Here is a 449947-nt window from a genome sequence, read left to right on the forward strand (position 1 = left end):
GGCCGTCAAGGGCGTGCAGGTGCCGAAGGATGTGGCGCGCAAGCTGCCGTGGGGCGCCGAAGGCTCGGTGGAGAACCTGAGCCTGTTCGACTGGAACCTCATCAACAGCCGCCGCGCCGAAGTCACCGACGCCTGGAACCGCCAAGTCGCCCGCAAGCGCTAGGCCGGAGTTGAACATGTCCGCTTTGCTCACCATCGAAGGCGTGTCGATGCGCTTTGGCGCCTACCAGGCGCTGGACCACATCGACCTGGACATCCAGCAGGGGGAATTCGTGGCCCTGCTGGGCCCCAGCGGCTGCGGCAAGACCACGTTGCTGCGCGCGATAGCCGGTTTTCTGACGCCGGAATCCGGCCGCATTCTGATCGACGGTCAGGACATCAGCCGCCTGCCCGCGCACCATCGTCCCTTGAACACGGTGTTTCAGAACTACGCGTTGTTTCCGCACATGACCGTGCTGGAAAACGTGGCGTACGGCCCGCGACGCCAGGGCGCGTCGAAGGCGGACGCCGCCGGCCGCGCCCGCGCCGCGCTCGACATGGTGGGGCTGGCGGACTTCGGCCCGCGTTACCCGCGCGAGATGTCCGGCGGCCAGCAGCAGCGCGTGGCGCTGGCGCGCGCCATCGTGAACCACCCCAAGCTGCTGCTGCTGGACGAACCCTTGTCCGCGCTCGACCTGAAGCTGCGCAAGCGCATGCAACTGGAACTGAAGCACCTGCAAGCCAAGCTCGGCATCGCCTTCATCTTTGTCACGCACGACCAGGAAGAAGCCATGACCATGGCCGACCGCGTGGTCGTGATGCACGCCGGGCGTATCGAGCAGGTGGGCGCGGGCACGGACATCTATCGCCAGCCCGCCACCCGCTTCGTGGCGGAATTCATTGGCGACGCGAACTTCCTGGCGTTCACGATCGAGTCAGCGGCCACGGGCGACGCGCTGCAATTGAACCTGCAAAACTTGCGTGTGCCGCTAGCGGGCAACAACACCGTCAACAACACGGCCAAGCCCCTTCACCCACGCGGCGTGGCGGTGCTGCGCCCGGAAGACCTGCGTCTTGCCGAAGGCCAAGACGCAGGCATGCTGACCGGAACCGTTGCCGACGTCATCAACGTGGGCAGCCACAGCATGATTCATGTGGACGTCGACGGGCAGACCGTCGTGTCGCGCCATGGCGGCATCGCGCCATCCGGCTTGCGGCCCGGCGCGCCCGTCAGCCTGACGTTCGCGCCCGAACACCTGCACCTGATCGGTGAACTGCCATGAACCGGCGCGACTGGCTCTCACCCGGCCTGTTGCTGGCCGCACCCGTGCTGTTCTTCGCGGCATTCTTCCTGGCGCCGCTGGCGGTGGTGGCGCTGGCCAGCGTCACCAGCGGCGAACCAGGTCTGTCCTTTAGCACCCAGCAGTATCTGCGCGTGCTGGCAGACCAGTACCACTGGGACGTGATCCTGACGACCTTCCGCCTGGCGTTTTTCACCACCCTGGTCTGCGTCATCCTGGGGTATCCGCTGGCCTGGTATCTGGTGCGCGTCGTGCGTTGGCAGGCGTGGCGACGCTTTTGCGTGATCTTGCTGGTGGTGCCGCTGTTCACCAGCAATATCGTGCGCGCCTTCGGCTGGATGGTGCTGCTGGGCCGCAATGGGCTCGTCAACCAGGCCCTGGTGGGCGTGGGCGCCGCTGACCGGCCGGTGCGCTTTATCGGCACCGAACTGGGCATCCTGATCGGCATGGTCTATGTACTGCTGCCCTTCGTGGTGCTGGCGGTGGGCAATGCGCTGGCGCGGGTGGATCCGGCTTGCGAGCACGCCTCCGCCGACCTGGGCGCCAGCCCCGCCGCCACGTTCTTTCACATTACCTGGCCGCTGACGCTACCCGGCGTGATGTCGGGCGCCATCATCGTCTTCACCCTGGCGGTCAGCGCCTACGTCACACCGGCGCTGCTGTCCGGCGGGCGGATATCGGTGCTGTCGATGCTGATCTTCCAGCAATACAGCTCGGTGTTCGACTTCCATTACGGCGGCGCGTTGAGCATGGTGCTGCTGGTCTTCACCCTGATCCTGGTGGCGCTGGCCAACCGCGCCGCCACCTTGCCCGGAGCCGCGCGATGATCGCCCGCCACCTGATCCGCCTGATCGCGCTGGCCGTGCTGGCGCACCTGGCGCTGCCCCTGATCGTGATCATGGGCGCGTCGTTCACGGCCACGCCTTACCTGGCGTTTCCGCCGCAAGGCTGGACGCTGGAGTGGTATCGCACGCTGCTGGTGGAAGCCGGCTACATGGCCGCGTTCACCACCAGCACGGTGCTGGCGCTGGCGGCAACCGTTGCGGCGGTGCTGCTGACGGTGCCGGCCGCGCTGGCCCTGGCCCGATACGAATTTCCGGGCAAGGCGGCGCTGACGTCGGTGCTGATGTCGCCGCTGGTGCTGCCGCACATCGTGCTGGGCGCGGCGCTGCTGCAGTACGGGGCGTACTTCGGTTTGACGCGCAGTTTCCTGTCTTTGTTGATCGGGCACATCGTCATCATTGCGCCCTTCGTGTTGCGGTCCACGCTGACTCTGCTGACGCCCGAGCAGCGCGCGTTGGAAGAGGCCTCGGCCGACCTGGGCGCCAACCCCTGGACCACGTTTTTCCTGGTGGTGTTGCCGCAGATCCGCCCCGGCATCGTCACCGGTTCGATCTTCGCGTTCATCTCGTCTTGGATCAACGTGGAGCTTTCCATCTTCAACACCACGGCGGACCTGAACACCATTCCCGTCAAGCTTTTCAACTATGTGCAGTACACGATCGATCCGACCATCGCAGCCGTTTCGGGCGCCACGATTGTGGTTGCGGTAATCGCTATCGTAATTCTTGATTTGACCGTCGGCCTGGACATGCTGTCCGAACGCGGCAAATAGTTTCCCCCTCTTCCGCTTTTCCCTTCGCGGTTTTCCTTCATCCTACTTAGTCTGGAGCCACAGTCATGCGCAAGCAAGACGCGTTCGATGTCATCTATACCCATACCGAAGGCGAGCCCCTGTGCATCGTGCATAGCGGCATCCCCTACCCCGCCGGATCCACCATCCTGGAAAAGCGGGCCTTCCTGGAGCAGAACTACGACTGGCTGCGGCAAGCGCTGATGCGCGAACCGCGCGGCCACAAAGACATGTTCGGCGTGTTCCTCACGCCGCCGTCCAGCCCCGAATTCGATGCGGGCCTGATCTACATCGACGGCACCGAGTATTCGCACATGTGCGGCCACGGCACCATCGCGGTCAGCATGGCGATGGTGGCCAACGGCCTGGTCGCGCGCGGCAAGGACGGCATCACCAAGATCCGCTTTGAAACCACGGCGGGACTGGTCGTGTCGGAAGTGGCGTCCGAAGGCGACGAGGTACTGTGGACCCGCTTTGAAAACGTGCCCGCCTACGTGGCCGCGCAGGACATCCCGGTGGAGCTGCCGGGCTACGGCAAGCTGCACGCCGACATCGTGTGGGGCGGCAATTACTTCGGCATCGTCGACCTGTCGGGTTGCGATCTGCGGATCTCGCCGGACAACGGCACCGAGCTGTCGCGCATGGGCTTGATCGTGCGCGACCAGTTGAACGCGCGCCATCGCATCCAACACCCCACCGAAGCGCACATCAACAACCTGAACTTCATCACGTTCTGGCACCAGCCCACGATCGAAGGCGCGTTCTACAAGAACGTGCACGTGTTCAGCGCGGGGCAGTTGGACCGTTCGCCCGGCGGCACCGGCACCAGCGCGATGATGGCCATGTTCGAGGCGCGTGGAAAGATGGGCTTGAACCAGCCGATCAAGTCGGAAGGGTTGCTGGGTAGCGGCACGTTCGAAGGCTGCCTGTTGGGCGAAGTGGATTTGAACGGCACGCGTGCCGTGCGCCCCACGGTGAAAGGCACGGCCAGCATTCTGGGCACCGCCCGCTGGGTGATTGATCGTAATGATCCGGTGGGTGCGGGGTTCTTGATCCGTTGATCCGTTAATGGGCGGATGCGCGGACGCTGAAGCGGCAAGACGCGCGGGGCTTCACCTCCCGGCGCGCCTGGTCTTGTGCGCGATCACGCCGCGGACGCGTCTTCCAGAATCAGTTCCGCGCCGCGCTCAGCCACCATCATCACGGCGGCCTGCGTGTTGCCGGACACCATCTTCGGCATCACCGACGCATCCACCACGCGCAAGCCCGTCACGCCGTTCACGCGCAGCCTGACATCCGTCACGGCGGCGGCGTCCGAACCCATGCGGCAGGTGCCGATGGGGTGATAGATGGTCTGCCCGTTGCGCCGCGCGAAATCCAGCCATTGCTCATCGCTTTCGACGGCGGCGCCGGGGCTGATTTCGGATTCGATGTAGCGTTGCATGGCCGGCTGCCCCACAATGCGGCGCGCAACCTTCATGCCGCCCACCAGACTGTCACGGTCAATTTGTGCCGAAAGAAAATTGGGGCGGATGGACGGACCGGCCAACGGGTCCGCCGACTTGATGTGGATCGTACCCACTGATTCCGGACGCAATTGCGCCACACCGATCGTCATGCCCGGCTGGCGGTCCAGGATGCGTTCAGCGGCATTGGCATAGCTGGCATGCACGAAGAAAAACTGCACGTCGGGCGCAGGGAGATCAGGCGCGCTTTTCACAAATCCATGCACCAGGCCCGTGCCCAAGGTCAAGATGCCCGTGTGGTGCGTGTAGTACCGCGCCACCTGCTGCGCCAGCCGCCAGCCACGCGACATCTCGTTCAAGGTCACCGTGCCTTTCACTCGCCAGTTCATGCGCGTGGCGAAGTGGTCGATGTAGTTTTCACCGACTTGCGGCTGCGCATGCACCAGCGGGATGTTGAACGATTGCAGCAAGCCAGGGTCGCCGATGCCCGACAATTCCAGCATCTGCGGCGACTGCACCGCGCCCATGCATAGAATCGTTTCGCGGGCGGCTCGCACCGTGTGTTCCTGCCCGTTCTTGCGGTAGGTGACACCCACGCAGCGCTTGCCTTCGAACACCAGCCGCGTCACGTGTGCCCCACATTCCACGCGCAGGTTCTTGCGCGCCGCTGCCGGCTTCAGATAGCCGTCCACCACGCTCCAGCGCCGGCCCCGGCGCTGCAGCACCTGGTAATAGCCCACGCCATCCTGCTTGCCGCCGTTGTAGTCGGCGTTCAGTGGCTGGCCGTCTTCCTGCGCCGCACGCAGAAAGGCGTCGGACACGGGGAACCGTTCGGCCACTTCTTCCAGATGCATGGGGCCGCTCTTGCCGCGCGTCTCGCCCCCCGCTTCGTAATGCTCGATCTTGCGAAAGACTCGCTCTGCCTGCGCATAGCCCCAACCCGTTGCCCCCGCCGCCTCCCAGCCGTCGTAATCCTGCGGCTGGCCGCGCACGTAGATCATGCCGTTGATCAAGGTGGAGCCGCCCACGCCCTTGCCGCGCGGCACCGCGATGGTACGGCCATAGACGTTATCTTCCGGCTCGGTGGCAAAGCGCCAGTTGTAGTCGGGGTTCACCAGCAGCTTGGAAAAGCCCGCCGGGATGGAAATCCACATGCTGCGGGCTTCCTGGCCGGCCTCCAGCATCAAGACGCGATGCTTGCCGTCGGCGCTGAGCCGGTTGGCCAGGATGCAGCCCGCCGTGCCGCCGCCCGCAATAATGAAATCGAAATCACCCATCGTTATTCGCCACGTCCTGATGTTGCTTGCCCGGCCTTGATCGCCGGGCCTTGGTTGGCTGTCATGCTTGGCTGTCTTGATCGCCTGCGCTTATTTCGCAGGCGCCACGCCCAGCATCTCCGCCATCAGCGCGATCTGGCAGACCAGCATCGGCGCACCGTAATGCACCTTGCAGCCACGGGCCTGCGCGGCCAGTAACAACGCGGTGTCCTTGGGCTGCATGATGACTTCGCAGACGAGCTGGTCCGGCGTCAGGCGTTCGGTATCCAGCGGCAGTGCATCGCCTTCCTTCATGCCCAACGACGTGCCGTTGACGACAAGATCGTGCCCAGACGCGTCTGGCGTACCGACGGCGATGCTGGCGTTCGGATGCAACGACAGAATGCGCGCCTTCAGGTCTTCGGCCTTGGCGGGCGTGCGGTTGGCGATGGTCAGCCGCGACACGCCGGCCTGCACCAGCGCAAAGCCGATCGCGTTGGCCGCGCCACCGGCACCGGCCAGATAGGCGCTTTTGCCCTTCAGATCCACGCCCGCGGTCTGCAAACCGCGCACGAAGCCTTCGCCATCCAGCATATGGGCGGTGAGCTTGCCATCGGCATCGCGCCGCACCACGTTGGCCGCGCCAATTTTCCGCGCCACCGGCGTCACCTCGTCCACCAGATCCAGTATGGCGGTCTTGTGCGGCATGGTGACGATGACGCCGCCAAGGTTCTCCAGGCGGCGCAGGCCTTCGACGACGGCGGGCAGGTTGTCGGGGCGCGCGTGAAACGGCACGCAGACGCCGTCATAGCCCAATTGCGCGAACAGCTCGTTCATGCGCTGCGGCGTCTTTACGTGATGGATGGGGTCGGCCAGGATGCCGAACAGGCGGGTGTTGCCGGTGATTTCCTTCATGGGGTCTCCGAATTCTCAAGCGATATTGTCAGGATGCGATCAGTTCGCGGGCCACGGCGCCGATGCCGGCCGCGTCCAGCTTGTAATGCGCGTAAAGGGTCGTGGGCGGTGCGATCAGGCTGTATTCGTCGTAGATGCCGTGGCGGCGCAAGCGCGTGCCCGTGCCGGCGTCCGTCAACACTTCAGCCACGGCCGACCCCAGCCCGCCCAGCACATTGTGCTCTTCCACCGTCATCATCAAGCGCGCCTGCCCGGCGGCCCCCAACACGGCCTCGTGGTCCAGGGGCTTGATGGTGGGCATGTCGATTACGCCTACCGATAGGCCGTCTTCACGCAATTGCTCGGCGGCGGACAGCGCGGCGTGCAGCGTTATACCGCAGGCGATGATGTTCAGGTCGCTGCCTTCGGAATGAACGATGGCGCGGCCGAATTCGAACGGCGCGCCATCTTCATAGACCTGCGGATCGCGGCCACGTCCGATGCGGAAGTAGATCGGTTCCGGCCAGTTCACCGACGCCTTGATGGCCGAGGCCAATTGCGGGCCGTCGGCGGGCGATACCACCGTCAGGCCCGCCAGCGCGCGCATCGTGGAGATGTCTTCGGTGGCGTGGTGCGAGGTGCCGTAAAACCCCAGGCTGATGCCGGTGTGGTGGCCAATCAGGCGCACGGGCAGCTTGGTGTAGGCCACGTCCATGCGGATCTGCTCGCAGCACAACAAGCCTAAAAAGGACGCGAACGTGGCCACGAACGGCATCATGCCCGTGGTGGCCAGGCCCGCTGCCGCCGACACCATGTTCTGCTCGGAAATGCCGAACTGAATGTAGCGGTCGGGGTAGGCCTGCGCAAAGCGGTTCAGGCCGTTGGAATATTGCAGGTCAGCCGATCCCGCCACAACCGGGTGCCCGGCCTGGGCCAATTCGATCAGCGCGTCGGAAAGATAAGACAGCCCGGGGTTGACCGCGTTCAGCGCGCGGTATTGCCAGGAATCGGGAGAAAGAACTTGTGCCTGTGCCATTCAGATCTCGCGGGAAAGAATTTCGTCGACGGCGCTTTGCGCGTCTTGCGGCGCCAGGTAGCCCAGGTGCCAGCCGGGCTCGGTTTCCATGTAGGACACGCCTTTGCCCTTGATGGTCTTGGCGAGCACGCAAGCCGGCTTGTCGCGCGTGTCGTCCGCGCGCAGGCGGCGCAGCAGCGCGGTCAGGTCGTGCAGGTTGTGGCCGTCGACCTCATGCACCTCCCAACCGAACGCCTGCCACTTTTCCTTGAGCGATTCGACGCCCATCACGTCATCCACCTTGCCATCCAACTGATAACCGTTGCGGTCGATGATGGCCACCAGGCGCGACAGCCGGTTATGCGCGGCAAAGAGCGCGGCTTCCCACACCTGGCCTTCCTGCATTTCGCCATCGCCCAGCATCACGAAGACATTGAAATCGCGCTGGCTCATGCGGCCGCCCATCGCCATGCCGACGCCATTGGACAGCGCGTGCCCGATCGAACCCGAGCTGAAGTCCACGCCTGGCACCTTGCTCATGTCGGGGTGGTCGCCCAGCGGGCTGCCCAGGCGGGTGTAGCCATCCAATAGCGCGTGGTCAATGAAGCCGTGGTCGGCCAGCACGGGAAACAAGCCAACCGCCGCGTGGCCCTTGCCCATCAGGAAACGGTCGCGGTCCGGCCAATGCGGCTCGCCTGGGCGTAACCGCATCACGTCGTAGTACAGCGACGCAAATATTTCCGCGCAAGAAAAGACCGAGCTGTAATGCCCGACCTTGGCAATTTCAATCAACCTGATCGTCTCCAGCCGGATGTGGCGGGCCTTTTCCCGCAGCATCGCGACTTCCCCCTGGGTGGGGGCCTCCTGGTGATGGCGCATGGCGCGTCCTTTCTTCGTTAGGATATATGATATATAATATACCCATTGCGCTCGGATTGGCTATCGCGGGCTAGAATTCACCCGGATTCAACCCGTTCCCTTCATTTCAGCAAGCCCGAAACGTCATGCCCAGCCTTAAACCGGTAAAGAAAGAGAACCTCTCCGTCAGGGTCTACAACGAAATCCGCAATGCCCTGATCAATGGGCAGTACGAACCCGGCGAACGCCTGATCATTGGCGAACTGGCCCAAGAGATGGGCGTGTCCATCACGCCCGTGCGCGAAGCCATCTTCCGGCTTATCAGCGAACAGGGCCTGGAAATGCAGGCGGCCACGGCCGTCTACGTGCCTTACGTGAATTCGGAAAAGCTGCGTGAAATTCAGCAGATTCGTTTCCATCTGGAAGGCATGGGCGCGGCAGAGGCCGCGCAGCACATCACGCGCAAACAGCTGGACAACCTGATCGCCCTGCAAAAAGACTTCATTTCCTGCACGTCGACCGACCCCAAGCGCGCCAGCTACCTGAACCGCAAGTTCCACTTCGCCATCCTGGAAGCCAGCAACAAGCCCATCTTGCGCGCCACCGTGGAATCGTTCTGGGTCATCACCGGCCCCATCCTGAAGGTGTTCCACGTCAAGACTGCCGGGCTGGACTATTCCGAAAACGAACACCGCCACGAAGCCGTGCTGCAGGCGCTGGAAGCGCGCGACTCCGAGGCCGCGCGCAGCGCCATTCAGGCCGACCTGGTCTGGGGCGGCAAGATCATGATCGACTGGCTGGTCGAACGCGAAAAAGAGCTTGATTACCGCCCTCCCGTGCCACGCAAATAGGAAGACGTCATGCTGAAGATTTTTGGCGCACCCGGCCGCTACATACAAGGCGCGGGCGCCCTGGACAGCCTGGGCCAATATGCCGCCCTGTTCGGGCGCCGCGCGGCGCTGGTCATCGACGGCTATGTCCATGGCGTGCTGGGACCAAGAATCGAAGCGCTGTGCGCCGAGCACAACGTGACGGTGGCGCCACTGATCGTGGAAGGCGACCTGACGCCCGACCTGATCGACAGCCTGCGCGCACAGGCCACCGCCGCAGGCATCGACTTCGTGATCGCGGTGGGCGGCGGCAAGTCGCTGGACGCGGGCAAGGCGGTGGCGAAGTCGTCGCATTGCCACCTGATCACGGTGCCGACAGTGGCGTCCAACGACGCGCCCACCAGCAAGAACTACGTGCTGTACGACGCGCATCACAACCTCCTGGCGGTGGAACACATGTTGTTCAACCCCACGATCGTGCTGGTGGATACGGCCATCATCGCCACCGCGCCCGTGCATTTTTTCCGCGCGGGTTTGGGCGATGCGGTGTCGAAGAAATTCGAGGCCGAGCAATGCCAGCGCAATGGCGGCAAGAACATGTACGACGGCGCGCCGCTGCTGACGGCGCAACTGATTGCCGACGGCTGCTTGCGCACGCTGCTGGCCGACGGCGTGGACGCCATGGCGGCTGCCGGCACGGGCCAGCCCACGCCCGCGTTCGAGCGCGTGGTGGAAGCGATGATCCTCATGAGCGGTCTCGGTTTTGAAAGCGGCGGCCTGTCCATCGCGCATGCGCTCACGCGCGGGCTGCCCAAGATCGGCGGCGTGGCCACCGCGCTGCATGGCTTGCAGGTTGCGGTCGGCCTGCTCGTGCAACTGGATCTGGAACAGCGCAACGACGGCATGCTGGCGGACTTGACCCAGTGGTACGCCCAGGTCGGCCTGCCCACCACGCTGCGCGAACTCGGCGCGGCCGACATGCCCAGCGACGCAGACTTGACGCTGGCGGCCGAACTGACGTTGAAAGCCCGCCATGCCGCCAACTTCGATCGCCCCTTGGATGTCGCCACGCTTGCCGACGCGCTGCGCCGCCACGCCTGAACGCAGGGGCACCGCCCCCGCCTGATCAGAACGCCAACTCAGAACGCCACGTTGTCCCGCCCCTTCAGGCCGAGCTTGGCGCGCGCTTCGTCAGGCGTGGCCACTTCCAGGTTCAGCGCTTCGACAATGGTGCGGATGCGTTCAACCTGCAAGCGATTCGACTCCGCCAATTGGCCCGGCCCGATCCACAGCGAATCTTCCAATCCCACCCGCACGTTCGAGCCCATCGCCGCGCCGATAGTAGCCAGCGGCATCTGATTGCGGCCCGCGCCCAGGATGGACCATTCATAGTCGTCGCCGAACAGCCGGTCAGCCGTGCGCTTCATGTGCATCAGGTCTTCCGGGTGCGGGCCGATGCCGCCCAGGATGCCAAACACCGACTGGATGAACGGCGGCGACTTGACCAGCCCGCGGTCAACAAAATGCGCCAGGTTGTACAGGTGGCTGATGTCGTAGCACTCGAACTCGAAGCGCGTGCCGTTGGCGTTGCCCAGCGTCAGAATGGATTCGATGTCCTGGTAGGTGTTGCGGAAAATCAGTGAACGGCTGTTCTCAAGATGCTCCCTTTCCCAGTCGTGCTTAAGTTCTTTGAAGCGGTCCAGCATTGGGAACAAGCCAAAGTTCATCGACCCCATGTTCAGCGACGCCAGCTCCGGCTTGAACGTCGTGGCCGGGCGCATGCGCTCTTCCACCGTCATGTGGGGGCTGCCGCCAGTGGTGATGTTGATGATGGCGTCCGTCTCGTTCTTGATGCGCTCAAGAAACGGCTTGAACAATGCCGGGTCTTGCGACGGCTTGCCCGTTTCGGGATCGCGCGCATGCAGGTGCAATACGGCCGCGCCGGCCTGCGCCGCGCCGATGGCGGCTTCAGCGATCTCGTCAGCCGTGACCGGCAGGTGCGGCGACATGCTGGGCGTGTGGATCGCGCCCGTCACGGCGCAGGTAATGACGACTTTCTGTTTCGGCTTAGCCATGTTTGTCTCCGTCCTGTTGTTTGTGGCGCATCAAGCGCATCAGTTTTTCGTCGCGCCAGAAACGGCGCTTGGCAAGGTCTTCTTGCGGCAGCAGGCGGCGGCGTTCGTCCGCCAAGGCCCCCACCAGCGCGGCGTCCCAGGCCACGCATTCGGTTTGGTCGGCGCCGATGGACTGGTACAGCCCGCCGTAGCGCGCGCAATAGTCCGCGATGCCGCCGGGCGCGTTCAGGTCGATGGTTTCGAACGGCCCCATGAACGACCAGCGCAGGCCCAGCCCGTCCTTGACCGTCGTGTCGATGTCTTCAGCACTGGCAATGCCCTCCTTGGCCAGCCGGAAGGCCTCGTGCAGCAAGGCGCCTTGCAGGCGGTTCAGGATGAAGCCTTCGATTTCACGGCGCAGCCGTACGGGCTTTTGCCCGATGGCCGCCATGATGTCACTGGCGCGTTGCAGCGCGTCCGTGCTGGTCCATGGCGCGGGGCAAAGCTCCACCACGGGAATCAGATACGGCGGGTTGACGGGATGCGCGACCAGGCAGCGGTGGCGTCCTGGCAGATGGTCGGTGAACTGGCTGGCGGGAATGCTGGAGGTGGAACTGCCAATGACGGCCTCGGGCTCGGCGGCTGCATCCAGCGCCGAGAACAAGGCGCGCTTGATCTCAAGCTTTTCGGGCGAGTTTTCCTGGATGTAGCAGGCGCCCTTGAGCGCGTCGGCCAGGCTGTCGGCAATATGGACGCGGCCGATGATGGCGTCTGCATCCGTCAACAGCCCCTGCGATTGCAGTTCGCGCAATTGCTGCAAGATCAGCATGCGAGCTTCGGCCAGCATGGCGGCGTTGACGTCATGAAGGCGCACCTGCCAGCCCTGGCGCGCAAACACGATGGCCCAACCTTGGCCGATCAGGCCCGTACCGATAATGGCGGCGATACGGGGCGAGGAATTCACAGCGGAATCGGCGCCCATCAGTAGAGCTTCTGCGTAAAGCCGTCGATCACTAGCGCCTGACCCGTCACGCTGCGGGCCGCTTCGCTGGCGTTGAACAACACGGTGTTGGCAATGTCGCGCGCAGTGACCATGCGGCCCAGCACGGCCTGGCCTTCGTACTGCGCGGCAATTTCTTCAACCGGACGCCCCAGCGTATCGGCCTTGGCGGCGATGACGGCGCGGATGCGCGGACCTTCAACGGCCCCCGGCAAGATGGCGTTGACCCGGATCCCGTGCGGCCCAAGCTCAATCGCCAACGATTTGGTGAAGCCGATCACCGCCCACTTGGACGCGGAATACACCGAGCGCCCGGCAAAGCCCAGGTGGCCGGCGGCGGACGACAGGTTGATCATCACACCCGCCTTTGATTCCTTCAGCAGGGGGATGGCCTGGCGGGCGCACAGGAATTGGCCGGTGATGTTGACGGCCAGCGTGCGGTCCCAATCGGCCTTCGACAGCGTTTCAACGTAACCGGTGGGCCCTGCCACGCCGGCGTTGTTGATCAGAATGTCCAGCCCGCCCAGTTTCTGCTTGACGGCGGCAAAGAGCGCGCCCACGCTGTCTTCGTCAGACACGTCCGCCACCATGGCCTGCACGCCGGGCAGTTCGGACGGAATGGCTGCCACACGCGCTTCGTTGACATCGCACACGAAAACCGTTGCGCCGGCGTGGCGGAATACCTTGGCCATTTCCAAGCCAAGGCCGTCAGCGCCAGCGGTGATCAAGACCCGTTTTCCGGCGAAATCGACTTCCTCGAACATGCTGTTGTCTCCTGGTTTTTATGGAAAAGCACGCGCTTGATGATATACGATATATGACGTGGCGCAATATTTTCCAGCACATACAGCACGCTTTAGCATGACGGAAAGACAGGGCTCGCCTGACGGAATTTTGCGCTTCTTTTCCTAGGCCATCGGCCGCTAAGTCTTTATTCATGCGGCTTTAGGGAATTCCCCGATTCGGCCCGCCGCAGCCACCACTAGAATCCAATTCGGGGTTTTTGTACCTGGCCGGCACATATATCATATATTTAAAAAAGACGGACAACACTCAAGACAGTCCGCATCCCATACCAACAAAGGAGCGTAGACAGTGTTCAAGTTCAACAAGGTTATTTTGGCGCTGGGCGTGTGCGGCGCACTGGCAAGCGGCACCGCGGCGGCCGACATGAAAGTGGGCGCCCTCTTCCCGTTCAGCGGCGCGCTTGCGCTTCTGGGACAAGAGAGCTATCGCGGGCTGGAGCTTGCCGTCAACGAAATCAACGCCGCGGGCGGCGTCAACGGAGAGAAGATCGAACTCATCAAGGCGGACGCCGTGGACCCGACGCAAGCCGTGTCGGAAACCAAGCGCCTGATCTCGTCCAACGTGGTGGGGGTGTTCGGCAGCTACGCCTCGGGCATTTCGTATGCGGCCACGCCCGTGACCGAACTGGCTGGCGTGCCCTATTTCGAACTGGGCGCCACCGCCCACAAGATCACCACGCGCGGCTACAAGTACCTGTTCCGCAGCAATCCCAATACGGCGCTGTACGGCGTGTCGGTCGTGAACGCGCTGCACGACACCATCGCCCCCGGCATGGGCCTGAACCCCAAGGACATCAAGATCGGCATCATCCACGAAGACGGGCCTTATGGCACCGACGTGGCGGCCACCGAGAAAAAGCGCGCGCAAGAGCTGGGTTACACCGTGGCCGAAGTGCTGCCCTATTCGGCCAAGACCGTGGACTTGTCGTCGTTGATCCTGCGCTTGAAAGGCGCCAAGGTCGACGTCGTGCTGCAAACGGCCTACCAGAACGACGCCATCCTGTACTTCAGCCAGGCACGCGCGGCGGGCTTCAAGCCCAAGGTCGTGATCGGCGCAGGCGGCGGTTATTCGCTGGCCGATACCGCCAAGGCGGTGGGCGCCGACATGAATGGCGTGTTCGACCTGGACTTCCCCCAAGCGTCCATCAATCCGGCTGGCGCGCCGGGCCTGGACAAATTCCTGGCCGCCTACAAAGCCACCTACAAGAGCGACCCGCAGTCCGGCCACAGCCTGACCAACTACGTCGGCGCCAAGGCCTTCTTTGAAGCCATTGGCAACGCCAAGTCCACCGACAAGGACAAGATCCGCGCCGCGGTCCTGGCCTACAAGAAGCCGGCTGGCCAGACGGCCAACGGCTGGGGATTCGACTTCGGTGAAGACGGCCAGAACAACGCCTCGACGTTCTACGTCATGCAATGGCAGGACGGCAAGCTCGTCACCATCGCGCCCAGCAACCTCGCACTTGGCAAGCCCATCTTCAACAAGTAAGCGCGACGCCAGTGATCAGGCGCTCGGGGGCGCCTGATGTTTCCCGGGAATATCGCGCCCCGGCGCGGCCGCCATCGCAGCGGCCACGCCGGGGCCGCGTCCCGCTCTAAGAGGTTGCACCATGGATATTTTCATTCAACTGGTCATCAATGGCCTGTTGCTGGGCGGCGCGTACACCATCATCAGCCTGGGGCTGACGTTGATCTTCGGCGTCGTGCGCGTCGTGAACTTCGCACACGGCGAGTTCCTGATGGTTGGCATGTACCTGGTTTACCTGATCGCCGCGCAATTCGGCGTCCACCCTTATGTGGGCCTGGTGCCGGTGGCGGTGATTCTGTTCGCGCTGGGCGCGCTGACGCAAAAGGGCATCATCCAGCCGCTGTTGCATGCAGACCAGCACATCCAGATTTTCGCCACGGTGGGCGTGTCCACCATCCTGCTGAATCTTGCGCTGGTGATCTTCGGCGCCAATGTGTATCGCGCGCCGGTGGAGCTGGGCACGAACGCCATTGCCGTCGGCAATTACTCTATGGTGACGGGGCAGGTGATCACCTTCGTGATCGGCATCAGCCTGGCGATATTGCTGCATTTTTTCATGCATCGCACGTACCTGGGTCGCGCGCTGCGCGCGGTGGCGCAGCATCGCTATGCCGCCACGTTGATGGGCGTGAACGTGAACAACGTGTACGCCATCGCCTTCGGCCTGGGCACGGCCTTCGTCGGCATCGCGGCGGGCTTGCTGGCGCCGCAGTATCCGGTGTTTCCAACGGTGGGCACGTACTTCGTGCTGACCGCCTTCGTGATCGTGGTGCTGGGCGGACTGGGCAGCCTGTATGGCGCCGTGGCCGGCTCCATGATCATCGGCATCGTGGATACGCTGGCCGGTTATTACATCGCCCCCGACCTGAAAGAGGTCGTGTATTTCGGGATCTTCCTCTTGATCCTTGTCCTGCGACCGAACGGCCTGTTCGGCGTCGGTACAGAGTGATCAGAGCCACAAGGAGCGAGACGTGTTTCCCGACTTTCGAAGCCCCAAAGCCTACGTCAGCCTGATTCTGCTGATTGTGATGTTCCTCGTGCCCGTCGTCATGGGTACGCCTTTCTGGACCAACCTGTTTGTACTGCTGTTCGTCTTTGCGTCGCTATCCGTGGCGTGGAATATCGTGGGCGGCTACGCGGGCCAGCTTTCGCTGGGCCATGCGGTGTTCTACGGCATCGGCGGCTATACGGCCACGCTGCTGACGCAGAACTTCGGCATATCGCCGTGGATCGGCATGCTGGCGGGCGCGGCGATCTCGGCGGCCGTGGCCATCCTGATCAGCTATCCCACCTTGCGGCTGCGCGGCCCGTTCTTCGCGCTGGCCACCATCGCCATTCTTGAAGTGGTGCGCCTGCTGGTCATCCACGAAGAAAGCTGGACGGGCGGCTCAAGCGGCATCAGCCTGCCGCTGAACATAGGCTGGGCGTGGATCGTGTTCCGCGAAAAGATGAACTACGTAATCATCGCGTTCGGCCTGTTCCTGTTCGTGACGTGGGTGTCGTGGGCGATCCGCAAGTCGCGCATCGGCCATTACCTGATCGCCATCCGAGAGCGCGAGGATGCGGCGCTGGCCGTGGGTATCCATACCGTGCGGGTGAAGATCATCGCGGCGGTGGTGTCCGCCATGCTGACCAGCATCATCGGCACCTTCCACATTACCTACCTGACCTTCGTGGATCCCAGTTCGGCGTTCTCGCTGGAGCTGTCGATCCAGGTGGCCATGTTCGCCCTGATCGGCGGCCTGGGCACCGTGGCCGGCCCCATCGCGGGCACCTTCCTCGTGCTGCCCATCGCGGAACTGGCGCGTGGCTGGCTGTCCAGCGTGGGCAACGGCATGCACGGGCTGATCTACGGTGTGATTCTGGTGGCCGTGGTGCTGACCATTCCGCGCGGCCTGGCCGGTGCGTTTGGCCCCGCCATCGAACGCGCATTGGCGCGCCTGCCTTATCTGGGCACGCCGCGCAAGAAGCGGCAATTGGCTGACGAACTGCGCCTGCACAGCGCCACCCGTTCTGATCAGCCAGTGCTGAAGGCTGAAAAGCTGTTCAAGAGCTTCGGCGGCCTGCGCGCCACCAACGACGTATCGCTGACGCTGAACCAGAACGAAATCCTGGGCATGATCGGGCCGAACGGCGCGGGCAAGACCACGGTGTTCAACCTGCTGTCCGGCTTCTTGTCGCCGGACAAGGGCGATATTTCGATGCTGGACGCGGACGGCAACTGGGTCACGTGCAAGACGCCGGACGAGTTCGCGCACAAGGGGCTGGGCCGCACCTTCCAGATCGCCAAGCCGTTCACCGGCCTGACGGTGCTGGAGAACATCATGCTGGGCGCGTTCATCCGCACGTCGAACCGTGACGAGGCCGAGCAGATTGCGTTGAAGGTGGCCGAGCAGACGGACTTGACCAAGTCCCTGAACACCGAGGCGCGCAGCCTGACGGTGGGTGGCATGAAGCGGCTGGAGATCGCCCGCGCGCTGGCCATCAAGCCGCGCATTCTTCTGCTGGATGAAGTGATGGCGGGGCTGAACCCGACCGACATCGAGAAGTCCATCCAGATGATCCGGCGCATCCGAGATTCCGGGGTGTCGGTGCTGCTGATCGAACACATGATGCAGGCCACGATGGCGCTGTCCGACCGCATTATCGTCTTGAACGAAGGCGGCGTGCTGGTCAGCGGCGCGCCGAAGGACGTGGTCGAGAACCCCGCCGTCATCGAGGCGTATTTGGGCAAGGAGTACCAGGATGCTTAAGGTGTCGAATCTGACGTCGGGCTATGGCAAGAGCCAAGTGCTGAACGGCTTGAACTTCGAGGTCAACGCGGGCGAAATCGTGACCCTGATCGGCGCGAACGGGGCGGGCAAGACCACCACCCTGAAAACGCTGTGCGGCGTCATTCCCACGCTGCAAGGCAAGGTGGAATTCGAAGGCCGCGACCTCACCAACCACAACCCCTACGACATCGTGGACGCCGGCATCACGATGATTCCGGAAGGCCGCCAGCTGTTCCCGCACTTCACGGTGAAAGACAACCTGCTGATGGGTTCGTACAAGCGCGCCGCGCGCCCCATCGTGCAGCAGAAGCTGGACGAGGTGCTGCGGATTTTCCCGCGCGTGAAAGAACGCTTGTCGCAGTACGCCGGGTCTTTGTCGGGCGGGGAACAGCAGATGGTGGCCATCGCGCGCGGCATGATGGCAGACCCCAAGCTGCTGGTGTTCGACGAACCCTCGCTGGGCTTGTCGCCGCTGCTGGTGCAGCAGATGTTCGACATCATCCGCGACGTCACCTCGCATGGCGTGACGGTGCTGCTGGTCGAGCAGAACGTGTTCCGCACCCTGCGCCTGGCCGACCGCGGCTATGTGCTGGAAAACGGCGCCATCGTGCGCACCGGCACGGGCGCTGAACTGCTTAGCGATCCGCATGTAAAGAAGGCCTATCTGGGCCATTAAAACCAGGATTCCTCTTATGACCCTACGCTGCACATTCATCGACCATGGCAAGGGCGGCGCGCCCGATTGCATGCACATCGCCCAACGCGACATGGACGCGCCCGCCGGCCGGCAGGTGCTGATTGAAGTGGCCTATGCCGGGGTCAACCGCCCCGACGTGCTGCAACGTTCGGGCTCTTACCCCCCGCCCCCGGGCGCGTCGCCCTACCTGGGGCTGGAAGTGTCCGGCACCATCATCGACGTGGGCCCCGACGTGACCGCCTGGAAAAAAGGCGATACCGTCTGCGCGCTGACGCCGGGCGGCGGCTACGCCCAGTACTGCCTGGCGGACGAACGCCACTGTCTGCCCGTGCCGCGCGGGATGGACCTGCTGACGGCCGCCGCCATTCCCGAGAACTACTTCACGGTCTGGACCAATGTGTTTGACCGCGCCCGTCTGGCTTCCGGCGAGAAATTCCTGGTGCATGGCGGCTCCAGCGGCATCGGGCTGACGGCCATTCAATTGGCGCGGGCGTTTGGCGCCGAGGTCTGGACCACCGTGGGCAACGCCGCCAAGGCCGAGGCCTGCCTGAAAGCCGGCGCGCATCACGCCGTGCTGTACCGCGACACCGACTTCGAAGCCGAGGTGCGCCAGGCTACCCAGGGCGGGGGCGTGGACGTCATTCTGGACATGGTGGGCGGGTCTTACATCAACAAGAACATCAGGCTCCTGGCCGTGAACGGGCGGCTGGTGCAGATCGCTTTCCTGGAAGGCAGCAAGGCCGAGATCGACGCCCTGCCCATCATGACCAAGCGACTGCAATTCACGGGGTCCACACTGCGGCCGCGCTCGGACGATGACAAGGGCGCCATCGCCCAGGCGCTGGCCGCGAAGGTGGTGCCGCTGATGGAACAAGGCCAATGCCTGCCGCTGATCCACGAGGTCTTTCCGCTGGCGGATGCGCCACGCGCGCATGCCTTGATGGAAAGCAGCCAGCACATCGGCAAGATCATGTTGAAGGTGGGTGCATGAGTGCAGACATGAAGGCTCGCTTTGACGGCCAGGTCGCCATCGTGACGGGCGCCGTCGGCGGCATCGGGTCGGCCATCGTCGAGGGCTTTCTGGCCGAAGGCGGGCGCGTGGGCCTGGTCGACTTCAATGCGCAGGCGGGCGCGGCCTACGAACAGGCGCTTAAGGAACGCGGACACGATGTGACGTTCGTGCCCGCCGACGTGGCCCACTTCGACCAGTGCCAGGCCGCCTACGACCGCATCACGGCCGACCTGGGGGCTGCCACGATCCTGGTCAACAACGTGGGCATTTCCCCCAAGACCGACGGCCGCGCACTGAAAGTCTGGGAGATGCCGCCCGCGGAATGGGACAAGGTGATGTCGGTGAACCTGAACAGCGTGTTCTACATGACGCACCTGGCCACGCCGCACATGGTCAAGCAGCGCCAGGGGCGCGTGATCAATATGTCGTCGGTGGCGGGCAAGGCGTACTGCGACATCGTGGCGGCGCATTACGCGGCCACCAAGGCCGGGCTGATCGGCTTGACCCGACACTGGGCCGCTGAGCTGGGCGAATTCGATGTCACCGTCAATGGGCTGGCGCCTGGGCGTATCAGCACGCCGCTGCTGAAAAGCGTGCCCCAGGAGATCAACGATGCCGTGGCGCGGGTGACGGCGCTGCGTCGCCTGGGCACCCCGGAAGAGGTGGCCGACGCCTGCCTGTTCTTTGCCTCCGACCAGGCCCGGTTTGTGACCGGCCAGGTATTGGATGTGGCGGGCGGCTGGCTGATGACCTGAACGGCCTTGCCATCGCCCGCCGCGCCGTCACGTCAGCGCTCAGGCGTCTTGCACGCCCAGCCGGTACACCACGGTGTCCAGCCGGCTGACGCCCGCGCCCTGGAACTTGGGTTCTTTGTCGAGGATATCGCGGCGGTCGATGATGACCGCCGGCGCCACGCCGGTGAAGATCGCCTGCACTTCGCTGTCCACCACCGAGAATGGCGGCCCCGCCATCTCTTCCTGCGGATAGTCCAGCGTGATCAGCAAGCCCCGACTGGCGGGCGATAACTGACCATAGACGTGGCGCACGTAGTCGGCCCGCATGGCTTCGGGCAGCGCGACCAGCGCGGCGCGATCGTAGGCGCCCACGCAGTGCGACAACAGTTGCGAATCCAGCTTGAAGATGTCGCCAAGAATGATTTCAATATTGCCCGCCACGTAGTGCGTGCCGTAGACGGATTCATGCGTCACGGGGCGCAGCTCGTTTTCGGTGAAGAACTGTTCCACCGCAAGCTGGGAAAGCTCGACGCCCAGCACCGAGTGCCCCTGCGCCGCCAGCCACACCATGTCCAGCGATTTTCCGCACAACGGCACCAGCACCCGTCCACCCTGCGGTACGGCCAACGTGGGCCAATACTTCTGCAAGAGCGGTGTAATCCGGGTCTGATGGAAGTGCGTGCGCCCTTCGCGCCAGCGTTCCAACCAGAATTCTGCGTCCATGTCCTGTCTGCTCCCCCTGTGTGTCGATTGCAAGCTCTACGCTTTTGTCCGGGCCGGCCGGGGCCCGGGGCTGTGACGCACCCCGCATGTCGGGTGTGCCGGGCATTGTAGTGCCCTGCTCGGCACCCAGTTCAATAGTGACGCCGGCGCCTTGGCCCGGTATGCTCTGCACCAGCGTGCCCCTTCCCACATAGGAACCGATGCCCGACGCTCAACACCTGCAGGCCCTGCTTGTCCAGTGCGCGGAAAAACGCGAATCCGCACTGGCGGAGATCTATCGCCTTGCGTCCCCGCATCTGTTTGCACTGGCCAGACGTATGTTGAGAGACCAGGCCGCCGCGGAAGACGTGCTGCAAGAGTGTTTCGTATCGATCTGGCGCCAGGCCGGCCAATACCAGGCCGAGCAGAGCCAACCCATGACGTGGATGACCCGCATCGTCCGGAACCGCTGCATCGACCGCCTGAGGCGGCCCGACGTCGTGGTGCCGGACCCGGACGACACGCTGACGCTGGCCATGGGCGACGACAGCCCCGGCCCGCTTGCCCGTTTGCAGGCCAGCCAGGACGGCCGTCGCCTGGCCGATTGCATGGGGCAGTTGGAAGGGCCGCAGCGGGTTGCCATCGCCATGGCGTTTTTTGATGATCTGGCGCACCCCGACATCGCCACGCGCCTGGACACGCCGCTGGGAACGATCAAGAGCTGGATACGCCGTGGCTTGCAACGGCTGAAAAGGTGCCTGGAATGAATTACCGCCACCCCGAACTGCAGGACCGCCTGGCCGCCGAGTACGTGCTGGGCGGCTTGCGCGCGGGTGCGCGGCAGCGTTTCATCACCCTGATGCGCGATGACGCCGGCTTGCGGCGCGCGGTCACGGAATGGGAAGACCGGCTGTTGCCGCTGGCGCTGGCCCTGCCCCCCGAAACGCCACCCGCGCATGTGTGGAAGGCAATCGCCGCGCGCATCGCGCCCGCCGCCCCGGCCGCGCGCGCGCCCGCGTCTTCGCGCGGCCTGTCCTGGTGGCGCGCGGTGTCCGCCGGCTTGGCGACGGCCGTAGTGGTGCTGGCGTTCCTGATGCTCAAGCCAGCCCCCACGCCTGTAGAGGTACGCACGGTTGCCGTGCTGTCCGGTGACAAGGCGCCCGGCGCCATGGTGGTGAATACGCTGCCGGACAACCGCCTGGCCGTGCAGCCCATGCAAGACCTGGTGGCGCTGGCCGATGGCCGCGCGCTGGAATTGTGGTCGATCACGCCCGGACAGGCGCCGCGCTCGCTCGGCTTGGTGCTGCCCGGCCAGACCACGGTGCTGGCCCCAAGCCTGCTGCCGCAGCAGGGCGACACCGTCGCCATTACTTTGGAACCGGCGGGCGGCGCCCCCGGCGGCATCCCCACCGGCCCGGTCGTCTTGAGCGGCAAGGTCATCTGATCAGGGTTTGTCCGTAGACCGAATCGCGCATCCAATCGCAGGCTGGCCCCGTATCTCCTCATGACGGCCACACAAAAGGAGATCGTCATGAAATTGCTAGCCTCGATTGCCATCGCTTGCTCGGCCCTGACCCTGTCGCCCACTTTCGCGGCCGACGTCATGGTGGGCGGCCAGCCGATGATGCCCGCCAAGAACATCGTCGCCAACGCGGTGAATTCCGCGGACCACACCACGCTGGTGGCGGCGGTAAAGGCGGCGGGCCTGGTGGATACGCTGCAGGGCAAGGGCCCTTTCACGGTGTTCGCGCCGACCAACGCAGCCTTCGGCAAGTTGCCCGCGGGCACGGTGGACACGCTGGTCAAGCCTGAAAACAAGGCCACGCTGACCAAGATCCTGACCTACCACGTAGTGCCCGGCAAGATGGATTTCGACGCGCTGGCCGCCCGGATCAAAAAGGGCGGCGGCAAGACTGAATTAACGACTGCAAGCGGCGGCAAGCTGTGGGTGATGATGAACGGCAAGCACAACCTGACCCTGAAGGACGAAAAGGGCGGCGTGTCCACCATCAGCACCTATGACGTCTATCAGTCCAATGGCGTGATCCACGTAATTGACACCGTGTTGATGCCAAACTGATGAGGTGATTGACAGCCGGCCCTGCGGGGCCATCGTTCCAGCCCGGCCCGCGCGCCGGGCTTTTTGCGTTGGGCGTCTTTGTTTTTTTACCGCGCGCCCCGCTTCCGGTATCGTAGGCATCCGCTCCCCCCTGCCGCCCGCACATCCCTCTTTCAAGGACTGCCGACCACCATGCCTGCACCCCTGAGCCGCCGTGTGTTTGCCTGCCTGCTCGGGCCGGCCCTAGCCTGCTTCATCGGCCTTGCCGTGCCGGCCGCCCATGCGCAACCCGCCGCGCAACTGGACCACGCGTACCAATCCGAACTGCGCGCGGAAAACGAAGCGCTGCAAGCCCGCATCAAACAACTGCCGCCCGCCATGCAAACGCTGAACACGCGGATCTCGGCTGCCTTGCGGGCGAACGATCCGCAGGAGGCGCAGCGCGTGGCCGAAGAGATGGCCCGCCAGGACCCTCGCAACGCCGACGTCAGGGTGTTTCTGGGGAAGCTGCAAGCGCAGCAAGGCAAGCTGCCCGCCGCCCAAGACCTGTTCGACGAGGCCATCAAGCTGAATCCGGACCATAAGTGGGCATACGTCAACAAGGCCGGCGCGCAGGCGCAGCGCGGGGATTTTCCCAATGCCTTGGCCACGACGCAGGCGCTGACGAACCGCTTTCCGGACTGGAGCATCGGCTACAACCTGCAGGCGTCGCTATTGGATGCCATGGACCGCCCGGATGATGCGCTGAAGGCTTATCAGCAGGCCGTGCGCGCCAAACCCGCCAGTGCGTTGATTCTGACCAATCAAGGCAACCTGCAACGCCGCATGGGGCGTATGGCCGATGCGCGCCTGTCCTATGAAGACGCGCTGCGGATTCAACCGGGCTATACGCTGGCCGAGTCGGCGCTGGCCGACCTGCGCAAGTAATCCGGGCAACCATGATGAAACGCCGTGCGCTGTTCAAGAGCCTGGGTATAGGTGTGAGTTTGGGCTGGCTGACGATGGCGCCATTGCGCGCCCTGGCCGCCACCGACCGCAAACCCATCATCCGGCAGGTATTCGCCCAGCCGCCCGACGCCATCCCCATCTCTTCCCAGCACGCGACGCTGATACGCTTGCTGCGGGTGCAATGGATGCCGATCGAATCCGGCGCGCCGGGCATTGATTTCGAACAACCGCTGCTGGGAGGCCCCGACACACTGGCCATCGCGCGCCGCGCATTGAAGACGTCGGACGACGTGCTGGCCATCCGGCGCCTGGCCGAAGTGTGCCGCGTGCTGCCCGGCTTTGTGGCGTCCGTGGGCAAACTTGCTCCGGGTCATTACCCGCTGCCGACCGAGATGAAAGACGCCTTCGACTTCCCGCAAAGCGGCATGGACACACTAGGCGGGTTCACGCTGCGCGCCGAACACCTGGCCTTGTTGCGCGCCGCCGTCTGGCGTGAGGCAAACCCGCGGCAACTGGAAGCCGTACTGCGTGAAGGAGATCGATTCTGGCCCATGCCGATGATCGACGGCAAGCGGCCGTATGGCGACGCCAGCTATTACCAGATCGACATGGCGCGCCTGCTGGGTGAGCCCTACCCCCTGGACGCCAGGGGCTACGCCATCACGGAGCCGGCCAAGGACGCGCGGCTGGAAAAGCTGCACTACGAAACCTTGGCCGCGCTGCAGGTCTTCCTGGGCCACGCCGTAGCGCGTAAAGCGAAACGGTGACGCCGTCGCGTTAAACGCGGCGAATGAAGCCGCGGATATCGTCCATGACCGGCACGGCGGCCAACAGGGTCAGCAGCAGCGCCAGCGGCCAGGTCGACCCGAAGCCGAAGTGGAAGAACGAATACGCCCCCGTCACGCCCCCAACAAAAAACAGCGACACCATCAGGCTCAGCACGATCAGCTTGCCTCGGTCGGCGAACACGGGCGGCTTGTGTTGCGTGTCGCTCTTGGCCACGTTCCAATAAAACAGCTTGCCCAGTTCAATGCCGATGTCGGTCACCATGCCGGTGACGTGCGTGGTGCGGATCTCGGAGCGTGACACCTTGGTGATCATCGCGTTCTGCAGGCCCATGATGTAGCACAGCAGCATCACGGTGCCGGGCACGTAGAACCAACGCAGCGTCTCCAGGTTGGCGCCCAAGAGGCCAAACACCAGCAGCAGCACGGCTTCCAGCAGCAGCGGCAAGGCATATTCGCTGGCCAGGTGGGAGCGCCGCCCGAAGTTGATCAGGAACGCCGAGCTGGCGGCGCCCGCCAGAAACGACAGCAGCGCCGCCAAGCCTTGCAACACCACCACCAGGCCGCCCAGCGCCATGTGGTCGGCCATCATGGAAACGATGCCCGACATGTGCGAGGTGTATTGCTGGACGGCCAGAAAGCCGCCCGCGTTGACCGCGCCGGCAGTAAAGGTCAGGAAATAGGCAAGATGCCTGTTGGCTTGTGGGCTACGGCTGACGGATGTCAGTCTGCGCAGATACGGAATGGCCACGCTAGTCCCTTCAAAGCAAGAACGCGCTCACGCAAACGCGAAGCACATTCTAGTCGGGGACGGCGCACGGTGGGCGCCAGCACAGCGGGCCTCGCCCTTCCAGGCAAGACACCCGCAAGGTCATAGCGAAAACTGCCGCAGGTTGGCAACGCGTTCGGCCAAGCCGTCCGCGCCGAGGTAATGGCCCAGCTCGCCCGCGCGCACCTTGCGCAGGTCCTCCTGGTAGCGGTTGGCCATGGCATCGCGCACCTCTGCAAACGCGGCGGCGATACCGTCACCGCAGGCGGCCGCGACGCGGCGCGCGGCCTCGGGCGATCCGCAGGCCACGCATCGGGCCACGCCCAGCGCATCGGCTTGAGCGCCTTGCGCCAACAGCCGCAGGACGAGTTCAACCGAGGGCTTGCGGTCAAAGCGATGAATGGCCGTTGGGCTGACCGCCGCGCCCGCTTGCAACAAGGCGTCGGCGGCGGCGTAAGCGTGCTGCATCAAGGCTACGTCCACCGGCGTGGCGCTACCGCGCAAGGGCTGGTCGAAACGCATGCCCTGCTCTGCCAATTGCCGCACCAGCGCCGCGTCATCCTTTCTGATGGCGTGTTGCAAAGCCAGGCCGGCCAAACGCGGCGACTGCATCAGCGTGCCGGCCGCCAGCGGGCCACGCCAGTCCACCAGCGCGCGCCGGTGGTACGCGACGAGCGCGTCCGCCAGCGCTTGCGGCATGCCATGGTCCGACACCCGTTCGTCCAGATATTCCAGCACGCGCACGCCGGGGCTATCCAGGTCGTCTTGCGGGTCTGTCTCCAGGGACAGCGCGGCGAAGGCGGCGTGCAGATCCGGCGCAATCGTTGCAATGCCATCCTGTTGCAGGGCGTGTGTCCAGCCGGGCAGACCCTGCTTCCAGGCCACGATGCTGCCAGCGCGGGGGCCGGGCTCCGTCACCACATAGATGCGGTCGCAGTATTCAAAACCGCCTATCGGCAGATAGCGCAGCGTGCCGTTCCAGGTCTCGCCGTCTTCGGCGGCGGCGGCTTCGGCGCACTCTTGTTCGTGTTCGATCCAGCCTTGCAGATCGCGATAGTGGTCGCTGCCGTCGTAGAACAGTTCGGACCAGCTCAGGGCCTCTTCATTGCCGTTCATCCGCGCGTGCAGGTCGTAGGCCAGCTCGCCGCCGGCGGTCAGGCGCCATAGGTCGCGCAAGGCTAGTGGCAAGGGGCCGGCGCAGGCGGATTCAATCTCCGCGATGCGCGCGTCGGACAAGGGCGGCTGCACCGCGATCAGCACGCGGTCGGCGAACAGCGCAATGCCGTGTTCGCGCAAGACGCGCACATCGTCGGGGGAAAACGGGTGGGTCATCTGGCGTCTTCATTCGTTAAAGCTGCCAGGATTCTACTAGCTGGTCACCCGTCCAACCCCACCCCCGTCGGGCTTACACCGCGCCCGACTCAAGCAACTGCTGGCGGCGGAATTCGCCTTGGCGCACGTGCATCCAGCCGGGATACTCGGGCGGCAGCGCGCTGACCTTGTCCAGCGCGGCCAGCTCGTCTTGTGTCAGCTTGATGGCGGTGGCGGCCAGGTTGTCGTCCAACTGATCCACCCGCTTGGCGCCGATGATGACGCTGGTGACCACTTGCTGATGCAGCAGCCACGCCAGCGCCACTTGCGCCACCGACACCCCGCGCGCGTCGGCCACCGACTTGAGCGCGTCGATGCTGTCGTAGGCGCGGTCGCGGTCCACGGGCGGGAAGTCGAAGGCGGCGCGGCGGCTGCCGGCTTCAACCGAGCCATCACGGCTGTACTTGCCGCTGAGCAGGCCACCGGCCAGCGGGCTCCACACCATCAGCCCGACGCCTTCGCTTTGCAGCATGGGCACGAGTTCGCGTTCCAGGTCGCGGCCCGCGATCGTGTAGTAGGCCTGTAGCGATTCAAAGCGCGCCAGCCCCAGGCGTTCGGCAATGCCCAGCGCCTTCATGATTTGCCAGGCCGCCCAGTTGGACACCCCCACGTAACGCACGTGGCCGTGTTGCACCAGGGTATCCAGCGCGCGCACGGTTTCCTCAATAGGCGTGGCGGGGTCGAAGCCGTGGATCTGATAGAGGTCGATGTGGTCCAACTGCAAGCGCGCCAGGCTCTTCTTCACGCCATCCAGGATGTGCACGCGCGAATTGCCGCGCGCATTCACGCCCGCGCCGGTCTGGCCGAACACCTTCGTGGCGATCACCACGTCGTCGCGCGCCACCTTCAAATCGCGCAGGGCCTGGCCCGTGATGACTTCGGAGCGGCCTTCCGAATAAACATCCGCCGTGTCGATGAAGTTGACGCCCGCGTCCAACGCGCGGCCGACCAGCCGGTTGGCGTCTTCCTGTTGCAGGTTGCCGATCTTGCTCCACAGTTCGCCCTCGCCGCCAAAGGTCATGGTGCCCAGGCAGAGTTCCGAAACGAATAGGCCGGTGCTGCCGAATTTTTTGTATCGCATGGTTGAGCTCCTGTCAGCGGCGTCGCGGGTCCGTGCGCCCCGGAATGGAACGCCGGACGCCAGCTTGCCGGGGGTGCAAACAGTATGCGTCGACCAACGGCCGCATGCACTGCTTGATCCTGCCCTTTTTTTGCCTGATTCTCTGGCACGCCTCTTGGAGAATCAGGCATGCGCCCGATCCTCCAAACTTTCTGCCCATTTCTCCACACCGAAAACAGTGCCTGTTCATCACGGCAGGACCGCGCATACACTGAGGCTCGCCCTATCCTCTGCGGCGCCGCCGGCTTGCCTCGCGGACGGCGCGCGTTCCGGAGCCCCCATGCCTTCCATGCCTATTACTACCGACCCACCCGAGGGTTCCGTCACTACCGCCCCCTTGGACATCGCCTACGAACCGGCCCGCCGAGAGCTGCTTTGCACGCTGGACCGGATGACGGGCGATCTGGAAGGGTCGCTGGACACGCCCATCGAAGGCCTCTACCTGCACCGGCTGTCACAGCCCACCGGCGCCAAGCCGGGGTTGCAGAAAGCCGCGCTGGCGGTGATTGCCCAGGGTTCCAAGCGCCTGCTGATCGGCGATGAGAGTTTCGAGTACGACCCCTTCCATTACCTGATCTCCTCGGTGGACCTGCCTGTCGTGGCCAAGGTGTCGGTGGCCAGCCCGACGCTGCCCTACCTGGGCCTGCGGCTGGATCTGAACCCGGAAGAAATCGCCGAGCTGATCAGCGACGAAAACCTGCCTCCGCTGGTGCCCGCGGAAGCGTCTCGCGCGCTGTGCGTGAATCCGCTGGGCGGCTCGTTGCTGGACGTGGTGCTGCGCTTGCTGCGCCTCTTGGACAGCCCGCGCGACATCCCCATCCTGGCGCCCATGGTCAAGCGCGAACTGCTGTACCGGCTGCTGATGAACGGCCAAGGGGTGGTGCTGCGCCAGACCGTGCTGCAAGACAGCCAGTTGAACCGCGTGGCCAAGGCCATCCGCATCCTGCGCGACAACTACGCCCAGCCGCTGCGCGTGGAGGAAATCGCCCGCGACGTACACATGAGCGTGTCCTCCTTGCACCACCATTTCAAGCAGGCCACCGCCATGAGCCCGCTGCAATACCAGAAGCACCTGCGCTTGCAGGAAGCGCGCCGTTTGATGCTGAGCGATGACGCGGGCGTGGCGCTGGCCGCGCATGCCGTGGGCTACGAGAGTTCGTCGCAGTTCAGCCGTGAATACAGCCGCCTGTTCGGCACCCCGCCGCTGCGCGACAAGCAGCGTTGGAAAGAGGAATCGCTGGGCGCGGCGGCCTGACCGGGTTTTCCGCGCGGGTCCGTTCCGCTTCCGTCTTCTGGCAACCACCGGCGCCGTTATATGCTCGCCGCTACGTTCAGAAATCGAGAAACGCGGAAACGATCATGCATGACTTGAATGATCTCTATTATTTTGTCCAGGTGGTCAAGAACGGCGGTTTCGCGCCCGCCGGCCGCGCGCTGGACATCCCCAAATCCCGCCTGAGCCGCCGCATCGCCTTGCTTGAGGAGCGGCTGGGCGTGCGCCTGATCCAGCGTTCCACCCGCAGCTTTGCCGTGACCGAACTGGGCCAGGAATATTTCGACCAGTGCCTGTCGATGCTGGCCGGGGCCGAAGCGGCGCAGAACGTCATCGACCGCACGCACGCCGAGCCGCAAGGCACCATCCGCATGAGCGCGCCACCCGCGCTGATCTACTACTTTCTGGGCGATGTGGTGGCGCGCTTCATGGAACGCTGCCCCAAGGTACACGTCTACCTGAAGAGCTTTTCGCGGTCGGTCGACGTGCTGCGCGAAGGGTTTGACCTGGCGGTGCGCGTGCGCTTCGGCCCCATGGAAAGCAGCGACCTGGTCATGAAACACCTGGGTATGAGCTGCCAGAGCCTGGTTGCCAGCCCCGCGCTGGCGCGCTCGATACCCCCAAACGCCGATGTCGCCCAGTTCGCGCAATTACCCACCTTGGCGCTGGGCACCGAGCAGCGGGAATGCCAGTGGCGGCTGGACGGGCCCGACGGCGCCCGCCTGAGCGTCCCCTTCACGCCGCGCCTGGTCACCGACGACATGCTGGCGCTCAAGCAAGCCACCCTGCGCGGCGTGGGCGTGGCCGCCTTGCCCCTGATGATGATCCGCGACGAACTGGACGCCGGCACATTGGTGCCGGTGGGTGCACCCTGGGTGCCCGAACCCGGCGCCGTCCATGCCGTCTTTCCGTCGCGGCGCGGCCTGCTGCCGGCGGTACGGGAGTTACTGGATTTCATGGCGGCGGAGTATGGTGAAACTGCCCGGCGTGAATGCGATACGCAGCAGCGCCACGGCATTACTAGCCCAAAATCCCTTACTCCCCTCATCGCACCCCGCTTATCGTCCGATAAATAGAACGCTGAAGCGCAATTTGGCCGACTACCGGGGTTATAGGCTGGTATTTAGAATTCTGTTCATGCACTCAACGCGCAACACCGCGCACCACCTTGAAGACATAACGGAGCAAAAACCATGACCAAGCCCTACGTGAAACTGGACAAGAACGAAGCCGCCGTCCTGCTGGTTGATCACCAGGCTGGCCTGCTTTCCCTGGTGCGTGATTTCCAACCGGACCAATTCAAGAACAACGTGCTGGCCCTGGCCGACCTGGCCGAATATTTCAAGCTGCCCACCATCCTGACCACCAGCTTCGAAGACGGCCCCAACGGCCCGCTGGTCCAGGAACTGAAAGACAAATTCCCCACCGCCCCCTACATTGCCCGCCCCGGCAACATCAACGCCTGGGACAACGAAGACTTCGTCCGGGCCGTCAAAGCCACCGGCAAGAAGCAACTGATCATCGCCGGCGTGGTCACCGAAGTGTGCGTCGCCTTCCCCGCCCTGTCGGCGCTGGAAGAAGGCTTTGACGTGTTCGTCGTGACCGATGCGTCGGGCACGTTCAACGAAGTTACCCGCAACGCCGCCTGGAGCCGCATGGAACAAGCCGGCGCGCAACTGATGTCGTGGTTCGGCGTGGCCTGCGAACTGCATCGCGACTGGCGCAACGACGTGGAAGGCCTGGGCACCCTCTTCGCCAACCACATTCCTGATTACCGCAATCTGATGGCCTCGTACTCGGCCAACCGCAAGGCCAACTAAGCCGCGATCTTCCCCCGCGGGCCGGATGCAGAAATATTTGCATCCGGCCTGCATCCAATTCGGTCTCCCGCGTGTAGTACCTGTACCGGCGCGCATGGTGCGCGTCGTCTACAGACCTTTCACGTCGCTGGAGACCGCTCATGAAGACCCAACGTTCGCACCGCATCCCCGTCGTTACCGGCCTGTTCGCCGTGTCGCTCCTGGCCGCCTGCGGCTCGATGAGTTCCAAATCCATGGCTTATTCCCAAGCCAACCTGCCCGCCAGCATCCAGGTGCCGGCCGGCAACAAGGTGGCCTGGGAAACCGTGGGCGTGGGCGAAATCACCTACGAATGCCGCGCCAAGGCCGACATGAAGGGCCAGGCCGAATGGGTGTTCGCCGGCCCCAACGCCGCGCTGAATGACCGCATGGGCAAGCAGGTGGGCAAGTACTACGGCCCGCCCGCCACCTGGGAAGCCATGGACGGCTCGAAAGTCACCGGCAAGCAACTGGCCGTGGCGCCCGCCGGCGACGGCAACATCCCCTACCAACTGGTGCAGGCGAATCCGGCCATGGGCGCGGGCGCGATGACCGGTGTGACCTACATCCAGCGCGTCGCGCTCAAGGGCGGCGTGGCGCCGAAGACGCCGTGCACCACGGCGATGCTGGGCCAGAAAAGCGTGGTGAAGTACCAGGCTGACTACATTTTCTGGAAGGCGAACTAAGCCCGCCGGCCCGCCGCCCCATCGGCGGGCCAGCGGCTGGAGAGTCCGGTAAGATGGCGCAACCTTCAACCGCGCATGACGGGTTCGCGCGGCCGCTCCCTTACCGTCACTGCTCTCGCATGCCGAACCGCCTGACCCCGGATTTCGATTACGAAGCTGCCTTGCAGGCCTGCGCGGCCGGTCGCCGGCCCGCGCTGGAAGCGCTGTATCGGCAAGAAGGCCCGCGCCTGCTGGGCGTGGCCCAACGACTCCTGCGCGATCGCGCTTGGGCAGAGGACATCGTGCATGACGCATTCGTCAAGATCTGGAACCAGGCCGACACGTTCGACGCATCGCGCGGATCGGGACGCGGCTGGGTGTACAGCATCACCCGCAATCTGGCGTTGAATGCGCTGCGCGACACCGCTCGCGAAACCGACGTTGACGATGACGCGGCCGCCGCCCTGGACGCGCGCGACGCCATTGAAGCCTGGCACGACACCCGCGACGCCTTCGACTGGCGCGCCAGCGCCGGACGCATTGGCCCCTGCCTGGAAGAACTGGAACCCGTACGCCGCAACTGCGTGCTGCATGCCTACGTAGAGGGGCTGACGCACAGCGAAATCGCCAAGCGCCTGGGTGCCCCGCTGGGCACCGTCAAGGCCTGGATCAAGCGCAGCCTGCAAGCGCTTAAGGAGTGCCTGGCATGAGCGCTCCGCAACCGTCCCACGACGACATCGACGAGCTCGCTGGCGAATATGTGCTGGGCACCTTGTCGGCCACGCAACGCCGCGACGCGCAGGCGCGCATGACGCACGACGCAGACCTGCGCGCGGCGGTCGCGCGCTGGGAAGCCAGGCTCTTGCCCTTGACCAACCTGTCCGAGCCGGTTGAACCGTCGACCAGCCTTTGGCCTCGCATTACCCGCACGCTGGATTCGGCACAGGCGCAGGCGCGGCCCGCTGCCAGCGCCAAGCCCCCCCCCAAGCCCGGCCTCTGGGACAGCCTGGCATTCTGGCGCAGCCTGGCCATGGGTGGCATGGCGGCGGTGCTGATCCTGGGCAGCACGCTGGCGCTGCGCCCGGTGGCCACGCCCGATGCGCCGCAGTATGTGGTGGTGTTGGTAGCGCCGCAATCGCAAGCGCCCGGCTGGGTGGTGCAGGCGCAGGCCGGCCAAAGCGCCGTGCAACTGGTGCCCATCACCGCAACCGAAGTGCCGCCGGATCGTGCGCTGGAATTCTGGACCAAGGCCGATGGCTGGGCCGGCCCCGTATCGCTGGGCCTGGTCAAACCCGGCGAGCCGGTCCGGATCCCGCTGGACAAGCTGCCGCCGTTGGAACCCAACCAGCTTTTCGAGCTGACGCTGGAACCCAAGACCGGCTCGCCCATCGGCAAGCCCACCGGCCCGATTCAATTCATCGGGCGCGCGGTCAAGATGCTGTAGCGGACATCACCCTCTAGCGCTTGCGCGCGAAGGGATACGCCTGCTGCGCCAGGAACGTGCCCGGCATGTCGTTGTCCAGGATGCCGTAGTTCTCGGGCAAGCGCTTGCCCACGCCGCGCACGGCGGTGCCAAAGGCGTAATCGATGAACGAGAAGTGCGCGGCGTAGTTCTTGTCGATGGCTTCGGTGTCTGACGAGTGATGCCAGTGATGGAAATCCGGCGTCACGATGATGTAGCGCAGCCAGCCCCACGGCAGCTTCACGTTGGAATGGATCAACACGGCCTGGAACCCGACGATGATGATGTAGGCGTCCAGCACCGCCTTTGAAAACCCCAGCACGAACAGCACGCCCAACACCGCCACGCGGGTGATCAGCAGTTCAACGATGTGCAGGCGCGAACCGGCCAGCCAGTCCAGCGTGCGCGTGCTGTGGTGCACCGCGTGAAAGCGCCACATGAACGGCACCTCGTGATAGACGCGATGCGCCGCGTACTGAGCCAGGTCCGCCACCAGCACCGCCACGAACAGTTCCAGCAAATACGGCATCGACTGAATGGCGGCCTGCAAGGGTTCATACGCCGCCCACGAAAACAGCCGGTGGATGAAAAAATTGATGCACAGCAGCACCGCGCCCACCGACAGGTGGTTGAACAGGAAGTGCTTCATGTCCACCTGCCATTCGCCGCGAAACACGGGCTGCCCGGGATACAGCGGTGTCAACTTCTCGAAAATGATGAAGACCATGCTGGACGCCAGCAGATCCAGAATGAACCAGTCCAGGCCCAGGTACGGGTGGTTGCCGGTGTTGGACGCGGTCACCACCACCTGGCTGCCGCCTGCCGCCACCGCGCAGCACACCAGCGCGAAGGCCGAGATGTTCAGCCAGCGCTGACGCCCCAGCACGGTATTGGCAAGCGCAATGGAACCCGACACCAGCAACGCGGAAAACAGCAGCGTGCGCATCGCTTCCACGGAGTAGAAGGCGCGCAGTTCGGGGGTGGTGAGATAGGCGGGGAAGTGAAAAGCCAGCACGCCCAGCACGGCCAGAATGGCCAGGAACAGGGCAATCACGCCGCTGATCATGCCGGTACCCGGGTGGATGCGCCCGTCCTTGCGGAAAAGCTCAAAAACTTGCCGAACACCGGACGCGCGCTGTTTCATGTCTGCGATATGACTGACCACGGGGGCCAGAGTGTATCCCCGCCTTGACCTCGCCATGTAATCAAACGTGAATATCAACGACAAATTCAGCGCCCGTTCGTATCGCCCTTGTTCGCGCGCAACCCGCTTGCCCCGCCCTGGCAGGGGGCGGGTTGACAATGAACAGTCGTTGGCGTGTCATGAGGACGCCGACGCTCGCCGCGCTTGGCGCGTGCCGGTCCCCGTCAACGGGTTACCAAGAGAGAGGCCCTAATGTTCCCTGAATATCGCCAACTCATTACGCAGCTGAAATCCGAGAACGCGCATTTCTCGGCCCTGTTCCAGCGTCACAACGACCTGGACCAGGAAATCCAAAATATGGAGGACGGCAAGGTGCCGTCCTCAAGCGCCCACATCGAGGTGCTGAAAAAAGAAAAACTGCTGCTCAAGGACAAGCTCTACGGCTTGCTACGCGCAGCCGACCAGAACACTGGCTGAGCGCCTGCCCGACAGCGGCAGCCCGCCCTACATCAGCTCCAGGCCCGCCCCCCGCACCACGACCGCGTACCTCGCCATTTCAGAACGAAAGTGCGCCGCCGTCTGTTCGGGGGGCATCAGCAAAATGCGGTTATTCTGCGCCGCCATGGCCTGCTTGACCTCGGGTGAGTTGAACGCCCGACCCAATGCATCGTAGATGCGGCGCACATCGGCCGCCGGCAAGTTGGCCGGCCCTGCCGCGGCGAACCAACCACCGATCTCGTAATTCGTCAGCCCTTGCTCGCGCGCCGTGGGCAAATCAGGCAAGGCTGCCATCCGCTCGGCGCCGCAGGCCGCCAGCGCTTTGAGCCCGCCGCTCTTGATCTGCGGCAGCACCGAAGGCAGCGACAAGACGCCGAAATCCACCTGCCCGCTTATCAGGTCCGTCATCATGGGGCCCACGCCTTTATAGGGAATGTGTCGCGCTTTGACCCCCGCCTGCTGCACAAACATCTCGGCGGCCAGATGCAGGATGGTGCCGTTGCCCGACGAGGCGTAGTTATAGCGGCCGGGTTCGCGCGACAGCAATGCGGTCAGCTCCTTGAGGTTGCCCGCCGCGATCTGCTTCGGGTTGGCCACGATGAGGAACGGCGTCATGCCCACCATGCTGATCGGCGTGATGTCAGCCAGCGGGTCGAATGGCAAAGACTTATAGACGCTGGGAAAAATCACATGATTGTTCGACAGCATGCTTAGCGTGTAGCCGTCCGGCGCTGACCGCACCAACGCGGACGTGCCCACGATGCCGCCCGCGCCCGGCTGGTTTTCGACCACGACCGTATGGCCCAGCGCGGCGGACAGCGCCGGGCCGGCCGACCGCGTGATCGTGTCCACGCCCGACCCCACCCCCACGGGCAGGATGAATTTGATGGGCCGGTCCGACTGCGCCCTGCCCAGGGCTGGCGCGCCCAACATCGCCACGCCCAGCGCTCCCAGTACTTGTCGGCGGCTCCACCCCGCGCGTTGATTGCTCATGTTTGTCTCCTGTTGGTTTTTTGTTTCCCATCACGCTACCGTGCCCTGCTCCCGCAGCGCCGCAATCTGCGTTGCGTCATAACCCAGGTCCGCCAGCACGGCGTCCGTGTCCACGCCCAAGGTCGGCGGGTGCAGCCGCACCCCCAACCGGTGTCCGTCCATCATCAATGGGAACAACGCCGCGCCCGCGGTCTGGCCGGCGCGTTCGCCGTCGGGCAGCCGGATGTCGGCCAGCCCACCCGTGGCGCGCAGATGCGGGTCGTCGTAAAGCGCTTCGGGCTTCACGATAGGCGCGAACGGCAAGCCGATGCGCTCGAATACGCTGGAGAGTTCCGCCGCGCTATAGCCGGCCAAACGCGCACGCAGATCGGCCAACAAGGTGGGGCGCAGACGCACCCGGTCATTGTTCGTGGCCATGGCCGGATCGCGCTTCAAGTCATCGAATCCGAAGGCGTCGCAGAAGGTCGCCCATTGCGCATCGCTGACGGCCGCCAGGAAGATCTGCTCGCCGTCCTTCACGGTGAACACGTCGTACAGCGCCCAGGCGGAAACACGATCGGGCATCGGCGCGGACGGCTGGCCGGTGATGGCGTACTGCAGCATGTGCTGCCCCACCAGGAAGACGTTGTTCTCGAACAGGGCCGACTGCACTTCCTGCCCCCTGCCCGTAATACCCCGCTGGATCAGCGCGGCCATGGCGCCGATGGCGCCGAACATGCCGCCCATGATGTCGTTGACGCTGGTGCCCGCTCGCACCGGGTCGCCCGGCCGGCCGGTCATGTAGGCCAGCCCGCCCATCATTTGCACGACTTCATCCAGGGCGGTGCGCATCTCGTAGGGCCGGGCAGAAAGCCCTTGTGGCTGACGTAGATCAGCCGGGGGTTGTCTTGCGACAGCGAGGCGTAGTCCAGCCCGTACTTCGCCATCGTGCCGGGGCGAAAGTTCTCGGCCACCACGTCGGCGCTGGCCGCCAGCTTGCGCGCGGCGGCGGCGCCTTCGGGGCTTTGGATATCCAGCGCAATGCTCTTCTTGTTGCGGTTGAACATCGGGAAGAAGCCCGCGCCCACGCCCAGCAGATGCCGGGTGCGATCCCCCCGCACCGGTTCCACCTTGATGACTTCGGCACCCAGGTCCGCCAGCACCATGCCGCAGGTCGGGCCCATCACCATGTGCGTGAACTCGACCACGCGCAAGCCGGCCAGCGGCAATGCACGGGGAGACGGGGGCGTAGCAGTATCTTGAATCGGTTGTGGCATGAGGAAGCTCGAAAGAAGTTGGCGGACGCAATCAGGCAGCCGCGCCGGATAGGGAATGGAACGTCTTGGGCAGGCCGGCCTGCCACAGCGCGCCGTGCAAGGGCTGGTCCGGCAGCCAGACGCCAACCTTCTGGCGCAGCGCCAGCAGTCGGCTGATGTCCACGCCGGTGGTGATGCCCATGCTCTCCAGCATGAACACCAGGTCTTCCGTGCTGACATTGCCGCTGGCGCCGGGAGCATGCGGGCAGCCGCCGATGCCCGCCAGGCAAGCGTCAAAACGCGACACGCCCGTTTCCAATGCGGCCAGCACATTGGCCAGCCCCAAGCCCCGCGTGTCATGAAAGTGCGCACAGCACAGGCGATCGCCCGCCAGGCGGCGCGCCTCGTCAAAAAGCCGCCGCACCGCCACGGGGTCGGCATAGCCGACCGTATCGGCCAGGCTGACACGGTCGGCGCCCGCATCCAGCAAGGCCTGCATCAGCCGCAATACTTCCTGCGGCGGGACATGGCCCTGCAAGGTGCAGCCGAATGCCGTGCCCACCCCGCCTTCGATCAGCATCGACGACCCGGCCGCATCGCGCGCGGCGCGCATCTGGCCCACCATCGCCACCACCTCATCCGGGGTCTTGCGCAGGTTGGCCAGGCTATGGGCATGGCTGGCCGACAAGGGCACCAGCATCAGGTCCGCGCCGCTGGCCAGCGCGCGTTCGGCGCCTTTCAAGTTGGGCACCAAGACCGACACCGTTAATCCGTCCAGGCGTTTGGCGTGGGCCACCAAGGTCTCGGTATCCGCCAACTGCGGCAGCAGGCGGGCGGGCACGAACGACCCCACTTCAATCTCGCGCTGGCCGGCGGCGTAGGCGGCGTCGATCCATTCAAGCTTGGTTTGCGTGGGCATGACGACAGGCAAACTCTGCAAGCCGTCGCGCAGCCCCACTTCGCGCACCGTGGCGCGGTTCGGAAAACAGGAGGACGGGGCGATCGGCATGGCAGCGGCGTTATCCAGTAAGGCTTCATCAAGCAATCAAGCCAGTTTAGATATTCTCGATTCACGCACAAGCGGTATTCTGGAACGACTAATATTCCATTTTGGAACTTCTTGAAAAGGCGGCACCGCCATGCGTGACCTGGACATCACCACCCTGCGCCTGTTCATCTCCGTTTGTGAAACCGGCAACATCGCCCGCGCCGGCCAACGCGCCAACATCGTCGGCTCGGCCATCAGCAAACGGCTGGCGCAGTTGGAAGACACCGTGGGCGCCAAGCTGTTGACGCGCAAGCGCCGGGGCGTCGAACCCACCGAGGCCGGCGAAACCCTGTTGGAACACGCACGCGCGATATTGGCCAGTTCGCAACGCATCGAACGCGACATGTCGGCCTACGCCAGCGGCGTGAAGGGGCAGGTGCGCATCCTGGCCACCGCGTCCGTTTTGGCGGAATCCCTGGCCGAAGACATCGCGGCATTTCTGCAAGCCGCCCCGCACCGCAACATCCGCGTGGACATGGAAGAGCGCGTCAGCCAGGACGTCGTGCGTGAGGTCAAGGGCGGCATCGCCAGCCTGGGTATCTGCTGGGACGCGGCCGACTTTCACGGGCTGGACACCCGGCCATATCGGGGCGACCGCCTGGCTGTCGTCACCGCGCCCGATCATCCGCTGGCCGAGCGCGACGCGGTCTGGTTCGACGAGGCCTTGGACTACGAGCATGTGAACATGCCCGCGGCGGGCGCGGTCCTGCGCATGTTGCAAACCGCGGCCAACCAAAGCGGCAAGTCTCTACGCCACCGCGTCACCGTCAGCAATTTCGACTCTGCCTTCCGCGTGGTGCTGGCGGGCTTGGCAATCAGCGTGGCGCCCATCGAGGTGGCCACGCCCTATGCCCTGGCCCATGGCCTGCGCGTACTGCCCCTGCATGACCCCTGGAGCCACCGCCGCTTCGCCATCTGCATGCGCGACGTGCACGCGCTGTCGGCGGCGGCCAGCCTGTTGCTGGAGCATCTGGTCGCGGCGGGCCGGGCGTCGGCGTGACACCTGGCCACCACGTTGTTTAGACGAACTAACGTTGATTTAGCTTATTTAGTTTTTCTAATCCTCTGCCAGCGGCTAGTCTGTCGCCCTTTCCATAAGGGTTGCCACGAGAGTTGCCATGACGACCGCATTCATTCCCGGGTTCCTGCTCGGTCTTAGCCTGATCGTCGCCATCGGCGCGCAAAACGCCTTCGTCCTGCGACAGGGCTTGCGCCAGGAATACGTGTTCGCGGTATGCCTGACCTGCGCCGTCTCCGACGCGATCCTGATCGGGGTGGGCGTGGCGGGCTTCGGGCTGGCGGCCGACACCCTGCCCTGGCTGGAACCCGCCATGCGATACGGCGGCGCGTTGTTCCTCTTCGTCTACGCCGCACGCAGCGTGCGCACAGCCCTGCGCGCGCAGCACGACAGCCTGGCGCCCTCCACCCGGCAGACCACAGGGCTTGCCGCCACGCTGGCCGCCTGCCTGGCGTTCACCTGGCTCAACCCGCATGTGTACCTGGACACCGTGGTGCTGCTGGGGTCGATCTCCAGCCAGTACGACGGCGCCAAAACCGCCTTCGCGCTAGGGGCCATGTGCGCGTCGTTCACGTTTTTCTTCACGCTGGGCTATGGCGCCCGCCTGCTCCGCCCGCTGTTTGCAAACCCCAACGCCTGGCGGCTGCTGGATGGCTGCGTGGGCGTAGTGATGTTTGCGATCGGCTTGAAACTGGTGTTGTGACGAACTGTAGTTGAGACGGCTGGGCTTGCGGTCGCCCGCAGTCAGTCATCTACAATTCGGCGACGCTGGCCCTACGATGGCCCAGCCCGCAACACACAGGTAGCATGACGCGCGCGAAGAAAACAGCTTCAAAAAGAAAACGCCCGGTAGCTCGGGGCAATACAAAATCGGCCGGCCGCGCCTATCGGTTCTTCAGGGCGCTTCTGGTTTCGTCACTGGCCAGCTTCGGCGCCACCACCTACGTCTTGAAGCCGCAATGGCCCGTGCAGTTCTCGCCGGACGCCATCCTGGCGCGCCTGGGGTGGCCGCCCCAGGAAGAGTTTGCCCCAGCGGCCATCCCTTCAGGGGCGTTGACCCACACCCGCTTCGCCGATTGCCCGCAGTTTTTCCCATCGGGCAAGCTGCCCGTCGTGCCCTCGGCCCCCGCGCTGCGCGAGCTGTGCTTTTCCGCTTTTGCCGTCCTGCACAACGGCCAGACCAAAACACCGGTATTTGTCGCCGAGCGTCTGAACCGCAAGCTCCTCACGCAGGCGCAGGGCCTGGAGCGCACCGACAAGTTCTACGCCGAAGCGCGCCTGCCCAGTGCCGAACGCGCCACCCTGGACGACTACAAGGGTTCCGGCTATTCGCGCGGCCACATGGCGCCCGCGGGCGATATGTATTCGCGAGACGCCATGGCGCAGAGCTTTTCGCTTGCCAACATGGTGCCGCAAAATCAGACGCAGAACGCTGGCCCCTGGAGCCGCATCGAGCAGGACACGCGCAAGTACGTCATGCGCGCGTCAGGCGATGTGTACGTCTACACCGGCCCCTACTACGCCAGCAAGCCGGCATCCATCGGCTTTGGCGTTGCGGTGCCCAGCCACGTCTACAAGGTGGTGTACGACGCCACCACGCGGCGCTCTTGGGTGCATTGGCAGGCCAACAATGCCAGCGCGAAAGAAAGCGCCCCGATCAGCTACGAGGAATTCGTCCGCCGCACGGGGATGCAGTTGCTGCCGTCCGCGCCCTAGCGGCTTGCCAAACAAAAAGGTTTGCGCACGCCCGGTGCGGTGGGCATGCGGCTTGCTCCGCAAACTGGCGACGCCTGCAAGGCTTGCCCGGAATGACCGGCCGCCGTCTGCCTGCGGGTGCCACCCAGGAGATCAGCATGAACCAGCCCCTATTGAACGCCACCCTTTGCATTGCCTTTGCGCTGGGCGCGCCAGGCAACGCATTTGCCCAGCCCACCTCCGCTCCTGGCGCTGCGGACTCTTCCGCCGCGATCACCAAATTGAATAGCGAAGACCGCGGCTTTCTGACCAAAGCCGCGGAATCCGGCTACCTGGAAATCGCCGCAGGCAAGCTTGCCCTGGAAAAGTCCCGCGACACGCAAGTCAAGCAATTCGCCCAGAAGGTGATCGACGACCACACCGCACTGGGACGGCAACTACAGCACCTGGCCAAACAAAAGGGATACGAAACGCCCACGCAGCCATCGCTGGTGCAAAGCGCCCGGTTGAAAGCGCTGGAACTACGCGGCGACGGCTTTGACGAGGCCTATGTCGACGAGATCGCCGTAGCGGCGCACGAGGACGCCATTGAACTGTTTGAGGAAGTGGCCAAGCGGGCCACGGACGATGACCTGAAGCGCTTCGCCGCCGACACGCTGCCTATGTTGAAGCGCCACCTGGACATGGGCCACGCGCTGCGCAAAGCCGATAAAAACACCGCGAAGTAAGCACGGGCCGCCATGCGCGATCCCGGCCACCCGGCAAGCGTCTGGGAGCTCACTCATTTTCCCCTGCCGTCGCTTTGATCCAGCGCCGCCGCCTCAGCCCGGACCGCCTGCAGGAATACGTGCAGCGAGGGCGAGATTTCGGCGTCACTGCGCGTCACTACCCCCACCGGCGGCAGCGTCCATCCGGGCTGGAACTTCAAGATCGCCAGCACGCCCAGCCGGGCGTAATGCAGCGCGACCCCGCGCGGCATGGCCGCCAGCACGTCGGAATGTCGCAGCAGTACCTCGTTGGCAAGCAGGCTGACGGATTCCACCACCGGATCCATCAACGACAGATTCTGCTCGGCGAAGTAGGCGTCGATGCGTTCACGTAGTGGCGCCTGCGGTGGCGGCAGAATCCAGGACTGGCGCGCCAAGGTCGCCGCGTTCACACGCGACGAGCGCACCAGCGGATGCCCGACCCGCGCCACGATATGGATGGGTTCGTCGTACAAAACTTCGGTTTGGAACGTGGCCTGGCCCTTGCCCACCATCAGCCGTCCAATCACGCAATCCAGCTCGCCCCGCGCCAAGCTGTTGAGCAAGGCGTCGTATGACCCTTCCTGCAGCATGACCGTTACGCCCGCGGACTGCTCGCGCAGTTGCGTCAGCGCGCGTGGAATAAGCACCGGCAGCACCGCCTGCAATACACCGACCCGCACGCGCCCCGAGGCGCCGCGCGTCATCGCATCAAGTTCGCTGCGCGCGCCGTCCAGGTCGGCCAGCAGGACGGCTGCCTTGTGAACCAGCGCCTGGCCATAGACCGTGGGCGAGATGCCACGGCGAGATCGGATGAACAAGGGCACGCCAAACGTCGTCTCAAGTTCTACCAGCAGCTTGCTGGCTGCCGGCTGGGTCATGCCCAACTGCGTGGCGGCCTTATGAACACTGCGTGTGACGTCCAGGGCCAGCAACAGATCCAGATGGCGAACGCGCAAGCGCGAACGGATTTGGCGGATGGTCGGAATGCGGGGTTCGGTAGCCATTTCAGTGATTCCAATTGGTTTTCACTAGATCATGAATTTTGATTATTCCCGAATTACCCGCTGCCTACACTGACTATTCCATCACCAGCGCCTGGCGCAGAGGGCAATCCCATGAAGATCACGATGTTGGGGACGGGGGCGGCGTTGCCCGATCCGGACCGCGGCCAATCGGCCATCTTGCTGACGCTGAACAACGGCAAGCATTACTTGTTCGACTGTGGCGAAGGCGCCACCCGCCAAATGGTGCGCGCCAATGTGAATCCGGCCGATGTCGGGTTCGTGTTCCTGACCCATTTGCACCACGACCACATCTGCGACTACCCGTACTTCGTGATCTCCAGCTGGATGTTGAACAAAACGGGCAGCCCCCTGCTGCTGGGTCCGCGCGGCACCCAGAAATTCGTCGATCACTTATTTGAGAACGGCGCCTTTCATGCGGATTTCCAGGCACGCAGCTCGTATCCCGTGCGCCAGGCAAATATTGAAGCGGTGCGCCCCATCGTGCGCGAGGTAGCGCCGGGCGTGGTGTTCGAGGACGACGACGTGCGCATCAGCGTGGATTGGGTCGAACACATCCCGCGTGACATCTGCGAGTGCTTTGGCGTGCGCATCGAGGCCGAAGGCAAAGTTGTATCGTTCAGCGGCGACACGGCGCCCTGCCCCGCCATGGTCAAGCTGGCGCGGGATGCCGACCTGTTGATCCACGAATGCACATTCCCCGAATCCTTCATCGCCCATCGCGCCAAGACGGGCGTGGGCACCTACGCCCACACCAGCCCCACCGACCTGGGCAAGATTGCAAGCGAGGCCGGCGTAAAAAGCCTGGTCGCCACCCACTTCGGTCACTTTGATTCCTGCAGCCCCGTGTTGAAACGCGCGGCCGCCAAGCATCTGCCGGTGGAACTGATGGGGCCGCACCTGATGGACGACATCGCCGCCGACATACGCAAGCACTACTCGGGTCCGCTACGCCTGGCACACGACCTGATGCGCATCGATCTGTAGTAGGGGGCGTTCCGCTGGAAGGGGGCTATTCTGACCGCGCGCAGAACGCGGCTTGTCTTACCTCACAACGTCCCGGCGCGGCATAAGGCCGACAGCATGCTGCGCACGGGCGAACTCAAGGGAACAATGATGAACCGCACGCTACCTGGAGTGGGCACTGCGTTGTCCACTGCGCTATCCATCACACTGGCCACGGCCCTGGCGCTGGGCTTGAGTGTCGGCCTTGCCTCCCCTGCCACCGCGCAATACCCCGACCGCCCCGTGCGCATCATTCTGCCCTATGCGCCCGGCGCGGCGGGCGACATCGCGCTGCGCCAACTGCAACCCCGGCTGGAAAAAGAACTGGGACAGCACCTGATCGTCGATTACCGCAGCGGCGCGGGCGGCAACATCGGCGTGCAGGAAGTGGTGCGGGCCAAGCCCGATGGCTACACGCTGGTGCTGGGCGCGGCAAACAACTTCGTGATCAACCAATTCCTGTATCGCAAGCTAGGCTTCGACCCGCTCGCTGACCTGCAACCCATCGCGAAGCTGGCCGACGTGCCCTCGTTCATCTATATCAGCGCCGCCGTGCCCGCCACCACCTTTGCGCAATTCAAACAGTATGCACAGGCCAATGCCGGCAAGTTGAACTATGGGTCACCCGGCTCGGGCACGTCACCACACCTGTCGGCCTTCATGTTGTCGCAAGCCATGCAGGCGCGCATGACACACATTCCGTACCGGGGATCGGCGCCGGGTGTACAGGCGCTGTTGGCTAACGAGGTGCAAATGTACCTGGGCGGCTATAGCGTGGGCGCGGCCTATGCCCCGCAGAACCGAATCCGCGCGCTGGCCGTGGCCGCGCCCGAACGCTTTGCATCCATGCCCGATGTGCCGACCCTGCGCGAAGCCGGTGCGCCCGACGTGGTGTTGAGCAACTGGTGGGGCTTGGCGGCGCCGCGAGGCGTTCCGCCCGAGGTCGTGGACCGTTGGTCGCGAGCTTTGAACACGGTGCTGGCCGACCCGGCGATCCAGAAGGCATTCCTGCAAAACGGCTTCGTGGCACGCACCGGCGATCCCGCTGCGTTCGAACACGAACTGCGGCAGGAAAGCTTGAAGTGGAAAACCATTGTGCAAGAGACCGGGGTTACGTTGGACAACTGAGCCGGATCGCTCGCGCGGGTCAGCCGGGGCCCTGGATCCGGCATGACAGACTGCCGAGCGATCCGTAATCCACCGCCACGACATCGCCCGCGCTGATGTCCATGGGGGCAAGGCACGTCCCCGTTGTCACCACCTGATCCGCGCCGAGCGTTACGCCAAGCCGAGACAGTTCGTTCGCCAGCCAGGTCAGCGCAATGCGGGGGTCGCCCAGCACGTTTTCGCCGATACCTTCCCGCTTGAAAGTCTTGCCCACGCGCCCCAACACGCGATGGCTGGGCAGGTCAATTTCACGCCACATCGCAGGTGCCTCAGGGCCAAGCACGAAGCGGTGCGCGCAGGCATTGTCGGCAATCAGCTGCGGCCCGCCGATGGTGACAAAGTCCTGGTAGCGGGAATCCGGGATTTCGATGGCCAGATGCAGCGCCGATACCGCGTCCATCACTTCCAGGACATCGTACGGACGGGCTCGCGGAGCAAGACTGCGCCCCATGCGAAACGCGAACTCGGCTTCCGCGACGCGCATGCGATCGGCGCCGATGGGCACGGCGTCCCCATCGCCGTAGACCATCTCGCTGAGCAAGCGCCCCGCTATCGGGCCGTCAATACCAATGTGGCGTTGTCCCGCCACGCTGGTGCCCGCAATTTTCCAACCGAACAAGGGCTTTGCGCTGATGGCTTCAATTTGCGCCTGAATCAGGTAGCCCTCTTCCTGGGATGCCGGCCGCAGCGGCGTCGGCAGGCAATCCAATACCGTGCCCGCTTGCCAGTGCTGCACAAGCATCGCGGAAGCGGCTTTGGCGATATCAGTGTCCATGGCGACGTCCTGTCAAAAGCCCGCGAGCGTGATCTTCCCGACCGTGTGGCCGTCTTCAAGCGCCGCGTGCGCCCTGCGCAGGTTTGCGGCGTTGATGGTTCCGTAGGAGGCGACACGCGGCGCAACCAAGGTTTTGTTGTCGATCAAGTCCGCCACGGTGTTCAGGATGTCGTGCTGCCGCTGCATGTCGGCCGTGGCGTGCATGGGGCGTGTGAACATCGCCTCCCAGTGCATCGACACGCTCTTGAACTTCATCAGGCGCAGGTCCAAGGGCTCGGGGTCGTCGATCAGCCCGATACGGCCCTGTGGCGCGATGACCTGCGCCATCTCAGCCCAATTCTTCGGCGTAGTGTGGGTAGAGAAAATTCGTGTGACCGGCGCAAGGGCTTCGATAGCCTCAAGCTGCGCGGGCAAAGGGTGAAAGTGATTGATGACATGGTGGGCGCCCATCGAACGCACCCAGGCTTCGCTCTCGGGCCGGGACGCCGTGGCAATCACCGTGACCTGCGTAAGCTGGCGCGCGATCTGAATGGCCATCGTCGGCACGCCGCCGGCGCCGCCGATCACGAGCAGGCTTTCGCCGGCCCCGCCGTCGGGCGGCAAGGACAGGCGGTCGAACAACATTTCCCAGGCGGTCAGCGAGGTCAGGGGCAGCGCGGCGGCGGTGGCGTGGTCAAGCGTGGCGGGCTTTCTGCCGACGATGCGCTCATCCACCCATTGCAGTTCAGCATTGGCGCCTTGGCGATTCAGGACACCCGCGTAATAGACCTCGTCGCCCGGTTTGAAGAGGCTAGCCTCTGAGCCCACGGCTTCCACGACGCCAGAGGCATCGTAGCCCAGCACCACGGGGGCGCCGTTTGACGGGGCCATGCTCATGCGACTTTTGACGTCGCGCGGATTGACGCTTACGGCATGCACCCGCACCAGCAGATCGCGGCCTTGCGGATGCGCAGGGTCGGCCAATTGCAAATCTTCAAGCGAGCGCTCATCGCTGCTAGGCAAGCCTTTCGTCCAAAAACCCACTGCTTTCATCTGCATTCCTTTTTGTACGCCACACGGGCGCTACGTTAAGTTGATGGCCGCAATGCCATTCAAGGCTGTGTCATCAGCCGGGCATTGCCAGATACGCGGATGCCTTCGCCGCTTGCCGCGCCGATGTCGGCACGAATACGGCAGGGCACGCCCATGTCGTCGCCTTGATCGATACGGATGCTTGCACCATGAGGCCAGCCGATATCACGCAAATAGCCGCCCAGCGCGGCGGCGGCGGCGCCAGTGGCGGGGTCTTCAAACACGCCGCCCAGCGGGAACGGATTGCGCACATGAAAGTGTTGATCTTGTTCGGCGTAGACCAGGCAAAACGTGGTCAGGTTTTCACGGCTGGCCAAGGCTTGGCCTTGCCCGATGTCGTAGTTCATTCGGCGTAGCGCGTCGCGCGACCGCAAAGCCAGAACAAGATGGTTGGCACCGGCATGGGCCAGCGCGGGCGGTATCCGTAGGTCAAGGTCGGCTTGATGCAACTTGAAGAGCGCCAGAGCCTCATCAAGCAAGGGTTGCGGTGCGCCGCCGCTTCGCGTGGGAGGCGACCGAAACGATGCGCTCCACCCCGTCTGCGAGTGCTGTCCGTCAACGGTGATTTCCGCCTGGTTGAGTTGAAGTGCGAAGGTGCCCGAACCCTGTCGTTTCGCCAACGCCGCGCCCAGCGCGATGGTGGCGTGCCCACAAAAGTCCACCTCGACCAGCGGCGAGAAGTAGCGCACCCGCCACCCGTCTTTCAGCGGCGCCGCAAAGACGGTTTCCGAATAGCCGACCTGTTGGGCGACGCGCTGCATGTCATCCGCCGGGGGCAGCGCTTCGCAAATAACAACCCCAGCGGGATTGCCGCCGGACGACTCGGCCGAGAATGCCGCAATGTGCTCAACGTCCATGTCTGTCCTTTGTGTCATGCAACCACGAGCCCCGCCAGACGCATGCCGCTTCAGGCTTGTGCGTGGATGGGTTCGAAGGAAGCGATCAAGTCGATTTCGACCTTTGCGCCGTTGATCGCGAGCTGGGAGACAACCGTCGAACGGGTCGGCCGGTGTTGTCCGAATGCCTTCGCAAAGGCCTGATCGAAGGAAGCGAAGTCCGCTTGCTCCGTGACCCAGGCGCTTGCCTTGACCACGTTTTCCAGCCCCAGCCCATGCTGCGCAAGCACGTCGGCATGGCGCGCCAATATCAACGCCGTTTGCTCGCTGACGTCTCCGTGAATCTCGCCCTTGTCGTCGAATGCCAACTGGCCCGACAGAAACAGCAGGGACCCGGTGCGCAGCGCGGTTGAGAGGTGAGGCATGAATGTTTCCTTTATCGTGGTGTGGTGAATAAAGGAATTTTCACGCGAATGGCCTGTTCGCCGCCATAGCTCCTGGCTGCAGGTCATTGCTGCACCAGATGCAGCAATGACGCATTGCGACGCTAGGTTTGCGCATTGCCGGACCAGGGAACGTGGCGAAACACTTCTGCAATCCAATCGGCAAACGCCTCCGTCCTTGCCGGTGCATAGCGCCGCGTGGGGCGGACCAGATAAATGCCCCCTTCCCGGTCGAACGTCCATGCCGGAAGCACCCGCACCAAGGTGCCCGCCGCCAGGTCGCGGGCGACCAACCACTCTCCGGCGCCGATCACCCCAATACCCGCTCGGGCGGCTTCAAGCAGCGCGACGGGGTCGTTGGTGCGCAGCGTACCGTTTGCACGGATGGTTTCCACTCGCCGGCCATCGGAAAGCCGCCACATCGGAAACGAGTTCAAGCTGGGGTTACCAAGGCAGTTTTGCTTCTGAAGATCCGCCGGTTGCCGAGGCATCCCATGGCGCTGGATGAATTCAGGCGAGGCGGCAAGAATGCGCTCATGGCTTGCCAGCTTTCGGGCAACGAGCTGGCTGTCGGGCAGATGCCCGATCCGGATTGCCGCATCGAATCCGCCCTCGATTAAATCGATGACGGCGTCGCTGTATTGCGCGTCCAGCACCAGCTTCGGGTGCAGGTTCATGAAGGTTGGCAGGCGCGGCGCCAGCCATTGGCGTCCCATCGTCGCCGGCAACGCGATTCTTAGCGTGCCGTGCAATTCACGAGCCTGCTCGGCCGCTTCCAACTGCGCCTCGTCCAGCAGGTCCATGGCAACCTTGAGCTTGTCGGCCAGCCTTTTCCCGGCCTCGGTCAGTTGCACCTGCCGGGTCGTTCGTTCCACCAACCTGACGCCAAGACGAACTTCCAGCGACGCGATTCGTTTGGAGATGATGGTTGGATGGCGGCCCAGCGACCGGCCCGCCGAGGCGAACGAACGCTCGGCGGCCACCGCCAGCAAGGCAGCGATTTCGTCGATGTGGCGACTTTCAATATCGGTCATTCTGAAGGCTTGTAACGAGGAAGGATCTGGCGTGCCCGGTAGGTGATTATCTGGCGATTCGCCCCCACGGAACAAAACTTGCTGCACGGTAGCCAGATCGCCTTTGCCCATATTGCGCAGGGGCCGGCGCAGCACTATGCGCGTACCACGGGAGATCGCCGATGGAAAAACCGTCAAACAAAAGTCAGAAGAGAGGCTACGCACGCTTCGCGCTGATGATCGCCGTCGCAACCGTCATCATGTACGGCTTGATGTACTTGAACGTCTACGCCCTGTCGCATATCTATTTCAGCCAAACACGGCTGTGGATGGCCGTGATCATGGGCGCCGTCATGGCGGTGGTCATGCTGGGGTTCATGCTGTCAATGTATCGCAACCGGCGCATCAACCTGGGCATCGTCATCGGCAGCGTGGCGGCCTTCGCCACCGCATTGTGGCTGGTGCGCAGCCAAGCCACTGTGGACGATATTTCGTACATGCGGGCCATGATCCCCCACCACTCCATTGCGATTCTGACCAGTGAACGCGCGCACATTCGCGACCCGCGCGTTCGCAAACTGGCGGATGGAATCATCCGGGCACAGGTCAAGGAAATAGGCGAAATGGAACAGCTTATCGCCGACCTGGAAAAGAACCCGCAACCCGAAGGCAGCCCGGAACTTCGCGACTACCGAGAACTAGGCCTGCCGGCGCCCAAGCCGGAATAACCCACGCACCAGGAGAGAAAAATGAAAACGCAGATCAGCTATCGCAAACTTGACGGCGGCGTCGGTGTCGCCTTGGTCAATGGCGGCATTTCGGAAATGAGCCAGGCAAAGCGCGAGCTGGCGAACTGGCTGGAATTGCCTGAAGCAGGCGTTCCCGATGGTGGGCAAGAGGACGTGGACGCGCGTCTGCACCAGGGGGGTATCGCACCTGATTCGGTGCAGTTCAACCATATCAGCGAGTAGCCCCCGCTTCGGATGGCGCATGCCGGCGAACCGCAAATACAGGTTTAGGACAAGGTACCTTGGCGTCGCCGCCCGTGCGCTCAGTTTGGACATAGGCAGGTTCATCAGGAAGTTCGTCCAGCGACGACCAAAGGAATTCGGACATAATTATTGCCCTGGCGCCTCGGCGATAACACTCGGCCCGCCGCCCGCCTTGGCATACCCCGCGCCGGATTTTTCCATGAACCTTGCCCGTATCGACCTCGTCACCCTCGCCCTGTTTGTTGCCGTTGCGCGCCAGGGCAGCATCTCGGCTGGCGCGCGCCAGTCGCATCTGGCCGTGGGGGCTGCCAGCAAGCGGATTTCTGACTTAGAGACCGCCTTGGGCACCGCGCTGCTGTACCGCAACGCCGCCGGGGTGGAACTGACCGACGCCGGCCAGGCCTGCCTGGTCCACGCACTGCGCGTATTGCAGGAAGTGGAGCAGATGACGGGTGCGCTGTCGGATTTCGCGCAAGGCGTGCGCGGGCAGGTACGCATCGCCGCCAATACCTCGTCGCTGACGCAGTTTCTACCCGAAGACCTGGCCGCCTTCATGGATGGCCACCCGGCCGTGCGCATCGACCTGGAAGAGCAGAACAGCAGTGACATTGTCACCGCCGTGCTTGAAAACCGCGCCGATATTGGCGTATTCGCCGATCGGACTCTCGCTGACGGCTTGTCGACCTTCCCCTACCGCTTGGATGAACTGGTGGTGATCGTGCCGCAGCGCCACCCCCTGGCCGCCGAGGCGCATGTGGCGTTCGCGGACACCCTGGCCTATGACTATGTGGGCTTGCCGCCGGCCACGTCGCTGGCGACCCGTTTGTCCGACGAGAGCGGTCGCCTGGGCCGGGCCATGCGCTTGCGCATCCAGGTGCGCAGCTTTGACGCGATTTGCCGCATGGTGGCGGCGACCCGTGGCGTGGGCATTCTGCCGCGCATCGCGGCCGAGCCGCATGCGCGGTCGATGCCGATCAAACTCATCCCCCTGACCGACGAATGGGCGCGCCGCTGGCTGCTGCTGGGCGTGCGCGATGCCGACACGCTGACCGTGGGCGCCCGCCTGTTGCTGGCGCATCTGCGCGGCGATCACTAAGGCGATTACCGCTGCGGGTTTGCCCGGGGTTTCTCGTTCTGGGAACCCCCCTTTCCCCGATTGTCCATTCCGCCCTGCGCCGCTTTGCGGGCACACTGCCGCCTATCAATTCAAGTGTCGCCAGGGAGGCGAAATGGCTGGGCAGATTCTTGCTGGCATCCGCGTGCTGGAGCTGGGTCAACTGATAGCAGGGCCGTTCGCCGCCAAGACCCTGGCGGATTTTGGCGCGCAGGTCATCAAGATTGAACCCCCTGGGCAGGGCGACCCGCTACGCAAATGGCGTTTGCTGCACGAAGGCACGTCCGTGTGGTGGGAAGCGCAGTCGCGCAACAAGCAGTCGGTGTGTGTGGACCTGCGCCAGCAGGAAGGCCAGGACATCGTGCGCCTGTTGGCGCAGCAGGCCGACGTGCTGATCGAGAACTTCCGCCCCGGCACCCTGGAAAAATGGGGCTTGTCGTGGGAAGCCCTGCATGCCCTGAACCCGCGCCTGATCATGCTGCGCATCTCGGGCTACGGCCAGACCGGCCCCAAGGCGCGCGAACCGGGCTTTGCCGCCATCGGCGAGGCCATGGCCGGGCTGCGCTACCTGAACGGCGAACCGGGCCGCGCGCCGGTGCGCGCCGGCTTGTCGCTGGGCGACACCATCGCCGGCCTGCATGGCGCGCTGGGCGTGATGATGGCGCTGTACCAGCGCGATGCGCGTGGCGGCGTGGGGCAAGTGATCGACGCGGCGCTCTACGAAAGCCTGTTCAACCTTAGCGAAAGCCTGTTGCCGGAATACTCCGTGTTCGGCGCCGTGCGCGAGCCGGCCGGCGCCGCGTTGCCGGGCATCGCGCCGTCCAACGCTTATCCGTGCCAGGACGGCTACGTGCTCATCGCCGGCAACGGCGATGCCATCTACACCCGATTGATGGCGCGCATCGGCCGCGACGACCTGGGCCAGGACCCGGCCTTGGCGCACAACGACGGCCGCGCGCGCCGCGTTGCCGAGATCGACGCCGCCATCGGCGCCTGGACGCAAACCCGGCTGATCGACGATGTGCTGGCCGCGATGCGTGAAGCCGACGTGCCAGCAGGCCGCATCTATTCAGTGGCGGACATCGCCGCCGACCCGCACTACCGTGCCCGCAACGCCATCACCACCGTGGAATCCGCTGCCGGCGTACCAGTGGAAATGCCGGCCGTCTTTCCATATCTGTCGACCAATCCCGGCGCGGTGCGCGAACGCGCGCCCACCTTGGGCGAACACACCGATGCCGTGCTGGCGCAGGCGGGTTTGTCGGACGAACAACGCAACGCGCTGCGCGCCAAGGGAGTGATTGCATGAACGCCGGCCCCGCCAAAATCGAAATTAACGAAGTCGGCCCCCGCGACGGCCTGCAGATTGAAAAGGCCCTGGTCGCCACCGACGACAAGGTCGCCTTCGTGGACGCCTTGTCCGATTGCGGCTTTGCGCGCATCGAAGTCACCAGTTTCACGTCGCCCAAGGCCATCCCCGCGCTAGCCGACGCGGCCGACGTAATGCGCCGCATCCGCCGCCATCCGGGCGTGGTCTATACCGCGCTGGTACCCAACATCCGCGGGCTGGAACGCGCGCTGGAAGCCGGCACCGACGAAATGAACCTGGTCATGTCGTGCAGCGAGACGCATAACCGCGCCAACCTGCGCATGACGCGCGAGCAGTCGTATGCGGAACTGTCGCAGGTGCTGGCCGCCGCCGCCCGCAGCGACACGCCGTGCAAAGTGTCCCTGTCCACCGCCTTTGGTTGCCCGTTTGACGGCGATGTGGCGACGGATCAGGTGCTGGACCTGGCCGCACGGCTGGCGGAGGCGGGCGCCACCGGCATCACGCTGTGCGACACCACCGGCATGGCGTACCCCACGCAAGTGGCCGCCCTGTGTGAACAGGCATCCACGCGACTGCCTGGCGTAGCGCTGACTGTGCACCTGCACAATACGCGCGGCATGGCGCTGGCCAATGCGATGGCCGCCTGGCAAACCGGCATCACCCGCTTTGACGCAGCGGCCGGCGGCCTGGGCGGATGCCCGTATGCGCCCGGCGCCAGCGGCAACGTCAACACCGAAGAACTGGTGCACATGTTTGCCTGCATGGGCGTGGACACCGGCGTGTCACTGGAACCGTTGCTGGCCATCGTGCGCGGCTTGCCCACGCTGGTGCAGCGCGATCTGAGCAACGCCTTGCTGCAAGCAGGCCCCCGCCTGGCGACCCACGCCGCGCCCGCCTGGCTGGCCGAGAGATTTCCGCAGTAGTACCGATGTAGTGCACGACCGATGTCGTGCTTCGCTTTATCCGTCCGTTTTGACCACACCTATAAAAAACCAAGGAGACATCCCATGGCATTTCCCTGCCTGCCCACCATCCTGCGCGCCGGTATCGCCGCCGCCCTGACCCTCGGCGCCAGCGCCGCCAGCGCCCAAGCCGACTTTCCCAACCGCCCTCTCACGCTGATCGTGTCCGCCGCGCCCGGCGGCACCACCGACATCGCCGCCCGTCTGATCGCCCAGCCTTTGGGCGTGGCGCTTGGTCAGAGCGTCGTCGTTGAGAACAAGCCGGGTGCCTCCGGCGGCATCGCCGCGCAGACGGTCGCCCGCGCCAAGGCCGACGGCTACACGCTGCTGCTGCAATACTCCGGCTTCCAGGTCATCACGCCCCACGTCACACCCTCCGCCGGCTGGGACCCGATCAAGGACTTCGCCCCCGTCGCCAACGTGCTGTCGGCGCCGCAAGTCGTGGTGGTGCGCCCTGACCTGCCCATCAATTCGCTCAAGGAACTGGTGGCCTACGCCAAGGCCAATCCGGGCAAGCTGAACTACGCGTCGTCCGGCAACGGCTCGCTGCAACAGGTGGCCACCGAATTGCTGAATCAGATGGCCGGCACGCAGATCACGCACATCCCCTACAAGGGCACCGGCCCCGCGCTGAACGACCTGCTGGGCGGCGCGGTGGACATGACCATCACCACGCCCCCGCCGCTGCTGGGCCAGATCGCCGCCGGCAAGCTGCGCGCGCTGGCCGTCACCGGCAACACCCGCCTGCCGTCCCTGCCCAACGTGCCCACCGCCGCCGAGGCCGGCTATCCCGACCTGATCGTGTCGTCATGGTTCGCCATGTACGCCCCCAAGGACACGCCCGCCCCGGTCGTGGACAAGATCGCCGGCGAAATCCAGAAAATCATGAAGACCGACGCTTTCCGCCAAAAGGCCGCCGAACAAGGCGCCGAAGCCACCTTCATGGGGCCGAAGGAACTGGGTGCGTATACGCAGTCGGAACTGGACCGCTGGGGCAAGGTGGTCAAGGCCGCGAAGATCACGGCTAACTGAGTAAAGGCTTTCTGAAATCAAAAAGGCCGTTAGTGAGAATGCTCACTAACGGCCTTTCATTTTTTGGTCGGGGCGGTGGGATTCGAACTCACGACCCTCTGCTCCCAAATTAGAAACGCACGAACGCCAGCGAACGCCAGCGAACGAATAACCGACTGATTTCTAAGGCTTTCCACGAATTTCCTTGTTCGTCGACGTTCGCTAATGTACGCTGACAGCCGCAAAAATGTTGTCCCATATGTTGTCCCATATGGCGGTTGGAACAGAAGAACGGAGAAATTTGAGGAACTATGACGAGATACCCGAAACGCGGAAAAGGTGCGCGGTGGACCGTCAAGGAACTGGAAGCGGTGCCGGCGGAATGGGCCGGCGATCACCTGGCCGATGGAGACGGCCTGACTGGGGAGATCCGGATCCAGCGCGGCACAATGGCCGTGGTGTGGCGATATGCCTATCGCTTGGGCGACAAGGTCAAGAGATTCTACTGCGGCTCATGGCCGGAGCGCACACTCGACGAGATCCGCACCGCTAGGAACAAAGCGCGAGCGGACATTAAGGCGGGCCGCAATCCGTCAGCCGTTCGCGACTTGGAAAAAGCCCAGGCGCGGGAAGCCGTGGCAGCTGAATCTGCCGCAGTAACCGCCGCTGAAGAGGCGGCCACGACCGACGCCCTTTCGGTCCGAGAGATGTATAAAAGCTGGTTGGAATCGGGAGTAAAGCGGGCCGACGGCAACACCGAAGTGATGCGCATCGTTGAAAAAGACGTGCTTCCCTTGATCGGTGATACTGCCGTGCGATCAATTCGCGAGAAGGATATTGAGCGAGTGATCCGCTCGATCGTTGGCCGCGGTTGCAATCGGCTGGCCGAGGTGACCTTCCAGATACTGGGTCAAATGTTCCATTGGGCAGAGAAGCGCCAACCGTGGCGCAAGCTGCTTTCGGAGGGAAATCCGGTCGAGCTGGTTGAACTGGGGGTGCTCCTAGCAGACGATTACGACCCGGATAACGTCCGCGAACGCGTTCTCCCACCCATTGAGATAGTCGAGCTCCAAACCCGATACCGCGAGTTGGAGGAGCAGTATCTCACTTCAGACGACAAGCGAAAGAGGAAGCCTCCTTCCGAAGCGTTGCAGGCAGTTTCCTGGATCTGCTTGAGCACGCTATGCCGGATAGGTGAATTGCATCTCACTGAAATTGCTCATCTCGATCTCAGAGAGGGCACTTGGTTCATTCCCAAGGCGAACGTCAAAGGCAGAAAATCTCAAAAGCGGGACCACCTGGTTTTTCTTTCACCCTTCGCAATCAAACACTTCGAGACCCTCGTCAGCCTGGCGGGATCATCCCGCTGGCTCCTCCCTTCCCGCGACAATGACGCGGAGGTAGACCAACCGATGTACAAGCAGGCCTTTACTAAGCAAATCAAAGATCGGCAAGCCATGTTCAACGGAAAGTCCAAAGCACGCCGCGCTTCGGACAACTCCCTAGTGCTCGGCAAGGGCCAAAGCGGCAATTGGACGCCTCATGATTTGCGACGAACGGGGTCGACAATCATGGAGTCACTGGGAATCGATCCAAACATCATCGACCGCTGCCAGAATCACGCCATTCACACGGGCAAGAACCGTGTCAGACGCCACTACCAGTTGTACGACTACGCCGACGAGAAGCAAGCAGCATGGGCTAAGCTCGGCGAGTATTTGGAAAGACTGCTTTCGGGAGCGATGGCGCCGGCCGAGCTTCAAAAGCGGCTAACCACCAAGCAGCTACTCGCGGCATAAAAAAGGCCGAAGACCGTTAGGTCTTCGGCTGTTGGACGCATGAGGGCAGGACTAGATCACGCCCATCTTGGACATCGAATGACCGCTACCCGCCGCCACGATCACATGGTCGACCAATGAAACGTTCACCAGCCCCACGGCTTCCTTCAAGCGTCGCGTAACCTCAATATCCGCCCTGCTTGGCTGCGCCGAGCCCGAGGGATGATTGTGCGCAATCAAGATGGAATGCGCGTTATGCCGAATCGCGGCCTTGACGACCTCGCGCGGATACACGCTGGTCTCCGACAGCGTACCTCTAAACATCTCCTCGAAGGCGATCATTCTCAACTGCGCATCAAGGAACATTACGCCGAATACCTCGACGTCTGACAGCGCCAGCCGGGTCACGATATAGTCGATGGCAGCCGATGGCTTAGTCACTGGCAAGCGGCTACCCAGTGCCCCCTCCAATTGCAGCGCCGCCGCACTTAGCAACTCTTCAGGCGTCGCGGCTCGATAGAGGCCGCCCGCCTCACGCACCACCGGTGCGCCTTGGACAACCTTCTGCACGTGCCTTTTGCTTGCCCACACACTACTGAAACTTAGCTGCATTGCTTTCTCCTCCAAAAGCGAGGGTTGCCTATCAACCCATTCACGCTTGGTCGTGAACAGATGGAGGTGCCAAATACTGGCTAGGAGCGGAGGCTCCAATCGGCTTTCATCCCTGCACAATGGGCAATGCACATTCCGTAGAACCCATGGCGACGATTTCCCGCAGCCTTGCATTGACGAGTCGTCTGCGGGACGCCATCGATTGAGGCCTGGGGAACTTCCCGCGTTGCGTCCAGCAACCATCGACCGCGGTCGTAGACAAACCTGCGGTCGAAAAATGCCGATAATACGCAGCCGAGCTCTTGCGCCAAGCCAGGCTCCAGGACGCGCGGTGTGCCGTCGAGTTTAAGCAATCCGCCGACCGCCGCAGAAGTGATTGGTGGCCATGGTGGCCATACCCGAGTGGTAGAGCAGGATTTCTGCTTGTCGCTAAACATAAAGCTCTCAGTCTGCGCATGCCCACCACTCGCTGAAATGCTGTGTCGAGCCATCAAGCCAAACAGGCTCGCCGATCCGCGGCATCAGCAGGCGAAAATCTCGATTCGCACCGGCTGCCGCGATACGTTTGAATGGGTCATCCCAAGGATGGACGCCCATGGCGAAGCGCCCAACGTGAGCAGGCAGCAGCAGCTTGGCACGCAACAACTCTGCGGCATCGGCGGTCTCCTCCGGCGTCATGTGCAGGTAAGCCCAGCGCCTGTCGTACTGGCCGCTGTCCAGAGACACCAGATCGAAGCTCGGGAACTTGGCAGCGATGGCGGCGATGTGGGGGCCGTAACCGCTGTCGCCACCGAACAGTAAACGCTTTCCCGAAGCTTCCAGGACGAATCCAGCCCACAAGGTTTTGTTGCGGGTCAGCAGGCGTCCAGAGAAGTGCCGCGCAGGCACTACATGCACGAGAAAGCCGGCTTCCAAGGCAATGGTGTCGAACCAGTCACCTTCGTGGACCTGGTTGGCGGGGTAGCCCCAGTACCGCAGGTGCGAACCAACGCCAAGCGCCGTGATGACGTTCTTCACCTTGTCCTGCAAGGCCGTCACGCTGGCCCAATCCAGATGGTCCCAATGGTCGTGAGTGATGAGCAGGTAGTCGATGGGAGGCATGTCCTCCGCGGTATAGATGCCAGTGCCTGGAAACGCTCGATTGGAGACGGGCACTGGAGCCGCATAGCTGCTGAAAACCGGATCGATCAACAGTCGCCTGCCACCCAACTGGACGAAGTAGGACGAGTGACCTAGCCAAACCACCGTGTCGCGTTCGATGTCCAGTGCCCTCAAGTCCGTCTTGACAGTGGGGATGGGTTTGTCCGGCCGTCTGCCCTCCGCTTGCGAAAACAGATTCCCCAGCAGCACCGACGTGAAACTGGCGCCCTCGGTGAACATCGGCGTCTCGACAAGGTTCATGAATTCACCATTGACGTAGTTCGGGGATCGCTCGATGCGAGCCAGATCCGCCCCTTCTGGCAACTTCCCGAACTTCGGGTGCTGGAGGTACGCGCACGCGCTGATCGCCAGAGCACTGACCGCGATGAATGCCGCGCGGAGCCATGTGCGCGGCCATGACCTCATTGTGCGAATCGTTGGATTTCTCATCTTGTCGCCTTCCAAGCCCACCCTGTGGTCCACCACAACCCGGGGGACTACGCAACAGCCCGTCTATCGACGGCATAGCGTATCCATACGATGTCGGCAGAAAGGGTTTCAACGGATAGCAGGCGCAGAGTGCGCCCGGCCGCAGGCAATTCATTGGCCGATGCGCCGTGGTACTCGAAAATGCTGGGTATTCCGGCCAGCCCATCGATGCCGGGATACACCAACAAGCTAATCTCATCGATCAGATCGGCTTTGAGGAACGCCCCGTTGATCGTGCCACCTCCCTCCAGGAGCACGGTCTCGATGCCAAATTCATCGCCAAGCGTCGCCATGGCTGAGTGCAGGTCCTGGCCGTCGGCGCCGGCGAAAAGATAGGATACCCCGTCGTTGCGCAGCTCTTCCAGGTACTCGTCCGATACCTGCTTACCCAGTATCGCCACCAGGTGCTCGGCCCCGACATGATCCGTGCCGTAGTTGAGCTTTCCGGAAGGATCGACGGCAACCGCGACGGCGCGTTCCCCGCGATTCCCGATGTAGGTGCTGCGGTCGCATGACGTGTCGAAAGCGCCATGCGAGCGGGCGGTCCCACTGATCATATCGGCCATGGTCTTGCGGCCGACAATCCACCCCTGTCCGTTCAACCGTTGTGCGGCTTCGTCATAGACCGTGAGGATGGTGTTTACCTCCGCTCCTTCGGGAAGTGGGGTCCAGCGATCGGACAGGAGTCTGCCGTCAATGGAGCCGATCATGTGACAGATGATTTTCGGGCGCATGTGCCTTCTCGATTCGACGAATGCAGGACAAGACAGGCATCCATCAATGGTTGATTCCAGCGGCGGGCTTGCGCAAGGGGTACCGCCCCCGGACCTGGAGGGCATGGATTAGCCAAGGCACGCCAGTGCTGCTGAACAGTGAAGTTCTTGATATTGTGGCAAGAGATCAGTAGCGCGATAAGCTGGTAGAATCATAATACGCCCATGAAATAGTTTCATGAATGCCTCGTGACAACTACAGCGGCTTGCTCGCCTTCGTGACCGTCGCCCGTGAAGGCAATTTCACTCGCGCGGCTGCTCGATTGGGTGTCTCTCAGTCGGCGTTGAGCCATAGCATCCGAATGCTAGAAACCAATCTCGGCATTCGACTGCTGACACGGACGACCCGCAATGTCTCGCCTACGGAGGCCGGCGAGCGGCAGTACCAGAACATCTCGACGCAAATGGCCGAGATCGATACCCAAGTCCAGGCATTGAGCGAGTTTCGGGACAAACCCAGCGGAACCATCCGCATCACGGCGATGGACTATGCGATCAAGACAATCCTCTGGCCAAAGCTGCTGAAGTTCCTTCCGAAGTACCCCGACACCAAGGTTGAATTGGTCAGCAACTACACCATGAGCGACATTGCGGCGGATCGCTACGACGCGGGCGTGCGATTCGGCGAGTCACTGGCGCAGGACACGATCGCGGTCAGGGTCGGCCCTGATATGCGTTTCGCCCTTGTGGCGACGAAGGGCTTCCACGCCGGGCTACACCGACCCTGGCTACCCGGTCGAGGGCCGCGTGGTCGCGTAATGGCAACTGCCGATCTTCAGTATCTCAGGATTACAAGATACACCAATGAGCTTTACTCATAGGTGTAATCAGTCTCTGCGTCTAGTGCGCAAGGATGTCCGCACTTAAAGTTATGTTTTCCGTCCAGTGGGAACAGTCACGGTGCTGCATTTGTCCAATGCCGCTGGGATTCATCCTCGTAAGATTGGGGTCCGATCATGGTCAATTTCACCACCAGAGCCGCGGCATTCTTTACGCTGCTTTCATCCATCGCTCTGTTGTTTATTCTTGCATCGCCAGCGTCAGCACATCACGGGTGGAGTTCGTTCGACACACGCTATGCGTATTTCGCCTCCGGCACCATCACATATGTGCGCTGGGGCAATCCGCACAGCGAAGTTCGGCTCAAAGTCGAGAGCACGAAACTTCCCACGAATTGGAAAGAGCGCGACCTTCCTCCCGGAGCGGATGAGTCGAGTGCTCGCGCAACGATGGCGTCTGCTCGCCCTTATGGAGGGGAGCAAAAGGAACTGCGCCTGGTACTCGCCGGCCCTGGCTGGATGGAGCGCTGGGGTCTGGATCGCCCCTTGAAAGTTGGCGAGAAACTTGAAGTGGTGGGTTTTCTCAATTCCAGCCAGGATCGGGAACTGCGTCCGATGATCTTTTGGCTTAGTAACGGCCAGGGCGTTTGGCAGCAGTTGACTTCGCTGCCACAGCAGCCAGAGCCCGCATCGAATCAGCACAGTCAGTGATGCGGATGCTCGTCGATATCCTCAGCTCCATTGAGCGCTCGGGCCTTGGTGAGGCAATACGAACAACGCCCTATCTGTATCCCATCCTCATGAGCCTTCACGTCGTGGGAATTAGCATCTTGGTAGGTCCTGCCCTTGTCGTGGATCTACGGTCGCTTGGGATCGCTCGCAAGGTCGTCCCGGTGACTGTAACGACCCGGTATCTGCTTCCCGTGTGCCACATTGGATTTGCGGTCGTCCTCTGTACCGGAATCGCGATGTTCGTGGCTATTGCGATGGCTGTCGGTGAAAGTCCGGCAGCACCATGGAAATTCGGACTCATCGCTATTGCTGGCATCAATATTGCCGTCTTTCACAAAGGCATTTACCGAACCGTCGAAAAATGGGACTTCGACGCAAGTCCCCCGACGCCAGCAAAACTGGCGGCAAAAGTATCTGCACTTTCATGGACTGGCGTGATCTTCGCTGGGCGCTTCCTAGCGTACTGAACATGCTTGAGGGCGGCCTATTTCCACACTACGATGGGGTCGCCCATTTCCATTCAGCTTCTGATGGAATCTGTACGCATCAACGGAGCGAACGAGAGTTCGCAGCGCGCTCGCGTGCCCCACTCAGTTTTTCCCACGCAGGCCCAATTGTGTTACGACCGGCCGCCATTTGCTAATTTCAGCGCGAATCAACTGATCGAAGTCGGAAGGCGTCCCGACGCTGACAATCATGCCTCGATCGCGTAATTTCTTAACGATCTCGGGAGCATTCATGGCAATGCGAATATCTGCGTTGATCCTCTTGACCAGAGCCCTATCCATATCTTTTGGCCCAAGAATACCGAACCATGTACTGACTTCGTAGTTAGACACCCCAGATTCGGCTATCGTAGGGACGCTGCTGAGCACGGGCACGCGCGTGCGCGACGTAACTGCGATCGCCCTGACATTTCCGGCGTCGATTTGCTCCTTGGCGCCCGGAACCGTGTTGAAGCTGAGTGGCACGTGTCCGCCCATTACATTAGTGAGCGATTCAGCGTCCCCTTTGAAGTAGATAGCCTCGATGTTCGCACCACTCATCGAATTGAACAGCTCACCTGACAGATGCACAGACGTTCCCTTGCCGGAAGTTCCGTAAGATAACAGGCTCGGATCGGCTTTCGATGCGGCAACCACTTCCATAACATTCTGGTACGGGCTATTCTTCGGCACCAGCAGCACATTCGGCACGTCGACTACTTTAGCAACCGGCGTAAAGTCCTCAACGGTGCGGTACGGCAGTTTCTCATACACCAATTCATTTATCGCGTGTCCACTCGCAACGATCAATAGCGTACGTCCATCGGGGGCTGCTGTCGAAACCTGCCGTGCACCAATGGTGCCAGCCGCTCCTGGCCTATTTTCCACCACTACCGGCTGATTCCACATAACGGTAAGTCTGCCGGCCAGATCGCGCGCCACGAGGTCTGTAGCCCCGCCGGGCGCGAACGGCACAATGATCCGTGTTGAGATATTCTGCGCCGTTACAACGAATGGAAAAATGGCAGTAGTCAATATTGCGAGAATGATCCTAAGCTTCATGCTTGCTTCCTGTTGACGTAAGATTTTCTAAGGACAAGCCCAGCAATTCCTGCAGCACTTCTTCGGTGTGCTGGCCACATGTTGGAGGCGAGCTGTAGTGCTCGAGGGGTGTCGCGGACATGCGCATCGGTGACGCTATGAAGGGCACAACGCCACCGCTAACGTGTTTGACGTGACGGACAATTGCGCGCGCGCTTGTCTGTGGATCTGCCAACGCTTCAGCGAGCGTATTGATAGGGCCCGCCACCAGACCAGCGCGCTCAAGCGCCATCAGCCAATGGGCCTTGGTATTCGTGCGTAGCGTAGCCTGTATCGCTTCCAAAAGCGGAGCACGGTTTGTGACTCGTGCGCTGTTTGTCCTAAAGCGCTCGTCATCCATCAGCTCTGCGAGATCGAGGACTTCGCAAAGACGGCGAAATTGAGCGTCGTTACCCGTGACTATGACAATGCTGGCGTCTGCACAGGCGAACGAACAGGAAGGTGATACCGAGGGGGCACCGTTACCGAACCGACCGGGCACTACGCCGGAAACGAGGTAATGACTGGCTTGGTGAGACATCGCCGCCAACTGCGCATCGAACATCGAAATGTCGATGTATTGGCCCTCGGTGCTGCGAGTATCTCTCGCATAGAGGGCAGCCTGAATCGCCAGAGCGGCGTAGGTTCCGGCCATCATGTCAGACATTACTAGCCCAACTTTCAGTGGCCCACCTCCAGGCTCCTCGTCCGGCTTGCCCGTAACACTCATGAGGCCACACATTGCCTGCATCACTGTGTCGTAGCCCATCTGATGCTTACGAGGACCGGTCTGCCCAAACCCACTTATCGAGCAGTAGATGATGCGAGGGTTTATCTTGGAAATGGTGACGTAATCTAGCCCGTACTTGGCGAGGCCACCGGCCTTGAAGTTTTCGACAAAAACATCACACTTTTCCGCTAGCTTCTGAACGGCCTTCTGTCCTTCGGGTGTGCTGATGTCCAACGCGACCGAGCGCTTATTGCGGTTGACGCTGAGATAGTAACTGGACTCGTCGGTAGGCTTTCCTTGACCGTCCACCAAGAACGGGGGCCAAGGCGCCTCTGATCGTCGCCTCTACCAGGTTGTTCAACTTTAATAACATCTGCGCCCAAGTCGCCAAGGATCTGTGTTCCCCAAGGCCCAGAGAACACCCGAGTCATATCCAACACTCGAATTCCCGCGAGCGGGCGACTATCTATTCTCTCGTTCTTCCCGGCAATAGTTGCCATATTCGCCTCTTACATTGATGAGATCAGATCTTCAAGCAAAAGGCGTGCCACCGTCTGACTATCCATTTTTACGACGAAGGCGCGCGCGACACTTTTGGAAGGATGGCGTCAACAACTTCACAACTGCCTTCTGCAGCTACATTGCAGATGTCGTCGCCTTGCGAAAGGTCTCGTCGCCACCATCCCAACCAGTGTTAATGCGGCTAGCGGCGCTCCTCCCCTATTGGCTAGAGGGTGAAACGATCAACTCCCCGTGCGGTAGGTGGTTATCCCTAGGGTGTCCAGGCGAACAATTACTTGTCCGGTTGTTCGTTGATCTCGGCCAGCCGCTTGTATAGATAGGATCGCGAAATTCCCAGCGCTTCCGCAACCTTCTTCTTATTGCCGTGAAATCGCTGTAGATACTCCACGATGAGATCTGCCTCCATGCGGTCCTTGACCTCCTTCATCGAGCCGTCGCGCGGCGCCACGTTGGCCACGCGCACGGTATCCAGGTGATAGGTGTCGCGCGCCTCGCCCGCCATCTCGAAATCCGCCACCCGGATCGCATCGTCGTCGCAGAAAATGGCGGCGCGTTCGATGGCGTGCTGCAACTGGCGCACGTTGCCTGGCCAAGGCAGAGACTGCAGGAAGCGCAGTGCAGCCGGCTCAATCTCCTTGAGGGGCAGGCCGTGCCGATCCGCGAACTGCTTTAGGAAGGCACCCGCCAGCATGGGAATATCCTCCAGGCGCTCGCGCAAGGACGGCAGGCGCAAGGTAACGGCGCTGATGCGGTAAAACAGGTCCAGACGGAAGGCGCCGCTGTCCAGCATGTGATGGAAGTCGCGGTTGCTGGCCGAGATGAGGCGGAAGTTCGAGCGGTGCAGCGACTCGCCTCCAACACGCTGGAATGTGCCGTCCTGCAAGGTCCGCAACAGCTTCACCTGCACTTCCAGAGGCATGTCGCCGATCTCGTCCAGGAACAGCGACCCGCCATCGGCCTGTTCGAACTTTCCGGGCCTGCCCTTGCGATCTGCGCCCGTGAACGCACCGCTCTCGTAGCCGAAGAGTTCGCTTTCAACCAGGGAAACAGGCAGCGCCGCCGCGTTGATGACCACCATGGGATCACTGGCACGTGGACCCAGCATATGGATGGCATGCGCCACCACGTCCTTGCCCACGCCGCTTTCGCCCAACAGCAGCACGGGCACATCCAAGGGCGCGATCTTGACGATCTGTTCCTTCAGCCGCGCCACCGGTTCGCTGTCGCCGATGATCGCATCCAGGCCGCGATTCGGTCGGTCCATACTGGATAGTTCACGCCTGTAGAAGTTCACCTCCTTGCGCAGCCGGGAAATCTCGGCGCTCATCTTCTGCAGCGCGTCCGGGCTCTTGAACATGACCTGGCCGATGGCGCCGACCACGCGGCGCTGGCGATCAAAGATGGGCGTGCGGCTCACGACCCGCGTGGTGCCGTGCATCTCCTGGGTCTGGCCGATCTCGGCCTTGCCGCTGCGCAGCACGTTGTCGAGCCGCGTGTTCTCGATGACCTCGCGCGCCGGCCGACCCACGCCTTCGCCGCGCGACAACTTGAAGAACTTTTCGTGCACCGGACTCATGTAGCGCAAGGTGCCTTGTGCATCGACCACGTTGATCGCGCCGTACGGATTGGTGATGAGATGCCGCAGGATATCGCCGGCGAAGTCGACGCTGGCCACGAAATTGAACAGCGGGTCCGCGTCGTCGTGACTGCTGACCAGGAAGCACGCCGCCTCGGGCGTGGCCACATGCAGCACGCTGAGCGGCTCGTCCAGGTGCTCGAGCGCGAAGCTGGAAGGGATGGGCCGCAAGGTGCGCGCCGCCCAGCGCTTGGACAGATCTCGCAGCAGTCCAGAGTCGGAGCCGATCCCCGAGGCAAAGCACACCTTGCCGCTGGCGTCCAGCACCACGACGCCGCGCATCTCGTTTTCCATGACGCCTGTGTCTCCGAGTGATTTCGTGTTTTTGGGAAAGTGTTTGCGCCGAAGACACCCACCGCTTCAGGACGTATCCATAGGCGTGGCCAGCCCAGCTGCACTCCCTTTTTATAAGATGGCACGAAACTTGCTTGATGTCATCCACGTGACTTCCCCCCTGGATGACAGATGACACCGCAAGAAAACCTGCCCTACGCGGATTCGCAAAAAAACGGCCTGGAACTGCTGGCGCCGTTGCGCGTCCTGGACCTGACAACCTCGATTGCCGGTCCGTACGCGACGCAACTGCTCGCCGACCTGGGCGCGACCGTGCTCAAAGTGGAAAAGCCCGGCACCGGAGACGACACGCGCGCCTGGGGCCCGCCCTTTCTGCAGGACGTCTCGCTCTGGTACCTCAGCGTCAACCGCAACAAGCACAGCCTCACGCTGGACGTGTCGCAGCCCGAAGGGCGCGAAGTCCTCGATGGCTTGCTGGTGCAAAGCGATGTGCTGGTGCTGAACATGGTGCCCCGCGTGCAGCGCAAGCTGGGCCTGGACTATGACAGCCTGAAAGCCGCCTACCCGGCGCTGATCCATGCTTCGCTCACCGGCTTCGGCCTGACGGGTCCGCGCAGCGATTTTCCCTGCTACGACCTGATCGCCGAAGGCTACGCCGGGATCATGGACCTGACCGGCGAACTGGAATCCGCGCCGCAGAAAGTCGGCACGCCGGCCGCCGACCTGCTGGCCGGCCAGGACCTGGCGCTGGCGGTACTAGCAGCCTACATCGCGCGCGGCCAGCATGGCCGCGGCACGCAGATCGACATCTCTATGCAGTCGAGCATGACGCGCTTCGTCTCGCCACGGCTGCTGCCTTATCTGGGGTCCGGCGAGCTGCCCAGGCGCTCGGGCGGCAAAGATTCGGTCATCGCCATCTACCAGGTCTTCGATACGGCCGATGACCCCTTGTCGCTGGGACTGGGCAACGACAGGATCTGGCAGCGCTTCTGGCAGGCCGTGGGAGATCCGGCCTTTGGCGCGCGTGTGGAGTTTGCCAGCAATGCGCACCGCAGGACGCATCGGGAGGCCATCGTGATGCACATCGCCGAGCTGTTGCGCACGCAGCCGCGCGCGCACTGGCTGGCGCTGTTCGCCGAGCACAACATTCCCGCCGGCCCCATCAACCGGCTGGACCAGGTGGCGCAAGACCCGGACCTGCTGGACAAGGGCCTGATCTATCGCGCCCGCGCCTCCAACGGCGCCATTCCTCAGGTGGGGCTGGGCATAGGCTTTGACGGCTCCCAGCATGTCCACCGCAAGTCTCCGCCCGCACTGGGCGAAGACACCGACGACGTCCTGCGCGGCTGGCTGGGATACGCCGGTCCGCGCATCGACGCGCTGCGCGAGCGCGGCGTGATTTGACCCATTCCATTCTCGATAACCCCACAGATCAAGGACAGCACCATGGAGTTCCAGGACATCCTCTACGAGGAGCAAGGCCCCGTCGGCATTCTGACGCTGAACCGTCCCGACGACGGAAACATGTTCACCGAAACGATGTGCCATGAGATCCGCGACTGCATCAACGCGGTCCGGCGCGAAACGCGCACCCGCGTGCTCGTCATCACCGGGGCCGGCGACCGCTTCTTTTGCCTGGGCGGACGCAAGGACGGCATGCAGGACAGCCAGCTCTACGCAGGCGTGTTGCCGACGCTGGACATGTACGAAAGCATCGACCGCCTGCAGAAGCCTGTGATCGCCTCTGTCAACGGTTACGCCGTGGGCGGCGGCAATGTGCTGCAGATGGTTTGCGACATCACCATCGCCTCGGACAAGGCCATGTTCCGTCAGGTCGGCCCCATGGTCGGCAGCTTCGACGCCGGTTACGGCACCTGGTATCTGGAAGACCTGGTCGGCAAGAAGCGGGCCAAGGACATCTGGTACAGCAACCCCAAGATCTCGCCGCAGGAAGCCGTGGAAATGGGCCTGATCAACCGGGTCGTACCGGCCGCAGAGTTGCGCCAGGCCACGATGGAGCATGCCCTGAAGATCGCCGACCGCGGCGCCTTCGCGCTGGCTTCGATCAAGGGCGCCTTCAATGCGCGCCATGGCGGCGTGGGCGGCCTTTCGCGCATGGCGCACGACCTGCTGCTGCGCGGCTACCTCGACACCTCGGAACATGACGAACTGGCGGCATCGTTCGCGGAAAAGCGCGCGCCGGACGCCGGCAAGTTCGGTCATTGAGACGCTTTGCCGCAACGAGACACCCAATATGAACACCCTACTTACGCTGCAGACCCCGCACGCTGCCCGCCAGTACTACCTGTCCGGCATCTGGCAGCAGGACACCCTGTACACGCTGGCCCGCCATCACGCGCGCGAGCGGCCCGACGCCTATGCCCTGCGCGACCCTTACCGGCGCCTGACCTGGAGCCAGCTGCTCCAGCACGTCGACAGCGTGGCCGAGAGCCTGCACCGGGCCGGACTGCGGCAGGGCGACCGGGTGGCGGCCTGGCTGCCCAGCCGCGCCGAGACCGTCATCCTGTTCCTGGCCTGCTCCCGCGGCGGCTATGTTTATTGCCCATCGCTGCACCAGAACTACACCGTGGCCGAAGTGGTCGAGCTGGCACGGCGCATGTACTGCCGCGCCCTGTTCGCCGCCGTCGGCTATGGCGCGGATGCCGACAAGAAGGACATCTTCGCGCTGGCGCACGAGATACCCAGCCTCAAGCGCTTCTACGCCCTGCCGCGGCCGGACATGCCGCTGCCCCCGGGGGCCCATCCTTTCCCCGACGCCGCCGACCTGCCGCCCGTGCGGACTCCTCCGGTGCTCAACCCGGACAAGATCACCTACCTGGCCTTCACCTCCGGCACCACCGGCGCCCCCAAGGGTGTGATGCACAGCGATAACACGCTGCTGGCCAATGGCCGGGCGCTGGTGCGCGACTGGCACCACACCCAGGATACCGTCGCTCTCAGCCTCAGCCCCATGAGCCATCACATCGGCACCGTGGCGCTGGAGCAGATGCTGGTGGCCGGCATGGAGCTGGCGTTGCACGATCCGGCCGCTGGACTGGCGCCGCTGGACTGGCTGCAAACCTGCAAGGCGACTTACGTCATGGGCGTGCCCACGCATGCCATGGATCTGCTGGCGGAAATGAAGCGCCGCGGGCTGGACAGGCTGGGCGAGGTGCAGGCCTTCTACATGGCCGGTTCGCCCATCCCCCAGGAACTGGCGGAGAAATTCCTGCACATCGGCGTCAAGCCGCAGAACGTCTACGGCATGACCGAGAACGGCTCGCACCAGTACACACTGCCCGACGCCCCCACCGGCGTCATCGTGGGCACCTGCGGACAAGCCTGCAAGGGCTATGAGATCCGCATCTGGAAACAGGAGGATCCCGACGCCGAAGCCGAGCCGGGAGAAATCGGAGAGATCGGCGGACGCGGCGGCCTCCTAATGCTGGGCTACTACAGCAACCAGGAAGCCACCGAAGCCTCGTTCAACGCCTCTGGCTGGTTCATGAGCGGAGATCTGGGCGTGCAGGACGCCGAGGGCAACGTGCGCATCGTCGGGCGCAAGAAGGACCTGATCATCCGGGGCGGTCACAACATCCACCCCGCGCGCATCGAGGACCTCACCCATCGCCACCCGCAGGTGCTGCGGGCCGCCGCCTTCGCCGTTTCGGACCCAAGGCTAGGCGAGATGGTGTGCCTGGCCATCGTCCCCCAGCCCGGCAGCTCACCGCAGGCCGACGAAATCCTCCATCACCTCAACGAGGTCGGCCTGTCGAAGTACGACATGCCCGAGTACTACATCCTGCTGGACAGCTTTCCCATGACCGCCAGCGGCAAGATCCTCAAGCGTGCGCTGATGGACTGGGTCAAGGACGAAAAGATCGCGCCCATCCCCGTGCGCTGGCAAGGCGCCGCCACGAATACCAAGTGAGACACGCATGATTCAGGAATCAACCCTGCCGGGCGGCATCGCCGTGCTGGCCCTGGACCGGCAGAAGGCGCTGAACGCGCTCAGCTTCGAACAACTGCGGAACCTGGACCTGGCCGTCGAACGCGTGTCGGCCTCGGCAGCGCGCGGACTGGTCATCACAGGCGCCGGCTCCAAGGCCTTCTGCGCCGGGGCCGACATCCCGGAGCTGGTGGGACGCACGCTGCGCGACGAGCATGAAGGCGCCCGCCTGGGCCAGGAAGTGTTCCAACGCATCAGCCAGCTGCGCATCCCCTCGGTTGCCGTGATCCACGGCTATGCCTTCGGCGGCGGCCTGGAGCTGGCGCTGGCCTGCACCTTCCGCGTCGCCACGCCCGCAGCCCGCATGGGCCTGCCCGAGGTCAAGCTGGGCCTCATTCCCGGCTACGGCGGGACGCAACGCCTGCCCCGGCTGGTGGGCGAAGGGCGCGCGCTCGAACTCATCCTGTCCGGCCGGACGGTGAAGGCCGATGAAGCCGAGCGCATCGGCCTGGTGAACCAGATCGCGGAGGAAGGCGAGCCCGCGGCCATCGGCGCGGCCTATCTCGCGCCGATGCTCCAGCACGGCCTGCACGCGCTCGACTTCGCCCGCCAGGCGGTCCAGCGCGGCATGCAGACGTCGCTGGAGCTCGGGCTGCGCATCGAACGCGACCTTTCCACCCTGGCCTATCGCAGCGCCGACGCCGCCGAAGGCATGCAGGCCTTTCTCGAAAAACGCCCCCCCTGCTTCAAGGATGCATGACCATGCCTGAATCCACCATCGTCGTCACCGGCGCCAGCCGCGGCATCGGCGCCGATATCGCTCTCTCTCTCGCACGCGCCGGCTTTCGGGTCGCCTGCCTGTCGCGCTCGGGCCAGGCGCCTGAACTGGCGGACGTGCCTGAAGCGCTGCGCGCCCGCTGGCATGCCGTGGCCTGCGACGTCGGCGACGCCGCGCAGATCCAGCGCGCATTCGCCGAAGTCTCCGAACGCGCCTCAGGCCGCATCGCCGGCCTGGTGAACAACGCCGGTCAGCACACCGACGGCGCGGCCGCCACGCTGGCGCCCGCGGCGTTTGAATCCCTGATGCGCAGCAACGCCACGTCCGTGCTCATGGCCAGCCAGGCCGCCTATCCGCTGCTGCAGGCCAACGGCGGCGGCGTCATCGTCAACATGGGCTCGTTCTACGACAAGCTGGGCGTCAAGAAGAATCTGTCCTACTGCGCATCCAAGGCGGCGGTGGGCGCCATTACGCGCTGCCTGGCTGTGGAATGGGCGGCCGACGACATCCAGGTCGTCAATCTGGCGCCGGGCTACGTCATGACCAGCCTGAACCGCGAGTACATGACCAGCGGACCGCTGGCCCAACACCTGCAGAAGCGCATTCCGCGCCGCAGTCCAGCCGAAGCCGCCGAAGTCGCCGACGCGGTGGCCATGCTGTTCTCGCTGCGCTCGCGCTTTCTGACTGGCGAGACCATTTATCTGGACGGCGGCCAGAGCCTGATAGTCTGAGCCCCGCCCAAGCAGCTAGGAGCAATCAATGAACGTACTGCAACGCCTGGACGCCTCCATGCCCTGGAGCCCCGAAGAAGCCATGCTGCTCGACTCGGTGCGGGAGCTGGCGCGCGAGCGCATCGCGCCCAGGGCCGCTGAACTGGACCGCAGCGGCGCCTTCCCCCACGACAACGTGGCCGACATCAACGCCTTGGGGTTGAACGCCATGTTCATTCCCGAAGCCTATGGCGGCTCGCCGCTGTCCTATTCCTGCTATCTGGCCTGTGTGCGCGAAATCTCCGCGGCCTGCGCCTCCACCGGCATCGTCTGGGCCACCAATTTCCATGCCATCAAACCCTTGATCGAATTCGGCAACGAGGAACAGAAGCAACGCCTCCTGCCGCGCATCGCCGAAGGCGGCCTGGCCTCGCTGGTCATCACCGAGCCCTCGGCCGGTTCCGACGCCACGGGCATGCGCACCCGCTTCGAGCCCCGGGGCGACGACATCGTCATCAACGGCCAGAAGACCTTCATCACCAACGGCGATGTGGCCGACGTCTACCTGCTGTTCGGAAAGTGGGCCGGCATCGACGATGCCAAGCGGGCGATCAGCGCGGTCATCGTCGAAAAGGGCGCGCCAGGCCTGACGGTAGTCGGCACCGAGGACAAGATGGGCACCCGCGCCTCCAGCACCGCCACGCTGGCTTTCGAGAACTGCCGCATCCCCCGCGCCAACCTGCTATGCGAGCCGGGCGACGGCCTGCGCATCCTGCTGACCTCGCTGAACCGCTCGCGGCCCAGCGTGGCCGCGCATGCGCTGGGCATCGCGCGCGCCGCCTTCGAGGACGCCGTCGCCTACATCAACGAGCGGCGCCAGTTCAAGCGTCGTGTGCTGGAGTTCCAGGGCATCCAGTTCCTGGTCGCCGACCTGGCGGCCGAGCTGGCGACCTGCGAGGCCTGGCTGTGGCGCGTCGCAGGCATGGTCGACAACCGCGCCGACGACATAGGCATGGAGGCCTCGATCCTGAAGCTCAAGGCCACCGACCTGGCGATGCGCATGAGCACCGAGGCCGTGCAGCTGCTGGGCGGCTACGGCTACTGCAAGGACTATCGCGTCGAACGCCTGATGCGCGACGCCAAGATCACCCAGATCTGGGAAGGCACCAACCAGATCCACCGCCAACTCATCGGCCGCAGCTTTCTGACCAAGGAGTAGTCCATGAACACCATCAAGACCGTAGGCGTCGTCGGATGCGGCACCATGGGAACGGGAATCGCGATCGTCGTGGCCCGCGCCGGCTTCAAACTGCGCGCCTACGACACCCGCGCCGAGCTGGCCGAACAGGGGCGCCGGCAGGCGGCCGGCTTTCTGCGCAAATCGGTGGAGCGCGGCAAGCTCGCGGCCGGCGAGGACGAAGTCATATTGGCCAACTGGCATGCCAGCGACGACATCGAATCGCTGGCCGACTGCGACATCATCATCGAGGCGGTGTTCGAGGATATCCAGGTCAAGCACGAACTGTTCCGCAAGCTGGACCGGATCTGCGCGCCCCACACGCTGTTCGCCTCCAATACCTCCACCCTGTCGATCACCGAGATCGCCGGAGGCAGCGGCCGCGACACCCAGGTCGTGGGCATGCATTTCTGCCTGCCCGCGCAGCTGATGAAGCTGGTGGAAGTCTCGCCTGGCCTGAACACCTCGCGCGAAGCGCTGGATCAGGCATGGGCGTTCTGCGAGGCGCTGGGCCAACAGCCCGTGCTCACACGCGACACGCCGGGATTCATCCTCAACTACTTTCTGGTGCCCTGGCACAACGACGTCATCAACATGGTGGACCAGGGGGTCGCGGAACCGGCCGACATAGACCTGGCGGTCAAGACCGCCCTGGGCTATCCGCTGGGACCGCTGACCTTGCTGGACATGGTCGGCATGGACACCCAGAAGCTCTTGTGCGAGGCGCTGCACGGCAGCACCAATGAGCCGCGAGCGGCCTGCCCCCCTCTGGTCAAACGCATGATTGGCGCCGGACGCCTGGGCCGCAAGAGCGGCGCGGGCTTCCATCGCTACGACAACGACAAGATCTTCGGAGCATGACTACCATGGCCTATCGCATCATTGACACCGGGAACAGCGCGTCCTTCCCCCAAGCCCACGACTTTCTTGCGCAAGCCCAAGCCAGCGGCGAGGGACGGGTCTACATCGGCGCCCAGACCGGCCAGCGCTACCGGCAGGAACAGGCAGAAAGCCAGCAGGCGCCCTTCGTTGCCATCGAACTGGATCTGGAATGCCTGGGCGTGCATACGGGCGACGATGACGACGGCCGCGCCCGCAACGTGGTCGGGTTCGCACGGTTCCGCCTGGGCGACGACGCGCCGACCCGGCTCATCGAACTGGTGCGCAAACCCTACACGAGTCCTGAGGCTCTACAGGCCGCACGAGCAGCCTTCGCCGCGGCCGGCCTGGAAGTCGCTGTCTGCAACGACTTTCCCGGCCGCATCCTGAACCGCCTGGTGCGGCCCTACTACAACGCGGCGCTGCGACGTCTGGACGAGGGCCTGGCCAGCGCCGATGACATGGACACCACCCTGCGCCTGGGCCTGGGGTATCCCGAAGGCCCCATCGCCCTGCTCGGCCGCACCGGCCTGCACCACCATTACCGGGTAAGCCAGGCCTTGTACGAAATGCTGGGCCAGGAAGCCTACGCTCCCGCGCGGCGCGCGCGCGTCGCGTGGCAGCGCCACCTCCAGGAGAGCGGCAATGCAAGCGCTTAGCGACATCACGGTGCTGGACTTCAGCACCCTGTTGCCCGGCCCCCTGTGCACACTGCTGCTGGCCGAGGCCGGCGCGCGCGTCATCAAGATCGAACGGCCGGCCGGCGGCGACGAGATGCGCGGCTACCTGCCCCGATTTGGCGAGGACAGCGTCAACTTCACCCTGCTCAACCGCGGCAAGACCTCGGTGGCGATGGATCTGAAGAATGAAGACGAGCGCGCGCGCCTGCGCCGGCTCGTCGAAGGGGCCGACGTGCTCATCGAACAGTTCCGCCCAGGCGTGATGCAACGTCTGGGCCTGGACTACGAAAGCGTGGCGCGCATCAACCCGCGCCTGGTGTATTGCTCCATCACCGGCTATGGGCAGAAAGGCGCCAGGGCCGGCATGGCCGGCCACGACCTGAACTATCAGGCGCTGACCGGCATGCTGTCGCTGACAGGGGATGCGCAAGGACGACCTCTGGTGCCGCCCACGCTCACCGCGGACTTGGCCGGCGGCGCCTACCCCGCCTTCATGAACATCCTGCTGGCCTTGCGCCAGCGCGACCGCGACGGCAAGGGACGCCACCTCGATGTGGCCATGGCGGACAACCTTTTCACCCTCATGTATTGGGGGCTGGGCAACGGCTGGAGCCAGGGGCAGTGGCCTCGGCCCGGGAGCGACAAGGTCACGGGTGGCAGCTGCCGCTACCAGGTGTACGAGACGGCGGACGGACGCCACCTCGCGGTGGCGCCGTTGGAGGACAAGTTCTGGCGCGCCTTCGTCGAGGTCATCGGCCTGCCGGAGCTGGCCGATGCGGCCGAGGACGACGCCAGCGTGCGCCAGCGCGTCGCGGCCGTCCTGATCCAGCGCAGCGCCGAGGCATGGATGCAGGCGTTCGGCGACGGCGATACCTGCGTCAGCCTGGTCGCCAGCCTGCGCGAGGCAGCGGAGGACCCGCACTTCATTGCGCGCGGCCTGTTCTCGCGCGAAGTCGCCGACGGCGCGAGCCGGACCATGCCCGCCTTGCCGGTTCCCATCGATCCCAGCCTGCGCGTGCCGGCATCCCAGGTCCAGGCTCCGGGCCTGGGAGCACACACGGCGCGCATCTTGGCCGCGCAGGAGGCGACAGAATGAAAGCCCTGTTGGTCAGAAACTTCGCGCCCGCCGGCGACCACCGTGTCGAAACCGTCGCCGACCCCGTGCCTGGCGCTGACGAGGTGTTGATCCAGGTTGCCGCGGCAGGCGTGAACTATCCGGACACGCTGGTGGTCTCGGGCAAGTACCAGATCCTGCCGGCCTTGCCGTTCGTGCCGGGCAAGGACGCCAGCGGCACCGTGCTGCGCACCGGAGCGGATGTGACCGGCTTCAAGCCCGGCGACCGCGTGGTGGCACACATGGAACACGGCGCCTACGCCAGCCAGGCCGTCGCCCGCGCCGCCCACTGCCACCTGCTGCCCGACGGTGTCAGCCACGAAGACGCCGCCGCGATGGGGCTGGTGTTCCAGACCGCCTATCTGGCGCTGCTGGAACGCGGCGGCTTCAGGGCCGGCGAAACCGTGCTGGTCAACGGCGCGGCCGGCGGCGTCGGCGGCGCCGCTGTGCAACTGGTCAAGGCCCTGGGCGGCATCGCCCTGGCCGGCGTCAACACGCCGCAACAGGCGCAGGTGGCCCGCGAGATGGGGGCCGACCACGTGATCGATCTGTCGGTGGAAAACCTGCGCGACAGCCTGCGCGATCAGGTCTGGGCGGCAACCGATGGCCGAGGCGCAGACATCGTGCTCGATCCCCTGGGCGACGAAGTCTTCGCGGCTTCGCTGCGCGCCCTGGCCTGGTGCGGCAGGCTGGTGGTGATCGGCTTCGCGGCGGGCCAGATCCCGACGCTGAAGGCGAACTATCTGCTGCTCAAGAACATCAGCGTCATCGGTCTGCAATGGAGCGACTACCGCGACCGCCAGCCCGAGAAGATCGCGCTGGCGCAGGCGCGGCTGCTGCGCATGCGCGAACAAGGATTGATCCGTCCCAGGCTGGCCGCCGGCCTGCCACTGGAAGAGGTGGCCATCGCCCTGCAGGCACTGGAGCAAGGCCGCGCCACCGGCAAGTACGTCGTCCATATGGAATCCCCCTCGCATCGCCCAATCTGAGAAGGCAGGACATATCCCATGAAACAGACAACCGTAGTCATGGCCGCGCTGCTAGGCGGTTCGCTGTACGCATTCCCTGGCCACGCACAGGGCGTCGCCCCATTTCGCCTGGGCGCAATCGTCGACATGACCGGCGTGTATTCGGCGCACGGCGGCCCCGGCATGGTCACCGCGGTCAAGATGGCGGCCGAGGACTTCGGCGGCAAGGTGCTGGACCGCCCCATCGAAGTCCTGTCCGCGGACTACCAGAACAAGGTTGACATCGCAGCCACGCGCGCGCGCCAGTGGTACGACCGCGACGGCGTCAGCGCCATCATCGAATCCACCGACTCCGCGTCGGCCCTGGCCCTGCAAACCCTGGGCAAGGAAAAGAAGCGCATCACGCTGTTCGCCGGCTCAGCCTCGTCCAACCTGACCAATGCGGCGTGCTCGCGCTATGGCGTGCACTATGTCTACGACACCTACGTCCTGGCCAACGGCACGGGCCGCGCCGTGACCCGCGCCGGCGGCGACAGCTGGTTCTTCATCACGGCGGACTATGCTTTCGGCCATTCGCTGGAACGCGACACCAGCAATGTCATCAAGGCGAACGGCGGCAAGATCCTGGGCAATGTGCGCGCGCCGCTGTCCAGCCCCGATTTCGCTTCCTATCTGCTGCAGGCCCAGGCCAGCAAGGCCAAGGTGATAGGCTTGGCCAACGCCGGCACGGACACCCAGAATGCCGTGCGCCAGGCCTCGGAGTTCGGCATCACGCAAGGCGGCCAGAAACTGGCCACCCTGCTGGTCTTCCTGCATGACATCAAGGGCCTGGGTCTGCAGGCCGCGCAGGGCTTACAGTTCACCACCGGCTTCTACTGGGACCGCAACGCGGAAACCCGCGCCTGGTCGCAGCGCTATTTCGAACGCCAGAAATCCATGCCCTCCATGGTGCAGGCCGGCGCCTACTCGGCCACCCTGCATTACCTGCAGGCCGTGCAGGCCGTCGGCACCGACGACGCCGATGCCGTGGCGGCCAAGATGAAGGAGATGCCGATCAATGATTTCTACGCCACGAACGGCCGCATCCGCGCCGATGGGCGGATGGTCTACGACATGTACCTGGCGCAGGTGAAGACCCCGGCGGAGTCCAAGGGCGAGTGGGACCTGCTGAAGATCCTGGACACCATTCCAGGAGACGAGGCGTACCGCCCCTTGTCGCAAAGCGAGTGCCCACTGGTCAAGCCAGCGGGCTGAACGGGCAGCGGGCGGCGGCCATCCGGCCATCCGGCCCGCTGCCCGCTGCCCGCCTGTTCAAGCCGCCACATACTTGAGCCAGCGGCCGCCATCCACCACCATGTTCTCGCCGGTGATGTAGGCGCCCAGGTCCGACGCCAGATAGACCGCGGCATTGGCGATATCGGACTTGTTGCCGAACCGGCCCAGGGCAGTCTTCTTGCGCTCCAGTTGTTCGCGGCCAGTCTCCTGATACAGGCGGCGCACCCCTTCTGTGTCGCCGATGGGTCCAGGCGAAATCGTATTGACGCGGATGTTGTCGCCGCCCCACTCCACCGCCAATGCGCGCGACAAGGAGATGATCCCGGCCTTGGCCGCGCCGGCGTGCGCGGCGCCCGGCCAGCCGCTCAGGCCGAGCATAGTGGCGATGCTGATGATGCAGCCGCCGTCACGGGCCGCCTTCAGATGCTTGTAGGCGGCGTGACAACCGTAGAACGTGCCGTTCAGATCGATGTCTATGACCGTCTTCCAGCCATTGGGCGAAAGCTCGGCGGTCGGGCAATGGAAGTTCCCGGCGGCGTTGTTCACCAGGATGTCCAGCGCGCCGTAGCGCTCGACCGCGGTTTCTATGGCGTCCCGGATCTGCTCGTAGACTCTGACGTCGGTTTGCACGGCCAGGATCTCCAGGCCCTGCGCCGCCAGCGACGCCACGGCGCCGTCCAGCCGTTCCTGGTTTCGGCTCGCCACCACCACCTTGGCGCCCAGGCGCGCATAGGCCGTGGCGATCTCCAGTCCTATGCCGCCCCCGCCTCCCGTTATCAACGCCACCTTTCCTTTCAGCACATCTGCAGCAAACATCGCTTTCTCCTATTTCGCTTGTGTTCCCGGCGCGAGCGGCCTAGTTGATCTTGATTCCCGATTCCTCGATGAGCTTCTTCCACTTGGGACGCTCCGACTCCATGAACGCGGCAAACTCTTCCGGAGTGGTGCTTTTCGGTATGCCGCTCATCCCCTCGACCCGCGCACGGAAGTCCGGCGACGCCACGACCCGGGCGATGGTCTGGCTCAGCTTGTTGATGATGGGCTTGGGCGTACCCGCAGGGACCACCACGCCGTACCAGGCAGTCAGGTCGTAGCCGGGCAAGCCGGATTCAGCCACCGTCGGCATCTCGGGCATGGACGGAACCCGGTCCAGGGACGTCACCGCCAATCCCCGAAGCATGCCGCCGTCGACGAAACGCTTGGTGGCGAAGATGCTGCCGAACACGATGGGCACCTGTCCGCCGACGACGTCCGGCATCGAAGCGCCATCCCCCTTGTAGGGAATATGCGTCATCTTCACGCCCGCCATGGACTTCATCAATTCGCCGGCAAAGTGGGTGCTGGTGCCGTCTCCGCCCGATGCGAAGCTGTACTTGTCGGGATTCGCCTTCAACAGCGCGATCAACTCCTTGATGGTCTTTGCCGGCACGCTGGGATGCACGGCGACCATATTGGGCAGATAGGCCACGAAGGAGACAGGATCCAGATCCTTCTTCGGATCGAAGCCCAGGTTCTTGAACATCATCTGATTGGCCACCAGCGGGCCGTTGGTGACCAGCAGCACTGCGTAGCCGTCGGGGGACATGCGCGCAAATTGGGCCGTGCCTACGTTCCCGCCCACTCCCGGCTTGTTTTCCACGATCACTTTTTGGCCCAGCTGTTCCGTCATCGCCTCGGCCAGGCTGCGCGCCAACGTGTCGGTCGGCCCGCCCGCGGCGAACGGCACGATCATCCTGATCGGCTTGCTCGGATATTCGGCGGCCAAAGCGCTGGTCGCGCTGAGCGCTGCCAGCGCTATCGCCGCCATTCGGGTGGCCATCTTATTGATTGCATGGTTCATGTCTGCTCCTGACTCCCTGGTTGAAAACCCACTCCTGCATTCGTTCTGGGAGAACGCAAACTCCATGCCAAGCTTGGCCTCGCTTCACGCCACACTTCCGTCCTGCGATGTAACCGCCAGCCCGTCGCCGGCTCCCTGCCTCCTGGGCGAACACAAATGCATACTATGAAGACACTCGTTACGCGGCAGGACAGACATCCGCAGCGCACGCAGCGGTGGTACGGGTTTTGCTTCATATCAGAACTCGTCCGGGAAAGTACGGACACGCCAGACTTGCTTAGGAGCCCCGAAATGCCCGCCTTGCCCGATCAACCGTACGCCGGATTGCGCGTCCTGGATCTCAGCCAGGGAGTCGCCGGACCCTACTGCGCCATGCTCCTGCTGGAACAAGGCGCCGAGGTCATCAAGGCGGAATCGCCAACCGGCGATTGGAGCCGCGCCATTGGCTATCAAACTGAAGGAATGAGCGCGCTTGCAATCGCCTACAACCTGGGTAAACGTTCGATCTGCGTCAATGGGCAGACTGAGGCCGGCAGAGACCTCCTACGCCAACTTGCGTTACGAGCCGACGTCGTCATAGAAAGCTTCCGCCCCGGCGTCATAGAGCGCCTGGGCCTGTCATACGCCGATCTTTCGAAAGCCCGGCCCGATCAGGTGTATGTCTCGGTGTCCGCCTTCGGTCCTGACGGCCCCTATGCCGAACGGCCAGGATCGGATTCGACGCTGCAGGCCATGAGTGGAATGATGGTGGTCAACCGGGACGCGCGGGGCACTCCCCGCAAGGTCGGCATCCTGCTGATCGACGTGGCGACGGGCATCTATGCGGCGCAGGCTACGGGCGCCGCGTTGTACCGCCGCGCCGTGCGGGGCCAGGGCTCGCGGGTGGAGGTCTCCCTGCTGGAAGCCGCGGCTGCGGTGCAAAGCGGCGCGATCATCGACGAGGCCCTCAATGCCGGACGCTCCGTGCAGGCTCTCAGCGTGCCGGCCGGCACCTTCGAAACCGAGGACGGGCACATCAACGTCACCTCGCTGCACGACCGGATGTTCGCGGGCCTGTGCCAGGCCATAGGACAGAACGACTGGCTCGCCGACCCGCGCCTGAGCACGGCGACCGGACGTTACGCCCACTGCGAGGAGATCAATTCAACGCTGATACGGATCTTCCGTGCCAAGCCGACGGCACATTGGGTCGAGCGCCTGAACCGGCATGGCGTGGTCTGCGGAAAAGTCTCCGACTACGCCAGCTTCCTGGCCGACGCGCAGGTCAAACAGCAACGGATTTTCGCGATGAGCGAGCAAGGCGGCCCATGCCGCGTGCCGATCGCCCGGCTGCCGGGCACGGCGGCGCCAGGTAGCCAGGAAAAGCGCTCGCCGCGGCGCGGCGAGCACACCCGGCAGATCCTGAGTGAACTCGGTTTGGATGCCGCCCGGCAGCAGGAGCTGTTCAACGCCGGGATTGTGCAGTCCTGACATCCCAGGGCCGGGACTCAGCTCTCCTTGCCGCCTTCCATCAGGCGCAGTTGCTTGTACAGATAGGAGCGGGAGATTCCCAGTTCCTCGGCGACCCGCTTCTTATTGCCGCCGGTGCGCTCCATGGCGTCCGCGATCAGCTCCATTTCGACGCGCTGCTTCGCTTCCCACATGTCGAAGCGGCCCGAGCCCGCGGTCGCCTGCAAGGGGCGGTACTCCTTCTCGGCCCCGATGCCTCCTGGATGCTCCAGACCGCCGAAGCTCTCCAGCGTCAGGCGGCCGCCGTCGCTGAAAATCGCCGCCCGTTCCACCGCGTGCTGCAGCTGGCGCACATTGCCCGGCCAACTCCGCGATTGCAGGTACTGGATGACATGGTCGTCGATGGACTTCTTGGCGACGCCCTGGCGCCTGGCGAAGGCGGCCAGGAAGGTATCGGCCAGCTCGGGGATATCCTCGGGCCTGTCCCGTAGCGAGGGCAGGTAGAGCGTCACGGCGCTGATGCGGTAGAACAGGTCCAGGCGGAACGTATTGTCCGCAACCATCTTCTGGAAATCCCGATGGCTGGCCGAGATCAGACGGAAATCCGAGTGCAGCAGGCGCTCGCCGCCGACGCGCTGGAACGTGCCGTCCTGCAATACGCGCAGCAATTTCACCTGCATTTCCATTGGCATGTCGCCGATCTCATCGAGGAACAGGCTGCTGGTATCGGAAAGTTCGAACTTACCCTTGCGGCCGCGCTTGTCGGCGCCCGTGAACGCGCCGCCTTCATAGCCGAACAACTCGCTTTCCACAAGGCTGATGGGCATCGCGGCCGCATTGATCAAGGTCAGCGGCTTGTCGCCACGCGGGCTGAGCATGTGCAGCGCGTGCGCCACCAGCTCCTTGCCTGTTCCGCTTTCCCCCACCAGCAACACCGGCACGTCCAGCGGCGCGACCCGCAGAATGTCTTCCTTGAGCTGGCGGATGGCCTTGCTGCTGCCCACGATCTGGTCCAATCCGTAGGAACGGTTGCGTATGCCAGAGAGTTCGCGTTTATAGAAGTCACGCTCCTGCCGCACGCGGGCGAGCTCGTTGGAAATGTCTTGGATCGCTTGCGGAATCGACTGCGGGCCCTTGAACATGACCTGGCCGATTGCCGCCACCAGCTTCTTATCGCGGTCGAAGATCGGGATTCGTGAAACGATGCGGGTGACGCCCATTGCCTCATAGGCCTCGCCGATCTGCGGCTTGCCTGTAACGACCACTTCCTGCAAGCGGGTGTTCTCGATCACATCGCTGACCGGCCGGCCGATGGCGTCGCCGCGCTTCAAGCCAATCGACCGTTCGTGGATCGGACTCATGTAAAGCAGATTGCCCGCCGCGTCGACGACGTTCATGGCCTCATAAGGATTGGTGATGAAGTACCGGAAGATGTCCGCGGCGCAATCGACGGTAGAGATAAATTCCGTCAGTTCATCCCCACCTGTGGAGAAGATAAGGAAACACACGCCCTGGTCGCAAACCAGCGCAGCGACACTGTGAGCGGGCTCGATGCCGGGCAAGGCGAACAGGCGTTTGACCGGAGTGCTGGAGCGATCGGCCCACAGGCCGGAGAGCATCCGCGCAATCACTTCCTCCGTGCCCAAACCCGAAGAAAATTTAATCTCGCCGCTCTCGTTCAGGACAAGTATCCCTTCGGTGTCTCTTACCATATCCTCTCGCTCTGCATCTGCCTTCCGTGTCTTTCGTGGCGGCATGTTGGTGGCGAAGAGTGTACTCCACGGCTGCAGCGCTGCAGGCAGCGCCGGCACTACATCTTGCGGCCGATTCCCCGTACGCTAGGCGCTCCGCCGCCCCTTCGGTGCCGTGGTCCGCAATGGCATGGAAATTGCTTAAAAGAAATTTATCAGAAATGCATTTGATGCCCTGCAGCAAACCCTGTCCCTCGATCGGGGCCACGGACGCCGAGGCCGATTTCTGTGTAACAAAAAAACCAACGAACCATCAAGAAGCGTAGAGGAGTGTCATGGCTGGTCCTTTGTCTGAAATCAAAATCGTCGACCTGACGTCCGTAGTAATGGGCCCTTATGCCACCCAGATCTTCGGCGATATGGGTGCAGACGTCATCAAGGTGGAAAGTCCCGATGGCGACATCATGCGCCACATGGGAGTCGGCCGCAGCCGCGCCATGGGGCCGATACATCTCTCCGTCAATCGCAACAAAAGAAGCCTGATGCTGGACCTGCGCAAACCCGAGGCGCGTGCAGCGCTGCTGCGCGTAGTGGCGACGGCCGATGTGTTTGTCCACGCGATGCGCCCGGCCGCCATTGAACGGCTCGGCCTGGGCTACGCACAGATCAAGGAAATCAATCCAGGCATCGTCTACTGCGGCGCCTATGGCTTTGGCGAAGGCGGCCCCTATGCCGATGATCCAGCCTACGACGATATGATCCAGGGTGTTTCCGGCCTGTGCTCGATCAATGCTCATCTGGCGGGCGAACCCCGTTTCACGCCTACCATCATCGGTGACAAAGTTGCGGGCCTGACCATCGCCTACAGCATCCTGGCCGCGCTGTTCCACAAGCTGCGCACCGGTGAAGGGCAGAGCATCGAAGTGCCGATGTTCGAATCCCTGGCCTCGTTCATGCTGATAGAACATCAGTGGGAACGGGCTTTCGACCCGCAGAACGGCAAGGCAGGCTATCCGCGGGTGCTCAGCCAGTTGCGCAAGCCGCATCGGACCAAGGACGGCTATCTCTGCGTGCTGCCCTACACTGACAAGAACTGGAAGGACTTCTTTCAACTGGTCGGCCGCGATGATCTGGCGAAGGATCCGCGCTACGACACGCCGAACCAACGCAGCCAGAACTACGAAACCCTGTACAAGACACTCGGGGACATCATGACCGAGCGGACCTCCGCTCAATGGCTGAGCCAACTCCGAACGCTGAGCATACCCGTCGCGCCGGTCAACAGCCTGGAGGACTTGTTCACGGACCCCCATCTGGCGGCGGTAGGCATGTTTGTACAACAGGAGCATCCCAGCGAGGGCGTGTTGACTCACGTCAGGCCGCCCGTCAAGTTCGGCAAGACCCCAAGCCAGGTCAAGTGCCTTGCGCCGCGGCTGGGCGAGCACAACCGCGAGGTTCTTGCCGCGGCCGGACTATCCGATAACGAAATCAGCGCACTGGCCGAAAGCGGCGCAACCCGCTAAGCAGCTCTGCCCCCCTTTGGCGGGACCGGGAGCCAGTTTCCCGGTTCCTCGAACCAGACACGGAGACCACCACATGGTGTCGCCTTCGCATTTTCTTCCCGCCCCTGCTAGCGCCCGCAAATCCTCCCACTCGCGCACCATCCAGTTGCAGGCCTACGAGCGCGAGGATGGCCTGTGGGACCTGGAGGCGCTGATCGAGGACGTCAAGCCCCAAGCCTTCACCACACAGATGCGGCATTTCGACTGCGGCGTGCCCATACATTTGATGGCGATCCGCGTGACCATCAACGAAGCCCTGGACGTGTTGGACGCCGAGGCCGGCATGCATCGCATGCCGTTTCCCTCCGTCTGTCCCGAAGCCCAGGTGCGGCTGGAGCGGCTGGTCGGCGCGAACCTGCTCACGGGCTTCCGCCAGGAAATCGCCAAGCGGATCCCGACCCATGAGCGCTGCACGCACTTGTCCGAGCTCGCGACGCTGCTGCCGACCCTGGCCGTGCAGACGATCCTGCAGGGCAAGATCTCCCACCAGGACGAGGACGATCCCGCGAAACGCCCCTTGAAGATCGGCGCATGCCACGCGTTGAGAGAGGACGGCCCGCTGGTCAAGGAGCATTACCCGCAGTGGTACACCCCACCAACCGAGGCCTGAGCGCGGCCGAGATCCCGGCGCACAGCTCCTGTCTTCTGGCTGTGCGAACTGCATGCGCCGCGGACACGGTCCGCGGTTTCGCCGCCTCCGGTCGCTGTGGCTGAACGCTGGCATTCATTTTGCTTGAAGGTTCAACCCCTCTTCAAGGAGAAGCATGATGCCCACGCATCACCAGGAAAACATCAGCGCCCAATCCACGGTCCTGCTGGAAAAGGCAGGCGGCCTGGCGGTCTTGACGTTAAACCGCCCCGAAAAGCTCAATGCCCTGTCGACGACAATGCGCGCCGAGTTCGGCGCCCACTTGCAGGACATCGCCGCCGCCCCCGACATCCATGTGGTGTTGCTGCAGGGACTGGGCCGCGCCTTCTGCGTCGGAGCCGATACCGGCGATCTGCCAACGACCCCGCTGGCCTGGCGCGACCGCATTCTGACCGCGCAGCAACACCACATGGCACTAATCAGGATGAACAAGATCGTCATCGCTTCGGTCCAGGGCGCGGCGGCCGGCGGCGGCGCTGCGCTGGCGCTTGCCGCCGACCTGCTGGTCATGGCGGATGACGCAACCCTGCGGTTCCCCTTCGTGCGCCTGGGCCTGATCCCGGACGGCGGCTGCTCCTATCTGCTGCAGTCAAAACTGGGCGTCCCCGCCGCCCTGGACCTGATGCTCACGGGCGGCGCCATGGATGCCGAGGAGGCTCGCCTGCGCGGCCTGACCCGCCGCGTGGTGCCGCGGGAAAACCTGGCCGAGGCCAGCCGCACCTTGGCGGCCGAACTGCTGGCGCTGCCCCATGGAGCGCTGATGCTGACCAAGTCAGTCAGCCGCCAGAGCTGGAGCCAGCCCATGGACAGCGCCATGGCCCATGAGGCCGATGCGTTCGCGCTGGCCACGGCCATGCCTGGACATCAACGCGCGCTGGCGGCGGCGCAGGCGCGCAAATAGCCAGGCCGGCGGGCCCTTGCGGTTCCGCCGCCGCGAACACACAAACACAGTCCCGCATCCGCGTGTATGCCGCGAGTACACCCCGGCACGCGATCCGGACGGCCGTGTGCCTGCCGCTCAGCTCCGGCTCGCGGACGGCAGCGCGTCGCGTGCATCTGGCACGAACTTTGCTTTTGAGCAAACACCCCTTTACCCATTGGAGCGTCCTACATGGCAGCACAGGAGCTGGTAGCAACACAAAGAGACGGAGACGTACTCATAATCCGCCTGGCGAACCCCGAAAGCCGGAACTCGATGACCATGGACATGCGCGAACAGCTCGGCGCGGCGATCGCACTGGCCGAGCGCGAGCCCGGCATCCGCGCGGTCTTCCTGACGGGCGACGGCCCCACCTTCTGCTCCGGCGGCGACCTGAACCATCTGCGCACGGCCTGCGATCCGTGGACGGTGCATCGGCGTTTCCGCAATCTGAGCCGTTGGCTTACGCCGCTGATCACGCTGGACAAGCCAGTCGTCGTCGGCGTGAACGGCCATGCGGTGGGCGGCGGCATGGGCCTCGCGCTGACCGGCGACGTGGTCATCGCCGGCGAAAGCGCGAAGTTCATGTCCGGATTCTTCAGGCTGGGTGTCGTGCCCGACATCGCGGTCATGTACCACTTGCCGCGCCTGATCGGCATGGCGCGCGCCAAGAACTTCCTGTTCAGCGGCGGCACGTACTCCGCGCAAGAAGCCGCCGAACTGGGCCTGGTGTCCAAGGTCGTCGCCGATGCCGACCTGTATGACGCCGGCCTCACGGAGGCCAGGCGGCTGGCCGAGGGGCCCGCCGAGGTCATGGGGCTGGCCAAAGCAGTCATGGCGCGCAGCTTCGAGACTTCGTTGCACGACATGCTGGCATTCGAGGGATTCGGTCAGGTTCTGGCCATGTCCAACCCCGAATTCCGCGAAGGCTTGAATGCCGCCCTGGAACGCCGTCGCCCCGATTTTTCCGGCGCCGCCGCGGTCGCGAACAAGGGAGAAGAAACATGAGCCAGGATCTGCCGCAACCCATCGCCAATGCAGACTCCCAGCCCTACTGGGACGGGGCCCGCGAACGCAAACTGCTGATCCGAAAATGCAAGGCATGCGCAGCGCTGCATTTCATGCCGCGCCATCTCTGCCCTGAATGCTGGTCGGATCAGCTCGAATGGATCCAAAGCAAGGGAACGGGCAGCGTCTACAGCTTTTCCATCATCCGCCGCGCGCCGCTGCCCGCGTTCGCGTCCAGGACTCCCTATGTCACGGCGCTGATCGAACTCGACGAAGGCCCCCGCATGGTCGCCAACATCGTGGGCGACGACGCCCTCTCGGTACGGATAGGGGACAAGGTCGGCGTGGTTTTCGAAGACCGCGGCGATGGCGCCCTGATTCCCCAATTCAAAAGAACCGAGGCCTGACTGGGATTGTTATGAAAGAACGCGCATCGCTAAAGAACAGAATCGCCATCGTCGGCGTAGGCGAATCGGACATCGGCAAGGTTCCCCACATGACGGGCTTGGGCCTCAACGCCCAGGCCGCCAAGCGCGCGCTGGACGACGCCGGATTGCAGGTGTCCGACATCGACGGCGTGCTGACGGCCTACTCCTTCACTGAACCGTACTTCATGTTGGGATCGGTCATCTGCGAGTACCTCGGTATTAAGCCCAGGCTCAACGCATCAATGATCGTGGGTGGCGCCAGCCCGGTCGTCATGCTCAAGCATGCGGCGCAGGCCATCGTCAGCGGCCAGGCTGAGACCATCCTGGTCTGCGCGGGCGAGAACCGGGCCACGGGCCAAAGCCGGGACGCGGCCGTGGCGGCGCTGACGGCGGTGGGCCACCCCTATTTCGAACAGCCCTACGGCACTTCCATACCCGGTTTCTACGCCATGATCGCGTTGCGCCACATGCACAAGTACGGCACCACGCGGGAGCAGCTCGCGCACGTCGCCGTGAACACGCGCACGCACGCCTTGCTGCACCCCAATGCGCACATGAAATCACCCTTGACGCTGGACCAGGTGATCTCCGCCAAACCCATCGCCGATCCGCTGGGCATGCTGGATTGCTGCCTGATCTCGGATGCCGGCGGCGCTTTCATCGTGACGTCCGCCGAGCGCGCGCGCGACCTGAAATGCAAGCCCGCCTACCTGCAAGGCATAGGCGAATACCACACGCATGAGCATCTGATGTGCGCCCCCAGCCTGACCGAGTTCGGCGCAGCCGAATCCGGGCGCATCGCCTACGAGATGGCAGGACTCGCGCCCGGCGATATCGACGTGGCCGAACTCTACGACTGCTTCTCCATCGTCCCCATCCTAGAGGCCGAGGAACTCGGCTTCTGCCAGCCCGGAGAAGGCGGCGCCTTCTTCGAGCAGGGACACGCTCGCATCGGCGGCAGGCTGCCCATCAATACCCACGGTGGGATGCTCTCGCATGCGCACGCCGGCGCCGCGGGCGGCCTGTTCGGCATCGTGGAAGCGGTGCGCCAATTGCGCGGAGGCCTGGGAGAACGCCAGGTCGAAGGCGCGGAGGTGGCGCTCGTGCACAACGAAGGCGGCATCCTGTCCTCGCACGGCACCGCCATCCTGGCCAACGAGAAAGGCTGAATTCAACGCGGCTGGTCCGCATCCGGAAACCACTACAAGGATAACGCAATCATGACCACGACTCCCTCCGCGCGCGGCCGGTACTTCGATGACTTCGAGGTTGGCCAGGAATTCGTGAGCCCGGCCCGCACCATCACGCAGACGGACATCGTCAATTTCGCCTGCTTGTCGGGCGACTTCAATGAGGTCCACACCAATTTCGAATACTGCAAGACCACGCCATTCGGCGAACCCATCGCGCACGGACCGCTGGTGTACGCCATCATGGGCGGCCTACAGTACGCCAGCGGTCTGAACGACGGCACCTTGCTGGCCCTGCTGCAGATCGACGGGTGGAAACTGCTAGACCCCGTCAAGCATGGCGACACCATCAGACTGCATTCGCGGGTCGTCGACAAGAAGGCCAGCAGCAAGCCGGATCGCGGCGTCGTCACCTTCCAACGGCAGTGCGTCAAGCACGACGGCACGATAGCCCAGGAGATGACGGCCACGCTGCTGTACCGCCGGAGAACATCGTGAACGCTCGCAGAAGATACCTTCTGGGCGCCATGCTGGCCGCGCCCCTCCTGGCCGGGCGCACCCTGGCGGCCGACAGGCCCCTGAGAATCGTGGTCCCTTTCCAGTCGGGTTCGGCCACCGACACCGCGGCACGCATCATCGGAGAAAACCTGAGCCGGTCCCTGTCCCGCGCGGTGGTCATAGACAACAAGCCCGGCGCCGAAGGATACATCGCGGTCAAGGAGGTCATGAAGGCGGAACCCTCGGGCGACGTGCTGCTGTTCTCGACCAACACCGCCATCACCGGCATAAATTCTTTCAATGCCAAACCGATCTACGACCCGCTGACCGAGCTGTCTCCCATCAGCCGGGCCGGCGAGTTCCCCTTCCTACTGGTCGTGAACACCGGCCTGCCATTTACGACCGCCCGCGGGTTCGTGGAATACGCCCGGGCCAACCCCAAGAAGCTGACCTATGCGTCTGGCAGTTCGTCCTCCATCGTGGCGATGGCGCAGCTGATGGGCATGGCCGGCCTGGAGCTGCATCACATCCCTTACAACAGCGAACCGCCTGCCGTGGTGGATCTGGTGGGGGGCAGGATCGACGTCATGTTCGCCACGCCCACCACGACCATGGGCTTCATCAAGGAAGAGAAGGTGCGCCCGCTCATGACCACCACCCGGACACGCCTGGAGCAGTTTCCCGAAGTGCCCACGATGACCGATGCCGGCTACTCCAACATGCCGTTGGTGCCGTGGGGCGGGTTCTTCGGTCCTTCCGGAATGCAGCCGGAACTGCGCAGGAAGCTGAGCGCGGAGATCAATGGGGTTCTCGCCCAACCGGACGTGGCGCGCGCGCTTGCCGTTCACCACATTTCGATCTCGACGTCTGGCCCCGACGAATTCTCCGCCTATGTGAAGGAGCAGCTTGCGCTGTCGCTGCAAGTCGTCAAAAAACACGGGCTCGGCAGGAAGTAGACGGAGCAACTGCTGTGCGCCGCCCATACACTGCTGATCGGACCATGAACACCAACGCGCATGCGGACAGTCTCCAGGCGGGCAGGCAGGCGGCGCCAGCCCCTGGCACGGATGTTGCGTGGTTACCCCCGACGCGCCCTGCGTTCATGTTGCCGGCCCGCCCGCAGAGGCAGGCTGAACAATAACTACATATGTATTCTCCGCTGGCGAAAAGCGGAATTGGAGATAAGAATGACCGTTTTCAGAAAACCGCTACTGGCTGCGGCGGCCCTGCTGGCCAGCGTGGCGCTGCAAGGGCAAGCGGCGGCCGGCAGCTATCCGGACAAGCCCATACGCCTGATCACCCCCTACGCCGCCGGCGGTCTTTCCGACATCCTGGCCCGCACGTTGGCCCAGGATCTGTCGGAACGTCTGGGCCAATCCGTCATCGTCGAAAACCGCACCGGCGCGGGCGGCATCATAGGCACGGACTTCGTCGCCAAGTCGCGCCCCGACGGCTACACCCTGGCGCTGGCCAGCCAAGGCCTGGCCAGCGTCAACACCACTCTGTACCCGAACCTGCCCTATAACACGCTCAAGGACTTCACGCCGATCTCCCTAATCGCAAAGTTCTCGCTGGTGCTGGTGACGAACCCCGATCAGCCGATCAACACCGTCGCAGACCTCGTCGACCGGGCGAAGAAGAATCCCAGCGCGCTCAACTATGGATCCGCGGGGAATGCCTCGACCGCGCATTTGACGATGGAAATGCTGAAGGACCGCACCGGCATGCCCATCATGCACATCCCGTACAAGGGCGAGTCCCTGGCGTTTACCGAACTGCTGGGCGGCCGCATAGACGCGACATTCGCGACGGTGGGCGGCGCGCTGCCGCTTATCCAGTCGGGCAAGGTCCGCCCCATCGCTGTGGCCGACAACGCGCGCAGCGCCTTGATGCCCGACGTGCCCACGGTCGAGGAATCGGGCGTGAAGGACTTCAACGTGTTCGGCTGGTACGCCATCCTCGCCCCGGCCAATGTGCCGGCGGAGGTGACGGACCGCCTGAGCAAGGCGCTGATGGATATAGGCAGGAGCGAGAAGTTCCGCGAAGCCATGCGCGTGCGCGGCATGGAGGCCGTGGGCAGCTCGCCGGAAGAAACGACCCGGGTGATCCGCGATGAAACGCAACGTTGGGGCGCCATCATCAAGAAGGTAGGCATCACCGCCGACTAGGCGGCTGCGGCATCGTCCCACTGGGCGGCCCGCTACCGGGCCGCCCTGCCGTCAAGCGCTTACAGTCCCAATTCCCGCGCGATCAATTCGCGCTGAATCTGCGAGGTGCCGCCTCCGACGGTCGCGTTGCGGGCATCGCGCCAATGCCGTTGCATCGCGTGATCCGTGGTGTAGGCGTGTCCGCCCAGGATCTGCATCCCCGAGGCGGTGACCCGCTGAAGCATCTCTGAAACGTAGAGCTTGGCCATGCTGGCTTCCTTGCGGCACGACAAGCCATTGTCATAGCGCCAGGCGGCCATCGCGGTCAGCCAGCGGCCGCATTCCACCTCGGTCGCCATGTCGGCCAGCATGTGCGCGATGGCCTGGAACTGGCCGATGGGGCGCCCGAACTGCTTTCTTTCCTGGGCGTAGATCGTGGCGTCGTTCAAGGCGCTGCTGGCGCAGCCCAGATAGTTCGCCGCGAGCGTGATGCGCTCGCGTTCCAGATGGCGTCCGATATATCCCCAGCCTTTGCCTTCCTCTCCCAGCAGATAGCGCGAGGGCACGCGCACGTCGTCGAAGTAGATTTCCGACAGGCCCAACACGCGGCGGCCGATGACGTCCAGACGCCGGATGGTGATGCCCTTGAGATCATTGGGCACCAGGAACAGGGAAATGCCATCGTGCCGCTTGTCGCTCTTCGCGGTCCTGACGGCCAGCACGATGTGGTTGTCGGGCGCATCCGCGCCGCTGGAGAACACCTTCTGGCCGTTGATCAGCCAATCATCGCCGTCGCGCCGCGCGCTCGTGGTCAGCGACGCCGCATCCGACCCGGAACTGGGCTCAGTGAGGCTGAACGATAGCTTGGCCTCGCCTTGCGCCACGCGCGGCAGGAATTCGCGCTTCAACTCCTCTGGCGCCACATCCGCCAGAATCGAGCAGCCCCAGGCCTGTAGCGCAATGCGCGTCGCGAAGTCCACGCTGGGCTTGGCGACCTCTTCGTAGAGGATGATGCAATCAGACATCGGACTGCCCATCCCGCCGTACTCGGCCGGGACTACCATGGAGACAAAACCGGCGTCGACCATAGCCGCATAGACTTCCTCCGGATACGAACCGTCGCGGTCCCACTGCCTAACTTTTTCGGGCGTGCACATTGAATGCACAAGCCGTTCGATCGCCGAACGCAACATGATCTGTTCTTCAGTTTGATTAAAGTCCATCTGCTTGCCTCCGAGATATTCAATTGCACCTCTGACAGTCGAGTGCCTCATGCGCGAGGAGTCTGTACAGGTGTGAAGATAGGAATTGACCAAGTTGCCTTGTATCAGTTTCTTCTGGGGTCTCTGGCGTTACTCAATCTACCGGCTCGTCCGACGCTGACGCGGGAGTATTACAGCAATCAATGGATGCAAAATTCGGGCCAGCGTCCCCGACCGCAACTCTTGCTCATTTGAGCTCATGGCACTGTCCGTGCGATGAGCACAAATGAGTGGCCCGAGTACACATTTTTGTGTCTCTAGATTCCTGTTCGCGCCTCTCACTTCAATCCTTATATGAGCGCTTCCGTCCGCCTGATCTCCTGAAGTGACTATTATTGATGGAGGCAATTGGCTGTGTAGACGAGCCCCTCCGGCGCTCTCCTGCGGCAAATGAAAAGTTTCGTCTCCTAAAAATTTCGCCTGGCGACTTCTTCAATCCGTCAGAGGGGTGGGATGACGCCGACAAGCCTTCCCCCGTTGAGCGGTGATCCCGGCCGTCCGTCGGCACCTGCTCAATGAGGTCAGGCTGGATCAGGAATACCCTCATGTCCAAGGCGGTGTCGATTAATTACCCCTCTAGAAACGCGATGCAGGCAGAAGTAGAATTTTTTCGATTGGCGCCGGTGCTTTGCGCTGGCGTCAATGGCGCCCCCCGTCCGGCAGTCGGATTGTCATCTCCTGCATCGGCGGAGTCGACTGGATGGCTGTGCAGTACGCCAAGGCGATAAGCCTGAGCGTTGTAGCCGTGGATGCGGACGACGCCAAGCTCGACTTGGGCCGCGCGAGGGCGCCAAGGCCACCATCAACTCCCTGACCACCGATCCGGTCTCCGCGGTGTCGCCGAGACGTTCGAACGAGCGCTGGGCATGGTGCGGCGCACCGACGTGGCGCTCCCCCCCACGGAGCGACGCTATTCGAGGCGTTCAAGGCCGCGGGCCTGAACCAAAACCGCCAGCGCAGTGCCTGAACGCGGCCCGTCAAGACGATTTCGAAGTTTGCGGGGTACGCTAGCCGCGAGCATCAGTCGCGTTTGGGGTCGAATAATGCGGCCTTGCTGGCCGGCAAGAACCCGGCTGACCAGGCGTATCCCGCCTACTGGGCGAAGCGTCCTTCGGCATCCTGCGGATCGGAGGGCACGACAACCACAGTTCGTTCGGACTACGGCGCTGGCGCTGATTGGAGCGACCTGACGATTCCCCCCGATAGGCACAGAGTCCCTACGAACCTGCCCATCCCCCGGCGGCGCGTCACCGAACGTCCGGCCCGAAAGATATGCGTGAGCTCGCGCAACTGGATCGAATGCAGGAATCCCCGAGAGAGATTCGATGACCCGCCCCGACAAGTCAATGTCCTCCGCACGAGAGGCAAGCAGGGTCAACGCCGTGAATAATAGCGCCAGGTGGGACGGCAACACGCTGGTCTCCGACAGCGTGTCTCTGAATTTCCACCTTCAACGCCCACAGCGAGACAGCCCCGAAGTCGTTCACCTTGGGTAATGCCTGGAGAAGCGCGCAACACTGCATCATTCCGGCCGATGCCATCTTCGAGCCTGACTGGCGCTTAGGCACGGCCGCCGCGACCCGCTTCACCCGGACGGCACACCCATCGGCATTGCACGTTTGTCGCACCGGTACCGCGATCCCGCCGGGCAATGACAGGAAAGCTACACCAAGCTGACCATCAAAGCGGGCAAGGACCCGCTTTTCCGTGAATACCACCAGCCCGGCAAAGAAAAGCGCATGGTTGTCATCCTGCCTGAGGGCGCTTACCGCGATTGGTTTACCGCGCCTGTCGACGAATGCGGGGATTTCCTGGTGCCCATTCCAAGCGACAAGCTGGTGGCCACACCCGTGCCCTAAGTCGGCCGCATCGTATCAATAGCAGCAGCCACCGGCTGCATGCGAGGCTGAGCGGCGCGTCATCCAGAACTTGACACTCGAAATCGGTCTTCCGGACGTCATATCCGGCTGTAAGCCAAGGTCGGAAGCCGCCGACGATGGGGTCCGTTTTCGGCCATAAGCTGAAATCCAGCCGAGGGACGTCCGAGGTTAAACCGGGTGCACTTTAGAAGAGGAACTACCGGAAGCGCTCTCCGAGCGCGAATTCAACTGCCGCGTCGACATGGATCGAAACCGAATCGAAACCCGGCAATGCGTTGAAATGCTTGCTCCGCACGCGCAGATCGTTTGCCTCGCCGACCTCGAAGAACAAACCTTCGATTATGCGGAGCAGCCACACGTTCGAAACCTGGTTCAACCAGGAATTCAAACCCCAGTCGTAGATAAGAATGTAATTTATCCCTTGCGCCGCGCTGTTAGGTAGCAGTGAGGTGCTCGTAGAGAATCGTGGCGCCTACCATGATCAGCACGAGCCCCCCCACCAGCTCGGCGCGTTTACCTATGAGCGAGCCTAGCGCCCGGCCAGCCATGACACCGACGGTGACCATGACAAACGTACAGAAGCCGATGACGAGCGAAACCGCGATAATGTTGACGTCAATGAACGCAAGTCCTACACCCACCGCCATGGCATCGATGCTTGTGGCCAGACCCGTAAGCGCAATCGCGGCGATTTTCTTCTCTTTGCTTGATACCGGCGCCGCCTCTTCCCCCTCATCCGGCTGACTCGCTTTGTAGATCATATGCGCGCCTAATCCAATCAGGAGCACGAAAGCCAACCAGTGATCGTAGGCTTCAATAAGATTTGACGCCACAGAGCCAAGCAACCACCCAACGGCAGGGGTGATAGCTTCCACCACGCCGAAAATAAGGCCGATCTTAAGCGCCTCGAAGAGGCGGGGTTTGTACATGGCGGCGCCGCGCGCGAGGGCGGCGGCAAATGCGTCGGTGGACATGGCCAAGCCGAGCATGAAGACAGAGATGGGATTCATGGTAAGAAGTCGGCCGGGCATTGTGGGACACGACGAACATCGTCCGCGCCCGGCCTGGGCTGTCGGAAGATGCTCGTTGGTCTCGCCTACGCTGGGTTGCCTTCGCCACGGCCGTGGGGGCCGAGCTTGTTGACGAAAGCTTCTTCCAGGCAATCTGGAAGCCGGCTACTCCCCAAAGAGGATCGCTATTGTAGCGGCGCCGCCCACGATTGCCAAATTGGCGGCCGCCACTACGACAGCAATCCAAGCACAACAGTCGTTGGTTAGAGCACATCCGAACTTCCGCTTTGGGTCGGTCGGAAGCCGCCGTTCGGCGACGGCCGGGCCTATCCGTGATTTTGTGTGCGGGGCATATCATGAGGACTAAAGATCATGGATATGCCGATGAAGAAGAAACGCACGGCAGCCGCTCAGGCAGCGGCCCGTGGGCGGCTGCCTGAAGTGCCGGCCGAGTTGCTGGACCATCTGGTCAAGGGACCGATGACGCCCAGCGAGGTTCAAGACCTGTTCCCGCGCACGACGGTGCAGACCTGCATTGTGCATCTGATCCGCAACAGCCTGGATTACGCGTGTTGGAAGGATCGCAAGGCCGTGGCGGCCGAGCAGGGGCTGCAAACATTCGCCGATGGGCCCTGGGGGATCAAGTACCCAACGATCGTCGCGGCCTGGCAGCGGGCCTGGGAGAACGTCACGCCGTTCGTCGTCTTCCCGCCGGACATCAGGCGCGTGATCTATACGACGGATGAAAACGACAAGCCCCAACGCGATTTTTTTATGAAATCCGTGTCCCCGGCCATAACAGTGGGGCGTCGCGCCCCTTGGGGCGCGCCTCCTTCCATCTTGAGAACAGCCGTTGATAGGTACGTTCAGCCTGCGCAGCGACGGCCCGTTCTTCAGGCCGATTGCCACCGTGGTGTTTACGCCGGTGATGGTCAGCAGACTGCGCAGTCGTTCGTCACTGATACTGACCTGCGCCAAGGCCCGGTCCACCTCTCGCAGATCTTCACCAAGGCGGTCCAGTTCCCGCAGGCGTTGCTCGACGCCCAAGCGCTCATCCATTGGCAGAGGCTGCGCGCCGAGCCACACCCGTCCCTTCTCGCCAAACAGGTGCGTAGCAGAACACCGCGCGATCAGATGCACAGCCAGCACCGCATGGACTCCGTTCTTGAGCCTCGTGCGTTGCCGAACGAGTTGTGCCCGGCGCGAGACCTGTCGGCGTAGAGCCAGCGTGTTCTCGTCGGGCATCCAGACTTCGGGCAGGAAATGGCTCGCGTACAGTTGTGCGAGCACCGCCGCGTCAATCTTGTCTGTCTTGACGCGAGCCTCGGCGATGAGCCGTACCTGTAGCGGGTTCGCAATCGCCACGCGCGCCACATGCGGGCGAAGCACATTGACGATGGCAGCGATGTTGCCCGTCGCCTCGAGCACCACATGATCGCTCTTGTGCAACTTCGCGGCAAAGCGTTCTAGTTCATCTCGTCTCAGCCCGGCACGGCCACCTGCACGCAGTACGCCGTCCTCCAGGTACGCAATCTCAGCGACGGAGCGAGAAACATCTAACCCTACGATTCGCATAACCGTTCTCCCATTCGAATGAATGTAGGGAGCCGGTGGGACAGCACGACAACTACGGATTCGCGCTCGCAGCGCAACTGGGCGGGTCGCAGGGGCGGCCAACTACTAACACGAGCTCGCGGCTCATCGTATAAGAACGGCCTGACCACCCGAAGTGCTCCCCAGTGCCCCGTGTCCCGAATGGTCACATCCATACGCCGGAACTGCGCGGCGCGGAACGGTGGGGCGCTGGCTATATCATGCCGGTTACCAACGCCATCGAGAGCTTGAACATGCAATTGCGAAAGATCATCAAAGACGCGCGGTCACTTCCCCACCGACGAGGCCGCCATCAAGCTCCTATGGTTGGCGCTACGCAACGTGCTGGCCAAGTCCGTGAGGGCGACCTTCGACTGGAAAGCCGCCATGAACCGGTTTGCTATCCTGTTCGGCGAACGGTTTGCTGCGGCGCGGGGATAACAACTTTTAAAACGCCTCGCCCACAGAAATACGGACAGGCTCCCAACCGCGCCCCTACAACTTTCACCCAATGCTGAGCCCCCGTCCGCGCCCAAGGGCCGCGTCCCCCAGTCACCGCCTCCTTCTTCGATTGAACGGCGGATTGGTGGCGACTGCCTTCACCACCGCCCCTCCCGCCAATCACAGGTGAGATTGCTCCCCTGCCGACGCAGGCCCGCCACAGCGGTCAAACGGTAGACACTCGGCAAACACCACGGCCACGACTCCAACCGGAGTCGTGCTGGCCGGAACGGTGACGCAGCCGCAAGTCAAATGTCCACGCTATGTACGTCAAGGCCGTAGGGCATCTACCAGTATCCTTTTCATTAGCGATCTAAGTATTCTGATTGAAGCCCGCAAAGACGGGCCGCCCTTTCCGTGGCTCACGATCAGGAGACATCCCCATGTGCCCGCCCAGCGCCCGGCCTCCCTAGCTTCTGTCCATCTTCAAGATCCGTCGCCTCGGATCGACCATCGTGAGCCCTCAGCGCTCCAGGAGCACAAGTATCCCGACCTGCCCCGAAAAGGAATGGCAAGGGACGAGCTCGTCTTTCAAAGAGGAAGCTTGATGAACTCTGATTTACCCAATGCTGCGCATGAAGTACCAGGCCTGAACGCATCGATGCCTTCAAATCTCGATCTCTATTACGGGGGATCGTGGCATCGCCCAGCGCACGCGCGCTACTCCGTTATCCGTAATCCCGCCACAGGGGGGAAGATCTGTGACGTCGCGCAAGGGTCGACCGCGGATGTAGAGAGCGCCATTACCGCAGCGCAAGCCGGTTTCCTGGCGTGGAAGGCCATCCGCCCCCTGGAACGCGCCAAGTCGATTCGCGCCTTTGCCCAACGTCTTCGAGAGAACGCCAAGGAACTCGCGCTGATAGACGCGGCGACCGGGGGAAATCCGTGGCGCGACCTGGTCATGGACGTGGAAATTGCCGCATCGCAACTTGACTTCTTTGCAGGGCTGGTAACGGAGATGAAGGGGCATTCCGTGCCCATGGGGCCAGGCGATTTTTCGTTCTCGGTGCGCGAGCCCTTGGGCATCGTTGCCCGCATCATTCCCTTCAATCACCCCCTCATGTTCTCCGCCGGCAAGGCAGCCGCCCCGCTCGCTGCCGGCAATTCGCTGATCATCAAGCCGCCGGAGCAGGCGCCCGTTTCTGCGCTGCGACTCGCGGAGCTGTCCGAGGGCCTGTTTCCCGCCGGCGTATTCAATGTGATACCTGGCGGAAAGGAAGTGGGTGCGGAATTGGCGTCGGATCCGCGCGTTTCCGCTGTTGCGGTCATAGGGAGCGTTGCAACGGGAATCGCCGTCGGTCGAGCCGCCGCCGAGACCGTCAAGCCCGTACTGCTGGAGCTCGGGGGAAAGAATGCGTTGATCGCATATCCCGACGTCGACCCTGCCACGGTCGCAGCCGCGGTCGTCGCAGGGATGAATTTTTCCTGGTGCGGGCAATCCTGCGGCTCGACGAGCCGAGCGTTCATTCACGCCGACATCTACGACGAAGTAAACCGGCTACTCATCGACCACTGCCAGGCGCTTGTCCCCGGCATCCCGACGGATCCTGCCACCACCATGGGCTGCATCATCAGCCGCGCGCAGTACGACAGCATTCGCCAGTACATCGAGCTTGGGAAACAGGAAGGAGCGCGTCTGCTGTGTGGCGGCAAGCCGCCCACGGACCCGCGGCTCCAAGGCGGCTTCTTCCTGGAGCCCACCGTGTTCGTGGACGTCAAGCAGCACATGCGCATCGCGTCCGAAGAAATCTTCGGCCCGGTTCTTTCGGTGCTCAAGTGGGAAGACGAGGGCGCAATGCTGCAAGACGTGAACGCCCTGCCCGTTGGCCTCACCTGCTCAATCTGGACCCATGACCTGCGGCACGCCCAGCACTGCATCGCCAATGTCGAGGCTGGCTACGTGTGGGTGAACGAAACGTCGAAGCACTTCCTTGGCACCCCGTTTGGCGGTCACAAGCAGTCCGGCCTGGGACGCGAGGAATGCCTTGAAGAACTTCTGAGCTTCTCCAAGGAGAAGAACGTCTACCTGAAGGCGGTGCCCAGCCATCGCACCGCGTAACCCCTGGAGTGTCGATGAAAACCCCTGAAGAATCCAGAAGCCGGCCCGTAGCCCCTATCGTTAACAGCGCCGATGACTGGCGAGCCGAAATGCTGCAGCTTGCCCAGAAAAAAACGCCGAGCTTCTTCCATCTGACCGCCCCGCTTCCCTCCTCGGGCCGTACCAATCAGGTGCTCGGCGCCACTGACATGCTGAGCGTCGTCCTCAAGACGTACGCCGAGGGTGGCGAGAACGAACTGCACGCCCATCCCAACGAAGACCACGTGTTTGTGGTGCTGCAAGGAGGTGCGCGGTTCGAAGGACCCGCTGGAGAAGTGCACGAGGCGCGGCGTTACGACTGCGTCTTGCTACCCGCCGGGAGCTTTTACAAATTCCAGGCGTTCGACGATGAAGCGTTGGTCCTGCTTCGAATCGGCGCGGCCGTTTCGCCGGGCGCGGACGTCCTGCAGCGTGTTGGAATGGACGGCCGTCCTTTCGATGGCTATTCGGCAGAGAACAACGAGATTCCACCAACCTTTATGGCAGGGCGGTACTTCGCCTGATTGGTGCAGACCGAAAAAACATAAAGGCTCCATGCGAGCCGAGGAGGAAGACATGAAAATCACTATTGCGTCCGCGCTCTGCGCGCTCTGTGCCGCATTTGCCGCAACTCCCGCTGCGGCCACACAGCAATACCCTGAAAAGGCCGTGAAACTGGTCATTCCGTTCACGCCGGGCGGAAGCAACGACGTCCTGGCCCGCGTCATCGCCCAGGAGCTCAGCGCAAAATGGGAACAGCCCGTCATCGCTGAAAACAAGCCTGGGGCCGCTGGCAACATCGGCGCCGAACTCGTCGCCAGGTCTCAGGCGGACGGATACACGCTGCTCATCGCCGCCAACAACGTGATGTCCGTAAATCCTGTCATGTACCGGCAGAATTTCGATCCGGCAAAGGACTTTTCCCCGATCACCTTGCTTGGGACGGTTCCCGTCGTGTTGGTCGTCAACCCCTCGGTCCCGGCGAAATCGTTGCGGGAACTCGTCTCGTACGCCAAGGCGCACCCAGGCACATTGAATTACGCCTCCTCGGGAGCCGGGTCTCCCCAGCACCTCTCGGCCGAACTATTCAAAAGCGTCGTCGGCATAAGCATGACGCACATCCCCTACAAGGGCGCGGCCCCTGCCACCGCCGATCTTCTGGCGGGCCAGGTCCACGTACTGTTTGCGCCGTTGAACTCGGTTCTGCCCCACATTCAAGCCGGGAAGCTTCGGGCGCTGGCGCTCGGAAGCAAGGATCGTTCAGCCTTGCTCCCAGGCGTTCCCACCATCGCCGAAAGCGGATATCCGAGCTACGAGAGCGACATCTGGGTGGGGCTGGTTGCCCCCGCCGGCACGCCCGCTGGCGTTCTGCAGAAGATCAATCAAGACACCCGCGCGGTCCTGACGAAGCCCAGCGTGAAAAAGTCTCTGACCGAACAAGGCATCGAAGCGAAGACAAGCACACCCGAGGAATTTCGCGAACTTGCGGCACAAGACCTCAAGCGCTGGGGCCAAGTCATCAAGCATGCGGGAATCTCTGCGGAAAGCCGCTAAGCCTCCCCGCGTTTCCGCCAGCGCACCGCCCGTGCCTGCGCACCCGATCAAGATCATCAATGTGAGTTCGATATGAGCAAGGACTACCCTCGTCGCGATGTGCCCGTGCCCTCTCCGTCTGAAAGTGGATGCTGGGGAAGCGACGTCATCGCCGACGCGATTCGAGACGTCGGCATCCGTTATCTCTTCGTCAACCCGGGCGCCAGCTTTCGTGGGCTGCACGATAGTCTGGTGAACCACCTGGGCAACCAGCAGCCGCAAATGCTGCTGGTGTTGCATGAAGAGCACGGCGTCGCCATGGCGCACGGCTATGCCAAAGTGACGGGAGATCTGTGCGGCGCCATTGTCCACAGCAACGTTGGCCTGATGCACGCATCGATGGCCATCTTCAATGCCTGGGCGGACCGCACCCCGGTCCTGGTACTGGGAGCGACCGGCCCCGTAGACGCGGCGAAACGCCGTCCCTGGATCGACTGGATACACACTGCGCAGGACCAGGGCGCATTGGTTCGTCATTTCGTCAAATGGGATGCGCAGCCGGCATCGCCCAAAGCCGCACAGGAGGCGATCGCCAGGGCGGTGCTGATGTCGAACACGGCGCCGCAAGGTCCCACCTACGTCTGCTTCGACGCCGCGCTACAGGAAGCGCCGGTCAATGACCGGCCGCCTCGGCTGGACCGGACCCGCTACCCCCAGCCCGCGGGCGGGCGGCCGCTGGCGCGGGACGTGCGCCAAGTACTGGAATGGGTCCGGGCCGCGCGGCGACCCGTGGTCCTCATGGGGCGAGTCTCTCGAAACACCGCCGACTGGGAGCAGCGCGTGCGGCTCGTGGAAAGCTGGGGAGCCTTGGTCTTGACCGATCTGAAACTTGGCGCCGCCTTTCCCACCTCGCACGGCGCACATGGCGCCGCCCCAGGGTTCTTCCTCTCTCCCCAGGCCGCGGGGACACTTAGGCAAGCCGACCTGATCGTCAGTCTGGACTGGCTCGACCTGGCCGGGACACTGGGCCAGGCCTTTGGCGACGCCGCATGCCATGCTCGCGTCGTCCACGTGTCTTTGGATCAGTACGTCCACAACGGCTGGTCCATGGATCACCAGGCGCTGCCCCAGACAGATCTCACCCTCTTGTGCGACCCTGACGCCTTCGTGGCGTCGGTCGTCGAACATCCTGATTTTTCCCAAGTGGACAAACGACCCTCCCCCAGCGAGCGCCCATATCCGCGCAGCCAGATTGCAAAGTCGGACACGATTTCCATCGCTCAGCTTGCCGCCGATGTCGAGGCGGCCGCCGCAGGGCTGGACATGAGCCTGATCCGCCTGCCGCTAGGATGGTCCGGCGACCTTTGCGACTTCGACCACCCGCTCGACTATCTCGGCTACGACGGCGGCGGCGGGATCGGGTCAGGGCCAGGCATGGCGGTAGGCGCGGCGCTGGGGCTCAAGGACTCCGGCCGGCTTCCCGTCGCGATCATCGGCGACGGAGACTACCTCATGGGCGTATCCGCGCTCTGGACCGCCGCCAACGCCAGAATTCCATTACTGATAATCGTCGCCAACAATCGATCCTTCTTCAACGACGAATTGCACCAGGAACGCGTCGCGCGGGATCGCAGCCGGCCTATCGAGAACCGGTGGATCGGGCAACGCATCGATGATCCCGCGCCTGATCTGGCAGGGCTGGCCCGCGCACAAGGCCTTACCGGCTTTGGCCCTGTCTCCGAGCCGGCGGAATTGGTGGGCGTCTTGCGAAACGCCGTGGAACTCGTGCGCGCCGGGGGTAGCGTCGTCGTCGATGTCCACGTGACGCCGGGATACAGCCCGGCAATGTCATCGGGCATGACACGGTCGCACGACGATTAGCCGCTGATATCCTGGCAGGCCGCGGCCATCCTGCATCGGCACGGCGGCGTCACAGATAGGGACCGCCAGCGCGCCGACATCGCAGGGTGGATTGCTCAAGCCCCCTTGGAAACCAGCAGCACCGCCACCGAAGCCAGGAAGCCCAGCAATACGCGACGAAAAGCCTCTTCGCTGAGGAACGCGCGCATTCGCCGGCCTATCATCATTCCCAGCGCCATCGGCGCCAGCGCCAGCAACGACATCGACGTCTCGACCAAACCAAGGCGACCGTAGTAGGCAAGCGCAAGGTAAAGCGGAATCATCCCGAACAGGTAGATGATGCTGATGCTGCCCACGAATTCGTCTCGCCCAAGCTTGAGAGCGAGCAGGTACGTGATGATGAAAGGGCCTGTCATGGACGACAATCCGCCCATCATGCCCGCCAGCACGCCCACCCCGATTCCAAGCGGAAGCTCCTGTTCAGACGGTATCGAACCCTGCGGCTTGTACATCATCAGTACCACCGCACAGATGACCGACGCGGCCACGAGCACACTCAAGAGCTCGGTGGGAAGCGCGAGCGACAACCGGACGGATACCACCGTGCTCACCAGCAGGCTCAGCGACAGCCATTTGAAACGCATGGCATACCTTGCTGGCTTGTCGGCCTGCCACGCCTGCCAAAGATTGGAGATGAGCACGGGAACCACCAGCAGGCTGATCGCGGTGGGCGGCGGCAGCACTAGCGACAATAGCGGCACCGCGACGAGCGGCAGCCCTACTCCCAGGGCTCCCTTGACGACTCCTGCCCCAAAAAAAGCAAGTCCGGCGAATCCCAGAAGCGCAAGCGCTGGAATCCCTGTGAAAGTCCACGGCACCTGGGACAGCAAGTCCATTGTTGTCTCGTCCATTGTTTGCGCCAACACCAGGAACGCCACCCGGCGCTCGGTTGGCCATGAACGAGAATATTAGAGATCTAACTTTATTGCAACAGCGATGCACGCCGCGGCAGGCGGGCTGGACGAGACCGATCCAGCCCCAACACCTTGCCCGGGCGCGTGGATCGATTAGCGGCGGCTCACTCGGCCGACGATATCCGGCGAGACAGCTCCCGGGTCGAGGGTACCTTGCGCTCGGCGTTCTCGAGGGCGGCTTCGTCTTCCGCCAGGTTGGTGATGATTGCGAGCAGCACTTTGCGCGTGGTCTTGATTTCGACCTCGGTCAGGCCGCGTGTGCCGATCGCGTTGATTTCTTCCGCAAGCGGTACCAGCTTCTTTTTCAGCGCGCGGCCGTTTCGCGTCAGGAAGATATGGATGTTCTTGTTGTTCCCGGGCAGATGCTTGCGCTCGACATAACCGAGCGACTCCATCGCCTTCATCGCGGAAAACGTGGTTGGTTCCATGACGGCAGCCTGCTCGCTCAATTCCCGCTGAGTCAGGCCGTCCTGCTCCCAGAGGATACGCAGGAAAGTCCAGTGGCCGAACGACACGTTGTAGTCGGACAGGCGCACCTGCAGGCCCCGGACAAAAGCGCGCGTGGCATCCTTGATCAGGTGCGCCAGCCTATCGTCTGGAACAGCCTCGCGCCAGTGGTCAAGGACTGTCCTGGTTTCTTTTGAAGTCATCGGCTATATGAAGTTTCGTGTACTTAGATGTCTAAAAATGATACTCGAAACATTCTTCAGCCGGTTGTCATAGATCAAACGTGGCGCATAACCCCGGATAAGATGACATCCCGCGACGCCCGGGAAGACTCGATCATCGCAAGGCAGATCTCCAGTGTGCGCCGGGCCCATTGCCCTCCATGCAGGCATGGCTGCCCGGCATGGACAGCGGCATAGAGTTCATCGATGACCTCGGCTCTGGGAACCGGGGGAGGCTCGATGTCGATGAGGTATTTCTTGTCGTCTTCGTAGACGTAGATCCCATCCGGAAGCGGCCGGAAATCCGCTTTTTCACACGACACGACGAAGGGTCCGAAGTGTTGATGGCGCGCCGCGCCGGGCGCCTGCCGGTCGGGCGGCGTATAGGCGCTCCCGCCATAGGTGCCCGCATTTTTGAGCGCGGACTCCTCCGCGGGGCCAGCGATTGACTTTAACCGCCGCCGGGCCGCGCCATAGTCTTCCGACGACTTGGGCAGCCCCATCTCGCCCGTCCATCCCATCCATTCATCGGAGTCGAAATGGCCATACCCGTTGTAATTCAATGCCGCGTATGCGCCGCCGTGAAACCACATCAACGCGCTATAGGCCCCTTCCGTTGGGCGGCTTTCGTCCCAGTTACCCAGCGCGCTGCGCACGCGCTCCGGCTCCTGGCACGCCAACAGCCGTACGATGTCGACCTGGTGCGCAGCCTGGCTGAACACTGCCCCGCCCCCCTGTTCCGTCCGTAGTTCCTCCGGCCTGCGCGGCCGGCAGATATAGTCCGTGAAGTTCAGGGCGTGGATCATGCGGACGGCGCCGAATCTCCCTGATTGCACCAGTTCGCGGGTTCTCAGATAGGGCGTGTCAAAGCTGTGGCAGTGGCCGATGAGCAGATGGACGCCGGCCTGCGTGCAGGCGTCGATCATGGCATCGCATTCGGCCAGGCTTAACGCCATGGGCTTTTCCACCAGGACATGCTTTCCATGATCGGCGGCAATCTGCGTATGCCGCGCATGAAACTGATGCGGGCTGGCGACGTAGATGACTTCCACCTCAGGGTCAGCGGCCAACGCTTCCACTGCCTCGTAGGCTGGCCGGGAGAAGTCTCGGCTGAACTGATCCCTGGCTCCCGCGCGCGGGTCGCACCCGGCCACGAGTTCGACTCGGGGGTCCGCAAGAAACGTGGGAAGCATCAACGAAAACGCCCGCCCCAGGCCGACCACGCCGATACGCAATTTTCCGTTTTTCATGATTGGGGGCTCGGCTACAGGTCGAGGACCAGCTTTTCGCACGTGGCTCGGGAAACGCAGACCATGATCTGGGACGCTTGCTCTTCCGGAAGCAACACCATGTCGCGATGGTCTGCCGTTCCTTCGAGCATCCGCGTCCGACAGGACCCGCACGTCCCGCTTTCGCACGAATAGCCGACGCGCACGTCCGCAGCCTGCAATACCGACAGTATCGACTTTCCCACGGGCACTTCAAGGGTCTGGTTCGATTTGGCGAGCTCCACCAAGAACGGCTTGTCTTCCGGCCGCTTTCCTCCGCCCTCCAGGAAACTCTCAAAGTGGATGCGCTTGGGCGACCAATGACCCGACATATCGCGGACGGCTTCCATCAGCCCCCTCGGGCCGCAGCAATAGACGTGCCCTCGGTTCGGCTTTTCAAGAATGGGCCACAGGTCGAAGCAGGCGTCCGGATTGCCGAGGTCGTGGTGTATCTTGACATTCGACCGGTACAGGTCCGATCCCAACTCTTCGAGGAACGCCGTTGTCTCGGCGGCCTGGCTCAAGTAGTACAGCTTCCAAGGCGCGGGAGGAAGCTCGCCGAACGATCGGATCATTGACAAGATGGGCGTGATGCCAATGCCCCCGGCAATGAACGTCAGCGATCCAGGATTGTCGACCAAGGGAAAGGCGTTATCGGGCGGCGCGACCAAAACCGTGTCGCCCTCTTTGGCCTCGTCGACCATGCTGACCGACCCTCCTCTGCCCTGCGCCTCTCGCTTCACAGTAATGACATAGCGCTGACGTTCGGAGGGATCATTGCACAGCGAATATTTCCGCCACTCTCCGTTGGGGACCTGGATCTTTATGTGCGAACCCGCCGAAAACTCGGGAAGGTCGGTTCCATCTTCGCGTCCCAGTTCGAATGAACGTATGCCTTGTGCGGCCTGGTGCGTAGCAAGAATTTTCAGCGACATCAATGCCGCGTTGTCCGTCGTGGGATCTGTCATGACTGCCTCCTCGAGCGGGGAAGCATTGCCTCCCGCCCTCCTTCATATCTTGTAGGATTCGTACGTGCTGGGATGAAACAGTTCCTCGACCCGAACTTGACGGTCCGAGAGCCCCTGCGCATGATGATGCCGAGTAAAGGCTTCCAGCGTGGGCAAGCTCTTTTCAACGCCATAGGCCCAGTAATCCGCGCCCAGCGTATCTCTTGCGGCCTTCAGTTGCTCCTCCACGAACGGCAAGGTCACCTTAGTGGCCGAGGTGTCGGACAGCTTTTCCAGCGCAGCAAGCTTGGACTGGTCGAAGGCCTTCAAGAGCGTGCCGGGTAGCCAGGGGTGCTGTTCCACCAGCGTTTTTCTCACGCCGACGACGTGCATGATCGGAAAGACTCCGGTCCGCCGGTAGTAGCCCTTTGCGGTCTCGGTCGGGTCGTCGAACAACCAACCGATATTGGGATTGACACGGGCATTCCCCGACGGGGCGCGCGGTGCCATGAAACCATCGATGTCTCCGCGATCCAGCATGTCTGAGATGGTCGTGTCGGCAGGCGCATCTATCATCTTCACGCTGTCGGGCAGCTTCAATTTGATCTTTTCCGGCCGGCCGGGCTGATCGATGCCGCCTCGTACCCAGATCACGTCCGACGGCTTCACCCCATAGTCCTCTTCCAGGATGGCGCGGGCCCACACATTCGCGGTCAACTGATACTCCGGAATCCCGATGCGCTTTCCCTTGAGATCCTCAGGACGGCGAATCCTGTCCTTGCGGACATAGATAGAGGTGTGCCTGAATGCGCGGGACAGGAACACCGGGATGGCGATGTACGGGCATTGCCCGGCCGCATGCTTGACCAGGTAGCTGGAAAACGACAGCTCACTGACATCGAAATCCTGAAAGCGGAAAGCGCGGAAGAACATTTCTTCCGGGCTCAACAGCGCATACACCGGATTGACGCCATCGATCTGCACGGCCCCGTCATACAAGGCGCGATTGCGATCGTAGTCGCCCATTGCAATAGACAATTGAAGTTTAGACATGCACTGTTGCCCCTAGGCGGTGGTTTCGTAGTTGCTTTCGAGCTGCGGTCCAGAACCGGCGCCATACACAGGCTTCGCTTCGAAATCCCGCCAGTCGACAGTCTTGGGGACAATGGCCTGGAACGAACATACGCTGGGTAGGATCTGCTTGTCGCCCGTGCCGATAGCGGGCTGCCCCCGGGAGAATTCCTGGACCGCTTCGAGCATCTGGCGCCGGAACTCGACGATGGCCAGGTCACTGGCCCCGAGGCGATCGTTGGAACGGTCGGCGATCGGGCCCATCGTTACCCACATTGCGATGTCCTGGTTCGGAAAGCCCTTGATGCCCGTGAAGTTACCTGCCTTCATCGCTTGGCGATCCTGCCAGAATCGGTTGTCCACGTTACGCAGCGGGCGGTACTGATCGTCGAGATCCGAGCCGATGCTGGTACCCAGGAATTTGCGCCAGGTTTCGGTATCCGGCGTCGTGGCGCGGTCACCCCACGCAATGAAGTAGAAGACCGAATTGGTGTCATCCATCGGCACGTTGACGTTCGCCACGTTGTACAGATTGTTTGGCGGAATCAACACGGTTCCGGGTGCGACGAAAACCGTGGACCGGACATAGTCGGTCTGCGCGGCATTCGTAATGGGGCGTCGGATGGCCGCGTAGCGGAAGCCATATTCCGTACGATGGACCTGCATGCGCGGGGCCTTGTCCGTCGACGGCCGCAACCAATTCTTTTCGGTTGCCTCCGCCCCCCCCACGCGTGCCGGCACGAAGTCCGAAGAATGCAGACTGGAACTATGGGCCGAGTCAATGGCGCCTTCCAGAATCTGCGCCCAGTTGCACGGAATCAGGACCTTCGCGATGCTGACTTTCGCGGACTTCTCCGGCGCCCAGGGCGGAGGCACGAACGCTGGGATGCGGGCTTGGTCTCCCATGAACGCCCAGATCAGCCCCGCCCATTCCTGGACTTTGTACGCCTTGTGCTTCACCTTCTCGGCCATGGTGCTGGCTGCCGGCTCCGAGACCATCTCTATGACGGTTCCCTCGACATCCATTTTCCAGCCGTGATAGAGGCAACGCAGCCCACAGTCTTCGTTTCTGCCGTAGACGAGCGACACCCGCCGATGCGGACAGTACTCGTCCATCACGCCAACCCGCCCCTCGGTATCGCGAAACACGACCAAGTCTTCGCCCAGGATCCGCGCATGGACGGGATCTCCGTCGGGTTCGCTCACCTCTTCGCTCAGGCAAATCGGTATCCAGAAATTGCGCATCAACTGCCCCATCGGCGCGTCCCCTTCAACGCGGCAGAGCAGTTCGTTCTCTTCATTCGTCAACATACACCCTCCTCATCCTCGGATCTCTCAGCACGCGCAGGCGGCGTCTGGCAAAACAATTATATTAGAGATCTAAGTATTTATTCAATGCTGGATTTCCGGCTGGATACGGTGACGGTTCAATTGGCCTTGATCCCGGCATCCTTGATCGCGCTTTCGTAGCGCTTGCCTTCTGCCTCGATCGCGCCGCGATACGCTTCCGGCGTACCGCCCACGGATTCGATGCCCAGGGTGCTGAATTGCTTCACCACGGCGGGGTCCTTGACTGCTTTCGCGATTTCCTCGCTCATGCGCTTGACGGCATAGGGGGGAATTCCGGACGCGCCCAAAGCGCCCACGGTGACGGCAAAGTCGAAACCGGGAACGATCTCAGCGATGGCGGGAATGTTCGGAGCAAGCGCGGAACGCTGGCCGCTATTGGTCGCCAGGATCTTGGCCTGTCCCTTTTCCGCGAAACCGGAGAGGGACGGCAGCGCCGCGAACACGACATCGACCTGCCCCCCGATCATTGCGGGAACGGACTGCCCCGAGCCGCGGAACGGCACATGGGTGATCTTGGAGTGGAGCGCGACGTTCAACGCTTCCATCGTGAGGTGGTGCGAGCTTCCCACGCCGGAAGAGCCATAGTTCATCTTCGCGCCATCACGCTTCGCGCGCTCGACGAACTCCTGGAGCGTATTGATGTTGCTCTGGCTGTTGGACGCGAGAAACAACGGAGAAGTGGCGATCAGCGAGACAGGAACGAAATCCCGCTTAGGGTCATAGGAAAGGTCTTTATACAGCGCCGGATTGATGGACATCATCGATCCGTCGGTCACGAGATACGTATAGCCATCGCGCGGGCTGCTGGTGAGCGTCTGCGCGGCGATCACGCCATTCGCGCCCGGTTTGTTTTCCACCACGACAGACTGTCCGAGGTTCTGGCTGATGCGCTGAGCGACAACGCGCGCAACCGTGTCTGGAAGTCCGCCCGCGGCGTACGGAACGATGAAGCGGATCGGATGAGAGGGAAACTTCGCCGCATCTTCGGCCAGGGCATTCGCCGACAACGTCAGCGCGGACAGCATGGCGGCGAGCGCAAACCCTCGGCGCACGACATGACAGGACGGAATGCGCTTTGCGTATCTATTGAACATAATTGTCTCCATTGGATCCGCGCCTTCTCGTGAGGGCGAATGTCGACGTTTCTTGCCGTCTGACACCCACCGGGCGCGTTCCAAAATAATATTAGAGACCTAAGTATTTTTCAATCAGTTGCTGCCTTTTTTTCCGTTCGCGTATTCCCTGAAAGCACGCTGCCGCGCCGCTTTCTGGCGGACAAGCGCCAACATCCCCGCGATCCGTCGCAGGGATGCCGAGGCGCTCCTCGCAAGCCGGCACTACCCGGAGGCAAACAGGCGGTCGAAGAGATGAAACGCCGAATTTGCCGCAGGCACTCCGCAGTAGATGGCCGTCTGCAACAGCACTTCTTTTATCTCTTCGGGGGATACGCCATTGTTCTTTGCTGCATTGAGGTGCAGCGCCAGTTCCTCCTGGCGGTTCAGGGCAACCATCAGGCCTATGGTGATGAGACTGCGTGTATGCCTGGGCAGGCCATCGCGCGTCCAGATCTCTCCCCACGCATAGCGCGTGATGAGATCCTGGAAGTCCGTATTCAGCGCGGTGCGGTTGCTCAAGGAGCGCTGCACGTGCGCGTCGCCGAGCACCTCACGCCGGACTTCCAACCCCGCCTCATAGCGGTCATGCTCGTCCATGATCTTCCTCCCTCTCATTTAGTACTTCTCCGCACGCCCCCAGACCGCTCGACCGCCCGTGGTATTTGGCGAGGACGGCATCCACATAGCCTGTCGACTGGCCGCAGTAGTTGAGCGGGCTCAACAGCTCGGCGAGCTTCGCAGGGGACAGATAGTCCGTTACCGCGGCGTCTCGCGAGAGAACCTCCAGCAAGGGACGATTTGACGAGACCGCCAGGCGCGACGCCCTCTCGACCAACTCGTGCGCAGGAAGGCGTCCAATGTGCGTGCCCAGCGCCAGCATGACGGCTTCCGCCTGGATCAGACCCCGCGTAACGTTCAGGTTTTGCAGCATCCGGTCTGCGTGCACCTCCAACCCCGACATAATGTCGGCAGTCGTTGCCACGGCGCCGCCCGTGATCACCGCAAGCTCCGGCAAGACGTCCCACTCTGCTTGCCAACCGCCAAGCGCCCTTTCATGCTCCTGGACCATGCCGCTGAAGAGAGCCGCCACCAAGTGAGGCGCCTTCACCCCTGCGCTGAGCACAGCGGCGCAACCGACCGGATTGCGTTTGTGCGGCATGGTCGAGGAGCCTCCCTTGCCCTTTGCACTCGCTTCCGCGACTTCACCGATTTCGGTCTGGGCCAGCAAGCTCATGTCGCGCGCCATCTTCGCGCATGCTCCCGTCAACATGCCCATCCATGCCGCCACGGATACGAGTCTGTCCCGTTGCGTATGCCAAGGGATGTCGGGCAGGTTCAGTCCAAGATGACGCGCGAGGGACCGGGAGACAGCCGATGCCTGATCACCCAGGCTGGCCAAAGTGCCAGCGGCTCCCCCGAACTGCAGCACCGCCACGTTCTCTTGATGCCGCGCGAGGTCATCCTGCAGACGGCCCACGGCATCGAGATACTGCGCGAGTTTCAGTCCGAACGTCATCGGCAGGGCCTGCTGCAACCAAGTCCTGCCGACCGTCGGCGTGGTACGGTGCTCGCTGGCCCGCGCGGCCAGGCTGGACGCAAGGGGGTTGATCTGCCGCTCAAGAATCACCAAAGAGGAACGCAGTTGCAGCACCAGGCCGGTGTCGATGATGTCCTGGCTCGTCGCGCCCCAGTGCACAAATCCCGCCGCCCGGATGTCCGCGCGCTTCACTTTTGCCGTGAGCTGCCGAACAAGTGGAATGGCCAGGTTTCCGCCGGCCGACGCCTCGTTCTTGAGGGCATCGATATCGAACAGATCGGCACGGCATGCGGCAACGATGGGCGCCACCGCGTCTTGAGGAATGACGCCATGCTCTGCGCAGCTACGGGCCAGCGCCGCTTCGACATCGAGCATGGCCTGAAGGGTCCCGGTTTCAGACCAGACATGGTTCATGGCGGGATGACCGCGCAGCAGATCTGTCAGCGTGCCCATCGCCGCGCCCTCAGCAGTCAAAGAATACCGTTTCGTCCGGACCTTGGAGGTGGATGTCGAAGCGATACTGCTTCACCCCCGAGCCGGCAACCTGCTTGGCGATGAGCGTTCGGCGGCGGGCTGCGGGAACACTGTTCAGAACAGGGTCGCTCTCATTGGCCGCCGGCTCATCCTCGAAGTAGAGCCGGGTGAAGGCGTGCATCAACATGCCGCGCATGTGAAGGATCACATCAATGTAGGGAGCCGAACCGGTGGCAACCGGTCCTGGCTTGATCGTACGAATCACGAACCTGTTGCTCTCCTCGGTGCCTGTTCCGACACGGCAGAAGCCTTTGAATCCGCGAGCTATCGCGTCATCGTGGCTGGCAACGTATTGCCCCGAGGCGTCGGCCTGCAGGGACTCGACGATGGCGTCGTCCACGGCGGCTCCGCTGCCGTCGTAGACCGTGCCCGTGATGATGATGTGCTCGCCCGCCACGCCGGGTTCCGCCGCATTGGCGGTGAACAGGCTTTTCAAATCAAAGTTGTATTGCTCCGGACAGAGGCCATATGCGAAGAACGGGCCTACCGTTTGGGAGGGAGTCTGCTTCAGTTGGCTCATGATTACTCCGTGGGGGTCTGGCGCGCGCCGCGCAGCACGATGTCGAATTCGTAGCCGAGAGCCACCCCTTCCTGGGTTGCGGCAAGAGAGAACTGCGCCACGAGGCGGTCGCGGGCATATTCGGGCACGCCCTGGAAGATGGGATCCAACGCGAGCAACGGGTCGCCCGGAAAGTACATCTGGGTCACCAACCGCGACCCGAAGTACTGGCCAAAGAGCGAAAAATGAATGTGATTCGGACGCCACGCATTGCTATGGTTGCCCCACGGGTATGCGCCCGGCTTGATCGTGACGAAGCGATAGCGCCCCTGATCATCCGTAATACAGCGCCCCGCCCCAAGAAAATTGGGGTCGAGCGGCGCGTCATGCTGATCACCCTTGTGAACATACCGGCCCGCCGCATTGGCCTGCCAGATTTCCACCAGCGTGTGACGCACAGGTCTACCTGACTCATCCAACACCCGGCCCGTCACGATGATGCGCTCGCCGAGGGGGGCTCCGTTCTTGATCGCGTTTAGGGTCAGGTCGTGATCCAAATTTCCCAGTTGCTCACTGCCATACACGGGCGCCAACCGATTGCCCAGCGCGCCCTTCAGAGGCACCAAGGGCAGCGACGGACTGCGCAACACAGAGGACTTGTACGGCGGATGCCTGTAGGGCGGATTCGCCTGCCAATCGCGAGGCGTAAGAAGGATAGCGTCTTCGTGGCTCAAGGTAGACCCCGATCGTAGGTGGAATAGCACAACTTTAACCACGACCGAAAGTTATATATAGTGATCTTTTCTACCTACAATATCCAAAAAAAGTTATGGATTTCAACATACACGGGAATCGCATCAAACTACGGCATCTTCAATGCTTCATCGCGGTCGCCCAACTTCGCAGTCTGCAAAAAGCGAGTGAAGCGCTTGCCATCACTCAGCCGGCGGTTTCCAAGACCCTGGCGGAGTTGGAGTCAGCGACTGGCGCTCGCCTGTTCGAGCGCGGACGAAAAGGGGCGGAACTCACCGACCACGGCCGGATGTTCGCGCCCTACGCAAACGCAGCCCTGTCGGCGCTACAGGAAGGCGTGCAAAAACTCCGGGGCGGAAATCAAGCGCCCCCGTCCATTGTGCGGGTCGGAATCCTTCCCACCCTCGCCCAGGTGTTGTTCCCACCGGCATTGGCGGAATTCCGGCGGGCATTCGCGACCGTAAGCGTCGACGTCCACACGGGCCCCAACCTGGAACTGCTGCGCAGCCTCAAGGCGGCCGAGGTCGATTTCGTCGTTGGCCGACTGGGCGAGCCATCATCCATGACGGGAATGAGCTTCGAGCACCTCTTTCGCGAGCCGCTCACGATCGTCGTCCGCGCGGGACATCCCATCCTCCGGGGCCCCATCACAGCGAGCACGCTTGCTTCCTATGACCTCCTTTTGCCGTCTGCGGGCACACTCATCCGCCAGTCGGCGGATAGCGTCTTGGCCGCATTCGGCGTGCCCGAACGCGCGGCAATGATCTGCAGCCTGTCGGTCTCGCTGAATCTTCAACTCACGCTGCAGAATGAAGCAATCTGGTTCGTTCCGGCCAGCCTGGTCGACAGCTATGTCGCCAGCGGTGAACTGATGCGGGTTCCCATGCCGGTTGGCGGAACCGATGAGCCGATAGGCCTGTTGCGGCGCACCGACGTGGCGCTCCCCCCCATGGAGCGGCTCTATTCGAGGCGTTCAAGGCCGCGGGCCTGAACCAAAACCGCCAGCGCAGTGCCTGAACGCGGCCCGCCAAGACGATTTCAAAGTTTGCGGAGTACGCTAGCCGCGAGCGTCAGTCGCGTTTGGAGTCGAATAATGCGGCCTTGCTGGCCGGAAAAACCCGGCCGCCAGGCGTATCCCGTCTACTGGGCGAGGTGTCCTTCGGCATCCTACGGACCCGCTTCACACACCCGGACGGCACACCCATCGGCATTGCAGGTTTGTGGGACCGGTACCGCGATCCCGCCGGGCAATGGCAGGAAAGCTACACCATGCTGACCATCAAAGCGGACAAGGACCCGCTTTTCCGTGAATACCACCAGCCCGGCAAGGAAAAGCGCATGGTTGTCACCCTGCCTGAGGGCGCTTAACGCGAATGGTTGACCGCGCCTGTCGACGAAAGCGGGGATTTCCTGGCGCCCATTCCAAGCGACAAGCTGGTGGCTACACCCGTGCTCTAAGTCGGCCGCATCGTATCAATAGCAGCAGCCACCGGCTGCATGCGAGGCTGAGCGGCGCGTCATCCAGAACTTGACACTCGAAATCGGTCTTCCGGACGTCATATCCGGCTGTAAGCCAGGGTCGGAAGCCGCCGGCGATGGGGTCCGTTCTCGGCCAATCGCTGCCATCAGGCGTCGGCGAGCTGTTTCAGGACGGCCGCCACAATGGCTTCCGGTCTATCTTCCTGCACGAGATGGCCCGCATTTCTGATTGGAACACAGGGTCTGTCCGAAATCAGAGAAGCCAAAGTTTCACCGGTCTCGTACGGAATCCAGTTGTCGTTCTCCCCCCACAAGACCTTCACCGGGCAGTCCATAGCGCGATATTTATCTTGAAGCACATCCGTGTACTTCTGATCCATCTGCGCAATTTGCCGATAAAAGGCGGGCTGGCCGATCGGGCCCAACCAGGGCCTGCTATAGACATCAAGCGCTTCATCAGAGAGAGGGTTATGCGCTGCCGTCTGCAAATAGGCGTTCAGGATCGCGCGATGCATGTAGTCGGGCATCCCCGAAAAAGCGTTCTCATGCCTGCGGACGTGTTGGATCAAGGGCGATCCCCAAGGAGCCAGTGCAACGGCGTCAAATATCGTCAGCGAGGCGTAGCGCAGCCCGTCCAGGTAATACGCACGCAACGCGGTAGCACCGCCAAAATCGTGCGCCAACACATCAGGACGCTCAAGGCCCCATTCATTGAACAATGCTGAAAGCACCTTGTTCTGCACGCCGAGTGAGACATCCTGGTCTACTCGCATTTCGGATTGCCCATAGCCCACCAGGTCGAAGAAGTAGACGGTTCGGCGATCGACAAGCTGCGGCACGATCCTGCGCCATACCTGTGACGAAAATGGCGTTCCATGGATGGCGACAAGAGGTGGCCCCTTGCCACATTTCCCCCATCTGACAGCGCTGCCTTCGATCATCGACGTATTGGATAGATCCAGCATAGGCACCTCTCATATAGTCAGTTAGCTAATTGACGATATACTAGAGAGATGAACCGCTCAATGCAAGTTAAGGCAATGGCCAGCGAAGTCCGTATGTCGGTGTTGCGCCATTTAGCCGACGCGAAGAAACACTTCGGACATCAGTGGTCAGCAGACCCCGAGGAATTCGGGGTCTGCATGACATTGATCGCCGAAGCGATGGGCATATCGCAGCCGACTGTAAGCAGGCATCTAGATATCCTGAAGCAGGCGGGATTCATCATCGTTCGCAAGCATCAGAAATGGTCATACTGCAAAAGGAATGAAGCAGTGATCCAAGACTACCTGGCATGGTTGCAACAAGAATTGTCGACTCCAACATAGGTCCACTTCGCGCCGGAGACAGGCAACTGCAAGAGCCTCTCTGTGGCGCGTTGCGCGCTTTCAATGTCGTGCCCTAATCCCGCCGACAAGCAAGCTTTGGGCGCCTCCGGACGAACTCGAATGCGAAGAGTTCGTAGTGCGCCTCGTTACCGATGCGGCAATCACGTCGTTTGACGCCTGAGGAACCGTGCCATCGCGCGTCTTGAAAGACTGCTGTCGCGCAAGGCGACGGTCGACGCTGGGTCGAAAGCTCGCTTCCGACCTGCAAGGATCATGCAAAGAAAAGGCCGCTCGTGAAAGAGGGAAATAAAGTCGGTCGCAGACGCGCCTTGCAACCCCTTGATTTTGAAAGACCTCGAAAATTGGAAAACTTGGATCAAAGTCGGTCGCAGGAGGTTCGGGTTCGATAAATAAGGTCGCTAAGCTACGAAAAGGGCTGCCTTCCTCGTGGCTCACACAGCCTTAGTGCCAAGCGAAACAGCCGTGCACTCTTGGAGCGGGGTGACACGAGAAGCGGGCGGGGCGCCCCACACCGCCGTTGCAAGACAGCTATCGGCTAAAGCCAGTCGAGCGCCCTGCTGGCAAAATTCGGCCAGGAGCGGTCATCGGTAGACGGCCGCTCCTGACATCCGATGCGGTCGAACCCCGGTTTCGTGAGCCCATGGTTAGCCTGCGCAGTCGACGTGGCTCAGTCCTCACCTGCCTCACGCCGCCCTTCGCGCAGTTTCTTCCATAACGTTGTTCGCGAAATCCCGAGCAGTCTGGCGGCATTTCCCATGTGACCACCCGATTCAGAGATGGCCCGCTGAATGACGAGGTGTTCGGCGTTTAGGCGGCTGGAGGCCAAGTCCGGCTTGTCGGCCAGCTTGCGTTCGGGAAAGAGGTCGTTAGCATGAATTGGGCCACTGTCCGTCATCACGACTGCGCGAGCAATGCGATTTTTCAGTTCACGCACGTTACCCGGCCAAGCGTGGTGGAGCAAAGCTTGAAGGGCGTCGGGAGATAGCGATTCGCACTCGGGCAAATGCTTATTCAACATGGCACTTGCCAGACTAGGCAACGCGCCAGGTCTATGCCGCAGGGGTGGTACGGCAATTACCGCGACCGCTAGTCGAAAATACAGATCCGCTCGAACCTTGCCTTGCACCACCGCAGCCTTCAGGTCAGCGCAAGTGCTGCTCAGAATTCGGCAGCGCATCTGGCGGACGGAACTGTCGCCCAGGGGACGATACTGGGCGTCCTCCAATACCCCCAATAATGAGGCCTGCGCACGTGAAGGCAGTTCCGCCACCTCATCAAGGTAAAGCGTGCCACCGGCTGCCTGTGAAAAAAGGCCCTCGTGCGACGATCCAGCGCCGCTGAATGCGCCTTTGACATGACCGAACAATAAACTCTCGACAAGATCAGCCATCAGCGATGCGCAGTTGACGGCAATGAACGGACCATTGGAGTACGACGAGCGTGCGTGAATGTAGCGAGCCGCGCGATCTTTACCTGAGCCGGTTTCACCTTCAAGCAACACGGGCAACGAACTGGCCGCAAGCCGCTCAAGCTCCTGCGCCAACGGATAGGTTTCGTCGCTTAGTGCGAAGGGATTCTGCGAAACTTCGTCGAATTGGCCTGCCGGCTGAGTGGCGATGACCGATCGAATTCGCCGCACCAGTGCGTCGGTGTCGTAGGGCTTGGTAAGGTAATCGTTCGCGCCCGCTGATACCAGCCGCACGGCCTGAGCGATGTCGCCAAATGCCGTGGCAAACACCACTGTGGTGCTCGCCAAATGTGGAATCAGCCGCCGATACAGATCTTCTCCGGACCCGTCCGGGAGTCGAATGTCGGCCAGCACGAACGCAGGCCGCATACGCGTCCTGCGAAACAGTTCCACCGCCTGCGAGCAGCTTTGCACCCACTGAGCGGAAATACCTTCGAGCCGCAATCGTTGCAATAATGCACCGCCTTGAAGCTCGTCGTCTTCAATTAGCAAAACCTGCGTGTCGCTCATAGCTTTCCCTCCTTTCGACCACAGGGCAAACGCACAGAGATGCATGTGCCGTCTGACATGCGCGTGACGCGCAGGCGGCCTTGCATCGCTTTAATAAGATCGGCCACTATACTCAATCCCATTCCGTCTCCGTCGGGATGCCCCCCTGCCAACGTGTGTACCGCTGCTGGTGGCAAACCCTGTCCAGCGTCGACCACGTGCAACGCCAGAGCATCATTCCGCGCACGGGAAAAAACGGCGACAAGTCCGCCGGGGGGGGACGCCTGGACAGCATTTAGCACTAGGTTGAGCAACACTTGCCTGACGGCCCCGGCGGGTAACAGCAGTTGCTGGTTCTGCATGCCGTCGCAAAACATTTCGACTCGGACCCCAGCCCTGTCAGCTTGCGCCCCCACCATCAGACGGATATCAGCAATATCTTCTTCCCCGAGAGACGCGGTGCCCGGGCGGAAAGTGCGCAGACTAGCGTCGACAACGGCCTGAAGCGCCTCAACACCGCGTTCGATGAAGGCCAGCGACTCGGCGCGAACGTCGCGACGTTCGCCGAACTGCCTGAGCGTCTGGACGGCGGTACGCAGCCCTCCGAGCGGGTTGCGGACTTCATGAGCAAGCGCCGCAGACATTCGTCCCAACACCGCTTCACGCTCGATCCGCGCGTTGCGTTCTGCAAGCGCCTCGCGTTGCTGAACATTCTCGACCATCCAGTTGTATGCCGATAACAACTCGGTGATCTCGGGGTCGGTGGTATCAACCTGCAAGCTGCGCAAGCGATCTTCGGGCCTGGCGCGCAGCGCTTCGGTTAGTTGAATGATCGGACGCTGAAGCCGCCTGGCCATGCCAAAACAGACCGCCGCGCCTAGCAGGCCGATTGCCAATCCCACCATGCCCAGTTCCCACGCTAGCTCTTCACGTTGGCGAAGGAAATCACCGACATCAAGATTGGCCACCAACATTCCCAGAGCAGGCCGCTCGTCGTCCAACATGCGCCACGTCCAGACACCGTCCGCGGCTCGGGTGATGAGCGTCCCCGACAAACCTTCGAAAGACGCCAGCGGGATAGGTTCAACCTCGGGATAGCGCGCCACATGCGCCAGCAGACGATGACCATCCGTGACGACGGCGAGCGTTCGATCCACCACACCAAGGTGCGTATCCAGCGCTCGGTTAAGCACTTCGACCATCTGCTCCGCGTCTCCGCCTCGGACTGCTGGCAGGATAGCTGCTGAAAGGCCGTCCAAATACACCTGCCCCAGATTCGCGACCTGCCTGTCGAATTGTCGGGACACGCCGTGAAGCGCCAAAGAAATCAGCGCGGTGGAAATTACGAGGAATAGGAAGGAGACCGCGAGTGGAATCCGGGCGATGAGGGAAAAGCGAAACATGGCAGCGCATTTTGAACCACAGAATGGCGATTATGCCTCGGACGTATTGGCCCGCGTATTTGCAAACAATGGAAAGCAGAACGCACTCTGGCAAAAATCGTGCCCGCCGCCTTTCAGGCCATCATCAAGACCATGACGTTCAGTTTTGTAAACACACAGCTGGACCTTGTGTTCATTATTGTTCAACTGGACGAACCGATCCCGATCGACCCTCTGGTTTTCCCTGAGGATGCCCCTCGGCGCATGAAAGCAGAGTGCAAGGCGGTGTCCTTAAAGTCCCGCTCCTCCGGCATGCAATCGAACGCGGGCCGGATCATTTAGACAACAAATAGGGGAGCAAGCCGTGGGCAGCACCATATTTTCCAGGAAGCGCGATCTGTGGGGCGGTGCATTCATCGCCCTGTGCGGTGCGCTGACCATTCTTGAAGCAACGTCGTATGACATCGGAGAGCTTGCCCGGATGGGGCCCGGCTATTTCCCGTTGATGGTGGGCTGCTTTCTCGTCGCGCTGGGTATTTTGATTCCGCTCAGTCCAGATCCTGACGAAGTGCAGGACGAGCTCATTGAGGAGAAACTGCCCCAGCCCGCGCAGCGCGATCGCGTTCGCGGCATGGCTTGCATCGCCGGAGGGATTGCACTCTTCATCATTCTGGGCAGCTCCGTAGGATTTCTGCCTGCCACCTTCGCGCTCGTCTTTGTCTCGGCGCTAGGAGACACATCGAACTCCGTCAAGTCCGCCACCATTCTCGCGCTTGCAATGACCGCTTTTGGCGCGGTGGTTTTTTCGTGGGCGCTGCAATTGCAGTTCCCCATGCTGCGCTGGGGGTAAGAAATGGATCTCTTCGACAACGTATTGCATGGCTTCTCCGTCGCGTTGCAGTGGGAGAACCTCCTTTGGTCGCTATTTGGCGTCTTCATGGGCAACATGATCGGCGTCTTGCCCGGAATGGGCGTGCTGGCGGCGATTTCGATCCTCCTGCCTTTGACCTATGCGATGACGCCGGTCGCCGCGTTGATGATGCTGGCAGGCATTTACTACGGCGCGCAGTATGGTGGCGGCATCACGTGCATCTTGCTCAACCTGCCAGGGACACCGTCGCATGCTGTGACGTGCCTCGATGGCAATCCGCTGGCGCGGCAAGGCAGATCCGGGTCTGCGCTGTTCATGCTGGTCATGTCGTCTTTTGTAGGCGCCAGCGTGGGCATCATCATCATGATCCTGTTCTCGCCACTGCTGGTCGAAGTCGCATTTCAGTTCGGCCCAGCCGAGTATTTCGCAATGATGATGCTGGGTCTGTTCGCCGGCGCGACGTTGGCCAAAGGCTCTGCCATCAAAGGCATTGCGATGGTATTCCTCGGCTTGCTTCTGGGCGTGGTTGGTACGGACGTCAATACCGGCACCATCCGCTACGCGTTCGGCGTCATCGAGCTGAGCGATGGTGTGCAGCTCGTTGCCTTGGCGATGGGCCTGTTTGGACTAGCGGACTTCTTTGCCAACGTGAACCGCATCGGTAAGGCCACTACCGTTGGGGCAGGCCCAAAAATGTCCGTACGGCCCGAGCCAGGGGATATCAAGAAGTCGGTCATGCCTATCGCTCGCGGCAGCGCTATCGGTTCGGTGCTTGGCATCTTGCCCGGCACTGGAGCGACCATCGCGTCATTCATGTCTTACGCGGTTGAAAAACGCGTTTCCAAAACGCCCAACCGCTTTGGCAACGGCGCGATTGAAGGGGTGGCGGGTCCTGAAGCAGCGAACAACTCCGCGGCACAGACAAGTTTCATTCCCACCATGAGCCTGGGCATACCTGGCGATTCCGTTATGGCCTTGATGCTGGGCGCGTTGATCATCCACGGGATCCAGCCAGGTCCCCAGATGGTCACTGAACACGCGGATCTTTTCTGGGGACTTATCGCAAGCTTCTGGATCGGCAACATCATGCTGGTCGTCATGAACCTGCCATTGATCGGCATGTGGGCAAGACTGCTTAAGGTGCCTTACAAGTATCTCTTCCCATCCGCGCTGTTTTTTGTATGTGTCGGCGTCTACAGCACGAACAACAATCTGTTCGACGTAGGCATGGTCCTGGTGCTTGGTCTGGTGGGCTATCTGTTCCTGAAGCTGCGCTTCTCGCCCGCTCCGCTGTTGCTGGGCTTTGTCTTGGGCCCCATGGTCGAAGAAAACTTCCGCCGCGCACTGCTACTGTCGCGCGGCAGCATGAGCGTGTTCATTGAACGCCCGATCAGCGCTGGCTTTATCTACGCCATTCTCGCTCTTGCGATCTGGCTGGTTTTTTCCACCGTGCGTAACAGAAAGAAGGTTCGCGAGTTGGAGCGTATCCAAGCCGGGGGGTGATCCCGTAGCTATGTAGCGCTGAAAGGGGGCCGGCAGCCGTCGGTCCCCTTTTAGATCAATGGAGAGTGTCATGAGTATATTGGCGCGACACAACGGAGGGAATCGGCCACGCGGGACGGTATCGGTAGTGCGCCAGCTTCCCTTTGTGGAATTCATCGAATTGCTTGAATTCAGTCATCTACGCTTTGAGATGCCGAAGAAGGGGTCCACATCAACATTGGTCGGCTCGCAGGAATGGCTCCGTCAAATTGAGGATGATGTGGCCCAGCCGGGATCTGTTTATGTCTGCACCACGGTCGATGCGCTGCGTCAGGCGGTGCTGGCGCCCGAGAACGCCCAGCTGAAAATCGACATGCCGTCGGATAGCCGCGTGCGGCTGCGGGCACTGTCCCAGCGTCGCGGGCCGCTCGCATCGCGTCCATGCGTGCGTGTAGACTTGCAAGCACTGATTCGACGCGTGCTTGTGCCTGCCAGCGCTCCCGAACACCTTTTCGATCTGGTTAAGCACGTCGTCATGACGCGCGTGTGGGTGGAGGTCGCGCGCGTCTCATCCCCGCGAATCTAACTTGGGCCGTACTGCCCTCTAACTACAGGAACCGACAAGTGCCAGAGTCCAGTCTCGAAATCCTCGCCGCCGTAGTTTTTGCAATTGCCCTTATACATACTTTTTCGGCGCCGCTGTTTTTGCGTCTGGCGCATCGAAGCAAACGTCATGGCGGTTTACTTCATTTGTTGGGAGAAGTCGAAGTCGTTTTTGGATTCTGGGCCGCGATATTGCTTGTCTTGATGGCGTTGGCGGCGTCAGGCGGCACGGCCCTCGCATATGCCGAATCCCGGAACTACACCGAGCCGGCATTTGTGTTCGTCGTAATGGTCATCGCAGCATCATTGCCGGTGCTAACTTTCGTCATGCGCCTAGTCGAACGCGTGGCGCGAGAGCTCCCCGTAAATGACCAGACAGCCAAGGCCTGGCTTTGCCTAGCTATGGTTCCACTCGCCGGCTCCCTTGTTACGGAGCCGGCCGCAATGACGATTGCCGCAATGATGCTGGCGCCGCAAGTTTTCCACCGCGAAATGCCGGAACGCTTGAAGTATTTGGCGCTGGGTGTCTTGTTTGTCAACATATCCATTGGGGGCACGCTGACATCGTATGCCGCACCGCCAGTTTTGATGGTCGCGTCAACGTGGGGCTGGGACAGCGCTTTCATGTTTAAGACATTCGGCTGGAAAGCCGCGCTAGCCGTGCTGGTCAACGCCACGCTGGTGACATTGTTCCTTCGGCCCCACCTGCGTTCGGGAGATGTACTTTCTCTGAAGAAGTCCGCTGTGCCGATGTCTCCCCTCGTCATTGCGGTGCATCTATTTTTTTTGGCGGCGGTGGTTCTCAGCGCACATCACCCCATAATTTTTCTGGGGCTGTTCCTCTTTTTCATTGGCTATACGCAAGCGTACAAAGTACATCAAAGCCCGCTCATCATCAAAGAAGCCTTGTTGGTCGGCTTCTTCCTCGCTGGCTTGGTTGTCCTGGGTGGCATGCAGCAATGGTGGTTACAGCCTATCGTCGGCAGCCTCGAGCCTAACGTGCTGTTCGTCGGCGCTCTGGCGCTCACCGCTATCACCGACAATGCCGCGCTGACGTACCTGGGATCGCTCATCGACGGGATTTCGACTCAGGCACAGTACATGCTGGTGGCTGGCGCCGTGGCTGGCGGCGGCCTGACCGTTATTGCCAATGCGCCCAACCCTGCGGGCGTCGCTTTGCTTCGTGGGAGTTTCGCGAACGGCGCAGTGAGCATGCTTGGTCTTTTGTCAGGCGCGCTGATACCCACAGTGATCGCAGCGGCGTTTTTGTTCTTCTTCTGAAGCGGTCCCGCGGCGCCACCGGCACAGCAAGCGCTGCGGTAGGCTTTGCGCCACGCGTGGGCGCTGTCCTTCGATGTTCGCTTCAAAGGACCTCATCACGATCTGAGGTGTGCGAAAGGCCGCCGCCTAGAACCCGCTTACAAGATATCGAGTTCCCGAACCCAATCAACCGAACGACCGCAATGGGCCGGAATCGGCCCGTCGCGTGCCGCTTGCAGAGGGTGTGATGCGCAGACTGCCCCGCATGGCTTTTTTCAGAAGCCTGGCATGGCAGAACATCCGCTGCGTGGGCAGGTGCTTTTTTTGCTCCTATCGCAGTACCCCGCGGGTCTGAACCAACAGTGATCGATAGATCGTCTCGTGCGAAACAAACACGGTCTTTCCGCCAGGGGATCGAGGTTTCAGCCATCCCGATATCTGTTCGGGGGACCAGTCCGCCTCCAACAAGCGTATCACGACATTGCGCAGCTCCGGCTCCCGAGTGAGCAAGTACGGCTTCGGTCGCCGAGCGCGTTTCAGGAACTGCTTTTCAGCATCGTATGCCCGATACTTCCCTGGGCCACCATGGCGGCCAACCTCTCTCGAGATCGTTGAGGCTGAGCGACCCAGCGCACGACCAATGGCTCGATAACTGGCACCACTGGCGAGCCGTCGAGAGATCGACTCGCACTCTTGTGCGGACAGGCATTCGGCACGGCGTGTTCGGGGACGAGGCGCGATGCCTCCGTGGTACAGAAAAAATCAAATAAGGTGTTGCACTGACCGTCTGAAATTTCGACGCCCGCCATCAGCGCACTCAAACCAGGGACCTTTTTTGAGAACACTGCTGGAAGAGTAAGCAGATGATCCATTCACCAGGCTCGCCAGAGACATCACGAATAGCGGACAACTACCAATGCGCCATCCTTCAGCATGTTGCCACCACACCTCGGTCGGCAATCAAGGGACTCCACAACGGCATGCGAGAACCACGGCGGCCAGACGACCATAGAGATCTGCTCTTGAATTCATGAATGGACTTCATAGCTGCATGCCAACTTCCCCACCTTATCACTACGCCGCACGCGCTCTATAGTTTTATGCGGGTCAAATTGACTGTCATGAAGCCCGAGATTTTGCAGTGCTCCGCCGACAGGCAGCCAGATGCAAAACCAATTCTAGGCGGTCGGCGCCGACCAGCTTGGCTGACGCGACTCATTTCTTGACGCCGCGCAGATCACCGCACAGGGGCTGTAGCGAGCCATGTTCACTCTCATGCAATGAAAGGAATAGCCATGGAACTCAAACGCGCTGGTTCTCAACCTTCCACAAGAGGGCCTGCCGAGTGGTTCACGGGGACGGTTCGCATTGACCCCCTGAACAGCGCTCCGGCGCCTGCTCGTGTTTCTTGCGCAGCCGTGACTTTTGAGCCCGGTGCGCGCACGGCGTGGCACACCCATCCGTTGGGACAAACACTGATCGTCACCGCTGGCTGCGGTTGGACGCAGTGCGAAGGCGAATCTATCGTCGAGATCCGCGCCGGCGATGTCATCTGGTGCCCGCCGGGTCATCGGCATTGGCACGGTGCGTCGCCGACCACAGCCATGACCCATATCGCCATTCAGGAAGCACTCGATGGCAAGAACGTCGAATGGATGGAACACGTCACCGACGCGCAATACCTTGCTGGCCCGCCCAAAGGCTGAGCCGCCTCACTTTAAGGAAAGGACACCCATGTACTCGTTCCACCGCACTATGCGCGAATCCCGTGCAACCCAATCCGATAGGCACAGGAAAGCGCCTCTTCGCCCTGCCGTGTTGGCGGTGACCCTCGGTCTGGTCGCGGCACTGAGCCAAGCAACCCATGCACAGGAGGCCAAGCAAATGAATCAAGTTTCCGCTGGCGCGCCCAGCGCCGCCGAATCCCTTACGGTCCGTCAACAAGCCATCGTACCCATCGGAGCGTTTGCGGCTGCAGGTGACATGGCCAAGCTGAACGCCGCCCTGAATCAGGGGCTGGACGCTGGCATGACGATCAGCGACACCAAGGAAATCCTGGTGCAGCTCTACGCCTACGCCGGCTTTCCGCGCAGCCTCAACGCGCTGGGCGAACTGATGAAGGTGCTGGAAATACGCAAGCAGCGCGGCATCCAGGATGCACCCGGTCGTGAACCCAGCCGTCCCATCCCGAAGGGCGACGCGCTCCTGGCTACGGGAAAGGCCAACCAGACCAAGCTATCGGGCGGGCCTGTGGAAGGTCCATTGTTCGACTTCGCCCCCGTGGCGAACGAATATCTGCGCACCCATCTTTTCGGTGACATCTTCGAGCGCGACAACCTCGACTGGCAAAGCCGAGAACTGGCCACCGTGAGTATGCTGTCGGCGCTGCCCGGCGCCGAGCCGCAGTTGCAGGCGCACATGAAGATCAGCCTGAATACGGGCCTCACTGCGACGCAGTTGCGTCAGCTTACCCACGTGCTCGGCGAGCGCGCGGATGCCGATATGGCTCGCCGTGCGAACGAGGCGCTGGAGCGACAATTGGCTACCAAGGCGGCAAAGTGAGCATTGCCGCCACACATGACGCCAAGTTGACTCCGCGGCTCGGTTCAACCTCCGTCGCGACCAAGGTCACGCCTGGCCGCACTGCCACAAGCGAACGATGCGCCATCAAGACGGCCTTGTCATATGCCATCTGACGCCGCCGTTGCCTCCACACACATGCAGGGCGGTTCAGCAAAAGACACGCGACGCCGCGCGCAGGCGACCCTGATTGCGGCGCTTCTGGGGTTCTTCGTGATCACGCTGGACGCGGTGGTGGTCAACGTCGCGCTGCCGACGCTCGCCCACGATCTGGGTGCCAGTGTGGACGGCCTGCAGTGGGTGGTGGATGGCTACACCCTGATGTTCGGCGCGCTGCTGCTGTCGGCCGGGGCGCTGGTTGACCGCATTGGCGCGCGGCGGGCGTTCGGCATGGGACTGGTGGTGTTCGTCCTGGCATCGATGGCTTGTGGATGGGCCCCGTCGTTGGCGGTGCTGGTGGCAGCGCGCCTGGCGCAAGGTGTCGGCGCCGCGGCCATGATGCCGGCCTCCATGGCGCTGATCCGCCAGGCGTATCCCGACCCGATCCGGCGCGGGCACGCGGTGGCGCTGTGGGCCATGGGCGGCTCCGTGGCGGCCACGTCCGGCCCGGTCATCGGCGGATGGCTGGTTTCGCTGGATTGGCGCTGGATCTTCTTCGTCAACCTACCTGTCGGCCTGTTGACCCTGGCGTTTCTTGCGCGTACGCCTGCTTCACCACGCCGTCCCGCGCCTTTCGACGCGGTGGGGCAGGTGATGGCCATAGTCGCCATGGGAGCGCTGATCTACGGGGCGATCGAGGCGGGCGTACAAGGGCCGGGCGCAATGCCGGTGCTGGCGGCCTTTGCAATGGCGCTGGTTGCGCTGGCAGCTTTCGCATGGTCGCAACTCCGCCGGGCGAATCCCATGGTGCCGCCGGGGCTGCTGGCGCCGCGCAATGCTCGGATTTCGATGGTCGTCGGCTTTACGTTCATGGTCGGCTACTTCGGCCTGCCATTCGTGATAAGCCTGTATCTGCAGCAGCAGCGGGGCCTCTCGGCGCCGGAAACCGGCGTGGCCTTCCTGCCGATGATGTTGATTGGGCTTGTGCTGACGCCGTTCAGTGCGCGCCTGGTACGGCGCTTCAGCGCGCGGACGATGATCGTGAGTGGTCTAGTGAGCATGGCAGCCGGGTTGGCGGCGGTGGCGCTGCTTCCGCCCACCGCGCCCGTGGTGTGGATCGCCGCGCTGATGGTGCTGGTCGGCTTGGCAGGTCCATTCGTCGCCCCGCCGGTGACGGCCGTGCTGTTGTCTAGCGTGCCAGGTGCGTTGGCGGGGACGGCCAGCGGCGTGTTCAACACATGCCGGCAAGTGGGAGGTGCGCTTGCCGTGGCGGTGTTCGGAGCACTTCTGTCGCAGGCATCCAGTTTCACGGCGGGCATGCGCATCAGTCTGTTAGTGGCAGCCGGTATTGCGCTGGTCACTGCGGTGATGGCATTTGGGCTTCACTCTTCAGGAACACCTGAGTTCAATGGATAACCAGCAATTTTTTGACTAACCTACCTCTCAATCGCCGCGGTGCTTACCTGTCGTGCGGCCATAACCACTTGGAAACCTTCCTTGTTTGGCCGAGATGGGCAAAGCCGCGACAGCACAATTTCATGCTTTGCGAGTCGGGGGAAGATTGCTCGACATCCTTTTCATGAAGCGATTTCATAGCTGCATCCCGGTTATGGGTATTTATCAATAAGCGAAGTCGTACTTAAATCTCACCATGTCGAATCGAGATTGGAGTACTGATATGAGTGATTCATTTGCAGGCAAGGTAGCCCTAGTTACGGGCGCCGCTTCGGGCATGGGCCTGGCGACCGCCAAGGCGTTCGCATCGGCGGGCGCAGCGGTCGTGCTGGCCGACGTGAACGAGGCGGCAGTTCGCGCGGCTGCCGATGAGCTGGCAGCGGGTGGCGCTCAGACGCTTGCCGTGCGCTGCGACGTGGCCGACGAGGCGCAGGTCAAGTCCATGGTTGAGCAAGCCGTGACCAAGTTCGGACGCCTGGATGCGGCCTTCAACAACGCTGGCGTGCAAAGCCCGCCCGTGGAGGTCGCCGACATGGATGGGGAAGAGTTTGATCGCGTCAACAGTATCAACCTGCGCGGCGTGTGGAACTGCATGAAGTACGAGCTGATCCAGATGCGTAAACAAGGCAGTGGTGCAATCGTCAACTGCTCCTCCCTGGGAGGGCTGGTGGGTGTCGCGGGGCGGTCGGCGTATCACGCAACCAAGCACGGCGTACTCGGCCTGACCAAAAGCGCGGCGCTTGACTACGCCGCGCGTGGCATCCGCATCAATGCCGTGTGCCCCGGAATCATCAGCACGCCGATGCTCGACAGCATGATTTCTGGCGGCGAGGATGATCTGATCAAGGAAATGCTCAAGGAGCAGCCGATCGGCCGCCTGGGCAAGCCCGAGGAAATTGCCTCTGCCGTACTCTGGCTGTGCGGTCCGGGTTCGACCTTCGTGATCGGCCATGCGCTGGCCGTCGATGGCGGCTACACCGCGCGCTAGGCAATACAGGAGTACTCATGTCCGAACCCAAAGGCTCCATGCCTGGAATCATGGATGGCGAGGGCGTCGCCGATGCGGGTCGCCGCGACATTCTGAAAGCTGGGGCGACGGTGGCCATCGGCGCGGCCATGCCCGCGCTGATGGCCACCGCGAACGCCCAGGCCCAGCCCTCGCACGTCGGGGCAAAGACGCTGATCATTGCCTCCCATCCTTATCCCGACCGTTCTGTCGTCAACAAGGCGTTGTGGGAGGTGGCTCAGAAAGCAAACGGCGCGATGTTCAGGAACCTGGAGTCCGTCTACGGCGATAACATGCGCGGCTTTGACCGCGCGGCGGAGCGCAAACTCTACGAGCAGATGGAGCGGCTGGTGTTCATTTTCCCGATCCATTGGTTCAACCTCACGCCCATGCTCAAGGCCTACATGAACGAGGTTTGGGGATCGGGCCCACCGCCTGAACTCAGGGGCAAGGAGCTGTTCGTCGTGACCACGACAGCCGGCCCGGAAGATGCCTACTCTCCTAAGGGACGCCTGGGCTTCACTATCGACGAGGTACTGACTCCGCTTCGTGCCAGTGCGAAATACACGGGCATGACGTTCGCCAAGCCGCTGTGCTTTTTCGCCGCCTCCGGCAATACCTCGGCGCTGCGTGAGTATCAGCAAGCCCTGACTGCAAGGCTCTGACAGCAAGGTTGCACAAAAAATCCGTGATGACCGATACTTGGGGTATACGAAAAGTCACAGGTCCATGCCCGATGACGGTGCCGCGAAATCAGGCGCATACAGCGCCCTTGCTCACAGGCGAAGCGGGCCAGGCGCACGACGGGTCTAGGTCGACAACGGCGCCTTGGCTGAACGTCGAATGCCGAAAACGATGTACGCCCATAACTTGGCAAGGTACCAGGCAAGTTTGAGATCCCATCGCGGCTTTCGCTAGTGGCCAGAATTACTTCGTAGTCCTTTGAGCGAGCATCGACCTCGCGTCCACGGTGTTTCGCCAGCACATCAGGCGAGCCACTGAGCCCTTGTCACGTCCTATGGAGCTGCCATGAAAGTCGAAGGCCAATGTCATTGCGGTGCCATCACCTACGAAGCGGAGGTGGAGCCCGGAACCGTCATGATCTGCAACTGTGCGGATTGCCAAATGCAGTCGGGCTCGGCGTTCCGAATGAACATCCCAGCGCCTGCGGAGACATTTCGCCTCACCAGTGGAAGTCCGAAGAAATACCTCAAGGTCGGAGACAGCGGCGCCAAGCGCATCCACGGCTTTTGCGGTGATTGTGGCGGGCCGGTGTACTCATTAGCGGCCGAGAATCCTGCAACCTACTCTTTACGAGTCGGCGCGCTCAAACAGCGCTACGATTTAGGGCAACCCATACGACAAATCTGGACCGGGAGACGGTATCCGTGGCTCCCACGCCTGGAGGGTACGGAGGAATTTGCAGGACAGCCATGACGCGCTTGGCGGCCCGTCCAGGCTTCGAGGCACTGCACGAGTTCGGCCTGTAGTGCAGGATCCACCAGCGCGGCTTTACCACGCATAGGCTTGGGGCGACTCACCGCCCGGCCCAGGCCAGATGTCATCCAGGCAGCGCAGCGTATCGTCGGAGAACGAGATCTCCAGCGCCTGAAGTGCCTGCCGGAGTTGCTCGACGGTCCGGGGACCGACGATTGGGGCGGTCACGTCCGGATTGTTGAGCAGCCACGCCAATGCAATCACGGCGGGGGCTTCCCCGAGATCGCCGCACAGCGCTTCGTAGGCCTGAAGCTGCGTCTCGTGCCGTGCCAACGTGGTTCGGACAAGCCTTGCACGGCGGCCCTCCACGGCTTGCTTCTCCTGCATGCCGGCCAGCAGCCCGCGACCCAAGGGGCTCCAAGGCAGAAGGCCCACCCCCAGATGCCGGCAGGCCGGAATCACCTCCAGCTCGACGGTGCGCGTGCTCAGGTTGTATAGGCTCTGCTCGGACACCAACCCCATGAAATGCCGCGACTGAGCCGCCGCCTGGGCCGTGGCAATGTCCCAGCCAGCGAAGTTGCTGCTGCCGACGTACAGCACCTTGCCTTGCTGGACCAGCAGTTCCATCGCCTGCCAGACCTCGTCCCAGGGCGTGTGCCGGTCGATGTGATGCATCTGGTACAGGTCGATGTGGTCGGTTTGCAGGCGGCGCAGGCTATCCTCGCACGCTTTCCTGATGTGGTATGCGGACAGCCGGCGGTCATTGGGCCCCAGCCCCATGGGCTGGTAGACCTTGGTGGCCAGCACGATGCCGTCGCGCCGCGTGCTGTCCTGCGCCAGCCAGCGCCCGATGATTTCCTCTGAGATGCCGAAGCCCTTATCCATGTCCGGCGTCTGCGGGCCGCCATAGACGTCGGCGGTGTCGAAGAAGTTGATGCCTGATTCGACCGCGACGTCCATGATGTGGTGGGCTGCCGCTTCGTCCGTCACATCGCCGAAGTTCATGGTGCCGAGACACAGGCGGCTGACTTTGAGGCCAGAACGCCCGAGATGTGCATATTGCATATACGTGCTCCTTTAGCATGTCCAACACGGCCTTGTCTTCAGCAGGCCGCTGCGGCCTCCCGCTGCTCTCTGCTGATTCCCAGCGGATGGGATCAGGCGGGATCGCGCGGAAGCACCCTCACCGTCGCCGCCCGCGCACGGTCGCTGATCATCGGCCGCAGGTACTGGCTGGTGGAATACTTGGCCCGGTATGCGGAGTCGATCGCGTCGTTGGTGGGGCCGGCGACCGGCTCGAACGTGACGTCGATCACCGATCCTGCCGCCGAAATGCGGCCTGCCCGCTGCTTGATTGCGGCCTGGTACCAGCGAGAGGCCGTGCCGCTATAGCCACGCACGTACAGTTCGCCGTCCACCTGCACGCACCAGATCCAGGTTGGTGTGCCGTAGGTTTTGCCATCGTTGCGCAACGGCGAGATTTTCAGGTCGTCCGCATCCACGATGCGGTCGAGTTGTTCTTGATTCCACATGCTCGTTCTCCGGAATATAGATGCCGGCGCCGGAGCGGCGCAGCCGATGCCTGGTACGAAGCTGGCCGACAGCTCTGCCTATTTACTGCGTTGCCTTTCGGATGGTGACCTTGAGAGGCCCCGGCCGGCGCATGATCTCGACGCCCGAGTCCAGCGAGCCGAGCTTCACCAGTCCGCTGGCGTGTCGGAAGTCCTTGTAAAAAATCGCCAGGTTGCCCCAGGGCGAGTAGTAGGTCAGGTCGCCTGCCTTGGCGGCTGTCCCCGCAGGCGCGTCCTTGGTGGACAACCTCCGAGGCAGGTCGCTAACCTTCTCCGTTGCGGCGTAATCGTCCAGCGTCAGCGACAACGGCAGCAGGGAGGCGAAGTCCCGGGAGCTGTCGTTATCGTCCAAGGTGGCAGTGAGGGTGGTTCCTTCGATGTCGATGCTGATCTGCATGGCGCGATGTTGTTCCTGTGTCGAGGACCTCCTTGAAGAAGGGCTGGAGGCATCGCCCGCTATGGCGCCGGTGGCCACCGACAACGCGGCGGCGCACAGCACGCCCAATCCAAGCCATCTGGCGTTCCTGCGTACCACCCGATCGCCCGAAAGGGTGCCAAGCTCCCCACGTGCAACGCGGGCCACAGGGTGCAGAGTTGTCCTTCGCATCACGCCGCCTTGCGCGCATCCGCCGACAGCGACGACATGTCGATGACGAAGCGATAGTGGACGTCGGAGCGTTCCATGCGCTCGAAGGCTTCGTTGATCTCGTCCATGCGGATCATTTCGCATTCGGGCAGGATGTTCCGCTTGGCGCAGAATTCGAGCATCTCCTGCGTTTCGCGGATGCCGCCAATCAGAGAGCCCGCCACGCGGCGACGTCCCATGATGAGCGGCACAGAAGTCGTCTGCGGAATGCCCCCGATCTGGCCGACCAGTGTCAGCGTGCCATCCACATCCAGCAACGGCAGGTAGGGCGTGAGGTCGTGCTCCACTGGCACCGTGTCGATGATGAGGTCGAAACGCGACTGCGCCGCGCTCATTGCCGCCGGATCGGCCGAGACGATGAATTCGTGGGCACCCAGCGCCTTGGCATCCACGGCCTTGGCGTCGGTTCGGCCCAGTACCGTGACGTGCGCCCCCATGCCGGCTGCGAGCTTGACCGCCATGTGACCCAGGCCGCCCAATCCGATCACCGCTACCCGGCTGCCATGCTGGATATTCCAGGTCCGCAGCGGCGAGTACGTGGTGATGCCCGCGCACAGCAGCGGCGCCACCCGCGACAGATCCAGCCCTTCGGGGATGGACAGCACAAACTCCTCACGCACGATGAGGTGCTTGGCGTAGCCACCTTGGGTAGCATCGCCTGTGATGCGATCCAGGCCCGAGTAAGTGCCGACCAAGCCCTCACGGCAAAACTGTTCATGTCCCTCGTCGCATTGGTCACAATGCTGACAAGAATCCACCATGCAGCCCACGGCGACGTGATCGCCAACGCGGAACTTGCTGACGCCGGCGCCAACCTGGGTGACGCGGCCCACGATCTCGTGGCCGGGCACGATCGGATACAGCGTGCCGCCCCAATCGTTGCGGGCGGTATGCAGGTCAGAGTGGCACACGCCGCAATAGAGAACCTCCATCGCAACGTCGTTGTTCCGCAGTTCGCGCCGCTCGAACTCGAACAGCGCCAGCGGGGTGTCCGCGCTATGCGCGGCGTAGCCTACGGTCTTCATCATCAACTCACATTCTTTGTTGTCTTCCCTGCAATGGCTCTGCCAACCAGAGCCGCCGACAGGGCCATTGCGGAAACCGGATCAGATCGCCTCGGTGCCTCGATCGGGTATGCCAAAGTCATCGGTGTTCATCCGACCCGACGCCCCTCCACTGGATAGCCAGGATCGGTGTAGCCCGGCGTCGAGGCATGGCCGGGCGGCACCAGCGCATCGACGAAACGCTCGTCGTCCGCGGTGAGCTGCACCGTCAGGGCTTCGAGGTAGCTGTCCCACTGCGCCTCGGTACGGGGGCCGGCGATGGTGGAGCTGACCAGACGGTTGTTCAGCACCCAGGCCAGGGCGAAGGCGATCGAGGTCGTGTCGTGCTCGACAGCGCGTGCCGCGATGGCCTGGGCGACCTTCAGCGATTCAGGCCGCCACTCGGTCTGCTGCATGCGCTTGTCGCCACGGCCGGCACGGCTGTCGGATGGCGGCGGCGCGTCCACGGCGTACTTGCCCGAGAGCACGCCGCGCGCCAGCGGGCTGTAAGAAACGACACCCAGGCCGTAGTGGCCCGCGGCGGGCAATTGCTCGACTTCGGCCGTGCGATCGACGATGTTGTAGAGCGGCTCGCTGGCGACCGGACGGTCGATGCCGAGCTGGTCGGCGATGCGCGCCACTTCGGCAATGCGCCAGCCGCGGAAATTGGACAGGCCGAAGTACCGCACCTTGCCCTGGCGGATCAGGTCGCCCACGGCGCGTACGCTTTCTTCGAGCGGCAGGCCCGGGATTGCGCGATGGAAATACAGCAGGTCGATGTAGTCGGAGCCCAAGCGCTTGAGGCTGGCCTCCACCGATTGGTAGATCCAGCGGCGCGACTGGCCTTGCTCGTTCGGGCCGGCCGTACCCGACGCCGGGAAGCCGAACTTGGTGGCGACCACCCAGCGGTCGCGGTCGTCGGCGATGGCGCGTCCGATGATCTCCTCGGAGCGGCCGGCGTGATAGACGTCCGCGGTATCGATGAAGTTGACGCCCTGGTCGCCCGCCTTGGCGATGATGCGCTGCGACGTGGCCTCATCGGTTTCGCCGCCGAACATCATTGCGCCCAGGCACAAGGGTGAGACCTTCAGGGCGCTTTGGCCCAGGTAACGGTAATCCATGGTTCGATTGGCTCTCTCGTGATCAATAGGCTTGGCTGGTCGGACGGAACAGCACTTCGTTGATGTCCACGTCCTCGGGCTGGCTCATCGCGAACGCGACGACGCGCGCGAACGATTCGGCCGGGATGGCCTGCTCGTAGGTCTTGCGCATGCCGGCGGCCACGTCCGAGTCGGTGATGCTGTCGATCAGCTCCGTAGCCACTGCGCCGGGCGAAACGATGGTGGTGCGGATGTTGTAGGGTTTGACCTCTTGGCGCAGGCCTTCGGAGATCACCCGCACCGCGTGCTTGGTGGCCGCATAGACCGTGCCGCCGGGGCCGACCTTGTGGCCGGCCACCGAGGCCACGTTGATGAAGTGCCCGCTCTTCTGGGCCTGCATCACCGGCAGCGCGGCGGCCACGCCGTACAGCACGCCCTTGATGTTCACGTCGATCATGCGGTCCCACTCGTCCACGTGGAGTTTTTCCAGCATCGCGCTGGGCATCAGGCCCGCGTTGTTGAGCATCACGTCCACGCGGCCGTGGAGCTGCACTGCGCGATCGACGAGGCGCTGCACCTGCGCGCGGTCAGTCACGTCGGTCTGCACGACGGCCTGATCGTCCAGCTTGAGTTCGCGCGCCAATGCCTGCAACCTGTCGATTCGCCGCGCGCCCAAGACCAGCTTGGCCCCTTGCCGGGCCAGCAACCGGGCGGTGGCCTCGCCCAGGCCGCTGCTTGCGCCGGTGATGACGACTACCCTGCCTTCGATGTTCTGTGTCATGTGATTTTTTCCTTTCTGAAATACGTTTTGCAGCACTGCGCGCGCAGCACCAAACCCATGCCTATAGACATTCCACTGGAGATGACCGATGGCAGTGCGCTCTCCAGCCGGGCGATGCTTCCAATATCCAAGCGCAAGCGCCTAGCTTTCAACAGCTTCGCAGGCCTGCTTCCGATGGGTCAATTTGAATACGACTGCGCACATTGATAAATAGGCCTTTGACGAATGTAGCCATGAGCCGTTTTCATAAAACTGCATATTGGCAGCTAAATTGACAGCAGTGTTACACCGCTATTCTTCGATCCTTCGCCACACTGGATTGATGAAATTCCTTCATGGCCGCTTGCGGACTCACCCGCTTAATCCCACGGCAGGCCTCTGATACAAACATGGATCGGGCCGCCTTTTTGATGACGGGATACGTCTGTCATCCAGCCTCACCTTGCGATTACGCGTAGGCGAGTAACCAAAGCCGCCGCTCTTGCAGTGGGTTCCGCCGCCGAAAAACGGGTACACGGCGGGCAGTCCCCTGACCCTCCAACCTCAACCACCTCGCGGGGCAACCTATGAAAAAGACGCTTGCAGCAATTTCCCTATTCGCACTCCTGGGCGCTGGCACTGTGCATGCACAGAACATCCAGATCACGCCCAACGGCACCAATCCGTCGAGCATCGGAGACAAGAAGTACTTCTCCGGCCACGCCGTCGTCGACCCGCTCTTTCCCGCTACCGCGGAGTCGCACGCCACGTTCGGCGAGGTGATCTTCGCACCGGGGGCACGCACGGCCTGGCACACCCATCCTGCCGGTCAGATGCTCATCGTCACCGGCGGCCAAGGCTGGGTCCAGCAGGAAGGCCAGGCGCGCCGCGTGATCAACTCTGGCGATGTGGTATGGATTCCGGCCGGCGTCAAGCACTGGCACGGCGCGACCGACAAGACCGGCATGTCCCACATTGCTGTTTCCTATATGAAGGATGGCTCCAACGTCACCTGGCAAGAACTGGTCAGCGACAAGGACTACAGCGAGAAAAAGTAAGCCCGACCGCGGCTTGCATCCACGATGGGTTCGCCGCACGGGGCGTAAATGCCCCGCGGCGGGTTTCCCGCCATAAGACGAATGGAGCACTATGGAACGCAAGTATTTGCTCGCTGGTCTACTGACTAGCGTCTTGGTTGGTCAGGGCGCACTGGCACAAGGCAATGATCGCGTCGATTTCCCTGCAAACTACCGGCAAGGCGTTCACTACGCCACCGTCGAGCGCGGCGGCATTCGCGAGGAAATCTTCACCAGCCGGAATGCCATCAGCGCCGCCAAGAGCGGCAAGCCCCTGCCCAGCGGCACGGTCATCACCATGGAGGACTACCGCGAAGGCAAGCTGTTTCGCTACATCGTCATGGAAAAGCGCATTGGTTGGGGTGAGCGTTACCCCGAGGCCACGCGCAATGGCGATTGGGAGTTCCAAGCGTTTCATCCCGACCGTACGGTGAATCGTTCCGAAAACGTGTCACGCTGCATGGGCTGCCACAAGGGGCAGGCCAGCCGGGACTATGTGTTCACGCTCGACCGCATCAAGAGCGCGGCGGTCCGCCAATTGGAGAACGCGCTGCACCAGGCGCTGGCCCCCAGTCCGACCCGTGGGCACGGGCCGATGCTGGATCATGAGGTGATCGGCATGCTGGCCGCATCCGGCAACGATACACCTGCGGCGGCGACGGAGTAAGCGCCCCGTCCCCGCGAGAAACGCCTGGACAGGGAATGTCCGGTTAGGGCTGGTATCGCAGCGCTTCGGTCACCAGTTTCATCGCCTGCGATGGCTGCCGTCGGCTCGGGTAGTACAGATGGTAGCCCGACCACAAGGGACACCACTCCTCCAGAATGCGCACCAGGCGCCCCTTGGCGATGTGCGGCTGAGCCAGGATCTCCGGCACATAAGCCAGCCCCAGCCCGGCCAGCGCCCCGTCAAGCACTTCATAGATGCCGTTGAAGACCAGTTGCCCCTCGACACGGACGTTGAACTCCCGGCCGCCTTTTTTCTGGAATTCCCAGGCATAGAGGCCACCGTGCGTGGGCAGACGCAGGTTCACGCACCGATGATTGACCAGATCGTGCGGCGTCGCAGGCGGCGGATTCCTGGCGAAATACCCCTTTGTGCCGACCAGCGCAAAACGCTCGTCGGGACCGATCCGTACCGCGATCATGTCCTGCGCAAGTTGTTCGCCGAAGCGCACGCCCGCGTCGTAGCGATCGGCCGCGATGTCGGTGAGGCCGTAGTCGCAGATCAGTTCGATCTTGATATCCGGGTAGTCCACAAGAAATTTGGACAGCTTGGGCCAGAGGATGGTCCTGATCGCATAGTCGGTCGCGGTGATGCGCACGGTCCCGGTCGGTTGGTCTCGGAATTCGCTCAATGCCTGGACCTGTGCGTCGATCTCGGCCATCTGGGGCGAGATGTTCTGGTACAGGCGTTCACCTGCCTCGGTCGGTGACACGTTGCGGGTCGTGCGCGTCAGAAGCCGAATCCCCAAGCTGCTTTCCAGTGTTCGGATGGTGTGGCTCAGCGCTGACTGCGAAACGCCCAACTGCGCTGCCGCCCGCGTGAAACTGCCCTCGCGGGCAACGGTCACGAATGCGAGAAGTCCGCTGTAGTTGTCACGGGACATTCATGAAACTCCTTCATGGGTGCATGCCAATTTTACCAGCTTATCGGGTTTCCGCCTTTTTGCAACAATGTCAACAGCCAGCTTGCGTGCAGGATTTTCTGCTGTCAGACCTAGCCCCAACCCCACCATCGTCATCGCACCTTCGAACTGGGAAACCGCGCTCACGTCACGGAAGGGGATTGAAGATAACCGGCACTTCTTACCAAGGAAGATTTATGCGTCCGAAAGTCATTTGCCACATGATCGGCTCCATTGATGGCCGGCTTTTGTCAGGCCGATGGACTCCGCTGCCTGAAGGCGCGCAGCCGAATACGATTCTCAAAATCTATGAAGACGCCGCCAACCGATTGGGAGGGCAAGGCTGGATCGTTGGCCGCAAGACGATGTCCGAGATGGTCGGTGCGCCCTCGCCCCAACTCCATGAAGCGCCCGCCACCACACTGACGCGCAGCCCCCATGTCGGAAACCGGCAGGAGCGCACTCTTGCTGTCGCGGTCGATCCCAGCGGCAAGCTCCACTATGGAGTGGACCATATCGGGACGGATCATCTGGTGGCGATCTTAGGCGAACACGTGACCGACGAGTACCTGGGCCAACTGCGCGCAGATGGCGTGTCTTATCTGTTCGCAGGTGCCCAGGGGCAAGATCTGGCTGCCGCGATGGAAACGCTGGGCACCACGTTCGGCATCGACACGATCCTGCTGGAAGGCGGTGGCACCATCAACGGCGCTTTCCTCAAGGCCGACCTGATCGACGAGATCAGTCTGCTGGTGTATCCGGGCATCGACGGTCTTGCGGGCATCCCCAGTGTCTTCGAGTACCAAGGAAGCAGACACGACGCGCATCCCGCCGCAGGCCGGTCGCTGCGCTTGCTGTCCGTCGAAACGCTTGCCGCTGGGATCGTGTGGCTACGCTATGCGATCGATCGGAAGGCAAATGGTTGACTGCAATGACGCCGATGGATGCCTGAGGCTGTCTGCTATCTCACGGCCAGCGCCTGCCGGTGGCGGCCAGCCTTTGCGAACCGCGCCTGCATTTACGACACGACTCCCCTCTAGACACATCCCAATTTCGAGTGAACCAGCAGCCATGAGCAGACCCATTACCGACACCGCGAGCGTAGGGCATTCCACCGCTCGCCGAGAGTTCATCCACGCCGCAGTTCTTGCCGGAGCTGCAGCCTTGCTTGCCGGCACTCCCCGCTTTGCAACTGCATCTTCCACCACTGCCAAAAAGGTAAATCGCATGCAACTGACCCAAGAATGGGACAAGACCTTTCCCAAGAGCGACAAGATCGGTCACAAGAAGGTGACTTTCCAGAACCGCTACGGCATCACTTTGGCAGGAGACCTGTATCTGCCGAAGAATGCCATCGGCAAGCTGCCGGCCATTGCCATAAGCGGCCCGTTCGGCGCCGTGAAGGAACAGTCGTCCGGCCTGTACGCCCAGACGATGGCCGAGCGCGGCTTCGCTACGCTGGCCTTCGATCCGTCATACACAGGCGAGAGCGGCGGAGAGCCGCGGAACGTTGCCTCGCCGGACATCAACATCGAGGACTTCAGCGCGGCCGTCGATTATCTGGGGCTGCAATCGAACATTGATCGCCAGCGCATCGGCATTATTGGCATCTGCGGCTGGGGCGGCATGGCGCTGGGCGCTGCCGCTGTGGACAAGCGCATCAAGGCCGTCGCCACCAGCACCATGTATGACATGACCCGCGTCATGTCCAAGGGCTACAACGACAGCACGACGCCCGAGCAGCGCCTGCAAACCTTGGAGCAACTGAGCCAGCAGCGCTGGGCCGATGCGGAAAAGGGCACGCCCGCCTACGGCCCGGTGTCGCTCGAACTCAAGGGCGGTGAGCCGCAGTTCGTGGTCGAGTACGCGGCGTATTACAAGGACAAGAAGCGCGGCTTCCACCCCCGCGCCATCAACTCGAATGCAGCGTGGACCCTCACCACGCCGCTGTCGTTCATGAACCTGCCGATCTTGACCTACATCGCGGAAATCTCGCCGCGCCCGGCACTGCTCATCCACGGTGAAAAAGCGCACTCGCGCTACTTCAGCGAGACCGCTTACGCAGCGGCTGCGGAGCCCAAGGAACTCGTGATCATCCCCGGCGCCAACCACACCGATCTGTACGACCGCCTGGACGTCATCCCGTTCGACAAGCTGACGATGTTCTTCCAGAAACACCTGGCCTGAACGGGTGTCACATCCGACGGTCTGAACCCTTCAGCGTCTGAGCCATGGCCGCACCCATCCACTCAGATAGGTGCGGCATTCTTGCTGAACACGGAGCTGTGACGAAAGCGCGACTGATGGAGATGACTTTGCCGCAAATCAGTGGAGGACAATCTCGATGAAGAAAGTGGTCTTGTTGGGTGCCAATGGCCAATCCGCCAGAGCAATCGCGGTGCGGCTTTTGGAGCAGAGCGACATAGAGTTGACGCTCTTTGCGCGTAGTGCCAAGCACCTACGTGATTTCGAAAGTCAGCGCGTCCACATCGTGGAGGGCGATGCCCGGAACCTCGATTCCCTCAGAGCGGCGATCAAAGGACAGGACGTCGTGATCAGCGCGATGGGGGGCATGGATCTGGGCGACCTCACGGAAGGCGTCGTTCGGGTGATGGAGGAAGTAGGCGTTCGCCGCATCATCGCCATCAGCGCAGGGGGCATCTACGACGAGTTGCCCGAGCCGTTCAACACCTGGGACAAGGGCATGGTGGGCTACACCCGGCCGACCCATCTGAAGACAGCGCAGGTGATTGAGCAGTCCTCGCTGGACTACACCGTTCTGCGCCCTGTCTGGCTCACGGACAAGTCCATCGAGCAGGTCGAACTGACCCGGAAAGGTGAGATATTCAAGGGAACGGAGACCTCGCGCGCCAGCATCGGTCGCTTCGTGGCTGATCTCGTCAAGCAACCAGGGCGCCACATCAAGGCAGACCTAGGCATCAGCCAACCTCATACCGATGGCGACAGGCCCGCCGCCTACCGCTGAGCCGCATGGATCCGCAGCCGCAACGGACTCCCGTGATTAAGGACGAAATCCTCATCCCTCCGGCGCATCGCCTGGCGCGGGCGATGTGCGCCTGCCTAGCCGATGACTATCAGACACGCAGCCCGGTATCGATCCCGCTATCCGCGCAGGCCTTGCAGACCGCCGTTACCGAGTCTTGGTTTAAGCGCTACTCAAATACTACGGCCTCAATGGAAATCTAGTCCAACACTGACGCTCCAGCCCTCTCTCGCAAAGCGTTGAACGTCCGCATTCCGAGATTTTGACTGTCTGCATAGGCATAGGGGCGGAACCCGCCCGTGGCAACTGTCACTCCCTCCCAGAAACAGCCATTCGACGATACGAACCTGCTAGACTTCAAAGGGCCAATTCCTTGTCTGCTGCACGCAGTTCGATGACGTCACCAGCTATAGCTCAATGTCCCCACCACAGCGCGCCGGTTGCCGTAAAACACGGACTGATCGTAGAAACCCGGGGTGAAATAGCGCTTATCAAAGAGGTTGGTCGCACTAATCGAAGCGCGCAAGCCCTTGAGATCTTGACTCAACTGACCCAGGTCATATCGGACCACCGCATCAACCAGGGTGTACCCGCCGATCTTGATCGTATTGGCCGCGTTGTAGGACGACCCAACATACCGGATGCCGCTGCCCAGGCCCAGCCCGGCGAGCGGCCCGGTGCGTACGGTGTAGTCGACGAACAGGCCCGCCATGTGACGCGGCACCGACGCTGGGCGTAGGCCCTTCTTGCTAACGCCGGTGACGAGATTGGCATTGTCCTTGGTGATCTCGGCATCCAGATAGGTGTACGACGCCGCCACGTTCAGGCCCGCGGCCTGCGAGGTCTTCGCTTCCAACTCCAGCCCGCGCGAGCGCACCTCGCCGTCCTGCACCGAATAGCCGGAGTACACAGGGTCCGCGGTCGTGACGTTTTGCTGCGTCAACTGGAACAGAGACGCGGTGATCATGCTGTCGGAACCCGGGGGCTGGTACTTGATGCCGACTTCGTACTGCTTGCCCTTGGTCGGATCAAAATTGCCGCCTCCCCGTGCCGGTGCCATGGTGCCCGAGGCGGGCTGGAACGACGTGGAGTAGCTGACGTACGGTGCGATGCCGTTGTCGAAAAGATAGGTCAGTCCGCTACGGCCGGTGAAGGCTTCCGAGTTGACTGTGCTGGACGCATCGGACAGATAGTCGGATTCCTTGTTGGTGGCCCAGTCATAGCGGCCGCCCAGCGTCAGGATCCAGCGCTCATAGCGCAGTTGGTCCTGCGCATACAACCCGGTCTGATAGACCTGGCTCTTGCCGTCCACCGATTTGAAGCTGTTCCACGTGGTGGTATTGGTGTAGACGGGATTGAAGATGTCCACCGTGCCATTGGTGCCCCCGGTGCGGGATTCGCGGCCGGAATAGTACCCATAGTCCAGGCCCGCCAGAACGGTGTGCTGCACGGCGCCCGTCGAAATGCGGCCTTCGACATTGGTGTCGACCAGGAAGGTGTCGGTGCTTTTCGGGCGGTCCTGCATGCCGAACGTGTAGTAGCGTCCGGCGGTCAGTTGCGCGCTGTTGCGTGCGCCGCTGGACACGTAATCCACGTCGGCGTGCGTGTAGCGCGCCTTCTGACGCACGGTCCAGTTTTCCGTGGCGGCATGTTCGATTTCATAGCCGACCGAGGTGTTTTCGACCGTGTAGTGCGTCAGGTCGGGTTGCCCCAGGAAGACGTCCGACGGGAAGCGGCCAGCCGGGTTGTCATAGACGGTGCCGGTCAGCGGGAGGCTTTGTTCCGAACCGCCGCGCTTGGATTTCTGGTAGCTGGCGTAGACGGTGACGTTGGTCCGGTCGGTGGGACGCCATGTCAGCGACGGCGCCAGATAGAGCCGGTCGTCGGGCGAATGGTCGACCTGGGTGCCACTGTTGCGCGCCACGCCGGTGATGCGGTAAAGCCACTTGCCCTCCTGATCCATCGGACCTGCAAAGTCGAACGCGGCCTGGCGGCGGTCGAAATTCCCGCCCTGCAATTCGATTTCATGCAGCGGCGTTTCGGTCGGGCGCTTCGTCGTCATGTCGACCAGCCCGCCCGGGGCGATTTGCCCGTACAGCACGGACGACGGCCCCTTGATGACGTCGATCCGTTCCAGCCCGTAGGTCTCGATATCGATGTCGTACTGGTTAAACCCCGCGCGCAGGCCGTCCCGGAACGTCGAGAACAGGTTGAAGGCGCGGAAACCTCGAAGGTAGATGTCGGGCGCGCCCTGCCCGCCCGGATAGTCGATGGCGCGAATGCCGGGTGTGTACGCCACTGCGGAATTGAAGTTCTGCACGCCCCGCTGATCCATTTCTTCGCGACTGACGACGCTGATAGCTTGGGGAATCTCGATCAGGGGCGTATTGGTCTTGGTGCCGCCCGACGAACGCACCGCCACAAAGCCGTCGTCGGCCAGCCGTTCGGTGGAGCCGGTCACGGCGATGCTGGGGAGGGTGACCACGGATCCCGCTACGGGCAGAGCCTGCAGCGTGTAAGCGCCCTGCGCGCCGCGGACGGCCTCCAGTCCACTACCCGCCAGTGCGACCGCGAAGCCCGCATCCACCCCATACGCGCCATGCACGCCGGCAGAGGTCAAGCCGCGCGTTTGCGCGGCATCGAACGAGATGGCCACGCCGGCTGCGCTTGCATACTGGCTGATCACTTGGGCCAGCGGCCCGCCAGGGATGTCGAAGCGGCGGGCGGTGGACTCGGAGGCCATGACGGCGCCTTGCGCATGCAGCATCGGCGAGGCAAGCAGGGCCGACGCCATGAACAATAGCGCCAAATGGGACGGCAAGGCGCGCAGGCGCATGCCGCGGACGGAAATAGAGTGAACAGAGGGGTTGTACGACATGAAGTCTCTCAGGAAGACGTGAAATAAAGGTTCTGCCTGAGAGGACGAACGAAACGGCCCAAAGACGCAAATTCTTCAAAAATAAATTCGGACGGTTCCTGAGCTCGGCGTCCGCACGCTTCAACGCGCGACAAGCCGGGTCCAATAGCCCAGCACCCGCGCGGTCTTGACCGGAAAGCCCTGCGTCAACGCGGCCAGGGCCTGATCGGTGTTGTCCAGCGGAAAAGAGCCCGACACCAGCAGGTGGGCAACATCGGCGTCGCACGCCAGACCGCCGCGCCGATATCTGCCCAGCTCGGCCGCCAGTTGGCCCAGCGGCATGTCCAACGCGACGAGGTTGCCACTAGTCCATGCCGCGGTAGTGATGTCGTTTGGCTTGGGGGGGCGACGGTGTCTCGGCTGAACCGCGCCTGCTGGCCAGCATGCAGGACGACGGCCCCCTGCCCTTGTACGGGCTCAATGCGGACCGACTTTTCCAGGACGGCCACGCGCGTCCAGCCATCTTCGGTCTTGACCGTGTAACGCGTGCCTAGCGCGGTGGCCGTGCCCTGGCGCGTTCGTACGAGGAAGGGGCGCGGCGTGGCGGCGGGGTCGGGATGCGTGGATACCAGAATGGCGCCCGATCGCAGGTCCAGGATGCGCGCCTGGGCGTCGAACGTGACGTCGACGGCGGTATCGGTGTCCATCAGCATGGACGAGCCGTCCGCAAGCTTGATGTTGCGCCGTTCGCCGACGGCGCTGTGGTAGTCGGCAGCCCAGCCTTCCCACGGCAGGGTGCGCCATCCCAGCCAGGAGGCGGCGCCGGCGCCTGCCACGAGGCCGATGGTACGCAACACTGCGCGGCGCGACGCCTTGGCCGGCGCCAGCGTGGGGCGGGCGATGCTGCCTGGCAGGCGGCCCATCTGGCGGCAGACCTGCTCGACCTTGCCCCACGCGGCGCGGTGGGCGGCGTCGCTGGCGAGCCAGAGGCTCCAGGCGTGGCGATCGTTGGCGGTAGTGGCTTCCGAACTAAGGCGCGCGTACCAGGTGGCGGCCTCCTTGATGGCGCGCAGATCCCGCGCGCTGAGCGGTGTCTCCGTAGACATCGGCGTGCCGCTCACGGCAAGAGCAGGCAGCAATGCGCCATGGCGCGCGCCAGATAATTGTCCACGCTGCGACGCGATATCCCCAGACGGCGGGCAATCTCAGCATAGGGAAGGTCTTCGCACTGCGCCATCAAGAAGGCCTGCTTGACCTTTAAGCCGAGTCCGTCGAGCATGGCGTCAATCTCGATCAAGGCGCTACGCAACACGGCCTGCGTTTCGAGCGAAGGCACCTCCTGCGGTGGGAGTGCGGCCAAAACCTCGAGATAGGTCCGCTCCAGCGTTTGGCGCCGGAAGAAATCGATCATCAGGCTTTTGGCAATGGTCGCCAGATAGGCGCGCGGTTCCCGAATCTCAGCGGCCGGGTCGGCGTTGGCCGCGCCGCATCGCCCTGTATGCGTCTTCAACACCCTGACGAAGGTGTCCTGCATTAAATCAGCCGCGTCGAAAGGATCGCCCACACGACGGCGCAACCACCCCAGCAGCCACCCATGGTTGTCGCTGTAAAGCGTATGCATCGCTGATACGGCAGCGGGAGGAATGGTGGACACCAGGCGCTCCGGATTGAAAATTTAGTAATGAGAATTACTATCAATTTTCCATCAAACCTGCCGATCTTGGCAAGCCGCGCTTGAGTGGCCGTAATGGGTCGAAATCGGCCTGTCACCAACCCAGTCCAAGCCCGCGGAGGCCATGCAGCCCAGCGTATTGGGCGTGGCCGCATGGCCGATACCAGACCACGCCCGCAGTGTGCCGGACAAGCTCAGGTCGCCACGAGCAAGGGCTCCATGCCGAACAACTAGCGGCCCCGTTTGAAGTTGAGACACAAAATCAATCCTCCACAGGCAGAACGCCTGCGATAGGCCACGCGGGGAATGACGCAAGTCACCAGACAGCGGATCGAGGCCGGTTTTACGTGCGCTCACCCGCCTGAGGTTCCGAAATTCTCCCAGAAAATCACCTACATACGCGGACTGTTGCCATCGCAAGCTGTGATCCCTCCGTACCGTACCTACATGAAGGAATGTACGGTACGCAACTTTCCCAGGTACGACCGTACCTCGCTCGGAGCCGAGGCCACCGACATCAGGTGAAAGTTCGGGCTGGTGAATTCCGCCTGGCAAGAGATAAGGTAGTCCCTGCCAAAGCCGAGATTGCTCCTCCCCTCTACTGCGCGCTAACCTCGTCGCGCCCCTATATCTCATGCGAGCGCCCCCGTGAAAAGTCCTGCCGACCATAAAGCCGAAAGTGTCTGCTGGAGCATGGTGCGCCTCGTCAAAGATAATCAAATCGAATAGATCTGCGGGACTTACGGGCTCCAGGACCGGCGAGGTGCTCGCTGGCGTGGACACGACCACATCGAAAGTTTTAAAGGCAAGCCATTCATCGGCGCTCAATGGCCTGCCCTTCTGTGGATGTACATGAGGATTTCCTGCCTCCGCCGGTAAGACCTTGAGCTTGCGTAGCGTCGACAGTTCACCGAAGTGGGCCGAGGTCTGTCGTCTCAGCACATCCGTGGGTTCCACCACCAGCACACGGTTTGAGCACAACAAAAAAGGAAGCGCCATGATCACGGCAGTCTTCCCATATCCAGTCGGCAAAGACACTATGGCCGGCTCGTCGTAGACCGAAAAGTGGGCCGCCACAGAATGAAGAGCGCCCAACTGGCCTGGCCTAAAACCCGAGTTCGGACTGCTAATGGGTTTCAAAGCCAGCATGTGGCTATGTTCAATGAAGAAATCGGCCACGTCCCCCTCCCGGAATGAACTGGATGACCAATTGTTACTTCAAAGAACATAACAAGCCAGCCTAATTTTTGAGACCTACTCCGAATTATTGCCGCTTCAGGTCTGATGGTCTTCTTTGTTGCGTCCTTCGGAACGAGCGATGTTATTCGCGACCCAAAGGCCGAATGCGATAACAGCTACAAGTACTCCGAGCATCACTGTAGTACCCAGGTCCATACGCTTTTCTCCACAAACACAGCTCTGTCGGTACGCCTGATGATAGCAATCACCGCCGGATATGAACTGAGAATCCGCAGCGCAACGCAACATCGTTCGTAACAGGAAACCCGCTGGGATCCTGCTGGGTTCCTACTTGGTTAACCGCCGGTTCCCACATCAAAACCTAGAGCGGCACTCGACCAATTTGGTTCTGAAACACGGCGTAAAGGAGCGCGCTGTGCCCCAGCACAGTTGCTCAGATCTTGGGGTCCATGAGCGCCGCTGACACAGGATCCATGGCCATCCTCATAGGAGAAATACCCACGGAGCGAGGGAACCTGGCGGCCTGTAGCGGAAACCCAGCAGGTTATGGCCAGGTTTTACTTTCGAACCCAGTGCAAACCGGATGCAAAGCTACCAATCCCAATCCCATTCCCAATCCCAAATCTTTTACTGGCTACGCCAGTGTCAACAGCGTCCGCGCCGCTGTCTGACCTGATAAGCCACAACAGGCCGGATCAATTCCAGATGGGACGCCCTCGTAGATGCAGTGATGGTCCTTAGACGCGTCCACAGCCCGCATGAGCGGTCGAAACACCTAGGGTTACGGGGTAGCAGCCACTTTAGAGTCATTGCAGCCCAGAGCGCGTTCTGCGCGATCTCGCGCTCTGTTTCTGAAACGCGAGTCGAATCTCCGAGTTTTTGCCTTGCAGGGTCTAGAAGACGGTTGGCGCCGTGCAAAAGAAAGTGGGCAAGTCGGAGGGTGTGGCCAGAGTCCTGTATTGCACAATCCAACGACTTCGCTCGCTAGAACGTGAGACCGCCGAGCCAGCCTTCCCTTTTGTCCATGGCAAGAATCGACGCCCACCGGGGCGCCAAGCTTCCCCGCACATTCGGAATATTTGATAGGGGATTTTGATAGGGTGTTTGAAAAGGGCTTTGACTGATGGCGTCAACACTTGATCTCTACGCCAGCCAAGCACTCCGGATCTGTTCGATGGTCCACAACCGGACAGCCGCCCCGCCCCTCGCCCACCGTCAGTGAAGCTGGAACGATCAACGGTCGATGATGTTCCAGACGTGCGTGACTAGGGTGGCAACTGTCCGGCGCCGGCGTCTCAAGGTGGGAGTTATTTTTGCAACGCCACGAGCCGGACTTTTTTGACTGGGAACTGTTTGCCAGGCCGAGATACTCAAATACCCTGTCGGCAATTCAAGCCACTAACTTCTCCGCGACATGAACCGCGCTTGGTCCAGCCATTGCCGACCTTTTTGCTGCGACCCACGTTCCGTGTTTCTGAGCATTAATCGCGCCCCACGCTCCTTCGGTGCAGCATGATCCACCAAGGCCGCCCCTCCCCCCACGATTCACAAGTGCGGACGGTTGCGGCGGGGTGAAATCTACGGACCTGCGGACAAGTTTCAGCGCCTCATACGCGGGATCGCGACCAGCCCGGGGTCGACTCAGCGAAATAATCTGTTAGCCGCCTGAAAGACTCCGTGTCCCTGTCGCAGCCATTCAGACATTGCGCTGGCAACTCCTACTTCCATTGTCGAAAGGACACCCCTCGTATCAGTACTAGGTTAAAGGATGCCCTATCCCCTCATTCCCGTACTAGGCCAAGTCTCCGCAGTTCGGGTCGGATAGACCGTCGACTTTGATTTCCCTCAGCGCAACTCAGAGCGCATTTGACACTGAGGTGTGCAGTATGGTCTCAGTGCAATGCACACAGCACATGCAGAGTACAGGCCGCGACGCTTTAAAAGTGCAACCGCGGAAGACCGGTCCACAGCACAGCTCGGCATTTGCTCCGCTAACGAATAACGCCGCGAGGATGGAAGGGCCGAAGGGTCGTAACGATTCAACTGTCGCGTGATGCCGCCGATGCTCTGCGACCAGGGCTCGGAACTCTCGCTTTGCTGCCCCAGCACACACAGCCTCAGATGAAGGGGTTTGGCCTGCACCAAGCGCAACAGTCCCCAGAGCCCACCCAATTGGCCTGATGAGCCCAAAGTGCAGCGAGCTGCCCGCCCCCCACAATCAAGCAGAGACCCGGCAAGTGCCGAAATGCGCTATTGCCACCGAATGCACATCCTTGCCTTGATGCCGCGTGAACTTGCTCACCGCCAACTGCAAGTTCGTTGTCCCATATGTTGTCCCATATGCCCAGCAAAGAAAAAGGGTTAGCTCACCGACATTGAGCTAACCCTTTGATTTTATTGGTCGGGGCGGCGGGATTCGAACTCGCGACCCTCTGCTCCCAAAGCAGATGCGCTACCAGGCTGCGCTACGCCCCGAAGGGTGGCAACTATACCAGAATCCAGGCCGCCCGGGGCGCTGCGCGGCTCGCGGTGTTTCTGGGGCGCGCCATTCCGGGCGCGCCGCTTTCTTGCATCACCAGGTCAACCCAGCACGGGAATCAGCCGAAGCGGCCCGTGATGTAGTCCTCGGTTTCCTTGCGCGAGGGCTTCACGAAGATCTGGTCGGTCTGGCCGAATTCCATGAGCTCGCCCAGGTACATGTAGGCAGTGTAGTCCGAGCAGCGCGCGGCCTGCTGCATGTTGTGCGTCACGATCACGACGGTGTAGTCGTTCTTCAGTTCGGCGATCAGCTCTTCGATCTTGGCGGTGGAAATCGGGTCCAGCGCGGAACACGGCTCGTCCAGCAGCAGCACTTCCGGCTTGATGGCCACGCCACGCGCAATGCACAAACGCTGTTGCTGGCCGCCCGACAGGCTGTTGCCGCTTTGGTGCAGCTTGTCTTTCACTTCGTTCCACAGCGCGGCCTTGCTCAAGGCCCATTCCACGCGTTCGTCCATTTCGCCCTTGGACAGGCGTTCGAACAGACGCACGCCAAACGCGATGTTGTCGTAGATGCTCATCGGAAACGGCGTGGGCTTCTGGAACACCATGCCGATCTTGGCGCGGATCAGCGAGATATCGGTCTTGGTCGTCAGCAGGTTCTCGCCGTCCAGAACGATCTCGCCCTCGGCGCGCTGGCCCGGATAGAGTTCAAACATGCGGTTGAACGTGCGCAACAGCGTCGACTTGCCGCAGCCCGAGGGGCCGATGAAGGCGGTGACCTTCTTCTCCTGGATCGACATGTTCACATTGCGGATCGCATGGAACTTGCCGTAGTAGAAGTTCAGGTTCTTGACCTCGATCTTGTTCTTGACGGCGGTAGCGGTGTTTTCCATTTCTCTTCCCTTGGCTCCGGCGCGCCACGCGCGCCGGCAAAGCGATCTTTACTTGTTGCGGAACATGTTGCGGGCAAGGATGTTGATGCCCAGCACCAGCAGCGTGATCAGCGTGGCCCCGGCCCAGGCCAGGTCATTCCAGTCCTTGAAGGGGCTGGCGGCGTATTGGTAGATTACGACCGGCAGGTTGGCCATCGGCGCGTTCATGTTGAACGACAAGAACTGGTTGGACAGCGCCGTGAACAGCAGCGGCGCGGTCTCGCCCGAGATCCGGGCAATGGCCAGCAGCACGCCAGTGATGATGCCGGTCTTGGCGGCGCGATAGCACACCAGCGTGATCATGCGCCACTTGGGGCAACCCAGCGCCGCCGCGGCTTCACGCAGGCTGTTGGGCACCAGCATCAGCATGTTGTCGGTGGTGCGCACCACCACCGGAATCACCAGGATGGACAGCGCCAGCGCACCGGCCCAGCCCGAGTAATGCCCCACCTGCGCCACATACACGGCGTAGATGAACAGACCGATGATGATGGACGGCGCCGACAGCAGCACGTCGTTCAGGAACCGCGTGGCGGGCGCGAGCCAGCCGCGATGGCCATATTCTGCCAGGTAGGTACCCGCCAGAATGCCGATCGGTGTACCGATCAGCGTGCCGACGCCTGCCATCACCACGCTGCCGAAAATCGCGTTGATCAGGCCACCCGTTTGACCGGGGGGCGGTGTGATCTCGGTGAACAGCGTGTAGGACAACGCGGGCGCGCCGCGGGTCAGCAGGGTCAGAATGATCCAGAACAGCCAGAACAACCCGAACACCAGCGTGGTCAGCGACACCGTCAGCATGATGCGGTTGATCACGCGGCGCCGGCGGTAAATGCCATTCTGCATATTGAGTACGGATACAGCCATGATCTTTTCCTTGTGCTCGCGGTGCGTCAGGTTTTCTTGCCTTCGCCGGCGGACAGGCGAACCAGCAGCACTTTGGCCAGGGCCAGCACGATCGTCGTGATCAGGAACAGGATCAAGCCCAGTTCCAGCAACGCCGACTTTTGAATGCCGCCCGCTTCATTGAATTCGTTGGCCAGCGCCGAGGCGATCGAGTTGCCCGGAGAAAACAGCGACCCCGACCACTTGAAGGCGTTGCCGATCACGAACGTGACGGCCATCGTCTCGCCCAAGGCTCGGCCCAGACCCAGCATGACGCCGCCGATGACGCCCGACTTGGTGAAGGGCAACACCACGCGCCACATGACTTCCCAGGTTGTGCTGCCCAAGCCGTAAGCCGATTCCTTCAACATGGCCGGCACCAGCTCGAACACGTCGCGCATCACCGCGGCGATGAACGGGATGATCATGATCGACAGGATCAGGCCGGCGGTGAAAATCCCGATGCCGAACGGCGGCCCCGCGAACAGTCCGCCGATGATGGGCACGTTGCCCAGCGTGGCGATCAGGAACGGCTGCACATACTGCTGGAACACCGGCACGAAGACGAATAGGCCCCACATGCCGTAGATGATGGACGGAATGGCCGCCAGCATTTCCACGGCCGTGCCCAAGGGGCGGCGTAGCCAGGTCGGCGACAGTTCCGTCAGGAAGATGGCGATACCGAACGAGACCGGCACGGCGATGATCAAGGCAATGGCCGAGGTCAGCAGCGTGCCGATGATGGGCACCACGGCGCCGTAGTTCTGGTTGACGGGATCCCAATCATTCAGCCACAGGAACGACAAGCCATATTTGGCCAGCGATTCTCGACTGCCGTAGATCAGGGACACAAGAATGGCCGCCAGCAAAATGAACACCAGGAAGGCGAACAGGCGGGTCAGATTCTTGAATAGCGCATCCATCAGCGCGTTTTTATTTTGCTTCATAGGCGAAGGCGTGCCGGTAGTCACGGAGTCCGCCACGCTGGGCGGAAGCGGCACACTATTATCCATTACCGCGCTCATGGATGGACTTTCCTTAGGTAACCTGGGTGGAAACGGGAACTGCTGGGGCGAGCCGCCCCGGTTTTCTTGCAGGGCATGAATTCCGGGGCGGCTGCTGATGGGTTACGCGCGGCGTAGGGCTGCTTTCTTATTGCGGCCCTCGCGCGCTACACCCATCCTACTTCCAGACGGGGGTGCCGTCGGTGGCTTTGATTTCGCCCCAGGCGGCGCGGATTTGCTTGGTCACGGCTTCCGGCAGCGGCACGTAGTCCAGATCCGCGGCCGACTTGGCGCCGTTCTTGAACGCCCAGTCAAAGAAGTCCAGCACGGCCTTGCCTTGCGCCGGCTTGGCTTGCGACTTGTGGATCAGGATAAAGGTGGCTGCCGTAACGGGCCACGAATCCGCACCCGGTTCGTTGGTCAGGATCACGCCCATGCCCGGCGCGCTCTTCCAGTCGGCGTTTGCGGCCGCGGCAGCGAATGCCGACTGCTCGGGCTGGACGAACTTGCCGTCCTTGTTCTGCAGTTGCGTCCAGGCCAGCTTGTTCTGCTTGGCGTAGGCGTATTCCACATAGCCGATCGAGTTCTTCAGCTGGCCAACGTAGGCGGCGACGCCTTCGTTACCCTTGCCGCCTTGACCGGTGGGCCACTTGACGGCCTTGCCTTCACCGACTTGCGACTTCCAGTCAGCCGAGACCTTGGACAGGTAGTTGGTCCAGCCGAAGGTCGTGCCCGAGCCATCCGAACGGTGCACCACGATGATGTCGGCCGAAGGCAGCTTCACGTCGGGGTTCAGCGCCTTGATGGCGTTGTCGTCCCACTTCTTGATCTTGCCCAGGAAGATGTCGGCCAACACGGGGCCCGACAGCTTCAGCTTGCCCGGTTCCACGCCGTCGATGTGCACGACGGGCACGGTGCCGCCGATCACGGCGGGGAACTGCAGCAGACCGTTCTTTTCCAGGTCAGCCGCCTTCATGGGATCGTCCGAAGCGCCGAAATCGACGGTCTTGGCGATGATCTGTTGCTGGCCGCCGCCCGAACCGATCGACTGGTAGTTGATGGCGTTGTTGGTGGCCGCCTTGTAGTCCGACGCCCACTTGGCGTAGACCGGGTACGGGAACGAGGCGCCGGCGCCAGTCACGTTGGCGGCTTGCACGGCAAATACAGCGGCGCTCAGCGCGACGCCCACGGAAACTTGTTTGAAGACACGTTTGAACATCTGGGTTCCTTCAGTGCTTGTTGGAGAAGTCGTATCAGGCTTTTCTTTGCTGCCTGTCTTTCAGCGACCTTCGCATCTTAGGGGGGCAACGTGACAAGATAGTGACAGTCACATACGGTTCATGTAGCCCTGTCCCCAAAACCTAGAAAAAAAACCGTGGCCGCCCGGGAAACAAGGGCAGCCACGGTTTGGGGGACACAACCCGGCCCAACAACGGACGGCTTAAACGCCCAGCTTCTGCATCAGGTATTGGTGCAGGTTGAAGGGTTCACGGCGGCTTTTCACGCGGGCGTAATCGCCGTCGGCCTGCTGTTGCCACGCCAATTGGTTATCGCGCAGCGCGTAGGTGAACGCTTCGTCTATCACCCGTTTTTTCAGGATCTTGTCGTAGATGGGGAAGGCAATTTCCACGCGGCGGAAGAAATTGCGGTCCATCCAGTCGGCTGAAGATAAATAGACCGTTTCCTCGCCGTCGGCGTAGAAATAGAACACGCGCGAATGCTCCAGGAAGCGGCCCACGATGGACCGCACGCGGATGTTTTCCGACAACCCCGACACACCGGCGCGCAGCGCACACACCCCGCGCACGATCAGGTCGATCTTGACCCCCGCCTGGCTGGCTTTGTAGAGCTCTTCGATAATCTGCTCTTCCAGCAGCGAATTCATCTTTGCCATGATGCGCGCGCGCTTGCCCGCCTTGGCCGCTCGCGCCTCCGCGCGTATCAGGGCCACCATTCCGTCGTGCATGGTGAAGGGCGACTGCATCAGCGCCTTGAGCGAACGACGCGCGCCCAGCCCGGTCAGTTGCGCGAACACCTTGTCCATGTCCTCGCACAACTTCGGGTCGGCGGTCAGCAAGCCAAAGTCGGTGTACAGGCGCGCGGTGCGGGGGTGGTAGTTGCCGGTGCCCAGGTGGGCGTAGCGGCGCAAACGGCCCTTTTCGCGGCGCAGCACCACGGCCATCTTGGCGTGCGTCTTGTGGGCCACGACGCCGTACACCACGTGCGCCCCCACCTCTTCCAGCTTGGACGCCCAGTTGATGTTGGTCTGCTCGTCAAAGCGCGCCATCAGCTCCACCACCACCGTCACTTCCTTGCCGGCCCGCGCCGCCGCAAGCAGGATCTTCATCAGCTCGGAATCTTCACCCGTGCGGTAGATGGTCTGCTTGATGGCCATGACGTCGGGGTCCAGCGCCGCCGCCGTCAGGAAGTCGATCACGGGCTGGAACGACTGGTAGGGGTGATGCAGCAGGCGGTCCTGGGCGGCCACCGCCTCGAACAGTTCGTGCGGTTTGTCGCCCACCCGGTCGAACGGCGCGGGAACCGGGGCCCGGTACTCCGGAAACAGCAGATCGGGGCGCAGGTCGGAATTGCACAACTGCATCAGGCGCGACAGGTTCACCGGACCGGGCACGCGATAGGTGTCCTCGGCCTTCAGCGAGAATTCACGCTGCAGGAAGGTTTCAAGTTCGACGGGGGTGAGCTTGTCGATTTCCAGGCGTACCGCGGCGCCGAAATTACGCTGTGACAGCTCGCCCTGCAGCGCATGGCGCAGGTTGGTGACTTCTTCCTCATCCACGAACAGGTCGCTGTTGCGGGTGACGCGCCACTGGTAGCAGCCCAGCATTTCCAGGCCAGGAAACAGTTCCCCCACGAAGGCCCGCAGCAAGGACGTCAGCAGGATGAAGCCTTCGGGGTGGCCGGACAGCTCGGGCGGCATCTTGATCAGACGCGGCAGGGCGCGCGGGGCCTGCACCACGGCAATCGAAGCTTGCCGGCCAAAGGCGTCGGCGCCCGACAGCGACACAATGAAGTTCAGGCTCTTGTTGTAGACGCGGGGAAAGGGATGCGCCGGATCCAGCCCGATGGGCGTCAGCAACGGCATCACATCGCGGTTGAACACCTGGCGCGCCCATTCCTGCTGCTCGGCGTTCCATTCGGAAGCGTGATGCAGGGTGATGCCCTCAGCCTGCATGGCGGGCAGGATGTCGTCGTTAAGCAGGTTGTATTGCCGCGCCACCAGGGCATGCACGGCATGCTGGACGTTTTCAAAGGCCTGGTCCGGCGTCATCCCATCGGGACCCACCAGATTGGGCGATTGAAGCTGCTGCTCTTTCAGGCTGGAAATCCGGATTTCAAAAAACTCATCCAGATTGGAGCTGACAATGCACACGTAGCGCAGTCGCTCCAGCAGCGGCGTTTTCGGATTTTCCGCCATCGCCAGCACGCGTTCGTTGAATTTGAGCAGCGACAACTCGCGATTCATGAGCAAAGGCTCGCCAGGCGGGCGTGTGGGCATACCGGATTCCATACGTTTTGGAGGAGCGTGGAGTTTTACTGCAAAAAAGTGACGGTTCTATGACATAACAGCAAAACCGTAGCGTACGTCAAAAGCGGGACATATAGCGCAGGTCCGAATTTCGCCAAGCCCCTGATCCATAAGCGAAAACCCGTATCCAAGGGCACTGTCACATGGGATCTCTATAATCAGGCCACCTCAAAGCCTATATTACGAGCCGCATGGATCAACTTCTGGCCGCGGTGGACCTCGGGTCCAACAGCTTCCGCCTCTCTATCGGACGCATCGTTCAACAGGACGGTACGCCCCAGATCTACCAGATCGATCGTCTCAAGGAAACCGTTCGGCTTGCCGCCGGGCTGGACGCCGAGAAACGCCTGGGCGATGACGCCATCGAACGCGCCATCGCCGTTCTCGAACGATTTGGCGACCGCCTGCGCAGCTTCCACCCCAACCGGGTGCGCGCGGTTGCCACCAACACGTTTCGCGTCGCGCGCAACACGCGCGACTTCCTGCCGCGCGCGGAAGCCGCGCTGGGCTTTCCCATTGAAGTCATCGCGGGCCGCGAAGAAGCCCGCCTGATCTTTTCGGGCGTGGTCCACACGCTGCCCCCGTCCCCCAACAAGCGCCTGGTCATCGACATCGGCGGTGGGTCCACCGAAGTCATCATCGGCAAGGGCCATGAGCCCGGCTTGATGTCGTCGTTGTACATGGGCTGCGTCAGCTACAGCCGCCAGTTCTTTTCGGACGGCGTGGTGGACGCGCACCAGATGAAGCAGGCAGAGCTTGCGGCGCGGCGCGAAATCGAAGTCATCGCGAAGCAGTACCGCAAGATGGGCTGGAAAGAAGCCTATGGCTCGTCCGGTACGGCCAAGGCGCTATTCGCCATCCTGACCGAAAGCCGCTTTTCCGACCGCGGCATCACCCGCGCCGGCCTGGCCAAGCTGAAAGACCGCATCGTGCGCTCGGGCCGCGTCATCCCTTCCGAGCTGCCCGGCATCAAGATCGAGCGTTCGGATGTGCTGCCGGGCGGGCTGGCCATCATGACCGCCCTGTTCGACGAATTGGGCATCGACGTCATGCATACCGGCGACGGCGCACTGCGCCTGGGCGTGCTGTATGACCTGCTGGGCCGCGACGACGAACACGACAAGCGCGACGAATCGGTGCGCCAGTTCATGAAGCGCTACCACGTAGACGTGAATCAAGCGCGCCGTGTCCGCCATGCCGCCCTGACCTTATTCGACGCGATGTTCCCCGAAGGCCAGGAACGCGCTGAACTGCGCCCCGCGCTGGGCTGGGCGGCCGACCTGCACGAAGTGGGGGTGTCGATTGCGCACAATGCGTACCACAAGCACACCGCCTACGTGCTGGAAAACGCCGACATGCCGGGCTTCTCGCGCGCCGACCAACAACTGCTGGCATTGCTGGCGCTTGGCCACCAGGGCAAGCTGACCAAGCTGGAGCCGTTGATTCGCACCCGGGCGCAATGGAAAGCCATCCTGAGCCTGCGCCTGGCCGTGCTGCTGTTCCGCCGCCGTGGCGAAATCGAGCCGCTGCCGCTGACCGCATCGGTGCGCGAAAGCTCCATCGTCGTGCGCGTCAACCGCGACTGGCTGACCCAACACCCCTTGAGCGACTTCACGCTACGCGCCGAAGAAGCGGAATGGAACAAGGTAGGCTTTTCGTTCGAGCTGCTGGAGTTCTAGGGGCTCTACGCGCTGGGGAACCCGCAAAAAAATCGGGCGATGGCGGCAATGCCAACGCCCGATTTTGCTTTTTGGCGCGCTCAGAACGGGGATAGATCCGTGTGCCGGCGCAACTGCCTGAGTTCAAGGCGGACAGGCCGAGTGGCCCGCCGTATCAATCTGATTTTCATACGGCGGAGCAAGCGGCGCATGATGATCAGCGCTGGCCGTTGATGGCCGTGGGTTGGTCCAGGCCGAAGTGGCGGCGGTAGCGCTCGTCCATCCACTCCATGTTCAGCAGCACCGGGAAGTCCGCGGCATTGAAGTCCGGATCCCAGGCGGGTTCGCCACAGACCTTGGCGCCCAGCTTCAAGTAGCCCTTGATCAGCGGCGGAACGCGGGCAGGCAAGGTGCTGTTGAGCTTTTCCACCGGATAACGGTGCAGCGGGGTCACATGGGGGTCGCCATTGCGAGGCAATTGCGACGAGATGGTGCGCCAGACTTCGGCGGCGGTAACGCCATCGTCCCGCAAGCTGACGCTGGCGCAACCCAACACGTATTCGTAGCCGCCGCGCCGCAGGTATTCCGTCAGGCCCGACCACAGCAACATGATCACCGCGCCGTTGCGGTAATCGGAATGGGTGCACGACCGGCCCACTTCAACCAGTTGGTCGCGAATGGGACCCAGCCCGGAAAGATCAAATTCTGATTGCGCGTAGTAGCCGCCCGCTTCGCGCGCCTTTTCCGGCGTAAGGATGCGATACGTGCCCACGACGCGGCCCGTATCCATCTCGCGCACCATCAGGTGTTCGCAAAAAGGGTCGAAGCGATCGTGCTCGATGCCATCATGCGCGTCGGGAAACACCGCGCCCATGTCTTCAGTGAAGACGTCGTAGCGCAGACGTTGGATCTGCTCGATTTCTTCAGCCGTGCGCGCCAGGCCCACCACCAACACTTTCGGGGTGTTGCCCTTCCAGGGTTCAGCGGGATTACGGCTTGGGGTGGTGCGTGCTAATTCAAGCATTGCGCGAAGCTCCTAGAGAGTCCAGTCAGTTTGGACGCCCTGTATGTCAAAGACTTGACCGATATGTTACGTGACTATGAAGTTTAGTTCGGAGGAGATAGGTCGATTTCGGGCAATTCTCGACAAAACTTTACAAAACAATACTTACTAAAGATATACAAAAGCCACCCCCCGCTACGCGGAGAGTGGCTTTGGGGGACGCAGCCAGGAGCCTGGGCTCAAGCCAAACTGGCGGCGAGCTTTTCTGCGCAGGAGACCGCAAGCGATTCGTCTTCGGCTTCGACCATCAAGCGCAGTTTCGGCTCAGTGCCCGAAGCACGGATCAGAATGCGGCCGCGGCCATTCAGTTCAGCCTCGACGGCCTCGCGCGCGGCGGTCAGGCCCGCGTGGGTCTTCCAGTCCTGCCCGGGCGCCAAGGGCACGTTGATCATTTTTTGCGGGTACATCCGCAGATCACGCACCCATTGCGACATCGTCTCGCCGCTGCGGCGCAGAGCGGTCAGCACCTGCAAGGCGGCGATGATGCCGTCGCCAGTGGAATGGCAATCCAGGCACAGCAGATGGCCAGAGCTTTCGCCGCCGTACTGCCATCCACGCGCCTGCATTTGCTCCAGCACATAGCGATCGCCCACGTTGGCGCGCTCGAAGCCCACGCCCAGGCGCTTCATTTCGCGCTCGAAACCGAAATTGGTCATCAGGGTGCCGACCACGCCGTCGACCTTGCCGCGCTGCATGCGTTCGCGCACGATGGCGTACAACAGTTCGTCGCCGTTGTAGATGCGGCCTTCGCCGTCCACGACCTGCAAGCGGTCGGCGTCGCCATCCAGGGCGATACCCAGGTGCGCGCCACGGGCCTGCACTTCCTTGGCCAAGGATTCGGGGTGCAAGGCGCCCACGCCCTTGTTGATATTGAAACCGTCCGGATGCACGCCGATGGCATGCACCTCGGCGCCCAGCTCGCGAAACACATGGGGGGCGATGTTGTAGGCGGCGCCGTGGGCGGCATCCACAACGATCTTCATCCCGTTCAGGTCAAGATCGTTGGGGAAGGTGCTCTTGCAGAATTCAATATAGCGGCCCTGCGAGTCCGACATGCGGCGGGCGCGGCCCAGGCCTTCGGAACTGACGCAACCCAACGGCTCGTCCAGCGCGGCCTCGATCGCCGACTCCGTTTCGTCGGGCAGTTTCATGCCCTGCGCCGAAAAGAACTTGATGCCGTTGTCCTGATATGGGTTGTGCGACGCACTGATGACGATGCCCGCCACCAGACGCAGCGCGCGGGTCAGATAGGCCACGGCTGGTGTCGGGATGGGGCCGGCCAACAACACGTCGATGCCAGCCGCGGACAGGCCCGCTTCCAGGGCGGATTCCAGCATGTACCCCGAAATACGCGTGTCCTTGCCAATAACGACCTGCGGGCGGCTACCGCCGCGCACGGCGTGTTCGCGCGCCAGCACGCGGCCGGCGGCATAACCCAGGCGCAGCGCGAATTCGGCGTTGATCACCGGGCCACCGACTTCACCACGCACCCCGTCGGTGCCGAAATACTTGCGTTGACTCATGAACTGATAGCTCCTTGTTCAGCCGCCTGCCAAACCTTAAGGGCATCCACGGTGGCGGCGACATCGTGCACACGCACGATGGAAGCCCCCCGGGACACGCAGGCCAGCGCTGCGGCGATGCTGCCGGACAACCGGTCGCCGACCGGTCGGCCAGTGGCCTGTCCGATCATGTTCTTGCGCGACAGGCCGATCAGCAATGGATAACCGGTGCTGCGCAAACTGGACAAGCGGCGCAGCAATTGGAAGTTTTGGTCCGCCGTCTTGCCGAACCCGAATCCCGGGTCCAACACGATGCGGCGAGGGTCGACCCAGGCCGCGCGCAGCTTCTGCGCGCGAGATCCCAGGAAGAATCCGATTTCACCGATCAGGTCGGTGTACTCGGGGGGCGAGGCCTGCATGGTGCGAGGCTCGCCCTTCATGTGCATCACGCACAGCCCGCAGCGCGATTGCGTCACCGCCTCGATGGCGCCGGGCTGGCGAAAGCCATAGATGTCGTTGATCATGTCAGCGCCCGCGTCCAGCGTGGCGCGCATGACTTCCGGCTTGAAGGTGTCGATGGATAAGGGCACGCCACAATCGCGCAACGCTTCGATTACGGGCAACAGGCGGTCGAGCTCATCGGCCACGGAAACCGGATCGGCGCCAGGGCGTGTGGACTCACCGCCCAGATCCAGGATCTGCGCGCCCTCTGCGATCAACTGGCGCGCGTGCGCCACCGCGGAATCCGTATCGTCGTGCTGGCCGCCATCGGAAAACGAATCCGGCGTGACATTGACGATACCCATGACAAGCGGGCGCTCGAGATCAAACTCGAAGCGCCCGCAAAGGAAGTTATTTGCCATAACTCAGGACAAAGAACCTCAGACTGCTGCAGCCGTGCTGCCGTCTGCCGCCAGACCAGTGCTGGGAGGCGGCGTGTCGGTGGAATCCGACGGGCCTTGCGGCGTTTTCGGGGGACGCGGGGGACGGCCCTCGATGATGTCGTTGATCTGGTCGGCGTCGATGGTTTCCCATTCGAGCAGCGCGGACGTCATCACTTCGACCTTGTCGCGGTTGTCTTCCAGGATCTTGCGCGCCACTTTGTACTGCTCGTCGATGATGCGGCGGATCTCGGTGTCCACCTTCTGCATGGTGGCTTCCGACATGTGGGTCGTCTTGGTGACGCTGCGGCCCAGGAAGACTTCGCCTTCGTTCTCGGCGTAGACCATGGGGCCCAGTTCGTCCGTCATGCCGTAGCGCGTGACGATGTCGCGAGCGATGGCGGTGGCGCGTTCGAAGTCGTTCGAGGCGCCCGTCGTCATCTGGTCCATGAACAGTTCTTCGGCGATACGGCCACCGAACAGCACGGCGATGGTGGACAGCAAGCGGCCCTTGTCCATGCTGTAGCGGTCGGTTTCAGGCAACTGCATCGTCACGCCCAGCGCACGACCGCGCGGAATGATGGTGACTTTGTGGACCGGGTCGGTCTTGGGCAGCATGCGGGCAACGATTGCATGGCCGGATTCGTGGTACGCGGTGTTCTTGCGTTCCTCTTCGGGCATGACGATCGAGCGGCGCTCGGCGCCCATGATGATCTTGTCCTTGGCCTTTTCGAAGTCGGACATATCCACCGTGCGGCCATTGCGGCGCGCGGCGAACAAGGCGGCTTCGTTGACCAGGTTGGCCAGGTCGGCGCCCGAAAAGCCGGGGCAGCCGCGCGCCAGGATGGTCGCGTCGACGTTGGGCGACAGCGGAACCTTGCGCATGTGGACCTTCAGGATCTGCTCGCGGCCACGGATATCGGGCAGCGGCACCACGACCTGACGGTCGAAACGGCCGGGACGCAGCAGTGCCGGGTCCAGCACGTCGGGACGGTTGGTTGCGGCGATCACGATGACGCCCTGGCCGGACTCGAAGCCATCCATTTCAACCAGCATCTGGTTCAAGGTCTGTTCGCGTTCGTCGTTGCCGCCACCCAGGCCGGCGCCACGCTGACGGCCCACGGCATCAATTTCATCGATGAAGATGATGCAAGGCGCGTGCTTCTTGGCGTTTTCGAACATGTCACGGACACGGGCCGCGCCCACGCCGACGAACATTTCAACGAAGTCCGAACCCGAGATGCTGAAAAACGGCACCTTGGCTTCACCGGCAATGGCCTTGGCCAGCAGCGTCTTGCCGGTACCGGGCGAACCCACCATCAGCACGCCGCGCGGGATACGGCCACCCAGCTTTTGGAACTTGCTGGGGTCGCGCAGGAAATCGACCAGCTCCTGGACGTCTTCCTTGGCTTCGTCGCAGCCCGCGACGTCGGCAAAGGTGATTTGATTGGTGTTTTCGTCGAGCATGCGGGCGCGCGATTTGCCGAAGCTGAATGCGCCGCCTTTACCACCGCCCTGCATCTGTCGCATGAAGAATACCCACACGCCGATCAACAGCAGCATGGGGAACCACGACACGAAGATGCTCATCAACAGCGACTGCTCTTCGCGCGGTTTGCCGGAAACCTGGACGCCGTACTTCAGCAGATCGGAAACCATCCAGAGGTCGCCCGGCGAAGTCAGCGTATAGGCGCGGCCCGCGTCCGGGGTGACGTACAGCACATCGCCCTGGACGTCGACCTTGCGGATACGTCCCGCCTTGGCGTCGTCCATGAACTGCGTGTAGCTCACGCCGTCCTGGGTCTGAGCGCGTCCGTCGAACTGTTTGAATACGGTGAACAGCACCAGGGCTATCACCATCCAGACAGCGACTTTCGAAAATGAATTATTCAAGGTCGATCTCCTGCTTTCGATTCCGACCGGCAACCGCGCACCCGCATATGGCACAGTCACAAGTATGTCAATAGCCCATTCTACCCTGTCGGACTCGATTGCGTCCTGGGATCCCTGGGGTCGGTGTAGTTACGTCTGATTTGTACTTATGGTGGTCGTTGTCTCGGCAAGCAGGTAGGTCTTTTGCGGGATCCGGGGCACCATGCCTCGGCCCGGGTTACTTCAGATCGCGGGCAACCAGAAAGGTTTCAGAGGATTTATCCCGTGACGCCTTCGGCTTGCGCTCGACCACCCGCTTGAAGTGCTGTTTGAAGGACTGCACGATCTGCGAAAAGCCGCTGCCGTGAAAGGCCTTGACGATCAGCGCCCCATTGGGCTTTAGGTGAGCGCGGGAAAATTCCATCGCCAGCTCGCACACATGCTGAATGCGCGCGGAGTCGGCGCTACCCACGCCTGACAAGTTGGGGGCCATATCCGAGATTACAAGATCCACGGCACGAGATCCGACCATGTCTTCCAATTGTTTCAGAACGTCATCGTCGCGGAAGTCGCCCTGGATGAATTCCACCCCGGCCACCGGATCCATCGGAAGCAGGTCCAGCGCAATGATACGTCCGTCCACGACACCGCCCGGCCCCGCCAGCCGCTCGCGCGCCACTTGCGACCAACTGCCGGGCGCCGACCCCAGATCGATGACCAGGTCGCCCCGGCGCATCAGCTTTTCGGTGTCCAGAATCTCGATCAGCTTGAAGGCGGCGCGGGCGCGATAGCCCTTCTGTTGCGCCAGCTTCACATAGGGATCGTTGATGTGCTGGTGAATCCAGTCTTTAGAGAATTTATTCTTGGCCATTACCGTACAATTCCACGCATGCCTATATTAGAACTTACCTCTCGTGAGCGCAGCGACCTTCGCTCCGCCGCTCACCCTCTGCGCCCCGTCGTCCTGATTGGCGACAATGGCCTGACCGAAGCCGTGCTCAAGGAAATCGACTTGGCACTGGCTTCCCACGGCCTCATCAAGGTGCGCGCCGGCGGCGATGACCGCGAGGCCCGCGAGACCATGTTGTCGACCATCTGCGACACCCTGTCCTGCGCCCCGGTGCACCATTTGGGCAAGACCCTGATTCTTTTCCGCCCGCTGGCCGGCAACATCAAGCCCGCCGCCCTGGCAGCGATGGAGCCCGAGGCTCCCGCCAAGCGCCGTGCTTCCGAGCCGTACACGCCGAAGAAGCTGGCCGCCGAAGGCAAGACCCTGGCCAAGCGTCCGCGCCGCAGCGAGTCCGAAGAGCCCAAGCCGGCCAAGGCGCGTTTCGTGCCGCAAGACCAACTGAACAAGAACGGCAAGCCGATGCGCCCCAGCAGCAAGCGGGCCACCGCCAGCGGCCACGGCATTCCTCGCCGCGCCGGCAGCGCGCTGAGCCTGCGGGCCGGAGCCCGCAGCGGCACCAGCCGCAAGACGTCGAAAAGGTAAGACCGGGCACAAAAACGGGCGCTTTACGCGCCCGGTCCACCATAGCGATCCGCGCAGTTTCCGCGGACACTCAGCCTGAATCAGGCTTCGAGCTATGGCGTTTTGACAGTTTACCGCTAAGGCGCTCGCGTTAGATGTAACGCACGCCCAGAACTTCGTATTCACGAACGCCAGCCGGGGCCTTGACCTCGACCACGTCGCCTTCGCTCTTGCCGATCAGCGCGCGCGCCACCGGGCTGGAGACGGAAATCAGGTTGGCCTTGATGTCGGCTTCGACGTCGCCCACGATCTGGTACGTGACGCGGTCACCGGAATCCAGGTCTTCAATGTCGACGGTTGCACCAAATACGGCACGGCCTTCGGCATCCAAAGAAGTGGGGTCGATCAGGTGGGCATTGGAAAGCGTGCCTTCAAGTTCGGCAATCCGGCCTTCGATAAAGCCTTGGCGCTCGCGAGCAGCGTCATATTCGGCGTTTTCCGACAGATCACCCTGTGCTCGCGCTTCGGCGATGGCATTGATAACGGCAGGGCGTTCCACGGTTTTCAGCCGCTGGAGCTCTTCTTGCAAGCGCTCGGCCCCGCGCACGGTCAAAGGAATGGCAGACATGTCGTTTCCCAAACAAAAAGTAGAAAACGCCCCGAAGGGAGCGTTCTCGGTGAAGGTCGTTACCCCGGCGCGCACCAGCCATCGGGACTTCAATCAATGCGAGGCAAGCGGCGCGGACGACCAAAACAAAACCCCGGCTCGGGTCGGAACCGGGGCAATCAAAGTCATATTGTGGGCAAAGTCCCTCGGAATTGCAAGCCACCGCGGAAAACGTGCTTTTGCACGCATTTCGCTGCTGTAACCCGCGAAAACCGGCTATTTCCTCAAGAATTTTCAACCACGACGACCGCCTCGGGCAAGGGCCCGCCGCCGCGCGTTGCTGAAAAGATACTTTTCAATAGTATTTTGTCATTTTGCCCGGTGGCGCATGCCAAAGCCGCCCATTTTTATGCCGAAACAGGCTTCCTGCGGCGCAGCAAGGCATACAAGATAATGGCCCCGAACGTAGCCGTACCAATGCCGCCCAGCATGAAGTCGCCGATCTTGATGGTGAAGTCGCCCGCCCCCATCACCAAGGTGACTGCGGCCACGATCAGGTTGCGGTTGTCGCTGAAGTCGACCTGGTTGACCACCCAGATCCGAGCGCCCGCAATGGCGATCAAACCGAACACCACCACCGACATGCCGCCCAGCACCGGCCCGGGAATCGTCTGGATCAGCGCGCCGAACTTGGGCGAAAAGCCCAACACGATGGCGATCAGCGCGGCCACCACGAAGACCAGCGTGGAATAGATGCGCGTCACGGCCATCACGCCGATGTTCTCGGCGTAGGTGGTAACGCCCGTGCCGCCCACCGCGCCCGACACCATGGTCGCCACGCCGTCGCCAACAAAGGCGCGACCCAGGTAGCGGTCCAGGTCACGGCCCGTCATGGCGCTGACCGCCTTCACGTGGCCCAGGTTTTCCGCGACCAGGATGATGGCGACCGGCACGATCAAGCCCATGGCTTCGGCCTTGAAGACGGGTGCCGCGAAATGCGGCAGGCCGATCCAGGCGGCGGTGGCCACGCCCGAAAAATCGATGGGCTTGCCCAGCCCCATGCCATTGGCCAGCACCGCGTACACCACGCAGGCCAGGATCAGGCCGACCAGGATCAGCAGGCGTTGGACCATGCCTTTCGTGTAGACGGCGATGCCGCCGACGCAGACGATCGTGACCAGCGCCATGAAGGTGTCGAAGCCCGACGCGCCCATGGCGCCCTTGGCCGCGATGGGCGCCAGGTTCAGGCCGATGACCGCCACCACCGCGCCCGTAACGACCGGCGGCATCAGCGCGTCGATCCAGTTGGCGCCGCTGCCCGACCGGGCGTTGGCAATCCACACGATCACGCCGATCAAGGTGTAGGCCAGGCCGCAGGCGATGATGGCGCCCAGCGCCACGCCGATATTGGCGTTTGCCCCGCCCCCCGCGTAGCCGGTCACCGCGATCACGCCGCCAATGAAGGCGAAGCTGGACCCCAGGTAGCTGGGCACCCGGCCGCCGACGAACAGGAAGAAGATCAATGTGCCGATACCGGACATGAGGATCGCCACGTTGGGATCGAAGCCCATCAGCAGCGGCGCCAGCACCGTCGAGCCGAACATGGCGACCACGTGTTGCGCGCCCATGGCCACGTTCTTGGGCCAGGACAGCCTTTCATCAGGCGCGATGATGACGCCGGGTTCGGCATCGTCCGCCAGGCGCCAACGCGGAAAGTACGAATTCGACATAAATATCCCAAATAAGGGGTTGGGTGAGCGGGCGCCAGTGTAAAGGGGGCTGCGAAGAGGCGGCAACGTTTAAGTATGGCTAGCGCCGTGCCGTACTTAGGGAAACCCCGGAAATCCAAGGGGACCCCCGAAGTACCACTCGGCAGCAGGAGACATCATGGCTATCAATTCCATCGGCGGCACATCCCGAATCGGCAGCTTGGCCGAACTGTGGGCGCAGAAGATTCAGGCCAACAAAGAAGCGAAGGAATCCGCCGGTGCGGAGGCGACGACCGTTGCACCCGACGGCAAGATCCGCGTCAACAACGCCGGGGCGATGGGCATTGGCGGCGCCAAGGCCACTGAAGAGACCGACAACGACGACGAGTTCACCCGCCAGATCAAAATGCTGCAAAAGCAGCTCAAGCGCATCATGGACCAGATTGCCAAGGTGCAGGCCAGCGGCATGTCGGACGAGATGAAGGCGCAGCAGTTGCAGTCGCTGAACGCCCAGGCCATGCAGATTCAAGGCCAGATCCAGCAGGTATTGATCCAGCAGGCCAAGGCGGCCATGGCCAACGGCGTGTCCGCCACGGCATAAGCGCCACAGCCCCGCCGGCCGGGCGCTGCCTTCAGGGCGCCCGCGCTGATGAGGCGCATCAAAATTTCTGATTGGACGCATAGCAGGCCTGACATTACTGTCTCCAGACAAATTAAAACTACGGAGACAAACCATGCATGCAATGCGCACAGCCTTTGCAGGAGCCCTGCTGGCCGTTTGTTCGGCCCCTGCCCTGGCCGGCACCGTCACGGTGATCACGTCGTTCCCGAAAGACCTGACCCAGGCCTACAAGACCGCGTTCGAAAAGGCCAACCCCGGCATCACGCTGGAAATCCTGAACAAGAACACCGTGTCTGGCATTGCATACGTGCGTGAAACGCCTGCGGGCCAACGCCCCGAGGTCTTCTGGGCCAGCGCGCCCGACGCCTTCGAAGTGCTGGGCCGCGACAAGTTGCTGGCCAAGTCGTCTGACGTGGCGAACAAGAATGTGCCGGACAAGATCGGCAACTACCCCATCAACGACCCGTCCGGCATGTACCTGGGCCAGGCGCTGGCGGGCTACGGCATCGTCTACAACACGCGCTATATTGCCGCGCACAAGCTTGCCGCACCGGTGGAATGGAAGGACCTGCTGTCGCCGAAGTGGTTCGGGCATGTCGGCATCACCTCGCCATCGCGTTCGGGAACGATGCACCTGACGGTGGAAACCATTTTGCAAGGCGAAGGCTGGGATGACGGCTGGAACACCCTGCTGCGCATGTCGGGCAACGCCAGCGCCATTACTGAACGGTCTTTCGGCGTGCCCGACGGCGTGAACAACGGCCAGTTCGGCGCCGGCCCGGTCATCGACTTCTTTGGCCTGTCCAGCAAGTATTCCAAGTTCCCGGTGGAATTCGTCTACCCCTCCGAGACGGCCATCGTGCCGGCCAATATTGCGCTGATCGACGGCGCGAAGAACACCGAGGAAGGCAAGAAGTTCATTGCCTTCACGCTTAGCCAGGCTGGCCAGGAACTGCTGCTGCAACCCAAGATCTCGCGCCTGCCGGTGTTGCCGTACTCTGCCCTGGCCGGCAAGATTCCGGCGGGCTACCCGGACCCCGCCGAGATCGCCAAGCGCAGCAAGGTGCAGTTCAATGCCGACCTGTCGCAAAGCCGCTACTACGTTGTGCAATCGCTGTACGACCAGACCATCACATTCCGCCTGAAGGAATTGCAGGCTGCCACCAAGGCGATCTACGACGCCGAGGCCAAGCTGGGCGACAAAGCCAATAGCGGGCGCGCCGCCGAGCTGCTGGGACAAGCGCGCAAGCTGGCGTGGGCGCCGCTTATCGATGGCAAGAAGGCCGCCGACCCGGCATTCCTGGCGGTCTTCGCGGGCAACAAGAAAGACGCCTCGGTGAACCAACAGATCACCCAGCTGGAAGGCGAGTGGAACGGCCGAGCACGGGCGAACTATGAAGAAGCCGTGAAGTTGGCCAAAGAGGCCGCGGCGCTCTAAACCACCCGTCGCAGCGCGCGCGCGGCGGCCAGAGCGGCTTGCCCCGCCGCGCGCGCAGCCCCCAGGCAACACATTCGGGAATCTCGATGACTTCTTCGGGCCACTCACGACTGCCCGCCGGCCCCGTATTGACGGCGCTGCTGGTGTTCGGCTTTCTGCTGCTTTTTCTTGCCGTGCCCGTGGGCACGGTGTTCTACAGCGCCTTCGTGAACGCTGACGGCAGCTTCACGATGGGCCACTTTGGCGCGTTCTTCAACCAGCCTTTGATGCAGGAAGCGTTCTTCAACAGCCTGTACGTGGCGGGCTGGTCTGCCCTGCTGGCGTCCCTGATCGCGGTGCCACTGGCGTACTTCACGGTGCGCTTCGATTTCCGGGGTGCGCTGATCATCCAGACGCTGGGCGTGCTGCCGCTGATCATGCCACCCTTCGTGGGCGCGGTGGCGATGCAGCTGATCTTCGGACGATCGGGCAGTGTCAACCTGCTGCTGAATGACTGGTTCGGCTTCACGATTCCATTCATGGAAGGCTTGAACGGCGTCATCTTCGTGGAAGCCCTGCATTACTTTCCGTTCATCCTGATGAACCTGGTGGTGGCGCTGCGCAACATCGACGGCGCCATGGAGGAAGCCGCGTTCAACCTGGGCTCGCGCGGGTTCCGCCTGTTCCGTCGCGTGATTTTTCCGTTGGCCCTGCCCGGCTATGTGGCGGGCGCGTCGCTGGTGTTCGTGAAGGTGTTTGACGACCTGGGCACGCCGCTGGTGCTGGGCACCACCAACATGCTGGCGCCGCAAGCGTACCTGCGCATTACGCAGGTGGGCCTGGAAGACCCGCTGGGCTATGTGATCAGCGTGATCATGATCGCGTTTTCGATCCTGGCGTTGTGGCTGTCGGCGCGCGTGCTCAAGGGGCGTGATTATTCCACGCTGCAAAAGGGCGGCAATTCAATCCAGAAGCGCAAGCTGGGGCCGATGGAAAGCGTGTTGGCCTACGGCTGGATCATCCTGGTGCTGATGTTGGTGCTGTCGCCGCACATGGGCGTGCTGCTGCTGTCGCTAGCCAGCGTCTGGAGCTATGCGCCGTTACCCGATGGCTACACATTGGCGCATTATTCCGCGGTGTTTTCAGAATCGCAGGGCATGATCGCCAACACGCTGCTGTATTGCGGGCTGGCGGCGGGCCTGGATGTCATCATCGGCACCGCCATCGCCTACCTGATGCTGCGCACCCGGCTGCCGGCGCGGCAGTGGCTGGACTTCATGGCATCGGCGGCGCTGGCGATTCCGGGCATCGTGCTGGCCATCGGCTTCTTGCGCACGTTTCGCGGGATCGAGCTTCCCGGAACCGGCACGCTGCTGACCTCGTCGTGGATCATCATCATGATTGCGTATTCGGTCAGGCGCTTGCCGTACGCGCTGCGATCCTGCGTGGCGTCCTTGCAGCAGATCAACGTATCGCTGGAGGAAGCCGCGCAATCGCTGGGTGCAACACGCATGAGCACGATCCGCCGCGTGGTGGTGCCGTTGATGGCGGGCGGCATGCTGGCGGGCTTCGTGACCAGCTTCGTGACGGCGGCGGTCGAGCTGTCGGCCACCATCATGCTGGTCACCAAGGACAGCCAGGCGCCCATGAGCTACGGCATCTATCTGTATATGCAAAGCGCGGCGGGACGAGGGCCGGGAGCCGCTCTGGGCGTGCTGGCGGTGGCCGCGGTGGCTATCGGCACGTATGTATCGCACCTGCTGGTGGAGCGCGCGCAGTCGCGCCAGCGTCCGGCACGCACTGAAGGGGAATCCGCATGAAGAAAGTCAGCGTAGAGTGCCGCAACATCCGCCTGTCGTATGGCACGACCGAAGTGCTGAAGGACGTGAACATCCACGTCGAGCCGGGGGAGTTCTTCGCGTTGCTGGGGCCGTCGGGTTCCGGCAAGTCGACGCTGCTGCGGCTGATTGCCGGTTTCAACCGGCACAGCGCGGGCCAGTTGCTGGTGGATGGCAAAGACATCAGCGGCACGCCGCCCTGGAACCGCAACATCGGCATGGTGTTCCAGAACTATGCGTTGTGGCCGCACATGTCGGTGTGGGACAACGTGGCGTTCGGGCTGGTTGAACGCAAGCTGCCCCGGGCCGAGATCCGAGCCAAGGTCGAAGCCGCGCTCGAACTGGTGGGGCTGTCGCAGTTTGGCAAGCGCCGGCCCAATCAGTTGTCGGGCGGCCAGCAGCAGCGGGTGGCCCTGGCCCGCACCATCGTCATCGAACCGCAGGTGTTGCTGCTGGATGAACCGCTGTCCAACCTGGACAAGAAGCTGCGCGTGCAGATGCGCCAGGACCTGCTCAGCCTGCAACGCCGGCTGGGCATCACCACCATCTTCGTCACGCATGACCAGGAAGAAGCCATGACCACGGCTGACCGCATGGCGGTACTGGACCATGGCGTGGTGCAGCAGATTGGCGCGCCCAGCACGCTGTTCGACTACCCCGTGAACCGCTTCGTGGCCAACTTTGTGGGCACGATGAACGTGCTGGAAGGCGATGTGCGCGAGCGCACCAGCGGCAGCGTCGTGCTGGCGGTGCCGGGCGTGGGCGACCTGCATCTGCCGCTGACGGCTGAAGCGCCCGCCGCCGGCCGCCTGGCGGCCAGCTTCCGGCCGCATACCGTGCAGATTGAAATGGCGGATGGCCTGGGCGATGCGCGCTATGTATGGCTGCCGGGCATTGTGGAAAGCAGCGAGTTCCTGGGCGAATTCACGCGCTATCAGGTGCTGATCGGTGAGCAGCGCCTGACGGCCGACCAGTCGCATTTGGCGGGGCTGTCGCCCTTCCCCGTCGGCGCGCCCGTATCCATTGGATTGGAGCCCACCCAGGTACGGCTGTTGGCGGCCTAAACTTGCCGCCATGGAAATCTATCAGATCCGCGCGTTCGTCACGGTTGCCCGGCTGGGCAACCTGACCAAGGCGGCCGAAGCGCTGTCCTTGACCCAGCCCGCCGTGACCGCGCAGATCAAGGCGCTGGAACAAAGCCTGGGCGTGGCCTTGTTCGACCGCAGCGGCGGCCGATTGGCGCTGGCCAAGGCGGGCGAGGTGCTGCTGCCCACGGCGGAAGCGTTGCTGGTGCTGGGCGCGCAGTTCAAGTCCGAAGCGCAGCAGTTGCAGGGCAGCCTGCATGGGGTCGTGGAACTGGGTGTGCCCAGCGAAAAGCCGGACTTCCTGCGCCTGGGCGAGCTGGCGTCGGCCGTCACGCAGCGCCTGCCGCTGGTGGAATTGAAGACCCAGACCTTGCCTACCGCCACGCTGGCCGAACAGGTCAGCACCGGGCGCCTGCCGGCCGCGCTAACCATCGCCGCCAACCCGCCGCGTGGTGTGTTGTGGCTGCCGTTGCGCAGCGTGCGCTATCGCATTGCCTTGCCGAAAGAACACGCCACGGCGCTCAAGCGCGGCGGCTGGCGCGAAGTAGCCCAGTTGCCGTGGCTGGATGGGCCGTCGGGCAGCCATACGCATCTGCTGTTGCGCGACATGTTCGAACGCCACGGCCTGGCGCCGCGCATTGCCATGCAGAACGATGATCAGGCCAACCTGGAGGCGCTGGTGCGCGCCGGCGCGGGCTGCGCGCTGTTGCGCGAAGAGACCGCGCTGGCGGGCGCCGCATCCAATGATTTCATCGTGTGGGGCCAGGCCCGTGCCGACGCCATGCTAGGCTTCATCCTGCCTTATGAGCGCGCTAGCGAGCCCGCGCTTGTCGCGCTAAGCTCGATCATCCATGCCATTTGGAAGCCCCGCCCGGTGATCGTGCCGGCCCCGCTTTGATTCCCAGGCTTTGCCTCACTTCCTGCCTTATTCCCCACTACGACCGTAATGACTGAAATCTGGTTCATCCGCCATGGCGAAACCGACTGGAACCGCCAGCGCCGCCTGCAAGGCTGGAAAGACATCCCCCTGAACGAATTCGGCGTCAACCAGGCCAGCCTGCTTGCCGCGCGCCTGCGCGACGAGGCCCGCGAAACGCCCATCCACGCCATCTACAGCAGCGACCTGCAACGCGCGCACGCCACGGCGGTGCCCGTGTCCGAACAACTGGGCTTGCGCGTGCGGGTAGAGCCCGGCATCCGCGAGCGCGGCTTCGGCGTGCTGGAAGGGCTGGACCACGAACACATCGACGTGCAGGCGCCCGAAGCTGCCGCCGCCTGGAAAAGCCGCGACCCCTTGCGACCGCTGGATGGCGGCGAAACGCTGGGCCAGTTTCAGTCGCGGGTGATTTCCGCCGTGGACGACATCGCCAGCCGCCACGACGGCGAACGCATCCTGATGTTCACGCACGGCGGCGTGCTGGACATCATCTGGCGCCATGCCTCGGGCGTACCGCTGAACGGCGCGCGCGATGCCGCGCTGCTGAACGTCAGCATCAACCGCGTCGGAGTACAGGGGCGTAAATGGGAAGTGCTGGATTGGGGCGACGTGGGCCATGTGGCCGATGAGGTCGGCGACGACGTGGTGCCGTAACACGGCACCGCGTTCACGGGCGGCAGGTTCATTTTGCCGCCCGTTCGCGCATCACCCTGCTTTGCGGGGCTTGCGCGGCGCGTTGCGCGCCAGCTTGTCATAGACCGCGTTGGGCAACAGGCGCATCAGCTTGGCCACCACGCCCATCTGCCACGGGATCACCGTGTACGACGTGCCGCGCGCAATGGCCGCATGCGCGCGTGCTGCAAAGGCGTCCGCTTCCATCAGGAAGGGCATGGAATACGGATTCTTCGCCGTCATGGCGGTCTTGATGTAGCCCGGTGCGATGGTCGCCACCCGAATACCGTCAGCCTCCAGTTCCAGCCGCAGGCTTTCGCAGTAGGTCACCACGGCGGATTTGGATGCACTGTAGGCGCCCGCGCCCGGTAGTCCGCGCACGCCCGCCACGCTGGCAATGCCCACCAGGCGGCCCGATCCGGCGGCGCGCATGGCGCCCACGAAGGGTTCGAAGGTGGCCACGGTAGCCAGCAGATTGGTATCGACAATAGCTTTGAAGACGTCGTAGTCCTCACCGTGCTCGGTCAAGGTGCCGGCGCTGATGCCCGCGCTGGCAATGACGACATCCACCCTGCCCTGGCAGAACGCAATGAAATCGGCCGCCGCCGCATGCAGCGCGGCGCGGTCGCGCACGTCCACGGCGTAGCAACGATGGCTGCCCGGCAGGCTGTCGGCCAACTCGCGCAACGCGTCTTCGCGCCGGCCCAAGAGACCCAGCGTGGCGCCCGATGCGGCGTACTGCTGCGCCAGGGCGCGGCCCAGACCACTGCTGGCGCCGGTGATGAAGACTCTGTTCATGGGTTCGTCTTAAGCGAGTAGGAAAGGCAGAAATGAAAAGGGCGACCCTGTTCAAGGGCCGCCCCGGCATCCTACCTCAAGCCCGCGGGCTTGGCGCTGTCGCGTCAGTCTTGACCGCTAAGCGATGCGTGCAGGTCCTGCAAGGGATACACCTGCAGGCCCAGGCCCTGGCGCAGATACTGCATGCCTTCAACCGCGGCGCGGGCGCCAGCGATGGTGGTGAAGAACGTGACGCGGGCGGCCAGCGACTGCGTACGGATCGTGCGCGAATCAACGATGGCGTTGCGGCGCTCTTCGACGGTGTTGATGACCAGCGCGATTTCGCCGTTCTTCACCATGTCGACGATGTGCGGACGGCCTTCGGTGACCTTGTTGACCACTTGCACCGGAATGCCCGCGGTTTCAATTTCGGCCGCCGTGCCGCGCGTGGCCACCAGCTTGAAGCCCATGGCATGCAGGCCGCGCGCCACTTCCACGGCGCGGGGCTTGTCCTGGTTCTTCACGCTGATGAACACCGTGCCGGACTCCGGCAGGCGCACGCCAGCAGCCAGTTGCGACTTCACGAAGGCTTCGCCGAAGCTCATGCCCACGCCCATCACTTCACCGGTCGACTTCATTTCCGGACCCAGGATGGTGTCCACGCCCGGGAACTTCACGAACGGGAACACGGCTTCCTTGACCGAGAAGTAAGGCGGCACGATTTCCTTCGTGATGCCTTGCGCCGCCAGCGTCTGGCCGGCCATGGCGCGCGCGGCGATCTTGGCCAGTTGCAGGCCGGTGGCCTTGGACACGTAGGGCACCGTGCGCGAGGCACGCGGGTTCACTTCCAGCACGTAGACATCGCCGCCCTGAATGGCGAACTGCACGTTCATCAGGCCGCTGACGTTCAAGGCCTTGGCCATCATCGTGGTCTGGCGCTTGATCTCGGCGATGACTTCCGCCGACAGCGAGTAAGGCGGCAGGCTGCAAGCCGAGTCGCCCGAGTGCACGCCGGCCTGCTCGATGTGTTCCATGACGCCGCCGATGAAGACGGTTTCGCCGTCGGCCAGGCAGTCCACGTCGACTTCGGTGGCGTTGTTCAGGAAGCGGTCCAGCAGCACGGGCGAGTCATTGCTGACCTTCACGGCCTCGCGCATGTAGCGCTCGAGGTCTTGTTGCTCGTGCACGATTTCCATGGCCCGGCCACCCAGCACGTAGCTGGGACGCACGACCAGCGGGTAGCCGATCTCGGTGGCGTGGGCCAGGGCCTCGCCTTCGGTGCGCGCGGTGCGGTTGGGCGGCTGACGCAGGCCCAGCTTGTTCAGCAGCTTCTGGAAACGTTCGCGGTCTTCGGCGACGTCGATGGATTCCGGGCTGGTGCCGATGATGGGCACGCCGTTGGCTTCCAGGGCGCGCGCCAGCTTCAACGGGGTCTGGCCGCCGTACTGGACGATCATGCCGACCGGGTTTTCCTTGTGGACGATTTCCAGCACGTCTTCCAAGGTCAGCGGTTCGAAGTACAGGCGGTCGGACGTGTCGTAGTCGGTGGACACGGTTTCCGGGTTGCAGTTGACCATGATGGTCTCGTACCCGTCGTCGCGCAGCGCCAGCGCGGCATGCACGCAGCAGTAATCGAACTCGATGCCCTGGCCGATACGGTTCGGGCCACCGCCCAGCACGATGATCTTCTTGCGATCGGTGGGGGCGGACTCGCACTCTTCCTCGTACGTGGAGTACATGTACGCGGTGCGGGTGGCGAATTCGGCGGCGCAGGTGTCGACGCGCTTGTAGACCGGGCGCACGTTCAACTGGTGACGCAGCTTGCGCACTTCGGATTCAGCGGAATCCAGCAGGAACGCCAGGCGGCGGTCGGAGAAACCGCGGCGCTTCAGTTCCCACAGCGTGGCGTAGTCCAGGTCGGCCAGCGTCTTTTGTTCCAGCGCCAGTTCGATGTCGACGATTTCCTTGATCTGCGACAGGAACCACGGGTCGATGTGCGTGATGTTGTGCACTTCGTCCAGCGTGAAGCCTTGCGCAAAGGCGTCGCCCACGTACCAGATGCGTTCCGGACCGGGCTCGCCCAGTTCGACTTGCAGCTTTTCGCGGTCGGTGGTTTTCTGGTTCAGGCCGTCGACGCCCACTTCCAGACCACGCAGCGCCTTCTGGAACGATTCCTGGAAGGTGCGGCCGATGGCCATGACTTCACCCACGGACTTCATCTGGGTGGTCAGGCGCGCATCGGCGGTGGGGAATTTTTCGAAGGCAAAACGCGGCACCTTGGTGACGACGTAGTCGATCGACGGTTCGAACGAGGCGGGCGTGGCGCCGCCGGTGATTTCGTTCTTGAGCTCGTCCAGCGTATAGCCCACGGCCAGGCGCGCGGCGACCTTGGCGATGGGAAAACCGGTGGCCTTGGATGCCAGCGCCGACGAACGCGACACGCGCGGATTCATCTCGATGACGATCATGCGGCCGTTCTTCGGGTTGACGGCGAACTGCACGTTCGAGCCGCCCGTATCCACGCCGATCTCGCGCAATACCGCGATCGATGCATTACGCATGATCTGGTATTCCTTGTCGGTCAGCGTCTGAGCAGGCGCCACGGTGATCGAGTCACCGGTGTGCACGCCCATCGGGTCCAGGTTTTCGATCGAGCAGACGATGATGCAGTTGTCCGCCTTGTCGCGAACCACTTCCATCTCGAATTCCTTCCAGCCCAGCAAGGATTCTTCGATCAGCAGTTCGTTGGTCGGCGAGGCTTCCAGGCCACGGCGGCAGATGGTTTCGAATTCTTCGGCGTTGTAGGCAATACCGCCGCCCGAACCGCCCATGGTGAAGCTGGGGCGGATCACGGCGGGGAAGCCCGACGTGCCCACTTCGGCGGCGATGCGGCGCTGCACTTCCCAGGCTTCGTCCATGCTGTGGGCCACGCCCGACTTGGCCGATTCCAGGCCGATGTCGGTCATGGCCTGCTTGAACTTCTGGCGGTCTTCGGCCTTTTCGATGGCGTGTTCGTTCGCGCCGATCAGCTCCACGTTGTGCTTTTTCAGCACGCCGTGGTGGGCCAGGTCCAGCGCGCAATTCAGCGCGGTCTGGCCGCCCATGGTGGGCAGCAGCGCATCGGGCTTTTCACGCTCGATGATTTTTTCAACCGCTTGCCAGGTGATGGGCTCGATGTAGGTGACGTCGGCCGTTTCCGGGTCCGTCATGATCGTGGCGGGGTTGCTGTTCACCAGGATGGTGCGGTAACCCTCGGCCTTGAGCGCCTTGCACGCCTGTGCGCCGGAATAGTCGAATTCGCAGGCCTGCCCGATGATGATGGGGCCGGCGCCGATGATGAGTATGCTTTTTAGGTCTGTACGCTTGGGCATGATGCAATCTTTACTTTTGGCCGGACATCAGGGCGATGAACTTGTCGAAGAGTTCAAGGATGTCGTGCGGACCCGGGCTGGCTTCGGGGTGACCCTGGAAGCAGAAGGCCGGGCGGTCGGTGAGCTCGAAGCCCTGCAGCGTGCCGTCGAACAGCGACACGTGCGTGACGCGCGCATTGGCCGGCAGGCTGGCCGCATCGACCGCGAAGCCGTGGTTCTGGCTGGTGATGAACACGCGCTTGGACTGCAAGTCTTGCACGGGGTGGTTCGCGCCGTGATGGCCCGTCTTCATCTTGAGCGTCTTGCCGCCCACGGCCAGGCCCATGATCTGGTGACCCAGGCAGATGCCGAAGACCGGCAACTTCTTGTCCAGGAACGTGCGGGTGGCGTCGATGGCGTAGTCGCAGGGCTCGGGGTCGCCGGGGCCGTTGGACAGGAACACGCCGTCAGGGTTGAGCTTCAGGACGTCTTCGGCGCTGGTTTGCGCCGGCACCACGGTCAGGCGGCAACCGCGATCAGCCAACAGGCGCAGGATGTTCGTCTTGATGCCGAAGTCGTAAGCGACGACGTGGAACTTGGATTGGTCGGGCTTGGAGAAGCCTTCGCCCAATTGCCAGGTGCCTTCGGTCCATTCGGTGCTGGCTTTCTGCGACACGACCTTGGCCAGGTCCTGGCCGGCCATGCCGGCAAAGCCCTGGGCCATTTCAACGGCGCGTTCGGCATCGGTGCCGACGAAAATGCAGGCGCCCTGGGCGCCTTTTTCACGCAGGATGCGCGTGAGCTTGCGGGTGTCGATGCCGGAAATGGCAACGATGCCCTGCGCGGCCAGATAGTCGGGCAGGGATTGCGTGGAACGGAAGTTCGACACGCGGGCGGGACAGTCGCGGACCACCAGTCCGGCGGCATAGACGCGATTGGCTTCCACGTCTTCGGCGTTGACGCCGGTGTTGCCAATGTGCGGATAGGTCAGCGTAACGATCTGACCGCTATAGCTGGGATCGGTGAGAATTTCCTGGTACCCGGTCATCGCGGTGTTGAACACCACTTCGGCAACGGTAGCCCCAGGCGCACCGATCGACACGCCTCGAAAAATGGTACCGTCCGCCAGAGCCAGAATTGCAGGAGGGAAGCGGTTGATCCCCTCGGGAAAAAGTTGCGGCAGCACAGTAAACCCCGGTTTTAGAATCGATAATCAAACCTTCGGATTATACCTTGACCGGGCAAATTCCCTGGCGAACCGCGCCAAATAAGGCCGGAATCGCCGATTGACCCTGGCGCGGCACGTTTACGGCGCATGTACGGCTTGTGTGCTGCCTCCCGCTTGTGGGCGACGGCGAGACACCGGCCGCAGTGATACGCTAGGGAACCTTCAACCCTTGCCGTCGTGAGCCGTTACTGTCCATGTCCAGCCAACTTGACGCCCTGCGCAATCACACCACCGTTGTCGCCGACACCGGGGATTTCGAAGCGATGAAGGCGTTGCGTCCCACGGACGCCACCACTAATCCGTCCCTTATTCTAAAAGCCGTTCAGCAAGACGCCTACCGGCCCCTGCTGGAACAAACCGTGCGCGATCACCAAGGCGCCTCCGCCCCCGAGCTCGTCGACCGCCTGCTGGTCGCCTTTGGCCGCGCCATTCTGAACATCGTGCCGGGCCGCGTCTCCACCGAAGTGGATGCCCGCCTGTCGTTCGATACCCGCGCAACCATCGAACGCGCCCGCGGCCTGATCGCTCTGTATGAAGCCGCGGGCGTGCCGCGCGAACGCGTGCTGATCAAGATCGCGTCCACCTGGGAAGGCATCCAGGCCGCCCGCGCGCTGCAAGCCGAAGGCGTGCACTGCAACCTGACGCTGCTGTTTTCGCTGCCCCAGGCCGTGGCCTGCGCCGACGCCCGCGTGCAATTGATTTCGCCCTTTGTGGGCCGCATCTACGATTGGCACAAGAAGAACGCCGGCACCGCGTGGGTGGAAGCCGACAACAGCGGGTCACAAGATCCCGGCGTGCTCTCGGTGACGCGCATATACCGGTATTACAAGCAGCACGACATTTCTACCGAAATCATGGGCGCCAGCTTCCGCAACGTGGGTCAGATCCTGGCGTTGTCGGGATGCGATCTGCTGACCATCAGCCCCGACTTGCTCAAGCAGTTGGCGAACACACCAGGCGATGCACCGGCGCAACTGCGCGCCGACGACACGGGTCCGGCGATTGCCCGTATCGGCGCGGATGAAGTCAGCTTCCGCACCCTGCTCAACGACGACGCAATGGCCAGCGAAAAGCTGTCCGAAGGTATCCGCCTGTTCGTGGCCGACGCGGTCAAGCTGGATGCGCTGATCGACGCACAGCGCCGCTGATCCGGCCCGCGAGCAGAAAAAAGTGGCGTGCTCGGTTTTTGGGCACGCCACTTGCTGACTAGCCTGGTGGCCTGGGTGATGCTGGACGTACGGGCTGACCTGCGTCGTGACCTTAACGCTGATCGTGCGAATGCACCTGCAACGCTTCCAGAAACCGCGACACCATGTTGTAGGCCGCAACCGTTGCAGTCAGTTCGACGATGAGCTTTTCGGAACCCATGGCAGCGCGAGCCGCCTGAAACACCGGGTCCGGCACCTGGACGTTGCGGGTCATGGCATCGGTGTAGGCCAGCACGGCTTTTTCGCGCGCGTCGAACAGCATTGAATTTTCCCAATCGCCCAGGGCATCCAACTGGGCTTGCGACAGACCTTCCTTCAGGGCGATCGGCGCATGCTGATCGGCCTCGTAGGGCGCGCCGTTTAGCGCGGCGACGCGCATGATGACCAGTTCGCGCACATCACCCGGCAAGGTGCTTAGTTGCCGGATGGATGTCAGGTAGTTCAACCAGCCCGCGGCCACTGCGGGGCTGTGCAGCAGCATTTGGTACAGATGAAGCACGCTGCCCCGTTCAGCAACGATGCGGTCCACCAGGGGACGGGCTTCGGAATGAGACAGATCGGCGTAGGGAAGACGGGCCATGGACGCTCCAGAGAGTTGATGGGGGCTGCAAACGCATACATTCACACAATATATTTGACATAATGACAGCTCATTGCGCGTCCCAGGTACCCCACCCACAATGAATGCGCCCACCCCGTCTCATTTGCCCGTCACGCTCGCCAACTGCGACAGCGAACCGATACACATACCGGGCGCCATCCAGCCGCTGGGGGCCTTGCTTGCGTTCGACGCGGACGGCATGCTGCAATTCGCCAGCGAAAACGCTCCCGCCCTGCTGGGTGTGCCGCTGACGCTGGGACAATGCTGCCCCCCAGGCACGCTGCCGTCAGACCTGGCGGACTATCTGGCGGAGTGGCTGGGCAACCCCGACCCTGTTTTCGACCCCTTCGCATTGACGCTGAACAACGCTACGTTCGACGTGATCGGCCACTGCAACAGCGACGGTCTGACAATCATCGAACTGGAACAGCGCGTGCAGGCTGCCGCCGACGTTGCCGACCCGGCGCGCATCTACCGCAGCATCGAACGCGTGCGCCGCGAACGCGATATCGACGGCCTGCTTAAAAGCGCCGTGCGCGAGGTGCGCCGCGCCACCGGGTTCGACCGGGTCATGGCCTACCGCTTCCATCCCGACGACAGCGGGGAAATCGTCACCGAAGAACGCCACGAATCCCTGGAAGACTGGATAGGCCGCCGCTACCCCGCGGGCGACATCCCCGCGCAGGCACGCCGCCTGTACACCGTCAACACGTTGCGCCAGATTGCCGACGCGCGCTACACGCCAGTGCGCGTACGTGGCGCGCCTTCGGCCACCACGAAGCCGCTGGACATGAGCTTTTCGGTGTTGCGCAGCGTGTCGCCGATTCATCTGGAATACATGGCCAACATGGGCGTGCAGGCGTCGATGAGCCTGTCGATCGTGATCGGCGATCGGCTCTGGGGCATGATCGCCTGCCATCACCATGGGCCGCGCCCCATTCCCTACCCCGCGCGTCTGGCCTGCGAAGCGCTGGCGCAGGTGCTCTCCGCCGCGTTGGCCAATATCGAGGGGGCCGAGCGCGCCGCCCAGGCTCGCCGCAATGCCGCCTTGGTCAGCGAACTGACCGAACGCGCATCCGCCTCGGAAAACCTGCATCTGGCCTTGTCCAGCGGGCCGGATACGCCCGCGTCGCTGATTCCGAACGACGCCGCGCTGTGCCTATGGGGCAACAGCGTCACCGTGTTTGGCGGCATCGCGCCGCGCGGCGAACTGGCGGGCATTCTGTGCGCGTTGGACCAAAGCGGCCAGCGCCTGGTGCATACCGACAACATCGCCCGCGACTACCCCGACCTGCAGACCGACCTGGTTCCCTACGCCGGCCTGCTGGCTTGCAAGTTCGACCCGATGAACAATGGCTGGCTGATATGGCTGCGCAAAGAGCAGATCGAAACGCTGGTTTGGGGCGGCAAGCCCGAGAAACAATACGCCGTAGGCAACCAGGGGCCGCGCCTGACGCCACGCGGCTCATTCGAGGCCTGGCGCGAAGTGGTGCGCAATACCTGCACTTCGTGGCTGCCAGCTGAACTGGAAGCCGCCGACAATCTGCGCGACGAACTTTCCCACATCGCCACCAGCCGCACCGCCGACGTGGACCGCGCGCGCACCGCGCTGCTGGCCATGCTGGGCCACGATCTGCGCGACCCGCTGCAATCGATTTCCATGGCGGCCACGCTGCTGTCCAAAACGGATACCGGTGCACGCATGGGCGAGCGTATCCGCTATTCCAGCGGCCGCATGCAACGCCTGATTTCGCAGGTGCTGGACTTGTCACGCCTGCAGGGCGGCATGGGACTGGGCATTGAAAAGCGCCCATGCTCGCTGAGCGATCTGATCAACGGGCTGATCGAAGAAAAGCGGCAGGCCTACCCCGGGCTGCGCATCGAGCCCGACGTGGCGCCCGACCTGACCCTGATGGCCGATACCGACCGCATCGCCCAGGTGCTGACGAATCTGATGAGCAACGCGCGCCAGCACGGCGCCCCGCGCCAGCCCATCCTGGTGCAGGCGCACGAGCGCGGCGACGACATTGAGCTGCGCGTCATCAACCATGGCGCGCCCATTGCACCAGAGGTGTTGGCGCACCTTTTTTCGCCTTTCAAACCCGAATCGCTGGGCCAGTCGCGCAACCGCAACGGCCTGGGGCTGGGCCTGTATATCGCCGAACAGGTCGTGCGTGGCCATGACGGCGAGATCTCGGTGGCATGCCGGGACGGCCTGGTCATTTTTACGGTGAGGCTGCCGCGCGACTGTCGCGACGCACCCACCCTTTGAACCCTGGAGACATCTTTTGAACGAAGTGCGCGCAGTTCGCGTCCTGCTGGTTGACGACAATGAAATGGGCTCGGAGCTGCTTGCCGAATTCCTGGCGCTTTCTGGGGTGCAAGCGCGCTGCGCCGCCTCGGGCGAAGCCGCGCTTGAGATGATGGACAGCTTCCACCCCGAAGCCGTGCTGGTGGACATTTTGCTGCCCGACATGGACGGCTATGAGCTGGCGTCGCGCTTGCGCGCCCGCGGCGCACCGCCGCGCATCTACGCCCTGAGCGGCTTGGCGCGCCACGAACGCCGTGATGCGGACGGCATGTTCGACGGCTGGATTGAAAAGCCCGCCGACCCCGACGCACTGCTGGCCATTTTGTGCCCGTCACACTAGGGCCGCCCATGTCGATCTCTCCGTCCCTGGCCGCGCAAGGCGTGCGGTTCAAAGTGCTGGCGCAGGTGTTTCCGGTACTGCGCCACGAAGTCGTGGGCCCACTGTCCAACGCCACGCTGGCCACCGCGATGCTGCGCCAGACACCGGACGGCGCCGATGCCGACGCCTTGCAGCAGCGCTGCCATCGCCTGGCGGGCGACCTGACCGGCATGCTGGAAGACAGCGTCACCATCGTGCGCGAACTGGACCAATGGCTGCTGGACAGCAACGCCACCCTGTCCGCCGAAGCCTTGCTGCGCGAATGCCGCAAGCTGATGTTCTCGCATCTGCTGCTGTCGCGGCACAGCGTCATCTGGCCGGAAGACGTGGCCGACATCCAGGTGCCGCAGTTCACCTCGCGGTATCTGCTGCTGGCCTGGTTGCTGAGCCTGTTGTCCGTCTTGCCGGCGGACGCCACGCTGACGCTGGACTGTTCGCAGCCCGATGCCTGGCACGCCCATTTTCCGGAAGACCTGGCGTCGGCCGCGCCGACCGCGTCGCCCGCCTTCGCGCCCGAGGAAGTGGAACTGCTTGCAACGGTATCCGGCTGGCGGCTGGAGCGCCAGGCGCAGTGCTGGTCACTGCGCCTGCCCGCCGCCGCCCCAGTGCAATAGGCAGCCGCCATGATTTCGCCCGTTCACCTACGGCTTCGAGACGGCACACGCGACAGGCACGAAGCGCTGGACCAGGGCTTGGCCTTGACTGGCGGCGACATCGACCACACCGCTTATCTGAACTATCTGCGCGCGTTGCTGGGCTGGCTGGAACCTTTGGAACGCCAACTGTGGCAACTGGACTGGCCCGATAGCCTGCAAGCGGCGGCGCGCGCCGGAAAAAGTGATTGGATACGCGCCGACCTGGCGGCTGCCGGCGACGCAACGCCCGTACCGCACTGCGCCGATGCACCGCGTATCGAAGCCGCCGATGCCTATGCCTTGGGCGTGGCCTATGTGGTGGAAGGGTCGCAATTGGGCGGACGCTTTCTGGCCAAGCACCTGGCCGAGGTCGCGCCCGAGCTACCGCTGCGCTATCTGCGCGGCTATGGCGAACAACTGGGACCGATGTGGAAGACGTTTCTGCAGTTTCTGGATAGCGAGGCTGGCGCCCAAGGGCGCGAGGACCACGCGTTGCAAGGCGCGTGCGACGCCTTCGACAGCCTGACGGCGTGGCTGCGCAGCCGGCACGCGCTGCGAACCTGAAAGGCTCGCGGCGCGGCCGCGCTGGCGGGTTACAGCTTTTCGGTTTCGCCCGACTTGGGCTGCCACTTCATCAAGCGCTTTTCACCAATGCCGACGATGTAGTCCAGCACCAGCGCAAACGCGGTCAGCACGACGATGCCCGCGAACACGGTGTTCACATCAAACGTGCCTTCCGCTTGCAGGATCAGGTAGCCCACGCCCCTTGCCGAGCCCAGGTATTCACCCACCACCGCGCCCACGAAGGCCAGGCCCACGGACGTATGCAGGCTGGAAAACACCCAACTGGTGGCCGACGGCAGGTACACGTGGCGCAGCAACTGGCGCTTGCGCGCGCCCAGCATGCGCGCGTTGTCGAGCAAGGTTGGGCTGACTTCGCGCACGCCCTGGTAGACGTTGAAGAACACGATGAAGAACACCAGCGTGACCGCCAGCGCCACCTTCGACCAGATCCCCAAGCCGAACCACATGCCGAAAATAGGCGCCAGGATGACGCGCGGCATCGAGTTGGCGGCCTTGATGTAGGGATCAAGAATCGCGCTTGCGCGGGGCGACAAGCCCAGCCACAGTCCAAAGACCAAACCGGCGATGGTGCCGATGAAAAAGGCCAGCACGGTTTCCGTCAGGGTGACCCACAGGTGCGCATAGATGTCGGCATTGGTGACGAACCAGGCCCAGATGCGGCCCCAGACCTTCAGCGGTTCGCCAAAGAAGAAAGCCACCTGGGAATCGCGCGCCGCAAAATGCCAGACGCCCAGGATGACGACCAGCAGCAGCAGTTGCCAGAAGCGCAAGCTGGCCTTACCAGATTTGAATGACTTCGACATACCTCAGGCTCGCTTCTGTTGGGCATAGCCCTTTAGCACTTCTTCGCGCAGCACCGCCCAGATGGCCGAGTGCAGTTCGACAAAGCGCGGGTGGACGCGTACCTCGGCCACGTCGCGGGGACGCGGCAGGTCAATGACGAATTCGCCGATTGGGTGCGTGCCCGGGCCGGCAGACAGCACGATCACGCGGTCGCTCATCGCGATGGCTTCGTCCAGGTCGTGCGTGATGAACAACACGGCCTTGCGCTTGGCCATCCACAGGTCCAGGACTTCGTTTTCCATCAACTGGCGCGTCTGGATGTCCAGGGCGGAGAACGGCTCGTCCATCAGGATGATGTCGGGGTCGCGGATCAGCGTCTGGGCCAGCATGGTGCGCTTGCGCATGCCGCCTGACATCTGGTGCGGATAGCGGCTTTCGAAGCCGCCCAGCCCCACTCGGCGCATCCACTCGCGACCGCGCTCCAGCCCTTCGGGGCGCGGTACGCCAGCGAAGTCCAGACCTGCCACCACATTGTCCAGCGCGCTGCGCCAGGGCAACAGCGCTTCGCCCTGGAACATGTAGCCCGCGCGCGCGTTGATGCCGGACAAGGGTTGACCGAAGACCTTCACCTGCCCGCTCGACGGCGCCAGCAAGCCGGCGCCGACGTTGAGCAGGGTGGACTTGCCGCAGCCGGTCGGACCCACCACCGACACGAACTCGCCCGGCGCAATGGCCAGGCTCGTGTCACTGACGGCGGTATAGCGCTGCGACCGGTCGTCGCGCGAAACAAAGGTGCAACTGATATTTTCCAGCGATAGTGCGGCTTCAGCCATTGGCGTACTTCTCGTTGGCGCGGCGGGCGAAATCGTTGGTCCAGGCTTTCGACGGATCAATCTTCGATGCGTTGAACTCTGCCTGGTACGCGGCCAGCGCCTTGAGCGCGGTGGCCGCGCCGTCCTCGGGGATCATGCCGTCGGGCGACAGGCCTTCCAGGCTTGCCGAGATGGCGGCCTTGTAGATGGCCGGGTCGCCCAGCAGGTAGGTTTCCGGCACGATCTTGGCGATTTCGTCGGGACCCGCCTTCTGAATCCACTTGTCCGCGCGCACGATCGCGTTGGCCAGCGCCTGCGTGGTGTTCGGATTGGCGTCGATGAACGCTTGCGGGGCGTACAGGGAACCGGCAGGCATGTTGCCGCCAAAGATCTCCTGCGTGTCTTTAAGCGTGCGCGTGTCGACAATGATCTCGATGTCGCCCGGCATCTGCAACATCGACACCACGGGGTCGGTGTTGGAGATGGCGTCGATCTGGCCGCTGCGCAACGCCGTCACGGCACCCGCGCCGGCGCCCACGCCGATGATGGAAACGTCAGAGGACTTCAAGCCATGCTTGGCCAGGAAGAAGCTGACCACCATGTTGGTGGATGAACCCGGCGCGGTCACGCCGATCTTCTTGCCCTTGAGGTCAGCGGCGCCCTTGTAGTTCGGCAGGTTCTTCTTGGACACGCCCACGCCGATCATCGGCGCGCGGCCTTGCAGCACGAAGGCACGGTAGGCCTGGCCCTTGGACTGCATCGACAGCGTGTGTTCGAACGCGCCCGAGACGATGTCGGCGCTGCCGCCCACCACGGCTTGCAGGGCCTTGGAGCCGCCCGCGAAGTCGGCGATGCTGACGTCCAGGCCTTCGTCCTTGAAGTAGCCACGGGCTTCAGCGATGGACAGCGGGAGGTAATAGATCAGGGGCTTGCCGCCCACGGCGATCTGAACCTTGGTCTTTTCAAGCTTCTGGGCGCGCACGATGGCGGGCGCCATGCCCATGACGCCGGCGGCGCCAGCCATCTTGAGCAAGTCACGGCGAGTAACTGACATTGGGTTGTCTCCTTAGTTGTCGGGTTTACCGATAGCGCCGGTCTTCGCCAGCTCTTCAATAGCCGCTGAATCATACCCCAGCGCTTTCAGGACTTCCTCGGTATGTTCCCCTAATTTGGGGCCTACCCAGCGCGTCTGGCCAGGGGTTTCCGACAGCTTGGGAACCACCGCCGGAAGCTTCACGGGGCTGCCATCGGCAAGCTGATGTTGTTCGATCATGCGGCGCGCCAGGAACTGCGGATCGCTGAACATATCGGCCACGCTGTAGATCTTTCCGACCGGCACATCGGCCGCTTTGAGCGTGCCCAGCGCGTCTTCGATGTTGCGCCCGTTGCACCATTGCTGGATCGCGCCGTCGATCTCTTCCACGCGCCGTGCGCGGCCGTCGTTACGCACCAGGTCGGGGTCTTCGGCCAGGTCGTCGCGGCCGATGGCGCGCATCAGGCGGTGAAAGATGGCATCGCCATTGCCCGCGATAACGATGTTCTGGCCGTCGCGGGTGGTGTAGGTATTTGATGGCACGATGCCCGGCAGCGCGCCGCCGGTGCGTTCGCGCACCACGCCGGCCACGTCGTATTCGGGCACCAGGCTTTCCATCATGTTGAAGACAGCTTCGTACAGGGCCACGTCCACCATCTGCCCCTGCCCGGCCTGGCAGGCATCGCCCGTCTTGCCGTTCCAGCGGCCGCCGGTGGCGTCGCGGTGGCGCAGCGCCATCATGGCGCCAATCACCCCGTGCAGCGCGGCAATGGAGTCGCCGATGGAAATGCCGACCCGCAGCGGGGGCCGGTCGGGGTGCCCCGACACATAGCGCAGGCCGCCCATGGATTCACCGATGGCGCCGAAGCCGGGTTGGTCTTTCATGGGGCCGGTCTGGCCATAGCCCGACAAGCGCACCATGATCAGCGCCGGGTTGATGGCGCGCAGTTGTTCAAAGCCCAAGCCCCACTTTTCCAGCACGCCAGGCCGGTAGTTTTCCACCACGACATCGGCGTCCAGCGCCAGCTTGCGGGCAATTTCCTGCGCGCGCGGGTCTTTCAGATTGAGGGCGATGGATTGCTTGTTGCGCGCCTGCACCGTCCACCAGAGCGAATTGCCCTCGTGCAGGTGGCGCCAACTGCGGATGGGGTCGCCCCCGCCCGTGCCATCCGGCCCGTGCGGCGTTTCCACCTTGATGACGTCGGCGCCAAATTCGCCGAAGATGCGCGCGGCGAAGGGGCCGGCGATTAGCGTGCCGAGTTCCAGGACTTTCAGTCCGGTCAGCGCTGACATGGTTTGTCTTCCTCACGTTTCGTGCCGCGCCGGTACGTTGCCGGGAGGCTGTTTTAACGTTGCGAGCCTTGCGTTGCTATGTGGTCTTGCGCTCCATCAGCGCCCAGGCGATGGTGCCGGCATCCACGTATTCAAGTTCGCTGCCCGCCGGGACGCCACGCGCCAGGCGTGTGACCCGCAGGCCGCGTTCACCCAGCGCTTCGCCCAGGAAGTGGGCGGTGGTTTCGCCTTCGGCGGTGAAGTTGGTGGCCAGGATGACTTCCTGCACCACCCCATCGGTTGCGCGCTTGATGACGCGATCGAAATCCAGCTCGCGCGGGCCGATGCCCTCAAGCGGCGCCACCCGGCCCATCAGCACGTAGTACAGGCCACGGTAGCCGTGGCTGGACTCGATCATGTTCTGGTCGGCCGGCGTTTCCACGATGCACAAGAGCGACGGGTCGCGCTTGGGGTTGGCGCAGGTGCCGCAGACCTCGTCTTCGGAAAAGCTGTTGCAACGGGCGCAATGTTTCAAGTCCCGCACCGCGCCGGCCAACGCCCGCCCCAGCATGTCCGCGCCTTGCGGGTCATGCTGCAACAGGTGATAAGCCATGCGCCGGGCTGATCGGACGCCCACGCCGGGCAGGCGCCGCAGCGCCTCGATCAGGGAAACCAGCGGTTCGGGTTCAGGCAGTAAGGGATCCATTGCAGCCCAGGGCAGCCTTGCTTAGAACGGCAGCTTCATGCCCGGGGGCAGCGGCATGCCGGCGGTGACGCCCGCCATCTTTTCCTGCGACGTGGTTTCGGCCTTGCGCAGCGCGTCGTTGAACGCAGCGGCAACCAGGTCTTCCAGCATGTCCTTGTCGTCGCCCAGCAGCGACGGGTCGATCACGACGCGCTTGACGTCGTGGCGGCAGGTCATGGTGACCTTGACCAGGCCGCCGCCCGAGGCGCCTTCGACCAGGATTTCAGCCAGCGCGTCTTGCGCCTTCTTCATGTTTTCCTGCATCTGCTGCGCCTGGCGCATCAGGCCGGCCAGTTGTCCTTTCATCATGATGGATGTTCCTTGAACGAGGGAAATAAGAGATGGCCGCCGCGTCAGGCAGCGGCCGGGGGATCAACGTGGCGGATGGAGTCGGGGACGACATGGCCCCCGAAATCGGCCAACAACGCTTGCACGAAGGGATCGACGGCCACCGCATCTTCGGCGGCCTGCTGGCGCGCGGCGCGTTCGGCTTTGGCAACCGCGTGAGCAGTGTCGTCGCCGGTAATGCCGACTTGCACATCCAACCGGATGCCCTGGCCGAAATGTTCGCACAAGACGGTTTGCAAACGCACCCGGCTTTCGCTTTCGGCCAGCGTCTTGACGGCCACGCGCAGCACGATGGCATCGCCCTGCACACCGGCCCATTCGCTTTGCCGAGCCAGTTCGGCCGCCAAGCCGGTGACGGGCAGGCGCGCGGCCAATTCGGGCCAGCCGGCCTGCGTCATGTCAGACATGCGAGCGCGCGAGGCGCGCTTGCGAGACGGGGCGGGGGCTTCGCGACGGGCTGCCGGTGGCGGCGCCACCGACGGCGCGCTGGCCAGCGTTTCAAATTCGTCGTCGTCCGGGTTGGACGTGAAACCGCCCTCCGGCACAAAGCCGCCTTCGGCTTCAAACGGAATTTCTTCGTCAACCCAGGACGGCGGGCCGTCGTCGTCGGCCTCGGCCGGCGCGGTAGCCAGCACGGCAGCAACCGCGGGCGTGACCGCCAGCGCGGCGGAACCTACTCCCTTCGCGGCGGCGTCGACGGCGGGAGCGGTAGCAGCGGCGGGCGCGACGGCAGCGGCCGCATCGGCGTCAAAGGCAGGCGCGGCGGGGGACAGCTCTGGCGTGGGTTCCGGCGTGGGCGCCAGCATGGATTCGGGCGCAGGCGCTGCCGCCGCTTGCGCGGTAGACGTCGTGCCAGCCGGAAGGTCTTCCCACGGCGGCACGCTGTCTGGCGCGGGCGTCACTGCCGTTGCGGCAGTGGCCGGTTGCGGCGCGGCTTGAGACGCGGCTTGCGGTGCGGCTTGAGCCGTAACTTGTGGCGTCGGCGCGACGGGTGCGGAAACCGCCTGGACAGGTTCGGAAACCGGCGCGGCGGACGCGACCGCTGCCTGCGGCGCGGGTTCGTTCACTGCGGCAGGCGCGGGCGCAGCCGTGGGGGTGGTCACCGGGGATGCTGCGGGAGCAGCTGCGGGTTCAACCACTGGCTCTGCCACGGAAGCAACAACATCAGCAACAACAGGCGCAACCATTGGCGCGCTGACGGCTGCGGCGGCTGTCGCAACAACAGGCGCAACCTCGGCCGCCGCAACAACCGCTTCGGGCGCGGAAGCCGCTGCCGGTTCCGCCGTCTGGCGGGCCGGAGTAGCAGGCGCTTCCAAGGCGGTCTGCGGACCGGCGTCGCCATTGAGCGCCAGCATGCGCAGGCAGGCCATGATGAAGCCCGCATACTCGTCCGGCGACAGCGTCAGTTCGCTGCGGCTATGCACGGCCACTGAATAGAACAACTGGACCGCGTCAGGATGCAGGCTAAGTGCCAGCCGCGCAATGTCGGCGGCCAGCGGGTCTTCGGCAGCCGTGACGCCCTTGACACGCTGTTCGATCGCCACGCGCGACAGCAGCACGGCCAGATCAGCCAGCGCCCCCGCGTACGACAGCCCGCGTATGGCCAGCTCATCCGCCACGGCCAACACGCTCTTGGCGTCGCCCGCCGACAGGGCGTCAAGCAGACGCACCAGGTGGCGCTGGTCGATGGTGCCGAGCATGCCGCGCACGGCGTCCTCGGTCATGTTGCCGGCGCTATAGGCAATGGCTTGATCGGTCAGGGACAATGCGTCGCGCATCGAACCCTGGGCGGCCTGGCCGATCAGGCGCAAGGCCGGCACTTCAAAGGCGACTTCTTCGTGGCCCAGCACCGCTTGCAGGTGCCCGACGATGGAGTCGGCCGGCATCTGCTTCAAATTGAATTGCAGGCAGCGCGACAGCACCGTGACCGGGATCTTTTGCGGATCGGTGGTGGCCAGGATGAATTTGACGTGGGGGGCGGCTCTTCCAGGGTCTTCAACATGGCGTTGAAGGCATGGCCGGTGAGCATGTGCACTTCGTCGATCATGTAGACCTTGAAGCGCCCCGCGCCCGGCGAGTACACCGCCTGTTCGAGCAACTGCGTCATTTCCTCGACGCCGCGGTTCGAGGCCGCATCCAGCTCCAGGTAGTCAACAAAGCGCCCGGCGTCGATTTCCGTACAAGCGCGGCAAACGCCGCAAGGCTTGGACGTGATGCCGGTTTCACAGTTGAGCGACTTGGCCAGAATGCGGGACAAGGTGGTCTTGCCCACGCCCCGCGTGCCGGTGAACAACCAGGCATGGTGCAGGCGTTGGGTGTCGAGCGCATGAGTCAGCGCGCGGACCACGTGATCCTGTCCCACGAGGGTATCGAACGATCTCGGCCGCCACTTGCGGGCCAGTACCAGATAAGTCATGGCTGGATTGTAGAGCCTGTTTCGCGTGCTGGCTGAAATGCAAAGGGGACGGGCTTATTCCCGTGGAACGAATCCCTGGAAAATAACCCCGTCCCCTTGAAAGCGAAGGGCCATGAACTGAAATCATGACCCTTTGCTTTGAAGAATCCGGTTGGCGAGCCTTACTCCGGCACTGACCCTAAACGACTATGGCTGCTTCGTTCCCGACCTGACCAGGTTCACCGTCGAACCATGCGGAGGGGCCCGCCAACCGGAATTCTAGCAGAGCTGCGCTTCGCTTGCTTGCAGCCTTCCGGTTGGCGGGCCCCTGTGGGGCGGTATGTTGCCCCCTCCCCGGCCCTCCCCCGAGGGGGAGGGGGTGATGGCTTTGCTTCGCTTGCCATTTTTGGCTCGCTTCGCTTTGCCTTGCTTGTGCACGCTCGCTTCGCTTTGCTCGATTCTTTGCCGGCGTTCGATTGGGCGGGCTTTCTGCGGCTCGCTTCGCTTTGCTCGACGCTTTGCCGCCATTCAATTGGCGGGACTCTTGGCGGCGCACTCTTTCGTAGGATGGGTGAAGCGCGGGTTGGCCGGCAGAAGAAAATAGATCGTCTACGCGCGCAACGGGACTGTCAGGATTTTTGTGTGCAGGCCTATGATGGTTTTCAAGGAGACCGACCATGGCACGCAACCCGAAGTCCACGAGGCAGTCCAGCACGTCTGCGCTACCGGCCAGTGCCGAGCAGTTGCTCGATGAACTTGTAACGGGGCCGATGACAGCCGAGGCGGTCCAGGACACGTTCATGTTGCTGAAGAAGGCGCTGATCGAGCGTGCTCTGGGCGCTGAACTGGGCCGACACCTGGGCTATCCCGCAGGCGGCGAGCGCCCGGAAGACACCACCAACCAGCGCAACGGCAAGAGCAGCAAGACCGTGCTGACCGACGACGGCCCGCTCAAGCTGGATATCCCGCGGGATCGGGATGGCAGTTTTGCCCCAATCCTGATTCCCAAGCACGCACGTCGGTTTACCGGTTTTGATGACAAGATCATCGCGATGTACGCCCGTGGCATGAGCGTGCGCGAGATCCGAGCGTTCCTGGACGAGCAATATGGCACTGACGTGTCGCCGGAGTTCATCAGCTCGGTGACCGATGAGGTCATGGATGAAGTGCAGGCGTGGCAGAACCGCCCTCTGGAACCCATGTTCCCCGTGGTGTTCTTCGACGCGTTGCGGGTCAAGATCCGCGACGAAGGCTTGGTGCAGAACAAGGCGGTTTATCTGGCCTTGGGTGTGCTGCCCGATGGCACGCGTGAGATTCTGGGCCTGTGGGTCGAGACCACCGAGGGCGCGAAGTTCTGGATGCGGGTGTTCAACGACCTCAAGACCCGAGGGGTGCAGGACATCCTGATCGCAGTGACCGATGGTCTGAAAGGGATGCCCCAGGCGCTAGAGGTCGTGTTCCCAGCCACCACGCTACAAACGTGCATCGTGCATCTGATCCGCAATAGCCTGGCCTACGCCGGCTGGAAGGATCGCCGCGCGATCGCCACGGCGCTGCGCCCGATCTACGCTGCCGTTAACGCCCAGGCCGCGCAACAGGCCCTTGATGAGTTTGCCAAAGGCGCTTGGGGCTTGAAGTACCCAATGATCGTCAAAGCCTGGAAAGACGCCTGGGAACAGGTCATCCCCTTCTTCGTGTTTCCACCCGCGATCCGACGTGTGATCTACACGACGAACGCGATAGAGAGCGTGAATGCGCAGCTACGCAAGATCATCAAAACGCGCGGCCACTTCCCTACCGACGACGCGGCGATTAAGCTGCTCTGGTTGGCGCTGCGAAACATTACCGTCAAATGGGGCACGGCCACACACCATTGGACCGACGCGATGCACCAGTTCGCCATCCTCTACGAGGAGCGATTTACCCGCATCCGTACCAACGCCCAGTGGGCCAGCGAGTAAATGATGCAACGTCAGAACAACGCCTAGAACACAAAATTTCTGACAGTCCCCGCGCAACCCATCTCCCGCATACTTCACACCACCCTCACATCCACCACACCCCTCACCCCTGCAAATCAATCCACGCCTTCGCCCTGGGAAAATACAACGCGGCCTTGGCTTTGCGGCCGTCCAGCGATGTGACCTGCGCGCAATACCGCAGCAACTGATCGCCGTGCCTTTGACGCATCCTTGCCGCAAACACCGCCGAAGGTTCCCCCGGATGGGGGCGGCCGGTTTTGTAGTCGACGATCAGCCAGCCGTCTTCGGTGCTTAGCGCCAGGTCGATCACGGATACCCTGCCGGCGGCGTCGATCAGCGGCCATTCGCGGCGGGCGCCGGATTGGGATAGCAGCCACAGGCCGCGTTCGTCCGCCAACGTGGCTTGCAGCGTTTCCAGGACGGCCTCGGCGGCGGCGTCGGCCTGGCTGGCGGGGATGCCGGCGCGGGTCAACTGGCGGCGCATGGCGGGAAGGCGGTCGGCCAGGGCGTTGGCAGGCCAGGCGTGGACGCCGTCTTGGCCGATGCGGGCAAGCCAGGCGTGCGCCAGCGTGCCGATGGCGGCGTCGTAGCCGGCTTCAAGTTGCCAGGCGGGATGTTCGCTGCCGTCACCCCAGGCGCCGCGTTCCGCTGCGCCAAAGCCGGGGCTGATGACGACATTGGACAGCCGCGCCAATTGCGCAAGGCCGTCGCCGGCCACGCGGCGCAGCGGCTCGCCTTGCCATTCGGGGCCGTCCACCGCGTCGGACTCCGCCTCGTTCTCCTGCGCCGGAGGCACCGGCGCGGCCAGGCACGGCCATAGACGGCCCAGCAAACTGGCGGACGACGGAGTCTTGGCTTGGCCCGTGGCCTCGTCGACCGCGACATGGCCCACCAGATGCAGGCGCTTGCGCGCCCGGGTCGCCGCTACGTACAACAAACGATCAATTTCGTAGGACGCGCGACGGGCCTCGCGGGCACCTAGATAGCGTGAGATCGGGTCAGCCTCGACCTCGGCACGCGGCTTGACCGGGCCGAACAGCACCCGGCCGCCGCTTTGTTCAAACCGCACCAGCGGCGCCTGATCGCCTCGGGGCGCGCGGTGCAAGCCATACAGGATGACCGTTTCAAACTGCAGGCCCTTGGACTTGTGCATGGTCATGATTTCAACCGCGCCGTCATCCTCGTCCGCCGCATCGGGCGCGGCGAACAGGCGCGAGATGCCGGCGTCCAGCGCTGCCGGATCAATGCCGCCGTGCGGCGCCAGCCGCTCCAGCAACTGGAACAGGCTTTCGGCGTCGTTGGACACCGACAGGCCAGCGTACAGCGCCGGGCCGCCCAGACGCCGCCATAAGGACTCGACCCAGGCCGCGAAGGGCATTGCGCCGGAGGCATTGCGCTTGTCCAGCAAAATGGCGGCCACCTGGCGCAGGCGTTCGAACTCATCGGCGCTCAACACCGCTTGCGCAGCGGGAGATTCCAGCGCTTCGCTTGCTTCGCACGCCGCTGGCGCCGCGTCGAACAAGGAACCCTGCGGCTCGGCACTGTTCGCCGGGGGCACAACCACCGGCGCCGTTGGCGGCGTCATGCGCAGCGCGCGTTCCAGCAGCACGGGAACGGGCGTGATGTGGTCGTCGCCAAAAAGACGCTGCAGCGACGTCAGCGTCAAGCCGCAGTACGGCGCGCGCAAGACCGACAGCCACGCCAGCCGGTCGGCCGGATGCGACAGCGCGCGCACCAATTGCACCAGATCGGCCACCACCGGACGCAAGGCCAGCGGCACCAGGTCCACGGCGCGGCAGCGGATGCCTTCCTGCGCAAGTCGCCGCGTCAGGTTGCCCAAATGGCTGCGCGCGCGCACCAGCACCGCCACCGGATGCTTGGCTCCCTTGTGGTCGACCAAGGCCTGGCGCACCAGGCCCAGCGCGATTTCCTCGGCCTGCTCTTCCGCCGGTGTTCCACCTGCGCGCGACCAGGCGGGATGAAAGCGCACCGCCGCTTCAGGCAGCGCCTCGTGGAATGCCGTGGACGGGCTGTAGGCGATGGCGCCCGCGGCGGCGTCGCTGCGCTTGGGCAGCAGGCCCGCGAACGATTGGTTCACCCATTCCACGATGCCCGCCTGCGAGCGGAAATTGTCGGTCAGGTTCAGGAAGTCGGGCGTCAATTCGCCCACGCCGATGTCGGCCACTTCCAGGAACAGGCCCACCTCCGCCTTGCGGAAGCGGTAGATGGATTGCATCGGATCGCCCACCAGGAACAGGCTGCGGCCATCGCCCGCCTGCCAGCCCGACGTCAAGGTGCGCAACAGGTCAAGCTGCGTCTGGCTGGTGTCCTGGAATTCGTCGATCAGCAGGTGGCGGATCGACGCGTCCAGTTTCAGCAGCAGTTCACCCGGGTCGTCTGCGCTACCCAGCGCGGCGGCCGCGCGCTGCGCGATTTCAATGAAGTCCACCTCGCCCTGGTCAGCGAAGCGCAGGCGCAGTTGCGCCACGGCCAACGCCAGAGTCATCAACTGCGCGCCCAGCACTTCCCATTGCGCGTCCGTAAAATGCGGGTTGGGAATGTCGCGCACAGCATGCAGGCGGCGTACCCAGGCGGCCTTGTCGTCCGCGGCTTCCAGCCACGCGACAAAGGGTTCCTTGTGCGCGCACTTGGCCGGAAAGCCCAGGTTTTTGTTGACGGTCTTGCGCAGGCTGCCGGTGCCCGTCAGCAGCAGATGGGCCACGGCGCGCCACTGGTCCAGCATGTCCGCATCAGGCGGCAGCTCTTCCGTCCAGTCCAACAGCGCCAGCAGCTTGTTGTCGTCTTCGCCGTCTTGCAAATGAGCCGCGGCCAACCGGGCCGGGCCGCACAGCGCGTCGGCCCAGCCATAAGGCATGGCTTCGCAAAGCGCGTCCAGGTCTTCGCCGATGGCTTCGGCCAGCATGGCTTGCATGCCGGCGCGATCGGAACCGTGGCGCAGCAGCGGCAGCCATTGGTCGCGCTGGCCCAGCATGTCGGCGATGGCGTCCTTGGCAGCCTGCACATCTACATCCAGATGCTGCAACAGGATGCGCACGGCGTCGTAATCGTCAGCCAGGTCCAGCGTGGCGCGAGCCGCCGCTTCGTAATGGGCGCGCGCGTCGTCGGTGATGTCGGGCATGCCGCCCAGTTCAGACAGCCACGGCATGCTGCGCACCAGCCCCGCGCAGAACGAGTCGATGGTGCGGATGGCCAGGCGCGCCGGGTGGTCCAGCAGATGCCAGCCTTGCTCGGCGTTGCGAGCCAGCGCGGCGCGCGCCAGTTCCCAACTGCGGCGTTCATGCATGGCCTCGGGCGGCCCATCCAGCCCGCGCCGCAGCTTGCTCAACACGCGCGCATGCATTTCGGACGCAGCCTTGCGGGTGAACGTGATGGCGACGATTTCCTCGGGCCGGTTCACGGTGGCCAGCAGGGCCAGGATGCGGTCGGTCAGCAGCTCGGTCTTGCCGGAGCCGGCCGGGGCTTGCACCAGAAATGAGCGGGTGGGGTCCAGCGCGTCGGTGCGCGCGGCGTGGTCCTGCGGCAGGCGTTCTGTGTCGGCCATGGCTCAGGCGTCCTCGTCGTCAAGATGCAGACGCAAGAACGGCAATGCATCGCAGTATTTCAGGTCGTCACGGCGGTAGGCCACATTGCTGGCCACGCCCGCCACGTATTCATCGGCCAGCGCTTCGATCGCCACGCGCCAGCGCTGCCGGATTTCCGGCCAGGTCAGGCCGTCGAAAAACTTGCTGTCGCCGGCCAAGGTGACGCCGGGCACGCCCAGGTCTTCGTCGGCCAGGCCTTGCGCGGCCACCTGGCGCGCATGGATCTGCGCCAGCACCAGGCCCGCTACCTCGCCGCCCGCGGCATCCGCCAGCACCGACGCATAGAACGGCAACTGCACGTTCACGGGACGGCTGCGCGACCAATCGGGTTCGGGCTTGGCGGCGGCCACGCCGGTCTTGTAGTCGACGATGACGTTGCGGCCATCGGCCAGGCTGTCGATGCGGTCCAGGCGCAGCTTCAGGGTCAACGCGCCCCGCTGCCACTGATGGCTCTTTTCGACCTGGGCAACAGCGAACGGCAAACGCTGCGCCTCCATGTGCAGCCACGACGCCAGCACCGTCTGCGCGCGCTGGCATTCCAGCGCTTTCAATGCGGGCGCATAGTCCTTGAGTTCTTCCTCGGCGGCCTGGGCCACGGCTTGTTCCACCAAGGCGGCCAGCCGCTGGGTGGCGATGACGTCGTGCAGCGTGTCCTGGTCGGGCATCATGCCCCACACCAATTCCAGCGCCTTGTGCAGGAACTGGCCGCGCACGTTCACCGTGGCGCTATCGGCATAAGGCGCCAACTCGCGCCCACCCAGGCGGTGCCGCACGAAGGCCCAAAGCGGATTGCGCGCCTGCGTGTCCAGCACGTCCAGCCCGCCACCGCCCCGGTTGCCCGCGGCCAAGGGCGGACCCTGCCTGTCGTCCAATGATTCCTGCGGCAGCGCCGCGGTGGCTTCAGCCTGCGGCGGCGTCCAATCGGTCAAGGCGGCGCCGGCAATCAACGGCGATGGCCGCAGCTCGCGTTCGCCATCCATATGGGCATGGCTGACGATGATGTCGGGTGCACAGCGGCACAACGCGGCGTACATGCCTTCGGCCCATTCGCGTTCGCGTTCCGGCGTGGCGCGCGGGGCCTTGGCCTGGCGCAGCACGGCCAAGGGCAACAAGGGGTTGGGCTTGGGCGACGCGGGCAGCACGTCATCGGTCAGCCCCAGCATCCACACGCCGTCCCAGTAGCCGCCTTCGGCCTCCAGCAAGCCCAGCACGTCCAAGCGCGCGGTGGGATCGCGCTGCGGCTGGAACGAGGCCGATCGCGCCACGCTTTGCAGCAGGTTGACCGCCGCCACGCCGCCCAGCCGGCCGGCAGCTGGCGCCAGCGCCGAAAAGCTGCCCAGCGCATCGCCCAATGCACCCATGACCTGATACGCCACGCTGTCCAGCGCGCCTTCACCCGGAAAGCCCAGCGCCGTCAACGCCGCCTTCATGCGCAGCATCCAGACGTCGCACGTGGCCTGGCGGCCGCCCTGGGTCCAGATGTCCAAGGCCTGGTTCCAGGCCTGCGCCAAGGCGGGCATGTCGGCCAGCAGCTTCTTCCAATCGTTCGGGCTGACGCGCTGCACGGCCTGACGGCGCCAACGCGCGTCGATGGCGGCCAGGCGCGCGCGGTCGCGCACGTCGCCCGCGCAATGCCCGGCCAGCAGCGCCGCGCCCAGCACGTCCACGCCGCAGCCCTTGCCGCCCGCGCATTCGGCCAACGCGCGCAGCCACGCCAGCGCGGCGCGCGCCATCGGCCAGTCATTCAGGGGCCGGCCCACAGCCACGTTGAAGGCATGAGCGGGCGCGCCGTCGCGGCCGGCCAAAGCCTGGCTCAGCACACGGCGCGCAAACGGGGATTCGGCTTCCAACTGCGGCGACACGATGGCAAACCGCCCCTGCGGATGCGCCCGCAGCTGGCTGGCGGCCCAAGCCGCCGCCGCGCGCCATTCCGCGCCCTGGTCGGCGGCTTCGAAGCGGCGGGCCACGGTTTCAACGCGCTGTTCATCGCGCCATTGCGCCACCTGGCAGCCCTGATCTTCAAAGGCGCGCAGCAGACGGCGAAAGCGTGGCGATACGTCGGTGAAGCCAGCCAGCACCAGTTGCCGGGGAATAGGCAAGCGCCCGTCTTCCAAGGCGCGCAGCACACGCGCGTAGCCCTGGTTGGCGTCCTCGGCATCGATACCCGCCAACACTTGCCGGTAGCGCACGCGCCACTTGGCAAAGCCGCGATATTCGTCGGTATCGGCGCCCGAGGGCACCTGCAAGTCCCATTCGTCCATCAACAGGTCGGCATCCATGGACAGCTTGGCTGCCTGGCTGGCGTCCAGCAGCACGCGCTCGGCTTCTTCGGCGCGGATGGCTTCGGTCCAGACCAATTGCGTAGCGAAACTGTCCAGCCGGTAGGCGGGCACGTCTTCGTCGGCTTCAAACGCCAGTTCGTTGGCGGATTCGGCTAGCCAGGCGGACAAGGGCAGGATGCGCGGCAGCTCGCTGACCTGGCGTTCCTGGCGCAACAAGCCGGCCAGTTCCAGCGTCAGCCGGCGCGACAGGCGGTTGTTCACCGTCAGCACCAGCGTGTCGGCGGCGGGCATGGCGCCGATGTCCGGCAGGGACAGCAAGGATGAGGAAAGCAAGGGAGGGGAAAGCGGCGCGTCCTGCATGGGCATCCGAAAAAGAAGCGGCTAAAAGCCGCACAGGGCGGCCAGGTTTTCCCAATGCAGCTGCATGTCGGGCGTGGTGTAGCCCCAGAACGCCAAGCCCAGCACCACCGCCAGCGCCAACACGCCCACGGCGCGCCAGCCTCGATGGCGGCGGACGGCAGGGTTGTTGGCGTGCGGCATGGTCAGGGTTCCAGATATCAGGTGGCCACGGGTCGGGGTTCGGCGACATTCACCGGTTGCTCGCGCACCGGCAGGCATAGCAGCGCGGCAATGACGGCAAGCGCCAAGCCCAGCCACCAGACCATATCGTAATTGCCGGTCTTGGCGTAAGCATACCCGCCCAGCCAGACACCAATGAAGCTGCCCAACTGGTGCCCCAGGAAGACAATGCCCGACAGCGTGGCGGCGTAGCGCAAGCCGTAGATTTGCCCGATCAGCCCTTGCGTGAGCGGCACGGTGCCCAGCCAGAACAAGCCCATCCACGCCGCGAACGCATACAGCACCCAGGCCGACAGCGGCATCGCCAACAGCAGCACGATGCCGAAGGCGCGCATGAAATACACCAGGGCCAACAGGCGCTTCTTGCTGTATTTGCCGCCCAGCTTGCCGGCATAGAAAGAGCCCACCACATTGAACAGGCCAATCAGCGCCACCGCGGTCGCGCCCTGCCCGGCCGTCAAGCCGCCGTCGGTCACGTAGGCGGGCAAGTGCAGCGTGATGAAGGCGGTGTGAAAGCCACAGACGAAGTAGCTCAGGAACAGGAAATGGAACGAGGGGTGGCGCACGGCCTGGCGCACGGCGGCGGCCAGCGACTGCTGCGGCCCGGGCTGCGCTTGCGGGCGGCCGCGCAGGAAGTACGCCAGCGGCGCTGCGCAAGCCACGAACAGCGACAACACCCACAAGGCGCCCGGCCAGTCCATGCCCGTGATCAGCGCCTGCCCGGTCGGCACCACCGCGAACTGGCCCAAGGAGCCGCCCGCGCTGGCGATACCCATGGCCGTGCTGCGGTAGGCAGGCGGCACCGCGCGCGCCACCACCGGCAAGATCACCGGAAACGTGGTGCCCGCCTGGCCCAGCCCAACCAGCACGCCCGCCGTCAGGTACAGCGTGGTTTCGTCGGTGGCGAAACGGGTGCCGATCATGCCCAACATGTAGAGCACCGCGCCCAGCGCGATGGTGCGGCCGGAGCCGTAGCGGTCGGCCAGCATGCCCATGAAGATACAGGCCACGCCCCAGACCAGGTTCTGCAGCGCGAACGCCATCGAGAACACGTCGCGCCCCCAGCCGTGGGCCAGGCCCATCGGCTGCATGAAAAGGCCAAAAGTGGCGCGCACGCCCATGGCAAGCAGCACCACCAAAGTACCCAGGATGAGGGTGCGCGTGGAAATCGTATCGGTTTGGCTAGACATGAAACCCGTGTCTGGTTGTTGTTTGGGTTTGCGTCCCCTCCTCGGGACCCGGCCAACATCATATACAAGTCGGCGCCTTGGCGACGGTAATAGCCCTGCTGACGAATCGCGCATTGCGCCGCCTTGTCACTAGGGCCTACCCCTTACGACTAAGGTCGTGTGTTCGGGTACGTGATGCGTCTCTATATTGGGCAGAGGCCCGCGAGGCATCGCCAAACGAGCCGATCCGGCTGCGCTGACGGCGCCCGGCAATAACAACAAGGAGCCCTATCGTGCCCACCCCCAAACACGTGCCTTCACCCCACGTGCCCTCCCCCCAAGTGCCCCCCTCCCCCCTAGTACCCGAACCCGAAAGCAGAGTCGCCGCCGTCATGCGGCATCCCAAATACCAGGAACTGCTACGCCGCCGCAGCCGCGCCAGTTTGTTGTTCTTTGCCATCACGGGCGTGATCTACGCCGGCTTCATCCTGACGCTGGCGTTTGACCCCGTGTTTTTCGGCAGCCCCGTGCCGGGCATGACGATGAGCATCGGCGTGCTGACCGGCACGCTGGTCGTGTGCAGCGCCGTGGTGCTGATTTCCGCTTACGTGCATATCTCCAATTCCGTGTTCGACCCGCTGCTGGCCGCCATCATCAAGGACGTGTCATGAAAAACAAGAAATTCGGCGCCGCATTGATCTTCATCCTGGGCTGCGGGCTGGCGGGCGCGGCGCGCGCCGCTACCGGCGGGCAGGCAAGCATGTCCGCCATCGTGATGTTCCTGGCGTTCATCGCCGGCACCATGGGCATCACCTACTGGGCCGCCAAGCGCACCCGCACCACGTCCGACTTCTACACGGCCGGCGGCGGGCTGTCGGGCTTTCAGAACGGCCTGGCCATTGCGGGCGACTACCTGTCGGCCGCGTCGTTCCTGGGCATTGCGGGCATGGTCTATGTCAGCGGTTTCGACGGCATGATCTACGCCATCGGCTTTCTGTTCGGCTGGCCCGTGGTCATGTTCCTGATCGCCGAACGGCTGCGCAACCTGGGGCGCTACAACTTCGCCGACGTCACCTCGTTTCGCCTGGCACAGACGCCGATGCGCGTGCTGGCGGCCAGCGCGTCGCTGCTGATCATCGCGCTGTACCTGATTGCGCAGATGGTGGGCGCGGGCAAGCTCATCGTGCTGCTGTTCGGGCTGGACTACAACGTTGCCGTGGTGATCGTCGGGTCGCTGATGATGATCTACGTGGCCTTCGGCGGCATGACCGCCACCACCTGGGTGCAGATCATCAAGGCGGTGCTGATGCTGCTGGGCGCCACGCTGATGACGGTGCTGGTGATGGCCGCGTTCAACTACAGCCCCGATGCCTTGCTGGCGGAGGCCACGCGCGTGCACCCATCCGGCATGGAACTGCTGGCGCCGGGCGCGCAGGTCAGCAGCAACCCCTTGAACGCCTTGTCGCTGGGCATTGCGCTGGCGTTCGGCACCGCCGGGCTGCCGCACATCCTGATGCGATTCTTCACGGTGTCCAACGCCAAGGAAGCGCGCAAGTCGGTCATCTACGCCAGTTCGTTCATCGGCTACTTCTACCTGCTTACCTTCATCATCGGCTTTGGCGCGGTGGCGCTGCTGGTGCGCCATCCCGAGTATTACCTGACGGGCGCGGACGGCCAGTTCGACATGCTGAAAAGCCTGATCGGCGGCACCAACATGGTGGCCGTGCACCTGGCCAATGCAGTGGGCGGCAACCTGCTGCTGGGCTTCCTGGCGGCCGTTACCTTCGCCACCATCGTCGCGGTGGTGGCGGGCCTGGCGCTGGCGGGCGCGGCGGCCATTTCGCATGACCTCTACGCCAACGTCATCGCGCGGGGCCGCGCCACCGAAGCCCAGCAGATGCGCATCTCTCGGTTGTCCACCATTGCGCTGGGCGTCATGGCCATCCTGCTGGGCATCGTGTTTGAAAACCAGAACGTGGCGTTCATGGTGGGCCTGGCATTCGCGATTGCGGCCAGCGCCAACTTCCCGGTGCTGGTGCTGTCGATTTCCTGGCGCGGCTGCACCACGCTGGGCGCCACCATCGGCGGCTTTCTCGGGCTGGCCTCAGCCACGATCTGGGTGGTGCTGAGCGACACGGTATGGGTGGATGTGTTTGGCTTTGCCACGCCCATCACGCCGTTTCCCAACCCGGGCATCCTGTCCATTCCGCTGGCCTTTTTTTCGATCTGGCTGTTCTCCACGCTGGACAACAGTGCCAGGGCGCGGGAAGAAGCCCTGGCCTTCGACGCCTTGACCGTCCGCAGCCAGACGGGCATAGGCGCCACCACCGCAGTCGCCCATTAACCGCACTCAGGAGCCGTCATGGAACCCATACGCGAGCGCTACCCCGTCCCCCAGGGGTTTGCCGGACCCCACACCGTCACGCAGGAGCAGTACGACGCCAGCTACGCGGCCTCGTTGCGCGACCCCGACGCGTTCTGGGCGGACGTGGCCAAGCGCCTGCAGTGGTATCGCGAACCTACCCAGATCCGTGACGTCAACCTGCTGCCCGACAACTTCCATATCCGCTGGTATGCCGACGGCGAACTCAACGTCAGCGTCAACTGCCTGGACCGGCACCTGGAAACGCGCGGCGACAAGACAGCGCTGATCTGGGAATCCGACGACCCCGCCATTCCTTCGCAACGGCTTACCTACCGCGAGCTGCACGCCAGGGTCTGCAGGATGGGCAATGCACTGCGCCGCCAGGGCATCGGGCGCGGCGACCGCGTCACGATCTATCTGCCGATGATCGTCGACACCGTGGTGGCGCTGCTGGCGTGCGCGCGCATCGGCGCGGTGCATAACGTGGTGTTCGGCGGCTTTGCGCCGGCGTCCATTGCCGACCGCGTGCGCAACTGCGGCGCGCGCGCCATCATCACCGCAGACGGCGGCCGCCGTGCGGGTCGCGGCGTTGCGCTGAAGGCCAACGTGGACGCCGCGCTGGACATGCCCGGCATGGAAGGCGTGCGCACCGTGCTGGTGGTGCCGCACACGGGCGAACCCGTCAACATGACCGCTGAACGCGACTACTGGCTGGACCGCCTGATGGAACGCGAGCCGGACGACTGCCCGCCTGAACGCATGAATGCCGAAGACCCGCTGTTCATTCTTTACACCTCGGGCAGCACCGGCAAGCCCAAGGGCATGCTGCACACCACGGGCGGCTACCTGGTCTATGCCGCCTACACGCACGCCACCCTGTTCGACCTTCGCGACAGCGACGTCTTCTGGTGCACGGCCGACGTGGGCTGGATCACCGGCCACAGCTACCTGGTCTATGGCCCCTTGGCCAACGGCGCCACCACCCTCATGTTCGAAGGCGTGCCCAGCTACCCCGACGCCTCGCGCTTCTGGCAGGTCATCGACAAACACGCCGTCACCATCTTCTACACCGCCCCCACCGCGATTCGCGCGTTGATGCGCGAAGGGCCCGAGCCCGTGCTGCGCACGTCACGCAAGTCCTTGCGACTGCTGGGGTCGGTGGGCGAACCCATCAACCCCGAAGCCTGGCGCTGGTATCACGACGTGGTGGGCGCGGGCCGCTGCCCCATCGTGGACACCTGGTGGCAAACCGAAACGGGCGGCATCCTGATTTCGCCGCTGCCCGGCGCGCGGGCCGGCAAGCCGGGCGCGGCAAGCACACCCTTTTATGGCATCCGGCCGGAACTGGTCGATGTGACAACTGGCGCCATCATCCAGGGCCCCGGCGAAGGCAACCTGTTCATCCGCGATTCCTGGCCCGGCCAGGCGCGTTCGGTGTACGGCGATGAACAGCGCTACATCCAGGGCTGCTTCAAGGACTATCCGGGTATGTACTTCACGGGCGACAGTTGCCGCCGCGACGAAGACGGCGACTACTGGATCACCGGGCGGGTGGACGACGTGCTCAACGTCAGCGGACACCGCTTAGGCACCGCCGAACTGGAAAGCGCCTTGGTGTCGCATCCCAAGGTGGCCGAAGCCGCCGCGGTAGGCTTCGCGCACGACATCAAGGGCCAGGGCATCTACGTCTACGTCACGCTGAAAGCCGGCGCGCAGCAGTCCGACACGCTGCGCCAGGAGCTGGTGGCGCATGTACGCCGCGAGATCGGCCCGATTGCAACGCCCGACCACCTGCAGTGGGCGCCCAGCCTGCCCAAGACGCGCTCGGGCAAGATCATGCGCCGCATTCTGCGCAAGATTGCCGAGAACACCATCGACGACCTGGGCGACATCACCACGCTGGCCGATCCCGCCGTGGTCCAGACGCTGGTGCGCGAGCGCCGTGTGGCATGATCGGACGATGCCTGTCCTGCTGATCGCCGACGACCACCCGCTGTTTCGCGAAGCCTTGCGAGGGGTGATCGGCCGTGTGTTCCCGGACGCCGTCATACACGAAGCCGACCAGATCCCCGTGCTCTACGATCTGGTCGAGTCCTGCCCCAACGCCGACCTGCTGTTGCTGGACCTGGACATGCCGGGTTCTTTCGGCCTGGGGCCGCTTGGCCATTTGCGCAACCAGCATCCGCAACTGCCCATCGTGATTGTGTCGGCGCATGAAGACGCGCTACTGATACGCCGCGCGCTGGATCACGGTGCGATGGGCTTCATCCCGAAATCATCAGACGCCGATACGCTGGGCGCGGCCTTGCTGCATGTGATGGACGGCGGCACCTGGGAGCCCGATGCCGGCGGCGCCATCATTGCCGCAACCCGCGGCGCCCTGCCGCGCGAGCCGGCCATGGCGGCCAATGTGCGCGAACTGACGCCGCAGCAGTTCCGGGTATTGCAGATGGTGGGCGCGGGATTGCTGAACAAGCAGATTGCGCACGAATTGCAGATATCGGAAGCCACCATCAAGGCCCACATGACCGTTGTGATGCGCAAGCTGCGGGTATCGAACCGCACGCAAGCCGTGTTGATCGCCGCGCGGCTGGGTCTTGGCACCTGGCGCTATGGCGCTATCGCGTCAAACCCCAGGGGTGAAGCGTGATGCGGCCAAGCCATGTTGCTCCGAACTCCGCTGCGCCAATTCTTGATGCGCCAACCCTTGATATGCCGGCTCGTGGTGCGTCAACATCTGCGCGCGCAGCTTTGCCGTCAGCAAGGCACGCAGCGACGCCGGCTTGATGGGCTTGGTCAGCACCCGATAACCGCGCGCCCGCGCCGCCTGCGCCAAGGCATCTGCGCCATCCGCCACCAGCAGCGCGCCTCGCGCGGCAGGCGAGCCGGCGCGCAGTGCGTCCAGGCTATCCAACCCGTTCATACGGTCGCGCAGAAGGAAGTCCACCAATAGAACATGAGGCTGATGCCGCATCAGCGCCAGGGCGTCGTCCAACGTGGCCGCGCACCACACACTGGCCTGCCAGCCGCCCAACAGCGCCTGCAAGCCACCGAGCACTTCCGAGTCGTTGTCCAGGCACAGCACCCGCAAACCTTGTAGCGAGGCATGCACGGGCGACCATTGCAACCGCGACGCCGCGCCGCTCAAGCGAGCCCGCGCGGGCCTTGGGGTTGCAACGCCGGGCACGCTGACCGAAAACACGCTGCCACGGCCCAGCGCCGAGCGCGCGTCCAGCCCATGTCCCAGCAACGACGCAAAGCGACGGCAGATGGACAGCCCCAGGCCGAAGCTGCGCCCTTCCCGGTTCTGCGGCTTTTCGTAGCGCTGGAACTCGTCGTAGATGCGGCGCAATTGATGCGGGGGAATGCCCGGCCCGGTGTCCCACACTTGCAGTTGTACTTGCCCGCCTTGCGAACGCGCTGACAACAGAATGCGGCCGCCCCCCGTGTAACGCAGCGCATTGGCCAGAAAGTTCTGCAAGATGCGGCGCAACAGGCGCGGGTCGCTGCGCACCAGCAGCGAAGGTTTGGCGTGCAGGCGCAGTTGCAAGCCGGCCCGCAGCGCCACGTGGCCGTATTGGTCGGCCAGTTGGCGCAGCATGGGTTCCACGTTGAAGTCGCTGAGTTCGGGCTTGAGCACCCCCGCGTTCAGCCGCGAGACATCCAGCAGGCCGTCAAGCAATTCTTCCGCCGCACGCAGCGACGTGTTGATGCGGCCCGCCAGATAGCGTTGCGCCTCGGGCCGGTCTTCCTCGTTCAGCGCCGACGCAAACAGACGCGCCGCGTTAATGGGTTGCAGCACGTCGTGACTGACGGCGGTCAGGAACTGGGTGCGAGACTGCTGCGCCGCTTCGGCCTCTTGCGCCCGCGCACTGACGCGCTGCTCAAGCGTGTTGTTGATGTCTCGTAGCTCACGTTCGACGCGCTTGAAATCGGTGATGTCGCTATAGCTGGTGACGTAACCGCCGCGCGGCAATGGCCGGCCACGCAATTCCAGCACGCGCCCAGACCGCAAGGTGCGCTGCCGGTGATAGACGGCGCCTGCCTGCATCAAGGCGATGCGCTTGCCTACCAGGGCGTCGATATCCAGGCCCGGGTCCGACCCGAACTTGCCGCGATGCGCATTGAAGCGGATGAGGTCGGCCACGGGTTGGCCCACGCGCAGCAGGCCGTCCGGGTAATCGAACAGGCGCTGATACTGCTGGTTCCACGCCACCAGCCGCATACGCGCATCCACCACGCTTACGCCCTGATCCATGCTGTCCAGCGTGGCCAACAGATCGGGCATGCGTAGCGGGTTGTGCCTCAAGGCGGCATACGCCAGCAGGGCAAAGGTCAACAAGGCAAGCGCAAGCCAGCCCAGCATCATGGTGGAAGTCTCCTGCGTCAGGGGTCGGGCCGCGGGCGCAGGTTGTAATTGTGTTGGGTCCCGTCGGCACTGCGCGCATTATGACGCCGCCTTGGCGCGGGTAGCACATGCCGACGCTATCGGCACAGCAATTTCAGACGAATCCTAAATCGACAAGATGGCGTCTCCGACAGGAATCGAACCTGTATCTAGGACTTAGGAGGTCCTTGTTCTATCCGTTGAACTACGGAGACACACTGCGGGCGGGATTGTATCGCTTTTCAAAGGCAGGCTTGCGATGCGAGGCGGAATATGAAATGGACCGCACGATGCACACGGGCAATGTGGCTCGCATCCGCGTCCGACCAGGTGGCTAACCGGTTCGGACGGGCCGCCTTGCAAGCTTTGTCTTGAAGTCCTGACGTGTGTCGCAGATGACGTGGATATAAACGATCTTCCCCACCACCTCATGGATGACGCGGTTCTTCGCAACCCGACGTTCAGCCAAATGAGGGTTATTCCGGGCTACGCTCACGCGCGCCGCGCCGTTAGCTTCTCATCTCGGCACTGTGACAAATTGCATCCATGACGTATGCGTCACTATTATTTTTTTATGACAACATGGCGAATCGCCTTGCGCACCTCTTGATGTACTGTTTAAATTCGTCGCGTAAGCCCCTAATTCATCTGGACTTTTTCTGAACCGACGACACGCCGGCTTGAGAAACATTTCTTCACAGCTTGATAAGCCTGCTCAACCATGGCATTTTCCTGGAAACGTGCAATTGCGAACGCGGTAGCGCCGATGGCGCTGGCGATGTGCGCGCTCCTGCCCCCTGCCGCGCAAGCCGCGAAAAATTCCGACCCTTGCAAGACCAACGCCAAATCGGCGGCTTGCAAGGCGCAACAGGCCAAGAAGGCCCCTGCCCCGAAGGCCGCGTCCGGCAAGAGCTCGGCCGGCAAGCAAGCCGCGCCCAAAGCCACTCCCAAATCGTCCTCCAGCGCCAAGAAGGCGCCGCCCAAGTCTTCGTCCACCGCCAAGAAAGGCCCACCCAAGTCTTCGTCCACGGCGAAAAAAACGCCGCCCAAAAGCGGCAGACAAGTGGCCGCCAAGGGCACGCCGCCCAAAAAGGGTGCGGCCGCGGGCAAGAACGGCAAACCCAACAAGCCGGGCCGCGCGCAACGCGCCGCGGCGGTGGCGGCCTCGGCCGCCATGCCGCCGGCCGCTTCATCGGTGCAAGCCGAAGCCGCCGCGCTGCGCTCCAGCACCGCGTATGTGCAAGACCTGGAAACGTCGACGGTTCTGTTCGCCAAGAACGCGAACGTCGTGCGCCCCATCGCTTCCATTTCGAAGCTGATGACCGCCGTCGTGGTGGTGGACGCCAACCTGCCGATGGACGAAATGCTGGAGATTACCGACGATGACATCGACGGCCTCAAGCACACCACGTCGCGGTTGCGGGTGGGCACCAAGCTGTCGCGCGGCGACATGCTGCACCTGGCGTTGATGTCGTCCGAAAACCGCGCGGCCAACGCGCTGGGCCGCCACTACCCGGGCGGCCTGCCCGCGTTCGTGGCCGCCATGAACGCCAAGGCGCAATCGCTGGGCATGACCAGCACGCACTTCATCGAGCCCACCGGCCTGTCCAGCGACAACGTGTCGTCGCCGCACGATCTGGCCCGCCTGCTGCGCGCGGCCTCGCAACGCCCGCTGATCCATCGCTACTCGACCGATACCGAGTACGACGTTGAAATCAACCACCGCACGCAGACCTTCCGTAATACCAATCTGCTGGTGCGCAAGCCCGACTGGGACATCAAGGTGTCCAAGACCGGCTACATCAACGAGGCTGGCGAATGCCTGGTGATGCTGGCGCGCATCAATGGCCGTGACCTGGCCATCGTGCTGCTGGACTCGCAGGGCAAGCTGTCGCGCATTGGCGACGCGGTGCGCATCCGCCGCATTCTGCAAAGCGAAGTGGCAATGGCGGCATCGATACCGCCTGGTGGCTGACCGCCTGCAGGCAGGCCACCCCATGACGAGTGCATAAGGCCCGATCCGATCGGGCCTTGTTTTTTTCAGCCGCCTAAGCGGCAACGCGCCGCTTGGCGCGCAGCGGTTCTGCGTCGTACATCGACGCCGGCAGCCCTTCCAGCACCGCTTGCGGATTCAGGGACCGGATCGGCACCGAGGCATCCTGCGGAATGCGTCCATCGGCCTGCAACAACTGATAGCGCAGGCAGCAGACACGCAGGAAGGACGTGAAATTGGCGGCCTCGCCACGGTATTCGATCAGTTCGTCGTACAGCCGTTCGATTAGTTGCGTGACGCGCATGCCGTCGCGCCCGGCGATTTCTTCCAGCACCTGCCAGAACAATCGCTCCAGCCGCAAGCTGGTCGCCACGCCATGCAGGCGCAGCGAACGGGTTTCGGGCGCGTAGGAATGCTCGCTCGCGCGGATGAAGATTTCACACATATAAGCTCCCGGACCAGGGGCCAGGCGAGCCTGCCCGGCGCGCCTCTCGGACGACCACTTTACGACGTTTGGCGCAGCGCTCGCAACACACCAAGGGGCTTAGGGCCGCGGCATGCGCCCCCCTGGCATGTGGTCGCGGTTGATAAAAATCATGGTGCCGAACGCGCGGGCGGTCGAGCATAGGCAAACTGACCTGACGATGGAGCAGACGATGGAAAAGACCATGAAAGCCGCGGTGGCGCGCGCATTCGGCAAACCCCTGGTGATCGAAGAAGTGGCCGTGCCCCGCCCCGGGCCGGGCGAGCTGCTGGTCAAGATAGAAGCCTGCGGTGTCTGCCACACCGACTTGCACGCGGTGCAGGGCGACTGGCCCGTGAAACCCAATCCCCCCTTCATTCCCGGCCACGAAGGCGTGGGCCATGTGGTTGCGGTGGGCGCTGGCGTGACCCATGTGAAGGAAGGCGACCGCGTGGGCATCCCCTGGCTGTACTCCGCCTGCGGCCATTGCGAACACTGCCTGGGCGGCTGGGAAACATTGTGTGAGCAGCAACAGAACGCCGGCTACTCCGTCAACGGCGGATTCGCCGAGTACGCGTTGGCCGCCGCCGACTACGTGGGGCTGCTGCCCAAGAATGTGGGCTTTGTCGACATCGCCCCCGTGTTGTGCGCGGGCGTGACCGTGTACAAGGGCCTGAAGATGACGGACACGCGCCCGGGCAATTGGGTGGTGATATCCGGCATTGGCGGCTTGGGCCACATGGCGGTGCAATACGCTCGGGCCATGGGCCTGAACGTGGCCGCGGTTGACATCGATGACACCAAGCTGGACCTGGCCCGCCGACTGGGCGCCGAGGTTACCGTCAACGCCAGGACCACCGACCCCGCCGCCTACCTGAAGCGCGAAATCGGCGGCGCGCATGGCGCGCTGATCACGGCGGTATCGCCCAAGGCGTTTGAGCAGGCGCTGGGCATGGTGCGGCGCGGCGGCACCGTGGCGCTGAATGGTTTGCCGCCGGGCGACTTCCCGCTGTCGATCTTCGACATGGTGTTGAATGGCGTGACCGTGCGCGGCTCTATCGTGGGGTCGCGGCTGGACCTGCAAGAGTCCTTGCAGTTTGCCGAAGCCGGCAAGGTGCGCGCCACCGTGTCCACGGATCGGCTGGAGAACATCAACGGCGTGTTCGACCGCATGAAGCAGGGCCAGATCGAAGGCCGGGTGGTGCTGGACTTTGCCTGATGCAGTCCAGCACCGGTCCGCGCATCAGTGCGTGATCTTGGTGCCCAGCACGGCCAGAAACTGCGACAGCCATGCCGGGTGCGCGGGCCAGGCCGGCGCCGTCACCAGGTTGCCATCGGTGTAGGCCTGATCAATGCCGATCTCGGCATAGGTGCCGCCCGCCAGCCGCACCTCGGGCGCGCACGCGGGGTAAGCCGAGCAGGTGCGCCCTTTCAAGATACCGGCCGCGGCGAGCAATTGCGCGCCGTGGCACACCGCGGCGATGGGTTTGCCGGCCTGATCGAAATCGCGCACGATATCCAGCACTTTCTCGTTCAGCCGCAGATACTCGGGCGCGCGTCCACCCGGTATCACCAAGCCGTCGTAGGCGGCGGGCTCGACGCGGTCAAAGTCAAAATTCAGCGCAAAGTTGTGGCCGCGCTTTTCACTGTAGGTCTGCGCGCCTTCGAAATCGTGGATGGCGGTGGCGATGGTGTCACCGGCCTTCTTGTCCGGGCAGACCGCGTGCACCGTGTGCCCCACCGCCAGCAGCGTCTGGAAGGGCACCATGGTTTCGTAGTCTTCGGCGTAATCGCCGACCAGCATCAATAGTTTCTTGCTCATGAATGTCTCCTTGGGATGAGGGGCGGCCGGTTCAGCGCCCGCCAGGGGCTCCGGTTCTTGATGTTCTGGGAGACATTGTGCTCGCCCCGACGACGCAGGGGGTGGTAATGGGATACCACAGCGGGCCTGCTCAGCGCGGCAATGACGCGCCGCCGCAGATGGCGATGTCCTGGCCGGTAATGGCGCCCGCCTGTGGCGACAGCAGGAACGCCACCAGCGCCGCCACTTCCTCGGGCTGGATCAAGCGGCCAATCGGAGGCATGCGCGGCGCGCTGCCCGCGCGGGCGGGGTCCTGCAACATGCCCGTCTGCGTGGCGGCCGGCGACACCACGTTTACGGTGACACCCTGGGGCGCCAGTTCCGCGGCCCAACTGCGCGCCAGCGCCACCAGCGCGGCCTTGGACGCCGCGTACTGGCTGCGGCCGGGCATGCCCTGGGCCGTCCGGCTGCCCACCAGCACCACGCGGCCGTCACCGCGTTCGGCCATGCCCGGGGTCAGCACCTGGGCCAACCGCACCGCCACATCCACGTGCAGCTTCCACATGCGTTCGCCGTCGGCGGGGTCCAACTGCGCCAGGGGCCCCACCCGCATGATGCCCGCGGCATGCACCAACGCGCCGGCGTGCTTGCAGCCCTGCAACGCCTGCCGGGCAGCGGCTTCATCGCACAGATCAACGATGATGTGGCGATAGGCCGCATGCCGCGCCACGGCCGGCCCGATGTCCAGGCCAGCCACCTGCCAGCCCGCGTCCAGCAGGCGCTGCACGATGGCCAAGCCGATGCCGCCCGTGGCGCCGGTCACCACCGCCAGCGCGCCCGCCGGTTTATTCGACATGGATATTTCCTTCCTGGATGATTTTGCGCGATCGTGCCATGTCGTCTTTCTGGAAGCGTGCAAACGCCGCGGCCGACCCCGGCGTCAACGACACGCCCAGTTGCTCGTACTTGGCCGTCATGCCGGAAGCCAAGGCCTTGTTGACCTCGGCGTTCAGCTTCTCGACGATGGCCCCAGGCGTGCCGGCGGGTGCCCACAGTCCGTACCAGCTGTAGAACTGATAGCCGGGCAGGACTTCACTGACCGTGGGCACGTCGGGCAAATTGGGCAGACGCGCGTCAGACGTCACGGCCAGGATCTTCAGCATGCCGCTTTTGTAGTACGACACGGCGCCCAAGACCGGATCGATGAAGCCATCAATGCGTCCGCCAACCAAGTCCTGCAATGCGGGCGACGTGCCGCGATAGGGTATGACCATGTAGTCCAGGCCGCCCTGGCGTTTCAACAGCTCGGTGGCCAGATGGCCGGCAGACCCAATGGAGCCCACGGCGAAGGTAAGCTGGCCCGGGTTCTTCTTGGCATAGGCCAATAAGCCGGCCAGGTCGGTGACGGGCAGATCTTTCTTCACCGATACCGACAGCGGCGCCTTGCCCGCCATGGCCACCGGCACGAAATTCTTGTTCACGTCGAAGGGCACCGCCTTCATGGTCATGGGCGCCGTGGTGAATGTCGACGCATTGAACAGCAAGGTATAGCCATCGGCCGGTGATTTGGCGACGACGTCGGCGCCGATGATGCCGTTGCCGCCCGACCGGTTTTCCACGATGAAGCTTTGACCGGTCTGCTCGCTGAGTTTCTGCGCCAGGTCGCGGCCCAGCATATCCAGCGTGCCGCCGGGCGGGAACGGAATCACAAACCGGACCTGCCGTGATGGATAGGTGTCCTGCGCATGCGCCATGCCGCCACCAATAGCCAGGCACAACGCGACCATGGCGCGCAACGCGATTCTCTTTTTCATGATGTGTCTCCTCTCTTATTTATTTTTACTTAGCGCATCGTGCAGGGGGTTGGCCTCATGCCACCCCGCTGCATCCGTGCGGTTACAGGCGCAATAGTGCTTCAGCGAGCCAGCAAGCCCGCGCCGGTCAACGCCGCGCGCAACGCCTGCATGTCGGCGTCGTCGGGCGCCTCGGTGGGCGGGCGCACGGTCGCGCTTTCCAGCACGCCGGCCAGATACATGCCGGCCTTCATGCGAGCATGGGCTTCCCCGGTGGGCTCTCCACCGCCGTAGACGGCGTCTTTCAGCGGCGTGATCAAGGCCTGCACTTGCTGCGCGCGCTTCAGGTCGCCTGCCTTGACGGCATCCCACAGGTCAATGATCAGTTGCGGGATGAACGTGGCGAAGCCGACCAGCGCGCCGTCCACGCCCTGCACCATCGACGCCAGCAGGTATTCGTCGTGGCAGGTCAGGATGGCCTTGGACGCATCGGCCTCACGCAGCGCCTGGATGTCGCGCGCATATTTGTTCATGTCGCGCTGGCCCACCTTGAACGCCTGCACGTAGGGCAATCGGGCCAGGTCGCCCATCAGCTTGGCCGAGTAGGACGCCCGCGTCCACGCCGGGTAAACGTGGCACACCAGATCAAGATCAGGCGCGGCCTCGTGGATCGCCTGGAAATACGCCAGCGCATGGCCTGGCGTGAAGCCAAAGCGCAGCCAGTGATGCGGCGGCATGACGTCCAGCGCGGCGGCGCCCGCTTCGCGCGCGGCGCGTGCATGTTCCTGCGCTTCGGCGATGCCTTCGCAGACAATCGAAGAAATCACGGGCAGCTTGCCGCGCAGCTCATCGGCCACGATGCGCGTCACCTGCGCGCGCTCCGATGGGGTCAGCGAAAACACTTCGCCCGTATGGCCGTTGGTCATGACGGCCACAACGCCAGCATGACCCGCCAGCCACGAGGCCAGGCGGCGCAGCGCGGGTTCGTCGATACGATGATCGTCGGTAAAGGGGCAGGAAATTGCCGGAATGATGCCGCGGTAATTCGAGATGGAAGCCATTGTTGTCTCCGTGTATTAGGCCTGGGAATGGCAGGTATGATTGCGGCACCCCCATGGGGTCGTCCAATACTCGAAACGCATAGAATTATGTTTGCCGCGGCGCACACCTGACATGGGACCTGGAAACCGACCCCTGGACATGAATTGGCTTGAGGACTTTTGCTCTCTGGCCGAGACAGGCAGTTTTTCTCGCGCGGCGGAAGCCCGCGCCATCGCGCAGCCGGCGTTCAGCCGGCACATCCGCGCGCTGGAAGAATGGGTGGGCGCTGACCTGTTCGACCGCAGCACACACCCCACCGAACTGACCGCCGCGGGCCGAAAATTCCTGCCGCTGCTCAAGCAGGTCATGGCCGACCTCGAAGCCGCGCGCATCAAGGCGCTGGCCGCCCATGCCCAGGAAGGCGCCAGCCTGCGTTTTGCGGCCACCCACCTGCTGTCGTTGACGTTCTTTCCCCAATGGCTGACCCGGCTGGAAGCGGCGCTGGAAGTGGGCGCAATCCAGATGATGTCCGACAGTTTCCAAGCCTGCGAAGACCTGATGGCGCAGCGGCGCGTGCAGTTCCTGCTATGCCACCGTCATCCACAAGTGGCCAGCCGACTGGATGAAGTGCCCTACCCCAAGGTGCATCTAGGTACGGACATGCTGGTGCCGGTCTGCGCCCCCGCGGCCGGTGGCCTTGCCGACACGCCGGCGCACCGCCTCGACGACGACGGCGTGGTGCCCTTTCTTGCCTATGGGCCGGCCTCCGGCCTGGGCCGCATCGTCAGCCACCAATTGCGGCACAAGGCGATGCCAGCTGAACGCATCCAGACCGCCTTCGTTGGCCCCCACGCCACGTTGCTGCGATCCATGGCGATACAAGGCCGAGGCATCGCCTGGCTACCCGACATGCTGGTGCATGATGACCTGCAACAGGGCAGCTTGATTCGGGCAGGCGGGAAGGAATGGGACATCCCGCTGGACATCTGCCTGTTTCGCCAACCTAGCGACATGGCTGCCGTGGCCGAGAATCTATGGGCGCTGGTGGCTGCGGGAAACCCTTCGCCGCGGGAATAACCCGGGCCGCCCCGGCATTGCGCCATTGCCCTGTTTCCGGCGCTTGCCGCAGAAAACCATTTAGATTACGATCGACATCATAATGAATCCCGCGTGATGGATTTCGACGTCGCGCGGGCTTCGTGTTGACCGCGGCCACCCCGTGCGCGCGGCCTTTTATCTGGCCACAGGCTACGCAACCATGCAGGCATTTTTCATCGAGCGCTACAAAGACATTGGCAAGCTTGGCCAATTACCCGAGCCCTCTGTCGGCGACAACGATGTCTTGGTGCGGGTGCATGCCGCCAGCGTCAACGCGCTGGACGCCAAGATCCGCAAAGGTGAATTCAAGCTCATCCTTCCCTATCGTTTCCCCCTGGTGCTTGGCAACGACCTGGCGGGAGTCGTCGTGCGGGTCGGCAGAAACGTGCGCCAATTCAAACCGGGCGACGAAGTCTATGGGCGACCGCCGGACGATCGCATCGGCAGCTTCGCCGAGTTGATTGCGGTCAATGAAGACGCGCTGGCCCTCAAACCCCGCAACCTGAACATGGAACAGGCGGCTTCGCTGCCCTTGGTCGCGCTGACCGCCTGGCAGGTGCTGGTAGAAACCGCGCAGGTGAAGCCGGGGCAAAAGGTGTTGATACACGCCGGGTCCGGTGGAGTCGGAACCATCGCCATCCAGCTTGCCAAGCACCTGGGCGCTTTTGTCGCAACAACGACCAGCACGCCAAACGTCGATTGGGTGCGGGATTTGGGCGCCGATGTTGTCATCGACTACCGCACACAAGCGTTCGAATCGACGCTGCGCGATTACGACGTGGTCCTCAACAGCTTGGGGCCGGACGTACTGGATAAATCGTTTCAGGTGCTCAAAGCCGGATCCGGAGCACGACTGATTTCCATCTCTGGCCCGCCGACGCCCGCCTTCGCCAAACAACAAGGGCTATCGTGGGGATTGAAGCAGGCATTGCGGCTTCTTAGCTGGCGCGTTCGCCGGAAAGCGGCCAATGCTGGCGTCAACTATGACTTCGTGTTCATGCGCGCACACGGAGAACAGCTGCGACAGATCACCGGGCTGGTCGAATCCGGCGCCATCCGACCCGTGATCGATCGCGTTTTTCCATTGGCTGCCGCGCACGAGGCCTTGGCCTATGTCGAAAGCGGCAGAGCGAAGGGCAAGGTGGTGGTTAGGCTCAGTGCGTGAGCTACTTCCCTATTCCAGCGCCACCGACACCGGCTTGGCGCCCAGCACCGTGACCAACGCGTTGGGGTCGATGCCAATCAAATACCCCCGCCGTCCGCCGTTGATGTAGACCACGGGATAGCTCAGCACGTCAGCCTCGACCCACACCGGCATTTTCTTGCGGGTGCCGAAGGGCGACGTGCCGCCCACCTGGTAACCGGAATGCCGCTGCGCTACCTCGGGCTTGCAGGGTTCGACTCGTTTCAGCCCCGCCTGGCGCGCCAGGTTCTTGGTGGAGACCTCGCGGTCGCCATGCATGACGACAATCAGCGGCTTGGCGGATTCGTCTTCCATCACCAGCGTCTTCACGACCGCGTGCGGGTCCAGGCCCAACTGGCGCGCGGCTTCGCCCGCGCCGCCGTGGTCCACGTAGTCGTAAGTGTGTTCGGTGTAGGGCACCTTGTGCTGCTTGAGCAGTTGTGTGGCGGGGGTTTCGGAAACGTGGCGGGCTTTGCTCATGGTGTTGCCGGAAAAAAATAGAGCGCGGACTTGGGTGATTATCCGCGCGGATGGTGCGCGGCGTGCAGCGCCTTCAGGCGCTCGCGCGCGACATGAGTGTATATCTGCGTAGTGGAAATGTCGGCGTGGCCCAGCAGCATCTGCACCACGCGCAGGTCGGCGCCATGGTTAAGCAGGTGCGTGGCGAAGGCGTGGCGCAAGACGTGCGGCGAGAGCGGCGCGTGGATGTCGGCCAGCAACGCATACTTCTTCACCAACTGCCAGAACGCCTGGCGCGACATGGCTTCGGCGCGGCCGGTGATGAACAGCGCATCGCTCTGGCGGCCGGCGGCCAGTTCGAGGCGAGCGGTCTTCAGATACTGATCGATCCAGTGGGCCGCCTCGGCGCCCAGCGGCACCAGGCGGTCTTTGCCGCCCTTGCCCAGCACCACGCGCACCACGCCTTCATTCAGACTGACGTCCAGGGCGCGCACACCCACCAATTCGGACACGCGCAAGCCGGTGGCGTACAGCGTTTCCAGCATGGCGCGGTCGCGCAGGCCGCGCGGCTGCGTCACGTCGGGCGCGCGCAGCAAGGCGTCCACTTGTTGCTCGGACAAGGTCTTGGGCAGGCGTGGCGGCTGCTTGGCGGCGATCAGGGTCAGGCAGGGGTCGCGTTCCGAGCGATGTTCGCGCAGCGCCCACGCAAAGAAGCGGCGCAGCGCGGCCAGGCGGCGATTGGCGGTGGTGGCGCGGGTTTCTTCGTGGCGGAAGGCGAACCAGGCTTCGATGTCGGCTTTTTGCGCGTCGCACAGCGGTTTGGCCGGCCCCACGGGTAGCGTTTGAGCGCTTGCCGCGTCGCCCTGGCGGTCGGCCATTTCGCGGGCGTAGGCTTCCGGGTCTTCCAGCCAGCGGGCAAAGCCGGTCAGGTCGCGGCGGTAGGCGGCCAGCGTGTTGGCCGACAAGCCGTCTTCCAGCCACACGGCGTCAATGAAGGCGTCGATATCGGGCTGGGAAGCAAGCGGCGGGCGGGATGTCGTCATGCCCTTCGTGGTTTCCTTCGGCGTTCCCTTCGTCATGGCCTTCACCGTTCCCCCACCCCCGCCGCCGCCGACTTCAGCCAGGCTTCAAACAGCTTGAGGGCATCCGACCGGTCGCTGCGCTGCGGATAGCCAAAGTAATAGCCCTGGCTGACCGTCAGGGATTGCGGCACCGGCATGGCCAGCGTGCCCTGGTCCAACGCGGGTTGGGCCAGAAAGCGCGGCATCAGCCCCACGCCCAGACCGGCCTGCACCGCCGCCATCACCATGGTGAACAGTTCATAGCGCGGGCCGCCGGCCGCCTGCGGGCCATATAGATGGTTGTTGGCGGCATACCACTGGCGCCAGGCGTCCGGCCGCGACGCCAGGTGCAAGTGGGTCATGCCGGCCAGTACGCTGACGCCAGCCTGCGCCTCCTGGGCCGCCCGCGCGGCAAGTTCAGGCGCGCACACGGGCACCAATTCGCGCTCGGGAAACAGCAGCACGCCCTGGGTGCCGGGCCACAGGGCGTCGCCGTGATACACCGCACCGTCAAAGGGCTGGTCCTTGAACTGGAATGGCAGCGTGCGTACCGACAGGCTGACGGTGATGTCGGCATGCGCCCGCTGAAAATCCGCCAGGCGCGGGATGAGCCAGGTGGTGGCCAGCGTGGGCACCACCGCAATATGGATGCTGCGGCCCATGCCCGTGCGGCTGACCAGGCCAAAGGTGTCTTTTTCGATCTGATCCAGATGGTGACGGATCCGGCCGGCGTATTCGGCGCCGTGGTCGGTCAACACGATGCGGCGGCGCACGCGGGTGAACAACTGCACGCCCAGCCGCGCTTCCAGGCTGGCCACCTGCCGGTAGACGGCGCTGTGCGTCAGGGACAGTTCTTCGGCCGCGCGGGAAAAGCTGCCGAGCCGGGCGGATGCCTCGAACGCCTGCAGGGCGGTCAAGTTGGGAATGCCGTTTCTCATGGAGCAAAACTGCCTGAAAGCCAACGGGCACTACGTGCCGGGGAATCAATAGATTGTGCAATTTTATCAATTGCGTTGTGCGGCCAGGGCACATATCCTCGAGAGTCTTATCCTCGGCTACCCACGACACCCCACCATGTCTCAGCAAGATTCCCGCCTTGGCGGTCACATTCTGGTCGACCAACTGGTCGCCCAGGGCGTCAAACACGTTTTCTGCGTTCCCGGCGAGAGCTATCTGGCGGTGCTGGACGGCCTGCACGACGCGGATATCAAAGTTACCGTGTGCCGCCAGGAAGGCGGCGCGGCCATGATGGCCGATGCCCACGGCAAGCTGACCGGTGAACCCGGCATCTGCATGGTCACCCGTGGCCCGGGCGCGTCCAACGCGCTGGCCGGCGTGCACATCGCCAAGCAGGATTCCACGCCGCTGATTCTGTTCGTGGGCCAGATCGAACGCGGCATGCGCGAGCGCGAAGCCTTTCAGGAAATGGACTACCGCGCCGTGTTCGGCACGCAGGCCAAGTGGGTTACCGAGATCGATCAGGTTGAACGCATTCCCGAACTGATCTCGCGCGCGTTCCACATCGCCACGTCCGGCCGCCCCGGCCCCGTCGTGATCGCGCTGCCCGAAGACATGCTGGTGGAAGCCGCCAAGGTGGCCGACGCCCCGCGCTACGAATTGATTGACTCCGCGCCCACGGCCGGCCAGTTGGCCGACCTGGAAAAGTTGTTGGCCGACGCCAAGAACCCGGTCGCCATCCTGGGCGGCACCCGCTGGGACGCCCGCGCCGTGCAGCAGTTTGCCGATTTCGCGCAGCGCCATGCGCTGCCCACGGCGGTGTCGTTCCGCCGCCAGATGCTGTTCCCGGCGGATCACCCCTGCTTCATCGGTGACGTGGGCCTGGGCATCAACCCGGCGCTGCTCAAGCGCGTGGCCGATGCCGACCTGATCCTGCTGGTGGGCGGCCGCATGTCCGAAAACCCCAGCCAGGCCTATACGCTGCTGGACATTCCGGTGCCCAAGCAGAAGCTGGTGCACGTGCATCCCGACACCGCCGAGCTTGGCCGCGTCTACCGCGCCACGCTGGCCATCAACACGTCGCCCGCCGCGTTCGCCGAATCGCTGGGCAGCCTGAAGGCGCCGGCCAAGCCCGTGTGGGCCGAAGGCACGCAAGCCATGCGCGAGTCGTACCTGAAGTGGAGCGACCCGGAAGCCGTGACGACGCCGGGCGCGCTGCAGATGGGCCAGGTGATGGCGTATCTGGAAAAGACGCTGCCGGCCGACGCCATCATGACCAACGGCGCGGGCAACTACGCCACCTGGCTGCATCGCTTCCACCGCTTCACGCGCTTTGGCACGCAGTTGGCGCCGACATCCGGTTCGATGGGCTATGGCCTGCCCGCGGCAGTGGGCGCCAAGCGCGTCTGGCCCGACAAGACGGTTGTCTGCTTTGCCGGCGACGGCTGCTTCCTGATGCATGGCCAGGAATTCGCCACCGCCGTCCAGTACGACCTGCCCATCGTCGTGGTGCTGGTCGATAACGGCATGTACGGCACCATCCGCATGCACCAGGAAAAGCACTACCCCGGCCGCGTGTCCGCAACCGAACTGAAGAACCCCGACTTTGCCGACTACGCGCGCGCCTTCGGCGGCCACGGCGAGCGCGTCGAAACCACGGAACAGTTCGGCCCGGCGTTCGAACGCGCGCTGGCCAGCGGCAAGCCGGCCATCCTGCATTGCTTCATCGACCCCGAAACCATCAGCCCGTCGACGACCTTGGAAAAGATCCGCGACGCGGCGCTGAAAGCTCAGCACTGAACCCTCGACCGGGCCGGCAAACACGGCGGTGCGCCCCGGCGCGCCGCCCTCGGAAACCCGAACTTGCCGCCCGAATTATTTTAGGTTTAAACTTTCTAGATTCCGAATACGGATCCATAGCGGAGACCCAGCATGTCCTCGAATCCTTCTTTTCAATGGCAAGATCCCCTGTTGCTGGACCAGCAACTGACCGAAGAAGAACGCATGGTGCGCGACGCAGCCTATGCCTATTCGCAGGACAAGCTTGCCCCCCGCGTGCTGAACGCCTTCCGCAACGAGAAGACCGATCCGGAAATCTTCTCGGAAATGGGTGAACTGGGCCTGTTGGGCGCCACCATTCCTGAGGAATACGGCGGCGCGGGCATGAACTATGTCAGCTATGGCCTGATCGCCCGCGAAGTCGAACGCATCGACTCCGGTTACCGCTCGATGATGAGCGTGCAGTCGTCGCTGGTGATGGTGCCTATCAACGAATTCGGCAGCGAAGCGCAAAAGCAGAAGTACCTGCCCAAGCTGGCTCGCGGTGAATGGATCGGCTGCTTCGGCCTGACCGAACCCAACCACGGTTCCGACCCCGGCGGCATGGAAACCCGCGCCGTCAAGACGTCCGACGGCTACAAGATTTCCGGCAACAAGATGTGGATCACGAATTCGCCCATCGCGGATGTGTTCGTGGTGTGGGCCAAGTGCGTCGGCGGCGACTTCGACGGCAAGATCCGCGGCTTCATCCTGGACAAGGGCATGAAGGGCCTGTCGGCCCCGGCCATCCACGGCAAGGTCGGCCTGCGCGCCTCGATCACCGGCGAAATCGTCATGGACGAAGTGGAAGTGTCCGAAGACCAGATGATGCCCGGCGTGTCCGGCCTGAAGGGTCCGTTCACGTGCTTGAATTCCGCCCGTTATGGCATCGCCTGGGGTGCTGTTGGCGCCGCCGAAGCCTGCTGGCATACGGCTCGCCAGTACACGCTGGACCGCAAGCAATTCGGCCGCCCGTTGGCTGCCAACCAGCTGATCCAGAAGAAGCTGGCCGACATGCAAACCGAAATCACGCTGGCCCTGCAAGGCTGCCTGCGTTTGGGCCGCATGAAGGACGAAGGCACCGCCGCTGTGGAAATCACGTCCATCATGAAGCGCAATTCCTGCGGCAAGGCCCTGGACATCGCTCGCCTGGCGCGCGACATGCTGGGTGGCAATGGCATTTCGGACGAATTCGGCGTGGCCCGTCATTTGGTGAACCTGGAAGTGGTCAACACCTACGAAGGCACCCACGACGTGCACGCCCTGATCCTGGGCCGCGCCCAAACGGGCATCCAGGCGTTCTATTGATCGCTAGTCAGGCTTGAATGAAAATCCCGCTTTCGTGAAGAAGGCGGGATTTTTTTTTGTGGCGCCGGTTGATGGGTTACGCGCGCTATCCGACAGTGTCCTTGCCCCGGCATTCCCGCGCTCCACCCATCCTACGACGCGGTGCGGCGCGCGGCACATCCGCCAAAATCACACCCGCCATCGCGCAAACCCAACATCCCCCGCAAGCCGTAGGATGGGTGCAGCGCGCGATGCACCAGCCAAACGCACAACCCGCCATCGCGCAAACCCATCATCCCACCCCCGCCTAATTCTCCCCCGACAGATCAAACAAACTCGTCGCGTCCATTTCCAATACGCCTTCGTCGTGCTGATTGATCACCGTCCAGGACCACGTAATAATCCCCAGATCCGGGCGTGACGACGACGTTCTCGCGCCCTGCACACGTGCTTCCAATCGCAGGGTATCGCCCGGGCGCACCGGCGTGCGCCACCGCACTTCTCCCAAGCCCGGCGAACCGAACGATTCCGAATCATGCAGCGCGGCGTCCACCGCCATGCGCATGGCCAGCGCGCAGGTATGCCAACCACTGGCGATCAAGCCACCCCAGCGGCCCTCCGCCGCGCGCTTCGGGTCGGTGTGGAACCACTGCGGATCGAACTTGCGGGCGAACTCCAGGATCTCGGCTTCAGTGATGGTGACCGGACCGGCCTTGATCAACATGCCGTCTTTGAACTCAGCGAACTTCATTTGTTTTTTCCCCCGAAAAAGCAATCGGCGCGCTCAAGGCGCGCCGTGCTTTTCACGTATGTCACGCTTGTGTATGACGCTAATAAGTCTCGAAATGCAGGCGCCCTTCGCGGCGCAGCATATCGTGCAGGATAGACCAATCCTGCCCCCCTTGCATCGTCACGTCCCGCAAGGCGTCCAGCACGCCGACTTCCATGCCTTTCAGGCCGCACACATAGATGCAGGTATTGCGGTCAGCCAGCAATTCGCGCACCTGCCCCGCCCGATCGCGGATCAAATCCTGCACATAGCGCTTGGGCTGGCCGGGTTCGCGCGACAGCGCCAGGTTGATGTCAATGAAGTCGCGCGGCAGCTTCATCAGCGGGCCGAAATACGGCAGTTCGCGTTCGGTGCGCGCGCCGAAAAACAGCATCAGCTTGCCGTTTTCGCCGGTATCGATACGCCGCCGGTAACGCTCGGTCATCGCGCGCATCGGCGCGGAACCCGTGCCCGTGCATATCATGATGAGATTCGCGCGCGGGTGGTTCGGCATCAGGAACGTATGGCCAAAGGGGCCGATGACTTGCACCGTGTCGTTCTTGGCCAAATCGCACAAATAGTTTGAACACACGCCATGCGCGGCCACGCCGCCGTGGTCCTCGGTCACGCGCTTAACCGTCAGCGACAGGTTGTTGTAGCCCGCGCGTTCGCCGTCGCGCGGGCTCGCCAGTGAATACTGCCGCGCATGATGCGGCCGGCCTTGTGCGTCTACCCCAGGCGGCAGGATACCGATGGACTGGCCCTCCAGCACGGGAAACGGCAGTTCGCCAAAGTCCAGCACGATGTGATGGATATCGCTTTCCGTATCGGCGCCCGTCACGCGATAGTTGCCGACGACGGTCGCCGTCATGGGCGCCTTATGCGTGTAGAGATTGACATAGGGATGCGCGGCCGACCACGGCGGCACGGACGCGCCCGGCAGCGTGAATGTCGTTTGCGCGGCCGGTTGTGCAAGCACGTCGGACGCTTCATCCGAAGAAGGCGCTGCAGCAGTGGCATCATCCACCACCGGCAGCGCCTTTTCCTTGGGCAATTCTTCCCAGCCGAATTGCTCTTGCACCGAATACGCTTCGCTGCGCACCATCAGCCGCCAGTTGTCGATCGAGCCCGTCGGGCATGGCGGCACGCAGGCCATGCAGCCATTGCAAATGTCGGGGTCCACCACGTAGTTGTTGGAATCGTGCGTGATCGCGTCGACCGGACAGGTCTCTTCGCATGTGTTGCAGCGGATGCAGATCTCGGGATCGATCAGGTGCTGCTTGAGCACCTGTGCGGGTAAGGGAGCGTTCATCGCGGTCTTCCCAATGCGCGGGCGGGCGGCACGCGCGCGCCGCCCTTGTCGCCTTCAGTTGAAACGGACGTAATCAAAATTCACCGGCTGGCGATTCACGCCCATGACAGGCGGCGCGATCCAGTTGGCGAACTTGCCGGGTTCCGTCACCCGGCCCATCAACGACGCGACAAACGCGCGGTCTTCGGGCGTGGGCAGCCACTTGTGGCTGTTGGCCTGCCACTGCGCTTCCGACACGATCTCGCCTTCGGGCGACATGCGGATGCCGGCCAGCGTGCCGATCTGCCGATTGAACGCCTTGTGCGGCACCTGCAGGCGGAACGGAATGCCGCTTTTTTCGATGACCTTGTTCCAGCGACCAATCCCCGCCACCGAATCGCGGATGAAGTCATCGCGCAGCACTTCGTTCAGTGCGTTCAACATGGGGACTTCAACCTCGTTCAGCTTGCCGTTGTTCACGCTCAGCACGCGATAGGTGTCGTTCTTCAATTGGTGATCATCGGTGCGCTTGGACTCTTCATAGCGGCCCTTCAAGCCTGAGCCATAGAAAATGGCGGCGTTGGAAGATTGGTCTGCGCCGAACAGGTCGATGGTGACGCTGTAGTGGAAATTCAGGTAGCGCTGGATGGTGGGCAGATCAATCACGCCGGCCGCGCGCACACTTTGCGGGTCGTCGGTCTTCAACTGGTTCATCACTTCGCAAGTGCGCTGGATCACGCGCGAGATACCGGATTCGCCCACGAACATGTGGTGCGCTTCTTCGGTCAGCATGAACTTGGTGGTGCGCGCCAGCGGGTCGAAGCTGGACTCCGCCAACGCGCACAACTGAAACTTGCCGTCGCGGTCGGTGAAGTAGGTGAACATGTAGAAGGCCAGCCAGTCCGGCGTCTTCTCGTTGAAGGCGCCCAGGATGCGCGGGTTGTCGGCATCGCCCGACGTGCGCTGCAACAGCGCGTCGGCCTCTTCGCGGCCATCGCGGCCAAAGTAGCGATGCAGCAAATACACCATGGCCCACAGGTGGCGGCCTTCTTCGACGTTGATCTGGAACAGGTTGCGCAGGTCGTACTGCGACGGCGCGGTCAGGCCCAGGTGGCGTTGCTGTTCGATCGAGGCGGGCTCGGTGTCGCCTTGCGTGACGATGATGCGGCGCAGATTGGCGCGGTGTTCGCCCGGCACGTCCTGCCACACGTCGCGGCCGATGTTCTCGCCGAAGTGGATCTTGCGCTGCCCGTCCTGCGGCGCCAGGAAGATGCCCCAGCGGTAATCCGGCATGCGCACGTGGTCGAAGTTGGCCCAACCATCGGGCTCCACGCTGACCGCCGTGCGCAGGTACACGTCGAAGCCATGCGAGCCGTCAGGCCCCATGTCTTGCCACCATTGCAGATAGTTGGGTTGCCAGTGTTCCAGCGCGCGTTGCAAGGTGCGATCGCCGGACAGGTTGACGTTATTGGGGATCTTATCGGTGTAGTTGATTCCAGACATTGTCTCGCTCCTTGTTTGTTTTCAGGCCGGGCGTCTACGACTGATTTCTTAGACCCGCTTCCAGTCGAACGCGGCCTGCTCGCCCTTGCCGTAGAGCTTTAGCGCGCCCTTGTCGCCGGCTGCGTTGGGGCGGTTGAAAATCCAGTTCTGCCAAGCCGTCAGGCGCCCGAAGATGCGCGTTTCCATCGTTTCTTTTCCGCCGAAGCGCAGGTTGGCTTCCAGCCCGGTCAAGGCGTCGGGCGACAGCGCGCGGCGCTCTTCCAGCATCATCCGCACCTCGTCGTCCCAGTCGATGCTGTCGGGCGCATAGGTCACCAGGCCCAGGTCCAGCGCGTCGGTGGCGGACAGGGCTTGCCCGGCGCGGGCGCGCACGGCTTCCAGCGGTGCGGTCTCTTCGTAAAAGCGGCGCTGCAAGCGGCTTTGGCCGTTCACCATTGGATAGGCGCCGAAGTTGCGTTCACCTACAACGATCCGCGCGGCAGGCGAGTCAACGTCTGCATCCGCATCCGCTTCGCTATCCAGCATGTAGCTGCGATCAGCCGCCAGCGCGAGTTCCAGCAAGGTGCCCACAAAGCACGACTTGGGTTCGATCAGCGCGAACAGGCTGCGCGACGTGACGTCCAGGCGCGCCAAGGTGCGGCGCAGCATGCCGGCCGTTTCGCGCACGAACCAATGGCCGGCATGCCGTTGCAACGCGGCGTCGGCGGCCAGCACGGCATTGGCATCGCCTTCGGTCTTGAAGATCCAGGTGCCGATGTCCAGCTCGTTGGTGCGCATCGTCAAGATGGCGTCGTCCAATTCGCGCGCCATCTGCAAGGGCCACCACGCGGCGCCAGCGGCCAGGATGTCCGCCAGTTCGGATGGCGCCTCGCCTTCCGGGGCGCGCACGGTCCAGGTTGCCAGGCGCTTATCGCGGTCAACCTGAATATCCACATAGCGGTACGACAAATGGTCCGCGCCTTCGGTGCGTTCGATCGGCGTCAGCGCAATGCCGGCGTCTTCCGCCTGGCGGTCGCTGCCTGCGGCCAGCGCCATCGCCCGTTCACGCACGGCCGCTTCAAAGCGCGCGGGCTTGACCACGTCGTCAACCAGCCGCCAGTCCTTGGCGCGCTGGCCGCGCACGCCTTCGACCAGCGTGCAGAAGATATCGGCATGGTCATGGCGCACACGGCGCTTGTCGGTCACGCGGGTCAGCCCGCCCGTGCCGGGCAGCACGCCCAAGAGCGGCACTTCGGGCAGCGCCACCGAGGACGAACGGTCGTCCACCAGCAGGATTTCGTCGCAGGCCAGGGCCAACTCGTAACCACCCCCGGCGCAGGCGCCGTTCAGCGCGGCGATGAATTTCAGGCCGCTATGGCGGCTGGAATCTTCAATGCCATTACGGGTTTCGTTGGTGAACTTGCAGAAGTTCACCTTCCAGGCGTGCGACGACAAGCCCAGCATGAAGATGTTGGCGCCCGAACAGAAGATGCGGTCTTTCATGCTGGTGACGACGACGCTTTTCACTTCGGGGTGTTCGAAGCGGATGCGTTGCAGCGCGTCGTGCAGTTCGATGTCCACGCCCAGGTCGTAGGAATTCAGCTTGAGCTTGTAGCCGGGGCGCAGGCCGCCGTCTTCGGCCACATCCATCGCCAGCGTAGCGACGGGGCCGTCAAACGACAGGCGCCAATGGCGATATTGGTCGGGCTGGGTGCGGAAATCGACGCGGGCTTCCGTCATCGATTCAGACCGGGTGCCGCCGCGGACTTCCGCCCCATTTGCGGTGCTGCTCATCGTGTGTCTCCTCGTACGCCCTGCCTGGACAGGAAAAATACTGCATCACATGAATTATTATGCAGATTAGTTCAGGCAAAAAGGCGCGTCAAGCAAGACATGCAAGAAAGTGCAGTTTTATAGAGGCAGGCCGCAGGCCTTGCGAACCTGGGTGCGCAGGCCGGCAAAGCTCTCCTGCACTTCCAGGTTGCTGGTGACCCAGGTCAGGTCGGCCTTCTCGTAGAAAGCCTCGCGCCCGGCCAGGATGCGCTTCAGGTCGGCCATGGCTTCGTTATTGCCCGACATGGGACGGAAGTCGCCCTGCGCCATGACGCGGCCCATGTGCTCTTCGGGCGTGGCGCGCAGCCATACCGTGTAGCAGTGCGCCAGCAGCAGGTTCAGCGTGGCCGGTTCGGACACCAGCCCGCCGGGGGTGGCCAGCACCATTTCCGGGTAGATCTGCACCGCCTCTTCCAGCGCCCGCCGTTCGTAGCGGCGGTAAGCATTGGGGCCGTACAGATTATGGATTTCCAGGATGCTGCACCCCGCCACGCGCTCGATCTCGCGGTTGAGTTCAACAAAGGGGTAGCCCAGGTCGTCGGCCAACATCTGGCCCAAGGTGGACTTGCCCGCGCCACGCAACCCGATCAGCGCCACGCGCTGCGTGCGGTTGGGCCGCTGCGCCCCCGCGCCCACGCCAAACAGTTGCGTCAAGGCTTCGCGCGCGCGTTGCAGGTCGGATTCCGTGCGGCCGCTGAGCAATTCGCGGATCAGCAGCCAGTCGGGCGATTCGGTGGTGACGTCGCCCACCAGTTCAGCCAGCGCGCAATTGAAGGCGCGGGCAATCTGCAGCAGCACCAGGATGGACGCGTTGCCCACCCCATGTTCAAGATTTGCCAAATGCCGTTCCGACACGCCCGTTACCTGCGACAGGCTTTTGCGGGTCATGCCGCGTATGGCTCGCAGGCGGCGCACGCGCTCGCCCAAGGCCACCAGGAAAGCTTCCCGCCTGGGTTCGGTTGGCGCCGCATCTAGCGCTTGATTCATGTTTGGCTGACTCCGCAAATACCCTGATACGCCATGTTTTATGCACTATAGTGCTTGACCCTTTCGTATGGAAGCACTATTTTTCCTTCCAAGCAGTTCCAAGCCGTTATCGCGCAACAAAGCAGCATTCAAGTTCATGCCGCTTCCAAGGCGCCGACAGTGTAAAGGAGGAGTCCCGGTGAGCACGCCAGATCAATTCCATGCCCTGATGCGCGAGGCCACGCGCCTGGTGGCGAACCAGCCGCTGGATGACGGCTTGCAGGCGATGCTGAACCGCGAGGCCGGCCCCGACAGCGCGCTGTACCAGAACATCTTCGCCGCCTGTAGGCAGGGCGTGGCCGACGGCTGGATGTGCAACCGCGAAGGCGGCGGCATCCGCTACGGGCGCGTCATCAAGCCGGCGGAAGACCTGGCCGGCTGTTCGGTGGACGTGGTCGACATGGACGACCTGGCCGGCCCCCACCACGCCCATCCCAATGGCGAAATAGACCTGATCATGCCGCTGACCACCGACGCGCGCTTTGATGGCCACGGCGCCGGTTGGCTGGTCTACGGCCCCGGCAGCGCACACAGCCCTACCGTGACGCAGGGCCGCGCGCTGGTGTTGTACCTGCTGCCCGGCGGCGCCATCGAGTTCACACGGCCCGGCGGCTGACGCCGGCGCCAACCCGCCAGGGCAAACAAAAAAACACAGCCATGGCGCGCCCCCACCAGGACATCAGGAGACAACCGTGAACACCTGCCCCGCCGAACTCAACTTCGCCAGCCATCTGGCCGCCCTGAACGCCGCCCGCGCAGCCAAGCCCGCCTATATCGACGACAGCCGCCAGCTTAGCTACGGTGAACTGGCCGAGCGGGTCGCGCGCATGGCGGGCGCGCTGCGCCAGTTGGGATTGCGTCGCGAAGAACGCATTCTGCTGTTGATGCAGGACACGGTGGATTGGCCCGTTGCCTTTCTTGGCGCGCTGCATGCCGGCGTGGTGCCCGTGGCCGTCAACACCCTGCTGACGCCCGACGATTACGCCTACATCATCACGCACAGCCGCGTGCGCGCCGCGTTTGTATCGGGCGCGCTGCTGCCGGCCTTGCAGGCGGCGCTGGCGCAATCGCCCGGTGACGTTGAACATGTAGTGGTATCACAGCCCAATACGGCACAGTTCAATACGGCACAGCCCAATACTGCACAGCCGAATCCGGCGCACCCAACAAGTGCCCTGCCCGCCGCCGTTCAAGACTTCGACGCCCTGCTGGCCGCCGCGCCGCTGGCCCCCGCCGTGCGCACGCTGTCCGACGAAATTGCGTTCTGGCTGTATTCATCGGGTTCCACCGGCAAGCCCAAGGGTGTGGTGCATACGCATGGCAACCTTTGGCACACGGCCGAACTCTATGCCAAGCCCGTGCTGGGCATCCGCGAAGACGACGTGGTGTTTTCCGCCGCCAAGCTGTTCTTTGCCTACGGCCTGGGCAATGGCCTGACCTTTCCGCTGTCGGTCGGCGCCACCGTCATCCTGATGGGCGAGCGCCCCACGCCGCAGGCCGTGTTCCAGCGCCTGACACGACATCGCCCCACCGTGTTCTACGGCGTGCCCACCTTGTACGCCAGCATGCTGGCATCCCCTGATTTGCCACCGCGCGAGCAGGTGGCGATGCGGGTCTGCACGTCGGCCGGCGAAGCCTTGCCGCGCGACATCGGCGAACGCTTCACGCGGCATTTTGGCTGCGAGATCCTGGATGGCATCGGCTCCACCGAGATGCTGCACATCTTCATTTCGAACCAAAGCGGACAGATCCGCTACGGCACCACCGGCAAACCGGTGCCGGGCTACGAAGTGCAGTTGCGCGACGACAGCGGCGCGCCCGTGGCGGCCGGCACCATCGGCGACCTCTACATCAAAGGCCCCAGCGCCGCGCTGATGTACTGGAACAACCGCGACAAGACGCGCCAGTGCTTTCTGGGCGACTGGTTGAAAAGCGGCGACAAATACACCTGTGACGCCGACGGCTACTACACCTATGCCGGCCGCAGCGACGACATGATCAAGGTCAGCGGCCAGTATGTGTCGCCCGTGGAAGTCGAGAACGTGCTGGTGCAGCACGAGGCCGTGCTGGAAGCCGCGGTGATCGGCGTGCCGGACCACGACGGCCTGGTCAAGACCAAGGCCTACGTGGTGCTGCGCCCCGGCTTCGAGCCCGACGCGCAGACCGGCGCCGCGCTGCAAAGCTATGTGAAGCAGCACCTGGCGCCCTTCAAGTATCCGCGCCAGATCAACTTCACCGAAGAGCTGCCCAAGACGGCCACGGGAAAGATCCAGCGCTTCCGGCTGCGTCAGCTGGAAGAAGCAACGCTATGAATCCCCCTCGCCGGCATTGTCGGCGCGTTGGTTAAACCCGGCCGGCCTTGTGCCAGCCCATGATAAGCACGGAGACAAACCATGAACCACGCCCTGACCCGGGCTGCGATTGCCGCGGCCCTGACGTTCGCCGCCAGCGGCGCGCAGGCCGCCGACAAGATCAAAGTCGGTTTCATGCTGCCCTATAGCGGCACCTACGCCGCGCTGGGCAACGCCATTGAAAACGGCTTCAAGCTGTATGTTGCCGAGCAAGGCGGCAAGCTGGGCGGACGCGAGATCGAATACTTCAAGGTCGATGACGAGTCCAACCCCGCCAAGGCCGCTGAAAACGCCAATCGCCTGATCAAGCGCGATCAGGTCGACATGCTGATCGGCACGGTGCACTCGGGCGTGGCGATGGCGCTGGCCAAGGCCGCGAAAGACAGCGACACCACGTTGATCGTCACCAACGCGGGCGCCAACGCCATCACCGGCCCGTTGTGCGGCCCCGGCATCTTCCGCACGTCGTTCACCAACTGGCAGCCGGCCTATGCCATGGGCCCCGTGGCCTACGCCAAAGGCCACAAGACCGCCGTCACCATCACCTGGAAATACGCAGCGGGCGACGAGGCCATCGGCGGCTTCAAGGAAGGCTTTGAGAAAGCCGGCGGCAAGGTCGTGAAGGAATTGAGCCTGCCCTTTCCCAACGTGGAATTCCAATCGCTCCTGACCGAGATCGCGGCCACCAAGCCCGACATGGTGTTCACTTTCTTTGCGGGCGGCGGCGCGGTGAAGTTCGTGCAGGACTATCACGCGGCCGGCCTGGACAAGACGATTCCGCTGTACGGCTCGGGCTTCCTCACCGACGGCACCTTGCAGGCGCAAGGCGCATCGGCGCAAGGCCTCTTGACCACACTGCACTATGCCGATGGCCTGAACACCCCGCGCGACAACGCCTTCCGCGCCGACTACGCCAAGCACTACAAGGTGCAGCCTGATGTGTACGCCGTGCAGGGCTATGACGCCGCGCAACTGATGCAGTCGGGCCTGTCGGCCGTGAAGGGCGACTTCACCAAGAAGGCGGACTTCCGCCAGGCGATGCGCAGCGCCACCGTGGACAGCCCGCGCGGCCCCTTCACGCTGTCGGCGGCGGGCAACCCGGTGCAGGACATCTATCTGCGCCAGGTGGATGGCCTGGAGAACAAGGTCGTCGAAGTCGCCGCGAAAAAGCTGGCCGATCCCGCGCGCGGCTGCAAGCTCTGACGCCCTCAGGCAATAAGGACGCCCCATGGACATCAGCATCCTGCTTATTCAAAGCCTGAACGCATTCCAGTACGGCTTGCTGCTGTTCCTGGTGGCCAGCGGCCTCACGCTGATCTTCGGCATCATGGGCATCATCAACCTGGCCCATGGCAGCTTCTACATGATTGGCGCCTACATGGCGTTTGCGCTGGGGCCGGTGCTTGACCGCTGGCTGGGCGGCGGCTTCATCGCCACCCTGGCCGTGTGCGTGCTGCTGGCCGGAGTGCTGGGCTATGTGCTGGAAGCGGCGTTCTTCAGCTACCTGTACCACCGCAACCACTTGCAGCAGGTGCTGATGACCTACGGGCTGATTCTGGTCTTTGAGGAATTGCGCAGCATCCTGGTGGGCAACGACGTGCACGGCGTGCCACTGCCCGCGTGGCTGCAAGGCAGTATCTCGCTGGGCGGCGTGATGACGTATCCGGTGTACCGGCTGTTCATCTCGGCCGTGGGCATTGCGGTGGCGCTGTTGCTGTATTGGGTGATTTCGCGCACCCGCCTGGGCATGATGCTGCGCGCCGGCGCCAGCAACCGCGAAATGACCGCGTCCCTGGGCATCGACGTGAACAAGCTGTACCGGCTGGTGTTCGCGGCCGGCGTGGCCTTGGCGGCACTGGCCGGCACCATTGCCGCGCCCGTGTCGTCGGTGTATCCCGGCATGGGCAACGGCGTGCTGATCATCTGCTTCGTGGTGGTGGTGATAGGCGGCATCGGGTCGATACGCGGCGCTTTCCTGGCCGCGATGCTGGTGGGCTTTGTGGAAACTTTCGGGCAGGTGCTGTTTCCGTCGGCGGCGGGCGTGCTGGTGTATCTGCTGATGGCCTTCATTCTTCTATGCAAGCCCGAAGGGCTGTTCAAACAGGGCTAGCCATGCAGAAACTGCTTCCCATCGCAACGCTGCTGGCGCTGGCCGCATTTGCCGTCAGCGGCAGCGACTACTACACCGGCCTGGCCGTCAAGGTCATGATCTACGCCATCTTCGCGTTAAGCCTGCAGCTGCTGGTGGGCGGCGCGGGGCTGGTCAGCCTGGGGCACGCCGCCTTCTTCGGCATCGGCGCGTATGCGGCGGCGCTGCTGTCGCCGGAATCCCAGGCAGGCAACCTGTGGTGGCTCTTGCCCGCCGCCCTGTTGGCGGCGGCGGCCTATGCGCTGGTGACCGGCGCGCTGGCGCTGCGCACGCGAGGCGTGTACTTCATCATGGTGACGCTGGCCTTTGCGCAGATGGCCTACTACGTCTTTCACGACACCGACTTCGGCGGCGGCAGCGATGGCATCTACCTGTATTTCCGGCCTGAACTTCTGGTGGGCGGCTGGATGCCGTTTGACCTGGGCAACGCCACCACCTTCTACTTCTTCGTGCTGGCCTGCCTGGCGCTAAGTTGGGGCTTTCTGGCGCTGCTGCGGCGGTCGCCCTTTGGCGCGGCACTGGCCGGCATCCGCATCAACGAACAACGCATGCGCGCGGCCGGCTATTCCACGTATCCGTACAAGCTGACCGCCTACGTGGTGGGCGCCACGCTGGCCAGCCTGGCGGGCTTTCTGTTCGCGCTGAAAGACGGTTTCGTCACGCCGGAACTGCTGGCCTGGGAACAATCGGGCCTGGTGTTGCTGATGGTGATTCTGGGCGGCATGGGCAGCCTGGGCGGCGCGGTGATCGGCACGGTGACGCTGGTGCTGATGCAAGAGTTATTTCAGTCGCAGGCGCTGTTTGGCGACTACGCGCGCCATTGGCATCTGCCGCTGGGCATTGCCATCATTGCGCTGGTGGCCTTGCTGCCCAATGGCATTGCGGGCCTGCCCGCGCAATGGCGCCAGCGCCGCGACAGGCGCGAGGCCCGCGCGCATGCCGCATCCGGCGCCAGCACACTGGCGCCTTCCGGCCCGGCGCGCCCCGCCCCCCGCCTGCCCATTCAGGAAGAACGCCATGTCTGATTGCCTGCTTGCCGCCACCGACGTTACACGCCGCTTTGGTGGACTGACGGCGGTCAACGGGGTATCGCTTGCGCTGGCGCGCGGCCAGGTGCATGCCGTCATTGGCACCAACGGCGCGGGCAAGTCCACGCTGATCAACATTCTATCGGGCGAACTGGCGCCCAGCAGCGGCCAGGTGATGCTGGGCGGACGCGACATCACCACCTGGCGCCAACCGCAACGGGCTCGCGCCGGGCTGGGCCGCAGCTACCAGCGTTCAACACTATTTCCCGAACTGAGCGTGTTCGAGAACTGCCGCCTGACGGCGCAGGCAGCGCGCCAGCGCTTCTGGCATTGGTGGCGTTCGGCGTCGGACTGCCGGCGCAGCGCCGAACTGGCGCATCACGCGCTGGAACGCACGGGGCTGACGGATGACGCCACACGCCCCGCCGGCCTGCTGCCGCACGGCCGCAAGCGCCAGCTTGAAATCGCCATGTGCCTGGCAGGCGAGCCGCAGGTGCTGCTGCTGGATGAACCCTTGGCGGGCATGGGCCCCGAAGAAACCGACCGCATTCTGGAACTGCTGCAAAGCTTGAAATCGGGCCACGCGATTCTGCTGGTGGAACACGACATGGACGCCGTGTTCCGCATTGCCGAAACCATCACCGTGATGGTCAACGGCACCGCCATCGCCAGCGGCGCACCGGCCGCCATCCGCGCCAACGCCGACGTGCGCACAGCCTACCTGGGCGAAGACGACCGCCCCGGCCACACACCAGGAGACCCCGCATGCACGCACTGATCGAAGCCGGCGGGCTGCATGTGTACTACGGCGCCAGCCACGTGCTGCGCGGTGTGGACATGCATATCGGGTCGGGGGAATCCGTGGGCCTGGTGGGCCGCAACGGCATGGGCAAGACCACGCTGATACGCAGCCTGATGGGCCAGGTGAAAAGCACGCGCGGCCAGGTGCGCGTGGCGGGGCGCGATTGCACCCGCGCGCCGGCCCATGCCATTGCGCGCATGGGCGTGGCTTACGTGCCTGAAGGGCGCGGCATCTTCCCCAACCTGAACGTGCGCGAAAACCTGCAAGTGGCGGCGCGGCCCAGTGTCAGCGGCGAACGGGCCTGGACCTATGCGCGCGTGCTGGACACCTTTCCGCGACTGCGCGAGCGGCTGGGCCATGGCGGCCAGCAGTTGTCGGGCGGCGAACAGCAGATGCTGGCCATCGGCCGCGCGCTGATGACCAACCCCGACCTGCTGATTCTGGACGAAGCCACCGAAGGGCTCGCGCCGCTGATCGTGGCGGAAATCTGGCGCATCATCCGCGAGATCCGCGCGACCGGGATGTCTACGTTGATCGTGGACCGCAACTATCGCGCGGTGCTCGAACACACCGACCGCTGCCTGGTGATGGAAAAAGGGCTGATCGTGGAAGACGGCGATAGCGCGTCGCTGGCCCGGCAACCGGAACAACTGACGCGCTATCTTGGCGTGTAAAGACGCAGCCCTAGATGATCGCCTCGATCAGGAACGGCCCACGGCGCTTCAGGCCATCGGCCAGCGCGCGCGCAAAGCCTTCCACCGTATCCACGCTGACCGCCTCCACGCCCATGCCGCGCGCCAGGTGCGTCCAATCCAGATAGGGCTCTTCCAGGTCCAGCATGCGGCGGGCGTTGCGGCCCGGTTCCTTCACGCCCACGTTCTTCATTTCGCCATGCAGCGTGGCGTAAGAGCGATTGGCCAGGATGACCGTCAGGCAATCCAGGTTTTCGCGCGCCTGCGTCCACAGGGCTTGCAAGGTGTACATGCCGCTGCCGTCGGCTTGCAGCGTGATGACCTTGCGATCCGGGCAAGCCACCGCCGCGCCGGTTGCCAGTGGCAGACCGATGCCGATGGCGCCCCCGGTCAGCATCAGCCAATCGTGCGGCGCGCTGCTGGCGCTGTAGATAGGAAACTCGCGGCCCTGCGTGATGGACTCATCGCACACAATGGCTTGCTCGGGCAAGGTGTGGGCGATAAGAATGTTCACGGCGGCGCCGGTCAGCTTGCCGGAGGACGGCACTTCATAGGCCGCGGCCGGCGTGGCCAGGCGCGGCGCGTCGGCGGCAATGCCAAGCTCATCGGCCAGCCATTCCAGCGCATGGGCAAGATCTTGTTCGGCGGATGCCAGCACCACCTGGTTGCTGTCGGGCGGCGCCAGCAGGCTGGGCTTGCCGGGGTAGGCAAAGAAACCCACCGGCGCCTTGGCGCCCGCCAGCACCAGGTGCTTCACGTCTTTCAGCTTGGCCACGGCCAGGTCAATGGGATAGGGCAGCCGGTCAACCGGCGTGCGCGCGCCGCCGCGTTCAATGCGGCGGTTCGAGGTTTCGGACATCAGGCGCACGCCGGTCGCGCGAGCGATACGGCCAGCGGCGTTCAAGGCGCGTTCACGCAGCGCCGCGCCGCCCAGCATCAGCACGGTGACCTCGCCCGAGCGGATGGCGGCGGCCGCCGCGCGCACGGCCTCGGCGGAAGTCTGCGCCAGGGGTAAGTCCTTTACCTGCACGGGCGCGGGCGCGCCGTCGGGCAGATCGGTCCAGGCGGTGTCGGCGGGCAGGATCAGGGTGGCGATGTTGCCGGGCGCCTGACGCGCCACGCCAATGGCCTCGGCGGCATCCGCCGACACGGCGGCGGCCGTCATCGTGCGCTTGACCCAGTGCGACATCGGACGCGCCACGCCTTCCACGTCGCTGGTCAGCGGCGCATCGTATTGCACGTGATAGGTGGCGTGGTCGCCCACGATATTGACCATGGGCGTGCGTGCGCGCTTGGCGTTGTGCAGGTTGGCCAGGCCATTGCCCAAGCCAGGGCCCAGGTGCAGCAAGGTGGCGGCCGGCTTGTCGGCCATGCGCGCGTAACCGTCGGCCGCGCCCGTCACCACGCCTTCGAACAGGCCCAGCACGCAACGCATCTTGGGTTTGCGATCCAGGGCCGCGACAAAGTGCATTTCCGATGTGCCGGGGTTGGCAAAACACACGTCTACATCGTTGGCCAGCAAGGTATCGCAGAGACTGTCAGCGCCGTTCATGATTTTCCCTAGTCGTTTTAAATGGCGATGCGGGCGCATGCGCGCCCGCCTGATATGCATGATAGGTAGCGTATCAAAAACGCGATAGACCCATTTCCGCTTGCGGGCATGGAACCATTTCCGGCACATTCCGGCAGGCGAAATAAAAAGGGCCTGCATCAAGCAGGCCCCGTACCTTCAGCCAGGAATCTTCAGGCAGGCATCTTCAACCCCACCACGTCAGCGAATCGGCCACGGATACATGGCGCCGCCGTTGCTCCACAGCGCATTGGTGCCGCGTTGCAGGCCCAGCTTGCTGTCCTTGCCCACGTTGCGCTCGAACACTTCGCTGTAGTTGCCCACGGCCTTGATGGCGTTGTAGGCCCATTTTTCATCCAGGCCCATGTTCTTGCCCGCCCCTGGCGTCACGCCCAGGATGCGCAAGACGTTCGGGTTCTTGCTTTTCAGCATGTCATCAACGTTCTTCTGCGTGATGCCGTATTCCTCGGCTTCCAGCAAGGCGAACAGGGTCCAGCGCACGATGCTCAACCAGTTCTCGTCGCCCTGGCGCACCATGGGGCCCAACGGTTCTTTCGAGAAACGTTCCGGCAAAATCTCGTAGTCGTCGGGATTGGCCACTTGCGTGGCGCGCACGGCGGCCAGTTGCGAGGAATCGTCGGTAAAGGCATCACAGCGGCCGGCTTCAAAAGCGCGCACCACTTCCGTCACCTTGTCGATCACCACCGGCTTGAATTCAATACCGTTGGCGCGAAACCAGTCGGCCAGATTCAGTTCGGTGGTGGTGCCGGGCTGCACGCAAATGGTGGCGCCGTTGAGGTCCTTGGCGCTTTTCACGCCCAGCTTCTTGCTGACCAGAATGCCCTGGCCATCGTAAAAGCTGGCGGCCACGGCGGCCAGGCCCAGCGAGGTGTCGCGCGTCTGGGTCAGGGTGACGGTGCGCAGCAGCACATCGACCTCGCCCGACTGCAAGGCGGTGAAGCGTTGCTGGGTCGACAGCGCGGTACCTTTGAATTTGCTCGGGTCACCGAACACGGCCGCGGCCACCGCGCGGCAGATGTCCACGTCCATGCCCGCCCATTCGCCCTTGCTGTCGGTGGCCGAGAACCCCGAGACGCCGTCGCTCAGGCCGCACTGCACAAAGCCCTTTTTCTTCACCGCGTCCAGCGTGGGGCCGGCAAGTGCCGCCTGGGACGCGCAAGCCAGGGCCAGAGCGCCGGCCGCCAACCATGTTGACCGATTTATTGACCACTTCATTGACCGCTTCATCGCGCTTCTCCTGAAGGTGAAATCCGCGCCAGATTACGCCATGTCCACCCCGTGAACAACGCGGCTTTCCCTAGTGCTGCTTAAAGAATGACGAGTCTGATAGATACCTGCATTTGTCCGGTGATCGAACTTAATCAGGCCGTTTCACCCCTATGGCCAGGCGCCCGCATGCCATACTTTTTTTGCGTCGATGTCCGATACGCGGCATTGCCGCAAGCCCTTAAAAAAACGCCGAGCGCGCCACCATAACAACCCGGCGCGCATCGATATTCGGTCGATTCATGGAGGAGACAAATCCATGGCTACAGTTTGCAAATCGCAGCCCCGCCGCCTTGCCCTGAAAACCCTGTTGTGCTCGGCCCTGGCCACCATCGGCCTGGCCGCCGGCCCCGCCCAGGCCGCGGATGACTGGCCCACCAAGCCCATCAAGATCATCGTGCCGTACACCCCGGGCGGCTCTACCGACATCGTCACCCGCATCGTGGTGGAAAAGCTGGCCCCGCGCCTGGGCCAGACGATCATTGTCGAGAACAAGCCGGGCGCCAACAGCAGCGTGGGTTCGGCCATTGCCGCCAAGGCGGACCCGGACGGCTACACCTTCCTGGCCATGCTGCCGGCCTACCTGGTCAACTTCCATCTGTACAAGTTGAACTTCAAGCCCACGGACCTGGTGCCCGTGGTGCAAATGGCCGACCTGCCCCTGTTCCTGTTCGTGGCCGAAGACGTGCCCGTCAACAACGTGGCGGAATTGGTCGAATACGGCCGCAAGCATCCCGACAAGCTCACCTATGCGTCCAGCGGCACGGGTTCCAACGCGCACCTGACCGGCGCCCGGTTCGCAACGAAGAACCAGATTGCGATGACGCACGTGGCCTACAAGGGCAGCGCGCCGATTCTGACCGACCTGCTTGGCGGGCGCGTGTCGATGGTGTTCGACCCGATCCTGGTGCCGATGCAATACGTGAAGCAGAACCGGCTGAAGGCGCTGGCCTTCACCGGCAAGCAGCGCTGGCCTGACGAGCCCAACATTCCCACCATGGGCGAAGCCGGCCAGCCGGGTTTTGAAACGGGTTCGTGGGCGGGGCTGCTGGCGCCGGCCAATACGCCCCAGCCCATCATCGACCGCATGGCGCGCGAGGTCGCGGAAGTGGTGAAAGACCCCGAAGTACGGCGTAAATTCATCGACGTCGGCTTCCTGCCGGTGGGGGGCACGACGGCGCAATTCGCCGAATTCATGCGGCAAGAGTCCGCCCACTACGCCGACGTCGTCAAGCAGGTCGGCATCACCGCGAACTGAACGAAGACGGAGCGCGGCGGCAACGCCGCTGCTCTGTCTGATCGGAATCCACACCATGATCAACAAGTTCATCGACACGCCCGAGGCCGCGGTCTCGGACATCCACGACGGCGCCACGATACTGATCAGCGGTTTTGGCGGCGCCGGCATGCCCACCGAACTGATCCATGCCCTGATCGACCAGGGCGCGCGCGAGCTCACCGTGGTCAGCAATAACGCGGGCAACCACGAAACGGGCCTGGCCGCGCTGATCAAGGCCGGCCGCGTGCGCAAAGTGATCTGCTCGTTTCCCAAGGCGTCTCACTCCTGGGTCTTCGACGACCTGTATCGGCGCGGCGGCATCGAGCTGGAATGCGTGCCACAGGGCACCATCGCGGAACGGCTGCGCGCGGCAGGCGCGGGGCTGGGCGGATTCTTCACGCCCACCGCCTACGGCACCGAACTGGCGCAAGGCAAGGAAACGCGCATGATCAACGGACGCGGCCATGTCTTCGAGACGCCGCTGCATGGCGACTTTGCGCTGGTCAAGGCCGACCAGGGCGACCGCTGGGGCAACCTGACTTATCACAAGAGCGCGCGCAACTTCGGGCCCATCATGTGCATGGCGGCCAAGACCACCATCGTGCAGGTGCGCGCCAAGGCCGAACTGGGCGAACTGCCGCCCGAAGCCATCGTGACGCCCGGCATCTTTGTCAAGCGCGTCACCGAGGTGGCCAATGCCGCCTTTTCCAGTTGAAGGACAGCCATGTACCAACCCCTGACCCGCGAGGCCATGGCGCGCCGCCTGGCCCTGGATATTCCCGACGGCAGCTACGTCAACCTGGGCATCGGCATGCCGGTACTGGTGGCCGCCCACCTGCCGGACGACCGCGAGATTGTGCTGCATAGCGAAAACGGCATCCTGGGCATGGGCCCGCCACCCGCCGACGACGCCATCAACCTGGACTTGATCAACGCCGGCAAGCAGCCCGTGACCCTGCTTGCGGGCGGCGCGTATTTTCACCATGCCGATTCGTTTGCGATGATGCGCGGCGGCCACCTGGACATCTGCGTCATGGGCGGCATGCAGGTCGCGGCCAATGGTGATCTGGCCAACTGGTCGCTGGCCAAGTCGGGCGAAGCGCCTGCCGTGGGCGGCGCGATGGACCTGGCGGTGGGCGCGCGCAGCGTGTTCATCATGATGGAACACAACAGCAAGAACGGCGATCCGAAGATCGTCGAACGCTGCACGTATCCCTTGACGGGCGCGGGCGTGGTGGACCGCATCTATACCGATCTGGCGGTCATTGACGTCACGCCGGACGGCCTTGTGGTTCGGGATATGATCGACGGCATGACGCTGACCGAACTGCAAGGACGCACCGGCGCGCCGCTGCGCGCGGGCTGATGCTGCCTAATCTGCCCCCGCCCGGCTACGCCGCGCCGTTGGCCGCTGACGACCATCCCGACCAGTTCCGGGGCGACCCGGACTACATGCTGACCCTGGCGCGCGGCCTGCACGTGATCCGCGCGTTCGGCACGCGGCGTCATCCGCAAACGGCGGCGGAACTGAGCCGTCGCGCAGGCCTGCCGCGCGCGGTGGTGCAGCGATGTCTGCACACGCTGGTGCTGCTGGGCATTGCCGAGCAGCATGGCAGGTTGTATGTGCTGACGCCGCGCATCCTGGGCCTGGGCTATGCGTATTTTTCGTCGACGCCGTTTGTGTCGCTGGCCCAACCCGTGCTGGAAGAACTGAGCGCCACGGTCAACGAGACCTGCGCGTTGGCCATCATGGAAGGCCACGAAATGCTGTACCTGGCGCGTTCCGAAGTGAACCGCCTGCTGGCAACGTCAATGGGCCTGGGCAGCCGCTTGCCGGCTTATTGCACGTCGATCGGGCGGGTATTGCTGGCCGAACTGCCGGAGCCCGCCCTGGCCCGCTATTTCGCCGCCACGGAATTGCAGCCCTATACGGAATTCACGCTGAACACCGAAGCGAAACTGCGCGTGGAATTGGCGCGTATCCGCGAGCAGGGCTACGCGGTGGTCGATCAGGAATTGGAATTGAACGTGCGCGCGATTTCAGTCGCCGTCCGTTCCGCCAGCGGCAAGGCCTGCGGCGCCGTAAACGTCAGCGTCAAGGCAGCGCGTGTGCCGCTGACACGCCTGACGGAAGAGTTCTTGCCCCCGCTGCGGCAAGCAGTGGAAAGAATCGGAGAATTTCTGGTCGCCTGAGAACGTGGGCGGCACCGGCCGATGGGTTACGCGCGTTACGCACCATCCCTTAGCTGACCGCCATGCCGCGCTCCACCCATCCTACAAGTCGCGAGTCGTAGGATGGGTGCAGCGCGAGACACCCAACAAAAGAACCCAAGCCAAGTTCGCGCGAAACCCATCAAGCAACCGCCCATATTCAACGCAGCCCGCAACAACCCGCCCGGTTCAAAAGCCACCACATCCCACCATTCGTAGGATGGGTGCAGCGCGAGACACCCAGCAAAAGAACCCAAGCCAAGTTCGCGCGAAACCCATCAAGCAGCCGCCCATATTCAACGCAGCCCACAACAACCCGCCCGGTTCAGAAGCCCCCACATCCCACCATTCGTAGGATGGGTGCAGCGCGTGACACCCAGCAAAAGAACCCAAGCCAAGTTCGCGCGAAACCCATCAAGCAGCCGCCCATATTCAACGCAGCCCACAACAACCCGCCCGGTTCAGAAGCCAGCACATCCCACCATTCGTAGGATGGGTGCAGCGCGAGACACCCAGCAAAAAAACCCAAGCCAAGTTCGCGCGAAACCCATCAAGCAGCCGCCCATATTCAACGCAGCCCGCAACAACCCGCCCGGTTCAGAAGCCACCACATCCCACCATTCGTAGGATGGGTGCAGCGCGTGACACCCAGCAAAAGAACCCAAGCCAAGTTCGCGCGAAACCCATCAAGCAGCCGCCCATATTCAACGCAGCCCACAACAACCCGCCCGGTTCAGAAGCCACCACATCCCACCATTCGTAGGATGGGTGCAGCGCGAGACACCCCACAAAAGAACCCAAGCCAAGTTCGCGCGAAACCCATCAAGCAACCGCCCAAGAATCCCGCAGCCCCACCTACCCCAACCCCGTCATATCCAACGAAAACGCCGCGGCCGCGCGACCAATCCGGTCATTGACCGCGTGCCATTCATCACTATCAGGCGGCGCCTGCACGATGATGCGCGAATACCCCTGCTTATCCAGATCACGCAGCAGACCATACAAGGCCTGCGCATAGCGCGCCGGGTCCGCGGGCACAGGATGCCATTGCAAACGTTCATCCAACGCTTCAGGCCTGGCCCCATACGCCACCACCACCACCTTGCCCGCTGGCAAACTCCGTCCTTGCACCACCTCTTGCAGCCGATCATCCGACGCCAGTTCCAGCGGCGTGCGCGGCGCGTAATGCGCCTTCAACGTCCCCGACGCCCGTGGCGCGGCGGCGTCCGGTGCGAACACCTGCACGCCCAGCACCGCTTCAATCTGCGCCGCGCTGATATGCCCCGGGCGCAGCAGCACCGGACCCGCACCGCGATCCAGGCGCGACAGGTCCAGAATGGTCGACTCGATACCCACTTCCGACGCCCCGCCTTCCAGCACCGGCATGCCCGCCGCGACTTCCTCGGGGAACTCGCTGCGCACATGCTCGGCCCGCGTGGGTGACACCTGGCCAAACTTGTTGGCCGACGGCGCGGCCACGCCGCCCTGCCCGTTCGGCTTGCCCGCCGCGAACGCCGCCAGCAGCGCCTGCGCCACCGGGTGCGATGGGCAGCGGATGCCGATGCTGTCCTGACCGCCGCTGACCGTATCCACAATATGCGGCGCGCGCTTCAGGATCAGCGTCAGCGGCCCCGGCCAGAACGCATCAATCAGCAAGCGCGCCTCGGGCGGTACATCTGCCGCCCAATACGACACATCGCCACCGGGTGCGATATGCACGATGACCGGATGATTCGACGGACGGCCCTTGGCCGCGTAGATCTTCGCCACCGCCTGCGGGTTTTCCGCGTCCGCGCCCAGGCCGTAGACGGTCTCGGTCGGAAAGGCGGCCAACTCGCCGTCCAGCAGGCGCTGCGCGGCGTGGGCGATGTCCGCGTCGGGCGCGGAATCCAGCGTGGGCAAGGAAGGCATCGCGGTTTACTCGGGAGCTTGCATGCCCAGCGCGGCGGCCACGCGGGCGGCGTCGCTGCGGGCCTCATCCAACGTGGGCGCCACGATGGTGATGTGACCCATCTTGCGACCCCGACGCGCGTCATGCTTGCCGTACAAGTGCAGCTTGGCGGTGGGCACCGCCAGCGCGGCGGCCCAGTCGGGTTCGCGCTGGGTGGTGGCCGTGGCCGATTCGTACCAGATGTCGCCCAGAATGTTCAGCATGACGGCGGGCGCCAGCAGCGCCGTGCCGCCCAAGGGCAAGCCGGCCATCGCGCGCGCCTGCTGTTCGAACTGGCTGGTGACGCAGGCATTCATCGTGTAATGGCCGCTGTTGTGCGGGCGCGGCGCGATCTCGTTGACGATCAGGCTGCCGTCCTTCAACACAAAGAACTCCACGCACAGCACGCCGTGGTAGCCCAGGCCTTGCGCAATGGACTGCGCCGCCTCGGTGGCGCGGGCCTGCCGTTCGGCATGGGCCGCGTCCGACTGCACGGGCGCCGCCGTCGACACGGCCAGGATGCCGTCGCGATGCACGTTGCGCGCCACCGGGAACACCACGCTGGCGCCATCGAAACCGCGCGCCAGCACCACCGAGATTTCATAATCCAGCGGCATCAACGCTTCCAGCACGCAAGCCACGCCGCCGAACTCCGCAAAGGCGGCCAGCGCTTCGTCGCGCGTGCTGATGCGGGCCTGGCCCTTGCCGTCATAGCCCAGGCGGGCCACTTTCAGAATGCCGGGAAACAAGGCGTCGGGTGCGGCGCGCAGGTCCGCTTCGCTGCGGATGGCGGCGTGCGGCGCAACGGGAATGCCTTGCGCGGCGATGAAGGTCTTTTCGGCGATACGGTCCTGCACGATGGCCACGGCGTCGGCGGCCGGGCTCACGCGGCAGCGCGTGGCCAGCGTGCGCAGGCTGTCGGCGGGTACGTTCTCAAATTCGGTGGTGACGGCCTGACAGGTCTGGGCCAAGCGGGCCAAGCCGGCTTCGTCGTCGTAGGCCGCCTGGATGTGCAGGTCGGCCACCATGCCGGCGGGGCATTCGTCAGCCGGGTCCAGCACGGCGACCTTGTAGCCCAGGCTTTGCGCCGCGTGGCAGAACATGCGGCCCAGTTGGCCGCCGCCCAGCAAACCCAGCCAGCCGCCGGGAGCAATCATGAAGGAAGTAGCTTGGCTCATACGATCGACGCCTCGGGCGGAACCTTCATGTCGCGCGCGGCTTGCGTCTGGCGCGCGCGGAAAGCCACCAGCTTCTGATGCAGGCCCGCGTCGGTGCCGGCCAGCGTGGCAATCACGTGCAGCGCCGCGTTGGCCGCGCCGGCTTCGCCGATGGCGAATGTGGCCACGGGCACGCCCTTGGGCATCTGCACGATGGACAGCAGCGAATCTTCGCCGCGCAGGTATTTGGACGGCACCGGCACGCCAAACACCGGCACTTCGGTCAACGCCGCCATCATGCCGGGCAAGTGGGCCGCGCCACCCGCGCCAGCGATGATGCCGCGCAAGCCACGGGCATGCGCGGCCGCGCCGTACTCGGCCATGTCCTGCGGCATGCGATGCGCGGAAATCACGCGCGCCTCGTAAGCCACGCCGAAATCCTCCAGCATGGTCACCGCGTGCTTCATGACCTCCCAATCGCTGGAAGATCCCATAATCACGCCCACCACGGGGGTGGCCTCTGCCGCTGCGGAAGTCTTGGCTGTCATAACCGGTGTCGAAAAGGTAAGACCGCGGACATCTGCCCGCGGAATGTCAAAGGGCCGCGGAGCCAGTCCGCGAAACCCAGTATTTTACCCGGCGCGCGGGCGAAGCTAGCGCGCGGCCGGTGACGACAGCCACAGATAGCTGTCGGGGTTGTCCGGGCAAGGCCCAAAACCGCATTCCAGCGTGGTGCCGCCAACGTTGGCCAGCGTCATGATGAAAAACAGGGCCATGACGGCGACGCCCAGCACCGACACCGGTTTTTTCAGCATGCTGTCGCCCCATTTGCGGTCAACCGTCTGCATCAGGATGCAGAAAACGATAATGGCGCAGAAGGCGATGAAGGCCCAAGTGTAGAAGTGCATGCCCAGGAACGGCGAGCCATAGCCGGGGTCGCCCGGCGCCATGTGCAGCAGCACTTGCCGGCCCGACGCCAACATACCCCCCAGCGACGCCGCGATGCTCATGGCGTAGTGCATGGGCGATGGCCCCAAGCGCATGTTCAGCAAGAAGCCCACCCCGGCAAGGATCAGCGCCACGCGCTGCAACAGGCATAGCGGGCACGGCAGTTCGCCATAGATGAACTGCCAGGCGAAGGCCATGCCCAGGATGCCGGTAATGCCCAGTAGCGCCAGGCCGTTCAACACGCGCGAACCGCGCGCCGGATTGCGGGAAAAGATCATCGTCCGGCCTTTACAGCGACAACGTCAGGGGCGTGTTCATGTGGTGCACGCACCAGGCGGCGAAAATCGCCAGCGTCAGCAGCCAGAAGGTCACGCAGGGGCGGCGCTTGCCAAGCACACCGAACCACACGGCGACCAGTCCGGTCAGAAAGGGCAACATCATGATCATGCGGAAGGCTCCTGTCGGCGCGACGCCCTGCTAAGCAGCCGACGAGTATAGCGTAACAATCCGACATACTTGCTATCGAAAGCCCTGATGCGCGCGGCGCCGGCTTATGCCTTGAGGGCATAAAAAAACCCGCTCAATAGGCATGAGCGGGTTGTGTCGACCACGACGGCCTGATGCGGCAAGGCAGATCAGGCGATCAGGCGGTCCAGCGCTTCGCGGTACTTGGCGGCCGTCTTTTCCAGCACGTCTTGCGGCAGGCGCGGGGCGGGCGGGGTCTTGTCCCAGGTTTGGGTTTCAAGCCAGTCGCGCACGAATTGCTTGTCGAACGACGGGGGGCTGATGCCCACGCGGTAGCCGTCGGCGGGCCAGAAACGCGAAGAATCAGGCGTCAGCACTTCGTCCATCAAGTGCAGCGTGCCGTTGTCGTCCAGGCCGAATTCGAACTTGGTGTCGGCAATGATGATGCCCTTGGTGGCCGCGAACTTGGCGGCTTCCGTGTACAGCTTGAGCGTGACGTCGCGGATGCGCTCGGCCATTTCCTGGCCGACTTCCTTGACCACATGCGCAAAATCCACGTTTTCGTCGTGCATGCCGAATTCGGCCTTGGCGGCGGGCGTGAAGATGGGTTCGGGCAACTGGCTGGCCTGTTGCAGGCCGGCGGGCAGTTGGATGCCGCAGACGGCGCCGGTGGCCTGGTAGTCCTTCCAGCCGGAACCGATCAGGTAGCCGCGGGCAACCGCTTCCACCAGAATCGGCTTCAGGCGCTTGACCACGACGGCGCGACCGCGCACCTGGTCAACTTCGTCGGGGGCCACCACGTCTTCGGGCTTCACGCCCGTGGAGTGGTTCGGCAGGATGTGGGCCAGCTTCTGCAACCAGAATTCGGTCAGCTCGGTCAGCACCTGTCCCTTGCCGGGAATGGGGTCGTCAAGGATCACGTCGAACGCGGAGATACGATCCGACGCGACGATCAGCAACTTGTCGTCGCCCACCGCGTACATATCGCGCACCTTACCGCGGCCCAGCAGCGGCAAGGACTTGATGCTGGATTGATGCAAAGCAGAAGTCACGGGAATGGCCTATGGCAAAAATGAAGATTCCCGCCACGGGCGAGCGCCAGGGCGGGAAGTAGAACGAAATCGGAACCTGCGCAAAAGGCGGCATGGCCTCTGCAAGACGCATAGATTACTGCAAATAAGCCTGTCTTGCCGGGCGGCGGGGGCCGGGTTAGGCTCTGATTTCCGACACACAATTCGCGCCGGCCGCCTTGGGGCGTCACGGCGCAGACCTTACGCCCGGAGACAAAGTCGTATGCAGGAAGCTTCCCTCAAACGCCCGCCCGCCGTCGACGCGCAGGTACACCTGACTGGCGGTTGCCAGTGCGGCGCGATCCGTTACGCCGTTACCGACGAGCCCATCACCGCCGCCACCTGTCATTGCCGCGACTGCCAATATTCCAGCGGCGGCGCCCCGGCCCATGCGTTGATCTTCCCCGCCGGCTCGGTGACGATGCTGCGCGGCCAGGCCAAGGAACACCGCTACAAGGGCGATTCCGGGCACACCGTCATGCGCAGCTTTTGCGCCGCCTGTGGCACGCCGCTGTTCGGCGGCTCGGAAGGCATGGGATACGAAGTGGTGCGCGCGGGCTCGCTGGACGACCCCGAAGCCTTTCACGCCAAGGCCAGCCTGTGGACCAGTTCGGCGCCGTCCTGGCACCACGTGGACCGCAGCGTGCCGCACTTCCCGCAAAACTCGCCGCCCGCCTGACGCGCGGGGCTGACGCGCGGGGCTGACGCGGCCAGCCGATACGCCCGTCTTGGCAGCCGGCCAAAACAAAGGGGTGGGTCCATGACGGACCCGCCCCTTTTTGCTACCCCGGCGCCCCCGAAGGCGGCGCTGGATAGGCTTACTGCACCACTTGCGACAGCTTGCCCGAGGCGTACTGCGCGGCGATTTCGGTCAGCGGCAGCGCCTTGATCTTGCTGGCGTTGCCGGCCGTGCCGAATTCCGTGTAGCGAGCCACACAGATCGCCTTGGCGGCGGCGCGGGCGGGCTTCAGGTATTCGCGCGGGTCGAACTTTTCGGGGTTCTCGGCGAAGAAGCGGCGAATCGCGCCGGTCATGGCCAGACGAATATCGGTGTCGATATTGATCTTGCGCACGCCGTACTTGATGGCTTCCTGGATTTCCTCGACCGGCACGCCGTAGGTTTCCTTCATGTTGCCGCCGAATTCACGGATCTCGGCCAGCAGTTCCTGCGGCACGCTGGAGCTGCCGTGCATCACCAGGTGGGTGTTGGGCAGGCGGGCGTGGATTTCCTTGATGCGGGAAATCGACAGGATGTCGCCGGTGGGCTTGCGCGTGAACTTGTAGGCGCCGTGGCTGGTGCCGATGGCAATCGCCAGCGCGTCCAACTGGGTGCGGCGCACGAAGTCGGCGGCTTGTTCCGGATCGGTCAGCAGCTGATCCATGGTCAGCTTGCCGTCGGCGCCGTGGCCGTCTTCCTTGTCGCCTTCCATGGTTTCCAGGGAACCCAGGCAGCCGAGTTCGCCTTCAACCGTCACGCCCAGCTTGTGGGCAACGTCCACCACCTTCTTGGTGACTTCGACGTTGTAGTCGTAGTCGGCAATGGTCTTGCCGTCTTCTTTCAGCGAACCGTCCATCATCACGCTGGAGAAACCGAGGTCGATGGCACCTTGGCAGACCTTGGGCGACTGGCCGTGATCCTGGTGCATGACGACGGGAATGTGCGGATAGGATTCCACGGCGGCCTGGATCAGGTGCTTCAGGAAGCCTTCGCCCGCATATTTGCGCGCGCCGGCCGAAGCTTGCATGATCACCGGGCTATCGGTCTCCGCAGCGGCTTCCATGATGGCCTGAACCTGTTCCAGGTTATTGACGTTGAAAGCCGGAATGCCGTAGCCGTTCTCGGCGGCGTGGTCGAGCAACTGGCGCATGGAGACTAGGGCCATGAGTGGTCCTCCTATGTACTGTCTATTGAAATGGTTGAAGCCTTGCTGAATGGGGTGATTTTACGGGGGAATCGCTGAAAGGTCTTGCAACCGGCGGTATCCGGTCCATTCAGCCGATGGCAGGCCGCTTCGAGCCCCGCGCGGGTCGACCGGAAGCATGATGGACAAGGGGCGGCCAAAGCCGCCCCGACGCGCGAAACTCCTGCCTAGGGGGCTGATCCCCCGGGCCGTCCGTTAGACAGCATGCGGCACGGCGATGCGTCCCGCCCAGGGCTGGGCCGTTTCCAGTTGGGCCGACAAGGCCAGCACCACGGCTTCGTCGCCATAGCGCCCCACCACCTGTACGCCCACCGGCAGACCCGCATCAGTCCAGACCAGCGGCAAGCTGGCGGCCGGCTGGCCCGACGCATTGAACGCCGCCGAGAACGTGCCATAGGTGGCGACCTTGCGGCGGAAGTCCAGGAACGAACCGTGGGCCGTGGACAACTCGCCCAGCTTTAACGGCAGTTGCGTCAGCGAGGGCGACAGGATGGCGTCGTAGCCCTGCATATAGCTGTCAAGGATGCGGCCGATGGCGTGGAAACGATTCACGCTGCCGATGTACTGCGCGGCCGGCAGTGATTTGCCATATTCGTAGCCCTGGCGCAGCACGGGTTCCAGATCATCGTCGTTCAAGGACTGGCCGGTCAGGCCCAGCCGCGTGTCCACCGACAGCACGATGTTGCCGGCCAGCACATTGGCGTGGGCCTGCACGAAGGCGTCGTACTCGATGTCCGGTGGCGTGCCGTCCACGACCTCGTGGCCCAGCTCCCGGCACAGCGCCGCCGCCCGCTCGACAGCGGCAACGCACTCGGGCGCCACGGCCACGCCATTGAAGGCGCTGCGCCACACCACGATGCGCATCTTGCGCGGCGGCTTGGCCAGCAAGTCCAGATATGACCCCGGGGCGGCGGGCGCTGCGTAGGGCGCGCCCGGCTCCGGCGCGCTGATGGCATCCAGCGCGGCCGCCGTGTCGCGCACCGAACGCGACAGCACACCATCGGTCGCCAGGCCGCCCCAGCCTTCGCCACGCAGCGGCCCCATGGGCACGCGACCGCGCGACACCTTCAGCCCATACACGCCACAAGCCGCGGCCGGAATCCGGATGGATCCCCCGCCGTCGCTGCCGTGGGCCAAGGGCACGATACCCGCCGCCACCGCCGCCGCCGCGCCGCCGCTGGAGCCGCCGGTCGAGCGCGTCGGGTCCCAGGGGTTGCGGGTGGGGCCGCCATTGCGCGCGGCCTCGGTGGTGGGCGCCATGCAGAATTCGGGCACGGTGGTGCGCGCGAACGGAATCAGGCCGGCGGCTTCAAAGCGGTCGGCCAGGGTGGCGTTACGGGCATAGCGCGTGTCGTTCAGCAGGCGGGAGCCCAGGCTGGACGGAAAGCGCGTGTGCGCCAGCCCGGAATCCTTCAGCAGGAACGGGATCGCGCCAAACACACCCCGGGCTTGCCAGGCGCGCGCCACGTCCAGCGATTCTTCATAGCGCTCGTAACAGAGCGCATTCATGGCTGGCGCTCGTTCTTGCGCCAGCTTGATGGCGCAGGCCATCAGGTCTTCGGGGCTGACTTCGCGCCTTGCCAACAAGTCGGCCAGCGCCAGCCCGTCCAGCGCCTGATACTCGGTGTCACGCATACTGCTTGCTCCTTGAGGGGTCTGACAGCGCTTCCAGATCGGGTTTGTTCCAGGCCTTGCCCGGCACCGATTCGATCAGGCGGCGCGTGTATTCATGTTGCGGGTGATAGAAAATGGTGGCCGCGCGTTCCAACTCCACCAGTTGCCCTTGGCGCATCACGGCGATGCGGTCGCAGATTTGAGCCGCCACGCGCAGGTCGTGGGTGATGAACAGCACGGACAGGTCGAACTGCCCGCTCACGGTCTTGAGCAGGTCCAGCACCTGGGCCTGAATGGACACATCCAGCGCCGACACCGCTTCGTCCGCCACCAGCAGCCGGGGCTTCAAGGCCAGGGCGCGGGCGATGCCCACGCGCTGACGCTGCCCACCAGAGAATTGATGCGGATAGCGGTCGCCGGCGTCTCCACCCAAACCCACCAGTTCCAACAATTCACGCGCGTCGCGCAGTGCGGTCTTGCGGCTTGCGCCAAAGGCGATGGGGCCTTGCGCCACGGCCTCGATCACGCGGTGGCGCGGGTTCAACGATGCGTAAGGGTCTTGGAACACCATCTGGATCTGGCGGCGATACGGGCGGAAGTCGCGTGGCTTCATGCCGACAAGTTCCTGGCCCTCCATGCGTACGCTGCCGCTGTCGGGTGAAATCAAGCCGATCAACGTACGGCCCAAGGTGGACTTGCCCGAACCAGACTCCCCCACCAGGCCTAGCGTTTCGCCCTGCCGGATCTCCAGCGAGATATCGCGCAATGCATCGACCCGGCGCCCGCCCGTGGCAAAGGTCTTGCACAGCTTGTCCACCACCATCAGCGCGGGCGCCGCGCCGGCCTCTTCCTTGCCCTGGGGCTTGTGCGGCACGGCGGCTATCAACTGGCGCGTATAGGGATGCTGTGGGCGGTTCAGGATATCTTGGGCAGCGCCCGCCTCCACCACCGCGCCCTTGCGCATGACGACGATGCGGTCGGCAATGTCGGCCACCACGCCAAAATCGTGAGTGATGAAGATGACGCCGATGCCCATGCGCCGTTGGATGTCCTTGATCAGACCCAGAATCTGCGCCTGCGTCGTGACATCCAGCGCGGTCGTGGGTTCATCGGCGATCAGCACGTCGGGCTCCAGCGCCAGCGCCATTGCGATCACCACGCGTTGCCGCTGCCCGCCTGACAACTGGAACGGAAAGGCGTCGATCATGGCGGCGGGATCCGGCAGCAACACCTGCTCGAACAATTCCAGCACGCGTTGCTTGCGCGCCGCGACGCTGAGCGTGGTGTGACGTTCAAGCACTTCGTCCACCTGCCGGCCCACACGCATGATGGGGTTGAGCGCGGTCATGGGTTCCTGGAACACCATGCCGAACGACTTGCCGCGCAAGCCGTACCAGTCGGTGGCTGACAAGCCGACCAGGTCGCGCCCGCCGTACAGGATCTGCCCCTGCGTGACGCTGAGTTGGCCGGCTGGCAGCAGGCCCATGATGGCGTGCGCCGTCACGGATTTGCCCGAACCGGATTCCCCCACCACGCACAGGATCTCGTTGCGGTTGACGGTGTAGGACACGTCCTGCACCACGGTCGGTCCGCCGTGCGCAGCCGTTACGCTGAGCCCGCGGATGTCCAGCAGCGCGCTGGCGGCGTTGGAAGTCGTCCCAGCGGCCTTCGTGTAGTCGGTACCCATTACGTCGTCCTCCTGCGCGCCAGCTTGGGATTAAGCGCGTCGTTCAGCGCTTCGCCGATCAGGTTCAGCGACAGCACCGTCACCAGAATCGCCACGCCGGGGAATACGCTCATCCACCAGGCGTCGCGCAGCACACTGCGCGAGGCGCCGATGATGTAGCCCCACGTCATGGCGTTGGGGTCGCCCAGGCCCAGGAAGCTGAGCGCCGATTCCAGCAGGATTGAACTGGCGATCATGAGCGAGCCCGACACGATCACCGGCGACAGGCTGTTGGGCAGGATCTGCGTCAGGATGATGCGCAAGTTGGATTGGCCGGCCAGCATGGCCGCCTGCACGAATTCGCGGTTCTTCAGGCTCATGAATTCGGCCCGCACCAGACGTGCCAGGGGCGGCCAGGACACCACCGCAATCGCGAAGATCACGGTTGCCATGTTGGGCGTCAGGATGGCCACCAGCACCACCGCCAGGAAGAAACTGGGAATGGTCTGGAAGAGTTCGATGAAGCCCACGATGGCCTGGTCGACCCGCCCGCCATAAAAGCCCGCCAGCGCGCCCACCGTGATGCCCACCAGGATGGACACCGCCGTGGACACGGCGGCCAGCACCAGCGTCACGCGGGACCCATAGGCGATGCCGGTGGCGATGTCGCGGCCCAGGGTGTCGGTGCCCAGCAAGGCGCCGTCCGACAACGGCGGCATGAAGGGGCCGTTGATGATGTCCCAGGGGCTGTCCGGAAAAATCCAACTGGCGGTGATGGCCATCAGCGTAACCAGCGCGATCACGATCAGGCCCATGATGCCGCCCTTGTTGCGGCAGAACGATTGCATGAACGCTTTCATTTCAGTTCGATCCTGGGATCCGCCACCGTGTACAAAATGTCGGTGACTAGGTTGACCACCACCACGATCAGCGAGGCCACGAAGAACACGCCCAGCAGCACGCTGTAGTCGCGCTGGATCAAGGCGTCGAACGCCAGCCGGCCGATACCCGGCCACGCGAAGACGGTTTCCACCAGCAGCGAACCACCGATCAGGCCGCCCGCCTGGATACCCGCGTACGTGATGACGGGCAGCAGCGCGTTGCGCAGCACGTGGCGCACGATGACGGTGCGTTCGGACAGGCCCTTGGCGCGCGCCGTCTTGACGAAATCAAGCTGGCTGATTTCCAGGATGGACGCGCGCGTCAGCCGGGCATAGACCGCCATGTAGAACATGCCCAAGGTCAGCGCCGGTAGCAGCAGATGCTTGGCCACGTCGGCCAGGCGGGCGAACCCCGTCAGGTTCGCGCCCACGCTTTCATAACCGAATGCCGGCAGCCATTCCAGGTTGACCGAGAACAACAGCACCAGCATCAACCCCACCCAGAACAACGGCGTGGCGTAGGCCAGCATGGACAGCGTGGTGATGACGGTGTCGCCCCACTTTCCCACCCGCAGCGCCGCCTGCGTGCCCAGGCTGACGCCTGCCAGCAGCGCAAACGCGAAGGCCGACAAGGTCAGCAGCAACGTGGCGGGCAGATGTTGCAGGATCAAGCTGGAAACCGGCGCTTGCTGGCGGTAGGAGTAGCCCAGGTCGAACGTGGCCACGTTCTTCAGGTACTGCCCCAGTTGCACCGCAATGGGTTTGTCCAGCCCGAATTCCTGGCGCAACTTGGCGATGAACTCGGCATCCACCGCGCCGGACTGGCCCGCCAGGATTTCGGCGGGGTCGCCCGGCGCCGCCCGCACCAGGAAGAAGTTGAAGAGCGCGATCATCAGCAGAACCAGGACGCTCTTGACCACCCGGTTCGCCAGGAATTTGCCGACCTTCTTCATTCTTTGGACAGCCAGGTATCGCTTTGCGTATCCACCACGCCCAGCGCCGTCGTCACCGCGTTGTGCACGCGCTTGTTCAGCAGCGTCGAATAGTTCGTGTCGGCCACCCACAGCACTGGCACGTCCTCGACAAGAATGCGCTGCACTTCGCTGTACAGCTTCTGGCGTTCTTCATCCGTTGCCGCCGTGGCGGCGGCATTGAACAGTTCATCAACCTTGGGGTTGCTGTACTGCGAGGTATTGCTGAACATCATCCCCTTCTTGATGTTGCTGCTGACGTAGGTGCGCGACACGCCGATCGCCGGGTCGCCGTACTGAAACACGCCGTTGGCGCCCATGTCGAAGTCCCAATTGCCCACGCGGCTGACCCATCCGCCCACATCGGTGTTTTCGATGCTGACGGCCACGCCGATCTTGGCCAGGTTCTGCTTGATGTATTCAGCCGTGCGGCGCGGCATTTCGCCATAAGGCAGCGGGATCAGGCCAAGCGTGGCGCGCACGCCCTTGGCGTCCGGCTTCAGGCCCATTTCGTCCAGCAGCGCAATCGCCTTCTTGGGATCGTAGGGGTACTTCTTGACGTTGGCGTCATAGAAGCGCGTGTTGTGATGGATGGGGCCGGTGGCCACGGTGCCGGCACCGAACATGATTTTGTCGACGATGAACTGGCGATTGATGCCGTACATCAGCGCCTGGCGGAAGCGCTTGTCCGAAAACGGCTGGCGGCCGCCGTTCAGTTCAATCCATTGCATGGTCGACCAGTACTCATATCCCTTGTGGGTCTGGGTGATGGTGGGCAGCTTGGCCACGCGCGCCACGTCCACCGGCTCGATGTCCTGCAGCCAGGCTTGCAACACCGTGCCTTGCTCCAGCGCCACGCGGCGCGAGGCGGAATCGGGAATCACGCGATAAGTGATGCCGTCCAGGTAGGGCCGGCCTTCTTTCCAGTAGTGCTCGTTCTTGACAAGTTCAATGTAAGAGCCGCGCTCCCAGTGTTTGAACTTGAACGGGCCTGTGCCGATAGGCGCGTTGTTGTTGGGGTTCTGGCCGATGGGCGTGTCGACGTCATACAGGTGCTTGGGCAGGATGGCGCCGCCACCGATGTCGAACGCATACAGGAACGCCGAATACGGCTGCTTCAATTTGAAGACGACGGTCTGTGCATCCGGCGCCGACACCTCCTGCACATTGGCCATCAACGTGCGAGTGCGCGGCGTATTGGCCAGAATCTTGGTGTAGGTGAACACCACGTCGTCGGACGAGAACGGCTTGCCGTCGTGCCACTGCACCTTGGGTTGCAGATGGAAGGTGTAGGTCAGGCGGTCGGGCGAGACCTCCCAGGACTTGGCCAGGCCGGGCTGCGGCTTGAGGTCGAAGGAGTAGGTCAGCAAGCTTTCGTAGATCTTTCCGGCCACCAGCTGTGTGCTGGCCACTTGCTGTACCGCCACGTTCAAGGCAGGTGGCTCTGGGCTCAGGATGGCGGTCAGCACGCCTCCGTACTGGGGCGTTTCGGCGGCTTGCGCCACGGGAACGGACAGGGGCACGAGGCTGGCCACGGCCAGGGTGCAGCGCGCCAAGGCGCGCCGAGCGATGATGGATGTCATGGCAGGTATTCCGTATTGAAAGAACAACGGCGAGTGAACAGCCGCGAGAGACAACGGAGAGAGGCGCCGCGGCACGTGCCGCGCCGGGGCTCAGGCTTGCAGCGGTTCCACACCGCACCAATCGTGGATAAACAGCGCCAAGGTAGTGGCGACGCGCACCATGCTGTCCACCGACACGCATTCATTGAAGCCATGCACGTTCTGCACCTTGGGGCCGTAGCAGGTCACGGGCACGTCCATCAACAGTCGGAAGTGACGGCCGTCGGTGGTGGCCGTCAGCGCTGTGGGTTGCGGCGCTTCGCCGGCCACACGGTGATGGGCGTCGGCCAGCAACTGCATGGCCGGCACGTCCAGGTCGTACTCGCAGCCCGGCGCGTGGAAGCCTTCGTAGCGTATGTCGATGCGTACATCGCTGTCGGTCAATTCCGCTTCCACTGCGCGGATGCGCGACTCGACCAATTGCTTGGCCGCTTCAATGCTCATGTCCGGATAGCAGGCGATGCGCATGCCCAACGTGCATACGCTGGGCACCGATGAATTCCAGTCGCCCGCGTGGATCTGCCCCAGGTTGAAGTTGATGGGATGTGCATGGTCGCGATAGGCGGGGTGCCGGTTTTCCGGCAGGTTCCATTCGTGTTCCAACTGCTTCATGGCATCAACGATGCGAAGGCCGGTCTCGACCGGATTGACGCCCGTGGTCATGTAGGCGGCGTGCGCGGGGCGGCCCACGATGTCCACGTACATCCAGTACACGCCCAGTTGCGCGCTCATCATGCGTTCATGCGTGGGTTCGGGGATGACCACCGCGTCGAACGCACTGAGCTTGGCCGCCGCGATGGCGCTTTGCAACGCCGACACCGTGGCCAGGGTGCCGTTGCCCGTGTTTTCTTCTTCAAGCACGCCGTTGAATCCCACCGCACCCGCAGGTTGCACGCCCAGCTCGCGCAGCGCCTTGAACGCCGCCAGCGCGCAGATGATGCCGGCCTTCATGTCGCCCGCGCCGCGTCCATACAACCAGCCATCGCGCAGCTCACCGTCAAACGGCGCCGGATCCCAGAGCTCATGCGGGCCCGTGGGCACCACATCCAGGTGGCCGTTGAACAAGACGGCCCGGCCGCCCGCGCTGCGCGGCTCGTGCCGAGCCAGCACGTTGTAGCGGCCACCGTCCGGGCAGCATGCCGGGGAATACAGCGGCAGGTTTTTCAGTTCTTCGGTACGCAGCGCAATGCGCTCGGACGTCAGGCCCAGGTCCGACAGCGCGTCTTCCAGAAACTCGGCGGCGGACATCTCCTGCCCGGGCAGGCTGCGGCACTGGACGAAGCCGGTCAGCGTGTCGGTCATGTACTGGCGAAGCTGGCTGACGGATTCGGCGATACGGGCCTGGTCCAGGCTGGCTGCTGCGACGCTGCTCATTGCTTTCCCCTTGTCGGATGTGAAATCGGCGAATTTCATAGGTATCAATATTTGATATCTAGATATCTATATTTGGCATGATAGAGTTCGCACAATTGCGGGACAAGCCGCAAACCATGGGTAATTTCCCTAGCCCTGACAGAAATCGATTTGCCACTACAGTGCGTATCCGCGTGCGAATAGCCCGCCCGATGCCGCGCGGCGAAAACAAGAAAAGAGACTGGAGTAGATCAACATGGCCACAACCGAAACCCGGTTCAACCAATCCTTGGCGAAAGGCTTCGGCATCCTGGAGGCTTTTTCGAACCATCCCGGCCCGCTCAGCCTGAATGAGCTGACAGAGTTGTCAGGGCTGGACCGCAGCTCAACCCAGCGCATGCTGCACACGCTGGTGGCCCTGGGCTATCTGGAGCGCGGCAGCAACCAGCGCGGCTACGTGCTGGGCAAGAAGATCCTGGACCGAACCTTCGACTTCCTGCGCGGCCATCCGCTGCTGGAGCGCGCCACCCCCATCCTGGAACAACTGCAACAGGAATGCGGCGAGCGCGTGGATCTGAGCCTGTTCGACGACCTGACCATCGTTTACGCGCTGCGCCGCCAAAGCAAGCGACAGACTTTCTACGCCACGCTGGTGGGGCGCCGCATGCCGACGTTCTCGTCGTCGGGCGGCCGCGCCATCATGTCGCATCTGGCCGATGACGAGGTCGACGACATCCTGGCGCGCAGCGACTTGCGGCCGCTGACCGCCAAGACCATCACCGACCCCGACCTGATCCGCCAGCGCGTGCGCGAGGCGCGCGTGCAGGGCTACGCCATTTGCCTGGAAGAAAGCATGGTGGGCGAGATCGTGCTGGGCAGCGCGGTCGTCGACCACAGCGGCCGGCCCATCGCGGCCATCCATATCTCTGGCCTGCTGGCCGAATGGACGCTGGATTCCTTCACGCAGCGCTTCAGCTCACTGGCTATATCGGCCGCGCGCGCGCTCAGCGGTCGTCCAAACCGCAACTGAACGCGCCGTTCACCTTATTACTTTCGCGGGATATCCCTAGTCCTGGCCGCCTTGCGCGGCCTGGGCCAGTGCTGCACCATAAGTCTATTGGATTCCTCGGTATCAATATGTGATACTTAAAAACCAAGGAGACTTGCCTTGAAGTGCAATATCGTCCGCCGCGCCCTGACGCGAGGCCTGCTGGCCTCCGCCGTTGTCAACACGGCACTGGCCGCCACGGCATTGGCCGCCACGGCATTGGCCGCCACGGCCTTCACCGCCACACTAGCCACTCCCGCGACCGCCATCGCCGCCCCGCCCTCGGCCGATCTTCAGCCGCAATACGGCGGTGTGCTGACCGCCATCCTGAACCCCGAGCCGCCCAATCTGAACGTGGCCATGCAGCAGGTGGGCACCACGCAGATGGTGGCGGGCAAGGTCTACGAAAGCCTGTTGACCTATTCGTTCGACCTGAAGCCGCAGCCCAGCCTGGCCAAGTCCTGGGAGGTGTCCGACGATCAATTGACCTATACGTTCCACCTGCAGCCCAACGCGCAATGGCACGACGGCAAGCCCTTCACCTCGGCGGACGTACTGTTTTCCTACAAGCAGGTCCTGGCCAACACGCCGCGCACGCGCGCGCTGATGCGCTACATCCAGGACATCACCGCACCAGACGAGCACACCGTGGTGTTCAAGCTGAAGGAACGTTATTCGGCTTTCCTGTATGCCTTCGACATCGGCGGCGGCGTGATCCTGCCCAAGCACCTGTTCGATGTCGACACGCCCATGGCGCAGAACCCGCACAACAATGCCCCGGTCGGCACCGGCCCGTTCAAGTTCAAGCGTTGGGAGCGCGGCTCTTATATTGAACTGGTCAAGAACGAACATTACTGGAAGGAAGGCCGGCCCTATCTGGACGGCATCATTTACCGCGTGATTCCGGACGCGGCCTCGCGCCGCCTGGCGCTGGAACAGCGCACCGTGCAGCAAGCCTGGCTGCAAGACATCGAGCCCTTCGACATGCCGCGCGTGGCCAAGCTGCCGCATATCAATGTGACGCAAAAAGGCTATGAATATTGGTCCACGCTGCACTGGATCGAAATGAACGGCGCGCGCAAGCCCATGGACGACAAGCGCTTTCGGCAGGCGGTCATGTACGCCATCGATCGCGATTTCATCGCCAAGCGCATCATGTTCGGCATGGGCACCGTATCCACGGGTCCGTTCCACCGCAACACGCGCTTTTACGACCCCAACATCAAGCAGTATCCGTATGACCCCAAAAAGGCCATCGCCCTGCTGGATGAAATGGGCCTGAAGCCGGACGCCAACGGTGTGCGCGTAAAGCTGGGGCTGATCCCCAACCCCTACGGCGAAATGCAGCGCCGCATTGCCGAATACACCAAGCAAAGCCTGGGCAAGGTCGGCATCGTGATCGACATCGAAAGCACCGACGTGGGCGGCTGGACCACCCGCATGGGCAACTGGGATTTCGACATGGCCTACAACGGCGTGTTCCAGTATGGCGACCCGGCGATCGGCGTGTCGCGCACCTACGTCAGCAGCAACATCAAGAAAGGCCTGGCCTTCACCAATACCTCGCAATACCGCAACCCCAAGGTAGACGCGCTCTTTGACCAGGCCGCTACCGCGCCCACGGACGCGGAACGCCAACGCCTGTACACCGAGGTCCAGAAGATTCTGGCGGAAGACGTGCCCTTGGCCTGGATAGACGACACCAATTACTCCACCTATCTGGACAAGCGGGTGCACGGCGCCATCACGACCGGGCTGGGCGCCGTGGGGAGTTACGCCGACGCCTGGCTGTCGCCGCAGTAGGCGTCGCAGACTGGCTCCTGGGCGTCAAACCCCTGGGGCAGCCGCATCAAGGCCGGCCCATCAGGGCCTTCCCCTCAAGGCCGGCCCGCGTGCGGCACGTCCACCCGGGTCATCAGGATGCAGCCTTCGGGCTTGGCGCGGCGGTTGGCTTCGATGAAATCCGGCGCCGCAGCCATGAACAGCGAGCAGCCATCCGGCCCGCCCAAGGCCGCGGCGAAGATGCCGAATTCGCCGGTGTCGATCTGCTCAAGAATCTGGCCGCCGCGCGCCAGCCGCACAATCCGCTTGCCGATGGCGTCAGCCACCCATAGCGCGCCTTCCGCGTCCAGCGCCCCGCCGTCCGGGCCGATGGCCGATGCGGCAATCAACACCAACAGGTCGTCGCTATCCGGCAATGGCCCGAAGTTGGCCCAGTCGCGGCGCGGGCCCAGCGCGCCGGTGGGCAGGATGTCGAATTCCGAGATCCGGTTGCCGAAGGTCTCGTTGACGATCAGCGTCTTGCCGTCCGGCGTGATGAACGAACCGTTGGGAAAGCACAGCCCTTCGGCTACCGCCTGCGCCACGCCGTCCGTGTCCACGCGCACCAGTGTCGTCGTCGCGACCGGTTCACCGGCCATCAGGTCAAACCCGAAATTGCCCACGTAGGCGCGGCCTTGGTCATCCACCACCATGTCGTTGATGGGGCCGCCCGTAAGCGCGGATAGGTCGGCATGCACGGCCAGCGTGCCGTCGGCCTCGCGGCGCAGCACCTTGCGGTCTTTCATGGATGAGATCAGCAAGCGGCCATCGGGCAGCCAGCCCAGGCCCGACGGCTGCTGCGGCACACGGCAGATCTGTTCGATGTTGCCGGCCAGGTCCACGGCAATGACCTGCTCGGTATAGAAGTCGGACGCCCACAGGCGGTCTTCGTGCCACCGCAGGCCTTCCAGATATGTGTACCCGGAAGCCAGCACGGACAGTTCGCGTTTCGGCATTGCTTGATCTCCTTTTATGTTCCCGGTCGGGGCCGGTTCTTATGGGTGCTCCGCAAGGCGGGCGGGCCCATTCTGGCATGCTCGAAGGTGTTACGGATACGTCCCCAACATGACAACTACGTGTCAGGCGGGCAGCGTTAACATCGCGCCCCAAGGGAAAACCCGCATATTGCGCTTTGCCCTGGCATACCCGTCACCGGATCCCGTTTCCCGCCCCGTGCCGACGGACTCAGCCCCCTACCCACGGCTGTTTCGCGGCGGGCAAACGTTTTCCATTTTGATCATGAATACAAAAAAGCTGACGCGCATGATCGGCATCGCCATGGTGCTGGGCGTCCTGGTGGGCTATCTCTGCAACAAGACCGCGCCGGACGCCCAAGCGGCCGCGCACATTGCCTCGTATTTCAGCCTGGTCACGGATATTTTCCTGCGCATGATCAAGATGATCATCGCCCCGCTGGTGTTCGCCACCCTGGTGTCGGGCCTGGCCAGCATGAGCGACGGCAACGCCGTGGGCCGCATCGGCCTGCGCGCCATGGTCTGGTTCATTGCCGCGTCCGCCGTATCGCTGCTGCTGGGCCTGCTGCTGGTCAATCTCTTCCAGCCTGGCGCGCACATGAATCTGGCGATACCCGACGCGGGCATCACCTCGGGCCTGAAGACGGGCGACTTCACGCTCAAGGCCTTCATTGCGCACGTGTTCCCCAAGAGCATCGCCGAGGCCATGGCCAACAACGAGATCCTGCAGATCCTGGTGTTCTCGCTGTTTTTCGGGGCTGCGCTGTCGTTCATCCGTGGCAAGGGCCACAACACGATCTACACGATGATCGACGAGCTGGCCAAGATCATGTTCCGCGTCACCGATTACGTGATGCGCTTTGCGCCGCTGGGCGTGTTCGCCGCCATGGCCGCCGCCATCACCACCGAAGGCCTGGGCGTGCTGGTCAGCTACGGCAAGTTGATTGGTGAGTTCTACCTGGGCCTGGCGCTGCTGTGGGCCATTCTGTTTGGCGTTGGCGCTCTGTTTTTGGGCAAGTCCACGCGCCGCCTGGGCGGGCTGATCAAGGAACCCACCTTGCTGGCGTTTTCCACCGCCAGCAGCGAATCGGCCTACCCGAAGACCATCGAAGCGCTGGAACGCTTTGGCGTGTCCAAGCGCATCTCGGGTTTCGTGTTGCCGCTGGGCTATTCGTTCAACCTGGATGGCTCGATGATGTACCAGTCTTTCGCGGTGCTGTTCATCGCGCAGGCCTCTAACATCGAGATGAGCTTTGCCCAGCAGTTGACGTTGTTGCTGGTGCTGATGGTGACCAGCAAGGGCATGGCGGGCGTGGCCCGCGCGTCGCTGGTCGTGGTGGCCGCCACCTTGCCGATGTTCCATCTGCCCGAGGCCGGGCTGCTGCTGATCATGGGCATCGACCAATTCTTCGACATGGGCCGCACGGCCACCAACGTGGTCGGAAACAGCCTGGCCACCGCGGTCATCGCCAAACTGGAAGATGACCGGGAGGGCAAGCCGGACGACCCGCACGCGCTGGCAGGGTCGGCAACCGCAAGCGAAAACCAGGCGTAGTCGAGCGGCTTGGGTCGATTGAATCGGGTCGACCCGATTCAGTCGACAGTATTCAGTCGTTCACCGAGCAGGAAACCGGCGCGCCGTCTTCGAACTCAACGTCGTAGGTGTGGACCGGATCCCAGGGCAGCGTGAACCACAGTTCGTAGCCGTCGCCGTCTTCGTCGAACAGCCACAGGGCACGCAGCACGGCTTTTTCGGCCATGGCTTCGGCGGTTTCTTCCTGCAGCAGTTGGTCGTCTTCCAGACCCAGCTTCTTGCAGTGCTCGTAGGAATAGTTATCCAGCAGGAACTCGGCCGCCGCCAGGATGTGATCGTCCAGATTGTCGATGATGGCCTTGACCACCTTGGATGCGCCGCTGTCGGGCTCTTCGCCATCCGTTTGAATCATGACGTGGATGGGGGGTCGGTCTTTGCCGACGGGCACGTTTTCGGCCGCCCACAGATCGGGTTCTTCGGGGTCTTGGTTGAAATTGAATCGTGCCATCGCGCGCTCCGGAAAATTGAATGGCGCGCCGGAGAAGGGCCGGCTGCGCCTTAGGCCGTTACGCCCTTCGCCATTTAACCAGATGCCGGGCAACCCGTCTTTGACCGGCGACGATGTTTTTGACCCTAGACCCTTTCCAGCGGCAAATGCGGCAGCGCGGGAAGCTCGATCCGGATGCCATCGCCGGCGCTGACCGCCCCGCCCTCCACCACAACCCCCATGACGCCGGCGCGGCGTTGCAGGCTGCCGTCGGGGTTGCGGCCCAGCACGGCGGCCGTCAAGCCTTTCTGATACTGGTCCAACTGCACGCAGGGATTGCGCAGCCCGGTGATCTCGACCACCGCGTCATCACCGATGCGCAGGCGCGCGCCGCGCGGCAAGGCCAGCAGATCGATGCCCCGGGTGGTGATGTTTTCGCCCATCGTGCCTTCGGCCACATTGAAACCGGCCAGTTGAAGCTCGTCATGCAGCTCGGCCTGAATCAAATGCACCTGGCGCAGGTTCGGCTGCGTGGGGTCGGCGCGAACGCGCGAGCGATGCTTGACAGTCACCCCCTGATGCGCGTCGCCATCAACGCCCAGCCCACGCAACAACATGATCGACGGCACCACCGGCTTGCTGAACGTGTGCGTGGCGCTGAGCGCCACGGCAATCACGATCGGATTCATCGCGGTTCTCCTGGAAGACATCGTCGGCGGTTCAGGCCGCCACCCATTGCGGCTCGCAAGTCGCTGCCGCATGCGCGCGCGACGGCAGATAGTGCGTGGAGAATACCAGTCGGCCGGCGGACCAGGTGTGACTGATCAATGGCAAGGCGCCCACCTGCGCCACCGCCACCAGATCGGCCCGCTGCCCCACGGCGATGCGGCCCCGGTCCGACAGGCCGCAGGCGTCCGCCGGGTTCGCCGTGACCAGGGCAATGGCCTGTGGCCAGCTCAGGTCGGTTTGCGCCGCCACCGCGAACGCCGCGGCGATCAACGTGGATGGCTGGTAGTCGGAACACAGGCAACTGGCCACGCCCGCGCGGATGGCGTCGATGGCGCGCATCGACCCGCTTTGGCTTTGCCCGCGCAACACGTTGGGCGCCCCCAGAATCGTGGGCAGGCCGCAAGACACCGCCGCGCGGGCGGTATCCAGCGTAATCGGGAATTCGCTCATCGCCACGCCCAGGTTGCGCATCGTGGCAATGCGTTGAACGGAATCGTCGTCGTGGCTGGCGCTGGGAATGCCCAGGGACTTTGCGTGCGCCAACAGCGTTTCCACCCGCTCCACCGCGCCATCCTTGGCGCGCGTCTTGGCGTTGGCGGCCTCTTCGGCCTGCTCGCGGCTCATTGCATGATTGCCCATCATGTATTGCAGGTAGGACTCCAGCGTCTTGAACTGGCCTTGCCCCGGCGAATGGTCCATGACCGACAACAGGTCCACCGCGCCCTCATCCATCAGCGCGCGCAGCACCGGCACCGAGGTCTCGTCCGTGACTTCGTAGCGGCAGTGCACGCGATTATCCACCAGGCTGTGTGGGCGGAATGCGCGCAGCGTGCGCACCACTTCGGCCGCCGTCTGGTTATTGCGCACCCCCAAATCCTTGTTCGCGAACGACAGCGCATGGTAGGGCGTGGTGATGCCGGCCGCGGCATTGCGGCGGTCGACCTGCGCCACGGCGAAGTCCAAAGGAAACAGCACGCGCGAACGGGGCTCGGCTTCCTTTTCGATGGCGTCGCAGTGCAGATCGATCAGGCCAGGCAGCAAGGTCTGGCCTTGCAGATCGACCACGCGATCCGCGCGCGCGCCATCCGGTTCAATGGCGACGATGCGGCCGTCATCGATCAGCACCGCGCTGTTGTCCAGCACGCGGTCGGGCAGCACCACGCGGGCGTGGGTCAGATAGGTGCTTTGCATGATTACTCCAGCGGAGCCGTTTCGGCCAGCGCGGGTCGCAGCGCCAGCGTTTTCGTGGCGACGGCGTCGCGCACTTCGGCATCGTGAAAAATGCCCAGCAGGCAGCGGCCGGCCGCCAGGGCTTCGTGAATCAAGGCGATCACCACGCGGCGGTTGTCGGCGTCCAGCGATGCCGTGGGTTCGTCCAGCAGCAAGATGGGATGGCGCGCGATGAAGCCGCGCGCGATGTTCACGCGCTGCTGCTCGCCGCCCGAAAACGTGGCGGGCGCCAGGCCCCACAGGCGCGGCGGCACGTTCAGGCGTTGCAACAAGGCGCCGGCCTGCTCGCGCGCGGCGTCTGCGTCCACGCCCGCCATGCGCAGCGGCTCGGCCACCACGTCCAGCGCCGACACGCGCGGAATCACCCGCAGGAACTGGCTGACATAGCCGATGACATCGCGGCGCAACGCCAGTATGCGTTGCTCGGGCGCGCCCACCAGTTCAACCCATTCGTTGTTGGCGCGCACGCGGATGCTGCCTTCGGTGGCCAGATAGTTGCCGTACAGGCAGCGCAGCAAGGTGCTTTTACCGGTGCCCGACGGGCCGGCCAACACCAGGCAATCGCCGGCTGCCGCATCGAAATCCACCGCGTCCAGCACGGGCAGGCGAATGCCGCCCTGGTTATGCAGGGTAAACATTTTTCCGAGGCCTCGCACCTCGATCATGGGAGTGGTTGCGCGCATGTTCAGCTCTGCAGAATGGAAGACACCAGCAACTGGGTGTAGGGGTGTTGGGGGTCGTCAAGAATCTGGTCGGTCAGCCCGCTTTCCACCACCACGCCGCCGCGCATCACCAGCGTGCGGTGCGCCAGCAGGCGCGCCACCGCCAGGTCGTGCGTGACCACGATGGCGGCCAGGCCCAGGTCGGTGACCAACTGGCGCAGCAGGTCCAGCAGGCGCGCCTGCACCGACACGTCCAGCGATGCGGTCGGCTCGTCCATGAACACCAGACGCGGGTGCGTGACCAGGTTGCGCGCAATCTGCAGGCGCTGCTGCATGCCGCCGGAAAACGACACGGGCGTATCGTCCAGACGGCCCGCGTCGATCTCCATTTTTTGCAGCCAGTTGCCCGCCACGGCGCGCAGGTCACCGTAATGCCGGTCGCCCACCGCCATCAGGCGTTCGGCGATATTGGCGCCCGCGCTGACCTGCATGCGCAAGCCGTCGCGCGCGTTCTGCCGCACAAAGCCCCAATCGGTGCGCGACAACAAGCGCAGCCGCGCGCCGGGCAGCGCGGCCAGGTCGATGAAGCCCTGGTCCCGCGTGTCGTACCAGACGCTGCCGGCGTCGGGCTGGGTTTGGTACGACACGGCAGACAGCAAGGTGCTTTTGCCCGAGCCGGACTCGCCGACCACGCACAGCACTTCGCCGGGAAACAGGTCAAAGCTGACGTCGCGGCAGCCATGCACGCCATCCCAGGTGCGCGTCATGTTGCGCACGGAAAGCAAGGGTTGTGTGTTGGGTTGTGTATTGGATTGCGGGCTCATGCCGTGGCCTCGTCGTTGCGTTGTTCGGCTTGGCGGTGGTTGCAGTATTCCGTGTCCGAACACACGAAGCGGCGCGTGCCCGCGTCGTCCAGGATGATTTCATCCAGATAGCTGTCGCGCGATCCGCACAGGTCGCAGCATTCGGTCCAGGTTTCCACGGTGAAGGGGTGGTCGTCGAAGTCCAGGCTTTTGACGCGGGTGTACGGCGGCACGGCATAGACGCGCTTTTCGCGGCCCGCGCCGAACAGCATCAGCGCGGGGTTGCCGTCCAGCTTGGGGTTGTCGAACTTCGGGATGGGCGACGGGCGCATCATGTAGCGGTCGTTCACGATGACGGGGTAGTCATAGGTGGTGGCGATGTGCCCGTGCTGCGCGATGTCTTCATACAGCTTGACGTGCATCCCGCCGTATTCGGCCAGCGCGTGCATCGTGCGCGTTTCGGTTTCGCTGGGTTCAAGCCAGCGCAGCGGTTCCGGAATCGGCACCTGATAGACCATCACCTGCCCTTCGCGCAGCGGCGTTTCAGGGATGCGGTGGCGGGTCTGCACAATGGTGGCGTCCGGCGTGGATTCCGTCGTGGCCACGCCCGTGACACGGCCGAAGAAACGGCGGATGTTGATGGCGTTGGTGGTGTCGTCCGAGCCTTGGTCGATCACTTTCAGCACATCGTCCTGGCCGATGATGGCCGCAGTGACCTGAATGCCGCCCGTGCCCCAGCCGTAAGGCAGCGGCATCTCGCGGCTGCCGAACGGCACCTGGTAGCCAGGTATGGCCACCGCCTTGAGCAAGGCGCGGCGCAGCATGCGCTTGGTGGATTCGTCGAGATACGCAAAGTTGTAGTGGTCGTCGCGCTCGACCGTGGCGTGTTGGGCGCTCATGGGGAAACAGCCTCGTCGATGAGATCGTTGGGGACGGCTTGTGGCGTCTGTTGCGGCGCGGTTTGCGATGTGGCTTGCGCTGCGGTTTGCGCTGACGCGTGTTGTGCAGCCCCATCCGCGCGCAGGCGGCGCAGCAATTCCAGGTTCGCCTGGAAGTCCACGTAATGCGGCAGCTTCAAGTGCTGGACGAAGCCGGACGCCTCGACGTTGTCACTGTGGTACAGCACGAATTCGTGATCGTTGGCGGGAGAGTCGGCGCGTTCGCCCAGGTCCTGGGCTTTCAGTGCGCGGTCCACCAGCGCCATCGACATGGCTTTGCGTTCGCCGTAGCCGAAGGTCAGGCCGTAGCCGCGCGTGAACTTCGGGCCGTCATCGGCATTGCCCGCGAACTGGCTCACCATCTGGCATTCGGTGATTTCGATTTCGCCCACGGTGACGGCAAAGCCCAGCTCTTCGATGTACATGTCCACTTCCAGCGTGCCGTAGCGGATTTCGGCTGCGAAGGGGTGCGTGTTGCCGTAGCCGCGCTGCGTGGAATAGCCCATGGACAACAGGAATCCTTCGTCGGCGCGCGCCAGGTTTTGTAGCCGCGCCGCGCGCGAGGCCGGAAAGTCCAGCGGCTGGCGCGTCAGGTCAAAGGGCTCGGGGTCGCCTTCCGGCACGGGTTCGGCGTCGATCAATTCATCGTGCGCCAGCAGATCCGTCACGCGCGGCATGGCGCTGTCCAGCGCATCGCCGCCCGCGGGCAGCGCGTCGGCCTCGCGCTGCGCTTCCAGCGTGAAATCCAGCAGGCGTTGGGTGTAGTCGTAGGTGGGCCCCAGAATCTGGCCGCCCGGCACGTCCTTGAAGGTGGACGAAATACGGCGCTGCAAGCGCATGGCGCCCGTGTCGATCGGCTGCGTGTAGCCATAACGCGACAAGGTGGTGCGATAGGCCCGCAGCAGGAACACCGCTTCGATCACATCGCCCGCGGCCTGCTTGAGCGCCAGCGAGGCCAGTTGCGGATCGTAGAGCGAGCCCTCGGCCATCACGCGCGATACCGCCAGCGGCATCTGTTCGCGTATCTGGTCCAGGCTCAGCTCGGGCACCGCGCGGTCGCCGCGCCGGTAGGCGTCCAGCATGCGGTAGGAATTCAGGATGGCGCGTTCGCCCCCTTTGACGGCTACGTACATGTCAGTTCTCCACCCGCGTCGTGCGCGGCAGTCCACACATCCACCGGTCTTGCGTCAGGAACACGTCGACGCCCAGCGGAAACTGTTGATGATTCAAGCGCCAGTCGCGCCAGAAGCCGTCGGGCAAGCCCGTGACCGACAGCGTTTGCCGCGTCTGGATGCCCGGGCCGGTCAGGCTGACGGCTTGGCCGTCGGCCAGGGAATCCACCTCAAGCAGCAAGGTAGTGGACAGGTCGGGATAGGCCGGGTCACCCGGATGGCAGGCGGACAGCGCGGGCGCATCACAGCCTATCGGCACGGCGGCAAAACGCGCCAGCGACGGCGATGGCACGATGGGGCAGCCGCAATGAAAGCGCAGGAAGGCCAGCGCGTCGGCGCTCACGTCCGGGGGCAGCCACAACGGCGTATCGCCGTCCACCAGCGTCAGCAGCAGCGCCGTCATGGCCGGCGACAAGCCGGCGGGCACGCCGCAGTGGGCGACGATTTCTTGTACGCGCCCTGGGTGCGCCAAGGCCTTGAGCGCGGCGCGAAAGGTGGTTTGCGCATCGTTGACCGGGTCGGCAAACCCGGCGATGAGACCGCCGCGCGCGGCGGGCGCCGGGGGGGTTGTCTGTGCTTGCATATCAGTCCTCGCCTCGCACCATCGTGAAGAATTCAACCTTGGTTTGCGCCGCGACACGCGCCTGGTTATCGACCTTGTCGGCATGCTGGCGCGCCAGCGGCTGGATCAATTGCGCCTGCACGGTGTCGTGCCATTCCGGCAGTTGCAGCAGCGCATCCGCCACCGCGGCCTGCTCGGCATGGCGCAGTGAACGCCCCTGCACGTAGGCCACGCCCACCACGCCCGCCCCGGCTGCGTCCAGCGTCACCGCGCAGCGCGTCACGGTCATTTCGCCCAGGTTGAAACGCGCCCCGGTGCCCCCGCTGCGCGCCCGCACCATGGCCATGCCGGTCTGGGCGGGCCGCAACATCTGGTGCGATGGCACGCTGCCCAAGCCGCTGAACGCCCCTTCCAGCGCGGCCGGGTCGGCCAGCGACAACACGCGCATCCAGGCGGCGCGCCGGGCATCGGGCGCTTGCTGCCCGGTTTGTGACTGATCCATAATTTCCTCTACACGTCTAGACGACTGGATGAAGTATGATCGCTTGGAAATCGAAGTTCAACAGGCTGGCGTGAATTTTTGATGACAGTTGCGGTGCGTGTGCACTGCCTATCCGGCGCGCGCCGCATCGGGCACAATCACAGCCATTCTTCATGAAGCTGATATGACAGCACGAGCAGACCCCATGGTTGAAAGAGGTTCCGGCATCGCCGTCTGGCGGCAAATTGGTGAGTCCCTGGCGGACGACATCCGCAACAAGCTCTATCTGGCGGGCGAGCAGTTGCCCTCCGAACCCGAGCTGGCCGCCAAGTTTTCGGTCAACCGCCACACCATCCGGCGCGCCATGGGCGAGCTGGAGCAAAGTGGCTTGGTCCGCATCGAACAGGGCCGTGGCACGTTCGTGCAAGAGCACGCCATTGACTACGCCATCGGCAAGCGCACGCGCTTTTCCGAAAACCTGCGCAGCCAGGGCATGCTGGGCCACCAGGAAGTGCTGGGCAGCCAGAGCTTGCGCGCGGCCGATATCGCCAAGCACCTGGGGCTGGCCCGCACTGCCCCGCTGCTGCGCGTGCAAATCGTGGGCAAGGCGGAAAACCGCCCGATCAGCGCCTCTGAGCACTTCCTAGACGAAAAGCGGTTTCCGGATTTTGCCGAGCGCCTGACCGCGTTGCGCTCGGTGTCCAAGGTGTATGCGCATTACGGCATTGGCGACTACACGCGCAAGTGGTCGCGCATTACCGCCGTGCTGCCCACGCCGGAAGTCGCGCGCCTGCTGGGCCAGCCCAAGACCCGGCCCATTTTGCAGATTGAAGCCTTGAACGTGGATCAGGACGGCGCCCCGCTGCAATACAGCATCACCCGCTTCGTGGGCGATCTGGTGCAATTGATGGTGGCGGACGACAGTTAAGCCGCGCGGCCATCGCCGCCGTTGATCGCGCGGCGGCGATGAAACACGCGGAGCGGGAACGTACCGGATAAAAAAAACAGCAGCGCCGACAAGCAACATAACTCATCTAGACATCTGGTTGTCATGCAAGATCGATAACGTCACACCATGAACTCACACGCCCCCTCGCCCCTGGCCGGTGTTACAGGCCAACGCATCCTGACGCCGCGCGGCGTCGAACAAGCCAGCCTGCGCTTTCATGGCGGGCTTATCGACGACGGCGGCGGCTCGCCCGCGCGCGGCGCCCCTTGGTTCGACGCCGGCCAACTGCTGGTGCTGCCCGGTATCGTCGACCTGCACGGCGACGCCTTTGAACGCGCGATCATGCCCCGGCCCAGTGTCACCTTTCCGTATGACAGCGCCTTGTTCGACGTAGACCGCCAACTGCTGGCCAACGGCATCACCACCGAATTTCACGGTGTCACGCTCTCCTGGGAAGGCGGGCTGCGCGGCGAGGTCTATGCCGAACGCATGTTCGACGCGCTGGAACGCATGCAGCCGATGATGGGCGCGCGCCACTACGTGCACCTGCGCTTTGAAACGCATCACGTGGGCGGTGTGGAGCTGGCCCAGCAATGGATCCGCGACGGCCGCGTGCGCTTCCTGGCGCTCAACGACCACTTGCCCGGCATGGCCCGCCGCCTGGGCGATGACCGCAAGCTGATGCAGTACGCCAGCCGCGCGGAATGCGACCTGGACACCTTCCAGCAACGCATCCGCTCGGCGATGTCGGCGGCGGACTCCGTGGCGGACGCCATGCGCGAACTGACCGTATGCGCGCAGGCGGCCGGCTTGAAAGTGGCCTCGCACGATGACCCCGACGCCGCCACGCGCCGCTACTACCACCAACTGGGCTGCGGCGTGGCCGAATTCCCGCTGACCCGCGAAGCCGCCAGCGTGGCGCGCGACCTGGGCAATTCCGTGGTCTTCGGCGCGCCCAACGTGGTGCGCGGCGGCAGCCACACCGGCGCGCCCAGCGCCACCGAGATGGTGCAGGCCGGCCTGTGCGACATCCTGACGTCCGACTACTACTACCCCGCCCCGCTGGCCGCCGTGATGCGGCTGGTGCAAGACGGCGTGCTGCCGCTGGCGCAGGCCTGGAACCTGGTGTCGATGAACCCCGCGCGCGCCGCTGGCCTGAAAGACCGTGGCGCGCTGGCGCCGGGCCTGATCGCCGACGCCATCGTGGTGGACGACAACGTGGCGGGCCTGCCGCGTGTGGTGGCGGCCATCGTCGGCGGCGAACTGCGCTACGCCACGCGCGTGTTCGGCGACGGCCACAGCCAACGCATGGCGGCTTGACCATGCCGCTTGCCCATCGCTACGCCTTGTATCTGTCGCCCAGTGGACCATGGCGCGAATGCGGCAGCCGCTGGCTGGGCCGCTGCGCCGACACGGGCGCGCTGCTGCCGCCCTTGTCCGGCCAGCCCGATGCCTCACGGGGCTGGACCGACGCGCCGCGCCATTACGGGCTGCATGCCACCCTGAAGCCGCCCTTCCGGCTGGCCTCCGGCGCCACGCCGCAGGCGCTGGACGCGGAAGTAAAAAAGCTGGTTGCCGGCATCAGCCCTTTTGACTTGATGCTGGAATGCGAAACGCTGCGCGGCTTTCTGGCCTGGCGCATCGCGGATGCGGACACTTCAGGCCAGGCCCGCATCCAGGCACTGGCGGACGCCGCCGTGCAGGCGCTGGACGCCTTTCGCGCCCCGCCCACGCCCGAGGAAATTGCGCGGCGCCAGCCCCATGCACTGACGCCCGAACAACAGGCGATGCTGGCGCGCTGGGGCTACCCCTACGTGTTCGACACCTACACTTTTCACATCACCCTGACCGGCAAGCTTGAGGGCGACGCCCTGGAGCAGGCGCAACGCCGCATCGCCGCCTTTGCCGACCCGCTGCGTGGCCAGGCGATGCCCGTGTCCGGCGTCAGCCTCTTCGTGCAGCCTGAACCCGGCGCCGATTTTGTCGCGGCGCGCCACTACCATTTCGACGGCACGCAGTCAGACGCCATCGGCGCGTCTGCCCTGCAAGGCCCCGCCGCGCCATGACCACGCCCGCGCCGCCCCTGCCGCCCGCCGACGGCTCGCGCTTGATCTATCTGATGGGCGCATCGGGCAGCGGCAAAGACACCTTGCTGCGCTGGCTGCGCGCGCACCTGCGCGCAGAAGAACCGGTGTTGGTGGCGCACCGCTACATCACGCGCGATAGCGGCGGCACGGAAGACGCGCTGGCCTTGACGCCGGACGAGTTTGCGCGACGCGCGGCGCTGGGTTGCTTCGCCCTGCGTTGGTCCAGCCACGGCTTGCAATACGGCATCGGCATCGAGATCGATACCTGGCTGGCCTGCGGCGCGGCGGTGATCGTGAACGGTTCGCGAAAGCATCTGCAAGCGGCGCATCAGCGCTACCCGGCATTGACCGCCGTGGAGATCACCGTGGACCCATCCGTGCTGGCACGGCGGCTGGCGGGCCGGGGCCGCGAAAGCGCGGAGCAGATCGAAGAGCGGCTGGCGCGCGCGACGCAGGCCTTTGCCATTCCGCCGCAATGCGCCTACACGCGGATCAGCAACGATGCCGCGCACGACGTCGCGGCGGCGGCCTTGCTGGGCATTGCGCGCCGGGCGTTGGCGGGGTGAAGCGGCTGACCCGAAGAAGCCGTTTACAGGGGTCAGGCCGCTGCCGGCGCCCCGAAACCCGCGCCTTCGGGCAGCCCGGCGTCAACACAAAGCGCCAGCAGAATTTCCGAAAAGCGTTCTTCCGCCGCCAGCACCTGTTCGCGTTTGCGGCGGATCAGGTTGATGGGCGGCAGTTCCCAACCGAAATCCCAGGGCAGCATACCCAGCTTGCCGCGCTGGCAAAGCTCGCGCGCGATGTCTTCCGGCACCACTGAAATCAGCGCCTCATTCATAGTCAACATGCCTTCGATGACATCCGTGGAATAGGCTTCCAGCACGGGCGAAGGCGCACGCAGTCCGGCGCGGATGAAGTGCTCGACAATCAATTGCCGCGTGGGCGTGTTGGCCGCCGGCAGCACCCAGTCCATGGCGGCCACGGCAGCCCAATCGGGCCGGCGCCCCGCCAGGCGTTGCGCCAGTCGGCTATGCGCGATCAGGCGCGGGCGCTGACGGTACAGCACGTTGTGGATCAGGTCGTCCAGCGCCACCGTGGACGTGGCGCGGCTGATGATGCAGTCCAGTTCATGGCGGCGCAGCATGGGCACCAGGTGGTCCGTGGTAGCGCGGTGCAGCGTCAGCGTGACCCCAAAACGCTGGTGCAGGCGGCTGATGGCGGTGGTGAGCAAGGCGCTGGACACATAGGGCACAACCCCCACGTTCAGATGCGCAGAATGGCCCGCATGCAGGGCTTCGACTTCGCGCGCCCACAGGTCCAGGTCGCTCTGCATGTGCCGCGCGCGGACCAGCGCCAGATTGCCCAGCGCCGTGGGCAGCAGCCCACGCCCGCTGCGCAGGAACAGGGGTCCGCCGAAAATATCCTCAAGCTCGGCCAGCGCCTTCGTGACGGCGGGCTGGCTGATGCCGGTGGCCGCGGCCACGCGCGTCAACGAACCGTGCTTGGCAATGTTGGTCAGCAAGACCAGATGGCGGTGTTTCAGGCGGTTGGACAGACGGGCGGCATCCCAGCTCATGGCTTTCTCTATAACCAAATAGTTATTGAATTATGCCAACAAAGATGATTCCAGTTATTTCACAACCCTATACTTCTTCTCGTCCCTTAGCCACAGCCGCCCCGCCACCATGAGCGCATCCTTCACCACCCGTCCTGAAATACGCGGCACCTTCGGTGTTGTGTCGTCTACGCATTGGCTGGCGTCGCAAGTGGCCATGGGGGTGTTGGAACGCGGTGGCAACGCCTATGACGCGGCCGTGGCTGGCGGCTTCGCGCTCCAGATCGTGGAACCGCACCTGAACGGCCCGGGCGGTGAAGTACCCATACTGTTCTGGAGCGAAAACGAACAACGCATGCGCGCGCTGTGCGGCCAAGGCCCGGCGCCCGCGCTGGCCACGCCCGCAGCGTTCCGCGCACTGGGCGTGGAAATGGTGCCCGGCATCGGCCTCTTGCCCGCCACGGTGCCCGGCGCGTTCGGTGCATGGCTGACGCTGCTGCGCGACTACGGCACGTGGGAACTGGCCGACGTGCTGCGCCCCGCCATCGATTACGCCCGCCATGGTTTCCCGCTGGTGCCGCGTGTGTCCCAAGCGGTGCTGGCCGTGCAGGCGCTGTTTCGGGATGAATGGACCACGTCGCGCGATGTCTGGATGCCCGATGGACGCGTGCCCGCGCCGGATTCCCTGTTTCGCACGCCCGCCATCGCCGACACGTATACGCGCATCCTGAATGAAGCGCATGCCGCCAGCAGCGACCGGCTAGGCCGCATCGACGCGGCCCTGGACTGCTGGTATCGCGGTTTCGTCGCCGACGCCATCGACACCTACTACACCGAAGCCGAAGTGCGTGACACCACCGGCCAGCGCAATCGCGGACTGCTGCGCAAGGCGGACATGGCCGACTGGCGCGCCACCTACGACGCCCCCGTCACCATGCAGTACGGCCGCTACACCGTGGCCAAGTGCGGCGTGTGGTCGCAAGGGCCGGTGCATTTGCAGCAGTTGGCGATGCTGCGGCATCTGGGCATGGACGGCCTGGACCCCACGTCGCCGGAGTTCGTGCACCGCATTGCCGAAGCGGCCAAGCTGGCGTTCGCGGACCGCGCCGCCTGGTATGGCGACCCCGACTTCACGCCCGTGCCCTTGACCGCGCTGTTGAGCGACGCCTATGCGCGCGAACGCGCTGCCCTCATCAAAGCCACGGCATCCACCGTGCTTCGGCCCGGCAGCCCCGACGGCCTTGCCCCCCGCCTGCCCGACCTGGCCGCCGCCGACCGCACGCTGGCCGCCTCCGACACGCGCTTCGGCGTGGGCGAACCCACGTTCGCGGCCTTGCCGCCTGTGGCCGAATGGGCCGCGCGCGAAATCTTCGTGGGCGATACCTGCCAGATCGACGTGATCGACCGCGACGGCAACATGGTGGCCGCCACGCCCTCGGGCGGCTGGCTGTCGTCCAGCCCCGTCGTGCCCGGCCTGGGCTTCCCGCTGACGACGCGCCTGCAAATGACCTGGCTGGACGATGGCGTACCCGGCCAACTGCAAGCCGGCAAGCGCCCTTGCACCACGCTGTCGCCTGGCTTGGTGTTGCGCGACGGGCAACCCTATATGGCGTTCGGCACGCCGGGCGGCGACCAGCAAGACCAATGGACCGTGGCGTTCTTCCTGCGGCACGCCATGGGCATGAATTTGCAAGAAGCCATCGACGCGCCGTCGTGGCACATCGATCATTTCCCGGGCTCGTTCTGGCCGCGCACGCAAACGCTGAACCGGCTGACGGTGGAATCGCGCTTGCCCGAGGCCACCATCGAGGCGCTGCGCGCAGCGGGTCACGACGTCAAGGTGGGACCCGCCTGGTCAGAAGGCCGCATCAGCGCCTGCACGCGCGAACGCGCCGCGGGCGGCGGCCTGCTGCTGCGCGCGGGCGCCAATCCGCGCGGCATGCAGGGCTACGCCGTGGGGCGCTAGTTGCTTATCAACCATTTCCATCCAGCCGGCGTCCAGACCGGCACTTTCACAGGGGTAAACACCATGAAGCTGAATTTCCAACGATTGCTGCGCGTGTGCGCGCTGGGCCTGGCCCTGGCCACGCCCGCCTTGTCCCAGGCGGCCTGGCCTGAAAAACCCATCACCTTGATCGTGCCGTGGGCTGCCGGCGGATCCACCGACATCCTGGCGCGCGTGCTGTCCGAAGGGCTGACCCAATCGCTCGGCCAACCGGTCATCGTGGAAAACCGCTCGGGCGCGTCCGGCAATATCGGCACCACCTTCGTGGCGCGCGCCAAACCCGACGGCTACACGCTGCTGGTGGGTTCGATGAGCACGCACACGATGAACCAGGCGCTGTATTCGAATATGCCCTTCGACGGCGTCAAGGACTTCACCCCCATCGCCGAACTGGCCCTGGTGACGAACACGATGGTGGTGCACCCCTCTGTGCCCGCCAAGAACGTGAAGGAATTCATTGCCTACGTGAAAGAGCGCCCGGACACCGTGGCCTACGCGTCGGCGGGACAAGGCTCGACCAACCACCTGAGCGCCGCGCTGTTTGAAAAGGCCGCTGGCGTGAAGATGATGCACATCCCCTACCGTGGCGGCGCGCCCGCGGTGCTGGACACGGTGGCCGGCCGCACGCAGGTGCTGTTCAGCGCCGGCACGCAGACCCTGCCGCACGTGCGCACCGGCAAGCTGACGCTGCTGGGCGTCACCGAAGAGCAGCGCTCGCCGCTGCTGCCCGAGGTGCCCACGGTGGGCGAAACGCTGCCGGGCTATGAATTGTCGGTCTGGTACGGCGCCTTCGGCCCCGCCGGCATGCCGCCCGAACTTACCGCCCGCCTGAACCGCGAGATCAACCTGATCCTGAAGCGTCCCGAGGTCATCAAGAAGATGGGCGACATGGGCGTGCTGCTGACGGAAACCACGCCGGAACAGTTCGGCCAGATCCTGGCGCGCGATGCCGACAAGTACGGCAAGCTGATCAAGGAACTGGGAATCACCGCTGAATGAACGGCAAGCCGACTTCCGTGACGCCGGCGTTGGCTGGCGTACAGGCGATTGCCCTGGCCTATGCCGCCGCCGACTCGGCGGCGGCCTTGCAGGCCATCGACGCCTACGCCCACGCCTCGCTGGAGCACACGCTGTGCACCGTCAACCGCTTTGACGCCGCCAGCATGCGCGTGGTGCGCCTGTACAGCTCCAACCCGCAAGCCTATCCACCGGGCGGCAGCAAGGACAAGCGCGATACGCCCTGGGGCCGGCACGTCTTGCTGGAACAACGCGTGTTCGTGGGCGAAGGGGAAGCGGCCATCCGCGAATTCTTCAACGACCACGACGCCATTCGCAAGCTGGGCCTGCAATCGGTCATCAACGTGCCCGTCGTATACAACGACGTGTGCCTGGGCACGGTGAATTTCCTGATGCCGCGCCCCAAGGTGTCGGACGCCGACGTCGACAACGCCCGCCTGGCGGGCTTGCTGGCGTTGCCGGCGCTGTTGGCGGAGCGGCAAGCCAACTAGATCAACGCCCGCCGGATCCGCGAGGACAGCATGTCGATGATCACCACGAAGGCCACGATGATGATCATCACCGCGCAGGTTTCGGCGTAGCGGAAGCTGCGGATGATTTCCCACAGCACGGTGCCGATGCCGCCGGCGCCCACAATGCCCACCACCGACGCCGACCGCACGTTGGATTCAAAGCGGTACAGCGAATACGAAATCCACAGCGGCAGCACTTGTGGAATAACGCCGTAGACGATTTCTTCTAACGCGTTGGCGCCGGTGGCGCGCACGCCTTCGACGGGGCGCGGGTCGATGGCTTCGACGGCTTCCGAAAACAGCTTCGCCAACACACCCGTCGTGTGCACCCACAGGGCCAGCACGCCGGCGAACGGCCCCAGCCCCACGGCCACGATGAACAGCATGGCGAACACCATTTCATTGATGGCGCGGCACGCGTCCATCAAGCGCCGCATCGGCTGGTAGACCCAGGCCGGCACCATGTTCGACGAGCACAGCAGCCCCAGCGGCACGGCCAACACGATGGCCAGGAACGTGCCCCACACGGCGATCTGCACCGTGACGATCATCTCGTCCAGATACATGCGCCAGTCGCGGAAATTGGGCGGAAAGAAGTCCGCGGCAAACTGGGCCATGTTGCCCGAGTCGCGCAAGAGGTCCATGGGCCGCATGTCCGCGCCCTGCCATGACATGACCAGCAGCGCTAGAACGACGGCCCACACAAGCAGCACCGGCAGCGACGAGCGCGGCGCGGTGGGCAGGCGGGGGGAATGAGTGGCAAGGTTCATGGGGTGGGCGGTTCGCTTGAAGACGTTCAAAAAGGCAGGGCCGGCGCACCTTGCGATGCGCCGGTAATGCAGCGGCGATACGCCGCGCTTATTGCTTGGCGACGGCCGGCTGACCCAGGCTGGCCAGCTTCTTGTCCAGGTCAGCCAGTTGCTGTTGCTTTTCGGTCTGGCTCAGCGTGGTGTCGGATTCGACCTTGGCTTTTTCACGCGCCAGCTCGATCTGGCGAATCGGCACCAGTTGCTGGTTGTCGGACGCGCGGAAGCCTTGATAGGTCAGCGCCTTCAGGTTGGCCATCTCACGCTGGGCGTCCTTGCCCTTGCCGTAGTTGACGAAGAAGTCGCGGATGCGGCCCTTCAGGTCGGCGGGCAGGTCGGAACGCATGACCAGCGGGTCGGCCGGAATCAGCGGCGACTTCCACAGCACGCGCACGCTGTCGTGGGCGTCCTTGCCCGTGTTCAGGCGATAGCGTTCCAGCGCTTCGGTGTTGTTGACCGCCACATCCACCTGCTTGTTGATGACCGACAACAGGTTGGTTTCATGGTTGCTGGAACGCATGGTCTTGAAGAAGGTCTTGGGTTCGATCTTGTTGGCGGCCCACAGGTAGTAGCCGGGCACGGCGGTGCCGGACGTGGAGTTGGGATCGCCCGCGCCGTAGCTCAGTTTGCCCGGGCTCTTCAACACGTCATCCAGCGTCTTCAGGTTGCTGTCCTTGTTGACGATCAAGAGCGACCAATAGCCGGGGTTGCCGTCCTTGTCGATGACCGAGGCGAACACTTCGCCCTTGGCGCGGTCCACGGCTTCGATGGCCGACTTGTTGCCGAACCAGGCCACCTGCACCTTGTTGAAGCGCATGCCTTCGATGATGCCGGCGTAGTCCGACGCGAAGAAGGGTTTGACCGGCACGCCGATGGCGCGGCTCATGTCGTCAATGACGGGCTGCCAGACGGACTTCAGGTTGGTCGATGATTCGGTCGAGATGATGCCGAAGTTCAGCGTCTTGGCCTCTTCCGCGTGGGCTTGCGTGGACAAGGCCGCGGCGGCGATCAGGGTAACGAAGGTTCTGCGTAGCATGGGTGGCTCCGGGGTAGGAAGGGGCAAAGATGCCGCAAGGGCGGCATCAAAAAAAGCAATCAGGCGGCCTGCGCCAGCGTGGGCAGCGCCGCCAGGGCCGGCGACGGCTGCGTGTACTCGGGCAGCAGTTCGCTGAGTTCCGAGCCATACAGGTCGCGCAGCATTTCGGGGGTCAGGTCAGTGGCGCGGCCGTCGTACACGACCTTGCCGTGGCGCAGCGCCACCACGCGTGGGCAGTAGCGCAGGGCCACATCCACCTGGTGCAGCGACACCACCACCGCCACCTTGCGGCTGCGGTTGATCTGGGCCAGCGTGTCCATCACACGGCGCGACGACTCGGGGTCCAGCGATGCAATGGGTTCGTCGGCCAGGATCACGCGCGCGTTCTGCACCAGCGTGCGTGCGATCGCGGCGCGCTGCTGCTGGCCGCCGGACAGCGTCGACGCGCGTTGAAATGCATAGTCGTCTATACCAACTTGGGCAAGCGCTTCCAGCCCCTGGCGCACTTCATCGCGCAGGAACCAGCGCGTCAGGCTGCGCCAGAGCGGCACGCGCGGCAACATGCCGGTCAAGACGTTGGTGATGACCGGCAGGCGGCCCACCAGGTTGAACTGCTGGAACACGAAGCCGATGCCGGCGCGCGCCGCGCGCACGTCGCGGCTAAGGCGGCCATTGCGCTGGATGAGCTGGCCGTTGACCGTTACGCTGCCCGTGCCCGACTCACCCGCATCGCCCGCCACGAAACCCGCCAGATGGCGCAACAAGGTGGACTTGCCCGAGCCCGAGGCCCCCAGCAGCGCCACCATTTCGCCGTCGGCCACTTGCAGGCTGACGTTATCCAGCGCCTTGGTCCCGGCATGGAACGTTTTGCTCAAGGCCTGTACTTCGATGGCGTATGTCATCGCCTGATCCCCTTGGATGTGGTCATTGCGGCATTCTGTTTTGGCGGCATGACAGTGCGATGACCCGGCAAGCGGAACCGGCAAGAGAAAAATCAGGGCCGGTAAGCGACTGAAAGATTGCCGTCACAAACCGCTTTGCGGACAGCTTGCGGCAGGCGGCGGCGCAGGTATATTCGAGGTGTTATCCCCATGCCTGGCGCTTATCATGATCAAAGGTTCCTGCCTGTGCGGCCGCGTGGCTTACGAGATCGACGGCCCCCTCACCGATGCCCTGAACTGCCACTGCGTCATGTGCCGCAAGTCGCACGGCGCGGCTTTTCGAAGCCGTGCCTCGGTGCAAGCGGTTGATTTCAAATGGACCAAGGGCGAAAACCACATCACTTGGTATGCCTCGTCGCCGGGCAATTACCGGGGTTTCTGCGAAGCCTGCGGCACGCCCCTGCTCAGCCGCTTCGACCACGCACCCGACGCCTATGGCCTGCCGCTGGGCGCCCTGGACGACGACCCCGGCGTCAAGCCCGCCGCGCACTGCCACGTGGCCAGCAAGGCGCCGTGGTTCGACATCACCGACGATTTACCCCAGTATCCCGACAACTTTCCCGCCGAGATCGAATCGCACCAGCAAACCGTTACATAAACCAGCAAGCGGAAGCGCTGCCGCCCGGCGGCGCGCCCGCTGGGGCTCTGCGGCTTGCGCCCCCGCGGAGCAGAGTCGTTCAGCAGCAACTATCACGGTGCTGCCACGGATAAATACTGGCTAAGCGCAGCGCTTTGCAGTAACATCAGTCCGTGATTTTTCCGCAAAAACCGGGCTTCGGTCACTCTGCGTGCCAACCTGTACTCCTTCGGGCAACGCCCCTAGATACCCAGGCTGCTCCCGGTTTGGTTGAGATAAGCCACTGGATAGTCCAATGGATTACCCACCACGGGATCGCCCGGTTGGACGTCACTGGGGAATCTTGCCGAGCAACCTCACCGAGTGACCTCACTGAGCGATCTCACCCCAGCCCACGCGCCGCAACCCCTGCGCCGCAAGGTATCGCAGCAACGCTCCAACCCGCTTCTTCCGGAGCTGTGCAATTGCACGGCATCGCGACCAAGCCGCGCCCCGCGCGCACATTGCCCACGCTGCGCGAGTATCCGCCATTTCAGACATCCGCTTCGGATGCCGTGGCCTTTACCCGCGCTTGCCCGAACGTTTTACGTTCAACCGCTGGACCTGGTTATCTGTGTCCAACGCGCATGCCGCTTCGTGCGGCGCGTCATGCCGCCGGCCTGGCTGCGCGTATTGATCAAGGAGTAGAGAATGGCTAAAGAAGAACTCATCGAATTGGATGGCATTGTTGACGAAGTGCTGCCCGATAGCCGCTACCGCGTCAAACTGGACAACGGCATCGAAGTCGGCGCTTACGCCTCCGGCCGTATCCGCAAGCACCGCATCCGCATCCTGGCGGGTGACCGTGTCACCCTGGAAATGTCGCCTTATGACCTGACCAAGGGCCGCATCAATTTCCGCCACAAGGACGAACGCGCTCCCGCGCCGCACCGTCCCCAGCAATACCGCCGTTAAGCCAGGGCCTCAGGGCCGGCCTGTTGGCCGGCTCCCCCTGGCTTTTCGTCGCCCGGCCACTGGGCGCACCGCCCTTAAGGCCACGGCGCGACATGCCGTAATGCGTGGAACGTCCGTTCGTGAAAAAATGGCAAGCTGCTCAGGCGCAATGTCTGGCAGGAAACGCATGAAGCAAGATGGATTTCAAAGAAGAACTGCAAGCCGCTGCTGACCAGCTTTCCCTGGCGCGAAGAAAGTTCGCGAAAGGGGAGGAAGGCCTGCGCCTTTTGCATCAGTCGCGCGAGGCGTTCATCAACAGCCTGCGCAATACCGGCCTGACGTACTCCGAAGCCAAGGTCAAGTACGACAACTGCCTGGACGAGCAAGAGGCCGCGCAGCACGACGTGCGCCAGCAGATGGACTATGCCGAGCGCATGCACCAGTACGTGCTGAACAAGATCGCGCAGCAGACGGCCACCGCCTGATGCGCGCGCCGGGCACGCCGGCCCGGCATTGAACCAGCGGAATCAGGGCTTGAAGGCCCCGATGAAAATGGCCGGGTCCACCCGCGCATCATTCAGGCTGATGTTCCAGTGCAAATGCGGGCCGGTCGCGCGCCCCGTGGCGCCCACCTTGCCCACCACGCCACCTCGCGGCACCTCGTCGCCCACCTTCACGTCTACGGCCGACATATGGCAGAACATGCTGATGAAGCCCTGGCCGTGGTCGACGAACACGGTCTTGCCGTTGAAGAAATAATCCCCCACCAGCACCACCACGCCCGCCGCCGGCGCCTTGATCGGCGTGCCCGCGGGCACGGCGAAGTCCAGCCCTGAATGCGGATTGCGTTCCTGGCCGTTGAAAAACCGGCGCAGCCCGAACGGGCTGGACAGGCGGCCACCGTTCACGGGGCGGTCCAGCAGTACATTGCTGGGCGTGACCCCGGCGCGATACGTCCGATAGGCCGCAACCTGCTCGGCCAGCTCGCGTTCGATGCGCTTCATGTCGTCTGGATTGGGATCCACCTGGCGCCGATTCTTCAGGGTGATGTGCTGCGCCACGTAGTCCTTGGCGCCCACCTTGAACGCCAGCTTGCGTTCGCCGTTGGCGTCGCGCACCACGGCGTGCTGCTCGCCCGGCTTTGCGGTAAGCGGGATGCCCACCACGGCGATCCATTGTTTGCCTTCTTCACGCAGGACCATCACGCGCCGGTCCTGGAACGTGACTTCGGGCGCAATGTCGGCATCGCCCAGCGCCAAGACGGCCACGCCGCCCGGCACCGGGGCATTCAGCTTGCGTGAAATGTAGCCTTGCTGGACTGCCGCCCGCGCGGGCAGCCCCATCAACACGGCCGCGGTCGCAACGCCCAGCCGCAGTACGGCGCGGCGCGAGGTCAAGGCGTTCACAGACACAGGTTCGCAGGCTCGATGATGCTTTGGTCGCGGCGGGCGATGCGCGTCGACAGGCGCGTTTCGGTCTTGCCCTGCCAGGTGGTGGTGGTCAGCACGGCTTCGACGCCCAAGCTGTCTGCCTGGATCAATTCAAATCCATTACGCACCGCCTTCTGCTCGAAGTTGACGCCCATGTTCTTCCAGGCGTTGGCCACGCAGGTCGTGTAGGCCTCGGCTGTGCGCTGGGTGGATCCGTAAAAAACGGGCTCGCGATCACGCACGTCTTTGACGTTGGCGCAGGCCGACAGGGTAGCCAGGACGGTAAGGGACAGGGCAATACGAACCTTCATGACGGGCGAACTCTCAAGCAAAAAGTGGATGGGCGGCCAAAACTATAACGCAGCGCTATCACGCAGCAGCGCCTCAGGAACGGGGCGCGCGGCGGGCCGACTTGGGGCGGAAGGCATCGATGACCTCGGGGCGCGTCTCGGCGTAAGGCCCGCCGATCAGATCGATGCAATACGGGACGGCGGCAAAGATTCCCGGTGCGATGACGGCGCCATCTTCGTCCTTCAGCCCTTCCAGGGTCTCGCGGATGGACTTCGGCTGCCCCGGCAGATTCACGATCAGCGCGGCATGCGAAGGCGTTTCGCGGATGACGGCGACCTGCCTGGACAGAATGGCCGTGGGCACAAAGCGCAGGCTGATCTGGCGCATCTGTTCCCCGAAACCCGGCATTTCTTTCGTCCCCACGGCCAAGGTGGCCTCGGGGGTAACGTCGCGGCGGGCCGGGCCCGTGCCGCCGGTGGTCAGCACCAGGTCGCAGCCACAGAGGTCGACAAGCTCGATCAGGGTGTCGGAAATGCGCGCGGGTTCGTCAGGAATCAGGCGGTCCACCGCCTGCCAGGGCGATACCAGCGCCGAGCCCAGCCATTCACGCAAGGCGGGCAGGCCCTGATCCTGATAGGCGCCGCTTGAAGCGCGGTCAGAAACGGACACCAGGCCGATGATCAGGTCGTCGGGATGGCGGCGGGCGATTCGGGTTGTGGTGGTCATGGCGTAGGCGTAATAGAGGAAAAGGGCAGTACGGGCGGCCAAGCATGGCACGCGACGCGGTCAATCATGGAAATCCAGAAGACAGCCGCGGTGTCGATGCTATCGCATTCTTTCCCAGGCGAACGGTGGCCGGTCCCGTCCGCCTGGCTCGTTCCGCCCTGTGGCAAAAAAGCGAATCGGTCCGCGGCCCCATTTACCGCGCTTGTTCGCGCCACGGGCGCTGGATAACATTCGCTAACAAAAATATTCCCGGCTGGCGCGCCCCTTCCCCCCTCTTGGCTTCCATGTTCAAACGACCGTTACGCCAGCACGCGCTGGCCGCCGCGCTGGCCTTGTCGAGCGCCGCTGCCGTGGCCGCGCTTGCCTGGCACGCCTTAGCCTTGAAGACGGAACCCGTGCCCGCCGCGGCACCCGGCATCTACATCCCCAACCTGGGCAACACGCTGCATGAGCAGACGCGCAACCTGTCGCGGCTGAGCCAGGCGCTGCGCATCGGGGACCGGCTCGTGATTCTGGGTTCGTCCGAATTGACCAGCAACGATCTGCGCTTCGTCCCCTACCGCTATCTGGCCGAAGAACTCCAGATGCCCGTGCTGGCCTACGGCCATTCGGGCTTTCAGTCCCTGGGCATGCAATTGGTGCTGGCCGCGCTGGCCGACGATTTGTCGCCAGACTCGCGCGTGGTGGTGATGCTGTCGCCCGGCTGGTTCGACGGCGACGGCGGGCTGGGCGTCGACGAATTCAAGGAACACGCCAACCCGCTGCTGCCCCGTCTGGTGAAGCAGCCCGAAGCCCGTGCCGAGCTGGCGCGCTGGCTGCGCGACAAGGGCGACGCGGGCGTGGCATGGTCGATGCTGGCCGAGCAGGCCTATGTGTTCCGCCAGCGCCTGGTCGACCTGTGGGCGCCCGCGCATGCCGCGCCGCCCCCGGAGCGCGAACGCGAAGGCCCCGCGCCCGCCGCCCGCGTGGTGGACTGGGACGCGCTGGCGGAAGAAGCCCAACGCGCAGAGCAGGACCTGATGGCGGGCAACCGCTACGCGGTGCGCGACGATTTCTTCAACAAATACCTGCGCAGCATCCCGGAAGGCGGCAAGACCGCCTTTCAGCCGCAGCCCCTGACGGGCCGCGCAGAATTGCGCGAGCTCAATGCGTTGATGGCGTTGCTGCATCAGCGTGGCGTGAATGCGCTGTTTGTGATGCAGCCCCTGCACCCGATGGTCTTCAAGGACCTGCATCGGTTTGACCCCGTGCAAAAGGAAGTCGCCACGCTGTGCCAGCGCTACGCGATGACCTGCCTGGACATGTATGGCGCGCCCTACGAAGTGGGCATGCTGCGTGACGTGCAGCACCTGGGTGAACTGGGCTGGCTGCGCGTGAACCGGAAGATTGCCGAGGTATTCCGCCCATGACGCCCGCCCCGGCCCGCCAAGGCAGGTTTCGCTGCCCTCCATTGAATTGACGCCCTCATGAAAAGAACGCTTTGGCTGTGCCTGCTGTATCTGGGCGTGCTCGCCGTGCTGCTGATCCAGGCGGACACCGCCGCCAACCTGGGTAAACCGATGGAGATCGAGTTTCAGTACTCGAAATTCTGACGGCCTAGCCCGTCGGACAGGTGAAATTTGGTTTTCCGACGCAACCAGGCCACGGTCACAAATCTGCAATAATCGGCTCCTCACGCCGGAACCTCGCCCCCCGCCTCCATGTTCGACCTCTTCCACGGCCTAGACCTCTGGGTCGGCCTCAGCCTTGTGCTGGCCCTGACATTCGTCCTGGCCTTCGAATTCATCAATGGTTTCCACGACACGGCCAATGCCGTGGCCACGGTGATCTATACCAAGGCCATGCCGCCGCATCTTGCGGTGGTGCTGTCCGGCATCTTCAACTTCCTGGGCGTGCTGCTGGGCGGCGTGGGGGTGGCCTACGCCATCGTCCACCTGCTGCCGGTGGAGCTGCTGATCAACGTGGATACCGGCCGCGGCCTGGCCATGGTGTTCGCCATGCTGGCGGCCGCCATCGCCTGGAACCTGGGCACCTGGTACTTCGGCATTCCGGCATCCAGCTCGCACACGCTGATCGGCTCGATCCTGGGCGTGGGTCTGGCCAACGCCCTGATCACCGATCTGCCGCTGGCGGACGGCGTGAACTGGGGCAAGGCCATCGACATCGGCATGTCGCTGGTGGCCTCGCCCATCGCCGGCTTCCTGGTGGCGGGCGGCCTGCTGCTGCTGCTCAAGCGCTGGCTGCCGCTGTCGAAAATGCACAAGACGCCGGAGCAGCGCCGCGCCATCGACAATAAAAAGCATCCGCCGTTCTGGAACCGTCTGGTGCTGGTGCTGTCGGCCATGGGCGTGAGCTTCGTGCACGGCTCGAATGACGGCCAGAAGGGCATCGGCCTGATCATGCTGGTGCTGATCGGCATCGTGCCCGCCAACTTCGTGCTGGACACCACCAGCACCACCTACCAGATTGAACGCACGCGCGACGCGGCCAATCACCTGAACGTGTTCTACCACCGCAACGAAGCGATGCTGGGCGACTTCCTGGCGCTCAAGCGCCCGGACGCCACGACGGAACTGCCGCCCACCTTCCGCTGCGACCCCAAGCTGACCGTGCCGACCATTGCGGCGCTGCAAACCGATCTGGCCGGCGTCAGCAACTATGCCGACCTGTCGCCCGAGAAGCGCATCGACGTGCGCCGCTATCTGCTCTGTCTGGACGACACGGCCAAGAAGGTATCCAGCATTGAAGGGCTGCCCGCCCGCGAACGCGCCGACCTGCAACGCCTGCGCGCCGACCTTACCGCCACCACCGAATACGCGCCCTTCTGGGTCATCGTGGCCGTGGCCCTGGCGCTGGGCGCGGGCACCATGGTGGGCTGGCGCCGCGTGGTGCTGACGGTGGGCGAAAAGATCGGCAAGCAAGGCATGACGTACGCGCAGGGCATGTCGGCGCAGGTGACGGCGGTTGCCGCCATCGGGCTGGCCAACGTGTTCAGCCTGCCCGTGTCCACCACCCACGTGCTGTCCTCGGGCGTGGCGGGCACGATGATCGCCAACAAGACCGGCCTGCAAGGCAATACGGTGCGCAACATCCTGCTGGCCTGGGTGCTGACCCTACCTGCGTCCATGGCGTTGGCGGCCGCGCTGTTCTGGCTTGGCGTTCAGATCTCGGGATAAGGCCACAAACGGCCGCGCGGGCAATCCGCGCGGCCGCTGCAACACAGTGGCGACCGCGTCGGGCTTTTCTTGGCACGCGGTCCGCGTCTACCATGGCGCCATGGCTACCCAGACTCCCTCCCCCATCCCGACCCTGCATTACATTTTCGACCCGCTTTGCGGCTGGTGCTATGGCGCCGCCCCGCTGGTGGACGCAGCCCGCGGCGTTGCCGGCCTGTACGTAGCGCCCCACGGCGGCGGCATGATGACGGGCGGCAACCGCCAGCCGGTTACCGATGCGCTGCGCCGCTACGTCATGGCGCACGACGAACGCATCGCCAGCATGAGCGGACAAGCCTTCGGCAAGGACTACTTCGACGGTCTGCTGCGCGACACCGACGCGGTGTTTGATTCCGAGCCCCCCACCACCGCCATCCTGGCTGCCGAAGAACTCGCCGGCCGCGGGCTGGACCTGCTCAAGCGCGTGCAGCACGCGCACTATGTGGAAGGCCGCCGCATCGCCGACTCCGCCGTGCTCAAGACGCTGGCCCGCGAGATCGGTCTGGACGGCGCCACGTTTGATGCCGCGTATGACGCCACCCAGGGCGCGGACACGGCGGCGCACATCGCGGCCAGCCGCCAACTGCTGGCGCAGGTGGGCGGCAGCGGTTTCCCCACGCTGGTGCTTGAACAGCGCGGCATCCGTACCCTGTTGGAACCCGGCCGCTACCTGGGCCGCCCGGAGCAATGGCAGGCAGACCTGCGCAGCCGCATTCAGGCCGGCGGCTGATCGGTCAGGACTCTTCGATGTCGCCGTCGCGTTGCAAGGCCCGGTGCATGGCCGGGCGCGCGGCCAGCCGTTCCAGATAGGCGTTGAACACGGGCGATTCGGGTATCACCTTCACCTGCACCATGTATTGCAGTGACCCGCCCAGCACGATGTCGACGGCCGAAAACCTATCACCCAGAAAATACGGCCGGGCCTGCAGCACCCGGGTCAGCACCTGTTCGACCTCGTCGGCCGACCCCCAACCCGGCCCGCCGTCCTGGTGCGGGCGCTTGAATGCGCGCTCCACCATGGCCGGCTCGAACACGCCAGTGGAATACGCCAACCACGTCAGGTAGGGGCCGCGCTGGGCATCGCCCACCAAGGGTCCCAGCCCTTTTTCAGGGAACAGATCGGTCAGGTACAGCGCGATGGCCGGGGTTTCGAAGATGGGCACGCCGTCGTGCACCAGGGCGGGCACCTTGCGGTGGGGATGGATGTCGATGTAATCGGCGGGCATGTGTCCCGCGCTGTCGGTGCCGCGGATGGACACCATTTCGGTGTCGTAGGGCACGCCCAATTCCTCAAGCAGCCACAACACCCTGAACGACCGCGAGCGCGGCGCATGGTAAAGCGTAAGCATGGTCGGCCTCCTCTGCGTTGGACATCGACCATTTTGCCTTGCGCCGCGCGCGGACGAAAGCCGCCGAAATGACTACTGATCCGCCTCGCCCAGGGCGCGCAACTGCGCTTTCAGGCGCCGTACCTCTTGGCTCAGGTCCAGAATCAGCGCCACCGCGTCCAGGCTGGCGCCAAAGTCGTGCTCCAGCCGGCGCGCGTGCAAGGCGCGCTGCAGGTCCATGCTGTAGAAGCACCATTCCGACGGTTGACGCCCCCTGGCAGTGACGATGCCGACTTCAACCAGTTGGGCCACCCATTCCACTTCCGCATGGCAGGCGCGCGCCAGGTCGTCGGCGCTGAGCGGCTGCGATTTGCCCACGACAGTGGCGCTGGTGATGACAAGTTTGCTCATGATCAGACCCCCATGTGGCGTCGCGGGTTGAACGGCGCCTCCTGCTGCAGCTTGCGGTAGGCCGCCTTGGCCGCATCGCTATCAGCGGGCGGCAGCACCAGGTCCAGTACCAGGTAAAGGTCGCCCGGCGGATCTCCCGGTATGCCGCGCCCGCGCAGCCGCAGCTTGCGGCCGTTGCCCGATCCCGCGGGAATGGAGACTTCAACCGTGCCGCCCGGCGTGGGCGCATTCACCTTTGAACCCAGCGCCGCTTCCCAGGGGGCCACCGGCAGCGTCATGTACAGGTCACGCCCTTCGACGCGATAGCGCGGATGCGGCTTGAAGCGCACCTCAAGGTAAAGGTCGCCGTTTTCGCCGCCGCCATAGCCGGGCATGCCCTGCCCGGACAGCCGGATGAACTGGCCTTCGCGCACGCCCGCCGGAATGCGCACGCTGAGGGTGCGCGTCTGCAGATGCGGTCGGCCTTGCGCGTCCATCTCCATGGCGCGCAGGCTGATGTCGCGCGTGGCGCCATGGATGGCGTCTTCCAGATCAACCTCGATGGCGGCGTGATGGTCGTCGCCGCGTGCGCGGAATTCCTGCTGGCTGGCGCCGCCTGGGCCGGCGCGGTGGCCGCGTTGGCCACGCCCGCCAAACAGCGACGAGAAAAATTCACTGAACTGCGCTTCATCGCCGGGCGCCGCGCCCCGGTGGAATTCAAAGCCTTCGTCCCAGCCGGGAGGCGGCTGGAAGCCGCCATCGGGCGACACGCCCGCCGCCAGGTTGTCATAGGCCAGCCGCTTTTCCTGGTCGCGCAGCACGTCATAGGCTTCGTTGACGTCGCGCATGCGGACTTCGGCGTCGCTTTCCTTGCTGACGTCGGGGTGGTATTTACGGGCGAGCTTGCGGTAGGCGCGCCGGATCTCGTCTTCCGACGCGCTGCGCTCCACCCCCAGAATGCTGTAGTAGTCCTTGAACTCCATATGCAGCTCACCTTAAAGGTTTCGGCCGCTGTGGCGTCGTGCCGCCACAGGCCTGGAATATCAACAAGATAGGGGCTGCGAACCGATTTATCAATGCGCAATATCAGACCAAGCCGTGGATGCGGCATGTCACCCGAGTGGCGTAGTATCTGCTTTTTACCCGCAGCCAAGCGATAGCCGCTGCCCCACTCCACGCAGGATCCACAATGAAGATGAGCAACATCCCCTTCGGCACCACGGACTGGTCCGAAGTCGAACGCACCGAACACGCCGGCGACACCGGCATGGCGTACTGGCGCACCCGCCAATTCGGCGACCTGCGCGTGCGCATGGTGGAATACACGGCGGGCTACCTGGCCGACCACTGGTGCACCAAGGGCCACATCCTTTTCTGTCTGGAAGGCGAGCTGCACACCGAGCTTGAAGACGGCCGCCAATTCGTGCTGACTCCCGGCATGAGCTACCAGGTAGCCGACCAGGCCGAACCGCACCGCTCGTCCACCGCCACGGGCGCGAAGCTCTTCATTGTTGACTGATGCGCCCACGCGACACGCAAAATTGCCGTTGCGTTACGCTTTGCCCTTCATGCGGCCCGGCGCCGCATGTCGATTCATTGCCGCATTGCCAGACCCCCGCCTGACCGGAGATTAAAGTGGGCGCCCCGATTACGCTATATGTCGATTCCCAGTTCCTCAGCCCCTACGCCATGTCGGTGTATGTGGCGCTGAGCGAAAAGCAATTGCCTTTCGAAATACGCCCCATCGACCTGAGCGCTGGCGAACAGTGGATGCAACCCTATCAATGCCGCGCGCTGACCGCGCGCGTGCCGGCGCTGACGCATGACGACTTCAATCTGACTGAATCCAGCGTGATCACGGAGTACCTGGACGAGGTCTTCCCGCCCCCCCGACATGCTGCCCTGTATCCGCAAGCCGTCCGCTTCCGCGCCCGCGCCCGCCAATTGCAGGCCTGGTTGCGCAGTGACCTGACCGCCTTGCGCCAGGAACGCCCCACCGAAACCGTGTTCTACGGCGCGACGGGCCAGCCCTTGTCCGACGCGGCGCACGCGGCCTCGGCCAAGCTGCTCCGGGTAGCCAGCCATCTGCTCCCGGCGGGCCAGGCCAATCTGTTTGAACAATGGTGTATCGCCGACCTGGATTTGGCGGTCATGCTGAAGCGCCTGGCCCAGGACGACCTGCCCGACCCCTTGCGCGCTTATGTCGACGCCCAATGGCAGCGCCCATCAGTTCAAAAATGGCTGGAACACAACGCCGCCGCCCGCGACTGACAACGAACCGATGCAAGGCCGTCGAAAACAATAAAAAGGGACGGCTGGATTCACTGCGGATTACCGAGTTTTAATCGCTGAAATGTTGCGGCGCAGCATTCGTTGCGGTGTAATGGTGAGGTCAACTTAGCCGGCTCCACTTGGGGCCGGTCCGACGGTCTTTCGCCGTCGGGCGCCACTTACAGGAGATCGCCATGGCCGATTCCGGCAACGATCGCGTCCCCACCCCGTCCTTCAATCCCTGGACGGCCGCCTACGAATATGCCGTGGATGCCTGGCAACGTGGCGTGCTCTACGCCGACGTGCTGCGCCAGCGCGGCAACCAGTACCACGAACACATGGCCAAGCGCGCACCCAACGTGCTGAGCATGGAGTTCGAACTGGTGATGGATGGCCGCGAGCTGCCCCGCCCCGTCAACTACGGGCTGTTGCGCATCCAGCCGCCCGAAGGCGTGGAAACCGACCCGATCAAGCGTCCCTTCCTGGTGGTGGACCCGCGCGCCGGGCACGGCCCGGGCATCGGCGGCTTCAAGCCGGAAAGCGAAATTGGCGTGGCGGTGCGAGCCGGACACCCCTGCTACTTCGCCACCTTCCTGCCGCAGCCCATGCCGGAACAGACCGTCGAAGACGTGATGATGGCCGAAGCCCGCTTCCTGGAAGAGATCATCGCGCTGCACCCCGACGCCGAAGGCAAGCCCGTGGTGGTGGCCAATTGCCAGGCCGGCTGGCAGATCATGATGACCGCCGCCGTGCGCCCCGAACTGTTCGGCCCCATCATCGTGGCTGGTGCCCCGCTGTCGTACTGGGCGGGCTGGCGCGGCATGAATCCCATGCGCTATTCCGGCGGCCTGTTGGGCGGCAGCTGGTTGACGGCGATGACCAGCGACCTGGGCAACGGCAAATTCGACGGCGCCTGGCTGGTGCAGAACTTCGAAAACCTGAATCCGGCCAACACCTTGTGGTCCAAGCAGTACAACCTGTATTCCAAGGTGGACACCGAAGCCGACCGCTACCTGAGCTTTGAAAAATGGTGGGGCGGCCACGTTTTCCTGAACGGCCCCGAAATCCAGTACATCGTCGACAACCTGTTCGTGGGCAACCGCCTGGCGACCGCGGGCCTGGTCACCTCCGACGGCATCCGTATCGACCTGCGCAATATCCGTTCGCCCATCGTGGTGTTCTGCTCCAAGGGCGACAACATCACGCCCCCGCCGCAGGCGCTGGGCTGGATTCCCGACCTGTACCAGAACGAAGCCGAAGTGCTGGCCCACGGGCAGACCATCGTCTATGCCGTGCATGAGAGCATTGGCCACCTGGGCATCTTCGTGTCGGGCAGCGTGGCCCGCAAGGAACACCAGGAATTCACGTCGAACATCGACATGATCGACGTGCTCCCGCCCGGCATCTACCAGGCGGAAATCGCCGACAAAACGCCCGACACGCCCAATGCCGACCTGGCGTTTGGCAACTACGTGCTGTCGTTCGAGCAGCGCACGCTGGACGATGTGCGCACCATTGTCGACCGCAAGGAAGAAGACGATAAGCGCTTTGCCGCCGTGGCCCGCATCTCGGACATCAACCTGGGCATGTACCGCAGCTTCATGCAGCCCTGGCTGCGCGCGCTGGTCACGCCGCAATCGGCGGAATGGTCGCAGCGCCTGCATCCGTTGCGCTTGCCGTATGAGTTGATCTCGGACCGCAACCCGGCCATCGCCCCCATCGCGAAGGTTGCCGAACAGGTGCGCGAACACCGCCAGCCGGTGTCCGAGTCCAACCCGTTCCTGATGGCGCAGGAAATGTTTTCCAACTGGGTCGAGACCAGCCTGAACATCTGGCAGGAAATGCGCGATTCAGCGGACGAGCGCACCTTCATGGGCGTATACGGTTCGCCGCTGGTGCAGGACCTGGCCGGGCTGGGCGCGCGTTCCGGCCCGCCGCGCAAGCACCCCGGCGTGTCGCCCGAACACCGCCGCTTCATGGAAGAGCGCACCGCCGATCTGCGTTCGCTGTTGCAGGAAGGCGGCTTGCGCGTGGCGGCCATCCGCATGCTGCTGTATGTGTCGGGGGCCGAGGGCGGCCTGGACGAACGCAGCTTTGCGCTGATCCGCAAAGTGCGCGCCGAATCCGACAACGCCATGACCTTGCAGGAATTCAAGGACACCATCCGCGACCAGGCCTTGATCCTGACGCTGGATTCCGACGCCGCCATCCAGGCCATGCCGCGCCTGTTGGAGAAGTCGTCCGCCGCCGCGATCCGCGACGCGCTGAAAACGATGAAGCACGTGCTGGAAGCCGCTGAACCGCTTAGCCCGGCGGCACGTGACAGCCTGACGGAAATGGAGCGCATCTTCGAAGCTGCCGAACGCCGGGCTCAGAAACGCGCCCAGGCCGATGCGCCCGCCCAACTGGAAGCCGAGCCCGCCCCCACCGCCCCCGCGTTGAATCTGATCGACGCGGCCGCACAGGTGCCGTCCAAGACCGCCCAGCCGCATCCGGCGGCGGCAAAGTCAGCGACGAAGGTGGCGACGAAGGCCGCGACAAAGGCCGCAACCAAGGCAGTAACCCGGACGGCATCGAAGGCGACTACGAAGGCAGTACCGAAGGCAGTACCGAAGGCAGTACCGAAGACCGCAACGGAGGCGGCACCCAAGGCAGCAACGAAAGCAGCCAAGCCCGCCGCAAAGCGCAGCACAAAAGCCGCCGCGCAACCCGCTAAACAACCCGCCAAGGCCAAGCGCGCATGACACTGACCACGTCCACGCATTACGACACGCTGATCGCCCGCGCGCAGACGCTGGAACCGGCCTTCTGCGCCATCGCCCACCCCTGCGACGAACCCTCGCTTTCCGCCGCGCTGGAAGCCCGCGACCTGGGCCTCTTGCACCCCATCCTGGTGGGGCCGGAAAAGAAGATCCGCGACACGGCGGCCCAGTTCAATCTGAACCTGGGCGATGCGCGCATTGTTGACGCGCCGCATAGCCACGCCGCCGCCGAAACCGCCGTGGCGCTGGTGCGCAATGGCGAGGCCACGCTGCTGATGAAAGGCAGCCTGCACACCGATGAACTGATGCACGAGGTCGTTGCGCGCACGACGGGCTTGCGCACCAGCCGCCGCATCAGCCATGTTTTCATCATGGAAGTGCCCACCTATGCCGGCCCGCTGTTCATCACGGACGCGGCCATCAACATCTTCCCTGACCTGGAAACCAAGGCCGACATCATCCGCAACGTGATCGACCTGCATCAAGGGCTGGGGCTGGGTGAGCCGCGCGTGGCGATCCTGTCGGCGGTGGAGCAGGTCACGCCCAACATTCCCAGCACCATCGAAGCGGCCGCCTTGTGCAAGATGGCCGACCGTGGCCAGATCACGGGCGGCCTGCTGGACGGCCCGCTGGCGCTGGACAACGCCATCAGCCCGGACGCAGCGCGCATCAAGGGCATACGCTCGCCCGTGGCGGGTGTGGCGCAGGTGCTGGTGGTGCCTGACCTGGAAGCGGGCAATATGCTGGCCAAGAACCTGACGTTCCTGGCCAATGCCGAAGCGGCCGGCATTGTGCTGGGCGCGCGCGTGCCCATCATCTTGACCAGCCGCGCCGACAGCCCGCGTTCGCGACTGGCATCGTGCGCGGTGGCGGCCATCTACGCGCACCATCTCAGCCAGTTGGCGGCCCGCCCCCTGGCCTGATCCATCCGCATCACCGCTACCGGACTCCAGAGCCATGAGTGATACCAGCGACACCATCCTCGTCATCAACGCCGGCAGTTCCAGCATCAAGTTCTACCTGTACGACATCGACGGCCAGCAGGAACTGGCGCCACGCTTGGGCGGCCAGTTGGAAGGCATCGGCACCTCGCACCCGAAGCTGCGGGTACGCGATGCGGCGGGCCGGACCTTGCTGGAACGCGATGTTGCCCCGAGCCACGCCCCCGACGTGCCCAACGCCCAGGAAGTGGTCGGCACCTGGTTGAGCGGCCACCTGGGCGGCGCGCCGCTGGCGGTGGGACACCGCGTGGTGCACGGCGGGCCGGACCTTTCCGAACCGGTGCTCATCGACGATAGCGTGCTGGCCAAGCTGGACACCTTCACGCCGCTTGCGCCGCTGCATCAGCCCAACAACCTGGCGCCCATCCGCGTGATCCGTGAACGCCGCCCGTGGATTCCACAGGTAGCCTGCTTCGACACGGCATTTCACCGCAGCCATTCCGACGTGGCCGATCGCTACGCGCTGCCCGAATCGCTGTACCAGGAAGGCGTGCGCCGCTACGGCTTTCATGGGCTGTCCTATGAATACATCGCGCAGCGCTTGAAGCAGGCGCTGCCCGAGCTGGCAATGGGCAAGATCATCACCGCGCACCTGGGGTCGGGCGTGTCCGCCTGCGCCATCCATGAAGGCAAGAGCGTGGACAGCACGATGGGCTTCACCGCGCTGGAAGGCCTGCCCATGGGCACGCGCCCCGGCCGGCTGGACGCGGGCGTGGTGCTGTGGATGATGGAACGCGGCATGGACCATGACCAGATCGAGCATCTGCTCTATCACGACTGCGGCATGAAGGGCCTGTCGGGCATCAGCAACGACATGCGCGAACTGCTGGCCAGCGATGCGCCCGCCGCGCAATTGGCGCTGAAGTATTTCGCGTGGCGCGTGGCCGAAGGCATGATCGGCCTGGGCTGCGCCATGAACGGCATCGACGGCATTGTGTTCACGGCCGGCGTGGGCGAGAACTCACCCCAGATCCGCCAGATGATTGCTGACCATTGGGGCTGGCTGGGCATCAAGCTGGACCCCGAACGCAATGCCCATCAAGGCCCCCGCATTTCCAGCGACGACAGCCGCATCGGCGTGTATGTGGTCCGCACGAATGAAGAACTGATCATCGCCCAGCACACGCTGGCCCTGGTACGCCAACGATGAGTACGCCAACCATGAACGCCTCCATCCCGAACCCGGCGTTGCCGCTGGCTGGCAAGCGCGGCCTGGTGACCGGCATCGCCAACGCCGATTCCATCGCCTGGGGCTGCGCCAAGGCGTTTCGTGCGATGGGCGCAGAACTGGCGGTGACCTATCTGAACGACAAGGCCCTGCCCCACGTCGAGCCGCTGGCCAGGCAGGTGGATGCGCCGCTGCTGATGCCGCTAAACCTATTGAACGACGGCGAACTGGAAGCCGTGTTCGACCGCATCACGGCCGAATGGGGCCACCTGGACTTCGTGCTGCACTCCATTGCCTTCGCCCCGCGCGACGACCTGCATGGCCGCGTGACGGACTGCTCGCGCGAGGGCTTTCTGCAAGCCATGGACGTATCGTGCTGGTCGTTCATCCGCATGGCGAAGCTGGCCGAACCGCTGATGGCCAAGGGCGGCGCTCTCTTCTGCATGAGCTATTACGGCTCGCAGATGGTGGTGGAGCACTACAACATGATGGGCCCGGTAAAGGCGGCGCTGGAATCCGCCACGCGCTATCTGGCCGCCGAGCTTGGCCCGCAAGGCATCCGCGTGCATGCGATTTCACCCGGGCCGCTGAAAACGCGCGCCGCCTCTGGCATTGCGGAATTCGACGCGCTGCTGGACCGCGCGCAAGCCAAGGCGCCCGCGCGCAGCCTGGTGTCCATCGACGATGTGGGCGAAGCCACCGCGTGGCTGGCCACCGACGCCGCGCGGCGCATGACCGGACAAACGCTGTACATCGACGGCGGTTATCACATCATCGATTAGGCTCAGGCCAGCGTGTCCGGCGGCCCCTGGCGGCGCCGCTCAATCGCCTCCACCGCCTGCTCGGGGCTGCCGAAGATATTGTCGCGGCCAATCTTCTTGACCAGACCCGAGCGCTCAAGCGCCATGCGGAACTGGCCGTGGCCGCCGGCCACCAGCATGGTGATATGGCGGTCGTCCAATTCGCGCTTCAGTTCATACAAGGCTTCCACCGCATCGGCATCAGCCTGCGTCATGGCTTCGGCGTCCAACACGAACCAGGTGGCATCGCCCGCCTGTTCCATGACTTCGCGCGCGCGTCGACGGAAAGCGTCGGCATTGAAGAACCAGACCGACGATTCGAACAGCCAGATCACCACGCCCGGCACGGGCTGCGCGTCGGGGTTCAGGTGCAACTTGCCCAGCACATATTCACCCGGTAGCCGGCCCAAGAGCGCGTCGCGCGGGTTGCCCGACACATACATGGCGTACAGCAAGGTCGCGCCCACCGACACCGCCACGCCCTGCAACACGCCAAAGCCCACCACGCCCACTGCCGCCAACACACCGAACGCCAGTTCGATGCGCGAAATGCGCGCCAGGCGCATGAATGCCTTGACGTCGAACAGGCTGGCCGCGGCCAACAGCAAGATCGCGGACAGCACAGCTTGCGGCAGCCAGTACAACGGCGCGCTCAACAAGCCCACGACAATCGCCAAGGCGACGGCCGCGCTGACACTGACCAGCGGCGACGAACCGCCGGCCACCAGCCCCACCGCCGTGCGCGAATCCGCGCCTGTCACGACAAAGCCTTGGAACAGGCCCGCCGCCACATTGGCCGCGCCGAAGCCCACCAGTTCGCGGTTGGGGTCCACATGTTCGCCGGTGCGGGCGGCAAAGCTGCGCGCCGTAACGATGCCGCTGGAAAAACTGACCACCAGCACCCCCGCCGCGCCCAAGAGCATGCTGTCCACGCCTTCCAGCCGCACGGGCAGGCTGATGCCCGGCAAGCCGGCCGGTACCTCACCCACCACCGCAATGCCCAGGCTGGGAAAATCAAACAGCCACGACAACAGACAGCCCCCCACCACCAGCAGGATCGGACCGGGCCAGGTTGGCCGCCAGCGTTTGACACCCAACAGCAACGCACACGAGGCCAGCCCCAGGATCAGGGTCGGAATCTGGATTTCCTGCACGCGCCGGGACAGTTCCAGAAACGGATGCACCAGCCCGGTGTTACGCAGCCCCACGCCTGTCAGCCCGCTCATTTGCGACACCGCCAACGTAATTGCCACGCCGGCCATATAGCCGATCAAGACGGGGCGCGACAGCAGATTGGCCAGCACGCCCAGCCGCAACACGCGGGCGATCAGGCAGCCCACGCCCACGGTCAGCGCAATGCCGGTGGCCGCCACCAGCCGGTCTTCGGGGGAGGTCAGCGCCATACCCGTGAGGGTGGCGGCGATCAGCGTGCAGGTGGCGGTGTCCGGCCCCACGACCAAGGTGCGCGACGAACCAAACAGCGCATAGCCCAGCATGCCGGCGATGGCGGCCCACAGACCGGCGACGGGGGGCACGCCCATCATCGCGGCATAGGCCAGGCCCACCGGCAAGGCCACGGCCGCCACGCTCAGCCCAGCCATGACATCGCGCCGCGCCGAGTCTCGAGTGATGCCTCGGAAATTGTTCAGGCCGGGAAAGAGACGGTAGTTCATGATGCTGCGAGACGACCTGATTGATGATGTTGCGCGATGGGCAGAGAGACCGCAAAGGCTACACCAAGCGACGCGCTTTGAACCGGATCCACATCAACAAGCCGGTGCATTTCATTCCTTTTTAGAATGAAGATCGTTGCATATTTATCTCTTTTATCGAAAAGCAGGATTGCGTAGAGTCCCCGCACAAGAAAAGCGGCACCCCGCCGCGTATTGCACACCGACATGGCCCGCCCCGCATCGATCACCCGACGCGAAGGACAGGGCCGGCACTTCTGGAGACTTGATGTCCTACACGTTCCTGCGCCGCGCCGGCCGCGCGCTTATTCTGGCCGCCTTTGCCGCGGGCGTTGCCCCGGCCGTACAGGCGCAAGCCTACCCCGACCGCCCCATCAAACTCGTCGTGCCTTGGCCGCCGGGCGGCGCAACCGATTCGTTGGGCCGCCTGTTGGCGCAGCGCCTGTCCGAACGACTGGGCCAGACGGTGATCGTGGACAACAAGGCAGGCGCGGGCGGCAACATCGGCACCGCGTCCTTCGTGCGTGAAAAGCCCGACGGCTACACGCTGTTGATGGCCACCAGTTCCACCAACGCGGCCAATCCGCACCTGTATGCGCGCCTGGGCTTCGATGCGGCAAAGGACTTCGCGCCGGTCGCCTTCGTGGCCGAGATTCCCAACATTCTTGAAGTGCCGAAGCAGTCGCCTTTTCAATCGGTCGCGGACGTGATCGCGGCCGCCAAGGCCGAACCCGGCAAATTGAATTACGGCTCGGGCGGCGTGGGCTCGTCACAGCATCTGGCGGGTTCGATGTTCAAGCATCTGACGGGCGCGGATGTGATGCACATTCCGTACAAGGGCAGTGGCCCGGCGGTGTCGGACCTGCTGGCCGGACAAGTCGACATGATGCTGGACACCGGTTCGCTGGCCCAGGTACAGGCGGGCGCCCTGCGCGCACTGGCCGTGGCCTCGCACCAGCGCCTGCCAGCCCTGCCGAATGTACCCACGTTCGAGGAGGCAGGCGTGCCGAAGATGTTTGCGTCGGCGTGGTACGGCATCGTGGCCCCGGCGGGCACGCCGAAAGACGTGGTGCAGCGCCTGAACCGGGAAGTCAATGCGGTCGTCGCCACCCCGGAGGTAAAGCAGCGCATGGAGAACATGGGCGCGCTGGTGCCGGCCGGCCAATCGCCGGAACAGTTCGGCGCGTTCATCCAATCGGAAATCAAGCGCTACGCAGAAATCGTGAAAATCTCCGGCGCCAAAATGGAATAAGGCGGGTCGGCTAAAAACCGGTCTTCAATGGCACGTAGGATGGGTGCAGCGCGAGCCGAACCTAAAGAAGAACACCAGCCCCAAACGCGCGAAACCCATCAAGCGGCATACGCATGTGGCTGAATTAGCCATTGCGCCTATGCTGCTTGATGGGTTTCGCGCGATAAGTTGCAGCGCTATTTCAGAGACCGTCTCGCGCTACACCCATCCTACGATGGGACGTTGCGCGATGGCTCCACCGCTTACGCCGCGCGTGCTTCCAGCACTGCCACGGCCGGCAGGGTCTTGCCTTCCAGGAATTCCAGGAATGCGCCGCCGCCCGTCGAGATGTAGCCGACTTGTTCGCCGATGCCGTACTTGGCGATGGCGGCCAACGTGTCGCCGCCGCCGGCGATCGAAAAGCCGTCGGACTCCGCAATCGCGCGCGCCACCACTTCGGTGCCGTTGGCGAACTGGTCGAATTCGAACACGCCCACCGGGCCGTTCCAGACGATGGTGCCGGCTTTCTTCAGGATCTCGGCCAACTGCGCCGCGGTTTGCGGACCGATGTCCAGGATCATGTCGTCGTCGGCCACATCGGTGGCGGCCTTGACCGTCGCTTCGGCGTCCGCGCCGAACGCCTTGGCGCACACCACGTCCACCGGAATCGGCACGGCCGCGCCGCGCTGCTTCATCATGTCGATCACGGCGCGCGCCTGCTCAACCTGATCAGGTTCCGCCAGCGACTTGCCGATGGGCAGCCCGGCGGCCAGCAAGAAGGTGTTGGCGATACCGCCGCCCACCACCAACTGGTCAACCTTGTCGGCCAGCGATTGCAGGATGGACAGCTTGGTCGACACCTTCGAGCCGCCCACAATCGCCACCAGCGGGCGCTTGGGTTCGTGCAGCGCACGGCCCAGGGCGTCGAGTTCGGCTGCCAGCAAGGGGCCGGCGCAGGCCACGGGCGCAAAGCGCGCGATGCCATGCGTGGTGGCTTCGGCGCGGTGGGCGGTGCCGAAGGCGTCATTGACATACACGTCGCACAGCGCGGCCATCTTCTTGGCCAGCGCTTCGTCGTCTTTCTTTTCGCCGACGTTCACGCGGCAGTTTTCCAGCAGCACGACCTGGCCGTGGTCCACTTGCACGCCATCGACCCAGTCACGCACCAATTGCACGGGCATGCCCAGCAATTCGGACAGGCGCTGGCCGACCTTGGCCAACGAATCGGCCTCGGTCAGCACGCCTTCTTTCGGGCGGCCCAGGTGGGACGTAACCATCACGGCGGCGCCGGCGTCCAGCGCCAGGCGAATGCCCGGCACGGACGCGCGGATGCGCGTGTCTTCGGAAATGCGGCCGGCGTCGTCGAACGGCACGTTCAAGTCGGCGCGGATAAACACACGCTTGCCGGACAGGGCGCCGGACTTGGCCAGCGCGGACAGGGTATTGACCTTGGACATATTTGCTTTCCTACGATAGGCGAACAAAGGGGACGAACCCATTTTCCGCATTGGCGGAAAACAAATCCGTCCCCTATGGACTGACCGTGTTGCTTACTTGGCCGACATCAGCGCGACGGTGGTGTCGAGCATGCGGTTCGAGAAGCCCCACTCGTTGTCGTACCAGGACGAGACCTTGACCAGACGGCCCGAGACCTTGGTCAGCGACGCGTCAACGGTGCTGGAGGCCGGGTTGTGGTTGTAGTCCACCGACACCAGGGGCTCGGTGTTGTAGTCCAGGATGCCCTTCAACTCGCCTTCCGACGCGGCCTTCAGGATGCTGTTCACTTCTTCGGCGGTCGTGTCGCGGCTGGCCACGAACGACAGGTCAACCAGCGACACGTTGATGGTCGGAACGCGGATGGCGTAGCCGTCCAGCTTGCCGTTCAGTTCCGGCAGCACCAGGCCCACGGCGGCGGCGGCGCCGGTCTTCGTGGGGATCATGCTCATGGTGGCCGAACGCGCGCGGCGCAGGTCTTCGTGATAGACGTCGGTCAGGACCTGGTCGTTGGTGTAGGCGTGAACGGTCGTCATCAGGCCGTTTTCCAGGCCCAGCTTGTCGTTCAGCGGCTTGACCAGCGGGGCCAGGCAGTTGGTGGTGCAGGACGCGTTCGAGATGACAGTGTCGGTCGACTTCAGCACGCCGTGGTTCACGCCGAACACGATGGTGGCGTCCACATCCTTGCCGCCCGGGGCCGAGATGATGACTTTCTTGGCGCCGCCCTTGATGTGCGCGCCGGCCTTTTCCTTGGTCGTGAAGAAGCCCGTGCATTCCAGGACCACGTCAACCTTGAGCTCGCCCCAGGGCAGTTCAGCCGGGTTGCGGTTGGCCAGCACGCGGATCTTGTCGCCGTTGACGACCATGAAGTCGCCGTCGACTTCGACGGTGCCCGGGAACTTGCCGTGGGCGGTGTCGTAGCGCGTCAAGTGCGCGTTCGTCTTGGGATCACCCAGGTCGTTGATGGCGACGATTTCGATATCGTGCTTCTTGCCACCTTCGTAGTGGGCACGCAGGATGTTGCGGCCGATGCGACCGTAACCATTGATGGCGACGCGAATAGTCATACTAAGCTCCCTTTTTTACAAAACCTGTTTGACGGTCTCGGCCACCTTGTCGGCGGTCAGCCCGAAGAACTTGAACAATGCGCCGGCCGGGGCGGACTCACCGTAGCGGTCGATGCCGACCACGGCGCCTTCCAGGCCCACGTACTTGTGCCAGAAGGCGGTCACGCCGGCTTCGACAGCCACGCGCGGCAGGCCCTTGGGCAGCACGGATTGTTTCCAGGCGGCGTCCTGCTTGTCGAATACGTCGGTGCTGGGCATGGAGACCACGCGCACGGCGATGCCTTCCTTAGCCAGTTGGGCTTGCGCGTCCAGCGCAATGGCCACTTCCGAGCCGGTGGCGATGATGACGGCGCGGGCGCCTTCGGCATCACGCAGCACGTAGCCGCCGCGCGCGATGGCGTCCACGGTGGCGGCATCGCGCGGCACGAACGGCAGGTTCTGGCGCGACAGCAACAGGGCCGTCGGGCCGCCGTCATGCACGTCCATGCCGATGCTGGTCGGGCGGGTCACGGCGGCATTCCAGGCCACGGCGGTTTCGGCCGTATCGCAAGGACGCCACAGGGACAGGTTGGGAATCAAACGCAGGCTGGCCGCGTGTTCGATGGATTGGTGGGTCGGGCCGTCTTCGCCCAGGCCGATCGAATCGTGGGTGAACACATGCACCACGCGCTGCTTCATCAGCGCGGCCATGCGGATGGCGTTGCGCGAGTAGTCAGAGAACGTCAGGAAGGTGCCGCCGAAAGGCAGGTAACCGCCGTGCAAGGCCACGCCGTTCATGATGGCGGCCATGCCGAATTCGCGCACGCCGTAGTTGATGTGGCGGCCGAACTGAATGCCCTTTTCGCCCGCGCGAACGGCGGCAACGCCCTTCCAGTCGGTGAAGTTGGAACCGGTCAGGTCGGCCGAGCCGCCCAGCATTTCGGGCAGCAGCGGCGCCAGCGCGGCGATCGCGAATTGCGAAGCCTTGCGGGTGGCGACCGTTTCGGCCTTTTCCAGGGTCGAGGCCAGGAAGGCCTTGAACTGGTCGGCGTAGCCCTCGGGCATTTCGCCCTTCATGCGGCGCGTGAATTCAGCGGCTTCGGCGGGGAACGCGGCGGCGTAGGCGTCAAACGCGGTCTGCCATTCGGCTTGGGCCGCGGCGCCCTGCTTGCGGCCATCCCAGCCGTCGTAGACGTCTTGCGGAATCTGGAACGGTTCCGACGACCAGCCCAGCGCGGCGCGCGTGGCGGCGATTTCGTCCTTGCCCAGCGGCGCGCCGTGCACGTTGTGGGTGCCGGCCATATTGGGCGAACCCTTGCCGATGACGGTGCGGCAGATCACCAGCGTGGGCTTTTCCGACTGCGAACGCGCGGCCTTGATGGCGGCGTCCACGGCGGCGACGTCGTGGCCGTCTACGCCACGGATCACGTTCCAGCCGTAGCCTTCGAAACGCTTGGCGGTGTCGTCGGCGAACCAGTGTTCAACGTGGCCGTCGATGGAGATGCCGTTGTCGTCATACAGCACGACCAGCTTGGACAGCTTCAACGTGCCGGCCAGCGAGCACACTTCGTGCGAGATGCCTTCCATCAGGCAGCCGTCGCCGGTGAAGGCGTAGGTGTGGTGGTCAACGATGGTGTGGCCGGGCTTGTTGAATTCAGCCGCCAGCAGCGCTTCGGCCAGCGCCATGCCCACGGCGTTGCCCAGGCCCTGGCCCAACGGGCCGGTGGTGGTTTCCACGCCCGGGGTGATGCCCACTTCGGGGTGGCCCGGCGTCTTGGAATGCAACTGGCGGAAATTCTTGAGCTCGTCGATCGACAGGTCGTAACCGGTCAGGTGCAAGAGCGCGTAGATCAGCATCGAGCCGTGGCCGTTGGACAGCACGAAGCGGTCGCGGTTGGCCCAGGCGGGATCGTTGGGGTTGTGGCGCAGGTTGCCCGTCCACAAGGCCTGGGCGATTTCCGCCATGCCCATGGGAGCACCCGGATGCCCGGAGTTCGCTTGTTGCACAGCATCCATCGCGAGGGCGCGGATGGCATCCGCCAAGGCAAGTTTAGGGGCGGTCGGATTGCTCATTCGGAAGGCTCTTTGAAGCTGGCGCGCCTAAGGGGAATATAGGGGCCAGTTGAGTGGGTTGCGAAGCAGACGATTTTAGCATCAGGGGATTTCCCTCACGCCATCGCTCTTAAGCCCGATGTAATGAAGCGTATCGCCCCAGGGGAAATATCAGCGTAGCTCCCACAATTGCGGGAAAGTGGTCCGACATTCAGCATGGTGCCCTGTACCTCTCTGATGGAGTCCCCTACCATGGGCCTCATGCTGAACCTGACCATCCCCGTTGAAGGCATCATGGCCTTGCGCACCGCTCTGGGCGAAGAGCGTGCCTTTGCTTTGGCGCGCGCGCTAGAGCACGCCCAGATCAAGGGCGAAGCCGAACTGGTAGCGAGTATTTACGCAAAATCCGAGGCGTCGCTGAAGGAGACGCAACGCGCGCTTCAGGAACAAATCGCCCAACTGCCCAACCGCGAAGAGCTTAAACGTTTCGCCACGCACGAAGACCTGGCTGACCTGCGCGCCCAGTTCATGCGGCTGGACAAGAAAATGACGGTGGGGTTTCTGACGCTGCTGGGCCTGAACCTGGCGTCCAGCGCCCCGACCTTCCTGGAATGGGGGGTCAAGGTGGTAGGCTACGCGCTCAAATAACCTGATCGCCCCCGCCCCCGCGCCCGAACGCCCATGTCCGCCCCCCGATTTTTCTGCGACATCCCCCTTGTTGCCGGCTCCCGTGTCGCCTTGCCGGACGCCCTGGCGCACCATGCGTTGCGCGTGCTGCGGCTGAAAGCCGGCGAAACTGTCGTGCTGTTCAATGGACAGGGTGGTGAGTACGACGCCGTGCTTGAGGTGGATGGCAAGGCAGGCTTTGCCACGCTGGGCGACTTCAACCCCCGTGAAGCCGAGCTTGCCGGGCGCATCACGCTGGTACAGGGCTTGCCGTCGGGCGACAAGATGGATTGGGTGGTGGAAAAGGCGGTGGAGCTGGGCGCGGCCCATGTCAGCCCGATTGCCGCGCAACGCAGCGTGTTGCAGTTGTCCGGGCCTCGGCTGGACAAACGGGTCGCTCATTGGCAGCGCATTGCACAATCCGCCAGTGAGCAGTGCGGCCGTAACCGCCTGATGACGGTGGATGCGCCGCTGACCTTGGCCGACTGGCTGGCCGAGCCCGCCGACGGGTTGCGCCTCTTGTGTCATCCGGAAGCCACTGACGATCTGGCCGGCAAGCTGCGAGCCACGCCCGACTTACCGGCGCTGACCTTGCTGGTGGGCCCCGAAGGCGGATGGTCGGACAAGGAACTGGATCTGGCCCGCCAGGCGGGCGTGCAGACCGTGCGATTTGGCCCGCGCGTGCTGCGCACCGAGACGGCCGGGCTGGCGCTGCTGGCGGCCGTCAGCGCATTGATGGGCTGGTAGCCGTACAAGTCCTGGAGCCGGGCACCAGCACACGCACAAGCACACGCACAAGCCGCGGCATTGCCGCCCCCGCCAAGCGGTCAGAAAGACAAACAGCTAATCGTTCTCGCCGTAAGGGGCCGCCGCGATGCCGGGTTCCGGGTCGGGGTGGCGGCCCGCGTGTTCTATGACAAACGCAAAGATGCGGCCATTTTCACGCGCAAAATCGGCAGCGTCCGAACACACGGTTTCAATTTTGGCGGCGTCTTCTTCCAGCACCGGATCACCCGAGTGCAGCCGGTACAACCACAACACGACGCCCGTCTTGTGATCCAGGACCGTGTCGCACAGGCAGTCGTACAGGGCATCCAGGTTGCCGCCGAAGTATTCGGGAAAGTCCACCGCCTTGACGATGGCGCGCAGCACCGCGGAACGGCTGCGGGCGGGGTCGCAGTTGGCAACGAACAAGGCCAGGCCCAGCTCGTGGGAGGCATCCACGACGGCCTTCTTGTCCAGCCCCTCATGAGGCAGCGCTCCCCCGCGCAGAAGCTGCTTCTGCAACGTAGATTGGCCATTGCGCGTCATGCCTGAGCCTCCTTGAAAAAGGCGATCACTTCTTCGTTACGCTGCATCGTATCGGCATAACCCAGTTCAATCAATCGCTTGGTGTAGCTGGATTCGAACAGCAGATACGACATCAGCGCACCGCCCCCAGGACGGCCTGGATCGGACGATACACCGAGTACGCGAAAAAGGGCACGCGCTTGTGCAGGCATGTCTTGCAGGTGCTCTAGCGCCATCGTGTCCAGCGACTGGCTGGGGGTGATGGTCAGCACCTGGATGCGGCGCACATTGACCTGGACGCCGTCCGGCGTGGCATGCTCCATCAGGGCATTGATGCGCTCAAGCCGTTCCACATCCACCGACAGACCATCCAGGAAGATGCTGGACAGCGCATGCCCGCCCACTTGCGCCAGGGATGGATACGGTGGGGAATCCTCGCGGTTCTCCGGGTGGGTATCGTCGCGAAAGCCGGTGCCGATCACCATGACGCGGTGCGCGCCCAGATGTATGGCCGGGCTGATCGGCGCCAACTGGCGCATGGACCCGTCGCCGCACCATTCGCCTTTGCCATGCACCTGCACCTGCCGGGCGGGGAACACAAAGGGAATCGATGACGACGCCATCAGGTGGTCGATGCCGATAGGGGTGGGGATGGCCAGCCGCAGATAGCGGTGCCAGGGCTCGATGGGCGCGTGCGCCTGGTAGAAGGTCAGGTGTTCGCCGCTGGTGTAGCCCGACGCCGTGATGGCCAGCGCCGACAGCGCGCCGCCTTCCAGGTTGGCGCGCAGATGGTCGAAGTTCAGCACCCGGCCCAGCAGCGCCTCCATGGGGCTGTTGTCCAAGAGCGACTGCGGCCGTTTGCGCGTCAACCCCGAATACATCCATCCCAGCGACAGCAGCCCCAGCCAGCGCACCCCCGTGCGTATCAGCCCGGGCGCGTCGGCGCGGTAGATCATGTCGGTATTCAGCGACGACCACAGCCGACGGATGCGGCGCACCCCCAGGTGCGGGCGGTCCGCGCGGCAGGCCAGCGCGGCGGCGTTGATCGCGCCCGCCGACGTGCCGCAGATGATGTCAAACGGGTTACGGAAGCGGGATTGCCAGTCGGGGTCCAGCAGCTCCATGATGGCGCTGAGCACGCCGACCTGATAGGCGGCGCGCGCGCCGCCCCCCGTCAGGACCAGGCCGATCGGCGCGCGGGGGCACGCCGGACCGGCGGGACTGACTTCAACGTGGAGTGTTGACATCGACCACAGTCATCGCGGTCATGTTGACGATGCGGCGCACGGTCGAGCTGGAGGTCAGGATATGCACCGGCGCATTGCAGCCCAACAGGAACGGGCCGACCGCCACGTTGCCGCCCGCCGCCGTCTTGAGCAGGTTGTAGGCAATGTTGCCCGAGTCCACGTTCGGGCACACCAGCAGATTGGCTTCGCCCTTCAGGGTGGACGACGGCAGGATGCGCATGCGCAGCGCTTCGTCCAGTGCGCAGTCACCGTGCATTTCGCCGTCGATTTCCAGTTCGGGTTCTTTCTCGCGCACGATTTCCAACGCGCGGCGCATCTTGGCGCCGGACGCCGAGCTGCCGGAACCAAAGTTCGAACGCGACAGCAGCGCCACCTTTGGCGCCAGATACATGCGGCGCATTTCGTTGGCGGCGGAAATGGTGAATTCAGCGATCTGTTCGGCCGTGGGTTCATCGTTGACATGCGTGTCCACCAACACCACCGTGCGCTCGTTGAGCAGCAGGATGTTCATGGCGGCATACACGTTGTGGCCCGGGCGGCGGCCGATCACTTCATCCACGAAACGCAGGTGGTCGTGATACGCCCCCACCGACCCGCAGACCATGCCGTCGGCGTCGCCCAGGTGCACCATCATCGCGCCAATCAAGGTCATGCGGCGGCGCATTTCCACGCGCGCCATTTCCTTGGTGATGCCACGGCGGCACATGCGTTCCCAGTAGGTGGTCCAGTACTGATGGAAGCGTTCGTCGTATTCCGGGTTGGTCACTTCAACGTCTTCACCCAGGCGCAGGCGCAGGCCCAATTTTTCGATGCGGGTCAGCAGCACCGACGGGCGGCCCACCAGAATGGGGCGCGCCAGGCCTTCGTCAACCACCACCTGCACCGCGCGCAGCACGCGTTCGTCTTCGCCTTCCGCGAACACGATGCGGGCGGGGCCGCCTTCACGCACGATGCGTTTGGCGGCCGAGAACAGCGGCTTCATGAACGCGCCAGAGTGGTAGACGAATTGCTGCAACTGCGCTTCGTAGGCTTCCATATCGGCCAGCGGGCGCGTGGCCACGCCGCCGTCCATGGCGGCCTTGGCCACGGCCGGCGCAATGCGCACGATCAGGCGCGGGTCAAACGGCTTGGGGATCAGGTATTCGGGGCCAAACGAGATGTCGAACGTGCCATAGGCGGCCGCCACAACTTCGTTCTGTTCTTCCTGCGCCAACTGGGCAATGGCATAGACCGCCGCCATTTCCATTTCGCGCGTGATGGTGGTGGCGCCCACGTCCAGCGCACCCCGGAAGATGTACGGGAAGCACAGGACGTTGTTGACCTGGTTCGGGTAGTCGGACCGGCCGGTGGCCATGACCACGTCGTCGCGTACCGAATGCGCCAGTTCCGGCAGGATTTCCGGCGTGGGGTTGGCCAGCGCCAGGATCAGCGGGCGCGGCCCCATGGTGGCAACCATTTCCGGCTTGAGCACGCCGCCCGCCGACAGGCCCAGGAACACGTCGGCGTTCTGGATCACCTCGGCCAGCTTGCGGGCATCCGTCTTTTGCGCAAAGCGCGCCTTGTCCGGGTCCATCAGCTCGGTACGGCCTTCGTAGACCACGCCTTCGATGTCGGTGACCCAGATGTTTTCCAGCGGCAAGCCCAGGTCCACCATCAGGTCCAGGCAGGCCAGGGCGGCAGCGCCGGCGCCAGAGGTCACCACCTTGACCGTCTTGATGTCCTTGCCCACGACCTTCAGGCCGTTGATGAACGCCGCCGACACCGTGATGGCCGTGCCATGCTGGTCGTCGTGGAAGACCGGAATCTTCATGCGTTCACGCAGCTTGCGTTCCACGGTGAAGCATTCCGGCGCCTTGATGTCTTCCAGGTTGATGCCGCCGAAGGTGGCTTCAAGACCCGCGATGATTTCCACCAGCTTGTCGGGGTCGGTTTCGTTGATTTCGATGTCGAAGACATCCAGGCCGGCAAACTTCTTGAACAGCACCGCCTTGCCTTCCATGACCGGCTTGGAGGCCAGCGCGCCGATATTGCCCAGGCCCAGCACCGCCGTGCCGTTGGTGATCACGCCCACCAGGTTGCCGCGCGCGGTGTAGCGGAACACATTGGCCGGGTCGGCCACGATTTCCTCACAGGCAGCCGCCACGCCCGGCGAATAGGCCAACGCCAGATCGCGCTGGTTGGTCAGTTGCTTGGTCGGCGTGACCGAGATTTTGCCGGGGCGGCCGGCCTCGTGATATTCAAGGGCGGCTTTGCGAAGGTTGGCATCCATATGGGCGGCTACAGGCTGGTAAGTGAAACAGAGGGAGGAATTCTATTCCCATGACGGCCGTCTGGGTATGCCCACGCGACCTCGCCTCTTGGGGCAGGGCAAGCGGCGGAATCTTACATTAAGCTGAACGACATTCAGCTTGCGTTGGGCAGGAATAGGGGAAAACGACCATGGGGGTCGAATAGCGTCTTGACCCGGTCGTCGAGCCGGAACGTGGCGAGTCCGGGCGTTTGGGGTTCCGGTGACGGGAGGTAAGGCGCCGCGGGCTCCTGGCCCGGGTCCAGATCCGAATCCAGACTTGGCTCCATGGCGGCCGGCGCATCAGTCAGCGTCACGCCCTGCACCCATGCCAGCGTGCCGCCGTGGCCCAACAGCAGATGAGCCAGGTTCACGGTGGCCGGGGCATCGGGCTTCAACGCGTCCAGCCGGTAGCGGCCCAGCCAGTGGTCGCCGTCCCGCGTGGCGAAGGCGTCGCCGCCCGAGGCCAATTTGAATAGTGCGGGCACCAGGCTTTGCACGGTGGCCGAGCGCAACGGCTGGACATCGGCCTCGCCAAACGGCCCCAAGGTTTCTTCAACCCCGTCGGCCAACATGACATCCACCGTCAGCAAACCCGAGGCCGCACAGCGGCCCGCGCGCCAGGGTGCTGGCGCGGCCAGCCATTCCGCCAGGGTCATGGCGTCCGGCAAGCCCGCGAACTGCCGCAAGCCGGCCTGGACCAGCGCCGCCATGGGCACGCCTGGCTGCGCCCGCCAACGCGGGATGTCGCCGGGCTGGTCCACCAGGCGGGCCAGCCCGGCCAGCCGCGACGGATCAATCCGCAGGCGCGGGCTGCCGGACGGCGCATACGGCCCCGTCGCCCCCTCCAGCGCCATCACGACGCCGTACTCGGCGCACAGCGTGCGCGCATGGGCCACGTCGGCATCGCGCGTGGGCGTCAGGATGGCCTGCGCACCGCCCGGGCCGTTCTCGCCCAAATCATTGACCTGCCCCTGGCACAGCAGCTTCAAGCGCTGCATGAATGCGGCCCACGGCGTTTGCGCGGGCCGCCTACCTAGCAGGAAAGCGCGCCGGGATGGCTGCATGACTACAATTCCTTTTTGCTTCAAAGACGCTATTCGAGAATCCAATGCCCCGCCTTGCTGCTCGCACCCATGACTTTCTGACCTTCCAGGTAATGGAACTTTTCAAGCAGGCGCAGGCGCTCCAGGCGGCGGGCAAGGACATTATCAGCCTGGGCATTGGCGAACCGGACTTTACCGCGCCGCCCCAGGTGGTGGAAGCGCTGGACCGCGCCGCCCGCGCCGGCCTTAGCGGCTATGGCCCGGCCGCCGGCCTGATGCCGCTGCGAGCCGCCATTGCGCAGTTCTACCACGACCAGTTCGGCGCCAAGATCAATCCGGCGCGCGTGATTGTCACGGCGGGCGCGTCGGGCGCGCTCACGCTGGCCTGCGCGGCGCTGGTCAATCCAGGTGGCGAAGTCCTGATGCCGGACCCGTCCTACCCCGCCAACAGCAACTTCGTGCTGGCGGCGGGCGGCGTGCCGCGCTTGATCCCGAGTTCGGCCGCGAAGCGGTTCCAGCTTTCGGCGGACGACGTGGCCCGCCACTGGACGCCCGCCACCCAAGGCGTGCTGGTGGCGTCCCCGAGCAACCCCACCGGCACCTCCATCGCCCATGCCGAACTGGCGGAACTGTTGGCGCAGGTGCGCGCGCGCGACGGCTTTGCCATCGTCGATGAAATCTACCTCGGCCTGTCCTATGAAGGCCAGCCGAAGTCGGCATTGACGCTGGACGATGACATCATCGTCATCAACAGTTTTTCGAAGTACTTCCATATGACAGGCTGGCGGCTGGGCTGGATGATCGTGCCCGAAGACATGGTGGCGCCGGTCGAGAAAATTGCCGCCAGCCTGGCGATCTGCGCGCCCACCCTGGCCCAGCACGCCGCGCTGGCCTGCTTCACCGAGCAGGCGATGAAAACCTTCGAGCACCGCCGCGAAGCATTCAAGCAGCGCCGCGACTACCTGTTGCCTGAGTTCGAGCGTCTGGGCATCCATGTACCGGTCAAGCCAGACGGCGCGTTCTATATCTACGCCGATATCAGCAACCTGGGCATGGACAGCGTCACGTTCTCGCAACGCCTGCTGCGGGAAGCCGGGGTTGCCGCCGTGCCGGGGCTGGACTTCGGGCCGGCCCATGGCGGCCACACCATGCGTTTTTCCTACGCCACCGGCCTGGACCGGCTGGAAGAGGCCGTGGCCCGCATCGGCCAACTGCTGCAGCGCTGAACCAAAAAAAACGCGCTTCATGAAGAAGCGCGTTGTGTGCCGGTGGGCACGCCGGGCGGGATCAGTCCCGCGCCAGCGCAATGCCCGAGGCCAGCGCCAGGCGCCGGCGTTCTGCCTGTACCTTGGCGCCGTAGCCGTTGTCGTTCGGCCCGGTCGCGCCCACATAGCAGGCCAAGCCGGCGTCGACCGAACCACGTCGGTTGATGCAGTCGCGCAGAATCGTGGCGCCCACGCCAATATTGGCGGCGGGGTCCAGCGGGTTCTTGCCCACGGCGTCGAACTTCTCCTGGTGCACGCTGGTCATGACCTGCATCAGGCCCTGCGCGCCCACGTGGCTTTCGGCCAGGGGGTTGTAGCGGGACTCGATGGCGATGACGGCCAGCACCAACAGCGGGTCAAGCTGCTTTTCGCGGCTGACCTTGTACACGGTGTTCAACAGCGGGCCGGTGGCGTCATAGGCCACCTTGTATTTGCGCGATATATAGTTGCGCAAAGCCTCTGCCTGGGGGCCCGTGGCCGACAAGGCGGACTTTTTCGGCGCCGGCGGCGCGACGCGCGCAGGCCCCAGCATGCCGGTGGCATTGCTGGCGGGAGCGGTTGGTACGGCCATGGCAATTGCCGACGCAGTGTCGGAACCCAGTTCGGAACCGGCATCGGAATCGGTGCCGGTTTGCATGGATGAAGGCGCTAGGGCGGTCAACAAGGCTTTGTGCACTTGCAATGCCTGGTCGCGCAAACCGGGCAGGGCAAATCCCATGCTTACCGTCACAATCACTGCGATGCCCAGATAGACTGAACAGATTCGCAAGCACTCGGCAAGATACTGGTGCACTCCTTGGGCCATATTCCTGAACAGGCTGGCCACTGACGCATCGGGCATGAAAACCTCCTGCGTGGAAAAAGAGGGAGTCAATGTTAACCTCTCTTTCGACCTCAAATGTAACCAAATCGCTGGGATCTGTAGTGAAATACCGCGACCTTAGAGACTTCCTCGCCCAACTCGAACGCATGGGCGAGCTCAAACGCATTGCCGCGCCCGTGTCCACGCGCCTGGAAATGACCGAAATTTCCGACCGCGTGCTGCGTGCCGAAGGCCCCGCCCTGCTGTTTGAAAAAACCCAGCACGACGGCCAGCCGGCGCAGATGCCGGTGCTGACCAACCTGTTCGGCACCCCGTCCCGCGTGGCGCGTGGCATGGGCGCCGACAGCGTCAGCGCGCTGCGCGATATCGGCGAACTGCTGGCCTCGCTGCGCGAACCCGAGGCGCCCAAGGGGCTGCGCGACGCGCTGGCCAAGGTGTCGATGCTGAAGGCCGCGCTGTGGGACATGAGCCCCAAGAACGTGAAGAGCCCGGCGTGCCAGGAAGTGGTCTGGGAAGGCAAGGATGTGGACCTGACCCGCCTGCCTATCCAGACCTGCTGGCCCGGCGACGTGGCGCCGCTGCTGACCTGGGGGCTGGTGATCACACGCGGGCCGAACGCCAAGCGGCAGAACCTGGGCATCTACCGCCAGCAGCTGCTGGGGCCGAACAAGCTGATCATGCGCTGGTTGTCGCATCGCGGCGGCGCGCTGGATTTTCGCGACCACGCCCTGGCCAACCCCGGCACGCCCTTCCCCATTGCCGTGGCGCTGGGCGCCGACCCGGCCACCACCTTGGGCGCCGTCACCCCCGTGCCCGACAGCCTGTCCGAATACCAGTTTGCCGGCCTGCTGCGCGGTTCGCGCACCGAAGTCGCGCAGGCCTTGGGCAGCAACCTGTCGGTGCCGGCCTGGGCCGAGATCGTGCTGGAAGGGCATCTGCTGCCGTCCACCGACCCGCGCGCCATCAAGCCCGTGGTGCCCGAAGGCGTCAACCCGCCGCCCAACAGCGACTATGAAATGGCGCTGGAAGGCCCCTATGGCGACCACACCGGTTACTACAACGAGCAGGACTGGTTTCCCGTGTTCACGGTCGAACGGATCACGATGCGGCGCAACCCCATCTATCACTCCACCTACACCGGCAAACCGCCCGACGAGCCCGCCGTGCTGGGCGTTGCGCTGAACGAAGTCTTCGTGCCGCTCCTGCGGCGCCAACTGCCGGAGATCGTCGACTTCTATCTTCCCCCCGAAGGCTGCAGTTACCGGCTGGCCGTGGTGTCGATCCGCAAGCAGTACGCCGGCCACGCCAAGCGCGTCATGTTCGGCCTGTGGAGCATTCTGCGCCAGTTCATGTACACCAAGTTCATCGTGGTGGTGGATGAAGACATCAACCCGCGCGACTGGAAAGAAGTGGTGTGGGCCATGACGACCCGCATGGACCCTGTGCGCGACACGCTGCTGGTGGAAAACACGCCTATCGACTACCTGGACTTTGCGTCGCCGGTGTCCGGGCTGGGCGGCAAGATGGGGCTGGACGCCACCAACAAATGGCCCGGCGAAACCCAGCGCGAATGGGGCACGCCCATCACCATGGATGCCGACGTCAAGAAACGCGTTGACGATATCTGGGGCCAGTTGGGCCTGTAGCCACACCCGGCAACCGCACCCCGTAAAAAAACCCGCCGTTGTATCCAACGGCGGGTTTTTACTTGGGCGCAACGCAGGACGCTACTGATCGTCCTCTCGAGAACTGCGCCACATCTTGAACAATTGCCAGCCGACCAGCGCACCGCCCGCAACCTTCAACAGCTTGGAGCGCTTGCCGCCCCGCATCAGCAGTGTCGACAAGGACGAACTGACCAACGGATAACGGCGCGCCAAGGTAATGGCCTGCATGACCCAGCGCGATGCGCCGCCCGAGGCCAGTCGGGGCAGTAGCCCCCGGATGATCGAGGCGGGCTCCAGCTTTTGGCCGGTCGTGACGATGTCGTGCACCAGCGATTCGCGTTCGATCGCCGCGCGGGCGCGCAGCAATTCGATACGCACCGCGCGATCCACGACGGGAGACCTTTTCGACATGGTTCAGCCCTCCTCGCGCCGACGCGCCGGGGGATCGTCGTCTTGAGCATCGCGCACCCGCTCCAGCAGTTCCGCATCGCGGCTCAGCTCTTCCAGGGTGGCCGCGAACGGTGGTGCGCCATTGACCAAACCATGCCGCACCATCAGCAGCAGCACAATGCCGGCGATTCCGTAAAACGCCGCCAACAAGCCCAAGGCCATGTAGCGGTCTTCGGTGGGCCAGAACAGCACCGCCACCGTCACCGTGAACACCAGCACCGCAAGCGTCAAAAAGAGCAACGCCGCGAATGCCATGCCCAGCAGTTTGAGCAGGCGCGCCTTTTCATCGGCGGCTTCCAGTGCCAGCAGCTCCAAGCGCGTTCGAAACAGCCCGACCAGGCTGGACGCAACGCCGAAAACAGATTTTCGTAGACCCATGGCGTCTGGAACGTCAAAGGCGGGCGTGTGCCCGCCTTTGACGCTCTAGCCCTTAACGGCGGCTGATCAGCAAGCCGAGCAGCAGGCCGGTCACGCCTGCGACACCGATGGCTTGCCAGGGATTGTCGTGCACATAGTCGTCAGTGGCGCGTGCGGCTTTGCGGCCACGCTCCAACACGGCGTCTTGGGCTTCGTAGAGGGCTTCACGCGTGCGCTTGAGCGAGGTCATGGCGCGTTCACGCAGTTCGTTGGCCTTGTCGCCCGTGGTGCCGGCTGCTTCGCGCAGCAGGTTTTCGGCGTCGTTAAGGCTGGTCTTGACACTGTCGATGAGTTTTTCTTTTGCGACTTCTTCGGATTTTCTCGTGGCCATTTTATTGAGCTCCTGTTGTGTGTCTATGACGAAAACATCATACCAGCCGCCTTGCCCGCGGCAAGGCGTGCTTGATACCGTGTGCTACTTGATCTGCGTAATTTCAACGGCTGATTTGACGCCACCCTGATCGATGTCTTGCTTCATCACCAGATTCACCGCCGGGCAATACCAATCGGTGACCGTCGTGTTCATGCCGGGAATGGGAATGGTCAGGCCTTGGAACGTGGCCATGGTGGGGTCCGAGTTGCGCGTGTACTTGACGGGGTGGCACGACTGGCTGCCCAAGGCCGTGTTCAACGACGTCTTTTGGCCCACGCTTTTTTCGCCGATGCGAACCGTGGTGCTGGGCTGGCCGCCCACCGGCGCTTCCTTGCCGATCTTCAGGCGGAACGAAGAACCCGGCAGCTTCTGGCCGGGATTGAGCTTGCCGTCGTAAGCGAACAGGCCCAGCATGCGCAGGTCGAACTGACCCTCGGACGGCTTCGGCGCTTCGCCCGCGGTGGCGTAGCGCACGAAGGTGGCTTGGCCGCCCTTCACCGTCATCAGGTAGTCCAGCTTGGACTTGCCCGGTGGCAGGCCGGCGTAGCCGAAGGTAGCCACGCCTTGCACGCGCGCGCGGCAGTTGTCGCCATTGCTTTTTGTAACTTCGGTGAAGTTCAGGTCCGCGCCCAGGGCCAGGTTGCCCGAACCGGTCAACTGCACCGCACCGCCGTCATGCATGAACTGGGCGTCGCACACGCCCGCCTGCACCGACGCGGCCGCGCCCAGCGCGCCCACGCACAACATCAAGGATGCGATTTTTTGCATCGTCACTAGCCACTCCAGTATTCAGGACAGGCCGCCCACGGCTGGCGGCGGCTGGCTTGATACTACACCGGTTGCCGTGCCTGACATATGTCCACTCGTGTCGGGGCGCGGGCGATCAACGCGCGCACTTCCGGTACGCAAGAGCCGCAGCCGGTGCCGCAACCCAAGGTGGATTTCAGCCCGTCCAGATCGCATCCGCGCGCGATGCCCGCCAGGATAGCGGCCTCGCTCACGCCAACGCACGCGCATACCGTGCGCGAACGCGCCGGCCCGCTAATGCGCCCCGCCAGCAAGGCGGACACGCTGGCGGGTGCCTGGCCGCCAGCGGCCCAGGACAGCAAGGCGTCCTGCGCCCGCATATCCCCCGTCAGCAGGAAGGCGCGCACGCCGTCCTGCGCAACGGCCACGCGGCGCAGCTTGCCTTGCACCAGATCATCGAACACCACGTCGGCCTGGCCAAGATCCAGCGACTGCGCCAACTGGTTGATCACATCGACGTCCGGCGCCTGAGCCGCGGCCACGCGGATCCGCACGCCGCCCGCGCTGGACGGCAACACCACCGCGTAGTCAAAGCGGCGCAGCCAGGGCGCCAGGCGCGCGCGCAAGGCCACGGAATCGCCTTGCAGCCAGCCTGCCGCCTGCCAGGGCAGAGCGGCGGGTTCGACGGCGACGGCGCTGAACTTCAATTCGGGCTGGCGCGAAAAGGGGTCTGTCGCGGGGCTGGCCAGCGCGTTCACGCCCAGCCCCGACATATAGGCGCTGCCCCAATGCATGGGCAAGAAGGCGTGCCCGCGTTGCAATCCCTCGTCCGCCTGCACGGGTAGCACCACACTGCCCCGCCGCGAACGCAGCCGCGCCAGGGTGCCCGGCGCCAGACCCAGGCGCTGCAAGGTTTCGGGATGCAGCGACAGCCACGGCTCTTCAACATGCTGCGTCAACACGCGCGCCAACGACGTGCGCGCCATCGTGTGCCAGTGGTCACGCAGGCGGCCGGTGGTAAGCGGCATGGGAAAGTCGGGCGTCAGCGCGTCGGCGGGCGGTAGATAGCGCACATCGCAAAACCGCGCGCGGCCGTTGGGGGTGGGAAACGCGCCGTCGGCGTAGAGGCGCGTCGTGCCCTGCCCGGCCCGATAGGGCCACTGCTGCGGGCCATCCCGATCCAGGATGCCGTAGTCCAGCGCGCTGTAATCCAGATCGCGCCCGGCCGTCATGCGGACGTGTTCCGCGAACACTTCGGCTTCGTCGCGGTACGCAAACCCGGCAGCCTTCTCCGGCGCGATGCGGGCCGCCAGGCGCTGCGCCACCGCCTGGGCCAATCGCCAATCCGGTTGCGCGTCACCAGGCGGTGCCACGGCGGCATGCACGCGGCTGACGCGGCGTTCGGAATTGGTGACCGTGCCCGATTTCTCGGGCCAGGTGGCGGCCGGCAGCACCAGGTCGGCATAGGCCAGCGTCTCGGTGCCGGTAAAGGCCTCTTGCACGATCACGAACTCGGCTTGCTCCAAGGCCGCGCGCACGCGGGCCTGGTCAGGCAGCGACTGCGCCGGGTTCGTTGCCGCAATCCACAGCACTTTCACACGGCCGTCGAGCACGGCGTCGAAAAGCTCCAGCGCGGTGGCGCCCGGCGTGTCGGGCAGGCGGTCCACGCCCCACAGCGCCGCGACCTCGGCGCGGTCCTGGGCCACGGCCGGATCGCGGTGGCCCGGCAGCAAGGTCGCCATGCCACCGGCTTCGCGCCCGCCCATGGCGTTGGGTTGGCCGGTCAGCGAGAACGGCCCCGCGCCCGGTTTGCCGATCTGCCCGGTGGCCAGATGCAGATGGATCAGCGCGGCGTTCTTGTCGGTGCCCTGGGTGGATTGGTTCAGGCCCATCGTGTAAAGCGACAGCGCCGCGCCGCCGCTTCCAAACCAGCGCGCGGCCTGGATGATGTCGGCGGCCGGCACGCCGCAGATTTCCTGCGCCACGGCCGGGGGATACGCCTCCACGGTATTCATCAACGCATCAAAACCGTCGGTGTGGCGCTCGATGTAAGCCTGGTCGATCCGCCCTTCACGCGCCATGACGTGCAACATGGCATGAAAGAGCGCCACGTCCGTGCCTGGCGCGATGGGCAGGTGCAGGTCGGCGAACGCCGCCGTATCCGTACGGCGGGGGTCCACCACAATCACTTTCATGCCGGGCCGGCGCGCGCGGGCCGCTTCCAGGCGGCGAAACAGCACGGGGTGGGCGTACGCCATGTTTGAACCGGCGATCAGCACGGTGTCGGCCAGGTCCAGGTCGTCGTAGCAGGCGGGCGGCGCATCCGCGCCCAAGGTGCGCTTGTAGCCCGACACCGCGCTGGACATGCACAGCCTGGAATTAGTGTCGATATTGTTGGTGCCGGCCAGCGCGCGCGCCAGCTTGTTGAAGACGGCATAGTCTTCGGTCAGCAACTGGCCCGACAGGTAAAAACCCACCGCGTCCGGCCCATGCGCAAGAATGGTGTCGGCCAGTTTTTGCGCCGCGATGTCCAGCGCCTGATCCAGGGCAATGTTCTGGTGCGCCGCACCGCGCGACTCGCGCCATTGCGCCGACAGCACGCGCGCGCCGTCTCGCCGCACCGTGTCGGCCAGGGCCAGGCCCTTGCTGCACAGCTTGCCATGGTTGGCGGGATGATCTTCATCGCCACGCACCCGCAGCACCGCGCCGTCGCGCACCTGCACGCGCACACCACAGCCCGTGCCGCAATAGCAGCAGACCGACCGCAGCTCGCGTTCGCCCTCGTGCGCGTGCCCCTCCTTCGCGCCGTCCCCATTCGACAGCGGCGCGATCCTACGCAACGGCATGTCCATGGTTTATCCGCCTACCGCCGCGTTATCGAACCCATCACCGGCAGGCTCGCCCGCCATCAACTGATCGCGCAGCGCGCCAATGGCCTGCCCTTCGCGCATCAACCGCACATACCAACTGCTGTCGGCCGTGTCGCCATACAGGCACGCGCCGACCAGCTTGTTGTCGCGAATCACCAGCTTCTTGTAGACACCGTCCAGCGCGTCGGCCAACACGATGGTCTCGGTCTGCGCGCCGCCCTTGAAGTCCCCGGCGGAAAACAGGTCGATGCCCGTCACCTTCAATTTCGTGGACGTGATGCTGCCTTCGTATCGGCCGATGCCATGCATGGCCAGATGATTGGCCGCCACCTTCGCCTGCTCGAACAAGGGCGCGACCAGGCCATAGGCCGTGCCACGATGGCTGACGCATTCACCCACCGCGTAGATGCGCGGGTCGTAGGTTTGCAAGGTGTCGGTGACGACGATGCCGCGATCCACCCGCAAGCCGCAGCTTTCCGCCAGCGCCGTGTTCGGCCGCACGCCCACCGCCATCACCACCAGGTCCGCCGGCACCTCCGAGCCATCATCAAACCGCAGCGCCCGCACCCGTCCATCCTCGCCCGCGACGATCTCGCGGGTCTGGCGTTGCAGCAGAAAAGTCAGGCCGCGCGCCTCCAGGCTGCGCCGCAACAGCGCGGCCGCCTCAAAATCCAACTGGCGGTCCAGCAACCCCGCGCCCAGATGCACGACCGATACCCGCATGCCACGCGCAGCCAGACCATTGGCCGCTTCCAGGCCCAGCAGGCCGCCGCCGATCACCACCGCGTTGCGATAGCGCGACGACGCCTCGATCATCCGGTTCACATCGTCGATGTCGCGAAAGGCGACCACGCCGTCCATGTCATGACCCGGCACCGGCAGGATGGTCGGGTTCGACCCCGTGGCCAGCAGCAGGCGGTCATACGCGGCTTCGGTGCCATCGTCGCAATGCACTCGGCGGCGCACCCGGTCCACCCGTGTGACCTTGCGGTTGCACAGCAGCCGGATGCCGTGCCGCGCATACCAGGCTTCGTCGTTCAGCACGATGTCCTGCAAGGTCTGTTCGCCGGTCAGCACGGGCGAGAGCAGGATGCGGTTGTAGTTGGTGTAGGGCTCGGCGCCGATCACCGTGATGTCGTAGAGGCCGGGTGCCTGCGCCAGCAGTTCTTCCACCGTGCGGATGCCGGCCATGCCGTTGCCCACCACCACCAGCTTGGGTTTTGCGCCCGGCTTGGATGTCGTCGCGCCCATAAGGTCTCCTGTGCGCCCGATCAGGCAACGGCCCGGACGGCGTCGTCTCGCACTTCCAAGACCTCGGCTTCCCGATCCCGTTCGGCGTTGGCGGCGGCTGGCGACCGTTCGGGGTTGCCATGGCGGCGATGCAGGAAGTCCACCACCGACGCGCGGCAGGCCAGATACGTGGCGTCATTCGCCAGCCGCACGCGGTCACGCGGGCGCGGCAGGGGCACGGACAGAATGTCGCCTATGGTGGCGGCCGGGCCGTTGGTCAGCATGACGATGCGGTCGGACAACAGCACGGCTTCGTCCACGTCGTGCGTGACCATGATGGTGGTGGTGCGCGTCTTGGCCACGATCTTCAACAGCTCGTCCTGCAGATGCGCGCGCGTCAGCGCATCCAGCGCGCCGAAGGGTTCGTCCATGAGCAGCACGCCCGGCTCGATGGCCAAGGCGCGCGCGATGCCCACGCGCTGCTTCATGCCGCCCGAAATTTCACGCGGCAGCTTGTTCTGCGCCGGCAGCAGCCCCACCAGTTCAAGCGCCGCCCGCGTGCGCTGCTCCAGTTGCGGACGCTTTTCCGTGGCGCCGAATACGCGCTCCACCGCCAGGTAAACGTTCTGGAAACACGTCAGCCAGGGCAGCAAGGAATGGTTCTGAAATACCACCGCACGATCCGGGCCGGGTCCGGTGATCTCGCGCTCGGCACATAGCAGCACGCCACGGGTCGGCCGGGTCAAGCCGGCAATCAGATTCAACAAGGTCGATTTGCCGCAGCCGGAATGGCCGATCAAGGTAATGAATTCCCCCTGCTCGACTGTCAGGTCGATATCGCGCAGCGCCACGAAGTCGCCCTTGCGGGTGTGGAAGGTCTGGCCCACGTTTTCGATGCGAACGAATTTCTTCATGGCGCTATTCCTCGGTGTAGGTGAAGCGGCGGGCCAGGGCCACCAACAGGGTTTCCAACAGCAAGCCCACAATGCCGATTACAAAAATGGCGATGACGATGTGCTCTACCTTCAGGTTGTTCCATTCATCCCACAGCCAGAAGCCGATACCCGTGCCCCCGGTCAGCATTTCGGCCGCCACGATCACCAGCCAGGCGGTGCCGATGGACAGGCGCACGCCCGTCAGCACATAGGGCAGCACGGCGGGCAGCAGCACTTTCGTGGTCAGCTTCCATTCGGACAGGTTCAGCACCCGCGCCACGTTCAGGTAGTCCTGCGGCACGCGCGACACGCCCACCGCGGTGTTGATGATCATCGGCCAGATCGAACAGATGAAAATCGCCCAGATGGCGGCGGGGTTGGCGGCCTTGAACAGCAGCAAGCCCAAGGGCAGCCAGGCCAGCGGCGACACCGGCCGCAACAGGCTCACGATGGGTGAAAACATGGCGTTGATGGCGGCGTAGCGCCCGATGGCGAAGCCCGCCGGAATGCCGATCACCGCCGCCAGGCCAAAGCCGATGGCCACGCGCTCCAACGAGGCCACAAGATTCCAGCCGATGCCCTTGTCGTTGGGGCCGTTGTCATAGAACGGGTCGGAAAACAGCGTCACGGCGGCATGCCAGGTGACGCCCGGCGTGGGGATCTCTGGAATCTGCATCGCGATCACCTGCCACATCAGCACAAACAATGCGAAGCCGGCCACCGGTCCGGCCACGGTTTTCAGCGCGGATTCCAGTTTCTCGCGGCCAGCGGCAACCAGCGCTTCGCCGCGGCCCACAGTCGTTACGGTAGAAGTCATAGCAAGCCCTCTTCTGTTGCGGTATTGCGGTCAGACCTTGACCTTGAATCCGTCGGCATAGGCCGCCGGGTTGCTGCCGTCCCACTTCACCCCGTCGATCAGCGTGGACGTGCGCGTTTCGCTGGTGGGCAAGGCCACGCCCGCGGCTTGCGCGGCCTGTTTGTAGAGGTCGATGCGGTTGATCTGCTTGGCCACCGCCAGATAGTCGGGATGCTCTTTCAAGAGGCCCCACCGTTTGTGCTGCGTCAGGAACCACATGCCGTCGCTCAGGTACGGAAAGTTGGCCGAGCCGTCGGCGTAGAAGCGCATGGCGTGCTCGTCCGTCCAGGTCTTGCCCAGGCCGTCCTGGTACTTGCCCAGCATGCGGTCCACGATGCCGCTGGCGTCCGTGTTCACGTAGGATTTGGCGGCGATGGTTTCCGCCGTCTTCTGACGGTTGGCGGGCGAGGCGTCGATCCACTTGCCGGCCTCGAGGATGGCGGCGGTGACGGCGCGCGCCGTGTTCGGATTACGCGACACGAAATCCGCGCTGGTGCCCAGCACCTTTTCAGGATGGTCCTGCCAGATGTCTTGCGAGGTCACGGCGGTAAAACCGATCTTGTCCATGATGGTGCGCGCGCCCCAGGGCTCGCCCACGCAGAAGCCATCCATATTGCCCACGCGCATGTTCGCCACCATCTGGGGCGGCGGCACGGTGATGACCTTGGCGTCTTTCATCGGGTTGATGCCATAGGCGGCCAGCCAGTAATACAGCCACATGGCGTGCGTGCCGGTCGGGAAGGTCTGCGCGAAGGTGTATTCGCGCTTGTCCGACGCCATCAGCTTGGCCAGCGATTCGCCGTCGCGCGCGCCCTTCTCCAGCACCTTGTTCGATAGCGAGATTGCCTGCCCGTTCTGATTCAGGCTCATCAGGACAGCCATGTCCTTCTTGGGCCCGCCGATGCCCAGGTGCACGCCGTACACCAGCCCATACAGCACGTGCGCCATATCGAGTTCGCCGTTAAGCAGCTTGTCGCGCACGGCCGCCCACGACGCTTCCTTGGACGGCGTGATGGTCACGCCGTATTTCTTGTCGATGCCCAGCACCGACGCCATCACCACCGAGGCGCAATCGGTCAGCGGAATAAAGCCGATCTTCACCTCGGTTTTTTCCGGCGCGTCCGTACCGGCGGCCCAGGCGCCGGCGCGCACCAACGGGTCAACCAGCGACAGCAGGCCGGCGCCCGCCACCGCGCGCGCCGTGCCGCTCAACCACTTGCGGCGGCTGGCATTCGCGCCCGCGTCCGCATGGGGGGCAAGGTCGGATGAGGGGCTACGTTGTACTGGCGTCATGCATGGCTCCTGGCAAAAAAAAACGTCCCGCGCGCCATGGAACCCAGTCCATTGGCGCAGCGGAACGTCGTTGTCCCTTGCCGCGTAGTGCGGCGCGTTGCGTTGGCGACCGCCGTTGGTCGCCCGATATCACTTAAGCAAACGCTGTGCCAGATGCGCGGGAAACTACCGTGGCTCGCCGCTACGCTGCGCCAGCATTGGTGTTGCGAGGAATCATGGGTCAACGCCGGGTTGCCCTACGCGCGCACCGTAGAACCAAGTTGGTGCGCAATGCGATGCGGCGGCGCACCATCCCTGTGCCGTCCGCGCCCTGCCGCTGTGCGCGGGAATCCTGCCGCGCGCGCAATCAGAGATGGCATGGAACTTGCATGCTTGAGCAGCATCAGGGGGATCACATGCTGAAGGTCATGCTGCTGAACGATGGCGAGGGACGCGCGGCGTCGCTGCGGCAAACGCTTGCCGCGGCGGGCGTACACGTGGTCTCGGAAGTAGCACCCGGCAGTGACCTGGCTACCGCCATCGCCCAGGCGGCGCCGGACGTGGTGCTGATCGACAGCGACGCCCCCGGGCGCGACACGCTGGAAAACGTCTGTGTGGCCAGCGCGCACAGTGATCGGCCAGTGGTGATGTTCACCGATGACGGCAACCGCGACACCATCCGCACCGCGTTGCGCGCGGGCGTGGCCGCTTATGTGGTGGGCGACGTGTCGGCGGCCCGCATCGAACCGCTGCTGACCGTGGCGATTGAACGCTTCGCCATGGAAAAGTCGCGGCGCGAGGAACTGCGCGATGCGCAACTGCGGCTGGCCGAACGCCAGTGGGTGGAAAAGGCCAAGGGCATCCTGATGAAGACGCGCTCGATACCGGAAGAGGAAGCGCACCGGCTGCTGCGCGACCGCGCCATGCAAAGCCAGAAGCGGCTGGGCGAAGTGGCGCGCGAGGTCGTCGAAATGAGCCAATGGCTGGGCAGCGCCTGACCAAATAAGTTATGGATATAAGGATTCAAGAAATCAAAAGTTGTGGGGATGTAAACCCGTCCCTATCATCGGCAGATATTTTGCCGGGTACGCCCGAGGCGGGCACAAGATGAAGCTTTTCCCGATTTTTGCTGACCTGAAGGGTCGGCGGGTGCTGGTGGTGGGCGGTGGCGCGGTGGCCGAGCGCAAGACGCTCGCGCTACTGGAAGCCATGGCCGACGTGGTGGTGGGCGCGCCGGCACTGACCCCGGCATTGACGGATTTGGTGGCCCAGGGCCGCATCCGCCACCTGGCCGACCGATTCAACCCCGACTGGCTGGATGACGTGTGGCTGGTGGTGGCCGCCACCGATGACCGCACCGCCAATGCCGCGGTGTCCGATGCCGCCAGCGCGCGACGCATTTTTGCCAATGTGGTGGACGACCCGGAACTGTCCTCGTTTCAGGTGCCGTCCATTGTTGACCGCTCGCCCGTCATCGTGGCGATCTCGTCGTCGGGCGTAGCGCCCGTGCTGGCGCGCCGCGTGCGCGAGCGCATCGAATCCCTGTTCGACCATACGCTGGGCCAACTGGCCGCGCTGGCCGCCACCTACCGCAAGCGCATCCGCGCCAGCCATCCCGATCTGGGCGCGCGCCGCCGCTTCTACGACTGGCTGCTGGACGGCCCCGTGGCGGGCCTGCTGCGCCAGCAGCAAGCCGCACAGGCTGAAGCCGCGCTGACCCAGGCCCTGGACTCGCCGCTGGCCCCAGCCGAAGGCAGCGTGGTGCTGGTGGGCGCGGGGCCGGGCGACCCCGGCTTGCTGACCCTGAAGGCATTGCGCGCCTTGAATGAGGCCGACGTCATCCTGTACGACCGCCTGGTCAGCGAAGACGTAATGTCACTGGCGCGCCGCGATGCCGACCGCATCGCCGTGGGCAAGCTGCCCGGCGAAAACCACCACGCGACCCAGGCGCGCATCCACGCGCTACTGGTGGAACACGCGCAGGCAGGCCGCCGGGTGGTGCGCTTGAAGGGGGGCGACGCGTTCATCTTTGGCCGGGGCGGTGAAGAACTGGAATACTTGCGGGCGCACAATGTGCGCTTCGAGGTGGTGCCGGGCATCACGGCCGCGCTGGCCTGTGCCGCCTACGCCGGCATTCCGCTAACGCACCGCGAGCACGCGCAATCGGTGCGGCTGATCACGGCGCACTGCCGTGAAGACGAAGACAATCTGGACTGGCCGGCGCTGGCCCGTGAAAAGCAGACCCTGGCGTTCTATATGGGCGTGGGTCAGCTAGACCTGCTGACCCGCCGCCTGCTGGCTCATGGCCGTGCGGCCGACACGCCGTTCGCGCTGATCGAAAACGGCAGCCGGCCGGAACAGCGCGTGCTGTCGGGCACGCTGGAAGCGCTGCCGCGCCTGGCGGCGGAACACGCCATCCGTTCGCCCGCCCTGTTGATCGTGGGCGAAGTGGCGGGGCTGGCGCCGCGCTTGCAATGGTTTGGCCAGCACATCGAGGGCGCTGGCGGCGCGTAGCCGCCTGCCCCCCGAGCTTGGCTTAAATCGCCTTCTGATTCGTGCCGAAAATGCGGTCGCCCGCATCGCCCAGGCCGGGCATGATGTAGCCGTGTTCGTTCAGGCCGTCATCGATGGACGCTGTATAGATATGCACGTCGGGGTGCTTGGCCAGCACGGTATCGATGCCCACGGGCGCGGCCACCAACACCAGCGCGCGGATTTCCTTGCAGCCGGCGCGCTTAAGCAGATCAATCGCGGCAACCATCGAGCCGCCGGTCGCCAGCATGGGATCCACGATCAGCGCCAGGCGCTGGTCCAGTTCGCCGACCAGGCGTTCCAGATACGTGTGGGCTTCCAGCGTTTCTTCGTTGCGGGCCACGCCCACCACGCTGACCTTGGCGCCGGGAATCAAGCTGAGCACCCCGTCCAGCATGCCGATGCCGGCGCGCAAGATGGGCACCACGGTGACTTTTTTGCCGGCGATCTTCTCAACCTGGACCTCGCCACACCAGCCCTGGACAGTGGCGGGCTCCAGAGGCAGGTCCTTGGACGCTTCGTACGTCAGCAGCGCGCCCACTTCCTGCGACAACTCCCGAAAGCTCTTGGTGCTGAGGTCGGCGCGACGCATGATCCCGAGCTTGTGGCGGATCAGCGGATGGCGGATTTCGTGCACGGGCATGTGCGTAATTCTCCAGAATATTGAAATACAGGGGGTGTCGCCTCAGGCCATTTTCGAGCCATAGCTGAGGATCGTAATCGGTTTGGAAAAAAAAGCCCTACTGTTCTGCTAGCCAGGCGATAAGGGCGTCGTCGAACGCGCGAACGGCACCCGCCTGCTCGTGGTTCACGATGCTGACCACCACGTAGCGCTTGCCGCTGGCGCCCAGCACGTAACCGGCGATGGCGCGCACGTCGCGCAGCGAGCCGGTCTTCAGGTGGGCCATGCCCTGGGTGCCGTCGCCCTTCAGTCGGCGGCGCACCGTGCCGTCCACCCCGGCGATGGCGAACGATGAAATGTATTCGGGCATGAGCGGCGAATTCCAGGCCACGGTCAGCATCGACGCCAGGCTGTCGGCCGACACCCGGGCGTCGCGCGACAGGCCCGCGCCGTTGTCGATGATCAGTTCGGGCATATCCAGCCCCTGCTTGACCAGCGCGCCCTTGGCCACGGCCTCGCTGCTGGTCACCGTGGCGGGCCGGCGGCCACGCTCGGCGCCCAGCGTCAGCAGCAGCGTGCGCGCCATGACGTTGTTGCTGCGCTTGTTGATCTGGCGGATCACTTCCGCCAGCGTCGGAGAATCATGCGAGGCCAGCACCACCGCGTCGGCCGGCACCATGCCGGATTTGACCTGCCCCTTGAACGTGCCGCCCAGCTCTTTCCAGAGCAGGCGGAAGATTTCGGTGGCGTACTCAGGCTGCGACAAAGCCAGGCGATACAGGCTGAATTCCCCGCACGAACCCGCCACCTTGCCGCCCAGGCGGATCGTGACGCCCTGCTGGGTGATCAGCGGTTCGGTCGTGACTATCGGCGGGCCAGGGCAGCGGATGTCGCTCCATTCCACGCTGCCCTCAAGTTTCAGGCCGGGCAGGGGCGGATCGATCAGCGGCACCCATTTGTGCGCGGCGGGGTCCGGCGTGAACAGCAGGCGCTGCGCGCCAAAACCCACCATCAGCGCATCCGGGCTGGCGTTGTAGGCGCGGTCGGGCGCGCCGTCGAAGGCGCCGGGGTCGATCGCGACCTGGCCGAAGATGCTGCGGTCGATGATCAGGTCATTGATCTGCTTGACCCCACGCAGGCGCAATTCGCGCAACAGGGCCCACAGGTCTTGCATCAGGAATTGGGGGTCGCCGCCCGCCCGCAGGTACAGGGGGCCGGCCAACACGCCGCGGGCGTCGGGCCGAGCGCCCGGCGCGGTCATGAATTCGGTGCGCCATACGTAATTGGGGCCAAGCTCGGACAGCGCGGCCCAGGTCGTGACCAGCTTCATCACCGACGCCGGGTTGCGGGGTTCCTTGGCGTTCAGCGCCACCATGCGCGGCCCGCCCAGTTCCTGCACCACCAGCGACAGCGAACTGTCGGGCAACTTGGTGGCCTTCCAGGCCCGGATGACGTCTGGCGGCAAACCCTGGACCTGCGCAAAGGCGGCGCCCGCCGACAAGGCCAGCAGCCCGCCGGCCAGCCATTGCCTGAGTCCGCCCACCCGCTTCTTCGCTTGTCCCATCATGCGCTGTCCACCTTGTTGCCCGTCCTGCAAAACCGAGAGCATACAAAACCTGGGACGGTTACGGGGCTCTCGTCTGCTCCGGCCCTGATAACCTTCGCCTTTACAATAGCCGGTTGCCCCGAGCCCGCCCGGTTGGCCCAGCCCACGTTTTCCGGGCCGCCCTCACTGACAGACAGATACCCGCGTGACCCAGTCCCTGACCGTTTCCGATTTCAATTACGAGCTGCCGCCTGAGCTTATCGCGCAGACGCCCGCCGCCCAACGCACGGGCAGCCGCCTGCTGCACCTGGACGCCGCCAGCCAGTTGCACGACCGCCAATTCGCCGACCTGACCGGTCTGCTGCGCCCCAACGACCTGCTGGTGTTCAACGACACCCGCGTCATCAAGGCGCGCTTGGGCGGTCACAAGATCACGGGCGGCAAGGTCGAGGTACTGGTTGAGCGCATCACCGAATCCGACCGCGTCCTGGCCCACGTGCGCGCCAGCAAATCGCCCGGGCCGGGCATGGTGCTGCGCCTGGCCGAGGCCTTCGAGGCCACCGTGCTGGGCCGCGAAGGCGAACTCTTCGACATCCGTTTCCCCGGCCCCGTGCTGGACCTGCTGGACGCCCACGGCGCCACCCCGCTGCCGCCCTACATCACGCACGCGGCCGATGCGGGCGACGACGACCGCTATCAAACCGTTTACGCCCGAGAACCCGGCGCGGTTGCCGCGCCCACGGCCGGCCTGCACTTTGACCAGCCCACGCTGGACCGCCTGGCAAGCCTGGGTATCGCGCGCGCTTTTGTCACGCTGCACGTGGGCGCGGGCACGTTCCAGCCGGTGCGGGTCGACAACCTGGCCGACCACATCATGCACGCCGAATGGTTCACGGTGCCCCAGGCTACCGTGGACGCCATTGCCGCCACCCGCGCCAAGGGCGGCCGCGTCATCGCCGTGGGCACCACCAGCGTGCGCGCGCTGGAATCCGCCGCCGCGCAGACCGAAGGCCGCACGGCGCCCGGCCTGCCCCTGGCCGCCGCCCAGGGCGACACCCGCCTGTTCATCACCCCCGGCTACCAGTACCGCGTCGTGGACGCCCTGGTCACCAACTTCCACCTTCCCCAGTCGACCCTGCTGATGCTGGTGTCGGCGCTGGCCGGCGTTGAGCCGATCCGCCGCGCCTACGCCCACGCGGTAGCCCAGCGCTACCGCTTCTTCAGCTATGGCGACGCCATGTTTATCGAGTCCCCCGCCCCATGACCGGTCTGAATTTTGAACTGCTCGCCACCGACGGCGGCGCCCGCCGCGGCCGCATCACGCTGAACCACGGCGTGGTCGAGACGCCCATCTTCATGCCCGTGGGCACCTATGGCAGCGTCAAGGCCATGATGCCGCACGAGCTGAAAGAGATCGGGTCGCAGATCGTGCTGGGCAACACGTTCCACCTGTGGCTGCGCCCGGGCACGGACATCATGGAAAAGCACGGCGGCCTGCATGGCTTCATGCAGTGGGACAAGCCCATCCTGACCGACTCGGGCGGCTTCCAGGTGTTCAGCCTGCAAGGCATGCGCAAGATCACCGAGGAAGGCGTGAAGTTCGCCTCGCCCATCGACGGTGCGCGCCTGTTCCTGACGCCCGAAGAATCGATGCGCATCCAGCGTTCGCTGAATTCCGACATCGTCATGGTGTTCGACGAATGCACGCCGTATGAAATCGACGGCCGCCCCGCCACCGTTGAAGAAGCCGCGCGCTCGATGCGCATGTCCTTGCGCTGGGCGCGCCGCTCGCGCGACGAATTCGACCGCCTGGGCAACCCGAATGCGCTGTTCGGCATCGTCCAGGGCGGCATGTATGAATCGCTGCGCGATGAATCCCTGGCGGGCCTGCAGGACATCGGCTTCCATGGCTACGCCATCGGCGGGCTATCGGTAGGCGAGCCCAAGGAAGACATGATGCGCATCCTGGCGCACGTCACGCCGAAGCTGCCGGCCCAGGCGCCACGCTACCTGATGGGCGTGGGCACGCCGGAAGACCTGGTCGAGGGCGTGAGCCGTGGCGTGGACATGTTCGACTGCGTCATGCCGACCCGCAACGCCCGCAACGGCTGGCTGTTCACCCGCTTTGGCGACGTCAAGATCCGTAACGCCAAGTACCGCGACGACACCCGCCCGCTGGACCCCAGTTGCACCTGCCACACCTGCGCCAATTTCTCGCGCGCCTATCTGCACCATCTGCAGCGGGCCAACGAGATCACCGGCGCGCGCCTGAACACGCTGCACAATCTGCATTTCTATCTGACTATCATGAAGGAAATGCGCGAAGCCATCGCCGAAGGCCGTTTCAATGCCTGGCGCGCGCAGTTCGCCGCGGACCGCGCCCGCGGCATCGAGTAGTCGGGCTTTCCCTGAGGGGGCTTTTCTATTGAGATTTCGTCCCCATAGATTGGGATCCCCCCCTAGTGAAAGGCCGGCAATAAGATGGATACAATAGCCGGCTTGCCCTATCCATGGCTCGCGCGGGGATGGGCGCATAACAAGACAGCTAGTGGGTATGGCGATGTTTCGTAGTTACATAGAGAACTCGGGCATGGCCGTCCGTAGCAACAAACAACCCAAACAGACTTAAACGCAGGAGAATTCAATGTCCGTTATCGATACCGCAAGCCTCGTCGTGGCTCAAGCCGCCGCCCCTGAAGGTAATGCGCTGATGGGCATGTTGCCCATCGTCCTGATGTTCGTGATCCTCTACTTCCTGATGATCCGTCCGCAGATGAAGCGTCAGAAGGAACACCGCAACCTGATCGCCGCCCTGGCCAAGGGTGACGAAGTGGTCACCGCCGGCGGCATGCTGGGCAAGGTCACCAAGGTCAATGACAGCTACGTGACCGTTGAAGTGTCCGAACTGGCCGACAAGCCGGTGGAAGTGATCATGCAGAAGTCGTCGGTTTCGACCGTGCTTCCTAAAGGAACCATCAAGGCCCTTTAAGCGTCTAATAGGAGCCCCATCGGGCTCTTCTTACGTTTGATGGGACCCAACCGCCGCCCGCAGCGTTTATCGCCCGGGCGGCCCTTTTATCACCCTGACATGAAGTAGCCGGCAATGAACCGCTATCCCCTCTGGAAGTACATTACGGTCCTGATCGCGGTCATCATTGGCCTGCTGTACACGCTGCCCAATTTCTACGGCGAGTCCCCCGCGGTCCAGGTTTCCAGCGCCAAGGCCACCATCAAGGTGGAACCGGCCATGCTGAACCGGGTCGAACAAATCCTGACCGACGCCAAGATCCCGAACGAAGGCGTCTTCTACGAACAAAACGGCACGCTCGGCACCGTGCGCGCCCGCTTCACGTCGACCGACCTGCAACTGCAGGCCCGTGACCTGATCGAAAAATCCCTGAACACCGTCGCCGACGACCCGCACTACACCGTGGCGCTGAACCTGTTGCCCGCGTCGCCCCCCTGGATGCGCGCCCTGGGCTGGTTCGCCCCCAAGCCCATGTACCTGGGCCTGGACTTGCGCGGCGGTGTGCACTTCCTGCTGCAAGTCGACATGCAGGGCGCGCTGACCGCCCGCTACGATTCGCTGGCCGCCGACGTGCGTTCCGTGCTGCGTGACCAGAAGGTCAACGTGGCCAGCGTTGAACGCTCGGGCATGGGCGTTGCCGCTACCTTCGCCAACAACGACGACCGCGACCGCGCCATCGCCACCCTGCGCACCCGCCTGCCGGACCTGGAGTTCACGGAACGCGAAGAAGGCGGCAAGCCGCTGCTGCTGGGCGCCCTGAATCCCGCCGCCGTCCAGCGCGTGCAAGACTCCGCGCTGAAGCAGAACATCAACACCCTGCACAACCGTATCAACGAACTGGGTGTGGCCGAACCGGTCATCCAGCAACAGGGTACGGACCGCATCGTGGTGCAACTGCCCGGCGTGCAGGACGTGGCCAAGGCCAAGGAACTGCTGGGCCGCACCGCCACGCTGGAAATCCGCATGGTTGACGATTCCCCCACCGCGCAAGGCGCGCTGCTGGGCGGCACCGTGCCCTTCGGCCTGGAACGCTACAACGACCGCGACGGCCGCCCGATCCTGGTTCGCCGCCAAGTGGTGCTGACCGGTGAAAACCTGCAAGACGCCCAACCCGGCCGCGACTCGCAAACCCAGCAAGCCGCCGTCCACCTGACACTGGACTCCAAGGGCGCGCGTATCTTCCGCGACGTCACCCGCGACAACATCGGCAAGCGCATGGCCATCCTGCTGTTTGAAAACGGCAAGGGCGAAGTGGTTACGGCGCCGGTCATCCGCAGCGAAATCGCGGGCGGCCAGGTGCAGATCTCGGGCAGCATGAGCTCGGAAGAAGCCGCCGACACCGCGCTGCTGCTGCGCGCGGGCGCGCTGGCCGCGCCGATGTCCATCATCGAAGAACGCACCATCGGCCCGAGCCTGGGCGCCGACAACATCTCGAAGGGCTTCCATTCGACGCTGTACGGTTTCCTGGCCATTGCCGCGTTCATCATGCTGTACTACCGCCTGTTCGGCGTGTTCTCCACGGTGGGCCTGACGATGAACGTGCTGCTGCTGCTGGCGCTCTTGTCCATGCTGCAGGCCACGCTGACCTTGCCGGGTATCGCCGCCATTGCGCTGACGCTGGGCATGGCGATTGACTCGAACGTGCTGATCAACGAGCGGATACGCGAAGAACTGCGCGCCGGGGCTTCCCCGCAGCAGGCCATCCACCAAGGTTTTGAACGCGCCTGGGGCACGATTCTTGACTCGAACCTCACGACGCTCATCGTCGGCCTGGCGCTGCTGGCCTTCGGTTCGGGCCCGATCCGCGGCTTCGCGGTGGTGCACTGCCTGGGCATCCTGACGTCGATGTTCTCGTCGGTGGTGGGCGTGCGCGCCCTGGCCAATCTGTACTACGGCCGCAAGAAGAAGCTGACCTCGATCTCCATCGGCGAAGTCTGGAAACCGAAGGCAAACTGACAATAAGGCGGGTGGCGCATAGCCATCCGCCGTAGAAAAGAACCGAAGGCGAAAAATGGAATTCTTCCGTATTCACCGCACCATCCCGTTCATGCGCCACGCGTTGGTGCTGAACATCATCAGTCTCATCACGTTCGTCCTGGCGGTCTTCTTCATCGTCACGCGCGGCTTTCACCTGTCGATCGAGTTCACCGGCGGCACGGTCATGGAAGTCAACTACGCGCAGACGGCGCAGCTTGAAAACGTGCGTGGCGTGGTCTCCAAGCTGGGCTACACCGACTTCCAGGTGCAGAACTTCGGCACCTCGCACGACGTCATGATCCGCCTGCCGCTGCAGGAAGGCCAAACGTCGGCCACCCAAAGCGAAAGCGTGCTGGCCGCCCTGAAGGCCGCGGACTCCGGCGTGGAACTGCGCCGCGTGGAATTCGTGGGGCCGCAGATCGGCCAGGAACTTCTGCACAACGGCTTGATGGCCCTGCTTGTCGTGGTCATCGGCATCATGGTGTACCTGGGCTTCCGTTTCGAATGGAAGTTCTCGGTCGCCGGCGTGATCGCCAACCTGCACGACGTGGTGATCATCCTGGGCTTCTTCGCCTTCTTCCAGTGGGAGTTCTCGCTGTCGGTGTTGGCGGGCGTGCTGGCGGTGCTGGGCTATTCGGTGAACGAATCCGTGGTCATCATGGACCGCATCCGCGAAAACTTCCGCAAGTACCGCAAGGCCGACACGCAGGAAGTCATCAACAGCGCCATCACCCAAACCATCTCGCGGACCATCATCACCCACGGTTCGACGCAGATGATGGTGTTGGCCATGCTGTTCTTCGGCGGCCCCACCCTGCACTACTTCGCCCTGGCCCTGACCATCGGCATCTGGTTCGGCATCTATTCGTCGGTGTTCGTCGCCGCCGCGCTGGCCATGTGGATGGGCGTCAAGCGCGAAGACCTGATCAAGCCGGTCAAGAAAGAAGGCGAGGAAGGCGAAGTCGCCTGATCCTGACCTGTCTTGCGTTTCCCAAAGCCCGTCGCCCGCGACGGGCTTTGTGCTTTCTGCTTTCCCTGCTTCTAACGAGGGAACGCCTCGGCGACTACGAACGGCGCCCTGAGCCAGGGAACTAGCCAATTTCATGCCGGAAGACGCGTTGATTCATATACCCGAACTGGTATATTCGATCCAGCATATCTTCCTACAGCAATAACCATCTATGACTCAAGCCTCAAACCCTGGCACCAAGAACGTCCTCTACGACCTCGGTTTTGAAGACGCCGCCGACCTTACCGCCAAAGTGCAATTGGCCATGAAGCTCAATGACTTGATCGACAAGCGCGGACTGAATCAGACCGACGTCGCGGCACTGACCGGGATGACGCAGCCCAAGGTCTCTCAAATTCGCCGCTACAAATTGCTGAACATCTCACTGGAACGGCTCATGCAAGCCCTGGTTGCCCTGGATCAGCACGTTGAAATCCGCGTTCGCAAAGCGCGCCAATCCGACACGGCCGGCATTACCGTCACGGCCTGATCCGCACTGTACCGTCCGCTCTCGCCCTGCTGTACGGGTACGAATCCTTCCGCATTCGCTACCATAGACCACCATGAAACTCACCATCGATCATCTCGTCATCGCCGCGGCGGACCTTGCCAGCGGTACGGAATATGTCGCGGGCCTGCTCGGCATCGCGCCCCAGGGCGGCGGCGCGCACCCGCACATGGGCACCCACAACCGCGTGCTGGGCATGGCGGACGGCGTGTATCTGGAGGTCATCGCGATAGACCCCGATGCCCCCGCCCCCGAACGCCCCCGCTGGTTCGGGCTGGATCAGGGCGACATGCGCGCGCGGCTGGAACAGGGGCCTTTCCTGGCGCACTGGGCCGCGCGGGTGGAAGCGCCGCTGGACCTGACCCGCATGCAGGCCGAACACCCGGAACGCATCGCGCCCGTCATCCCCATGACGCGCGGTGATCTGCGCTGGCGCCTGACGGTGCCGGACGACGGCAGCCTACCCACCTGGCGCGAAGCGGGCCACGCGGCGGGCGACGGCCTGCTGCCCACGCTGATCCAATGGGACGTGGACGCCTACCCCGGCGTCAGCCTGCCGCGCCAGCCCCTGACGCTGGTGCGCCTGACCGGTAGCCACCCGCAGGCGGGCCTGCTGCGTCAAGGGCTGACCTGGATGGGGGCCGACACCCTGATCGACCTGGAACAAACCGACGGACCGCCGCGCCTGAGCGCGCTGATCGACACGCCACAAGGGCAGAAGACCCTGGCCTGAAGCGCCCCCGCCCCCTATAAACCGGAGACCCCCCGCATGACCGCCACCCCCATGCCCGCCACCCGCAAACGTTTCGACGACGAGCCCTATCTGGATCAGTGCGACGCCACCATCATTGCCGTCACGCCTGAAGGCGTCGAACTTGACCAGACCATCTGCTATGCGCGCAGCGGCGGCCAGGCCGGCGACAGCGGCACCTTGACCCTGGCCGATGGGCGGGTGCTGCCCTTGACGGACACGGTCTACGCGGACGACCGGCAACGCATCCTGCACGTACTGGCCCTGCCCGAGGGCGACGCGCCCCCGCTAGTGGGCGACCGCGTCACCGTGGCCATCGACTGGCCGCGCCGCCATCGCCTGATGCGCCTGCACACCTGCCTGCACCTGCTGGGTGCCCTGGTGCCCGCGCCCGTGACGGGCTGCAGCATCTCGCCCGACTCCGCCCGCATCGATTTCGACCTGCCCGAATCCACCCTGGAAAAGGGCGAGCTGACCGAGCGCCTGAACGCGCTGATCAACCGCGGCCTGGACGTTGCCGTGAACGGCATCACCCCCGAGGAACTGGCGGCCCAGCCCGATCTGGTGCGCACCATCGGCGCCGCGCCGCCGGCCGGCACGGCCAAGATCCGCATCATCGACATCCCGGGCGTGGACCGCCAGCCCTGTGGCGGCACCCATGTGCGCAATACCCAGGAAATCGGCGCGGTGGCCATCACCAAGATCGAAAAGAAAAGCCGCACGAACCGCCGCGTGGTCGTGAATTTCGCCTGACAGGCGTCTGGCCACCGACAAAAAAATGGCCGCGATGTTCATCACGGCCTTTTTTCATTCAGCGCGCACCTTCATGCTTTTTTCCACCAGCGCCAGGGCGCGCGCAGCGGCCATTGATATTGGCTGCTCAGCACGCGCGGCGCCAGCAGATGGCCCACTATGAAGGCGATGCCCGCCGCCGTCATCACGTCCGACAGATAGTGGTCCAGATTGACCAGGCGGCTCATTGCCACCAGCACGGCCAGCAGTAGAAAAACCGCACGCCAACGCGGGGCCAGGATACTGAGCACGACGGCCACGGCGAACGCGGCGTACGTGTGGCTGGACGGAAAGGAATTGAACTGCTGCACGCGTGAAAAGGATTCGCCCAGGCCGTAGATGCCCTTCTCGAAAAATAATTCTGGACGCGAGCGTGCTACTAACCGTTTAAGCAAGAGCACCACCAGCCCACCCACCGCCAGGGTCGACAACATCAGCAGACTGCCGCGCGCCATGCTGGCGTAGCTCATGCGCAGCGGGTTGCGCCAGCCGCGCGCCAGGCCAATCAGGCCCACGACGTAAAACGCCAGCGCCACGCCGATGTACGGGCCGCTTTCGCCCAATTCGCCGATCCATTCGAAGGAGAGGTTCACGCCGTCGGAGACGGATCGCTGAATCCAGATAGCCAGGGGCAGATCGATCCAGCGCGCGCAGGCGCCGGCCAGCAATGCCAGGACGCCGCTCAACAGCAGCCAAGTCGCCCAGGAAAATGGGTTGCGGATCGGGTTCTGCGCGGATAGGCCGGGCGCGGCAGGGGCCACGGAAACGGCGGCCTGGGGCGTCAGGGGCTTGGGATTCATCGGTAACGCTCAAGGAGAATAAGAAATATTACTGTCGGCTGAAAGACGGCCGGCTCGCTATCGTAACGGCACCCGTCCGCCCGGCAAAGAAACAATTTCCACGCAAGGGTTAAAATTCCGCGTTTCCATCCCTTTCAGCCCCCGGGATCTACACCCGTCACGGCGACCATCATGCAAGCTACCTCCCTGAAGCGCGGCAACGCGCCCGGCGACGGCACCTCCGCCGCCGCCCCCGTCCTGGACATCCCCGCCGCTGACGCCGGCACCGGTTCCCCCCGCAAGCTGTACATCCGCACCTTCGGCTGCCAGATGAACGAGTACGACTCGGACAAGATGGCCGACGTGCTGCGTGGCGACCAGGGCCTGGAACTGACCGACAACCCGGAAGAGGCCGACGTCATCCTGTTCAACACCTGTTCGGTGCGGGAAAAGGCGCAGGAAAAAGTGTTTTCGGACCTGGGCCGGGTGCAGCACCTGAAGAAGACCAATCCGAACCTGGTGATTGGCGTGGGCGGCTGCGTGGCCAGCCAGGAAGGCGCCGCCATCGTCAAGCGCGCGCCCTACGTCGACGTGGTGTTCGGGCCGCAGACCCTGCACCGCCTGCCCGACTTGATTGCGCGCCGCCGCGCCGAAGGCCGCTCGCAGGTGGACATCAGCTTTCCGGAAATCGAAAAGTTCGACAACATGCCGCCCCCGCGCGTGGATGGCGCCACGGCGTTCGTGTCCATCATGGAAGGCTGTAGCAAGTACTGCAGCTTCTGCGTCGTGCCGTACACGCGCGGCGAAGAAGTGTCGCGCCCGTTCGAGGACGTGCTGATCGAAGTGGCCGACCTGGCCGACCAGGGCGTGAAGGAAGTGACGCTGCTAGGCCAGAACGTGAACGCCTATCGCGGCAAGATGGAAGGCACGGACGAGATCGCCGACTTCGCCATGCTGCTGGAATACGTGCACGAAATCCCCGGCATCGAGCGCATCCGCTACACGACCTCGCACCCCAAGGAAATGACCCAGCGCATGGTGGACGCCTACGCCCGCCTGCCCAAGCTGGTGTCGTTTTTGCACCTGCCCGTGCAGGCTGGCAGTGACCGCGTGCTGGCCGGCATGAAGCGCGGCTACACCACGCTGGAATTCAAGTCGGTGGTGCGGCGCCTGCGCGCGGCCCGTCCCGACCTGACTTTGTCGTCGGACTTCATCGTGGGCTTTCCCGGCGAAACCGAAGAAGACTTCGAAAAGACCATGAAGCTGATCGAGGACGTCGGTTTCGACACCTCGTTCTCGTTCGTCTACTCGCGCCGGCCGGGCACGCCCGCCGCCGACCTGGCCGACGACACGCCGCAAGACGTGAAACTGCGCCGCCTGCAACGCCTGCAAGCGCTGATCAACGAGCAGGCGGCCACCATTGCCCGCAACATGGTCGGCACCCGCCAGCGCCTGCTGGTCGAAGGCCCCTCGCGCCGCGATCCCAACGAACTGATGGGCCGCACCGAGAACAACCGCATCGTGAATTTCGCCGCGCCCGCGCGGCTCATCGGACAAATGGTCGACGTCATCATCACCGAAGCGCACACGAATTCGTTGCGCGCCCGAGTGGCCGATGTGGACCGCGTTCCCCAAGAGGCCGAATGACCACTCCCCGTTCCCGCGCTCGTCGCAGCATGCCCGCCGTCGTCAACCTGGACGGCGACAACACCCACCTGGCCAACCTGTGCGGCCCGCTGGACGAAAACTTGCGGCAGCTTGCCGACGGCATGGAAGTGAAGCTTTCGCGCCGCGGCAGCCGCGTCACCATCGAAGGCGAGCGGGCTGAACTGGCCGGCCGCGTGTTGCGGCGCTTTCACGAACAGGCCGTGCACCGCGCCCTGTCGGTGGACGACATCCAGCTGGGTCTGGTTGAAATCGGCGTCGGCCGCCAGGAAGACAAGCAGGAAGCCCAGGCCCCCGAAGCCGACCCGCTGCCCGCCCTGGACGACGAAAGCGACAGCATCGCGCTGCGCACCAAGCGCAGCGACCTGCGCCCGCGCACGCCACGCCAGCGCGACTACCTGAACAACATCCTGAAGCACGACATCACGTTCGGCGTCGGCCCGGCCGGTACCGGCAAGACCTGGCTGGCGGTGGCCTGCGCCATCGACGCCATGGAACGCGACACGGTGCAGCGGCTGGTGCTGACCCGCCCCGCGGTGGAAGCCGGCGAACGCCTGGGCTTCCTGCCGGGCGATCTGGCCCAGAAGGTGGACCCGTACCTGCGCCCGCTGTACGACGCGCTGTACGACCTGATGGGTTTTGAAAAGGTGCAGCGCCTGTTTGAAAAGCAAACCATCGAAATCGCGCCGCTGGCCTACATGCGCGGCCGCACGCTGAACCATGCCTTCGTCATCCTGGATGAAGCGCAGAACACCACGCCGGAACAAATGAAGATGTTCCTGACGCGGATCGGCTTCGGCAGCAAGGCCGTGATTACCGGCGACCCCTCGCAGGTAGACCTGCCGCGCGGTCAGGACAGCGGCCTGGCCCACGCGGTCAAGGTGCTGGAAAACGTGCAAGGCATTGCCACCACCCGCTTCACCAGCCGCGACGTCGTGCGCCACCCCTTGGTGGCCCGCATCGTCGACGCCTACGACCGCGCCTCTGAAAATGAAGCCTGATCTGTCTCTGTCCGTGCAATACGGGGTGGAAGAGCCGCGCCTGCCCCGCTGGCGTCTGCGCCGCTGGGCCGAGCGCGCGCTGGCGGCCGCCGCCGAAGATGGCCTGGTGGATTTCTCGGCCGCCGAGCTCAGCCTGCGCCTGGTCGGCGCGGCCGAGGGCCGTCGGCTGAATCGAGACTTCCGCGAACGCGACTACGCCACCAACGTGCTCACTTTTGAGTATGGCGTGGACCCCGTGGGCGTGGCGCGTGGCGATATCGTGATGTGCGTGCCCGTGTTGGTGCGCGAGGCCCGTGAACAGCGCAAGCCGCTGCTGGAACACGCCGCCCACCTGACCATCCACGGCGTGCTGCATGCGCTGGGCTACGACCACATCAAGGCGCGCGACGCCAAACGCATGGAAGCGCTGGAAACGGCCACGCTGTCGCGGATGGGCATCAACGACCCGTACATCGTCGCCGACTGAAGTCAGGCCGGGCCGGGATCGAGATCGGGATCGAGATTCGGGATCGAGATTCGGGATCGAGATTCGGGTCTACCCCTAGCCATGCCCGGAAAATAGCGGCCAGCAAGGCGCAGATGCCGTTGTTTGGCCCCATTTTCATGGCCGTCGTAACAAAAGGCGCGTCAGTTTCGGTTATGCTGGCCCCTCCATAACTTGTCCTCCCGGACGATGTCTGACCCTTACCCTGCTCCTGAAGCGACCACTGCTCGCTCATCCAAACCCGCCACCAAATCCCTTCTAGACCGCCTGCTTTCCCTTGTGCGCCGAGAGCCCGAGGACCGCGACGGCATCAAGGCCATTCTGGAAGCCGCCCACGATCGCCACCTGCTGGACGCCGAGTCCTACAAGATGATCAAGGGTGCGCTGGCCGTGTCCGAAGGCACCGTCGGCGACATCATGGTTCCCCGCTCGCGCATGGATCTGCTGGACATCACGCAGCCCATCCCGTATCTGGTGGCCTCGGTGATCGAAACCGCGCATTCGCGGTTTCCGGTTTACGAGGGCGACCGCGACAACATCATCGGTATCCTGCTGGCCAAGGATCTTTTGCGCTGCATGCTGGAACCCGGCATCGAATTGCGCACGCTGGTCCGCCCGGCCGTGTTCATTCCCGAATCCAAGCGCCTGAACGTGCTGCTGCACGAATTCCGCGCCAGCCGTAACCACCAGGCCATCGTCATCGACGAGCACGGCGGTATTTCGGGCCTGGTCACGATGGAAGACGTGCTGGAACAGATCGTCGGTGAAATCGAAGACGAATTCGACGAAACCGAGGAAGACGAGATCTTCCCCGAAGGCGAAAATCAGTGGCGCGTCATGGCGGCCACCGATATCTCGCACTTCAACGAGGTCTTTGGCTGCCAGTTGCCGGACGACGAATACGACAGCGTCGGCGGTTGGATGGGTGGCCAGTTGGGCCGCATTCCGCGCCGTGGCGACGTCGCCGAATTCGACGGCCTGCGCCTGGAAGTGGCCCGGGGCGACGCCCGCCGCGCCATCTGGCTGCGCGTCAAGCGCAACGTTCCCGCCCAAACTTCCCGCCCCACCGACGACGCATGAGCCGTATTCCGCGCAGCACCCTTCTGCGCGGCGCCGCCGGCTTGATGCTGGCCGGCGCCGTGCACGCGCTGACCTTCGCGCCCGGCCCCTTGCCCGACTGGGCATTGGCGATTACGCAGATCCTGATGCTGGCCATCGCGGCGCGCGTCACGCTGACCGCGCCGTCGGCCAGGCAGGCCTGGCTGCGCGGCTGGCTGTTCGGCTTCACCACCTATGCGGTGGGCCTGTACTGGCTGTTCATCAGCATGCACCGCTACGGCGACCTGGCCGCGCCGCTGGCCGTGGCCGGTGTGCTGGCCTTGTCCGCCTTTCTGGCGCTGTTTCCGGCCACGGCCAGCGCGCTGACGCGACGCTACACGCCCCTGTCGGCCGACGCCACGCCGCTTGGCATCCTGGCGTCCACACTGGCCTGGGCCGCGATGTGGGCAGGCTTCGAATGGCTGCGCGCCGTGTTGCTGACGGGTTTCCCGTGGCTGAACATCGGCTATGCGCAGGTAGACAGCCCAATCGCCGGCTGGGCGCCGGTTCTGGGCGTACACGGCATGGCGTTCATTGCCGCGTTCGTGGCGGCCACCATCGCCAGCTTGTGGCAACCGTCGCGCAAGACGGCCCTGAATTCACGCCAGGCCTTGGCAGCCGGCATTGCGGTGGCCCTGGCCGCCGTCGGCTGGCCGCTGTCGCGCATGGACTGGTCAGCCCCCACCGGTGACCCGCTCAATGTGCGGCTGATTCAGGGCAACATCGAACAATCACAGAAATTTGATCCGGCCTTGCTGGAGCAAAGCCTGGTGCGCCATCTGGAAATGACGGCTTTGCCGCCCGCCCAGGGCGTGCCCGCGCCGCAACTGGTGATTCTGCCCGAAACGGTGCTGCCCATTTTCCAGGACCAACTGGATCCGCGCGCCTGGGAAGCCTGGCGCGGCGTGGCCGCACGCGGCAACATGACGATCGCCATGGGCGTGCCCTTGCATGACCGCGTGGACGGCCGTGACCGCTACACCAACAGCGTGATGGGCTTTGACGGCAACACGCCGGTCGAACAACTGGTGCGTGGCAACACCGCCATGCGCTACGACAAACGCCATCTGGTGCCTTGGGGCGAATACGTGCCGCCGGGATTCCGCTGGTTCGTCGACCTGTTGAACATGCCGCTGGGCGATTTTGATCGCGGCGCGGCACGCCAGACCCCGTTCGCGGTGGGCGGCCAGCACATCGCCTTCAACATCTGCTACGAAGACCTGTTCGGTCCCGACCTGCTGCCCGCGCTGCAGACGGGCGCCAATGGCGAACCCGGCGCCACCATTCTGGTCAACGTCAGCAACCTGGGCTGGTTCGGCAATTCGTGGGCCTTGCGCCAGCATTTGCAGATTGGCCGCTTGCGCACCATCGAAACCGCGCGGCCCATGCTGACGGCCACCAATACCGGCATCACCGCCGCGATCGATGCCAAGGGCCATGTGGCCGCACAGCTTGCGCCGTTGCAGCCGGGCGTGCTGCCAGTGTCGGTCCAGGGCATGACCGGGCTGACTCCCTACGCGCGCTTCGGCGACAAATTGGCCTTGGCGCTGATGGGGCTGGTGCTGATCGGCGCCATCGGCAGCCACCGCAAGGCGCGCCGGGGCTGAGCGGCCCCGGGCGTTGCCCTTATCAAGCGAACAGATTGGCCGGCAGCCTGCCGCTGTCTTCGGGCGGGCGCACGGGCCCCGCGCCCGCGCCGGTCAGTTCAATGGCTTCGGCCACGGCGTCCAGGTCCTCGCTATCCAATTCCAGTTCCGCCGCCCCCAGCAAACCATTGACCTGCGCGGCGCTGCGCGCGCCCACGATCGCCCCGCTAACGCCTGGCCAGGCCAGCGTCCACGCGGCGGCAACGGCGGCAACGGTGGTGCCGTGCCGTTCGGCGATGGGCTTCAGCGCGTCGGCCAGGGCCAGGTTCCGGTCCAGGTTGGGCGGCGCGAATTCCGCATTGCGGGCACGCCAGTCGTCAGCCGGCAGGGCGCGCGCGCGCTCGATGCTGAACGCGCCGCTCAACAGCCCGGACTGCAAGGGGCTGTAGACGATCACGCAGATGTCGTGCTCGGCGCACCAGGGAATCAGGTCAGCAGCGGCACCGCGCTGAATCGCCGAAAACGGGGGTTGCAGGGAATCCACGTGGCCCAGCGATTCAGCATTCTGCAACTGCGCCAGGTTGTGGTTCGACAGGCCGATCGCGCCGACCTTGCCCTCCTGTTTCAGGTCCAGCAGTTCTTGCCAATAGGTCTCGATCGGCGTGCCGTCGCCCGCCGGCCAGTGCATCTGATACAGGTCGATGCGTTCCACGCCCAGGCGACGCAGCGAACCCTCGATCTCACGCCGGATGCTGGCTGGCGCGCCGGTGCGTCGCGGCATCGCCTGGGGATTGTCGGCCGACCAGGTCAGCCCGCACTTGGTGAACACGTAAGGCCTTTCCCCCGGGGTCATCTGCGCCAGCGCTTGCCGCACGATCTCTTCGGAATGACCCAGTCCATAGACGGCCGCCGTGTCGATCCAGTTGATGCCCCGGTCCACCGCCAGCCGGATGGCGGCGATGGAGTCAGCGTCGTCCTGCGGCCCCCACCCGACCGCCCAGCCGTTGCCGCCGATTGCCCATGCGCCCAGACCGATACGCGTGATGGCCATGCCGCTGCGGCCTAACGGCCGAGTGGGAAACGAAGTCTTGGTGCTCATGCGTGAATTCTCGATGTTGTCGCGCGGGGTCTTTTTTTACGCGAAAGCCACAGGATGCAGAAATTTTTTGCCCTTCACGATAGCATCTGCACAAGCCCTTGATTTTCCTGGATTCTGCACAAATCGATGCCGCGTGTCTTGCGATGAATCGCTCACAAAATAAGCAAAAAAAGCCATCCAACCCTGATTTTTTTTGTCGTTTTAACGTTTTTGCCCCCGACCGACTTGCACACCCGATTTTGTTCGTGCATAATCTCGTTTCTTCGCCAACGGCACTAAACAAAACCGGCAACGAACGACGAAAAACGCACCATAAAACGTGTGTTTATCTCGTAAAACGTAGCAGGCATTGCTTAGAGAAACGGGGGTATAGCTCAGCTGGGAGAGCGCTTGCATGGCATGCAAGAGGTCAGCGGTTCGATCCCGCTTACCTCCACCAGTCAACAGCGAAGAAAGTAGTACCAGTATTGCAGTAACAGCAAGTCCAAGTCCCCTTCGTCTAGAGGCCTAGGACATCACCCTTTCACGGTGAGTACAGGGGTTCGAATCCCCTAGGGGACGCCAGTTTACTGGCAGCAGTACAGAAGTAGATAAGTGCAGTTGAAGTGACAAAGTAGTTGAGTAAGCCGCTGCGGAGCGGTAGTTCAGTTGGTTAGAATACCGGCCTGTCACGCCGGGGGTCGCGGGTTCGAGCCCCGTCCGCTCCGCCAAAAGCTCTCTCGCTCTGAGTCTTTCAAGAGCTCCGTCTTCGGGGCTTTTTGCATTTATAGAGTGTGAGACCTTGTTGTTTGCCGTTCGAAACCTCAAGGCGCCCTGTGGGGGTATAGCTCAGCTGGGAGAGCGCTTGCATGGCATGCAAGAGGTCAGCGGTTCGATCCCGCTTACCTCCACCACGATGCAGTACCGTAGTAAAGTTGTTTGCAGTTCTGTTAGTTCAGGTCCCCTTCGTCTAGAGGCCTAGGACATCACCCTTTCACGGTGAGTACAGGGGTTCGAATCCCCTAGGGGACGCCAGCTTTTTTGGCATGTAGGTCCAAGCTGCCTTGACAACGCAGTGTCGTGATGAAGTTCAGTAAACCGCTGCGGAGCGGTAGTTCAGTTGGTTAGAATACCGGCCTGTCACGCCGGGGGTCGCGGGTTCGAGCCCCGTCCGCTCCGCCAAGCACTTCGTGCTTGCCAGCATTGCATCACCCTCGTAGTACAGCCATCGAAGCTCCGGAATCCGGAGCTTTTTGCTTTTCCGCGCCCGCCATCTCCCCCCTCCCCCTGGCGGCTTTACCCTTCGGTTTTACCCCCCCGCCAAGACTCGTCCGTTTTGCTCTCTGGACAGCATCGCCGCGCACCTGCATCCTGTGGGATCACGCCACGCGAACCGAAGAGGCCTACGTGACCGCAAACGCCGCCGCGCCCGACGCGCATCGCCAACACCTGCAAGCCATCATCGCGGGTTTGAATGAAGGCATCATCCTGCTCGAATCCGACGGCTCAATCGCCTGGGCCAATGCCAGCGCACTGGAATTACACGGCGTGGACACGCTTGACGCGCTGGGCGGCACGCCCGCCGGCTACCGCAAACGCTACACCCTCACCTTCCGCAACCATCACCGCGTCCCCCCGCGCCAATATCCGCTGGACCGTCTGGCGGCCGGCGAGAGCTTTGATGATCTGTTGCTGGACCTGAACCGCAAGGACGACGAAGATTTCCTGCGCAACGTGCTCGCGCGTGGACTCAAGCTGGAAGGCGACAAAGACGCCGACTACCGCGTACTGATCCTGCACGACCAAACCGAACAGATCAACGCCGAGCAGCGCTTCGAACGGACCTTTGGCGCAAACCCCGCGCCCGCGCTGATCTGCCGGCTATCCGACCTGCGCTATGTCAAGGTGAACCAGGGTTTTCTGGAGATGACGGGCTACACGCGCGAGGCCGTACTGGGCAAATCCGCCTACGAGCTCGACATCCTGGATGGCGGCGAAGACAAAGAACAGGCAGTGGCCAATCTGAACGAAGGCAAGACCATTGCGCAGCGCGAGGGCGTGATCAAACTGGCGAACGGCGAGACGAAGTTCGTCATGGTGGCCGGCCAGCCCATCGATATGCAGGACGAACCCTGCATGCTGTTCACCTTCATCGACCTGGAAGCGCGCAAGCGTACCGAAGCGGCGCTGCGCGAAAGCGAAGAGCGTTTCTCGAAGGCATTCAAGCTGGCGCCCGTGCCCATGGCCGTGTGCGAAGGCGATACGCTGGCCGTGCTGGACTTCAACGACGCCTTTACGGCGGTCACTGGCGCATCGCTCGAGACCAGCATCGGCGCGGCCCTGACCGACATCGGCCTGCAACCCTACGAGGGCATGGCCGCCAGCCTGAAACGCGGCGAAAGCGCACGCAACCGCGAGGCCACGCTGGCCACCCAGGACGGTGGCAGGCTGGACTGCCTGGTGTCCGCCGAGCCGGTGATGATCGGCGGACAGCGCCGGCTGCTGGTCGTGATGCAGGACATCACCGAGCGCAAGCGTTCCGAAATCGAATTGCTGGCCGCGATCGAAGCGGTCATGCAGGACACGTCGTGGTTCAGCCGCGGCATCATCGAAAAGCTGGCGCAACTGCGTCAGCCCGCGCCCGCGTCCCGCGACGTGGCGGAACTGGCGCAATTGACCACCCGCGAACGCGAAGTGCTGGGCCTGCTTTGCCAAGGTCACGATGACGACGCCATCGCCAAGGCCTTGAAGTTGTCGCGCAACACCGTGCGCAATCATGTCGCCACGATCTACAGCAAGATCGGCGTGCATCGGCGCAGCGCGGCCATCGTGTGGGCGCGTGACCGCGGCATCACAGGCCACGAGTCCGCCCGCGTGCGCGACAAGCCCGCCAAGGACTGAAGGCACGGGTCGAACCCACGGATTTTACAATTAGAATCAAAATATCCGGGGGTTCGACGTCGCCGAAGATGCGATCGCGTTACGCAAGCCTACCCACCAAAATCCAGCATCTACCGCAATAAATCCTGTAAATACCCCGCATTTTCCGCCTCTATTCACGCATTGCGTAAACCCTGCGCAGGTTCTTACGATCCGCCGATCCGTCCTTGCCAGCTTCGGCAAGCGGCGCGATTTCCGTAAGACCGACAGGAGCCCGCCTTGCAGACCGCCACCATTCCCGTCCCGCTGACGGCCAAGCACTTGCCCGCCCCGGCCTGGCGCACCGCCGACATCCTGGCGTTGTACGCGCTGCCGTTCATGGACCTGCTGCACCGCGCGCAGCAGGTGCACCGCGCCCACTTCGACCCCAACGCCGTCCAGTTGTCCAGCCTCTTGTCGATCAAGACGGGCGGCTGTCCCGAAGACTGTGCCTATTGCCCGCAGTCCTCGCATTACGACACCGGACTGGACGCCGACAAGCTGATGCCGCTGGACGACGTGGTGGCCGCCGCCCGCGCTGCCCAGGCAGGCGGTGCGCAGCGCTTTTGCATGGGCGCGGCCTGGCGCAGCCCCAAGCCCCATCACCTGGAGGCCGTGGCGCAGATGGTCAGCGCGGTCAAGGCGCTGGGCCTGGAAACCTGCGTCACGCTGGGCATGCTGCAAGACGGCCAGGCCGAGCAACTGAAAGACGCCGGGCTGGACTACTACAACCACAACCTGGACACGTCGCCGGAGTTCTACGGCAAGATCATTTCCACCCGCACCTACCAGGACCGGCTGGATACGCTGGACCGCGTGCGCGAGGCCGGCATCAACGTGTGTTGCGGCGGCATTGTGGGCTTGGGGGAATCGCGGCAGCAGCGCGCGGGCTTGATCGCCCAACTGGCCAACATGACGCCCTACCCCGAGTCGGTGCCGATCAACAATCTGGTGCACGTCGAAGGCACGCCGCTGGCCGACGTCGAGGCGCTGGACCCCTTTGAATTCGTGCGCACCATTGCCGTGGCCCGCATCACCATGCCGCGCGCCGCGGTGCGCCTGTCCGCGGGCCGCGAAGCCATGGACGACGCGCTGCAGGCCTTGTGCTTCATGGCGGGCGCCAACTCGATGTTCTACGGCGACGCGCTGCTGACCACCGCCAATCCGCAAATGCAGGCCGACCAACGCCTGCTGCAACGCCTGGGCATGCACGTCGAAGCAGGCGAGCAGCCCGCGCCCGCCGAGCCGCAGCAGCAGAACACGACATGCCGTTGACGCCGGGCATTCTGTATCTGCTGGCCAGCGTGACGTGCAGCGTCACCGTGGCCGTGCTGCTGAAGCTGGCGCGCCGCTATGACGTGGACGTGCGCCAGGCCATCACCATGAACTACGCCGTAGCCGCCCTGCTCTGCTGGGCAGTCTTGAAACCCGACCCCGCCGCGCTGCTGACGCCGCACACACCTTGGGCCGTGCTGGCCGCCCTGGGCGTGTTGCTGCCCAGCGTTTTCCTGGCGATGGCGGCAGCGGTGCGCCACGCCGGCATCGTGCGCAGCGACGCGGCGCAGCGCCTGTCGTTGTTCATTCCTTTGCTGGCGGCGTTCCTGCTGTTTGGCGAACCGATCAGCGGGCGCAAGCTGGCGGCGATTCTGCTGGCGTTCGGCGCATTGGCTTGCCTGTTGCGCCGTCCCGCCGCCGACGCCAACACCGGAACGGCACCAGGCCGAGGCATTTGGCTTTGGCCGCTCGCGGTCTGGGCGGGCTATGGGGTGATCGACATCCTGTTCAAGCAGGTGGCGCGCGCCGGCACCGCGTTTGCCGCGGGGCTGCTACTGGCGTTCGTGTTGGCGGGAGGGCTGATGCTGGCCTATCTGCTGGCGCGTCGAGTGCGCTGGGAACGCCGCCACCTGTTGGCTGGCGTGGCGCTGGGCGTATTCAACTTCGGCAACATCCTGACCTATATCCGCGCGCACCAATCGTTGCCCGAGCACCCGGCGCTGGTCTTCGCGTCGATGAACATGGGTGTCATCACCCTGGGCACGCTGGTGGGGGCCTTGGCGTTTCGCGAGCCCTTGACGCGGGTCAACGGCTTGGGCATCGCGCTGGCGCTGGCCGCCATCGTACTGATGGCGCCTTGGTAGCCCACGCAGGCCGGGTCTTAGGTACCGGTGCGGCGCGCGCGTTCGGCAGCGTCGTCCGCGTCTCGGGCGGGCTCCGCTGACCCGGTTGCCCCGGTGGATTCGGTTGACGAGGCAGCGGAGCCGGACTCTGCCGTATCGGGCGCGGAGGTATCGGCTGCCGCAGCGTCGGCTGCCGCAGCATCGGCTGCCGCAACATCGGCTGCCGCAGCATCGGCTGCCGGCGCTGCCGCGGCATCCGCCGGCCATTCTTGGGTGAGCGGCGGAGCCACGGGCGACGGCTCCGAGGGTTTTGACGCGTCTGATGCGTCTGATGCATCCAATGCGTCCGACGCGTCCGATGGCTCCGCCGAATCCGTCGATTCCGACCCAGCCGCAGGCGCGGATACCGTTGCCGCCGCCGGATCAGGCTGCACCATTTCCATCGCAATATCGTTTTCCGGGTCCACGCGCGGATCCAGCACGGCCGCGGCCGGCGAGCTTTGCAAGGTATCGGGCATGGGCACGAAATGCGTCGGAGCCTCGTCGACCTGATGCGCGCCGGTGACGCGCGTCGGGCGCACCTGCCACACCAGAATCAGTGCGCAAGCCGAGATGAACACGTAATACATGCTATGGCCGAAAAGCGACATCAGCAGGCCCGCCACCATGGGGCCAATACAGGCGCCCACGCCGTAGGTCATGAGCAGCACGGCTGACAAGCTGACCCGGCGCTCGGACTCCACATGGTCGTTGGCGAATGCCGCGCCCAGCGGGTACAGCGTGAATTGCAGGATGCCGAAGATGCAGGACAAGGCCACCAACGCCCAATATGGCAAGGTCAGCCAGCCCCACATGACCGTAGGCAGCAGCACCAGCAACAACGCATTGAAGCGGATCAGGCCGGCGCGGTTGATGCGGTCGGACAGCCAGCCCATGGGCCATTGCGACAACAAGCCGGCCGTGACGGCGGCAGCCACGAAAATGGCGGCTTGCGAGGTCGTCAACCCATGCTTGGCACCATAGACGGCGGCCAGGCCATAAAAAGCACCGGACAGGTTGCCCGCCACGAACAGCACCGTCATCGACAGCGGCACGCGGCGCATGAAGAAGCGAATGTCCAGCGGCGCGGGCAGTGGTGTGGGCGGGTGCGAACGGGCGGTGACGGCAATAGGCACCAGACACAGCACCAGGCACATGGCCACCAGCGTCAGCGGCCGCAGGTCCAGGGTGGCGTAGGCGGTCAGCGCCAACTGCCCCAGCACCGTGCCCAGGCCGGACACCACCATGTAGACCGAGAACACCCGGCCCCGCTGATGGTTTTCAGTTTGTTCGTTGAGCCAGCTTTCGATGACCATGAATTCGGTCACCATCACCACGCCGGAGATCAGGCGGAACACCAGCCACAGCGGCATGGAATCGACCAGCGTCTGGGCCAGGATCATGCTGGTGGCGATAGCCGCGCACGCGACGAACGCGCGGATGTGGCCCACGCGGATGATGAGCTTGTGCCCCAGGCGGGCGCCGCACACCAGGCCCAGGTAGTAGCCGGCGATCAAGGCGCCGATCCACACTTCGCTGACAGACTGCGCGGTCAGCCGAAGGCCCATGTAGGTGTTGAACAGACCCGTGCCGATCAGCATCAGCAAGGTCGCGAAGTACAAGGACGAGAATGAGGAGAGGGTGGCGAGCATGGCGTTGGCAACCGCTGCTGGCATTAGCGCGGCAGGCTGCAAAGGCAGCCTGCCGTGTTGAGCGGTAAAACAGGGAACTACGTTAGGTCAGATTTGCGACAGCAGCGTGGCGGCATCGCTGACTTCGAACTTGCCAGGGCCTTCCACGTTCAACTGCTTGACCACGCCGTCGACGATCAGGGCCGAATAGCGTTGCGAACGCACGCCCATGCCGCGCGCGATCAGGTCCAGTTCCAGACCGAGTTCCTTGGTCCACAGCGCCGAGCCGTCGGCCAGCATGCGAACCTTGCCTTCGGTCTTTTGCTCGCGGCCCCAGGCGCCCATGACGAACGCGTCGTTGACGGCCACGCACCAGATTTCATCCACGCCCTTGGCCTTCAAGGCTGCGGCCTGCTCCACATAGCCCGGCAGATGCTTGGCCGAGCAGGTGGGGGTGAAGGCGCCCGGCAAGGCGAACAGCGCGATGGTCTTGCCGCGGGTCAGGTCGGAAACCTGGAACGCGTTGGGGCCCAGCGAGCAGCCTTCGGTTTCGGTTTCGATGAATTCGGTCAGGGTGCCTTCCGGCACGCGGTCGCCGACGTTGATCGTCATGGGGTATCTCCAGGGAAAAGTGGGGCAATGCATTGAGGCGGGATCGCCTCACACCCGACATCATAGTGCGTGCGCGCCCTGCCCGCTGCGCCAGACCGGCGCGAAAAAATCACGCACAGTCTGAAACGACTCCATACCCCCGCCACACGGCCTGGAAACGGCTGCTTGCCATAATGCAGGCGTGACCCACGCCCGCCCGGGTCGAAAGCCGCCCGCGGGCATCTATCGGAGACTCACCGATGCACAAGATCTTGACTGGCCTGGCCTGGGTCCTGGCCACCGCCACCGCGCCGGCCTTGGCCGCGCCGGATGCAAGCGAACAGACCCTGTACGATTCCTTCGTGATTGCGGCCGGAGCGTCCAACGGCGCCGCGCGCGCCTGCGGCGCCTCGGACCCCGACCTGGCCCAACATAAGGCGACAGCCCAGAAGAACCTGACGCGGTACGCCAAGGAATATGGCTTTTCGTTGGCGTCCTATGACGCCCTGTTCCAACAGGGCCAGGGCGAGGGCAAGACGATGATGGACGACATGAAGCGTTCGGGCGTGGACGGATGCCAGGGCGTGCTGGGCAGTTTCCAGCACGAGCGCGCCATCAGCTATGAGGGCATGAAAAAGGCCTTGGCTGAAGTCAGCGACGGCCTGCCTGGGGAAAAAGCCAAGTAGATTGCGCGGTAAAGACGCCGTCTACGCCGCCAGCCCGTTCTGCTTGAACCAATCCAGCATGCGGGTCCAGGCCTGCTCGGCCTCGGGCTTGCGGTACGACGGCCGGTAATCCGCATGGAAGGCATGCGGCGCCTCGGGGTACACATCGATCCGTGACGCCTTCGCAGCCGCCGAGCCTTTCGCCAGTTCGGCCCGCATGCGGTCAACGTCCGTCAGCGGAATGCCCGCATCCTTGCCGCCATACGCGCCCAGCACCGGGGCTTTCAGCTCGTTCACCAGGCTCAAGGCCGACTTGGGCTTGAGGTCGGTGGGTTCGCCGGCCAGTTGGCCATAGAACGCCGCGCCTGCTTTCAGCTTGGGGTTGTGGGCCGCGTACAGCCAGACCTGGCGGCCACCCCAGCAAAAGCCCACGATACCCAGCTTGTCGGGGTTGCCGCCGTTGGCCGCCGCCCACGTCGCGGTGGCGTCCAGATCGCTCTGCACCTGAAGGTCGGGCACTTTGCTGACAACCTCGGCCAGCAGCTTCGGGATTTCGGTGTATTTGGAGGGGTCGCCCTGGCGTGCGTAGAGTTCCGGCGCAATGGCCAGGTAGCCCAGGTGCGCCAGGCGGCGGCACACGTCCTGGATGTATTCATGCACGCCAAAAATCTCGGACACGACCAGCACGGTGGGCAGGTTCTTCTTGCCTTCCGGCGCCGCGCGATAGGCCGGCATCTTGCCGTCCTTGGTGGGAATGTCCACCTTGCCGGCCGTCAGCCCCTTCGTGTCGGTAGCGATGGCGGTCTGGGCCACGGCTGGCCCTGCCGCCAGGGAAAAGCCCGCCGCGACCGTCGTGGCGATGAAACCCCGGCGGTCCAGCCGCAAGGGCGGCAACAGGCTGTCGAAGTGCGCGTCCTGATCTTTCATCGAGAATCTCCTGGCAAAAAGCCGGGTCCAAGACGCGGCACGTGGCGCGTCGTCGGCCCAGCGGGTTCACTTCAGGGAGAAGTCCACGCGCGAGGGTTGCCCCTCGTCCTCGATACCGTCCGCGTCCAACTGCGGCGCAACGATGAAAACACGCTCCGCGAGGCCTTCCTGGGCTTGCAACTTCTCATAAACCGCTTGCGCGCGGGCATCGGCCAGTTGGCGCAATTGCTCGTCGCCCACCGGCGCCACGCCGCGCAACATGGATTCCATCTGCTCGGCCGGCACGGACTTCGACATGCCGATGAAATTGCGCGGCTTGTCCTTGATGTCCGTGTCGTCGTAGACGGCTTCGAGGTATTTGACGCGCTCGGCGGCGGACACCTGCACCCCGGCCGGATTCGGTTTCTTGCCGCGCGGGGCCGTGTCGGCGGCCTTGGCGGCGCGGATCCGAGCATCAACCCAGGCTTGGCGCAGGCCTTCCAAGTCGGTCTTGGGGTCGGCGCGGCCGCTGATGTCCATCTTCAGCGCGGGGCGCTCGGTCAAAGCCTTGGTCAGCGTGTCGATGCGCTGGATGGAATCTTCTGTCAGCACCGCGCTGCCCGGCGCGAACTCCACATAAGACAGTTCTTCGCCGCCCCCGAAGGCCGAGGCCAACAGGCTGAACGGCGACGTGACCGCCTTGACCACCAGGTTCAGCAACACGCGCACCACGATGCCACCCACGGAAAACTCCGGATCGTCCAGCGAGCCGGACACGGGCAGGTTGATGTCGATATTGCCGCGCGAGTCCTTCAGCAACGCCACCGCCAACAGCACCGGCAGCTTGGTCGCGTCGGGGCTGTTGGTCTTGTCGCCAAAGGTCAGTTGGTTCAGCACCACATGGTTGGACGCCTGTAACGCACGGTTCTTGATCTTGTATTCGAGGTCCACCGACAGCTTGCCGCGCTTGATCGGGTAGCCCACGTATTTGGCCGAATAGGTGTTGAAGCGCGGCAGGTCCACGCCCTTGGCCGACGCCTTCAGGTCCAGCGTCAAGTACTTGGCGAAGGGTTGCACGATGCCGCTGATGGACAGCGGCGCGGTGGTGTAGACACGCCCCGTGACCTTCACCTTGGCGGGCTGCGGGTTGGTGGACGACACCGCCGAGATCGCGCCTTCGATGGCGGACAGTTCCGCCACGTAGTTCGGCTTGACGAAGCGGTCGGTGAACGTCATGCGGCCGCGAGACAGCGTGACGCTGTTGACCGAGATGTCGGGCATGGCGGCGCCTGCCCCCGCTTTGTCGGAAGCCTGCGCGGCCGGCGCCTGCCGGCCCGGTGTCTGCGTGTCCTGCGTGATGGAGCCGCCCGCCTGCCCCGGCGCGGCCACCAGGTCCATGACGTTCAGCCGGCCCTGCGCGTTCAGCAGGATGCGGCCATAGAAGTCTTCCAGCGCGATGTCGCCCAGCTTGGCGGCGACCTTGTCACCCGCCACGGACACATCCATGCCGGCAAACGCCAGGCGCTTCCAGTTGAGGAAGTCGTCGTTGTTGACGCGGTCTTGCAGGTCGACGCCGGTTATATCGACGCCGCCCTTCCAGTTGACCCGCATGGGCGTATTGCCCGTTGCGGCGGCAAAGGCCACGTCGCCCTTGGCCGCCAGCGTAATGGCGCGCACGGTGGCGTTCAGGCTGCCGGCGGCATAGGGCGCGAACGGCGCCACATTCAGGTCGGACAGGTCCACGGAAGACGACAGCGTCAGCGGCTGCGGGGCGAACGTGCCCTTCATGTTCAGCGCGCCATTGCCCTGGATGCCCGCGGCCGCCAGGGTGAAACTGCTTTGCCCGGGGCCCATGGCCAGGCGATCCGCCGTCATGCGCAGCGATTGCAAAGCGATGTCCAGCGCCGGCTTCTGGGCTTCGTCGCGCGCCTTGAATTGGGTCAGGTCGGCCTGGACGGACGTGGCCGACGCGTCGATGGCGCCGTCTTTTTCGCGGACATGAATCTGCGCCGACGCGCCCAGCCGGCCATCCAGCAGCAAGATGGGCGCGGCGTTGCGCACGGCCGGGGCCAGGGGCGCCAGGGCGATGTTGCCCATGCGTACGGCCAGTTCCAGCGACAGCGGTTTCAGTTCCAGCGGACCCTTGGCGCGGATCCAGCCGCCGTCGGTGCTGTTGTCCACGTTCAGCCACAGGTTGACGGGCTGGTCCTTGACCTCGGGAATGGTCACACCTTCAACGGTGGCGCTCACGCCGGTCACCATGTAATCCAGCTTGCTGATCGCGTCGGTCAGCGTGAGCTCGCCTTCGTGCAGGTTGAAGGCGTCCAGCGTGACCGTCCAGTCCGACGAGGCGGGGCTGGGGGCTGGCGCCGGGGCAGTAGCGTCTACGGTGGCGCCTGCTGCAGCGACACCTGGGGCAGCACCCGGAGCAGCACCCGCGCCGGACGGCGGCGTGCCGGGCGGGGCATCAGGAACGGGGTCCACGGCGGCATCAGGGGCAGGCGTTGCGGCGGCGTCCGGCTTCGGCTTTTCCTTCAAGCCCATATCCCGCCGCAGCTTGTCGGCCACCGGCGTCTCGGTGGGCGCAACCCCCGCCAGCGCCTTCAGCTTGACGACCACGTCCTGCCAGTTCAGGTGTTCATTGGCGTAGCGCCGCACATGGACCTGCGGCGCCCACAGCCCAATTTCACCCACATAGGCCTGGCGCGCGATGGGTTCCAGTTCCAGGCGGGTGACGGTCAGCGCGCTCCAGGCGGCCAGCGGGTCGCCATTGGTGTCGCGCAGGTCGAACCGGCGCAACCCCACATCACCCACCACGCGAATCTTGGGCGCGGCGTCCTTGGGCTGTTCGAACACCACTTGCAGGTTGGAATCCAGCAGCGCGCTTTCCAGTTTGAACGGCAGCGGCATCGGCCAGACGTCCGCCCACTTTTCAAGCTGCAGGCCGTTGAAGGCCACGCGCAGCGTGGACGATGGCACCGTGTCGAACGGACGCGCCACGCCATTCAGATCGAAGGGGCTACCGTTGATGCGCAGGTGCAGCCGGGGCTGCACGTCGATGTCGGTGGCGTAGCCGAAATTGGAAATGAACGGCACGCCCAGGCCCAGTTCATCCACCACCTGCTTGCGCCCGGTGACCTTGTCATCCAAGGTGATGGAGCCGCCTTCGATGACCATGTTGTTCAGCGAAAAACGCGGCAGGCCGGCGTCGGGCTCGGGCGGTTCTTCAGGCTGGGCCGCCGCCATGTCCGCGACGCGTTGCTGGATGTCGGAAAAATTGAAGCGCGTGACGTCTTCACGCACGATGGCAATGCTGGGCTCGCGCAGCGTCAAGCGGTCGACGACGGGTGCGAACCAGAACAGGGAGCTCCAGGCGGCGCTGGCATCCAGTTCTGCCAATGTCAGCAGCGGGGTCTGCGAGCCGGGTTGAGCCACGGCAAGGTCGTGGGCGCGAACGGTCAGCGTGAAGGGGTTGAAGCTGATCTTGCCCACGGAAACATCGCGGCCGATCATCTTGGCGACGTCGGTGGTCAACACGTTGTGCAAGACCTTGGGCACTTGCCAGGCAGCGATACCGCAGACGATCAGCGCGAACGCCACAATGCCCAGTAGGATTTTGCCGGCGCGCCGGGTGAACCGTAACTTGGGGCGCCGCAAGGGCATCGCGTGTCTCCTGATGCGAGTTGATGGCGATTATCGCGCCCTGGTTAGCGCTCGTCTATCATAGGCGGAACCTGCGGCCCGCCCGGCCTGGCGGCACCGCACTTTTCAAACATTAACAATTCTCGATCCCGATTCCCCATGCCTTCTTCCCCTCCTTCCCTGAGCCACCTTGACGAAGCCGGCCAGGTGCGCATGGTCGATGTCATCGCCAAATCGGACACCGAGCGCGTGGCCATCGCCGTGGCCAGCGTGCGCATGAACGCCGTGGCCTACGGCCTGTTGACGCAGCCGGGCCAAGGCAAGGGCGAAGTGCTCAACACGGCGCGCGTGGCCGCCGTGCTGGCCGCCAAGCGCTGCGCGGAGCTGATCCCGCTTTGCCACAGCCTGCCGCTGGCGTTCGTGGGGGTCGACTTCGCGCTGGACGACGCCGCGCATCGCATCGACATCCAGGCGACTTGCCGCACCAGCTACAAGACGGGCGTGGAAATGGAAGCCATGATGGCGTGCAGCGTGGCCGCGCTGACCATCTACGACATGTGCAAGGCCGCCGACAAAGGCATCGTGGTTGAACAAGTACGCCTTAAGTACAAGGCTGGAGGAAAAAGCGGTGAATGGCGCAACGATTAATCTGCTGTACTTCGCCCGCGTGGCCGAACTGGTCGGCAAGCGCAGTGAAGACTGGCCGCTGGATGGCGAATCCACCGGCGCCCAATTGCTGGCCGCGCTGGGCGAACGGTATCCCCAACTGGCCCCGGCAGCGCGCTTGAAACTGGCCATCAACCAAACCCATTCCAAGCCGACGGCGCCGATCCGCCCGGGCGACGAAGTCGCTGTGTTCGAACCCGTCACCGGAGGTTGAACGCCATGATCAGCGTCCAGGAAGCCGATTTTGACGCCGCCGCCCTGACGGCCGCGTTGCGCGAGAACGCCGGGTCCGGCGTGGGCGGCATCGTCACCTTCGTGGGCTATGTGCGCGACTACGCGCCCGATGCGCCCACCGACACGCTGTACCTCGAACACTATCCCGGCATGTGCGAGCGCGAGCTTGAAGCCATTGCCGAGACCGCCCGCCAGCGCTGGAAGCTGGACGGCACGGTCATCGTGCACCGCGTGGGCGCGCTCTCGCGCAACGCGCAGATCGTATTCGTGGCGGCCGCCAGCGCGCACCGGGGCGACGCCTTCCGCGGCTGCGAATACATCATCGACGCGCTGAAGACGCGTGCCCCCTTCTGGAAGCGCGAAACGCTGGCAGGCGGCCGTAGCTTCTGGGTAGAACAACGCCAGGCCGACCAGGACCGCACCGACGCCTGGGATGAAGACACCGCCCCTACCAAGGAACGTCCATGAGCGAAGAAATTCCCGTCTCGCTGGCCTGTGCCGTGCTGACGGTCAGCGACACCCGCAGCGCGGGCGACGACACCTCCGGCAACCTGCTGGCCCACAGCCTGGCGCATGCGGGCCACGAGTGCGTACGCCGCGACATCGTCCGCGACGACATCTACCAGATCCGCCGCATCATCAGCGACTGGATCGCCGACCCCGAAGTGCAGGTCATCCTGACCACCGGCGGCACGGGCTTTTCGCATCGCGACCATACGCCTGAAGCCATCCTGCCCCTGCTCGACCGCGAGATCCCCGGCTTTGGCGAACTGTTCCGCCAGATCTCCTACACCGAGATCGGCAGCTCCACGATCCAGTCGCGCGCATTCGCGGGCTCGGCCAACCAGACGCTGATCTTCTGCCTGCCCGGTTCGAACAACGCCTGCGAAACGGCCTGGGCGCAGATCCTGCGCGAACAGCTCGACAGCAGGCACCGCCCGTGCAATTTCGCCTCGCATTTCAAGCCCCGGAAAGAAGACCACTGACCCATGCTGGATTTCGATCACGCCCAAACCCTATTGGCCAACGCCGCAACGCCGCTGCAACGCCGCGAAGAGATTGAACTGAACGAAGTCGCCGGCCGCGTGCTGGCGACCGATCTGCAAGCCACGGTAGACATTCCACCGGCCGACAACAGCGCCATGGACGGCTACGCGCTGCGCGTGGCCGACTGGCGCGCGGGCGCCCGCCTGCCCATCCAGCAGCGCTGCTACGCGGGCGACGTGCCCGAACCGCTGAAGCCTGGGCACGCCATCCGCCTGTTTACCGGCAGCCTGATTCCCGATGGCGCGGACACCGTCGTCATGCAGGAAGACGCCGTCGAAGCCGACAACCAGGTAGAGATCACACGCGCACCCGCCCCCGGCCAGCACATCCGCCGCCGCGGCGAAGACACGATGGCCGGCGCGCCCTTGCTGGCGGCAGGCGCCGTGCTGCAAGCCGCGCACGTGGCGCTGCTGGCCTCGCAGGGGCTGGCCACCGTACCGGTGATGGGCCGCCTGCGCGTGGGCATCCTGACCACCGGCGACGAACTGGTGCCGCCCGGCACGCCGCGCGCGCCCGAGCAGATCTACAACTCCAACGGCCCCATGCTTGCCGCCCTGACGCGCGGGCTGGGCGCCGTGCCCGTGCATGTGCTGCACGCGCGCGACACCGAAGAAGAACTGCTGGCCGCGTTCAAGACCCTGCTGGCCGATTGCGATCTGGTGTTGAGCGTGGGCGGGGTGTCGGTGGGCGAACGCGATCTGGTCAAGCCCGCCCTGGCGGCATTGGGCGGCGAGCTATCGCTGTGGAAGGTCCGCATGAAACCCGGCAAGCCGGTGGCGCTGGCCCAGATAGGCGGCAAGCCCGTGGTCAGCCTGCCGGGCAATCCGGTGTCGGCCTACGCGGTTTTCGCCATGCTGGTGTCGCCGCTGGTGCGGCGCATGCAAGGCCGCGAAGAAATCTTCCCGCCCGTCAACCTGTTGCCGCTGCGCACCGAGCATCCGCGCCAGGACGGACGCGAGGAGTTCCTGCGCGTGCAGCGCCGCGTGGCGAAAGACGGCACCGCCGAGCTCGTGCCCTATGGCCATCAAGGCTCGGGGGTGATCAGTTCCGTACCCTGGGCGACGGGGCTGGCGCGCTTGCCGGCCGACGTGCTGGTCAATGACGGCGACCGCGTGCCTTATTACGACATGCGGCACTGGCTGGTGTAGCGTTCAGCCACGGCCAGTTCTTCGGGCGTGTTCACGTTCATAAAGGCGTCTGGCGCGTCGTCAAAACACGCCGCCACGCCGCCCACGCGGGCCTGCCACACGCCCACCTTGCGGTCGCCCGCCTGCAAATAAGCACGCAGGTCGGGCAAGAGCGACGGGCGCAACGCCATGCAGGCGGCATGGCGTTGGCCGCCGGCCATCGCGTAGGCCAGTGGGGCCTGGGCGGAAACCGCCTCGGCAATCAGCCGCGTTGCAAGGTCATGGGGAAGAAAAGGCGTGTCGCACGGCACGGCAACTACCCAGTCGTCGTCAGCGTGTGATGCTGCGACAAGCCCCGCCGCCAGCCCCACCAGTGGCCCCTGAAAGTCGCCCAGCGCGGGCGCGCCGTCCGCCACCACCGTTCCGTATTGCGCGTAATGCTCGGCATGCCGGTTGGCGCTGATGATCAGCCTGCCCACCTGCGGCGCCAGCCGGCGCGCCACATGCGCCACCATGGGTTCGCCGTTCAGCAAGACCAACCCCTTGTCCTGATGGCCCATGCGTGCGCCCTGCCCGCCCGCCAGGATCAGCCCGACGATGCGCGCCGTGGATAACGGCAAAGACTGGTCAGCCACCGATGTAGCTCATTTCGACCTTGCGGCCGGAAGTGGGTGTGGTGTCCGCCATGTTGCGGCCACGCAGTTCGGAATAATTGTCGTGGCGGCCACCCCAGATGCCCGCCACGATGGCGGCCAGTTCCGTGTCGCTTGCGCCGTCGCGCAAGGGTGCGCGCAGATCAAAGCCTTCGTGCGCGAACAGGCACAGATAGAGCTTGCCCTCGGGCGACAGGCGCGCGCGCGTACAGCCGCCGCAGAAGGCCTGCGTGACGCTGGAAATGACGCCGATTTCGCCGCCGCCATCCGCATAGCGCCAGCGTTCGGCCACACGGCCCATGTCGTTGGATTGCACGGGTTCCAGCGGATACACCGCGCCGATGCGGTCCAGCACTTCCTGGCTGGGCACCACTTCCGTCAGGTTCCAACCGTTGGTGCTGCCCACGTCCATGTATTCGATGAAGCGCAAAATGTGGCCGCTGTGGCGAAAGCGTTCGGCCATGGGCAGGATCTGGCCGTCGTTCAGGCCGCGCCGCACCACCATGTTGACCTTCACCGGCGCCAGGCCAGCCTCGGCCGCGGCGTCGATGCCGCGCAGCACGTCATCGGGCGTGAAGCCGCTGTCGCTCATGTCCTGAAACATGGAGGCATCCAGCGCATCCAGGCTGACGGTTACGCGCGTCAATCCCGCCGCTTTCAGATCGGCGGCCTTGCGCGCCAGCACGCTGCCATTGGTCGTCAGGGTCAGGTCCAGCGGAAGGCCCGCCGGCGTGCGCAATGCAGCCAGTTGGCCCACCAGGTTTTCCAGGTGCTTGCGCAGCAGCGGTTCGCCGCCTGTCAGGCGGATTTTCTCCACGCCCAGCTGCGTGAAAATGCCGGCCAGGCGGCTGATTTCCTCGAAGGACAGCAGCGCCGAATGCGGCATGAAGGTATAGCTGGCGTCGAATACTTCGCGCGGCATGCAGTAGGTGCAGCGGAAGTTGCAGCGGTCGGTAACGGAGATGCGCAGATCGCGCAGCGGACGCGCGCGCTGGTCCAGCGCGGGCTGGCCGTCTGGCGGCAGCTCGCCAGGCGCGGGCCAGGTTGCGCGATCGGTGCGCTGGCTGGCCCGTTCATCGGCAAGGAATATCACTTTGCTCATGGGGCGATCATATATCGGCGGCCAGGGTCCGGGCGGCCCCGCCTACGCGAAAGCCTCTTCCAGGGTTTGTAAACGGCCGGTGTCCTGGGCGTCGTAGCCCACCAGTTGCCCTACGTAGCCCACGTAGTCGGCACTGCGCATGATGGACAGCAGGTCTTGCATGGCGGGCGTCTCCAGCGACGACTTGCGGATGGCGAAGAAGTAGCGTTCGCGCACCAGCGGAATGAAGTCCAGCCCGAACCGGCAGGCTGCCGTCTCTACCCCTACGCCCGTGTCCGCCATGCCGCTGGCAATGTGCGCGGCAATCGCCATGTGCGTGAATTCATTGGTTTCGTAGCCCTGGACCTCGCCAATGGACACCCCGGCGCGTTGCAGCATCAGCCCCACCAGGTAGCGGGTGCTGGACCCGATCTGGCGGTTCACGAAGCGCACGTCCTGGCGCGCCAGATCGGCCATGCCACGGATCTGCTTCGGGTTGCCGGCGGTGACGAACAGGCCGGTATTGCGCACGGCCAGGTGAATCAGCAGGTAGTCGTCGGCGTGCAGCCACTGCGCGTAGCGCTCCATGATGGGCGATTCGAAATCGCCCAGCGGCACCTGAAACCCGGCCAGATCGCATTCATGGCGTTCCAAGGACGCCAACGCCTCGATCGCGGTGCGATAACGCAATTCCAGCCCCGGCTTGCGGTCGCCCATGTGCTGCATCAGCGACTCCACCGCGAAGCCGTGGCTGGCGTGCAGCCGCAGGTGCGGACCGGTTTCGGGCAGCAGCCGTTCCAGCTCTTCCTGCAATTCCGACGCCATGCTGTCCAGCGTGGGCATCAAGCGCGCCTCGATGCGGCGGTTGGCCCACAGCAGGCGCTGCGCGAAGGGCGACAGTTGCGTGCCCTGGCGCCGATTCGTGATCAGCAACTGCGTGCCGAAGGTGGTTTCGAAGCGGCGCAGCACGCCCCAGGCATGCCGGTACGACAGCCCGCAGGCCCGACACGCGCCCGAGATATTGCCGGTGGCGTCAATCGCGGCCAGCAGCGCAAGCATGTCTTGCAAGGGCACGGGCGCCGTGTCGTCACCCCCGCCCAAGGTCCATTGGGGCCGCAGACCGATTCGGAACTTATATGTCATTTCTTTCTTATTGAAGACAGTCAAGTACGTGGTTAGAGTACACAAATAACGCGGCAGCCGGGCTTTTATTATGTTTTTAAAAACATATTAAATGCCCTCAGAGCCTGATCCGCACCACAGACCCCTGAACGGGGCCCGCAACATTGGAGGAGACCACCGTGCAACAGCGCGAGGCAAAATCCGACCTGGCATCCAGCGGCGGCGCCCGCGGCGGCCCACTGGCGCTGGACGCCGCCCAGGCGTCCGCCACCCCCGCCATCGCCACCACCGCGCGCATTCTTGCGCGGCTGAAAGACCTGCCCGGCCCCTGCTGCCGGTACTGCACGAGGTGCAGCACGAATTGGGCTGTATTCCGGCCGAGGCGGTGCAAACCATCGCCGAGGCCCTGAACCTGTCCCGCGCTGAAGTCCACGGCGTCATCACCTTCTACCCGCACTTTCGCAGCCAGCCGGCCGCGCGCCATACGCTGGAAGTCTGCCGCGCCGAAGCCTGTCAGGCCATGGGCGGCGAACCGCTGGCGGCGCATGCCCGCGCCCACCTGGGCTGCGACTTCCACGCCAGCACGGCGGACGGCAATTTCACGCTGGAACCCGTTTACTGCCTGGGGCTGTGCGCCCAGTCGCCCGCCGTCATGATCGACGGCCAGCCGCATGCTCGTGTTACCCCCGCCAAGCTGGACCGCTTGTTGGCGCGCACCTTGGACCGCACACCGGACCGCACACCGGAGGTCGCGCCATGAGCGCCCCCGTCGTCATCTACGTGCCGCGCGACGCCGCGGCGCTGGCCATGGACGCCGATGCCGTGGCCCGTGAAATTGAGCGCATCGCTGATGAACGTGGCGTGGCCGTGCAAGTGGTGCGCAACGGCTCGCGCGGGCTCTTGTGGCTGGAACCGCTGGTGGAAGTGGTCACGCACGATGGCCGCGTGGCCTACGGCCCCGTGGCGCCGGAAGACGTGGCCGATTTGTTCGACGCCGCTTGGCTGAAGGACATCTCCACCCACCCCCTGTGCCTGGGCCTGACCGAAGACATCCCCTACCTGAAACACCAGGAACGCCTGACCTTCGCCCGCGTCGGCGTGATCGACCCCTTGTCCTTGCAGGACTACGCCGCGCACGGCGGCCTGGCCGGCTTGAAGCGGGCATTGGCGATGGAGCCGGCCGGCATCATTGACGAAGTGGTTACCTCGGGCTTGCGCGGACGCGGCGGCGCGGCGTTCCCGACCGGCATCAAATGGAAAACGGTGGCTGGCACGCCCAGCGACCAGAAGTACATCGTTTGCAACGCCGACGAAGGCGACTCCGGCACGTTCGCCGACCGCCTGCTGATGGAAGGCGACCCCTACGTGCTGATCGAAGGCATGACCATCGCCGGGCTGGCCGTGGGCGCAAGCTATGGCTACATCTACGTGCGTTCCGAATACCCGCACGCCATCGCCACGCTGGAGGCCGCCATTGCGCGCGCCCGCAGCGTGGGCTGGCTGGGCGCGGACGTGCACGGCAGTGGACGCCGCTTCGACCTGGAAGTGCGCAAGGGCGCGGGCGCCTACATCTGCGGCGAAGAAACCTCGTTGCTGGAAAGTCTTGAGGGCAAGCGCGGCGTGGTGCGCGCCAAGCCGCCGCTGCCGGCCATCTCGGGCCTGTTCGGCAAACCCACCGTGATCAACAACGTGATCTCGCTGGCTACCGTGCCCATCATCCTGGCCAAGGGCGCCACCTACTACCGCGATTACGGCGTGGGTCGTTCGCATGGGACGCTGCCCTTCCAGTTGGCGGGCAACCTGAAGCAAGGCGGGCTGGTGGAGAAGGCCTTCGGCCTGAGCCTGCGCGACCTGCTCTATGAATTCGGCGGCGGCAGCGCCTCGGGGCGGCCCCTCCGCGCCGTGCAGGTGGGCGGGCCGCTGGGCGCCTATCTGCCCGAATCGCAATGGGACGTACCGCTGGACTACGAGGCCTATATCCAGATCTCGGCCATGATCGGCCACGGCGGGCTGGTGGCGTTTGACGACACCGTCGACATGGCGCGCATGGCACGCTACGCGATGGAATTCTGCGCCATTGAATCCTGCGGCAAATGCACGCCCTGCCGCATAGGTTCGACGCGCGGCGTCGAGACCATCGACAAGATCGCGGCGCCTGGGGCCGACGCCGGCCAGCGCGAACAGCAAGTACATCTGCTGCGCGATCTGTGCGACACGATGATGGGCGGTTCGCTGTGCGCGCTGGGGGGCATGGCGCCCTACCCCGTGCTGTCCGCGCTGAACCACTTTCCGCAGGACTTCGGCATCGAGTCCTCGCAGTCTGCCGCGCACGCGGCCTGAACCCAAGAGGCGACCATGCTGGAAACCGTCATCAAGCGCGACCGCGACCTGGGCACACCGGCCCGCGTGTCCGAGAACACCGTCACCCTGACCATCGACGGCCAGGAAATCCGCGTGCCCGAAGGCACGTCCCTGATGCGCGCCGCCGCCGAGGCCGGCATCAACATCCCCAAGCTGTGCGCCACCGACAGCCTGGAACCATTTGGATCCTGCCGCCTGTGCCTGGTGCAGATCGAAGGCCGGCGCGGCTACCCCGCGTCGTGCACCACGCCGGCGGAAAACGGCATGGTGGTCTTTACCGAAACGCCCAAGCTGCACGAGCTGCGTCGCGGCGTGATGGAGCTCTACATATCCGACCACCCGCTGGACTGCCTGACCTGCCCCGCCAACGGCGACTGCGAATTGCAGGACATGGCCGGCGTGGTGGGCCTGCGCAACGTGCGCTACGGCTACAACGGCGCCAATCACCTGGACGCCAAGGTCGACGACTCCAACCCCTACTTCAGCTACGACGCGTCCAAGTGCATCGTCTGCAACCGCTGCGTGCGCGCCTGCGAGGAAACGCAGGGCACCTTCGCGCTGACGATATCCGGCAAGGGCTTTGAGTCGCGCGTATCGCCCGGGCAGGACCAGCCCTTCCTGGACAGCGAATGCGTGTCTTGCGGCGCCTGCGTGCAGGCTTGCCCCACGTCCACGCTGCAAGAAAAAACCGTCATCATGATGGGTCAGGCCGAGCACTCGGTGGTCACCACCTGTGCCTATTGCGGCGTGGGCTGCGGCTTCAAGGCCGAGATGAAGGGCCAGGAAGTGGTGCGCATGGTGCCGTGGAAAGACGGCCAGGCCAACCGCGGCCATTCCTGTGTGAAGGGCCGTTTTGCATGGGGCTACGCCACGCACAAGGAACGTGTGCTGAAACCCATGATCCGCAAGCACATCACCGATTCCTGGAAAGAAGTGTCCTGGGACGAGGCCATCAACTACGCGGCCTCTGAATTCCGCCGCATCCAAAGCGAGTACGGCCGCGACGCGGTCGGCGGCATTACCTCGTCGCGCTGCACCAACGAAGAAACCTGGCTGGTGCAAAAACTGGTGCGCGCGGCCTTCGGCACCAACAACGTCGACACCTGCGCGCGCGTCTGCCATTCGCCCACCGGCTACGGCCTGAAGCAGACCCTGGGCGAATCCGCCGGCACGCAAACCTTTGATTCGGTCATGCACACCGACGTGGTGATCGTGATGGGCGCCAACCCCAGCAGCGGCCACCCGGTATTTGCCTCGCGCCTGAAGCGCCGGCTGCGCGAAGGCGCGCGCCTGATCGTGATTGACCCGCGCCGCATCGAACTGGTCAGTTCGCCGCACATCAAAGCTGACTTCCATTTGCAAGTGCGCCCCGGCACCAACACCGCGCTGCTGTCGTCGCTGGCGCACGTGATCGCCACCGAAGGCCTGATCGATGACGCCTTCGTGGCCGAGCGCTGCGAAACCAAGGCTTTCAACGAATGGCGCGACTTCGTGTCCTTGCCCGATAACTCGCCCGAAGCCATGGCCGAGATCACGGGCGTGCCCGCGCAGGACGTGCGTGGCGCGGCGCGTCTGTTCGCCACCGGCGGCAACGGGTCCATCTATTACGGCCTGGGCGTGACCGAGCACAGCCAGGGGTCCACCACCGTGATGGCGATTGCCAACCTGGCCATGGCCACCGGCAACGTCGGCCGCGAAGGCGTGGGCGTGAACCCGCTGCGTGGCCAGAACAACGTGCAAGGCTCGTGCGACATGGGCTCGTTCCCGCATGAGCTGCCCGGCTACCGCCACATTTCCGACAACACGGTGCGCGCGCAATTCGAAAAGGATTGGGGCGTGACCTTGCAGCCTGAACCCGGCCTGCGCATTCCGAACATGTTTGAAGCGGCGCTGGGCGGATCCTTCAAGGGTCTGTACTGCCAGGGCGAAGACATCGTGCAGTCCGACCCCAACACGCAGCACGTGGCGGCCTCGCTGGCGGCCATGGAATGCATCGTGGTGCAGGACCTGTTCCTGAACGAAACCGCCAAGTACGCGCATGTGTTCCTGCCGGGTTCGTCGTTCCTGGAAAAGGACGGCACCTTCACCAACGCCGAACGCCGCATCTCGCGCGTGCGCAAGGTGATGGAGCCCAAGAACGGCAAGTCGGACTGGGAAGTGACGGTGGCGCTGTCAAACGCGCTGGGCTATCCCATGAACTACACGCACCCGCGCCAGATCATGGAAGAAATCGCGCGGCTGACACCGACGTTTGCGGGCGTCAGCTACGACAAGCTGGACAAGCTGGGCAGCCTGCAATGGCCGTGCAACGACGACGCACCCGAAGGCACGCCCATCATGCACATCGACACCTTCGTGCGCGGCAAGGGTAAGTTCATGATCACCAAGTACGTGCCCACCGACGAACGCAGCACGCGCCGTTTCCCGCTGCTGCTGACCACCGGCCGCATCTTGTCGCAATACAACGTGGGCGCGCAGACGCGGCGCACGCCCAACGTCATGTGGCACAGCGAAGACGTGCTGGAACTGCATCCGCAAGATGCCGAAGACCGTGGCGTGGCGGAAGGCGATTGGGTGGGCATTCAAAGCCGCGCGGGCGAGACCGTGCTGCGCGCCACGCTGACCGACCGGGTGCAACCGGGCGTGGTATACACCACGTTTCACTTTCCCGAGTCCGGCGCCAACGTCGTCACGACGGATGCCTCCGACTGGGCGACCAACTGCCCCGAATACAAGGTCACGGCCGTGCAGGTTACGCGCGTGTCCCAGCCTTCGGAATGGCAGCGCCAGTGGTCGCGCTTTGCCGACATCCAGCAAAAACTGCTGCGCGAGCGATCGCGCGAAAACGAAGCGGCGCTGACCGGGAAATAACGCCCCACAGCCCTGGATGCCATGACCGCCCCCACGCCCCCGTCTTCCCGCCCCGACTGCACGCAGACCCAGGTCACGCGCGTGCGGGCCGGGGCAATCGCCCCAAGCGCCGAGTCCGACTTCGTTGCCGAGGAAACGCCGGTGGCGCTGGAGTTCAACGGCATCAGCCACGCCACCATGCTGGCCACCCCCGCCGACCTGGAAGACTTTGCGGTGGGCTTTTCGCTGTCCGAAGGCATCATCGACAGCGTCAGCGATGTGCGCGGCATTGACGTGCTGCCGCAGTGCGACGGCATCGTGGTGCAGGTGGAAATATCCAGTGCCTGCGAAGTCCGTCTGAAAACGCGACGGCGCGCCATGGCCGGCCGCACCGGCTGCGGGTTATGTGGTGTGGAAACACTGCCTGAAGTGCTGCGACCGGTGACGCCGGTGACGAATGGATCGACGGTACGCATCCAGGCGGTGCTGAACGCCATGCGCGACATGCGCGCGCGCCAGGCGCTGCACGACATCACGGGCGCCACGCACGCGGCGGGCTGGGCGGGCGCCGATGGCGTGGTGGCGCTGGTGCGTGAAGACGTGGGCCGCCACAACGCGCTGGACAAGCTGATCGGCGCGCTGGCGCGCCAGGCCATGCACGCCGGCAACGGCATCGTGCTGGTGTCCAGCCGCGCCAGTTTTGAAATGGTGCAAAAGACGGCGGCGGCCGGCGTGGCCGTGCTGGCGGCGGTGTCCGCCCCCACCGCTTTGGCCATCCGCCTGGCGCAAGACGCCAACGTCAGCCTGGTGGGCTTCATGCGCGGCGACGACGCCACGCTGTATTCCCACCCCGAACGGCTTATCCCCTGAATCGGGCCTTGAATCGAGCCTGAATCCGGGCTCTGCATTGGACTTAGACACGCAATGGAAATCGGCAACCTGATCCGCATGGCCAACCGCATCGGCCAGTTCTTTGACGCCATGCCGGACCGCCAGGAAGCGCTGGAAGGCGTGACCAACCATATCCAAAAATTCTGGGAACCGCGCATGCGCAACGAGCTGCTCGGCTTTCTGGCGGCCACGCCCGACGGCGATGCCGGCGACGAACAACTGCACCCGCTGGTGCTTGAAGCGGTCACGCAGAACCGCCAGCGCCTGACGCCCGCGCCCCGCGTGGATTAGCGGGCGACCAAAACAAAAAACAAACAAAGCGGCAATAAAGCCGCACCCCAGAGGAGACTTCATGGAAAGCACCGCCACCTTGGATTTGCCCGGCGCCAAGCCGGGTTTTTTTGACAAAGAACGCACCATTGCCGGGCCGGGTTTCTCGCGCTGGCTGGTGCCGCCGGCTGCCTTGGCCATCCATTTGTGCATCGGCATGGCCTACGGCTTTTCGGTGTTCTGGTTGCCACTGTCCAAGGTGGTGGGCGGCGCCCAGCCGCTGGCCTGCCCGGCCGACATGAGCCTGGCCGCCGAGCTGTTCACCACCAGTTGCGACTGGCGCATTTCCACCATGGGCTGGATGTACACGCTGTTCTTCGTGCTGCTGGGGTGCTCGGCGGCGCTGTGGGGCGGCTGGCTGGAACGCGCCGGCCCGCGCAAGGCAGGCGTGGTGTCGGCCGTGTGCTGGTGCGGCGGCCTGGTCATTTCGGCCATCGGCGTGTACCTGCATCAGATGTGGATGCTGTGGCTGGGGTCCGGCGTCATCGGTGGCATCGGGCTGGGGCTGGGCTATATCTCGCCCGTCAGCACGCTGATCAAATGGTTTCCCGACCGTCGTGGCATGGCAACGGGCATGGCCATCATGGGCTTTGGCGGCGGCGCGATGATCGGCGCGCCGCTGGCCGACATGCTGATGCGCCACTTCGCCACGCCCACCTCGGCCGGCGTCTGGCAAACCTTCCTGACCATGGCGCTGGTGTACTTCGTCTTCATGATGTCGGGCGCGCTGGGATACCGCGTGCCGCCCACCGGCTGGAAGCCGCAGGGCTGGACCGCGCCGGCCAAGCATGCCAACAACGCGATGATCACCAAGGGCCACGTCCACGTGAAGCGGGTCTGGGGCGTGCCGCAGTTCTGGCTGGTGTGGCTGGTGCTGTGCCTGAACGTCACGGCCGGCATCGGCATTCTGGGCATGGCTTCGCCCTTGCTGCAGGAAGTGTTTGGCGGCGGGCTGATCAACAAGCCGGAACTGGGCTTTGGCGAGTTGGACAAGACACAACTGGCCGCCATCGCGGCCATTGCCGCGGGCTTTACCGGCCTGCTCAGCCTGTTCAATATCGGTGGCCGCTTTTTCTGGGCCAGCCTGTCGGACAAGCTGGGCCGCAAGATGACGTACCTGGTCTTCTTCGTGCTGGGCTTCGTGCTGTACGCCGCCATCCCCTGGACGGCGCACATTGGCGCGCTGGCCCTGTTCGTGGCCGCGTTCTGCGTGATCCTGTCCATGTACGGCGGCGGTTTCGCCACGGTGCCCGCCTACCTGGCGGACCTGTTCGGCACGCAGATGGTGGGCGCCATCCACGGCCGCCTGCTGACCGCGTGGTCGGCGGCCGGTATCTTCGGCCCGGTGCTGGTGAACTACATCCGCGAATACCAGTTGTCGATCGGCGTGCCGCGCGCGCAGGTGTACGACATCACCATGTACATCCTGGCGGGCATGCTGGTGCTGGGCTTTCTGTGCAATCTGGCGATTCGCCCGGTCAACCCCAAGTACTTCATGACGGACGAAGAACTGGCCCGCGAAAAAGCGCTGGCGCATGAGCGCGCCGTGGCCGCCGAAACGCATGGCGTGGGCGCATCCACCTTCCGCACGCCCCTGGCGCTGGTGCTGTTCGCCTGGGCCTGCGTGGGTATTCCGCTGGCCTGGGGCATCTGGATCACGTTGCAGAAGGCGGTGGTGTTGTTCCACTGAACCCGCTCGGCCGCTCGGCGCCTGGTGCGCCGAGCGCCGCCCCAGGGCGCGAAGCTGCTACATTGGCAGCCCGCGCCCTATCTTTTTTATTGGTCCCCATGATTCTTAGCCATTCCCCCGTCTTTGCCGGAGCGACACATTGAGCGCCCCTGAATTGCACTGGGAAGAAAACAACGCCCCCCATTCCGCCCGCTGGCGCTCTGAAACCGGCGCAACGCCGCCCAAGCGCGTTGTGGTGGTGGACGACAAGCTGACCGCCGACATGGCCTATCGCCAAGCCTGCGAAGGCGTGGGCCTGCTGTGGCGCGGAGACTTCCAGAACGCCCGCCAGTTGCTGCTGGCCATGACCCGGCGCGTGGACAAGCGTCCGCGCAAGCCCGTCGAGACCATGCTGGAAGCCTTCAACCAGCACCGCCAGATCCAATCGCAACGCGCCCGCATCCTGGGCATGCTGCTGATTCCGTTTGACGCCGGCCACGGCATTTCGCTGCGCCGCGCGCCGGATGCGCGCCAGGCCTGCGAAGAAGCCCACGGCCCGGCCGACGAACCCTATGTGGCGTCGCTGCGCGAACTGCTGGGCCTGATCGGCGCCTTTGAATGGCGCAAGAAAGGCGTGGAGATTCCCGCGCTGAACAACCGCATCCATCCGCACTACGGCGTGTTTTCGCCGCTGCGTGGCGAATATGTGGACCTGGTGGCGAACACGCCAATGCCGCGCGGCAGCGTAGCGTTTGATGTGGGCACCGGCACCGGCGTGCTGGCCGCCGTGATCGCGCGCCGGGGCGGCAAGCGCGTCATCGCCACCGACCTGGACCCGCGCGCGCTGGCTTGCGCCCGCGAAAACCTGGAACGGCTGGGCCTGTCCAAGCAAGTCGATGTGGTCGAGGCGGACCTGTTCCCCGAAGGCCGCGTGTCGCTGGTCGTCTGCAACCCGCCGTGGCTGCCCGCGCGCCCCAGCTCGCCGCTGGAACAAGCCGTGTACGACCCCGACAGCCGCATGCTGCGCGGCTTTCTCAATGGCTTGACGGCACACCTGACGCCCAATGGCGAAGGCTGGCTGATCCTGTCGGACCTGGCAGAGCACCTGGGCCTGCGCACCCGCGAACAGTTGCTGGAAATGATCGACGCCGCCGGCCTGCGTGTCATCGAACGCATCGACACCCGCCCCACCCACAGCCGCGCCAAAGACCCCAGCGACCCGCTCTACGCGGCGCGTTCGAAGGAAGTGACGTCCCTGTGGAGATTGGGCGCCGCCGCCTGATCGTCGCGTCATTGCCGGATTGAACCCGCTGCGCGCATCACGCGCAGCGGTTGATCGCCGTTGCGACATCGCCGGCCAGCGATAAACGGCAAACGGCAAACGGCAAACAGCAAAGCACCCAGCGCTAACCGACCGCCAGCAAACCGACCAGCGCCCCGCCGAACAGCAGCCACAGTGGGTGAATGCGCGTCGTGCTACCCAGCACAGCCACCACCACGGTAATCGCACCCAGCACCCAGCTATGCACGGACGCTTCGGTGATGAGCGCCGCGCTGGCGGCCACCAGGCCCACCGTCATCGGAAAAATGCCGGCCTGGATCACGCCGCGCCACGGGCGGTCCTTGAAGCGTTCCCACAAGCCCAGCGCCAGGATCGTGATGAGCGACGACGGGCCAAACTTGGCGATGGTGGTCACCAACATGCCCCACCACCCGGCCACGTGCCAGCCCACCAGCGTCACCACCATCAGGTTGGGGCCGGGCGCGGCCTGGCCCAGCGCGAACAGCGCGGAAAAATCAGCGGCCGTCATCCAGCCGTGCACGTCCACGACTTGCCGTTGCATCTCGGGCAGGATGGTGTTGCCGCCGCCGAACGCCAGCACGGAAAGCTGGGAAAAGATCAGCGCCAGCGCAATCAGGGTATGGATCATCGACGTTGCCTCCAGACCATCAGGATGCTTAACGGCGTCAGCACCGCCATGGTCGGCAAGAGCGGGATGCGCAGCACGGCAATGGCCACGAAGCACAGCGTGGCCACCACGCCGGCCAGCCAATCGCGCCGCTTGATGACCGGCACGCCAATCTTGACCGCCATCGAAATCAGCAGCCCCGCCGCCGCGGCCGCCAGGCCGGCGAACAGGTGCTGGATATGCGGATCGTTCTGAAAGCGGTCGTACACCATGCCCAACAGAATGACGATGGCCGACGGCGCCAGGATCAGCCCCATCAAGGCCGCGAACGCGCCGCGCGGCCCGCGAAATTTCATCCCCAGCGCGACAGACAGGTTGATGATGTTGCCACCCGGCAGGAATTGGCACAGGCCCAGCAAGTCGGTGAATTCCGAGCCGCTGAGCCAGCCGTGCTTCTCGACGACCATGCGGCGCGCCAGGGGTAGCGCCCCGCCAAAAGCGGTCAGGCCCAGCATGAGAAAACCGGTGAACAACTGCCCACAGGTGGGCGGCGGCCGGTTGCCGGATTCAAGGGTGGAGGGTGCTGCATTCATGGGATGACGGGCCGAAGCAAAGCCGGCGGACAAGAGCTGCGCGTGTTGTCGCGCGCGGTGGAAATAACAGAGCAGGAGCCTACTCTTCGACTCAGATAATGTCTAATATATGACCTCATCACCACTCATATTCACTGCATATGGCATCAGTTGATCTACGCCTGCTGCGCTACTTTCTGGCTGTTGCCGAAGAGGCCCATCTGACCAAGGCCGCGGCGCGGCTGGGCATCCGCCAACCGCCTCTCAGCCAACAGATACGCGTGCTGGAACAAGAACTGGGCGTCACCTTGTTCAACCGTCTTCCGCGCGGCATGGAACTTACCGAAAGCGGCCGCGCGTTACTGGAAGACGCGCGCAACATCCTGGCGCTGGTGGATCAGGCCGTGGACGGCGTGCGCCGCGTTTCGCAAGGCGAAGCCGGCCGGCTGACGGTGGGCTTCACCGGGTCGGCCGCCTTCCATCCCTTCGTGCCATCGGTCATCCGGCGTTTTCGTGAAAGCGCGCCGAACGTGCGGCTGGTGCTGGAAGAAAGCAGCACGGGCGAACTGCGCGACGCGGTCAGCGAAGGCCGCGTGGACGTGGCCTTCATCCGGGGCGCGGTCCTGACCAGGCCGGGCGTGGCTGAAGAAACCGTGCTGGAAGAAACCATGCTGGCCGCCTTTCCCGCGGACCACCCCTTCGTCAAGGGTCGCGATCGGCGGCAGATCGCGCTGGCGGAACTGGCCGACGAGTCGCTGATTCTGTACCGCCGCCACAGCGGCCCCGGCCTGTATGACGCCATCATCACGGCGTGCAGCGCGTCCGGCTTCAGCCCGCGCGTGGCGCAGGAAGCGCCGCGCATGTTGTCCACGCTGAGCCTGGTGGCGGCGGGCCTGGGCGTATCGCTGGTGCCCGCATCTTTGCGGCGGGTCAACATCGAAGGCGTGGTGTACGTGAACGTGACGGGCCCGGTGGCCTTGCGCGCCGGCTTGAACCTGATCTGGCGCGACGCTCCGCTGTCGGGCGCGACCCGCAAACTGATCGACGAAGTGCGCCGCCATCGCGCCGAGGGCCTGGACGAGGGGCATTCCCATCATGCCTAGCGATTCCCTTATTGGCGTATACGACTCGGGCGTGGGCGGCCTGAGCGTGCTGCGCGCCATCCGCGAGGCGCTGTCCCAGGAACAACTGCTGTATGTGGCCGATACGGCGCATGTGCCGTATGGCGAAAAGACGCAGGCCTTCGTTCTGCAGCGTGCCTACGCCTTGGCGGATTATTTCGTCTCGCGCCAGGCCAAGGCCATGGTCGTTGCCTGCAACACGGCGACCGCCGCCGCCATCGCGCCGCTGCGCCAGCGCCATCCCGACCTGATCATCATCGGCGTGGAACCGGCAATCAAACCCGCCGCGCACCTGACGCACAGCGGCGTGGTGGGCGTGTTCGCCACCACCGGCACCTTGGCCAGTCCCAAGTTCGCCACCTTGGTCCAACGCGAAGCGCCCGAAGTACGCATCTTGCTGCACCCTTGCCCGGAATGGGTGCGGCTGGTGGAGCAAGGCAAGTTGTCCGGCCCTGACGTCGACGCCGCGGTGCGCGGGCCGGTGGCCGCCCTGCGCACCGCGGGCGCCGACGTGCTGGTGCTGGGCTGCACCCATTTCCCATTTTTACGCGATGCGATCCAGGCGGCGGCAGGACCCGATGTGCCCCTGCTGGAAACGGGCGCCCCGGTGGCGCGCTGGCTCAAGCATCAACTCCACCAGCATGGCCTGCTGCGCACCGACGGTGTGGGCGCGCTGCGCCTGGAAACCACCGGCGATGCGCCCACCCTGGCGGCGCTGGCCAGCCAGCTGCTGGCGCCGGGCCTGGACGTTGGGGAAACGCCCGAACGCTGGCGCTAGGCGCAACATTGTGGATGGGGCTTGATCAAGCGCAGCTTTCGATCGGCAAACCGGGCAAAACGGGCTGATCAGTCGAAAACAATTCGAATACAGTAGAGCGACCGCCTACCCAGGCTCGCATAACAAGGAGACGCGCAATGAAACGCATCCTGATCCCCGTTGATGGCTCGCAACCCTCGCTGCATGCCGTGCAGGCCCTACTGGCCGCGCGCGCGTATGACCCGGTCGAACGGGTGGCGCTGCTGACGGTGCAGATTCCGCTGCAGTCCGGCAAGATCGGGCGTGGCCTGTCGCAGGCCGACATCGACGCCTACTACCAGGACGAAGGCGCCGCCGCGCTGCAAGCCGCCAGCGAACTGCTGTCCAAATCCGGCGTGCCGTTCGATGTGCGCGTGGAAATCGGGGAAGCCGCCGAAACCATCGTCCGCGTGGCCAGTGAATCCAACGCCGATGAAATCTACATGGGGTCGCGCGGGCTGGGCTCGGTGTCGTCGCTGTTCATGGGGTCCATCGCCACCCGCGTCCTGCACCTGACGGACCTGCCCGTCACGCTGGTCAAGTAACGCATCCAGGAGCAACCATGCTGAACATTCTTGTCCCCGTCGACGGCTCCGACAATGCCAACCGCGCCGTGCTGTATGCACGCCAACTGGCCCAGGGCACATCCGCCACGCGCATCCATCTGCTGAACATCCAGGCGCCCACGCACAGGCGCGCCGGCCTGTCGCGCTTGATCACGCAAGACATGATCGATGAGTTCTACCTTCGACAAGGCCAGGAGGCCACGCGGGAAGCCCGCGAACTGCTGGACGTGACCGGCACTGACTACATCACCCACACGGCATTCGGCCACCCCGCCACCGAAATCGCCGGCTACGCGCGCGACCACGGCTGCGCCCGCATCGTGATGGGCACGCGCGGCAACGGCACGCTGGCCAACATCCTGATCGGCTCGGTCGCCAATCAGGTGCTGCAATTGACGGATGTGCCGGTGACCTTGGTGAAGTAAACGCTCAGGCCGTGGGCAGCCGCAGGGTGACGCGCAGCCCGCCCAGCGGCGAACGCCCGGCGTGCACCTCGCCGCCATAGGTGCCGGCAAGGTCTCGCACGATGTCCAGGCCCAGGCCGGAACCCGGCAGTTGCTCGTCCATGCGCACGCCGCGCAGAAAAATCCGTTCGCGCGCATGGTCGTCGATGCCCGGGCCGTCGTCGTCGATGTGCATCAGCAAGTGCCCCGCGTTGGGCATTTCGCCCGTGATCCGCACGTGGCTGCGCGCCCATTTGCAGGCGTTGTCCAGCACATTGCCCAGCATTTCCTGCAGGTCTTGCGGGTCGCCCCGAAACACCAGCGCGTCGGACACGCCCTGCATCTCGATGTGCAGGCCACGTTCGGCATACAGGCGCTGCATGACGCGCACCAGCCCTTGCGCCGCCTCGCGCAGCGGCGCGCGCCCATCCGCCGCGCCCGATGAGGCGGCGGCGCGGGCGCGCGCCAGATGGTGGTCGATCTGGCGGTTTGCCATGGCAACCTGCTCGTTCACCAGCGATGCCGGCACGCTGGCCTGGCGCGACGCGGCGTTGGACAGAATGGTCAGCGGTGTCTTGACCGCGTGCGCCAAATTACCCGCCTGCGTGCGTGCGCGCTGCACGATCTCGGCGTTCATCGCCAGCACCTTGTTGAAGTCGTCCACCAGCGGCTGGATTTCGCTGGGGTAGCGGCCGTCGATGCGGCTGCTGCCGGCGTTCTGCCTGGCCAACTGTTGCCGCAAGCGCGCCAAGGGCCGCAGCCCCACCACCACCTGAACCACCGCCGCCGCCGTCAACCCCGCAGCCAGCGCGCCCAGCGCCATGGCCAGCATGCCATTGAAGCGGCCGATGGGTTCGGCCAGCACGCGGCGGTCGGCGGCCACCACCAGGCGCAGCGGCGCGGCGTCTTCCTCGGCGGGTTTCAAGGTGCGTGACAACGCCGTCAGCTCGCGTCCGGCCGGGCCTGTCGTGTCGTAGGTTTGATCGCCGGATTCGGTGGCATGCTGCGCCGACGGCGCGGGCGCGGCCAGGGTCTGATCCCACAAAGAACGCGAGCGCGCCACGCCGATGGCGGCCGGACGCGCGCCATCGGCCAGCCTGTCCACCTGCCAATACAGGCCCGACAAGGGCTGCTCCAGTCTAGGGTCGCTAAGCGGCGGGGACACCACGGGGCGCCCATCCGCGCCCACGTTCACGGCGGCGGTCAGCTGATTCAAATGCAGGGCAAGTTCGGCCTGGAACTGCTGCGTGACGTGCTGGCGGAACAGGCTGGCCAAGCCCCAGCCGGCCAAGGCCACCGACCCCACGATCCAGGCCAGGGTGCCGGCCAGCAGCCGCAAGCGCAGCGAGCCCAGCATGCCGGCGCGCGCCGGCTTCATCCGCGCGCCGCCAGCCGGTAACCCAGCCCGCGCACGGTTTCGATGGTGTCGGGCGGTAGCTTCTTGCGCAGCCGGCCGATGAAGACCTCGATGGTGTTGGAGTCGCGGTCGAAGTCCTGGGCGTAGATATGGTCGATCAATTCGGTGCGCGACACGACCTCGCCCGCGCGTTGCATCAACACGGACAACACCTTGAATTCGTGGCTGGTCAAGGACAGCGCCTGGCCGTCGACCGTGGCCTTGGCCTGGCGCGTATCCAGCATCAGCGGGCCGCAACGCCATTGCGCGCTGGCATGCGCGGTACTGCGGCGCAGCAGCGCACGCACGCGCGCCAACAGCTCTTCCATGTGAAACGGCTTGGTCAGATAGTCGTCCGCGCCGGCGTCGATGCCCGCCACCTTTTCATGCCAGTTGTCGCGCGCCGTCAGGATCAGCACCGGCATGTTGCGCTGCGCGGCGCGCCACTGCTTCAGCACGGTCAGGCCGTCTATGACGGGCAGGCCCAGGTCCAGCACCACGGCGTCGAACGCTTCGACGTCGCCCAGGAATCGCGCGGATTCACCATCGCTGGCCTTGTCCACCGTGTACCCCGCCGCGTGCAGGGCATCGGCCAATTGGGCGGCCAGCGTGGGCTCGTCTTCCACCACCAGGATGCGCATCAGTCCTTGCCCTTGAATTTGATGTCGCGCCCCTTCACGGCCAGCAAGGCGCCGTCGCGCGCGTCGATCTTCAGTTTCAGGATGCCGCCGCCGCTTTGCAACACGCGGATCTCGTAGATGAATTCGTCATCGTCCTCTTCGAATTCCACCTTGACCACCTGCCCGGGGAAATCACGTTCAACGATATCCAGCACCGCGCCCAGCGGCAGCACCTTGCCGGCTTCCAGCGCCTGGCGCGCGCGTTCGTGGTCGTTGTCGTCGGCCAGACCGCTGACCGGCCCCGACATCAACGCCACGGCCAGCACGCAGCCCGACAGCAGGATGCCGCCGCGTTTACGCCGGAAGAATGGAGCTTGCCGCAATGCAGGACCTTTGAAACGTGTAGGGGATCGACCGCCATTTATACCGCGTCGGCGATGAACCGCACATGAACAAGGGCTTCAGAAAAGGTTCATGCGGCGAACCCAATAATGGCCACAGGGTCAACGAAACGGCCTGATTTTTTCCACCCTTTTTTCTCATACCCTTTCCCTTACTGCTAGGAGCTACCCACCATGACGCGCATTCAGAAAACCTTGGCCGCATTGGCAATTGGCGCTTCCGCCCTGGTCGCCGGCACGGCCGTGCAGGCGCAGACCGCCACGCCGGCGCCCGCCGCGCCCGCCGCCACCACCCCCGCCGCACCGATGCTGACCATCCGCCAGGTCTACGACAAGATGGAAGCCGCGGGCTACCGCAACATCTCCGAGATCGAGCGTTCGCGCAAACACGGCTACGAGGTCAAGGCCTACGACCCTCAAGGCCAGCGCGTGGAGCTTTACGTCGACCCGCAGTCTGGCGCCGTCACGCGCAGCCGCTTCGACGACTGATCTTGCCAGGCCGGGGCCGGCCCGCGCGGGTGAGTATGATGGGGCAGTCCAACCGCCTTGGAGTCGCCTCATGCCCCCCTTGCGAATCGCGCGTGCCCTGGCGGCCGGCGTGGCGCTTGCCACGCTTGGCGCCCTTGCCGCCTGCGGCGAAATGGCCACCTTGCCCGTCGAAGCGGGCATGGGCCCCAAGCCTACCCTGCCCGCCCCCAACACCACCCTGATCCCCACCGTCAACACCGCGCGCGCCGTCGGCTGGGCCGATGGCGCACAGCCCGTGGCCGCCACCGGCCTGGCCGTGAACGCCTACGCCAGCGGCCTGGACCATCCGCGCTGGCTCTATGTGCTGCCCAACGGCGACGTGCTGGTCGCCGAAACCAACGCCCCGCCCAAGCCCGAAGGCGCGGGCGGCGGCTTGAAGGCTTGGGCCGCGGGCATCGTCATGAAACGCGCGGGCGCCAAGACGCCCAGCGCCAACCGCATCACCTTGTTGCGCGACGCCAACCACGACGGCGTGGCCGAAACGCGCAGCGTCTTGCTGCAAGACCTGAATTCGCCCTTCGGCATGGCCTTGATCGGCAATCAGCTGTATGTGGCCAACGCCGACGCCGTGCTGCGCTTTCCGTACGAAACGGGCCAGACGCGAATCACGGCCCCGGGCGTGCGCGTCACCGAACTGCCTGCCGGCATCAACCACCATTGGACCAAGAACCTGATCGCCAACGCCGACGGCAGCAAGCTGTACGTGTCGGTGGGTTCCAACAGCAATGTGGGCGAAAACGGCATGGACATCGAAGCAGGCCGCGCCGCCATCTGGGAAATCGACGTGGCCAGCGGCAACAAGCGGCTTTATGCCACGGGCCTGCGCAACCCCGTCGGCATGGCCTGGGCGCCAGACGGCAAGACCTTGTGGACGGCGGTCAATGAACGCGACGAGCTGGGCAGCGACCTGGTGCCCGACTACATGACGTCGGTGAAAGACGGCGGTTTTTACGGCTGGCCCTACAGCTATTTCGGGCAACACGTGGACACCCGCGTCACGCCGCCACGCCCGGACCTGGTTGCGCGCGCCCTTGTGCCCGACTATGCGCTGGGTCCGCACACGGCGTCCCTGGGGCTGGCCTGGTCGGGCAAGACCCGCCTGCCGGCGCCGTTTACCAACGGCATGTTCGTAGGCCAGCACGGATCATGGAACCGCGACCCGCGCAGTGGCTACAAGGTTATTTTCGTGCCGTTTTCCGAAGGCGCGCCCAGCGGCCCGGCACGCGACGTGTTGACGGGGTTTCTGAACGAACAAGGGCAGGCGCAGGGGCGGCCGGTGGGCGTGGCCATCGACAGCCAGGGTGATCTGCTGACGGCGGACGACGTGGGCAATGTAATCTGGCGCGTCAGCCCGCAGCCGTGATGCGGGCCTGCCATGCCAGCCGGGTCATGCAGGCTATCAGCAGCCTGCTTATTCGCGCCGGCTTGCGTTGTATCAAATGCGCCCTTGCGGGCCTTGGCATTCTGACTGGCAGCGGGGTGAGAATGTCGTGAAACCGGTTCCATGCGCATGGCACGGGCCGGACATCCGCTTTTTGCGAAACGTTGGAGGCATGAATATGTTGTTCAAGAAATTGTGCGTGGCAGCCGTCCTGGCTGCCGCGTCGGCCCCGGTCCTGGCCGCCGAATGCTCGGTGGATATCGCCGGCAACGACCAGATGCAGTTCGACAAGAAGGAAATCACGGTCAGCAAAAGCTGCAAGCAGTTCACCGTGAACCTGACGCATCCGGGCAAGCTGGCCAAGAACGTCATGGGCCACAACTGGGTGCTGACCACCACGGCCGACATGCAAGGCGCCGTGAACGACGGCATGGCCGCCGGGCTGGACAAGGACTACGTGAAGCCGGGTGACGCCCGCGTCATCGCGCACACCAAGGTCATTGGCGGCGGTGAAAAAGATTCCGTCACCTTCGACGTCAGCAAGCTTGCCGCCGGCACCGCCTACACCTATTTTTGCTCTTTCCCCGGCCACTTCGCGCTGATGAAGGGTAGCTTGAAGCTGGTCGACTGAGCTGGCGCGCGGCTAGCAGGCGCGCGGCTAGCTGGCGCGCAGGCGCTGCATCGCACGGGCTCCGCCCCTCGGAAAATCCGGGGCGCGGGGCCCGTTTCCATGAAGGGGATCCCCCTACAATGGCTGCTCTTCGTACGCTTCGTACACCCCGACAGGAGCAGGCATGAGTACCGAAAAAGTAGCGATCGTGACGGCGGGCGGTAGTGGCATGGGCGCGGCCGCCGCGCGCAAACTGGCGGCCGACGGTTACCGGGTCGCCATTTTGTCGTCGTCCGGCAAGGGCGAGGCCCTGGCGGGCGAACTGGGCGGCATCGGCGTCACCGGCTCGAACCGGTCCACCGACGACCTGGCCCGGCTGCTTGAAACCACCTTGGAAAAATGGGGCCGCGTGGATGCCGTGGTCAATAGCGCCGGCCACGGTCCCAAGGGCCCGCTGCTGTCCATCAGCGACGACGACTGGCACCTGGGCATGGAGTTCTACCTGCTGAACGTGGTGCGTATCACCCGCCTGGTCGCGCCGGTCATGAAGCAGCAGAAGTCGGGCGCCATCGTCAATATCTCCACCTATGCCACCTTCGAACCCGAAGCGCTGTTTCCCACGTCGGGCGTGTTCCGCGCCGGCCTGGCCGCCTTCACCAAGGTGTTTTCGGATGAATACGCCGAACACAATGTGCGGATGAACAACGTGCTGCCCGGCTTTATCGACAGCCTGCCCGAAAAAGAAGATCGCCGCACCCGCATCCCCATGGGCCGCTACGGCACCGCCGAAGAAGTGGCGGACCTGATCGCCTTCCTGGCCTCTGACGCGTCGTCCTACATCACCGGCCAGAACATCCGTATCGACGGCGGCATCACGCGCTCGATCTGAGCCTCATGCTTTGGGATTAATCCTCTCGTCCGTATGACGGTATTGAAGCGCGCGGCGCGGTTCAGTACCGTAGTCAATCGCATACGACGAGAGGCTTGCGATGACAGTTACCCCCGGCCAGGCCTCGCGCTTTCTGGCGCAGGCCACGTTCGGGCCCACCCCCGCCCTGATCGACGCCGTGGTGCGCGACGGCTATGCCGACTGGCTTGACGCCCAGTTGGCGATGCCGCCGTCCCAGACGCATTTTGATTGGCTGCTGCAACAGCGGAAAAACACCGAGGCGTTCAAGGGCAACGGCATCAACGCGCCGCTGGAGTCCACGCTGTGGCGCAAGTTCATCAGCGCGGAAGATCAGGTGCGCACGCGCATGGCCTTCGCCCTGTCCGAGATTTTCGTGGTGGGGGTGCAGTCCATTACCGCATCGTGGCCGCTGTTTGGCGCGGCGGGCTTCATGGACCTGCTGGCCGAACACGCGCTGGGGAACTACCAAGCGCTGCTGACCGCCGTCACCAAAAACCTGTCGATGGGTTGCATGCTGACGTATCGCGGCAACCGCAAGGAAGACCCCAAGACCGGCCGTCACCCCGACGAGAACTACGCGCGCGAGGTCATGCAGTTGTTCAGCATTGGGCTATTGATGCTGGAGCCGGACGGCACCGTGAAGCTGGTGAACGGCGCACCGGTGGAAACCTATAACAATGCGGACGTGCAGGGGCTGGCGCGTGTGTTTACCGGCTGGGACATCAACGGCCCGGAAACCAATGTGGAGTTTCACCGGCGGCCCATGGCGTTGAACAATGCCCTGCATTCGATGAGTGAAAAGCGGTTTCTGGGCGCGGTGATACCGGCGGGCACCGACGGGCATCTATCGCTGCAAAAGGCCATGGACGTGATTTGCGCGCATCCGAACGTGGGGCCTTTCATCGGCATGCAATTGATTCAGCGGCTGGTCACCAGCAACCCCAGCCCGGCCTATGTGCGACGCGTGTCGGCGGTGTTCGACGACGACGGCAGCGGCGCGCGCGGCAATCTGAAGGCAGTGCTGCGCGCCATCTTGCTGGACCCCGAAGCGCGTGCGCCTGATCTGAACGACCCCACCTGGGGCAAGGTGCGCGAACCCATCCTGCGCTTCTCGGGCTGGGCGCGCGCCTTTGGCGCCACGTCCACCAATGGGGCGTGGGCCATGCCGGACACCACCGACAACACCATCCGGCTGGCGCAAAGCCCCATGCGATCGGCAACGGTGTTCAACTTTTTTCGCCCTCGCTACACGCCTCCGGTCACCGAGCTGGCCAAGCGCCATCTGGTCGCGCCCGAGCTGCAGATTACCGATGAGACAAGCATCGCGGGCTACTTGAATTTTCTGGCGATATACGCGGATCGCGGGTGGGAAGATTTGCAGACTTCCTATGCGCCAGAAATCGCCTTGGCGAAGGACCCGCAAGCGTTGGTGTCGCGCATCGTGCTGCTGTTGGCGGGAGACGCCTTCAGCGCGCGCACCGCCGAGTCCATCGCGGAAGCCGTCGCCACCCTACCCGCCAATCGGCCACGCGACCGCGTGCGGGCGGCCATTCTGCTGGTGGCCGCCAGCCCTGAATACCTGGTGCAGAAATGAAGCGATCCCACGACGCAGACCGCCGCGCCTTTCTGTTGCGCGCCTGCGCGTTGGGCGCCACGGGCGCCGCCGCGCCGCTGGCTTTGAACCTGGCGGCCTTGGGCGCGGCGGCCGCGCAGTCCGCGCCAGCATCCTACAAGGCGCTGGTCTGCGTGTTCCTGTATGGCGGCAACGATCCCTACAACACCGTCGTGCCCTACGACACCGCCGCCTATCGCGCCTATGCCGCCGCGCGTGGCGATATCGGGTTGAAGCGAGATTCGCTGCACGCCACCGTCTTGCGCGGCAAAGCGCCCGCTGCTGACGGGGCGCAGTTCGCCCTGGCCCCCGCGCTGGCGCCGCTTGCGCCGCTGTATGAAAGCGGACAGCTGGCCGTGCTGCTCAACGTTGGGCCATTGGTCACGCCCACGTCCAAGGCGGAATACATCAGCGCGCGCGTGCCGCTGCCGCCAAAACTGTTTTCCCACAACGACCAGCAAGCCTACTGGCAGGCGCTGGCCCCCGAAGGTGCGTCGTCAGGCTGGGCGGGCCGGCTGACGGATCTGTTTGCCGGCGCCAACGCGCAGCGCACCTTCACGGGTATTACAGCGGGCGGCAGCACGGTGCTGCTGGCCGGGCGCAAGGTGGCGGGGTATCGGGTGGGCATCAATGGGTCCACGTCGATTGATCTGTTGGGCCGGGATATGTATGGCTCCAGCGCCTGCACCGCGCTGCTTCGGCAGTTGATCACGCAACCGCGTGAACACCTGATGGAACGCGAAATGGCGCGCATCGCCGCGCAGTCCATCAGCGCCGATACGAAATTGCGCGCGGCCCTGGCGGATGTCGCGGTGCCGGGAGATTTTTCGTCGCCCCTGGCGCAGCAGTTGAAGATCGTGGCGCGCATCATCGGCGCCCGCCAGGCTTTGGGCGCGAGGCGGCAGGTGTTTTTTGTGTCGCAGAATGGGTATGACAATCACACCGGATTGAATGACACGCACCCGGCGCTGCTGCGCGAGCTGGGGCAGGCGATGGCTGCGTTCCAGCAAGCGCTGTCGTCGATGGGCGTGGCGGATCAGGTCACCACCTTCACGGCGTCGGAGTTCGGACGCACGCTGGGTTCCAACGGCAACGGCTCGGACCACGGCTGGGGTTCACATCATTTCGTGATGGGCGGCGCGGTCAAGGGCGGCCGCTATTACGGCGCGCATCCAGAGATTGCGCTGGACGGCCCTGGGTTTGTGGATAACGGGCGCTTGTTGCCGACGTTGGCGGTGGACCAATTGGGGGCGGCGTTGGGAGGGTGGTTTGGCGCGGGGAGAGAGGAATTGGGGATGGTGTTTCCGAATTTGAGGAATTTTGATGTGGGTGGGGTGGGGGTGATGGGGGGGGATGTTTGATGGGTTGCGCGCGAATTACGCTTGGGTTCTTTTCCTGGGCGTCGGGACTGTCAGAAATTTTGTGTTCTAGGCGTTGTTCTGACGTTGCATCATTTACTCGCTGGCCCACTGGGCGTTGGTACGGATGCGGGTAAATCGCTCCTCGTAGAGGATGGCGAACTGGTGCATCGCGTCGGTCCAATGGTGTGTGGCCGTGCCCCATTTGACGGTAATGTTTCGCAGCGCCAACCAGAGCAGCTTAATCGCCGCGTCGTCGGTAGGGAAGTGGCCGCGCGTTTTGATGATCTTGCGTAGCTGCGCATTCACGCTCTCTATCGCGTTCGTCGTGTAGATCACACGTCGGATCGCGGGTGGAAACACGAAGAAGGGGATGACCTGTTCCCAGGCGTCTTTCCAGGCTTTGACGATCATTGGGTACTTCAAGCCCCAAGCGCCTTTGGCAAACTCATCAAGGGCCTGTTGCGCGGCCTGGGCGTTAACGGCAGCGTAGATCGGGCGCAGCGCCGTGGCGATCGCGCGGCGATCCTTCCAGCCGGCGTAGGCCAGGCTATTGCGGATCAGATGCACGATGCACGTTTGTAGCGTGGTGGCTGGGAACACGACCTCTAGCGCCTGGGGCATCCCTTTCAGACCATCGGTCACTGCGATCAGGATGTCCTGCACCCCTCGGGTCTTGAGGTCGTTGAACACCCGCATCCAGAACTTCGCGCCCTCGGTGGTCTCGACCCACAGGCCCAGAATCTCACGCGTGCCATCGGGCAGCACACCCAAGGCCAGATAAACCGCCTTGTTCTGCACCAAGCCTTCGTCGCGGATCTTGACCCGCAACGCGTCGAAGAACACCACGGGGAACATGGGTTCCAGAGGGCGGTTCTGCCACGCCTGCACTTCATCCATGACCTCATCGGTCACCGAGCTGATGAACTCCGGCGACACGTCAGTGCCATATTGCTCGTCCAGGAACGCTCGGATCTCGCGCACGCTCATGCCACGGGCGTACATCGCGATGATCTTGTCATCAAAACCGGTAAACCGACGTGCGTGCTTGGGAATCAGGATTGGGGCAAAACTGCCATCCCGATCCCGCGGGATATCCAGCTTGAGCGGGCCGTCGTCGGTCAGCACGGTCTTGCTGCTCTTGCCGTTGCGCTGGTTGGTGGTGTCTTCCGGGCGCTCGCCGCCTGCGGGATAGCCCAGGTGTCGGCCCAGTTCAGCGCCCAGAGCACGCTCGATCAGCGCCTTCTTCAGCAACATGAACGTGTCCTGGACCGCCTCGGCTGTCATCGGCCCCGTTACAAGTTCATCGAGCAACTGCTCGGCACTGGCCGGTAGCGCAGACGTGCTGGACTGCCTCGTGGACTTCGGGTTGCGTGCCATGGTCGGTCTCCTTGAAAACCATCATAGGCCTGCACACAAAAATCCTGACAGTCCCTGGGCGTCTCGCGCTTCACCCATCCTACGATCACCGTGTTGTGCAGCCACCGTAGGATGGGTGAAGCGCGAGGATGGCAGTGGCAAGAAAAAGGCGCGGATCGCGCGTAACCCATCTGCCGCCATGGAACACCGCGTGGCTCGTTAGCGTTGTGGCGCGCTTTGCGTTGCGGGCGGCGCTGCTTGATGGGTTGCGCGCGAATTGTATGGACCGGGGACATGGGTAACGGGTGTTCGGGGACATAGGTAACACTTCTAGCATCACGGTATGGTCGTTTTTAGGAGCGAGCGATGCCGTGGAAGGAGTCAAGCCTTATGTCCTGCCGAATGGAGTTCGTTCAGCTTGCCCTGCAACCGGGCAGCAATGTGCGGGAGCTTTGCCGGCGTTTCGATATCAGCGCCAAGACCGCCTACAAGTGGTTGGGCCGCTACGAGCGGAACGGCCAGGCTGGGTTGCAAGATCTGTCTCGCAGGCCTGGCAATAGTCCTGGGCGCACGTGTGAGCAAATCGAAGCGCAGGTGATCGACCTGCACAAGCGTTACCCGTACTGGGGGCCTCGCAAGTTGCGGGCGCTGCTTGGGCCGACTACGGCGCCCGCGCCCAGTACCATCTCGGCAATTTTGCGACGACATGGCTATCGGGTCCAAGGCGAGGACTCGAACGTCGGGCTGGCGAACCAGCGCTTTGAGCATGAAGCGCCAAACCTGTTGTGGCAGATGGACTTCAAGGGGCACTTTGCCCTGACCGACGCGCGTCAGGGACGGTGCCATCCGCTGACGCTATTGGACGATCACTCACGCTACGCCCTGTGCATCCAGGCTTGTGGCGATGAGCGCAGCAAAACCGTGCAGCAGCACCTGAAGGCCGTATTTCGCCGTTACGGATTGCCCGAACGGATCACCGCGGATAACGGCCCATCCTGGGCATCGGTGCGCGGCCTGGGGCTGACAGGCCTGGAGGTTTGGCTCATGCGGCTGGGTGTGCGTATCAGCCACAGTCGTCCTCGCCACCCGCAAACCCAGGGCAAGCTAGAACGCCTGCATCGAACGCTCAAGCGCGAGTTGATCCAGGCCCGGGGGTTTAGCAGTCTGCTGGACTGCCAGCAAGCCATGGATCAGTGGCGTGAACAGTACAACCACGTCCGGCCCCACCAGGCGTTGGGGCAGATGCCGCCCCTGTCGAGATATAGACCTAGCCCTCGTCGCTATCCTGCCTCGTTGCCTCCGATCGAATACGAGCCGGGCGATCGAGTGCTCAAGGTCAGGACCAAGGGGCAGATCATTGTGAACGGACGCGTCGTCTTCGTCGGAGAGGGAATGGCGGGTCTGCCGGTCGCGGTCAGACCCTCCTCGCAAGACGGCGTGCTCGATGTCGTCTTCCTGTACAAAATTGTCCAACAGATCGACCTCAGAGCACGCCAATAGGATAAAAACCTATGTGTTACCCATGTCCCCGAACATGTGTCACCCATGTCCCCGGTCCATACACGCGAATTACGCTTGGATTCTTTTCCTGGGCATCTCGCGCTTCACCCATCCTACGATCACCGTGTTGTGCAGCCACCGTAGGATGGGTGAAACGCGAGGATGGCCGTGGCAAGAAAAAGGCGCGGATCGCGCGCAACCCATCTGCCGCCATGGAACACCGCGCGCCATACGAACGCATGGCATCCGTTATGCGTGCCGAATTCATCTCCCTATCGCGGCGCACGTTACGCCGATTTCCTATGCTTCCCTTTTCACTCCGGAGGCGGAAATGACTGCGTATCGGCGTTTGTATATCCCTGGTGGCACTTACTTCTTCACCGTTGCGGTGCTGGCGCGGGAACATCACGATCTGATCCCTCACGCAGCGTGGCTAAAGGCCTGCATACGGGCGGAACAACAGATCGCGCCGTTCGCGGTGCTGGCGGCGGTATTGTTGCCAGACCATCTGCACATGATCTGGCGGCTGCCCGCAAGCGACACCGACTACTCTGGCCGCTGGCGCAGGATAAAGGCGCGGTTTTCCCGGGCGCTGCGCCCTTACACCGTCCGCCGCAGCATCTACCGGAAAGGCGAACGCGGCATCTGGCAGCGGCGCTTTTGGGAACATGCCATACGCGATGAACGCGAACTGTCCGCCTGCATCCAGTACATCCACATGAATCCCATCAAGCACGGTTATGTTGCCGCGCCCGACGCCTGGGAGCACACGACGTTTCACGCTTGGCAAAAACGGCAAGACGACTGGTACAGCGCTTGTCGGCACACCCATAGCTTGCAACCTACACGGGCCGCGCCCTAGCGCGCCATCCCTCAAGGCTTGCGACAGGCGCATGCCTGATCCTGCCGCGTCGACACACCCATCACTCGCGACCAGCACGGGCCGCCCCCCAACGCGCGATCCCCCTAGGCTTGCGACAGGCGCATGTCACCCCCTACCGCGCCGCCAACTTTCGCTTGTCCGCCAATTGCTTCCACCGCACCGCTTCGCTTTGCACGAAGGCTCCCAATTCAGCGGACGTACCGTGGCGAACTTCCGCGCCTTGTTCGGCAATCTTCGTTGCGACAACCGGGTCCGACAAAGCTTGATTCAGCGCCTTGTTCAGCTTGACCACAACCGCCGGCTCGACCTTGGCTGGGGCGAAGATGGCGTACCACTGCGGCACGTCCACGCCCGCCACGCCCAATTCCGCCAAGGTCGGCAACTCCGGCAGCGCCGCGATACGGTTTGACCCTGCTACCGCCAGCGCCTGGATCGTGCCTGACTTCAGGTGGGGGTACACGCTGAACAAGCTGGGAAACATCACCTGCGTTACGCCGGCCAAGGTGTCGTTCAGCGCCGGAGCGGAACCTTTGTAGGGCACGTCCAACATGGCGAGACCGGTGGCCTGGTTGAAAAGCTCGCCCGCGATTGCCGGCGCAGTGCCGGGCCCGGCAGAAGCGAAGTTCAGGCCATCGGGGTGCTCATGCCCATACTTCACCAGGCCAGCCACGTCCTTCACCGGTATGCGCTTGGACACGACCATGATGGTGGGCGAATCGGCCACCATGCCGATGGGCGTGAAGTCCTTCACGGGGTCGTAGTTCAGCTTCTGCATGGCGGGGTTGATGCCATGCGTGCCGATGTAGCCCAGCATCAGCGTGTAGCCGTCGGCCGGCTGGCGGGCGACATAGTCGGACGCAATCGCGCCCTGCGCGCCGGGCTTGTTCACCACGATGACGGTCTGGCCGAGTAGTTCGCCAACCTTCTGGCCCACCACGCGCGCCAGCACGTCGTTGCCGCCACCAGCCGCAGTGGGCACGACCAGGGTGATCGGGCGTTCGGGATATTCCGCCTGCGCCACGGCGCTTGCAGCCAGCAGCATGGCGGCGGCGCAAAACGTTTTGATGAGGTGATGCTTCATTGCTTGTCTCCAGATATAGCGATTGCCTTGTTGTGGCAGCCTCTTTGCGGGCCGCTTCGGCGGAATAAAATTTCGGATCGATCAGTGATTTAAAACTGGCGTGTTACGCAACCGCCCGCATCGGTTCATCGCCCGCCAACACATAATGGCCAGGCACATACAGCAGCCCCTTCATGATCTTGCGTGCCGTCCGTACCAAGCCCGCGGCGCGCACCTCGCCACTGACCGTGTCCAGATCGACATCGATGTCCATGCCTCCGGACGGATGTTCAATGCGCACGGTGCGATAGCCCCCCACCACGGGCGGCCCGCCGCAAGCATGCGCCACGGTGCCCGGCATCAGAAACGCGCTGGCCACGCCCACTGCACCCGTAGCCGCGTGGGCACGATGGCAGGCATGGGGAGTGAAATAGCGTGAACGCAGCGCCAAGGCGCCCGCGCGTTCGCATGGCGCCACCAGCACCGGTTTGGGTATGACGCTCTGCGACACGTCACCCAACCCCATGCGACGCCCCGCTTCCAGCCGTATACGTTCCATGCGCTCAAGCAAGCCGGAATTGCCATCCAGTTGCGCGGACGTTTCATCGCCGCGCAGGCCGAAGTCCTGGGCGCGCATCAATACCATCGGCATGGCGGCGTCGATCAGCGTCACCGCTACCCCGTCAACACATTCCCGCCGCTGCCCGGTGGGAAACAGCTTGCCGGTGATGGCGCCCCACGCCTCCAGAAAGTTCAACCGCACCGGTGCCGCCGTGCCCGGCACGCCATCGATGCGCGCATCGCCTTCATAGGTCAGGTGGCCGCCCGGCGTCTGCACCACGGCTTCGATCACCGCGCCGGTGTTGACGTTGTGCACCCGCACCGAGGTGACGCCATTGCACGGAGCCACCAAGCCTTCGTCGATGGCAAACGGTGCGGCACCCGACAGCATGTTGCCGCAGTTGGGCCGGGTGTCGACCATGGCGCGGTCCACCGACACCTGCGCGAACAGGTAGTCGATATCGCAGTCGGGCCGGGTCGAGCGCGACACGATGGCGACTTTGCTGGTCAGTGTGTTGCCGCCGCCCAAGCCGTCAACCTGTAGCGCATGGGGCGAACCCATGGCGGTCAGCAGCAGGCGGTCGCGCTGCAGCGGGTCGGCCGGCAGCCAATCGCCCAGAAAAAAGGGGCCGCGCGACGTGCCGCCGCGCATCAGTACGCAAGGGATTACGGTTTCCATGGAAGCCATTCTGCGACTTGGCGGCTATTATTTGAATTGCAACTTACGGATGGATTAATGCATGGCACGCATCAATTTCGATTTGCAGGAATTGCAGGCCTTCGTGGCGGTAGCCGAACGCGCCAGCTTTCGCGCGGCGGCCGACGACCTGCACTTGTCGCAGCCCGCGCTCAGCCGGCGCATCGACAAGCTGGAAAGCATCCTGGGCGCGCGCCTGCTCGAACGCACCACGCGGCGCGTAGCCTTGACGCAGGTGGGGCGCGTGTTCCTGGAGCGCGCCCGCAGCGCCATCGACGAACTGGAAAGCGCCGTGCTCAGCATCGGCGACCTGGCCGCGCAGCGGGGCGGGCTGGTGACGGTAGCCTGTGTGCCGTCCGTGGCCTATTACTTCCTGCCGTCCGTCATCCGCGACTACACCGAGCGCTTTCCGCGCATCCGCGTACGCATCATCGATGAAACCGCCAACACGGTGCTCAATAGCGTAGTGACGGGCCGCGCCGATTTCGGCATCAGTTTTTTCGGCACCCAGGAACCAGATGTGGATTTCAAGGCGGTGCTGCGGGAAGACTTCGTATTGGCGGTGCGCCGCGACCACCCGCTGGCTGGCCGGCGCAGCGTGTCCTGGGAAGCGCTGTCGCAGGAACGCTTCATGACGGTGGCCAAGGAAAGCGGCAACCGCCTGTTGATTGACGACGCGCTGGCAAAGAGCGGCAAGCGCACCGTCAGCGCGTTTGAAGTCAGCCACGTGATGACCTTGCTGGGCCTGGTGGAAGCGGGCCTGGGCGTGGCCGCCGTGCCGCAATTGGCCATGCCGCTGGCGGGCCACGCCACGCTGACGAGCGTCAAGCTGGAACATCCGCGCGTGACGCGCACGCTGGGCTTGATCGCCCGCCGCGGCCGCCCCCTGGCGCCCGCCGCGCAACAGCTTTATAACTTGATCCATCAGGCTGGCAAGACGGCTAAACGCAAAACGCCATCCGCAGCATCCCTTACGCAGCCGTAATTCCATGACGCATTCCCCTACCCCGGAGCATTCCCTGGCCCTGCAACCCGCCACCGAAGAAGATCTGCCCTTTTTGCTGGCGTTGCGCAAAGCCACCATGCAGGAACATATGGAACGCGCCGGCGTGCCCGCGACTGACGCGGACCATCTGGCCCGCATCCAGTACCACTTCGACGACGCGCAGATCGTGTGGGTGGATGGCCGCCCCGCCGGCCTGTTCAAGCATTACCGCGATACGGACGGGTGGCACATTCTGCAGATACAGATCGCACCGGATTTCCAAGGCATGGGCCTGGGCCGCCGCCTGATCGAGCCCGTGCTGGACCGGGCAGACGCGGAAGGCGCGCCCGTCACCCTGAGCGTGTTGAAAGGCAACCCCGCCCAGCGGCTCTATGCGGCACTGGGCTTCACCCCCGTCAAGGAGACCGAGCTGGAATTTGAAATGCGTTACGAACCCGGCGCCGTCCGACCGGCCGGCTGAACGTTGCAGATTTTTTTGGGCTGGCGGGAATAATCCCGCCATGGCCGGCGTCTGTAGCGGGCAGTCATCCCTTTCCCCCCATCTACGTACGAGGCTCACTATGCGCAAACACATCGCCGCCGCCCTGGTCCTGGGCTCCGCCGCCCTGTTCTCGGCCGGCGCCCACGCCCAAGCCGTCAAGACGCAGGACGGCATCCTGGTCAACAGCGCGGGCATGACGCTGTACACCTTCGACAAAGACGCCGGCGGCAAAAGCGCCTGCAACGACGGGTGCGCCAAGATCTGGCCGCCGGTCACCGCCCCCGCCGACGCCAAGCCCATGGGCGACCTGACGGTCATCACCCGCGACGACGGCTCCAAGCAATGGGCCCATAAAGGCAAGCCCGTCTACCTGTACGTGAAGGACACCAAGCCGGGCGACAAGACCGGCGACAACTTCAAGGAAGTCTGGCACGTCATCAAGCCCTGATCCGCGACGATTCCCCGGTTGCCATGCGCGCCGACGACGAGGCCCTGATTCTGGCATGCATCCCCAGCCTGCGGCGATACGCCCGCGGGCTGACGGGTGACCCGCATCGGGCCGATGATCTGGTTCAGGACACGTTGGAGCGCGCCTGGAGCCGCTATTCGCGATGGCAAAAGCGCGGCGAGCTGCGGGCCTGGATGTTCGGCATCATGCACAACCATTTCATCGACGGCGTGCGCGCCAACAACCGGCGGGCGGATCAGACTGCCCCGGGCGATCTGCCCGACATGCCGGTGCGCGCCACGCAGACTGATCAGTTGGAAGTGCGGGATTTGGACCGCTGCCTGCAAGCCCTGCCGCCCGAACAGCGTGAAGTGCTGTTGCTGATCTGCGTGGAAGACCTGTCCTACCAGGACACCGCGCGCGTGCTGGACGTGCCCATCGGCACGGTCATGTCCCGACTGTCGCGCGCCCGTGAGAAGTTGGGTGCGCTGATGCGCGGACACGACTCGGTCAGCCGCCTGCATCGCGTGAAATGACATGAACGAAAAATCCCTCCATCCGGTTCCCAGCTCGGGCAGCCCCATTACCGAAGCCGATCTGCATGCCTATGCGGACGGCCAGTTGGCCCCTGCCCGCCATGCCGAGGTCGACGCCTTTCTTGCCTCGCATCCGCAGGATCAGACCCGTGTGGCGGACTGGCAGGCGCAACGCCGTGCGTTGCATGCGCTGCTGGACCCGGTATTGGATGAACCTTTGCCATTGCGGCTGCCCTTGAAGGCGCCGTCGCGACAGTTGCCGTGGCGTGCGCTGGCCGCCAGCGTGGCGATCGCGGCGGTCAGCGCGGGCGCGGCGTGGACGGTACGCGGCGCGATGGATGCGCGCCATCTGCAAACCGTGCTGGCCACCGCCGGCCCGGACCCAGCGGCGGGCGGTTACGCCCAACGCGCCGCCATCGCGCATGCGGTGTATGCACCCGACATGGGCCGCCCGGTGGAAGTGAGCGCCGACAATGAAAAGGGCTTGGTGACGTGGTTGACCAAGCGCATGGGCGCCCCGGTGCGCGCGCCATCACTATCGCAAGTGGGTTATGAATTGGTGGGTGGCCGTTTGTTGCCGGGCGGTTCGGGACCGGTGGCACAGTTCATGTACGGCGCGGCCGATGGACAAAGGCTGACGTTGTACGTCACCCGCGAAGCCGCGGGCGGCCAGACCGCGTTTCAGTTCACGCAGGAAGGGTCGGTACGGGTGTTCTATTGGGTGGAAGGCCAGTTCGGCTACGCCCTTTCCGGCGCCGTCAGCCGCGATGAACTGCAACGAGTATCGCAAGAGGTTTATAAGCAGTTGCAGGGGTAGCGAAGCCGATTCGGTTACGGTAGCCAGATGCGTTACGCCGAGGGCACCGCCCGATGGGATTCTTTGCGAGCACCGTCCGATGGGTTACGCGCGATCAACACTGGTGTTCTTCAGAAGACATTTCCGCGCTTCACCCATCCTACGATCCACGAGCCGCACGTAGGATGGGTGAAGCGCGCAAAATCCGCCGCAAGAAAACCCACCATCGATCGCGCGTAACCCATCAAGCAGCCCCCCCGGTCACCGCCCCCCTTCCCTTGCCGCATGCAGCATATGCAGCGTGATCTTCCGCACCTCCGCCTTGCTCATCTCGATATGCGACTTCAGCATCCGTGCCGCTTCATCCCCGCGCCGTGCCAGCACCGCCCGCAAAATCGCAGCATGTTCCTCATACGTCGCATCCACCCGAAAATCCTTCGTGAAATCCAAGCGCCGGACAATACGAATCTTCTCCGTCACGTCCCGGTGTATCTGCGCCATCTCCGGATTCCCGGCCGCCGCCACCAATGAACAATGGAACGCCTCGTCCAACTGCCCGACCAGCCGCCCGTCCAGAATGCGCTGCGGCGGCGGCACCAGCCATACGTCTTTCAACGCACCCAGAATGCCGGACTCATCCATGTGCTCGCGCGTGCACAGCTTGTCCACGGCCGCCTGTTCCAGCACCACCCGCACGTCGTACAGCGCTTCGAAACGTTCAAAATCAAACGGCCGCACCTGCCAGCCGCTGCGCGGGCTGGCCAGCACGAAGCCTTCGCGCTCTAGCCGTGCCAAGCCCAGCCGCACCGGGGTACGGCTGACGCCCAGCCGCGCCACCAGATCCGCCTCGGTAAAACGTTCACCCGGCAGCATCCGGAAATCGAACAGGTCGTCCTTGATGCGCTGATACACCTGGTCAGCCAGTGACCCGGCCAGCGCCGGCGCCTGCCGGATCGCCGGGCTGACCTGGACGGCTTCCAGGCGCATCATCCCGCCACGGTGCACGTGGCGTCTTCCGCCAGCACCACCAAGGGGTCGCCCGCGTTCACCGGTTTGCCCGGCACGCAGCGGATCGCCGTGACCGTGCCCGACGCGGGCGCAATCACCGACAGCTCCATCTTCATGGCCTCGACCACCACCAGCGTGTCGCCCGCCGATACGCTCTGCCCCACCTGGACCGGAATCTTCCAGATGTTGCCGCACATATCCGCGCTGACCAGGCGTTCGCCCTCGCGCAACGCCGTGTCGGCCTCGGCCTCTTGAATCACAGCCTCTTGCTCCACCGCCACGTCTTCGCTCTTCCACAGCGCCACTTCGGCGTCGAAGGCGCTTTTCTGGCGCGTCTGGAACACGGCGATGCTGTCGGCCTGCTCGGCCAGGAAGCGCTGGTGCGCAGCGAAATCGAACACTTCTTCTTCGATGCGCACCGTCGCGCGCCCTTCGCGGAAGTCTTCGCGCAGCACGTCCAGTTCGGCCTCGGTGACCGGGTAGAAGCGCACCTGATCAAAAAAGCGCAACAGCCAGGGCTTGCCATCCTGGAACACCCGGTTCTTCAAGAACTTGTTCCAGATGGGCAAAGTACGGCCAACCAGTTGATACCCGCCCGGCGAATCCATGCCGTAGATGCACATGTACACGCCACCAATACCCACCGTGCCTTCCGCCGTGAACGTGCGCGCCGGGTTGTACTTGGACGTCAGCAAGCGATGGCGCGGATCGATCGGCACGGCGCAAGGCGCGCCCAGGTACACGTCGCCCAAGCCCATGATCAGGTAGCTGGCGTCGAACACAATGTCACGCACCTCATTGCGGCTGGCCAAGCCGTTGATGCGCTGGATGAAGTCCACATTGTTCGGCAGCCACGGCGCGTTGGCGCGCACGGTTTCCTGATAGCGCTGCACGGCACCCAGCGTGGCCGAATCCTCGAAGGCCATGGGCAGGTAGACCACGCGCGTGGGCACCTTCAGCGTGGCCACGTCGGCCAGGCCGGCTTCGATCTTCAACAGGCGTTCGATCAACGCCCCTTGCAGAATCTGGCGGCTGTCATAGCGGATCTGCAATGAACGCACGCCCGGCGACAATTCCTGCACGCCCGCAATGGGGTCGGCGTTCAACGCTTCCATCAGCAAATGGATACGCATGCGCAACGCCAGGTCCAGCACGTTGTCGCCGTACTCCAGCAGCAGGTAGCCATCACCCGCCTGGCGGTACGACACCGACGGGCGCGAGCCCTCCGCCGGCAAGGCCGCGACGATGGTTTCCGACACCGTGGCGGGCACGGGCGATGGCGCCGTTGCCGTGGGCGCTACCGCCGACAGCGCCGCCACGCTTTGGTCTTGCGCGGCTTCCAGCGCCACGGCTTGCGGATAGTCCATGCGTTTGAACCGGATGCGGTCGCCCGGCTTCACCTGGCCCACCTTCCAAAGTTCGGCGCGCGCGATGGTGACGGGGCAGACGAAGCCGCCCAGGCTGGGGCCGTCGCGCGTCAGGATGACGGGGCTGTCGCCCGTGAAATTGATGCTGCCGATGGCGTATTCGCAATCGTGGATATTGGACGGGTGCAGACCCGCCTCGCCGCCGTTCTCGCGCGCCCAGGTGGGCTTGGGGCCGATCAGGCGCACGCCCAGGCGGTTCGAGTTGTAGTGCACTTCCCAATCCGCCGCGAAGAAGGTGTCGATGGCTTCGGGCTGGAAGAAGTCGGGCGCGCCATGCGGGCCGTACAGCACGCCGATTTCCCAGGTGTTGCCGTAGGTGGGAATCAGCTCGGGCGGCGCGGGCATCGGCTCTGCCACAGTCGCGGCGGCACTGCCCTCACCCAGCTCCGGCCGCACCAACGGCAGCATGTCGCCCACGCGCAGCGTGCGGCCGGCGTGCCCGCCGAACTGGCCCAGCGCAAAGGTCGAGCGGCTGCCCAGGTAGACCGGCACATCAAGCCCGTTGCGCACGGCCAGGTAGCTGCGGCAGCCCGACAGCGCGCGGCCGGTGGCCAGCACCTGACCCGAACGCACGGTAATCGGCTGCCACATCGGCACGGGTTCGCCGTCCAGCGTGGCGGCGCATTCGGCGCCGGTCAGCGCCACGACGGTGTCGCCATGAAAACGCAAGGTAGGCCCGATCAGCGTGGCCTCGATGCCGGCCGCGTCCGGCGCGTTGCCGACGATGCGGTTGGCCAGGCGGAAGGCATAGTCGTCCATCGGACCCGAGGGCGGTACGCCGATATCCCAGTAGCCGGTGCGGCCGGGGTAGTCCTGCACACTGGTATAGGTGCCGGCCTCCAGCACTTCGATGGCGGCGGGCCGATACGTGAAGCTTTCCAGGAAGCGCGTGGACAGCTTGCCCGCGCGGAAGCGTTCGTCGGCAACGATCTGGCGCAGGTAGTCCAGGTTGGTGGCAATGCCGTGCAGCCGCGTGCGTGCCAGGGCATCCGCCAGCTTGTCCAAGGCGGCATCGCGGGTGTCCGCGTGCACGATCAGCTTGGCCAGCATGGGGTCATAGAAGGCCGGCACGTCGGTGCCGGTGGCCACCCAGCCATCCACCCGCACGCCGTCAGGGAAAGACACCTCGGTCAGCACGCCCGGCGACGGCTGGAACTGGCGCAGCGGGTCTTCGGCGTACAAGCGCACCTCAATGGACGCACCCTGCGGCGCGCGCGACATCGCGGCGATATCCAGCGCTTCACCCGCCGCCACGCGCAGCATGCATTCCACCAGGTCCAGGCCGGTGACGGCTTCCGTCACCGGATGCTCAACCTGCAGGCGCGTGTTGACCTCCAGAAAATAAAAGCTGTCGCGCGCCGGGTCGTAGATGAATTCAACGGTGCCGGCGGAGCGGTAGTTCACCGACTCGCCCAACTGCACGGCGGCCGACAGCAAAGCCGCGCGTGTCGCGGCCGGCAGCAGCGGCGCGGGCGTTTCCTCGATCACTTTCTGATTGCGCCGCTGCACCGAGCAATCACGTTCGCCCAGCGCCAGCACGCGGCCCGCGCCGTCGCCAAAGATCTGCACTTCCACGTGGCGCGCGTTATCCACATAGCGTTCGATGAACGCGCCGCCATCACGGAAGAAGTGTTCGCCCATGCGTTGCACGCTGTCGAACGCCACCGTCAGTTCCGCTTCGTTCTCGCAACGCGACAAGCCGATGCCGCCGCCGCCCGCCGTGCTCTTGAGCATGACCGGGTAGCCGATGCGTTCGGCTTGCGACAGCGCTTCACCCAGGCTGGCCAAGAGCCCCGTGCCCGGCGTCATCGGCACGCCCGCTTCGGCCGCCAGTTCACGCGAACGGTGCTTCAGCCCGAACTCGCGGATCTGCAAGGGCGTGGGGCCCACGAAGGCAATACCCGCCGCTTCGCAGGCTTCGGCGAATTCCGCGCTTTCGGACAGGAACCCATAGCCGGGGTAGATGGCTTGTGCGCCATGCTCGCGCGCGGCCGCCAGCAGCAGGTCCATGCGCAAGTAGCTGTCGACGGCTTTCTCGCCGCCCAAGGCCACGGCCACATCGGCCTCGCGTACGTGCGCGGCGTTGCGGTCGGGGTCGGAATACACGGCCACACTACGGATGCCCAGCCGCTTCAGGGTGCGGATGGCGCGGACGGCGATCTCGCCGCGGTTGGCAATCAGAACGGTATCGAACACGGTTCGGCTCCCAAATGGCTTGCTGGAATTAGCGGGGGGTGGCGGTGGGGTTGGCGCCGGCGGCGGCACTAAGGCTCGCCAGATAAGCGCGCCAGCCGCCAAAGGTGGTGATGTCGCGCGCGCCGTCCAGGCCGCGCGGCTCGCAGATGAAGCCCTTGACCAGGCGGCCGTCTTCCAGCTCCAGCGTGCCGATGCCCAAGGGCGCGGGAATCTCGGCCACGAAGGCGCCGAACGCCGTCACCGGCACATCCCACAGTTCCACTTCAATCGGCGCGCCGGACTCGGACTTCACCAGCCCCGGCTTGGGCGGCGTGGTGTTGGCCAGCGCATACAGGCGGTAGTCGCCCGCCGTGCGGGTCTTTTCCACCAGCACCGCGTGACGCGAGGTCAGTTGATGGTTCAGCGGCATGCCGGTCAGGTGCGCGCCCACCACCGCCACACGCACGGTGTCGGCGGGCGGGGTCGCCACGTCCATGCCGGCCGGCAGCGGTGCGCCGGTGGCACCAAGCGGCAGGCCGCGCTGCGCTTGCCACAGGCGGCCAAACTGCGCCAGCGCGCGGTCCTGCCAGGCCAGGCCGATCAGCGTAATGCCCGACGGCAGGCCGTCGGCGCGCATGCCGGCCGGCACCGCCAGCGCCGACAAGTCAGCCAGGTTGGCAAAGTTGGTATAGACACCCAGCCGCGAATTCAGCGTGACCGGGTCGGCCTGAAGCTGCGCGATGGTGTAAATGGACGGCGACGTCGGCACCACCAGCGCGTCAAAGCCCGCCAGCGCCTGATGGATTTGCCGCGTCAGTTCAGCACGGCGGTACTCGGCCTTGAAGGCATCCAGCGCGCTGTAGTTCGCGGCTTGCTCGACGATGCCGCGCACCACGGGGTTGATGACCTCCGGCGTCTGCTTCCACAGGTCTTCCACCGCCGCGAAGCGTTCGGCCACCCACGGCCCTTGATACAGCAGCGCGGCCAGTTCATTGAAGGGCGCGAAGTCTATCGTTTCCACTTCGGCGCCGGTGGCCTTCAAGGCCCGCACGGCGTCGTCGAACACCGTGGCCGCCTGCGCGTCGCCGAAGAATTCCAGCGTGGCGGGAATGGCCAGCTTGGGCGCGCGCGGCCAAGGCAGCGACGCGCCCGCCGGCATCTGGCGTGAATAGGGATCACGTTCGTCATAGCCGCCCGCCACCTCGGCAACCAGTTCGGCATCGGCCACGGTCAGCGCAAAGATCGACACGCAATCCAGCGTGCGACACGCCGGCACCACGCCCGCCGTGCTGAGCCAACCCTTGGTCGGCTTCAAGCCCACGATGTTGTTGAAGCCCGCCGGCACGCGGCCCGAACCCGCCGTATCCGTGCCCAAGGAGAACGCCGCGATGCCACGCGCCACCACCGACGCGGAACCCGAGCTGGAACCGCCACTGACATAGTCGGCGTTGAAGGTGTTGGCCACCGCGCCGTGCGGCGAGCGCGTGCCCACCAGGCCGGTGGCGAACTGGTCCAGATTGGTCTTGCCGATCAGGATGGCGCCCGCGGCGCGCAGGCGCTGCACCACGGTCGCGTCCTCGCCCGGCGTGTAGGCGAACTCGGGGCAGGCGGCGGTGGTGGGCCAGCCGGCCGCGTCGATGTTGTCCTTGATGGCGAAGGGCACGCCATACAGCGGCAGGCGCGTCATGTCGCCGCCAGCGGCGGCCAGCATCAAACGCAGCCCGTCCAGTTGTTCATCCAGCGTGGCGCGGTCCACCCGGCATATCCAGGCATTGTCCGCCGGCCCGTCTTGCGGCGCGGCGTAGTCGGCCAATAGCGTTTCGGGCTGCGCCCCGCCTTCGCGATAGGCGGCTTGCCATTGCGCGATGGTCCAACCGATGGGGCTCGTCTGCGTTGCTGCGGCGTTCATGCTGGAATCCTTTCTTGTATACAAGTACGGATTCCCAAGCAATCGGCGTGCCATGTTTGGCGGCTGTGCGGCTTTCCCTCTGGCGCCGCATGCCGATGCCGTCAAACACGCGCGGCGAACGGCTCCACACCAGCCGCGCCCGCACCGCAAGCGGGCAGGACGCGCACCTGTTTTGTGCATGGCGCACGGTTTTGACCCGGCCAGGCCAAGCGCACAAGCGCCAACCGCATTCGCGTAAACACCCCCTCTTCATACAGCGACGCACCTCGTCCGCCGCACTTGGCATGCCTTTTGCTTTGAGGTCCTTGAAGTCCTTGTCGTCGACTGTTTTCCGAGATCGTTCCTGCCGGCCAACCCGGCACATTCCAAATCAGGAGTCACCATGAAACGCAGACTAGCCCTTAAGCAACTGACCGCCGTGAGCCTGTTGGCCATGTCCGGCTGGATGCCGCAGGTATTCGCCGCCGAAGACACCATCAAGGTCGGCATCCTGCATTCCTTGTCGGGCACCATGGCCATCTCGGAGACGTCGCTGAAAGACGTTGCGCTGATGACCATCGACGAAATCAACGCCAATGGCGGCGTGATGGGCAAGAAGCTGGAAGCCGTGGTGGTGGACCCGGCATCGAACTGGCCGCTGTTTGCCGAGAAGTCGCGCCAACTGCTGTCGCAAGACAAGGTGGCGGTGGTGTTCGGCTGCTGGACCTCGGTGTCGCGCAAGTCGGTGCTGCCGGTCTTCAAGGAACTGAACGGCCTGCTCTTCTACCCCGTGCAATACGAAGGCGAAGAGCTTGAGAAGAATGTGTTCTACACCGGCGCCGCGCCCAACCAGCAAGCAATCCCGGCCGTGGAATACCTGATGAGCGAAGACGGCGGCGGCGCCAAGCGCTTCGTGCTGCTGGGCACCGATTACGTCTACCCGCGCACCACCAACAAGATCCTGCGCGCCTTCCTGCATTCCAAGGGCGTGAAGGACAGCGACATCGACGAGGTCTACACGCCGTTTGGCCATTCCGACTACCAGACCATCGTCGCCAACATCAAGAAGTTCGCCACCGGCGGCAAGACGGCCGTCATCTCGACCATCAACGGCGATTCGAACGTGCCCTTCTACAAGGAACTGGGCAACGCCGGCCTGAAGGCCACCGACGTGCCGGTCGTGGCGTTCTCGGTGGGTGAAGAAGAACTGCGCGGCGTGGACACCAAGCCGCTGGTCGGCCACCTGGCGGCATGGAACTACTTTGAATCGATCAAGAACCCGGTCAACGCGGAATTCATCAAGAAGTGGAAGGCCTACGCCAAGGCCAAGAACCTGCCCAACGCCAACACGGTCGTGACCAACGACCCGATGGAAGCCACCTACATCGGCATCCACATGTGGAAGCAGGCCGTGGAACAAGCCAAGACCACCGACGTGGACAAGGTGATTGCAGCCATGGGCGGCCAGAAGTTCAACGCGCCGGACGGCTACACCATCGAAATGGACAAGAGCAACCACCACCTGCACAAGCCGGTCTACATCGGTGAGATCAAGGCGGACGGCCAGTTCAACGTGGTGTGGAAGAGCAAGGGCCCGATCCGTGCCCAACCCTGGAGCCCGTACATCCCGGGTAATGAAAGCAAGCAAGGCCTCTAAGCGGAGCTAGCATGCACATCGCGGCAATCGCCCATTTCTTGCGTCGTTCAATCCTTGCGTGGCTGCTGGCCATGCCGCTCCTGGCCGCGCCCGCGGCCGCGGCTGGCGTGGACCCCGCCCTGCTTGCGCCGCTGGCCGGCGACGACACCGACGCCAAGCTGCAAGCGATTGCCGCGTTGGGCCAACACCCTGACCCGCTCGCGGCGGCGGTCTTGCAGGCGCTGGGCAATGACCAGCTCTATGCAACGGCCGACGGCCGCGTGCTGATCGGGCAGGACGACACACGCGCCACCGACCCCGTCACGGGCGCGGCCGTGGACCTGCCCGCCGACAGCGGCACCGTCAGCATCAACAACCGCCTGCGCCGCGCCATCCAGGCCGCGCTGGCGGGTTCGCGCTTGTTCTCGGACCAGCCCGAAGAACGCCTGGCCGCCGCGCGTCGGCTGCAACAGACGGGCGACCCGGCGCGCCTGCCCATGCTTGAAAAAGCACTGGCCTCTGAAAAGAACGAAGCCGTGCGCGAAGCGCTGTTGATCGCGCAGGCCAACCTGGAACTGAAAAGCACCGACCCCGCCAAGCGCCTGCATGCCGTGGAGGTGCTGGGCGAAACACGCAACGCCGCCTTCCGCCCTGTGCTGGACTCGCTGACGCAGCAGCGCGACGGCGTCTACACGGAACCCGATGCGCGCGTGCGCGACGCGGCGGCCACGGCGCTCAAGCAGATCGACCGCCATCTGGCCACCATCGAATGGGCGGGCAACCTCTTTTATGGCATCAGCCTGGGCAGCGTGCTGCTGCTCGCCGCGCTGGGCCTGGCCATTACCTTCGGCCTGATGGGCGTCATCAACATGGCGCATGGCGAGCTGCTGATGATTGGCGCCTACGTGACCTATGTGGTGCAGACGCTGTTCCGCGCCTGGCTGCCGGGCTGGCTGGACTGGTATGTGGTGGCCGCGTTGCCGCTGGCCTTCGTGGTGACGGCGCTGGTGGGCATGGCGCTGGAACGCACCGTGATCCGCTGGCTGTACGGGCGCCCCCTGGAAACGCTGCTGGCCACCTGGGGCATCAGCCTGATGCTGATGCAAGGCGTGCGCACGCTGTTCGGCGCGCAGAACGTGGAAGTGGGCAACCCCAGCTGGATGTCCGGCGGCATCAACGTGCTGGGTGGGCTGGTGCTGACCTATAACCGCATCGTCATCATCGGCTTTGCTTTCTTCGTGGTGTTCCTGGTGTGGGTGCTGCTGAACCACACGCGGCTGGGCCTGTTCGTGCGCGCCATTACGCAGAACCGGCGCATGGCCGATTGCGTGGGCGTGCCCACCGGGCGCGTCGACATGCTGGCCTTTGGCCTGGGCTCCGGCATCGCGGGGCTGGCGGGCGTGGCGCTGTCGCAGCTGGGCAACGTGGGGCCGGACCTGGGTCGTGGCTACATCGTGGATTCCTTCATGGTGGTGGTGCTGGGCGGCGTGGGCCAGTTGGCCGGCACCGTCATTGCCGCGATGGGCCTGGGCGGCGTGAACAAATTCCTGGAGCCTTATGCGGGCGCCGTCATGGCCAAGATCACCATCCTGGTGTTGATTGTGCTGTTTGTCCAAAAACGGCCGCAAGGCCTGTTCGCCCCCCGCGGCCGGAGCGTTGAATGAAACAGACCGCGCTGACCGATCTGAGCTTGCTGACCCGTCGCCCACTTTTTTCGGGCCGCGCCTGGACGGCCATGGCCGTGGCGGCCGCGCTGCTGGCGCTGCTGCCGCTGCTGAATCTGGTGTTTCCGCCGGGCCACGCGTTGCATGTGTCGGCCCACGCCGTGGCGCTGCTGGGCAAGTTCATGTGCTACGCCATGGCCGCGCTGGCCTTGGACCTGGTGTGGGGCTATGCGGGCATCCTGTCGCTGGGCCATGGCCTGTTCTTTGCGCTGGGCGGCTACGCGCACGGCATGTACCTGATGCGCGCCATTGGCCGCGACGGCGTCTACCAAAGCAACCTGCCCGACTTCATGGTGTTCCTGGACTGGAAGGACTACCCCTGGTACTGGGCGTTCACCGAACACTTCTGGTACGCCATGCTGCTGGTGATGCTGGTGCCGGGCGTGCTGGCCTTTGTGTTCGGCTACTTTGCCTTCCGCTCGCGCATCAAGGGCGTGTACTTTTCAATCATCACGCAGGCGCTGACGTTCGCCGCCATGCTGCTGTTCTTCCGCAACGACACGGGCTTTGGCGGCAACAACGGCTTTACCGATTTCAAGCGCATCCTGGGCTTTGACATCACCGCGCCGGGCACGCGCGCCACCTTGTACTGGATCACGCTGGCCGCCTTGGCCGGCGCCCTGATCCTGGCGCGCATCGTCACGCAATCCAAGCTGGGCCGCGTGCTGACCGCCGTGCGCGATGCCGAAAGCCGGCTGCGCTTCATCGGTTACGACCCCTTGGGTTTCAAGCTGTTCGTGTGGACCTTGTCGGCCGTGCTGTGCGGCATCGCGGGCGCTTTGTACGTGCCGCAGGTGGGCATCATCAACCCCAGCGAAATGTCGACCGAGACCTCGATTGAAATGGTGATCTGGGTGGCCACCGGCGGGCGCGGCACGCTGATCGGCCCCATCATAGGCGCGGGCGCGGTCAATGGCCTGAAGACCTGGTTCACCAGCGTGCTGCCCGAATTCTGGTTGTATGCACTGGGCTTGATCTTCGTGCTGGTGACGCTGTTCCTGCCCACCGGCATCGTGGGCCTGGCCCGCCGCATCACGGCACGCTTGCAGGAGAAGAAGGCATGACCAGCACGCATACCGAACTGGCCGCGCTGGACGGCGGCCCCAGCGGCGACGCCGGCTACGGCCGCGTCAGCCCCAAGGGCCTGGACACCAGCCACGGCGCCATCCTGTACCTGGAAGGCATTACCGTCAGCTTCGACGGCTTCAAGGCGCTGAACGACCTGACGCTGGACATCGGCGTGGGCGAACTGCGTTGCATCATCGGCCCCAACGGCGCGGGCAAGACCACGATGATGGACGTCATCACCGGCAAGACGCGACCCACGGCGGGCACCGCGTTCTTTGGCCAGAGCATCGACCTGACGACCCTGAACGAAGCGCAGATTGCGCACGCGGGCATCGGCCGCAAGTTCCAGCGGCCCACTGTGTTCGAGCAGCACAGCGTGTTTGAAAACCTGGAGCTGGCGATGAAGACGGACAAGCGCGTGCGGCCCACGCTGTTCTCGCGCTTGACCGGCGAACAGGCCGACAAGATCGGCGAAACGCTGGACCTGATCCGCCTGCGCCCCGAAGTGCAACGCCCTGCCGGCCTGCTGTCGCATGGTCAGAAGCAGTGGCTGGAAATCGGCATGCTGTTGATGCAGGAGCCGCAGTTGCTGCTGCTGGACGAACCGGTTGCCGGCATGACCGACGCCGAAACCGAACGCACCGGCGAGCTGCTGAACGAACTGCGCGGCCGCCATTCCTTGATGGTGGTGGAACACGACATGGACTTCGTCAACCAGATCGCGGGCGACGGCAAGGTGACGGTGCTGCACGAAGGCTCGGTGCTGGCCGAAGGGCCCATGAGCAAGGTGCAGGCTGACCCGCGCGTGATCGAAGTCTACCTGGGGCGCTAAAGATGCTGGACGTAAGCACAATCAACCAATACTACGGCGGCAGCCACACGCTGCGCGGCGTGTCGCTGTCGGTGCGCCAGGGCGAATGCCTGGCGCTGCTGGGCCGCAACGGCGTGGGCAAGACCACGTTGCTGAAATGCGTGATGGGCGTGTTGCCCGTGGCCAGCGGCAACATCGCGTTCGACGGCGCCGACATCACGCGCCTGGCGCCGCACCAGCGCGCCGCGCGCGGCATGGCCTATGTGCCGCAAGGCCGCGACATCTTCGCGCGGCTGACGGTGGAAGAGAACATCCTGATGGGCATGGCGACGAAGCCCGCCGCGCGCGCGCGCCGCATCAAGGAAGAGGTCTTTGAACTGTTTCCCGTGCTGAAGAGCATGCTGTCGCGGCGCGGCGGCGACTTGTCCGGCGGACAGCAGCAACAGCTTGCGATTGCGCGCGCGCTGGTGGCCGAGCCCAAGCTCATCATCCTGGACGAGCCCACCGAAGGCATTCAGCCGTCCATCATCAAGGACATCGCGCGCGTGATCCACATGCTGCGCGAACGCGGCGACATCGCCATCCTGCTATGCGAGCAGTACTTCGATTTCGCGCGCGAACTGGCGGACCAGTTCGTCGTGCTGTCGCGCGGGGAAGTGGTGGCCAGCGGCGACCGCAGCGCCATCGATGGCGAGGACGTGCGCAGGCACTTGTCGGTATAGCCATGGGCTAGCGTCGAAAGCCGTGGCGCGGGCGCCTTCAGATTTCCTTGATGTTGTGCACGCATGGGAAAACTGCTCCGATATAATTCCGCTCCATGTGCTTCGCTACTTTCCTGACCCGCCCCAACCTGTGGATCGCGCTTGCCGCGATCCTGTGGGCGTCGTTGGCGCCGTCGCTAGCGCATGCCTTGAGCCTGTCGCCCGACGGCCATCACTTCCATCGCATCAGCGTGGAATACTGCGTCAGCGAAGGCGAAGCCAGCGGTACGCTGACGCTGGAAGTGCCGCACAACGACTCGCATAACGACCTCGATAGCCCGCACGGCAGCAAGGCCGACGACGCCCATGGCGATCATCATTGCCCGCTGTGCCGCAACCCCCATGCCGACGTGAGCATCCTGCCCACGGCCGTGCCGGTGGTGCCCGCCCCCGTGGGCCGCGCCATCACCTACCCGCCGCTGTTCTTCCTGGCGGAAAACTCCCTTCATGCCTGGAGCGCGGTTCAGCCGCGCGCACCGCCCGCAAACTGAGCGGGCCTCGGTTGTCTGCCGCCTTGGATTTCTGCTGCGTAGTTTGTCCGCAGCGTGATCGTGGCAGCGCCGTGCGCCCCGCTTACGTCTTCCCCTGACACGCATGACTAGCGGCTTTCTCCGCCAGGCTTAGCGCCGTCGACATCAGACCCTCGCGACGCGTCGCGCCCCGCTTGTGACCAGGCGGCGCGCTGGATGCGCTCGCCCGTTTGCTTGCTTGCCGACCTCCGACATGAAACACACGACTCTTTACTCCTTGCTGCTGAGCGCCATCGCCGGCGGCCCCGCCCTGGCCCTGGCGGCCGAACCCGCCGTGAAGACCCTGGCGCCCACCACCGTCTACGGCGCGGCCCACGCCGCACCCGCGCCCAATGGCGTGATCGACCTGGACGCCCACGACAGCACCGGCAGCCGCCTGGGCTTGACACTGCGCGAAACGCCGGCCAGCGTCACCGTGATCTCGCGCGAGCAGATCGAGGCGCGCGGCTCCTTGAACACGCAAGAAATCGCGCGCGGCATTCCCGGCGTGAACAACGCCTCGCCACCGGGCAATGCCGGCGCGATCAGCTATCGCGGCTTTTCGGGTGGCCAGGTGTCGCAATTGTTCAACGGCATTTCCGTGCAGTACGACGCCATTGCCGGACGCCCCGTCGATAGCTGGATCTACGACCGCGTCGAAGCCATCGGCGGCCCCGCCACCTTTCTGTTTGGCGCGGGCGCGGTGGGCGGCGCCATCAATTACGTGACCAAGCTGCCCGAGCGCGACACCTTCTACGACGCCCAGTTCCGGCTGGGTTCGTTCAACAGCCAGCAGTATTCCATCGGCCTGAACCAGCAGTTGGCGGGCGATGCAGGCGGCCAAGGCCACTACCTGCGTATCGACGCCAACACCGGTTCCAGCCACGGCTGGGTCGACGGCAACCATAGCCGCGCCACTCAGGTGGCCGCGTCCTTGCTGTCGGACCTGGGCGCCGATGTGACCCAGACCTTCGCCTTTGAGTTCCAGCGCGAACAGGTGGACCGCCCCTACTGGGGCACGCCGCTGAAGACCAACGCCAACGGCGTGGTGCAGGGCGCGGGCCACATCATGGATGGCACGCGCTTCAAGAATTACAACGTGAATGACGGCCTGTACGAGCAGTCGGTGCTGTGGGCGCGTTCCGTGACCGAATGGCGCGCGGGGACGAACCTGACGTTGAAGAACACGCTGTACCACTACCGCGCCGACCGCGATTTCCGCAACCTGGAAAACTATCGTTTCAACGCCGACAACAGCCTGGTGATGCGTTCGGGCGCGCTGCTGCAACGGCACGAACAGCGCTTGGTGGGCAACCGCATTGAAGGGCTGTACCACTCATCCATCGCGGGCCTGCGCAGCGATTGGTCGTTTGGCGCCGACATCAGCCAGAACAAGGTCACGCGCTTTCCCACCAGCCTGTCCGGCACCGTGGACGCCGTGGACCCCTACGATTTTTCGGCGGGCGATTTCTACGACATTCCCGGCATGACGCGCGGCCACAAACCCGACCGCGAGAACCGCATCCGCACCTTTGCGCTGACGCTGGAAAACCGCACGCAAGTGCTGCCCGGCGTGGCGATTGTGTCGGCACTGCGCAAGGACTTCATCGACCTGGACCTGACCAACCGCCGCGCCGTCACCGCCACGTCACCCGCCAGCGCGCAGCGTAGCTATACGCCCTTGACCGGGCGCCTGGGCGTGAACTGGGAGATCAGCCCGGAAGCGTCGCTGTACGCGCAGTACGCCACCGCGGCCGATCCCCCGTCGGGCCTGATGGCCACGGCGTCCTTCGCCGACGTGCTGAACAACGACAAGCTCACCACCGGCACGCAGGCCGAAGTCGGCGGCAAGTTCAACTTCTGGGATGGGCGCGGCGCGGCCACCGTGTCGGTCTACGAGATCAAGCGCAAGAACCTGGCAACGTCCGACCCCAACAACCCCGGCGTCAGCGTGCCGGTGGGTGCGCAGTCCGCGCGCGGGGTGGAGTTGGCGGGTGGTTTGCAACTGACGTCGAAGCTGTCGCTGCAAGGCAACGTGGCGTTTGTGGACCCCAAGTACGACGACTTCACGCAGTCGGTAGGCGGTGTATCGGTATCGCGCAACGGCAAGGTGCCGACCAACACGCCGCGCCGCCTGGCCAACGTGTGGGTGGACTATGCCTTCGTGCCGGACTGGAACGCCAGCGTGGCGGCGCGCTACGTGGGCCGCGCGTATGCGGACGCGGCCAACACGGTATGGGCGCCGTCCTACACCGTGTTTGACGCGGCGCTGTCGCATCGGATCAACCGCAACGTGGACGCGACCTTCCGCGTGCGCAACCTGACCGACAAGGTTTACGCCGCGAACGCCAGCCCCACGATGTATTACCTGGGCGCGCCGCGTTCGGTGGAACTGAGCTTGCAAATGCGGTTCTGACGAACGCGTTTAAGGGGAATGCCATGAGCGCCACTTCTACACGCCAAGCCGCAAGTAAGCCCGCCCGCCGCGCCGGGCCGCCGCTGTCTTCCCGCCTCAAGCGATGGCTCTACCTGACCCATCGCTGGGCCGGCATCGTGCTGTGCCTGTTCTTTGCCATGTGGTTTATTTCCGGCGTGGTGATGATGTACGTGGGCTACCCCAAGCTGACGCCGCAGGAACGGCTGACGCACCTGGCGCCGCTGGATGCGGCCACCATCGCCATCACGCCCGCCCAGGCGCTGGCGGCGGCGGGCGCCCGCGACACCCCGGGCCTGAGCCTGGCCGCCACGCGCGCCGGCGCGCCGGTCTATCTGGTACCGGGCGCCCCACGCACAGCGCCCAAGGTGGTGGATGCCGCCAGCGGCGCGCTGCTGCCACCCGCCGATGCCGCCGTGGCGCAGGCGTCGGCGCTGGCGTGGTTCGGCGGCCAATACGCCGCGCGCCATCAAGAGACGGTGGATGAAGACGTCTACACCCACTCCGGGTCGCTGGACGTGCACCGGCCGCTGCACCGCATCGACATGGACGACCCGGCGCGCACCCGGCTGTACGTCTCGTCGGCCACCGGCGCGGTGGTGTTGGACGCCACGCGCAACGAACGCGCCTGGAACTACGCGGGCGCGTGGATCCATTGGCTGTATCCGCTGCGCGGCAATGCGCTGGACCGCTGGTGGCACGACGTGGTGGTGTGGCTGTCGGTGGCCGGCGTGGTGCTGGCGCTAACGGGCACCGTCGTGGGCATCCTGCGCTGGCGCTTTTCGCGCCCTTACGCCACGGGCAGCCGTTCGCCCTACCGCGAAAGCATGATGCGATGGCATCACATCAGCGGCCTGCTGTTTGCCGCCATCACCATTACCTGGATCTTCAGTGGCCTGATGTCGATGAACCCGTGGAAGCTTTTCACCAGCACGGCCGCGCCGCTTGCAGCCAATGCCTACGCCGGCCCCCCGGCCGACGCGCCGCTGTCCACGCCGCGTGACCTGATCGCCGCCCTGCCCAGCGCCCCGCGCGAATTGGTGTGGACGCGCGCGGCCGGCCAGGAGGTGGCCCTGACGCGCAGCACCGCAGGCGCGCCGCGCGTGCTGTCTGCGACCGACGCCGTACCCACTACGTTCGCCGAAAGCGACTTGCGCGAGGCCGCCACGCGCCTGCTGCCGGGCGCCACGGTGCGGGACGTTCAGGTGCTGACCCAGTACGACTTCTATTACTACGCACGCGACGCCCACGCCATGCTGGGCCATGTGGAAAAGCCGCTGCCCATCTGGCGCGTGATCTACGACAACCGGCAAGCCACCTGGGTCTACCTGGACCCGGCCACCAGCCAGATCGTGGGCCGGCAAGACCGCAGCAACCGTGTCAGCCGCTGGCTGTTCGCCTTTCTGCACAGCTGGGACTGGACCGGTCTGTTGTCGCGCCGGCCCTTGTGGGACCTCTTGTTGATCGTCCTGAGCCTGGGCGGCGCGGCGTTGAGCCTGACGGGGGTTGTGGTTGGATGGCGCCGGCTGGGCAAAAAGTTGGGAGGCAGATGAAGGCGCGGCCGCATCAACCAAAGGGATGACGAGTGTGGACGATAGCGAAGGCGAAGGACGCTAGCAAAGCGCGTGTCCAGAAGTAAAAGCCCAAATTCAGCCGCATTTTGTAAGCGGACTGACGGCTAGGCCCACTACCATCGCGGCTATTGATTATTACGCTGCGATGACTTGTCATGAATGCCCTGGATATCCTGAACCACGCCCTGTTTCAGTCGATCAACGCCGACCCGGCTACCGCCACCTGGCAGATCCAGGCCGCCTTGCTGCTGGCCAATCGCTTGATCCTGCTGGTGCCGGGCGCGCTGGTGGCGATGTGGCTGTGGGGCGGGCAGGCGCAACGCAGCCTGGCCCTGAAAGTGCTGACCAGCATTGGCGCGGCGTTGTTCATCAGCTACCTGTGCGGTGCGCTGTGGCCGCAGCCGCGTCCCTTTGTGCTGGGCCTGGGCCACGCGTTTTTCCCGCACAAGGCCACTTCTTCATTCCCCAGCAACCACACCATCATCATCGCCACGTTTGCGTTCGCGCTGATCTTTGACCGGCGTTGGGCCGGCTGGGGTTGGGCGGCGCTGCTGGCCGCCATGGTCGTGGGCACGTCGCGCGTGTACCTGGGCGTGCACTTTCCGCTGGACATCGCGGGCGGCCTGATCCTGGCGCCCGTCGCGGCAGCGGCCACCGCGGCGGTGTGGAACCGCGTTGGCGCGCCGCTGACGCTGGCCGCGCAAGCCATCTACCGCAAGCTGCTGGCCTTGCCAATCGCGCGCGGCTGGATCCGCGCGTAACGGGCTCAGTTGATCGCCACGTTCGCGTCCTTCACCAGCTTGGCGTAATTCGCGGTATCCGTGCCGATGCGGGCGCGCATCTGCTCAGGTGTGTCGCCGATAGGCACCGCGCCAATCTCGGCCATGCGGCGCGAGAAATCGGGCGACTTGATGATCTTCACCATCTCGGCGTTCAGCCGCGTCACCACGTCCTTGGGCACGGCGGCCGGCGCCAACACGCCGAACCAGGTGCCCATGTTGAAGGGCTTCAGGCCGGCCTCTTCCATCGTCGGCACATTCGGCAGCGCCTCTGAACGCTTATTGGTGGTAACCGCCAGCGCCCGCAGCTTGCCGCTTTGTATGTGCGGCAAGACGGGCGTGATGGTGTCGAACGACATATCGATCTGCCCACCCAGCAGGTCCGTCGTCAAGGGCCCGCTGCCCTTGTACGGCACATGCAGCAGCTTGACGTGGCCTTCTTGCTCAAACTGCGCGCCAATCAAATGCTGGCCGGTGCCCATGCCGTTGGACCCGAAGGTCAGCTTGCCGGGCGCGGCCTGCGCCAGTTTCAACAAGCCTTGCACGTTGGTCGCGTCCAGCTTGGGGTTGACCACCAGCACGTTGGGCACCAGCGCCACGGTGGTGACGGGCGCGAAGTCCTTCTGGAAGTCGTAATGCAGGCTCTTGTAGACGCTGGTGGCGATGGTGTGATGCACCGCACCCATCAACAAGGTGTAGCCGTCGGGCGCGGCCTTGGCCACATAGTCCGCGCCCAGGGTCGAGCCCGCGCCGGGTTTGTTTTCCACCACCACGGGCTGGCCCAGGCTTTTGCTGAGCTCCTGGCCCAGCGCGCGCGCCAGCACGTCGGTGGTGCCCCCCGCCGGAAACGGCACGACCAGGCTGATGGGCTTGGCGGGGTAAGTCTGTGCAACGGCCATGCCGCCTGCCAGCGGCAGGCTGAACAGGCAGGCGAACGCCAACGCGCGTGCGCGGGAGTTTTGCTTGGACATGCTTGTCTCCTTGGATTACGAATGAACTTCGCTTCTTGTTGTATTGCCGGCCAGGCGCCCTCCAGCGCTATGCCGCTTTCACTGCCTTGCCCTGCGCCAGACGCGCGCACACCGCGGCCGTGACATCTTCGGTGGTGGCGTTGCCGCCCAGGTCGCGCGTGTGCAGCGCGGGCGTGCCGGTGACTTGTTCTATGGCTTGCATCAAGCGTGCCGCCGCATCGGTTTCGCCCAAATGCTCAAGCAGCATCACCACCGACCAGAACGTGCCGACCGGATTCGCCAGGCCCTGGCCCATGATGTCGAACGCCGACCCGTGGATGGGTTCGAACATGGACGGGTAACGGCGTTCGGGGTCGATGTTGCCGGTGGGTGCAATGCCCAGGCTGCCGGCCAGGGCCGCGGCCAGGTCGCTGAGGATGTCGGCATGCAAGTTGGTGGCAACGATGGTGTCCAGCGACGCGGGCCGGTTGACCATGCGTGCGGTGGCGGCATCCACCAATTCCTTGTCCCAGCTCACGTCCGGAAATTCACGGCTGACTTGCAGCGCGATCTCGTCCCACATCACCATGGCATGGCGCTGCGCGTTGGACTTGGTGACCACGGTAAGCAGCTTGCGCGGCCGAGATTGCGCCAGCTTGAAGGCAAAGCGCAGGATGCGTTCGACCCCGGCGCGCGTCATGATCGATACGTCGGTGGCGGCTTCGATGGGATGGCCCTGGTGCACGCGTCCGCCCACGCCGGAGTATTCGCCCTCGGAGTTTTCGCGCACGATGACCCAGTTCAGTTGCTCGGGCGTGCAGCGCTTGAGCGGCGCGTCGATGCCGGGCAGGATGCGCGTGGGGCGCACGTTGGCGTACTGGTCAAAGCCCTGGCAGATCTTCAGGCGCAGGCCCCACAGGGTGATGTGGTCGGCAATGTCGGGGTCGCCCGCCGAGCCGAACAGAATCGCGTCTTTGTCGCGCAGGGCGTCCAGGCCATCGGCCGGCATCATCACGCCGTGCTGCCGGTAGTAGTCGCCGCCCCAGTCGAAATTCTGAAATTCGAAGCGCAGTCCGCCGTCGTCGGCCAGGGCCTGCAAGACGCGCTGGCCGGCCGGAATGACTTCCTTGCCGATGCCGTCGCCGGGAATGGTTGCGATGCGATAGGTCTTCATGGGCCGACAGGCTCCTTGCTGATAAGGGTCTGTCGGCAATTTACCGAGCGCCGCGCGCCGTGCGCGCAGCGCCATTCACAACATCTTCAACTTCAGGTTGAAGATGTTGTACCGGAGATCAGCAACGGCTGACGTTCAGGTTGTTGATCAGGTTGTTGAAGTTCTGGCGCAGGCCATAGGCGTCGTCGACGATGGTGGGACGCATCATCTTGAAGGCGCCCGTGCGCGCGGCGTCTTCCTTGTAGCGGCCGCTTTCCGTGTGCTCCAGCACCTTGCGTCCGGCCGCCAGGAAGGCATTGGCCTGCATCATCGTGCTGGCGCAACCCTTGGGGTTGGCTTCGCGGGTCTTCTTGTCAAAGCCCAGCGCCATCTCGTTGAGCTTGTCCAGGTCTTGCTTGAAGGCGTCCTTCTTGTCGCCCAGGCCGGTGCCGTCAAAAATGCCGGTCGCCTGATTCAGCGTGGACTTGCCGTAATACACCATGCCGGCGCGGTAGTAGGCCACCGTGTCCTTCTTGGCCTTTTCAAACGCTTCCTTGGTGTTGGCGGTGTCTTTCACCGAAATGCCGTGGTAGAAGGCGCTTTCGGCCTTGGCCACTTCGGTCAGCGCGGCCACGTAGGCCGGGCTTTTCTCGCGGGCCAGCGCGCCGTTGTCCGACAGGAAGGTTTTGGCGGCGGCGTAGTTCTGCAGGTCGGTGCTAAGCGGGGCCAGCTTGCCCAGGGCCTGCGCGAAGTCCTTGGCGGCGGCGTCGATCTCGGGAATGGCGGGCTGCATCGCCAAGGCCTTTTCCAGCTTTTCCTTGGTGCGCAACACCATGATGTCGTTGCCGATGACGTAGTCCTTCACGGGCTTCTTGTCGGCCAGCTTGGGCACCATGTATTGCTCGTACTGGTCTAGCGTTTCTTCAAACGACTGGTTGATGCCGTTGGCCGTATCCACGTACTGGTTGTACTTGATGATCTCGGCCTGGGCGGTGCTGGCTTCGGCGGTTTTCGCTTCCGGCTTGGCGTTGTCGTCGCCACACGCGGCGAGCATCAACGTGGCGGCTAAAAGGGCGGACATGCACAAGGGGCGCGACATAAACATCTGTTCTCCGAAAAAGGGAACGCATCATATTCCGACCGCATCGTTAACACGCTACAAAGTCATTCAGAGCTGTCACAAGGGTTTGCCAGATGCGACCTTCTGCTGAAATTCTGGTCGCGTTAGCATGGCCGGCATGACACTCGCCCACGACATCCACCACGAAGCCATACGGCTTGCCTACCGCCCGCCCTACGATTGGGCGGCCATGCTGGGCTTTCTACAACTGCGCGCCATTCCCGGCATTGAGCGGGTGGACGGCGACAGCTATGCGCGCACGATCAGCCTGGATGGCGTGCAGGGCACGATCCGCGTGCGGCCCGCCAGGGGCAACGCGCTGCAAGCCACCGTGCGTGTTGCGCGCGCGGACGCGCTGCCGGCCATCATTGCGCGAATACGGCGGGTGCTGGATCTGGACAGCGACCCGGTGGCATTCGCCGCACGATTCGCGCATGACCCCGTGCTGGCCGCGCTGATCGCCGCGCGCCCCGGGCTGCGCGTGCCGGGCGCGTGGGACGGGTTTGAATTGGCGATGCGCGCCGTGCTGGGCCAGCAGATAACCGTGTCGGCGGCCATCCGGCTGGCGGGCAAGCTGGTGGCCGCGCATGGCGCCTTGCTGGCACAGCCGGAGGACGGGCTGACGCATGTGTTTCCCACGCCCGAGGCGGTGGCGCCCGCCGAGCTGGCCGTGCTGGGCATGCCGCGCAGCCGGGCAGCCACCTTGTCCGCCGTGGCGACCGCAGCGGTGGCGGACCCGAATTTGTTCGAACCCGGCAGCAGCCTGGAAGACGCCATCACGCGGCTGCGCGCCATCCGGGGCATCGGCGAATGGACGGCGCAATACATTGCCTTGCGGCAACTGCGTGAACCCGATGCGTTTCCCAGTGCGGACATCGGCCTGATCCGGGCCTTGGAGAAATTGGAATCGCGCGCCTACACACCCAAGCAACTGCTGGCGCGCGCCGAGTCATGGCGGCCCTGGCGGGCCTATGCCGCGCAGCATTTGTGGTCGGCGGGATGAACGCCCGCCGCGCCGGCCCCTACCAGCGCGCTGGCGTGTCCTGCTGGAAATAGCCGACCAGGAAGTCCACGAAGATACGAACCTTGGCCGATAGATGATGGCGTTCCGGGAACACCGCGTAGATGTCCGCCTGCGGCAGCGCGTAGTCTTCCAGCACGCGCACCAGGCGGCCGCTGCGCAGGTAGCGCGCCAGGTCCCATTCGGCGCGCTGCAAGATGCCCAGGCCGGCCAGGCCCCAGGTCAGCGTCACTTCGCCGTCGTTGCTGCTCAGCGCGCCACGCACCTTCACGGTTTCGCTACGGCGCCCCTTGGTGAACCGCCACAGGCTGTAGGCGTCTTCGTTTTGCCGCAGCACGATGCACTGGTGCCGCGCCAGGTCATGCGGGGTGGTCGGCACGCCGTGCGTCTTCAGGTAGCCGGGAGACGCACACACCAGCCGGCGGTTCGGCGCGATTTTGCGGGCGATCAGGCTTGTGTCGGGCTGGTCGCCAAACCGGATCGCCACATCGAAAGCGTCGCGCACGAAGTCGGCGGGGCTGTCGGTCAACTGTAATTGCAGCGTGACGTCGGGGTATTTCTGCGCGAATTCGGCAATGGCGGGTGCGATGTAGCTGCGGCCGAATCCCAAGGGCGCGTTGACCTTCAGGCGGCCGCGCGGGCTGTCCTGGCGGCTGGCGATAAGCTGATCCAGGTCTTCGATGTCATCCAGGATGCGGCGCGCGCTTTCCAGATAGACCTCGCCTTCGGCGGTGAGGCTCAGGCGGCGGGTGCTGCGGTTGAACAGCCGCACGCCCAGCCGCGCCTCGATCTGCGCCAGCCGTTTACTGACGGCCGCCGGGGTCACGTCCAACTGCCGGGCGGCGGCGGACATGCCGCCCGCGCGCGCCAGCTCAACCACCAATTGCAGTTCGCTGGAGTGCCCCATGGCTAGCGGCCGGGGCGCTTAGTCGCGGAAGTTCTCGAACTGCAGGGGCAAGTCCACGTCGGTCTTTTTCAACAGCGCGATGGCGGCTTGCAGGTCGTCGCGCTTCTTGCCGCTGATGCGCAGCTTGTCGCCATTGATCTGCGATTCCACCTTGAGCTTGGCGTTCTTGATGGCGGCGATCAGCTTCTTGGCCACGGGCTGTTCAATGCCCTGCTTGATGGTGACCTTCTGGCGCGCGCCGCCCAGGTTTTCCAGCGGGTCGGCCACGTCCAGGCAGCGCACGTCGATGCCGCGCGCCGACAGGCGGCCGCGCAAGATGTCGAGCATCTGCTTGAGTTGAAACGCGCTGGAGGCAACCTGAGTCACGACGAAGCCTTCCAGTTCGAACTTGGCCTCGGTGCCCTTGAAGTCGAAACGGGTGGCGAGTTCGCGGTTGGCTTGGTCGATGGCGTTGGTAAGTTCGTGTTTGTCGACTTCGGAGACGACGTCAAAAGTAGGCATGACACGGGTCCTGTTGGTGATGAGTGAAATTAGGCCGCCTATTTTACCGGCCCTGGTCCGGGCTTCACATCGTCAACACCAGCAGCCGGTCCGGTTGCAGCGGATGCGGGATCACCTGCGCGTCGATGCCGAAGGCCAGATACAGGTTAGCGGCGGTCAACACGTCCCCCGGCGCGCCCTGGGCAATATCTCGGCCACCGCTAAGCAGCAGCAGGCGGTCGCACCAGCGCGCGGCCAGATTCATGTCGTGCAGGATCACCAGTACGCCCGTATTGCCGGCGTGCGCCAGTTCCCAGGCGCGGCGCAGCAGGTCGGTTTGATGCTTGGGGTCCAGGCTGGCGGTGGGTTCGTCCAGCAGCAGGTAGCGCGCTTCACCGGGCGCGCGCGCGGCGTGGCATTGCACCAGCACGCGCGCGAACTGCACGCGCTGCTGTTCGCCGCCAGACAGTTCGGGATAGCGGCGGCCGCCCAGGTGGGCCGCGTCGGCCAGGTCCAGCGCCTGGGAGACCAGCGCTTCGACCTGCGCAGGCGCCAGTTCGGGAAAAGGGTAAGCGCCCATGGCGACCACTTCACGCACGTCCAGGTCGAAGGTCAGGCCCGGCTTTTGCGGCAGCACGGCGCGGCGTCGTGCTTGCCGCGCCAAGGCCATGCCGGCAAGCGCGGCGCCGTCCAGGCTCAACTGGCCGGCATCGGCCGACAACTCGGCCGCCAGCGCCCCCAGCAGCGTGGACTTGCCCGCGCCGTTGGCCCCCAGCAAGCCCAGGACTTCACCGGGGCGTATCGCCAGCGAAACATCGGTCAGGATGCGCGTGCCGCCGCGTGTAAGCGTCAGTTGGTGTGCGGCCAAAGTCATCCCAGCCTCCGTCCACGCGCCAGCAGCCACAAAAAGAATGGGCCGCCCACCAGCCCCGTGACCAGACCGATCGGCAATTCGGCTGGGACCACAACAGTGCGGGCCATCCAATCGGCCAGCACCAGCGCCAGACCGCCCGCCAGTACCGTGGCGGGCAGCAGCCAGCGGTGATTGGCGCCCAGCGTCATGCGCACCAGATGCGGCACGACCAGCCCTACAAAAACGATGGTGCCGGTGGCCGCTACCAGCGGGCCGACGATCAGCGCGCTGGCCAGCACCAGTTGCGCGCGCACGCGCTTGAGCGCGTAGCCCAGATGCTGGGCCTCGCGCTCGCCCAACAGCAAGGCGTTCATGACGCGCCATTGGCTGATCAGCCAGGCGCTCATCAGCAGCACCCACGGCCCCAGGAACGCCAGCACGTTCCAGTTGGCCCCACCCAGGCTGCCCATGTTCCAGAACGTCAGGTCGCGCAGTTGCGCATCGGTGGCCACGAAGGTGAACAGCCCGATCACGCTGAACGACATCGCGGTGATGGCCACGCCGGCCAGCAGCAGGCCCGCCACGCCCGGCACGCGCCGGCCCACGGCGTACGCGCACATCGTGGCCACCAGGCTGCCAACGAAGGCCGACGGCGCGGTAATCCAGAAGCCGCCCGAAGTCAGCACAATGGCGGCCACCGCGCCCAAGGCCCCGCCCGCGGAAATGCCGATCAGCCCGGGTTCGGCCAAGGGGTTGCGAAACAGCGCCTGCATGGCCGCGCCCGAGATCGCCAGCCCCGCGCCCGCCACCACCGCGAACAGCACGCGTGGCAGTCGGATGTCGATCAACACATTGCGCCACAGGGTGTTGTCCGGCGTGGCTGGCCCCCACAGCAGCGCGGGCAGTTCGCGCAACGGTATCGCCACCGCACCATGGGCGCTGGCGGCCAGCACGGCCAGTACCAACGCCACGGCCAAGAGGGCCAAGGCCCACGGCGCGCTAACGCGCCATGACATTAGCGACCTCTTGCTTGAGCTGGGTCAGCGCCAGGGGCAGGCGCGGCCCCATGCCCAGGATCAGCAGGTCGTCCATGACCACCACCCGACGCTTGGCGGCCGCCTGCGAACCGGCAATACCCGGCTGCGCCAGGAATTTTTCCATGCCGCCGCCGGCGTCCAGCGACGCCTTCGTCACCACGATCAGGTCAGGCGCCAGCGCGCCGATGGCCTCGGCGGACAAGGGCTTGTAGCCTTGCTGGCCGTCCAGCACGTTGACCAGCCCCGCCAGATGCATGACTTCATTGGCGGCGGTGTCGCGGCCCGCGCCCTGCGGCGTGCCGGTGCGGTTCAGCAGCAGCAAGGCACGCGCGCGCGTGGCCGGGATAGCTTCGGCGCGCGCGAGTTCGCGGGTGACCTCGTCCACCATGCGCTCGCCCGCGGGCGCGACGCCCAGCGCCTCGGCCACGGCGCGAATGCGCGCCTTCAACGAATCAACCGAAGGCGCATCCGATACGGTGACCACGCGCACGCCCACGCCGGCCAAGCGCTTCAGCGCGTCCGGCGGCCCCGCCTGTTCCGACGCCAGCACCAGGTCGGGCTTGAGCGACAGCACGCCTTCCACCGGCACGGCGCGGTAATAGCCCACGCGCGGCAGCTTGGTGGCTGCCTCGGGATACAGGCTGGACAGGTCGTCGCCCACCAGCCGGTCGCCCTCACCCAAGCCATAAACGATTTCCGTGACGCTGCCGCCCAGGCTCACCACCCGGCTGGGTTCGGCGGCATGCACGCCCGCCGCAACGACCCAGCCCAACGCAATTGCCAACCATTTTTTCATCAAGCGTCCTTACAGGATCTTCAAAGCGTTCTTAGGTCGTCTTCAAACCGCCAACGGCGCGCCGCACAGGCCCACCATCAATTCGCGCCAGCCCGTCAGTTCGGGCTTGCCGGGCTTGCGCTCGCCGAAGAACTGCACGATCAGGTCGCCCGTGGCGGCATACACCTCAAGCGAGGTCACCCAGCCGTCGGACGTGGGCTTGTTCACCACCCAGGCCGACGCGATGGCGGTGGTGTCCAGATGCAGGTTGAACTTCGGGTCCAGCACGTTGTACCAAGGGCCGGTGCGGCGCAGTTGCTGGACGGGGCCGGTGTGGATCTGGATCATGCCGCGGTTGCCCACGAAGCACATGATGGACAGGCCCGATTCCGCCGCCGACTGCAGCATGCGTTCAACCGATTCCGCCGGCACGGGCTGCGCCAGGTCTTCACCAGCGGCCGCCAACGCCGCCAGGCGCGACACCTTGAACTTGCGCAACAGCGGGAAGAATTCGTGTGTGTCTTTCATGCCGAGCCAGGCCTCGCGCCAGCTTGCCGCGTCGTCGACCTCGTCCGCATCCGTGGCGGGCGCATAGGCTTCGGTGGTGGGCCATTGCGCGTCGCCCGCGAACTTTTCCACCAGCGCGTCGTAGGCGGCGGCATCGGTGGCGTCGGTGCGATAGACCTTGTGCACCGCCACGCCGGCGCCATCGAAGAATTGCAGGCTGTGGCGGCCATCCTGCTCAACCGCCCAAGCGGACTTCCACGCGGTGAAGAACACGCGCAGATCGATATCGGGGCCTAGCACCAGGCCCACCGGGCCATCGGCCTGGATATCCAGATACGCGCCGTGGCGCTCGTGTACGCACCAGTCGTTGCGCGTCAGCGCCATCACTTCGCCCAGCGTGCCCAGTTCGCGAAAGATGGCTTGCGGGGTGCCGTGCAGCGCGGTGGACCTCACACCGCCACAGCCCGCCGCAATCCACTCCGCCTCGGACACGCCCAGCGCCTGCGCCAGGTTGCGGGCGCGCAGGCCCGGTTGCGACGCGGCCAATGTTTCGTTGCGGGCGCGCAGTGCTTCGGCGCGGGTGGTGAAATCTTGATTCGTCATCGTAGGCCTCCAGCCTTGGGTGTTGCTTGCGCTTCAATATGCAAACTGCCGCCGCCCGCGCAAATGCCGGGCGGCGGCGCGAAATCAATACTGGTACGTCAGCGACACGCGCACGCTGCGTCCCGGTTCCGTGTACCAATCCACCGTGCGCGGCAAGGCGAGCGAACCCGCTGTCGGCACGTTGATGGCTTCCCAATACTTCTTGTCGAACAGGTTGAACACGCCTGCCTGCACTTGCAGCCCCTTCACGGCGACAGGCCGCCAATAACCCATCAAGTCCACCACACCATAGCCCGGTGCTTGAAAATCGGCATTGGGCGCGGTGGCCGATGCATCCGGGTATTCGACCTTGTCACGCTTGAGCGCGGTGGTGAGCATGGCGTCCACGCCCCATACGTCGCGGCCGTAGCCCACACCCAGAATGGCCTTCAGCGGCGCCACCGAATTCAGGTATTGCCCGGTGCCTTCATCCTTGCCCACGGCCCACGCCAGCGAGCCCCAGGTGCGCCAACCCGGCGAGAACTTCCAGTGCGCGCTGGCCTCGGCGCCATAGATGCGGACCTTGGCGCGGTTGACGTTGCCCGTGATTCCCAGCGGATATTGCCCCGCCCAGCCCGCCTGCCATTGCGGCGAATTGGGGTCCAACGGTTGATTGCTATCAATGAAGTTCTGATAGCGGTTATCAAAGAACGATACCGCACCGCCCAGCGCGTCAGACCCGATCTTGGCGCCCAGTTCCCAGCCCTTGCTGGTCTCGGGTTTCAAGTACGGATTGCCCACGCGCAGATAGGTGCCGGGGCCGCCGTAGTTGGTGTAAAGCTGGCTGGCGCTGGGCGCCTTGAAGCCGTAGGCGTATTGGGCGTAGACGCTCAGTTCGTCCATCGCCTTCCACGTGGCCAGCAGCTTGGGCGAAAAGCGGCTGCCGCTGTTGGATGGCGGCAGCGCACCCGCGTTGGGATTGCTGTCGTAGCTGTCGGTGGATTGCGGCTTTTGTTCGTAGTGGTCGTAGCGCAGGGCTGGCATGACGGTGTAGCGGCCATCGGCGAAGCTGAACTCGTCTTGCACCCACAGCGCCCATTGGTTGCCCTTGGACTGCGGCACGTCGGCCTGGTTGGTATGCAGCATGTCGCAGGCACGCGGGCCGAACGGCGCGGGCAGGCCCGGGCGGATGGTCGGGCAATTGTCGTAGCCGCTGGAATTCTGCTCGGTCTTGTTGCCGTACCATTCGCCGCCCAGCGTCCACAGTTGCGACACGGACGTGCCGGCAAAGCGCTTGGTCAGTTCGCCGTTCACGCCAAACAGCGTCTGCTGGATGGAGTTGCTGCGCCCGTAGGGGCCGCTGGGAAAGCCGTAGCGGAACGGGTCGCCGGGAATGATGCGGGCGCGCGAATCCACGCTGCGCACACCGTCCAGTGAATTGTCCAGCCGCACGCGCTGCCAGTAGACGATGGCGCTGGCCGTGTCGATCAGGCCGCCCGCGCTGGGCGCCTGGTAGGAATAGTCGAACGACACGCGCTCGCGCTCGGTTTCTTTCTTGGTGCTGTTTTCGCCGTACAGGTAGCTGGTGCCCGCGCCCTGCTCGTACATATTGTCGATGTCGGCGTTGCGCTTGAAGGTTTCGCCCGTCAGGCCGAAGCGGTGGCCGCCTTCCACGCGCTGTTGCAGCTTCAGCAGGAAGCTGCGCTGGTCGTAGTCTTCGGGGCTGGGTTCACTGCGTTGCGGGCCGTAGCCGCCCACGTCGCCCCGGTTGTCCAGCGCGTGGCCATTGCGCACGCCTGCCTGCACCAGCCAGAAGGTATTGCTGTGGATCTGCCCCGCCAGCGCCGCGTTGGCGCCCCAGCTTGAATCGGCGGAATCGTAATCGGTCTTGGCCAGCGCGCCGAAGGTCTTGCCGTCGGTGAGCAGGTCGGACGGGTCCAGCGTGCGCAGGTCGGCAATGCCCGAGATGGCGCCGGAGCCGCCGCCGATGGCGTCCGCGCCGCGCACGATGTCCAGCCGCGACAGGCTGTTGAAGTCCACGGCTTCCAGGCCGCCCTTCACCCCGCGCGCGCCATCGTCCAGCCACGGCAGCCGGATACCGTCCACGCGGGTCAGCACGCGGTCTTGGTCAAGGCCGCGAATGTTGATGCTGTTGGTGGTTCGGTTGAAGCTCACGCCGGCTTCGGCGCGCTTGCCCAGGTCGCTCCAGTTCTTGATCTGCAAGTCGTCCATGCGCTGGCGGTCGGTGCTGGTTTCCCAGGCGGGCGTGGTCAGTGCCCCCTCGCCTACCACCTTGACGGGCGCCAGTTGCGTCACGCCTGCCTGCGGGGCGGCACGCAGCACGAAGACGCCCGCGCTACGTTCCTGCACGGCCAGGCCGCTACCTTCCAGCAAGCGCGCAAAGCCTTCCGCCACGGAGTAGCTGCCTGACAAGCCCGATGTGCGGCGCTGGCCCACCAGCGCGGCATCGAACAACACGGTCACACCCGCGCTGTCGGCAAAGCGCGGCAGCGCCTCGGTCAGTGTGCCCGCCGGAATGCGATAGCTGCGCGCGGCCGCGGTGCTGGTCTGGGTGGTCTGTGCCTGGGCGGCGGCCAGCGGCAGCGTGGCGGCGGACACGGCGGCAAGCGCCAAGGCGGCACGCACGGCGCAAGTCAGGTAAGTGACGCGATGCGCAGCCTGCGCGGGTCGGGAGCCGCTTGCGCGGCCGGCGGGAAGATAAGCCATGGTCGTCCTTTCGATCCAACGGGTATCGGCATTCGTTTGCCTATACAGACCATGACCCGCGTGATTTTGAAATCGGACAGCTTGCGCGCGGGTATTGTGTAACAGAGAATCATTCATGCCATTGATGCGCGCGGCCCGATGGTCACCCAATAGGGCGTGCGGTAGCGCACTTGCACCGGCAGGGTCGCGGGCAAGGCGGCCAGCACGGCGTCGGTGTCATTCAGTTGAAAGGCGCCGGATATCCGCAGATGCGCGACTTCGGGGTCGCAGCGCAGCACGCCTGGGCGATACCGGCCAAGCTCCACGGCGAAGGCATCCAGGCGCATCTGGCTGGCGTGCAGCACGCCGCGCATCCAGTCGTTGGCATGCGGGTCGGCGGGCGATGGGCCGGACACGCCGGCGTCGCTCAGGCTGCCCTGCTGGCCGGCCAACACATTGACGACACGCCCGCCTTGGCTGACGCGAACGCGGCCTTCCTGCACGCTGACCTGGCATTGCACGCCGTCCTCGCGCACACAAAAGCGCGAAGGCGGGGCTTCGATATCACCCAGTCGGGTACGCACGATGAAGGGGCGCGGCGGCGCAAAGGGGGCTGCCACCGACGTGCTTCCCGCATCGCTTGGCGCATTGCTTGGCGCACCCATCACGGCATGGGACACCGCATTGGTCACCGAACCCATTCGCGCATCGGCCGCGCCATCGGCAAGCACATGCACGGCAATTTCGCCGGCGCGCAAACGCAGCAAACGCGTGCTGGCATCGAAGACCACGTCCACCGCGCTGGCGGTATTCAGTTGCAACGTGGACCCGTCGGCCAGCACCACGTTGCGCCGCTCGCCCGCGCCGCTGCGGTAGTCGGCCGTCCAATTGAAAGGGTCCGCGCGCCATGCCGCCCAACCCACCGGCCCCGCCACCATCAGCGCCACCAAGGTCTTCAGGGCCGCGCGGCGCGATGACAGTTCGGGTCGGTTCAAGGTGGCCATGCCCAGCGCCGACGGAATCAGCCCAAAGCGTTCGTTGACCCGTTGCGCGCGCTGCCAGGCATGTTCGTGTTCGGCCCTGCTGGCCCGCCATAGGTCGCAGGCATGTACGTCGGCGTCGGTAGCGCGGCCCGAACTCAAGCGCAGCAGCCAGCGCGCGGCTTCGCGCGCCACATTGCGTTCAACGGCGGGCAACTCGCCGCCCACGCCGTTCAACTCACCGCCATGATGCATTGCTCGAACCCTCGGGCGATATAGCGGTGCACAGTGCGCAGCGACACATTGAGCCGCTGGGCAATTTCGCCATGACTCAGGTCTTCCAATTGCGCCATCAGAAAAGCCTGGCGCGCGGGCAGCGACAGCCCAGCCAGCATTTCGTCAATTTCCTGTAGCGTTTCCAGAATGATCAGGCGCTGCTCGGCCGGCGGCGCGACCTGTTCGGGCATCAGCGCCAAGGCTTCCAGATAGGCGCTTTCGACCGAGCGGCGCCGATGATGATTCAGCAGCAGGCGCTTGGCGATGGTGGTGAGATAGGCGCGCGGTTCACGCAGCGCGTCCAGGTCGTGGCGATGGCGCAGCACGCGCACGAAGGTGTCCTGAGCCAGGTCGGCGGCGTCGAAGGTGTTGCCCAGCTTTGCGCGCAACCAATTTTGCAGCCACCCGTGGTGGCTGCGGTACAGACATTGGACGGTGTCGCCTGAAGCGAGCACAGGGTTCGGCACGACGGGCTCCCAGAACGCTAAAACACAAATAAAAATCAATCTCATTCTAATTGCAAAACCAGGTTTCCGGTCAAGTCCAAGCGAAACACGGCGGCGGGGATATCATGCCGACAGACCGGCCGCACCCCGCGGCCCCTTACCAACCGGGCTGGCTCCATGATCTATAGCGTCTTGAAATTCATCCACGTGATTGCCGTGATCCTGTGGGTGGGCGGCATGCTGTTCGCGCACTGTTTCCTGCGGCCGGCGGCCGCGCAGTTGGAACCCAAGACACGCCTGACGCTGATGGCCTCGGTGCTGCGGCCTTTTCTGAACGCGGTGTTGGTGGCGATTGTGCTGATTCTGCTGACGGGCGCGTGGATGATCGGGCAGGCGGGCAGCCTGGCCGCGCAGACCGGCGGCGACTTTTTCATGCCGCGCAGCTGGACGCTGATGGCCACGGGCGGGCTGGTCATGATGGCCATCTTCGGCCATATCCGCTTTGCGCTGTACAAGCGCCTGGCCTTGGCCGTAGCCGCGTCGGACTGGCCCAAGGGCGCCGAGGCCATGGCTGGCATCCGCCGCTGGGTGGGCGTGAACCTGGTGCTGGGCATCGTCGTTGTGGGCGTGGCGTTCCTGGCCTAACCGTCCATCGGCCATCCATCGGCCAGGCAGCGGCTGGTATCGGAATTCTTTCGTTTGATGCAATACCCCGTACATCCGGGGTAGCCACACTGGGGATGACTCTCGCGGGTCACGTCAACAACGACAAGGGATTCCCCATGATCAAACGTGCATTGCATCTGGCCGCCCTCGGCCTGTTCGCCACCTCGTTCGCCGCCTCGTTCGCCACCCACGCTGCCGACGCCATCGACAACAGCGCGCTGGACAAGCCCGAGTTCCGCAGCCACAAGGCCACTTATGGCGTGGTGTACCGCCTGCCGCAAGAGGTCAACGCGATACTGGACGCCAAGGTCAATGGCGTCTTGAAGCAGGACCTGCTGGCGCTGGGCCTGCAAACCGAGGCCAACACGCCCAACCTGCCGCACGTGACGGTGGTGCACATCCACAGCGCCGACCCCGCCACCCCCGCCCGCATGCTCAAAGCGCTGCCCAAGCCGCCCGCGCCTTTGCAGGTCACGCTGAAAACCTTCTACCCCACCGAAGCCGCCAAGGGCGCGGGGCACCCGTGGTGGCTGGACCTGGGCGTGGTCAAAAGCGGCCAGGGCTTTGAAGACATGATGCGCTACAACACCGTGGCCACCGCCGCGCTGGCGCCCTTGCGCGACGGCCCTCTGCCGCGCGTGACCGGCCCTGTCTACGCCAAGATGAGCGACGCCGGCCGCGCGCTGGTCAAGACCGTGGGCGTGAGCGGCGTCAATGTGATGCAAGACGGCAAAGAACTACGCGCCCACAACCCGCACACCACGCTGGTCTACAGCATGACGCGCTACGACACCCGCATGCAGGACGCCATGAAGCAGGAGTCCGACAAGTTCAACGCGGCCCTGCCCGACGGCATCAACACCACGTTCAAGGACGTTTCCATTGTGGAAATCGGCTTTGCCGGCAACGTCGTGCGCGAGATCTATCGCGTGAGCCTGGAAGACGGCTCGGTGATGGACGTGGCCACGGGCAAGAAGATCGGCGCCTGAACGCCTGCTTGGCCCCGGTGCGGGCCAGGTGGAATTGGGCAAGGAACGGGCTGCCGACTGCTGCCATTCCGTGGCAGCATTACGCCATTCCCGCCACACGCCCTTTCCCCATGTCCCGCACCGAACGACTTCTGGACCTGCTGCAGACCCTGCGTCGCCACCGCCTGCCCGTCAGCGGGCATCGGCTAGCCGCCGAAATGGGCGTCAGCCTGCGCACGCTGTACCGCGACATCGCGACGCTGCAATGCCAGGGCGCGGAGATCGAAGGCGAGCCGGGCGTGGGCTACGTGCTGCGCCCCGGCTTCATGCTGCCGCCGCTGATGTTCAGCACCGAAGAAATCGAGGCGCTGGTGCTGGGCACGCGCTGGGTCGCGGGGCGTTCCGACGAGCGCTTAGGGATGGCGGCGCGCAACGCGCTGGCCAAGATCGGCGCGGTGCTGCCGCAGGAACTGCGCGATGAGCTGGACGCCATTCCGCTCTTGGTGGCGCCCAGCGCCATCGCCGTGGTCGACCAGGTTGACGTGGCGCTGATCCGTCAGGCGATACGCACGGAACACCGCCTGCACATCCGCTACCGCGACGACAAGGGTTCGAACTCCGAGCGCGTGATATGGCCGTTTGCCCTGGGCTTTTTCGACAGCGTGCGCATCGTCATGGCCTGGTGCGAACTGCGGCAGGACTTCCGCCATTTCCGCACCGACCGCATCGCCACGCTGACACCCGGCGAGCGCTATCCCCGCCGCCGCCACGTGCTGCTGAAAGAATGGCGCGCCATTGCGCAGGATTCGCAGAATTGCTGAGGCACGCTACTGCCTTGCTGAGCACGCTACTGCCAAAAACTGACAGCACCCCTGCCTAAGATACGCGCATCCCTCACCCAGGAGCGCGTCATGTCTCACACCATCCCCGCCGACACCAACCTCGTCATCTTCTACGTTGAAAAACCGCAGACCAGCGCGGCGTTCTACAGCGCCCTGCTGCAACGTCCGCCGGTTGAAAGCACCCCCACATTTGCCCTCTTCGTGCTGGACTCCGGCTTGAAGCTGGGCCTGTGGTCGCGCTACACGGTGGAGCCGGCGGCGGCGGGCCGTGGCGGCGCGTCTGAACTGGCGTTCTGCGTGGCGGATGCCGACGCGCTCAACCAGCGCCACCTGGACTGGAGCCTGCGCGGCCTGCCCATTCTGCAAGCGCCCACCAACATGGATTTCGGCCGCACCTTCGTGGCGCTAGACCCTGACGGCCACCGCCTGCGCGTCTTTGCGCCGGCACGCGAACCGGTCACGGTGGCGGAACCCGCCGACACCGTGGCCGCGCATGCCCTCTGATCCGGCAAGGGCCTCCGATCAGCCGCGCTGCTGGCGGGCCTGAAGCACCACGGCTTCGCCGCGCTTCTTGAACAGCACCACATACAGCACGGCCAGGATCAGCAGGAACGGCACCCCGAACACCAGCGTCATCTGGAACACGTTGGTGAAGTAGGTGGTGACCAAAATCGCCAGCATCGCCACCGCGCCCAGCAACGTCAGCACCGGAAAGCCGGGCATGCGGAACGACAGCGCGCCGCCGCCTTCGCGTGCCCAGCGGCGGCGAAAGAAGTAGTGCGTCACGAAGATCATCATCCAGGTGAACAGCGCGCCGAACATCGAGATGGCCATCATCAAGGTGAAGGCCGTGTCGGGGTACATCACCTTCAGCACCACGGCGATGGCGATGCCGCTGGTGGACAGCAGCAGCGCGTTCAGCGGCGTGCCGCTTTTGGTCAGGCGGCCGAACAACGAGGGCGCATGGCCCGCGCGCGACAGGCTGAACATCATGCGCGTGGTGATGTAAAGCTGGCTGTTCATGGCCGACAAGGCCGCCACCAGCACGATGAAGTTGATGACGCCCGCCGCGCCCGGAATGTCCAGCGCCAGCATCACCTTCACGAAGGGGCTGCCTTCCTTGCCGGCTTCGTTCCAGGGCACGATCGCCAATATCAACGCCAAGGTCAGCAGGTAGAACACGACCAGCCGCACGATGGTGGCGCGAAACGCTTTCTTCACGGCGCGCTCGGGGTCTTCGGCCTCGCCTGCGGCCACCGCGATCATCTCGACGCTAAGGTAGCTGAAGATCGAGATCACCACGGCAATCCACATGCCCCACAGCCCATTCGGAAAGAAGCCGCCGTGCGCCGTGTACTGCGCAACGCCGTACTGCGGGTTGCCCCACACCACGTACGCGCCCAGGATGATGAAGGCCACGATGGCGGTGATCTTCACGGTGGAGAACCAGTATTCGATGGTGCCGAACGCCTTGACGCTCATCGCGTTCACCAGGATCAGCGCCCCCGAGAACACGCACACCCATAGCCACCCAGGCACATCCGGGAACCAGAAATGCATGTACTCGGCCACGGCGGTGACCTCGGTGCCCACCGCCAGCACCACGCACGACCAGTACGCATAGCGCACCAGAAAGCCGGCCAAAGGGCCGATGTAGTGCTCGGCATAGGCGCCGAACGACCCCGAGGTGGAATGCGCCACCGTCATTTCCGCCAGGCAGCCCATCAGCAAGAGCGTGATCAGCCCGCCGATGGCGTAGCTGATGATGACGCTGGGCCCGGCAAAACCGATGGCGAATTTGCTGCCCAGAAACAGGCCCGTGCCGATGGCCCCGCCGATGGCGATCATGCTCATCTGGCCCGAGGTCAAGCGCCGCTTGAGCCCCTGTTCGCGTTCGGCGATCTGGCCGAATCCTTGTGGTTTTTGCATTGTCTCCTCCTGCATTGCCCCCTCCTCCCGTGCGCTCTCTTTATGGTGATGCTGCCGGTTCGGCCCCGCAAGATGGGGCCACGCTCTCTGGCGTTCAGGTCACGGCCGAACGTTGCTTGAATTCCGGCTTGTCCCAAGCGCGCGTGTCCAGCACGTCTTTCAGGATGTCCACCGCGTCCCAGACGTCGGCATGGCCGAAGTACAGCGGCGTCAGGCCAAAGCGCAGCACTTCGGGCTCGCGGTAATCGCCGATCAGGCCGCGCGCGATCAGCGCCTGCATGACTTCGTAGCCGTTGGGATGCAGGAAGCTCACGTGGCTGCCGCGTTCGGCATGCGTGCGCGGCGTGACGAGCGTCAGCGGGTGGTCGGCGCAGCGTTCCTCGACCAGCTTGATGAACAGGTCGCCCAGCGCCAGCGACTTGGCACGCACCTGCGCCATGTCGGCAGCTTGCGCCACGTCCAGCCCGCATTCCACCAGCGACAAGGACACGATGGGCTGGGTGCCGCACAGGTAGCGGCGGATGCCGCCGGCCGGCTCGTAGGCCACGGCCATGTCGAACGGCCGCGTGTGGCCCCACCAGCCGGACAGCGGCTGCCAGAAGTCCTTCGTGTGGCGCGGGGCCACCCAGATGAAAGCCGGCGAGCCGGGGCCGCCGTTCAGGTATTTATAGGTGCAGCCCACGGCGAAGTCGGCGTTGGCGCCGTTCAGGTCCACGGGCACCGCACCGGCCGCGTGCGCCAGGTCCCAGATGGTGAGCGCGCCGCGCTCGTGCGCCAGCGCGGTCACCGAGGCCATGTCGTGCATCTGGCCGCTGCGATAGTTGACGTGCGACAGCAGCATGACGGCAACCGAGTCGTCCAGCGCCTTGTCCAGCGGCAACTCGTCGTCGATCAGGCGCATCTCGTAGCCCTGTTGCAGCAGGTCGATCATGCCCTGGACCATGTAGAGATCGGTGGGGAAGTTGTCGCGTTCGGACAGGATGACGCGGCGTGCCGGCTGCTGTTGCTGCTGGATGCGCAGCGCGGCGGCCAGCGCCTTGAAGATGTTCAGGGACGTGGTGTCGGTAACCACCATTTCACCGTCGCGCGCGCCCAGCAGGCTGCCCAGCTTGTTGCCCAGGCGCGCGGGCAGTTCGAACCAGCCGGCGGTGTTCCAGCTACGGATCAGGTCGGTGCCCCATTCCTGCGTGATCACGCCGGCGGCGCGGGCGGCGGCGCCCTTGGGCATCACGCCCAGCGAATTGCCGTCCATGTAGAGCACGCCGGGCGGCAGCTCGAAGCGGTCTTTCAGGGGGGCCAGGGGGTCTTTCCGGTCTGCGGCGACGCAGTCTTCGCGGGTGGTCATGCGGTGCTCCTTCGGGCAATATGCTGCAAACAGGATAGCAGCGCGCCAGGGCCGAATAATTGCAAAAGCAGGCGTGGCTTACCCTAGGATTCCGCATTGAATTGCGCTGAAGTTCAATTATTAGAATTGGATTGCACCATGCATCTAGACGCCACCGACCAACGCATTCTTTACCGCCTGCAAGAGAACGGGCAGATCAGCAACCAGGACCTGGCCGAGCAGGTGGCGCTATCGCCATCGGCCTGCCTGCGCCGGGTGCGGGCGCTGGAAGAAGCCGGTTTCATCCGCCACTATCGCGCGGTGCTGGACGCCGACAAGCTGGGCTTTGAACTGGAAGCCATCGTGCACGTGTCGCTGGACCAGTCGAACCCGGGATGGCACGAGGCCTTTCTGGCCGGCATCGCGGCGCACGACGAAATCACCGAAGCCAGCATCGTGACCGGGGCGTCGAACTACATCTTGTCGGTGCGCACCCGCAATCTGGCGGCGTTCTCGCAGTTTGTTGAAGACAAGCTGAGCAAGATCGCGGGGGTGCGCGACCTGTGCTCGCACATCGTCATGCGCAAAGTGAAAGACCGCGGCGGCATGCTGCCACTGGCGGCGTGGCGCTAACGCGGGTGGGGGTATTCCTCGGGTGCTTGCCGCGCGCCGGATTCATGCCGGCGTGCCGTAGCGCAAGAATCCGAACACCGTGACGAAGTGGCAGGCCGAGCCCCCCATCACAAACAAATGCCAGATGCCGTGGGCATGGCGCCAGCGCTTGTCTTTCACATAGAACAGCGTGCCCACCGTATAGGCGGCCGCGCCCGCCAGCAACCAGGTCAGGCCCGCCGACGACAAGGCGCCCGCGATCGGGGCGGCGAATATCACCCCCAGCCAGCCCATGGCCAGGTACAGCGGCAAGGCCGGCGCCGCGCCGCGCGCCCACCACAATTCACGGCTGATGCCGATGGCCGCCAGCAACCATATCGCCACGCCCATGGCCGCGCTCCAGACGTGGTCCACGGGGCCGAAGGCCAGCGGCGTGTAGGTGCCGGCAATCAACAGGTAGATGGCGCAGTGGTCGGCCTTGGCCCAACGCGCCTTGTTGGGGCCACGTGTGCAGTGATACAGCACCGACGAGGCATACACCGCAATCATCGACGCGGCGAACACCGCGCAACTGATGATCTGCCGCGTATCCGCTTTCAGTTCCGCCGCGCGCGCGATCAGCGCGCCGGACGCCGCCACGGCCATTGCCAAGCCCGCCAGATGCGTGGCGCCATTGAATCGTTCGCCTTCGTACATGCGTCCTCCCAGCCGGCGGTGCCATGCCGGCCCTTGCCATCATGTCGCCGCCGTGTGACAGCTTGAGGTCACCGGCGGGTCGCGCCCGGAGGTCAGGCGATGAAATCCACCGCAGCGGGAAAGCCTTCCACCGCGCGCGCCGCCAGGATGGCGCGCTGCACCGCGATGGCCATGGCTTCGGCCGCCATCACGCCCAACAGCATGACGTTGCCCGGCTTGCCCGACGTGCCGGTGCCCAGCGCAAAAATGGTGTCGCCGTCCAGCATGGTGTGGATGGGGTTGATGCTGCGGGCCAGCCCATCGTGGGCCATGCCCGCGATTTTCTGCGCCTGCGCCTTGGTCAGCGTGGCGTCGGTGGCCACCACGCCGATGGTGGTGGCCGTGCCCGCGCGCATCGACCGGGGCAGATCGCCGGCCAGGATGGCGGCGCGCGTATCCAGAAACTGCTTGCCGTCCGCCGTGCGCGCGCCCGCCAGGATGCGGCCGGTGGCCGGGTCCAGCACGTCGCCCACTGCGTTGACCGCCACGATGGCCCCCACCGTCACGCCCGCCACCGTCAGTGACGCGCTGCCGATGCCGCCCTTCATGGCGCGCTTGGGGCCATACAGCTTGCCGACGGTAGCGCCCGCGCCCGCCCCCACGTTGCCTTCTTCGGGCGCATCGGTGGACGCCGTCTTGCACGCCTGGTAGCCGGCCGCCGCGTCCGGCCGGATCGACGCATCGCCCACGCCCAGATCGAACAGGATGGCCGACGGCACGATGGGCACGTGCGCCACGCCCACGTCAAAGCCAATCTTCTTTTCTTCCAGGTAACGCATCACGCCGCTGGCGGCGTCCAACCCGAACGCGCTGCCGCCCGACAGCACGATGGCATGCACTTTTTCAACCATGTTGACGGGGTTGAGCAGGTCGGTTTCACGGGTGCCGGGCGCGGCGCCGCGCACATCCACGCCGCCCGTTGCACCCGCTTCGGCAATGATGACCGTGCAGCCGGTGGGGCGGCGCGTGTCGGTGTAGTGCCCCACGCGCAAGCCCGCAACCTGGGTGATGCTGCCGCCCCCGGGCATCAGCCGCGAGCCATTGGCGTGGGCGGGCATGCCGCCCGTCAATGCTGCCGCGCCCGCGGCGGCCATGAATGCGCGCCTGTTCCATTGCTGTTCCAAACCCATCTCCCTTGCCTTGCGGTTTACGTGCCCTTTTACAGGAGTACGCCCGGACGGCTTCATGCCGATCGGAAACTTGTTAATTACTGGAAGCTATATTTTTACTATTCCTTATGCTTTGTGGAAAAATAGGCGCGTTGCTAGAGTGCGGCTATGACGGGGGCCCCGTGCATCACGGCGCCCTTCAAAATGACACCGATCTTCCGGAGCATTGCCATGAAACTCTTACGCTCGTTCTTCATCGCCGGCCTGATCCAGGCCGCCGCCCTGGGCGCCGCCCATGCCCAATCCGGGCTGGACCAGATCAAGTCCGCGGGCACCTTCAAAATTGGCACCGAAGGCACCTACGCCCCCTTCACCTTCCACGACGCATCGGGGCAGCTTACCGGTTTTGACGTAGAGATTGGGCGCGCCATTGCCGAGCGCCTGGGCGTCAAAGCCCAATTCGTCGAAGGCAAATGGGACGGCCTCATTGCCGGCCTGGACGCCAAGCGCTATGACGCCGTGATCAACCAGGTGGGCATCACCGACGCGCGCAAACAAAAATACGACTTTTCTGATCCCTACATCTCGTCGGCCGCCGTGCTGATCGTGCGCGACGACAACACCAGCATCAAGTCTTTCGATGACCTGAAAGGCAAGAAGTCGGCCAATACGCTGACCAGCAATTTCGGCAAGCTGGCGCAAAGCCACGGCGCGGAAGTGGTGGCAGTGCAGGGCTTCAATGAAGCCATCGACCTCTTGACCTCGGGCCGCGTGGAAGCCACTGTCAACGACAAGCTGTCGTTTCTGGACTTCAAGAAGCAAAAGCCCAACGCCAAGGTGAAGATCGCCGCCACCGACAAGACCGCTGAATTCAGCAATTCGGGCGTGCTGATGCGCAAGGGCAACCCGGAATTGCAAGCCGCCATCAACAAGGCGCTGGCCGACATCAAGGCCGACGGCACCTACAAGACCATTTCGGTCAAATACTTCGGCACGGATTTGTCGGCGCAATAAGCCACGGACACACACATGACGCTACCTACCTGGCTCCAGGCCGTCATTCCCGATTGGCTGCTGGCGCAGATCGGGTCATGGACCGTGCCGGCCTGGGTGCAATTGATGGCCGATTCGTTTTGGCCGCTGCTGCACGCCGGGCTGGTATTCACCGTACCGCTGACCTTGATGTCGTTCGCGCTGGGCCTGGCGCTGGCGTTCGTGGTGGCGTTGATCCGGCTGTTCGGGCCGGCGCCGCTGGTGGCGCTGGTGCGCTTCTATGTGTGGCTGATCCGGGGCACGCCGCTGCTGGTGCAGTTGTTCGTGATCTTCTACGGCTTGCCCAGCGTGGGCATCGTGCTGGATCCCTTGCCCGCCGCGCTGATCGGCTTCACGCTGAACGTGGGCGCGTACAACTCGGAAGTCATCCGAGGCGCCATCGAATCCATTACCAAGGGCCAATGGGAAGCCGCTTATTCGCTGAGCATGACTCGCGGCCAGGCGCTGCGCCGCACGATCCTGCCGCAAGCGGCGCGTGTGGCGGTGCCGCCGCTGTCGAACTCGTTCATTGCGCTGGTCAAGGACACGTCGCTGGCGGCGGTGCTGACCGTGCCCGAGATCTTCCAGGCGGCCCAGCGCATTGCGGCGGTTACGTATGAACCGCTGATCCTCTATACCGAAGCCGCGCTGATCTACCTGGTGTTCAGTTCCGTGTTGTCCGCCGCGCAAGTGCGCCTGGAACGGCGCTTTGGCCAGCACGCGGTGTTTTCCGGGAAGACCTGATGATACGGCTGCAAAAAATCGAAAAGGCGTTTGACGGCAACCCGGTGCTCAAGCAGGTAGACGTGAGCATCGCCGAAGGCAGCGTCACCGCGCTGATCGGCCCGTCCGGCAGCGGCAAGAGCACGCTGCTGCGCTGTGTGAACCTGCTGGAAGTGCCCGACTTTGGCACGCTTGCCATCGGCCCGGAAACCGTCAACTTCGAGCCTGGCAAGAAGCTGACGCGGGAACAGGTGCAGCGGGTGCGCAAGCAGACGGGCATGGTGTTCCAGAACTTTCAGCTGTTTCCGCACCAGACGGTGATCGGCAACGTCATGGAAGGCCTGTTGACCGTGCAAAAGTGGCCGCTGGACCGGGCCCGCGCGCGTGCGGAAGAACTGTTGAAGAAAGTGGGCATGTCTGAAAAAGCCGACGCCTGGCCCGCCAACCTGTCGGGCGGACAACAACAGCGCGTGGCGATCGCGCGCGCGCTGGCGCCCGCGCCCCGCGTGTTGCTGTGCGACGAGCCCACCTCCGCGCTGGACCCCGGCCTGGCGGCCGAAGTGGTGGATGTGTTGCGCCAGTTGGCCTCCGAAGGCATGACCATGTTGATGGCCACGCACGACCTGCGCCTGGCCGCCAACGTATCGCGGGAAGTAGTATTTTTGCTGGACGGCGTCGTGGTCGAATCCGGCGATTCCCGCACGCTGTTTTCCCGGCCCAAGGATCAGCGAACGGCGGCATTTATTTCAACGCTGACGCAAGCCGATGCCTCGTAGGATGGGTGCAGCGCGAACGACCCTGGCCAAAAACACAATCGCGGTTCGCGCGAAACCCATCAAGCGGCCGTGAACGTCAAACCGCCCGACAATAAAACCCGCGTGATGGCCACATTGATGAAGAACGCCACCGTTGCATGATGGGTTTCGCGCGATTCAGGGTCGTGTTCTTGGCAACAGCCTGCCGCGCTGCACCCATCCTACGGTCGGACTATCCCATCCAATATCTTGACCGTTGTCGCGTAGCGAGAAGCTGTCGGGAATCCGGCGATTCCCGCACGCTGTTTTCCCGGCCCAAGGATCAACGGACGGCGGCATTTATTTCAACGCTCACGCAAACCGATGCCTCGTAGGATGGGTGCAGCGCGAACGACCCTGGCCAAAAACACAATCGCGGTTCGCGCGAAACCCATCAAGCGGCCGTGAACGTCAAACCGCCCGACAAAAAAACCCGCGTGATGGCCACATTGATGAAGAACGCCACCGTTGCATGATGGGTTTCGCGCGATTCAGGGTTGTGTTCTTGGCAACAGCCTGCCGCGCTGCACCCATCCTACGGTCGGACTATCCCATCCAACATCTTGGCCGTTGTCGCGTAGCGAGAAGCTGTCGGGAATCCGGCGATTCCCGCACACTGTTTTCCCGGCCCAAGGATCAGCGAACGGCGGCATTTATTTCAACGCTCACGCAAACCGATGCCTCGTAGGATGGGTGCAGCGCGAACGACCCTGGCCAAAAACACAATCGCGGTTCGCGCGAAACCCATCAAGCGGCCGTGAACGTCAAACCGCCCGACCGTTCGACCATTCCGACCGCCCCCCCCCCATCCAACATCCGCCATCATCATCGTGGCGGCAGATTCCCCGCGGGGTCAACTGCTTGTCCGTTGTAGCGTAGCTCGAAATACAAGCCGACCTGCTTGCTGTCGCTGTTGCCCATCTCGGCGATCTTCTGGCCTTGTTTTACGCTTTGGCCTTCCTTCACCAGCAGCTTGCGGTTGTGCGCGTAAATACTCAGGAAGCTGGCGTTGTGCTTGACGATCACCAGGTGGCCGTAGCCGCGCAGGCCGCTGCCGGAATAGGCCACGGTGCCGCTGGCCGACGCTACCACCGGCGTGCCCGAACTGTTGGAAATGACAATGCCGTTGGATCCGCCGCCGTCATACCCGCGCGTGACCTTGCCTTGTGCCGGCCATACCAGCGAGATGGCGCCGGGTGGCGCCGTGCGGCGTTTGCCGGCCGATGAAGACGCGCGCGACGAGCCGGTGGGTTTGGATGCGGACTTGCTGGGCTTGGACGTGCGGGCTTGTCCGGCGGGCGGCTCCACCCGCAGCATCTGCCCCACTTCGATCGTGTTCGAATTGGGCAGGCGGTTCCAGCGCACCAGGTTGCTGACGGTCGTGCCCTGCTTGCGCGCGATCTGGGTCAGCGTGTCGCCCGACTGCACGCGGTAATAGCCGGGCTGGACCTTGGTGGTGCCGCACGCCGACAGCAGCAACGCCAGGGCAACGATGCATAGGCCCATCCATAACCGCGCCTTGATCCGCGACAGACGGGACAAGGTCGTCGAGGACGTTGCAAAAACTGGCGCGGACGCGGTCGGGGCGGACAGGGAAAGCACTGAAACCTGGGGCACAGAGATAGGCAATAGTTGGGGCTGAACGATCGGATAGCAACGGGCAGGAACGGCAAAACCAGCTAGACAGACGCAGAAATCAACCTAAGCGCGATAAAGAATAGCAAGCGCGAGCAAGCAGGTCGGCAAGCGGGACAGCCAGTTAGCAAGAAGGGTACCAAGATTTTTGCGAGGCCGGTGCCATGCTGGGCCGAGCTGAGCTGAGCCGTGCCATGCCGAACTGCGCAGTGCCCACACTGTGCTGAGCCGCGCAGTGCGCTGTGCGCCGAGCCGTCCCGTCCCGTGCCGTGCGTTGCCTGGTCGCGCTCCGGACCGTTCAGGGCGACTCCGGGCATCGACTAGAATGCCGCTATGTCCGAATTGACCCGCCTCTTCCGCTTCAGGAGCGCCGTGCGCGCCCGGGGCGTGTTGTGGCTGGCGCTTTTGGCCTTGACGCTGCGCGCGCTGGTGCCTACCGGCTACATGCCGGATGCCAATGCGCTGCATGAGGGGCGGCTGGAAGTCACCTTCTGCTCGGCCGCTGGTGAATTGTCCACGTTGGATCTGGTGCTGGACAAGCGCACGCCGGGCGGCCCGACCCCGCACGATGCCGCCGAAACCGGCGCGCAATGCCCCTTCGGATTGCTGGCGCATGTGGCGCCGGCGCCCACCCCCACCGTCACCCCCATCCTGCTGCCCGCTGGCCGGCCCGTGCCGCCCGCGGCCACGTATCGCGCCCTGCCCCCGCTGGCCGCCCATGGCCCGCCGCTGGGCTCGCGCGCCCCGCCCTCCTTGGCTTGACTCCGCCTGACCGCGCGGCATCTCCGCGCGCCTAGCCACACGTCAACCCAAGGGGTTTTCATGCGTTTCCCGCGCTCTATTTCATTGCGCGCGCCCACTGGCGCCGCACCTTCCCACGCGCCCGATCCCCGTCGCCGCCTGCTCTTGTCTTCCCTGGCCCTGCTGGCCCTGACTGGCTGCGGCCCCGATGCCCCCAAGCTACACGGCATGGACTTGTCGGGCATGCCCACGGGCGATTTCCAATTGCAGGACAAGACCGGCCAAGAGCGCCGCCTGGCCGACTACCGTGGCCACCCCATCCTGCTGTTCTTCGGCTTTACCCAATGCCCCGACATCTGCCCCACGGCGCTGACCCGCGCCCTGGAAATGAAGGACCTACTGGGCGCCGACGCCGACAAGCTGCGCGTGCTGTTCATCACCGTGGACCCCGAACGCGACACGCCGGAAATCCTCAGTGCCTACACCGAGGCCTTCGACCCCAGCTTCGTGGGCCTGCGCGGCACGGCGGAACAGACCCGCGCCGCTGCCCAGTCCTTCAAGGTGTTCTACCAGAAGGTGCCCACCGGCTCGTCCTACACCATGGACCACACCGCGCTGACTTACGTGATCGGCGCCCAGGGCAAGTTGCGCCTGGCGCTGCGCCACGCGCAGACCGCCGCCGAATGCGTGGAAGACCTGCGCACCGTGCTGTAACGCGGCGCGCCGACCGCGCGCGTCCCATGGCTCCCCTATCCCTGGATCGCCATCATTCCTTATCAATTCAGAGACCCATCATGAAGAACTTCTCGCTGCGCACGTTTGCCACCGCCCTGTCCCTGTCCGTGCTGACTGGCTTTGCATCCCCCTCCCTCGCTGCCGATGCCGCGCTCAAGGTGGAAGACGCCTGGGTACGCGCCACGGTTCCCAACCAGCACGCCACCGGCGTGTTCATGCGCCTGACCTCGCCTGACACGGGCCGCCTGGTGGCCGTGGAGTCCGACGCCGCCAAGCATGTGGAAGTCCACGAAATGGCGATGCAGGACAACGTCATGAAAATGCGTGAAGTGCCCGCCATCGACTTGCCGGCAGGCAAGCCCGTGGACCTGAAGCCGGGCGGCTACCACGTCATGCTGATCGACCTGGCCCGCCAGATCACCCCGGGCGACCATGTGCAATTGACGCTGATCGTCGAAGACGCCAAGCAGCAACAGCACCGGGTGTCGGTCACGGCAGAAGCCCGCGCGCTGAACGCGAAGGCCGGCGCCGCGCAAGGCGGGACCCACGGAGCAACCCACGGCGGCACCCACGGCCACTGACGCGCTCTATATATAGAGGGCATTCATAGAGAACGCGATTGGCGGCGGCAGATATCGGGGACGCACACACGCCCCGCGCCGCCAGCGTGTCGCGCAGAATCGCCATACAATGCCCGCACGTCCACCGTCTGCGCCTGACCTCCAGGCCCGACGGCAGCCGGCCTCTTGCGCCGCGCGCCGGACGCCTGCGTTCCGCGCCGCCGGGCGCTTGACCCGCCGGCGGGCCGCCGGCAACTCTGTGTCTGGATATGCCCGGTAGTTCTGCTTTTTCATTCCTGCGTACCCTTTGCAGCCTGCGCTGGCTTGCCATCGCCGGCCAAGCCGCCACCATCCTGCTGGCCAGCAGCGTGCTGGGCCTTGCCTTGCCGCTGGAGCCCCTGTGGATCGGCGTGGGCGTGCTCATCGGCTTCAATGCCTACGCCAGCCTGCGGCTGCGTCATCCCCGCGACCTGTCCCACGCCACCGCCTTCGGCCATCTGCTGGTGGACATGGCCGCCTTGTCATGGATGATTGGCTGGAGCGGCGGCATCAGCAACCCCTTCGGCATGATGTTTCTGATCCTGACCGCGCTGGCGGCCCTGGCGCTGCCGCGCAATTGGGCGCTGGCGGCGGCGCTGGCGGGTATTTGCGGCTATGCGGCGGCGGGCATCTTCGGCCAGCCCTTGCGCGGTGACGTGGACACGCACACCCTGCTGCTGTGGGGCCTGGGCGCCAATTTCCTGATTTCGGTAGTCGTGGTGCTGGTGTTTTCCACCCGCCTGGCGTCTGACCTGCGCGCCCGCGAGCGCGAACTGGCCCGCCTGCGCGAACGCTTCACCCGTAATGAAGGCATCGTCGCGCTGGCCACCCACGCGGCCGCAATGGCGCACGAACTGAACACCCCGCTGGCCACCATGACCTTGCTGGCCGACGAGATTGCCGCCGAGGTCAAGGACGAAGACCTGCGCGAAGATGTGTCCACCCTGAGCCAATTACTGGCCCTGTGCCGGGAACGCATCCGCAATCTGGCGGTCCCAACCGCCGTGGACCTGGTTCGTGTGGTGGGCCAATGGCGCTTGATCCGGCCAACGATCGACCTGCAACGCTCGGGCGCCTTGCCCCCCAGCCTGCGGGTGGATCCGGCCATCGCCCATTTGTTGCAGGCGCTGTTGAACAACGCGGCGGACGCTGGCGAAGCCGCCGAGACGCTGCGCGTGGACCTGCATCTGGAATATGGCTATGGCGCCTTGCGCGGCGAAGTGCGGGACTACGGGCGAGGCTTCGACCCCGACCAGACCCTGCTGCCGGCAACCAGTCTGTTCAACAGCGGCAAGCCGGGCGGGCTGGGCGTGGGCTTGGCGCTGTCGCACGCCACCGTGGAACAGCTGGGCGGCGAAATGACCATGACCGCCGCCGTCGGGGGCGGCACCCGCATCCGTTTTTACCTGCCCCTGGGCAACCCCGGAACTTGATTGTGATGAACCCTACCGACCTTGGCCTGTTGATCGACGACGACGAACTGTATGTGCGCACCCTGCAGCGCAGCCTGTCGCGTCGCGGCCTGGAAACCCGAACCGCCACGGGCATTGCCGAAGCCTTGCGCGTGGCCGAGGAGATTCGTCCGGCTTTCGCCCTGGTGGACCTGCGCCTGGGCGAAGACTCCGGCCTGACGCTGATCCGCCCCTTGCGCGCGCTGCGCGCCGACATGCGGATCCTGCTGGTGACGGGCTACGCCAGCGTGGCCACCGCCGTCGAGGCCATCAAGCGTGGCGCGGACGACTACCTGCCCAAGCCCGCCACCGCGCCGATGATCTTGCGGACACTGGGTTTGGTGAAGCCAGAATCCGTTACCATCGAAACGACCATGACACCGTTGCACCGCCTAGAATGGGAGCACATTCATCAGGCCCTGCACGAAACCGGCGGTAATGTTTCGGCGGCGGCGCGCCTCTTGGGCATGCATCGGCGGTCGTTACAACGCAAGCTGGCCAAAAAACCGGGGCCGGAACGCGAAGTGCTCGTCGACTGATTTGTGCGGGTGCGACACTTCTTTACAACACCCCCATGTGCAGGTGCGACATAACGTCGCACCCCCTGCACCTCCCCCGGGGCATCTACTCCCCTAGGAAAACCCTGAATCTGCTCTCTTGGGGGCTGATTCCTCCCAGGCAATGCGACCATGTGTCGCATGCTTGACGGATATCAAGCCGATAGGATGGACGTTGCTGCCTAGCAGCATTCCAGTCTGCTGCTACGCAGCATTTCCAACCATCCATCCAAGGCTGTACGTGAAACACCCCCTCCTTGCGACCCTAACGCGCATTTTTGGCGTCGGCGCGGTCATGCTGCTTGGCGGCTGCAACATGGAAATTCTCTCTCCCAAGGGAGATATTGGCGCCCAGGAAAAGACTTTGCTGTTCACGGCGACGGGGCTGATGCTCATCGTCGTGATTCCAGTACTGATCATGATCGTGGCGTTTGCGTGGAAATATCGCGCATCCAACACCAAAGCCGACTACCAGCCCAAGTGGGCCCACTCCACGGCGATCGAAATCGTGGTTTGGACCGTTCCTTGTATCATCGTGGCGATTTTGGCCGTGATCACCTGGCGCTCCACGCACGCGCTGGATCCCTACAAGCCGCTTGTATCCGAACACAAGCCCGTCACCATCGAGGTGGTGTCGCTGGATTGGAAGTGGCTGTTCATCTACCCCGAATACGACATCGCCACGGTCAACGAGATCGCGTTCCCCGTGGACGTTCCGGTCAACTTCCGGATCACGTCGGCCTCGGTCATGAATTCGTTCTTCATTCCGCAACTGGGTAGCCAGATCTACTCGATGGCCGGCATGGAAACGAAGTTGCACCTGAATGCGCGCGAAGCCGGCACCTACGCCGGTATCTCGGCCAACTACAGCGGCGCCGGTTTCTCCGGCATGCGCTTCAAGGCCATCGCCACGTCGCAAGAAGGGTTCGACAACTGGGTCAAGGAAGCCAAGGCGTCGCCCACCACGCTGACCCCCGAGGTCTACGCGGAACTGACCAAGCGCAGCGAGCACAACCCGGTCGTCAAGTACGCCTCGGTGCCGCCCGCCATGTTTGATTTCGTCCTGGGCAGCACCATGTCCAAGATGGCCGGCGTGGACTCCGCCACGTGCACCGCCACGTCGAACAATCTGATCGCAGGAATTAACTAACCATGCTCGGGAAACTTACCCTCGAGGCCATTCCGTACCATGAACCTATCGTCATGGTTACGCTGGCCGCCGTGTGCCTGGGAGGCCTGGCGGTCTTCGGCGCCATCACGTACTTCGGCAAGTGGAAGTACCTTTGGACGGAATGGCTGACCTCCGTCGACCACAAGCGCATCGGCGTGATGTACATCATCGTCGCGCTGATCATGCTGCTGCGCGGTTTTGCCGACGCCATCATGATGCGCACCCAGTTGGCGGTGGCTTCCGCCGACTCCGCTGGCTTCCTGCCACCGCACCACTACGACCAGATCTTCACCGCCCACGGCGTCATCATGATTTTCTTCATGGCGATGCCCTTCATTACCGGGCTGATGAACATCGTGGTGCCGCTGCAGATCGGCGCCCGCGACGTGGCCTACCCGTTCCTGAACTCGCTGAGCTTCTGGCTGTTCGGCGCCGGCGTCGCGTTGATGATGATCTCGCTGTTCGTGGGCGAATTCGCCGCGACCGGCTGGCTGGCGTATCCGCCGTTGTCAGGGCTGGATTACAGCCCAAGCGTCGGGGTGGACTACTACATCTGGGCGCTCCAGATATCAGGGTTGGGCACCACGCTTAGCGGTATCAACTTCATCGTGACCATCCTGCGCATGCGCGCACCGGGCATGAGCCTGATGAAGATGCCGATTTTCACGTGGACCTCGCTGGTCACCAACGTGCTGATCGTCGCCGCCTTCCCCGTCCTGGCCGCAACGCTTGCGCTGTTGACCATGGACCGCTACCTGGGCACGCACTTCTTCACGAACGACATGGGCGGCAACGTCATGATGTACGTGAACCTGATCTGGATCTGGGGTCACCCCGAGGTCTACATTCTGGTGCTGCCGGCGTTTGGCGTGTATTCGGAAGTGGTTGCCACCTTTGCCCGCAAGACGCTGTTCGGCTACAAGTCCATGGTTTACGCCACGGCCGCCATTGGCGTGCTGTCGTTCCTGGTCTGGCTGCACCACTTCTTCACCATGGGCGCGGGGGCCAACGTCAATGCCTTCTTCGGCATTGCGACAATGATCATCTCGATCCCGACGGGCGCGAAGATTTTCAACTGGCTGTTCACCATCTACCGCGGCCGCCTGCGCATCACGACGCCGGTGCTGTGGACGCTGGGCTTCATGATCGTCTTCGTCATCGGCGGCATGACCGGCGTGATGCTGGCCATCCCCGGCGTGTCCTTCGTGCTGCACAACAGCTTGTTCCTGATCGCCCACTTCCACAACACCATCATCGGTGGCGTGGTGTTCGGTTGTATCGCGGGCATGACGTACTGGTTCCCGAAGGCGTTCGGCTTCACGCTGAATGAGCGCCTGGGCCGCTACTCGTTCTACTGCTGGTTCGTGGGTTTCTTCATGGCCTTCATGCCCCTGTACATCCTGGGCTTCAAGGGTATGACGCGTCGCCTGAACCACTACGACAACCCCGAATGGCAGCCGTACCTGCTGGTTGCGCTGGCTGGCGCCGCGCTGATCATGCTGGGCATCTGGTTCCTGCTGCAGCAAGTGTTCGTGTCGGTTCGCCAACGCAAGCAAAACCAAGACGTCACGGGCGATCCCTGGGATGGCCGCACCCTGGAATGGTCGATTTCGTCGCCGGCTCCTTTCTACAACTTCGCCCACGTTCCTCACGTTGATGAACTGGACCAGTTCTGGGAAGACAAGCAGAACGGCAAGGCCTACAAGCGCCCGGCCAAGTACGAAGACATCCACATGCCGAAGAACACCGGCGCGGGTGTGTACATCGGTCTGTTCGGCTTGATCATGTGCTTTGCGCTGATCTGGCACATCTGGTGGCTCGCCGCCGCTGGTTTCGTCGGCATGATCGGTGCGTTCATCGCTCGCGCCTACGACCGTGACGTCGATTACTGGGTCCCGGCCGCGGAAGTCGAACGCATCGAAAACGCTCACTTTGACAAAATGCAGAAGGCCGCCTGAGCCATGATTCAAGCCGTAGCCACTCACCCCCACGCGGGTCACGACGATCACGCGCATCATGACGATGGATCCAAGACCGTTTTCGGTTTCTGGGTCTATCTGATGAGCGACTTGCTGATCTTTTCGGTGCTGTTCGCCACGTTCGCGGTGTTGTCCAACGCCACCGCGGGCGGCCCCACGGGCAAGGAACTGTTCGACCTGAAGTTCGTGCTGGTCGAAACGCTGTTGCTGTTGTTCTCCAGCTTCACCTTCGGCATGGCCAACCTGAACGTGCACGCCAACAACAAGTCCCGCGCGATGGGCTGGTTGATGGTCACGTTCCTGTTCGGCGCGGGCTTTATCGCGATGGAAGTCTGGGAATTCCATCACCTGATCACTGAAGGCGCGGGCCCCGGCCGCAGTGCTTACCTGTCGGCGTTCTTCACGCTGATCGGCACGCACGGCCTGCACGTCACCTTCGGCCTGATCTGGATCATCGTCATGCTCGACATGATCCGCCGCCATGGCCTGGACTCGATCAACAAGCGTCGCCTGGCGTGCCTGAGCCTGTTCTGGCACTTCCTGGACATCGTCTGGATCTGCGTCTTCACCTTCGTCTATCTCATGGGAGCCATCTGATGTCGCACTCCGCTGCGGCCGCACACGGCCACGACGATCACGCCGCCGACCACGGCAGCCTGAAGTCCTACATCATCGGTTTCGTGCTCTCGCTGCTGCTCACCTTCGGCTCTTTCGGCCTGGTGATGCACGGCGCGCTGTCGCACACCATCACCATCGCCGGCGTCATTGCCCTGTGCGTGCTTCAGTTGCTGGTGCAACTGGTGTACTTCCTGCACATGGGCGCGTCGAAGTCGGCGCGCGACAACCTCGCCGCGTTCGTCTTCACCGTGATGATCATCGCCATCATCGTGGGCGGGTCGGCATGGGTGCTGTACAACATGAACGTCAACATGGGCCACGCCCTGTAATGACGGTTTGCCGCCGGCGCTGTTAGTCAGCGGCAACGCAAAAAAACAGGCACCTTCGGGTGCCTGTTTTGCATTGGAATTCCAGCACCGTGCGCGTCTGCCTAGCTCGGCGCCTTGACCGTCAGCATCACGTTGGCGCGCTTGGCCAGTTCCTGCGCGGACACGCCCACATAGGGCTGCACGCGCGAGGCCTGGTTCAAGTCGCAACTGGCCGCGCCCTGCGCACCGTCCAGCACCTGCCGCACCGCCCGCGCTGCCGTCGGGCTGATGGGACCGGCGTTGCCCAGTTGCCAGGCCAGCACATCAGCCACCGCCATGCCGCAGCGCCACGGGGTGCGATACAGCCCGGCGTCGTGGTCCATCAGCATCTTGGCCTTGGCCTCGTTGCCCACGCGCAGCATGATCACCAGCGGCAAGGCGTCGGCATTCACGACGCCATCCAGGCGTACGCTGGTATCGGTTCTGTCCGACGCATCGGCGCCCTGTTCCAGCCATTGCAGATAAAGGTCGTCAGGCAGCCACGGCAGGCTGAGCGGCGCGATCATGTTGTTGGCGATGCCCGTTGCATCATTCGCGCGGGTCAGCGGCACGCCGGCCGCCAGCAGACGGTCGGCAGTAGCGCGCAGCTTGGCGCGCTGGCCGTCCCATGCCGGGCTGTTCTGCTTGATGGCCGCGCGAATTTCCAACTGGTTCCAAACACTGAGCAGGCTGGACAGCGATTCCGGCGTCAAGTCCTGGCGTGGCGGCTTGGCGGCTGCGGCCAATTGGTCCACCAGCGTCGGCTGCAGGGTGCGCGCGGCCAGCGTCAGCGCTTCGTTCAAGCCGTTGCGTTCCGGCGTCTTGCTGGCGCTGTAGCCCCCCACCGCCGCGTCCGCGCCCTGGGCCAGCGCGAAGGTCACGCGCTCGGGAATGGGATACACGACTGTGGGCGTGAACTCGCCGTTGATGGCGCCGCGCAGCGCTTCCAGCAGGGGCGTTTCCCACATGCGTTGATTGCCATACGACATGCGCACATAGGCGGCATTGATGTCGGCGCCCTTCGCCAGCAGCGCCTGGGCAAACCAGAACGTCTTGGGGCTTTGCATCGCCGCGTGCAGCACCGATCGCCCATTTTTTTCGCGCACGTTAGGGTTGGCGCCCTTGGCCAGCAGATAGTTCAGGGTGTCCTTGTCTTCGCTGTAGTACGACACGCGGCGCATCAGCAACGGCATGCCGCTTGAATCGGGAACATCCAGCGGCGCGCCCGCCGCTATCAGGGCGTCGGCCAACGCATAGCGTTGTGCGGTCGGGCGCGTGTCGCGCGCCTCGGGCAGCGCGGCGGCCAGCAGCACGTAGCCGTTGTTCGGACCATCGGCGCGCGCGCCCGCCGCCAGCAGCACCTGCACCGTATCCAACTGCTTGCGGGACACGGCCACCGCCAGCGCCGACGTGCCGTACTCGTTCACGCCGTTGGGGTCCTGGCCCGCGGCCAATTCGGCGCGCACCGCGTTCAGATCTTCAGCCTGGATGGCCTTGAAGATCGCCAGCCTTGGCCGGCAAGTCTCTGCGTTCAGCGGCGTGGTTTCATTCAGCGCCGCACCGATCCGCGTGGCGATGTTGGCGGGGATAGGGTCATTGCCGGCGAGGCGGCGCGAGCAATACAGCCGGTAATCCTCGCGCGCCAACGCTAGTAAATAGTCGCGCTTGTCGCGCGTCTTCGTGCTCTGCTTCCAGCGCGCATCGGCACGGTTCAGATAGGCCGCCGTGCGCGCCGGGTCGCGCCGCAACACGTCGCTCAGGATGCGGTCGGCCTGCTCGGTATGGCCCGACTCGGTCAGCCAGAAGCCATAGTCATTCAACGCCGTCAGCATCTCGGGATCTTTGCCGCTGGGGTCGATCTCGCGGTAGTCCTGCTCCATGACGAATCGGCGCAGATCGGCCAGGGCGCGGCTGAACTCGGCGGCCTTGGCGCGTGGAATGGCGCGCGCCACCTGATGCAGCGTGCGGAAGGTGGCGGTCACGTCCACCGGCGCGCGATACTCAAAACGCACGTCGGCGGGAAACGCCGGCATGCGCACGGGATAGTCGGTCAGCACGGGCCGCAGCGTGGCCAAGGCGCGTGCGCGGCGCTCGTCGTTCCAGGGCCGGTCGGCCGTTATCACGATCAATCTTGCATCGGCATGGACGGCAGCGGCCACGCCGTCCGCATCCACCAGAAATCCGTTAGCCCGCGTGTCGTCCGCGCCCGGATAGTCGTAGCCCACCCAGTACTGGGTTTGCGCATCGCGCGGCGCCCTGACCGTGACGTTTTCTTCGCGCGATGCCTGCCACGTTGCCGGGTCGATCACCAAGGGCTGCGAGCGGAAATCCAGCTTGAATTCCTTGCCCGCGCCGCGCACGTACCGATACAGGTAGAGCCGGTTCTCCATCTGCCCGACCAATAGCGCGTCCTTGACGTTCTCGGTTCCCCAGGCCCGCCGCTCGGGTTCACGCAGCGGGTAGCGCGACAAGCGCATGGATTCGATCACGGCCCCGATGTCAAAGGCCATGGCGGGCCGTGGCGCGGCGGAAAGGCCAGCCAAGGCCACCAGGACGGCGCCGAACAATCGGGAAACTGCGGGACGGAGGCTGCGCGGCATGCGTGGGGGAAACCAGAAGAATCAGGGACGCTGATGATACCCGGCAGCGCCCCAGGATTTACTGGCCACCGAGGTCGGTCCTTCGGGTATGTCCTGAGACGATTTTGTCCACAATATCGCGAGAATTTCATGGCTTTCGTTATATATTTCGCAACATAACGAGTTCATTAACATCAGAATTACTTCAGCGATACCCGC

416 protein-coding genes, 8 tRNA genes, 1 other RNA gene, 7 pseudogenes and 1 riboswitch (1 of these 433 cut by a window edge) are annotated in these 449947 nt (G+C 64.1%); of the genes and pseudogenes, 233 read left to right on the forward strand and 199 right to left on the reverse strand.

What is annotated here, in order from left to right; all coding sequences use genetic code 11:
* The 5 genes from ELS24_RS22320 to ELS24_RS22340 all read left to right on the forward strand — a co-directional run.
* Positions 1-163, forward strand: the final stretch of a protein-coding gene (locus ELS24_RS22320; RefSeq protein ID WP_127185411.1) for an ABC transporter substrate-binding protein. Its footprint begins 890 nt before the window's first position; only the last 163 of its 1053 coding nucleotides appear in the window; its start codon lies off the left edge, out of view; it ends in the stop codon at positions 161-163.
* A gap of 13 nt (positions 164-176) precedes the next feature.
* Positions 177-1262 (forward strand): ABC transporter ATP-binding protein, encoded by a 1086-nt coding sequence (locus ELS24_RS22325; RefSeq protein ID WP_127185412.1) that lies wholly within the window; start codon positions 177-179, stop codon positions 1260-1262.
* A complete protein-coding gene (locus ELS24_RS22330; protein ID WP_127185413.1) occupies positions 1259-2107 on the forward strand; it encodes an ABC transporter permease in 849 nt (282 codons plus the stop codon). Before ELS24_RS22325 ends, ELS24_RS22330 begins: the two co-directional genes overlap by 4 nt.
* A complete protein-coding gene (locus ELS24_RS22335) occupies positions 2104-2895 on the forward strand; it encodes an ABC transporter permease (protein WP_127185414.1) in 792 nt (263 codons plus the stop codon). The genes ELS24_RS22330 and ELS24_RS22335 overlap by 4 nt, the downstream gene beginning before the upstream one ends.
* 65 nt (positions 2896-2960) lie before the next feature.
* A complete protein-coding gene (locus tag ELS24_RS22340) occupies positions 2961-3974 on the forward strand; it encodes a proline racemase family protein (RefSeq protein WP_050448367.1) in 1014 nt (337 codons plus the stop codon).
* An 83-nt stretch (positions 3975-4057) separates the two neighbouring features.
* On the opposite strand, the gene ELS24_RS22345 is transcribed toward ELS24_RS22340, so the two are convergent.
* The 4 genes from ELS24_RS22345 to ELS24_RS22360 form a co-directional block, all read right to left on the reverse strand.
* Positions 4058-5656 carry a GMC family oxidoreductase gene (locus ELS24_RS22345; RefSeq protein WP_050448368.1) on the reverse strand — a complete coding sequence of 533 codons (1599 nt, stop codon included), beginning with the start codon at positions 5654-5656 and terminating at the stop codon, positions 4058-4060.
* A 90-nt stretch (positions 5657-5746) separates the two neighbouring features.
* Positions 5747-6550, reverse strand: a complete 804-nt coding sequence (locus ELS24_RS22350; protein WP_127185415.1) for a shikimate dehydrogenase family protein — start codon at positions 6548-6550, stop codon at positions 5747-5749.
* A gap of 28 nt (positions 6551-6578) precedes the next feature.
* The gene (locus ELS24_RS22355) at positions 6579-7565 is read right to left on the reverse strand and encodes a transketolase family protein (RefSeq protein ID WP_127185416.1); all 987 of its coding nucleotides are present in this window, start codon (positions 7563-7565) and stop codon (positions 6579-6581) included.
* Entirely contained in the window at positions 7566-8423 is an 858-nt protein-coding gene (locus ELS24_RS22360; RefSeq protein ID WP_127185417.1) for a transketolase, read from the reverse strand.
* Between the two features lie 125 nt (positions 8424-8548).
* Here ELS24_RS22360 and ELS24_RS22365 point away from each other — a divergent pair, with 125 nt between their 5' ends.
* Both ELS24_RS22365 and ELS24_RS22370 read left to right on the forward strand, forming a co-directional pair.
* Positions 8549-9253, forward strand: a complete 705-nt coding sequence (locus ELS24_RS22365; protein ID WP_050448372.1) for a GntR family transcriptional regulator — start codon at positions 8549-8551, stop codon at positions 9251-9253.
* A gap of 9 nt (positions 9254-9262) precedes the next feature.
* Entirely contained in the window at positions 9263-10333 is a 1071-nt protein-coding gene (locus ELS24_RS22370) for a glycerol dehydrogenase (protein WP_127185418.1), read from the forward strand.
* Positions 10334-10371: 38 nt separating this feature from the next.
* On the opposite strand, the gene ELS24_RS22375 is transcribed toward ELS24_RS22370, so the two are convergent.
* From ELS24_RS22375 to ELS24_RS22385, 3 genes are read right to left on the reverse strand one after another with little or no spacing between them, the layout of a single operon-like run.
* Positions 10372-11307: a 3-keto-5-aminohexanoate cleavage protein gene (locus ELS24_RS22375; RefSeq protein WP_050448374.1), complete on the reverse strand. Its 936-nt coding sequence runs from the start codon at positions 11305-11307 to the stop codon at positions 10372-10374.
* Positions 11300-12268 carry a 3-hydroxyacyl-CoA dehydrogenase gene (locus ELS24_RS22380; protein ID WP_127185419.1) on the reverse strand — a complete coding sequence of 323 codons (969 nt, stop codon included), beginning with the start codon at positions 12266-12268 and terminating at the stop codon, positions 11300-11302. The genes ELS24_RS22375 and ELS24_RS22380 overlap by 8 nt, the downstream gene beginning before the upstream one ends.
* Positions 12268-13050, reverse strand: a complete 783-nt coding sequence (locus tag ELS24_RS22385) for an SDR family oxidoreductase (RefSeq protein WP_127185420.1) — start codon at positions 13048-13050, stop codon at positions 12268-12270. Before ELS24_RS22385 ends, ELS24_RS22380 begins: the two co-directional genes overlap by 1 nt.
* Positions 13051-13381: 331 nt before the next feature.
* On the opposite strand from ELS24_RS22385, the gene ELS24_RS22390 reads away from it, so the two are divergent.
* From ELS24_RS22390 to ELS24_RS22415, 6 genes are all read left to right on the forward strand, one after another.
* Positions 13382-14581, forward strand: a complete 1200-nt coding sequence (locus ELS24_RS22390) for an ABC transporter substrate-binding protein (protein WP_127185421.1) — start codon at positions 13382-13384, stop codon at positions 14579-14581.
* Positions 14582-14702: 121 nt separating this feature from the next.
* Entirely contained in the window at positions 14703-15569 is an 867-nt protein-coding gene (locus tag ELS24_RS22395) for a branched-chain amino acid ABC transporter permease (protein ID WP_050448378.1), read from the forward strand.
* A 22-nt stretch (positions 15570-15591) separates the two neighbouring features.
* On the forward strand, positions 15592-17373 hold the full coding sequence (locus ELS24_RS22400) for an ABC transporter permease subunit (protein WP_127185422.1): 1782 nt from the start codon (positions 15592-15594) through the stop codon (positions 17371-17373).
* Complete coding sequence (locus tag ELS24_RS22405) at positions 17366-18070, forward strand: ABC transporter ATP-binding protein (RefSeq protein ID WP_050448380.1); 705 nt, start codon at positions 17366-17368, stop codon at positions 18068-18070. The genes ELS24_RS22400 and ELS24_RS22405 overlap by 8 nt, the downstream gene beginning before the upstream one ends.
* Before the next feature lie 16 nt (positions 18071-18086).
* Positions 18087-19082 (forward strand): NAD(P)H-quinone oxidoreductase, encoded by a 996-nt coding sequence (locus ELS24_RS22410; protein WP_050448381.1) that lies wholly within the window; start codon positions 18087-18089, stop codon positions 19080-19082.
* An 8-nt stretch (positions 19083-19090) separates the two neighbouring features.
* Positions 19091-19858, forward strand: coding sequence for an SDR family oxidoreductase (locus ELS24_RS22415; protein ID WP_050448382.1), 768 nt, complete (start codon positions 19091-19093; stop codon positions 19856-19858).
* A 39-nt stretch (positions 19859-19897) separates the two neighbouring features.
* On the opposite strand, the gene ELS24_RS22420 is transcribed toward ELS24_RS22415, so the two are convergent.
* Positions 19898-20560, reverse strand: coding sequence for a thiopurine S-methyltransferase (locus ELS24_RS22420; RefSeq protein WP_127185423.1), 663 nt, complete (start codon positions 20558-20560; stop codon positions 19898-19900).
* 200 nt (positions 20561-20760) lie between these two features.
* On the opposite strand from ELS24_RS22420, the gene ELS24_RS22425 reads away from it, so the two are divergent.
* The 5 genes from ELS24_RS22425 (at position 20761) to ELS24_RS22445 (ending at position 24313) form a co-directional block, all read left to right on the forward strand.
* Positions 20761-21306 carry a sigma-70 family RNA polymerase sigma factor gene (locus ELS24_RS22425; protein ID WP_127185424.1) on the forward strand — a complete coding sequence of 182 codons (546 nt, stop codon included), beginning with the start codon at positions 20761-20763 and terminating at the stop codon, positions 21304-21306.
* A complete protein-coding gene (locus tag ELS24_RS22430) occupies positions 21303-21983 on the forward strand; it encodes an anti-sigma factor (protein WP_050448385.1) in 681 nt (226 codons plus the stop codon). The genes ELS24_RS22425 and ELS24_RS22430 overlap by 4 nt, the downstream gene beginning before the upstream one ends.
* An 87-nt stretch (positions 21984-22070) precedes the next feature.
* Positions 22071-22619: a fasciclin domain-containing protein gene (locus ELS24_RS22435; protein WP_050448386.1), complete on the forward strand. Its 549-nt coding sequence runs from the start codon at positions 22071-22073 to the stop codon at positions 22617-22619.
* A 171-nt stretch (positions 22620-22790) separates the two neighbouring features.
* Positions 22791-23525 (forward strand): tetratricopeptide repeat protein, encoded by a 735-nt coding sequence (locus ELS24_RS22440; RefSeq protein WP_127185425.1) that lies wholly within the window; start codon positions 22791-22793, stop codon positions 23523-23525.
* A gap of 11 nt (positions 23526-23536) precedes the next feature.
* Complete coding sequence (locus tag ELS24_RS22445) at positions 23537-24313, forward strand: hypothetical protein (RefSeq protein ID WP_240669365.1); 777 nt, start codon at positions 23537-23539, stop codon at positions 24311-24313.
* Positions 24314-24344: 31 nt separating this feature from the next.
* Here the strand turns inward: ELS24_RS22445 and ELS24_RS22450 are convergent.
* The 3 genes and pseudogenes from ELS24_RS22450 to ELS24_RS22460 form a co-directional block, all read right to left on the reverse strand.
* Positions 24345-25082 (reverse strand): annotated as a pseudogene (locus tag ELS24_RS22450) (YoaK family protein); the annotation flags it as partial.
* A 120-nt stretch (positions 25083-25202) separates the two neighbouring features.
* Entirely contained in the window at positions 25203-26432 is a 1230-nt protein-coding gene (locus ELS24_RS22455; protein WP_127185427.1) for an SMI1/KNR4 family protein, read from the reverse strand.
* A 73-nt stretch (positions 26433-26505) separates the two neighbouring features.
* Positions 26506-27552, reverse strand: coding sequence for an aldo/keto reductase (locus ELS24_RS22460; protein WP_127185428.1), 1047 nt, complete (start codon positions 27550-27552; stop codon positions 26506-26508).
* Positions 27553-27880: 328 nt separating this feature from the next.
* On the opposite strand from ELS24_RS22460, the gene ELS24_RS22465 reads away from it, so the two are divergent.
* The 6 genes from ELS24_RS22465 (at position 27881) to ELS24_RS22490 (ending at position 32811) form a co-directional block, all read left to right on the forward strand.
* Positions 27881-28846: an AraC family transcriptional regulator gene (locus ELS24_RS22465; protein WP_050448432.1), complete on the forward strand. Its 966-nt coding sequence runs from the start codon at positions 27881-27883 to the stop codon at positions 28844-28846.
* Positions 28847-28950: 104 nt separating this feature from the next.
* Positions 28951-29940, forward strand: coding sequence for a LysR substrate-binding domain-containing protein (locus ELS24_RS22470; RefSeq protein ID WP_127185429.1), 990 nt, complete (start codon positions 28951-28953; stop codon positions 29938-29940).
* 117 nt (positions 29941-30057) lie between these two features.
* Positions 30058-30684, forward strand: a complete 627-nt coding sequence (gene ycaC, locus ELS24_RS22475) for an isochorismate family cysteine hydrolase YcaC (protein WP_050448393.1) — start codon at positions 30058-30060, stop codon at positions 30682-30684.
* 140 nt (positions 30685-30824) lie between these two features.
* Positions 30825-31388 (forward strand): DUF3455 domain-containing protein, encoded by a 564-nt coding sequence (locus tag ELS24_RS22480; RefSeq protein WP_050448394.1) that lies wholly within the window; start codon positions 30825-30827, stop codon positions 31386-31388.
* Between the two features lie 119 nt (positions 31389-31507).
* Positions 31508-32077, forward strand: a complete 570-nt coding sequence (locus ELS24_RS22485) for a sigma-70 family RNA polymerase sigma factor (protein WP_127185430.1) — start codon at positions 31508-31510, stop codon at positions 32075-32077.
* Positions 32074-32811: an anti-sigma factor gene (locus ELS24_RS22490; RefSeq protein WP_127185431.1), complete on the forward strand. Its 738-nt coding sequence runs from the start codon at positions 32074-32076 to the stop codon at positions 32809-32811. The genes ELS24_RS22485 and ELS24_RS22490 overlap by 4 nt, the downstream gene beginning before the upstream one ends.
* Before the next feature lie 13 nt (positions 32812-32824).
* Here the strand turns inward: ELS24_RS22490 and ELS24_RS22495 are convergent, their stop codons facing one another.
* Positions 32825-33973: a sterol desaturase family protein gene (locus ELS24_RS22495; RefSeq protein ID WP_050448433.1), complete on the reverse strand. Its 1149-nt coding sequence runs from the start codon at positions 33971-33973 to the stop codon at positions 32825-32827.
* Between the two features lie 252 nt (positions 33974-34225).
* Here ELS24_RS22495 and ELS24_RS22500 point away from each other — a divergent pair, with 252 nt between their 5' ends.
* Positions 34226-34450 (forward strand): YdcH family protein, encoded by a 225-nt coding sequence (locus ELS24_RS22500; protein WP_050448397.1) that lies wholly within the window; start codon positions 34226-34228, stop codon positions 34448-34450.
* Between the two features lie 27 nt (positions 34451-34477).
* Here ELS24_RS22500 and ELS24_RS22505 read toward each other — a convergent pair whose 3' ends face one another.
* The 3 genes and pseudogenes from ELS24_RS22505 to ELS24_RS22515 all read right to left on the reverse strand — a co-directional run bounded on the left by ELS24_RS22505 (position 34478) and on the right by ELS24_RS22515 (position 37708).
* Entirely contained in the window at positions 34478-35464 is a 987-nt protein-coding gene (locus ELS24_RS22505) for a Bug family tripartite tricarboxylate transporter substrate binding protein (protein ID WP_164741287.1), read from the reverse strand.
* Positions 35465-35494: 30 nt separating this feature from the next.
* Positions 35495-36720 (reverse strand): annotated as a pseudogene (locus tag ELS24_RS22510) (CaiB/BaiF CoA transferase family protein).
* A 31-nt stretch (positions 36721-36751) separates the two neighbouring features.
* Positions 36752-37708 (reverse strand): hydroxymethylglutaryl-CoA lyase, encoded by a 957-nt coding sequence (locus ELS24_RS22515; RefSeq protein WP_127185432.1) that lies wholly within the window; start codon positions 37706-37708, stop codon positions 36752-36754.
* 130 nt (positions 37709-37838) lie between these two features.
* Between ELS24_RS22515 and ELS24_RS22520 the strand changes: the two genes are divergently transcribed.
* The 4 genes from ELS24_RS22520 to ELS24_RS22535 all read left to right on the forward strand — a co-directional run bounded on the left by ELS24_RS22520 (position 37839) and on the right by ELS24_RS22535 (position 41188).
* On the forward strand, positions 37839-38747 hold the full coding sequence (locus tag ELS24_RS22520; protein WP_127185433.1) for a LysR family transcriptional regulator: 909 nt from the start codon (positions 37839-37841) through the stop codon (positions 38745-38747).
* Between the two features lie 118 nt (positions 38748-38865).
* On the forward strand, positions 38866-39468 hold the full coding sequence (locus ELS24_RS22525; RefSeq protein WP_127185434.1) for a LysE/ArgO family amino acid transporter: 603 nt from the start codon (positions 38866-38868) through the stop codon (positions 39466-39468).
* Positions 39469-39572: 104 nt separating this feature from the next.
* Positions 39573-40481, forward strand: a complete 909-nt coding sequence (locus tag ELS24_RS22530) for a DNA/RNA non-specific endonuclease (protein WP_083447469.1) — start codon at positions 39573-39575, stop codon at positions 40479-40481.
* A gap of 137 nt (positions 40482-40618) precedes the next feature.
* Positions 40619-41188 (forward strand): DUF4142 domain-containing protein, encoded by a 570-nt coding sequence (locus ELS24_RS22535; RefSeq protein ID WP_127185435.1) that lies wholly within the window; start codon positions 40619-40621, stop codon positions 41186-41188.
* A gap of 53 nt (positions 41189-41241) precedes the next feature.
* On the opposite strand, the gene ELS24_RS22540 is transcribed toward ELS24_RS22535, so the two are convergent.
* A complete protein-coding gene (locus ELS24_RS22540) occupies positions 41242-42213 on the reverse strand; it encodes a LysR substrate-binding domain-containing protein (protein WP_127185436.1) in 972 nt (323 codons plus the stop codon).
* A gap of 111 nt (positions 42214-42324) precedes the next feature.
* Here ELS24_RS22540 and ELS24_RS22545 point away from each other — a divergent pair, with 111 nt between their 5' ends.
* Positions 42325-43218 (forward strand): MBL fold metallo-hydrolase, encoded by an 894-nt coding sequence (locus tag ELS24_RS22545; RefSeq protein WP_127185437.1) that lies wholly within the window; start codon positions 42325-42327, stop codon positions 43216-43218.
* Between the two features lie 96 nt (positions 43219-43314).
* The gene (locus ELS24_RS22550) at positions 43315-44364 is read left to right on the forward strand and encodes a Bug family tripartite tricarboxylate transporter substrate binding protein (protein WP_230694585.1); all 1050 of its coding nucleotides are present in this window, start codon (positions 43315-43317) and stop codon (positions 44362-44364) included.
* A gap of 19 nt (positions 44365-44383) precedes the next feature.
* On the opposite strand, the gene ELS24_RS22555 is transcribed toward ELS24_RS22550, so the two are convergent.
* The 5 genes from ELS24_RS22555 to ELS24_RS22575 all read right to left on the reverse strand — a co-directional run bounded on the left by ELS24_RS22555 (position 44384) and on the right by ELS24_RS22575 (position 48766).
* Positions 44384-45178: a 2-keto-4-pentenoate hydratase gene (locus tag ELS24_RS22555; protein WP_127185438.1), complete on the reverse strand. Its 795-nt coding sequence runs from the start codon at positions 45176-45178 to the stop codon at positions 44384-44386.
* A gap of 12 nt (positions 45179-45190) precedes the next feature.
* Positions 45191-46210, reverse strand: coding sequence for a zinc-binding alcohol dehydrogenase family protein (locus ELS24_RS22560; RefSeq protein WP_127185439.1), 1020 nt, complete (start codon positions 46208-46210; stop codon positions 45191-45193).
* A gap of 59 nt (positions 46211-46269) precedes the next feature.
* Entirely contained in the window at positions 46270-47106 is an 837-nt protein-coding gene (locus ELS24_RS22565) for a PhzF family phenazine biosynthesis protein (RefSeq protein WP_127185440.1), read from the reverse strand.
* A gap of 50 nt (positions 47107-47156) precedes the next feature.
* Positions 47157-47510, reverse strand: coding sequence for a RidA family protein (locus ELS24_RS22570; RefSeq protein ID WP_050448409.1), 354 nt, complete (start codon positions 47508-47510; stop codon positions 47157-47159).
* 122 nt (positions 47511-47632) lie between these two features.
* Positions 47633-48766, reverse strand: coding sequence for a LysR family transcriptional regulator (locus ELS24_RS22575; RefSeq protein ID WP_240669366.1), 1134 nt, complete (start codon positions 48764-48766; stop codon positions 47633-47635).
* Positions 48767-48777: 11 nt separating this feature from the next.
* Between ELS24_RS22575 and ELS24_RS22580 the strand changes: the two genes are divergently transcribed.
* From ELS24_RS22580 to ELS24_RS22610, 7 genes are all read left to right on the forward strand, one after another.
* The gene (locus ELS24_RS22580; protein WP_127185441.1) at positions 48778-49269 is read left to right on the forward strand and encodes a DUF305 domain-containing protein; all 492 of its coding nucleotides are present in this window, start codon (positions 48778-48780) and stop codon (positions 49267-49269) included.
* Positions 49270-49290: 21 nt separating this feature from the next.
* Positions 49291-49512, forward strand: a complete 222-nt coding sequence (locus tag ELS24_RS22585) for a hypothetical protein (RefSeq protein WP_127185442.1) — start codon at positions 49291-49293, stop codon at positions 49510-49512.
* Between the two features lie 220 nt (positions 49513-49732).
* Positions 49733-50629, forward strand: coding sequence for a LysR substrate-binding domain-containing protein (locus ELS24_RS22590; RefSeq protein WP_127185443.1), 897 nt, complete (start codon positions 49733-49735; stop codon positions 50627-50629).
* Positions 50630-50762: 133 nt separating this feature from the next.
* Positions 50763-51956: a CaiB/BaiF CoA transferase family protein gene (locus ELS24_RS22595; RefSeq protein ID WP_050448419.1), complete on the forward strand. Its 1194-nt coding sequence runs from the start codon at positions 50763-50765 to the stop codon at positions 51954-51956.
* The gene (locus ELS24_RS22600) at positions 51953-52900 is read left to right on the forward strand and encodes a hydroxymethylglutaryl-CoA lyase (protein WP_127185444.1); all 948 of its coding nucleotides are present in this window, start codon (positions 51953-51955) and stop codon (positions 52898-52900) included. The genes ELS24_RS22595 and ELS24_RS22600 overlap by 4 nt, the downstream gene beginning before the upstream one ends.
* A gap of 84 nt (positions 52901-52984) precedes the next feature.
* Positions 52985-53971, forward strand: coding sequence for a Bug family tripartite tricarboxylate transporter substrate binding protein (locus ELS24_RS22605; protein ID WP_050448421.1), 987 nt, complete (start codon positions 52985-52987; stop codon positions 53969-53971).
* Positions 53972-54261: 290 nt separating this feature from the next.
* Positions 54262-55749, forward strand: coding sequence for a tyrosine-type recombinase/integrase (locus ELS24_RS22610; protein WP_054448037.1), 1488 nt, complete (start codon positions 54262-54264; stop codon positions 55747-55749).
* Positions 55750-55800: 51 nt separating this feature from the next.
* Here the strand turns inward: ELS24_RS22610 and ELS24_RS22615 are convergent, their stop codons facing one another.
* The 3 genes from ELS24_RS22615 to ELS24_RS22625 form a co-directional block, all read right to left on the reverse strand.
* The gene (locus tag ELS24_RS22615; protein WP_054460692.1) at positions 55801-56340 is read right to left on the reverse strand and encodes a JAB domain-containing protein; all 540 of its coding nucleotides are present in this window, start codon (positions 56338-56340) and stop codon (positions 55801-55803) included.
* 444 nt (positions 56341-56784) lie between these two features.
* Positions 56785-57930 (reverse strand): MBL fold metallo-hydrolase, encoded by a 1146-nt coding sequence (locus ELS24_RS22620; RefSeq protein ID WP_197286504.1) that lies wholly within the window; start codon positions 57928-57930, stop codon positions 56785-56787.
* Between the two features lie 47 nt (positions 57931-57977).
* Complete coding sequence (locus ELS24_RS22625) at positions 57978-58703, reverse strand: RibD family protein (RefSeq protein WP_054428365.1); 726 nt, start codon at positions 58701-58703, stop codon at positions 57978-57980.
* A gap of 221 nt (positions 58704-58924) precedes the next feature.
* Here ELS24_RS22625 and ELS24_RS22630 point away from each other — a divergent pair, with 221 nt between their 5' ends.
* The 3 genes from ELS24_RS22630 to ELS24_RS22640 all read left to right on the forward strand — a co-directional run bounded on the left by ELS24_RS22630 (position 58925) and on the right by ELS24_RS22640 (position 60720).
* Entirely contained in the window at positions 58925-59563 is a 639-nt protein-coding gene (locus tag ELS24_RS22630; RefSeq protein ID WP_081397570.1) for a LysR family transcriptional regulator, read from the forward strand.
* Between the two features lie 135 nt (positions 59564-59698).
* On the forward strand, positions 59699-60232 hold the full coding sequence (locus ELS24_RS22635; protein ID WP_127185445.1) for a DUF6152 family protein: 534 nt from the start codon (positions 59699-59701) through the stop codon (positions 60230-60232).
* Entirely contained in the window at positions 60232-60720 is a 489-nt protein-coding gene (locus tag ELS24_RS22640; protein WP_108914246.1) for a DUF6644 family protein, read from the forward strand. The genes ELS24_RS22635 and ELS24_RS22640 overlap by 1 nt, the downstream gene beginning before the upstream one ends.
* A gap of 123 nt (positions 60721-60843) precedes the next feature.
* Here ELS24_RS22640 and ELS24_RS22645 read toward each other — a convergent pair whose 3' ends face one another.
* The 4 genes and pseudogenes from ELS24_RS22645 to ELS24_RS22655 form a co-directional block, all read right to left on the reverse strand.
* Complete coding sequence (locus ELS24_RS22645; protein ID WP_076409397.1) at positions 60844-61800, reverse strand: Bug family tripartite tricarboxylate transporter substrate binding protein; 957 nt, start codon at positions 61798-61800, stop codon at positions 60844-60846.
* Positions 61790-62857, reverse strand: a complete 1068-nt coding sequence (locus tag ELS24_RS22650; RefSeq protein WP_342672818.1) for a CoA transferase — start codon at positions 62855-62857, stop codon at positions 61790-61792. Before ELS24_RS22650 ends, ELS24_RS22645 begins: the two co-directional genes overlap by 11 nt.
* 62 nt (positions 62858-62919) lie before the next feature.
* A pseudogene (locus tag ELS24_RS31620) lies at positions 62920-63048 on the reverse strand (CoA transferase); the annotation flags it as partial.
* Between the two features lie 293 nt (positions 63049-63341).
* The gene (locus ELS24_RS22655) at positions 63342-65000 is read right to left on the reverse strand and encodes a sigma-54 interaction domain-containing protein (protein WP_054428366.1); all 1659 of its coding nucleotides are present in this window, start codon (positions 64998-65000) and stop codon (positions 63342-63344) included.
* A 171-nt stretch (positions 65001-65171) separates the two neighbouring features.
* Between ELS24_RS22655 and ELS24_RS22660 the strand changes: the two genes are divergently transcribed.
* The 11 genes from ELS24_RS22660 to ELS24_RS22710 are packed head-to-tail and all read left to right on the forward strand — an operon-like array spanning position 65172 to position 76569.
* Positions 65172-66404 (forward strand): CaiB/BaiF CoA transferase family protein, encoded by a 1233-nt coding sequence (locus ELS24_RS22660; RefSeq protein WP_054428367.1) that lies wholly within the window; start codon positions 65172-65174, stop codon positions 66402-66404.
* A gap of 42 nt (positions 66405-66446) precedes the next feature.
* Entirely contained in the window at positions 66447-67226 is a 780-nt protein-coding gene (locus ELS24_RS22665) for an enoyl-CoA hydratase-related protein (protein WP_054428368.1), read from the forward strand.
* A 28-nt stretch (positions 67227-67254) separates the two neighbouring features.
* Positions 67255-68931 (forward strand): class I adenylate-forming enzyme family protein, encoded by a 1677-nt coding sequence (locus ELS24_RS22670; protein ID WP_054428369.1) that lies wholly within the window; start codon positions 67255-67257, stop codon positions 68929-68931.
* Between the two features lie 7 nt (positions 68932-68938).
* A complete protein-coding gene (locus ELS24_RS22675; RefSeq protein WP_054428370.1) occupies positions 68939-69709 on the forward strand; it encodes an enoyl-CoA hydratase/isomerase family protein in 771 nt (256 codons plus the stop codon).
* Between the two features lie 2 nt (positions 69710-69711).
* The gene (locus ELS24_RS22680) at positions 69712-70458 is read left to right on the forward strand and encodes an SDR family NAD(P)-dependent oxidoreductase (protein WP_054428371.1); all 747 of its coding nucleotides are present in this window, start codon (positions 69712-69714) and stop codon (positions 70456-70458) included.
* 28 nt (positions 70459-70486) lie between these two features.
* Positions 70487-71656: an acyl-CoA dehydrogenase family protein gene (locus ELS24_RS22685; RefSeq protein ID WP_054428372.1), complete on the forward strand. Its 1170-nt coding sequence runs from the start codon at positions 70487-70489 to the stop codon at positions 71654-71656.
* Between the two features lie 3 nt (positions 71657-71659).
* Entirely contained in the window at positions 71660-72535 is an 876-nt protein-coding gene (locus ELS24_RS22690; protein ID WP_054428373.1) for a 3-hydroxyacyl-CoA dehydrogenase family protein, read from the forward strand.
* Entirely contained in the window at positions 72532-73212 is a 681-nt protein-coding gene (locus ELS24_RS22695) for a 3-hydroxyacyl-CoA dehydrogenase family protein (protein ID WP_234353513.1), read from the forward strand. Before ELS24_RS22690 ends, ELS24_RS22695 begins: the two co-directional genes overlap by 4 nt.
* The gene (locus ELS24_RS22700) at positions 73199-74329 is read left to right on the forward strand and encodes a CaiB/BaiF CoA transferase family protein (RefSeq protein WP_054428375.1); all 1131 of its coding nucleotides are present in this window, start codon (positions 73199-73201) and stop codon (positions 74327-74329) included. Before ELS24_RS22695 ends, ELS24_RS22700 begins: the two co-directional genes overlap by 14 nt.
* Positions 74326-75336: an NADPH:quinone oxidoreductase family protein gene (locus ELS24_RS22705; RefSeq protein WP_054428376.1), complete on the forward strand. Its 1011-nt coding sequence runs from the start codon at positions 74326-74328 to the stop codon at positions 75334-75336. Before ELS24_RS22700 ends, ELS24_RS22705 begins: the two co-directional genes overlap by 4 nt.
* Positions 75337-75354: 18 nt before the next feature.
* A complete protein-coding gene (locus ELS24_RS22710; RefSeq protein WP_054428377.1) occupies positions 75355-76569 on the forward strand; it encodes an ABC transporter substrate-binding protein in 1215 nt (404 codons plus the stop codon).
* Positions 76570-76626: 57 nt separating this feature from the next.
* Here the strand turns inward: ELS24_RS22710 and ELS24_RS22715 are convergent, their stop codons facing one another.
* Together ELS24_RS22715 and ELS24_RS22720 are read right to left on the reverse strand one after the other, a co-directional pair.
* On the reverse strand, positions 76627-77406 hold the full coding sequence (locus ELS24_RS22715; RefSeq protein WP_054428378.1) for a glucose 1-dehydrogenase: 780 nt from the start codon (positions 77404-77406) through the stop codon (positions 76627-76629).
* A gap of 40 nt (positions 77407-77446) precedes the next feature.
* Positions 77447-78430, reverse strand: a complete 984-nt coding sequence (locus tag ELS24_RS22720) for a Bug family tripartite tricarboxylate transporter substrate binding protein (protein ID WP_054428379.1) — start codon at positions 78428-78430, stop codon at positions 77447-77449.
* Between the two features lie 291 nt (positions 78431-78721).
* On the opposite strand from ELS24_RS22720, the gene ELS24_RS22725 reads away from it, so the two are divergent.
* Entirely contained in the window at positions 78722-79900 is a 1179-nt protein-coding gene (locus ELS24_RS22725; RefSeq protein WP_054428380.1) for a CaiB/BaiF CoA transferase family protein, read from the forward strand.
* 17 nt (positions 79901-79917) lie between these two features.
* Here the strand turns inward: ELS24_RS22725 and ELS24_RS22730 are convergent, their stop codons facing one another.
* On the reverse strand, positions 79918-81591 hold the full coding sequence (locus ELS24_RS22730; protein WP_054428381.1) for a sigma-54 interaction domain-containing protein: 1674 nt from the start codon (positions 81589-81591) through the stop codon (positions 79918-79920).
* Positions 81592-81905: 314 nt separating this feature from the next.
* Here ELS24_RS22730 and ELS24_RS22735 point away from each other — a divergent pair, with 314 nt between their 5' ends.
* The 9 genes from ELS24_RS22735 (at position 81906) to ELS24_RS22775 (ending at position 89992) form a co-directional block, all read left to right on the forward strand.
* Entirely contained in the window at positions 81906-83093 is a 1188-nt protein-coding gene (locus tag ELS24_RS22735; RefSeq protein WP_054428382.1) for a CaiB/BaiF CoA transferase family protein, read from the forward strand.
* Positions 83094-83166: 73 nt separating this feature from the next.
* Positions 83167-83742 (forward strand): DUF2889 domain-containing protein, encoded by a 576-nt coding sequence (locus tag ELS24_RS22740; protein WP_054428383.1) that lies wholly within the window; start codon positions 83167-83169, stop codon positions 83740-83742.
* 154 nt (positions 83743-83896) lie between these two features.
* Positions 83897-84682 (forward strand): enoyl-CoA hydratase/isomerase family protein, encoded by a 786-nt coding sequence (locus ELS24_RS22745; RefSeq protein WP_234353514.1) that lies wholly within the window; start codon positions 83897-83899, stop codon positions 84680-84682.
* Positions 84683-84982: 300 nt separating this feature from the next.
* On the forward strand, positions 84983-85708 hold the full coding sequence (locus tag ELS24_RS22750) for an enoyl-CoA hydratase/isomerase family protein (RefSeq protein WP_231689861.1): 726 nt from the start codon (positions 84983-84985) through the stop codon (positions 85706-85708).
* The gene (locus ELS24_RS22755; protein ID WP_054428385.1) at positions 85705-86115 is read left to right on the forward strand and encodes a Zn-ribbon domain-containing OB-fold protein; all 411 of its coding nucleotides are present in this window, start codon (positions 85705-85707) and stop codon (positions 86113-86115) included. The genes ELS24_RS22750 and ELS24_RS22755 overlap by 4 nt, the downstream gene beginning before the upstream one ends.
* 11 nt (positions 86116-86126) lie before the next feature.
* Positions 86127-87305 (forward strand): thiolase C-terminal domain-containing protein, encoded by a 1179-nt coding sequence (locus tag ELS24_RS22760; RefSeq protein ID WP_054428386.1) that lies wholly within the window; start codon positions 86127-86129, stop codon positions 87303-87305.
* A gap of 51 nt (positions 87306-87356) precedes the next feature.
* A complete protein-coding gene (locus ELS24_RS22765) occupies positions 87357-87824 on the forward strand; it encodes a MaoC/PaaZ C-terminal domain-containing protein (protein WP_054428387.1) in 468 nt (155 codons plus the stop codon).
* The gene (locus ELS24_RS22770) at positions 87821-88780 is read left to right on the forward strand and encodes a Bug family tripartite tricarboxylate transporter substrate binding protein (RefSeq protein WP_127185446.1); all 960 of its coding nucleotides are present in this window, start codon (positions 87821-87823) and stop codon (positions 88778-88780) included. The genes ELS24_RS22765 and ELS24_RS22770 overlap by 4 nt, the downstream gene beginning before the upstream one ends.
* Positions 88781-89011: 231 nt before the next feature.
* Complete coding sequence (locus ELS24_RS22775) at positions 89012-89992, forward strand: Bug family tripartite tricarboxylate transporter substrate binding protein (RefSeq protein WP_054428389.1); 981 nt, start codon at positions 89012-89014, stop codon at positions 89990-89992.
* Positions 89993-90051: 59 nt separating this feature from the next.
* Here the strand turns inward: ELS24_RS22775 and ELS24_RS22780 are convergent, their stop codons facing one another.
* The 3 genes from ELS24_RS22780 to ELS24_RS22795 all read right to left on the reverse strand — a co-directional run bounded on the left by ELS24_RS22780 (position 90052) and on the right by ELS24_RS22795 (position 94123).
* On the reverse strand, positions 90052-91194 hold the full coding sequence (locus ELS24_RS22780; protein WP_054428390.1) for an acyl-CoA dehydrogenase family protein: 1143 nt from the start codon (positions 91192-91194) through the stop codon (positions 90052-90054).
* Between the two features lie 2115 nt (positions 91195-93309).
* Positions 93310-93489 (reverse strand): hypothetical protein, encoded by a 180-nt coding sequence (locus ELS24_RS22790; protein ID WP_054435595.1) that lies wholly within the window; start codon positions 93487-93489, stop codon positions 93310-93312.
* 58 nt (positions 93490-93547) lie between these two features.
* Positions 93548-94123, reverse strand: a complete 576-nt coding sequence (locus tag ELS24_RS22795) for a manganese efflux pump MntP family protein (protein WP_054435593.1) — start codon at positions 94121-94123, stop codon at positions 93548-93550.
* A 15-nt stretch (positions 94124-94138) separates the two neighbouring features.
* Positions 94139-94309: riboswitch (yybP-ykoY riboswitch) on the reverse strand.
* 300 nt (positions 94310-94609) lie between these two features.
* On the opposite strand from ELS24_RS22795, the pseudogene ELS24_RS22800 reads away from it, so the two are divergent.
* A pseudogene (locus ELS24_RS22800) lies at positions 94610-94867 on the forward strand (transposase); the annotation flags it as partial.
* A gap of 150 nt (positions 94868-95017) precedes the next feature.
* Here the strand turns inward: ELS24_RS22800 and ELS24_RS31770 are convergent.
* Positions 95018-95698 (reverse strand): annotated as a pseudogene (locus ELS24_RS31770) (IS110 family transposase); the annotation flags it as partial.
* Between the two features lie 236 nt (positions 95699-95934).
* On the opposite strand from ELS24_RS31770, the pseudogene ELS24_RS22810 reads away from it, so the two are divergent.
* From ELS24_RS22810 to ELS24_RS22830, 5 genes and pseudogenes are all read left to right on the forward strand, one after another.
* Positions 95935-96157: pseudogene (locus tag ELS24_RS22810) on the forward strand (transposase); the annotation flags it as partial.
* A gap of 607 nt (positions 96158-96764) precedes the next feature.
* Positions 96765-98276, forward strand: coding sequence for an aldehyde dehydrogenase family protein (locus ELS24_RS22815; protein WP_054435600.1), 1512 nt, complete (start codon positions 96765-96767; stop codon positions 98274-98276).
* A gap of 14 nt (positions 98277-98290) precedes the next feature.
* On the forward strand, positions 98291-98818 hold the full coding sequence (locus ELS24_RS22820) for a cupin domain-containing protein (protein ID WP_054435588.1): 528 nt from the start codon (positions 98291-98293) through the stop codon (positions 98816-98818).
* 52 nt (positions 98819-98870) lie between these two features.
* On the forward strand, positions 98871-99848 hold the full coding sequence (locus ELS24_RS22825) for a tripartite tricarboxylate transporter substrate binding protein (protein ID WP_054435599.1): 978 nt from the start codon (positions 98871-98873) through the stop codon (positions 99846-99848).
* Positions 99849-99920: 72 nt separating this feature from the next.
* On the forward strand, positions 99921-101708 hold the full coding sequence (locus tag ELS24_RS22830) for a thiamine pyrophosphate-binding protein (protein WP_054435586.1): 1788 nt from the start codon (positions 99921-99923) through the stop codon (positions 101706-101708).
* 95 nt (positions 101709-101803) lie between these two features.
* On the opposite strand, the gene ELS24_RS22835 is transcribed toward ELS24_RS22830, so the two are convergent.
* The 11 genes from ELS24_RS22835 to pcaH all read right to left on the reverse strand — a co-directional run bounded on the left by ELS24_RS22835 (position 101804) and on the right by pcaH (position 112384).
* Entirely contained in the window at positions 101804-102583 is a 780-nt protein-coding gene (locus tag ELS24_RS22835; protein WP_158072276.1) for a sulfite exporter TauE/SafE family protein, read from the reverse strand.
* A 182-nt stretch (positions 102584-102765) separates the two neighbouring features.
* Positions 102766-103311: a MarR family winged helix-turn-helix transcriptional regulator gene (locus ELS24_RS22840; RefSeq protein ID WP_054435582.1), complete on the reverse strand. Its 546-nt coding sequence runs from the start codon at positions 103309-103311 to the stop codon at positions 102766-102768.
* A gap of 74 nt (positions 103312-103385) precedes the next feature.
* Positions 103386-104579 carry a Gfo/Idh/MocA family protein gene (locus tag ELS24_RS22845; RefSeq protein WP_054435579.1) on the reverse strand — a complete coding sequence of 398 codons (1194 nt, stop codon included), beginning with the start codon at positions 104577-104579 and terminating at the stop codon, positions 103386-103388.
* A 14-nt stretch (positions 104580-104593) separates the two neighbouring features.
* Complete coding sequence (locus ELS24_RS22850) at positions 104594-105565, reverse strand: PDR/VanB family oxidoreductase (protein ID WP_054435577.1); 972 nt, start codon at positions 105563-105565, stop codon at positions 104594-104596.
* Positions 105566-105607: 42 nt separating this feature from the next.
* The gene (locus ELS24_RS22855) at positions 105608-106597 is read right to left on the reverse strand and encodes an ABC transporter substrate-binding protein (protein ID WP_054435574.1); all 990 of its coding nucleotides are present in this window, start codon (positions 106595-106597) and stop codon (positions 105608-105610) included.
* Between the two features lie 12 nt (positions 106598-106609).
* Entirely contained in the window at positions 106610-107926 is a 1317-nt protein-coding gene (locus ELS24_RS22860) for a Rieske 2Fe-2S domain-containing protein (protein WP_054435573.1), read from the reverse strand.
* A gap of 116 nt (positions 107927-108042) precedes the next feature.
* Entirely contained in the window at positions 108043-109059 is a 1017-nt protein-coding gene (locus ELS24_RS22865; protein ID WP_081397568.1) for a Bug family tripartite tricarboxylate transporter substrate binding protein, read from the reverse strand.
* Between the two features lie 243 nt (positions 109060-109302).
* Positions 109303-109677, reverse strand: coding sequence for a 4-carboxymuconolactone decarboxylase (gene pcaC, locus ELS24_RS22870; RefSeq protein WP_054435571.1), 375 nt, complete (start codon positions 109675-109677; stop codon positions 109303-109305).
* Positions 109664-111070, reverse strand: coding sequence for a 3-carboxy-cis,cis-muconate cycloisomerase (locus tag ELS24_RS22875; protein WP_054435569.1), 1407 nt, complete (start codon positions 111068-111070; stop codon positions 109664-109666). Before ELS24_RS22875 ends, pcaC begins: the two co-directional genes overlap by 14 nt.
* Positions 111071-111080: 10 nt before the next feature.
* Positions 111081-111671, reverse strand: coding sequence for a protocatechuate 3,4-dioxygenase subunit alpha (gene pcaG, locus ELS24_RS22880; RefSeq protein ID WP_054435566.1), 591 nt, complete (start codon positions 111669-111671; stop codon positions 111081-111083).
* A 2-nt stretch (positions 111672-111673) separates the two neighbouring features.
* A complete protein-coding gene (pcaH, locus tag ELS24_RS22885) occupies positions 111674-112384 on the reverse strand; it encodes a protocatechuate 3,4-dioxygenase subunit beta (protein ID WP_054435563.1) in 711 nt (236 codons plus the stop codon).
* Positions 112385-112479: 95 nt separating this feature from the next.
* Between pcaH and pcaQ the strand changes: the two genes are divergently transcribed.
* Positions 112480-113394, forward strand: a complete 915-nt coding sequence (gene pcaQ, locus ELS24_RS22890; RefSeq protein WP_127185447.1) for a pca operon transcription factor PcaQ — start codon at positions 112480-112482, stop codon at positions 113392-113394.
* Between the two features lie 110 nt (positions 113395-113504).
* The gene (locus tag ELS24_RS22895) at positions 113505-113771 is read left to right on the forward strand and encodes an SOS response-associated peptidase (protein WP_231689859.1); all 267 of its coding nucleotides are present in this window, start codon (positions 113505-113507) and stop codon (positions 113769-113771) included.
* A 257-nt stretch (positions 113772-114028) separates the two neighbouring features.
* Here ELS24_RS22895 and ELS24_RS22900 read toward each other — a convergent pair whose 3' ends face one another.
* Entirely contained in the window at positions 114029-114847 is an 819-nt protein-coding gene (locus ELS24_RS22900) for an alpha/beta fold hydrolase (protein WP_054428391.1), read from the reverse strand.
* A gap of 60 nt (positions 114848-114907) precedes the next feature.
* On the opposite strand from ELS24_RS22900, the gene ELS24_RS22905 reads away from it, so the two are divergent.
* Positions 114908-115210: an ArsR/SmtB family transcription factor gene (locus tag ELS24_RS22905; protein WP_205736932.1), complete on the forward strand. Its 303-nt coding sequence runs from the start codon at positions 114908-114910 to the stop codon at positions 115208-115210.
* Positions 115211-115898: 688 nt separating this feature from the next.
* Here ELS24_RS22905 and ELS24_RS22910 read toward each other — a convergent pair.
* Both ELS24_RS22910 and ELS24_RS22915 read right to left on the reverse strand, forming a co-directional pair.
* Entirely contained in the window at positions 115899-117209 is a 1311-nt protein-coding gene (locus ELS24_RS22910; protein WP_127185448.1) for a sigma-54-dependent transcriptional regulator, read from the reverse strand.
* Positions 117206-118591 carry a sensor histidine kinase gene (locus tag ELS24_RS22915; protein WP_054428393.1) on the reverse strand — a complete coding sequence of 462 codons (1386 nt, stop codon included), beginning with the start codon at positions 118589-118591 and terminating at the stop codon, positions 117206-117208. The genes ELS24_RS22910 and ELS24_RS22915 overlap by 4 nt, the downstream gene beginning before the upstream one ends.
* Positions 118592-118690: 99 nt before the next feature.
* On the opposite strand from ELS24_RS22915, the gene ELS24_RS22920 reads away from it, so the two are divergent.
* The 5 genes from ELS24_RS22920 (at position 118691) to ELS24_RS22940 (ending at position 122807) form a co-directional block, all read left to right on the forward strand.
* Positions 118691-118912 (forward strand): hypothetical protein, encoded by a 222-nt coding sequence (locus tag ELS24_RS22920; RefSeq protein WP_054428394.1) that lies wholly within the window; start codon positions 118691-118693, stop codon positions 118910-118912.
* 22 nt (positions 118913-118934) lie between these two features.
* Entirely contained in the window at positions 118935-119420 is a 486-nt protein-coding gene (locus tag ELS24_RS22925; protein WP_231689858.1) for a tripartite tricarboxylate transporter TctB family protein, read from the forward strand.
* Positions 119421-119423: 3 nt separating this feature from the next.
* The gene (locus tag ELS24_RS22930) at positions 119424-120944 is read left to right on the forward strand and encodes a tripartite tricarboxylate transporter permease (RefSeq protein WP_054428395.1); all 1521 of its coding nucleotides are present in this window, start codon (positions 119424-119426) and stop codon (positions 120942-120944) included.
* A gap of 70 nt (positions 120945-121014) precedes the next feature.
* On the forward strand, positions 121015-121509 hold the full coding sequence (locus tag ELS24_RS22935; protein ID WP_054428396.1) for a hypothetical protein: 495 nt from the start codon (positions 121015-121017) through the stop codon (positions 121507-121509).
* A 38-nt stretch (positions 121510-121547) separates the two neighbouring features.
* Positions 121548-122807: a putative Na+/H+ antiporter gene (locus tag ELS24_RS22940; RefSeq protein ID WP_054428397.1), complete on the forward strand. Its 1260-nt coding sequence runs from the start codon at positions 121548-121550 to the stop codon at positions 122805-122807.
* Positions 122808-123116: 309 nt separating this feature from the next.
* Here ELS24_RS22940 and ELS24_RS31775 read toward each other — a convergent pair whose 3' ends face one another.
* Entirely contained in the window at positions 123117-123542 is a 426-nt protein-coding gene (locus ELS24_RS31775; RefSeq protein ID WP_081397567.1) for a helix-turn-helix domain-containing protein, read from the reverse strand.
* 539 nt (positions 123543-124081) lie between these two features.
* On the opposite strand from ELS24_RS31775, the gene ELS24_RS22950 reads away from it, so the two are divergent.
* The 6 genes from ELS24_RS22950 to ELS24_RS22975 all read left to right on the forward strand — a co-directional run bounded on the left by ELS24_RS22950 (position 124082) and on the right by ELS24_RS22975 (position 129363).
* Positions 124082-124492 carry a (R)-mandelonitrile lyase gene (locus ELS24_RS22950; protein WP_054448032.1) on the forward strand — a complete coding sequence of 137 codons (411 nt, stop codon included), beginning with the start codon at positions 124082-124084 and terminating at the stop codon, positions 124490-124492.
* A gap of 178 nt (positions 124493-124670) precedes the next feature.
* A complete protein-coding gene (locus ELS24_RS22955) occupies positions 124671-125348 on the forward strand; it encodes a carboxymuconolactone decarboxylase family protein (protein ID WP_054429200.1) in 678 nt (225 codons plus the stop codon).
* A gap of 123 nt (positions 125349-125471) precedes the next feature.
* The gene (locus ELS24_RS22960) at positions 125472-126881 is read left to right on the forward strand and encodes an MFS transporter (protein WP_081397566.1); all 1410 of its coding nucleotides are present in this window, start codon (positions 125472-125474) and stop codon (positions 126879-126881) included.
* A 262-nt stretch (positions 126882-127143) separates the two neighbouring features.
* The gene (locus tag ELS24_RS22965; protein ID WP_054428398.1) at positions 127144-127908 is read left to right on the forward strand and encodes an SDR family oxidoreductase; all 765 of its coding nucleotides are present in this window, start codon (positions 127144-127146) and stop codon (positions 127906-127908) included.
* A 17-nt stretch (positions 127909-127925) separates the two neighbouring features.
* Entirely contained in the window at positions 127926-128591 is a 666-nt protein-coding gene (locus tag ELS24_RS22970; protein ID WP_197286516.1) for an NAD(P)H-dependent oxidoreductase, read from the forward strand.
* Positions 128592-128955: 364 nt separating this feature from the next.
* Positions 128956-129363: a GFA family protein gene (locus tag ELS24_RS22975; protein ID WP_076409393.1), complete on the forward strand. Its 408-nt coding sequence runs from the start codon at positions 128956-128958 to the stop codon at positions 129361-129363.
* A 75-nt stretch (positions 129364-129438) separates the two neighbouring features.
* Here ELS24_RS22975 and ELS24_RS22980 read toward each other — a convergent pair whose 3' ends face one another.
* From ELS24_RS22980 to ELS24_RS23005, 6 genes are all read right to left on the reverse strand, one after another.
* The gene (locus ELS24_RS22980; RefSeq protein ID WP_054428399.1) at positions 129439-130428 is read right to left on the reverse strand and encodes an aldo/keto reductase; all 990 of its coding nucleotides are present in this window, start codon (positions 130426-130428) and stop codon (positions 129439-129441) included.
* A gap of 92 nt (positions 130429-130520) precedes the next feature.
* Positions 130521-130895 carry a DUF2255 family protein gene (locus tag ELS24_RS22985; RefSeq protein WP_054428400.1) on the reverse strand — a complete coding sequence of 125 codons (375 nt, stop codon included), beginning with the start codon at positions 130893-130895 and terminating at the stop codon, positions 130521-130523.
* A gap of 82 nt (positions 130896-130977) precedes the next feature.
* Positions 130978-131331, reverse strand: a complete 354-nt coding sequence (locus ELS24_RS31105) for a cyclophilin-like fold protein (protein WP_054428401.1) — start codon at positions 131329-131331, stop codon at positions 130978-130980.
* A 209-nt stretch (positions 131332-131540) separates the two neighbouring features.
* On the reverse strand, positions 131541-132608 hold the full coding sequence (locus tag ELS24_RS22995) for an NAD(P)-dependent alcohol dehydrogenase (RefSeq protein ID WP_217482961.1): 1068 nt from the start codon (positions 132606-132608) through the stop codon (positions 131541-131543).
* 125 nt (positions 132609-132733) lie between these two features.
* Entirely contained in the window at positions 132734-133744 is a 1011-nt protein-coding gene (locus ELS24_RS23000) for an aldo/keto reductase (RefSeq protein WP_054428402.1), read from the reverse strand.
* Between the two features lie 22 nt (positions 133745-133766).
* The gene (locus tag ELS24_RS23005) at positions 133767-134504 is read right to left on the reverse strand and encodes an SDR family oxidoreductase (protein WP_054428403.1); all 738 of its coding nucleotides are present in this window, start codon (positions 134502-134504) and stop codon (positions 133767-133769) included.
* Between the two features lie 566 nt (positions 134505-135070).
* Here ELS24_RS23005 and ELS24_RS23010 point away from each other — a divergent pair.
* Together ELS24_RS23010 and ELS24_RS23015 are read left to right on the forward strand one after the other, a co-directional pair.
* The gene (locus ELS24_RS23010) at positions 135071-135541 is read left to right on the forward strand and encodes a (R)-mandelonitrile lyase (RefSeq protein WP_054428404.1); all 471 of its coding nucleotides are present in this window, start codon (positions 135071-135073) and stop codon (positions 135539-135541) included.
* Between the two features lie 91 nt (positions 135542-135632).
* Positions 135633-136226, forward strand: a complete 594-nt coding sequence (locus tag ELS24_RS23015) for a cytochrome P460 family protein (RefSeq protein ID WP_081397565.1) — start codon at positions 135633-135635, stop codon at positions 136224-136226.
* Positions 136227-136269: 43 nt separating this feature from the next.
* Here the strand turns inward: ELS24_RS23015 and ELS24_RS23020 are convergent, their stop codons facing one another.
* Positions 136270-137166 (reverse strand): LysR family transcriptional regulator, encoded by an 897-nt coding sequence (locus ELS24_RS23020; protein ID WP_054428405.1) that lies wholly within the window; start codon positions 137164-137166, stop codon positions 136270-136272.
* Between the two features lie 215 nt (positions 137167-137381).
* Between ELS24_RS23020 and ELS24_RS23025 the strand changes: the two genes are divergently transcribed.
* The 3 genes from ELS24_RS23025 (at position 137382) to ELS24_RS23035 (ending at position 140170) form a co-directional block, all read left to right on the forward strand.
* A complete protein-coding gene (locus tag ELS24_RS23025; protein ID WP_054428406.1) occupies positions 137382-138110 on the forward strand; it encodes a dihydrofolate reductase family protein in 729 nt (242 codons plus the stop codon).
* Between the two features lie 145 nt (positions 138111-138255).
* Positions 138256-139371 (forward strand): alpha/beta hydrolase, encoded by a 1116-nt coding sequence (locus ELS24_RS23030; protein ID WP_076409390.1) that lies wholly within the window; start codon positions 138256-138258, stop codon positions 139369-139371.
* A gap of 157 nt (positions 139372-139528) precedes the next feature.
* Positions 139529-140170 (forward strand): SDR family oxidoreductase, encoded by a 642-nt coding sequence (locus ELS24_RS23035; RefSeq protein ID WP_054428408.1) that lies wholly within the window; start codon positions 139529-139531, stop codon positions 140168-140170.
* A 418-nt stretch (positions 140171-140588) separates the two neighbouring features.
* Here ELS24_RS23035 and ELS24_RS23040 read toward each other — a convergent pair whose 3' ends face one another.
* The 10 genes from ELS24_RS23040 to ppk1 all read right to left on the reverse strand — a co-directional run bounded on the left by ELS24_RS23040 (position 140589) and on the right by ppk1 (position 154736).
* Positions 140589-143066, reverse strand: a complete 2478-nt coding sequence (locus tag ELS24_RS23040; protein WP_231689856.1) for a TonB-dependent siderophore receptor — start codon at positions 143064-143066, stop codon at positions 140589-140591.
* A gap of 185 nt (positions 143067-143251) precedes the next feature.
* Positions 143252-144151 carry a FecR domain-containing protein gene (locus ELS24_RS23045; protein WP_240669367.1) on the reverse strand — a complete coding sequence of 300 codons (900 nt, stop codon included), beginning with the start codon at positions 144149-144151 and terminating at the stop codon, positions 143252-143254.
* Between the two features lie 11 nt (positions 144152-144162).
* A complete protein-coding gene (locus ELS24_RS23050) occupies positions 144163-144666 on the reverse strand; it encodes a sigma-70 family RNA polymerase sigma factor (RefSeq protein ID WP_054428411.1) in 504 nt (167 codons plus the stop codon).
* An 84-nt stretch (positions 144667-144750) separates the two neighbouring features.
* Positions 144751-145866, reverse strand: coding sequence for a DEAD/DEAH box helicase family protein (locus ELS24_RS31410; protein ID WP_231689867.1), 1116 nt, complete (start codon positions 145864-145866; stop codon positions 144751-144753).
* A 2449-nt stretch (positions 145867-148315) separates the two neighbouring features.
* Positions 148316-148392: transfer RNA gene (locus ELS24_RS23060), tRNA-Pro, on the reverse strand.
* Between the two features lie 122 nt (positions 148393-148514).
* The gene (gene pstB, locus ELS24_RS23065; RefSeq protein WP_050449049.1) at positions 148515-149291 is read right to left on the reverse strand and encodes a phosphate ABC transporter ATP-binding protein PstB; all 777 of its coding nucleotides are present in this window, start codon (positions 149289-149291) and stop codon (positions 148515-148517) included.
* A 48-nt stretch (positions 149292-149339) separates the two neighbouring features.
* Entirely contained in the window at positions 149340-150197 is an 858-nt protein-coding gene (gene pstA, locus ELS24_RS23070) for a phosphate ABC transporter permease PstA (protein WP_083447511.1), read from the reverse strand.
* 26 nt (positions 150198-150223) lie between these two features.
* Complete coding sequence (gene pstC / locus ELS24_RS23075; RefSeq protein WP_050449047.1) at positions 150224-151240, reverse strand: phosphate ABC transporter permease subunit PstC; 1017 nt, start codon at positions 151238-151240, stop codon at positions 150224-150226.
* Between the two features lie 157 nt (positions 151241-151397).
* Positions 151398-152438: a phosphate ABC transporter substrate-binding protein PstS gene (pstS, locus tag ELS24_RS23080; protein ID WP_050449046.1), complete on the reverse strand. Its 1041-nt coding sequence runs from the start codon at positions 152436-152438 to the stop codon at positions 151398-151400.
* 222 nt (positions 152439-152660) lie between these two features.
* Positions 152661-154736 carry a polyphosphate kinase 1 gene (gene ppk1 / locus ELS24_RS23085; protein WP_127185449.1) on the reverse strand — a complete coding sequence of 692 codons (2076 nt, stop codon included), beginning with the start codon at positions 154734-154736 and terminating at the stop codon, positions 152661-152663.
* A gap of 221 nt (positions 154737-154957) precedes the next feature.
* Between ppk1 and ppx the strand changes: the two genes are divergently transcribed.
* Entirely contained in the window at positions 154958-156445 is a 1488-nt protein-coding gene (gene ppx, locus ELS24_RS23090; RefSeq protein WP_050449044.1) for an exopolyphosphatase, read from the forward strand.
* A 196-nt stretch (positions 156446-156641) separates the two neighbouring features.
* Here the strand turns inward: ppx and ELS24_RS23095 are convergent, their stop codons facing one another.
* The 5 genes from ELS24_RS23095 to ELS24_RS23115 all read right to left on the reverse strand — a co-directional run bounded on the left by ELS24_RS23095 (position 156642) and on the right by ELS24_RS23115 (position 162613).
* On the reverse strand, positions 156642-157448 hold the full coding sequence (locus ELS24_RS23095; RefSeq protein ID WP_050449043.1) for a GNAT family N-acetyltransferase: 807 nt from the start codon (positions 157446-157448) through the stop codon (positions 156642-156644).
* Between the two features lie 218 nt (positions 157449-157666).
* Positions 157667-159010 carry a phosphoglucosamine mutase gene (gene glmM, locus ELS24_RS23100; protein WP_050449042.1) on the reverse strand — a complete coding sequence of 448 codons (1344 nt, stop codon included), beginning with the start codon at positions 159008-159010 and terminating at the stop codon, positions 157667-157669.
* Complete coding sequence (folP, locus tag ELS24_RS23105) at positions 159007-159852, reverse strand: dihydropteroate synthase (RefSeq protein WP_050449041.1); 846 nt, start codon at positions 159850-159852, stop codon at positions 159007-159009. The genes glmM and folP overlap by 4 nt, the downstream gene beginning before the upstream one ends.
* 18 nt (positions 159853-159870) lie before the next feature.
* Positions 159871-161763, reverse strand: a complete 1893-nt coding sequence (gene ftsH / locus ELS24_RS23110; RefSeq protein ID WP_050449040.1) for an ATP-dependent zinc metalloprotease FtsH — start codon at positions 161761-161763, stop codon at positions 159871-159873.
* A 217-nt stretch (positions 161764-161980) separates the two neighbouring features.
* Positions 161981-162613 (reverse strand): RlmE family RNA methyltransferase, encoded by a 633-nt coding sequence (locus tag ELS24_RS23115; protein ID WP_127185450.1) that lies wholly within the window; start codon positions 162611-162613, stop codon positions 161981-161983.
* Between the two features lie 18 nt (positions 162614-162631).
* Between ELS24_RS23115 and ELS24_RS23120 the strand changes: the two genes are divergently transcribed.
* Positions 162632-163234, forward strand: coding sequence for a YhbY family RNA-binding protein (locus ELS24_RS23120; protein WP_050449039.1), 603 nt, complete (start codon positions 162632-162634; stop codon positions 163232-163234).
* A 130-nt stretch (positions 163235-163364) separates the two neighbouring features.
* Here the strand turns inward: ELS24_RS23120 and greA are convergent, their stop codons facing one another.
* The gene (gene greA / locus ELS24_RS23125) at positions 163365-163841 is read right to left on the reverse strand and encodes a transcription elongation factor GreA (RefSeq protein WP_006221068.1); all 477 of its coding nucleotides are present in this window, start codon (positions 163839-163841) and stop codon (positions 163365-163367) included.
* Here greA and ELS24_RS23130 point away from each other — a divergent pair.
* Positions 163840-164082 (forward strand): hypothetical protein, encoded by a 243-nt coding sequence (locus ELS24_RS23130; protein ID WP_127185451.1) that lies wholly within the window; start codon positions 163840-163842, stop codon positions 164080-164082. The two genes, greA and ELS24_RS23130, sit on opposite strands and share 2 nt — an antisense overlap.
* Positions 164083-164227: 145 nt before the next feature.
* On the opposite strand, the gene ELS24_RS23135 is transcribed toward ELS24_RS23130, so the two are convergent.
* On the reverse strand, positions 164228-165550 hold the full coding sequence (locus tag ELS24_RS23135; RefSeq protein WP_050449038.1) for a solute carrier family 23 protein: 1323 nt from the start codon (positions 165548-165550) through the stop codon (positions 164228-164230).
* A 157-nt stretch (positions 165551-165707) separates the two neighbouring features.
* Here ELS24_RS23135 and ELS24_RS23140 point away from each other — a divergent pair, with 157 nt between their 5' ends.
* The 6 genes from ELS24_RS23140 to ELS24_RS23165 all read left to right on the forward strand — a co-directional run bounded on the left by ELS24_RS23140 (position 165708) and on the right by ELS24_RS23165 (position 172082).
* On the forward strand, positions 165708-166130 hold the full coding sequence (locus ELS24_RS23140; RefSeq protein ID WP_050449037.1) for a FlxA-like family protein: 423 nt from the start codon (positions 165708-165710) through the stop codon (positions 166128-166130).
* Positions 166131-166263: 133 nt separating this feature from the next.
* Positions 166264-167589 (forward strand): ABC transporter substrate-binding protein, encoded by a 1326-nt coding sequence (locus tag ELS24_RS23145; protein WP_050449036.1) that lies wholly within the window; start codon positions 166264-166266, stop codon positions 167587-167589.
* Between the two features lie 86 nt (positions 167590-167675).
* The gene (locus ELS24_RS23150; RefSeq protein WP_127185452.1) at positions 167676-169388 is read left to right on the forward strand and encodes an ABC transporter permease; all 1713 of its coding nucleotides are present in this window, start codon (positions 167676-167678) and stop codon (positions 169386-169388) included.
* A complete protein-coding gene (locus ELS24_RS23155; RefSeq protein ID WP_127185453.1) occupies positions 169385-170470 on the forward strand; it encodes an ABC transporter ATP-binding protein in 1086 nt (361 codons plus the stop codon). Before ELS24_RS23150 ends, ELS24_RS23155 begins: the two co-directional genes overlap by 4 nt.
* Before the next feature lie 10 nt (positions 170471-170480).
* Complete coding sequence (locus ELS24_RS23160) at positions 170481-171389, forward strand: LysR family transcriptional regulator (protein WP_050449033.1); 909 nt, start codon at positions 170481-170483, stop codon at positions 171387-171389.
* A gap of 48 nt (positions 171390-171437) precedes the next feature.
* Complete coding sequence (locus tag ELS24_RS23165) at positions 171438-172082, forward strand: histidine phosphatase family protein (protein ID WP_127185454.1); 645 nt, start codon at positions 171438-171440, stop codon at positions 172080-172082.
* A gap of 51 nt (positions 172083-172133) precedes the next feature.
* Here ELS24_RS23165 and ELS24_RS23170 read toward each other — a convergent pair whose 3' ends face one another.
* The 3 genes from ELS24_RS23170 to carA form a co-directional block, all read right to left on the reverse strand.
* Positions 172134-172898: an SDR family oxidoreductase gene (locus ELS24_RS23170; RefSeq protein WP_127185455.1), complete on the reverse strand. Its 765-nt coding sequence runs from the start codon at positions 172896-172898 to the stop codon at positions 172134-172136.
* A 104-nt stretch (positions 172899-173002) separates the two neighbouring features.
* Positions 173003-176248, reverse strand: a complete 3246-nt coding sequence (carB, locus tag ELS24_RS23175; protein WP_127185456.1) for a carbamoyl-phosphate synthase large subunit — start codon at positions 176246-176248, stop codon at positions 173003-173005.
* A 10-nt stretch (positions 176249-176258) separates the two neighbouring features.
* Positions 176259-177413, reverse strand: a complete 1155-nt coding sequence (gene carA / locus ELS24_RS23180) for a glutamine-hydrolyzing carbamoyl-phosphate synthase small subunit (RefSeq protein ID WP_050449029.1) — start codon at positions 177411-177413, stop codon at positions 176259-176261.
* 236 nt (positions 177414-177649) lie between these two features.
* On the opposite strand from carA, the gene tal reads away from it, so the two are divergent.
* Entirely contained in the window at positions 177650-178603 is a 954-nt protein-coding gene (gene tal, locus ELS24_RS23185) for a transaldolase (protein ID WP_127185457.1), read from the forward strand.
* Positions 178604-178715: 112 nt separating this feature from the next.
* On the opposite strand, the gene ELS24_RS23190 is transcribed toward tal, so the two are convergent.
* Entirely contained in the window at positions 178716-179243 is a 528-nt protein-coding gene (locus ELS24_RS23190; protein ID WP_050449027.1) for a carboxymuconolactone decarboxylase family protein, read from the reverse strand.
* Between the two features lie 100 nt (positions 179244-179343).
* Between ELS24_RS23190 and ELS24_RS23195 the strand changes: the two genes are divergently transcribed.
* From ELS24_RS23195 to ELS24_RS23210, 4 genes are read left to right on the forward strand one after another with little or no spacing between them, the layout of a single operon-like run.
* Positions 179344-181536, forward strand: a complete 2193-nt coding sequence (locus tag ELS24_RS23195) for an ATP-binding protein (protein WP_127185458.1) — start codon at positions 179344-179346, stop codon at positions 181534-181536.
* Positions 181537-181561: 25 nt separating this feature from the next.
* The gene (locus ELS24_RS23200) at positions 181562-181915 is read left to right on the forward strand and encodes a response regulator (protein ID WP_230694664.1); all 354 of its coding nucleotides are present in this window, start codon (positions 181562-181564) and stop codon (positions 181913-181915) included.
* 8 nt (positions 181916-181923) lie between these two features.
* Positions 181924-182568, forward strand: coding sequence for a hypothetical protein (locus tag ELS24_RS23205; protein WP_050449024.1), 645 nt, complete (start codon positions 181924-181926; stop codon positions 182566-182568).
* Positions 182569-182577: 9 nt separating this feature from the next.
* A complete protein-coding gene (locus tag ELS24_RS23210; RefSeq protein ID WP_127185459.1) occupies positions 182578-183153 on the forward strand; it encodes a biliverdin-producing heme oxygenase in 576 nt (191 codons plus the stop codon).
* Positions 183154-183182: 29 nt separating this feature from the next.
* On the opposite strand, the gene ELS24_RS23215 is transcribed toward ELS24_RS23210, so the two are convergent.
* From ELS24_RS23215 to ffs, 9 genes are all read right to left on the reverse strand, one after another.
* Positions 183183-183977 carry an ABC transporter permease gene (locus ELS24_RS23215; RefSeq protein ID WP_050449022.1) on the reverse strand — a complete coding sequence of 265 codons (795 nt, stop codon included), beginning with the start codon at positions 183975-183977 and terminating at the stop codon, positions 183183-183185.
* A gap of 3 nt (positions 183978-183980) precedes the next feature.
* A complete protein-coding gene (locus ELS24_RS23220; protein WP_050449021.1) occupies positions 183981-184790 on the reverse strand; it encodes an ABC transporter ATP-binding protein in 810 nt (269 codons plus the stop codon).
* Positions 184783-185823 carry an ABC transporter substrate-binding protein gene (locus ELS24_RS23225; RefSeq protein WP_127185460.1) on the reverse strand — a complete coding sequence of 347 codons (1041 nt, stop codon included), beginning with the start codon at positions 185821-185823 and terminating at the stop codon, positions 184783-184785. The genes ELS24_RS23220 and ELS24_RS23225 overlap by 8 nt, the downstream gene beginning before the upstream one ends.
* Before the next feature lie 12 nt (positions 185824-185835).
* Positions 185836-187095: a CaiB/BaiF CoA transferase family protein gene (locus ELS24_RS23230; protein WP_127185461.1), complete on the reverse strand. Its 1260-nt coding sequence runs from the start codon at positions 187093-187095 to the stop codon at positions 185836-185838.
* A 76-nt stretch (positions 187096-187171) separates the two neighbouring features.
* Positions 187172-187780: a recombination mediator RecR gene (gene recR / locus ELS24_RS23235; RefSeq protein ID WP_050449018.1), complete on the reverse strand. Its 609-nt coding sequence runs from the start codon at positions 187778-187780 to the stop codon at positions 187172-187174.
* Between the two features lie 21 nt (positions 187781-187801).
* Positions 187802-188128: a YbaB/EbfC family nucleoid-associated protein gene (locus tag ELS24_RS23240; protein ID WP_006221090.1), complete on the reverse strand. Its 327-nt coding sequence runs from the start codon at positions 188126-188128 to the stop codon at positions 187802-187804.
* Between the two features lie 44 nt (positions 188129-188172).
* Positions 188173-190053, reverse strand: coding sequence for a DNA polymerase III subunit gamma/tau (locus ELS24_RS23245; protein ID WP_428839707.1), 1881 nt, complete (start codon positions 190051-190053; stop codon positions 188173-188175).
* 5 nt (positions 190054-190058) lie between these two features.
* Complete coding sequence (locus ELS24_RS31780) at positions 190059-190583, reverse strand: AAA family ATPase (protein ID WP_428839659.1); 525 nt, start codon at positions 190581-190583, stop codon at positions 190059-190061.
* 150 nt (positions 190584-190733) lie between these two features.
* Positions 190734-190831, reverse strand: an RNA gene (gene ffs, locus ELS24_RS23250) — signal recognition particle sRNA small type.
* A 408-nt stretch (positions 190832-191239) separates the two neighbouring features.
* Between ffs and ELS24_RS23255 the strand changes: the two genes are divergently transcribed.
* Positions 191240-192523 carry an IS256 family transposase gene (locus tag ELS24_RS23255; protein WP_050448696.1) on the forward strand — a complete coding sequence of 428 codons (1284 nt, stop codon included), beginning with the start codon at positions 191240-191242 and terminating at the stop codon, positions 192521-192523.
* Positions 192524-192626: 103 nt separating this feature from the next.
* On the opposite strand, the gene ELS24_RS23260 is transcribed toward ELS24_RS23255, so the two are convergent.
* Genes ELS24_RS23260 through ELS24_RS23270 form a run of 4 tightly spaced genes read right to left on the reverse strand, consistent with a single transcriptional unit; the run spans position 192627 to position 200197 of the window.
* Positions 192627-196106: a UvrD-helicase domain-containing protein gene (locus tag ELS24_RS23260; RefSeq protein ID WP_127185462.1), complete on the reverse strand. Its 3480-nt coding sequence runs from the start codon at positions 196104-196106 to the stop codon at positions 192627-192629.
* A 3-nt stretch (positions 196107-196109) separates the two neighbouring features.
* Positions 196110-198788 carry a PD-(D/E)XK nuclease family protein gene (locus ELS24_RS23265; protein WP_127185463.1) on the reverse strand — a complete coding sequence of 893 codons (2679 nt, stop codon included), beginning with the start codon at positions 198786-198788 and terminating at the stop codon, positions 196110-196112.
* Between the two features lie 21 nt (positions 198789-198809).
* Positions 198810-198968, reverse strand: a complete 159-nt coding sequence (locus tag ELS24_RS31000) for a hypothetical protein (protein ID WP_164741288.1) — start codon at positions 198966-198968, stop codon at positions 198810-198812.
* Positions 198969-198985: 17 nt separating this feature from the next.
* Positions 198986-200197 carry an MFS transporter gene (locus ELS24_RS23270; RefSeq protein ID WP_127185464.1) on the reverse strand — a complete coding sequence of 404 codons (1212 nt, stop codon included), beginning with the start codon at positions 200195-200197 and terminating at the stop codon, positions 198986-198988.
* Positions 200198-200469: 272 nt separating this feature from the next.
* Between ELS24_RS23270 and ELS24_RS23275 the strand changes: the two genes are divergently transcribed.
* Genes ELS24_RS23275 through ELS24_RS23290 form a run of 4 tightly spaced genes read left to right on the forward strand, consistent with a single transcriptional unit; the run spans position 200470 to position 205191 of the window.
* A complete protein-coding gene (locus tag ELS24_RS23275; protein ID WP_240669368.1) occupies positions 200470-200847 on the forward strand; it encodes a DUF485 domain-containing protein in 378 nt (125 codons plus the stop codon).
* Positions 200844-202520: a cation/acetate symporter ActP gene (gene actP / locus ELS24_RS23280; RefSeq protein ID WP_127185465.1), complete on the forward strand. Its 1677-nt coding sequence runs from the start codon at positions 200844-200846 to the stop codon at positions 202518-202520. Before ELS24_RS23275 ends, actP begins: the two co-directional genes overlap by 4 nt.
* An 18-nt stretch (positions 202521-202538) precedes the next feature.
* Positions 202539-204494 carry an acetate--CoA ligase gene (gene acs / locus ELS24_RS23285; protein ID WP_127185466.1) on the forward strand — a complete coding sequence of 652 codons (1956 nt, stop codon included), beginning with the start codon at positions 202539-202541 and terminating at the stop codon, positions 204492-204494.
* A gap of 7 nt (positions 204495-204501) precedes the next feature.
* Positions 204502-205191, forward strand: a complete 690-nt coding sequence (locus ELS24_RS23290; RefSeq protein ID WP_127185467.1) for a response regulator transcription factor — start codon at positions 204502-204504, stop codon at positions 205189-205191.
* Here the strand turns inward: ELS24_RS23290 and ELS24_RS23295 are convergent.
* Both ELS24_RS23295 and ELS24_RS23300 read right to left on the reverse strand, forming a co-directional pair.
* Positions 205168-206910 carry a PAS-domain containing protein gene (locus ELS24_RS23295; RefSeq protein ID WP_127185468.1) on the reverse strand — a complete coding sequence of 581 codons (1743 nt, stop codon included), beginning with the start codon at positions 206908-206910 and terminating at the stop codon, positions 205168-205170. The genes ELS24_RS23290 and ELS24_RS23295 overlap by 24 nt on opposite strands.
* 158 nt (positions 206911-207068) lie before the next feature.
* Positions 207069-207143 (reverse strand) — tRNA-Arg (locus ELS24_RS23300).
* A gap of 506 nt (positions 207144-207649) precedes the next feature.
* On the opposite strand from ELS24_RS23300, the gene pbpG reads away from it, so the two are divergent.
* A complete protein-coding gene (gene pbpG, locus ELS24_RS23310) occupies positions 207650-208903 on the forward strand; it encodes a D-alanyl-D-alanine endopeptidase (RefSeq protein ID WP_127185469.1) in 1254 nt (417 codons plus the stop codon).
* Positions 208904-208976: 73 nt separating this feature from the next.
* On the opposite strand, the gene ELS24_RS23315 is transcribed toward pbpG, so the two are convergent.
* Positions 208977-209366: a ribbon-helix-helix domain-containing protein gene (locus ELS24_RS23315; protein ID WP_050449769.1), complete on the reverse strand. Its 390-nt coding sequence runs from the start codon at positions 209364-209366 to the stop codon at positions 208977-208979.
* 211 nt (positions 209367-209577) lie between these two features.
* Here ELS24_RS23315 and adhP point away from each other — a divergent pair, with 211 nt between their 5' ends.
* Entirely contained in the window at positions 209578-210603 is a 1026-nt protein-coding gene (adhP, locus tag ELS24_RS23320) for an alcohol dehydrogenase AdhP (protein ID WP_050449778.1), read from the forward strand.
* A 24-nt stretch (positions 210604-210627) separates the two neighbouring features.
* Here the strand turns inward: adhP and ELS24_RS23325 are convergent, their stop codons facing one another.
* The 4 genes from ELS24_RS23325 to ELS24_RS23340 form a co-directional block, all read right to left on the reverse strand.
* A complete protein-coding gene (locus tag ELS24_RS23325) occupies positions 210628-211206 on the reverse strand; it encodes a DJ-1/PfpI family protein (protein ID WP_127185470.1) in 579 nt (192 codons plus the stop codon).
* Between the two features lie 130 nt (positions 211207-211336).
* The gene (locus ELS24_RS23330) at positions 211337-212041 is read right to left on the reverse strand and encodes an SDR family NAD(P)-dependent oxidoreductase (protein WP_127185471.1); all 705 of its coding nucleotides are present in this window, start codon (positions 212039-212041) and stop codon (positions 211337-211339) included.
* The gene (locus tag ELS24_RS23335; protein ID WP_127185472.1) at positions 212031-212999 is read right to left on the reverse strand and encodes a Bug family tripartite tricarboxylate transporter substrate binding protein; all 969 of its coding nucleotides are present in this window, start codon (positions 212997-212999) and stop codon (positions 212031-212033) included. The genes ELS24_RS23330 and ELS24_RS23335 overlap by 11 nt, the downstream gene beginning before the upstream one ends.
* A gap of 101 nt (positions 213000-213100) precedes the next feature.
* Positions 213101-214039, reverse strand: a complete 939-nt coding sequence (locus ELS24_RS23340) for a dihydrodipicolinate synthase family protein (protein ID WP_127185473.1) — start codon at positions 214037-214039, stop codon at positions 213101-213103.
* A 139-nt stretch (positions 214040-214178) separates the two neighbouring features.
* Between ELS24_RS23340 and ELS24_RS23345 the strand changes: the two genes are divergently transcribed.
* Together ELS24_RS23345 and ELS24_RS23350 are read left to right on the forward strand one after the other, a co-directional pair.
* Complete coding sequence (locus ELS24_RS23345) at positions 214179-215096, forward strand: LysR family transcriptional regulator (RefSeq protein ID WP_232312215.1); 918 nt, start codon at positions 214179-214181, stop codon at positions 215094-215096.
* A gap of 181 nt (positions 215097-215277) precedes the next feature.
* Positions 215278-216282, forward strand: coding sequence for an NADP-dependent oxidoreductase (locus ELS24_RS23350; RefSeq protein WP_127185474.1), 1005 nt, complete (start codon positions 215278-215280; stop codon positions 216280-216282).
* A gap of 9 nt (positions 216283-216291) precedes the next feature.
* On the opposite strand, the gene ybaK is transcribed toward ELS24_RS23350, so the two are convergent.
* Genes ybaK through ELS24_RS23365 form a run of 3 tightly spaced genes read right to left on the reverse strand, consistent with a single transcriptional unit; the run spans position 216292 to position 218758 of the window.
* Entirely contained in the window at positions 216292-216780 is a 489-nt protein-coding gene (gene ybaK / locus ELS24_RS23355; RefSeq protein ID WP_050449761.1) for a Cys-tRNA(Pro) deacylase, read from the reverse strand.
* Between the two features lie 38 nt (positions 216781-216818).
* Positions 216819-217802, reverse strand: coding sequence for a site-specific tyrosine recombinase XerD (gene xerD, locus ELS24_RS23360; RefSeq protein WP_050449777.1), 984 nt, complete (start codon positions 217800-217802; stop codon positions 216819-216821).
* Positions 217803-217843: 41 nt separating this feature from the next.
* Positions 217844-218758 (reverse strand): LysR substrate-binding domain-containing protein, encoded by a 915-nt coding sequence (locus ELS24_RS23365; protein ID WP_050449760.1) that lies wholly within the window; start codon positions 218756-218758, stop codon positions 217844-217846.
* A gap of 136 nt (positions 218759-218894) precedes the next feature.
* Between ELS24_RS23365 and ELS24_RS23370 the strand changes: the two genes are divergently transcribed.
* On the forward strand, positions 218895-220577 hold the full coding sequence (locus ELS24_RS23370; protein WP_127185475.1) for a thiamine pyrophosphate-binding protein: 1683 nt from the start codon (positions 218895-218897) through the stop codon (positions 220575-220577).
* Positions 220578-220709: 132 nt separating this feature from the next.
* Complete coding sequence (locus ELS24_RS23375) at positions 220710-221903, forward strand: acyl-CoA dehydrogenase (RefSeq protein ID WP_050449758.1); 1194 nt, start codon at positions 220710-220712, stop codon at positions 221901-221903.
* Positions 221904-222189: 286 nt separating this feature from the next.
* On the opposite strand, the gene ELS24_RS23380 is transcribed toward ELS24_RS23375, so the two are convergent.
* From ELS24_RS23380 to ELS24_RS23400, 5 genes are all read right to left on the reverse strand, one after another.
* A complete protein-coding gene (locus ELS24_RS23380) occupies positions 222190-222633 on the reverse strand; it encodes a MaoC family dehydratase (RefSeq protein WP_050449757.1) in 444 nt (147 codons plus the stop codon).
* 79 nt (positions 222634-222712) lie between these two features.
* Entirely contained in the window at positions 222713-223963 is a 1251-nt protein-coding gene (boxA, locus tag ELS24_RS23385) for a benzoyl-CoA 2,3-epoxidase subunit BoxA (RefSeq protein ID WP_127185476.1), read from the reverse strand.
* Positions 223964-224017: 54 nt separating this feature from the next.
* On the reverse strand, positions 224018-225445 hold the full coding sequence (boxB, locus tag ELS24_RS23390) for a benzoyl-CoA 2,3-epoxidase subunit BoxB (protein WP_050449755.1): 1428 nt from the start codon (positions 225443-225445) through the stop codon (positions 224018-224020).
* 48 nt (positions 225446-225493) lie between these two features.
* The gene (gene boxC / locus ELS24_RS23395; protein ID WP_127186438.1) at positions 225494-227164 is read right to left on the reverse strand and encodes a 2,3-epoxybenzoyl-CoA dihydrolase; all 1671 of its coding nucleotides are present in this window, start codon (positions 227162-227164) and stop codon (positions 225494-225496) included.
* A 171-nt stretch (positions 227165-227335) separates the two neighbouring features.
* Complete coding sequence (locus tag ELS24_RS23400) at positions 227336-228244, reverse strand: helix-turn-helix transcriptional regulator (protein ID WP_050449754.1); 909 nt, start codon at positions 228242-228244, stop codon at positions 227336-227338.
* Between the two features lie 178 nt (positions 228245-228422).
* On the opposite strand from ELS24_RS23400, the gene ELS24_RS23405 reads away from it, so the two are divergent.
* From ELS24_RS23405 to ELS24_RS23435, 7 genes are all read left to right on the forward strand, one after another.
* A complete protein-coding gene (locus ELS24_RS23405; protein ID WP_127185477.1) occupies positions 228423-228899 on the forward strand; it encodes a DUF4863 family protein in 477 nt (158 codons plus the stop codon).
* Between the two features lie 76 nt (positions 228900-228975).
* Positions 228976-230595 carry a benzoate-CoA ligase family protein gene (locus ELS24_RS23410; protein WP_127185478.1) on the forward strand — a complete coding sequence of 540 codons (1620 nt, stop codon included), beginning with the start codon at positions 228976-228978 and terminating at the stop codon, positions 230593-230595.
* Positions 230596-230676: 81 nt separating this feature from the next.
* The gene (locus tag ELS24_RS23415; protein WP_050449750.1) at positions 230677-231837 is read left to right on the forward strand and encodes an ABC transporter substrate-binding protein; all 1161 of its coding nucleotides are present in this window, start codon (positions 230677-230679) and stop codon (positions 231835-231837) included.
* A 25-nt stretch (positions 231838-231862) separates the two neighbouring features.
* On the forward strand, positions 231863-232744 hold the full coding sequence (locus tag ELS24_RS23420) for a branched-chain amino acid ABC transporter permease (protein ID WP_050449749.1): 882 nt from the start codon (positions 231863-231865) through the stop codon (positions 232742-232744).
* A 2-nt stretch (positions 232745-232746) separates the two neighbouring features.
* Positions 232747-233808 (forward strand): branched-chain amino acid ABC transporter permease, encoded by a 1062-nt coding sequence (locus tag ELS24_RS23425; RefSeq protein ID WP_127185479.1) that lies wholly within the window; start codon positions 232747-232749, stop codon positions 233806-233808.
* The gene (locus tag ELS24_RS23430) at positions 233801-234589 is read left to right on the forward strand and encodes an ABC transporter ATP-binding protein (RefSeq protein WP_050448843.1); all 789 of its coding nucleotides are present in this window, start codon (positions 233801-233803) and stop codon (positions 234587-234589) included. The genes ELS24_RS23425 and ELS24_RS23430 overlap by 8 nt, the downstream gene beginning before the upstream one ends.
* Positions 234577-235287, forward strand: a complete 711-nt coding sequence (locus ELS24_RS23435; protein WP_050448842.1) for an ABC transporter ATP-binding protein — start codon at positions 234577-234579, stop codon at positions 235285-235287. Before ELS24_RS23430 ends, ELS24_RS23435 begins: the two co-directional genes overlap by 13 nt.
* 10 nt (positions 235288-235297) lie before the next feature.
* Here ELS24_RS23435 and ELS24_RS23440 read toward each other — a convergent pair whose 3' ends face one another.
* Both ELS24_RS23440 and ELS24_RS23445 read right to left on the reverse strand, forming a co-directional pair.
* Complete coding sequence (locus ELS24_RS23440; RefSeq protein WP_127185480.1) at positions 235298-236857, reverse strand: acetolactate synthase large subunit; 1560 nt, start codon at positions 236855-236857, stop codon at positions 235298-235300.
* 219 nt (positions 236858-237076) lie between these two features.
* The gene (locus ELS24_RS23445; RefSeq protein ID WP_127186439.1) at positions 237077-238111 is read right to left on the reverse strand and encodes an amino acid ABC transporter substrate-binding protein; all 1035 of its coding nucleotides are present in this window, start codon (positions 238109-238111) and stop codon (positions 237077-237079) included.
* 310 nt (positions 238112-238421) lie between these two features.
* Here ELS24_RS23445 and ELS24_RS23450 point away from each other — a divergent pair, with 310 nt between their 5' ends.
* From ELS24_RS23450 to ELS24_RS23465, 4 genes are read left to right on the forward strand one after another with little or no spacing between them, the layout of a single operon-like run.
* Complete coding sequence (locus tag ELS24_RS23450) at positions 238422-239420, forward strand: Bug family tripartite tricarboxylate transporter substrate binding protein (RefSeq protein ID WP_127185481.1); 999 nt, start codon at positions 238422-238424, stop codon at positions 239418-239420.
* Positions 239421-239475: 55 nt separating this feature from the next.
* On the forward strand, positions 239476-240156 hold the full coding sequence (locus ELS24_RS23455; RefSeq protein ID WP_127185482.1) for a 3-oxoacid CoA-transferase subunit A: 681 nt from the start codon (positions 239476-239478) through the stop codon (positions 240154-240156).
* Between the two features lie 9 nt (positions 240157-240165).
* Positions 240166-240807, forward strand: coding sequence for a 3-oxoacid CoA-transferase subunit B (locus ELS24_RS23460; protein WP_127185483.1), 642 nt, complete (start codon positions 240166-240168; stop codon positions 240805-240807).
* Positions 240807-241634: an IclR family transcriptional regulator domain-containing protein gene (locus ELS24_RS23465; RefSeq protein ID WP_050448837.1), complete on the forward strand. Its 828-nt coding sequence runs from the start codon at positions 240807-240809 to the stop codon at positions 241632-241634. The genes ELS24_RS23460 and ELS24_RS23465 overlap by 1 nt, the downstream gene beginning before the upstream one ends.
* Positions 241635-242507: 873 nt before the next feature.
* Here ELS24_RS23465 and ELS24_RS23470 read toward each other — a convergent pair.
* From ELS24_RS23470 to ELS24_RS23490, 6 genes are all read right to left on the reverse strand, one after another.
* A complete protein-coding gene (locus ELS24_RS23470; RefSeq protein ID WP_127185484.1) occupies positions 242508-243563 on the reverse strand; it encodes an L-threonylcarbamoyladenylate synthase in 1056 nt (351 codons plus the stop codon).
* 6 nt (positions 243564-243569) lie between these two features.
* Positions 243570-244760, reverse strand: coding sequence for a 5-(carboxyamino)imidazole ribonucleotide synthase (locus tag ELS24_RS23475; RefSeq protein ID WP_127185485.1), 1191 nt, complete (start codon positions 244758-244760; stop codon positions 243570-243572).
* Entirely contained in the window at positions 244757-245287 is a 531-nt protein-coding gene (purE, locus tag ELS24_RS23480) for a 5-(carboxyamino)imidazole ribonucleotide mutase (protein WP_050448834.1), read from the reverse strand. The genes ELS24_RS23475 and purE overlap by 4 nt, the downstream gene beginning before the upstream one ends.
* Before the next feature lie 105 nt (positions 245288-245392).
* A complete protein-coding gene (locus ELS24_RS23485; RefSeq protein WP_127185486.1) occupies positions 245393-245965 on the reverse strand; it encodes a disulfide bond formation protein B in 573 nt (190 codons plus the stop codon).
* 10 nt (positions 245966-245975) lie between these two features.
* Complete coding sequence (locus ELS24_RS31005) at positions 245976-246134, reverse strand: DUF5993 family protein (protein ID WP_164741289.1); 159 nt, start codon at positions 246132-246134, stop codon at positions 245976-245978.
* A gap of 188 nt (positions 246135-246322) precedes the next feature.
* Positions 246323-247204 (reverse strand): phosphoribosylaminoimidazolesuccinocarboxamide synthase, encoded by an 882-nt coding sequence (locus ELS24_RS23490; protein ID WP_050448832.1) that lies wholly within the window; start codon positions 247202-247204, stop codon positions 246323-246325.
* Positions 247205-247445: 241 nt separating this feature from the next.
* Here ELS24_RS23490 and ELS24_RS23495 point away from each other — a divergent pair, with 241 nt between their 5' ends.
* Positions 247446-247901, forward strand: a complete 456-nt coding sequence (locus tag ELS24_RS23495; RefSeq protein ID WP_127185487.1) for a GFA family protein — start codon at positions 247446-247448, stop codon at positions 247899-247901.
* A gap of 139 nt (positions 247902-248040) precedes the next feature.
* Here ELS24_RS23495 and fba read toward each other — a convergent pair whose 3' ends face one another.
* The 7 genes from fba to ELS24_RS23530 form a co-directional block, all read right to left on the reverse strand.
* Positions 248041-249105 (reverse strand): class II fructose-bisphosphate aldolase, encoded by a 1065-nt coding sequence (gene fba, locus ELS24_RS23500; RefSeq protein ID WP_050448830.1) that lies wholly within the window; start codon positions 249103-249105, stop codon positions 248041-248043.
* Between the two features lie 234 nt (positions 249106-249339).
* Positions 249340-250779: an amidase gene (locus ELS24_RS23505; protein WP_127185488.1), complete on the reverse strand. Its 1440-nt coding sequence runs from the start codon at positions 250777-250779 to the stop codon at positions 249340-249342.
* Positions 250772-252445 (reverse strand): ABC transporter ATP-binding protein, encoded by a 1674-nt coding sequence (locus ELS24_RS23510; protein ID WP_127185489.1) that lies wholly within the window; start codon positions 252443-252445, stop codon positions 250772-250774. The genes ELS24_RS23505 and ELS24_RS23510 overlap by 8 nt, the downstream gene beginning before the upstream one ends.
* Entirely contained in the window at positions 252445-253284 is an 840-nt protein-coding gene (locus ELS24_RS23515; RefSeq protein ID WP_050448827.1) for an ABC transporter permease, read from the reverse strand. The genes ELS24_RS23510 and ELS24_RS23515 overlap by 1 nt, the downstream gene beginning before the upstream one ends.
* On the reverse strand, positions 253281-254258 hold the full coding sequence (locus ELS24_RS23520; RefSeq protein WP_050448826.1) for an ABC transporter permease: 978 nt from the start codon (positions 254256-254258) through the stop codon (positions 253281-253283). Before ELS24_RS23520 ends, ELS24_RS23515 begins: the two co-directional genes overlap by 4 nt.
* Positions 254255-255859 carry an ABC transporter substrate-binding protein gene (locus ELS24_RS23525; RefSeq protein ID WP_050448825.1) on the reverse strand — a complete coding sequence of 535 codons (1605 nt, stop codon included), beginning with the start codon at positions 255857-255859 and terminating at the stop codon, positions 254255-254257. Before ELS24_RS23525 ends, ELS24_RS23520 begins: the two co-directional genes overlap by 4 nt.
* Positions 255860-255949: 90 nt before the next feature.
* The gene (locus ELS24_RS23530) at positions 255950-257272 is read right to left on the reverse strand and encodes an ArgE/DapE family deacylase (RefSeq protein WP_127185490.1); all 1323 of its coding nucleotides are present in this window, start codon (positions 257270-257272) and stop codon (positions 255950-255952) included.
* A 235-nt stretch (positions 257273-257507) separates the two neighbouring features.
* Here ELS24_RS23530 and ELS24_RS23535 point away from each other — a divergent pair, with 235 nt between their 5' ends.
* Together ELS24_RS23535 and ELS24_RS23540 are read left to right on the forward strand one after the other, a co-directional pair.
* Positions 257508-258281, forward strand: coding sequence for an IclR family transcriptional regulator (locus ELS24_RS23535; protein WP_050448823.1), 774 nt, complete (start codon positions 257508-257510; stop codon positions 258279-258281).
* A gap of 138 nt (positions 258282-258419) precedes the next feature.
* The gene (locus ELS24_RS23540) at positions 258420-260102 is read left to right on the forward strand and encodes an ABC transporter substrate-binding protein (protein ID WP_127185491.1); all 1683 of its coding nucleotides are present in this window, start codon (positions 258420-258422) and stop codon (positions 260100-260102) included.
* A 74-nt stretch (positions 260103-260176) separates the two neighbouring features.
* On the opposite strand, the gene ELS24_RS23545 is transcribed toward ELS24_RS23540, so the two are convergent.
* Entirely contained in the window at positions 260177-261076 is a 900-nt protein-coding gene (locus ELS24_RS23545) for an SMP-30/gluconolactonase/LRE family protein (RefSeq protein WP_127185492.1), read from the reverse strand.
* Positions 261077-261359: 283 nt separating this feature from the next.
* Here ELS24_RS23545 and ELS24_RS23550 point away from each other — a divergent pair, with 283 nt between their 5' ends.
* Positions 261360-262649, forward strand: a complete 1290-nt coding sequence (locus ELS24_RS23550) for a dicarboxylate/amino acid:cation symporter (RefSeq protein WP_127185493.1) — start codon at positions 261360-261362, stop codon at positions 262647-262649.
* 52 nt (positions 262650-262701) lie between these two features.
* On the opposite strand, the gene ELS24_RS23555 is transcribed toward ELS24_RS23550, so the two are convergent.
* The 9 genes from ELS24_RS23555 to phnG form a co-directional block, all read right to left on the reverse strand.
* The gene (locus ELS24_RS23555; RefSeq protein ID WP_050448819.1) at positions 262702-263136 is read right to left on the reverse strand and encodes a hypothetical protein; all 435 of its coding nucleotides are present in this window, start codon (positions 263134-263136) and stop codon (positions 262702-262704) included.
* 125 nt (positions 263137-263261) lie between these two features.
* On the reverse strand, positions 263262-263804 hold the full coding sequence (locus ELS24_RS23560) for an MOSC domain-containing protein (protein WP_050448818.1): 543 nt from the start codon (positions 263802-263804) through the stop codon (positions 263262-263264).
* Positions 263805-263835: 31 nt separating this feature from the next.
* Complete coding sequence (locus ELS24_RS23565) at positions 263836-265035, reverse strand: alpha-D-ribose 1-methylphosphonate 5-triphosphate diphosphatase (RefSeq protein WP_127185494.1); 1200 nt, start codon at positions 265033-265035, stop codon at positions 263836-263838.
* Positions 265036-265037: 2 nt separating this feature from the next.
* Complete coding sequence (gene phnL / locus ELS24_RS23570; RefSeq protein WP_050448847.1) at positions 265038-265757, reverse strand: phosphonate C-P lyase system protein PhnL; 720 nt, start codon at positions 265755-265757, stop codon at positions 265038-265040.
* A gap of 2 nt (positions 265758-265759) precedes the next feature.
* Positions 265760-266560 (reverse strand): phosphonate C-P lyase system protein PhnK, encoded by an 801-nt coding sequence (gene phnK / locus ELS24_RS23575; RefSeq protein WP_050448816.1) that lies wholly within the window; start codon positions 266558-266560, stop codon positions 265760-265762.
* Positions 266557-267438, reverse strand: a complete 882-nt coding sequence (locus ELS24_RS23580) for an alpha-D-ribose 1-methylphosphonate 5-phosphate C-P-lyase PhnJ (protein WP_050448815.1) — start codon at positions 267436-267438, stop codon at positions 266557-266559. The genes phnK and ELS24_RS23580 overlap by 4 nt, the downstream gene beginning before the upstream one ends.
* On the reverse strand, positions 267435-268610 hold the full coding sequence (locus ELS24_RS23585; protein ID WP_050448814.1) for a carbon-phosphorus lyase complex subunit PhnI: 1176 nt from the start codon (positions 268608-268610) through the stop codon (positions 267435-267437). Before ELS24_RS23585 ends, ELS24_RS23580 begins: the two co-directional genes overlap by 4 nt.
* Position 268611: 1 nt before the next feature.
* Positions 268612-269232 carry a phosphonate C-P lyase system protein PhnH gene (phnH, locus tag ELS24_RS23590; RefSeq protein ID WP_127185495.1) on the reverse strand — a complete coding sequence of 207 codons (621 nt, stop codon included), beginning with the start codon at positions 269230-269232 and terminating at the stop codon, positions 268612-268614.
* A gap of 1 nt (position 269233) precedes the next feature.
* On the reverse strand, positions 269234-269713 hold the full coding sequence (gene phnG / locus ELS24_RS23595; RefSeq protein WP_127185496.1) for a phosphonate C-P lyase system protein PhnG: 480 nt from the start codon (positions 269711-269713) through the stop codon (positions 269234-269236).
* 184 nt (positions 269714-269897) lie between these two features.
* On the opposite strand from phnG, the gene phnF reads away from it, so the two are divergent.
* The 4 genes from phnF to phnN all read left to right on the forward strand — a co-directional run bounded on the left by phnF (position 269898) and on the right by phnN (position 273294).
* On the forward strand, positions 269898-270620 hold the full coding sequence (phnF, locus tag ELS24_RS23600) for a phosphonate metabolism transcriptional regulator PhnF (RefSeq protein ID WP_050448811.1): 723 nt from the start codon (positions 269898-269900) through the stop codon (positions 270618-270620).
* A gap of 147 nt (positions 270621-270767) precedes the next feature.
* Positions 270768-271961 (forward strand): alpha-D-ribose 1-methylphosphonate 5-triphosphate diphosphatase, encoded by a 1194-nt coding sequence (locus ELS24_RS23605; protein ID WP_127185497.1) that lies wholly within the window; start codon positions 270768-270770, stop codon positions 271959-271961.
* A gap of 2 nt (positions 271962-271963) precedes the next feature.
* Positions 271964-272707, forward strand: a complete 744-nt coding sequence (locus ELS24_RS23610; protein ID WP_127185498.1) for a DUF1045 domain-containing protein — start codon at positions 271964-271966, stop codon at positions 272705-272707.
* Positions 272704-273294: a phosphonate metabolism protein/1,5-bisphosphokinase (PRPP-forming) PhnN gene (gene phnN / locus ELS24_RS23615; protein ID WP_127185499.1), complete on the forward strand. Its 591-nt coding sequence runs from the start codon at positions 272704-272706 to the stop codon at positions 273292-273294. The genes ELS24_RS23610 and phnN overlap by 4 nt, the downstream gene beginning before the upstream one ends.
* A gap of 32 nt (positions 273295-273326) precedes the next feature.
* Here the strand turns inward: phnN and ELS24_RS23620 are convergent, their stop codons facing one another.
* On the reverse strand, positions 273327-274304 hold the full coding sequence (locus ELS24_RS23620; protein ID WP_127185500.1) for a LysR family transcriptional regulator: 978 nt from the start codon (positions 274302-274304) through the stop codon (positions 273327-273329).
* A 109-nt stretch (positions 274305-274413) separates the two neighbouring features.
* Between ELS24_RS23620 and ELS24_RS23625 the strand changes: the two genes are divergently transcribed.
* From ELS24_RS23625 to ELS24_RS23635, 3 genes are all read left to right on the forward strand, one after another.
* Positions 274414-276249, forward strand: a complete 1836-nt coding sequence (locus ELS24_RS23625; RefSeq protein ID WP_127185501.1) for a gamma-glutamyltransferase family protein — start codon at positions 274414-274416, stop codon at positions 276247-276249.
* 63 nt (positions 276250-276312) lie between these two features.
* A complete protein-coding gene (locus ELS24_RS23630) occupies positions 276313-277287 on the forward strand; it encodes a Bug family tripartite tricarboxylate transporter substrate binding protein (protein ID WP_050448805.1) in 975 nt (324 codons plus the stop codon).
* Positions 277284-277796 carry a GAF domain-containing protein gene (locus tag ELS24_RS23635; RefSeq protein ID WP_127185502.1) on the forward strand — a complete coding sequence of 171 codons (513 nt, stop codon included), beginning with the start codon at positions 277284-277286 and terminating at the stop codon, positions 277794-277796. Before ELS24_RS23630 ends, ELS24_RS23635 begins: the two co-directional genes overlap by 4 nt.
* Here the strand turns inward: ELS24_RS23635 and phnE are convergent.
* The 3 genes from phnE to phnC form a co-directional block, all read right to left on the reverse strand.
* Complete coding sequence (gene phnE / locus ELS24_RS23640) at positions 277793-278587, reverse strand: phosphonate ABC transporter, permease protein PhnE (RefSeq protein WP_050448803.1); 795 nt, start codon at positions 278585-278587, stop codon at positions 277793-277795. The genes ELS24_RS23635 and phnE overlap by 4 nt on opposite strands.
* Positions 278588-278675: 88 nt before the next feature.
* Entirely contained in the window at positions 278676-279659 is a 984-nt protein-coding gene (gene phnD / locus ELS24_RS23645) for a phosphonate ABC transporter substrate-binding protein (protein WP_050448802.1), read from the reverse strand.
* 59 nt (positions 279660-279718) lie between these two features.
* Complete coding sequence (gene phnC / locus ELS24_RS23650; RefSeq protein WP_127185503.1) at positions 279719-280561, reverse strand: phosphonate ABC transporter ATP-binding protein; 843 nt, start codon at positions 280559-280561, stop codon at positions 279719-279721.
* 205 nt (positions 280562-280766) lie between these two features.
* On the opposite strand from phnC, the gene ELS24_RS23655 reads away from it, so the two are divergent.
* The 3 genes from ELS24_RS23655 (at position 280767) to ELS24_RS23665 (ending at position 282595) form a co-directional block, all read left to right on the forward strand.
* Positions 280767-281198, forward strand: a complete 432-nt coding sequence (locus ELS24_RS23655) for a GFA family protein (RefSeq protein WP_050448800.1) — start codon at positions 280767-280769, stop codon at positions 281196-281198.
* A gap of 669 nt (positions 281199-281867) precedes the next feature.
* A complete protein-coding gene (infA, locus tag ELS24_RS23660) occupies positions 281868-282131 on the forward strand; it encodes a translation initiation factor IF-1 (RefSeq protein ID WP_006221179.1) in 264 nt (87 codons plus the stop codon).
* Positions 282132-282307: 176 nt separating this feature from the next.
* Positions 282308-282595 carry a hypothetical protein gene (locus tag ELS24_RS23665; RefSeq protein WP_050448799.1) on the forward strand — a complete coding sequence of 96 codons (288 nt, stop codon included), beginning with the start codon at positions 282308-282310 and terminating at the stop codon, positions 282593-282595.
* A 42-nt stretch (positions 282596-282637) separates the two neighbouring features.
* Here ELS24_RS23665 and ELS24_RS23670 read toward each other — a convergent pair whose 3' ends face one another.
* The 3 genes from ELS24_RS23670 to mog all read right to left on the reverse strand — a co-directional run bounded on the left by ELS24_RS23670 (position 282638) and on the right by mog (position 284557).
* The gene (locus tag ELS24_RS23670) at positions 282638-283453 is read right to left on the reverse strand and encodes a peptidoglycan DD-metalloendopeptidase family protein (RefSeq protein WP_127186441.1); all 816 of its coding nucleotides are present in this window, start codon (positions 283451-283453) and stop codon (positions 282638-282640) included.
* 59 nt (positions 283454-283512) lie between these two features.
* Positions 283513-283851: a hypothetical protein gene (locus ELS24_RS23675; RefSeq protein WP_050448798.1), complete on the reverse strand. Its 339-nt coding sequence runs from the start codon at positions 283849-283851 to the stop codon at positions 283513-283515.
* 73 nt (positions 283852-283924) lie between these two features.
* Positions 283925-284557, reverse strand: coding sequence for a molybdopterin adenylyltransferase (mog, locus tag ELS24_RS23680; protein ID WP_050448797.1), 633 nt, complete (start codon positions 284555-284557; stop codon positions 283925-283927).
* 284 nt (positions 284558-284841) lie between these two features.
* Here mog and ELS24_RS23685 point away from each other — a divergent pair, with 284 nt between their 5' ends.
* The 4 genes from ELS24_RS23685 (at position 284842) to ELS24_RS23695 (ending at position 288502) form a co-directional block, all read left to right on the forward strand.
* Positions 284842-285966, forward strand: coding sequence for a D-alanyl-lipoteichoic acid biosynthesis protein DltD (locus ELS24_RS23685; RefSeq protein WP_127185504.1), 1125 nt, complete (start codon positions 284842-284844; stop codon positions 285964-285966).
* A 57-nt stretch (positions 285967-286023) separates the two neighbouring features.
* The gene (locus tag ELS24_RS31550) at positions 286024-286149 is read left to right on the forward strand and encodes a hypothetical protein (RefSeq protein ID WP_255696068.1); all 126 of its coding nucleotides are present in this window, start codon (positions 286024-286026) and stop codon (positions 286147-286149) included.
* Positions 286150-286257: 108 nt separating this feature from the next.
* Positions 286258-287733 (forward strand): inorganic phosphate transporter, encoded by a 1476-nt coding sequence (locus ELS24_RS23690; protein ID WP_050448795.1) that lies wholly within the window; start codon positions 286258-286260, stop codon positions 287731-287733.
* A 100-nt stretch (positions 287734-287833) separates the two neighbouring features.
* Positions 287834-288502: a DsbA family protein gene (locus ELS24_RS23695; RefSeq protein ID WP_127185505.1), complete on the forward strand. Its 669-nt coding sequence runs from the start codon at positions 287834-287836 to the stop codon at positions 288500-288502.
* 4 nt (positions 288503-288506) lie between these two features.
* Here ELS24_RS23695 and ELS24_RS23700 read toward each other — a convergent pair whose 3' ends face one another.
* The 3 genes from ELS24_RS23700 to ELS24_RS23710 all read right to left on the reverse strand — a co-directional run bounded on the left by ELS24_RS23700 (position 288507) and on the right by ELS24_RS23710 (position 290473).
* Complete coding sequence (locus tag ELS24_RS23700; RefSeq protein ID WP_050448794.1) at positions 288507-289121, reverse strand: glutathione S-transferase family protein; 615 nt, start codon at positions 289119-289121, stop codon at positions 288507-288509.
* A gap of 72 nt (positions 289122-289193) precedes the next feature.
* The gene (locus ELS24_RS23705; protein WP_050448793.1) at positions 289194-289511 is read right to left on the reverse strand and encodes a chaperone modulator CbpM; all 318 of its coding nucleotides are present in this window, start codon (positions 289509-289511) and stop codon (positions 289194-289196) included.
* A gap of 2 nt (positions 289512-289513) precedes the next feature.
* Positions 289514-290473, reverse strand: a complete 960-nt coding sequence (locus tag ELS24_RS23710) for a DnaJ C-terminal domain-containing protein (RefSeq protein ID WP_127185506.1) — start codon at positions 290471-290473, stop codon at positions 289514-289516.
* A gap of 206 nt (positions 290474-290679) precedes the next feature.
* On the opposite strand from ELS24_RS23710, the gene ELS24_RS23715 reads away from it, so the two are divergent.
* The 6 genes from ELS24_RS23715 (at position 290680) to fabI (ending at position 297474) form a co-directional block, all read left to right on the forward strand.
* Positions 290680-291009 carry a DHCW motif cupin fold protein gene (locus ELS24_RS23715; RefSeq protein WP_050448791.1) on the forward strand — a complete coding sequence of 110 codons (330 nt, stop codon included), beginning with the start codon at positions 290680-290682 and terminating at the stop codon, positions 291007-291009.
* A 116-nt stretch (positions 291010-291125) separates the two neighbouring features.
* On the forward strand, positions 291126-291761 hold the full coding sequence (gene yfcF, locus ELS24_RS23720) for a glutathione transferase (RefSeq protein ID WP_127185507.1): 636 nt from the start codon (positions 291126-291128) through the stop codon (positions 291759-291761).
* 194 nt (positions 291762-291955) lie between these two features.
* The gene (locus ELS24_RS23725) at positions 291956-294505 is read left to right on the forward strand and encodes a DUF3141 domain-containing protein (RefSeq protein WP_127185508.1); all 2550 of its coding nucleotides are present in this window, start codon (positions 291956-291958) and stop codon (positions 294503-294505) included.
* Positions 294502-295446 carry a phosphate acetyltransferase gene (locus ELS24_RS23730; RefSeq protein WP_050448788.1) on the forward strand — a complete coding sequence of 315 codons (945 nt, stop codon included), beginning with the start codon at positions 294502-294504 and terminating at the stop codon, positions 295444-295446. The genes ELS24_RS23725 and ELS24_RS23730 overlap by 4 nt, the downstream gene beginning before the upstream one ends.
* 34 nt (positions 295447-295480) lie before the next feature.
* Complete coding sequence (locus tag ELS24_RS23735) at positions 295481-296674, forward strand: acetate/propionate family kinase (RefSeq protein ID WP_050448787.1); 1194 nt, start codon at positions 295481-295483, stop codon at positions 296672-296674.
* A gap of 11 nt (positions 296675-296685) precedes the next feature.
* Positions 296686-297474, forward strand: coding sequence for an enoyl-ACP reductase FabI (fabI, locus tag ELS24_RS23740; RefSeq protein WP_127185509.1), 789 nt, complete (start codon positions 296686-296688; stop codon positions 297472-297474).
* A gap of 2 nt (positions 297475-297476) precedes the next feature.
* Here fabI and ELS24_RS23745 read toward each other — a convergent pair whose 3' ends face one another.
* Positions 297477-299165, reverse strand: coding sequence for a SulP family inorganic anion transporter (locus ELS24_RS23745; RefSeq protein WP_198158205.1), 1689 nt, complete (start codon positions 299163-299165; stop codon positions 297477-297479).
* Between the two features lie 286 nt (positions 299166-299451).
* On the opposite strand from ELS24_RS23745, the gene ELS24_RS23750 reads away from it, so the two are divergent.
* On the forward strand, positions 299452-300435 hold the full coding sequence (locus ELS24_RS23750) for a Bug family tripartite tricarboxylate transporter substrate binding protein (RefSeq protein WP_127185510.1): 984 nt from the start codon (positions 299452-299454) through the stop codon (positions 300433-300435).
* A gap of 242 nt (positions 300436-300677) precedes the next feature.
* Here the strand turns inward: ELS24_RS23750 and ELS24_RS23755 are convergent, their stop codons facing one another.
* The 3 genes from ELS24_RS23755 to tkt all read right to left on the reverse strand — a co-directional run bounded on the left by ELS24_RS23755 (position 300678) and on the right by tkt (position 305027).
* Positions 300678-301871: a phosphoglycerate kinase gene (locus ELS24_RS23755; RefSeq protein ID WP_050448783.1), complete on the reverse strand. Its 1194-nt coding sequence runs from the start codon at positions 301869-301871 to the stop codon at positions 300678-300680.
* A gap of 93 nt (positions 301872-301964) precedes the next feature.
* Positions 301965-302975, reverse strand: coding sequence for a type I glyceraldehyde-3-phosphate dehydrogenase (gene gap, locus ELS24_RS23760; protein WP_006221200.1), 1011 nt, complete (start codon positions 302973-302975; stop codon positions 301965-301967).
* Between the two features lie 15 nt (positions 302976-302990).
* Positions 302991-305027, reverse strand: coding sequence for a transketolase (gene tkt, locus ELS24_RS23765; RefSeq protein WP_127185511.1), 2037 nt, complete (start codon positions 305025-305027; stop codon positions 302991-302993).
* A 231-nt stretch (positions 305028-305258) separates the two neighbouring features.
* Here tkt and ELS24_RS23770 point away from each other — a divergent pair, with 231 nt between their 5' ends.
* On the forward strand, positions 305259-305654 hold the full coding sequence (locus ELS24_RS23770; protein ID WP_050448781.1) for a hypothetical protein: 396 nt from the start codon (positions 305259-305261) through the stop codon (positions 305652-305654).
* Between the two features lie 33 nt (positions 305655-305687).
* Positions 305688-306419, forward strand: coding sequence for a 16S rRNA (uracil(1498)-N(3))-methyltransferase (locus ELS24_RS23775; protein WP_127185512.1), 732 nt, complete (start codon positions 305688-305690; stop codon positions 306417-306419).
* 96 nt (positions 306420-306515) lie between these two features.
* Here the strand turns inward: ELS24_RS23775 and ELS24_RS23780 are convergent, their stop codons facing one another.
* From ELS24_RS23780 to ELS24_RS23795, 4 genes are all read right to left on the reverse strand, one after another.
* On the reverse strand, positions 306516-306983 hold the full coding sequence (locus tag ELS24_RS23780; protein WP_050448779.1) for a barstar family protein: 468 nt from the start codon (positions 306981-306983) through the stop codon (positions 306516-306518).
* The gene (locus ELS24_RS23785; RefSeq protein WP_164741290.1) at positions 306980-308209 is read right to left on the reverse strand and encodes a patatin-like phospholipase family protein; all 1230 of its coding nucleotides are present in this window, start codon (positions 308207-308209) and stop codon (positions 306980-306982) included. Before ELS24_RS23785 ends, ELS24_RS23780 begins: the two co-directional genes overlap by 4 nt.
* Positions 308190-310478 (reverse strand): NADP-dependent malic enzyme, encoded by a 2289-nt coding sequence (locus tag ELS24_RS23790; RefSeq protein WP_127185513.1) that lies wholly within the window; start codon positions 310476-310478, stop codon positions 308190-308192. The genes ELS24_RS23785 and ELS24_RS23790 overlap by 20 nt, the downstream gene beginning before the upstream one ends.
* A 134-nt stretch (positions 310479-310612) precedes the next feature.
* Positions 310613-311563, reverse strand: a complete 951-nt coding sequence (locus tag ELS24_RS23795) for an FAD-binding protein (protein ID WP_127185514.1) — start codon at positions 311561-311563, stop codon at positions 310613-310615.
* Between the two features lie 44 nt (positions 311564-311607).
* Between ELS24_RS23795 and ELS24_RS23800 the strand changes: the two genes are divergently transcribed.
* Positions 311608-312768 (forward strand): pyridoxal phosphate-dependent aminotransferase, encoded by a 1161-nt coding sequence (locus tag ELS24_RS23800; protein WP_050448270.1) that lies wholly within the window; start codon positions 311608-311610, stop codon positions 312766-312768.
* A gap of 61 nt (positions 312769-312829) precedes the next feature.
* On the opposite strand, the gene ELS24_RS23805 is transcribed toward ELS24_RS23800, so the two are convergent.
* Entirely contained in the window at positions 312830-313648 is an 819-nt protein-coding gene (locus tag ELS24_RS23805) for a lytic transglycosylase domain-containing protein (RefSeq protein WP_050448269.1), read from the reverse strand.
* 83 nt (positions 313649-313731) lie between these two features.
* Between ELS24_RS23805 and ubiD the strand changes: the two genes are divergently transcribed.
* Positions 313732-315276, forward strand: coding sequence for a 4-hydroxy-3-polyprenylbenzoate decarboxylase (ubiD, locus tag ELS24_RS23810; RefSeq protein WP_127185515.1), 1545 nt, complete (start codon positions 313732-313734; stop codon positions 315274-315276).
* Between the two features lie 81 nt (positions 315277-315357).
* On the opposite strand, the gene ELS24_RS23815 is transcribed toward ubiD, so the two are convergent.
* The 9 genes from ELS24_RS23815 to ELS24_RS23855 form a co-directional block, all read right to left on the reverse strand.
* On the reverse strand, positions 315358-315708 hold the full coding sequence (locus ELS24_RS23815) for a hypothetical protein (RefSeq protein WP_050448267.1): 351 nt from the start codon (positions 315706-315708) through the stop codon (positions 315358-315360).
* Positions 315709-315711: 3 nt separating this feature from the next.
* Positions 315712-316125 (reverse strand): phage holin family protein, encoded by a 414-nt coding sequence (locus tag ELS24_RS23820; protein WP_050448266.1) that lies wholly within the window; start codon positions 316123-316125, stop codon positions 315712-315714.
* 52 nt (positions 316126-316177) lie between these two features.
* Positions 316178-316495, reverse strand: a complete 318-nt coding sequence (locus ELS24_RS23825; protein WP_050448265.1) for a DUF883 family protein — start codon at positions 316493-316495, stop codon at positions 316178-316180.
* 84 nt (positions 316496-316579) lie between these two features.
* On the reverse strand, positions 316580-317305 hold the full coding sequence (locus tag ELS24_RS23830; RefSeq protein ID WP_083447457.1) for a hypothetical protein: 726 nt from the start codon (positions 317303-317305) through the stop codon (positions 316580-316582).
* A gap of 62 nt (positions 317306-317367) precedes the next feature.
* Positions 317368-320136, reverse strand: coding sequence for a nitrate reductase (locus ELS24_RS23835; protein ID WP_240669369.1), 2769 nt, complete (start codon positions 320134-320136; stop codon positions 317368-317370).
* 3 nt (positions 320137-320139) lie between these two features.
* Positions 320140-321405: an NAD(P)/FAD-dependent oxidoreductase gene (locus ELS24_RS23840; protein ID WP_127185516.1), complete on the reverse strand. Its 1266-nt coding sequence runs from the start codon at positions 321403-321405 to the stop codon at positions 320140-320142.
* A 20-nt stretch (positions 321406-321425) separates the two neighbouring features.
* Positions 321426-322298, reverse strand: coding sequence for an ABC transporter ATP-binding protein (locus ELS24_RS23845; RefSeq protein WP_127185517.1), 873 nt, complete (start codon positions 322296-322298; stop codon positions 321426-321428).
* A 4-nt stretch (positions 322299-322302) separates the two neighbouring features.
* Positions 322303-323136 carry a nitrate ABC transporter permease gene (gene ntrB / locus ELS24_RS23850; RefSeq protein ID WP_050448263.1) on the reverse strand — a complete coding sequence of 278 codons (834 nt, stop codon included), beginning with the start codon at positions 323134-323136 and terminating at the stop codon, positions 322303-322305.
* Positions 323137-323166: 30 nt separating this feature from the next.
* A complete protein-coding gene (locus tag ELS24_RS23855) occupies positions 323167-324468 on the reverse strand; it encodes a CmpA/NrtA family ABC transporter substrate-binding protein (protein ID WP_127185518.1) in 1302 nt (433 codons plus the stop codon).
* A gap of 368 nt (positions 324469-324836) precedes the next feature.
* On the opposite strand from ELS24_RS23855, the gene ELS24_RS23860 reads away from it, so the two are divergent.
* Both ELS24_RS23860 and cysG read left to right on the forward strand, forming a co-directional pair.
* Positions 324837-325445, forward strand: coding sequence for an ANTAR domain-containing response regulator (locus ELS24_RS23860; RefSeq protein WP_230695258.1), 609 nt, complete (start codon positions 324837-324839; stop codon positions 325443-325445).
* Between the two features lie 109 nt (positions 325446-325554).
* A complete protein-coding gene (gene cysG, locus ELS24_RS23865) occupies positions 325555-326961 on the forward strand; it encodes a siroheme synthase CysG (RefSeq protein ID WP_127185519.1) in 1407 nt (468 codons plus the stop codon).
* Positions 326962-326983: 22 nt separating this feature from the next.
* Here cysG and upp read toward each other — a convergent pair whose 3' ends face one another.
* Entirely contained in the window at positions 326984-327622 is a 639-nt protein-coding gene (upp, locus tag ELS24_RS23870) for a uracil phosphoribosyltransferase (protein ID WP_050448260.1), read from the reverse strand.
* Between the two features lie 97 nt (positions 327623-327719).
* Complete coding sequence (dacB, locus tag ELS24_RS23875) at positions 327720-329168, reverse strand: D-alanyl-D-alanine carboxypeptidase/D-alanyl-D-alanine endopeptidase (protein WP_050448259.1); 1449 nt, start codon at positions 329166-329168, stop codon at positions 327720-327722.
* 184 nt (positions 329169-329352) lie between these two features.
* On the opposite strand from dacB, the gene queA reads away from it, so the two are divergent.
* The 8 genes from queA (at position 329353) to ELS24_RS23915 (ending at position 337173) form a co-directional block, all read left to right on the forward strand.
* Positions 329353-330411, forward strand: coding sequence for a tRNA preQ1(34) S-adenosylmethionine ribosyltransferase-isomerase QueA (queA, locus tag ELS24_RS23880; protein WP_127185520.1), 1059 nt, complete (start codon positions 329353-329355; stop codon positions 330409-330411).
* A complete protein-coding gene (gene tgt / locus ELS24_RS23885; protein WP_050448257.1) occupies positions 330408-331544 on the forward strand; it encodes a tRNA guanosine(34) transglycosylase Tgt in 1137 nt (378 codons plus the stop codon). The genes queA and tgt overlap by 4 nt, the downstream gene beginning before the upstream one ends.
* 247 nt (positions 331545-331791) lie before the next feature.
* Positions 331792-332136 carry a preprotein translocase subunit YajC gene (gene yajC / locus ELS24_RS23890; protein ID WP_006221220.1) on the forward strand — a complete coding sequence of 115 codons (345 nt, stop codon included), beginning with the start codon at positions 331792-331794 and terminating at the stop codon, positions 332134-332136.
* Between the two features lie 114 nt (positions 332137-332250).
* Positions 332251-334131: a protein translocase subunit SecD gene (secD, locus tag ELS24_RS23895; RefSeq protein ID WP_050448256.1), complete on the forward strand. Its 1881-nt coding sequence runs from the start codon at positions 332251-332253 to the stop codon at positions 334129-334131.
* Positions 334132-334186: 55 nt separating this feature from the next.
* Positions 334187-335122, forward strand: a complete 936-nt coding sequence (gene secF / locus ELS24_RS23900; protein ID WP_050448255.1) for a protein translocase subunit SecF — start codon at positions 334187-334189, stop codon at positions 335120-335122.
* Between the two features lie 211 nt (positions 335123-335333).
* Positions 335334-335651: a helix-turn-helix domain-containing protein gene (locus ELS24_RS23905; RefSeq protein WP_127185521.1), complete on the forward strand. Its 318-nt coding sequence runs from the start codon at positions 335334-335336 to the stop codon at positions 335649-335651.
* Between the two features lie 73 nt (positions 335652-335724).
* The gene (locus tag ELS24_RS23910) at positions 335725-336402 is read left to right on the forward strand and encodes a VOC family protein (RefSeq protein WP_050448253.1); all 678 of its coding nucleotides are present in this window, start codon (positions 335725-335727) and stop codon (positions 336400-336402) included.
* A 51-nt stretch (positions 336403-336453) separates the two neighbouring features.
* Positions 336454-337173 carry an alanyl-tRNA editing protein gene (locus ELS24_RS23915; RefSeq protein ID WP_050448276.1) on the forward strand — a complete coding sequence of 240 codons (720 nt, stop codon included), beginning with the start codon at positions 336454-336456 and terminating at the stop codon, positions 337171-337173.
* 71 nt (positions 337174-337244) lie between these two features.
* On the opposite strand, the gene ELS24_RS23920 is transcribed toward ELS24_RS23915, so the two are convergent.
* On the reverse strand, positions 337245-338012 hold the full coding sequence (locus ELS24_RS23920) for a phosphatase PAP2 family protein (RefSeq protein WP_083447454.1): 768 nt from the start codon (positions 338010-338012) through the stop codon (positions 337245-337247).
* Positions 338013-338183: 171 nt separating this feature from the next.
* Here ELS24_RS23920 and miaB point away from each other — a divergent pair, with 171 nt between their 5' ends.
* The 5 genes from miaB (at position 338184) to lnt (ending at position 343846) form a co-directional block, all read left to right on the forward strand.
* Positions 338184-339638, forward strand: a complete 1455-nt coding sequence (gene miaB, locus ELS24_RS23925; protein ID WP_050448252.1) for a tRNA (N6-isopentenyl adenosine(37)-C2)-methylthiotransferase MiaB — start codon at positions 338184-338186, stop codon at positions 339636-339638.
* The gene (locus ELS24_RS23930) at positions 339635-340657 is read left to right on the forward strand and encodes a PhoH family protein (protein ID WP_127185522.1); all 1023 of its coding nucleotides are present in this window, start codon (positions 339635-339637) and stop codon (positions 340655-340657) included. Before miaB ends, ELS24_RS23930 begins: the two co-directional genes overlap by 4 nt.
* Complete coding sequence (gene ybeY / locus ELS24_RS23935) at positions 340647-341123, forward strand: rRNA maturation RNase YbeY (protein WP_050448250.1); 477 nt, start codon at positions 340647-340649, stop codon at positions 341121-341123. The genes ELS24_RS23930 and ybeY overlap by 11 nt, the downstream gene beginning before the upstream one ends.
* Before the next feature lie 207 nt (positions 341124-341330).
* Positions 341331-342221 carry an HlyC/CorC family transporter gene (locus ELS24_RS23940; RefSeq protein WP_050448249.1) on the forward strand — a complete coding sequence of 297 codons (891 nt, stop codon included), beginning with the start codon at positions 341331-341333 and terminating at the stop codon, positions 342219-342221.
* Positions 342218-343846: an apolipoprotein N-acyltransferase gene (gene lnt, locus ELS24_RS23945; RefSeq protein ID WP_127185523.1), complete on the forward strand. Its 1629-nt coding sequence runs from the start codon at positions 342218-342220 to the stop codon at positions 343844-343846. The genes ELS24_RS23940 and lnt overlap by 4 nt, the downstream gene beginning before the upstream one ends.
* 22 nt (positions 343847-343868) lie before the next feature.
* Here lnt and ELS24_RS23950 read toward each other — a convergent pair whose 3' ends face one another.
* Positions 343869-344924 carry an aldo/keto reductase gene (locus ELS24_RS23950; RefSeq protein WP_127185524.1) on the reverse strand — a complete coding sequence of 352 codons (1056 nt, stop codon included), beginning with the start codon at positions 344922-344924 and terminating at the stop codon, positions 343869-343871.
* 363 nt (positions 344925-345287) lie between these two features.
* Between ELS24_RS23950 and ELS24_RS23955 the strand changes: the two genes are divergently transcribed.
* The 9 genes from ELS24_RS23955 to ELS24_RS23995 all read left to right on the forward strand — a co-directional run bounded on the left by ELS24_RS23955 (position 345288) and on the right by ELS24_RS23995 (position 349960).
* Positions 345288-345363: transfer RNA gene (locus tag ELS24_RS23955), tRNA-Ala, on the forward strand.
* 49 nt (positions 345364-345412) lie between these two features.
* Positions 345413-345488 (forward strand) — tRNA-Glu (locus ELS24_RS23960).
* A 69-nt stretch (positions 345489-345557) separates the two neighbouring features.
* Positions 345558-345634: transfer RNA gene (locus ELS24_RS23965), tRNA-Asp, on the forward strand.
* 107 nt (positions 345635-345741) lie between these two features.
* A tRNA-Ala gene (locus ELS24_RS23970) sits at positions 345742-345817 on the forward strand.
* 45 nt (positions 345818-345862) lie between these two features.
* Positions 345863-345938: transfer RNA gene (locus ELS24_RS23975), tRNA-Glu, on the forward strand.
* A gap of 70 nt (positions 345939-346008) precedes the next feature.
* Positions 346009-346085 (forward strand) — tRNA-Asp (locus ELS24_RS23980).
* Positions 346086-346310: 225 nt separating this feature from the next.
* Positions 346311-347804: a helix-turn-helix transcriptional regulator gene (locus ELS24_RS23985; RefSeq protein WP_127185525.1), complete on the forward strand. Its 1494-nt coding sequence runs from the start codon at positions 346311-346313 to the stop codon at positions 347802-347804.
* Between the two features lie 258 nt (positions 347805-348062).
* Positions 348063-349097 carry a biotin synthase BioB gene (gene bioB, locus ELS24_RS23990; protein ID WP_127185526.1) on the forward strand — a complete coding sequence of 345 codons (1035 nt, stop codon included), beginning with the start codon at positions 348063-348065 and terminating at the stop codon, positions 349095-349097.
* Positions 349094-349960, forward strand: a complete 867-nt coding sequence (locus ELS24_RS23995) for a DMT family transporter (RefSeq protein WP_164741378.1) — start codon at positions 349094-349096, stop codon at positions 349958-349960. Before bioB ends, ELS24_RS23995 begins: the two co-directional genes overlap by 4 nt.
* 17 nt (positions 349961-349977) lie before the next feature.
* Here ELS24_RS23995 and ELS24_RS24000 read toward each other — a convergent pair whose 3' ends face one another.
* Positions 349978-351630 (reverse strand): MFS transporter, encoded by a 1653-nt coding sequence (locus ELS24_RS24000; protein WP_127185528.1) that lies wholly within the window; start codon positions 351628-351630, stop codon positions 349978-349980.
* Between the two features lie 87 nt (positions 351631-351717).
* The gene (locus ELS24_RS24005) at positions 351718-352221 is read right to left on the reverse strand and encodes a peroxiredoxin (RefSeq protein ID WP_050448243.1); all 504 of its coding nucleotides are present in this window, start codon (positions 352219-352221) and stop codon (positions 351718-351720) included.
* 239 nt (positions 352222-352460) lie between these two features.
* On the opposite strand from ELS24_RS24005, the gene ELS24_RS24010 reads away from it, so the two are divergent.
* On the forward strand, positions 352461-352886 hold the full coding sequence (locus ELS24_RS24010; protein ID WP_127185529.1) for a hypothetical protein: 426 nt from the start codon (positions 352461-352463) through the stop codon (positions 352884-352886).
* A gap of 21 nt (positions 352887-352907) precedes the next feature.
* On the opposite strand, the gene ELS24_RS24015 is transcribed toward ELS24_RS24010, so the two are convergent.
* Both ELS24_RS24015 and ELS24_RS24020 read right to left on the reverse strand, forming a co-directional pair.
* A complete protein-coding gene (locus ELS24_RS24015; protein ID WP_127185530.1) occupies positions 352908-353792 on the reverse strand; it encodes a dienelactone hydrolase family protein in 885 nt (294 codons plus the stop codon).
* Between the two features lie 66 nt (positions 353793-353858).
* Positions 353859-357434, reverse strand: a complete 3576-nt coding sequence (locus ELS24_RS24020; RefSeq protein ID WP_050448240.1) for a DUF748 domain-containing protein — start codon at positions 357432-357434, stop codon at positions 353859-353861.
* Positions 357435-357572: 138 nt separating this feature from the next.
* Between ELS24_RS24020 and moaC the strand changes: the two genes are divergently transcribed.
* From moaC to ELS24_RS24045, 5 genes are read left to right on the forward strand one after another with little or no spacing between them, the layout of a single operon-like run.
* Entirely contained in the window at positions 357573-358061 is a 489-nt protein-coding gene (moaC, locus tag ELS24_RS24025) for a cyclic pyranopterin monophosphate synthase MoaC (protein ID WP_050448239.1), read from the forward strand.
* Positions 358042-358293, forward strand: a complete 252-nt coding sequence (locus tag ELS24_RS24030; RefSeq protein WP_050448238.1) for a MoaD/ThiS family protein — start codon at positions 358042-358044, stop codon at positions 358291-358293. Before moaC ends, ELS24_RS24030 begins: the two co-directional genes overlap by 20 nt.
* 5 nt (positions 358294-358298) lie before the next feature.
* Positions 358299-358781 (forward strand): molybdenum cofactor biosynthesis protein MoaE, encoded by a 483-nt coding sequence (locus ELS24_RS24035; protein ID WP_050448237.1) that lies wholly within the window; start codon positions 358299-358301, stop codon positions 358779-358781.
* Positions 358778-359299, forward strand: coding sequence for a molybdenum cofactor biosynthesis protein B (moaB, locus tag ELS24_RS24040; RefSeq protein ID WP_050448236.1), 522 nt, complete (start codon positions 358778-358780; stop codon positions 359297-359299). Before ELS24_RS24035 ends, moaB begins: the two co-directional genes overlap by 4 nt.
* A gap of 3 nt (positions 359300-359302) precedes the next feature.
* Positions 359303-360508 carry a molybdopterin molybdotransferase MoeA gene (locus ELS24_RS24045; protein ID WP_127185532.1) on the forward strand — a complete coding sequence of 402 codons (1206 nt, stop codon included), beginning with the start codon at positions 359303-359305 and terminating at the stop codon, positions 360506-360508.
* Here the strand turns inward: ELS24_RS24045 and mobA are convergent.
* From mobA to ELS24_RS24060, 3 genes are all read right to left on the reverse strand, one after another.
* Positions 360481-361047, reverse strand: coding sequence for a molybdenum cofactor guanylyltransferase MobA (mobA, locus tag ELS24_RS24050; RefSeq protein WP_240669570.1), 567 nt, complete (start codon positions 361045-361047; stop codon positions 360481-360483). The genes ELS24_RS24045 and mobA overlap by 28 nt on opposite strands.
* A 67-nt stretch (positions 361048-361114) precedes the next feature.
* On the reverse strand, positions 361115-362242 hold the full coding sequence (moaA, locus tag ELS24_RS24055; protein ID WP_127185533.1) for a GTP 3',8-cyclase MoaA: 1128 nt from the start codon (positions 362240-362242) through the stop codon (positions 361115-361117).
* A gap of 42 nt (positions 362243-362284) precedes the next feature.
* Complete coding sequence (locus ELS24_RS24060; RefSeq protein WP_050448233.1) at positions 362285-363364, reverse strand: substrate-binding domain-containing protein; 1080 nt, start codon at positions 363362-363364, stop codon at positions 362285-362287.
* Between the two features lie 158 nt (positions 363365-363522).
* Between ELS24_RS24060 and ELS24_RS24065 the strand changes: the two are divergent.
* The 7 genes and pseudogenes from ELS24_RS24065 to ELS24_RS24095 all read left to right on the forward strand — a co-directional run bounded on the left by ELS24_RS24065 (position 363523) and on the right by ELS24_RS24095 (position 372726).
* Positions 363523-364103, forward strand: a pseudogene (locus ELS24_RS24065) (formate dehydrogenase subunit gamma).
* Positions 364100-365683 carry a formate dehydrogenase beta subunit gene (locus ELS24_RS24070; RefSeq protein ID WP_127185534.1) on the forward strand — a complete coding sequence of 528 codons (1584 nt, stop codon included), beginning with the start codon at positions 364100-364102 and terminating at the stop codon, positions 365681-365683. Before ELS24_RS24065 ends, ELS24_RS24070 begins: the two are co-directional and overlap by 4 nt.
* A 15-nt stretch (positions 365684-365698) precedes the next feature.
* Positions 365699-368575: a formate dehydrogenase subunit alpha gene (gene fdhF, locus ELS24_RS24075; protein WP_127185535.1), complete on the forward strand. Its 2877-nt coding sequence runs from the start codon at positions 365699-365701 to the stop codon at positions 368573-368575.
* Between the two features lie 21 nt (positions 368576-368596).
* A complete protein-coding gene (fdhD, locus tag ELS24_RS24080; RefSeq protein WP_127185536.1) occupies positions 368597-369424 on the forward strand; it encodes a formate dehydrogenase accessory sulfurtransferase FdhD in 828 nt (275 codons plus the stop codon).
* A 54-nt stretch (positions 369425-369478) separates the two neighbouring features.
* Positions 369479-369736 carry a formate dehydrogenase subunit delta gene (locus tag ELS24_RS24085; RefSeq protein WP_050448228.1) on the forward strand — a complete coding sequence of 86 codons (258 nt, stop codon included), beginning with the start codon at positions 369479-369481 and terminating at the stop codon, positions 369734-369736.
* Positions 369737-369797: 61 nt separating this feature from the next.
* Positions 369798-371465 carry an OFA family MFS transporter gene (locus ELS24_RS24090; protein WP_127185537.1) on the forward strand — a complete coding sequence of 556 codons (1668 nt, stop codon included), beginning with the start codon at positions 369798-369800 and terminating at the stop codon, positions 371463-371465.
* Between the two features lie 139 nt (positions 371466-371604).
* Complete coding sequence (locus ELS24_RS24095; protein WP_050448226.1) at positions 371605-372726, forward strand: methyltransferase; 1122 nt, start codon at positions 371605-371607, stop codon at positions 372724-372726.
* A gap of 124 nt (positions 372727-372850) precedes the next feature.
* On the opposite strand, the gene ELS24_RS24100 is transcribed toward ELS24_RS24095, so the two are convergent.
* Together ELS24_RS24100 and ELS24_RS24105 are read right to left on the reverse strand one after the other, a co-directional pair.
* Positions 372851-373375, reverse strand: coding sequence for a chromate transporter (locus ELS24_RS24100; protein WP_050448225.1), 525 nt, complete (start codon positions 373373-373375; stop codon positions 372851-372853).
* Positions 373372-373947 carry a chromate transporter gene (locus ELS24_RS24105; RefSeq protein ID WP_127185538.1) on the reverse strand — a complete coding sequence of 192 codons (576 nt, stop codon included), beginning with the start codon at positions 373945-373947 and terminating at the stop codon, positions 373372-373374. Before ELS24_RS24105 ends, ELS24_RS24100 begins: the two co-directional genes overlap by 4 nt.
* 140 nt (positions 373948-374087) lie before the next feature.
* Here ELS24_RS24105 and ELS24_RS24110 point away from each other — a divergent pair, with 140 nt between their 5' ends.
* From ELS24_RS24110 to ELS24_RS24125, 4 genes are all read left to right on the forward strand, one after another.
* Complete coding sequence (locus ELS24_RS24110; RefSeq protein ID WP_050448223.1) at positions 374088-375029, forward strand: LysR substrate-binding domain-containing protein; 942 nt, start codon at positions 374088-374090, stop codon at positions 375027-375029.
* Positions 375022-375825, forward strand: a complete 804-nt coding sequence (gene murI / locus ELS24_RS24115) for a glutamate racemase (protein WP_127185539.1) — start codon at positions 375022-375024, stop codon at positions 375823-375825. Before ELS24_RS24110 ends, murI begins: the two co-directional genes overlap by 8 nt.
* A 137-nt stretch (positions 375826-375962) precedes the next feature.
* Positions 375963-376388 carry a universal stress protein gene (locus ELS24_RS24120; RefSeq protein ID WP_050448221.1) on the forward strand — a complete coding sequence of 142 codons (426 nt, stop codon included), beginning with the start codon at positions 375963-375965 and terminating at the stop codon, positions 376386-376388.
* A 17-nt stretch (positions 376389-376405) separates the two neighbouring features.
* Entirely contained in the window at positions 376406-376834 is a 429-nt protein-coding gene (locus tag ELS24_RS24125) for a universal stress protein (protein WP_050448220.1), read from the forward strand.
* Between the two features lie 4 nt (positions 376835-376838).
* Here ELS24_RS24125 and ELS24_RS24130 read toward each other — a convergent pair whose 3' ends face one another.
* From ELS24_RS24130 to ELS24_RS24140, 3 genes are read right to left on the reverse strand one after another with little or no spacing between them, the layout of a single operon-like run.
* Complete coding sequence (locus ELS24_RS24130) at positions 376839-378230, reverse strand: sensor histidine kinase (protein WP_127185540.1); 1392 nt, start codon at positions 378228-378230, stop codon at positions 376839-376841.
* Entirely contained in the window at positions 378227-378889 is a 663-nt protein-coding gene (locus ELS24_RS24135; RefSeq protein ID WP_050448218.1) for a response regulator transcription factor, read from the reverse strand. Before ELS24_RS24135 ends, ELS24_RS24130 begins: the two co-directional genes overlap by 4 nt.
* Positions 378889-379176 (reverse strand): PepSY domain-containing protein, encoded by a 288-nt coding sequence (locus ELS24_RS24140; RefSeq protein ID WP_050448272.1) that lies wholly within the window; start codon positions 379174-379176, stop codon positions 378889-378891. The genes ELS24_RS24135 and ELS24_RS24140 overlap by 1 nt, the downstream gene beginning before the upstream one ends.
* A 267-nt stretch (positions 379177-379443) precedes the next feature.
* Here ELS24_RS24140 and ELS24_RS24145 point away from each other — a divergent pair, with 267 nt between their 5' ends.
* The 6 genes from ELS24_RS24145 to ELS24_RS24170 all read left to right on the forward strand — a co-directional run bounded on the left by ELS24_RS24145 (position 379444) and on the right by ELS24_RS24170 (position 385671).
* On the forward strand, positions 379444-379758 hold the full coding sequence (locus ELS24_RS24145) for a PepSY domain-containing protein (protein ID WP_127185541.1): 315 nt from the start codon (positions 379444-379446) through the stop codon (positions 379756-379758).
* Between the two features lie 70 nt (positions 379759-379828).
* Positions 379829-381160, forward strand: a complete 1332-nt coding sequence (locus tag ELS24_RS24150; RefSeq protein WP_127185542.1) for a PQQ-dependent sugar dehydrogenase — start codon at positions 379829-379831, stop codon at positions 381158-381160.
* 196 nt (positions 381161-381356) lie between these two features.
* Positions 381357-381809, forward strand: a complete 453-nt coding sequence (azu, locus tag ELS24_RS24155; RefSeq protein WP_050448215.1) for an azurin — start codon at positions 381357-381359, stop codon at positions 381807-381809.
* A 163-nt stretch (positions 381810-381972) separates the two neighbouring features.
* Complete coding sequence (locus ELS24_RS24160) at positions 381973-382677, forward strand: SDR family oxidoreductase (protein ID WP_050448214.1); 705 nt, start codon at positions 381973-381975, stop codon at positions 382675-382677.
* A gap of 100 nt (positions 382678-382777) precedes the next feature.
* Entirely contained in the window at positions 382778-384292 is a 1515-nt protein-coding gene (locus ELS24_RS24165; protein WP_050448213.1) for a DUF1800 domain-containing protein, read from the forward strand.
* A complete protein-coding gene (locus tag ELS24_RS24170; RefSeq protein ID WP_127185543.1) occupies positions 384289-385671 on the forward strand; it encodes a DUF1501 domain-containing protein in 1383 nt (460 codons plus the stop codon). Before ELS24_RS24165 ends, ELS24_RS24170 begins: the two co-directional genes overlap by 4 nt.
* A 93-nt stretch (positions 385672-385764) precedes the next feature.
* Here ELS24_RS24170 and ELS24_RS24175 read toward each other — a convergent pair whose 3' ends face one another.
* Positions 385765-387048, reverse strand: a complete 1284-nt coding sequence (locus ELS24_RS24175; protein ID WP_050448696.1) for an IS256 family transposase — start codon at positions 387046-387048, stop codon at positions 385765-385767.
* A gap of 345 nt (positions 387049-387393) precedes the next feature.
* Between ELS24_RS24175 and ELS24_RS24180 the strand changes: the two genes are divergently transcribed.
* Both ELS24_RS24180 and ELS24_RS24185 read left to right on the forward strand, forming a co-directional pair.
* Positions 387394-388527 (forward strand): IS481 family transposase, encoded by a 1134-nt coding sequence (locus ELS24_RS24180; protein WP_127183689.1) that lies wholly within the window; start codon positions 387394-387396, stop codon positions 388525-388527.
* A 145-nt stretch (positions 388528-388672) separates the two neighbouring features.
* Positions 388673-389389: an REP-associated tyrosine transposase gene (locus tag ELS24_RS24185; protein ID WP_240669370.1), complete on the forward strand. Its 717-nt coding sequence runs from the start codon at positions 388673-388675 to the stop codon at positions 389387-389389.
* 133 nt (positions 389390-389522) lie between these two features.
* Here the strand turns inward: ELS24_RS24185 and ELS24_RS24190 are convergent, their stop codons facing one another.
* Both ELS24_RS24190 and ELS24_RS24195 read right to left on the reverse strand, forming a co-directional pair.
* Positions 389523-390491: a Bug family tripartite tricarboxylate transporter substrate binding protein gene (locus tag ELS24_RS24190; protein WP_050448210.1), complete on the reverse strand. Its 969-nt coding sequence runs from the start codon at positions 390489-390491 to the stop codon at positions 389523-389525.
* A gap of 103 nt (positions 390492-390594) precedes the next feature.
* A complete protein-coding gene (locus tag ELS24_RS24195) occupies positions 390595-391710 on the reverse strand; it encodes a 4-oxalomesaconate tautomerase (protein WP_127185544.1) in 1116 nt (371 codons plus the stop codon).
* A gap of 61 nt (positions 391711-391771) precedes the next feature.
* On the opposite strand from ELS24_RS24195, the gene ELS24_RS24200 reads away from it, so the two are divergent.
* From ELS24_RS24200 to ELS24_RS24220, 5 genes are all read left to right on the forward strand, one after another.
* The gene (locus tag ELS24_RS24200) at positions 391772-392713 is read left to right on the forward strand and encodes a LysR family transcriptional regulator (RefSeq protein ID WP_127185545.1); all 942 of its coding nucleotides are present in this window, start codon (positions 391772-391774) and stop codon (positions 392711-392713) included.
* Positions 392714-392717: 4 nt separating this feature from the next.
* Entirely contained in the window at positions 392718-393194 is a 477-nt protein-coding gene (locus ELS24_RS24205; RefSeq protein ID WP_127185546.1) for a GNAT family N-acetyltransferase, read from the forward strand.
* Positions 393195-393294: 100 nt separating this feature from the next.
* Positions 393295-393663 carry a COG4315 family predicted lipoprotein gene (locus tag ELS24_RS24210; protein ID WP_127185547.1) on the forward strand — a complete coding sequence of 123 codons (369 nt, stop codon included), beginning with the start codon at positions 393295-393297 and terminating at the stop codon, positions 393661-393663.
* Between the two features lie 23 nt (positions 393664-393686).
* Positions 393687-394199, forward strand: coding sequence for an RNA polymerase sigma factor (locus tag ELS24_RS24215; RefSeq protein WP_050448206.1), 513 nt, complete (start codon positions 393687-393689; stop codon positions 394197-394199).
* Position 394200: 1 nt separating this feature from the next.
* Positions 394201-395016, forward strand: a complete 816-nt coding sequence (locus ELS24_RS24220) for an anti-sigma factor family protein (protein WP_127185548.1) — start codon at positions 394201-394203, stop codon at positions 395014-395016.
* A 240-nt stretch (positions 395017-395256) separates the two neighbouring features.
* Here the strand turns inward: ELS24_RS24220 and ELS24_RS24225 are convergent, their stop codons facing one another.
* The 3 genes from ELS24_RS24225 to atzF are packed head-to-tail and all read right to left on the reverse strand — an operon-like array spanning position 395257 to position 401514.
* Complete coding sequence (locus tag ELS24_RS24225; protein WP_050448204.1) at positions 395257-395985, reverse strand: GntR family transcriptional regulator; 729 nt, start codon at positions 395983-395985, stop codon at positions 395257-395259.
* Positions 395982-399626, reverse strand: a complete 3645-nt coding sequence (uca, locus tag ELS24_RS24230; RefSeq protein ID WP_127185549.1) for an urea carboxylase — start codon at positions 399624-399626, stop codon at positions 395982-395984. The genes ELS24_RS24225 and uca overlap by 4 nt, the downstream gene beginning before the upstream one ends.
* 28 nt (positions 399627-399654) lie before the next feature.
* A complete protein-coding gene (gene atzF / locus ELS24_RS24235) occupies positions 399655-401514 on the reverse strand; it encodes an allophanate hydrolase (RefSeq protein ID WP_127185550.1) in 1860 nt (619 codons plus the stop codon).
* A 382-nt stretch (positions 401515-401896) separates the two neighbouring features.
* On the opposite strand from atzF, the gene urtA reads away from it, so the two are divergent.
* The 9 genes from urtA (at position 401897) to ELS24_RS24280 (ending at position 412771) form a co-directional block, all read left to right on the forward strand.
* Complete coding sequence (gene urtA / locus ELS24_RS24240) at positions 401897-403150, forward strand: urea ABC transporter substrate-binding protein (protein WP_050448201.1); 1254 nt, start codon at positions 401897-401899, stop codon at positions 403148-403150.
* A gap of 11 nt (positions 403151-403161) precedes the next feature.
* Complete coding sequence (gene urtB, locus ELS24_RS24245; protein WP_127185551.1) at positions 403162-404793, forward strand: urea ABC transporter permease subunit UrtB; 1632 nt, start codon at positions 403162-403164, stop codon at positions 404791-404793.
* Positions 404790-405917 carry an urea ABC transporter permease subunit UrtC gene (gene urtC, locus ELS24_RS24250; protein WP_127185552.1) on the forward strand — a complete coding sequence of 376 codons (1128 nt, stop codon included), beginning with the start codon at positions 404790-404792 and terminating at the stop codon, positions 405915-405917. Before urtB ends, urtC begins: the two co-directional genes overlap by 4 nt.
* Entirely contained in the window at positions 405914-406753 is an 840-nt protein-coding gene (gene urtD / locus ELS24_RS24255) for an urea ABC transporter ATP-binding protein UrtD (RefSeq protein ID WP_050448198.1), read from the forward strand. The genes urtC and urtD overlap by 4 nt, the downstream gene beginning before the upstream one ends.
* Positions 406754-406755: 2 nt before the next feature.
* A complete protein-coding gene (gene urtE, locus ELS24_RS24260; RefSeq protein WP_050448197.1) occupies positions 406756-407454 on the forward strand; it encodes an urea ABC transporter ATP-binding subunit UrtE in 699 nt (232 codons plus the stop codon).
* Positions 407455-407549: 95 nt separating this feature from the next.
* The gene (locus ELS24_RS24265) at positions 407550-407984 is read left to right on the forward strand and encodes a DUF2946 domain-containing protein (RefSeq protein ID WP_050448196.1); all 435 of its coding nucleotides are present in this window, start codon (positions 407550-407552) and stop codon (positions 407982-407984) included.
* Positions 407985-408216: 232 nt separating this feature from the next.
* Entirely contained in the window at positions 408217-410418 is a 2202-nt protein-coding gene (locus ELS24_RS24270) for a TonB-dependent receptor (RefSeq protein WP_127185553.1), read from the forward strand.
* A 23-nt stretch (positions 410419-410441) separates the two neighbouring features.
* Positions 410442-411989, forward strand: coding sequence for a PepSY-associated TM helix domain-containing protein (locus tag ELS24_RS24275; protein WP_127185554.1), 1548 nt, complete (start codon positions 410442-410444; stop codon positions 411987-411989).
* Positions 411990-412165: 176 nt separating this feature from the next.
* The gene (locus ELS24_RS24280; protein ID WP_127185555.1) at positions 412166-412771 is read left to right on the forward strand and encodes a phosphatase PAP2 family protein; all 606 of its coding nucleotides are present in this window, start codon (positions 412166-412168) and stop codon (positions 412769-412771) included.
* Positions 412772-412776: 5 nt separating this feature from the next.
* Here ELS24_RS24280 and ELS24_RS24285 read toward each other — a convergent pair whose 3' ends face one another.
* From ELS24_RS24285 to ELS24_RS24295, 3 genes are all read right to left on the reverse strand, one after another.
* Complete coding sequence (locus ELS24_RS24285) at positions 412777-413760, reverse strand: Bug family tripartite tricarboxylate transporter substrate binding protein (protein ID WP_127185556.1); 984 nt, start codon at positions 413758-413760, stop codon at positions 412777-412779.
* Between the two features lie 67 nt (positions 413761-413827).
* Complete coding sequence (locus ELS24_RS24290; RefSeq protein WP_127185557.1) at positions 413828-414913, reverse strand: tartrate dehydrogenase; 1086 nt, start codon at positions 414911-414913, stop codon at positions 413828-413830.
* Between the two features lie 118 nt (positions 414914-415031).
* Positions 415032-415973, reverse strand: a complete 942-nt coding sequence (locus ELS24_RS24295; RefSeq protein WP_240669371.1) for a DUF3829 domain-containing protein — start codon at positions 415971-415973, stop codon at positions 415032-415034.
* Positions 415974-416130: 157 nt separating this feature from the next.
* Between ELS24_RS24295 and ELS24_RS24300 the strand changes: the two genes are divergently transcribed.
* Complete coding sequence (locus tag ELS24_RS24300) at positions 416131-417015, forward strand: DNA-3-methyladenine glycosylase family protein (protein ID WP_127185558.1); 885 nt, start codon at positions 416131-416133, stop codon at positions 417013-417015.
* 19 nt (positions 417016-417034) lie between these two features.
* Here ELS24_RS24300 and ELS24_RS24305 read toward each other — a convergent pair whose 3' ends face one another.
* The 9 genes from ELS24_RS24305 to ELS24_RS24345 all read right to left on the reverse strand — a co-directional run bounded on the left by ELS24_RS24305 (position 417035) and on the right by ELS24_RS24345 (position 426603).
* Positions 417035-417940, reverse strand: coding sequence for a LysR family transcriptional regulator (locus ELS24_RS24305; protein ID WP_127185559.1), 906 nt, complete (start codon positions 417938-417940; stop codon positions 417035-417037).
* An 18-nt stretch (positions 417941-417958) separates the two neighbouring features.
* Entirely contained in the window at positions 417959-418441 is a 483-nt protein-coding gene (locus ELS24_RS24310) for a YajQ family cyclic di-GMP-binding protein (RefSeq protein WP_050450041.1), read from the reverse strand.
* A gap of 64 nt (positions 418442-418505) precedes the next feature.
* Entirely contained in the window at positions 418506-419294 is a 789-nt protein-coding gene (locus tag ELS24_RS24315) for a heme ABC transporter ATP-binding protein (protein ID WP_127185560.1), read from the reverse strand.
* Positions 419291-420289, reverse strand: coding sequence for a FecCD family ABC transporter permease (locus ELS24_RS24320; RefSeq protein ID WP_127185561.1), 999 nt, complete (start codon positions 420287-420289; stop codon positions 419291-419293). The genes ELS24_RS24315 and ELS24_RS24320 overlap by 4 nt, the downstream gene beginning before the upstream one ends.
* Positions 420273-421106 carry a heme/hemin ABC transporter substrate-binding protein gene (locus tag ELS24_RS24325; protein ID WP_127185562.1) on the reverse strand — a complete coding sequence of 278 codons (834 nt, stop codon included), beginning with the start codon at positions 421104-421106 and terminating at the stop codon, positions 420273-420275. The genes ELS24_RS24320 and ELS24_RS24325 overlap by 17 nt, the downstream gene beginning before the upstream one ends.
* A gap of 42 nt (positions 421107-421148) precedes the next feature.
* Complete coding sequence (locus ELS24_RS24330) at positions 421149-422195, reverse strand: hemin-degrading factor (protein WP_127185563.1); 1047 nt, start codon at positions 422193-422195, stop codon at positions 421149-421151.
* A gap of 84 nt (positions 422196-422279) precedes the next feature.
* Positions 422280-424901, reverse strand: a complete 2622-nt coding sequence (locus tag ELS24_RS24335) for a TonB-dependent receptor (RefSeq protein WP_127185564.1) — start codon at positions 424899-424901, stop codon at positions 422280-422282.
* Between the two features lie 113 nt (positions 424902-425014).
* On the reverse strand, positions 425015-426115 hold the full coding sequence (locus tag ELS24_RS24340) for a FecR domain-containing protein (RefSeq protein WP_127185565.1): 1101 nt from the start codon (positions 426113-426115) through the stop codon (positions 425015-425017).
* A complete protein-coding gene (locus ELS24_RS24345) occupies positions 426094-426603 on the reverse strand; it encodes a sigma-70 family RNA polymerase sigma factor (protein ID WP_127185566.1) in 510 nt (169 codons plus the stop codon). The genes ELS24_RS24340 and ELS24_RS24345 overlap by 22 nt, the downstream gene beginning before the upstream one ends.
* A 156-nt stretch (positions 426604-426759) precedes the next feature.
* Here ELS24_RS24345 and ELS24_RS24350 point away from each other — a divergent pair, with 156 nt between their 5' ends.
* The 4 genes from ELS24_RS24350 (at position 426760) to ELS24_RS24365 (ending at position 429562) form a co-directional block, all read left to right on the forward strand.
* The gene (locus ELS24_RS24350) at positions 426760-427227 is read left to right on the forward strand and encodes a CopD family protein (RefSeq protein ID WP_050450048.1); all 468 of its coding nucleotides are present in this window, start codon (positions 426760-426762) and stop codon (positions 427225-427227) included.
* A gap of 137 nt (positions 427228-427364) precedes the next feature.
* A complete protein-coding gene (locus ELS24_RS24355; RefSeq protein ID WP_127185567.1) occupies positions 427365-428237 on the forward strand; it encodes a hypothetical protein in 873 nt (290 codons plus the stop codon).
* Between the two features lie 110 nt (positions 428238-428347).
* Positions 428348-429037: a helix-turn-helix transcriptional regulator gene (locus ELS24_RS24360; RefSeq protein ID WP_127185568.1), complete on the forward strand. Its 690-nt coding sequence runs from the start codon at positions 428348-428350 to the stop codon at positions 429035-429037.
* Between the two features lie 90 nt (positions 429038-429127).
* A complete protein-coding gene (locus ELS24_RS24365; protein ID WP_127185569.1) occupies positions 429128-429562 on the forward strand; it encodes a VOC family protein in 435 nt (144 codons plus the stop codon).
* A gap of 18 nt (positions 429563-429580) precedes the next feature.
* On the opposite strand, the gene ELS24_RS24370 is transcribed toward ELS24_RS24365, so the two are convergent.
* Entirely contained in the window at positions 429581-430987 is a 1407-nt protein-coding gene (locus ELS24_RS24370) for an amino acid permease (RefSeq protein ID WP_127185570.1), read from the reverse strand.
* Positions 430988-431081: 94 nt separating this feature from the next.
* The gene (kynU, locus tag ELS24_RS24375) at positions 431082-432332 is read right to left on the reverse strand and encodes a kynureninase (RefSeq protein WP_050450052.1); all 1251 of its coding nucleotides are present in this window, start codon (positions 432330-432332) and stop codon (positions 431082-431084) included.
* A 138-nt stretch (positions 432333-432470) separates the two neighbouring features.
* On the opposite strand from kynU, the gene ELS24_RS24380 reads away from it, so the two are divergent.
* The gene (locus ELS24_RS24380) at positions 432471-432944 is read left to right on the forward strand and encodes an Lrp/AsnC family transcriptional regulator (RefSeq protein WP_050450053.1); all 474 of its coding nucleotides are present in this window, start codon (positions 432471-432473) and stop codon (positions 432942-432944) included.
* A gap of 42 nt (positions 432945-432986) precedes the next feature.
* Here the strand turns inward: ELS24_RS24380 and trhA are convergent, their stop codons facing one another.
* Together trhA and ELS24_RS24390 are read right to left on the reverse strand one after the other, a co-directional pair.
* Positions 432987-433619 (reverse strand): PAQR family membrane homeostasis protein TrhA, encoded by a 633-nt coding sequence (gene trhA, locus ELS24_RS24385; RefSeq protein ID WP_127185571.1) that lies wholly within the window; start codon positions 433617-433619, stop codon positions 432987-432989.
* A 92-nt stretch (positions 433620-433711) separates the two neighbouring features.
* The gene (locus tag ELS24_RS24390) at positions 433712-434752 is read right to left on the reverse strand and encodes a P1 family peptidase (protein WP_050450055.1); all 1041 of its coding nucleotides are present in this window, start codon (positions 434750-434752) and stop codon (positions 433712-433714) included.
* Positions 434753-434998: 246 nt separating this feature from the next.
* On the opposite strand from ELS24_RS24390, the gene ELS24_RS24395 reads away from it, so the two are divergent.
* From ELS24_RS24395 to ELS24_RS24405, 3 genes are all read left to right on the forward strand, one after another.
* Positions 434999-435781: an amino acid ABC transporter substrate-binding protein gene (locus tag ELS24_RS24395; protein ID WP_050450062.1), complete on the forward strand. Its 783-nt coding sequence runs from the start codon at positions 434999-435001 to the stop codon at positions 435779-435781.
* A gap of 84 nt (positions 435782-435865) precedes the next feature.
* A complete protein-coding gene (locus ELS24_RS24400; RefSeq protein WP_050450063.1) occupies positions 435866-436543 on the forward strand; it encodes an ABC transporter permease subunit in 678 nt (225 codons plus the stop codon).
* A complete protein-coding gene (locus ELS24_RS24405; protein WP_127185572.1) occupies positions 436543-437298 on the forward strand; it encodes an amino acid ABC transporter ATP-binding protein in 756 nt (251 codons plus the stop codon). Before ELS24_RS24400 ends, ELS24_RS24405 begins: the two co-directional genes overlap by 1 nt.
* A gap of 843 nt (positions 437299-438141) precedes the next feature.
* Here the strand turns inward: ELS24_RS24405 and ELS24_RS24420 are convergent.
* Positions 438142-438822 (reverse strand): peptidoglycan DD-metalloendopeptidase family protein, encoded by a 681-nt coding sequence (locus ELS24_RS24420; RefSeq protein ID WP_127185573.1) that lies wholly within the window; start codon positions 438820-438822, stop codon positions 438142-438144.
* Between the two features lie 462 nt (positions 438823-439284).
* On the opposite strand from ELS24_RS24420, the gene ELS24_RS24425 reads away from it, so the two are divergent.
* From ELS24_RS24425 to cyoD, 9 genes are all read left to right on the forward strand, one after another.
* The gene (locus ELS24_RS24425) at positions 439285-439713 is read left to right on the forward strand and encodes a DUF2946 family protein (protein WP_127185574.1); all 429 of its coding nucleotides are present in this window, start codon (positions 439285-439287) and stop codon (positions 439711-439713) included.
* Between the two features lie 60 nt (positions 439714-439773).
* Positions 439774-440406: an SCO family protein gene (locus tag ELS24_RS24430; protein WP_127185575.1), complete on the forward strand. Its 633-nt coding sequence runs from the start codon at positions 439774-439776 to the stop codon at positions 440404-440406.
* An 80-nt stretch (positions 440407-440486) separates the two neighbouring features.
* Entirely contained in the window at positions 440487-441008 is a 522-nt protein-coding gene (locus ELS24_RS24435) for a copper chaperone PCu(A)C (protein ID WP_127185576.1), read from the forward strand.
* Between the two features lie 248 nt (positions 441009-441256).
* Positions 441257-442459: an ATP-binding protein gene (locus ELS24_RS24440; RefSeq protein WP_050449920.1), complete on the forward strand. Its 1203-nt coding sequence runs from the start codon at positions 441257-441259 to the stop codon at positions 442457-442459.
* A 5-nt stretch (positions 442460-442464) separates the two neighbouring features.
* On the forward strand, positions 442465-443016 hold the full coding sequence (locus ELS24_RS24445) for a response regulator transcription factor (RefSeq protein WP_006221322.1): 552 nt from the start codon (positions 442465-442467) through the stop codon (positions 443014-443016).
* A gap of 259 nt (positions 443017-443275) precedes the next feature.
* Entirely contained in the window at positions 443276-444184 is a 909-nt protein-coding gene (cyoA, locus tag ELS24_RS24450; RefSeq protein ID WP_050449917.1) for a ubiquinol oxidase subunit II, read from the forward strand.
* Between the two features lie 2 nt (positions 444185-444186).
* Complete coding sequence (cyoB, locus tag ELS24_RS24455) at positions 444187-446163, forward strand: cytochrome o ubiquinol oxidase subunit I (protein WP_050449916.1); 1977 nt, start codon at positions 444187-444189, stop codon at positions 446161-446163.
* Between the two features lie 3 nt (positions 446164-446166).
* The gene (gene cyoC, locus ELS24_RS24460; protein WP_050449915.1) at positions 446167-446781 is read left to right on the forward strand and encodes a cytochrome o ubiquinol oxidase subunit III; all 615 of its coding nucleotides are present in this window, start codon (positions 446167-446169) and stop codon (positions 446779-446781) included.
* Positions 446781-447131: a cytochrome o ubiquinol oxidase subunit IV gene (gene cyoD, locus ELS24_RS24465; RefSeq protein WP_127185577.1), complete on the forward strand. Its 351-nt coding sequence runs from the start codon at positions 446781-446783 to the stop codon at positions 447129-447131. Before cyoC ends, cyoD begins: the two co-directional genes overlap by 1 nt.
* Before the next feature lie 101 nt (positions 447132-447232).
* On the opposite strand, the gene ELS24_RS24470 is transcribed toward cyoD, so the two are convergent.
* A complete protein-coding gene (locus ELS24_RS24470; protein WP_083447555.1) occupies positions 447233-449716 on the reverse strand; it encodes an ankyrin repeat domain-containing protein in 2484 nt (827 codons plus the stop codon).
* Positions 449717-449947 lie beyond the last annotated feature (231 nt).

Origin of the sequence: Achromobacter spanius (assembly GCF_003994415.1) — a bacterium.
In the GTDB taxonomy this organism is placed as follows: domain Bacteria; phylum Pseudomonadota; class Gammaproteobacteria; order Burkholderiales; family Burkholderiaceae_B; genus Achromobacter; species Achromobacter spanius_C.

Excerpts from the sequence above, each read along its gene's own strand:
- ELS24_RS22325 (WP_127185412.1), top strand. The coding sequence starts at position 177 with ATGTCCGCTTTGCTCACCATCGAAGGCGTGTCGATGCGCTTTGGCGCC.
- ELS24_RS22330 (WP_127185413.1), top strand. The coding sequence starts at position 1,259 with ATGAACCGGCGCGACTGGCTCTCACCCGGCCTGTTGCTGGCCGCACCC.
- ELS24_RS22335 (WP_127185414.1), top strand. The coding sequence starts at position 2,104 with ATGATCGCCCGCCACCTGATCCGCCTGATCGCGCTGGCCGTGCTGGCG.
- ELS24_RS22340 (WP_050448367.1), top strand. The coding sequence starts at position 2,961 with ATGCGCAAGCAAGACGCGTTCGATGTCATCTATACCCATACCGAAGGC.
- ELS24_RS22345 (WP_050448368.1), bottom strand. The coding sequence starts at position 5,656 with ATGGGTGATTTCGATTTCATTATTGCGGGCGGCGGCACGGCGGGCTGC.
- ELS24_RS22350 (WP_127185415.1), bottom strand. The coding sequence starts at position 6,550 with ATGAAGGAAATCACCGGCAACACCCGCCTGTTCGGCATCCTGGCCGAC.
- ELS24_RS22355 (WP_127185416.1), bottom strand. The coding sequence starts at position 7,565 with ATGGCACAGGCACAAGTTCTTTCTCCCGATTCCTGGCAATACCGCGCG.
- ELS24_RS22360 (WP_127185417.1), bottom strand. The coding sequence starts at position 8,423 with ATGCGCCATCACCAGGAGGCCCCCACCCAGGGGGAAGTCGCGATGCTG.
- ELS24_RS22365 (WP_050448372.1), top strand. The coding sequence starts at position 8,549 with ATGCCCAGCCTTAAACCGGTAAAGAAAGAGAACCTCTCCGTCAGGGTC.
- ELS24_RS22370 (WP_127185418.1), top strand. The coding sequence starts at position 9,263 with ATGCTGAAGATTTTTGGCGCACCCGGCCGCTACATACAAGGCGCGGGC.
- ELS24_RS22375 (WP_050448374.1), bottom strand. The coding sequence starts at position 11,307 with ATGGCTAAGCCGAAACAGAAAGTCGTCATTACCTGCGCCGTGACGGGC.
- ELS24_RS22380 (WP_127185419.1), bottom strand. The coding sequence starts at position 12,268 with ATGGGCGCCGATTCCGCTGTGAATTCCTCGCCCCGTATCGCCGCCATT.
- ELS24_RS22385 (WP_127185420.1), bottom strand. The coding sequence starts at position 13,050 with ATGTTCGAGGAAGTCGATTTCGCCGGAAAACGGGTCTTGATCACCGCT.
- ELS24_RS22395 (WP_050448378.1), top strand. The coding sequence starts at position 14,703 with ATGGATATTTTCATTCAACTGGTCATCAATGGCCTGTTGCTGGGCGGC.
- ELS24_RS22405 (WP_050448380.1), top strand. The coding sequence starts at position 17,366 with ATGCTTAAGGTGTCGAATCTGACGTCGGGCTATGGCAAGAGCCAAGTG.
- ELS24_RS22410 (WP_050448381.1), top strand. The coding sequence starts at position 18,087 with ATGACCCTACGCTGCACATTCATCGACCATGGCAAGGGCGGCGCGCCC.
- ELS24_RS22415 (WP_050448382.1), top strand. The coding sequence starts at position 19,091 with ATGAAGGCTCGCTTTGACGGCCAGGTCGCCATCGTGACGGGCGCCGTC.
- ELS24_RS22420 (WP_127185423.1), bottom strand. The coding sequence starts at position 20,560 with ATGGACGCAGAATTCTGGTTGGAACGCTGGCGCGAAGGGCGCACGCAC.
- ELS24_RS22425 (WP_127185424.1), top strand. The coding sequence starts at position 20,761 with ATGCCCGACGCTCAACACCTGCAGGCCCTGCTTGTCCAGTGCGCGGAA.
- ELS24_RS22430 (WP_050448385.1), top strand. The coding sequence starts at position 21,303 with ATGAATTACCGCCACCCCGAACTGCAGGACCGCCTGGCCGCCGAGTAC.
- ELS24_RS22435 (WP_050448386.1), top strand. The coding sequence starts at position 22,071 with ATGAAATTGCTAGCCTCGATTGCCATCGCTTGCTCGGCCCTGACCCTG.
- ELS24_RS22440 (WP_127185425.1), top strand. The coding sequence starts at position 22,791 with ATGCCTGCACCCCTGAGCCGCCGTGTGTTTGCCTGCCTGCTCGGGCCG.
- ELS24_RS22445 (WP_240669365.1), top strand. The coding sequence starts at position 23,537 with ATGATGAAACGCCGTGCGCTGTTCAAGAGCCTGGGTATAGGTGTGAGT.
- ELS24_RS22455 (WP_127185427.1), bottom strand. The coding sequence starts at position 26,432 with ATGACCCACCCGTTTTCCCCCGACGATGTGCGCGTCTTGCGCGAACAC.
- ELS24_RS22460 (WP_127185428.1), bottom strand. The coding sequence starts at position 27,552 with ATGCGATACAAAAAATTCGGCAGCACCGGCCTATTCGTTTCGGAACTC.
- ELS24_RS22465 (WP_050448432.1), top strand. The coding sequence starts at position 27,881 with ATGCCTATTACTACCGACCCACCCGAGGGTTCCGTCACTACCGCCCCC.
- ELS24_RS22470 (WP_127185429.1), top strand. The coding sequence starts at position 28,951 with ATGCATGACTTGAATGATCTCTATTATTTTGTCCAGGTGGTCAAGAAC.
- ycaC (WP_050448393.1), top strand. The coding sequence starts at position 30,058 with ATGACCAAGCCCTACGTGAAACTGGACAAGAACGAAGCCGCCGTCCTG.
- ELS24_RS22480 (WP_050448394.1), top strand. The coding sequence starts at position 30,825 with ATGAAGACCCAACGTTCGCACCGCATCCCCGTCGTTACCGGCCTGTTC.
- ELS24_RS22485 (WP_127185430.1), top strand. The coding sequence starts at position 31,508 with ATGCCGAACCGCCTGACCCCGGATTTCGATTACGAAGCTGCCTTGCAG.
- ELS24_RS22490 (WP_127185431.1), top strand. The coding sequence starts at position 32,074 with ATGAGCGCTCCGCAACCGTCCCACGACGACATCGACGAGCTCGCTGGC.
- ELS24_RS22495 (WP_050448433.1), bottom strand. The coding sequence starts at position 33,973 with ATGAAACAGCGCGCGTCCGGTGTTCGGCAAGTTTTTGAGCTTTTCCGC.
- ELS24_RS22500 (WP_050448397.1), top strand. The coding sequence starts at position 34,226 with ATGTTCCCTGAATATCGCCAACTCATTACGCAGCTGAAATCCGAGAAC.
- ELS24_RS22505 (WP_164741287.1), bottom strand. The coding sequence starts at position 35,464 with ATGAGCAATCAACGCGCGGGGTGGAGCCGCCGACAAGTACTGGGAGCG.
- ELS24_RS22515 (WP_127185432.1), bottom strand. The coding sequence starts at position 37,708 with ATGCCGATCGCCCCGTCCTCCTGTTTTCCGAACCGCGCCACGGTGCGC.
- ELS24_RS22520 (WP_127185433.1), top strand. The coding sequence starts at position 37,839 with ATGCGTGACCTGGACATCACCACCCTGCGCCTGTTCATCTCCGTTTGT.
- ELS24_RS22525 (WP_127185434.1), top strand. The coding sequence starts at position 38,866 with ATGACGACCGCATTCATTCCCGGGTTCCTGCTCGGTCTTAGCCTGATC.
- ELS24_RS22530 (WP_083447469.1), top strand. The coding sequence starts at position 39,573 with ATGACGCGCGCGAAGAAAACAGCTTCAAAAAGAAAACGCCCGGTAGCT.
- ELS24_RS22535 (WP_127185435.1), top strand. The coding sequence starts at position 40,619 with ATGAACCAGCCCCTATTGAACGCCACCCTTTGCATTGCCTTTGCGCTG.
- ELS24_RS22540 (WP_127185436.1), bottom strand. The coding sequence starts at position 42,213 with ATGGCTACCGAACCCCGCATTCCGACCATCCGCCAAATCCGTTCGCGC.
- ELS24_RS22545 (WP_127185437.1), top strand. The coding sequence starts at position 42,325 with ATGAAGATCACGATGTTGGGGACGGGGGCGGCGTTGCCCGATCCGGAC.
- ELS24_RS22550 (WP_230694585.1), top strand. The coding sequence starts at position 43,315 with ATGCTGCGCACGGGCGAACTCAAGGGAACAATGATGAACCGCACGCTA.
- ELS24_RS22555 (WP_127185438.1), bottom strand. The coding sequence starts at position 45,178 with ATGGACACTGATATCGCCAAAGCCGCTTCCGCGATGCTTGTGCAGCAC.
- ELS24_RS22560 (WP_127185439.1), bottom strand. The coding sequence starts at position 46,210 with ATGAAAGCAGTGGGTTTTTGGACGAAAGGCTTGCCTAGCAGCGATGAG.
- ELS24_RS22565 (WP_127185440.1), bottom strand. The coding sequence starts at position 47,106 with ATGGACGTTGAGCACATTGCGGCATTCTCGGCCGAGTCGTCCGGCGGC.
- ELS24_RS22570 (WP_050448409.1), bottom strand. The coding sequence starts at position 47,510 with ATGCCTCACCTCTCAACCGCGCTGCGCACCGGGTCCCTGCTGTTTCTG.
- ELS24_RS22580 (WP_127185441.1), top strand. The coding sequence starts at position 48,778 with ATGATCGCCGTCGCAACCGTCATCATGTACGGCTTGATGTACTTGAAC.
- ELS24_RS22585 (WP_127185442.1), top strand. The coding sequence starts at position 49,291 with ATGAAAACGCAGATCAGCTATCGCAAACTTGACGGCGGCGTCGGTGTC.
- ELS24_RS22590 (WP_127185443.1), top strand. The coding sequence starts at position 49,733 with ATGAACCTTGCCCGTATCGACCTCGTCACCCTCGCCCTGTTTGTTGCC.
- ELS24_RS22595 (WP_050448419.1), top strand. The coding sequence starts at position 50,763 with ATGGCTGGGCAGATTCTTGCTGGCATCCGCGTGCTGGAGCTGGGTCAA.
- ELS24_RS22600 (WP_127185444.1), top strand. The coding sequence starts at position 51,953 with ATGAACGCCGGCCCCGCCAAAATCGAAATTAACGAAGTCGGCCCCCGC.
- ELS24_RS22605 (WP_050448421.1), top strand. The coding sequence starts at position 52,985 with ATGGCATTTCCCTGCCTGCCCACCATCCTGCGCGCCGGTATCGCCGCC.
- ELS24_RS22610 (WP_054448037.1), top strand. The coding sequence starts at position 54,262 with ATGACGAGATACCCGAAACGCGGAAAAGGTGCGCGGTGGACCGTCAAG.
- ELS24_RS22615 (WP_054460692.1), bottom strand. The coding sequence starts at position 56,340 with ATGCAGCTAAGTTTCAGTAGTGTGTGGGCAAGCAAAAGGCACGTGCAG.
- ELS24_RS22620 (WP_197286504.1), bottom strand. The coding sequence starts at position 57,930 with ATGAGAAATCCAACGATTCGCACAATGAGGTCATGGCCGCGCACATGG.
- ELS24_RS22625 (WP_054428365.1), bottom strand. The coding sequence starts at position 58,703 with ATGCGCCCGAAAATCATCTGTCACATGATCGGCTCCATTGACGGCAGA.
- ELS24_RS22630 (WP_081397570.1), top strand. The coding sequence starts at position 58,925 with ATGCCTCGTGACAACTACAGCGGCTTGCTCGCCTTCGTGACCGTCGCC.
- ELS24_RS22635 (WP_127185445.1), top strand. The coding sequence starts at position 59,699 with ATGGTCAATTTCACCACCAGAGCCGCGGCATTCTTTACGCTGCTTTCA.
- ELS24_RS22640 (WP_108914246.1), top strand. The coding sequence starts at position 60,232 with ATGCGGATGCTCGTCGATATCCTCAGCTCCATTGAGCGCTCGGGCCTT.
- ELS24_RS22645 (WP_076409397.1), bottom strand. The coding sequence starts at position 61,800 with ATGAAGCTTAGGATCATTCTCGCAATATTGACTACTGCCATTTTTCCA.
- ELS24_RS22655 (WP_054428366.1), bottom strand. The coding sequence starts at position 65,000 with ATGGAAAACGAGATGCGCGGCGTCGTGGTGCTGGACGCCAGCGGCAAG.
- ELS24_RS22660 (WP_054428367.1), top strand. The coding sequence starts at position 65,172 with ATGACACCGCAAGAAAACCTGCCCTACGCGGATTCGCAAAAAAACGGC.
- ELS24_RS22665 (WP_054428368.1), top strand. The coding sequence starts at position 66,447 with ATGGAGTTCCAGGACATCCTCTACGAGGAGCAAGGCCCCGTCGGCATT.
- ELS24_RS22670 (WP_054428369.1), top strand. The coding sequence starts at position 67,255 with ATGAACACCCTACTTACGCTGCAGACCCCGCACGCTGCCCGCCAGTAC.
- ELS24_RS22675 (WP_054428370.1), top strand. The coding sequence starts at position 68,939 with ATGATTCAGGAATCAACCCTGCCGGGCGGCATCGCCGTGCTGGCCCTG.
- ELS24_RS22680 (WP_054428371.1), top strand. The coding sequence starts at position 69,712 with ATGCCTGAATCCACCATCGTCGTCACCGGCGCCAGCCGCGGCATCGGC.
- ELS24_RS22685 (WP_054428372.1), top strand. The coding sequence starts at position 70,487 with ATGAACGTACTGCAACGCCTGGACGCCTCCATGCCCTGGAGCCCCGAA.
- ELS24_RS22690 (WP_054428373.1), top strand. The coding sequence starts at position 71,660 with ATGAACACCATCAAGACCGTAGGCGTCGTCGGATGCGGCACCATGGGA.
- ELS24_RS22695 (WP_234353513.1), top strand. The coding sequence starts at position 72,532 with ATGACTACCATGGCCTATCGCATCATTGACACCGGGAACAGCGCGTCC.
- ELS24_RS22700 (WP_054428375.1), top strand. The coding sequence starts at position 73,199 with ATGCAAGCGCTTAGCGACATCACGGTGCTGGACTTCAGCACCCTGTTG.
- ELS24_RS22705 (WP_054428376.1), top strand. The coding sequence starts at position 74,326 with ATGAAAGCCCTGTTGGTCAGAAACTTCGCGCCCGCCGGCGACCACCGT.
- ELS24_RS22710 (WP_054428377.1), top strand. The coding sequence starts at position 75,355 with ATGAAACAGACAACCGTAGTCATGGCCGCGCTGCTAGGCGGTTCGCTG.
- ELS24_RS22715 (WP_054428378.1), bottom strand. The coding sequence starts at position 77,406 with ATGTTTGCTGCAGATGTGCTGAAAGGAAAGGTGGCGTTGATAACGGGA.
- ELS24_RS22720 (WP_054428379.1), bottom strand. The coding sequence starts at position 78,430 with ATGAACCATGCAATCAATAAGATGGCCACCCGAATGGCGGCGATAGCG.
- ELS24_RS22725 (WP_054428380.1), top strand. The coding sequence starts at position 78,722 with ATGCCCGCCTTGCCCGATCAACCGTACGCCGGATTGCGCGTCCTGGAT.
- ELS24_RS22730 (WP_054428381.1), bottom strand. The coding sequence starts at position 81,591 with ATGGTAAGAGACACCGAAGGGATACTTGTCCTGAACGAGAGCGGCGAG.
- ELS24_RS22735 (WP_054428382.1), top strand. The coding sequence starts at position 81,906 with ATGGCTGGTCCTTTGTCTGAAATCAAAATCGTCGACCTGACGTCCGTA.
- ELS24_RS22740 (WP_054428383.1), top strand. The coding sequence starts at position 83,167 with ATGGTGTCGCCTTCGCATTTTCTTCCCGCCCCTGCTAGCGCCCGCAAA.
- ELS24_RS22745 (WP_234353514.1), top strand. The coding sequence starts at position 83,897 with ATGATGCCCACGCATCACCAGGAAAACATCAGCGCCCAATCCACGGTC.
- ELS24_RS22750 (WP_231689861.1), top strand. The coding sequence starts at position 84,983 with ATGGACATGCGCGAACAGCTCGGCGCGGCGATCGCACTGGCCGAGCGC.
- ELS24_RS22755 (WP_054428385.1), top strand. The coding sequence starts at position 85,705 with ATGAGCCAGGATCTGCCGCAACCCATCGCCAATGCAGACTCCCAGCCC.
- ELS24_RS22760 (WP_054428386.1), top strand. The coding sequence starts at position 86,127 with ATGAAAGAACGCGCATCGCTAAAGAACAGAATCGCCATCGTCGGCGTA.
- ELS24_RS22765 (WP_054428387.1), top strand. The coding sequence starts at position 87,357 with ATGACCACGACTCCCTCCGCGCGCGGCCGGTACTTCGATGACTTCGAG.
- ELS24_RS22775 (WP_054428389.1), top strand. The coding sequence starts at position 89,012 with ATGACCGTTTTCAGAAAACCGCTACTGGCTGCGGCGGCCCTGCTGGCC.
- ELS24_RS22780 (WP_054428390.1), bottom strand. The coding sequence starts at position 91,194 with ATGGACTTTAATCAAACTGAAGAACAGATCATGTTGCGTTCGGCGATC.
- ELS24_RS22795 (WP_054435593.1), bottom strand. The coding sequence starts at position 94,123 with ATGAATCCCATCTCTGTCTTCATGCTCGGCTTGGCCATGTCCACCGAC.
- ELS24_RS22815 (WP_054435600.1), top strand. The coding sequence starts at position 96,765 with ATGAACTCTGATTTACCCAATGCTGCGCATGAAGTACCAGGCCTGAAC.
- ELS24_RS22820 (WP_054435588.1), top strand. The coding sequence starts at position 98,291 with ATGAAAACCCCTGAAGAATCCAGAAGCCGGCCCGTAGCCCCTATCGTT.
- ELS24_RS22825 (WP_054435599.1), top strand. The coding sequence starts at position 98,871 with ATGAAAATCACTATTGCGTCCGCGCTCTGCGCGCTCTGTGCCGCATTT.
- ELS24_RS22830 (WP_054435586.1), top strand. The coding sequence starts at position 99,921 with ATGAGCAAGGACTACCCTCGTCGCGATGTGCCCGTGCCCTCTCCGTCT.
- ELS24_RS22835 (WP_158072276.1), bottom strand. The coding sequence starts at position 102,583 with ATGGACTTGCTGTCCCAGGTGCCGTGGACTTTCACAGGGATTCCAGCG.
- ELS24_RS22840 (WP_054435582.1), bottom strand. The coding sequence starts at position 103,311 with ATGACTTCAAAAGAAACCAGGACAGTCCTTGACCACTGGCGCGAGGCT.
- ELS24_RS22845 (WP_054435579.1), bottom strand. The coding sequence starts at position 104,579 with ATGAAAAACGGAAAATTGCGTATCGGCGTGGTCGGCCTGGGGCGGGCG.
- ELS24_RS22850 (WP_054435577.1), bottom strand. The coding sequence starts at position 105,565 with ATGACAGATCCCACGACGGACAACGCGGCATTGATGTCGCTGAAAATT.
- ELS24_RS22855 (WP_054435574.1), bottom strand. The coding sequence starts at position 106,597 with ATGTCTAAACTTCAATTGTCTATTGCAATGGGCGACTACGATCGCAAT.
- ELS24_RS22860 (WP_054435573.1), bottom strand. The coding sequence starts at position 107,926 with ATGTTGACGAATGAAGAGAACGAACTGCTCTGCCGCGTTGAAGGGGAC.
- ELS24_RS22865 (WP_081397568.1), bottom strand. The coding sequence starts at position 109,059 with ATGTTCAATAGATACGCAAAGCGCATTCCGTCCTGTCATGTCGTGCGC.
- pcaC (WP_054435571.1), bottom strand. The coding sequence starts at position 109,677 with ATGGACGAGCATGACCGCTATGAGGCGGGGTTGGAAGTCCGGCGTGAG.
- ELS24_RS22875 (WP_054435569.1), bottom strand. The coding sequence starts at position 111,070 with ATGGGCACGCTGACAGATCTGCTGCGCGGTCATCCCGCCATGAACCAT.
- pcaG (WP_054435566.1), bottom strand. The coding sequence starts at position 111,671 with ATGAGCCAACTGAAGCAGACTCCCTCCCAAACGGTAGGCCCGTTCTTC.
- pcaQ (WP_127185447.1), top strand. The coding sequence starts at position 112,480 with ATGGATTTCAACATACACGGGAATCGCATCAAACTACGGCATCTTCAA.
- ELS24_RS22900 (WP_054428391.1), bottom strand. The coding sequence starts at position 114,847 with ATGCTGGATCTATCCAATACGTCGATGATCGAAGGCAGCGCTGTCAGA.
- ELS24_RS22905 (WP_205736932.1), top strand. The coding sequence starts at position 114,908 with ATGCAAGTTAAGGCAATGGCCAGCGAAGTCCGTATGTCGGTGTTGCGC.
- ELS24_RS22910 (WP_127185448.1), bottom strand. The coding sequence starts at position 117,209 with ATGAGCGACACGCAGGTTTTGCTAATTGAAGACGACGAGCTTCAAGGC.
- ELS24_RS22915 (WP_054428393.1), bottom strand. The coding sequence starts at position 118,591 with ATGTTTCGCTTTTCCCTCATCGCCCGGATTCCACTCGCGGTCTCCTTC.
- ELS24_RS22930 (WP_054428395.1), top strand. The coding sequence starts at position 119,424 with ATGGATCTCTTCGACAACGTATTGCATGGCTTCTCCGTCGCGTTGCAG.
- ELS24_RS22935 (WP_054428396.1), top strand. The coding sequence starts at position 121,015 with ATGAGTATATTGGCGCGACACAACGGAGGGAATCGGCCACGCGGGACG.
- ELS24_RS22950 (WP_054448032.1), top strand. The coding sequence starts at position 124,082 with ATGGAACTCAAACGCGCTGGTTCTCAACCTTCCACAAGAGGGCCTGCC.
- ELS24_RS22955 (WP_054429200.1), top strand. The coding sequence starts at position 124,671 with ATGAATCAAGTTTCCGCTGGCGCGCCCAGCGCCGCCGAATCCCTTACG.
- ELS24_RS22960 (WP_081397566.1), top strand. The coding sequence starts at position 125,472 with ATGCCATCTGACGCCGCCGTTGCCTCCACACACATGCAGGGCGGTTCA.
- ELS24_RS22965 (WP_054428398.1), top strand. The coding sequence starts at position 127,144 with ATGAGTGATTCATTTGCAGGCAAGGTAGCCCTAGTTACGGGCGCCGCT.
- ELS24_RS22970 (WP_197286516.1), top strand. The coding sequence starts at position 127,926 with ATGTCCGAACCCAAAGGCTCCATGCCTGGAATCATGGATGGCGAGGGC.
- ELS24_RS22975 (WP_076409393.1), top strand. The coding sequence starts at position 128,956 with ATGAAAGTCGAAGGCCAATGTCATTGCGGTGCCATCACCTACGAAGCG.
- ELS24_RS22980 (WP_054428399.1), bottom strand. The coding sequence starts at position 130,428 with ATGCAATATGCACATCTCGGGCGTTCTGGCCTCAAAGTCAGCCGCCTG.
- ELS24_RS22985 (WP_054428400.1), bottom strand. The coding sequence starts at position 130,895 with ATGTGGAATCAAGAACAACTCGACCGCATCGTGGATGCGGACGACCTG.
- ELS24_RS31105 (WP_054428401.1), bottom strand. The coding sequence starts at position 131,331 with ATGCAGATCAGCATCGACATCGAAGGAACCACCCTCACTGCCACCTTG.
- ELS24_RS22995 (WP_217482961.1), bottom strand. The coding sequence starts at position 132,608 with ATGATGAAGACCGTAGGCTACGCCGCGCATAGCGCGGACACCCCGCTG.
- ELS24_RS23000 (WP_054428402.1), bottom strand. The coding sequence starts at position 133,744 with ATGGATTACCGTTACCTGGGCCAAAGCGCCCTGAAGGTCTCACCCTTG.
- ELS24_RS23005 (WP_054428403.1), bottom strand. The coding sequence starts at position 134,504 with ATGACACAGAACATCGAAGGCAGGGTAGTCGTCATCACCGGCGCAAGC.
- ELS24_RS23010 (WP_054428404.1), top strand. The coding sequence starts at position 135,071 with ATGAAAAAGACGCTTGCAGCAATTTCCCTATTCGCACTCCTGGGCGCT.
- ELS24_RS23015 (WP_081397565.1), top strand. The coding sequence starts at position 135,633 with ATGGAACGCAAGTATTTGCTCGCTGGTCTACTGACTAGCGTCTTGGTT.
- ELS24_RS23020 (WP_054428405.1), bottom strand. The coding sequence starts at position 137,166 with ATGTCCCGTGACAACTACAGCGGACTTCTCGCATTCGTGACCGTTGCC.
- ELS24_RS23025 (WP_054428406.1), top strand. The coding sequence starts at position 137,382 with ATGCGTCCGAAAGTCATTTGCCACATGATCGGCTCCATTGATGGCCGG.
- ELS24_RS23030 (WP_076409390.1), top strand. The coding sequence starts at position 138,256 with ATGAGCAGACCCATTACCGACACCGCGAGCGTAGGGCATTCCACCGCT.
- ELS24_RS23035 (WP_054428408.1), top strand. The coding sequence starts at position 139,529 with ATGAAGAAAGTGGTCTTGTTGGGTGCCAATGGCCAATCCGCCAGAGCA.
- ELS24_RS23040 (WP_231689856.1), bottom strand. The coding sequence starts at position 143,066 with ATGTCGTACAACCCCTCTGTTCACTCTATTTCCGTCCGCGGCATGCGC.
- ELS24_RS23045 (WP_240669367.1), bottom strand. The coding sequence starts at position 144,151 with ATGTCTACGGAGACACCGCTCAGCGCGCGGGATCTGCGCGCCATCAAG.
- ELS24_RS23050 (WP_054428411.1), bottom strand. The coding sequence starts at position 144,666 with ATGCATACGCTTTACAGCGACAACCATGGGTGGCTGCTGGGGTGGTTG.
- ELS24_RS31410 (WP_231689867.1), bottom strand. The coding sequence starts at position 145,866 with ATGCTGGCTTTGAAACCCATTAGCAGTCCGAACTCGGGTTTTAGGCCA.
- pstB (WP_050449049.1), bottom strand. The coding sequence starts at position 149,291 with ATGGAAAACACCGCTACCGCCGTCAAGAACAAGATCGAGGTCAAGAAC.
- pstA (WP_083447511.1), bottom strand. The coding sequence starts at position 150,197 with ATGGCTGTATCCGTACTCAATATGCAGAATGGCATTTACCGCCGGCGC.
- pstC (WP_050449047.1), bottom strand. The coding sequence starts at position 151,240 with ATGAGCGCGGTAATGGATAATAGTGTGCCGCTTCCGCCCAGCGTGGCG.
- pstS (WP_050449046.1), bottom strand. The coding sequence starts at position 152,438 with ATGTTCAAACGTGTCTTCAAACAAGTTTCCGTGGGCGTCGCGCTGAGC.
- ppk1 (WP_127185449.1), bottom strand. The coding sequence starts at position 154,736 with ATGCCCACACGCCCGCCTGGCGAGCCTTTGCTCATGAATCGCGAGTTG.
- ppx (WP_050449044.1), top strand. The coding sequence starts at position 154,958 with ATGGATCAACTTCTGGCCGCGGTGGACCTCGGGTCCAACAGCTTCCGC.
- ELS24_RS23095 (WP_050449043.1), bottom strand. The coding sequence starts at position 157,448 with ATGCTTGAATTAGCACGCACCACCCCAAGCCGTAATCCCGCTGAACCC.
- glmM (WP_050449042.1), bottom strand. The coding sequence starts at position 159,010 with ATGAGTCAACGCAAGTATTTCGGCACCGACGGGGTGCGTGGTGAAGTC.
- folP (WP_050449041.1), bottom strand. The coding sequence starts at position 159,852 with ATGGCAAATAACTTCCTTTGCGGGCGCTTCGAGTTTGATCTCGAGCGC.
- ELS24_RS23115 (WP_127185450.1), bottom strand. The coding sequence starts at position 162,613 with ATGGCCAAGAATAAATTCTCTAAAGACTGGATTCACCAGCACATCAAC.
- ELS24_RS23120 (WP_050449039.1), top strand. The coding sequence starts at position 162,632 with ATGCCTATATTAGAACTTACCTCTCGTGAGCGCAGCGACCTTCGCTCC.
- ELS24_RS23130 (WP_127185451.1), top strand. The coding sequence starts at position 163,840 with ATGTCGTTTCCCAAACAAAAAGTAGAAAACGCCCCGAAGGGAGCGTTC.
- greA (WP_006221068.1), bottom strand. The coding sequence starts at position 163,841 with ATGTCTGCCATTCCTTTGACCGTGCGCGGGGCCGAGCGCTTGCAAGAA.
- ELS24_RS23135 (WP_050449038.1), bottom strand. The coding sequence starts at position 165,550 with ATGTCGAATTCGTACTTTCCGCGTTGGCGCCTGGCGGACGATGCCGAA.
- ELS24_RS23140 (WP_050449037.1), top strand. The coding sequence starts at position 165,708 with ATGGCTATCAATTCCATCGGCGGCACATCCCGAATCGGCAGCTTGGCC.
- ELS24_RS23145 (WP_050449036.1), top strand. The coding sequence starts at position 166,264 with ATGCATGCAATGCGCACAGCCTTTGCAGGAGCCCTGCTGGCCGTTTGT.
- ELS24_RS23150 (WP_127185452.1), top strand. The coding sequence starts at position 167,676 with ATGACTTCTTCGGGCCACTCACGACTGCCCGCCGGCCCCGTATTGACG.
- ELS24_RS23155 (WP_127185453.1), top strand. The coding sequence starts at position 169,385 with ATGAAGAAAGTCAGCGTAGAGTGCCGCAACATCCGCCTGTCGTATGGC.
- ELS24_RS23160 (WP_050449033.1), top strand. The coding sequence starts at position 170,481 with ATGGAAATCTATCAGATCCGCGCGTTCGTCACGGTTGCCCGGCTGGGC.
- ELS24_RS23165 (WP_127185454.1), top strand. The coding sequence starts at position 171,438 with ATGACTGAAATCTGGTTCATCCGCCATGGCGAAACCGACTGGAACCGC.
- ELS24_RS23170 (WP_127185455.1), bottom strand. The coding sequence starts at position 172,898 with ATGAACAGAGTCTTCATCACCGGCGCCAGCAGTGGTCTGGGCCGCGCC.
- carB (WP_127185456.1), bottom strand. The coding sequence starts at position 176,248 with ATGCCCAAGCGTACAGACCTAAAAAGCATACTCATCATCGGCGCCGGC.
- tal (WP_127185457.1), top strand. The coding sequence starts at position 177,650 with ATGTCCAGCCAACTTGACGCCCTGCGCAATCACACCACCGTTGTCGCC.
- ELS24_RS23190 (WP_050449027.1), bottom strand. The coding sequence starts at position 179,243 with ATGGCCCGTCTTCCCTACGCCGATCTGTCTCATTCCGAAGCCCGTCCC.
- ELS24_RS23195 (WP_127185458.1), top strand. The coding sequence starts at position 179,344 with ATGAATGCGCCCACCCCGTCTCATTTGCCCGTCACGCTCGCCAACTGC.
- ELS24_RS23205 (WP_050449024.1), top strand. The coding sequence starts at position 181,924 with ATGTCGATCTCTCCGTCCCTGGCCGCGCAAGGCGTGCGGTTCAAAGTG.
- ELS24_RS23210 (WP_127185459.1), top strand. The coding sequence starts at position 182,578 with ATGATTTCGCCCGTTCACCTACGGCTTCGAGACGGCACACGCGACAGG.
- ELS24_RS23215 (WP_050449022.1), bottom strand. The coding sequence starts at position 183,977 with ATGTCGAAGTCATTCAAATCTGGTAAGGCCAGCTTGCGCTTCTGGCAA.
- ELS24_RS23220 (WP_050449021.1), bottom strand. The coding sequence starts at position 184,790 with ATGGCTGAAGCCGCACTATCGCTGGAAAATATCAGTTGCACCTTTGTT.
- ELS24_RS23225 (WP_127185460.1), bottom strand. The coding sequence starts at position 185,823 with ATGTCAGTTACTCGCCGTGACTTGCTCAAGATGGCTGGCGCCGCCGGC.
- ELS24_RS23230 (WP_127185461.1), bottom strand. The coding sequence starts at position 187,095 with ATGTCAGCGCTGACCGGACTGAAAGTCCTGGAACTCGGCACGCTAATC.
- recR (WP_050449018.1), bottom strand. The coding sequence starts at position 187,780 with ATGGATCCCTTACTGCCTGAACCCGAACCGCTGGTTTCCCTGATCGAG.
- ELS24_RS23240 (WP_006221090.1), bottom strand. The coding sequence starts at position 188,128 with ATGATGAAAGGACAACTGGCCGGCCTGATGCGCCAGGCGCAGCAGATG.
- ELS24_RS23245 (WP_428839707.1), bottom strand. The coding sequence starts at position 190,053 with ATGCCGGCCGACTCCATCGTCGGGCACCTGCAAGCGGTGCTGGGCCAC.
- ELS24_RS31780 (WP_428839659.1), bottom strand. The coding sequence starts at position 190,583 with ATGACTTATCTGGTACTGGCCCGCAAGTGGCGGCCGAGATCGTTCGAT.
- ELS24_RS23255 (WP_050448696.1), top strand. The coding sequence starts at position 191,240 with ATGGCACGCAACCCGAAGTCCACGAGGCAGTCCAGCACGTCTGCGCTA.
- ELS24_RS23260 (WP_127185462.1), bottom strand. The coding sequence starts at position 196,106 with ATGGCCGACACAGAACGCCTGCCGCAGGACCACGCCGCGCGCACCGAC.
- ELS24_RS23265 (WP_127185463.1), bottom strand. The coding sequence starts at position 198,788 with ATGCAGGACGCGCCGCTTTCCCCTCCCTTGCTTTCCTCATCCTTGCTG.
- ELS24_RS31000 (WP_164741288.1), bottom strand. The coding sequence starts at position 198,968 with ATGCCGCACGCCAACAACCCTGCCGTCCGCCGCCATCGAGGCTGGCGC.
- ELS24_RS23270 (WP_127185464.1), bottom strand. The coding sequence starts at position 200,197 with ATGTCTAGCCAAACCGATACGATTTCCACGCGCACCCTCATCCTGGGT.
- actP (WP_127185465.1), top strand. The coding sequence starts at position 200,844 with ATGAAAAACAAGAAATTCGGCGCCGCATTGATCTTCATCCTGGGCTGC.
- acs (WP_127185466.1), top strand. The coding sequence starts at position 202,539 with ATGGAACCCATACGCGAGCGCTACCCCGTCCCCCAGGGGTTTGCCGGA.
- ELS24_RS23290 (WP_127185467.1), top strand. The coding sequence starts at position 204,502 with ATGCCTGTCCTGCTGATCGCCGACGACCACCCGCTGTTTCGCGAAGCC.
- ELS24_RS23295 (WP_127185468.1), bottom strand. The coding sequence starts at position 206,910 with ATGATGCTGGGCTGGCTTGCGCTTGCCTTGTTGACCTTTGCCCTGCTG.
- pbpG (WP_127185469.1), top strand. The coding sequence starts at position 207,650 with ATGGCATTTTCCTGGAAACGTGCAATTGCGAACGCGGTAGCGCCGATG.
- ELS24_RS23315 (WP_050449769.1), bottom strand. The coding sequence starts at position 209,366 with ATGTGTGAAATCTTCATCCGCGCGAGCGAGCATTCCTACGCGCCCGAA.
- adhP (WP_050449778.1), top strand. The coding sequence starts at position 209,578 with ATGGAAAAGACCATGAAAGCCGCGGTGGCGCGCGCATTCGGCAAACCC.
- ELS24_RS23325 (WP_127185470.1), bottom strand. The coding sequence starts at position 211,206 with ATGAGCAAGAAACTATTGATGCTGGTCGGCGATTACGCCGAAGACTAC.
- ELS24_RS23330 (WP_127185471.1), bottom strand. The coding sequence starts at position 212,041 with ATGTCGAATAAACCGGCGGGCGCGCTGGCGGTGGTGACCGGCGCCACG.
- ELS24_RS23335 (WP_127185472.1), bottom strand. The coding sequence starts at position 212,999 with ATGAAAAAGAGAATCGCGTTGCGCGCCATGGTCGCGTTGTGCCTGGCT.
- ELS24_RS23340 (WP_127185473.1), bottom strand. The coding sequence starts at position 214,039 with ATGGCTTCCATCTCGAATTACCGCGGCATCATTCCGGCAATTTCCTGC.
- ELS24_RS23345 (WP_232312215.1), top strand. The coding sequence starts at position 214,179 with ATGAATTGGCTTGAGGACTTTTGCTCTCTGGCCGAGACAGGCAGTTTT.
- ELS24_RS23350 (WP_127185474.1), top strand. The coding sequence starts at position 215,278 with ATGCAGGCATTTTTCATCGAGCGCTACAAAGACATTGGCAAGCTTGGC.
- ybaK (WP_050449761.1), bottom strand. The coding sequence starts at position 216,780 with ATGAGCAAAGCCCGCCACGTTTCCGAAACCCCCGCCACACAACTGCTC.
- xerD (WP_050449777.1), bottom strand. The coding sequence starts at position 217,802 with ATGACGACATCCCGCCCGCCGCTTGCTTCCCAGCCCGATATCGACGCC.
- ELS24_RS23365 (WP_050449760.1), bottom strand. The coding sequence starts at position 218,758 with ATGAGAAACGGCATTCCCAACTTGACCGCCCTGCAGGCGTTCGAGGCA.
- ELS24_RS23370 (WP_127185475.1), top strand. The coding sequence starts at position 218,895 with ATGTCTCAGCAAGATTCCCGCCTTGGCGGTCACATTCTGGTCGACCAA.
- ELS24_RS23375 (WP_050449758.1), top strand. The coding sequence starts at position 220,710 with ATGTCCTCGAATCCTTCTTTTCAATGGCAAGATCCCCTGTTGCTGGAC.
- ELS24_RS23380 (WP_050449757.1), bottom strand. The coding sequence starts at position 222,633 with ATGAAGTTCGCTGAGTTCAAAGACGGCATGTTGATCAAGGCCGGTCCG.
- boxA (WP_127185476.1), bottom strand. The coding sequence starts at position 223,963 with ATGAACGCTCCCTTACCCGCACAGGTGCTCAAGCAGCACCTGATCGAT.
- boxB (WP_050449755.1), bottom strand. The coding sequence starts at position 225,445 with ATGTCTGGAATCAACTACACCGATAAGATCCCCAATAACGTCAACCTG.
- boxC (WP_127186438.1), bottom strand. The coding sequence starts at position 227,164 with ATGACGGAAGCCCGCGTCGATTTCCGCACCCAGCCCGACCAATATCGC.
- ELS24_RS23400 (WP_050449754.1), bottom strand. The coding sequence starts at position 228,244 with ATGAATCAAGCGCTAGATGCGGCGCCAACCGAACCCAGGCGGGAAGCT.
- ELS24_RS23415 (WP_050449750.1), top strand. The coding sequence starts at position 230,677 with ATGAACCACGCCCTGACCCGGGCTGCGATTGCCGCGGCCCTGACGTTC.
- ELS24_RS23420 (WP_050449749.1), top strand. The coding sequence starts at position 231,863 with ATGGACATCAGCATCCTGCTTATTCAAAGCCTGAACGCATTCCAGTAC.
- ELS24_RS23425 (WP_127185479.1), top strand. The coding sequence starts at position 232,747 with ATGCAGAAACTGCTTCCCATCGCAACGCTGCTGGCGCTGGCCGCATTT.
- ELS24_RS23430 (WP_050448843.1), top strand. The coding sequence starts at position 233,801 with ATGTCTGATTGCCTGCTTGCCGCCACCGACGTTACACGCCGCTTTGGT.
- ELS24_RS23435 (WP_050448842.1), top strand. The coding sequence starts at position 234,577 with ATGCACGCACTGATCGAAGCCGGCGGGCTGCATGTGTACTACGGCGCC.
- ELS24_RS23440 (WP_127185480.1), bottom strand. The coding sequence starts at position 236,857 with ATGAACGGCGCTGACAGTCTCTGCGATACCTTGCTGGCCAACGATGTA.
- ELS24_RS23445 (WP_127186439.1), bottom strand. The coding sequence starts at position 238,111 with ATGAAGTGGTCAATAAATCGGTCAACATGGTTGGCGGCCGGCGCTCTG.
- ELS24_RS23450 (WP_127185481.1), top strand. The coding sequence starts at position 238,422 with ATGGCTACAGTTTGCAAATCGCAGCCCCGCCGCCTTGCCCTGAAAACC.
- ELS24_RS23455 (WP_127185482.1), top strand. The coding sequence starts at position 239,476 with ATGATCAACAAGTTCATCGACACGCCCGAGGCCGCGGTCTCGGACATC.
- ELS24_RS23460 (WP_127185483.1), top strand. The coding sequence starts at position 240,166 with ATGTACCAACCCCTGACCCGCGAGGCCATGGCGCGCCGCCTGGCCCTG.
- ELS24_RS23465 (WP_050448837.1), top strand. The coding sequence starts at position 240,807 with ATGCTGCCTAATCTGCCCCCGCCCGGCTACGCCGCGCCGTTGGCCGCT.
- ELS24_RS23470 (WP_127185484.1), bottom strand. The coding sequence starts at position 243,563 with ATGCCTTCCTTGCCCACGCTGGATTCCGCGCCCGACGCGGACATCGCC.
- ELS24_RS23475 (WP_127185485.1), bottom strand. The coding sequence starts at position 244,760 with ATGAGCCAAGCTACTTCCTTCATGATTGCTCCCGGCGGCTGGCTGGGT.
- purE (WP_050448834.1), bottom strand. The coding sequence starts at position 245,287 with ATGACAGCCAAGACTTCCGCAGCGGCAGAGGCCACCCCCGTGGTGGGC.
- ELS24_RS23485 (WP_127185486.1), bottom strand. The coding sequence starts at position 245,965 with ATGATCTTTTCCCGCAATCCGGCGCGCGGTTCGCGCGTGTTGAACGGC.
- ELS24_RS31005 (WP_164741289.1), bottom strand. The coding sequence starts at position 246,134 with ATGATCATGATGTTGCCCTTTCTGACCGGACTGGTCGCCGTGTGGTTC.
- ELS24_RS23495 (WP_127185487.1), top strand. The coding sequence starts at position 247,446 with ATGCAGGAAGCTTCCCTCAAACGCCCGCCCGCCGTCGACGCGCAGGTA.
- fba (WP_050448830.1), bottom strand. The coding sequence starts at position 249,105 with ATGGCCCTAGTCTCCATGCGCCAGTTGCTCGACCACGCCGCCGAGAAC.
- ELS24_RS23505 (WP_127185488.1), bottom strand. The coding sequence starts at position 250,779 with ATGCGTGACACCGAGTATCAGGCGCTGGACGGGCTGGCGCTGGCCGAC.
- ELS24_RS23510 (WP_127185489.1), bottom strand. The coding sequence starts at position 252,445 with ATGGGTACCGACTACACGAAGGCCGCTGGGACGACTTCCAACGCCGCC.
- ELS24_RS23515 (WP_050448827.1), bottom strand. The coding sequence starts at position 253,284 with ATGAAAGCGTTCATGCAATCGTTCTGCCGCAACAAGGGCGGCATCATG.
- ELS24_RS23520 (WP_050448826.1), bottom strand. The coding sequence starts at position 254,258 with ATGAAGAAGGTCGGCAAATTCCTGGCGAACCGGGTGGTCAAGAGCGTC.
- ELS24_RS23525 (WP_050448825.1), bottom strand. The coding sequence starts at position 255,859 with ATGACATCCATCATCGCTCGGCGCGCCTTGGCGCGCTGCACCCTGGCC.
- ELS24_RS23530 (WP_127185490.1), bottom strand. The coding sequence starts at position 257,272 with ATGAGCAGCGTCGCAGCAGCCAGCCTGGACCAGGCCCGTATCGCCGAA.
- ELS24_RS23535 (WP_050448823.1), top strand. The coding sequence starts at position 257,508 with ATGGCCACAACCGAAACCCGGTTCAACCAATCCTTGGCGAAAGGCTTC.
- ELS24_RS23545 (WP_127185492.1), bottom strand. The coding sequence starts at position 261,076 with ATGCCGAAACGCGAACTGTCCGTGCTGGCTTCCGGGTACACATATCTG.
- ELS24_RS23550 (WP_127185493.1), top strand. The coding sequence starts at position 261,360 with ATGAATACAAAAAAGCTGACGCGCATGATCGGCATCGCCATGGTGCTG.
- ELS24_RS23555 (WP_050448819.1), bottom strand. The coding sequence starts at position 263,136 with ATGGCACGATTCAATTTCAACCAAGACCCCGAAGAACCCGATCTGTGG.
- ELS24_RS23560 (WP_050448818.1), bottom strand. The coding sequence starts at position 263,804 with ATGAATCCGATCGTGATTGCCGTGGCGCTCAGCGCCACGCACACGTTC.
- ELS24_RS23565 (WP_127185494.1), bottom strand. The coding sequence starts at position 265,035 with ATGCAAAGCACCTATCTGACCCACGCCCGCGTGGTGCTGCCCGACCGC.
- phnL (WP_050448847.1), bottom strand. The coding sequence starts at position 265,757 with ATGCGCGCAACCACTCCCATGATCGAGGTGCGAGGCCTCGGAAAAATG.
- phnK (WP_050448816.1), bottom strand. The coding sequence starts at position 266,560 with ATGAGCCCGCAATCCAATACACAACCCAACACACAACCCTTGCTTTCC.
- ELS24_RS23580 (WP_050448815.1), bottom strand. The coding sequence starts at position 267,438 with ATGAGCGCCCAACACGCCACGGTCGAGCGCGACGACCACTACAACTTT.
- ELS24_RS23585 (WP_050448814.1), bottom strand. The coding sequence starts at position 268,610 with ATGTACGTAGCCGTCAAAGGGGGCGAACGCGCCATCCTGAATTCCTAC.
- phnH (WP_127185495.1), bottom strand. The coding sequence starts at position 269,232 with ATGCAAGCACAGACAACCCCCCCGGCGCCCGCCGCGCGCGGCGGTCTC.
- phnG (WP_127185496.1), bottom strand. The coding sequence starts at position 269,713 with ATGGATCAGTCACAAACCGGGCAGCAAGCGCCCGATGCCCGGCGCGCC.
- phnF (WP_050448811.1), top strand. The coding sequence starts at position 269,898 with ATGGTTGAAAGAGGTTCCGGCATCGCCGTCTGGCGGCAAATTGGTGAG.
- ELS24_RS23605 (WP_127185497.1), top strand. The coding sequence starts at position 270,768 with ATGAACTCACACGCCCCCTCGCCCCTGGCCGGTGTTACAGGCCAACGC.
- ELS24_RS23610 (WP_127185498.1), top strand. The coding sequence starts at position 271,964 with ATGCCGCTTGCCCATCGCTACGCCTTGTATCTGTCGCCCAGTGGACCA.
- phnN (WP_127185499.1), top strand. The coding sequence starts at position 272,704 with ATGACCACGCCCGCGCCGCCCCTGCCGCCCGCCGACGGCTCGCGCTTG.
- ELS24_RS23620 (WP_127185500.1), bottom strand. The coding sequence starts at position 274,304 with ATGAGCTGGGATGCCGCCCGTCTGTCCAACCGCCTGAAACACCGCCAT.
- ELS24_RS23625 (WP_127185501.1), top strand. The coding sequence starts at position 274,414 with ATGAGCGCATCCTTCACCACCCGTCCTGAAATACGCGGCACCTTCGGT.
- ELS24_RS23630 (WP_050448805.1), top strand. The coding sequence starts at position 276,313 with ATGAAGCTGAATTTCCAACGATTGCTGCGCGTGTGCGCGCTGGGCCTG.
- ELS24_RS23635 (WP_127185502.1), top strand. The coding sequence starts at position 277,284 with ATGAACGGCAAGCCGACTTCCGTGACGCCGGCGTTGGCTGGCGTACAG.
- phnE (WP_050448803.1), bottom strand. The coding sequence starts at position 278,587 with ATGAACCTTGCCACTCATTCCCCCCGCCTGCCCACCGCGCCGCGCTCG.
- phnD (WP_050448802.1), bottom strand. The coding sequence starts at position 279,659 with ATGCTACGCAGAACCTTCGTTACCCTGATCGCCGCCGCGGCCTTGTCC.
- phnC (WP_127185503.1), bottom strand. The coding sequence starts at position 280,561 with ATGACATACGCCATCGAAGTACAGGCCTTGAGCAAAACGTTCCATGCC.
- ELS24_RS23655 (WP_050448800.1), top strand. The coding sequence starts at position 280,767 with ATGATCAAAGGTTCCTGCCTGTGCGGCCGCGTGGCTTACGAGATCGAC.
- infA (WP_006221179.1), top strand. The coding sequence starts at position 281,868 with ATGGCTAAAGAAGAACTCATCGAATTGGATGGCATTGTTGACGAAGTG.
- ELS24_RS23665 (WP_050448799.1), top strand. The coding sequence starts at position 282,308 with ATGGATTTCAAAGAAGAACTGCAAGCCGCTGCTGACCAGCTTTCCCTG.
- ELS24_RS23670 (WP_127186441.1), bottom strand. The coding sequence starts at position 283,453 with ATGGGGCTGCCCGCGCGGGCGGCAGTCCAGCAAGGCTACATTTCACGC.
- ELS24_RS23675 (WP_050448798.1), bottom strand. The coding sequence starts at position 283,851 with ATGAAGGTTCGTATTGCCCTGTCCCTTACCGTCCTGGCTACCCTGTCG.
- mog (WP_050448797.1), bottom strand. The coding sequence starts at position 284,557 with ATGACCACCACAACCCGAATCGCCCGCCGCCATCCCGACGACCTGATC.
- ELS24_RS23685 (WP_127185504.1), top strand. The coding sequence starts at position 284,842 with ATGTTCAAACGACCGTTACGCCAGCACGCGCTGGCCGCCGCGCTGGCC.
- ELS24_RS31550 (WP_255696068.1), top strand. The coding sequence starts at position 286,024 with ATGAAAAGAACGCTTTGGCTGTGCCTGCTGTATCTGGGCGTGCTCGCC.
- ELS24_RS23690 (WP_050448795.1), top strand. The coding sequence starts at position 286,258 with ATGTTCGACCTCTTCCACGGCCTAGACCTCTGGGTCGGCCTCAGCCTT.
- ELS24_RS23695 (WP_127185505.1), top strand. The coding sequence starts at position 287,834 with ATGGCTACCCAGACTCCCTCCCCCATCCCGACCCTGCATTACATTTTC.
- ELS24_RS23700 (WP_050448794.1), bottom strand. The coding sequence starts at position 289,121 with ATGCTTACGCTTTACCATGCGCCGCGCTCGCGGTCGTTCAGGGTGTTG.
- ELS24_RS23705 (WP_050448793.1), bottom strand. The coding sequence starts at position 289,511 with ATGAGCAAACTTGTCATCACCAGCGCCACTGTCGTGGGCAAATCGCAG.
- ELS24_RS23710 (WP_127185506.1), bottom strand. The coding sequence starts at position 290,473 with ATGGAGTTCAAGGACTACTACAGCATTCTGGGGGTGGAGCGCAGCGCG.
- ELS24_RS23715 (WP_050448791.1), top strand. The coding sequence starts at position 290,680 with ATGAAGATGAGCAACATCCCCTTCGGCACCACGGACTGGTCCGAAGTC.
- ELS24_RS23725 (WP_127185508.1), top strand. The coding sequence starts at position 291,956 with ATGGCCGATTCCGGCAACGATCGCGTCCCCACCCCGTCCTTCAATCCC.
- ELS24_RS23730 (WP_050448788.1), top strand. The coding sequence starts at position 294,502 with ATGACACTGACCACGTCCACGCATTACGACACGCTGATCGCCCGCGCG.
- ELS24_RS23735 (WP_050448787.1), top strand. The coding sequence starts at position 295,481 with ATGAGTGATACCAGCGACACCATCCTCGTCATCAACGCCGGCAGTTCC.
- fabI (WP_127185509.1), top strand. The coding sequence starts at position 296,686 with ATGAACGCCTCCATCCCGAACCCGGCGTTGCCGCTGGCTGGCAAGCGC.
- ELS24_RS23745 (WP_198158205.1), bottom strand. The coding sequence starts at position 299,165 with ATGAACTACCGTCTCTTTCCCGGCCTGAACAATTTCCGAGGCATCACT.
- ELS24_RS23750 (WP_127185510.1), top strand. The coding sequence starts at position 299,452 with ATGTCCTACACGTTCCTGCGCCGCGCCGGCCGCGCGCTTATTCTGGCC.
- ELS24_RS23755 (WP_050448783.1), bottom strand. The coding sequence starts at position 301,871 with ATGTCCAAGGTCAATACCCTGTCCGCGCTGGCCAAGTCCGGCGCCCTG.
- gap (WP_006221200.1), bottom strand. The coding sequence starts at position 302,975 with ATGACTATTCGCGTCGCCATCAATGGTTACGGTCGCATCGGCCGCAAC.
- tkt (WP_127185511.1), bottom strand. The coding sequence starts at position 305,027 with ATGAGCAATCCGACCGCCCCTAAACTTGCCTTGGCGGATGCCATCCGC.
- ELS24_RS23770 (WP_050448781.1), top strand. The coding sequence starts at position 305,259 with ATGGGCCTCATGCTGAACCTGACCATCCCCGTTGAAGGCATCATGGCC.
- ELS24_RS23775 (WP_127185512.1), top strand. The coding sequence starts at position 305,688 with ATGTCCGCCCCCCGATTTTTCTGCGACATCCCCCTTGTTGCCGGCTCC.
- ELS24_RS23780 (WP_050448779.1), bottom strand. The coding sequence starts at position 306,983 with ATGACGCGCAATGGCCAATCTACGTTGCAGAAGCAGCTTCTGCGCGGG.
- ELS24_RS23785 (WP_164741290.1), bottom strand. The coding sequence starts at position 308,209 with ATGTCAACACTCCACGTTGAAGTCAGTCCCGCCGGTCCGGCGTGCCCC.
- ELS24_RS23790 (WP_127185513.1), bottom strand. The coding sequence starts at position 310,478 with ATGGATGCCAACCTTCGCAAAGCCGCCCTTGAATATCACGAGGCCGGC.
- ELS24_RS23795 (WP_127185514.1), bottom strand. The coding sequence starts at position 311,563 with ATGCAGCCATCCCGGCGCGCTTTCCTGCTAGGTAGGCGGCCCGCGCAA.
- ELS24_RS23800 (WP_050448270.1), top strand. The coding sequence starts at position 311,608 with ATGCCCCGCCTTGCTGCTCGCACCCATGACTTTCTGACCTTCCAGGTA.
- ELS24_RS23805 (WP_050448269.1), bottom strand. The coding sequence starts at position 313,648 with ATGCCCGATGCGTCAGTGGCCAGCCTGTTCAGGAATATGGCCCAAGGA.
- ELS24_RS23815 (WP_050448267.1), bottom strand. The coding sequence starts at position 315,708 with ATGTCGAAAAGGTCTCCCGTCGTGGATCGCGCGGTGCGTATCGAATTG.
- ELS24_RS23820 (WP_050448266.1), bottom strand. The coding sequence starts at position 316,125 with ATGGGTCTACGAAAATCTGTTTTCGGCGTTGCGTCCAGCCTGGTCGGG.
- ELS24_RS23825 (WP_050448265.1), bottom strand. The coding sequence starts at position 316,495 with ATGGCCACGAGAAAATCCGAAGAAGTCGCAAAAGAAAAACTCATCGAC.
- ELS24_RS23830 (WP_083447457.1), bottom strand. The coding sequence starts at position 317,305 with ATGCAAAAAATCGCATCCTTGATGTTGTGCGTGGGCGCGCTGGGCGCG.
- ELS24_RS23835 (WP_240669369.1), bottom strand. The coding sequence starts at position 320,136 with ATGGACATGCCGTTGCGTAGGATCGCGCCGCTGTCGAATGGGGACGGC.
- ELS24_RS23840 (WP_127185516.1), bottom strand. The coding sequence starts at position 321,405 with ATGGGCGCGACGACATCCAAGCCGGGCGCAAAACCCAAGCTGGTGGTG.
- ELS24_RS23845 (WP_127185517.1), bottom strand. The coding sequence starts at position 322,298 with ATGAAGAAATTCGTTCGCATCGAAAACGTGGGCCAGACCTTCCACACC.
- ntrB (WP_050448263.1), bottom strand. The coding sequence starts at position 323,136 with ATGACTTCTACCGTAACGACTGTGGGCCGCGGCGAAGCGCTGGTTGCC.
- ELS24_RS23855 (WP_127185518.1), bottom strand. The coding sequence starts at position 324,468 with ATGACGCCAGTACAACGTAGCCCCTCATCCGACCTTGCCCCCCATGCG.
- ELS24_RS23860 (WP_230695258.1), top strand. The coding sequence starts at position 324,837 with ATGCTTGAGCAGCATCAGGGGGATCACATGCTGAAGGTCATGCTGCTG.
- cysG (WP_127185519.1), top strand. The coding sequence starts at position 325,555 with ATGAAGCTTTTCCCGATTTTTGCTGACCTGAAGGGTCGGCGGGTGCTG.
- upp (WP_050448260.1), bottom strand. The coding sequence starts at position 327,622 with ATGCCCGTGCACGAAATCCGCCATCCGCTGATCCGCCACAAGCTCGGG.
- dacB (WP_050448259.1), bottom strand. The coding sequence starts at position 329,168 with ATGATGGGACAAGCGAAGAAGCGGGTGGGCGGACTCAGGCAATGGCTG.
- tgt (WP_050448257.1), top strand. The coding sequence starts at position 330,408 with ATGACCGGTCTGAATTTTGAACTGCTCGCCACCGACGGCGGCGCCCGC.
- yajC (WP_006221220.1), top strand. The coding sequence starts at position 331,792 with ATGTCCGTTATCGATACCGCAAGCCTCGTCGTGGCTCAAGCCGCCGCC.
- secD (WP_050448256.1), top strand. The coding sequence starts at position 332,251 with ATGAACCGCTATCCCCTCTGGAAGTACATTACGGTCCTGATCGCGGTC.
- secF (WP_050448255.1), top strand. The coding sequence starts at position 334,187 with ATGGAATTCTTCCGTATTCACCGCACCATCCCGTTCATGCGCCACGCG.
- ELS24_RS23905 (WP_127185521.1), top strand. The coding sequence starts at position 335,334 with ATGACTCAAGCCTCAAACCCTGGCACCAAGAACGTCCTCTACGACCTC.
- ELS24_RS23910 (WP_050448253.1), top strand. The coding sequence starts at position 335,725 with ATGAAACTCACCATCGATCATCTCGTCATCGCCGCGGCGGACCTTGCC.
- ELS24_RS23915 (WP_050448276.1), top strand. The coding sequence starts at position 336,454 with ATGCCCGCCACCCGCAAACGTTTCGACGACGAGCCCTATCTGGATCAG.
- ELS24_RS23920 (WP_083447454.1), bottom strand. The coding sequence starts at position 338,012 with ATGAATCCCAAGCCCCTGACGCCCCAGGCCGCCGTTTCCGTGGCCCCT.
- miaB (WP_050448252.1), top strand. The coding sequence starts at position 338,184 with ATGCAAGCTACCTCCCTGAAGCGCGGCAACGCGCCCGGCGACGGCACC.
- ELS24_RS23930 (WP_127185522.1), top strand. The coding sequence starts at position 339,635 with ATGACCACTCCCCGTTCCCGCGCTCGTCGCAGCATGCCCGCCGTCGTC.
- ybeY (WP_050448250.1), top strand. The coding sequence starts at position 340,647 with ATGAAGCCTGATCTGTCTCTGTCCGTGCAATACGGGGTGGAAGAGCCG.
- ELS24_RS23940 (WP_050448249.1), top strand. The coding sequence starts at position 341,331 with ATGTCTGACCCTTACCCTGCTCCTGAAGCGACCACTGCTCGCTCATCC.
- lnt (WP_127185523.1), top strand. The coding sequence starts at position 342,218 with ATGAGCCGTATTCCGCGCAGCACCCTTCTGCGCGGCGCCGCCGGCTTG.
- ELS24_RS23950 (WP_127185524.1), bottom strand. The coding sequence starts at position 344,924 with ATGAGCACCAAGACTTCGTTTCCCACTCGGCCGTTAGGCCGCAGCGGC.
- ELS24_RS24000 (WP_127185528.1), bottom strand. The coding sequence starts at position 351,630 with ATGCTCGCCACCCTCTCCTCATTCTCGTCCTTGTACTTCGCGACCTTG.
- ELS24_RS24005 (WP_050448243.1), bottom strand. The coding sequence starts at position 352,221 with ATGACGATCAACGTCGGCGACCGCGTGCCGGAAGGCACCCTGACCGAA.
- ELS24_RS24010 (WP_127185529.1), top strand. The coding sequence starts at position 352,461 with ATGCACAAGATCTTGACTGGCCTGGCCTGGGTCCTGGCCACCGCCACC.
- ELS24_RS24015 (WP_127185530.1), bottom strand. The coding sequence starts at position 353,792 with ATGAAAGATCAGGACGCGCACTTCGACAGCCTGTTGCCGCCCTTGCGG.
- ELS24_RS24020 (WP_050448240.1), bottom strand. The coding sequence starts at position 357,434 with ATGCCCTTGCGGCGCCCCAAGTTACGGTTCACCCGGCGCGCCGGCAAA.
- moaC (WP_050448239.1), top strand. The coding sequence starts at position 357,573 with ATGCCTTCTTCCCCTCCTTCCCTGAGCCACCTTGACGAAGCCGGCCAG.
- ELS24_RS24035 (WP_050448237.1), top strand. The coding sequence starts at position 358,299 with ATGATCAGCGTCCAGGAAGCCGATTTTGACGCCGCCGCCCTGACGGCC.
- moaB (WP_050448236.1), top strand. The coding sequence starts at position 358,778 with ATGAGCGAAGAAATTCCCGTCTCGCTGGCCTGTGCCGTGCTGACGGTC.
- ELS24_RS24045 (WP_127185532.1), top strand. The coding sequence starts at position 359,303 with ATGCTGGATTTCGATCACGCCCAAACCCTATTGGCCAACGCCGCAACG.
- mobA (WP_240669570.1), bottom strand. The coding sequence starts at position 361,047 with ATGGGCCATCAGGACAAGGGGTTGGTCTTGCTGAACGGCGAACCCATG.
- moaA (WP_127185533.1), bottom strand. The coding sequence starts at position 362,242 with ATGAGCAAAGTGATATTCCTTGCCGATGAACGGGCCAGCCAGCGCACC.
- ELS24_RS24060 (WP_050448233.1), bottom strand. The coding sequence starts at position 363,364 with ATGACATATAAGTTCCGAATCGGTCTGCGGCCCCAATGGACCTTGGGC.
- ELS24_RS24070 (WP_127185534.1), top strand. The coding sequence starts at position 364,100 with ATGAGCGCCCCCGTCGTCATCTACGTGCCGCGCGACGCCGCGGCGCTG.
- fdhF (WP_127185535.1), top strand. The coding sequence starts at position 365,699 with ATGCTGGAAACCGTCATCAAGCGCGACCGCGACCTGGGCACACCGGCC.
- fdhD (WP_127185536.1), top strand. The coding sequence starts at position 368,597 with ATGACCGCCCCCACGCCCCCGTCTTCCCGCCCCGACTGCACGCAGACC.
- ELS24_RS24085 (WP_050448228.1), top strand. The coding sequence starts at position 369,479 with ATGGAAATCGGCAACCTGATCCGCATGGCCAACCGCATCGGCCAGTTC.
- ELS24_RS24090 (WP_127185537.1), top strand. The coding sequence starts at position 369,798 with ATGGAAAGCACCGCCACCTTGGATTTGCCCGGCGCCAAGCCGGGTTTT.
- ELS24_RS24100 (WP_050448225.1), bottom strand. The coding sequence starts at position 373,375 with ATGATCCATACCCTGATTGCGCTGGCGCTGATCTTTTCCCAGCTTTCC.
- ELS24_RS24105 (WP_127185538.1), bottom strand. The coding sequence starts at position 373,947 with ATGAATGCAGCACCCTCCACCCTTGAATCCGGCAACCGGCCGCCGCCC.
- ELS24_RS24110 (WP_050448223.1), top strand. The coding sequence starts at position 374,088 with ATGGCATCAGTTGATCTACGCCTGCTGCGCTACTTTCTGGCTGTTGCC.
- murI (WP_127185539.1), top strand. The coding sequence starts at position 375,022 with ATGCCTAGCGATTCCCTTATTGGCGTATACGACTCGGGCGTGGGCGGC.
- ELS24_RS24120 (WP_050448221.1), top strand. The coding sequence starts at position 375,963 with ATGAAACGCATCCTGATCCCCGTTGATGGCTCGCAACCCTCGCTGCAT.
- ELS24_RS24125 (WP_050448220.1), top strand. The coding sequence starts at position 376,406 with ATGCTGAACATTCTTGTCCCCGTCGACGGCTCCGACAATGCCAACCGC.
- ELS24_RS24130 (WP_127185540.1), bottom strand. The coding sequence starts at position 378,230 with ATGAAGCCGGCGCGCGCCGGCATGCTGGGCTCGCTGCGCTTGCGGCTG.
- ELS24_RS24135 (WP_050448218.1), bottom strand. The coding sequence starts at position 378,889 with ATGCGCATCCTGGTGGTGGAAGACGAGCCCACGCTGGCCGCCCAATTG.
- ELS24_RS24140 (WP_050448272.1), bottom strand. The coding sequence starts at position 379,176 with ATGTCGGGGCCGGTCAGCGGTCTGGCCGACGACAACGACCACGAACGC.
- ELS24_RS24145 (WP_127185541.1), top strand. The coding sequence starts at position 379,444 with ATGACGCGCATTCAGAAAACCTTGGCCGCATTGGCAATTGGCGCTTCC.
- ELS24_RS24150 (WP_127185542.1), top strand. The coding sequence starts at position 379,829 with ATGCCCCCCTTGCGAATCGCGCGTGCCCTGGCGGCCGGCGTGGCGCTT.
- azu (WP_050448215.1), top strand. The coding sequence starts at position 381,357 with ATGTTGTTCAAGAAATTGTGCGTGGCAGCCGTCCTGGCTGCCGCGTCG.
- ELS24_RS24160 (WP_050448214.1), top strand. The coding sequence starts at position 381,973 with ATGAGTACCGAAAAAGTAGCGATCGTGACGGCGGGCGGTAGTGGCATG.
- ELS24_RS24165 (WP_050448213.1), top strand. The coding sequence starts at position 382,778 with ATGACAGTTACCCCCGGCCAGGCCTCGCGCTTTCTGGCGCAGGCCACG.
- ELS24_RS24170 (WP_127185543.1), top strand. The coding sequence starts at position 384,289 with ATGAAGCGATCCCACGACGCAGACCGCCGCGCCTTTCTGTTGCGCGCC.
- ELS24_RS24175 (WP_050448696.1), bottom strand. The coding sequence starts at position 387,048 with ATGGCACGCAACCCGAAGTCCACGAGGCAGTCCAGCACGTCTGCGCTA.
- ELS24_RS24180 (WP_127183689.1), top strand. The coding sequence starts at position 387,394 with ATGCCGTGGAAGGAGTCAAGCCTTATGTCCTGCCGAATGGAGTTCGTT.
- ELS24_RS24185 (WP_240669370.1), top strand. The coding sequence starts at position 388,673 with ATGGGTGAAACGCGAGGATGGCCGTGGCAAGAAAAAGGCGCGGATCGC.
- ELS24_RS24190 (WP_050448210.1), bottom strand. The coding sequence starts at position 390,491 with ATGAAGCATCACCTCATCAAAACGTTTTGCGCCGCCGCCATGCTGCTG.
- ELS24_RS24195 (WP_127185544.1), bottom strand. The coding sequence starts at position 391,710 with ATGGAAACCGTAATCCCTTGCGTACTGATGCGCGGCGGCACGTCGCGC.
- ELS24_RS24200 (WP_127185545.1), top strand. The coding sequence starts at position 391,772 with ATGGCACGCATCAATTTCGATTTGCAGGAATTGCAGGCCTTCGTGGCG.
- ELS24_RS24205 (WP_127185546.1), top strand. The coding sequence starts at position 392,718 with ATGACGCATTCCCCTACCCCGGAGCATTCCCTGGCCCTGCAACCCGCC.
- ELS24_RS24210 (WP_127185547.1), top strand. The coding sequence starts at position 393,295 with ATGCGCAAACACATCGCCGCCGCCCTGGTCCTGGGCTCCGCCGCCCTG.
- ELS24_RS24215 (WP_050448206.1), top strand. The coding sequence starts at position 393,687 with ATGCGCGCCGACGACGAGGCCCTGATTCTGGCATGCATCCCCAGCCTG.
- ELS24_RS24220 (WP_127185548.1), top strand. The coding sequence starts at position 394,201 with ATGAACGAAAAATCCCTCCATCCGGTTCCCAGCTCGGGCAGCCCCATT.
- ELS24_RS24225 (WP_050448204.1), bottom strand. The coding sequence starts at position 395,985 with ATGATGCGCCTGGAAGCCGTCCAGGTCAGCCCGGCGATCCGGCAGGCG.
- atzF (WP_127185550.1), bottom strand. The coding sequence starts at position 401,514 with ATGAACGCCGCAGCAACGCAGACGAGCCCCATCGGTTGGACCATCGCG.
- urtA (WP_050448201.1), top strand. The coding sequence starts at position 401,897 with ATGAAACGCAGACTAGCCCTTAAGCAACTGACCGCCGTGAGCCTGTTG.
- urtB (WP_127185551.1), top strand. The coding sequence starts at position 403,162 with ATGCACATCGCGGCAATCGCCCATTTCTTGCGTCGTTCAATCCTTGCG.
- urtC (WP_127185552.1), top strand. The coding sequence starts at position 404,790 with ATGAAACAGACCGCGCTGACCGATCTGAGCTTGCTGACCCGTCGCCCA.
- urtD (WP_050448198.1), top strand. The coding sequence starts at position 405,914 with ATGACCAGCACGCATACCGAACTGGCCGCGCTGGACGGCGGCCCCAGC.
- urtE (WP_050448197.1), top strand. The coding sequence starts at position 406,756 with ATGCTGGACGTAAGCACAATCAACCAATACTACGGCGGCAGCCACACG.
- ELS24_RS24265 (WP_050448196.1), top strand. The coding sequence starts at position 407,550 with ATGTGCTTCGCTACTTTCCTGACCCGCCCCAACCTGTGGATCGCGCTT.
- ELS24_RS24270 (WP_127185553.1), top strand. The coding sequence starts at position 408,217 with ATGAAACACACGACTCTTTACTCCTTGCTGCTGAGCGCCATCGCCGGC.
- ELS24_RS24275 (WP_127185554.1), top strand. The coding sequence starts at position 410,442 with ATGAGCGCCACTTCTACACGCCAAGCCGCAAGTAAGCCCGCCCGCCGC.
- ELS24_RS24280 (WP_127185555.1), top strand. The coding sequence starts at position 412,166 with ATGAATGCCCTGGATATCCTGAACCACGCCCTGTTTCAGTCGATCAAC.
- ELS24_RS24285 (WP_127185556.1), bottom strand. The coding sequence starts at position 413,760 with ATGTCCAAGCAAAACTCCCGCGCACGCGCGTTGGCGTTCGCCTGCCTG.
- ELS24_RS24290 (WP_127185557.1), bottom strand. The coding sequence starts at position 414,913 with ATGAAGACCTATCGCATCGCAACCATTCCCGGCGACGGCATCGGCAAG.
- ELS24_RS24295 (WP_240669371.1), bottom strand. The coding sequence starts at position 415,973 with ATGTCCGCCCTTTTAGCCGCCACGTTGATGCTCGCCGCGTGTGGCGAC.
- ELS24_RS24300 (WP_127185558.1), top strand. The coding sequence starts at position 416,131 with ATGACACTCGCCCACGACATCCACCACGAAGCCATACGGCTTGCCTAC.
- ELS24_RS24305 (WP_127185559.1), bottom strand. The coding sequence starts at position 417,940 with ATGGGGCACTCCAGCGAACTGCAATTGGTGGTTGAGCTGGCGCGCGCG.
- ELS24_RS24310 (WP_050450041.1), bottom strand. The coding sequence starts at position 418,441 with ATGCCTACTTTTGACGTCGTCTCCGAAGTCGACAAACACGAACTTACC.
- ELS24_RS24315 (WP_127185560.1), bottom strand. The coding sequence starts at position 419,294 with ATGACTTTGGCCGCACACCAACTGACGCTTACACGCGGCGGCACGCGC.
- ELS24_RS24320 (WP_127185561.1), bottom strand. The coding sequence starts at position 420,289 with ATGTCATGGCGCGTTAGCGCGCCGTGGGCCTTGGCCCTCTTGGCCGTG.
- ELS24_RS24325 (WP_127185562.1), bottom strand. The coding sequence starts at position 421,106 with ATGAAAAAATGGTTGGCAATTGCGTTGGGCTGGGTCGTTGCGGCGGGC.
- ELS24_RS24330 (WP_127185563.1), bottom strand. The coding sequence starts at position 422,195 with ATGACGAATCAAGATTTCACCACCCGCGCCGAAGCACTGCGCGCCCGC.
- ELS24_RS24335 (WP_127185564.1), bottom strand. The coding sequence starts at position 424,901 with ATGGCTTATCTTCCCGCCGGCCGCGCAAGCGGCTCCCGACCCGCGCAG.
- ELS24_RS24340 (WP_127185565.1), bottom strand. The coding sequence starts at position 426,115 with ATGCATCATGGCGGTGAGTTGAACGGCGTGGGCGGCGAGTTGCCCGCC.
- ELS24_RS24350 (WP_050450048.1), top strand. The coding sequence starts at position 426,760 with ATGATCTATAGCGTCTTGAAATTCATCCACGTGATTGCCGTGATCCTG.
- ELS24_RS24355 (WP_127185567.1), top strand. The coding sequence starts at position 427,365 with ATGATCAAACGTGCATTGCATCTGGCCGCCCTCGGCCTGTTCGCCACC.
- ELS24_RS24360 (WP_127185568.1), top strand. The coding sequence starts at position 428,348 with ATGTCCCGCACCGAACGACTTCTGGACCTGCTGCAGACCCTGCGTCGC.
- ELS24_RS24365 (WP_127185569.1), top strand. The coding sequence starts at position 429,128 with ATGTCTCACACCATCCCCGCCGACACCAACCTCGTCATCTTCTACGTT.
- ELS24_RS24370 (WP_127185570.1), bottom strand. The coding sequence starts at position 430,987 with ATGCAAAAACCACAAGGATTCGGCCAGATCGCCGAACGCGAACAGGGG.
- kynU (WP_050450052.1), bottom strand. The coding sequence starts at position 432,332 with ATGACCACCCGCGAAGACTGCGTCGCCGCAGACCGGAAAGACCCCCTG.
- ELS24_RS24380 (WP_050450053.1), top strand. The coding sequence starts at position 432,471 with ATGCATCTAGACGCCACCGACCAACGCATTCTTTACCGCCTGCAAGAG.
- trhA (WP_127185571.1), bottom strand. The coding sequence starts at position 433,619 with ATGTACGAAGGCGAACGATTCAATGGCGCCACGCATCTGGCGGGCTTG.
- ELS24_RS24390 (WP_050450055.1), bottom strand. The coding sequence starts at position 434,752 with ATGGCCGCCGCGGGCGCGGCAGCATTGACGGGCGGCATGCCCGCCCAC.
- ELS24_RS24395 (WP_050450062.1), top strand. The coding sequence starts at position 434,999 with ATGAAACTCTTACGCTCGTTCTTCATCGCCGGCCTGATCCAGGCCGCC.
- ELS24_RS24405 (WP_127185572.1), top strand. The coding sequence starts at position 436,543 with ATGATACGGCTGCAAAAAATCGAAAAGGCGTTTGACGGCAACCCGGTG.
- ELS24_RS24420 (WP_127185573.1), bottom strand. The coding sequence starts at position 438,822 with ATGGGCCTATGCATCGTTGCCCTGGCGTTGCTGCTGTCGGCGTGCGGC.
- ELS24_RS24425 (WP_127185574.1), top strand. The coding sequence starts at position 439,285 with ATGTCCGAATTGACCCGCCTCTTCCGCTTCAGGAGCGCCGTGCGCGCC.
- ELS24_RS24430 (WP_127185575.1), top strand. The coding sequence starts at position 439,774 with ATGCGTTTCCCGCGCTCTATTTCATTGCGCGCGCCCACTGGCGCCGCA.
- ELS24_RS24435 (WP_127185576.1), top strand. The coding sequence starts at position 440,487 with ATGAAGAACTTCTCGCTGCGCACGTTTGCCACCGCCCTGTCCCTGTCC.
- ELS24_RS24440 (WP_050449920.1), top strand. The coding sequence starts at position 441,257 with ATGCCCGGTAGTTCTGCTTTTTCATTCCTGCGTACCCTTTGCAGCCTG.
- ELS24_RS24445 (WP_006221322.1), top strand. The coding sequence starts at position 442,465 with ATGAACCCTACCGACCTTGGCCTGTTGATCGACGACGACGAACTGTAT.
- cyoB (WP_050449916.1), top strand. The coding sequence starts at position 444,187 with ATGCTCGGGAAACTTACCCTCGAGGCCATTCCGTACCATGAACCTATC.
- cyoC (WP_050449915.1), top strand. The coding sequence starts at position 446,167 with ATGATTCAAGCCGTAGCCACTCACCCCCACGCGGGTCACGACGATCAC.
- cyoD (WP_127185577.1), top strand. The coding sequence starts at position 446,781 with ATGTCGCACTCCGCTGCGGCCGCACACGGCCACGACGATCACGCCGCC.